This is a genomic window from Pseudomonas sp. MWU347, from assembly GCF_017947305.1.
GTDB classification, from domain to species: domain Bacteria; phylum Pseudomonadota; class Gammaproteobacteria; order Pseudomonadales; family Pseudomonadaceae; genus Aquipseudomonas; species Aquipseudomonas putida_A.
The window spans coordinates 1-390,220 of the sequence record NZ_JAFGZB010000006.1; the positions used below are offsets into that span (position 1 = coordinate 1).

341 protein-coding genes, 6 tRNA genes and 10 pseudogenes are annotated in these 390,220 nt (G+C 58.4%); 214 read left to right on the plus strand and 143 right to left on the minus strand.

Features of this window, described 5'->3' with window-relative positions; all coding sequences use genetic code 11:
• Nucleotides 1-584: 584 nt before the first annotated feature.
• From xopAW to KCG87_RS14190, 4 genes and pseudogenes are all read right to left on the minus strand, one after another.
• The gene (gene xopAW, locus KCG87_RS14180; RefSeq protein ID WP_210558141.1) at nt 585-1,433 is read right to left on the minus strand and encodes a XopAW family type III secretion system calcium-binding effector; all 849 of its coding nucleotides are present in this window, start codon (nt 1,431-1,433) and stop codon (nt 585-587) included.
• Between the two features lie 120 nt (nt 1,434-1,553).
• A pseudogene (locus KCG87_RS27615) lies at nt 1,554-1,649 on the minus strand (DUF4381 domain-containing protein); the annotation flags it as partial.
• 18 nt (nt 1,650-1,667) lie between these two features.
• Entirely contained in the window at nt 1,668-2,717 is a 1,050-nt protein-coding gene (locus KCG87_RS14185) for an ATP-binding protein (RefSeq protein ID WP_210558144.1), read from the minus strand.
• Entirely contained in the window at nt 2,717-3,478 is a 762-nt protein-coding gene (locus KCG87_RS14190) for a response regulator (protein WP_210558146.1), read from the minus strand. The genes KCG87_RS14185 and KCG87_RS14190 overlap by 1 nt, the downstream gene beginning before the upstream one ends.
• A 283-nt stretch (nt 3,479-3,761) precedes the next feature.
• Between KCG87_RS14190 and pyrF the strand changes: the two genes are divergently transcribed.
• Entirely contained in the window at nt 3,762-4,460 is a 699-nt protein-coding gene (gene pyrF, locus KCG87_RS14195) for an orotidine-5'-phosphate decarboxylase (protein WP_047295723.1), read from the plus strand.
• A 141-nt stretch (nt 4,461-4,601) separates the two neighbouring features.
• Here the strand turns inward: pyrF and KCG87_RS14200 are convergent, their stop codons facing one another.
• Nucleotides 4,602-5,606, minus strand: coding sequence for an NADP-dependent oxidoreductase (locus tag KCG87_RS14200; protein WP_210558149.1), 1,005 nt, complete (start codon nt 5,604-5,606; stop codon nt 4,602-4,604).
• Nucleotides 5,607-5,845: 239 nt separating this feature from the next.
• Here KCG87_RS14200 and KCG87_RS14205 point away from each other — a divergent pair, with 239 nt between their 5' ends.
• From KCG87_RS14205 to KCG87_RS14215, 3 genes are all read left to right on the plus strand, one after another.
• Nucleotides 5,846-6,607 (plus strand): SDR family oxidoreductase, encoded by a 762-nt coding sequence (locus tag KCG87_RS14205; RefSeq protein ID WP_027612323.1) that lies wholly within the window; start codon nt 5,846-5,848, stop codon nt 6,605-6,607.
• A gap of 191 nt (nt 6,608-6,798) precedes the next feature.
• Nucleotides 6,799-8,151: a PLP-dependent aminotransferase family protein gene (locus KCG87_RS14210; RefSeq protein WP_210558151.1), complete on the plus strand. Its 1,353-nt coding sequence runs from the start codon at nt 6,799-6,801 to the stop codon at nt 8,149-8,151.
• A 108-nt stretch (nt 8,152-8,259) separates the two neighbouring features.
• Nucleotides 8,260-10,227, plus strand: coding sequence for a methyl-accepting chemotaxis protein (locus tag KCG87_RS14215; RefSeq protein ID WP_210558154.1), 1,968 nt, complete (start codon nt 8,260-8,262; stop codon nt 10,225-10,227).
• Between the two features lie 665 nt (nt 10,228-10,892).
• On the opposite strand, the gene KCG87_RS14220 is transcribed toward KCG87_RS14215, so the two are convergent.
• Nucleotides 10,893-11,651: a hypothetical protein gene (locus KCG87_RS14220; protein ID WP_171061878.1), complete on the minus strand. Its 759-nt coding sequence runs from the start codon at nt 11,649-11,651 to the stop codon at nt 10,893-10,895.
• Nucleotides 11,652-12,035: 384 nt separating this feature from the next.
• On the opposite strand from KCG87_RS14220, the gene KCG87_RS14225 reads away from it, so the two are divergent.
• From KCG87_RS14225 to KCG87_RS14250, 6 genes are all read left to right on the plus strand, one after another.
• Nucleotides 12,036-12,111, plus strand: a tRNA-Glu gene (locus KCG87_RS14225).
• A 2-nt stretch (nt 12,112-12,113) separates the two neighbouring features.
• A tRNA-Gly gene (locus KCG87_RS14230) sits at nt 12,114-12,189 on the plus strand.
• Nucleotides 12,190-12,293: 104 nt separating this feature from the next.
• Nucleotides 12,294-12,369 (plus strand) — tRNA-Glu (locus KCG87_RS14235).
• Between the two features lie 3 nt (nt 12,370-12,372).
• Nucleotides 12,373-12,448, plus strand: a tRNA-Gly gene (locus KCG87_RS14240).
• Nucleotides 12,449-12,503: 55 nt separating this feature from the next.
• Nucleotides 12,504-12,579 (plus strand) — tRNA-Glu (locus KCG87_RS14245).
• A 2-nt stretch (nt 12,580-12,581) separates the two neighbouring features.
• Nucleotides 12,582-12,657, plus strand: a tRNA-Gly gene (locus tag KCG87_RS14250).
• A 131-nt stretch (nt 12,658-12,788) separates the two neighbouring features.
• Here KCG87_RS14250 and KCG87_RS14255 read toward each other — a convergent pair.
• The 4 genes from KCG87_RS14255 to KCG87_RS14270 all read right to left on the minus strand — a co-directional run bounded on the left by KCG87_RS14255 (nt 12,789) and on the right by KCG87_RS14270 (nt 16,855).
• A complete protein-coding gene (locus KCG87_RS14255; protein WP_210558156.1) occupies nt 12,789-14,528 on the minus strand; it encodes a dipeptidase in 1,740 nt (579 codons plus the stop codon).
• 199 nt (nt 14,529-14,727) lie between these two features.
• Nucleotides 14,728-15,366 carry a LysE family translocator gene (locus tag KCG87_RS14260; protein WP_096797798.1) on the minus strand — a complete coding sequence of 213 codons (639 nt, stop codon included), beginning with the start codon at nt 15,364-15,366 and terminating at the stop codon, nt 14,728-14,730.
• Nucleotide 15,367: 1 nt separating this feature from the next.
• A complete protein-coding gene (locus KCG87_RS14265) occupies nt 15,368-16,138 on the minus strand; it encodes a 2OG-Fe(II) oxygenase (protein WP_098965052.1) in 771 nt (256 codons plus the stop codon).
• Nucleotides 16,139-16,228: 90 nt separating this feature from the next.
• Nucleotides 16,229-16,855 carry a hypothetical protein gene (locus tag KCG87_RS14270; protein ID WP_098965050.1) on the minus strand — a complete coding sequence of 209 codons (627 nt, stop codon included), beginning with the start codon at nt 16,853-16,855 and terminating at the stop codon, nt 16,229-16,231.
• A gap of 90 nt (nt 16,856-16,945) precedes the next feature.
• On the opposite strand from KCG87_RS14270, the gene KCG87_RS14275 reads away from it, so the two are divergent.
• Entirely contained in the window at nt 16,946-17,944 is a 999-nt protein-coding gene (locus KCG87_RS14275; RefSeq protein WP_025112989.1) for a LysR family transcriptional regulator, read from the plus strand.
• 64 nt (nt 17,945-18,008) lie between these two features.
• On the opposite strand, the gene KCG87_RS14280 is transcribed toward KCG87_RS14275, so the two are convergent.
• Complete coding sequence (locus tag KCG87_RS14280; protein ID WP_007967565.1) at nt 18,009-18,416, minus strand: PA2817 family protein; 408 nt, start codon at nt 18,414-18,416, stop codon at nt 18,009-18,011.
• An 89-nt stretch (nt 18,417-18,505) separates the two neighbouring features.
• The gene (locus KCG87_RS14285; protein WP_210558159.1) at nt 18,506-20,953 is read right to left on the minus strand and encodes an acyl-CoA dehydrogenase; all 2,448 of its coding nucleotides are present in this window, start codon (nt 20,951-20,953) and stop codon (nt 18,506-18,508) included.
• A 248-nt stretch (nt 20,954-21,201) separates the two neighbouring features.
• Here KCG87_RS14285 and KCG87_RS14290 point away from each other — a divergent pair, with 248 nt between their 5' ends.
• From KCG87_RS14290 to KCG87_RS14305, 4 genes are all read left to right on the plus strand, one after another.
• A complete protein-coding gene (locus tag KCG87_RS14290) occupies nt 21,202-21,861 on the plus strand; it encodes a transglutaminase family protein (RefSeq protein WP_210558160.1) in 660 nt (219 codons plus the stop codon).
• Nucleotides 21,862-21,904: 43 nt separating this feature from the next.
• Nucleotides 21,905-22,528: a glutathione S-transferase gene (locus KCG87_RS14295; RefSeq protein ID WP_027612334.1), complete on the plus strand. Its 624-nt coding sequence runs from the start codon at nt 21,905-21,907 to the stop codon at nt 22,526-22,528.
• Between the two features lie 133 nt (nt 22,529-22,661).
• On the plus strand, nt 22,662-23,594 hold the full coding sequence (locus KCG87_RS14300; RefSeq protein WP_027612335.1) for an ABC transporter ATP-binding protein: 933 nt from the start codon (nt 22,662-22,664) through the stop codon (nt 23,592-23,594).
• On the plus strand, nt 23,591-24,370 hold the full coding sequence (locus KCG87_RS14305) for an ABC transporter permease (protein ID WP_098965044.1): 780 nt from the start codon (nt 23,591-23,593) through the stop codon (nt 24,368-24,370). The genes KCG87_RS14300 and KCG87_RS14305 overlap by 4 nt, the downstream gene beginning before the upstream one ends.
• Before the next feature lie 141 nt (nt 24,371-24,511).
• Here KCG87_RS14305 and KCG87_RS14310 read toward each other — a convergent pair whose 3' ends face one another.
• Nucleotides 24,512-25,030, minus strand: a complete 519-nt coding sequence (locus tag KCG87_RS14310; RefSeq protein ID WP_097088476.1) for a DUF2062 domain-containing protein — start codon at nt 25,028-25,030, stop codon at nt 24,512-24,514.
• Between the two features lie 136 nt (nt 25,031-25,166).
• On the opposite strand from KCG87_RS14310, the gene KCG87_RS14315 reads away from it, so the two are divergent.
• The 12 genes from KCG87_RS14315 to KCG87_RS14370 all read left to right on the plus strand — a co-directional run bounded on the left by KCG87_RS14315 (nt 25,167) and on the right by KCG87_RS14370 (nt 36,768).
• Nucleotides 25,167-27,380, plus strand: coding sequence for a DNA internalization-related competence protein ComEC/Rec2 (locus KCG87_RS14315; RefSeq protein WP_210558162.1), 2,214 nt, complete (start codon nt 25,167-25,169; stop codon nt 27,378-27,380).
• A 111-nt stretch (nt 27,381-27,491) separates the two neighbouring features.
• Nucleotides 27,492-28,127 (plus strand): MotA/TolQ/ExbB proton channel family protein, encoded by a 636-nt coding sequence (locus KCG87_RS14320; RefSeq protein WP_003227083.1) that lies wholly within the window; start codon nt 27,492-27,494, stop codon nt 28,125-28,127.
• Nucleotides 28,124-28,552, plus strand: a complete 429-nt coding sequence (locus tag KCG87_RS14325) for a biopolymer transporter ExbD (RefSeq protein WP_027612340.1) — start codon at nt 28,124-28,126, stop codon at nt 28,550-28,552. Before KCG87_RS14320 ends, KCG87_RS14325 begins: the two co-directional genes overlap by 4 nt.
• Nucleotides 28,552-29,562 carry a tetraacyldisaccharide 4'-kinase gene (lpxK, locus tag KCG87_RS14330; protein WP_135296340.1) on the plus strand — a complete coding sequence of 337 codons (1,011 nt, stop codon included), beginning with the start codon at nt 28,552-28,554 and terminating at the stop codon, nt 29,560-29,562. The genes KCG87_RS14325 and lpxK overlap by 1 nt, the downstream gene beginning before the upstream one ends.
• Before the next feature lie 21 nt (nt 29,563-29,583).
• The gene (locus KCG87_RS14335; protein WP_003174668.1) at nt 29,584-29,769 is read left to right on the plus strand and encodes a Trm112 family protein; all 186 of its coding nucleotides are present in this window, start codon (nt 29,584-29,586) and stop codon (nt 29,767-29,769) included.
• A complete protein-coding gene (kdsB, locus tag KCG87_RS14340) occupies nt 29,766-30,530 on the plus strand; it encodes a 3-deoxy-manno-octulosonate cytidylyltransferase (protein ID WP_210558164.1) in 765 nt (254 codons plus the stop codon). Before KCG87_RS14335 ends, kdsB begins: the two co-directional genes overlap by 4 nt.
• Complete coding sequence (locus tag KCG87_RS14345; RefSeq protein WP_123587531.1) at nt 30,530-30,994, plus strand: low molecular weight protein-tyrosine-phosphatase; 465 nt, start codon at nt 30,530-30,532, stop codon at nt 30,992-30,994. Before kdsB ends, KCG87_RS14345 begins: the two co-directional genes overlap by 1 nt.
• On the plus strand, nt 30,991-32,010 hold the full coding sequence (gene murB / locus KCG87_RS14350) for a UDP-N-acetylmuramate dehydrogenase (RefSeq protein ID WP_210558166.1): 1,020 nt from the start codon (nt 30,991-30,993) through the stop codon (nt 32,008-32,010). The genes KCG87_RS14345 and murB overlap by 4 nt, the downstream gene beginning before the upstream one ends.
• 396 nt (nt 32,011-32,406) lie before the next feature.
• A complete protein-coding gene (locus KCG87_RS14355; RefSeq protein WP_027612345.1) occupies nt 32,407-32,877 on the plus strand; it encodes a (2Fe-2S)-binding protein in 471 nt (156 codons plus the stop codon).
• Nucleotides 32,874-35,195 (plus strand): xanthine dehydrogenase family protein molybdopterin-binding subunit, encoded by a 2,322-nt coding sequence (locus KCG87_RS14360; RefSeq protein ID WP_210558168.1) that lies wholly within the window; start codon nt 32,874-32,876, stop codon nt 35,193-35,195. The genes KCG87_RS14355 and KCG87_RS14360 overlap by 4 nt, the downstream gene beginning before the upstream one ends.
• Nucleotides 35,195-36,175 (plus strand): XdhC family protein, encoded by a 981-nt coding sequence (locus tag KCG87_RS14365; RefSeq protein ID WP_210558169.1) that lies wholly within the window; start codon nt 35,195-35,197, stop codon nt 36,173-36,175. The genes KCG87_RS14360 and KCG87_RS14365 overlap by 1 nt, the downstream gene beginning before the upstream one ends.
• A complete protein-coding gene (locus tag KCG87_RS14370; protein ID WP_210558172.1) occupies nt 36,172-36,768 on the plus strand; it encodes a nucleotidyltransferase family protein in 597 nt (198 codons plus the stop codon). The genes KCG87_RS14365 and KCG87_RS14370 overlap by 4 nt, the downstream gene beginning before the upstream one ends.
• 189 nt (nt 36,769-36,957) lie before the next feature.
• Here KCG87_RS14370 and rne read toward each other — a convergent pair whose 3' ends face one another.
• A complete protein-coding gene (gene rne / locus KCG87_RS14375) occupies nt 36,958-40,197 on the minus strand; it encodes a ribonuclease E (protein ID WP_210558174.1) in 3,240 nt (1,079 codons plus the stop codon).
• A 699-nt stretch (nt 40,198-40,896) separates the two neighbouring features.
• Here rne and rluC point away from each other — a divergent pair.
• Genes rluC through sppA form a run of 3 tightly spaced genes read left to right on the plus strand, consistent with a single transcriptional unit; the run spans nt 40,897 to nt 43,522 of the window.
• A complete protein-coding gene (gene rluC / locus KCG87_RS14380) occupies nt 40,897-41,859 on the plus strand; it encodes a 23S rRNA pseudouridine(955/2504/2580) synthase RluC (protein WP_007950779.1) in 963 nt (320 codons plus the stop codon).
• Nucleotides 41,846-42,508 (plus strand): HAD-IA family hydrolase, encoded by a 663-nt coding sequence (locus tag KCG87_RS14385; protein WP_027612351.1) that lies wholly within the window; start codon nt 41,846-41,848, stop codon nt 42,506-42,508. Before rluC ends, KCG87_RS14385 begins: the two co-directional genes overlap by 14 nt.
• Nucleotides 42,509-42,532: 24 nt before the next feature.
• Nucleotides 42,533-43,522 carry a signal peptide peptidase SppA gene (sppA, locus tag KCG87_RS14390; RefSeq protein ID WP_095137203.1) on the plus strand — a complete coding sequence of 330 codons (990 nt, stop codon included), beginning with the start codon at nt 42,533-42,535 and terminating at the stop codon, nt 43,520-43,522.
• Nucleotides 43,523-43,574: 52 nt separating this feature from the next.
• Here sppA and KCG87_RS14395 read toward each other — a convergent pair whose 3' ends face one another.
• Complete coding sequence (locus tag KCG87_RS14395) at nt 43,575-44,153, minus strand: nucleoside triphosphate pyrophosphatase (protein WP_210558176.1); 579 nt, start codon at nt 44,151-44,153, stop codon at nt 43,575-43,577.
• Between the two features lie 105 nt (nt 44,154-44,258).
• Here KCG87_RS14395 and KCG87_RS14400 point away from each other — a divergent pair, with 105 nt between their 5' ends.
• From KCG87_RS14400 to KCG87_RS14530, 27 genes are all read left to right on the plus strand, one after another.
• Entirely contained in the window at nt 44,259-44,786 is a 528-nt protein-coding gene (locus KCG87_RS14400) for a YceD family protein (protein ID WP_003204262.1), read from the plus strand.
• Nucleotides 44,787-44,799: 13 nt separating this feature from the next.
• Nucleotides 44,800-44,982, plus strand: coding sequence for a 50S ribosomal protein L32 (rpmF, locus tag KCG87_RS14405; protein WP_003179396.1), 183 nt, complete (start codon nt 44,800-44,802; stop codon nt 44,980-44,982).
• A 4-nt stretch (nt 44,983-44,986) separates the two neighbouring features.
• Nucleotides 44,987-45,997, plus strand: coding sequence for a phosphate acyltransferase PlsX (gene plsX, locus KCG87_RS14410; RefSeq protein ID WP_080963300.1), 1,011 nt, complete (start codon nt 44,987-44,989; stop codon nt 45,995-45,997).
• Between the two features lie 122 nt (nt 45,998-46,119).
• Nucleotides 46,120-47,058, plus strand: a complete 939-nt coding sequence (gene fabD, locus KCG87_RS14415; RefSeq protein WP_210558178.1) for an ACP S-malonyltransferase — start codon at nt 46,120-46,122, stop codon at nt 47,056-47,058.
• A 16-nt stretch (nt 47,059-47,074) separates the two neighbouring features.
• Nucleotides 47,075-47,815, plus strand: coding sequence for a 3-oxoacyl-ACP reductase FabG (gene fabG, locus KCG87_RS14420; RefSeq protein ID WP_027612356.1), 741 nt, complete (start codon nt 47,075-47,077; stop codon nt 47,813-47,815).
• Between the two features lie 196 nt (nt 47,816-48,011).
• Nucleotides 48,012-48,248 carry an acyl carrier protein gene (acpP, locus tag KCG87_RS14425; protein ID WP_003175607.1) on the plus strand — a complete coding sequence of 79 codons (237 nt, stop codon included), beginning with the start codon at nt 48,012-48,014 and terminating at the stop codon, nt 48,246-48,248.
• A gap of 108 nt (nt 48,249-48,356) precedes the next feature.
• Complete coding sequence (fabF, locus tag KCG87_RS14430; protein WP_003227039.1) at nt 48,357-49,601, plus strand: beta-ketoacyl-ACP synthase II; 1,245 nt, start codon at nt 48,357-48,359, stop codon at nt 49,599-49,601.
• Nucleotides 49,601-50,416, plus strand: a complete 816-nt coding sequence (gene pabC, locus KCG87_RS14435; RefSeq protein WP_134787073.1) for an aminodeoxychorismate lyase — start codon at nt 49,601-49,603, stop codon at nt 50,414-50,416. The genes fabF (KCG87_RS14430) and pabC overlap by 1 nt, the downstream gene beginning before the upstream one ends.
• Nucleotides 50,417-50,419: 3 nt before the next feature.
• Nucleotides 50,420-51,616, plus strand: a complete 1,197-nt coding sequence (gene mltG, locus KCG87_RS14440; protein ID WP_210558180.1) for an endolytic transglycosylase MltG — start codon at nt 50,420-50,422, stop codon at nt 51,614-51,616.
• 19 nt (nt 51,617-51,635) lie between these two features.
• Complete coding sequence (tmk, locus tag KCG87_RS14445) at nt 51,636-52,268, plus strand: dTMP kinase (protein ID WP_098965019.1); 633 nt, start codon at nt 51,636-51,638, stop codon at nt 52,266-52,268.
• Nucleotides 52,261-53,244, plus strand: coding sequence for a DNA polymerase III subunit delta' (locus KCG87_RS14450; RefSeq protein ID WP_098965017.1), 984 nt, complete (start codon nt 52,261-52,263; stop codon nt 53,242-53,244). The genes tmk and KCG87_RS14450 overlap by 8 nt, the downstream gene beginning before the upstream one ends.
• A gap of 42 nt (nt 53,245-53,286) precedes the next feature.
• Nucleotides 53,287-53,643, plus strand: a complete 357-nt coding sequence (locus KCG87_RS14455; protein WP_027612362.1) for a PilZ domain-containing protein — start codon at nt 53,287-53,289, stop codon at nt 53,641-53,643.
• A 15-nt stretch (nt 53,644-53,658) separates the two neighbouring features.
• Nucleotides 53,659-54,450 carry a TatD family hydrolase gene (locus tag KCG87_RS14460; protein WP_103369216.1) on the plus strand — a complete coding sequence of 264 codons (792 nt, stop codon included), beginning with the start codon at nt 53,659-53,661 and terminating at the stop codon, nt 54,448-54,450.
• Between the two features lie 352 nt (nt 54,451-54,802).
• Nucleotides 54,803-55,441: a TetR/AcrR family transcriptional regulator gene (locus KCG87_RS14465; protein WP_007950805.1), complete on the plus strand. Its 639-nt coding sequence runs from the start codon at nt 54,803-54,805 to the stop codon at nt 55,439-55,441.
• Nucleotides 55,442-55,578: 137 nt separating this feature from the next.
• A complete protein-coding gene (locus KCG87_RS14470; RefSeq protein WP_098965014.1) occupies nt 55,579-56,547 on the plus strand; it encodes a radical SAM protein in 969 nt (322 codons plus the stop codon).
• Nucleotides 56,548-56,717: 170 nt separating this feature from the next.
• Entirely contained in the window at nt 56,718-57,323 is a 606-nt protein-coding gene (locus KCG87_RS14475; RefSeq protein ID WP_007967613.1) for a DUF4823 domain-containing protein, read from the plus strand.
• Nucleotides 57,324-57,338: 15 nt separating this feature from the next.
• The gene (locus tag KCG87_RS14480) at nt 57,339-57,899 is read left to right on the plus strand and encodes a DUF1285 domain-containing protein (RefSeq protein WP_097088448.1); all 561 of its coding nucleotides are present in this window, start codon (nt 57,339-57,341) and stop codon (nt 57,897-57,899) included.
• Nucleotides 57,900-58,091: 192 nt separating this feature from the next.
• Nucleotides 58,092-58,808, plus strand: a complete 717-nt coding sequence (locus KCG87_RS14485; RefSeq protein ID WP_047598787.1) for a FadR/GntR family transcriptional regulator — start codon at nt 58,092-58,094, stop codon at nt 58,806-58,808.
• Between the two features lie 135 nt (nt 58,809-58,943).
• Nucleotides 58,944-59,819 carry an SMP-30/gluconolactonase/LRE family protein gene (locus tag KCG87_RS14490; RefSeq protein WP_210558182.1) on the plus strand — a complete coding sequence of 292 codons (876 nt, stop codon included), beginning with the start codon at nt 58,944-58,946 and terminating at the stop codon, nt 59,817-59,819.
• Between the two features lie 270 nt (nt 59,820-60,089).
• The gene (locus tag KCG87_RS14495) at nt 60,090-60,908 is read left to right on the plus strand and encodes an SDR family oxidoreductase (RefSeq protein WP_210558183.1); all 819 of its coding nucleotides are present in this window, start codon (nt 60,090-60,092) and stop codon (nt 60,906-60,908) included.
• A gap of 278 nt (nt 60,909-61,186) precedes the next feature.
• Nucleotides 61,187-62,191: a substrate-binding domain-containing protein gene (locus KCG87_RS14500; protein ID WP_047295641.1), complete on the plus strand. Its 1,005-nt coding sequence runs from the start codon at nt 61,187-61,189 to the stop codon at nt 62,189-62,191.
• 33 nt (nt 62,192-62,224) lie between these two features.
• Complete coding sequence (araG, locus tag KCG87_RS14505; protein WP_134787069.1) at nt 62,225-63,769, plus strand: L-arabinose ABC transporter ATP-binding protein AraG; 1,545 nt, start codon at nt 62,225-62,227, stop codon at nt 63,767-63,769.
• A 12-nt stretch (nt 63,770-63,781) separates the two neighbouring features.
• Entirely contained in the window at nt 63,782-64,750 is a 969-nt protein-coding gene (gene araH, locus KCG87_RS14510; protein WP_027612371.1) for an L-arabinose ABC transporter permease AraH, read from the plus strand.
• Nucleotides 64,751-64,937: 187 nt separating this feature from the next.
• On the plus strand, nt 64,938-65,651 hold the full coding sequence (locus KCG87_RS14515) for a GntR family transcriptional regulator (protein ID WP_134787068.1): 714 nt from the start codon (nt 64,938-64,940) through the stop codon (nt 65,649-65,651).
• Nucleotides 65,648-66,646 (plus strand): ADP-ribosylglycohydrolase family protein, encoded by a 999-nt coding sequence (locus tag KCG87_RS14520; RefSeq protein WP_210558185.1) that lies wholly within the window; start codon nt 65,648-65,650, stop codon nt 66,644-66,646. The genes KCG87_RS14515 and KCG87_RS14520 overlap by 4 nt, the downstream gene beginning before the upstream one ends.
• A gap of 215 nt (nt 66,647-66,861) precedes the next feature.
• Nucleotides 66,862-68,328 (plus strand): cytosine permease, encoded by a 1,467-nt coding sequence (locus tag KCG87_RS14525; protein ID WP_098965008.1) that lies wholly within the window; start codon nt 66,862-66,864, stop codon nt 68,326-68,328.
• On the plus strand, nt 68,321-69,250 hold the full coding sequence (locus tag KCG87_RS14530) for a PfkB family carbohydrate kinase (RefSeq protein WP_098965007.1): 930 nt from the start codon (nt 68,321-68,323) through the stop codon (nt 69,248-69,250). Before KCG87_RS14525 ends, KCG87_RS14530 begins: the two co-directional genes overlap by 8 nt.
• 116 nt (nt 69,251-69,366) lie before the next feature.
• Here KCG87_RS14530 and KCG87_RS14535 read toward each other — a convergent pair whose 3' ends face one another.
• From KCG87_RS14535 to KCG87_RS14550, 4 genes are all read right to left on the minus strand, one after another.
• The gene (locus tag KCG87_RS14535; protein ID WP_134787064.1) at nt 69,367-69,747 is read right to left on the minus strand and encodes a Rho termination factor N-terminal domain-containing protein; all 381 of its coding nucleotides are present in this window, start codon (nt 69,745-69,747) and stop codon (nt 69,367-69,369) included.
• Between the two features lie 63 nt (nt 69,748-69,810).
• On the minus strand, nt 69,811-70,068 hold the full coding sequence (locus KCG87_RS14540) for a hypothetical protein (RefSeq protein WP_096794892.1): 258 nt from the start codon (nt 70,066-70,068) through the stop codon (nt 69,811-69,813).
• Between the two features lie 44 nt (nt 70,069-70,112).
• Complete coding sequence (locus KCG87_RS14545; protein WP_096794893.1) at nt 70,113-70,457, minus strand: hypothetical protein; 345 nt, start codon at nt 70,455-70,457, stop codon at nt 70,113-70,115.
• 97 nt (nt 70,458-70,554) lie between these two features.
• Entirely contained in the window at nt 70,555-71,208 is a 654-nt protein-coding gene (locus tag KCG87_RS14550; RefSeq protein ID WP_210558187.1) for an HD domain-containing protein, read from the minus strand.
• Between the two features lie 215 nt (nt 71,209-71,423).
• Here KCG87_RS14550 and KCG87_RS14555 point away from each other — a divergent pair, with 215 nt between their 5' ends.
• The 10 genes from KCG87_RS14555 (at nt 71,424) to KCG87_RS14600 (ending at nt 79,860) form a co-directional block, all read left to right on the plus strand.
• Complete coding sequence (locus tag KCG87_RS14555) at nt 71,424-71,903, plus strand: GNAT family N-acetyltransferase (protein WP_003226995.1); 480 nt, start codon at nt 71,424-71,426, stop codon at nt 71,901-71,903.
• 158 nt (nt 71,904-72,061) lie between these two features.
• On the plus strand, nt 72,062-72,724 hold the full coding sequence (locus KCG87_RS14560) for a hypothetical protein (protein WP_135296326.1): 663 nt from the start codon (nt 72,062-72,064) through the stop codon (nt 72,722-72,724).
• Nucleotides 72,721-73,215: a PAAR domain-containing protein gene (locus KCG87_RS14565; RefSeq protein WP_098965003.1), complete on the plus strand. Its 495-nt coding sequence runs from the start codon at nt 72,721-72,723 to the stop codon at nt 73,213-73,215. The genes KCG87_RS14560 and KCG87_RS14565 overlap by 4 nt, the downstream gene beginning before the upstream one ends.
• A 5-nt stretch (nt 73,216-73,220) precedes the next feature.
• Nucleotides 73,221-73,955: a hypothetical protein gene (locus tag KCG87_RS14570; protein WP_098965002.1), complete on the plus strand. Its 735-nt coding sequence runs from the start codon at nt 73,221-73,223 to the stop codon at nt 73,953-73,955.
• Nucleotides 73,952-74,479: a hypothetical protein gene (locus KCG87_RS14575; RefSeq protein WP_210558189.1), complete on the plus strand. Its 528-nt coding sequence runs from the start codon at nt 73,952-73,954 to the stop codon at nt 74,477-74,479. Before KCG87_RS14570 ends, KCG87_RS14575 begins: the two co-directional genes overlap by 4 nt.
• 205 nt (nt 74,480-74,684) lie before the next feature.
• Nucleotides 74,685-75,674: a 2-dehydro-3-deoxygalactonokinase gene (locus KCG87_RS14580; protein WP_210558191.1), complete on the plus strand. Its 990-nt coding sequence runs from the start codon at nt 74,685-74,687 to the stop codon at nt 75,672-75,674.
• 19 nt (nt 75,675-75,693) lie between these two features.
• Nucleotides 75,694-76,314 carry a 2-dehydro-3-deoxy-6-phosphogalactonate aldolase gene (locus KCG87_RS14585; protein ID WP_041069252.1) on the plus strand — a complete coding sequence of 207 codons (621 nt, stop codon included), beginning with the start codon at nt 75,694-75,696 and terminating at the stop codon, nt 76,312-76,314.
• 48 nt (nt 76,315-76,362) lie between these two features.
• Entirely contained in the window at nt 76,363-77,511 is a 1,149-nt protein-coding gene (gene dgoD, locus KCG87_RS14590) for a galactonate dehydratase (protein ID WP_007961968.1), read from the plus strand.
• Nucleotides 77,512-77,691: 180 nt separating this feature from the next.
• A complete protein-coding gene (locus KCG87_RS14595) occupies nt 77,692-78,996 on the plus strand; it encodes an MFS transporter (protein WP_098964997.1) in 1,305 nt (434 codons plus the stop codon).
• Nucleotides 78,997-79,056: 60 nt separating this feature from the next.
• Nucleotides 79,057-79,860: an IclR family transcriptional regulator gene (locus KCG87_RS14600; RefSeq protein ID WP_096794901.1), complete on the plus strand. Its 804-nt coding sequence runs from the start codon at nt 79,057-79,059 to the stop codon at nt 79,858-79,860.
• Here KCG87_RS14600 and KCG87_RS14605 read toward each other — a convergent pair.
• Nucleotides 79,857-80,909, minus strand: coding sequence for an NAD(P)-dependent alcohol dehydrogenase (locus tag KCG87_RS14605; protein ID WP_210558192.1), 1,053 nt, complete (start codon nt 80,907-80,909; stop codon nt 79,857-79,859). The two genes, KCG87_RS14600 and KCG87_RS14605, sit on opposite strands and share 4 nt — an antisense overlap.
• A 190-nt stretch (nt 80,910-81,099) precedes the next feature.
• Here KCG87_RS14605 and KCG87_RS14610 point away from each other — a divergent pair, with 190 nt between their 5' ends.
• A complete protein-coding gene (locus KCG87_RS14610; protein WP_007961974.1) occupies nt 81,100-81,990 on the plus strand; it encodes an AraC family transcriptional regulator in 891 nt (296 codons plus the stop codon).
• Nucleotides 81,991-82,174: 184 nt separating this feature from the next.
• On the opposite strand, the gene KCG87_RS14615 is transcribed toward KCG87_RS14610, so the two are convergent.
• Nucleotides 82,175-83,839 (minus strand): electron transfer flavoprotein-ubiquinone oxidoreductase, encoded by a 1,665-nt coding sequence (locus KCG87_RS14615; protein WP_027612388.1) that lies wholly within the window; start codon nt 83,837-83,839, stop codon nt 82,175-82,177.
• 525 nt (nt 83,840-84,364) lie between these two features.
• On the opposite strand from KCG87_RS14615, the gene KCG87_RS14620 reads away from it, so the two are divergent.
• The 10 genes from KCG87_RS14620 to KCG87_RS14665 all read left to right on the plus strand — a co-directional run bounded on the left by KCG87_RS14620 (nt 84,365) and on the right by KCG87_RS14665 (nt 93,810).
• Nucleotides 84,365-85,114, plus strand: coding sequence for an electron transfer flavoprotein subunit beta/FixA family protein (locus KCG87_RS14620; protein ID WP_007908338.1), 750 nt, complete (start codon nt 84,365-84,367; stop codon nt 85,112-85,114).
• Between the two features lie 2 nt (nt 85,115-85,116).
• Complete coding sequence (locus KCG87_RS14625) at nt 85,117-86,046, plus strand: FAD-binding protein (RefSeq protein ID WP_007961977.1); 930 nt, start codon at nt 85,117-85,119, stop codon at nt 86,044-86,046.
• A gap of 80 nt (nt 86,047-86,126) precedes the next feature.
• Entirely contained in the window at nt 86,127-86,948 is an 822-nt protein-coding gene (locus KCG87_RS14630; RefSeq protein ID WP_139054907.1) for a transporter substrate-binding domain-containing protein, read from the plus strand.
• 9 nt (nt 86,949-86,957) lie between these two features.
• Complete coding sequence (locus KCG87_RS14635; RefSeq protein WP_047598756.1) at nt 86,958-87,314, plus strand: DUF4398 domain-containing protein; 357 nt, start codon at nt 86,958-86,960, stop codon at nt 87,312-87,314.
• On the plus strand, nt 87,311-88,123 hold the full coding sequence (locus tag KCG87_RS14640) for an OmpA family protein (RefSeq protein ID WP_134787057.1): 813 nt from the start codon (nt 87,311-87,313) through the stop codon (nt 88,121-88,123). Before KCG87_RS14635 ends, KCG87_RS14640 begins: the two co-directional genes overlap by 4 nt.
• Before the next feature lie 201 nt (nt 88,124-88,324).
• A complete protein-coding gene (locus KCG87_RS14645; protein ID WP_003226969.1) occupies nt 88,325-89,764 on the plus strand; it encodes a PLP-dependent aminotransferase family protein in 1,440 nt (479 codons plus the stop codon).
• Nucleotides 89,765-89,842: 78 nt separating this feature from the next.
• The gene (locus KCG87_RS14650) at nt 89,843-90,337 is read left to right on the plus strand and encodes a translation initiation factor 2 (RefSeq protein ID WP_098964993.1); all 495 of its coding nucleotides are present in this window, start codon (nt 89,843-89,845) and stop codon (nt 90,335-90,337) included.
• 165 nt (nt 90,338-90,502) lie between these two features.
• On the plus strand, nt 90,503-90,757 hold the full coding sequence (locus KCG87_RS14655; protein ID WP_041069283.1) for a YkgJ family cysteine cluster protein: 255 nt from the start codon (nt 90,503-90,505) through the stop codon (nt 90,755-90,757).
• A gap of 41 nt (nt 90,758-90,798) precedes the next feature.
• Complete coding sequence (locus KCG87_RS14660; protein ID WP_027612394.1) at nt 90,799-91,404, plus strand: START domain-containing protein; 606 nt, start codon at nt 90,799-90,801, stop codon at nt 91,402-91,404.
• A 312-nt stretch (nt 91,405-91,716) separates the two neighbouring features.
• Nucleotides 91,717-93,810, plus strand: coding sequence for an LTA synthase family protein (locus KCG87_RS14665; RefSeq protein ID WP_098964992.1), 2,094 nt, complete (start codon nt 91,717-91,719; stop codon nt 93,808-93,810).
• Between the two features lie 57 nt (nt 93,811-93,867).
• Here the strand turns inward: KCG87_RS14665 and KCG87_RS14670 are convergent, their stop codons facing one another.
• Nucleotides 93,868-94,026, minus strand: coding sequence for a DUF3309 family protein (locus KCG87_RS14670; RefSeq protein ID WP_169432680.1), 159 nt, complete (start codon nt 94,024-94,026; stop codon nt 93,868-93,870).
• A 323-nt stretch (nt 94,027-94,349) separates the two neighbouring features.
• On the opposite strand from KCG87_RS14670, the gene KCG87_RS14675 reads away from it, so the two are divergent.
• The 3 genes from KCG87_RS14675 to csrA all read left to right on the plus strand — a co-directional run bounded on the left by KCG87_RS14675 (nt 94,350) and on the right by csrA (nt 95,893).
• A complete protein-coding gene (locus KCG87_RS14675) occupies nt 94,350-95,165 on the plus strand; it encodes an SDR family oxidoreductase (RefSeq protein ID WP_210558194.1) in 816 nt (271 codons plus the stop codon).
• 63 nt (nt 95,166-95,228) lie between these two features.
• Nucleotides 95,229-95,561 carry a YnfA family protein gene (locus tag KCG87_RS14680; RefSeq protein WP_135296321.1) on the plus strand — a complete coding sequence of 111 codons (333 nt, stop codon included), beginning with the start codon at nt 95,229-95,231 and terminating at the stop codon, nt 95,559-95,561.
• 146 nt (nt 95,562-95,707) lie between these two features.
• Nucleotides 95,708-95,893: a carbon storage regulator CsrA gene (csrA, locus tag KCG87_RS14685; protein WP_027612397.1), complete on the plus strand. Its 186-nt coding sequence runs from the start codon at nt 95,708-95,710 to the stop codon at nt 95,891-95,893.
• Here the strand turns inward: csrA and KCG87_RS14690 are convergent.
• The 5 genes from KCG87_RS14690 to mnmC form a co-directional block, all read right to left on the minus strand.
• On the minus strand, nt 95,890-96,117 hold the full coding sequence (locus KCG87_RS14690) for a YheU family protein (protein ID WP_003192759.1): 228 nt from the start codon (nt 96,115-96,117) through the stop codon (nt 95,890-95,892). The two genes, csrA and KCG87_RS14690, sit on opposite strands and share 4 nt — an antisense overlap.
• Before the next feature lie 170 nt (nt 96,118-96,287).
• Entirely contained in the window at nt 96,288-97,478 is a 1,191-nt protein-coding gene (locus KCG87_RS14695) for an osmoprotectant NAGGN system M42 family peptidase (RefSeq protein ID WP_027612398.1), read from the minus strand.
• A gap of 164 nt (nt 97,479-97,642) precedes the next feature.
• Nucleotides 97,643-99,391: an N-acetylglutaminylglutamine synthetase gene (gene ngg, locus KCG87_RS14700; RefSeq protein ID WP_135296320.1), complete on the minus strand. Its 1,749-nt coding sequence runs from the start codon at nt 99,389-99,391 to the stop codon at nt 97,643-97,645.
• A 3-nt stretch (nt 99,392-99,394) separates the two neighbouring features.
• The gene (locus tag KCG87_RS14705) at nt 99,395-101,167 is read right to left on the minus strand and encodes an N-acetylglutaminylglutamine amidotransferase (RefSeq protein ID WP_047598738.1); all 1,773 of its coding nucleotides are present in this window, start codon (nt 101,165-101,167) and stop codon (nt 99,395-99,397) included.
• 149 nt (nt 101,168-101,316) lie between these two features.
• Nucleotides 101,317-103,296: a bifunctional tRNA (5-methylaminomethyl-2-thiouridine)(34)-methyltransferase MnmD/FAD-dependent 5-carboxymethylaminomethyl-2-thiouridine(34) oxidoreductase MnmC gene (gene mnmC / locus KCG87_RS14710; RefSeq protein WP_210558196.1), complete on the minus strand. Its 1,980-nt coding sequence runs from the start codon at nt 103,294-103,296 to the stop codon at nt 101,317-101,319.
• Nucleotides 103,297-103,637: 341 nt separating this feature from the next.
• Between mnmC and pap the strand changes: the two genes are divergently transcribed.
• Entirely contained in the window at nt 103,638-105,152 is a 1,515-nt protein-coding gene (gene pap / locus KCG87_RS14715; RefSeq protein ID WP_210558198.1) for a polyphosphate:AMP phosphotransferase, read from the plus strand.
• 103 nt (nt 105,153-105,255) lie between these two features.
• On the plus strand, nt 105,256-106,440 hold the full coding sequence (locus tag KCG87_RS14720) for a thiolase family protein (RefSeq protein WP_210558200.1): 1,185 nt from the start codon (nt 105,256-105,258) through the stop codon (nt 106,438-106,440).
• A gap of 119 nt (nt 106,441-106,559) precedes the next feature.
• Here the strand turns inward: KCG87_RS14720 and KCG87_RS14725 are convergent, their stop codons facing one another.
• Nucleotides 106,560-106,754 (minus strand): DUF6316 family protein, encoded by a 195-nt coding sequence (locus KCG87_RS14725; protein WP_210558201.1) that lies wholly within the window; start codon nt 106,752-106,754, stop codon nt 106,560-106,562.
• 209 nt (nt 106,755-106,963) lie between these two features.
• Between KCG87_RS14725 and KCG87_RS14730 the strand changes: the two genes are divergently transcribed.
• Nucleotides 106,964-107,923 carry a DMT family transporter gene (locus KCG87_RS14730; RefSeq protein ID WP_210558203.1) on the plus strand — a complete coding sequence of 320 codons (960 nt, stop codon included), beginning with the start codon at nt 106,964-106,966 and terminating at the stop codon, nt 107,921-107,923.
• Between the two features lie 113 nt (nt 107,924-108,036).
• Here KCG87_RS14730 and KCG87_RS14735 read toward each other — a convergent pair whose 3' ends face one another.
• Nucleotides 108,037-109,431 (minus strand): class II fumarate hydratase, encoded by a 1,395-nt coding sequence (locus KCG87_RS14735; protein WP_096794913.1) that lies wholly within the window; start codon nt 109,429-109,431, stop codon nt 108,037-108,039.
• A gap of 193 nt (nt 109,432-109,624) precedes the next feature.
• On the opposite strand from KCG87_RS14735, the gene KCG87_RS14740 reads away from it, so the two are divergent.
• The 5 genes from KCG87_RS14740 (at nt 109,625) to KCG87_RS14760 (ending at nt 114,154) form a co-directional block, all read left to right on the plus strand.
• Nucleotides 109,625-110,143, plus strand: a complete 519-nt coding sequence (locus KCG87_RS14740) for a DUF2059 domain-containing protein (RefSeq protein ID WP_003226938.1) — start codon at nt 109,625-109,627, stop codon at nt 110,141-110,143.
• Nucleotides 110,144-110,155: 12 nt separating this feature from the next.
• Nucleotides 110,156-110,455, plus strand: a complete 300-nt coding sequence (locus KCG87_RS14745) for a BolA family protein (protein ID WP_003226935.1) — start codon at nt 110,156-110,158, stop codon at nt 110,453-110,455.
• A gap of 309 nt (nt 110,456-110,764) precedes the next feature.
• Nucleotides 110,765-111,706: a rhodanese-related sulfurtransferase gene (locus KCG87_RS14750; protein ID WP_096794914.1), complete on the plus strand. Its 942-nt coding sequence runs from the start codon at nt 110,765-110,767 to the stop codon at nt 111,704-111,706.
• A 35-nt stretch (nt 111,707-111,741) separates the two neighbouring features.
• Nucleotides 111,742-112,344 carry a DsbA family protein gene (locus KCG87_RS14755; protein WP_171061881.1) on the plus strand — a complete coding sequence of 201 codons (603 nt, stop codon included), beginning with the start codon at nt 111,742-111,744 and terminating at the stop codon, nt 112,342-112,344.
• A complete protein-coding gene (locus tag KCG87_RS14760; RefSeq protein ID WP_098964980.1) occupies nt 112,337-114,154 on the plus strand; it encodes an ABC transporter ATP-binding protein in 1,818 nt (605 codons plus the stop codon). The genes KCG87_RS14755 and KCG87_RS14760 overlap by 8 nt, the downstream gene beginning before the upstream one ends.
• Here the strand turns inward: KCG87_RS14760 and KCG87_RS14765 are convergent, their stop codons facing one another.
• Nucleotides 114,155-118,771 carry a deaminase domain-containing protein gene (locus tag KCG87_RS14765; RefSeq protein ID WP_210558206.1) on the minus strand — a complete coding sequence of 1,539 codons (4,617 nt, stop codon included), beginning with the start codon at nt 118,769-118,771 and terminating at the stop codon, nt 114,155-114,157. It lies immediately after the preceding gene.
• Between the two features lie 173 nt (nt 118,772-118,944).
• Here KCG87_RS14765 and KCG87_RS14770 point away from each other — a divergent pair, with 173 nt between their 5' ends.
• Complete coding sequence (locus tag KCG87_RS14770) at nt 118,945-121,404, plus strand: EAL domain-containing protein (protein ID WP_210558208.1); 2,460 nt, start codon at nt 118,945-118,947, stop codon at nt 121,402-121,404.
• A gap of 46 nt (nt 121,405-121,450) precedes the next feature.
• On the plus strand, nt 121,451-122,245 hold the full coding sequence (locus KCG87_RS14775; RefSeq protein WP_134787049.1) for an iron-containing redox enzyme family protein: 795 nt from the start codon (nt 121,451-121,453) through the stop codon (nt 122,243-122,245).
• A gap of 138 nt (nt 122,246-122,383) precedes the next feature.
• Here the strand turns inward: KCG87_RS14775 and KCG87_RS14780 are convergent, their stop codons facing one another.
• From KCG87_RS14780 to KCG87_RS14800, 5 genes are all read right to left on the minus strand, one after another.
• A complete protein-coding gene (locus KCG87_RS14780; protein ID WP_210558210.1) occupies nt 122,384-123,310 on the minus strand; it encodes a GGDEF domain-containing protein in 927 nt (308 codons plus the stop codon).
• A 362-nt stretch (nt 123,311-123,672) separates the two neighbouring features.
• Nucleotides 123,673-124,413: a YciK family oxidoreductase gene (locus KCG87_RS14785; protein ID WP_210558213.1), complete on the minus strand. Its 741-nt coding sequence runs from the start codon at nt 124,411-124,413 to the stop codon at nt 123,673-123,675.
• Nucleotides 124,414-124,580: 167 nt separating this feature from the next.
• Nucleotides 124,581-125,252: an N-acetylmuramic acid 6-phosphate phosphatase MupP gene (mupP, locus tag KCG87_RS14790; RefSeq protein ID WP_003226921.1), complete on the minus strand. Its 672-nt coding sequence runs from the start codon at nt 125,250-125,252 to the stop codon at nt 124,581-124,583.
• A 4-nt stretch (nt 125,253-125,256) separates the two neighbouring features.
• Entirely contained in the window at nt 125,257-125,955 is a 699-nt protein-coding gene (ubiG, locus tag KCG87_RS14795; protein WP_096794918.1) for a bifunctional 2-polyprenyl-6-hydroxyphenol methylase/3-demethylubiquinol 3-O-methyltransferase UbiG, read from the minus strand.
• Between the two features lie 58 nt (nt 125,956-126,013).
• Complete coding sequence (locus tag KCG87_RS14800; RefSeq protein ID WP_007963617.1) at nt 126,014-127,348, minus strand: TRZ/ATZ family hydrolase; 1,335 nt, start codon at nt 127,346-127,348, stop codon at nt 126,014-126,016.
• A 108-nt stretch (nt 127,349-127,456) separates the two neighbouring features.
• Here KCG87_RS14800 and mtnA point away from each other — a divergent pair, with 108 nt between their 5' ends.
• The 22 genes from mtnA to KCG87_RS14910 all read left to right on the plus strand — a co-directional run bounded on the left by mtnA (nt 127,457) and on the right by KCG87_RS14910 (nt 156,688).
• Nucleotides 127,457-128,533: an S-methyl-5-thioribose-1-phosphate isomerase gene (gene mtnA / locus KCG87_RS14805; RefSeq protein ID WP_096794920.1), complete on the plus strand. Its 1,077-nt coding sequence runs from the start codon at nt 127,457-127,459 to the stop codon at nt 128,531-128,533.
• 426 nt (nt 128,534-128,959) lie between these two features.
• The gene (gene gyrA / locus KCG87_RS14810) at nt 128,960-131,614 is read left to right on the plus strand and encodes a DNA gyrase subunit A (protein WP_098964976.1); all 2,655 of its coding nucleotides are present in this window, start codon (nt 128,960-128,962) and stop codon (nt 131,612-131,614) included.
• A gap of 221 nt (nt 131,615-131,835) precedes the next feature.
• Nucleotides 131,836-132,921 (plus strand): 3-phosphoserine/phosphohydroxythreonine transaminase, encoded by a 1,086-nt coding sequence (serC, locus tag KCG87_RS14815; RefSeq protein ID WP_210558215.1) that lies wholly within the window; start codon nt 131,836-131,838, stop codon nt 132,919-132,921.
• Nucleotides 132,921-134,015, plus strand: coding sequence for a prephenate dehydratase (gene pheA, locus KCG87_RS14820; protein ID WP_003226907.1), 1,095 nt, complete (start codon nt 132,921-132,923; stop codon nt 134,013-134,015). Before serC ends, pheA begins: the two co-directional genes overlap by 1 nt.
• 13 nt (nt 134,016-134,028) lie before the next feature.
• A complete protein-coding gene (hisC, locus tag KCG87_RS14825) occupies nt 134,029-135,141 on the plus strand; it encodes a histidinol-phosphate transaminase (RefSeq protein ID WP_095137263.1) in 1,113 nt (370 codons plus the stop codon).
• 28 nt (nt 135,142-135,169) lie between these two features.
• On the plus strand, nt 135,170-137,377 hold the full coding sequence (locus KCG87_RS14830) for a bifunctional prephenate dehydrogenase/3-phosphoshikimate 1-carboxyvinyltransferase (RefSeq protein ID WP_246881745.1): 2,208 nt from the start codon (nt 135,170-135,172) through the stop codon (nt 137,375-137,377).
• Nucleotides 137,374-138,063: a (d)CMP kinase gene (cmk, locus tag KCG87_RS14835; protein WP_015093983.1), complete on the plus strand. Its 690-nt coding sequence runs from the start codon at nt 137,374-137,376 to the stop codon at nt 138,061-138,063. The genes KCG87_RS14830 and cmk overlap by 4 nt, the downstream gene beginning before the upstream one ends.
• A gap of 119 nt (nt 138,064-138,182) precedes the next feature.
• Complete coding sequence (gene rpsA / locus KCG87_RS14840; protein WP_027612422.1) at nt 138,183-139,868, plus strand: 30S ribosomal protein S1; 1,686 nt, start codon at nt 138,183-138,185, stop codon at nt 139,866-139,868.
• A gap of 216 nt (nt 139,869-140,084) precedes the next feature.
• Nucleotides 140,085-140,363 carry a hypothetical protein gene (locus KCG87_RS14845; protein WP_027612423.1) on the plus strand — a complete coding sequence of 93 codons (279 nt, stop codon included), beginning with the start codon at nt 140,085-140,087 and terminating at the stop codon, nt 140,361-140,363.
• Nucleotides 140,364-140,515: 152 nt separating this feature from the next.
• Nucleotides 140,516-140,812, plus strand: coding sequence for an integration host factor subunit beta (gene ihfB / locus KCG87_RS14850; protein ID WP_003189779.1), 297 nt, complete (start codon nt 140,516-140,518; stop codon nt 140,810-140,812).
• A gap of 27 nt (nt 140,813-140,839) precedes the next feature.
• A complete protein-coding gene (locus tag KCG87_RS14855; protein ID WP_210558217.1) occupies nt 140,840-141,079 on the plus strand; it encodes a lipopolysaccharide assembly protein LapA domain-containing protein in 240 nt (79 codons plus the stop codon).
• 226 nt (nt 141,080-141,305) lie between these two features.
• Nucleotides 141,306-142,382 (plus strand): dTDP-glucose 4,6-dehydratase, encoded by a 1,077-nt coding sequence (gene rfbB, locus KCG87_RS14860; protein WP_210558219.1) that lies wholly within the window; start codon nt 141,306-141,308, stop codon nt 142,380-142,382.
• The gene (rfbD, locus tag KCG87_RS14865; RefSeq protein ID WP_210558221.1) at nt 142,379-143,272 is read left to right on the plus strand and encodes a dTDP-4-dehydrorhamnose reductase; all 894 of its coding nucleotides are present in this window, start codon (nt 142,379-142,381) and stop codon (nt 143,270-143,272) included. Before rfbB ends, rfbD begins: the two co-directional genes overlap by 4 nt.
• Complete coding sequence (gene rfbA / locus KCG87_RS14870; RefSeq protein ID WP_210558223.1) at nt 143,269-144,159, plus strand: glucose-1-phosphate thymidylyltransferase RfbA; 891 nt, start codon at nt 143,269-143,271, stop codon at nt 144,157-144,159. The genes rfbD and rfbA overlap by 4 nt, the downstream gene beginning before the upstream one ends.
• Nucleotides 144,160-144,212: 53 nt before the next feature.
• Nucleotides 144,213-145,136 carry a glycosyltransferase gene (locus tag KCG87_RS14875; protein ID WP_210558224.1) on the plus strand — a complete coding sequence of 308 codons (924 nt, stop codon included), beginning with the start codon at nt 144,213-144,215 and terminating at the stop codon, nt 145,134-145,136.
• Entirely contained in the window at nt 145,133-146,095 is a 963-nt protein-coding gene (locus tag KCG87_RS14880; protein WP_210558226.1) for an SDR family oxidoreductase, read from the plus strand. Before KCG87_RS14875 ends, KCG87_RS14880 begins: the two co-directional genes overlap by 4 nt.
• A gap of 364 nt (nt 146,096-146,459) precedes the next feature.
• Nucleotides 146,460-147,467: a glycosyltransferase family 2 protein gene (locus KCG87_RS14885; RefSeq protein ID WP_210558228.1), complete on the plus strand. Its 1,008-nt coding sequence runs from the start codon at nt 146,460-146,462 to the stop codon at nt 147,465-147,467.
• 117 nt (nt 147,468-147,584) lie between these two features.
• Complete coding sequence (locus tag KCG87_RS14890) at nt 147,585-148,403, plus strand: ABC transporter permease (RefSeq protein ID WP_182401933.1); 819 nt, start codon at nt 147,585-147,587, stop codon at nt 148,401-148,403.
• A complete protein-coding gene (locus KCG87_RS14895) occupies nt 148,393-149,760 on the plus strand; it encodes an ABC transporter ATP-binding protein (RefSeq protein WP_210558230.1) in 1,368 nt (455 codons plus the stop codon). Before KCG87_RS14890 ends, KCG87_RS14895 begins: the two co-directional genes overlap by 11 nt.
• 4 nt (nt 149,761-149,764) lie before the next feature.
• Complete coding sequence (locus tag KCG87_RS14900; protein WP_210558232.1) at nt 149,765-154,654, plus strand: glycoside hydrolase family 99-like domain-containing protein; 4,890 nt, start codon at nt 149,765-149,767, stop codon at nt 154,652-154,654.
• A 64-nt stretch (nt 154,655-154,718) separates the two neighbouring features.
• The gene (gene cysC / locus KCG87_RS14905) at nt 154,719-155,312 is read left to right on the plus strand and encodes an adenylyl-sulfate kinase (protein ID WP_210558234.1); all 594 of its coding nucleotides are present in this window, start codon (nt 154,719-154,721) and stop codon (nt 155,310-155,312) included.
• Entirely contained in the window at nt 155,309-156,688 is a 1,380-nt protein-coding gene (locus tag KCG87_RS14910; RefSeq protein WP_210558235.1) for an FAD/NAD(P)-binding protein, read from the plus strand. The genes cysC and KCG87_RS14910 overlap by 4 nt, the downstream gene beginning before the upstream one ends.
• 90 nt (nt 156,689-156,778) lie before the next feature.
• Here the strand turns inward: KCG87_RS14910 and KCG87_RS14915 are convergent, their stop codons facing one another.
• From KCG87_RS14915 to KCG87_RS14925, 3 genes are all read right to left on the minus strand, one after another.
• Complete coding sequence (locus tag KCG87_RS14915; protein WP_210558237.1) at nt 156,779-158,863, minus strand: hypothetical protein; 2,085 nt, start codon at nt 158,861-158,863, stop codon at nt 156,779-156,781.
• Nucleotides 158,864-158,988: 125 nt separating this feature from the next.
• Entirely contained in the window at nt 158,989-159,327 is a 339-nt protein-coding gene (locus KCG87_RS14920; protein WP_210558423.1) for an EamA family transporter, read from the minus strand.
• 5 nt (nt 159,328-159,332) lie between these two features.
• A complete protein-coding gene (locus KCG87_RS14925) occupies nt 159,333-160,322 on the minus strand; it encodes a glycosyltransferase family 2 protein (RefSeq protein WP_210558239.1) in 990 nt (329 codons plus the stop codon).
• 461 nt (nt 160,323-160,783) lie between these two features.
• On the opposite strand from KCG87_RS14925, the gene KCG87_RS14930 reads away from it, so the two are divergent.
• From KCG87_RS14930 to fabF (KCG87_RS14950), 5 genes are all read left to right on the plus strand, one after another.
• Nucleotides 160,784-161,812 (plus strand): glycosyltransferase family 4 protein, encoded by a 1,029-nt coding sequence (locus tag KCG87_RS14930; RefSeq protein WP_210558241.1) that lies wholly within the window; start codon nt 160,784-160,786, stop codon nt 161,810-161,812.
• 86 nt (nt 161,813-161,898) lie between these two features.
• Nucleotides 161,899-163,893: a nucleoside-diphosphate sugar epimerase/dehydratase gene (locus KCG87_RS14935; protein ID WP_210558243.1), complete on the plus strand. Its 1,995-nt coding sequence runs from the start codon at nt 161,899-161,901 to the stop codon at nt 163,891-163,893.
• A gap of 110 nt (nt 163,894-164,003) precedes the next feature.
• Entirely contained in the window at nt 164,004-164,339 is a 336-nt protein-coding gene (locus KCG87_RS14940) for a helix-hairpin-helix domain-containing protein (protein WP_210558246.1), read from the plus strand.
• Nucleotides 164,340-164,551: 212 nt separating this feature from the next.
• Entirely contained in the window at nt 164,552-165,349 is a 798-nt protein-coding gene (locus tag KCG87_RS14945; RefSeq protein WP_115989191.1) for an SDR family oxidoreductase, read from the plus strand.
• Between the two features lie 17 nt (nt 165,350-165,366).
• The gene (fabF, locus tag KCG87_RS14950) at nt 165,367-166,641 is read left to right on the plus strand and encodes a beta-ketoacyl-ACP synthase II (protein ID WP_210558248.1); all 1,275 of its coding nucleotides are present in this window, start codon (nt 165,367-165,369) and stop codon (nt 166,639-166,641) included.
• Here the strand turns inward: fabF (KCG87_RS14950) and KCG87_RS14955 are convergent.
• The 3 genes from KCG87_RS14955 to eat form a co-directional block, all read right to left on the minus strand.
• A complete protein-coding gene (locus tag KCG87_RS14955; RefSeq protein ID WP_098964925.1) occupies nt 166,638-167,195 on the minus strand; it encodes a TetR/AcrR family transcriptional regulator in 558 nt (185 codons plus the stop codon). The genes fabF (KCG87_RS14950) and KCG87_RS14955 overlap by 4 nt on opposite strands.
• Nucleotides 167,196-167,353: 158 nt before the next feature.
• Nucleotides 167,354-167,521 carry a DUF2897 family protein gene (locus KCG87_RS14960; protein WP_003226857.1) on the minus strand — a complete coding sequence of 56 codons (168 nt, stop codon included), beginning with the start codon at nt 167,519-167,521 and terminating at the stop codon, nt 167,354-167,356.
• 220 nt (nt 167,522-167,741) lie between these two features.
• Nucleotides 167,742-169,106, minus strand: a complete 1,365-nt coding sequence (gene eat / locus KCG87_RS14965; protein ID WP_210558250.1) for an ethanolamine permease — start codon at nt 169,104-169,106, stop codon at nt 167,742-167,744.
• A 408-nt stretch (nt 169,107-169,514) separates the two neighbouring features.
• On the opposite strand from eat, the gene kdpF reads away from it, so the two are divergent.
• From kdpF to KCG87_RS14995, 6 genes are all read left to right on the plus strand, one after another.
• Nucleotides 169,515-169,604, plus strand: coding sequence for a K(+)-transporting ATPase subunit F (gene kdpF / locus KCG87_RS14970; RefSeq protein ID WP_007963673.1), 90 nt, complete (start codon nt 169,515-169,517; stop codon nt 169,602-169,604).
• Nucleotides 169,605-169,612: 8 nt separating this feature from the next.
• A complete protein-coding gene (kdpA, locus tag KCG87_RS14975) occupies nt 169,613-171,307 on the plus strand; it encodes a potassium-transporting ATPase subunit KdpA (RefSeq protein WP_027612451.1) in 1,695 nt (564 codons plus the stop codon).
• 10 nt (nt 171,308-171,317) lie between these two features.
• Nucleotides 171,318-173,381 (plus strand): potassium-transporting ATPase subunit KdpB, encoded by a 2,064-nt coding sequence (kdpB, locus tag KCG87_RS14980; RefSeq protein WP_134787030.1) that lies wholly within the window; start codon nt 171,318-171,320, stop codon nt 173,379-173,381.
• 228 nt (nt 173,382-173,609) lie between these two features.
• Complete coding sequence (gene kdpC, locus KCG87_RS14985) at nt 173,610-174,155, plus strand: potassium-transporting ATPase subunit KdpC (protein ID WP_210558251.1); 546 nt, start codon at nt 173,610-173,612, stop codon at nt 174,153-174,155.
• A gap of 127 nt (nt 174,156-174,282) precedes the next feature.
• Nucleotides 174,283-176,934: a sensor histidine kinase KdpD gene (locus KCG87_RS14990; RefSeq protein WP_135296298.1), complete on the plus strand. Its 2,652-nt coding sequence runs from the start codon at nt 174,283-174,285 to the stop codon at nt 176,932-176,934.
• 48 nt (nt 176,935-176,982) lie between these two features.
• Nucleotides 176,983-177,681 carry a response regulator gene (locus tag KCG87_RS14995; RefSeq protein ID WP_123587451.1) on the plus strand — a complete coding sequence of 233 codons (699 nt, stop codon included), beginning with the start codon at nt 176,983-176,985 and terminating at the stop codon, nt 177,679-177,681.
• Nucleotides 177,682-177,822: 141 nt separating this feature from the next.
• Here KCG87_RS14995 and KCG87_RS15000 read toward each other — a convergent pair whose 3' ends face one another.
• Entirely contained in the window at nt 177,823-178,860 is a 1,038-nt protein-coding gene (locus tag KCG87_RS15000) for a patatin-like phospholipase family protein (protein ID WP_047598663.1), read from the minus strand.
• 216 nt (nt 178,861-179,076) lie between these two features.
• Between KCG87_RS15000 and KCG87_RS15005 the strand changes: the two genes are divergently transcribed.
• The 3 genes from KCG87_RS15005 (at nt 179,077) to KCG87_RS15015 (ending at nt 181,223) form a co-directional block, all read left to right on the plus strand.
• Nucleotides 179,077-179,355, plus strand: coding sequence for a hypothetical protein (locus KCG87_RS15005; protein ID WP_007963692.1), 279 nt, complete (start codon nt 179,077-179,079; stop codon nt 179,353-179,355).
• A gap of 79 nt (nt 179,356-179,434) precedes the next feature.
• A complete protein-coding gene (locus tag KCG87_RS15010; RefSeq protein WP_134787028.1) occupies nt 179,435-180,202 on the plus strand; it encodes a CHAD domain-containing protein in 768 nt (255 codons plus the stop codon).
• Between the two features lie 226 nt (nt 180,203-180,428).
• Entirely contained in the window at nt 180,429-181,223 is a 795-nt protein-coding gene (locus tag KCG87_RS15015; protein ID WP_210558253.1) for an acyl-CoA thioesterase domain-containing protein, read from the plus strand.
• A 1-nt stretch (nt 181,224) separates the two neighbouring features.
• On the opposite strand, the gene KCG87_RS15020 is transcribed toward KCG87_RS15015, so the two are convergent.
• The 3 genes from KCG87_RS15020 to KCG87_RS15030 all read right to left on the minus strand — a co-directional run bounded on the left by KCG87_RS15020 (nt 181,225) and on the right by KCG87_RS15030 (nt 184,305).
• Nucleotides 181,225-181,590: an Mpo1-like protein gene (locus KCG87_RS15020; RefSeq protein WP_210558256.1), complete on the minus strand. Its 366-nt coding sequence runs from the start codon at nt 181,588-181,590 to the stop codon at nt 181,225-181,227.
• Nucleotides 181,591-181,803: 213 nt separating this feature from the next.
• A complete protein-coding gene (locus KCG87_RS15025) occupies nt 181,804-183,285 on the minus strand; it encodes a methyl-accepting chemotaxis protein (protein ID WP_210558258.1) in 1,482 nt (493 codons plus the stop codon).
• A 213-nt stretch (nt 183,286-183,498) separates the two neighbouring features.
• Nucleotides 183,499-184,305: a TatD family hydrolase gene (locus KCG87_RS15030; protein ID WP_134787025.1), complete on the minus strand. Its 807-nt coding sequence runs from the start codon at nt 184,303-184,305 to the stop codon at nt 183,499-183,501.
• A 235-nt stretch (nt 184,306-184,540) separates the two neighbouring features.
• Between KCG87_RS15030 and KCG87_RS15035 the strand changes: the two genes are divergently transcribed.
• The 3 genes from KCG87_RS15035 (at nt 184,541) to KCG87_RS15045 (ending at nt 187,062) form a co-directional block, all read left to right on the plus strand.
• Entirely contained in the window at nt 184,541-185,962 is a 1,422-nt protein-coding gene (locus KCG87_RS15035; protein WP_210558260.1) for a transglycosylase SLT domain-containing protein, read from the plus strand.
• Nucleotides 185,963-186,070: 108 nt separating this feature from the next.
• Entirely contained in the window at nt 186,071-186,505 is a 435-nt protein-coding gene (locus KCG87_RS15040) for a DoxX family protein (RefSeq protein WP_007964771.1), read from the plus strand.
• 248 nt (nt 186,506-186,753) lie between these two features.
• On the plus strand, nt 186,754-187,062 hold the full coding sequence (locus KCG87_RS15045; RefSeq protein ID WP_003226820.1) for a hypothetical protein: 309 nt from the start codon (nt 186,754-186,756) through the stop codon (nt 187,060-187,062).
• A gap of 5 nt (nt 187,063-187,067) precedes the next feature.
• Here the strand turns inward: KCG87_RS15045 and KCG87_RS15050 are convergent.
• Nucleotides 187,068-187,391, minus strand: a pseudogene (locus tag KCG87_RS15050) (GreA/GreB family elongation factor); the annotation flags it as partial.
• Nucleotides 187,392-187,560: 169 nt separating this feature from the next.
• Here KCG87_RS15050 and gmtY point away from each other — a divergent pair.
• From gmtY to gmtX, 3 genes are all read left to right on the plus strand, one after another.
• Nucleotides 187,561-188,934 (plus strand): gamma-mobile-trio recombinase GmtY, encoded by a 1,374-nt coding sequence (gene gmtY / locus KCG87_RS15055; RefSeq protein WP_210558262.1) that lies wholly within the window; start codon nt 187,561-187,563, stop codon nt 188,932-188,934.
• 64 nt (nt 188,935-188,998) lie between these two features.
• Nucleotides 188,999-192,598: a VPA1269 family protein gene (locus tag KCG87_RS15060; RefSeq protein WP_210558264.1), complete on the plus strand. Its 3,600-nt coding sequence runs from the start codon at nt 188,999-189,001 to the stop codon at nt 192,596-192,598.
• Nucleotides 192,595-193,191 carry a gamma-mobile-trio protein GmtX gene (gmtX, locus tag KCG87_RS15065; protein WP_210558266.1) on the plus strand — a complete coding sequence of 199 codons (597 nt, stop codon included), beginning with the start codon at nt 192,595-192,597 and terminating at the stop codon, nt 193,189-193,191. Before KCG87_RS15060 ends, gmtX begins: the two co-directional genes overlap by 4 nt.
• A 71-nt stretch (nt 193,192-193,262) precedes the next feature.
• On the opposite strand, the gene KCG87_RS15070 is transcribed toward gmtX, so the two are convergent.
• From KCG87_RS15070 to KCG87_RS15085, 4 genes are all read right to left on the minus strand, one after another.
• A complete protein-coding gene (locus KCG87_RS15070; RefSeq protein WP_210558268.1) occupies nt 193,263-193,931 on the minus strand; it encodes a hypothetical protein in 669 nt (222 codons plus the stop codon).
• A 337-nt stretch (nt 193,932-194,268) separates the two neighbouring features.
• Nucleotides 194,269-195,396 carry a hypothetical protein gene (locus KCG87_RS15075; protein ID WP_210558270.1) on the minus strand — a complete coding sequence of 376 codons (1,128 nt, stop codon included), beginning with the start codon at nt 195,394-195,396 and terminating at the stop codon, nt 194,269-194,271.
• Nucleotides 195,393-196,325, minus strand: a complete 933-nt coding sequence (locus KCG87_RS15080; protein WP_210558272.1) for a hypothetical protein — start codon at nt 196,323-196,325, stop codon at nt 195,393-195,395. Before KCG87_RS15080 ends, KCG87_RS15075 begins: the two co-directional genes overlap by 4 nt.
• A gap of 350 nt (nt 196,326-196,675) precedes the next feature.
• Nucleotides 196,676-197,941, minus strand: a complete 1,266-nt coding sequence (locus KCG87_RS15085; protein WP_210558273.1) for a hypothetical protein — start codon at nt 197,939-197,941, stop codon at nt 196,676-196,678.
• A 609-nt stretch (nt 197,942-198,550) separates the two neighbouring features.
• Here KCG87_RS15085 and KCG87_RS15090 point away from each other — a divergent pair.
• Complete coding sequence (locus tag KCG87_RS15090; RefSeq protein ID WP_210558275.1) at nt 198,551-199,447, plus strand: Abi family protein; 897 nt, start codon at nt 198,551-198,553, stop codon at nt 199,445-199,447.
• Between the two features lie 582 nt (nt 199,448-200,029).
• Here the strand turns inward: KCG87_RS15090 and KCG87_RS15095 are convergent.
• Nucleotides 200,030-200,254, minus strand: a complete 225-nt coding sequence (locus KCG87_RS15095; RefSeq protein ID WP_210558425.1) for a hypothetical protein — start codon at nt 200,252-200,254, stop codon at nt 200,030-200,032.
• A gap of 175 nt (nt 200,255-200,429) precedes the next feature.
• Nucleotides 200,430-200,996 carry a helix-turn-helix domain-containing protein gene (locus tag KCG87_RS15100; protein WP_246881747.1) on the minus strand — a complete coding sequence of 189 codons (567 nt, stop codon included), beginning with the start codon at nt 200,994-200,996 and terminating at the stop codon, nt 200,430-200,432.
• A 119-nt stretch (nt 200,997-201,115) separates the two neighbouring features.
• On the opposite strand from KCG87_RS15100, the gene KCG87_RS15105 reads away from it, so the two are divergent.
• A complete protein-coding gene (locus KCG87_RS15105; protein WP_210558276.1) occupies nt 201,116-201,595 on the plus strand; it encodes a hypothetical protein in 480 nt (159 codons plus the stop codon).
• A gap of 441 nt (nt 201,596-202,036) precedes the next feature.
• On the plus strand, nt 202,037-202,780 hold the full coding sequence (locus KCG87_RS15110; RefSeq protein ID WP_210558278.1) for a DUF6710 family protein: 744 nt from the start codon (nt 202,037-202,039) through the stop codon (nt 202,778-202,780).
• A gap of 47 nt (nt 202,781-202,827) precedes the next feature.
• Here the strand turns inward: KCG87_RS15110 and KCG87_RS27465 are convergent.
• Together KCG87_RS27465 and KCG87_RS15115 are read right to left on the minus strand one after the other, a co-directional pair.
• Nucleotides 202,828-203,148: pseudogene (locus KCG87_RS27465) on the minus strand (LysR family transcriptional regulator); the annotation flags it as partial.
• Nucleotides 203,149-203,374: 226 nt separating this feature from the next.
• Complete coding sequence (locus tag KCG87_RS15115) at nt 203,375-203,605, minus strand: hypothetical protein (protein ID WP_204123385.1); 231 nt, start codon at nt 203,603-203,605, stop codon at nt 203,375-203,377.
• Nucleotides 203,606-203,780: 175 nt separating this feature from the next.
• On the opposite strand from KCG87_RS15115, the gene KCG87_RS15120 reads away from it, so the two are divergent.
• Nucleotides 203,781-205,442 carry a SulP family inorganic anion transporter gene (locus KCG87_RS15120; RefSeq protein WP_210558280.1) on the plus strand — a complete coding sequence of 554 codons (1,662 nt, stop codon included), beginning with the start codon at nt 203,781-203,783 and terminating at the stop codon, nt 205,440-205,442.
• Nucleotides 205,443-205,463: 21 nt separating this feature from the next.
• Here KCG87_RS15120 and KCG87_RS15125 read toward each other — a convergent pair whose 3' ends face one another.
• A complete protein-coding gene (locus KCG87_RS15125; RefSeq protein ID WP_095946242.1) occupies nt 205,464-205,652 on the minus strand; it encodes a ribbon-helix-helix protein, CopG family in 189 nt (62 codons plus the stop codon).
• 195 nt (nt 205,653-205,847) lie between these two features.
• Between KCG87_RS15125 and KCG87_RS15130 the strand changes: the two genes are divergently transcribed.
• The 4 genes from KCG87_RS15130 to KCG87_RS15145 all read left to right on the plus strand — a co-directional run bounded on the left by KCG87_RS15130 (nt 205,848) and on the right by KCG87_RS15145 (nt 210,790).
• The gene (locus KCG87_RS15130; RefSeq protein ID WP_210558282.1) at nt 205,848-207,137 is read left to right on the plus strand and encodes a hypothetical protein; all 1,290 of its coding nucleotides are present in this window, start codon (nt 205,848-205,850) and stop codon (nt 207,135-207,137) included.
• Nucleotides 207,138-207,195: 58 nt separating this feature from the next.
• Nucleotides 207,196-207,840 (plus strand): DUF2026 family protein, encoded by a 645-nt coding sequence (locus KCG87_RS15135; protein ID WP_210558284.1) that lies wholly within the window; start codon nt 207,196-207,198, stop codon nt 207,838-207,840.
• 794 nt (nt 207,841-208,634) lie between these two features.
• Nucleotides 208,635-209,075, plus strand: coding sequence for a CBS domain-containing protein (locus tag KCG87_RS15140; protein WP_210558286.1), 441 nt, complete (start codon nt 208,635-208,637; stop codon nt 209,073-209,075).
• Between the two features lie 95 nt (nt 209,076-209,170).
• Nucleotides 209,171-210,790 (plus strand): methyl-accepting chemotaxis protein, encoded by a 1,620-nt coding sequence (locus KCG87_RS15145; protein WP_210558288.1) that lies wholly within the window; start codon nt 209,171-209,173, stop codon nt 210,788-210,790.
• Nucleotides 210,791-211,267: 477 nt separating this feature from the next.
• Here KCG87_RS15145 and KCG87_RS15150 read toward each other — a convergent pair whose 3' ends face one another.
• Nucleotides 211,268-211,693, minus strand: coding sequence for a hypothetical protein (locus KCG87_RS15150; RefSeq protein ID WP_210558290.1), 426 nt, complete (start codon nt 211,691-211,693; stop codon nt 211,268-211,270).
• A 688-nt stretch (nt 211,694-212,381) separates the two neighbouring features.
• Between KCG87_RS15150 and KCG87_RS15155 the strand changes: the two genes are divergently transcribed.
• Complete coding sequence (locus KCG87_RS15155; protein ID WP_210558292.1) at nt 212,382-217,055, plus strand: ATP-binding protein; 4,674 nt, start codon at nt 212,382-212,384, stop codon at nt 217,053-217,055.
• A gap of 319 nt (nt 217,056-217,374) precedes the next feature.
• Here the strand turns inward: KCG87_RS15155 and KCG87_RS15160 are convergent, their stop codons facing one another.
• Entirely contained in the window at nt 217,375-217,782 is a 408-nt protein-coding gene (locus KCG87_RS15160; RefSeq protein WP_210558294.1) for a hypothetical protein, read from the minus strand.
• A 366-nt stretch (nt 217,783-218,148) separates the two neighbouring features.
• Between KCG87_RS15160 and KCG87_RS15165 the strand changes: the two genes are divergently transcribed.
• Nucleotides 218,149-218,433: an antitoxin Xre/MbcA/ParS toxin-binding domain-containing protein gene (locus KCG87_RS15165; protein WP_210558296.1), complete on the plus strand. Its 285-nt coding sequence runs from the start codon at nt 218,149-218,151 to the stop codon at nt 218,431-218,433.
• A gap of 26 nt (nt 218,434-218,459) precedes the next feature.
• Here KCG87_RS15165 and KCG87_RS15170 read toward each other — a convergent pair whose 3' ends face one another.
• Nucleotides 218,460-218,819 carry a hypothetical protein gene (locus KCG87_RS15170; RefSeq protein ID WP_210558298.1) on the minus strand — a complete coding sequence of 120 codons (360 nt, stop codon included), beginning with the start codon at nt 218,817-218,819 and terminating at the stop codon, nt 218,460-218,462.
• Nucleotides 218,820-219,223: 404 nt separating this feature from the next.
• Here KCG87_RS15170 and KCG87_RS15175 point away from each other — a divergent pair, with 404 nt between their 5' ends.
• Nucleotides 219,224-219,589, plus strand: coding sequence for a histone-like nucleoid-structuring protein, MvaT/MvaU family (locus KCG87_RS15175; RefSeq protein WP_210558299.1), 366 nt, complete (start codon nt 219,224-219,226; stop codon nt 219,587-219,589).
• Nucleotides 219,590-220,217: 628 nt separating this feature from the next.
• Here KCG87_RS15175 and KCG87_RS15180 read toward each other — a convergent pair.
• The 3 genes from KCG87_RS15180 to KCG87_RS15190 all read right to left on the minus strand — a co-directional run bounded on the left by KCG87_RS15180 (nt 220,218) and on the right by KCG87_RS15190 (nt 222,711).
• Nucleotides 220,218-221,570 carry a phospholipase D family protein gene (locus tag KCG87_RS15180; RefSeq protein WP_210558300.1) on the minus strand — a complete coding sequence of 451 codons (1,353 nt, stop codon included), beginning with the start codon at nt 221,568-221,570 and terminating at the stop codon, nt 220,218-220,220.
• A gap of 176 nt (nt 221,571-221,746) precedes the next feature.
• The gene (locus tag KCG87_RS15185) at nt 221,747-222,085 is read right to left on the minus strand and encodes a hypothetical protein (RefSeq protein ID WP_210558302.1); all 339 of its coding nucleotides are present in this window, start codon (nt 222,083-222,085) and stop codon (nt 221,747-221,749) included.
• Nucleotides 222,086-222,096: 11 nt separating this feature from the next.
• Nucleotides 222,097-222,711: a hypothetical protein gene (locus tag KCG87_RS15190; protein ID WP_210558304.1), complete on the minus strand. Its 615-nt coding sequence runs from the start codon at nt 222,709-222,711 to the stop codon at nt 222,097-222,099.
• 373 nt (nt 222,712-223,084) lie between these two features.
• On the opposite strand from KCG87_RS15190, the gene KCG87_RS15195 reads away from it, so the two are divergent.
• From KCG87_RS15195 to KCG87_RS15210, 4 genes are read left to right on the plus strand one after another with little or no spacing between them, the layout of a single operon-like run.
• Complete coding sequence (locus tag KCG87_RS15195; protein WP_210558306.1) at nt 223,085-224,563, plus strand: DUF262 domain-containing protein; 1,479 nt, start codon at nt 223,085-223,087, stop codon at nt 224,561-224,563.
• Nucleotides 224,560-226,512: a DUF262 domain-containing protein gene (locus tag KCG87_RS15200; RefSeq protein ID WP_210558308.1), complete on the plus strand. Its 1,953-nt coding sequence runs from the start codon at nt 224,560-224,562 to the stop codon at nt 226,510-226,512. The genes KCG87_RS15195 and KCG87_RS15200 overlap by 4 nt, the downstream gene beginning before the upstream one ends.
• The gene (locus tag KCG87_RS15205) at nt 226,505-226,684 is read left to right on the plus strand and encodes a hypothetical protein (RefSeq protein WP_210558310.1); all 180 of its coding nucleotides are present in this window, start codon (nt 226,505-226,507) and stop codon (nt 226,682-226,684) included. The genes KCG87_RS15200 and KCG87_RS15205 overlap by 8 nt, the downstream gene beginning before the upstream one ends.
• Before the next feature lie 3 nt (nt 226,685-226,687).
• Nucleotides 226,688-231,850, plus strand: a complete 5,163-nt coding sequence (locus KCG87_RS15210; RefSeq protein WP_210558312.1) for a RecQ family ATP-dependent DNA helicase — start codon at nt 226,688-226,690, stop codon at nt 231,848-231,850.
• A gap of 93 nt (nt 231,851-231,943) precedes the next feature.
• Here KCG87_RS15210 and KCG87_RS15215 read toward each other — a convergent pair whose 3' ends face one another.
• Nucleotides 231,944-232,162, minus strand: a complete 219-nt coding sequence (locus KCG87_RS15215) for a hypothetical protein (RefSeq protein WP_210558314.1) — start codon at nt 232,160-232,162, stop codon at nt 231,944-231,946.
• A gap of 132 nt (nt 232,163-232,294) precedes the next feature.
• Complete coding sequence (locus KCG87_RS15220; protein WP_210558316.1) at nt 232,295-232,486, minus strand: MbcA/ParS/Xre antitoxin family protein; 192 nt, start codon at nt 232,484-232,486, stop codon at nt 232,295-232,297.
• Nucleotides 232,487-232,928: 442 nt separating this feature from the next.
• On the opposite strand from KCG87_RS15220, the gene KCG87_RS15225 reads away from it, so the two are divergent.
• From KCG87_RS15225 to KCG87_RS15255, 7 genes are all read left to right on the plus strand, one after another.
• On the plus strand, nt 232,929-233,276 hold the full coding sequence (locus tag KCG87_RS15225) for a hypothetical protein (RefSeq protein ID WP_210558318.1): 348 nt from the start codon (nt 232,929-232,931) through the stop codon (nt 233,274-233,276).
• Nucleotides 233,277-233,436: 160 nt separating this feature from the next.
• The gene (locus KCG87_RS15230; protein WP_210558320.1) at nt 233,437-234,507 is read left to right on the plus strand and encodes an AAA family ATPase; all 1,071 of its coding nucleotides are present in this window, start codon (nt 233,437-233,439) and stop codon (nt 234,505-234,507) included.
• 170 nt (nt 234,508-234,677) lie between these two features.
• On the plus strand, nt 234,678-235,037 hold the full coding sequence (locus KCG87_RS15235) for a hypothetical protein (RefSeq protein ID WP_210558322.1): 360 nt from the start codon (nt 234,678-234,680) through the stop codon (nt 235,035-235,037).
• A gap of 150 nt (nt 235,038-235,187) precedes the next feature.
• Nucleotides 235,188-235,652 (plus strand): hypothetical protein, encoded by a 465-nt coding sequence (locus KCG87_RS27470; protein ID WP_246881748.1) that lies wholly within the window; start codon nt 235,188-235,190, stop codon nt 235,650-235,652.
• A gap of 14 nt (nt 235,653-235,666) precedes the next feature.
• Nucleotides 235,667-236,620 (plus strand): hypothetical protein, encoded by a 954-nt coding sequence (locus KCG87_RS15245; protein WP_210558324.1) that lies wholly within the window; start codon nt 235,667-235,669, stop codon nt 236,618-236,620.
• Nucleotides 236,617-237,288, plus strand: a complete 672-nt coding sequence (locus KCG87_RS15250; RefSeq protein ID WP_246881749.1) for a hypothetical protein — start codon at nt 236,617-236,619, stop codon at nt 237,286-237,288. The genes KCG87_RS15245 and KCG87_RS15250 overlap by 4 nt, the downstream gene beginning before the upstream one ends.
• A gap of 119 nt (nt 237,289-237,407) precedes the next feature.
• Nucleotides 237,408-238,451 carry a DUF4365 domain-containing protein gene (locus KCG87_RS15255; RefSeq protein ID WP_210558326.1) on the plus strand — a complete coding sequence of 348 codons (1,044 nt, stop codon included), beginning with the start codon at nt 237,408-237,410 and terminating at the stop codon, nt 238,449-238,451.
• A 262-nt stretch (nt 238,452-238,713) separates the two neighbouring features.
• Here the strand turns inward: KCG87_RS15255 and KCG87_RS15260 are convergent, their stop codons facing one another.
• A complete protein-coding gene (locus KCG87_RS15260; RefSeq protein ID WP_246881750.1) occupies nt 238,714-239,745 on the minus strand; it encodes a TauD/TfdA family dioxygenase in 1,032 nt (343 codons plus the stop codon).
• 200 nt (nt 239,746-239,945) lie between these two features.
• Between KCG87_RS15260 and KCG87_RS15265 the strand changes: the two genes are divergently transcribed.
• The 4 genes from KCG87_RS15265 to KCG87_RS15280 all read left to right on the plus strand — a co-directional run bounded on the left by KCG87_RS15265 (nt 239,946) and on the right by KCG87_RS15280 (nt 246,439).
• Nucleotides 239,946-240,926, plus strand: coding sequence for a hypothetical protein (locus tag KCG87_RS15265; RefSeq protein WP_210558331.1), 981 nt, complete (start codon nt 239,946-239,948; stop codon nt 240,924-240,926).
• A gap of 2 nt (nt 240,927-240,928) precedes the next feature.
• Nucleotides 240,929-244,234, plus strand: coding sequence for a UvrD-helicase domain-containing protein (locus KCG87_RS15270; RefSeq protein ID WP_210558333.1), 3,306 nt, complete (start codon nt 240,929-240,931; stop codon nt 244,232-244,234).
• Nucleotides 244,235-244,317: 83 nt separating this feature from the next.
• Nucleotides 244,318-245,202, plus strand: a complete 885-nt coding sequence (locus KCG87_RS15275; protein WP_210558335.1) for a restriction endonuclease — start codon at nt 244,318-244,320, stop codon at nt 245,200-245,202.
• A 79-nt stretch (nt 245,203-245,281) separates the two neighbouring features.
• Nucleotides 245,282-246,439 (plus strand): hypothetical protein, encoded by a 1,158-nt coding sequence (locus KCG87_RS15280; RefSeq protein ID WP_210558337.1) that lies wholly within the window; start codon nt 245,282-245,284, stop codon nt 246,437-246,439.
• Nucleotides 246,440-246,521: 82 nt separating this feature from the next.
• On the opposite strand, the gene KCG87_RS15285 is transcribed toward KCG87_RS15280, so the two are convergent.
• The 4 genes and pseudogenes from KCG87_RS15285 to KCG87_RS15295 form a co-directional block, all read right to left on the minus strand.
• Nucleotides 246,522-247,388, minus strand: coding sequence for a hypothetical protein (locus KCG87_RS15285; RefSeq protein WP_210558338.1), 867 nt, complete (start codon nt 247,386-247,388; stop codon nt 246,522-246,524).
• A gap of 15 nt (nt 247,389-247,403) precedes the next feature.
• The gene (locus tag KCG87_RS15290) at nt 247,404-248,291 is read right to left on the minus strand and encodes a hypothetical protein (RefSeq protein ID WP_210558340.1); all 888 of its coding nucleotides are present in this window, start codon (nt 248,289-248,291) and stop codon (nt 247,404-247,406) included.
• 496 nt (nt 248,292-248,787) lie between these two features.
• Nucleotides 248,788-248,986: pseudogene (locus tag KCG87_RS27475) on the minus strand (DUF6555 family protein).
• Between the two features lie 1,529 nt (nt 248,987-250,515).
• Nucleotides 250,516-251,358, minus strand: coding sequence for a hypothetical protein (locus KCG87_RS15295; protein ID WP_210558342.1), 843 nt, complete (start codon nt 251,356-251,358; stop codon nt 250,516-250,518).
• A gap of 430 nt (nt 251,359-251,788) precedes the next feature.
• Between KCG87_RS15295 and greB the strand changes: the two genes are divergently transcribed.
• The 5 genes from greB (at nt 251,789) to KCG87_RS15320 (ending at nt 257,320) form a co-directional block, all read left to right on the plus strand.
• Nucleotides 251,789-252,262 carry a transcription elongation factor GreB gene (gene greB, locus KCG87_RS15300; protein ID WP_210558343.1) on the plus strand — a complete coding sequence of 158 codons (474 nt, stop codon included), beginning with the start codon at nt 251,789-251,791 and terminating at the stop codon, nt 252,260-252,262.
• Between the two features lie 534 nt (nt 252,263-252,796).
• A complete protein-coding gene (gene yhhA, locus KCG87_RS15305) occupies nt 252,797-252,979 on the plus strand; it encodes a YhhA family cyclophane-containing RiPP (RefSeq protein ID WP_210558345.1) in 183 nt (60 codons plus the stop codon).
• A gap of 9 nt (nt 252,980-252,988) precedes the next feature.
• The gene (gene yhhB, locus KCG87_RS15310; protein WP_210558347.1) at nt 252,989-255,163 is read left to right on the plus strand and encodes a cyclophane-forming radical SAM/SPASM peptide maturase YhhB; all 2,175 of its coding nucleotides are present in this window, start codon (nt 252,989-252,991) and stop codon (nt 255,161-255,163) included.
• The gene (locus KCG87_RS15315; protein WP_210558349.1) at nt 255,120-256,133 is read left to right on the plus strand and encodes a hypothetical protein; all 1,014 of its coding nucleotides are present in this window, start codon (nt 255,120-255,122) and stop codon (nt 256,131-256,133) included. The genes yhhB and KCG87_RS15315 overlap by 44 nt, the downstream gene beginning before the upstream one ends.
• Entirely contained in the window at nt 256,118-257,320 is a 1,203-nt protein-coding gene (locus tag KCG87_RS15320; protein ID WP_210558351.1) for a class I SAM-dependent methyltransferase, read from the plus strand. The genes KCG87_RS15315 and KCG87_RS15320 overlap by 16 nt, the downstream gene beginning before the upstream one ends.
• A 203-nt stretch (nt 257,321-257,523) precedes the next feature.
• Here KCG87_RS15320 and KCG87_RS15325 read toward each other — a convergent pair whose 3' ends face one another.
• From KCG87_RS15325 to KCG87_RS15335, 3 genes are all read right to left on the minus strand, one after another.
• Nucleotides 257,524-259,143 (minus strand): hypothetical protein, encoded by a 1,620-nt coding sequence (locus KCG87_RS15325; protein ID WP_210558352.1) that lies wholly within the window; start codon nt 259,141-259,143, stop codon nt 257,524-257,526.
• A 42-nt stretch (nt 259,144-259,185) separates the two neighbouring features.
• Entirely contained in the window at nt 259,186-259,995 is an 810-nt protein-coding gene (locus KCG87_RS15330) for a TIGR02391 family protein (protein WP_210558354.1), read from the minus strand.
• 960 nt (nt 259,996-260,955) lie between these two features.
• Complete coding sequence (locus KCG87_RS15335) at nt 260,956-262,554, minus strand: hypothetical protein (protein WP_210558356.1); 1,599 nt, start codon at nt 262,552-262,554, stop codon at nt 260,956-260,958.
• Between the two features lie 676 nt (nt 262,555-263,230).
• Between KCG87_RS15335 and KCG87_RS15340 the strand changes: the two genes are divergently transcribed.
• On the plus strand, nt 263,231-264,574 hold the full coding sequence (locus KCG87_RS15340; protein WP_210558358.1) for a hypothetical protein: 1,344 nt from the start codon (nt 263,231-263,233) through the stop codon (nt 264,572-264,574).
• A 617-nt stretch (nt 264,575-265,191) separates the two neighbouring features.
• Here KCG87_RS15340 and KCG87_RS15345 read toward each other — a convergent pair.
• The 5 genes and pseudogenes from KCG87_RS15345 to KCG87_RS15365 form a co-directional block, all read right to left on the minus strand.
• Complete coding sequence (locus KCG87_RS15345) at nt 265,192-265,680, minus strand: hypothetical protein (RefSeq protein WP_210558360.1); 489 nt, start codon at nt 265,678-265,680, stop codon at nt 265,192-265,194.
• 437 nt (nt 265,681-266,117) lie between these two features.
• Nucleotides 266,118-266,498: a helix-turn-helix transcriptional regulator gene (locus tag KCG87_RS15350; RefSeq protein WP_246881751.1), complete on the minus strand. Its 381-nt coding sequence runs from the start codon at nt 266,496-266,498 to the stop codon at nt 266,118-266,120.
• 828 nt (nt 266,499-267,326) lie between these two features.
• A pseudogene (locus tag KCG87_RS15355) lies at nt 267,327-267,497 on the minus strand (transcription elongation factor GreB); the annotation flags it as partial.
• Nucleotides 267,498-267,531: 34 nt separating this feature from the next.
• Entirely contained in the window at nt 267,532-270,036 is a 2,505-nt protein-coding gene (locus KCG87_RS15360; protein ID WP_210558362.1) for an ABC transporter permease, read from the minus strand.
• Nucleotides 270,036-270,719, minus strand: coding sequence for an ABC transporter ATP-binding protein (locus KCG87_RS15365; protein WP_007964778.1), 684 nt, complete (start codon nt 270,717-270,719; stop codon nt 270,036-270,038). The genes KCG87_RS15360 and KCG87_RS15365 overlap by 1 nt, the downstream gene beginning before the upstream one ends.
• Before the next feature lie 10 nt (nt 270,720-270,729).
• Between KCG87_RS15365 and KCG87_RS15370 the strand changes: the two genes are divergently transcribed.
• From KCG87_RS15370 to KCG87_RS15380, 3 genes are all read left to right on the plus strand, one after another.
• Nucleotides 270,730-271,335, plus strand: a complete 606-nt coding sequence (locus KCG87_RS15370; RefSeq protein ID WP_007964780.1) for an arylesterase — start codon at nt 270,730-270,732, stop codon at nt 271,333-271,335.
• 57 nt (nt 271,336-271,392) lie between these two features.
• Nucleotides 271,393-271,686, plus strand: a complete 294-nt coding sequence (locus tag KCG87_RS15375; protein ID WP_003226812.1) for a hypothetical protein — start codon at nt 271,393-271,395, stop codon at nt 271,684-271,686.
• Between the two features lie 136 nt (nt 271,687-271,822).
• A complete protein-coding gene (locus KCG87_RS15380; protein ID WP_027613458.1) occupies nt 271,823-272,794 on the plus strand; it encodes a L,D-transpeptidase family protein in 972 nt (323 codons plus the stop codon).
• 122 nt (nt 272,795-272,916) lie between these two features.
• On the opposite strand, the gene oprI is transcribed toward KCG87_RS15380, so the two are convergent.
• Complete coding sequence (gene oprI / locus KCG87_RS15385) at nt 272,917-273,168, minus strand: outer membrane lipoprotei OprI (RefSeq protein ID WP_003199355.1); 252 nt, start codon at nt 273,166-273,168, stop codon at nt 272,917-272,919.
• Between the two features lie 635 nt (nt 273,169-273,803).
• On the opposite strand from oprI, the gene KCG87_RS15390 reads away from it, so the two are divergent.
• Nucleotides 273,804-274,085: a GNAT family N-acetyltransferase gene (locus KCG87_RS15390; RefSeq protein WP_003226804.1), complete on the plus strand. Its 282-nt coding sequence runs from the start codon at nt 273,804-273,806 to the stop codon at nt 274,083-274,085.
• A gap of 60 nt (nt 274,086-274,145) precedes the next feature.
• Here KCG87_RS15390 and KCG87_RS15395 read toward each other — a convergent pair whose 3' ends face one another.
• Together KCG87_RS15395 and KCG87_RS15400 are read right to left on the minus strand one after the other, a co-directional pair.
• Nucleotides 274,146-275,222 carry a 3-deoxy-7-phosphoheptulonate synthase gene (locus KCG87_RS15395; RefSeq protein WP_210558364.1) on the minus strand — a complete coding sequence of 359 codons (1,077 nt, stop codon included), beginning with the start codon at nt 275,220-275,222 and terminating at the stop codon, nt 274,146-274,148.
• A 129-nt stretch (nt 275,223-275,351) separates the two neighbouring features.
• Nucleotides 275,352-275,795, minus strand: coding sequence for a PilZ domain-containing protein (locus tag KCG87_RS15400; RefSeq protein ID WP_003226800.1), 444 nt, complete (start codon nt 275,793-275,795; stop codon nt 275,352-275,354).
• Here KCG87_RS15400 and KCG87_RS15405 point away from each other — a divergent pair.
• The 5 genes from KCG87_RS15405 (at nt 275,794) to cysB (ending at nt 279,761) form a co-directional block, all read left to right on the plus strand.
• Nucleotides 275,794-276,180: a thioredoxin family protein gene (locus KCG87_RS15405; protein WP_027613456.1), complete on the plus strand. Its 387-nt coding sequence runs from the start codon at nt 275,794-275,796 to the stop codon at nt 276,178-276,180. The genes KCG87_RS15400 and KCG87_RS15405 overlap by 2 nt on opposite strands.
• A complete protein-coding gene (locus KCG87_RS15410; protein ID WP_098964905.1) occupies nt 276,181-277,137 on the plus strand; it encodes a putative 2-dehydropantoate 2-reductase in 957 nt (318 codons plus the stop codon). It begins immediately after the preceding gene.
• A gap of 28 nt (nt 277,138-277,165) precedes the next feature.
• The gene (locus tag KCG87_RS15415) at nt 277,166-278,071 is read left to right on the plus strand and encodes a 5'-nucleotidase (protein WP_027613454.1); all 906 of its coding nucleotides are present in this window, start codon (nt 277,166-277,168) and stop codon (nt 278,069-278,071) included.
• A gap of 98 nt (nt 278,072-278,169) precedes the next feature.
• Entirely contained in the window at nt 278,170-278,673 is a 504-nt protein-coding gene (locus KCG87_RS15420) for a universal stress protein (protein WP_027613453.1), read from the plus strand.
• Nucleotides 278,674-278,786: 113 nt separating this feature from the next.
• Complete coding sequence (gene cysB / locus KCG87_RS15425; RefSeq protein ID WP_007908591.1) at nt 278,787-279,761, plus strand: HTH-type transcriptional regulator CysB; 975 nt, start codon at nt 278,787-278,789, stop codon at nt 279,759-279,761.
• A gap of 9 nt (nt 279,762-279,770) precedes the next feature.
• Here cysB and KCG87_RS15430 read toward each other — a convergent pair whose 3' ends face one another.
• Nucleotides 279,771-280,253 (minus strand): GreA/GreB family elongation factor, encoded by a 483-nt coding sequence (locus KCG87_RS15430; protein WP_134787017.1) that lies wholly within the window; start codon nt 280,251-280,253, stop codon nt 279,771-279,773.
• Between the two features lie 2 nt (nt 280,254-280,255).
• A complete protein-coding gene (locus tag KCG87_RS15435) occupies nt 280,256-280,666 on the minus strand; it encodes a hypothetical protein (protein ID WP_041069540.1) in 411 nt (136 codons plus the stop codon).
• 124 nt (nt 280,667-280,790) lie between these two features.
• Between KCG87_RS15435 and earP the strand changes: the two genes are divergently transcribed.
• A complete protein-coding gene (earP, locus tag KCG87_RS15440) occupies nt 280,791-281,933 on the plus strand; it encodes an elongation factor P maturation arginine rhamnosyltransferase EarP (protein ID WP_210558367.1) in 1,143 nt (380 codons plus the stop codon).
• Between the two features lie 48 nt (nt 281,934-281,981).
• Entirely contained in the window at nt 281,982-282,551 is a 570-nt protein-coding gene (locus tag KCG87_RS15445) for an elongation factor P (RefSeq protein WP_003226785.1), read from the plus strand.
• Nucleotides 282,552-282,741: 190 nt separating this feature from the next.
• Here the strand turns inward: KCG87_RS15445 and KCG87_RS15450 are convergent, their stop codons facing one another.
• The 3 genes from KCG87_RS15450 to KCG87_RS15460 all read right to left on the minus strand — a co-directional run bounded on the left by KCG87_RS15450 (nt 282,742) and on the right by KCG87_RS15460 (nt 284,974).
• Complete coding sequence (locus tag KCG87_RS15450) at nt 282,742-283,161, minus strand: organic hydroperoxide resistance protein (RefSeq protein ID WP_007964807.1); 420 nt, start codon at nt 283,159-283,161, stop codon at nt 282,742-282,744.
• A 324-nt stretch (nt 283,162-283,485) separates the two neighbouring features.
• The gene (locus KCG87_RS15455) at nt 283,486-283,944 is read right to left on the minus strand and encodes a MarR family transcriptional regulator (RefSeq protein WP_134787014.1); all 459 of its coding nucleotides are present in this window, start codon (nt 283,942-283,944) and stop codon (nt 283,486-283,488) included.
• A 73-nt stretch (nt 283,945-284,017) separates the two neighbouring features.
• A complete protein-coding gene (locus KCG87_RS15460) occupies nt 284,018-284,974 on the minus strand; it encodes a LysR family transcriptional regulator (RefSeq protein ID WP_135296290.1) in 957 nt (318 codons plus the stop codon).
• A 110-nt stretch (nt 284,975-285,084) separates the two neighbouring features.
• On the opposite strand from KCG87_RS15460, the gene KCG87_RS15465 reads away from it, so the two are divergent.
• Nucleotides 285,085-285,834 carry a sulfite exporter TauE/SafE family protein gene (locus KCG87_RS15465; protein WP_027613445.1) on the plus strand — a complete coding sequence of 250 codons (750 nt, stop codon included), beginning with the start codon at nt 285,085-285,087 and terminating at the stop codon, nt 285,832-285,834.
• Here KCG87_RS15465 and KCG87_RS15470 read toward each other — a convergent pair.
• On the minus strand, nt 285,824-286,678 hold the full coding sequence (locus tag KCG87_RS15470) for a LysR substrate-binding domain-containing protein (RefSeq protein WP_025113145.1): 855 nt from the start codon (nt 286,676-286,678) through the stop codon (nt 285,824-285,826). The two genes, KCG87_RS15465 and KCG87_RS15470, sit on opposite strands and share 11 nt — an antisense overlap.
• Nucleotides 286,679-286,774: 96 nt before the next feature.
• Between KCG87_RS15470 and KCG87_RS15475 the strand changes: the two genes are divergently transcribed.
• Together KCG87_RS15475 and KCG87_RS15480 are read left to right on the plus strand one after the other, a co-directional pair.
• Nucleotides 286,775-286,996 (plus strand): DUF1127 domain-containing protein, encoded by a 222-nt coding sequence (locus KCG87_RS15475; RefSeq protein ID WP_007964812.1) that lies wholly within the window; start codon nt 286,775-286,777, stop codon nt 286,994-286,996.
• 64 nt (nt 286,997-287,060) lie between these two features.
• Nucleotides 287,061-288,287 carry a winged helix-turn-helix domain-containing protein gene (locus tag KCG87_RS15480; protein ID WP_210558369.1) on the plus strand — a complete coding sequence of 409 codons (1,227 nt, stop codon included), beginning with the start codon at nt 287,061-287,063 and terminating at the stop codon, nt 288,285-288,287.
• A 98-nt stretch (nt 288,288-288,385) separates the two neighbouring features.
• Here KCG87_RS15480 and KCG87_RS15485 read toward each other — a convergent pair whose 3' ends face one another.
• The gene (locus tag KCG87_RS15485; RefSeq protein ID WP_007964815.1) at nt 288,386-289,732 is read right to left on the minus strand and encodes a 3-deoxy-7-phosphoheptulonate synthase class II; all 1,347 of its coding nucleotides are present in this window, start codon (nt 289,730-289,732) and stop codon (nt 288,386-288,388) included.
• 153 nt (nt 289,733-289,885) lie between these two features.
• Here KCG87_RS15485 and KCG87_RS15490 point away from each other — a divergent pair, with 153 nt between their 5' ends.
• Nucleotides 289,886-290,641 carry a spermidine synthase gene (locus KCG87_RS15490; protein ID WP_027613441.1) on the plus strand — a complete coding sequence of 252 codons (756 nt, stop codon included), beginning with the start codon at nt 289,886-289,888 and terminating at the stop codon, nt 290,639-290,641.
• A gap of 109 nt (nt 290,642-290,750) precedes the next feature.
• Here the strand turns inward: KCG87_RS15490 and KCG87_RS15495 are convergent, their stop codons facing one another.
• Complete coding sequence (locus KCG87_RS15495; protein WP_210558371.1) at nt 290,751-291,542, minus strand: crotonase/enoyl-CoA hydratase family protein; 792 nt, start codon at nt 291,540-291,542, stop codon at nt 290,751-290,753.
• A gap of 421 nt (nt 291,543-291,963) precedes the next feature.
• Here KCG87_RS15495 and KCG87_RS15500 point away from each other — a divergent pair, with 421 nt between their 5' ends.
• Complete coding sequence (locus tag KCG87_RS15500) at nt 291,964-293,637, plus strand: DEAD/DEAH box helicase (RefSeq protein WP_027613439.1); 1,674 nt, start codon at nt 291,964-291,966, stop codon at nt 293,635-293,637.
• A gap of 117 nt (nt 293,638-293,754) precedes the next feature.
• Here the strand turns inward: KCG87_RS15500 and KCG87_RS15505 are convergent, their stop codons facing one another.
• Entirely contained in the window at nt 293,755-294,522 is a 768-nt protein-coding gene (locus tag KCG87_RS15505) for a class III extradiol ring-cleavage dioxygenase (RefSeq protein ID WP_210558373.1), read from the minus strand.
• 104 nt (nt 294,523-294,626) lie between these two features.
• Between KCG87_RS15505 and KCG87_RS15510 the strand changes: the two genes are divergently transcribed.
• Nucleotides 294,627-295,283 (plus strand): thiopurine S-methyltransferase, encoded by a 657-nt coding sequence (locus KCG87_RS15510; RefSeq protein ID WP_210558375.1) that lies wholly within the window; start codon nt 294,627-294,629, stop codon nt 295,281-295,283.
• Between the two features lie 200 nt (nt 295,284-295,483).
• Here KCG87_RS15510 and htpX read toward each other — a convergent pair whose 3' ends face one another.
• Together htpX and KCG87_RS15520 are read right to left on the minus strand one after the other, a co-directional pair.
• A complete protein-coding gene (gene htpX, locus KCG87_RS15515; protein ID WP_007964827.1) occupies nt 295,484-296,371 on the minus strand; it encodes a protease HtpX in 888 nt (295 codons plus the stop codon).
• A gap of 304 nt (nt 296,372-296,675) precedes the next feature.
• Nucleotides 296,676-297,887 (minus strand): pyridoxal phosphate-dependent aminotransferase, encoded by a 1,212-nt coding sequence (locus KCG87_RS15520; protein ID WP_003226761.1) that lies wholly within the window; start codon nt 297,885-297,887, stop codon nt 296,676-296,678.
• 223 nt (nt 297,888-298,110) lie between these two features.
• Here KCG87_RS15520 and msrB point away from each other — a divergent pair, with 223 nt between their 5' ends.
• The 3 genes from msrB (at nt 298,111) to KCG87_RS15535 (ending at nt 299,551) form a co-directional block, all read left to right on the plus strand.
• Complete coding sequence (gene msrB / locus KCG87_RS15525) at nt 298,111-298,506, plus strand: peptide-methionine (R)-S-oxide reductase MsrB (RefSeq protein ID WP_027613436.1); 396 nt, start codon at nt 298,111-298,113, stop codon at nt 298,504-298,506.
• 101 nt (nt 298,507-298,607) lie between these two features.
• Entirely contained in the window at nt 298,608-299,093 is a 486-nt protein-coding gene (locus tag KCG87_RS15530; protein WP_027613435.1) for a glutathione peroxidase, read from the plus strand.
• Nucleotides 299,090-299,551 (plus strand): MarR family transcriptional regulator, encoded by a 462-nt coding sequence (locus KCG87_RS15535; RefSeq protein ID WP_210558377.1) that lies wholly within the window; start codon nt 299,090-299,092, stop codon nt 299,549-299,551. Before KCG87_RS15530 ends, KCG87_RS15535 begins: the two co-directional genes overlap by 4 nt.
• On the opposite strand, the gene KCG87_RS15540 is transcribed toward KCG87_RS15535, so the two are convergent.
• Complete coding sequence (locus tag KCG87_RS15540) at nt 299,535-301,856, minus strand: response regulator (RefSeq protein WP_210558379.1); 2,322 nt, start codon at nt 301,854-301,856, stop codon at nt 299,535-299,537. The two genes, KCG87_RS15535 and KCG87_RS15540, sit on opposite strands and share 17 nt — an antisense overlap.
• Before the next feature lie 165 nt (nt 301,857-302,021).
• On the opposite strand from KCG87_RS15540, the gene KCG87_RS15545 reads away from it, so the two are divergent.
• Both KCG87_RS15545 and KCG87_RS15550 read left to right on the plus strand, forming a co-directional pair.
• Entirely contained in the window at nt 302,022-302,912 is an 891-nt protein-coding gene (locus KCG87_RS15545) for an ATP-binding protein (RefSeq protein WP_027613432.1), read from the plus strand.
• Nucleotides 302,909-303,391, plus strand: a complete 483-nt coding sequence (locus KCG87_RS15550) for a GAF domain-containing protein (RefSeq protein WP_123587425.1) — start codon at nt 302,909-302,911, stop codon at nt 303,389-303,391. Before KCG87_RS15545 ends, KCG87_RS15550 begins: the two co-directional genes overlap by 4 nt.
• Here KCG87_RS15550 and KCG87_RS15555 read toward each other — a convergent pair whose 3' ends face one another.
• From KCG87_RS15555 to KCG87_RS15590, 8 genes are all read right to left on the minus strand, one after another.
• Entirely contained in the window at nt 303,392-306,337 is a 2,946-nt protein-coding gene (locus tag KCG87_RS15555) for an HD domain-containing phosphohydrolase (RefSeq protein WP_210558380.1), read from the minus strand. It abuts the gene before it with no gap.
• Nucleotides 306,338-306,385: 48 nt separating this feature from the next.
• Nucleotides 306,386-310,027 carry a transporter substrate-binding domain-containing protein gene (locus KCG87_RS15560; protein WP_210558382.1) on the minus strand — a complete coding sequence of 1,214 codons (3,642 nt, stop codon included), beginning with the start codon at nt 310,025-310,027 and terminating at the stop codon, nt 306,386-306,388.
• Between the two features lie 8 nt (nt 310,028-310,035).
• Nucleotides 310,036-310,662 (minus strand): response regulator transcription factor, encoded by a 627-nt coding sequence (locus KCG87_RS15565; protein WP_027613428.1) that lies wholly within the window; start codon nt 310,660-310,662, stop codon nt 310,036-310,038.
• A gap of 348 nt (nt 310,663-311,010) precedes the next feature.
• Nucleotides 311,011-312,339 (minus strand): deoxyguanosinetriphosphate triphosphohydrolase, encoded by a 1,329-nt coding sequence (locus tag KCG87_RS15570; RefSeq protein ID WP_003226741.1) that lies wholly within the window; start codon nt 312,337-312,339, stop codon nt 311,011-311,013.
• A gap of 76 nt (nt 312,340-312,415) precedes the next feature.
• A complete protein-coding gene (locus KCG87_RS15575; RefSeq protein WP_096794968.1) occupies nt 312,416-313,579 on the minus strand; it encodes an EAL domain-containing protein in 1,164 nt (387 codons plus the stop codon).
• Between the two features lie 124 nt (nt 313,580-313,703).
• Complete coding sequence (locus tag KCG87_RS15580; protein WP_027613426.1) at nt 313,704-314,042, minus strand: hypothetical protein; 339 nt, start codon at nt 314,040-314,042, stop codon at nt 313,704-313,706.
• The gene (locus KCG87_RS15585) at nt 314,039-314,425 is read right to left on the minus strand and encodes a phage holin family protein (RefSeq protein WP_027613425.1); all 387 of its coding nucleotides are present in this window, start codon (nt 314,423-314,425) and stop codon (nt 314,039-314,041) included. The genes KCG87_RS15580 and KCG87_RS15585 overlap by 4 nt, the downstream gene beginning before the upstream one ends.
• A 2-nt stretch (nt 314,426-314,427) precedes the next feature.
• Nucleotides 314,428-314,742: a DUF883 family protein gene (locus KCG87_RS15590; RefSeq protein WP_003226733.1), complete on the minus strand. Its 315-nt coding sequence runs from the start codon at nt 314,740-314,742 to the stop codon at nt 314,428-314,430.
• Between the two features lie 305 nt (nt 314,743-315,047).
• Between KCG87_RS15590 and KCG87_RS15595 the strand changes: the two genes are divergently transcribed.
• Nucleotides 315,048-316,256: an ammonium transporter gene (locus tag KCG87_RS15595; RefSeq protein ID WP_027613424.1), complete on the plus strand. Its 1,209-nt coding sequence runs from the start codon at nt 315,048-315,050 to the stop codon at nt 316,254-316,256.
• On the opposite strand, the gene KCG87_RS15600 is transcribed toward KCG87_RS15595, so the two are convergent.
• Nucleotides 316,253-317,965 (minus strand): monovalent cation:proton antiporter-2 (CPA2) family protein, encoded by a 1,713-nt coding sequence (locus KCG87_RS15600; RefSeq protein ID WP_098964883.1) that lies wholly within the window; start codon nt 317,963-317,965, stop codon nt 316,253-316,255. The two genes, KCG87_RS15595 and KCG87_RS15600, sit on opposite strands and share 4 nt — an antisense overlap.
• 201 nt (nt 317,966-318,166) lie before the next feature.
• On the opposite strand from KCG87_RS15600, the gene KCG87_RS15605 reads away from it, so the two are divergent.
• The 3 genes from KCG87_RS15605 (at nt 318,167) to KCG87_RS15615 (ending at nt 319,858) form a co-directional block, all read left to right on the plus strand.
• A complete protein-coding gene (locus KCG87_RS15605) occupies nt 318,167-318,403 on the plus strand; it encodes a glutaredoxin family protein (RefSeq protein ID WP_098964882.1) in 237 nt (78 codons plus the stop codon).
• A gap of 166 nt (nt 318,404-318,569) precedes the next feature.
• Entirely contained in the window at nt 318,570-318,887 is a 318-nt protein-coding gene (locus KCG87_RS15610; protein ID WP_003226726.1) for a transcriptional regulator, read from the plus strand.
• 80 nt (nt 318,888-318,967) lie between these two features.
• A complete protein-coding gene (locus tag KCG87_RS15615) occupies nt 318,968-319,858 on the plus strand; it encodes a pseudouridine synthase (RefSeq protein WP_135296283.1) in 891 nt (296 codons plus the stop codon).
• 76 nt (nt 319,859-319,934) lie between these two features.
• Here KCG87_RS15615 and KCG87_RS15620 read toward each other — a convergent pair whose 3' ends face one another.
• On the minus strand, nt 319,935-320,156 hold the full coding sequence (locus KCG87_RS15620; protein WP_003226722.1) for a YgdI/YgdR family lipoprotein: 222 nt from the start codon (nt 320,154-320,156) through the stop codon (nt 319,935-319,937).
• A 77-nt stretch (nt 320,157-320,233) separates the two neighbouring features.
• Nucleotides 320,234-320,836: a molybdenum cofactor guanylyltransferase MobA gene (gene mobA, locus KCG87_RS15625; protein WP_134787001.1), complete on the minus strand. Its 603-nt coding sequence runs from the start codon at nt 320,834-320,836 to the stop codon at nt 320,234-320,236.
• An 82-nt stretch (nt 320,837-320,918) separates the two neighbouring features.
• Here mobA and moaB point away from each other — a divergent pair, with 82 nt between their 5' ends.
• Nucleotides 320,919-321,458, plus strand: a complete 540-nt coding sequence (gene moaB, locus KCG87_RS15630; protein ID WP_003226719.1) for a molybdenum cofactor biosynthesis protein B — start codon at nt 320,919-320,921, stop codon at nt 321,456-321,458.
• Between the two features lie 22 nt (nt 321,459-321,480).
• Entirely contained in the window at nt 321,481-322,668 is a 1,188-nt protein-coding gene (gene glp, locus KCG87_RS15635) for a gephyrin-like molybdotransferase Glp (RefSeq protein ID WP_210558435.1), read from the plus strand.
• A 57-nt stretch (nt 322,669-322,725) separates the two neighbouring features.
• Here glp and KCG87_RS15640 read toward each other — a convergent pair whose 3' ends face one another.
• Entirely contained in the window at nt 322,726-323,034 is a 309-nt protein-coding gene (locus tag KCG87_RS15640; protein WP_171061883.1) for a hypothetical protein, read from the minus strand.
• Between the two features lie 318 nt (nt 323,035-323,352).
• Between KCG87_RS15640 and yegS the strand changes: the two genes are divergently transcribed.
• Complete coding sequence (yegS, locus tag KCG87_RS15645) at nt 323,353-324,270, plus strand: lipid kinase YegS (RefSeq protein WP_096794975.1); 918 nt, start codon at nt 323,353-323,355, stop codon at nt 324,268-324,270.
• Here the strand turns inward: yegS and KCG87_RS15650 are convergent.
• The 3 genes from KCG87_RS15650 to KCG87_RS15660 form a co-directional block, all read right to left on the minus strand.
• The gene (locus tag KCG87_RS15650) at nt 324,254-324,913 is read right to left on the minus strand and encodes a response regulator transcription factor (protein WP_007969079.1); all 660 of its coding nucleotides are present in this window, start codon (nt 324,911-324,913) and stop codon (nt 324,254-324,256) included. The genes yegS and KCG87_RS15650 overlap by 17 nt on opposite strands.
• Nucleotides 324,910-325,803: a sensor histidine kinase gene (locus KCG87_RS15655; RefSeq protein ID WP_027613415.1), complete on the minus strand. Its 894-nt coding sequence runs from the start codon at nt 325,801-325,803 to the stop codon at nt 324,910-324,912. Before KCG87_RS15655 ends, KCG87_RS15650 begins: the two co-directional genes overlap by 4 nt.
• A 491-nt stretch (nt 325,804-326,294) precedes the next feature.
• Nucleotides 326,295-326,765 (minus strand): hypothetical protein, encoded by a 471-nt coding sequence (locus tag KCG87_RS15660; protein WP_098964877.1) that lies wholly within the window; start codon nt 326,763-326,765, stop codon nt 326,295-326,297.
• A 456-nt stretch (nt 326,766-327,221) separates the two neighbouring features.
• Between KCG87_RS15660 and KCG87_RS15665 the strand changes: the two genes are divergently transcribed.
• Nucleotides 327,222-328,157 carry a chemotaxis protein CheV gene (locus tag KCG87_RS15665; protein WP_003226705.1) on the plus strand — a complete coding sequence of 312 codons (936 nt, stop codon included), beginning with the start codon at nt 327,222-327,224 and terminating at the stop codon, nt 328,155-328,157.
• A 200-nt stretch (nt 328,158-328,357) separates the two neighbouring features.
• The gene (locus KCG87_RS15670) at nt 328,358-329,164 is read left to right on the plus strand and encodes an MOSC domain-containing protein (RefSeq protein ID WP_210558384.1); all 807 of its coding nucleotides are present in this window, start codon (nt 328,358-328,360) and stop codon (nt 329,162-329,164) included.
• 69 nt (nt 329,165-329,233) lie between these two features.
• Here KCG87_RS15670 and KCG87_RS15675 read toward each other — a convergent pair whose 3' ends face one another.
• The 8 genes from KCG87_RS15675 to KCG87_RS15710 all read right to left on the minus strand — a co-directional run bounded on the left by KCG87_RS15675 (nt 329,234) and on the right by KCG87_RS15710 (nt 338,591).
• Nucleotides 329,234-329,518 carry a pyrimidine/purine nucleoside phosphorylase gene (locus tag KCG87_RS15675; protein WP_097088279.1) on the minus strand — a complete coding sequence of 95 codons (285 nt, stop codon included), beginning with the start codon at nt 329,516-329,518 and terminating at the stop codon, nt 329,234-329,236.
• Between the two features lie 114 nt (nt 329,519-329,632).
• Nucleotides 329,633-330,175: an exonuclease domain-containing protein gene (locus KCG87_RS15680; RefSeq protein ID WP_027613412.1), complete on the minus strand. Its 543-nt coding sequence runs from the start codon at nt 330,173-330,175 to the stop codon at nt 329,633-329,635.
• 70 nt (nt 330,176-330,245) lie between these two features.
• The gene (locus tag KCG87_RS15685) at nt 330,246-332,207 is read right to left on the minus strand and encodes an acetyl/propionyl/methylcrotonyl-CoA carboxylase subunit alpha (protein WP_210558386.1); all 1,962 of its coding nucleotides are present in this window, start codon (nt 332,205-332,207) and stop codon (nt 330,246-330,248) included.
• Nucleotides 332,208-332,316: 109 nt separating this feature from the next.
• Complete coding sequence (locus tag KCG87_RS15690) at nt 332,317-333,114, minus strand: enoyl-CoA hydratase-related protein (RefSeq protein WP_210558388.1); 798 nt, start codon at nt 333,112-333,114, stop codon at nt 332,317-332,319.
• Nucleotides 333,111-334,268 (minus strand): citronellyl-CoA dehydrogenase, encoded by a 1,158-nt coding sequence (gene atuD, locus KCG87_RS15695; RefSeq protein ID WP_027613409.1) that lies wholly within the window; start codon nt 334,266-334,268, stop codon nt 333,111-333,113. The genes KCG87_RS15690 and atuD overlap by 4 nt, the downstream gene beginning before the upstream one ends.
• A 30-nt stretch (nt 334,269-334,298) precedes the next feature.
• Complete coding sequence (atuC, locus tag KCG87_RS15700; RefSeq protein ID WP_027613408.1) at nt 334,299-335,915, minus strand: geranyl-CoA carboxylase subunit beta; 1,617 nt, start codon at nt 335,913-335,915, stop codon at nt 334,299-334,301.
• A 3-nt stretch (nt 335,916-335,918) separates the two neighbouring features.
• Entirely contained in the window at nt 335,919-336,788 is an 870-nt protein-coding gene (locus tag KCG87_RS15705) for an SDR family oxidoreductase (protein WP_115989249.1), read from the minus strand.
• A gap of 12 nt (nt 336,789-336,800) precedes the next feature.
• Nucleotides 336,801-338,591 (minus strand): acyclic terpene utilization AtuA family protein, encoded by a 1,791-nt coding sequence (locus tag KCG87_RS15710; protein ID WP_210558389.1) that lies wholly within the window; start codon nt 338,589-338,591, stop codon nt 336,801-336,803.
• Between the two features lie 183 nt (nt 338,592-338,774).
• Here KCG87_RS15710 and KCG87_RS15715 point away from each other — a divergent pair, with 183 nt between their 5' ends.
• The 3 genes from KCG87_RS15715 to KCG87_RS15725 all read left to right on the plus strand — a co-directional run bounded on the left by KCG87_RS15715 (nt 338,775) and on the right by KCG87_RS15725 (nt 341,381).
• A complete protein-coding gene (locus KCG87_RS15715; RefSeq protein WP_027613405.1) occupies nt 338,775-339,398 on the plus strand; it encodes a TetR/AcrR family transcriptional regulator in 624 nt (207 codons plus the stop codon).
• A gap of 92 nt (nt 339,399-339,490) precedes the next feature.
• The gene (locus KCG87_RS15720; RefSeq protein WP_098964866.1) at nt 339,491-340,288 is read left to right on the plus strand and encodes a transporter substrate-binding domain-containing protein; all 798 of its coding nucleotides are present in this window, start codon (nt 339,491-339,493) and stop codon (nt 340,286-340,288) included.
• Between the two features lie 79 nt (nt 340,289-340,367).
• The gene (locus tag KCG87_RS15725) at nt 340,368-341,381 is read left to right on the plus strand and encodes a GNAT family N-acetyltransferase (protein ID WP_098964864.1); all 1,014 of its coding nucleotides are present in this window, start codon (nt 340,368-340,370) and stop codon (nt 341,379-341,381) included.
• Nucleotides 341,382-341,515: 134 nt separating this feature from the next.
• Here KCG87_RS15725 and KCG87_RS15730 read toward each other — a convergent pair whose 3' ends face one another.
• Nucleotides 341,516-342,070, minus strand: a complete 555-nt coding sequence (locus KCG87_RS15730; protein ID WP_134786992.1) for an RNA polymerase factor sigma-70 — start codon at nt 342,068-342,070, stop codon at nt 341,516-341,518.
• A 369-nt stretch (nt 342,071-342,439) separates the two neighbouring features.
• Between KCG87_RS15730 and KCG87_RS15735 the strand changes: the two genes are divergently transcribed.
• Together KCG87_RS15735 and KCG87_RS15740 are read left to right on the plus strand one after the other, a co-directional pair.
• Entirely contained in the window at nt 342,440-355,438 is a 12,999-nt protein-coding gene (locus tag KCG87_RS15735) for a non-ribosomal peptide synthetase (RefSeq protein ID WP_210558391.1), read from the plus strand.
• 198 nt (nt 355,439-355,636) lie between these two features.
• Nucleotides 355,637-356,452, plus strand: a complete 816-nt coding sequence (locus tag KCG87_RS15740) for an alpha/beta fold hydrolase (protein ID WP_134786990.1) — start codon at nt 355,637-355,639, stop codon at nt 356,450-356,452.
• Between the two features lie 113 nt (nt 356,453-356,565).
• Here KCG87_RS15740 and dsbG read toward each other — a convergent pair whose 3' ends face one another.
• From dsbG to dsbD, 3 genes are read right to left on the minus strand one after another with little or no spacing between them, the layout of a single operon-like run.
• Nucleotides 356,566-357,336, minus strand: a complete 771-nt coding sequence (gene dsbG / locus KCG87_RS15745; protein ID WP_027613399.1) for a thiol:disulfide interchange protein DsbG — start codon at nt 357,334-357,336, stop codon at nt 356,566-356,568.
• Nucleotides 357,312-358,181 carry a TlpA disulfide reductase family protein gene (locus KCG87_RS15750; RefSeq protein WP_027613398.1) on the minus strand — a complete coding sequence of 290 codons (870 nt, stop codon included), beginning with the start codon at nt 358,179-358,181 and terminating at the stop codon, nt 357,312-357,314. Before KCG87_RS15750 ends, dsbG begins: the two co-directional genes overlap by 25 nt.
• Entirely contained in the window at nt 358,182-359,915 is a 1,734-nt protein-coding gene (gene dsbD, locus KCG87_RS15755) for a protein-disulfide reductase DsbD (RefSeq protein ID WP_210558393.1), read from the minus strand.
• A 153-nt stretch (nt 359,916-360,068) separates the two neighbouring features.
• Here dsbD and KCG87_RS15760 point away from each other — a divergent pair, with 153 nt between their 5' ends.
• From KCG87_RS15760 to KCG87_RS15780, 5 genes are all read left to right on the plus strand, one after another.
• Complete coding sequence (locus KCG87_RS15760; protein WP_007969056.1) at nt 360,069-360,749, plus strand: response regulator; 681 nt, start codon at nt 360,069-360,071, stop codon at nt 360,747-360,749.
• Nucleotides 360,749-362,071 (plus strand): ATP-binding protein, encoded by a 1,323-nt coding sequence (locus KCG87_RS15765; protein WP_049827920.1) that lies wholly within the window; start codon nt 360,749-360,751, stop codon nt 362,069-362,071. The genes KCG87_RS15760 and KCG87_RS15765 overlap by 1 nt, the downstream gene beginning before the upstream one ends.
• A gap of 217 nt (nt 362,072-362,288) precedes the next feature.
• Nucleotides 362,289-362,774 (plus strand): GNAT family N-acetyltransferase, encoded by a 486-nt coding sequence (locus KCG87_RS15770; RefSeq protein WP_134786987.1) that lies wholly within the window; start codon nt 362,289-362,291, stop codon nt 362,772-362,774.
• 143 nt (nt 362,775-362,917) lie between these two features.
• Nucleotides 362,918-364,336, plus strand: a complete 1,419-nt coding sequence (locus KCG87_RS15775; protein ID WP_210558395.1) for an aspartate aminotransferase family protein — start codon at nt 362,918-362,920, stop codon at nt 364,334-364,336.
• 83 nt (nt 364,337-364,419) lie between these two features.
• Complete coding sequence (locus KCG87_RS15780) at nt 364,420-364,644, plus strand: MbtH family protein (RefSeq protein WP_003226665.1); 225 nt, start codon at nt 364,420-364,422, stop codon at nt 364,642-364,644.
• A 186-nt stretch (nt 364,645-364,830) separates the two neighbouring features.
• On the opposite strand, the gene KCG87_RS15785 is transcribed toward KCG87_RS15780, so the two are convergent.
• The 13 genes and pseudogenes from KCG87_RS15785 to KCG87_RS27495 form a co-directional block, all read right to left on the minus strand.
• Nucleotides 364,831-365,736 (minus strand): zinc ABC transporter substrate-binding protein, encoded by a 906-nt coding sequence (locus KCG87_RS15785; RefSeq protein ID WP_210558397.1) that lies wholly within the window; start codon nt 365,734-365,736, stop codon nt 364,831-364,833.
• A complete protein-coding gene (locus tag KCG87_RS15790) occupies nt 365,737-366,636 on the minus strand; it encodes a metal ABC transporter permease (protein ID WP_003226663.1) in 900 nt (299 codons plus the stop codon). It lies immediately after the preceding gene.
• Nucleotides 366,636-367,484 (minus strand): metal ABC transporter ATP-binding protein, encoded by an 849-nt coding sequence (locus KCG87_RS15795; RefSeq protein ID WP_246881763.1) that lies wholly within the window; start codon nt 367,482-367,484, stop codon nt 366,636-366,638. Before KCG87_RS15795 ends, KCG87_RS15790 begins: the two co-directional genes overlap by 1 nt.
• A 51-nt stretch (nt 367,485-367,535) precedes the next feature.
• Nucleotides 367,536-367,667, minus strand: a pseudogene (locus KCG87_RS27480) (metal ABC transporter ATP-binding protein); the annotation flags it as partial.
• A gap of 51 nt (nt 367,668-367,718) precedes the next feature.
• Nucleotides 367,719-367,850: pseudogene (locus tag KCG87_RS27620) on the minus strand (metal ABC transporter ATP-binding protein); the annotation flags it as partial.
• A 51-nt stretch (nt 367,851-367,901) separates the two neighbouring features.
• A pseudogene (locus KCG87_RS27485) lies at nt 367,902-368,033 on the minus strand (metal ABC transporter ATP-binding protein); the annotation flags it as partial.
• A gap of 51 nt (nt 368,034-368,084) precedes the next feature.
• Nucleotides 368,085-368,216, minus strand: a pseudogene (locus tag KCG87_RS27490) (metal ABC transporter ATP-binding protein); the annotation flags it as partial.
• A complete protein-coding gene (locus KCG87_RS15800) occupies nt 368,213-369,142 on the minus strand; it encodes a metal ABC transporter substrate-binding protein (protein WP_134786984.1) in 930 nt (309 codons plus the stop codon). The gene KCG87_RS15800 and the pseudogene KCG87_RS27490, both read right to left, overlap by 4 nt.
• Nucleotides 369,143-369,177: 35 nt before the next feature.
• Complete coding sequence (locus KCG87_RS15805; protein ID WP_210558401.1) at nt 369,178-369,753, minus strand: DUF6162 family protein; 576 nt, start codon at nt 369,751-369,753, stop codon at nt 369,178-369,180.
• Nucleotides 369,750-370,091 carry a hypothetical protein gene (locus KCG87_RS15810; RefSeq protein WP_007965473.1) on the minus strand — a complete coding sequence of 114 codons (342 nt, stop codon included), beginning with the start codon at nt 370,089-370,091 and terminating at the stop codon, nt 369,750-369,752. Before KCG87_RS15810 ends, KCG87_RS15805 begins: the two co-directional genes overlap by 4 nt.
• A complete protein-coding gene (locus KCG87_RS15815; RefSeq protein ID WP_027613388.1) occupies nt 370,088-370,630 on the minus strand; it encodes a hypothetical protein in 543 nt (180 codons plus the stop codon). Before KCG87_RS15815 ends, KCG87_RS15810 begins: the two co-directional genes overlap by 4 nt.
• Nucleotides 370,627-371,817, minus strand: a complete 1,191-nt coding sequence (locus KCG87_RS15820) for a PepSY domain-containing protein (RefSeq protein ID WP_202368599.1) — start codon at nt 371,815-371,817, stop codon at nt 370,627-370,629. The genes KCG87_RS15815 and KCG87_RS15820 overlap by 4 nt, the downstream gene beginning before the upstream one ends.
• A gap of 191 nt (nt 371,818-372,008) precedes the next feature.
• Nucleotides 372,009-372,110: pseudogene (locus tag KCG87_RS27495) on the minus strand (metal ABC transporter ATP-binding protein); the annotation flags it as partial.
• A 113-nt stretch (nt 372,111-372,223) separates the two neighbouring features.
• Between KCG87_RS27495 and leuC the strand changes: the two are divergent.
• Together leuC and leuD are read left to right on the plus strand one after the other, a co-directional pair.
• Nucleotides 372,224-373,642 carry a 3-isopropylmalate dehydratase large subunit gene (gene leuC, locus KCG87_RS15825; protein ID WP_210558403.1) on the plus strand — a complete coding sequence of 473 codons (1,419 nt, stop codon included), beginning with the start codon at nt 372,224-372,226 and terminating at the stop codon, nt 373,640-373,642.
• Nucleotides 373,639-374,253, plus strand: coding sequence for a 3-isopropylmalate dehydratase small subunit (gene leuD / locus KCG87_RS15830; protein WP_210558405.1), 615 nt, complete (start codon nt 373,639-373,641; stop codon nt 374,251-374,253). Before leuC ends, leuD begins: the two co-directional genes overlap by 4 nt.
• 126 nt (nt 374,254-374,379) lie before the next feature.
• On the opposite strand, the gene KCG87_RS15835 is transcribed toward leuD, so the two are convergent.
• The 4 genes from KCG87_RS15835 to soxR form a co-directional block, all read right to left on the minus strand.
• The gene (locus KCG87_RS15835) at nt 374,380-375,330 is read right to left on the minus strand and encodes a LysR substrate-binding domain-containing protein (RefSeq protein ID WP_135296269.1); all 951 of its coding nucleotides are present in this window, start codon (nt 375,328-375,330) and stop codon (nt 374,380-374,382) included.
• Nucleotides 375,331-375,354: 24 nt separating this feature from the next.
• On the minus strand, nt 375,355-376,230 hold the full coding sequence (locus KCG87_RS15840; RefSeq protein WP_134786977.1) for an alpha/beta fold hydrolase: 876 nt from the start codon (nt 376,228-376,230) through the stop codon (nt 375,355-375,357).
• A gap of 239 nt (nt 376,231-376,469) precedes the next feature.
• Nucleotides 376,470-376,928: a VOC family protein gene (locus KCG87_RS15845; protein ID WP_210558407.1), complete on the minus strand. Its 459-nt coding sequence runs from the start codon at nt 376,926-376,928 to the stop codon at nt 376,470-376,472.
• A 103-nt stretch (nt 376,929-377,031) separates the two neighbouring features.
• A complete protein-coding gene (soxR, locus tag KCG87_RS15850) occupies nt 377,032-377,481 on the minus strand; it encodes a redox-sensitive transcriptional activator SoxR (protein ID WP_210558410.1) in 450 nt (149 codons plus the stop codon).
• 96 nt (nt 377,482-377,577) lie between these two features.
• On the opposite strand from soxR, the gene KCG87_RS15855 reads away from it, so the two are divergent.
• A complete protein-coding gene (locus tag KCG87_RS15855) occupies nt 377,578-377,943 on the plus strand; it encodes an antibiotic biosynthesis monooxygenase (protein WP_134786976.1) in 366 nt (121 codons plus the stop codon).
• Here the strand turns inward: KCG87_RS15855 and KCG87_RS15860 are convergent.
• From KCG87_RS15860 to msuE, 4 genes are all read right to left on the minus strand, one after another.
• A complete protein-coding gene (locus tag KCG87_RS15860; RefSeq protein ID WP_210558412.1) occupies nt 377,940-379,043 on the minus strand; it encodes a sigma-54 dependent transcriptional regulator in 1,104 nt (367 codons plus the stop codon). The two genes, KCG87_RS15855 and KCG87_RS15860, sit on opposite strands and share 4 nt — an antisense overlap.
• 24 nt (nt 379,044-379,067) lie before the next feature.
• Complete coding sequence (locus tag KCG87_RS15865) at nt 379,068-380,255, minus strand: acyl-CoA dehydrogenase family protein (RefSeq protein WP_210558414.1); 1,188 nt, start codon at nt 380,253-380,255, stop codon at nt 379,068-379,070.
• 128 nt (nt 380,256-380,383) lie between these two features.
• A complete protein-coding gene (ssuD, locus tag KCG87_RS15870) occupies nt 380,384-381,529 on the minus strand; it encodes an FMNH2-dependent alkanesulfonate monooxygenase (protein ID WP_007965452.1) in 1,146 nt (381 codons plus the stop codon).
• A gap of 10 nt (nt 381,530-381,539) precedes the next feature.
• The gene (gene msuE / locus KCG87_RS15875; RefSeq protein WP_027613377.1) at nt 381,540-382,103 is read right to left on the minus strand and encodes an FMN reductase; all 564 of its coding nucleotides are present in this window, start codon (nt 382,101-382,103) and stop codon (nt 381,540-381,542) included.
• Between the two features lie 392 nt (nt 382,104-382,495).
• Here msuE and KCG87_RS15880 point away from each other — a divergent pair, with 392 nt between their 5' ends.
• From KCG87_RS15880 to KCG87_RS15895, 4 genes are all read left to right on the plus strand, one after another.
• Nucleotides 382,496-382,753: a hypothetical protein gene (locus KCG87_RS15880; protein ID WP_041069780.1), complete on the plus strand. Its 258-nt coding sequence runs from the start codon at nt 382,496-382,498 to the stop codon at nt 382,751-382,753.
• A gap of 99 nt (nt 382,754-382,852) precedes the next feature.
• Complete coding sequence (locus tag KCG87_RS15885) at nt 382,853-383,467, plus strand: LysE family translocator (RefSeq protein ID WP_210558415.1); 615 nt, start codon at nt 382,853-382,855, stop codon at nt 383,465-383,467.
• A gap of 205 nt (nt 383,468-383,672) precedes the next feature.
• Nucleotides 383,673-384,839, plus strand: a complete 1,167-nt coding sequence (locus KCG87_RS15890; protein ID WP_210558417.1) for an aminotransferase class V-fold PLP-dependent enzyme — start codon at nt 383,673-383,675, stop codon at nt 384,837-384,839.
• A 55-nt stretch (nt 384,840-384,894) separates the two neighbouring features.
• Complete coding sequence (locus tag KCG87_RS15895; protein ID WP_210558419.1) at nt 384,895-386,703, plus strand: aminopeptidase P family protein; 1,809 nt, start codon at nt 384,895-384,897, stop codon at nt 386,701-386,703.
• A 49-nt stretch (nt 386,704-386,752) separates the two neighbouring features.
• Here the strand turns inward: KCG87_RS15895 and KCG87_RS15900 are convergent, their stop codons facing one another.
• The gene (locus KCG87_RS15900) at nt 386,753-387,349 is read right to left on the minus strand and encodes a 2-hydroxychromene-2-carboxylate isomerase (RefSeq protein WP_210558421.1); all 597 of its coding nucleotides are present in this window, start codon (nt 387,347-387,349) and stop codon (nt 386,753-386,755) included.
• A gap of 40 nt (nt 387,350-387,389) precedes the next feature.
• The gene (locus KCG87_RS15905) at nt 387,390-388,118 is read right to left on the minus strand and encodes an SDR family oxidoreductase (RefSeq protein ID WP_134786969.1); all 729 of its coding nucleotides are present in this window, start codon (nt 388,116-388,118) and stop codon (nt 387,390-387,392) included.
• Nucleotides 388,119-388,210: 92 nt separating this feature from the next.
• On the opposite strand from KCG87_RS15905, the gene KCG87_RS15910 reads away from it, so the two are divergent.
• Nucleotides 388,211-388,789 carry a TetR/AcrR family transcriptional regulator gene (locus tag KCG87_RS15910; protein WP_098964827.1) on the plus strand — a complete coding sequence of 193 codons (579 nt, stop codon included), beginning with the start codon at nt 388,211-388,213 and terminating at the stop codon, nt 388,787-388,789.
• A gap of 1 nt (nt 388,790) precedes the next feature.
• On the opposite strand, the gene KCG87_RS15915 is transcribed toward KCG87_RS15910, so the two are convergent.
• Nucleotides 388,791-389,072: a hypothetical protein gene (locus tag KCG87_RS15915; RefSeq protein WP_096795010.1), complete on the minus strand. Its 282-nt coding sequence runs from the start codon at nt 389,070-389,072 to the stop codon at nt 388,791-388,793.
• Nucleotides 389,073-389,241: 169 nt separating this feature from the next.
• The gene (gene rhtA, locus KCG87_RS15920; protein ID WP_134786968.1) at nt 389,242-390,129 is read right to left on the minus strand and encodes a threonine/homoserine exporter RhtA; all 888 of its coding nucleotides are present in this window, start codon (nt 390,127-390,129) and stop codon (nt 389,242-389,244) included.
• Nucleotides 390,130-390,220 lie beyond the last annotated feature (91 nt).

The window sequence follows — 390,220 nt, forward strand, 5'->3', positions numbered from 1 at the left end:
GTTTCGCCCTTACGGCGAGTCACTTTTTACAAACGCCTAAAAAGTAACCCAAAACGCTTGCTCCTACGTTCGGCCCGCTCGCTGGGGCTCGGGGTCCCTTCGCTCCGGGATTGATCCGGGCGCAGCGCCTACGGTTTGCTTCGCTGCACCTCCTCTCGCTGTGTTTGGCTTCGCCAAACGGTCGCTGCGCTCCCACCCCCGGATCAATCCCTCCACTCAGCCTTCCGATGTCGCCCGTAGGTCAAGATCAAGAGCTTTCGGCGAGCTGACACTCGGCCATTGAGTGGGGCGGCTTCGCCGCGTGCGGTGCATACAGTTAAAAATTGTGGGAGCCAGCCTGCTGGCGATGGCGGCCTTACAGCCGACCAATTTCCAACTGACCACCCCCAATCCAACTGTGGGAGCGGGCTTGCTCGCGAAGGCGGCCTTATAGCCGAACAATCTCCAACTGAATGCACTCCATCCAATTGTAGGAGTGAGCCTGCTCGCGAAGAGGCATATCAGGCAACCAACCTCTCACGGTTACACCCAAATGACCGTTCCCACACTACTGCATGGAAACGATCATCCATCACGACTTCATCTCAGGTCGCCACATTCAGGTATTTGCCCACCGGCGCGGCATTGTCGAGCGAGTACTGTTTGCTCAAGTTGGCAATCATCCGGTTCAGCGCTTCGCTGGTGGTCTGGGTGCTGGCGGTCTGTTCTTCGGGCGGGTGTTCCCGACCTGCCTGTAGCGCCGCTTTCAGTTCGTCGCTGCTCACGCCGCCACTGCTGTCGCTGTCCAGTACCTTGAGCAATGCAGCGCTGGTATCAGTGCTACTCGTCGAGGCGCTGTCGCTGCTTTGCAACGCGCTGCTCAGTTCGGTCTCGCTGATGCTGCCGTCACCATCGGCATCCAGTTGGCTGAACAGTTCGTTGCTGGAGGCTTGTTGCGGCGGAGGTGGCGGTGGTGGGGTGAGGCTGGCGGTGAGTTCGTCCTGGCTGACGGTGCCGTCCTTGTTCTTGTCCAGGGCCGAGAATATTTGGTTGCTGTCGGCGCTGCTGCCGGCGCTGGTCAGGCCGTTGCGCAGTTCGTCGCTGCTGATGGCGCCGTCGCCATCGGCGTCGAGGGCGCTGATCAGGGCGTCGGCGAGGTCGGTGTTCGGTGCTTGATCCTGAGGTGGCGGCGGAGGCGCCATCGCGGTCATTTCTTCGGCGCTGAGGCTGCCGCTGGCGTCGCTGTCCAGATCGCCGAATTGCTTGCTCAGGTTGACCAGCAGGCCGTCGCCGGATTTCTGCGACAGGGCACTGTTCAGTTCGTCCTGGTCCACCGCGCCGTCGCCGTTGCTGTCGAGTTTGGCGAACAGCTGCTTTTGCAGTTGTTGGCTGCGGGCGTTCTGTGTGCTGCTGGTGCTGGTATAGCTCGTGTAGTTGCTGACGCTACCGATCATGGGCTCACTCCTTGGACTGTAAAACCGGTGGGTGTACCGGCTTGTGCAGACTCAAGGGGCAAGATGTCCTGGGTGTTTTGGCTTTGTACCGGTGGGTATACACGATGGAGTGAACACCACTGAAACCTGTGGGAGCGGGCTTGCTCGCGAAGGCGGCCGATCATTCAACACAGAAGTCGACTGACACACCGCTTTCGCGAGCAAGCCCGCTCCCACGGGGGATAGGTGTGTTTCTCAAGTGCGCGGCAGGCGGATGATTGCGGTCAAGCCGCCGCCCGGGGTTTCTTCCAGATTCAACTGACCACCCAGACGCTGCGCCGCTTCACGGGCGATGGTCATGCCCAGGCCGACGCCGCCGGAGTTGCGGTTGCGCGAGCCTTCCAGGCGAAAGAACGGTTCGAACACCGCCTCGCGCTTGTCTTCGGCAATCCCCGGGCCGTGGTCGATCACGCGGATCAGCAGTTGCTCGCGTTGATCCTGCAGTTCGATGCGTGCCTGTCCGGCGTAGCGCAGGGCGTTGTCCATCAGGTTGTTGATGCACGAGCGCAGCGCCATCGGCTGCACCTGCAGCGGTGCGCAATGGCCGCTGACTTCAACGTCTGCACCTTGATCCTGAGCGTTCTCGCACAACGATTCGACCAGCGCCTGCACATCCATCAACTGCAGGGCTTCGCTGGTGCGCTGTTCGTGCAAGTAGGTGAGGGTGGCGTCGAGCATGCCGATCATGTCGTTGAGGTCTTGGCGCATCTGGCCTTGCAGTTTTTCGTCGTCGATCTGTTCCAGGCGCAGCTTCAACCGCGACAGCGGAGTGCGCAGGTCGTGGGAGACGGCGCCGAGCATGCGTGCCCGTTGCTGCACCTGTTCGCGAATGCGTTGTTGCATCAGGTTGAAGGTGTGCGCCGCCTGTCGTGCCTCACGCGGGCCGGACTCGTCCAGCGGCGGGCTGTCGAGGTTTTCGCTGAGGCGTTCGGCGGCATCGCTCAGGCGCTGGATCGGCCGGCTGAGCAGTTTGGCGCCGTACCACGCAGCAATCATCAGCGAGATGAACTGGAAGGTCAGCGGCACCAGCGGCCCGCCGAACCACGGACGCGGCGGGCGATGGGCGAAACGCGGATCCGGCGGTGGCCGTTGGCCGTCGACGGCCTCGGCAAACTCCGGCGGGGGCGGCGGTGGGGGTGGCCCATAGTGATGAAACCAGGCAAAGGCCAGCAGGTGCGCCAGGACGATCGCCACGAACAGCATGCCAAACAGGCGGCCGAACAGCGTGTCGAAGCGCGCTCGCATCAGCCGATGTCTCGCGCGTCGAACAGGTAACCTTCACCGCGCACGGTTTTGATCAACTGCGGGGCTTTCGGGTCGTCACCAAGTTTTTGCCGCAGGCGCGACACCAGCAAATCGATGCTGCGGTCGAACGCCTCGATCGAGCGGCCACGGGCGGCATCCAGCAGTTGTTCGCGGCTGAGTACCCGGCGCGGGCGTTCGATGAAGACCCAGAGCAGGCGGAATTCGGCGTTGGACAGCGGCACCACCAGGCCATCGTCGGCGATCAGCTGCCGCAGCACACTGTTCAGGCGCCAGTTGTCGAAGCGGATGTTGGTGCGCTGTTCGGTGCGGTCATCGCGCACACGGCGCAGGATGGTCTGGATCCGCGCCACCAGTTCCCGGGGTTCGAACGGTTTGGCCATGTAGTCATCGGCACCCAGTTCCAGACCGATGATGCGGTCGGTGGGTTCGCAGCGGGCGGTGAGCATCAGGATCGGGATGTCCGATTCGGCGCGCAGCCAGCGGCACAGCGACAGGCCGTCTTCGCCGGGCAGCATCAAGTCGAGCACCACCACGTCGAAATGCTCGGCCTGCATCGCCTGACGCATGGCTGCGCCGTCGGTGACGCCGCTGGCGTGGATGTTGAAGCGCGCGAGGTAGTCGATCATCAGCTCGCGGATCGGCACATCGTCATCGACGATCAGCGCGCGGATGCTCCAGCGCTTGTCGTCTTTATGCTCATCAGTCACGGTGGTCTGGGTGTTGTGCATGGGGCTGTTCATCTGCCAGTAGGCCGCCAACCACAAAGATGGGCTGCGAGGTGGTGGTTTCAGCATAGGCGTCCTGCCGTGAGGCGGGAAGTGCTGATGTAAGGACGTGTTGCGGCTGGCGAGGCTAGCGCGGGCGCTTGTTGGCGGCGTGTCGGTTGTGTATCGGGTTCGACACAATAGCCGCGAGCGCTATGCTGATCACGTTTGCGGCGACGATTTACCGATCATCGGGTGCCGCGCTGGCGCCGCTTCCGCTACAATGCGCGCCGATTTCGACTTGCCTGAGAGCCCATCCATGTCCGCCTGCCAGACTCCTATCATCGTCGCCCTGGATTTCCCCACTCGTGACGCCGCACTGAAGCTGGCCGACCAGTTGGACCCGAAACTGTGCCGGGTCAAAGTGGGCAAGGAACTGTTCACCAGTTGCGCCGCGGAAATCGTCGGTACCCTGCGTGACAAAGGCTTCGAGGTGTTCCTCGACCTGAAATTCCATGACATCCCCAACACCACTGCGATGGCGGTGAAAGCCGCTGCCGAGATGGGCGTGTGGATGGTCAACGTGCATTGCTCCGGTGGTCTGCGCATGATGGCCGCCTGCCGTGAAGAGCTTTCCAAGCGCAGCGGCCCGCAGCCGTTGCTGATCGGTGTGACCGTGCTGACCAGCATGGAGCGTGAGGATCTGGCCGGTATCGGTCTGGATATCGAACCGCAGGAGCAAGTGCTGCGTCTGGCTGCGCTGGCCGAGAAGGCCGGGATGGACGGTCTGGTGTGCTCGGCGCTGGAAGCCACCGCACTGAAGTCGGCGCACCCGTCGCTGCAACTGGTGACCCCGGGGATTCGCCCGGCGGGCAGTGCGCAAGATGACCAGCGCCGTATCCTGACCCCGCGTCAGGCGCTGGATGCCGGTTCCGATTATCTGGTGATCGGCCGTCCGATCAGCCAGGCGGCGGATCCGGCCAAGGCATTGGCGTCGGTCGTGGCCGAACTGGCCTGATCAAACACGCAAGATCCAATAATGTGGGAGCGGGCTTGCTCGCGAATGCGGTGGATCAGTCGAAATTGATATCGACTGATCCACCGCATTCGCGAGCAAGCCCGCTCCCACAGTGCTTTTGGTGTGTTGTCGCGTTAAGTTTCAGACCTTCAGCACCAACTTGCCGAAATTCTCCCCGCTGAACAATTTCATCAGCGTCTCCGGAAAGGTCTCCAGACCTTCAACGATGTCTTCCTTGCTCTTGAGCTGCCCTTTGGCCATCCAGCCGGCCATTTCCTGCGCGGCACTGGCGTACTGCGCGGCGTAGTCCATCACCACAAAGCCTTCCATGCGCGCACGGTTGACCAGCAATGAAAGGTAGTTGGCCGGGCCTTTGACCGCTTCCTTGTTGTTGTACTGGCTGATGGCGCCGCAGATCACCACCCGGGCTTTCGGCGCCAGACGGCTGAGCACAGCGTCGAGGATCTCGCCGCCGACGTTATCGAAATACACATCAACGCCTTTCGGGCACTCACGCTTGAGTCCGGCCAGTACATCTTCGTGCTTGTAATCGATGGCGCCGTCGAAGCCCAGTTCATCGATCAGGTACTTGCACTTGTCGGCACCACCGGCGATGCCGACGACCCGGCAGCCTTTGATCTTGGCGATCTGCCCGGCAATGCTGCCCACCGCGCCGGCAGCCCCGGACAACACCACGGTGTCACCGGCTTTCGGTGTGCCGACGTCGAGCAGGGCGAAGTAGGCGGTCATGCCGGTCATGCCAAGGGCGGACAGATACACCGGCAGCGGCGCCAGTTTCGGATCGACTTTGTAGAAACCTCTGGGTTCGCCAAGGAAATAATCCTGCACGCCGAGGGCGCCGTTGACGTAGTCGCCGACGGCAAAGCCCGGGTTGTTCGAAGCGATGACCTGGCCCACGCCCAAGGCGCGCATGACTTCACCGATTTCTACCGGCGGGATATAGGACTTGCCCTCGTTCATCCAGCCGCGCATGGCCGGGTCGAGGGACAGGTATTGGTTTTTCACCAGTATCTGACCAGCGCCCGGTTCGCCGACCGGGACTTCCTGGTAGGTGAAGGTCTCACGGGTCGCAGCCCCCACCGGGCGTTTGGCGAGGAGGAACTGGCGATTGGTCTGACTGGTCATGGCAGGCACTCGAACTGTATGAAGCCTTGTTGATAGACCCTCAAGGCCAATGCTGCAAGGTCGGCTGATGTGGCGAATGCGCAATGATCCAGTGCAGTGATAGTGGCCCACAGGCTTTTATCACTGCGACGGATGAAGGCATAAACAGCCTTCTGATAGTGCTGACTCGGGACGGGCCCCGGTGACTATGCTGCGAGTCTGCAAATCCCTCCTGCATCTCTCCCTTCGAGGACATAACAATGAGCATGACGTTTTCCGGCCAAGTGGTCGTAGTCACCGGAGCGGCCAACGGTATCGGCCGGGCGACCGCCCAGGCGTTCGCCGCCGAAGGTTTGAAAGTGGTGGTGGCCGACCTGGACACGGCAGGGGGCGAAGGCACCGTGGCGCTGATTCGTACAGCCGGCGGCGAAGCGACCTTCGTACGCTGCAACGTTACCGTCGAAAGCGAAGTGAAGAATCTGATGGACGAGGTGATCAATACCTACGGTCGCCTGGACTACGCCTTCAACAATGCCGGGATCGAAATCGAGCAAGGCAAACTGGCCGACGGCTCGATGGACGAGTTCGACGCGATCATGGGCGTCAACGTCAAAGGTGTGTGGTTGTGCATGAAGTACCAGTTGCCGTTGTTGCTCGCTCAGGGCGGCGGGGCGATCGTCAACACCGCGTCGGTGGCGGGGCTTGGTGCGGCGCCGAAGATGAGCATTTATGCGGCGTCGAAACACGCGGTGATCGGCCTGACCAAGTCGGCGGCGATCGAATACGCGAAGAAGAAAATCCGCGTCAACGCCGTGTGCCCGGCGGTGATCGACACCGACATGTTCCGTCGCGCTTACGAGGCTGACCCGAAGAAAGGCGAGTTCGCCAACGCGATGCACCCGGTGGGGCGCATCGGCAAGGTCGAGGAAATCGCCAGCGCCGTGCTGTATCTGTGCAGCGATGGCGCGGCGTTTACCACCGGTCATTCCTTGGCCGTGGATGGCGGCGTCACGGCTTTCTGACGCTGAGTGGCAAGACTCTGGAGCCCGCCTCAGTGCGGGTTTTCCTGTTGCTGGGCGCCCGTTCCGTTAAACCGCTAAACAATGTGTATCAAACGGTTAGAACGGCTGCTTTTGACGGCGTTGTCGCACAGCCTGAGCGACGCGGCTGTGATTTACTGCCGCCAGCAAAATGGACAGGAGTTTGCGTGCTCATGGAATTGAGAATTGACCGACAGGCAATGTTGCCGGTCGTACAGCAGATTGTTGATGGCATGACTGAGTGGATCTCGCGAAGCGGTGTGGCGCCGAGCACGCGCTTGCCCTCCGTCAGGCAGATTGCGCGCTCCAATCTGCTGAGTCAGTCGTGTGTGGCCGAAGCCTGCGAACGGCTGGTGGCGCAAGGCGTTCTGGCCCCGCGTCAGGGCGCCGGGTTCATGGTGGCCGCGCAGGGCGGTGGGGTGATCGGGATTGACTGCGGGCAGGCACACAGCGGGTTGAAACTCGGCGAGGGAGGCTTGCCGCAGAGCTGGCGTGAATCCGACGACCTGAGTTATGCGATCCGTCAGGTGGCCCGTACCGACATGGCGAGTCTGTTCAATTACAGCAGCCCGCTGGGGCTGCCGGCGTTACGCGAGCAGATCGTCAAACGCCTCAGGCTGATCGGCGTCGAGGCTCTGGATGAACAGGTGCTGACGACCTCCGGTGCGAGCCAGGCGCTTGATCTGCTCGCGCGCACATTGTTGAAGGCCGGTGACTGCGTTGTCGTCGAAACCCCGGGCTATGCGCCGCTGTTCGAGCTGTTGCGCCTGTACGGCGTGCAGTTGCTGGAAGTGCGCCGCACGCCGAGCGGGCCGGATCCCCAGGCGCTGGAAGCACTGTTGCGGCAGTTCCGGCCGGTCGCGATGTTCATCAACAGTCACCACCACAATCCCACCGGCTCTTGCCTGACCCTTGGCGTTGCCCAACAGATCCTGCGGTTGTGCAACGCTCACGATGTGCGAGTGATCGAGGACGATGTCTACGCCGACCTGCACAATGGCAATGGCACACGCCTGGCGGCACTCGATGAGCGAGTGATCTATGTCGGCAGCTTTTCCAAGACACTGAGCAGCTCGCTGCGCGTCGGGTTTGTGTACGCCGAGCCAGCGCTGATAGCGCGGCTGGGGCGAATCAAGATGATCAGTAGCATGGGCGCTTCGAGTTTCAATGAGGCGGTGCTGACCAGTCTTCTGGCCAATGGCGCCTATCGCAAAATGGTCCAGCGCCAGCGTCAACGGTTGAATACCGATCGGGTCGCCGCGTTGCAGGCGCTGGAAGACGCCGACTGGGAGGTCTTCGGTAAGCCGTGTGGCGGCCTGTTCATCTGGGCCCGTGCCCCGCTGGGCGATACTGGCCGCTTGCACAGTCAGGCGCAGTGCAATGGTGTCAGCCTTTGCGACCCGGGGGCCTTCAGTCCGAGTGGCGAACCCAGTGAGTGGCAGCGGATCAACGTGGCCTATGCCTGTGATCCGAGGGCCCGGCAGTTTTTTCGCAGTACCGGTGTGAATCGACCTCAAGCGTTCTGAAAACGACGCGTGCGTAGCTTTTTGCCATTATTCCGACGCCAGAGACTTGTGCTGCTCCATGGCCGTTGCGAATCTTCGGCAACAGACTTTGGCAGGGGGCTTCGCGCAATGATTTCCGCCGTGCAAGGACGTTTTGCCAACCTCGGTATGGCGAAGAAACTGGGTATCGGGTTCGTGCTGGTGCTGCTGTTGACTGCGCTGGTGGCTGCCATTGGTGTCTGGTCCCTGCAGACCATCAGTCAGCGCTTCGATGGGCTGAAGCAGATGTCGTCGCTCAACAGTGCACTGCTCAAGGTGCGGCTGCTGGAGCAGGACTATGCGCTGCACAGCAACCCGAAAACCGTCGATGCCTTGCACGAAGGCGTAGACGGTTTGCTGGCCCAGGCGGCGCAACTCAAGGCGCAATCCCCGGCCAACGTGGCGGTGATGAGCGATGTCGAACAGGCACTGGGCGCTTATCGCAAGGCTTTCGATGAGTTTGTCTCGCTGACCCAGGCCAAGGATCTGGCGCTGGAAATGGCCAGTTGGTCGGTGTCCAGCGTGGCCAATAACCTGGACGTACTGCAGGCCGGTCTGGCCGATGATGGCGCGTATACCTTGAAGGACACCGAAGGCAAGGACGGCGCACAGTTCATCGAACAGGCCAGCCAGGTCAGCCAGGTGTCGCGGCTGATGTTGCAGGCGATGAACGAGGCGCGGGTTCGTCTGGATCAGAGCCGCAAGGGCGATGCCGACAGTGCCGGCAAGGGCAATATCGAGCAGGCCGCCCAGGCGCAGGCTCAGGCCGAGCAGTTGAAGACCACGGTCAAGGATGAGGGCTACCTGACGGTACTCAATGAAGTGTCCGGGCACATCGCCGGTTTCAACGACAAGCTCGCCGAGTACACCGGCCTGCTGGCCCAGGAAAAAACCGTCTACGAACAGTTGCACCAGCGTGCGGCGCAGGTGATGGAGCGCGTGGATCAGGCGTATGGCGCCGAGGACGGCGCGATGCAGGCGGAATTGAAGAAAAACTCGGTGTTGATCATCGGTTCTTCGGCGCTGGCATTGCTGGTCGGGCTGATTGCCGCGTGGGTCATTACCCGGTTGATCGTCGCGCCGTTGCGCACTGTGATGCGGGTGGCACAGCAGATTGCGGCCGGGGATTTGAGTGCGAGGGTGGAGGTCACCCGGCGTGATGAGATCGGGCAACTGATGCTGGCGATGCAGCAGATGGGCACTGGGCTGAGCACGATCGTCAGCGGTTTGCAGGCGGGCATCGAGCAGTTGGCCAGTTCCGCGCAATCGCTGTCGGCGGTCACCGAGCAGACCAACCTTGAGGTCAACAGCCAGAAGGAAGAGACCGAGCAAGTGGCCACGGCCATGAACCAGATGACCGCCACCGTGCATGACGTGGCGCGCAATGCCGAGGAGGCCGCGCTGGCCGCACAAACGGCGGATGCCAAGGTCGAGAGCGGGCAGCAGGTGGTGCGCCAGAGCATGGTGCGGATCGAGCAACTGGCGGATTCGGCGACGTCGGCAAGTTCGAGCATTGAAAGCCTCAGTGCGCAGATCCAGAACATCGGTACGGTGCTGGATGTGATCAAGAGCGTTGCCGAGCAGACCAATCTGCTGGCGCTCAACGCCGCGATCGAGGCGGCGCGGGCCGGGGAACAGGGCAGGGGCTTTGCAGTGGTGGCTGATGAGGTTCGTGCGTTGGCGCGGCGTACGCAGCAATCGACTGAGGAGATCGAGCGGCTGGTCAGTGCGTTGCGTTCGGCGGCGCATTCGTCGGTGCAGCAGATTCAGAGCAGTGGTGACTTGGTGAAGCTGGCGGTCAGTGATGCGCTGCAGACCGAGAGTGCGCTGGGCAGTATTGCGGCGGCGGTTTCGTTGATTCAGCAGATGAATCAGCAGATTGCGGCGGCGGCGGAGGAGCAGAGCTCGGTGGCTGAGGAGATCAATCGCAGTGTTACGAGTATTCGTGCGAGTGCGGATCAGTCTTCGATGGCGATGCGGGGGAATGCGGTTTCGAGTGTTGAGCTGGCGCGGTTGGGGGGGGAGCTCAAGGGGATGGTTGGGCATTTTCGGCTTTGACTTGGCGGCCTCTGGGCCGACCAGGTTCTGGGGGTTTTGGGTGAATATCCGTTGCTGCGGTAACGGCTTCTTATGGTTCCGCTCTTACAGCGGCTCACTTTTCCAGACGCCGAAAAGTAAGCAAAAGGCTTGGCCCCGGCGTTCGGCCCTCGCTTAGGCTCGGGTTCCTTCGCTGCGGGATTCATCCGGGCGCATCGCCTCCGGTTTGCTTCGCTGCACCTCCTCTCGATGTGTTTGGCTGCGCCAAACGGTCGCTGCGCTCCCACCCCCGGATAAACCCCTCCACTCAGCCTGCCGACGGGGCCGGCACGGCAAGATCAAGAGCTTTCGGCGAGCTGACACTCGGCCATTTGAGTGGTGAAGAGCGAGGCGGTGCACTATCTCGCTCTTCTGTAGGAGTGAGCCTGCTCGCGATGGCGGCCTGACAGCCGACCAGTCTCCAACTGAGCGCCCCCATTCCAACTGTGGGAGCTGGCTCGCCAGCGATGGCGGCCTGACAGCCGACCAGTCTCCAACTGAATAAACTCATGCCCACTGTGGGAGCGGGGGCTTGCTCGCGAAGAGGCCTGACTGCCAACCAATCTCTAACTGAATGTTCTCAATGGCAGTCAGCCCATCACCCACAAAAAAGCCACCTCCCGGTGGCTTCTCTCAACTCTCGACCATCAGTCGTAAATCACTTTCTTCTTCCAGTCCGCATCGGCTTCGACTTCTTTGAGGCCTTCGGTCAACTGGTTCACTTCGCCTTCAACCGGGGCAATCTTGTCCATGACCTGGGCATTGGCGCGGGCCAGGAGTTTTTCCAGGTATTGCAGTTGTTCCGAGTACATCTGCGGGTCTTGCTGTTTGCGCAGGTATTGCACGCCGCGTTCGAAGGCGAGGCGGGCCTGGCCGGGTTGGTTTTGTTGCAGGGATTGTTGGCCGAGGTTGTTGAAGAATTCGATGTGCAGCAGGACCAGGATGTGGCGGACTTCCTTGATCCAGTGTTTGGCTTCGTTCGGTGGCAGGAAGCCGTCATGGGCGGCGCGGGTGATCTGGCCGTGCAGGGCTTCGAGCAGGAAGCGGACGTCCTTGGCTTTGGCTTCGGTCAGGATCGGTGCCGGCGGGTTGTTGACCGGGATCGATTCGCCTTGGGCCACCAGTGCGCTGAGTTCGGTGATTCGGGCCTTGGTCGTGGCGCTGGTTTTTTCCAGGTTCAGCAGGCGCTGGCAGACGTTCAGTTCCAGACGGGTCAGCAGCAGCTTGAGTGCCGGGGTCATGAACTGGCCGGGGAAGGTTTCGGTCAGCTCGCCGCAGCGGCGCAGGCGGTCGTTGAGTTCGACTTTGGTGCGGGCCTTCTCCAGTTTGTTGTTTTCCACCACATGGTTCATGTAGCCAATGGCGATCAGAATTGCGATCCCGGCTATGACTAGCAGGGTGATCATGAGTGGTGTCACCGGTAAGACCTCTTTATAGGGTTCGCATGCGAGTGTAGTGGCTGGACATTCAGGCGCCCAGCGCCGCTCGACGAGTTGATTCAGCAGCTTCTGTCTATATCGGCTGCACACTGCTTATATGAATGCTGGCGCAAGGTGCGCAGATTGCCATCATTGTGTTGCGGACTATAACGCCTTGGCGGGTGGCGGAATATAGGCGTCAATCGTCGGGCGACGGAAAAGCCCGAATGCTCCCGTAAAGCAGGTCGAAGTCATTGATTTAAATAAATTTATATTCGGGGGTTGACGACCTCTCAAACCATCCATAGAATGCGCGCCACTTGCAGCGTAAAGCACACAGCGAAACGCGGCAGGGAGTGAATGTTGTAGCGTGTCCCCTTCGTCTAGTGGCCTAGGACACCGCCCTTTCACGGCGGTAACAGGGGTTCGAGTCCCCTAGGGGACGCCAATGCGGGAATAGCTCAGTTGGTAGAGCACGACCTTGCCAAGGTCGGGGTCGCGAGTTCGAGTCTCGTTTCCCGCTCCAATTTTAAACAGCACTGCTTTTGGGCGGGGCTGAGTGAAACCAGAACCAAGTCTTCGGATGCGGGTCTGGACACCGAAACACACACCATGTGTTCCGGGTAGCGTGTCCCCTTCGTCTAGTGGCCTAGGACACCGCCCTTTCACGGCGGTAACAGGGGTTCGAGTCCCCTAGGGGACGCCATTTGCGGGAATAGCTCAGTTGGTAGAGCACGACCTTGCCAAGGTCGGGGTCGCGAGTTCGAGTCTCGTTTCCCGCTCCAAATTCTAAAAGCGCCGCTCAGTGAGCGGCGTTTTTATTAGTGAAAGTTGTAGCCTGTCCCCTTCGTCTAGTGGCCTAGGACACCGCCCTTTCACGGCGGTAACAGGGGTTCGAGTCCCCTAGGGGACGCCAATGCGGGAATAGCTCAGTTGGTAGAGCACGACCTTGCCAAGGTCGGGGTCGCGAGTTCGAGTCTCGTTTCCCGCTCCAATTTCACAAAAACGCCGATCAGTGATGATCGGCGTTTTTGTTTGTGCAGCATTTGTCGCGCAACAAAAAAGGACCTTCGGGTCCTTTTTTGTTTTCACGTCAGGCCCGCTGAATCACGGGCCCATGCCTTATCAGAGCTTCGGTAGCTGGCCGACACGGCCCATCATCTCAGTGACGATCTGCAGATCCAGCAGGAACTGGTCAACCGTCTTGAACTCGCCATCGGTATGCCCGGTGTATTTGACTTCAGGCCGGGCCAGGCCGAATTGCACGCCGTTCGGCAGTTCATGCACCGAGGTCGCGCCGGCAGACGTGCCGAACTCGTGCTTCATGCCGAGGTTTTCAGTGGCCACCGCCAGCAGTGCCTTGACCCATTCACCTTCCGGATTGCGGTACATCGGTTCGGCGATCGAGTAGGTGAAGTCCACGGCAACGTGGGATTTCTTGCTCCAGGCGGCGAGCTTGTCAGCGATTTCCTTCTTCAGCACTTCTGGCGATTTGCCCTTCGGCACGCGCAGGTTGACTGCCAGTTTGAAGGCTTTGTCGTCCACGCCGACGTAGGTCAGCGAGGTGGTCAGCGGACCCATGAACGAATCGGAGAAGCCCACGCCGAGTTTTTTACCCAGATAATCCAGGCCCCAGTTGGTGGACGCATAGCGTGCAGCGTCGGTGATCTGGTTGTGCTTGAGCGCCACCTTGCCGTCGAGGCTGTTGATGAAGTCGAGCATCCGCGCGACCGGGTTGACGCCGGACTCGGGTTCGGAGGAGTGCGCTGACACACCGGTGACGCTCAGCTTGACGTCTTTGCCGTCAACCTTGGCCGCGACTTCGAAGTCACCACCGTGTTTTTTCGCGTATTCGCTGCCGGCTTTCTGCAGACTCGCAGCCAGTTGCTCAGGCTTGTCGGTGACGAGTGTCGCCACCGAAACCGATGGAATCTGGTTGGTTGCCAGGCCGCCGGTCATCGAGATGATTTCTGCGCCGCTGCCTTCAGCCTTGCGCAGCGGGAAATTGGCCATGACCGTGCCGTAGCCTTTCTCGGCAATGACCACCGGGTAGCCACCGTCCAGCGCCATGTTGTAGTTCGGCGTCGGGTTGTGTTCGAAGTAATACGGGATCGCGTCGCCGGTGGTTTCTTCGGTGGTGTCCACCAGCAGTTTGAAGTTGCGTGCCAGCGGCAGCTTTTCTTCCTTGATCACTTTCATCGCGTACATCGCGACGACGATGCCGTTCTTGTCGTCCTCGGTGCCGCGACCGTACATGCGGTCGCCGATCAGCGTGACTTTGAACGGGTCGAGTTTGGTGCCGTCCTTCAGCACCCAGTTTTCCGGGGTGACCGGCACCACGTCGGCATGCGCGTGAATGCCCACGACTTCGTCGCGGCTGCCGTCGAGGGAGATTTCATAGACGCGGTTGTCGACGTTGCGGAACTTCAGGTTGAACGATTCGGCCAGGTTCTTGATCTTTTCGGCGATCTTGATGAACTCCGGATTGTCGTGCTGGGCCACGCCTTCTTTCTGGAAGGTCGGGATTTCCACCAGTTCGCGCAGGGTTTCCAGGGCGGCTTTGCCGTACTTGGCGCGGGTGTAAATGCCCAGCAGGCGGTAGATCTCGTTCTGCTGTTCCGCGCTCGGGGTCTTGTTGTCGAGAAAGGCGTTGATTGCCGGGCCGAGGTTGTCGGTTTTACCCAGGTCGCTCTTGCCTACGGCACCCAGAAACTGGCGGAAGTCGGTGAGGCTCGCCTCATCGAAACTCTTGAGAATGGCTGCGCTCTGTTGCGGAGTGATGTTGGCCTGCGCGGGCAGGGTGAACGCAGAAAAGCTGGCCAGGATCAGGCTGGCAGCGGCCAGGCGCTTGAGAGAAAAATTCATTGCGGTGGGCATTCCTTTGCAGGCAGTTGAGTGGAAGTGTTTGAAAGTTGAAACAAATCTTTTCCAAACTAACACCGCGAAGGTGTTGAAGGGGAGCCCCTGAAGTGGGATCCGTCGCACAGAAATGCAAAAGCGGCGCACAAACGAAAAAGGCCCGAGCAGTGTGCAACTGACCGGGCCTTGTCTTTGGGTGTCGTTTTTACATCGACAGCACCAGCCTGCCGGCGAACAGAATCAGGATCACGCCCATGCTGCGCTCGAACCAATGGCCCATGCGCATGAACAGGGTGCGTACCCGGCTGCTGGAGAAAAACAGCGCGACGATCACGAACCACAGCGCATTGACGAAGCACATCCACACCCCGTACAGCGCCTGAATATTCAGCGGGGTGCTGGCGCTGATGATCGTGGTGAAGATCGCCAGGAAGAACAGCGTGGCCTTGGGGTTGGTGGCATTGGTCAGAAAACCGGTGCTGAACGCCTTGAACAGCGACTGCTCGACCAGCGGTTCGTCAGCGCTTTTTTCGCCTTCGAGCGTGGTCTTCGGTTTACTGCGGATCAGGCTGATGCCGAGGTAAAAGATGTATGCGCCACCGATCACCTTGGCCACCGTCAGCAACCACGGCGTGGTGTGCATCAGGGCGCCAACGCCGAGCAAGGTGTAGAGAACGTGCACGGAAATGCCGGCGCCGATGCCCAGTGCGGTGCAGATGCCCACCAGTCGGCCGAAGCGCACGCTTTGGCGAATGGTCACGGCAAAGTCCGGGCCGGGAGCGACCACGGCCAGAAAGTGAATGGTGGCCAGCGCCAGAAACTCGCCCAGGTAGTTCGATAACATCTCAGCTCCAGAAGGTCAGGGGTGAAGCATTGCCGCGATAGCCGACAAAGAACGAAAGGCTCAGACGCGGATCCGCCACGCCCGGGGTCACCGAGTGCATGCAGCGCGAATTGAACATGATGAAATCGCCCGGCTCCGGCCGCACTTCCAGGGTCGGAGGGCCGAGCAGCGCCGGGTCGATGCCGTAACTGTCGCCACGCATCTGGTCGAACTGATCCGGGGTGATGTCGTCGTCCCACATCTGCAGTGCGCCGCCCTCGGTCGGCATGTTCAAGTAGACGTTACAGGCGAACTGCGCCTCCAGGCTGCGGGCCTGAAAGCTGTCCGGGGCGTCCTTGGCGAAAATGTCGTGGTGGGCGAGGAAGCACACGCCGGGTTTGACCACCCGCGACAGGCCGACATACATCTTGCGGCCATAGAGGTTTTCCAGATGTGCGCCGGCCGGCCACGTCTCGTCGAGCATGCAGCGCAGGGTGTCGACCGGCGAGGAATAGGGCGCACAGCGCTCGCGCAGTTCGGCGATGTTGCGGGTGGCGCGCTCGAAGTAGTCCTCGATCAGCAGCGGCTGGTTTTCCGCCTCGTAAAACGCCATGCCGATGCGGCCGATGCTCGGCGCGTTGATGTAACCCTCGAAGCCCGGAGCAAGAATCTTGTCGCCAATCTCGATCGCCAGCGGCTCGGGCAAGAAGCCTTTGACGCGGATGGCGAGGACTTCTTCGTTGGCCAGTTTTTTTATGCACGTCTCATCGAGACGCTCGACGTCTAGCATCATTGTTTTTAGGTCCATCTATCGATAGTCAACGGAACCGGCGAGTGCGGTTCCCCCGGCGTCGGACGCTGCGCGGAGCAGCGCCCGAGAAGCTTAATCCACGCTGTAGTGGACGGATAACGTGCCTTTCTTCTGCGAAAGCGAGGCGATCGTGACTGTGCCCAAATCCTTCAGGCTGCGTACATGGGTGCCACCGCAGCCATAGGCCGGCAGCTCGCCAAAACCGATTTCCCGCGCGCCTTCGCGCAGTGAGGTCAGGCGCGGCAGATCGTGTTCGATCCACTGACGGATACCGTATTGAACGGTAGGTGCGTCGACTTCCTGCGCGGCATCACCCGGTTTGAACTGCACCCGGCCTTCGTCTGGCCAGTGGTGTGCCTTGATCGGCGTCCAGCCCATGGCCTGCACGAAATGCCCGATCAGGTGCCCGGCCGAATGCATGCGGGTGTTGTAGCGGCGACGTTGTTCATCCACATGAATACAGGTCATGCCGGGTTTTACCGGACGATCGACGTAATGCACTATCCGGTCAGGTTCCTGCACCACGCGCAGCACCTGGCTTTCGCCGATCATGCCGGTGTCACAAGGCTGACCACCGCCTTGCGGATGAAACAACGTGGCGCGCAGCACCACGGCAAATTCGTTCTCGTGGGGCGTGCAGTCGAGGACTTCCACATTAGCCTTGAGGTCATCACTATGGAAAAAGAGGCGAAGCGTCATATTCCATGCCCTTATTAAAGTGTCTGTTTTTATTATATGAATCGTGCAATAACGTGATAATCCGTTCAAACATCAAAGGACTTGTGCGCTGTGAGCATCAATCTTCCGCTGCCACTGCTCGGTGAAATGGCGATCTTCGTCAAGGTCGTGGAGACCGGCAGTTTTTCCGAGGCGGCCCGCCAGTTGGGCTCGTCGCCGTCGGCGATCAGTCGCAGCATTTCCCGCCTGGAAAAGGCCCTGGCTACGCGTTTGCTGCAGCGCACCACGCGCAAACTGCGCTTGAGTGATGGTGGCGAGGAAGTGTTCAAGCGCTGTCAGGAGATGGTCAGCGCCGCCAAATCGGTGATGGAGATCAGTGGGCAGTTCACCCACGAGGCGGAAGGGCTGGTGCGGGTCAGTGTGCCGAAAGCGGTCGGGCGTTTCGTGATTCATCCGCACATGCCTGAGTTTCTGCGGCGTTATCCGAAAGTCGATGTCGAGTTGCTGCTGGAAGACCGCCAGGTTGATTTGATTGACGATCATGTCGACCTGGCGATTCGTATAACTGATCGACCGCCGGCCGGGCTGGTCGGACGGCAGTTGCTGACCATCGACCATTTGCTCTGCGCCACCCCGCAATACCTGGCCGAACATGGCACGCCGACTCACCCTCACGATCTGCTCAATCACAGTTGCATCTATCTGGGGGAAACCCCGAGCGATGCGCGCTGGAAATTCAAGAAGGGCAGTAAAGCGGTGACCGTCGGCGTACGTGGCCGCTATGCCGCCAACCATACCGGCGTGCGGCTCGGGGCAGTGTTGCAGCACATTGGTATTGGCAGCCTGCCGTACTTCACCGCGCGCTATGCGCTTGAGCAGAAGTTGATTGTGCAGGTGTTGCCGGAGTGGACGTTCCTCGCTTCTTACCACGGTGGTCTGTGGTTGCTGCATTCGCCCACGCGCTACCTGCCGCCGAAGCTGCGGGTATTCATCGATTATCTGGTGGAGTGCCTGGAGAAGGAGCCGACGTTGAGCAAGCCGGGCAAGGCGGGGGCGCCGAATAATCTGGCGATGGCCTACGAGCTGCCCGAAAGCGAAGGATTGTTGTAAACGCCGAACAATAAAAAGGCCCGCATGAATCACCATGCGGGCCTTTTCTTAACCGGGCAGAAAATCAGTGCTTGCTGTCCTGAGCAGACATCGCCAGCAACTGTTTTTCCTGATTCCAGTCGAACGGTTCATCGTTCTGTTCGGCTTCGTAGCGACGTTCTTCCAGCGCCTGATACAGGTCGATTTCTTCATCAGACAGGTAGTGCAGGCAGTCACCAGCGAAGAACCACAGCAGATCCCGTGGAATCAGGTGGGCTATTTGCGGGTAACGGGTAATCACTTGGGTCAGGATGTCCTGGCCCAGGTACTGGCTTTCGATCGGGTCGATCGGCAGGGACGCCAGCAGTTCGTCAAAGCGCTCCAGGAACAAGGCATGGCTTTCTTCGGGAACCTGTTCGGCCTCACCTACGGCGACCAGGATACTGCGCAGATGGTCGAGCAAAACCAGATGATCGGCAACGACGTTGGACACGAGATAAGTCCTCAAGAGCAAAACGGGCGCGGGAGTATAAAGCTCTCGTGCCCGTTTTTCACAAATAAACAGCTACACGGTCGCCAGCATCAGCGGACTTTGCCTTCTGCCTGTTTCAGCTCTTCCTTGTCGAAATCATCGACGTCGATCACCTTGCGCCGTGCTGCTTCGGCATCGCGCAGGGTCTGTGCTTCCTGCGGTTGCAACACCCCGGCCTCCAGTGCGGCGTCGATGGCGTGTTCGCCAGCCACCGGTTTGACCTGACCGCTCTTGAGCGAGGTGTGCAGTTTTTTGTGCAGCGGTTGGGCGGCATTCAGCAGATCGCTGGCGTGTTGCAGGGCACCGACGGCATCGTCGGCGGACTGCGGGCGATAGCAGCCGGCGAGCAGTTCTTCGAGAGTCGGATCACCTTTGGCGCGACCAATAACAGCTGCCACTTCGGCGCCGAGCTTGTCCGACGGGCCTTTATGGCGACGGCCGAACGGGAACACGATCACTCGCAGCAGGCAGCCAAACACTTTGTTCGGGAAGTTGCTCAGCAGCTCATCCAGCGCCCGTTCCGACTGGCCGAGGCTTTCTTCCATGGCCCAGCGGAACAGCGGCTCCATATGCGCCGGCGAATCCAGGTCGTGATAACGCTTGAGCGCAGCGGAGGCCAGATACAGGTTGCTCAACACATCGCCAAGACGCGCGGACAGGCGTTCCCGGCGCTTCAGTTCGCCACCCAGCAGCATCATGCTGAAGTCGGCCAGCATGGCAAATGCCGCTGCCTGCCGATTGAGTGCGCGGAAGTAGCCCTGACTGATCCTGTCCCCGGGTGCATGTTCGAAGTGGCCGAAGCCCAGGTTCAGCACCAGGGTGCTGGCGGCGTTGCCGACGGCAAAACCGATGTGCTTGAGCAGCAGGCCATCGAATTCTTTCAGTGCCTGTTCTTTGTCTTCGCGGCCGGCGAGGGCCATTTCCTTGAGGACGAACGGATGGCAACGAATGGCGCCCTGACCGAAGATCATCAGGTTGCGCGAGAGGATGTTCGCGCCTTCCACGGTGATGAAGATCGGTGCGCCGTTCCAGCTGCGTCCGAGGTAGTTGTTCGGACCCATGATGATTGCCTTGCCGCCGTGCACGTCCATGGCGTGGGTGATGCACTCGCGGCCGCGTTCGGTCAGGTGATACTTGAGGATCGCCGACAGTACCGACGGTTTCTCGCCCAGATCCACCGCGTTGGCGGTGAGCATGCGCGCGGCGTCCATCATCCAGGCGTTGCCGCCGATGCGTGCCATGGCTTCCTGAATGCCTTCGAAGGCCGACAGCGGGACGTTGAACTGCTCACGTATCTGCGCGTATTGACCGGTCACCAGACTGGTGAATTTGGCCGCGCCAGTGCCGACTGCCGGCAGCGAGATCGAACGCCCGACCGACAGGCAGTTCATCAGCATCATCCAGCCCTTGCCGAGCATTTCCTGGCCACCGATGAGGTAGTCCAGCGGGATGAACACGTCTTTGCCCGAGTTCGGGCCGTTCATGAACGCTGCACCCAGTGGCAGGTGACGACGGCCGATTTCCACACCCGGTGTATCGGTAGGAATCAGCGCCAGACTGATGCCGAGATCTTCCTTGTCGCCCAGCAGATGCTCCGGGTCATAGGCCTTGAAGGCCAGACCGAGCAGGGTCGCGACCGGGCCGAGGGTGATGTAGCGTTTTTCCCAGTTCAGGCGCAGACCGATGACTTCCTGGCCTTCCCATTCACCTTTGCAGATGATCCCGGTGTCCGGCATGGCGCCGGCATCGGAACCGGCCAGTGGGCCGGTGAGGGCGAAGCACGGAATGTCGTCGCCACGGGCCAGACGCGGCAGGTAGTGGTTGCGTTGCTCATCGGTGCCGTAATGCAGCAGCAGTTCGGCCGGGCCGAGGGAGTTGGGCACCATCACGGTGGAGGCGAGGTCACCGCTGCGGGTCGCGAGTTTCATTGCCACTTGCGAGTGGGCGTAGGCGGAAAAGCCCTTGCCGCCGAACTCCTTGGGAATGATCAGGGCGAAGAAACCGTGCTCCTTGATGTGGCTCCAGGCTTCGGGTGGCAGATCCATCGACTGGCCGATCTGCCAGTCAGTGACCATTGCGCAGAGTTCTTCGGTCGGACCGTCGATGAAGGCTTGTTCCTCTTCGCTCAGTTGCGCTTTTGGATAGGACAGCAGTTTGTCCCAGTCCGGACGCCCGCTGAACAGTTCACCGTCCCACCAGACGGTACCGGCATCGATCGCGTCGCGCTCGGTCTGCGACATCGGCGGCAGGGTTTTCTGGAACCAGTTGAACAGCGGCGCGGTGAAGTGTTTGCGGCGCAGGTCGGGCAGTAGCAAAGGCGCGGCAACCGCTGCGAGCACGACCCAGAACAGCAGCAGCAACCAGCCCGGAGCATGGCTGAAAATGCCCATCGCCAGCAGGTAAATGGCGACGATACCCAACGCGGGCAGGGGGGCGATGCGACGGTGGGCGAGGTATGCCACACCGACGATCAGAACCAGTATCCACAACAACAGCATATGTAATCCTCCGTGAACCAGGGCAAACCGACCCTCCAGAGCTTAGACGGCATCTGTAAAACGGGTTGGTCAGAACATGGTGATTGAACTTGTGGGAAACCCCGGATGGTTTTCGTAGGTTCGGTGGGCAACATCCGTGGGAAATCGTTCGCCGTTCCCGCGTCTTCGCGTGCATGTTTGGCCGAAACGTCGTTATCTCTGTGCTTGAGCTGTCGCTAGACTCGGGACTCACCCAGGAGAACATCGTCATGCGCGAGTATCTGAGTCCCGGCCGCTTCATCGATAGTGACCACCCGGCGGTGGTGGAGTTCGCCGAACAGCACCGCGGTGCCAGCCGCGACCCGCTCGCGCAGGCGATCAGTCTCTATTACGCCGTGCGTGAAGCGGTGCGCTACAACCCGTATACCTTCAGCCTCGACCCGCAAACCCTGTGCGGCAGCTATGCGCTGGCCACCGGGGAAAGCTATTGCGTGCCCAAGGCCACATTGCTGGCCGGGTGCGCACGGCATTGCGGCATTCCCGCACGCATCGGTCTGGCCGACGTCAAGAATCACCTGTCGACCCCGCGTCTGCTGGAACTGCTGCGCAGCGATGTGTTTGCCATGCACGGCTACACCGAGCTGTTCCTCAATGACCGTTGGGTCAAGGCCACGCCGGCCTTCAATCAGCAACTTTGCGAGCTGTTCAACGTCGCACCGTTGGACTTTGACGGCATCAGTGACAGCGTTTTCCACCCATACAACCGTGACGGCGCGCTGTTGATGGAGTATCTGGTCGATCATGGTCAGTTCGTCGATGTGCCGGAGCGGTTCTTCTTCGAGCACTTGAAAAAGTGCTACCCGCATCTGTTCGGCGAACGTCAGGCGAAGGTGTTGGGCGATATGCAGAGTGATTTGAGTCGGGTCTGATCCGGCGTATGCTGCCTGCCCACGCATTGGAAAAGAGGCGGTCATGCTGAAGATCTGGGGACGGAAAAACTCATCGAATGTCAGGAAGCCGCTGTGGGCCGCCGAGGAGCTGGGCCTGGCCTACGAGGCGATTGACGCCGGTGGCGCCTTCGGTGTGGTCGACACGCCTGAATACCGGGCGATGAACCCGAACGGCCGGGTGCCGGTGATCGAGGATGACGGCTTCGTGCTGTGGGAATCGAATGCCATCGTGCGTTACTTGCTGGCCAGGCATGCACCAAACAGCGCCTGGTACCCGGCAGACCTGCAAGCACGGGCCATCGCGGACAAGTGGATGGATTGGACCACCTCGAGTTTTGCCGGGCCGTTCCGCACCGTGTTCTGGGGCGTGTTGCGTACGCCAGCGGACCAGCAGGACTGGCCGGCGATCAACGCCGCAATCAAGGAATGCACCGCGCTGCTGGCCATGGCCGATCAGGCCCTCGCCAGCCAGCCATATCTGTCCGGCAGCGAAATCGGCATGGGCGATATTCCGCTGGGCAGTTTCATTTATGCCTGGTTCGAGATGCCCATCGAACGTGCCGCGCAGCCGCATCTGCAGGCTTGGTACGCACGGCTGAAGCAGCGTCCGGCCTATCAGAAAGCAGTCATGACCGCGTTGACTTGATAATAACTATCGACACTCTTGACTGTACTTGTGTGGCGGCGGCAAGCACCATTGTGCTCATGCGCCGTGGTTGTTTTGTTCGCCGCCCGGCCCAATCTTTCCTTTTCTTCCCATCTTGGTGCGTAAATCCGATATGAGTTCCGCTCTGTCCATCCGGCAGCTAACCAAAACCTACGGCAACGGGTTCCAGGCCTTGAGTGGTATCGATCTGGACGTCGCCGAAGGTGACTTTTTCGCCTTGCTCGGCCCCAACGGCGCCGGCAAATCCACGACCATCGGCATTCTCTCGACCCTGGTCAACAAGACCAGCGGCACGGTGAATATCTTCGGTCATGACCTGGACAAGAACCCCGCCGCGCTCAAGCGCTCGATCGGTGTGGTGCCCCAGGAATTCAACTTCAACCAGTTCGAAAAGACTTTCGACATCGTCGTGACCCAGGCCGGTTACTACGGCATCCCGGCGAAGATCGCCAAGGAACGCGCCGAGCAGTACCTGACCCAGCTCGGCCTGTGGGACAAGCGCGACGTGCCGTCGCGTTCGCTGTCCGGCGGCATGAAACGCCGACTGATGATTGCCCGCGCCCTGGTGCATGAGCCGCGCCTGCTGATCCTCGATGAGCCGACCGCTGGCGTCGACATCGAACTGCGTCGCTCGATGTGGACGTTCCTCACCGAGCTGAACCAAAAAGGCATCACCATCATCCTCACCACGCACTATCTGGAAGAGGCTGAGCAGCTGTGCCGCAACATCGGCATCATCGACCACGGCACCATTGTCGAGAACACCAGCATGAAACAGCTGCTGGGCCAGTTGCACGTCGAGACCTTCCTGCTGGATCTGAAAAACGACTTGCACGCCGCGCCGCAATTGATCGGCTATCCCGCCCGGTTGCTCGACGGCCATACCCTGGAAGTCCAGGTCGACAAATCCATGGGCATCACCGCGCTGTTCACTCAATTGGCGCAGCAGAATATTGAAGTGCTGAGCCTGCGTAACAAAACCAATCGCCTCGAGGAGCTGTTCGTGTCTCTGGTAGAGAAGAATCTGTCGAAGGTGGCGGTATGAGTTCCGAGTTCCGCCCCAACCTCGTCGCCCTCCAGACCATCGTTTATCGCGAGGTCAAACGCTTCACGCGGATCTGGCCGCAGACCCTGCTGCCGCCGGCGATCACCATGGTTCTGTACTTCGTGATCTTCGGTAACCTGATCGGCAAGCAGATTGGCGGCATGGGTGGCTTCAGTTACATGGAGTACATCGTGCCGGGGCTGATCATGATGTCGGTGATCACCAACTCCTACGGCAACGTGGTCTCGAGTTTCTTCGGCAGCAAGTTTCAGCGCTCCATCGAGGAACTGATGGTTTCGCCAGTGTCGCCGCACACGATTCTGATCGGCTTCACCATTGGCGGCGTGTTGCGTGGCCTGATGGTCGGGGTGATCGTGACCATTCTGTCGCTGTTCTTCACTCATCTGCAGGTGCATCACCTCGGCGTGACCTTGCTGGTGGTGATCTTGACCGCGACGATCTTCTCGCTGCTGGGCTTCATCAACGCGGTGTTTGCGCGCAACTTCGATGACATCTCGATCATCCCGACGTTTGTGCTGACGCCGCTGACCTACCTCGGTGGCGTGTTCTACTCGATCACCTTGCTGCCGCCGTTCTGGCAGACCGTGTCGCTGGCCAACCCGGTGCTGCATATGGTCAATGCCTTCCGTTACGGCATTCTTGGCGTATCGGATATCCGCATCGGTATCGCGATCACCTTCATGCTGGTGGCGACGGTGGTGTTGTACCTCGGTTGCGCGCGGCTGCTGGTGAGTGGGCGCGGGATGCGGACCTGATCCGAAACCGCGTCGCTGCCATCGCGAGCAGGCTCACTCCTACAGAAGGGCGCGTTCCAATGTAGGAGTGAGCCTGCTCGCGATGGGGCCTATTCAGACGCTACAAAAAAACGGCCTCCCACTGCGGAGGCCGTTTTGCATTCAAGATTTGCGGCTTTTCTTGCGCCGCGCCCATTGCCGCGCCACCCACCAGCGCCAATACAGCATGACCGTGAAGTAGGCGAGGATGCCGAGTAGCAGCCCGCATACCACCGATCCCAGCAGAAACGGCTGCCACATTGTTGAGAGCTCTCCGCTGATCCATTCCCAGGTCAACGAATCGGGCAGGGTGCGGGCGGGCACATTCATCAACCAGGCTCCGGCCTGATAAGTACAGAAAAACACCGCCGGCATGGTGATCGGGTTGGTCAGCCACACGAGGCTGACGGCAATCGGCATGTTGCCGCGCACGGTGATCGCCAGTGCCGCCGCCACCAGCATCTGCGCCGGAATCGGCAGGAACGCGGCGAACAGGCCGACGGCCATTGCCCGGGCCACCGAGTGCCGATTGAGGTGCCAGAGGTTCGGGTCATGCAGCAACTTGCCGAGAAAGCGTAAGGATTTGTGTTCCCTGATGCTCGTCGGGTCGGGCATGTAACGTTTGAATAAGCGCCGGGGCATAAGGCTTCTCGGTCGGTTAAGGCGGCAAGTATGTCTGGATTCTACGAAGCGCCCATTCAGACTTTGTGACAATTGTTGACGACGACCCGCCCTCATACCAGCTACCCCTAATGCACGAACTCTCAAGGACGGGCTTATGCGCACAGGGATGATGGCGCTGGCAGTCGGTCTGCTGGTTCCGGTTTTTTTGCCGGTTTTACCGCCGGTCGGGTTGATGATGTTGTTGCCGTTGGTGGGACTGATGTTGTTGCCGTTTCGCAGCTATCCCCTGGCGTTTCTGCTATTCGGTTTCACCTGGGCGTGCGTCAGTGCGCAATGGGCGTTGAATGATCGCCTGCCGGAAGCGCTTGACGGCGAAACCCGTTGGGTCGAAGGGCGGGTGGTCGGTTTGCCGCAAACCAGCGAGGGCGTGGTGCGGTTCGAGTTGGCCGATGCCCGCTCGCGACACGAAAAATTGCCGTCGTTGATGCGTCTGGCGTGGTACGCCGGGCCGCCGCTCAACAGCGGTGAGCGCTGGCGGCTGGCGGTGAAGCTCAGGCGCCCCGGTGGTTTGCTCAATCCCGACGCCTTCGATTACGAAGCCTGGCTGTTGGCGCAACGCATCGGCGCGACCGGCACGATCAAGGATGGTCAGCGCCTGGCCGAGGCAAACTGGGCATGGCGCGACAGCATTCGTCAGCGCTTGCTGGCAGTCGATGCCCAAGGCCGGGGCGGTGCATTGGCGGCACTGGTGCTCGGCGACGGCTCCGGGCTCAGCCGCGAGGATTGGCAGATCCTGCAGGAAACCGGCACCGTGCATCTGCTGGTGATTTCCGGTCAACACATCGGGATGTTGGCGGCGGTCATCTATCTGTTGGTCGCCGGGCTGGCGCGCTACGGCTGGTGGCCGCTGCGCTGGCCATGGCTGCCATGGGCCTGTGGGCTGGCGTTTGCCGCGGCGCTCGGTTACGGCTTGCTCGCCGGGTTTGATGTGCCGGTGCAACGGGCCTGCGTGATGGTTGGGCTGATGTTGTTGTGGCGCCTGCGCTTTCGCCATCTCGGCGCGTGGTGGCCGCTGTTGCTGGCATTCGATGCGTTGCTGTTGCTCGACCCGTTAGCCAGTTTGCGTCCGGGTTTGTGGCTGTCGTTCGCCGCGGTGGGGATTTTGATTTTCACCTTCGGCGGGCGACTCGGCGCGTGGAAATGGTGGCAGACCTGGACCCGCGCGCAATGGCTGATTGCGCTGGGTCTGTGCCCGGTGTTGCTGGCGCTGAGCCTGCCGATCAGCGTCAGCGGGCCATTGGCAAATCTGCTCGCGGTGCCATGGGTCAGTCTGCTGGTGCTGCCACCGGCACTGCTCGGCACGCTGTTGTTGCCGGTGCCTTACGTCGGTGCAGGCTTGTTGTGGCTGGCCGGTGGTTTGATCGACTGGCTGTTTCGCGGCTTGTCGCTGATCGCCGGGGCCTGGCCGGCGTGGATCTCGCCGTCGTTGCCGTGGTGGGTTTTGCTGCTCGGCAGTCTCGGCGCCTTGCTGTTGCTGTTGCCGCGCGGGGTGCCTTTGCGACCGTTGGGCTGGCCGTTGCTGTTGATTCTGCTGGCGCCGCCGCGCGAGCGAGTGGCCGATGGACTGGCCGATGTCTGGCAGCTCGATGTCGGTCAGGGCCTGGCGATCCTGATCCGCACGCGTCATCACGCGTTGCTCTACGACGCCGGTCCACGCTTCGGCGATTTCGATCTGGGGGAGCGGGTGGTGCTGCCGGCGCTGCACAAACTGGGGGTCAACCGCATCGACCTGATGCTGCTCAGTCATGCCGACGCCGACCACGCCGGTGGTGCGCTGGCGGTATCGCGGGGCCTGAAAGTGACGCGGGTGATCAGTGGCGATCCGCCGGGCCTGCCCGCCATCCTGCAAGCCGAAGCCTGTGAAAGCGGGCGTCAATGGCAGTGGGACGGGGTCAGTTTTCAGCTGTGGCAATGGTCGGCGGCCCATGACAGCAACCAGCGCTCCTGTGTGTTGCAGATCGAGGCCAATGGCGAGCGGCTGCTGCTGACCGGCGATATCGACACGGCTGCCGAACGGGTTTTGCTGGAAAGTCCGTTGGCGCTGCCGACGCACTGGCTGCAAGCGCCGCACCATGGCAGCCGCAGTTCCTCTTCGATGGCTTTGCTGCGGGCATTACGTCCGCATTCGGTGCTGATCTCCCGGGGGCAGGGCAATTCGTTCGGTCATCCGCACCCGCTGGTGCTCGCGCGTTATCGCCAGCAAGGGCTGCGCATCTACGACAGCGCGCAGCACGGCGCCATTCAACTGCGCCTGGGCAGCTTTCAGGCGCCGTGGCTAATGCGTCAACAACGGCGTTTCTGGCGCTGAAACACCATTGATCGCAGGATCGCCGAATGCGGCATCAGGTCGTCGGGGCAGCGGGTCTTAATCGCGAACCGGTATGGTAAAGTGGCGCACTTTTTCGAGGGGACTGTCACTGTGTGGGAATTGGTCAAATCCGGCGGCTGGATGATGTTGCCGATCATTCTGAGTTCCATCGCGGCCATGGCGATTGTCGCCGAGCGCCTGTGGACCCTGCGCGCCAGCCGCGTCACCCCCGAGCATCTGCTGGGTCAGGTCTGGGTCTGGATCAAGGACAAGCAGCTCAATAAAGAAAAACTCAAGGAATTGCGCGCCAATTCGCCGCTGGGTGAAATCCTCGCCGCGGGCCTGGCCAACTCCAAGCATGGTCGCGAGATCATGAAGGAATGCATCGAAGAAGCCGCCGCGCGGGTGATTCACGAGCTTGAACGCTACGTCAACGCGCTGGGCACGATTGCCGCCATGTCGCCGTTGCTGGGCCTGTTGGGCACGGTGCTGGGCATGATCGACATTTTCAGCGCCTTCACCGGTTCCGGCATGACCACCAACGCCTCGGTCCTGGCCGGCGGTATTTCCAAGGCACTGATCACCACTGCGGCGGGCCTGATGGTCGGTATTCCGTCGGTGTTCTTCCACCGTTTCCTGCAACGCCGCATCGATGAGCTGGTGGTGGGCATGGAGCAGGAAGCGATCAAACTGGTCGAAGTGGTGCAGGGCGACCGTGACGTCGATCTGGCCGGGGACAAAGCGTGAAATTCCGTCGCAAACCCCGGGAAACGATCGACATCAACCTCGCGTCGCTGATCGACGTAGTGTTCATCCTGTTGCTGTTTTTCGTCGTGACCACCACCTTCACCCGCGAGACACAGTTGCGCGTCGATCTGCCGGAATCGGTCAGCGGATCGCCCGCCGAAGACCAGCAGCTCAAGCAACTGGACGTCGCGATCAGCGCCGAAGGCGTGTTCTCGGTGAACAACAAGATTCTGCCGAAAAACGACCTGGCGACCCTGATGGAAGCCATGCAGAAAGAAGCCAACGGTGACACCAACATGCCGTTGTCGATCAGCGCCGACGGCAAGACCCAACACCAATCGGTGATCACCGCCATGGACGCGGCCGGCAAGCTCGGTTTCAGCCATTTGCGCATGACCACGGTCGAGGCGGCGCCCAAATCCTGATGAGCCTGTCCGATCGTTTGCTCGCCGCGTGGTATCAGGGGCATCCGGCCCTGACGCTGCTGCGGCCGCTGGAAATGCTCTATCGCCGCGTGGTGGTCAACAAGCGTCAGCGCTTTCTCGACGGTGAAGGCCAGATCTATCAGCCACCGGTGCCGTTAATCGTGGTCGGCAACATCACCGTCGGCGGCACCGGCAAGACACCGATGATCCTGTGGCTGATCGAGCATTGCCGACGCGCCGGTCTGCGGGTTGGCGTGGTCAGTCGCGGTTACGGCGCCAAACCGCCGCAACTGCCGTGGCGGGTCACCGCCGAGCAGAGCGCCGACGTCGCCGGCGATGAACCGCTGTTGATCGTGCAGCGCACCGGCGTGCCGCTGATGATCGACCCTGATCGCAGCGCAGCGGTCAAAGCCTTGCTCGCCAGTGAGCCGCTGGACCTGATCCTCTCCGATGATGGCATGCAGCATTACCGCTTGGCGCGAGATCTGGAGCTGGTGCTGATCGACGCCGCCCGTGGTTTGGGCAACAAGCGCTGCCTGCCGGCCGGTCCGTTGCGCGAGCCGATCGAGCGCCTGCAAAGCGTCGATGGCGTGCTGTTCAACGGTGCCACTGCGGATCGTGAAGACGGCTTCGCCTTTCACCTGCAGCCGACCGCACTGGTCAATCTACGCAGCGGCGCGCGCAAGCCGCTGGCGCATTTTGCGCCCGGTCAATCGGTGCACGCGGTGGCCGGGATCGGCAATCCGCAACGTTTCTTCAATACCCTCGAAGCGCTAGACTGGCGAGCAGTCCCCCATGCGTTTGCCGACCACGCCGAATACAGCGTGCAGGCCTTGAATTTCACACCGTCATTGCCGTTGGTGATGACCGAAAAGGACGCGGTGAAGTGCCGTGCCTTCGCAGCAGACGACTGGTGGTATCTGGCGGTCGATGCCGTGCCGTCACCGGCCTTCGTGGCCTGGTTCGACACCCAGCTGATGCGCCTGTTGCCCGATCGTCTTTTGCCTTAACTCTTTATCCAGGGAATGTTCATGGACACCAAATTGCTCGACATCCTCGCGTGCCCGATCTGCAAAGGCCCGCTCAAGCTCAGCGCCGACAAGACCGAACTGATCAGCAAGGGCGCCGGTCTGGCCTATCCGATCCGCGACGGCATCCCGGTGATGCTCGAAAGCGAAGCGCGCACCCTGACCACTGACGAGCGTCTGGATAAATGACCACTGCTTTCACCGTTGTCATCCCGTCGCGTTACGCCTCGACCCGCTTGCCGGGCAAACCGCTGCTGGATATCGCCGGCAAGCCGATGATCCAGCACGTCTGGGAACAGGCGAGCAAAAGTAGCGCCAGCCGTGTGGTGGTCGCGACCGACGATGCGCGCATCGTCGAGGCCTGCAAAGTGTTCGGCGCGGAAGTGGTGCTGACCCGTGAAGACCATAATTCCGGGACTGACCGCCTGGCGGAAGTCGCGGCGAAGCTGGGTCTTGCGCCGGACGCGATCGTGGTCAACGTGCAGGGTGATGAGCCGCTGATCCCGCCGAGCGTGATCGATCAGGTCGCGGCTAACCTCGCCGCCCACACCGAAGCGCGTATGGCCACCTTGGCCGAGCCGATCGAAAACGTCGAAACCCTGTTCAACCCGAACGTGGTCAAGGTCGTCAGCGACCTCAACGGCCTGGCGCTGACCTTCAGCCGCGCCACCTTGCCGTGGGCCCGCGATGCCTTCGCCAAGAGCCGCGAGCAGTTGCCGGAAGGCGTGCCGTATCGTCGCCACATCGGCATTTATGCCTACCGCGCAGGCTTCCTTCAGGACTTCGTGAGCTGGGGCCCGTGCTGGCTGGAAAACACTGAATCCCTCGAACAACTGCGTGCCTTGTGGCATGGCGTGCGGATTCATGTCGCCGACGCGTTGATCGCGCCGCCAACCGGCGTCGACACCGTTGAAGACCTCGAGCGCGTTCGTCGCCTGCTGGAGGCCTGATGCGCGTTCTGTTCGTGTGCCTGGGCAACATTTGCCGCTCGCCCACCGCTGAAGGCGTGCTGCGCCACAAATTGCGCACAGCCGGGCTGGCGGATCAGGTCGAAGTGGCCTCCGCCGGCACCGGTGACTGGCACGTCGGCAATCCGCCGGACAAGCGCAGCCAGGCTGCAGCCAAAGTGCGTGGTTATGACCTGTCGGCGCAACGCGCGCAGCAGGTCAGCCGCGCCGATTTCGCCAGTTACGACCTGATTCTGGCCATGGACAACAGCAACCTGCGTAACCTCAAGGCACTGCAACCGTCCACCGGCAAGGCCGAGCTGGATCTGTTCCTGCGCCGTTATGCCGGTGTGGTCGATGAAGTGCCGGATCCGTACTACGACGGCGATCAGGGCTTCGAGCAGGTGCTGGACCTGATCGAAGCAGCCTGTGACCAACTGTTGATCGAAGTGAAGGGCCGGTTATGAGTTTGCAGCTTCAATCACAGGTTTCGCTGAAACCGTTCAACAGTTTTGGCGTCGACGTTCGCGCGCAGTTGTTCGCCGAGGCCCACAGCGACGCCGACGTGCGCGAAGCCCTTGCCTATGCGACTGCCCATGATCTGCCGTTGCTGGTGATCGGCGGCGGCAGCAACCTGCTGCTGACTGCAGATATTCCGGCGCTGGTGCTGCGCATGGCCAGCCATGGCATTCGGCTGATCAGCGATGACGGCAACCACGTGGTGATCGAGGCTGAAGCCGGTGAGCCGTGGCATCCGTTCGTGCAGCACACGCTGGCGCTGGGTTTTTCCGGTCTGGAAAACCTCAGCCTGATCCCCGGCACCGTGGGCGCGGCACCGATGCAGAACATCGGTGCCTACGGCGTCGAGATCAAGGATGTGTTCGCCGGGCTGACCGCGCTGGATCGCCAGACCGGCGAGCTGCGCGACTTCAGCCTGGAAGAATGCAACTTCGCCTACCGCGACAGCCTGTTCAAGCAGCAGCCGGGGCGTTGGCTGATCCTGCGGGTGCGCTTCAAGCTCGATCGTGTTGCGCATCTGCATCTGGAATACGGCCCGGTGCGTCAGCGCCTGACCGAGCAAGGCATCGAGCAACCGACACCCAGCGACGTCAGTCGCGCGATCTGCAGTATCCGCAGCGAAAAATTGCCGGATCCGGCGGTGCTCGGCAATGCCGGCAGTTTCTTCAAGAATCCGCTGGTGTCGGCCGCGCTGGTCGAGCAGATCAAGGCGCAGCACCCGGATCTGGTGGCCTATGCGCAAGCGGACGGGCAGATGAAACTGGCCGCCGGCTGGTTGATCGAGCGCGCTGGCTGGAAAGGTTTCCGCGAGGCCGATGCTGGTGTGCATAAATTGCAGGCGCTGGTGCTGGTCAACTACGGCTCCGCGACCGGCCTGCAATTGCTCGATCTGGCGCAACGCATCCAGAAAGATATTGCCGAACGTTTCAATGTCGACCTGGAAATGGAGCCGAACCGTTATTGAGGCTACGCTTTCCAGGCGCCATCCAAAGCCCTGCACTGAGCAAAAAGTGCAGGGCTTTTTTGTTAACGGTGGGTTAACTTAGCCAGCTAACGATAACCGTCATTTGCTCCACCAAAGGCCCGGTGCAGACGTTCGCGTCGGCACAAGAGAGCCTGTGCCAACCACATATCAGTCAGCGATGACCCTGTGGCGAGGGAGCTTGCTCCCGCTGGGGCGCGTAGCGGCCCCGCTTTCAAGAAGGGCCTGCTCCGCAGTCCAGCGGGAGCAAGCACCCTCGCCACAGGCTCAGTGTTCGGCTTCACTGATGTGTATTGGCCCATTAGCCTGAGTCGATCTGCGTGAACCACCGCCAGTTCTGCTCGACCCCATAACCACCAAGAATATGCGGGCGTGCCCATGATTACCCTGAAACTCAATGGCCAGGATCACCCACTGGATGTCACCGAAGACATGCCGCTGTTGTGGGCAATCCGTGATGTCGCCGGTTACAACGGCACCAAATTCGGCTGCGGCATGGGCCTGTGCGGTGCCTGCACCATTCATATCGACGGCTTGCCGGCGCGCAGTTGCATCACGCCGATCGGCTCGGTGGTCGGGCAAAACGTCACCACCATCGACAATCTGCACGCCGATCCGGTCGGGCAAGTGGTGCAGCAAGCCTGGCTCGATAGCGCCGTGGCGCAGTGTGGTTTTTGTCAGGGCGGACAGATCATGTCCGCCACCGCGTTGCTCAAGACCAACCCCGATCCGAGCGACGAGCAGATCGAAGAGGCAATGGTCGGCAACATTTGCCGGTGCGGCACCTACAATCGGATCAAGACCGCGATCCGCCAGGCCTCGACTCACTTGAAGGAGGCCAAGGCATGAGCCGCTTGCCGAATGATTTCGCCCTGAGCAATCTCAGCCGCCGTGGCTTTCTCAAGGGCGTCGGCGCCACGGGCGCATTGGTGCTGGCCGCGAGCTGGGGCTGGCAGGATGCACTGGCTGAAGACAAACCGAAGAAGTTTGGTGCCGACGGCATGCCCAATGGCTGGATCGACGATCCCAAGGTCTACGTCAGCATCGCCGCGGATGGCACGGTCACCGTGGTCTGCAACCGCTCGGAAATGGGCCAGGGTGTGCGCACCAGCCTGACCATGGTAGTTGCCGACGAACTGGACGCCGATTGGGCCAAGGTCAAAGTCCGGCAAGCGCCGGGTGACGAAGTACGTTTCGGCAACCAGGACACTGACGGTTCGCGCAGCATGCGTCACTGGTATGAGCCGATGCGTCGTTGCGGCGCGGCGGCCCGGACCATGCTGGAACAAGCCGCCGCCGCGCAATGGCAGGTGCCGGTGGGCGAGTGCCAGGCGCAGCTGCACAAAGTCCTGCACACACCGTCCGGTCGCGAGCTGGGTTACGGCGAACTTGCCGCTGCAGCCAGTGCACTGGCGGTGCCGGCCCGTGACAGCCTGCGCCTCAAGCAGCCGTCAGAGTTCCGCTACATCGGCAAGGAAGGCACCAAAGCCATCGACGGTGCCGATATCGTCAACGGGCGCGCGGTGTACGGCGCGGACGTGCATTTCGACGGCATGCTCTACGCCACCATCGCCCGTCCGGCGGTGTACGGCGGCAAGGTCAAGTCGCTGGATGACAGCGCCGCGCTGAAGGTTCCGGGTGTGCTGAAGATCATGCAGATCGAGAGCCGTCCGCTGCCTTCGGAATTCCAGCCGCTGGGCGGCGTAGCGGTGATTGCCAGCAATACCTGGGCGGCGATCAAGGGCCGCGAGGCGCTGAAGATCGAATGGGACGACGGCCCCAATGCCAGTTATGACTCGATCGCTTATCGCAAGGAACTGGAAGCGGCGTCGCGCAAACCCGGCAAAGTGGTGCGCAACACTGGCGATATCGACAAAGCCTTGAGCGGCGCCGTCAGCAGCCTCGAAGCGTCCTATTATCTGCCGCATCTGGCGCAGGCACCGATGGAGCCGATGGTCGCCATCGCGCGCTACGACAAAGGTGTGTGTGAAGCGTGGGCGCCGAGTCAGGCGCCGCAGGTAACTCGCGAGCGCATCGCCGAGCGCCTCGGGCTGCCGTTCGACAATGTCACCTTCAACGTCACGCTGCTCGGTGGCGGTTTCGGCCGTAAATCGAAGCCGGATTTCGTCGTCGAAGCAGCGATCCTTGCCAAGGAGTTCCCCGGTAAAGCCGTGCGGGTGCAATGGACCCGCGAGGATGACATCCACAACTCGTATTTCCACACGGTGTCCGCCGAGTATTTGAAAGCCGCTGTCGGCAAGGACGGCATGCCCTCCGGCTGGCTGCATCGCACAGTGGCGCCGAGCATCACTGCGCTGTTCGCCCCGGGCATGAACCATGAAGCGGCGTTCGAACTGGGCATGGGTTTCACCAATATGGCTTACGCGATTCCCAGCGTGCGCCTGGAAAACCCCGAAGCCACGGTGCACACCCGGGTCGGCTGGTATCGCTCGGTGTCGAACATTCCTCACGGTTTTGCGATTCAGAGTTTCGTCGACGAACTGGCGCACAAGGCTGGCGTCGATCCGCTCAAGTACCAGATCAAGTTGCTCGGCCCGGATCGGCAGATCGACCCGCGTACCCTGAGTGAGGAGTGGAACTACGGCGAATCCCCCGAGCGCTACCCGATCGACACCGGGCGCATGCGCACGGTACTGGAAACCGCGGCCAAGGCTGCCGGCTGGGGGCGCCAATTACCCAAGGGCCGAGGCCTCGGTCTGGCGGTGCATTACAGCTTCGTCACCTATGTGGCGGCGGTGATCGAAGTCGAGGTCAAGGACGACGGTACGCTGATCGTGCACAAGGCTGACATCGCTGTTGATTGCGGACCGCAGATCAACCCTGAGCGCATTCGCTCGCAGTTCGAGGGCGCGTGTGTGATGGGCCTGGGCAACGCGGTGCTGGGTGAAATCAGCTTCAAGGATGGCAAGGTCCAGCAGGACAACTTCCATATGTACGAAGTGGCGCGCATGTCGCTGGCGCCGAAGGAAATCGCGGTGCATTTGGTGACGCCGCCGGGCGACGTGCCGTTGGGCGGAGTCGGTGAGCCGGGCGTGCCGCCGATTGCGCCGGCACTGTGCAATGCGATCTTCGCCGCCACCGGCCAGCGCATCCGTAACTTGCCGGTGCGTTATCAGTTGCAGGGTTGGCAGAAGGCGCAGGCGTAATGGACAGCGCCGATCTCAACGTCCTGCGCAGCGTGCTTGAATGGCGCCGCGCCGGGCAGCGGGTGGTGCTGTTCAGTGTGGTGCAGACCTGGGGCACTGCGCCCCGGGCACCCGGCGCGATGCTCGCATTGCGCGAGGACGGCGTGGTGATCGGCTCGGTGTCCGGCGGTTGTGTCGAGGATGACTTGATCGCCCGTCTGCACGACGGGCGCATCGCCAGCGACGGCCCGCCAGTGCAACTGATTACCTATGGCGTCACCCGCGAGGAGGCGGCGCGTTTCGGCTTGCCCTGTGGCGGCACGCTGCGCCTGACCGAGGAGCGGGTCGCTGATCCGGCGTGGGTCGCCGAGTTGCTGGCGCGTTGTGAAAACCATGAGATTGTCGCCCGTGAGCTGAACATCGAAACCGGTGAGGTTGTGCTGTCGGCGGCGAGCAAATCCGATGTGCTCGAATTCGACGGCAAGACCCTGCGCGCCATTTATGGTCCGCGCTGGCGTCTGTTGTTGATCGGCGCCGGGCAGCTGTCGCGTTACGTGGCGGACATGGCGCGGCTGCTGGATTTCGAAGTGCTGATCTGCGATCCGCGTACCGAGTTCGTCTACGGTTGGGAAGAGCACCACGGTCGCTTTGTCCCGGGCATGCCGGATGACGCGGTGTTGAGCATTCAGACGGACGAACGCACAGCCATCGTCGCGCTGACTCACGATCCCCGTCTGGATGATATGGCGTTGCTCACCGCGCTCGATTCGCCGGCCTTCTATGTCGGTGCACTGGGGTCGCGGGTCAACAGCCAGAAGCGCCGGGACAATCTGGCTCAGCTAGGCTTGTCAGAAGCCGCCATTGCGCGATTGCACGGGCCGATCGGTCTGCACATCGGCAGTCATTCGCCAGCGGAGATTGCTCTGTCGTTATTGGCGGAGATTGTGGCGATCAAGAACGGCGTCGAGTTGAAACAGAAGAAAGTCGTGGAGGGCACATGAGTCGATCTATCGCAGTGATTGTGCTGGCGGCGGGCGAGGGCAGTCGCTTTCGCCAGGTTGCCGGTGCCGACAAGGACAAGTTGCTGGCCGATTGCACCGGGCGTGATGGCGCGGTGCGCTCGGTGATCGAGCAAGTGTTGCTGAATCTGCCGGCCAACCTCGACAAGCGGGTGCTGGTGACCACTGAAGCGCGGCCGCAGGCGATGCGCATGGCTCAGGCTTATGGCTGTGACGTGGTCTCGATTGAATCGACCGGGATGGGTGACAGTATTGCGGCTGGCGTTGCGGTTTGTCCGGATGCAGATGGCTGGCTGATCGTGTTGGGGGACATGCCGTTTATTTTGCCGTCGAGTATTGAGCGGGTGGTGGCGGCAATGACCGATGACGCGGTTAGTGTGCCGGTGCAGGAGGGCGAATTTGGGCATCCGGTGGGGTTCGGGCGTTCGTTCGGGCCGGGCTTGCAGGCATTGAGTGGTGATCGCGGGGCCAGACCGTTGTTCAAGCAGGGGCGGGTGGTTGAAGTGGTGGTGGATGATCCCGGGGTGTTGTGGGATATCGATGTGCCCGATTCTCTTGTATTCCCCCAATCCTGAGCCTCCTGCAGAGCTTTTGTGGGAGCGGGCTTGCTCGCGAATGCGGAGCGTCAGTGACTTCCAGGGTGGCTGACACACCGCATTCGCGAGCAAGCCCGCTCCCACATTGAAGGGTGGTGATGCTTGAGCTGGAGGCAATAAAAAGCCCCGCCTGATTGCTCAGGCGGGGCTTTTTATTGGCTTGCGGAATCAGACGAGCGGTTTAGTCTCGTGTTCTTTTTCCTCGGCCGCTTGGTGATGCTCCACCGCGTCCTGAACGGAGCGTGGTGCTTCGGCGATCACCGATTCAACCACGGCCTCTTCAGTCACCGCAGCAACTTCGACCACTTCAGCCGCCGGAGCAGCAGCGGCAGCCAGTTCGGCTTCCTTCTGCAGACGCTCGGCTTCACGCTTGCGGCGACGCACTTCACGTGGGTCGTTTGGCGCACGGCCGTTTGGCGTCAGGGCGCTGACCGGAGCGGCTTCAACCACTGGAGCAGGGGCTTCGGCAACCACTGGCGCTTCGACCACCGGTGCTTCAACCACTGGCGCTGGAGCAGGTTCAGCGGCTTCGACCACTGGCGCGGCAGCCTTGGCTTCTTCAACCACTGGGGCTTCAACGACTGGCGCTGGCGTTTCAGCGACGGCAGGCTCGGCAACCCAGTTGAACGCGGTCTGTTCTTCGCGAACTTCACGCACGGTTTCGGTCACGGTTTCAGCGACGGTTTCAGCAGCCGGCTCTGCGGCCACAACTGGCGCTTCAATGGCAGGTTCTGCAGCGGCTTCAACCTGAGGCAGAGTTTCTTGAACCGGTGCCACTTCGACTTCCGGAGCAGCAACCACTTCCACTGGGGTGGTGGCCTCAACGACCGGCGCTTCCACTGGAGCGGTTTCCTGAACAGCGGCGGTAGCGCGTTCGGCTTGCTCGTGAGCCTGTGCTTCGGCCGGAGCGCTGATCACGCTGCTGGCAACAGCGGCAGTGACGGCCAGGCCGGCAGCCAGATCGGCAGCGCTTGGTGCTGGTTCAGCGTGTTCGCCGGACTCGGACTCTTCCGAACCTTCGATCACGTTGCCGTTGGCATCACGCTGACGCTCGCGACGGTTGCTGCGACGACGCTGACCACGGGAGCGACGACGTGGACGATCGCCTTCGGCGTTGTCCTGACCGTCTTCCGGCAGTTGCTCTTCGTTGCTGTTCACTTCTTCTTCAGCAACGGCAGCAGCAGCTTGCTCGGCACGTGGTTGACGCTCTTCACGCGGTGGGCGCGGTGCGCGCTCTTCGCGTGGCTGACGGGCCGGACGCTCTTCTGCGACCACAGCGGCAGCGGCAGCTGCTACGGGTGCAGCCGGAGCGGCGTCCAGTGGTTCGCGCAGTTCACGTACACGCTCTTCACGCTCGCCACGTGGCTTGCGGTCTTCGCGCGGCGCACGTGGTGCACGTTCTTCACGCGGAGCGCGGGGTGCGCGTTCTTCGCGAGCGGCCGGTGCTTCGCTGCGGGCTTCACGCGGCTCGCGGACTTCACGGGCTTCACGTGGCTGACGCTCTTCACGCGGCTCGCGTGGGGCGCGTTCTTCACGCGGTGCACGTTCTTCGCGCGGCTTGCGCTCTTCATCGCGGCGACCGTTACGGTTGCGGCTCTGCTGACGACCGTTGCGACGCTCTTCGTTGCGGGCCGGACGCTCGGTGGCCGGTTTTTCAACGACGACCGGAGCGGCAGGCTCTTCTTTGGTCGCGAACAGGCTGACCAGCGATTTCACCAGGCCCTTGAACAGGCTTGGCTCTGGCGCGGCAACCGGAGCCGGTGCAGCAGCGACAGGCGCGGCGACTTCGGTCGGCACCGGCGCATTGGCACGGGCCGGCGCAGTCTTGACCGCGGCTTCCTGGCGAACCAGGGTGCGGGTCGCAGCGGCTGGCTGGACTTCTTCGACTTCGGCAGCGGCAGCAGCGATTTCGTAGCTGGACTGGTTGGTCGCAGCTTCCGGGCTGTCGTCACGCAGACGCTGAACTTCGAAGTGCGGGGTTTCCAGGTGATCGTTCGGCAGAATGACGATACGGGCACGGGTGCGCAGTTCGATCTTGGTGATCGAGTTGCGTTTTTCGTTGAGCAGGAACGCGGCGACCGGGATCGGCACCTGAGCGCGCACTTCGGCAGTGCGGTCTTTCAGGGCTTCTTCTTCGATCAGGCGCAGGATCGCCAGCGACAGCGATTCGACGTCACGGATGATGCCGGTGCCGTTGCAGCGCGGGCAGACGATGCCGCTGCTTTCGCCCAGCGATGGACGCAGGCGCTGACGGGACATTTCCAGCAGGCCGAAGCGCGAGATGCGGCCGATCTGCACGCGAGCGCGGTCGGCTTCCAGGCATTCGCGGACTTTCTCTTCCACGGCGCGCTGGTTCTTGGCAGGGGTCATGTCGATGAAGTCGATGACGATCAGGCCGCCGATGTCGCGCAGGCGCAACTGACGGGCGATTTCTTCGGCGGCTTCAAGGTTGGTCTGCAGCGCGGTTTCTTCGATGTCGCTGCCTTTGGTGGCGCGCGCCGAGTTGATGTCGATGGACACCAGGGCTTCGGTCGGATCGATGACGATGGAGCCGCCGGAAGGCAGTTCGACGACGCGCTGGAAAGCGGTCTCGATCTGGCTTTCGATCTGGAAACGGTTGAACAGCGGAACGCTGTCTTCGTACAGCTTGATCTTGCTGGCGTACTGCGGCATCACCTGGCGGATGAAGGTCAGGGCTTCGTCCTGGGCTTCAACGCTGTCGATCAGCACTTCGCCGATGTCCTGGCGCAGGTAATCGCGGATGGCGCGGATGATCACGTTGCTTTCCTGATAGATCAGGAATGGCGCGGAGCGATCCAGCGAGGCTTCTTTGATGGCGGTCCACAGTTGCAGCAGGTAGTCGAGGTCCCACTGCATTTCTTCGCTGCTGCGGCCCAGGCCGGCAGTGCGCACGATCAGACCCATGTCGGCTGGAGCAACCAGACCGTTCAGCGCTTCACGCAGTTCGTTGCGCTCTTCGCCTTCGATGCGACGGGAGATACCGCCGGCACGCGGATTGTTCGGCATCAGCACGAGGTAACGACCGGCCAGGCTGATGAAGGTGGTCAGGGCGGCGCCCTTGTTGCCACGTTCTTCTTTTTCGACCTGAACGATGACTTCCTGGCCTTCGCTCAGGACGTCCTTGATGTTGACGCGGCCTTCAGGGGCTTTCTTGAAGTATTCGCGGGAGATTTCTTTGAGGGGCAGGAAGCCGTGGCGCTCGGAGCCGAAATCGACAAAGGCAGCCTCAAGGCTTGGTTCGATGCGAGTGATACGGCCTTTGTAGATGTTGGCCTTCTTCTGCTCGCGTGCACCGGATTCGATGTCCAGGTCGTAGAGGCGTTGGCCATCTACCAGTGCAACACGCAACTCTTCGGGTTGAGTTGCGTTAATCAGCATTCTTTTCATGTAGTACCGTCGGTTTCCGGGCTGCCGGAAACGGCGTTCGGCACACACGACTTCTCACGGTCGGTGTCAGGTGCGTCGGGAGTGGTTGGCCATTCCCGTGTCCAGCGATGTCAGGCCAATTGGGCCGATATCGCGACGTACGCGTCCTGCTTGCTGTGGCTACTTAAGCACTCAGTCAGGAGGAGGAATCAACCAGCGGCTGTGGACGAGATGAAGCGTCTTGATAAAGCCTATTGCTACACAGTCCGGCGGTTGTGCATCTCCACCCTACACGTATCCCTGATAATTCGGGTGCTGCCGCGCGCAGAATCCGCAGCGGGTTGGCATTTACCGTGAGCTCCGAAAGGGGAGGTCACGCATCATGGCTAATTCAGGCGATGTTTCCGAAGCCTTCGCTCGGGGTCATCTGCAGCTGACTGCACTTTGTGAACTGGCCTCGAATATTTGCCTGTCAGGCGAGTGAAAACTCTGCTCGACGGTGTAATTCAGGCCTCATGTCACCTGCGCTTGTTACAACTGCAAACTCCACCGTTACGTAGCGAAAGCCCCGTAGGACGGCCTCGCGTCCTGGTGAATTGCGTTGGTCAGGGCCGGTTTTTGACCGTGGTTCCGCTGTCCAGGCCGCTTTTGGCGGCGTTCGCGACTATAGCAGCAATGATTAAGTGCTTCAATTCCATAAAAATTGTTATCATCCGCGGCATGACAACTACTGCCCCTTCGACTCCAGGCGTTCAACTGCTTGAAGTCTCGCCGGAGTATGCCGGCCAACGAATCGACAATTTCCTCCTTGCCCGGCTCAAAGGCGTGCCCAAGACCTTGATTTACCGCATTTTGCGTAAAGGCGAAGTGCGCGTGAACAAGGGGCGGATCAAGCCCGAATACAAGCTGCAGGCCGGCGATATCGTGCGCGTGCCGCCGGTTCGTGTGCCTGAGCGCGACGAACCGGTGCCCTTGGCTCAGGGTCTGTTACAGCGCCTGGAAGCCTCGATTGTCTACGAAGACAAAGCCCTGATCGTGATCAACAAGCCCGCCGGCATTGCGGTTCACGGCGGCAGCGGCTTGAATTACGGTGTCATCGAAGCCTTTCGTCAGTTGCGCCCCGATGCCAAGGAGCTGGAGCTGGTTCACCGTCTCGACCGTGACACCTCCGGCCTGCTGATGATCGCCAAGAAGCGCAGCATGTTGCGGCACTTGCACGCCGCCTTGCGTGGTGACGGTGTCGACAAGCGTTACATGGCGCTGGTGCGCGGCAATTGGGCGACCTCGATCAAGCAAGTCCGTGCGGCGCTGGGCAAGAGCAATCTGCGCTCCGGCGAGCGCATGGTCGAGGTCGACGAGGAGGAGGGCAAGGAGTCGGTGACCGTGTTCAAGGTCCTGCGTCGTTTCGGCGACTTTGCCACTCTGATCGAAGCCAAGCCGATCACCGGTCGCACGCATCAGATCCGCGTCCATACGTTGCACGCCGGGCACTGCATTGCCGGCGACACCAAGTACGGCGATGACGGTTTCAGCAAGGAAATCCGTGATCTGGGCGGCAAACGTCTGTTCCTGCACGCCTACATGCTGACCGTGCCGCTGCCCGATGGCGGCGAGCTCAAGTTGCAGGCACCAGTGGATGAAATGTGGGCCAAGACCGTGGAGCGATTGAGTGCGCCCATCTGATTACAAACTGCTGATTTTCGATTGGGACGGCACCCTCGCTGATTCCATTGGTCGGATTGTCGAAGCGATGCATTCTGCGTCCGCGCGTTCCGGTTTCGAGTTGCGTGATGATTTTGCCGTCAAGGGCATCATCGGTCTGGGCTTGCCCGAGGCGATCCGCACCTTGTACCCGGACATCAGTGATGCCGAGATGACCTTGTTTCGCGAGTATTACGCTGATCACTACATCGCGGCAGAAGCCGTGCCTTCGCCGCTGTTCGAAGGCGTAGTGGAGTCGATGGCGTCGTTTCGCGAGCAGGGCTACCACCTGGCGGTCGCGACCGGCAAGAATCGTCGTGGACTGGATCGGGTGCTCAAGGCCAATGGCTGGGAAGATTATTTCGATATCACCCGTGCCGCCGACGAGACCGCGAGCAAGCCGCATCCGCTGATGCTCGAGCAGATTCTCGCGCATTGTCGCGTGCGGCCCGAGCAGGCGCTGATGGTCGGGGATTCGTCCTTCGATCTGCTGATGGCGCGTAATGCGGGCATGGCGTCGGTGGCGGTCAGCTACGGCGCGCAGTCGATCGAGTCGCTGCAGCAGTTCGAGCCGCGCCTGTCGATCGACCGTTTTAGTGAATTGCACGCCTGGCTGGGGCAGCAGGCTTAATACGTTTTTGCTGGGGTACAGCGCATGACCGACGAATGGAAAGCACCGGCCAAGGCAAGTGCCGACGACGGTGACGAGAAAAGCTGGAAGCTGCTGGAAAAGACTTTGCTGGCCAGTGTGCAGGAGCAGCGTCGCTCGCGGCGTTGGGGGATCTTCTTCAAGCTGCTGACGTTTGTTTATCTGTTTGTTGCGCTGATCCTGTTCACGCCGCTGATGGACATGGAAAAGAGCGCCACCCGTGGCCCGAACTACACCGCGCTGATCGACGTCACCGGCATGATTGCCGACAAGGAGCCTGCCAGTGCCGACAACATTGTCGGTAGCCTGCGAGCAGCCTTCGAGGACAAGAAGGTCAAGGGCGTGATCCTGCGGATCAACAGTCCGGGCGGCAGTCCGGTGCAGTCGGGTTATGTGTATGACGAGATCAAGCGTCTGCGCGGTCTGCACCCGGATATCAAGGTGTACGCGGTGATTTCCGATCTCGGTGCGTCCGGTGCCTATTACATCGCCAGTGCTGCGGATCAGATCTATGCCGACAAGGCCAGTCTGGTCGGCTCCATTGGTGTAACGGCGGCCGGTTACGGGTTTGTCGGCACCATGGACAAGCTCGGCGTCGAGCGTCGCACTTATACCTCGGGCGAGCACAAATCGTTTCTGGATCCGTTCCAGCCGCAGAAGCCTGACGAAACCGCATTCTGGCAGACCGTGCTGGATACCACGCACAAGCAGTTCATCAATAGCGTCAAGCAGGGTCGTGGCGATCGCTTGAAAGACAAGGAGCATCCGGAGCTGTTCTCCGGGCTGGTCTGGTCCGGCGAGCAGGCGCTGCCATTGGGCTTGATCGATGGCCTGGGCAATGCCAGTTCGGTGGCGCGGGATGTGATTGGCGAGAAAGAACTGGTGGATTTCACTGTGCAGGAATCGCCGTTCGACCGCTTCTCGAAGAAGCTCGGTGCCAGCGTGGCTGAGCAGTTGGCGATGTGGATGGGTTTCCACGGGCCTTCGTTGCGTTAAGCCTGGTGCAGTGTTGAAAAGAAACCGGCCTCAATGGCCGGTTTTTTGTGCGTTAAGGGATTTGCACGCCCTCGGCCAGCAGCATGTCGATCAGGCGAATCAGCGGCAGGCCGATGAGGCTGGTGGCGTCAGGCCCTTCGGTGGATTGGAACAGGCTCACGCCCAATCCTTCGGCCTTGAAGCTGCCGGCGCAGTCGTAGGGCTCCTCCAGGCGCAGGTAGCGTTCAATTCGCGCCTCGTCGAGCTGACGCATGTGCACGGTAAACGGCACGCAGTCGACCTGGCAGTGGCCGGTCTGGCTGTTGAGCAGGGCCAGGCCGGTGAGGAAGGTCACGCTGGCGCCGCTGGCGGCGAGTAGTTGCTCGCGAGCCTTGTCGAAGGTGTGTGGCTTGCCGAGGATCTGATCGCCGAGCACTGCGACCTGATCCGAGCCAATAATCAGATGAGCGGGATGGCTCGCGGCGAGTGCGCGGGCTTTCTGTTCGGCGAGGCGCTTGACCAGTTCGATGGCGGATTCGCCCGGCTGGTGGCTTTCGTCGATATCCGGCGAGCTGCAGACGAACGGCAGGTGCAGGCGGGCGAGTAATTCCCGGCGATAAGTCGAGCTTGAGGCGAGTAATAAAGGCAGCATTGGCGTCTCCTGAGGCAGGTGCGAATTCTAGCGGAGGCACGCAAGTGACGGACAGGGCACAATTTCCTTTGACATGGGTGGGTGCATCCCTATAATGCTGCGCCTATGTTGAATGACCCGATTCCACCTCACGTTGACCCGCGCAAATTGGCTGACCGTGGCACCACCCTTCAAGGTGAACTGCTGCTGGCCGATTTGAAGAGACTCTGCGACCCGCTTTCCGACGATGTCGGTACGGTGCAGGCCAAATTCGTTTTTGAACGAGATGAACGTAAATCTGTGGTGATCCACAGCTTTATCGACACCGAAGTCAAAATGGTTTGCCAGCGTTGTCTTGAGCTGGTCACCCTGCCGATCCACAGCGAATGCAGTTACGCTGTAGTGAAGGAGGGTGCGAATACCCAGTCGTTACCGAAAGGTTATGACGTGCTGGAACTGGGCGAAGATCCATTGGATCTGCAGTCACTGATCGAGGAGGAGCTTCTGCTCGCCTTGCCCATTGTGCCTGCTCATCATCCGGAAGAATGCCAGCAGCCGGCGGGAGCAGATGAACCCGAACCGAGCGAGGACGAGGTAACGCGGTCCAACCCGTTCAGTGTATTGGCGCAGTTAAAGCGTGACCCAAACGTTTAGGAGTTAATCAATTATGGCTGTTCAGCAGAACAAAAAATCCCGCTCTGCCCGTGACATGCGCCGTTCGCACGACGCTCTCGAGGCTAGCACCCTGTCTGTAGAAAAAACCACTGGTGAAGTTCACCTGCGTCACCACGTATCGCCAGAAGGCGTATACCGTGGCCGTAAAGTGATCGACAAGGGCGCTGACGAGTAATCACTTGTCCGCTCAAGTCATCGCGATTGACGCAATGGGCGGGGACTTCGGTCCCCGCAGCATTGTTCAGGCCAGCCTTGCTTGCCTTTCTGCTACGCCCTCGCTGCACCTGACCCTCGTCGGTCAACCCTCCCTACTTGAAGAACTGATCAACGGCCAATCGGCTGCCGATCGCGCGCGCCTGACGATTGTCCCGGCGTCTGAAGTCATCACCATGGACGAAAAGCCGACCCAGGCCTTGCGTGGCAAGCCGGACTCGTCGATGCGTGTCGCCCTTGAACTGGTGCGTGATGGCAAGGCTCAGGCCTGTGTCAGTGCCGGCAATACCGGGGCGTTGATGGCGCTGTCGCGATTTGTGCTCAAGACCTTGCCGGGGATTGATCGGCCGGCGATGGTGGCGGCGATTCCGACGCAGAAGGGTTATTGCCAGTTGCTCGACCTGGGCGCCAACGTCGATTGCAGCGCCGAGCATCTATTGCAGTTCGCGGTGATGGGCTCGGTGGCGGCGCAGACGCTGGGCATCGCCCGGCCGCGTGTCGCGTTGCTGAATATCGGCACCGAGGACATCAAGGGTAATCAGCAGGTCAAGCTGGCGGCGACCTTGTTGCAGGCGGCGCGCGGCATTAACTACATCGGTTTTGTCGAGGGCGATGGTCTTTATCGCGGCGAGGCAGATGTGGTGGTCTGCGACGGGTTTGTCGGCAATATCCTGCTCAAGTCCAGCGAGGGCCTGGCGACGATGATCGCTGCGCGCATCGAGGCCTTGTTCAGGAAAAACTTTGCTTCCCGCGTGGTAGGTGCTTTGGCCCTGCCATTGATGAAGCGCCTGCAGGCGGATCTCGCACCGGCGCGACATAACGGCGCAAGCTTCCTCGGCTTGCAGGGTATCGTGGTGAAAAGTCACGGTTCGGCCGGGGTTCAGGGTTTTCAGAGTGCAATTCAGCGCGCGCTGATCGAGATTCAGGAGAACCTGCCCGAACGCCTCCACGGTCGTTTGGAGGATCTGTTGTCTTAGGCGTTTTCGTCGGACAATGCTTAAATGTGACCGCCCGGTTCAAAGGGCCATCCAACTGTCAGTTTCTTGCGTCCCCCAGTGGGGCGTCATTTTCGACGACAAGATCATTAGGGGCTTGTTACATGTCTGCTTCCCTCGCATTCGTCTTTCCAGGACAGGGTTCGCAGTCCCTCGGCATGCTGGCCGAGCTGGGCGCGGAATATCCGTTGATCCTCGAAACCTTCAAAGAAGCCTCCGCTGCTCTGGGCTATGACCTGTGGGCACTGACCCAGCAGGGCCCGGAAGAGCTGCTCAATCAAACCGACAAAACCCAACCGGCCATTCTGACCGCTTCGATCGCCCTGTGGCGTCTGTGGCTGGCTGAAGGTGGCGCGCGTCCGGCATTTGTTGCCGGTCACAGCCTGGGTGAATACAGCGCGCTGGTTGCTTCCGGCAGCCTGAGCCTGGCCGACGCGGTGAAGCTCGTTGAGCGCCGTGGCCAGTTGATGCAGGAAGCCGTTCCGGCCGGGCAGGGCGGCATGGCTGCCATCCTCGGTCTGGAAGACGCTGATGTACTGGCTGCCTGTGCCGAAGCGGCGCAGGGCGAAGTGGTCAGCGCGGTGAACTTCAACTCGCCGGGTCAGGTAGTGATTGCCGGCGCCAAGGCTGCGGTTGAGCGTGCCATCGAGGGCTGCAAGGCCCGTGGCGCCAAGCGTGCCATGCCGTTGCCGGTGAGCGTGCCGTCGCATTGCGAACTGATGCGTCCGGCTGCCGAGCGCTTTGCCGAATCCATCGCCGCCATCGACTGGCAGGCGCCGCAGATCCCGGTCGTACAGAACGTCAGCGCGCAAGTGCCGGCCGATCTGGAAACCCTCAAGCGTGATCTGCTTGAACAGCTGTACAAGCCCGTTCGTTGGGTTGAATCGGTTCAGACGCTGGCTGCCAAAGGCGCGACCAATCTGATCGAATGCGGCCCGGGCAAAGTGCTGGCCGGTCTGAACAAACGTTGCGCCGAAGGCGTTTCGACCTCCAATCTCAACACCCCAGACGCTTTCGTTGCCGCCCGTGCAGCGCAGGCCTGAATCAGGAGAAACTTGCATGAGTCTGCAAGGTAAAGTTGCACTGGTCACCGGTGCAAGCCGCGGTATCGGCCAGGCTATCGCACTGGAACTGGGTCGTCAGGGCGCCATCGTCGTTGGCACCGCGACCTCCGCCAAGGGTGCCGAGGCGATCGCTGCCACGCTCAAGGAGCACGGCATTCAAGGTACCGGCCTGGAACTGAACGTCACCAGCGACGAATCCGTTGCCGCCGTGATCGCGAGCATTCAGGAGCAGTTCGGCGCGCCGGCGATTCTGGTCAATAATGCCGGCATCACCCGCGATAACCTGATGATGCGCATGAAAGACGATGAATGGTACGACGTGATCGATACCAACCTGAACAGTCTGTATCGCCTGTCCAAGGGCGTTTTGCGTGGCATGACCAAGGCGCGCTGGGGCCGAATTATCAGTATTGGCTCGGTGGTGGGTGCCATGGGCAACGCAGGCCAAGTAAACTATGCAGCCGCCAAGGCCGGTCTGGAAGGTTTCAGCCGTGCGATGGCGCGTGAAGTCGGTTCGCGTTCGATTACGGTCAACTCGGTAACCCCTGGGTTCATCGACACCGATATGACCCGCGAACTGCCGGAAGCACAGCGTGAAGCCTTGCAGACGCAGATTCCGCTGGGCCGTCTGGGACAAGCTCAAGAGATCGCCTCGGTGGTCGCTTTTCTTGCATCCGACGGTGCGGCATACGTCACTGGGGCTACAATCCCGGTGAACGGTGGGATGTACATGTAAGTAAAATGTGACGGATTGCTTCAAAAAAATGTCATACGAGCTGTCTAAAATCCGTTATAAAGCTGCAATCTATTTATAGGCAGAGGGCCGCAGGGTTTGAGGAGTGAAGCTTTCAGTTGAAAAGCTGAAAAGCCTTTCTATACACTTACCCACTGGCCAGCTGCCTGAATTTGTCCATTAGGAGTGAAAACAAGGTATGAGCACCATCGAAGAGCGCGTCAAGAAAATCGTTGCCGAGCAACTGGGCGTTAAAGAAGAAGAAGTGGTCAACACTGCTTCCTTCGTTGAAGACCTGGGTGCCGACTCCCTTGACACCGTTGAGCTGGTGATGGCTCTGGAAGAGGAATTCGAGACCGAAATCCCTGACGAAGAAGCTGAGAAGATCACTACTGTACAAGCTGCAATCGACTACGTTACTAGCCACCAGGCGTAATAGTTTGTAATCGTTGTCTGCTGTCATGGAAAAACCGCACTGCCATCATGGCGTGCGGTTTTTTCTTTAGGCCTGATGCAAAGTCGTCATTTGAAAAAGGAGAGTGCTGTGTCGCGTAGACGCGTCGTAGTCACCGGTATGGGTATGTTGTCGCCACTGGGCACGGATGTGCCGAGCAGTTGGCAGGGCATTCTGGCTGGCCGCAGTGGCATTGGTCTGATCGAACACACCGACCTTTCTGCCTATTCCACCCGTTTTGGCGGCTCGGTAAAGGGCTTCAATGTCGAGGAATACCTGTCGGTCAAGGAAGCACGCAAGCTCGACCTGTTCATTCAGTACGGTCTGGCCGCGGGTTTTCAGGCTGTTCGCAACGCCGGTCTGGAAGTCACCGACGCCAACCGTGAGCGCATTGGCGTGGCCATGGGCTCGGGCATCGGCGGTCTGACCAACATCGAAGAAACCAGCCGTACCCTGCATGAGACGGGCCCGCGTCGAATTTCGCCATTCTTCGTGCCAGGCTCGATCATCAATATGATTTCCGGTTTTCTGTCCATCCACCTGGGTGCACAGGGGCCGAACTACGCCATTTCCACTGCCTGTACCACCGGTACGCACTGCATTGGCATGGCGGCGCGCAACATCATGTACGACGAAGCCGACGTAATGATCGCCGGCGGTGCCGAGATGGCCGCGTGCGGTCTGGGCATGGGCGGCTTCGGCGCGTCCCGTGCGCTGTCGACCCGCAACGACGAGCCGACTCGCGCCAGTCGTCCATGGGACAAGGGCCGTGATGGCTTCGTGCTGTCTGACGGTGCCGGTGCGCTGGTACTCGAAGAACTTGAGCACGCCAAGGCCCGTGGCGCCACGATCTACGCCGAGCTGATCGGCTTCGGCACCAGTGGCGATGCGTTCCACATGACGTCGCCACCCGCTGATGGCGCTGGTGCAGCGCGCTGCATCACCAATGCGCTGCGCGATGCGAAGATCAACATCGACCAGGTGCAGTACATCAACGCCCACGGTACTTCGACCCCGGCCGGCGACCTTGCCGAAGCCAACGCGATCAAGACCGTGTTCGGTGATCACGCCTACAACCTGGCGGTCAGCTCCACCAAGTCGATGACCGGTCACCTGTTGGGTGCGGCGGGCGCGGTCGAGGCGATCTTCAGCGTACTGGCGATCAACAGTCAGGTAGCACCGCCGACCATCAACCTCGACGAGCCGGATGAAGGCTGCGATCTCGATTTCGTGCCGCACACTGCGCGCAACATGGACATCGACGTCGTACTGTCCAACTCGTTCGGGTTTGGCGGCACCAACGGCACGTTGGCATTCCGCCGGTTCGCCGGTTGATGGACAGCTGGGTCGACGGTCAACCGGCTGACGCTCTGTCGCTGAAAGATCGCGGCCTGGCTTACGGTGATGGTCTGTTCGAGACCATTGCCGTGCACGGCGGCCAGCCGGTATTGCTGGATCGTCACCTGACGCGTTTGGCCGAGGGCTGCTCGCGTCTGGCCATCGCCGCGGATATCGAGCGGGTTCGCAGCGAGCTACTGGCTTATGCCGCGGCAATGGGCGAGGGCGTGCTCAAGCTCATTCTCACCCGTGGTGACGGCTTGCGTGGCTACGCACCCGATCCTGCGGCACAGGGTCGACGCATTCTGCAAGGCAATCCGCCTGCTGCTTATCCTGCCGTGCATGGCGAGCAGGGCGTGCGCCTGTTTCCCTGCGTCACGCGGTTATCCAACCAGCCGTTGCTGGCCGGTCTCAAGCATCTGAATCGTCTGGAGCAAGTGCTCGCCCGTGCCGAATGGCGCGACAGCGAACACGCCGAAGGCTTGATGCTCGATCAGGCCGGGCGCGTCATCGAAGGCGTGTTCAGCAACCTGTTTCTGGTGCGCGACGGCGTACTGATCACCCCGGATCTGAAGCGCTGTGGCGTGGCCGGTGTGATGCGTGCTGAAATATTGTTTCAGGCCGAGTCATTGGCCATCCCCATCCAAATCACCGACATCAGCCTCGAACAGCTGCAATGGGCTGATGAAGTCTTTATCTGCAACAGCGTGTATGGCGTCTGGCCGGTACGGGCCTACGCTGCACTGAGCTGGCCGGTTGGCCCGCTCACCCGTAAACTGCAAACCATTGCCCGTGCGCTACTGGATGCCTGATTCGTGAGACGTAAACTCTTGCTGCTGCTGGAAACCGGACTGGTTCTGGCAGGGCTGCTGATGGGCGCCAGCGCCTGGAAAATTCATTCGGCGCTGGAACAGCCCCTGAACATCACGCAGGAAGAACTGCTGGATGTGCCGAAAGGCTCGACGCCGACCCGTACCTTTCTTCAACTTGAAACCGATGGGGTCATCAAGGACGCCTTCTGGTTGCGCATCTACTGGCGCTTCAATCTGGCCGGCACACCGATCCATACCGGCGAATACCGCATGCAGCCGGGCATGACTGTCAACGGTCTGATCGACCTGTGGAAGCGGGGCGAAGTGGTGCAGTACAGCCTGACACTGGTCGAGGGCTGGAATTTCCACCAAGTCCGTGCCGCGCTGGCAAAAGACGAAAAGATCGAGCAGACCCTCAAGGGCTTGAGCGACAGCGAAGTGATGGAGAAAATCGGCCATCGCGGGCTGTTCCCGGAAGGGCGATTCTTCCCGGATACCTACCGCTTTGTGCGCGGTGTTTCCGATGTCGAATTGCTGAAGAAAGCCTTCGACCGCCTCGACGAGGTGTTGGCCAAGGAGTGGGAGAACCGCTCTGCTGATGCGCCGTACAGCGAGCCATATCAGGCGCTGATCATGGCCTCGCTGGTAGAGAAGGAAACCGGTGTGCCGCAGGAGCGTGGGCAGATTGCCGGCGTGTTCGTGCGTCGCATGGCGCTGGGCATGCAGTTGCAGACCGACCCGACCGTGATCTACGGCCTGGGCGATCGCTACACCGGCAAGTTGACCCGTGCTCATCTCAAGGAGCCGACGCCCTACAACACCTATGTGATTCCCGGATTGCCGCCGACGCCGATTGCCATGGTCGGTCGCGAGGCGATTCATGCCGCGCTCAATCCGGTGGAAGGTAACAGTCTGTATTTTGTCGCCCGTGGCGATGGTAGCCATGTGTTCTCCGATGATCTGGATGCGCACAACAGCGCGGTGCGCGAGTTCCAGCTCAAGCGCCGCGCCGATTACCGCTCCAGCCCGGCCCCGGCAAATACGCCGACCGCTCCGGCTACTGCGACCGAGGAGGCGACTCCTGCGGCATCTCCTGATACCGCGCCTGAAGCGCTGCCACAGGTTCCCGCTCAGGAACCCGCGCCGACGCCGGCTCCTGCTGCCGAACCCGCGACGACCGCACCGCAGAACGCGCAATGACTTTGATTAAGGACTGCCTGTGACTGGCTTGTTTATTACCCTGGAAGGCCCGGAAGGCGCCGGCAAGAGCACCAACCGCGAATACCTCGCCGAGCGTCTGCGCGCCGAAGGTATCGAAGTGGTACTGACCCGCGAGCCCGGCGGTACGCCACTGGCCGAGCGCATTCGCGATGTGCTGCTGGCCCCGGCCGATGAAGTCATGAACCCCGATACCGAGCTGTTGCTGGTGTTCGCCGCGCGCGCCCAGCATCTGGCCGAAGTGATCCGTCCGGCGCTGGCTCGCGGCGCGGTGGTGCTGTGCGATCGTTTCACCGACTCGACTTACGCCTATCAGGGCGGAGGTCGTGGTTTGTCGCTGGAACGCATTGCTGCGCTGGAGACGTTCGTTCAGGGCGACCTGCGTCCGGATCTGACGCTGATTTTCGATCTGCCGGTGGAAATCGGTCTGGCCCGCGCCAGTGCCCGGGGCCGTCTGGACCGATTTGAACTGGAAGGCCGGGCGTTTTTCGAAGCGGTACGCAATGCGTTTCTGCAACGCGCCGAGGCTGATCCGGCGCGCTATGTGCGCATCGATGCCGGTCAGTCATTGGTCAAGGTTCAGCAAGCGCTGGATACCCTGATTCCGAACTTGCTGGAGCTGATTCGTGGCTGAGGCCTATCCATGGCAGGACAGCCTCTGGCAGCAACTGGCCGGACGTAGTCAGCACGCCCACGCGTACTTGCTGCACGGCCCGGCCGGGATCGGCAAGCGCGCGTTGGCCGAGCGCCTGATGGCCAGCCTGCTCTGTCAGCGTCCTACGCCGGAAGCGTGCGGCGAGTGCAAGTCCTGCCTGCTGCTCAAGGCCGGCAGCCATCCGGACAATTACATCCTTGAGCCGGAAGAAGCCGACAAGGCGATCAAGGTCGATCAGGTCCGTGATCTGGTCAGTTTCGTGGTGCAGACTGCACAACTGGGCGGGCGCAAGGTGGTGCTGATCGAGCCGGTGGAGTCGATGAACATCAACGCCGCCAACGCCTTGCTCAAGAGCCTCGAAGAGCCGTCCGGCGATACCGTGTTGTTGCTGGTCAGCCACCAGCCTAGTCGTTTGCTGCCGACAATCAAGAGCCGCTGTGTACAGCAGGCATGTCCGCTGCCGGGCGAGGCCATGAGCCTGCAGTGGCTGGCGCAAGCGCTGCCGGAGTGTTCCGAAGAGGAACGCGTCGAATTGCTGACGCTAGCGGCTGGTTCGCCGTTGGCGGCAGTCAGCCTGCAATCCCAGGGCGTGCGTGAACAGCGGGCACAGGTGGTCGAAGGGGTGAAGAAGCTGCTCAAGCAGCAGCAATCGCCGACGCAACTGGCCGAAGAGTGGAAAAGCATTCCGATGCTGCGCCTGTTCGACTGGTTCTGCGACTGGTCGAGCCTGATCCTGCGCTACCAACTGACCCAGGATGAAGCCGGTCTCGGTCTGACCGATATGCGCAAAGTCGTGCAGTACCTGGCGCAAAAAAGCGCCCAAGGCAAAGTCCTCGATATACAGGACTGGATTCTCGCCCAGCGGCAGAAAGTCCTGAGCAAAGCCAACCTCAACCCGGCACTGCTGCTGGAAGCGTTGTTGGTGCAATGGGCGGGATTGCCTGGTCAAAGATAAGAATGTGTACCTAGACTCTGAACATCAGCAGTGGAGGTCAACATGAATGAAGCCATCAGCCCCGGGCCGCGCAACGGCATCCTGTCCCTGACCATCAAGGACAAATCGGTGCTTTACGCCGCCTACATGCCGTTCATCAAGAACGGTGGCCTGTTCATCCCGACCAACAAGAGCTACAAGTTGGGCGACGAGGTGTTCATGCTGCTGAACTTGATGGACGAGGCGGAGAAGATTCCGGTGGCCGGCAAGGTCGCCTGGATCACCCCCAAAGGCGCTCAGGGTAACCGCGCAGCCGGCGTCGGCGTGCAATTCAATGAAGGCGACAACACCGCCCGCAGTCGCATCGAAACCCATCTGGCCGGAGCACTGAAATCCGACCGTCCCACTCATACGATGTAAGTAGCCGTCTTTTTTATGCTCGTAGATTCCCATTGTCACCTTGATCGCCTCGACCTCGCCGCCCACGACGGCTCGCTGGATGCTGCACTCGATGCGGCTCGCCAACGCGGGGTAGGGCACTTCCTGTGTATCGGCGTGAGTGCCGATAACGCCGCCGACGTCAAAGCCCTCGCCGAGCGCTACGACGACGTCGATTGCTCGGTTGGTGTGCACCCATTGGATGTGCAACCGGGCGCGGCGCCGGCGCTGGACTGGCTGCTGCACGAGCTCAATCACCCGAAAGTGGTGGCGATCGGTGAAACCGGTCTGGATTATCACTACGAACCGGAAGCCGCCGAGCTGCAGCAGGCATCCTTCCGCCTGCACCTGCAAGCCGCACAGCAGACCGGTAAACCGGTGATCATCCACACCCGTGGCGCCCGCGCCGATACCCTCGAGCTGCTGCGTGAAGCGGCATTGCCCCAGGCCGGTGTGCTGCATTGCTTCACCGAAGACTGGGACATGGCCAAAGCCGCGCTGGACATGGGCTACTACATTTCCCTGTCGGGCATCGTCACCTTCCGCAATGCCGATGCCCTGCGTGATGTGGCGAGCAAAGTGCCGGCCGATCGCCTGCTGGTGGAGACCGACTCGCCGTATCTGGCGCCGATCCCTTATCGCGGCAAGCCGAACCTGCCGCAGTACGTGCGTGAGGTGGCTGAGTTTCTGGCGATGCTGCGTGGGGAGAGCTACGAGCGGTTTGCCGAGCAGACCACCGAGAACTTCAAGCGCCTGTTTCCGCTGGCCTCTGTCAAATCTGCCATGTAGGTCATCGCCAAATCGCAGGCAAAAAAAACCCGGGTTCTGGGGGGTGAATCCGGGTTAAGACCATTAGGAGTAAAACAAAGGCACGCGGTCCCTTGGTACCTTTACCGGCACGGCACTTGGGGGAGATGCCGCCCGACAGTTCAAGTATTGATCAGTCTGGCGTTCAGTCCAGTTAGCCGGTCGGGGTTTTTAAACAAATTTGGAATACGTGCGCTTCAGTTGAGTTCTCATTGCACCCCTGGCGTTCGCAAAATGAACAAGAAACGCAGATATGGTCGGATGATCCGTGCATTTTTGTGCAAGTTAGGCATAATACGCGGCTTCGAATTTTGACCCCTACAGACCTTTTCTTATGCACAAAGAACCTCGTAAGGTCCGTGAGTTTCGTCGCCGCGAGCAAGAAATTCTCGATACCGCGCTCAAGCTGTTCCTCGAACAAGGTGAAGACAGCGTCACCGTCGAGATGATTGCTGATGCCGTGGGTATCGGCAAAGGCACGATCTACAAGCATTTCAAATCCAAGGCCGAGATCTATCTGCGGCTGATGCTCGATTACGAGCGTGATTTGAACGAGCTGCTGCATTCGGCCGATGTCGACAAGGACAAGGAAGCGCTGTCCCGTGCCTACTTCGAATTCCGCATGCGCGACCCGCAGCGCTACCGCCTGTTCGACCGTCTCGAAGAGAAGGTGGTAAAAGGCAATCAGGTGCCGGAAATGGTCGAGGAGCTGCACAAGATCCGTGCCTCGAACTTCGAACGCCTGACCCTGCTCATCAAGGGCCGGATCAGCGAAGGCAAGCTCGAAGACGTGCCGCCGTATTTCCACTACTGCGCGTCCTGGGCGCTGGTGCACGGCGCGGTGGCGCTGTATCACTCGCCGTTCTGGAGCAATGTGCTGGAAGATCAGGAAGGTTTCTTCCAGTTCCTGATGGACATCGGCGTGCGCATGGGCAACAAGCGCAAGCGCGACCCGGAAACACCGAGCAGCTGAATCATTCAGCGGCCTTATTGCGCCATGATTTCGCTACATGACGCAGTACCGCAGGAATATACTCAGGCATAGGGCTTGCTAAAACTTGATTTGTGAGTCAAGTTTTAGCGGCTCGAAATTCTATCGCCGGAGTGATCATGATCGTTGACCGTCAAGGCAGGCGTTTTCGCAATTTGCGCATCAGCCTGACTTCAGCCTGCAATTACGCCTGTACCTACTGCGTGCCCAACGGCAAGCGGTTGGTGGCTGCGCAGGATGAACTGTCGGCCGAGGCCATGGCCCGCGGCGTGGCTTATCTGATCGAAGCCGCCGGCATCGAGCGCTTGCGCATCACCGGTGGCGAACCGCTGGTCAGCCCCAAACTCGAGTCTTTCATGAGCGCCGTCGGCAAGATGGGCCTGGAAGACATCAGCCTGACCACCAACGGTCAACTCCTGGCGAAAAAACTTCCGCTACTGGTGGATGCCGGCCTGCGCCGGATCAACGTTTCTCTCGATACCCTGGATGCCGGCGCGTTCCGCAGCATTGCCCGTGGCGGCGATCTGGCGACCGTGCTCGATGGCATGGACCAGGCGAAAGCGGCGGGACTGAAGATCAAGGTCAACATGGTGCCGTTGCGTGGGCAGAACCTGGATCAGGTGATGCCGCTGCTCGATTACTGCCTGGAACGGGGCTATGAATTGCGTTTCATCGAGTTGATGCGCATGGGCCACCTCGCCACCGACTCCAACGCCTTCCTGCAACAGTTCGTCAGCCTGCAGCAACTGCTGAGCCTGATCGGCGAGCGCTACGAGTACGCCCAGGCCGATGCGCCGGTGGATGCCACGGCCGTGCGCTATGCGATCCCGGGCCGCGGCCATTTCGGCGTGATCGCCAACGAAAGCGTGCCGTTCTGCCGAACCTGTTCGCGCTTGCGTCTGTCGTCGACCGGTTGGCTGCATGGCTGCCTGTCGTCGAGCAACCGCCACTATGTCGGTGATCTGCTCGACAAGCCGCGCCATCAGGCGTTGCCGGCGTTGCAGCGTCTGTTGGTCAAGGCGTTGGGCGACAAGCAGGAAGTGGCGTTCTCCGGTGGTGCTACGGTCATGAAGATTATCGGCGGCTGAACAACCGCTTTCGCGAGCAAGCTCGCTCCCACATTTCGAATGCATTCTCCTGTGGGAGCGAGCTTGCTCGCGAATACGATCTTACAATCAACGAATTTCCTGAGCTGGCGCAAAAGCTGCATCCAACGGCCATTCGCCGGTTTTCCGTCACCGGCTTCTGGAGGATGAGGATGCGTAGCCTGGTTTTGCTGCTGGCCGTTTTGGCGCTTGGCGGCTGTATGACTGTCAGCGATATGGCCGAAGGCACTCGCTATCAGATGAGCGACGCGGGGCTGCTGGATCACAGCGACAGCCGTCGGGTGAACAATTTCCGCATTCAGCCGGATTCGTTCATCTACATCGCTCAGGGCGCATTTGCACCGCCGGGTGGCTCCTATCCGCGCCCGAACGTGGTGGCCGAAGAAGCGTTCAAGGGTTTTGTCGAATACTTCCCGATGGTCCGCCGCGCCCGTGCCCCTGAAGGCCTCGATCAGGCGATGGGCGAAGCCCGCGATGCTGGCGCGCACTACCTGCTGTACACCCGCTTCGCCAAGGCTGACGACCGCATCGGCAACTCTGACGAATGGCTCGATCAGGAAGCCGTGGATCGCCTCGGCATCGACGGTGGGGTGATTCAGATCATGTTGATCGAGACCAGCACCCAGTATTTGATTGATACTGCACGGATCAAGAGTCGTGGCGGTTTACTGACGTTCCACGATAACAAGCCGGAAGACCTGATCGGCCCGCCGCTGGCGCAATACGCGCGCAGCCTGCTGGGAGTCGGCGACCAATAAACCAAGGAGTACGACATGAGTGGACCGCAAAAAGCCAATGACCTGTTGGGGCAGATCCCAAAAACCAAAGGCCTGCCGCCGGTGCACTTGTGGAACCCGGACTTCTGCGGCGACATCGACATGCGCATCGCCCGCGACGGCACCTGGTATTACTTGGGCACGCCGATCGGGCGCAAGCCGATGGTCAAGCTGTTCTCCACCATCATCCGCCGCGACGGCGATGATTATTTCCTGATTACCCCGGTCGAGAAGGTCGGGATCAAGGTCGACGATGCGCCGTTCGTGGCGATTGCCGTGGAAGCCGAAGGCGAGGGCGAAGCGCAGGTCTTGCGTTTCACTACCAACGTTGAAGAGACCGCCGAGGCTGGGCCGGAACATCCGATCCGCGTCGAGATCGACCCGGTGACTCAGGAACCCGCGCCTTACGTGCACGTGCGCACTAACCTTGAAGCGCTGATTCACCGCAATGTGTTTTACCAACTGGTGGAACTGGCGGTCAGTCGCGAAATCGACGGGCAGCGCTGGTTGGGCGTGTGGAGCGGCGGCGAGTTCTTCCGGATCGGCCTCGAACCCTGACAATGAATCAAATGTGGGAGGGGGCTTGCTCCCGAAGGCGGTGTGACAGTCACCCTATGTATTGACTGCTGCACTGCCTTCGGGAGCAAGCCCCCTCCCACATTGATTGATGGACAACCTGAAAATCTGATTTGACACCCAATCATATGATCATTAGCGTGGACACCCATCGCCAACTGCTTTGAGGTCTCCATGTCCAGCAGCTTTCATGCGTCAACGGTCGATTGGCTGGGCAGCTGGATTGCCGCTGGCCAGGTCAAACCGGGGCAGGCGATCAAGGTCGAGGCGGATCTGGGCGAGCAGTTAGGTGTCAGCCGCACGGTGATTCGCGAAGCGATCAAGACCCTGGTCGCCAAAGGCATGCTCGAAGTCGGGCCTAAGGTTGGCACTCGCGTGTTACCGGTACGGCGCTGGAACCTGTTCGATCCGCAAGTGGTTGGCTGGCTGTCGCGCAACGGCCTGCCGGAAAACTTTGTTGATGACCTGCTCGACCTGCGCCGCACCATCGAACCGATGGCCGTGCGCTGGGCCTGCGAGCGCGCCAGCCTGGAGCAGATTCACGCGGTGCAACTGGCCTACAACGCGCTGGAACGGGCGGTCGACAGCGGCATTGATTACAACCGTGCCGACCAGGCCTTCCACGAATGCATTCTGGCCGCCAGCCACAACCAGTTCATCGAGCAAATGGTCCCGGCCCTCGGCGCCTTGCTCGCCGTGTCGTTTGAAGTCTCCGCTGCCGACCCCGATGAACTACGGCGCACATTGCCGATCCACAAAGACATGGCCGATGCCATTGCTGCCCGTGACTCAGCGCGCGGGGTCTGGGCCTGCATGACCTTGATCGACAACGCCGACCTGGCGATCAAACGCTTTTACCCGCAGGTGATGGCCGACAAAAAAGCCAGCTGACAAAGCCTGAATTCCCGTGTGGGAGCGGGCTTGCTCGCGAAGGCGCCGAATCAGATACGCCGCCATCGACTGACACTCCGCTTTCGCGAGCAAGCCCGCTCCCACATTTAGAACACCGAGACACAAGGAGTTGCCATGAGCTGGACCGCCGTAACTCAACACCGCGCCAGGCTCGGTGAAGGGCCATTCTGGGACGCCCCGACCCAGGCGCTGTACTGGGTCGATATCGCCGGCAAGCAGGCGCTGCGGCTGATCGGCAACAATGTGCAGATCTGGCAGATGCCCGAGCACGTTTCCGCGTTCATCCCCTGTGCCAGCGGCGATGCGCTGGTGACCCTGAGCAGCGGCGTCTATCGTCTGGATCTCGATTCCCCGGGCCTCGAACCACGCCTGACTTTGTTCTGCATCGCCGACCCGCAACCCGGCAATCGGCCCAACGAAGCACGCTGCGACGCCCAAGGCCGACTGTGGCTCGGCACCATGCAGAACAACATCGGTGACAACGGCGAAGACCTGCCGATCGAGCGTCGTTCCGGTGGCTTATTCCGCATTGACCCCGACCAGCGTGTCACGCCATTGCTGCTCGGTCTCGGCATTCCCAACACGCTGCTGTGGAGCGACGACGGCACCACGCTGCTGTTCGGCGACAGCCTCGACGGGGCGCTCAATCGCTATTTCATTCACACCGACGGCAATCTGGATAACGCCGAGATCTGGTATGGCCCTGACCAGAATGGTGGCCCGGACGGATCGGCAGTCGACGCCGAGGGCTATGTCTGGAACGCCCGTTGGGACGGCAGCTGCCTGCTGCGCCTTACGCCGGACGGCAAGGTCGACCGCAAAATCGATCTGCCTGTCAGCCGGCCAACCAGTTGCGTATTCGGCGGCGAAGACCTGAAAACCCTGTACATCACCAGCGCCCAGAGTCCGCGCAACCATCCACTGGATGGCGCAGTCCTGTCGATGAGGGTCGATGTGCCGGGCAAACTCTGCACGCGGTTTGCAGGCTGAATCCCAAAATATGGGATGCAAAATTATATATTGAGATTATTTGGCAGTCGGGTTTATAGTCGGCTCCAGCAGTAACACGCACTCACACTTAAAAAGAACAAAACAGGTGAAGTGATGCAGCGAACCTCTATCGCACTCCTCAGCGGAGTCAGCGTCTCGCAACGGCCCGGCGTCGCTCGCCGCGCCTGCCTGTTTCGTTTTCACAGTCTTCCAGACCGGACATCGACAGATGCCCGGTTTTTTTGTGCTGACGAACAGGAGTCCTGATCCATGGCTGAACCTCTTTCCTTGCCGCCGGTGCCCGCGCCGCCGAAGGGTGAGCGTTTGAAAAACAAAGTGGTGCTGCTGACCGGTGCCGCTCAAGGCATCGGCGAAGCCATCGTTGCCGCGTTCGCCTCGCAGCAGGCCAGACTGGTGATCAGCGATATTCAGGCAGAGAAGGTCGAGAAGGTTGCCGCTCAGTGGCGCGACAAGGGCTACGACGTGCAGGCGATCAAGGCTGACGTCTCGCGCCAGCAAGACCTGCATGCCATGGCCAGACGGGCCATCGAGCTGCACGGGCGCATCGACGTGCTGGTCAACTGCGCCGGAGTCAACGTGTTCCGCGACCCGCTGCAAATGACCGAAGAAGACTGGCGTCGTTGCTTCGCCATCGATCTGGACGGCGCCTGGTACGGTTGCAAAGCCGTGCTGCTGCAGATGATCGAGCAGGGTGTCGGCAGCATCATCAACATCGCCTCGACCCATTCCAGCCACATCATTCCCGGCTGCTTCCCGTATCCGGTGGCCAAGCACGGCCTGCTTGGGCTGACCCGGGCGCTGGGTATCGAGTACGCGGCGAAGGGCGTTCGGGTCAACGCCATCGCCCCGGGGTACATCGAGACGCAACTCAACGTCGATTACTGGAACGGTTTCGCCGATCCGCACGCCGAGCGTCAGCGAGCATTCGATCTGCACCCGCCGAAACGCATCGGCCAGCCGCTCGAAGTGGCGATGACCGCCGTGTTTCTGGCCAGTGATGAAGCGCCGTTCATCAACGCCTCTTGCATCACCATCGATGGTGGGCGCTCGGTGATGTACCACGACTGAGTGGATCGTGTTTCAGGCGGTGAACTCCGCGTGAAATCCAATCATCATACGATATGACTATTTTCAACAGGCTTTGCAGCAGTACGTGTCACGCCACCACACCTGTGGCGAGGGAGCTTGCTCCCGCTCGGCTGCGCAGCAGTCGTAAATTCGGGCTGCGCGGTGTGTTTGATTGACCGAGGTAACCGGTTTTAGGGCCGCTTCGCAGCCCAGCGGGAGCAAGCTCCCTCGCCACAAGCTGTTTAATTTGCTCAAAAAAAATAACAAGGAGTCAGCTTATGAAACGTCGTTTCGGAATTCGTACCCTGTGCAGTGCCGCGCTGGCGGTCACCGCGTTCAGTCTGAGCAGTACGCTGCTGGCTGCCGATGCCGTGAAAATCGGTTTCCTGGTCAAGCAGGCTGAAGAGCCGTGGTTCCAGACCGAGTGGGCTTTTGCTGAAAAAGCCGCCAAGGATAAAGGCTTCGAACTGATCAAGATCGCCGTGCCAGACGGCGAGAAAACCCTCTCGGCCATCGACAGCCTCGCGGCCAACGGTGCCAAAGGCTTCGTGATCTGCCCGCCGGACGTCTCGCTCGGCCCGGCGATCATGGCCAAAGCCAAACTCAATGACCTCAAAGTGATTGCCGTGGACGATCGTTTCGTCGACGCCAGCGGCAAGTTCATGGAGGACGTGCCGTACCTCGGCATGGCCGCGTTCGAAGTTGGCCAGAAGCAGGGCAACGCGATGGTCGCCGAAGCGAAGAAGCGCAACTGGGACTGGAAAGACACCTACGCGGTGGTCAACACCTACAACGAACTCGACACCGGCAAGAAGCGCACCGACGGTTCGATGAAGGCGCTCGAAGACGCCGGCCTGCCGAAAGACCACATCCTGACCGCCGCACTGAAAACCCTCGACGTGCCAGGCAGCATGGACGCCACCAACTCGGCGCTGGTCAAGCTGCCCAGCGCGGCGAAGAACCTGATCATCGGCGGCATGAACGACAACACCGTACTCGGCGGCGTGCGCGCCACCGAAGCCGCCGGGTTCGCTGCGGCCAATGTGATTGGCATCGGCATCAACGGCACCGACGCCATCGGCGAGCTGAAAAAGCCCAACAGCGGTTTCTTCGGCTCGATGCTGCCTAGCCCGCACATCGAAGGCTACAAGACTGCCGAGATGATGTACGAGTGGGTCACCACCGGCAAAGAACCGCCGAAGTACACAGCGATGGACGACGTCACCCTGATCACCCGTGAGAACTTCAAGCAAGAGCTGGAAAAAATCGGCCTGTGGAATTGATGGCTGCTCGATCGGTGTGAAGAGGTGACTCAGATGCACGCGCAAGTACAGACACATGCAAGCAGCGCCGGCGGCAGCCTGCGCTTCAACGGGATCGGCAAGACCTTCCCCGGGGTCAAGGCGCTGGACGCCATCAGCTTCGTCGCCCATCCAGGGCAGGTGCACGCCTTGATGGGCGAGAACGGCGCTGGCAAATCGACCCTGCTGAAAATCCTCGGTGGCGCCTACATTCCGAGCAGCGGCGAGTTGCAGATCGGCGAGCAGACCATGGCGTTCAAGTCGACCGCCGACAGCATCGGCAGCGGCGTCGCGGTGATTCACCAGGAGCTGCATCTGGTGCCGGAAATGAGCGTGGCCGAGAACCTGTTTCTCGGTCATCTGCCGGCCAGTTTCGGCCTGATCAATCGTGGCGTCCTGCGCCAGAATGCCTTGGCCTGCCTCAAGGGCCTGGCCGATGAAATCGATCCGCAGACCAAGGTCGGGCGCCTGTCGCTCGGCCAGCGGCAACTGGTGGAAATCGCCAAGGCGCTGTCCCGTGGCGCGCATGTGATTGCCTTCGATGAGCCGACCAGCAGCCTCTCGGCGCGCGAAATCGACCGTTTGATGGCGATCATCAGCCGCCTGCGCGATGAGGGCAAAGTGGTGCTCTACGTCTCGCATCGCATGGAAGAAGTGTTCCGCATTTGCGATGCGGTGACGGTGTTCAAGGACGGCCGTTACGTGCGCACCTTCGATGACATGAGCCAGTTGACCCACGATCAACTGGTGACCTGCATGGTCGGCCGCGACATCCAGGACATCTACGATTACCGCAGTCGTCCACGCGGCGCGGTGGCATTGAAGGTCGACGGTCTGCTTGGCCCTGGGCTGCGTGAGCCGGTGAGTTTCGAGGCGCACAAGGGCGAGATTCTCGGGCTGTTCGGCCTGGTCGGGGCCGGGCGCACCGAGCTGTTCCGCTTGCTCAGCGGGCTTGAACGCAACACCGCCGGACGCCTCGAACTGCGCGGGCATGAATTGAAGTTGCGCTCGCCGCGCGACGCGATTGCCGCCGGGATCCTGCTGTGCCCCGAGGACCGGAAAAAAGAGGGGATCATCCCGCTGGCCAGCGTTGCCGAGAACATCAACATCAGCGCGCGCGGCGCCAATGCCAGCCTCGGCTGCCTGCTGCGCGGGCTGTGGGAGAAGGGCAACGCCGACAAGCAGATCAAGGCGCTGAAAGTCAAAACCCCGCACGCCGGTCAGCAGATCAAATTCCTGTCCGGCGGCAATCAGCAGAAGGCCATTCTCGGCCGCTGGCTGTCGATGCCGATGAAGGTGCTGCTGCTCGACGAGCCGACTCGCGGCATCGACATCGGCGCCAAGGCCGAGATCTACCAGATCATCCATAACCTGGCCGCCGACGGTATTTCGGTGATCGTGGTGTCCAGCGACCTCATGGAGGTGATGGGCATTTCCGACCGCATTCTGGTGCTCTGCGAAGGCGCGCTGCGCGGCGAAGTCAGCCGCGACCAGGCCAATGAATCCAACCTGCTGCAACTGGCTTTGCCGCGCCATCGCGCTGACGGCGTGGCGAACTGAGAGGTGACTATGATGACCATCCAAAACAAGGCGCTGCCGACTCCCCGCAAACCGCTGGACCTGCGGCGCTTCCTCGACGACTGGGTCATGCTGCTGGCGGCGATCGGTATCTTCGTCGCCTGCACGCTGCTGATCGATAACTTCCTCTCGCCGCTGAACATGCGCGGGCTGGGTCTGGCGATTTCCACCACCGGCATTGCCGCGTGCACCATGCTGTATTGCCTGGCGTCAGGTCACTTCGACTTGTCGGTGGGTTCGGTGATCGCCTGCGCGGGGGTCGTTGCGGCGGTGGTGATGCGCGACACCAACAGCGTGTTCCTCGGCGTCAGCGCAGCGCTGGTGATGGGCCTGATTGTCGGGCTGATCAACGGCATCGTGATCGCCAAGTTGCGGGTCAACGCGTTGATCACCACGCTGGCGACCATGCAGATCGTTCGCGGCCTGGCCTACATTTTTGCCAACGGCAAAGCGGTGGGCGTGTCGCAGGAATCGTTCTTCGTGTTCGGCAACGGTCAGTTGTTCGGCGTGCCGGTGCCGATCCTGATCACCATCGTCTGCTTCCTGTTCTTCGGCTGGCTGCTGAACTACACCACCTACGGGCGCAACACCATGGCCATCGGTGGCAACCAGGAGGCGGCATTGCTCGCCGGGGTCAACGTTGACCGGACCAAGATCATCATTTTCGCCGTGCACGGCGTGATTGGTGCGCTGGCCGGGGTGATTCTCGCTTCGCGCATGACCTCCGGGCAGCCGATGATTGGCCAGGGTTTCGAGCTGACGGTGATTTCGGCATGCGTGCTCGGCGGCGTGTCGCTGAGCGGCGGGATCGGCATGATCCGCCACGTGATTGCCGGGGTGCTGATTCTGGCGATCATCGAGAATGCGATGAACCTGAAGAACATTGATACGTTTTATCAGTATGTGATTCGTGGTTCGATTCTGTTGCTGGCCGTCGTCATCGATCGCCTGAAACAACGGTAATCTTCAATCCCCCTGTGGGAGCGGGCTTGCTCGCGAATGCGGTGTGTCAGTCAATATTTTCGGCGTCTGACACAGCGCTTTCGCGAGCAAGCCCGCTCCCACAGGGGACCGCGCCGAGCCAGACCTTCCGTCATATCCCCTAAAAATTCCTTGCCCGCCCGCACCCGTTTCGGTTATCACTTTGTACATGATTAGACAGGTACGATTTGATAAGAAACAACGGGTGGTCGACGAACTCGTCCGGCGCATCGAAAGCGGCCTCATGGAGGACGGCTTTCTGTTGCCCGGCGAGCATCAGTTGGCTCAGGAATTCAATGTCAGCCGTGGCACGTTGCGCGAAGCGCTGGCCGAACTGAAGCGGCGCAATTACATCGCTACGCAGAGCGGAGTCGGCTCGATCGTCACCTTCGACGGTGTAGTGCTCGATCAGCGCAGCGGCTGGGCGCAGGCGTTGGCCGACAGCGGGGCGCTGATCAACACCGAAGTGCTGCGCCTGGAAGCGGTGACGCGGCCTGATCTGCTTTCGCGCTTCGGCACCGACCAATTCATCACCCTCGATCGCCGTCGTCGTTCCAACGACGGCACGCTGGTGTCCCTTGAACGTTCTTTGATGCCGGCCACCGGCGGCCTGGAAAGCCTGCCGCGCGTCGGTCTGATCGACAACTCGCTGACCATCACCCTGGCCGCTTACGGCTACATCGGCGAGCGCGGTGATCAGTGGATCGGCGCCGAACCACTCAATGCCGAAGACGCCGAACTGCTCGGGCGCCCGGTCGGCACCGTGTTCCTCAAGGCCCTGCGTACCACATACGACCGGCAGAACCGTTTCATGGAGCAGGTCGAAAGCCTGCTCGACCCGGTGCATTTCCGCCTGCACCTGCAATTTGGAGAATCGAAATGACCGCGCTCAACCGTGCCCTCGGTGCGTTTTATGGCCTGGCCCTCGGTGATGCGCTGGGCATGCCGACGCAATCGTTGAACCGCGAAACGATCAAGACCCGCTTCGGCCACATCACCGATCTGCAGGATGCCGGTCCTCTGCAACCGATCGCCGCCAACATGCCCAAGGGCTCGATCACCGACGACACCGAACAGGCGATTCTGGTCGGCGAGTTGCTGGTCGAAGGCAAGGGTCAGATCGAGCCGGCAGTCCTCGCCCAACGGCTGATCGAATGGGAAGCCGAGATGCAGGCCAAGGGGTCGCAGGACCTGCTCGGCCCGTCGACCAAACGCGCCATTGAAATGATCCTTGCCGGCCACTCGCCGGAGGAGGCCGGGCGTTACGGCACTACCAATGGCGCGGCGATGCGCATCACTCCGGTGGGCATTGCGGCAGACGTCGCCGATCCCGAGCGTTTCATTACGGCCGTGGTGCAGGCCTGTCAGGTCACCCACAACACCACGCTGGGGATTTCCAGTGCGGCGGCGGTGGCGGCGGTGGTCTCGGCCGGGATCAACGGCATGGATCTGGGCGAGGCATTGAACCTTGGCCAGCAGATTGCGCAACAGGCCGAGGCACATGGGCACTGGGTGGCCGGCGGGCGCATCGCTTCGCGCATCAGTTGGGCGCGAACCATCAGCGTCGACAGTGACAAGGCGCTACTGGCGGATCTGCTGTACGACGTGATCGGCACTTCGGTGGCCTCGCAGGAATCGGTGGTGGTGTCGTTCGCCCTGGCGCAGCAAGTGGCCGTTGGCGAGATGAGCGCATTCGATGCGTTGTGCATGGCCGCCAGCCTTGGCGGTGACACTGACACCATCGCGGCGATTCTCGGCGCCATGCTCGGGGCCTGCCTGGGTCTTGAGAGTTGGCCGGCGCCGATGATTGCCACGGTCAAAGCGGTCAATCATCTGGAGCTTGAACCGTTGGTGCAGGGGCTGTTGACCCTGCGTTGACTGAGCTGACGCCTTCGCGAGCAAGCCCGCTCCCACAGGGGATTTGAGCCGTTCACAAATCTCCTGTGGGAGCGGGCTTGCTCGCGAATGGCGCGCTGCGGATTACGGATTTTTACCCCGCAATGGATCGCACAGACAGGCCGAGGATGGCCGGGATGTCTTGTCGTTTTGAGTCATTGCCACAACCACAATAAAGGCAAACAGGAGCACTGTTCATGAGTTCAACAAACGCCGGGCCAAGCGCCGGGCAACTGGAAACCCGCGGCATTGAGCCGGTGCCGGAAGCTGAGTGCAACGGTCATCCGCTGCAACTGTTCTGGGTCTGGTTCGCCGCCAACATTTCCATTCTCGGCCTACCATTGGGCGCCACGCTGGTGGCGTTTCGCGGGCTGGCGATCTGGCAGGCGATCATCGTTGCCATCGTCGGCGCCGCCGGTTCGTTCGCCGTGGTCGGGATCATCTCGATTGCCGGCCGCCGTGGCCGCGCGCCGAGTCTGACCCTGTCGCGGGCGATCTTCGGCGTGCGTGGCAATATCGGCCCGACGCTGGTCTCGCTGATGTCGCGTCTGGGCTGGGAAACGGTCAACACCACTACCGCGGCGTTCGTGCTGCTATCGCTGTGTTCGATCCTGTTCGGCTCGCCGGTTGAAGCGAAAAGTGCGCCCGTGTTGACGCTGATCTTCATCGCGATTTTCGTGCTGCTGACCCTGTCGGTTTCCGGCCTCGGTCACGCCACCTTGCTGGTGATCCAGAAGTGGGCGACCTACGTGTTCGGCGCGCTGAACATTCTGGTCGGCGGCTTCCTCTGCGCGACCATCGACTGGAGCGCGGTGTTCAACGCCACGCCAGCGCCGCTGAGCGCGATGATCATCGGCATCGGCACCATGGCCGCCGGCACCGGGATCGGCTGGGCTAACGCGGGTGCGGACATGTCGCGCTATCAGCACCGCAGCGTCAAGGCTGTACGGCTGGTCGCCTCGGCGGCGTTCGGTGCGGGGATTCCGCTGGTGCTGCTGATCACCCTCGGCGGCCTGCTGTCGGTGGGCAACAACGATCTGGCATCGGCGACTGACCCGATCGTGGCCATCCGCGACATGCTGCCGACCTGGATGGCCGTGCCGTACCTGATCACCGCGTTCGGTGGCTTGCTGCTGTCGAACAACCTGTCGGTGTACTCCGCCGGTCTGACCACGCTGACCCTCGGTCTGAAGGTCAAACGCGTCTACGCGGTGGTGGTCGACATCGTGGCGATCTTCGCCGGCTCGATCTACTTCATGCTGATTGCCGACAGCTTCTACGGCCCGTTTATCACCTTCATTTCGCTGCTGGCGGTGCCGATCACCGCGTGGGTGGGGATCTTCGTCGTCGACCTGATTCACCGTCACTACTACAGCCCCAAAGACCTGCTCGATGTCAGCCCGAGCAGCGCCTATTGGTATCGCGGCGGCATCGAGTGGCGCGCGTTCGGCGCGTGGGCGATTGCCATCGTGCTCGGCTTCAGTTTCACCACCATCGGCACCACGGCCGAGAACGTCTGGTTCAAGGGCTTTTTGTCCGACTCGTGGCTGGGCCACAACGGCCTCGGCTGGATCGTGACCTTCGTGGTGGCCGGTGGCATTTACCTGGTTCTCGGCGGGGCGAAAGATCGTCGCGCCGCGCAAGTCGAGAATGCTCATGCCTAAGATGTTGCACACCGGCCAGGTCATTATCGACTTGGTCATGGCCGTGGATCAGTTGCCGCAAGTCGGCGGCGATGTGCTGGCGCAGTCTGCCGCTTTCGAGGCTGGCGGCGGCTTCAACGTGATGGCCGCAGCCGTACGCAATGGTTTGCCGGTGGTTTATCTCGGTCGCCATGGCTCCGGACGTTTTGGTGACTTGGCGCGTCAGGCGATGAAGGATGAAGGCATTCACATCGGCATCCAGATGCCTGCACAACGCGATACCGGGATATGCGTGGCGCTGACCGATGCGTCGGCCGAGCGCAGTTTCATTTCCTACATCGGCGCTGAAGGTGAGGTGACCGGAGAGGACTTGAACAGCGTGGCGGCCGAGGCGGGCGACTACGTTTATGTAAGCGGTTACAGCCTGCTGCACGCAGGCAAGGCGCAGGCGCTGCTGGACTGGACGCTGGCGCTGCCGGAGGTGATCAACGTGGTGTTCGATCCGGGGCCGTTGGTGGAGTCGCCGGACTCGCCGTTGATGCGGGCGCTGCTGCCGCGCATTGATGTGTGGACCAGCAACAGCGTCGAGGCGTTGCGCTTTACCGAGGCTGCAGACATTGCTCAAGCGCTGGATCGGCTGGCGGATCATCTGCCCAAGGATGTGCTGATGGTGGTGCGCGATGGACCACAGGGTTGCTGGATTCAGCAGCGTGGCGAGCGTCGGCATGTGCCGGGGTTTGCGGTAAAAGCCGTGGACAGCAACGGGGCGGGTGATGCCCATGCCGGGGTGTTCGTCGCCGGGTTGGCGCAGGGTTTGCCCGCCCATGAGGCGGCGCGGCGGGCGAATGCGGCAGCGGCTTTGGCAGTGACACGATGGGGGCCGGCGACTGCGCCGGGCGCGGCTGAAGTGGATGGGTTTATCCGCGAGTCCTGCGGCGACTGATCAACCGCCTTCGCGAGCAAGCCCGCTCCCACAGGGGGGATTTGCGTCTTTCACAACTCCAATGTGGGAGCGGGCTTGCTCGCGAAGAGGCCATACGGCTCAGCACAAAATATGGATCAGCCGGCCTTGCGCAACGCCGCAATCAACTCATCCTTGCGCATCGAAGAACGCCCGGCAATGTTCTTCGCCCGCGCCTCTTTGCGCAGACTGTCGAGAGTCTGCGTCTCGCGCGAGGCCTTGCTGTCGCGCGCATGTCCCCCGCGACTGGCCACCGCTCGCCGCGATGATTCTTTGCGGTCTTCGGACTTGGCACTCGCCGGTTTCTTGCGTCCGGAACCGCCAGCCTTTTCGCCGCCGCCCGACTGTTTGTTGACCGTCGCCCAGGCACGCGCCTCGGCTGCATCCTTCGACAAGCCTTTTTTCTCATAGCTGTCTTCGATGTGTTCGGCCTTGCGCTTCTGTTCGGCGGTGTATTTGTCTTTGCTTCCACGAGGCATGGGATTTCTCCTCTTGTGTGCAGATTCGGCCGCTCGCCGCACCGGCAGCGAGCGGCCTGAGGTCTACTGCAGATCCAGCTTGCGCGCCGCTTCGACGCCAGCCGCACTGAGCTTGATCGGCAGATTCAACGAGTGTTCGCCGGCCTCGTTGCAGGTCACATGACCGTGGTGGATCAGTCCGCGATCCTGCAGAGAGGCGAGGGCGCTGGCCACCACTTTCTCGCCGCGATAATTGTCCAGCACCTCTTTGCCCAGTCCGCTCGGATGGGCATGCAGCAGGCGGGTGAGGACTTCTTTTTCCAGGTTTTTATCGACGTTCATGGTTACCTCTTCATGGATGTGAATAGGACGCTCGCGTCGGCGAACTACTGGCTGCCGCCCTCGGAGCCCGAGCCACCGGTGGTGGTTTTCGAGCCGATGCCGGGGCCGGCGTTATCGGGTGTGGCGGGGGAGTCAGGGGTGTTCATGCCACCCTGGCGGCCGGGGTCGCTGCCTTGGGTGCGTGGGTCGGTGCCAGTGGCAGGTGGCTGGTTGATCAATGGAACCCCGGAGCCATCGGTGTTCATGCCTGGGGCACTGTTGATGGCCGGGGCGCGCGGTGATGGAACCGGATCGGTGGGGCCTGTGCCCGCTGCGGTGGTGGACGCGGCGAAGACCGCTGGGCAGAGCAGGGCACTGAATACGAGGGCAGTCAACCTTGACGGGATCATAGGGCTTCTCCAGTGATTGAATTCCTTACCTGTGTTTGGTCTGCCCTTGAATCGGATTGGTGCCTGATGAGCGACGAACGGTCGAGACACAGGATTATCAGTCGAGGCCGATTTCTTCCTTGAACTGCTCCATGAAACCCTTCAGGCGTTGATGGCGGATCTGCGCCAGACGCTGACCGGCGCCAGTCTGGAAACCATCGGCCAGGTGCAGCAGCTTGGTCTGAAAGTGATCGAGGCAGAAGCGGGTGTCGTCGTAGTCGCGCTCCTTGGCTTCAGGGTCGAGCGGGTCGTACAACGCACTGCCCATGCGCCCGGCGACGTAGAAGGTGCGGGCAACGCCGAGCATGCCCAGCGAGTCGAGCCGGTCGGCGTCCTGGACCAGTTTCGCTTCGAGGGTCAGCGGGGTGATGTTGGCGGAAAAACTGTGGGCTTCGATGGCGTGGGTGACGCCACTGATTTTGCTTTCGGGCCAGTCCAGATCGGCCAGCACGTTGGCGGCTTTTTCTGCGGCGAGGCGCGAAGCCTGCGAGCGCAGCGGCGAGTTTTTTTCCACGGACACGCAATCGTGCAGCAGCACGGCAGCGAGCAACACTTCCAGGTCGCCACCTTCCTCGGCCTGCAAGGTGCGCGCGTTGTGCCAGACCCGTTGCAGGTGGGCGAGGTCGTGGGCACCGTCGTCGCCGGGTTCGAGGGCGTGGGGCAGCAGTGCTGCTGCAAGCGCCTCCACGGGCATAAAAATCTCAGTGTTCATGAGCATCCTTTCAGACTGGCGAAGTTCCTGTGGGAGCGGGCTTGCTCGCGAAGGCGTCAATCCAGTCACCATCATTGTTGTCTGTCAGACCGCTTTCGCGAGCAAGCCCGCTCCCACATTGCAATATCGGCGCAGGATATTCTCTGTGTTGCCATGTGACGAGCGCCGCATCCGGCCTTAGTATGGCGCTTTCCCTTTTCCGACAAGGCCCGTTCATGACGATCGAAATCCGCCCGGCGACCCCCAGCGATGCACCGCAAATCCTCGCCTTCATCACCGAACTGGCAGATTTCGAAAAGGCTCGCCACGAAGTGATCGCCAGCGTCACCGACATCGAGCGCAGCCTGTTCAGCGAGGGCGCCACCGCCCACGGCCTGATCTGCCTGCGTGACGGTGTGCCGATCGGTTTTGCGGTGTTCTTCTTCAGCTATTCGACGTGGCTCGGCAGCAATTGCCTGTACCTCGAAGACCTCTACATCACCCCCGAACAACGCGGCGGCGGCGCCGGCAAAACCCTGTTGCGGCATCTGGCGAAAATTGCCTGTGCCAATGACTGCGGGCGCTTCGAATGGAGCGTGCTGGACTGGAACACCCCGGCCATCGAATTCTACAAATCCCTCGGTGCGCAGCCGCAGGAAGAGTGGGTGCGCTATCGCATGGATGGCAAGGTGTTGCGTGAGTTTGCCGAAGGCTGAGGAGATGATGGCAATCCGATGTTGAAGTGATTGCCGCCACCGCTCTAGTCCGGCATTCTACGCGCCATTTTTGCGCGCTCACGGACGACACCTGCAATGCTTCTGGCAAAACTTCTCCACGCCCGTGGGGCCTTCGCTGTGTCTCTGAGTGACCGGCGATGAGCGGATTGCGGGCGTCAATGCGCCTGTATGGCCTGGTGAAAAACTCAGGCTGCTCTGACAACCCTCAGCGTCAACCGGTAGACATCCTGTGCATCGTCAATCGCACGGGCGGCAAAGCCATTCGTGCGTTTGTGTCGCGGCTCGACGCCGAACTCATGACACGCAGCGCCGGCCTGGGTGACTACCGTGTGATCGCGTTACGCCACTTCGAGCCGAATGCGTTTATCGACGCGCATCAGGGCTGGCTGACGCTGCACATCTGTTGCGGTTTCGTCGCCCCCGCCAGCCATTCGTTGCTCAAGGACGGCGCGTTGATGCCGATGGGCTGGTACGTCTATTCCGAGATCGGCCAGTGGACCGCCGAACATCATCTGGACCTCGGCGTGCAAATGGCCGATCTGCTGCAAACGGCTTACGAGCGTAATCAACTGCGCAATTACAACGCCTGGCTCAACGAACTCGACGACGCCGCGCCGGCCGAACTGGCCTGGCAAACCGACCGCGCCTGGCGACATCTGCAAACTGCCACATCACCCGACAGCCGTGAGCACTGCCACGCACTGTTCGACCCTGTCGACAACCGCTGGCGCTTCGCCGCGACCGACATCGACATCCATCAGCCGCACCCGGAACCTCTGAAGCAAGGAGCTTTGAATTGAGTGGTAAACCCGCCGCCCGCGTCACCGACCCGACCGCCTGCCCATTGCCAGGCCATGGCACCAACCCGATCGTTTCCGGCTCGCCCGACGTCTTCTTCGACGGCCTCGCCGCTGCGCGCATGACCGACAAATCAGCCTGTGGCAGCCCGATCACCGGCGCTGTTTCCGGCACCGTATTCATCAACGGCCTGAACGCCGCAACCCTCGACAGCACCGGTGGCCACGGCAATGTCGTGGTCGGTGGTTCGGGCACGGTGATGATTGGACAAAGTGGCGGAGGGGCAGCGTTTAGTGGGTTGTTGCCGATGCCGGTGCATTTCAATGATCGGATGCAGGTCGTTAATGAAGCCACGGGCGAACCTATTCCCGACCACCCTTATGCGATTCAGCGAGGCGATGGGCGTGTTGAGCATGGCATCACCGATGAACAGGGCTTTACCCATATGGTCAGTTCGCATTTGGCCGAAACTATTAAACTGTTCGTAGAGTGATCGAAATGGAAGTCGAAAATCCCGCACTCAACGATTGTAAAACTGAAGTGGCTGGTCATGAGTTGACCTGCAAGACTGATCAGAGCGTAAAACAGGCTGCGGTTAAAGTAAAAAAAGTTGCAGTGTTTTTTATTGGCGGTGCTGGGGATAAGGAAGAGTACTATCAAAATGAGCCGCCGCATCATAATGTGATGAATGCATGGAAGCAGTTAGAGAAGCGTCTTACTAATGAGCAGAAAGTTGAGGTGAATCTGCCATACATAAGTTACAAAGACGTTCGCGGTGAAAAAGATATTAAAAAGTACGTCGAGCGTCCTTTGAAAGGTGATAAGTCGGTCTATATTGTCGTTGTAGGTCATAGTTTGGGTGGTTGGAATGGTGCACATCTGACTTCGATTTTGAAAGAGCGCGGTTACACCGTAAAGGTATTGGTAACGCTTGATCCTGTTGGCGGTGGCACAGGTGTCTGGATGGTGTCTGATATATATTTCACGACACCGAAGCCCTCGGCAGATTATTGGGTCAATGTATTGGCTTCGCCCAAAGTGACGGATTCATCTGATAACGTTGCCAGCATGGGCGAGCGTTGGGTTATGACATCTGGGCCAGCTATCAACGAAGCGGTAGACGCCAACCATCGTCAGGCAGGGGTCATGTTTGGCGCTACGCTACAGGGTGGTAAATCGGCATGCGATATTGTGTATGAACGTTTGAGTCAATATTTGGAATCTTCGAAATGAAGTCGTTGTTTGTTTTTCTGACACTGCTACTGTGCAGTTCTTGCACTAAGCAACCGGTTCTTCCGGTCATTGATATTGACTTGATTTCTGTCAGTGGTGGAGATGATCACTCATCTTTAGGTATTAAGTTTGGTTCGAAAACCGATCTGTTGAATTTTTTTCAGGATGTGACCGGGGAAAGTCAGTTGGGCGAGTCTTTGTTCTGCTCGCTGGATAAGGATGTCGAGTTTAAGGATTTTGACAAGTTGACTCAGTATTTGGTGGGGGATTTTGTTGAGCTTGATAGTTCTGGATCTAAAGCGGAGCATATTTATATGTCCAAATTGTCCTCGTTTAAAAAAGAGGAGGAGGGCGTATCAAATATTTTTATGCCTGCCAGTGAATTATTGCAGGTATTAGGTCAGCGTAATGTCATCTCTTGTAAGGTGTTCACTTCTGCTTATTCATTCGGTGGATATTATTCGAAGTCAATGCTCATCCCAGCAACTGACATCGTGCGTGCGATTCAAGAGAGGCGCGATTGATGGGGCTGAGAGGATTCCGGCTGCTACTGATTGCTGGTTTTTTAACGTGTCGTCCTGCCTGCACCTGAACGGACGTCGTTCAGCGTTGGACAAAATGGACTTATTTAATCCCAAAATATGGGATGTAAAATTACATATTGAGATTTCGCGCTTGAAAGGTCTATAGTCCGTCGCACTCACTGCCAAAAACAAAACAGGTGAAGCGATGCAGGCGCAATTGATCGCGCTCGACTGGGGGACGACCTCATTACGTGCTTATAAACTCGCGGCGGGCGGGGTGGTGCTGGAGCAGCGTGCGCTGTCGTCCGGGATCATGCAGTTACCGAAGACGCCGCGAGTCATCCACGGTGGTGAATGCGCCGACGGCTTTGAACTGGCCTTCGAAGAGGCGTGCGGCTACTGGCTCGATGCGCAGCCGGATCTGCCAGTGATCGCCTGCGGGATGGTCGGCAGCGCCCAGGGCTGGCGCGAAGCGGCCTACTGCGAGACGCCGGCGAACGTCGCCAATCTCGGAAATTCCTTACAAACACTGGTCAGTCTGCGCGGCACGCGGGTACATATCGTGCCGGGGGTGATCCAGCGTTCGCGTCTGCCCAATGTGATGCGCGGCGAAGAAACTCAGGTCCTCGGCGTACTGCAGAACCTGCCGGCCGAGGCGGGCGGCGATCTGTTGATCGGTCTGCCGGGTAGCCACTCCAAGTGGGTGGAGGTGGTCGAGGGCCGCATCACTCATTTCGACACCTTCATGACCGGCGAAGTGTTCGCTGTGCTCAGTGAGCACAGCATTCTCGGGCGTACCCAGCAACAGGGTGCGGCGTTCGACGGGTTGGCGTTCGACCGTGGCGTGCAAGTGGCGCTGTCGGCGGACGGCGAACTGGGTGTGCTCTCCACATTATTCAGTGCCCGCACCCTGGGCCTGACCGGCGAACTGGCGCCGACGGCGCAAGCGGATTACCTCTCTGGCCTGATGATTGGCCATGAACTGGTGGCGCTTGCCGCAGCCCAGCGGCGCCGACGCAATAGTGCGCATCTGCCGTCGATCATCCTCATCGGCAACGCGCAACTCTGCGCCCGTTACGGCCGTGCCCTCGATGCCTGCGGTTTCGCGCGCGTCACGCTGGCCGAGCAGGCCACCGAGCGTGGCCTGTGGCAACTGGCGCTGGCCGCCGGGCTGCTCGATTCCTTATCCCGTTAACCCTGACTGGAGGCCTGACATGCTCAAGCAAGCATTGGCACAAAACGGTCTGATCGCAATCCTGCGTGGCCTGCATCCGCAGGAAGCCGCTGCTGTCGGAGAAGTCCTGTATGCCGCCGGATTTCGCGTCATCGAAGTACCGCTCAATTCCCCGTCGCCGTACGAAAGTATCCGCATCTTGCGTCAGACCTTGCCCGCCGATTGCCTGATCGGTGCCGGCACGGTGTTGACCCCGGAGCAGGTCGAGCTGGTGAAAGAGGCCGGCGGCCAGGTGATCGTGATGCCACACAGCGACGCCAAGGTGCTGCGCGCAGCGAAAGCGGCGGGGCTGTACCTGTCGCCGGGAGTAGCGACGCCGACCGAAGCGTTCGCGGCGCTGGAGGAGGGCGCGGACATTCTCAAGCTGTTCCCGGCCGAGCAGATGGGCCCGGCGGTGGTCAAGGCATGGCTCGCGGTGTTGCCTTCCGGGACGGTGCTGGCGCCGGTCGGCGGGATCACCCCGGACAACATGCAAGCGTTCATCGACGCTGGTGTGAAAGGTTTCGGCCTCGGTTCCGGCCTGTTCAAACCGGGCATGACGGTTGAGCAAGTGGCGGCCAATGCCAAGGCCTACGTGGCTGCCTGGAAGGCCCTTCGCTGAGATTTATCCGGCGCTGCGTGCGCTGCATCTAACAAGAGAGACAAACAGATGAAAATCACCAAACTCACCACCTTCATCGTCCCGCCGCGCTGGTGCTTCCTCAAGGTCGAAACCGATGAGGGTGTGACCGGTTGGGGCGAACCCGTGGTCGAAGGCCGCGCGCACACCGTCGCCGCTGCCGTTGAAGAATTGTCCGACTACCTGATCGGCAAAGACCCACGCAACATCGAGGACATCTGGACTGTGTTGTACCGCGGTGGCTTCTACCGCGGCGGCGCGATCCACATGAGTGCACTGGCCGGTATCGATCAGGCGCTGTGGGACATCAAGGGCAAAGCCCTCGGCGTGTCGGTCAGCGATCTGCTCGGCGGTCAGGTGCGCGACAAGATTCGTGTGTATTCGTGGATCGGTGGCGATCGTCCGGCCGACACCGCACGTGCCGCGAAAGAGGCGGTGAGCCGGGGTTTTACTGCGGTGAAAATGAATGGCACTGAAGAGCTGCAGTTCCTCGACTCCTTCGAGAAAGTCGATCTGGCCCTGGCCAACGTTGCCGCCGTGCGCGATGCCGTCGGGCCGAACGTCGGTATCGGCGTCGACTTCCACGGTCGGGTGCACAAGCCGATGGCCAAGGTGCTGATGAAGGAGCTCGACCCGTACAAACTGATGTTCATCGAAGAGCCGGTGCTCAGTGAAAACTACGAAGCGCTGAAAGAGCTGGCACCGTTGACCAGCACGCCGATCGCCCTGGGTGAGCGGCTGTTCTCGCGCTGGGATTTCAAGCGGGTGCTGAGCGAAGGCTACGTCGACATCATCCAGCCGGATGCCTCGCATGCCGGCGGTATCACCGAGACCCGCAAGATCGCCAACATGGCCGAAGCCTACGACGTGGCGCTGGCGCTGCATTGTCCGCTGGGGCCGATTGCGCTGGCGGCGTGCCTGCAACTGGACGCGGCTTGTTACAACGCGTTCATTCAGGAGCAGAGTCTGGGTATCCATTACAACGAGAGCAATGATCTGCTCGACTACGTGAAGGATCCGCGAGTGTTCGACTACGACCAGGGCTTCGTGAAGATTCCGAACGGGCCAGGGCTGGGCATCGAGATCAACGAGGAATACGTGATCGAACGCGCGGCGGTCGGCCACCGCTGGCGCAACCCGATCTGGCGCCATGCCGATGGCAGTTTTGCCGAGTGGTGATTCCCTTCTGACCCACCACAAATCCTTGTGGGAGGGGGCTTGCTCCCGAATGCGGCATGTCAGCTAAAGAGATGTCGACTGACACTCCGCATTCGGGAGCAAGCCCCCTCCCACAATTGATCTCCATGGATGGGAGATGGCGTCAATGACCTCAAATAATCATAAGAAGAGGCACCCCCCATGCCAACGCAAACCCTCACCGGGCAGGCGTCTTTAGTCACGCCTAGCCGCAAGCGGTTTTTCATCATGGTGTTGCTGTTCATCACCGTGGTCATCAACTACCTCGACCGCAGCAACCTGTCGATTGCCGCGCCCGCGCTGACCAGTGAACTGGGCATCGACCCGGTTCACGTCGGGCTGATTTTCTCCGCATTCGGCTGGACCTACGCCGCGATGCAGATTCCCGGCGGCTGGCTGGTGGATCGGGTGCCGCCGCGCATCCTCTACAGTGTCGCGCTGCTGCTGTGGTCGCTGGCCACGGTGCTGCTCGGTTTCGCTGCGAGTTTCATTGCGCTGTTTGTGCTGCGCATGGCGGTCGGCGCGCTGGAAGCACCGGCCTATCCGATCAACAGCCGCGTGGTGACCACCTGGTTTCCCGAGCGTGAGCGGGCCACGGCGATTGGTTTCTACACCTCCGGGCAGTTTGTCGGCCTGGCGTTTCTGACGCCGGTGCTGGCCTGGCTGCAACATGAGTTCGGCTGGCACATGGTGTTCGTCGCGACCGGTGCGGCTGGCATCATCTGGGCAGCGATCTGGTACGCGGTGTATCGCGAACCGCGAGACTTCAAGGGCGCCAACGACGCGGAGATCGACCTGATCCGCGAGGGTGGCGGACTCGTAGACATTCAAGCGCAGACGGCCAAGGCCTCGTTCAGTTGGACCGATCTCGGTATCGTCCTCACTAAGCGCAAATTGTGGGGCATCTACCTCGGTCAGTTCTGCCTGAACTCGACGCTGTGGTTTTTCCTGACGTGGTTCCCGACCTACCTGGTGAAATACCGTGGCATGGACTTCATCAAGTCCGGGCTGTTGGCCTCGCTGCCGTTTCTCGCGGCCTTTGTCGGCGTGCTGTGCTCGGGGTTCTTTTCCGACCTGTTGATCCGCCGTGGCTGCAGCGTGGGCTTCGCGCGCAAGTTGCCGATCATTGGCGGGCTGCTGATTTCCACCTCGATCATCGGCGCCAATTTTGTTGAATCGACACCGCTGGTGATTGCCTTCCTGGCGTTGGCGTTTTTTGGCAACGGTCTGGCCTCGATCACCTGGTCGCTGGTCTCGACCCTCGCTCCGGCGCGGTTGCTGGGGCTGACCGGCGGGGTGTTCAACTTCATCGGCAACCTGTCGGCGATTGCCACGCCGATTGTCATCGGTTTCCTCGCCAGCGGTGATTCGTTCGCCCCGGCGATCACCTACATCGCGGTGCTGGCGCTGATCGGTGCATTGTCCTACGTGCTGCTGGTGGGCAAGGTCGAGCGTATCGAGTTGTAGTCGTCTGCGTCGGGCGACCATAATGCCGCCCGTTCCCTCGCTCAACGGTAAAGGCTGGATATGCAGGAAGACGCCCCGGAAAAAACCAAGGACGCCGCGCCCACCGGCACCCAGACCCTGCTTCGCGGACTGGGTGTGGTGCAGGCGGTGGCCAGTGGCGCCCGCGATTTGAAAGAGATCGCCCGGCTGATCGGCACCACGCGCAGCACCACCCATCGTCTGGCCAGTTGCCTGGTCGACGAGCGCTACCTGCGCGTGGTGCCGCAAATCGGCTATCTGCTGGGGCCGAAGCTGATCGAGCTGGGGTTTCAGGCGCGCGAAGAGTTGCCGCTGGTGAGTCTGGCCGGGCCGTACCTGGACGAGTTGTCGGCGTTGACCGGGGACACCGTGCACCTGGGGATTCGTGAAGGCGATGAGGTCCTGTACCTGCTGAAGAATCCGGGGCGTAACGGCCCGGAAATGCGTTCGCGGGTCGGCCACCGGATGCCGCTGGCGCGCACCGGGATCGGCAAGGCGTTGATGCTCGACGATGCACCGCAGGATTGGCAGCGCCTGTACGACATCAGCCTGCCGGCGGGTGGGAAAAGTCAGTTCTGGCCGCAGCATCCGCAGCAATCGTGGGAACAGCTAGAACAACGCATGACCGAGTACGTGGCCGGCGGCTACGCTTTCGATCTGGAAGACAACGAACCGTCGATCCGCTGCGTGGCGGCGCCGATTCGCGATGCGAGCAAGCGGATTGTGGCGGCGATCAGCATCGCCAGCACCGTGCCGTACATGCCGCTGGAAAAAATGGCCGAGCTGATTCCCCTGATCAAAGGGGTCACAGCCCGGCTCTCGGCAGAACTCGGTCTGAAGGTTTAAAGCTTCAGCGTCGCCATGTCGATCACGAAGCGGTACTTCACGTCACCGGCGATCATCCGCGCGTAAGCCTCGTTGATCTGGCGGATGTCGAGCATTTCAATGTCGCAGGTGATGTCGTGCTCGGCGCAGAAATCCAGCACTTCCTGGGTTTCAGCGATGCCGCCGATCAACGAACCGGCCAGCACGCGGCGGCCCAGCACCAGGTTGGCAGCATGCACCGGCGGGTCGATCGGTTCGATCAGGCCGACCAGGATATGCACGCCATCAAAGCGCAGGGTTTGCAGGTACGGGTTGAGGTCGTGCTGCACCGGAATGGTGTCCAGCAGGAAGTCGAACCGGCCTGCAGCGGCAGCCATCTGTTCGGCATCGGTGGAGACGATCACATGATCGGCGCCCTGACGACGACCTTCCTCGGCCTTGCTCGCCGAACGGGTGAACAGCGTCACTTCCGCGCCCATGGCCTTGGCGAACTTGATGCCCATGTGGCCGAGGCCGCCCATGCCGAGAATTCCGACCTTGTCGCCGGCCTTGACGCCGTAGTGCTTGAGCGGCGAGTAGGTGGTGATGCCGGCACAGAGGATCGGCGCGGCGCTGGCCAGGTCGAGTTTCTCCGGGATGCGCACGACGAAGTGCTCGCTGACCACGATGCTGTCCGAGTAGCCGCCCATGGTGTTGCTGCCATCGACCCGGTCCGGGGTGGCGTAGGTCATGGTCGGGCCTTCGAGGCAGTATTGCTCGAGGTTCTGCTGGCAGGCAGCGCAGGTGCGGCAGGAGTCGACCATGCAACCGACACCGACCAGATCGCCGACTTTATGTTGAGTGACGTTCGCACCAACGGCGGTGACTTTGCCGATGATCTCATGGCCGGGCATCAACGGATAAACCGCGATGCCCCATTCGTTGCGGGCCTGGTGGATGTCGGAGTGGCAGACGCCGCAGTAGAGGATCTCGATCGCCACGTCGTCAGCGCGTGGGCTGCGGCGTTCGAATTTCATCGGGGCGAGGGGAGTGGTGGCCGATTGGGCGGCATAACCGATAGCGGTGTACATGAGAAACCTCGCAGAAGCAGTGACAGGTGAGGTGGCGCATTTTGGGCGCCGTCTGCCGCTGCGGCCATGACGATTCCTCCGGGTCTCATGCCTAATCCTCCGGCATGCAGGTCTGGGCAAGCGCATTGGCAAAGGGATCTGCGATGATGCTTTCATGCCTTTTTCCGTGAATTTTTTGAAGACCCCTCCGATGCAGTTGACCCGTCACCTTGATGCCAATGCCACGCTGGTTTCGCTGATCGAGCCGCTGGCGCTCTGCGATGGTTACAGCCAGACCGGGTTGCCCGGCGTGCAGGTGTTGCGCGCCAGTTGCGATGTGGCGCGTGGCCCGCACATTTATGAGCCGAGCCTGATGATCATCGCTCAGGGCAGCAAACTGGCGTTCCTCGGCCCGCGCACCATGGAGTACGGCGCCGGGCACTACCTGATTCAGGCGCTGCCGGTGCCGTTCGAGTGCGAAACCTTTGCCTTGCCGGATGCGCCGTTGCTGGGGGTATCGGTGGCCATCGACCGGGTGCTGCTTGGCGAGCTGGTGCTGGCCATGGGGCTGGCGCCGGGGCGGCATATCCCGGCGCAAACGCCGGAGTCGATGACCTCGGTGGTGCTCGACGATGACATGCGCGGCTGCGTCGAACGCTTGTTGCGCTGCCTGCACGATCCGCTGGAGCGGCAGATTCTCGGGCCGGCGCGGGTGCGTGAATTGCTGTTCACCGCGCTGCGCGGGCCACAGGCCGATGTGTTGCGCGCGCTAGTCGAACAGCAGGGACAGTTCGCCCGGGTGGCGGCGTCGATCAGTCATCTGCATGCGCATTACACCGAGCCGCTGAACGTCGAGACTCTGGCCAGTTGCGCGAACATGAGCGTGTCGTCCTTCCACGAGCACTTCAAGCGCAGCACGCTGTTGTCGCCGGTGCAGTATCTGAAGCGCTTGCGCCTGCTCAAGGCGCAGACCTTGCTGGTCGCCGAAGGGCTGGGCGTGGCGCAGGTGGCGCATCGGGTGGGGTATCAGAGTACGTCGCAGTTCAGTCGTGAGTACAAGCGCTACTTCGAGCGTAGCCCTGGCGACGAACGCGTTGCCTGAGTCGATTAAGATCCCTTGTGGGAGCGGGCTTGCTCGCGAATGCGGTGTATCAGTCAATGAATGGGCTGAATGACACACCGCATTCGCGAGCAAGCCCGCTCCCACAGTTGTTTTGTGGTGAAACAGAAAACCTGGGCAACAAAAAGGCCCCCGTTTCGGGAGCCTCGTTGTTCAGCGATACGGCTTACATGTTCGGGTAAGTCGGGCCGCCAGCGCCTTCCGGCGTGACCCAGGTGATGTTCTGCGAAGGGTCCTTGATGTCACAGGTCTTGCAGTGCACGCAGTTCTGGGCGTTGATCTGGAAGCGTTTTTCGCCGTCTTCCTTGGTGATCACTTCGTAGACGCCGGCCGGGCAGTAGCGCTGCGCCGGTTCGTCGTACAGCGGCAGGTTCTTGCTGATCGGGATGCTCGGGTCGGTCAGCTTCAGGTGGCACGGCTGTTCTTCTTCGTGGTTGGTACCGGAGATGAACACCGAGCTCAGTTTGTCGAAGCTGAGTTTGCCGTCCGGCTTTGGATAGTCGATCTTCTTGCAGTCGGCCGCCAGTTTCAGGCAAGCGTAGTCCGGCTTGGTGTCATGCAGGGTGAACGGCAGTTTGCCGCCGAAGATGTTCTGGTCCAGCCAGTTGAAACCACCGCCGACGATCGCGCCGAACTTGTGGATCGCCGGGCCGAAGTTGCGGCTGGCGAACAGTTCGTCGTAGAGCCAGCTCTTCTTGAACGCGTCAACGTAAGTGGTCAGCTCTTCGGTGCCATCCTTTTCGGCGAACAGGGCGTCGGCCACCGATTCAGCGGCGAGCATGCCGGACTTCATCGCGGTGTGGCTGCCTTTGATCTTGGCGAAGTTCAGGGTGCCGAGGTCGCAACCGATCAGCGCGCCGCCCTTGAAGACCATTTTCGGCAGCGAGTTCAGGCCACCTTTGCAGATCGCACGGGCGCCGTAGCTGACGCGCTTGCCGCCTTCCAGGTACTGGGCCAGCACCGGGTGATGCTTGAGGCGCTGGAACTCGTCGAACGGCGACAGGTAAGTGTTGCTGTAAGACAGATCAACGATCAGACCGACCACTACCTGGTTGTTTTCCAGGTGATAGAGGAACGAGCCGCCGGTGTTTTCGGTGCCCATGATGTCCAGCGGCCAACCGGCGGTGTGCACCACCAGGCCTGGCTGGTGTTTGGCCGGGTCGATTTCCCAGATTTCCTTCAGGCCGATGCCATAGTGCTGGGCGTCGGCATCGCTGTCGAGGTTGTAACGCTTGATCAGTTGCTTGCCGATGTGGCCACGGCAGCCCTCGGCGAACAGCGTGTACTTGCCACGCAGTTCCATGCCCGGGGTGTACAGGCCTTCTTTCGGGTTGCCTTCGCGGTCGACGCCCAGATCACCGGTGATGATCCCGCGCACGATGCCGTTTTCGTCGATCAGCGCTTCCTGAGCGGCGAAGCCCGGGTAGATTTCCACGCCGAGGTTCTCGGCCTGCTGGGCCAGCCAGCGGCACAGATTGCCGAGGGAAATAATGTAGTTGCCTTCGTTATGCATGGTCTTGGGCACAAAGAAGTCAGGAATTTTCTGCGCGCTGTCGGCGTTTTTCAGCACGAAAATGTCATCGCGGGTGACCGGCGTGTTCAGCGGGGCGCCGAGTTCTTTCCAGTCCGGGAACAGTTCGTTCAGAGCGCGTGGTTCGAACACGGCACCGGAAAGGATGTGTGCGCCGACTTCGGAGCCTTTTTCGACCACGCAGACGCTGATTTCCTTACCGGCTTCGGCGGCCTTCTGCTTCAGACGGCAGGCGGCGGACAGGCCAGCGGGGCCGGCACCGACGATGACCACGTCGAATTCCATGTATTCGCGTTCCACAGGCTATCTCCTACTCAAGGCTCAACAGTTTTTTTTCTAATTTGGAGGTTCGGTGTCGTATCCGTTATTGCCTTTACGTTAACGTCAAGGGTAATAATGGGCAAACCACCTTTCTCTCTAGGCGGCGCATTATATCTACACCACTCCGAGCGTCCAATACAAACGTTTGTTTGAATCGGCTCCAGCCCAGAGAAATCAAAGAAGCGCGGCTTATGAACGGCCATTTTGCCGTATTGACCGGAATAGGCGTTCCGGTCAAGATACGGGCGGTTTTGCGCTCGCCGTAGGCAGACTGGCGGTTTCAAGAGCACCTCTAAAGACAGGGCACAGGCAGTACAAGGTGATGCGCAGCGCAATTCCGGCGTGCAGTTTACACACCGTGCGATTCAATGACTTGTTGGTCACCACTGACGAACGGTCATCGCCCCCAGCCGGCGTTTTTAGAGGTGCCCTTGTGCCCGATGAGCATCAACCGCCAGGTTCGCCTAGGCGACTTTCTTTTCACCGGAGAGTAACGAGGAATCCATGAAGGTTCTTGTAGCTGTCAAACGCGTTGTGGATTACAACGTCAAGGTCCGCGTCAAGGCGGACAATTCCGGCGTAGACCTCGCCAACGTCAAGATGTCGATGAACCCGTTCTGCGAAATCGCAGTGGAAGAAGCCGTACGCCTGAAAGAGAAAGGTGTTGCGACTGAGATCGTCGTCGTCTCCATCGGCCCGACCACCGCTCAGGAACAGCTGCGTACCGCACTGGCTCTGGGTGCCGACCGCGCCATCCTCGTCGAATCCGCTGAAGACCTGACTTCGCTGGCCGTGGCCAAGCTGCTCAAGGCTGTGGTCGACAAGGAACAGCCTCAGTTGGTGATCCTGGGCAAACAGGCCATCGACAGCGACAACAACCAGACCGGCCAGATGCTTGCTGCACTGAGCGGCTACGGTCAGGGCACTTTCGCCTCGAAAGTCGAAGTTTCCGGCGACAGCGTTGCCGTGACCCGCGAAATCGACGGCGGCGCGCAGACCGTTTCGCTGAAACTGCCAGCCATCGTCACCACCGACCTGCGTTTGAACGAGCCGCGCTACGCGTCTCTGCCAAACATCATGAAAGCCAAGAAGAAGCCTCTCGAAGTGCTGACTCCGGATGCTTTGGGCGTTTCCACCGCCTCCACCAACAAGACCCTGAAAGTCGAAGCGCCGGCTGCACGCAGCGCAGGCATCAAGGTCAAGTCGGTGGCTGAACTGGTCGAGAAACTGAAAAACGAAGCGAAGGTAATCTAAAAATGACTATCTTGGTAATCGCTGAACACGACAACAAAGTGCTGGCCCCGGCCACACTGAACACCGTGGCCGCTGCTGCCAAAATCGGCGGCGACATTCACGTGCTGGTTGCCGGTCAGGGCGCTGGCGCCGTGGCCGAGGCCGCTGCGAAAATCGCTGGCGTAAGCAAAGTCCTGAACGCTGACAATGCCGCTTACGCGCATCAGTTGCCGGAAAACGTTGCGCCGCTGGTTGCAGAGCTGGGCAAGGGCTACAGCCACATCCTGGCTGCCGCCACGTCCAACGGCAAAAACATCCTGCCGCGCGTTGCCGCTGCACTGGACGTTGACCAGATCTCCGAGATCATCTCGGTAGAAAGCGCTGATACTTTCAAGCGTCCGATCTACGCCGGTAACGCTATCGCTACCGTGCAATCGACCGCTGCGATCAAAGTGATCACCGTGCGTGCCACCGGTTTCGACCCGGTTGCCGCTGAAGGTGGTTCGGCGGCTGTTGAAGCGGTTGCTGCTGCGCACGACGCCGGCACTTCCAGCTTCGTCAGCGAAGAACTGGCCAAGTCCGATCGTCCAGAGCTGACCGCTGCCAAGATCGTCGTTTCCGGCGGCCGCGGCATGCAGAACGGTGACAACTTCAAACACCTGTACGCTCTGGCCGACAAGCTGGGCGCTGCCGTGGGTGCTTCGCGCGCCGCGGTCGACGCAGGTTTCGTACCGAACGACATGCAGGTCGGTCAGACCGGCAAGATCGTTGCACCACAGCTGTATATCGCGGTCGGTATCTCCGGCGCGATCCAGCACCTGGCCGGCATGAAAGACTCCAAAGTGATCGTTGCGATCAACAAGGACGAAGAAGCGCCGATCTTCCAGGTGGCCGATTACGGTCTGGTGGCGGATCTGTTCGAAGCGGTACCTGAGCTGGAGAAGCTGGTCTAATCCGGCAGCTTCACTTATAAAGAGCCCGGCCTTATGGTCGGGCTTTTTTTTGTCTCGAATTTGCGTGGGAGTGTTTTGCCATGGATCTGCGCCGCGGGTTGTTATTGGGATTGATCCTGTTACCGGGGATGGCTGCGGCTGCCGGCAAATGCGAGCGCCTTGTCGTCACCGGCAGCCCGGATGCGCCGCCGTACCTGTGGCAGGACCCGCAGAATCCCAAGCACTTGATCGGTGCCAGTGCCGACCTGCTGCAGCAAGTGGCCAAGGATCTGGGGATCAAGGTCGAGCTGCTCTACGCCGGCAAACGCGCGCAGGCCCTCGATGAGGTGCGCAGCGGGCGCATGGACATGCTGGCCGACACGCCGCTGATGTTCAACGAGCTGGAAAATGTCGACTACATCTATCCGCCGTTGCTGGAAAACGACTATCTGGTGTGGACGCGCAAGGGCTCGACGCTGGTCTACAGCGAAGCCAGGGATCTGCACGGGCACACCGGCGGGCTGTCGGAAAAGTCTCGAATGACCCAGGCATTCGGCACTTTCGCCGAGCAGAATCTGACCCTGACCCGGACGGCAAACATCACTCAAGCCTTTCAGAAACTTCTGCTGGGTGAAGTCGAATATGTACTCGCCGGTCGCTACTCGGGCATGGCCGCCGCGCAGGCATTGGGCATGGCCAATGATCTGCTGGCCTTCGAGCAACCGATCGACCGACCGGGACTGTTCCTCGCGGTTTCGCACAACTCGGCCTGCAACGATCCGTGGTTGCGCGGACAGCTCGCTAAAAAGATGACAGAATTGCCCGCGTCCGGACTGACCGAAGCCGCGCTGCAACGCAACATCGAGCGCTGGAAGGCTCAGCAGCAACAGCCGCAGCCACCTGTCAGTGCCCCAAAACAGTAGGGATTCTTAGTGAGTATTCGACCTCTTTTCGCGGCCATGGCCGTTCTGGCCCTGGCCGGCTGCGCCAACGATCCTGCGCCCAATGAGCAAATGCGTTTGACCGAGCAGGCCATCACCCAGGCCAAAGCTGTCGGTGCGACCGCCGATGAACTGCCGGAAATGAAACTGGCCGAAGACAAGTTCAACCGGGCCAAGGGCAACATGACCGACGAGTCTTTCAAGAACGCCCGCATGCGCGCCGAACAGGCCGAGCTGGATGCGCGTCTGGCCGAAGCCAAAGTGCTGACGCAAAAGAGCGAAGAGCAACTCAATGTGCTCAACACCCGCATCATCCGTCTGCGCAAGCAACTGGGAGATGCCCAATGAGCTTCAAGTCCAAAGCCCTCGGCGGGTTGATTCTGGCCGGTTGTGCAAGCCTCTACGGTTGCGCCGGTCAACACAGCGAAGCCGCCTTGCAGCAGGCCAGCAGCGACTTCCAGAAGGTCAAGGAAGATTCCAATGTGCTGCGTATCGCGCCCAAGGACGTGATCCGCGCCGGTGAATCGCTGGCCCGTGCTGATCGCCTGTCGACCTATTGGGGCAGCGGCTGGGATGTCGCGCATTACGCCTACCTGAGTCAGCGTTACAGCGAAATCGCCCGCGAACACACCAATCTGGTGCTCAACGAAGAGCGTGCGGCGAAGCTGGAGCTGGAACGCCAGCGCCTGCAACTGGCCCTGCGTGAGTCCAAACTGCTGAGCGTGCAGCAGCAGGGCAAGTGGCTCGAAGAACAGATCGTCGCGCTCGCCACCACACAGACCGATCGCGGTCTGGTGATGACCCTCGGGGACGTGCTGTTCGACACTGGCGAGGCGGAGTTGAAGAACTCGGCCAATCGCGTGGTGCTGAAGATCGTGCAGTTTCTGCAGCTCAACCCGAAACGCGTGGTGCGCATCGAGGGCTACACCGACAGCACCGGCGGCAAGCAGGAAAACCTCAAGCTGTCGCGTGATCGTGCGCAGGCGGTGGCCGATGTGCTGATGGACCTGGGTATCGAGGACAAGCGCATTCAGGTCGAAGGTTACGGCGACGAGTACCCGGTGGACGCCAACGCTTCCGAGCGCGGGCGGGCACAGAACCGTCGGGTGGAAATTGTGTTTTCCGACGAAAAAGGCCAGCTCGGCGCCGCCCGCTGAGGGCTGCGTCTCTGGAAAGCCCGGCCTGTCATGCAGCGCCGGGCTTTTTTACGTCTGTCGAATAGCGCGCAAATCCGTACAGTTGTAGCTGACACTGCACTGTACGGTCGACTATGGTGGCAACTGTCCCAGTACACTTCTAAACTGTTCCGGTATTGTTTCACACAAGAATAAAATGCCCGTGAAATCGAGTGCTGCGTCATGACCAACCTCTTGCTCTACCAACGTATTGCTCAACAACTGGCGGAAGATATCCGGCGCGGTGTCTATCAGCCCGGCGAACGCGTGCCGTCGGTGCGCAAGATGAGTTCGCAGCTCAATGTCAGCCATGCAACGGTGTTGCAGGCTTACGCCAATCTCGAGGATCAGGGGCTGATCCGCGCACGGCCGCAGTCCGGATACTACGTGCACCAGACCCCGGCCCTGACGGCGCCGACACCGGATATCGCCCGGGTCGAACGCCCAGGCCTGGTCACCCGCGCCAGCATTATTCAGCAAGTGTTGGTCGAATCGCGGCGCGAGGGGGTTTTCCCGTTGGGCGCGGCGGTGCCGAGTGTCGATTACCTCCCGGTGCGCGCATTGCATCAGCAGTTGGCCAAGGTCACCCGTTTCCATAGTCCGCGCGCGTTCAGTTACATGTTCAGCCCGGGTTTCGAACCGCTGCGTCGGCAAGTGGCGATCCGCATGCGCGATGCCGGGGTCGTCGTCGATCCTTCAGAAGTGGTGATCACCCACGGGTGTGTCGATGCGCTGCAGATGTCGCTGCGGGTGCTGACTCGTCCGGGCGACCTGATCGCCGCCGAATCGCCAACCTATTACGGTCTGCTGCAACTGGCCGACCTGCTGGGCCTGAAAGTGATCGAGATTCCCAGCGACCCGGCCACCGGCATGAGCCTGGAAGCCTTGCAACTGGCCGCCAACCAATGGTCGATCAAGGCGCTGGTGCTGACCACCCGGCTGAGCAATCCACTGGGCGGCACCATGCCGGAAGAGCGGCAGAAACAACTGCTGCGCCTGGCTTCGGACTTCGATATCCAGATCGTCGAAGACGACATCTATGGCGAGTTGATGTTCGAACAGGGCCGCACCAAAGCCCTCAAGGCCTACGATCGGCTGGACCGGGTGATTTACTGCTCGAGTTTTTCCAAGACCTTGTCGCCGGGCGTGCGGGTCGGCTGGATGATCGCCGGCAAGTATCAGCAGGAAATCCAGCGTCTGCAGACCTTCACCACGCATTCGGCGTGCAGCGTCACGCAAATGGCGATTGCCGCTTATCTGGAAAATGGCGGTTATGACCGGCATTTACGGTACATCCGCCAGGAATACCGGAAAAACCTCAGCGCGTTCCAGCTGGCGGTGCAGCAGTACTTCCCCGAGGGTACGCAAATGACCCGGCCCACGGGCGGTTTCATCCTTTGGGTGAGTCTGCCGGGCAGGGTCAATACCCAGGAATTGCATGTCCGCGCCTTGCAGCAGGGCATCAGTATTGCGCCGGGGCTGATCTTCAGTAATACCGAGCAGTTCAACCACTGCATCCGCCTGAATTGCGGCACGCCGTGGAATCGCGAGGCGGAAAGGGCGCTGATGACCCTCGGTTTGCTGGCGACTCAACTGTGTCAGGAAACCGCAGGCGGTTTCTGAACGAGTGGCGCACCGTGCTTGTCTTGTGACACTCAACAGGCGAGCATATGGCCCTCTGCCGTTAGTGTTGTGGGGCTCATGAAAGCGATTTTGCCTGCTGTCTGGATTTTGCTTGGTGTGTTGACGATGGGCCATGCGCCCGGTGTCATGGCAGCTGCCGTTCAGGAAAAGCCCGCAACGTCCACCCCGGCAAGCAAATCGGCCGCGAGCAAAAAAGCCGTTGCGGATAAAAAAGCACCGGCTAAGAAAGCCTCACAGAAGAAAGCCGCCCCGGTGAAAAAGCGTCCCCCGGTCGCTTCCAAGTCGAAATCGGCCAGTGAGGTGGCTAAAACCAGACTGCCGCCGGCCAAACTGGACCTGAGCCTGCCCAAAGACATGGTTCAGCAACTCAAACCTGCCGGTACTGTGTCGATGCCCAAACACGAGGCGATCCTGCCGCAGATGTTCGGCGAGAAGAACAGCGGCTTCCAGCTCAACGGCCGCCTGCTCAGCAACGAAATGCAGTTGCAACTGCGCAACGAAGAGCGCCGCGATATTGAAGGCGCTGCGCTGGATTTCGAGTTCAAGCAATAAATTCAATCGAGCCGTGACCCGCGAACCAGACGCTTTGTCGGAGACTGGTCAGTCACATTCAGTTATCGGTAAAAACCCCGGTCCAGGGAATTTGAAACAACCGTTTTAGCGGTTACTCTGTCCGTGTCTCTTTAACACATTGCCCGTCGCGAGGACTTGCTCGTCATGAAATGCCGTGAAGGCTGTGGCGCTTGCTGCATTGCCCCTTCCATCAGCTCTGCCATTCCGGGCATGCCCAACGGCAAACCTGCCGGCGAACGTTGCGTGCAACTCTCGGTCGAAAACCTGTGCAGCATTTTCGGTCAGCCGGAGCGTCCGGCGGTCTGTTCAGGATTTGCCGCCGATGTCGAAGTCTGTGGCAGCAGCTCCGAGGAAGCGATCAAACTGATCGGCTGGTGGGAGCAGATGACGGCGGCGTGATGTGTCAAACGAACGGAACTTCAACAATAAGGAATAAGACTATGGGTTCGCTGCATCGTATCGCTGTGTTGTGTGGTTTGACCGCTGTGCTGGCTACTTCGATGGCTCAGGCCGAAGACTGGAAGGTCGCCAAGGAACAGGACGGGATCAAGGTCTCGCTGGCCGAAGTGCCGGGTTCCGATTACAAGTCCTATCAGGGTGTTGCCCTGATGAAGACCACCGTTGCCAAACTGCGTGCCTTGCAGGAAGACGTGGCCGGAGCCTGCGCCTGGATTCACGAATGCAAAACCCAGAAACTGCTCAAGCACGAGGGCGATCAGAGCTGGACCTATACCCAATTCAATACGCCGTGGCCAGTGACCCCGCGTGATTCGGTGTTGCACATCACCACCGTTGAGGGCGCCGATGGCAGCCTGACCCGCAACCTCGAAGGCGTGCCGAAGTACCTTCCCGAAGAGAAAGGCTTTGTCCGTGTCGCTCAGGTCAAAGGGTTCTGGAAGTTCGTACCCAAAGGTGATCAAGTCGAAGTGACCTATCAGGTGCACACTGAGCCCGGCGGCAGCGTGCCGAGCATGATCGCCAACAAGTTCGTGGTCGATGCGCCGTTCAATACGCTGAAAGCCCTGAAAGAACGCGCCGAGAAGTAATTCTTCGCGCTGACAGCAAAACGCCCCGACCGAATCGGGGCGTTTTGTTTTGTCGTTATATTGTGTTTCCAGATATGCGTTGGACGAAATTTTCACAAAGTGTTCCAGACAATTCGCCCGCGCAACTCGGTTTGTCCCCCGTCCGAATGCTTGTATGAAAGAGTCGGGCAATGGGGCAGTAATCAATGGCAATGCTGCCGTTGATCGTGCAACATTTGCGCACCGCGCACGCCCCGGGGCCTGGAATGGCCAAAAGAGGGCATGGCGCCGCTGTATTTTGCAACTTCAACTTCCAATGGGTCCTAAAACGACATGGCAAACCCGGACGCCCTGAATCAGCAGCGATCTTCCACTCGCCTGCTGCAACCGACCGTCAAATCGCATCTGGCCTACACGCTGCTGTGTGCCCTGGTCATGATGGTGATGTTTTCCGTGCTGCGCCTCGCGCTGCTGGTCTACAACCGCGAGATGATCCTCGATACCCCGGCTTCGACCTTCCTCGAAGCCTTCGCCAACGGCCTGCGTTTCGACCTGCGCCTGGTGGTCTACGTCTGCGTTCCGCTGCTGCTGGCACTGTTCAGTGCGCGGGCGATGGCTGCGCGTGGCTTCTTCCGTCTGTGGCTGACCGTGGCGTCGAGCATCGCGCTGTTCCTCGGCCTGATGGAAATGGACTTCTACCGCGAGTTCCACCAGCGCCTCAACGGCCTGGTGTTCCAGTACGTGAAGGAAGACCCGAAAACCGTGATGAGCATGCTCTGGTACGGTTTCCCGGTAGTGCGTTACCTGCTGGCGTGGGTCATCGGCACCGTGATCCTGACCCTGGCCTTCAAGGGCGCCGACCGTGCGACCCGTCCACGCGGCCCGTTCAGCGGTGGCAACGTCGGCACCCGTCAGGTGGCGCCGTGGTACACCCGCCTGGCGGTGTTCGTGGTCTGCCTGCTGATCTGCGTCGTAGCCGCACGTGGCACCCTGCGTCAGGGCCCGCCGCTGCGTTGGGGTGACGTGTACACCACCGAATCGAACTTCGCCAACCAGCTCGGCCTCAACGGCACGCTGTCGCTGATCGCCGCTGCCAAAGACCGCATGGGCGAGGATCGCAACAACATCTGGAAAGCCACGCTGCCGCAGGAACAGGCGCAGAAAGTGGTGCGCGAGATGCTGGTGATGCCGGACGACAAACTGGTCGATGCCGACATTGCCGCCGTGCGTCGTGACTACACGCCACCGGCCGACAAGACCCTGCCGATCAAGAACGTGGTCGTGATCCTGATGGAAAGCATGGCCGGTCACTCGGTCGGCGCCCTGGGCGCACCGGGCAACATCACACCTTACCTCGACAAACTGTCGAAGGAAGGCCTGTTGTTCGACCGCTTCTTCTCCAACGGCACCCATACCCACCAGGGCATGTTTGCGACCATGGCGTGCTTCCCGAACCTGCCAGGTTTCGAATACCTGATGCAGACCCCGGAAGGCAGCCACAAGCTGTCCGGTCTGCCGCAGCTGCTCAGCGCGCGCAAGTATGACGACGTGTATGTCTACAACGGCGACTTCGCCTGGGACAACCAGTCGGGCTTCTTCAGTAACCAGGGCATGACCAACTTCGTTGGCCGTAACGACTTCGTCAATCCGGTGTTCTCCGATCCGACCTGGGGCGTGTCCGACCAGGACATGTTCGACCGTGGTCTGCAGGAGCTGAAGGCACGGGAAAACGGCAAGCCGTTCTACGCGCTGCTGCAAACCCTGTCCAACCACACGCCGTACGCCTTGCCGACGCCATTGCCGGTGGAGCGCGTGACCGATCGTGGCAGCCTCAACGAACACCTGACCGCCATGCGTTACGCCGACTGGGCGCTGGGTCAGTTCTTCGAGAAGGCACGCAAAGAGCCGTACTTCAAGGAAACCCTGTTCGTCATCGTCGGTGACCACGGTTTCGGCAACGAACGCCAGATCACCGAAATGGACCTGGGCCGCTTCAACGTGCCGATGCTGATGATCGCCCCGGGCATTCAGGAAAAATTCGGCACCCGTGACCACACCGTGGGTACGCAGATCGACATCGTGCCGACCATCATGGGCCGTCTGGGTGGCGAAGTGCGTCATCAGTGCTGGGGGCGTGACCTGCTGAATCTCCCGGCCGGCGACACCGGTTTCGGTGTGATCAAGCCGTCGGGCAGCGAGCAGACCACCGCCATCGTCACTGCCGACCAGATCCTGGTGCTGCCGAAAGAGAAGGAAATGGCGCCGAAGATCTACCAGTACCAACTGGGCGCGAACCCTTCTGCCGAGATCATTCCGGACGCACCGCGTACCGCCGAACTGAAGCTCAAGCTGGAAGCGTTCTTGCAAACGGCGACCAAGAGCCTGATGGACAACACCGCCGGTGTGATCAACGGCAAGCCGGACTGATAAAACCGCTGCATAAAAAAGAGGCCCCTGAGGGCCTCTTTTTTTTGTCTTGGGGTTTTATATCCTGCCAAGTAACAGCAAGACCAACAGCACCACCAACACCACGCCGATAATGCCCGAAGGACCATAACCCCAACTTCTGGAGTGCGGGAAGACCGGCAGACCACCGATCAGCAACAGGATCAGGATAATGATAAGAATTGTGCCCATGTCGATTTCCTTGTTTATAGCGTTCGAGAAGACTTGGTGTTCAAGGGCGACTGGAGGCTAACTAATTCCAGACGGCTTACAAATTCCGACTGGTGTGAATGAAAGAAAATTCAATGTTTTTTTAATGTATTTGGATTACTCGTTTATTTCCTTTAAAGCGCGAGATCAAAAGATCGCAGCCTTCGGCAGCGCCTACATGAATTCCCTGTAGGCGCTGCCGAAGGCTGCGATCTTTTGATCCTGTATTCAGCAATCTGATGGAGCGTGGGTGGCCAGTGTTCCTTCGCTACACTCCGTGCATCTCCTACGGAACAACAAGGCTGTCTGCTATGCAAAATCGCATGATGATCACGGGTGCGGGCTCAGGTTTGGGTCGCGAAATCGCGCTGCGCTGGGCGCGTGAAGGCTGGCAGCTGGCCTTGTCCGACGTCAGCGAAGCTGGCCTGCAGGAAACCCTGAAGCGGGTGCGCGAGGCCGGTGGTGACGGTTTCACCCAACGTTGCGATGTGCGTGACTACAGCCAGCTCACCGCGTTTGCCCAGGCTTGCGAGGTGAAGCTCGGCGGCATTGATGTCATCGTCAACAACGCCGGTGTGGCGTCCGGCGGATTCTTCAGCGAACTGTCGCTGGAGGATTGGGACTGGCAGATCGCGATCAACCTGATGGGGGTGGTCAAGGGCTGCAAGGCGTTCCTGCCGCTGCTCGAACAGAGCAAAGGCAAGATCATCAACATCGCTTCGATGGCTGCACTGATGCAAGGCCCGGCGATGAGCAACTACAACGTGGCCAAGGCCGGTGTAGTGGCGCTGTCGGAAAGTTTGCTGATCGAACTGGCGCAGCAGGAAGTCAGCGTGCATGTGGTCTGCCCGTCGTTCTTCCAGACCAACTTGCTCGACTCGTTCCGTGGCCCGACCCCGGCCATGAAAGCCCAAGTCGGCAAGTTGCTGGAAAGTTCGCCGATCACGGCTGCCGACATTGCAGACTATATCTACCAGCAAGTGGCTGCCGGCGAATTCATGATCCTGCCGCACGAGCAGGGGCGCATGGCCTGGGCGATCAAACAGAAGAACCCGCAACTGATCTACAACGAAATGACCACCATGGCCGATAAAATGCGCGCCAAGGCCAGACAAACCAACGGCTGAACTTGCCCCGAGGATGTTGCGTCGTTAGGGTGGCCGCAATGGTCACCCTGTCGAGACGCATCAATGCTCAATTACCTGTGGTTCTTCCTCGCGGCGCTGTTTGAAATCGCCGGTTGTTTCGCCTTTTTCATGTGGCTGCGTCAGGGCAAAAGTGCCTTGTGGGTGATCCCGGCGCTGCTCAGCCTGACCCTGTTCGCCCTGTTATTGACCCGCGTCGAAGCGGCTTACGCCGGGCGCGCCTATGCCGCGTATGGCGGAATCTACATCGTCGCGTCGATCGGCTGGCTGGCGGTGGTCGAGCGCGTTCGCCCTTTGAGTTCGGACTGGATCGGCGTGGCGCTGTGCGTGATCGGCGCGAGCGTGATTCTGTTCGGTCCGCGCTTTTCCGCTGCGTGAGGCGAGGCTGTTTAGCGATTTGCAGGAAACGTCTGACGGGCGCAGCGCTCGTGGGTGTAGGGCAAGACTGAATTGCTCACGACGTATTGTCGAGCGGGCGTCCGCCGCGCATCTTCAGGGCTGGCTAACCCTGAAGGATAAATTCCATGCTTGTACTCAGCCGTGTAGTGGGCGAGTTGATTTCCATCGGTGACGACATATCCGTGCGCGTGTTGTCAGTCAACGGCTCCAGTGTGCGCTTTGGTGTCGAGGCGCCGCAGAAGGTCAATGTGCACCGTTCTGAAGTCTATCAGCGGATCCAGCGCAAACAGGTCACCGAAAAGGTCCGCTAGTCGAACAGATGCTTGGGCACATCGTGTTTGAGCATCAACTGGCATTGTTCGCTTTCCGGGTCGAAGACGATCAGCGCCTGGCCTTTGGTCAGCGCCTGGCGCACGCGCAGCACGCGGGTTTCCAGCGGTGTGTCATCACCGTTGTCGGTGCCGTCGCGGGTGACGAAGTCCTCGATCAGGCGGGTGAGGGTGTCGACTTCAAGAGCGTCGTAGGGAATCAGCATGGGCACCTCGGCTAAATCAATGGCGGGATGCTACGGCGATTGGTGGCTGGCTGCCAGTTTTGTGTGGTTTGTACCGGCCTCATCGCGAGCAGGCTCACTCCTACAAGGAAATGCATTCCAACTGTAGGAGTGAGCCTGCTCGCGATAGCCATAGTTCAGATAACAAGGATTCAACTGTCGGAGCGCTGCCCCACCAGACTGTCCACCGACGGCACTCGCGTATCGCTCTCCATCTGTGTCTCATGTTCGATCTGGTGACTGAAGCGATCCAGCGAAGCATTGGCCGGCGCCGCATCACTGGCGAATACCGGCGGACTCAGAATGTACGCCCCGAGCAAACGACTGAGCGCCGCCAGACTGTCGATGTGCGTACGTTCATAACCATGGGTCGCGTCGCAGCCAAAGGCGAGCAGGGCGGTGCGGATATCGTGCCCGGCAGTCACCGCCGAATGCGCGTCGCTGAAGTAATAGCGGAACAGGTCGCGCCGCACCGGCAGTTCGTTTTCACCGGCCAGACGCAGCAAATGCCGCGACAGGTGATAGTCGTAAGGGCCACCGGAGTCCTGCATCGCCACGCTCACCGCGTGTTCGCTGGAGTGCTGGCCGGGCGCGACCGGCGCGATGTCGATGCCGACGAATTCGCTGACGTCCCATGGCAATGCCGCCGCCGCACCGCTACCGGTTTCTTCAGTGATGGTGAACAGCGGGTGACAGTCGATCATCAACTCCTGACCGCTCTCGACGATGGCTTTGAGCGCAGCGAGCAATGCCGCAACCCCGGCCTTGTCGTCGAGGTGACGGGCGCTGATGTGACCGCTGTCGGTGAACTCCGGCAGCGGGTCGAACGCCACGACGTCGCCGACGCTGATGCCCAGCGAGTCGCAATCGGCCTTGGTCGCGCAGTAGGCGTCCAGACGCAGCTCGACGTGATCCCAGCTGATCGGCATCTCGTCTACGGCAGTGTTAAACGCGTGCCCGGAGGCCATAAGCGGCAACACGCTGCCGCGTATCACGCCATTGTCGGTGAACAGGCTGACCCGGCTGCCCTCGGCAAACCGGCTCGACCAGCAACCGACCGGGGCCAGGGTCAGACGGCCGTTGTCTTTCACTGCACGCACGGCGGCGCCGATGGTATCCAGGTGCGCGGAGACGGCGCGGTCGGGGCTGTTTTTCTTGCCCTTGAGCGTGGCGCGGATCGTGCCGCGACGGGTCATCTCGAAAGGGATGCCGAGTTCTTCCAGACGCTCGGCGACGTAACGCACGATGGTGTCGGTGAATCCGGTGGGGCTGGGAATCGCGAGCATTTCCAGCAGGACTTTTTGCAGGTAGTTGAGATCCGGTTCCGGGATTTGAGTGGTCATGGAAACTCCTGATGAGTTGAGGCGCATCGATGGTTTCGATGAGGGGAAAGATTTGTAGTGCCTGATCCGGCCCCTTCGCGAGCAAGCCCGCTCCCACATTTGGAATGCGTTCAACCTGTGGGAGCGGGCTTGCTCGCGAAGGCGTCAGTCCTGACACCTCGGAATCAAGAAACAGCCGGCTGACTGTGCGGAAACAACAGATCGACAAAGCGCTCTGCCGTCGGCTGCGGCTCGTGATTGGCCAGGCCGGCGCGTTCATTGGCTTCGATAAACACGTACTCCGGCTGATCCGCCGCCGGCACCATCAAGTCGAGGCCAACCATTGGAATATCCAGCGCCCGCGCTGCGCGGACGGCGGCATCGACCAGCGTCGGGTGCAGAATTGCCGTGACATCCTCCAGCGTGCCACCGGTGTGCAGATTGGCCGTGCGACGCACGAACAGGTGCTCGCCCGCCGGCAGGATGCTGCTGTAGTCATACCCGGCCGCGTGCAGGGTGCGTTGGGTTTCGTGATCCAGCGGGATCTTGCTCTCGCCACTGGTAGCGGCTTGCCGACGCCGGCTCTGCGCCTCGATCAATGCACCGATCGAATGATGGCCGTCACCGACCACCTCGGCGGGACGACGAATCGCTGCCGCCACCACTTCAAAACCGATCACCAGAATCCGCAGGTCGAGGCCTTCGTGGAAGCTTTCCAGCAGTACGCGGCTGTCGAAACGCTTGGCGGCTTCGATGGCCTGCTGCACCTCTTCGATGCTCTGTAGATCCACCGCCACGCCCTGGCCTTGTTCACCGTCGAGCGGCTTGACCACCACACGCTGATGCTCGTCGAGAAACGCCAGGTTGTCGTCGGCGTTGCCCGCCAGTTGCTGTGAAGGCAGCTTCAGGCCGGCGCCTTTCAACACTTTGTGGGTCAGGCTTTTGTCCTGGCACAGACTCATGCTGATCGCGCTGGTCAGGTCGCTCAACGATTCGCGGCAACGTACCCGGCGCCCGCCATGGCTGAGGGTGAACAGCCCGGCTTCGGCATCGTCCACTTGCACGTCGATGCCGCGCCGGTGCGCTTCCTCGACGATGATCCGCGCATAAGGGTTGAAGTTGGCTTCCGGCCCGGGCCCGAGGAACAGCGTCTGATTGATGCCGTTCTTGCGCTTGATGGCGAAGGTCGAGAGGTTGCGAAAACCGAGCTTGGCGTAAAGATTTTTGGCCTGACGGTTGTCATGCAGCACCGACAGATCCAGATAACTCAGACCGCGACTCATGAAGTGCTCGATCAAATGCCGCACCAGCACTTCACCGACACCGGGCCGCGAGCACTGCGGATCCACCGCCAGGCACCACAGGCTGCTGCCATGTTCTGGATCGTTGAAGGCTTTCTGGTGATTGAGGCCCATGACGCTGCCGATCACCGCGCCACTGTCTTCATCTTCGGCCAGCCAGTACACCGGGCCGCCCTGATGATGCGGGGTCAGGCGCGTGGCATCGATCGGCAACATGCCGCGTGCCTGATACAGCAGATTGATCGCTTGCCAGTCCGCTTCGCTTTGCGCGCGGCGAATGCGGAAGCCGCGAAACACGCGGGTGGCCTGGCGGTAATCGCTGAACCACAGGCGCAAAGTATCGGATGGGTCGAGAAACAGTTGCGTCGGTTCCAGCCCGAGAATCTGCTGCGGTGCGGCGACATAAAGGGCGATATCGCGTTCGCCGGGCTGCTCGTTGAGCAGTTCCTGCGCCAGCGTCGCCGGGTCAGGGAAAGTGTGGCCGATCAGCAGCCGACCCCAACCGCAGTGCACGGCAATGGGGTCGGCGCCGAGTTCGCTGCCGTCTTCGGCCAGACGCGCCTGCAAGCGTTCATACGACGGTGTCTGACCGCGTAACAGGCGCTGATTGATCGCTGTGGCGTGAGGTTTCATCAATCAGATTCCTTGTTCACTGAGCCACAGGTTCAGGGCCGCCAGTTGCCACAGTTTCGAGCCGCGCAATGGCGTCAGTTGGCCTTGCGGATCAGTCAGCAATTTGTCGAGCATGGCCGGGTTGAACAGGCCACGATCCTGGCTCGGATCCAGCAGCAGTTCACGCACCCAGTTCAGAGTGTCGCCTTGCAAGTGCTTGAGGCCTGGCACCGGGAAATAGCCTTTCTTGCGGTCGATCACTTCGCTTGGAATCACCAGACGTGCAGCTTCTTTGAGTACCTGTTTGCCGCCGTCCGGCAGCTTGAACTGGCCGGGAATCCGCGCCGAGAGTTCCACCAGGCGATAGTCGAGAAACGGCGTGCGAGCCTCCAGGCCCCAGGCCATGGTCATGTTGTCGACACGTTTGACCGGGTCATCCACCAGCATCACCGTGCTGTCCAGACGCAGGGCTTTATCGACCGCGGCATCGGCACCAGGCTGGGCAAAATGCTCTTTCACGAAGTCGCCAGCGGCGTCATTCGCGGTCAACCATTTCGGCTGCACGGTGGCGGCGTAGTCGTCGTAGCTGCGGTCGAAGAACGCCGCGCGATAGGCCGCGTACGGATCGGCCGCACCGTCGACTTGCGGATACCAGTGATAACCAGCGAACAGTTCGTCGGCGCCTTGGCCGCTTTGCACCACTTTGCAGTGCTTGGCCACTTCGCGCGACAGCAGGTAGAAGGCGATGCAGTCGTGGCTGACCATCGGCTCGCTCATCGCACGGAACGCAGCGGGCAGTTGCTCGATGATCTCTTTTTCGTCGATGCGCAATTGATGATGTTGAGTGCCGTAGTGCTTGGCGATCAGATCGGAATACTGGAATTCATCGCCACGCTCGCCGCCGGCATCCTGAAAACCGATGGAAAAGGTCGACAGGTTCTCCACCCCGACTTCTCGCAGCAGGCCGACGAGCATGCTCGAATCGACACCGCCGGAAAGCAGCACGCCGACATCCACCGCTGCGCGTTGACGGATTGCCACGGCCTCGCGGGTGCTGTCGAGCACGCGGTCGCGCCAGTCTTCGAGGGTCAGATTTTTCTCGTCGTCGTGTGGGCCGTAGGGCAGGGTCCACCAGGTTTTCTGCTCGGTGCGGCCATCGGCTTCGACGCGCATCCAGGTCGCTGGCGGCAGCTTTTCGATGCCCGCGAGCAAAGTGCGCGGAGCCGGCACCACCGCATGGAAATTCAGATAGTGATTGAGCGCCACCGGATCGAGGATCGGGTTGATGTCGCCGCCCTTGAGCAGCGCCGGCAGGGCCGAGGCAAAGCGCAAACGCTGGCCGGTGCGCGACAGGTACAAAGGCTTCACGCCGAGACGGTCGCGAGCGATGAACAGGCGCTGGGCATCACGCTCCCAGATGGCGAACGCGAACATGCCGTTGAGTTTCGGCAGCAGCGCTTCGCCCCAGGCGTGGTAGCCCTTGAGCAGCACTTCGGTGTCGCCACCGGAATAGAAGGCGTAGCCCAGCGCTTCGAGTTCGGCGCGCAGTTCCGGGAAGTTGTAGATCGCGCCATTGAAGGCCAGGGACAAACCGAGTTGGCTGTCGATCATCGGCTGAGCCGAGCCGTCCGACAGATCCATGATTTTCAGGCGACGATGGCCCAGGGCAATCGGCCCTTGGGCATGGAAGCCCCACGCATCGGGGCCGCGAGGGGCCAGGTGATGGGTGATTCGCTCTACCGCTGCAAGGTCTGCAGGTTGATGATCAAAACGTAACTCGCCAGCTAATCCGCACATAAAGTCCTTACCGGTTTTTCCGTTGGGGAGGGGTCATTCAAGTCAGGCCAAAATGGCCGGTACTCAGAAACTGACCCGCTGCAGATGTGGGAGTTTTAGAACGATGAGTTATAAGAGGGGGCGACTGACCAGCGGCCAGTCGCGATTTTTCATTTGCCGCGAATCAACGTGCGCAGTGCAAAACGATTGGGATGGCAGGCCTCGGCGACGCTTCGGGGCAGTGGCAGCGGCTCGTTGTCCAGCCACGCCGCGAGCAGTTCGCCCGACAGCGGCGCGGTGATCAGCCCGCGTGAACCGTGGCCACTGTTAACGTACAGGCCATCGAGCCACGGGCAGGCGATGTCCGGCACTTGTCGCGCGTCCTTGCTCAACGCGGCGTAGGCCTGAGCGAAGGCTGTGCGGTCGGCGAGGGGGCCGACGATCGGCAGATAGTCGGGACTGGTGCAGCGGAATGCGGCGCGTCCCTCCAGAGTTTCCGGGGGCAGTTGATTGATGTGCAGGCGCGCCACCAGATCGCCGGAGATCTCTTCGAGCATCGCCAGATTGCCCAGGTGTTCGGCGGTGGTCGGGGTCAGGTCGTCGCTGTTGAAGTCGAAACTCGCACCCAGCGTGTGTTCGCCCAAGCGTGCCGGCGCGACATAACCTTCGGCGCAGACCACGGTGCGCAGTGTCTGGCTCTCGGTGGTTTGCGGCAGGCGCGTGATTTGCCCGCGAATGCGCTTAAGCGGCAACTCGGCACTTTGCGCAAAGCGTTTGATCTCCGCCGCGCCGGCCAATATCACCACCGGCGCGCTGGCGAGCACGCGCTCGCCGTCGAGGGCTTGCCACTGACCTTCGACCTTGCGCAGTTCCAGCGCATCGTGATGCTTGAGCAGTTCGATGTTCGCTTGCGCGGCTTGTGCCTGGCACAGCGCCGGCGGATGCACCCAGCCCCCTTCGGGGTAGAACAGCCCGCCGTGGGCCACAGCGATTCCGGCCTGAGTTGCGGCTTGCGGTTGATTGAGCCAGTGCACCAGATCTTCCGGGAATGCCGCGGCCAGTTGCGCCTGACGCTCGGCTTCCTTGGCATTGAAAGCCAGTTGCAGCACGCCGCAATCGTCCCAGTCGGTGCCGCGTTGCAGGGTTTCCAGCAGGCGGCGGGTGTAGCCGAAGCCGCTGACGATCAGTTGCGACAACGCGGTGCCGTGGGCCGACAACTTCAGGTACAGCACGCCCTGCGGATTGCCCGACGCCTCCTGCGCCACCGCCTCGTGACGCTCCAGCAGACTGACGTGCCAGCCGCGCGCGGCGAGGCTGGCAGCGGTCGCACAACCGGCCAGCCCGGCGCCGATCACCAGCGCCCGACGTTCACCGGTTTGCGGGGCAGGGCGGGCGAACCACGGTTTGTCCGGCAGCGGTGGCGCGACGTCCTGCGGCCAGCCGAGAAACTCGCCGCGCAGGATCTCCCACTTGTGGCCGATGCCCGGCGTGCGTTTCATCTTGAACCCGGCCGCGTTGAGCAGACGCCGCACCCAACCGGTGCTGGTGAAGGTGCTGATGGTCGAACCCGGCGCGGCCAGTCGAGCCAGTTCGACGAACAGTTCAGCGGTCCACATGTCGGGGTTTTTCGCCGGGGCGAAACCGTCGAGAAACCACGCATCAATCTGCGCATCGAGTTGCGGCAGTTGCTCCAGCGCATCGCCGATCAGCAGCGTCAGCGTCACGCGGCCATTGCCGAGAATGATCCGCTGAAAGCCCTGATGGATCGCCACGTACTGCGTCAGCAACTGATCGGCCAGCGGCTTGAGCTGCGGCCACAAGGCCAGCGCCCGTTGCAGATCGGCCGGGCTCAACGGGTATTTTTCGACGCTGACGAAATGCAGCCGCGCACCGGCCACCGCGTGCTGTTCGAACAACTGCCAGGCGCAAAGGAAATTCAGCCCGGTGCCGAAGCCGGTTTCGCCGATCACCAGTCGCCCGTGCGCCGGCAGCGCGGCAAAACGCTCGGCCAGACGGTTCTGTTCGAGGAACACGTAACGGGTTTCATCCAGCCCCGACTGGTCGGAAAAATACACATCATCGAACACCCGCGAACGTGGGCGTCCCTGGTCATCCCAGTCGAGTTGGGCGTGGGGCAATACAGGTTTCATGGCAGGCTCGGCAACGACAAGGCGGCCATTCTAGCTGATCGTGCGGAGGGTGCTTGATCCATGGCAAGGCCTGGCTGTGCAGCCTCGAAGACAATTAACGATTTGGGCGCGGATCAGAGCAACCTGTGGCGAGGTGATTTATCCCCGATCGGCTGCGTAGCAGTCGCAATCCCGCTACCAGCGTGCATCTGGCGTTGAATGGCTTTGGGGCCGCTGCGCTGCCCATCGGGGATAAATCCCCTCACCACAGAGTTTTTCTTGAAGCCAAAAGGAGCGGAATTTCTCCGCCGCGCCCATGCCCAATCCGCTAGTCTTGCTGAATCCTGGAAGGAGCCGTCCCCATGTTTGAATCCGCCGAAATCGGCCATGCCATCGACAAAGAGACTTACGACGCGGCTGTGCCTGCACTGCGTGAAGCACTGCTGGAAGCGCAGTTCGAGTTGCAGCAGCAGAAGCGTTTTCCGGTGATCATTCTGATCAACGGCATCGAAGGCGCAGGCAAGGGCGAGACCGTCAAGTTGCTCAACGAGTGGATGGACCCGCGCCTGATCGAGGTGCGCACCTTCGATCAGCAGACCGATGAAGAGCTGGCGCATCCACCGGCCTGGCGTTACTGGCGGATGCTCCCGGCCAAGGGACGGATGGGAGTTTTCTTTGGCAACTGGTACAGCCAGATGCTTCAAGGGCGGGTTCACGGTCTGTTCAAGGATCCACGCCTGGATCAGGCGATCAACGCCGCCGAGCGTCTGGAAAAGATGCTCTGCGATGAAGGCGCGCTGATCTTCAAGTTCTGGTTTCACCTGTCCAAGAAACAGATGAAGGCCCGCCTCAAGGCGTTGGCCGATGACCCTTTGCACAGCTGGCGCATCAGCCCGCTGGACTGGCAGCAATCGCAGACTTACGACAAGTTCGTCAAATACGGCGAGCGCGTGTTGCGCCGCACCAGCCGCGACTATGCGCCATGGCACATCATCGAAGGCATGGACGCCAATTATCGCAGTCTTGCCGTCGGCAAAATCCTGCTGGAGGGCCTGCAGAATGCGCTCAAGCGTCCTGAGGTGCACACCGAAGAGGTCAACGCCGCCCCGTTGGGCACGGCGGTCGATCAACTCAACCTGCTCGACAGCCTCGACCTGAACCAGCGACTGGAAAAGAAGGACTACGAAGAACAACTGATCACCGAGCAGGCACGGTTGTCCGGGCTGATGCGCGATAAACGCATGCGCCGCCACGCACTGGTGGCGGTGTTCGAAGGCAACGATGCGGCGGGCAAGGGCGGGGCGATTCGTCGGGTCGCGGCGGCGCTCGATCCGCGTCAGTACAGCATCGTGCCGATTGCCGCGCCCACTGAAGAGGAGCGCGCGCAGCCGTATCTGTGGCGCTTCTGGCGGCACCTGCCGGCGCGGGGTAAGTTCACGGTGTTCGACCGCTCCTGGTATGGCCGGGTGCTAGTGGAGCGGATCGAGGGCTTCTGCAGCCCGGCCGACTGGCTGCGCGCCTACAGCGAGATCAATGACTTCGAAGAGCAAATCGCCGACGCCGGGGTCATCGTCGTCAAGTTCTGGCTGGCGATCGACAAGGACACGCAGATGGAGCGCTTCCAGGCCCGCGAGCAGATTCCATTCAAGCGCTTCAAGATCACCGAGGACGACTGGCGCAACCGCGACAAGTGGGACGCCTACCGCGCCGCCGTGGGCGACATGGTCGACCGCACCAGCACCGAGATTTCGCCGTGGACGCTGGTCGAGGCCAATGACAAACGCTGGGCCCGGGTCAAGGTCCTGCGCACGATCAACCGAGCGCTTGAGGAAGCATTCGCGAAGTCCGACAAACGCGCGAAAAAACACAAGGACTGAGCCGATGGACCCGCATACGCGGGGTGAATGATTGTCGCGGTCGGCGGCAGGGTGGACTTATGCTCGGTCCACTCTCCTCCGACAACAACAATTGAGGTATGCCATGCGTGAAGTGGTGATCGTCGACAGCGTGCGGACCGGCCTGGCCAAGTCCTTTCGCGGCAAGTTCAACCAGACCCGCCCCGACGACATGGCGGCCCATTGCGTCAACGCGCTGTTGTCGCGCAACGACATCGACCCGGCCAGTGTCGAGGACTGCATTGTCGGCGCCGGCTCCAACGAGGGCGCGCAGGGTTACAACATCGGCCGCAACGTGGCGGTGCTGTCGCGGCTGGGCACCGGCGTGGCCGGCATGACCCTCAACCGTTTCTGTTCTTCGGGGTTGCAGGCGATTGCGATTGCCGCCAACCAGATCGCCTCCGGTTGCAGCGACATCATTGTCGCCGGCGGCGTCGAATCAATCAGTCTGACCCTGAAAAGCGTCAACACCGACCACCTGATCAACCCGTTGCTCAAGCAGCAGGTGCCGGGCATCTACTACACCATGGGCCAGACCGCCGAAGTGGTCGCGCGCCGTTATGACGTCAGCCGCGAGGCGCAGGATCGTTACGCGCTGCAAAGCCAGCTGCGCACTGCCCAGGCGCAGGCGGCCGGGCTGTTCAATGATGAAATTGTGCCGATGGCGGTCAAGTACCGGCTCGAGGACAAGAACAGTGGCGAAGTGCAGATCCTCGACGGCATCGTCGATCACGACGACTGCAACCGCCCGGACACCACTTACGAAAGTCTCGCCGGACTGAAACCGGTGTTTGCCGAGGACGGTTCGGTGACAGCCGGCAACTCATCGCAATTGTCCGACGGCGCGTCGATGACCCTGGTGATGAGCCTGGAAAAAGCCCTGCAACTTGGACTCAAGCCGAAGGCGTTTTTCCGCGGTTTCACCGTCGCCGGTTGCGAGCCGGACGAGATGGGCATCGGCCCGGTGTTCTCGGTGCCGAAACTGCTCAAGGCCAAAGGCTTGCAGGTGGCGGATATCGATCTGTGGGAGCTCAACGAGGCTTTTGCTTCGCAGTGTCTATATGCCCGGGATCGATTGGAGATCGACAACGACAAATACAACGTCAACGGCGGCTCGATTTCTATCGGCCACCCGTTCGGCATGACCGGGTCGCGGCAGGTCGGGCATCTGGTGCGTGAGTTGCAGCGGCGTAATTTGCGTTACGGCATCGTGACCATGTGCGTGGGGGGCGGGATGGGGGCGACGGGGTTGTTTGAGGCTGTTCGTTAAACCTGCAGATTTGTATTGACTGTCAGGACGCCTTCGCGAGCAAGCTCGCTCCCACATTGGTACGGCTTACACCGATCAGAATGTGGGAGCGAGCTTGCTCGCGAAGGGATCGACCGGATTTACCGTTTGGAATCCAGAAGCTGCATCCGCGCGATATACGCCTGAATCTCCCGCTCTGCCTTCTCGGCGCTGTCGAACGGCCCCTCAAGGGTGTTCTCCCGCGTGCTGAAAAACAGTTCGCCATTGACCCGACACAACCGGTCGCTGCGAAAGTGCGTGGCGGGGGCGCTGTCATCGGCGCGCATTCCGTACATGATCCGGCTCCTTGAGTGATCCGTTGCAGGGATCCAATCAGCTTATGCCTGAAGCACTTGGCGCGCTTCGTCAGCCGATCAACGGCAAAACGTCAATTTAATGCTGCGACCTGCACAGTTTCATTCGCGGCCTGGCCCGAACTGTCCCTGTGTTGCGTCTGTCGGCGGGCCTAGAATGACCGCTCTCGTCAGCAGGCATTGGGGTTCGCATGCACATTTCATCCGGTCGCTGGGTTTACGGTCTGTTCCTGGCACTGCTGACGGCGGTTTTGTGGGGCATCCTGCCGATCAAACTCAAGCAGGTGCTGCTGGTGATGGACCCGATCACCGTGACCTGGTTTCGCCTGTTGGTGTCGGGCGGCTGCCTGTTCATCTACCTGGCGGCCACGCGCCGCCTGCCGAACCGCAAGGTGCTCGGTCCCCGAGGCGGCTGGCTGGTGTTGATGGCGGTGCTCGGGCTGGTGGGCAACTACGTGCTGTACCTGATGGGCCTTAACCTGCTCAGCCCCGGCACCGCGCAGTTGGTGGTGCAGATGGGGCCGATCATGTTGCTGATCGCCAGCCTGTTTGTGTTCAAGGAGCGCTTCAGCATCGGTCAGGGCATTGGCCTGGCGGTGCTGCTGATCGGCTTTGTGCTGTTCTTCAATCAGCGTCTGGCTGAACTGCTCACCTCATTGTCGGACTACACCGCCGGCGTGTTGCTGGTGCTGCTGGCCTCGACGGTCTGGACCTTCTACGCACTGGGGCAGAAGCAATTGCTCACGGTGTGGAATTCGTTGCAGGTGATGATGGTGATTTACCTGTTCTGCGCGCTGTTGCTGACGCCGTGGGTGCATCCGCTCGAAGCACTGGAACTGAGCCCGGTGCAGGGTTGGCTGTTGCTGGCGTGCTGCATGAACACGCTGATTGCCTACGGTGCCTTTGCTGAAGCACTGGCGCACTGGGAGGCCTCGCGGGTCAGTGCGACGCTGGCGATCACACCGTTGGTGACCTTCGGCGCGGTGGCGATTGCCGCCGGGGTGTGGCCGGAATATGTGCATGCCGAGCAGATCAATGGGCTGGGTTATGGCGGGGCGGTGCTGGTGGTGCTGGGGTCGGCGCTGGTGGCGTTGGGGCCGTCGCTGATTGCCGGGTTGAAGGCGCGGCGGATGCGGATTGCAGCCAGTTAGACCGCTTTATCGTTCTTCGCGAGCAAGCCCGCTCCCACATTTTGATCGGTGTATGCCGTACCAATGTGGGAGCGGGCTTGCTCGCGAAGGCGGCCTGTCAGGCGCTACAGGACTCAGCCCTTGGCGCCGGCCTCGATCATGTTCTCCGGCCGCACCCAGGCATCGAACTCCTCACTGGTCAGATACCCCAGCTGCAGCGCCGCCTCGCGCAAGGTCAGTCCCTCACCGTAAGCCTTCTTGGCGATTTCCGCCGACTTGTCGTAACCGATGTGCGGATTCAGCGCGGTCACCAGCATCAGACCGCGTTCCAGGTGCTGGGCCATGACCTGCGCATCCGGTTCAAGACCGGCGATGCAGTGCTGCTGGAAGTTGCTGCAGCCGTCGGCGAGCAGGCGGATCGATTGCAGCACATTGTGGATGATCACCGGTTTGTAGACGTTCAGTTGCAGGTGACCCTGACTCGCCGCAATGCCGATGGTGACGTCGTTGCCCAACACCTGGCAGGCCAGCATCGACAGCGCTTCGCACTGGGTCGGGTTGACCTTGCCGGGCATGATCGAACTGCCCGGCTCGTTCGCCGGCAGCTTGACTTCGGCAAAGCCAGCGCGAGGGCCGGAGCCGAGCAGGCGCAGGTCGTTGGCGATTTTCATCAGCGCCACGGCGAGGGTCTTCAGGGCGCCGGACAGGCTGGTCAGCGGCTCATGCCCGGCCAGCGCGGCAAACTTGTTCGGCGCGGTGACGAACGGCAGACCGGACAGCGCGGCGAGTTCCGCAGCAATCGCTTCGCCAAAGCCGTGCGGCGAATTCAGGCCGGTGCCGACGGCAGTGCCGCCCTGCGCCAGTTCACACACCGCCGGCAGTGCGGCGCGGATCGCCCGTTCGGCGTAATCCAGCTGCGCTATAAAGCCCGATAGCTCCTGACCGAAGGTGATCGGCGTCGCGTCCATCATGTGCGTGCGGCCGGTCTTCACCAGTTTCATGTGCCGTGCGGCCAATTCGGCCAGGCCGCCGGACAGCTCGGCGATCGCCGGCAGCAATTGCTCCTGCACGGCTTTGGCAGTGGCGATGCTCATGGCGGTGGGGAAGCAGTCGTTGGAGCTTTGCGAGCGATTGACGTGATCGTTGGGGTGCACCGGCGTTTTGCCGCCGCGCGGATTGCCGGCCAGTTCGTTGGCACGGCCGGCGATCACTTCGTTGACGTTCATGTTGCTCTGGGTGCCGCTGCCGGTCTGCCAGACCACCAGCGGAAACTGGTCGTCATGCTGACCGTCGAGCACTTCGTCGGCGGCTTGTTCGATCAGGCGGGCGATGTCGGCGGGCAGGTCGCCGTTGCGGTCGTTGACCCGGGCGGCGGCTTTCTTGATCAGGGCCAGGGCGTGCAGTACCGGCAGCGGCATGCGTTCCTGACCAATGGCGAAGTTGATCAGCGAGCGTTGCGTCTGAGCACCCCAGTAGGCGTCGTCCGGGACTTCGATCTGGCCCAGGCTGTCGGTTTCGATACGGCTCATCGTGCACACTCCTGTTGGTCTGTTTGCGCAGTTTAGGCCCGGTCAGGCCCAGGTGGTTCCCTCGAACCGATTGTTGACCGGTAAAACCCGGGCAATCAAGCGCGGCAAGGCTCGGGGGTTGAGCCACGAGGTTTTTTAGGCGCAGAATGGTCGCCCTTGGGGTTTGACCTCGCCTAGCTGAAAAGGAAACTCGATGACTCGTCTTCGTGCCATCTGCACCGCGGTTGCACTGGTTTGCGCCAGCGGCCAGGTGCTTGCCGATACCGCCAGCCACAACGCCAGTGCTGAAGCTTTCCTGACCCTGGCGCACGCTGACAAGCTGGGCACTCCGGTGTACATGCAAGTGCAGCAAATGTTCGCTCAGCGTTTTGAACAGACCAAAGCCCCGGAATCCAAGAAAGCCGTACTGGAAACCTACCAGGCCAAGGCCAACGCCGCCCTGGACCAGGCCATCGGCTGGAACAAGCTCAAGCCTGACATGGTCAAGCTCTACACCAGCAACTTCAGCGAATCGGAGCTCAAAGACCTGGTCGCGTTCTACCAGTCGCCACTGGGCAAGAAAGTCCTGGAGAAAATGCCGCAGCTGACCCAGCAATCGGCCCAGATGACTCAGGCCAAGCTGGAAAGCGCCGTGCCTGTCGTCAACAAGCTGCTCGACGACATGACCAACGAGCTGGCACCGAAAGGCGCTGCGCCGGCCAAGAAGAAGTAAGCGGAGTTCGTGATGACCATGCAACAACGCATCGAATCGACGCTGGGCCTGCTGCAGCCTGAGCATCTGCAAGTGCTGGACGAAAGCCACATGCACAGTCGCGGGTTACAGACGCACTTCAAGGCAGTGGTGGTCAGCGCGCAGTTCGAAGGCCTGAACCGGGTCAAGCGCCACCAGAAAGTCTACGGCACGCTTGGCGAGCTGATGGGCGAGTTCCATGCGTTGGCGCTGCACACCTACACCCCGCAGGAATGGGCAGAAGTGGGCGCCGCCCCGGCGTCGCCGACCTGTGCCGGCGGTAGCAAACACTGACTTTGGATGTAACGGGCTTTTTGTGGTGTGGGAGCTTTTGTGGCGAGGTGATTTAGCGAAACGTCGCACCGCCTCGATCGGCTGCGCAGCAGTCGTAAACCCACAGAATGCGGTATCCCTGAGAGACTGCATTCGCGGGTTTTGGGGCCGCTTCGCAGCCCATCGGGGATAAATCCCCTCGCCACAGAGTTCTCGGCACATCCTATAACGATCCTGTTTTTGCTAGAATCCGCGACGCGCCGCTCACCCGGCGCGTTTTTTTTGAATCCGGTTCACCCTTTGCGAGGGTAGCCACCTGGAGAAATACCCATGACACAACCGATTGTCGTGGCGGCACTGTATAAGTTCGTCACCCTCGAAGATTACGTTGACCTGCGCGAGCCCCTGCTGCAAGCGATGGTCGACAATGGCATCAAAGGCACTCTGCTGATCGCCGAAGAAGGCATCAACGGTACGGTTTCCGGCACTCGCGAAGGCATCGATGGCCTGCTCGCCTGGCTGAAGAACGACCCGCGCATGATCGACATCGATCACAAAGAGTCGTACTGCGACGAGCAGCCGTTCTACCGCACCAAGGTCAAGCTGAAGAAAGAGATCGTCACCCTTGGCGTCGAAGGCGTGGACCCGAACAAAAAGGTCGGCACCTACGTTGAGCCGCAGGACTGGAACGCGCTGATCAGCGACCCGGAAGTGCTGCTGATCGACACCCGCAACGATTACGAAGTGGCGATCGGCACCTTCGAAGGCGCCATCGATCCGAAAACCACCAGTTTTCGCGAATTCCCCGACTACATCAAAGAACACTTCGACCCGGCCGTGCACAAGAAGGTCGCGATGTTCTGCACCGGCGGCATTCGCTGCGAGAAAGCCTCCAGTTACATGCTGGGCGAGGGGTTCGAAGAGGTTTACCACCTCAAGGGCGGCATCCTGAAGTACCTCGAAGAGGTGCCGCAGGAAGAAACCAAGTGGCAGGGTGACTGCTTCGTGTTCGACAACCGCGTGACCGTGCGTCACGACCTCAGCGAAGGCGACTACGATCAATGTCATGCCTGCCGCACACCGGTCAGTGTTGAAGATCGCGCCTCCGAGCACTACGTGGCCGGCATCAGCTGCCCGCATTGCTGGGACAAGCTGAGCGAGAAAACCCGCCGCAGCGCCATCGATCGGCAGAAGCAGATCGAACTGGCCAAGGCGCGCAACATGCCGCACCCGATCGGCTACAACTATAAACAAGCATCCACCGAGGCCTGATCATGACTGCGCGCCTGCTCTATGTGATGGATCCGATGTGTTCCTGGTGCTGGGGGTTCGCCCCGGTTGCCAAGGCATTGGTCGAGCAGGCGCAGGCAGCCGGGGTGGAGTTGCACCTGGTGGTCGGCGGGTTGCGCACCGGTAGTGGTGCAGCATTGGAACCGACTACGCGGCGCTACATCCTCGAGCACTGGCAGGCGGTCACTGAGGCTACCGGCCAGCCGTTCAAGTTCGACGGGGCGTTGCCCGACGGTTTTGTCTACGACACCGAGCCGGCTTGTCGGGCGATCGTTACCGCGCGCAGCCTGGCGCCGGATTGCGCGTGGACGCTGGTCGGCCTGATCCAGCAGGCGTTTTATGCTGAAGGCCGCGATGTCACTCAGGCCAGTGTGTTGGTCGAACTGGCCGAACAGGCCGGCGTACCGCGTATCGAGTTTGCCGCGCTGTTCGATCATGCCGACCAACACAAAGCGACTCAGGCTGATTTCAGCTGGGTGCAGGATCTGGGCATCGCCGGGTTCCCGACCCTGCTCGCCGAGCGCAACGGCCAACTGGCGCTGTTGACCAACGGCTATCAACCGCTCAGCGAACTCTCGCCGCTGCTTGGTCGCTGGCTGGAGCGCGCCGCCTGTGCCTGACCTGGCCGATGACACGCCAGCCGTAAAGCGTGTCGACCGGCTGAGCTGGGCAGAAGTCCGGCGCCTGGCACTGCATCACAAAAAATCCCTGTGGATCGCCAACGGCGTGGCCGTGCTGGCGACGCTGTGCAGTGTGCCGATTCCGTTGCTGTTGCCCTTGCTGGTGGACGAAGTCCTGCTCGGGCATGGCGATGCCGCGCTGAAAGTCATGAACCACGTGCTGCCGTCGATGTGGCAACAAGCGGCGGGTTACATCGGCCTGATGCTGGTGGTCACCCTGACTCTGCGTTGCAGCGCCCTGTGTTTTGGCGTGTTGCAGGCGCGGCTGTTCGCCCGGTTGGCGAAAGACATCGTCTACCGCATTCGCGTGCGCCTGATCGAACGCCTGAAAAGGATTTCCCTCGGCGAATACGAAAGCCTCGGCAGCGGCACCGTGACCACCCATCTGGTCACCGATCTGGACACACTCGACAAGTTCGTCGGCGAAACCCTCAGCCGGTTTCTGGTGGCGATGCTGACCCTGGTCGGCACCGCGAGCATCCTGATGTGGATGCACTGGAAGCTGGCGCTGCTGATCCTGCTGTTCAATCCATTGGTGATCTACGCCACGGTGCAACTGGGCAAACGGGTCAAGCACCTGAAGAAACTGGAGAACGACAGCACCTCGCGTTTCACTCAAGCCTTGAGCGAAACCCTCGATGCGATCCAGGAAGTGCGCGCCGGCAACCGTCAGGGTTTCTTCCTCGGGCGACTCGGCTTGCGCGCGCAGGAAGTGCGTAACTATGCGGTCAACTCGCAGTGGAAAACCGATGCGTCGAACCGTGCCAGTGGTCTGCTGTTCCAGTTCGGCATCGACATCTTCCGCGCGGCGGCGATGCTCACGGTGCTGTTCTCCGACCTGTCGATCGGCCAGATGCTCGCGGTGTTCAGCTACCTGTGGTTCATGATCGGCCCGGTCGAACAACTGCTCAATCTGCAATACGCCTACTACGCGGCGGGTGGCGCACTGGCGCGGATCAACGAACTGCTGGCGCGGGCCGACGAGCCGCAATACCCGGGCGGCGTCGATCCGTTCAAGGGCCGGGAAACCGTGGGCATCGAGGTGCAGGGGTTGAGCTTCGGTTACGGCGATGAATTGGTGGTGGATCAGATGAACCTGTCCATCGCTCCCGGTGAAAAAGTCGCGATTGTCGGTGCCAGTGGCGGCGGCAAAAGCACTTTGGTGCAACTGTTGTTAGGGCTGTACACGCCGTTGTCCGGGACTATCCGTTTCGGCGGTTCGACCCAACAGGAAATCGGTCTGGAGCTGATTCGTGAAAACGTCGCGGTGGTGCTGCAGCATCCGGCGCTGTTTAACGACACCGTCCGCGCCAATCTGACCATGGGCCGCACCCGCAGTGACGAAGCCTGCTGGCAGGCGCTGGAAATCGCTCAGTTGGAGGCGACCATCCGGGCGCTGCCGGACGGTCTCGACAGCATCGTCGGACGTTCCGGCGTGCGTCTGTCCGGTGGTCAGCGTCAGCGTCTGGCGATTGCGCGGATGATCCTCGCCGAGCCGAAAGTGGTGATTCTCGACGAAGCCACTTCAGCCCTCGACGCTGCCACCGAATACAACCTGCATCAGGCCATGGCGCGCTTCCTCAATGGCCGCACCACGCTGATCATTGCCCATCGCCTGTCGGCGGTGAAGCAGGCGGATCGGGTGCTGGTGTTCGATGGCGGGCAAGTGGCCGAGGATGGCGACCACCAGCAACTGATCGCCGATGGCGGCCTCTACGCCAAACTCTACGGCCATCTGCAGCGCCTGTAATCAGCCCCACAGCACCTGTAACGCCGCCTCGCCGCCGTCATGGCCGAACTGCTTCATCACCACCGAACAGGATTCGCACGGGCGCATGGTTGTTGCGATGTCGACCGCGCGGATCTCTGTCGGGTCGGGATATTTCTCGCGCAGCACGCTGATCAGTTTGCTTTCGCTGTCCAGCGAGGTCGGCCGGCTGGTTTGCGTCGGCTGATAGGTTTTCAGCTCCTTGATGGTCAGCGGCACGGCCAGCAGTTGCCCTTGCTCGGTGACCTCCAGCGAGGTGCGCGGGAAGCTTGGGTTGTAGTCGATGTTGATGTAAGTGGTGTCGCCGATCCGCACGTGATTGGCACCCATGTGGCGAAACAGCGGCAGGCGCTGGGTGCTGCCTTGCGCGCCGGACACGCTGACGTAGATCTCCCGTTTGCCGCTGGTCGTGGTGACTTCGGCATAGGCGATGTTACGTGCGTTGACCGGCCGCTCACGCACGGGCAACAGGTTGTGCAGTTTCTGCATGGCACTGTCGATGCGCAGGGCCGCGTTAGTGTTGGACGGGTTGATTGTTGGTGACAGAAACAACGTGTCGAAAATCTCTGCGGTTTTCTGCCGAAAGGCTTCCGGCGCTTCCTTGCTGCGCGCCCAAGTGACGGCGCCTTCGGGCAGGCGGGTGACGATCATCCGTGTCGAGTGATCGAACATCAGTGCTTCGCCCGGGCTGGTGTCGACCTTCAGCCATTTCATATTGTTTGCAGGCATGGCCGTGGTGCCGATGGGGATCGCGATCTGTTCCATGGTCTGCATCGCGCGCTGCACCGATTCCAGACCATGGATGCGCACCATGTTGTTGGCATGCAGCGAGCCGGTGTAGACGGTCAGCAGTTCAGCGCCGAGGGTGCCGTCGGCCAGTTCGGCGGGTGCCAGGCGCTTGAACGTCAGCTGCTTGCCGGGGATTTCGCCTTTGGCGAAGGTTGCCAGGTAGTACTCGTGGTGGTTGACCCGGAAAAACACATGGGTGGCCGAGTCGTCGATGGCCGGCATCAGCACGGCGCCGACCTGATGTGAATCGTTGATGTCGTCGTAGGTGCCGCCGGTTTTTATCCGCGCATAAATGCCTTTGCGAAACTGCAGCGTGGCTTGAATCTGCTGTCTTGGTACCAGCCTGCCTTGATTGAAACCCAGGCGACGCAGGTCGCCGTTGAACAGCCTCGGGCGGTTATCGATGATCTGATAAAGCCTGGCTTCGACCGCCAGGAACGTTCCGTCACGCCGGGGCAGGGTGGCCGGCTCCGAAACCCGCTCGCCGAACCACGGTGCGTAACCCTTTTCCTTGTCGATGGTGCCGACGGCGGGCGTCGGGGCGGGTTCTGCGGTGATGTAGCTGACGCGGCAGTCGCCCGCGCCCGGTGCGCGACGGATCCGGCACGGCAGCAGCGTCCAGTGTTGACTGTCATCGAGCAGCTCGACGCGGCGCAGTTCATCGCCGTCGAGTCGATAGGGCACATCATCGATCAAGACCGTGGTGCGTCCGCCAGCCTCGGGGACAAGCTCGACGCGGGTGTTCGGCGCTACTTCGATATCGATCTGATCGTCGGTTTTTTTCACGGTGCGGTAGTGCGAACGCCCCAGCGAAAAACCATGCTCGTGTGCGAGCAACTGCGGCCCATAAGGGTGGTCGGACAGCGGATCGAGCAAGTGATGCCGCGAGCCGCCGACGTTGCGCACCGGCACATCGTCAATGCCTCTGACCACGGCCAGATGATCGGCAGGGTTCAGCGCTTTCCAGCGCCCGGCATCCAGTGCCTGGGGCAGACTGTGCAGCAGGTCATAGTCAGCGCTTCTGCCGGCCAGCCTTTTCAGACGTGCAACCGCGCGGTGTTCCAGATGCGCCACGGCCCGCACTGCGCCGATCGCACCTCGGCCGCCGAGCTTGAGCAAAGCAGGCGCAGCGTCCAGCGGATTGAGGTTTCTCAAGCTCGAAACCAGCAGGTTTTTCGACAATTGCGCCATGCGTGGCAGGGCGACGCGAATCGCCATTTTCCCGGCCACGGCCGCGAGGCGAATGCTGCCGGCGACGAATTTTCCCAAGGGAATCGCGAACGAGACGATATCGAGGAGCAGGCCGAGTACGCCCATTGCGCGTTTGCCCGGACTGTCCGACTGCAGGTCTTCGAGACTGCCCCAGAACGGGATAAAGCCCTTGAGGGCATGAGTCCAGTGCTTTTTGCGGCTGTCGCGCTCGAAACGGGTATCACCCCAGGCCTCACTGCGCAGCGCCTGCTCATCGGCATAGAACAACCGGGTCGCGATGAACGAGGCGATGTGCGCCGTGCGCGGTGAGCTGAAGGTCAGGTTCGGCGAACTGTCGTGATGGGCCGCCGGGATCATCGAACCCGGGAGGGAGTCGCCCAGCGGTTCGAGAATCGCGACGCACTTGGCGCCGGGGGCGGGTGTCGAACCGTCCCAGTGTGCTTTTCGATCGAACGGCAGGCGGCGGGCGACGATGCGGCTGATGCTCTGGCCCTTGGTCCGTCCACGTTTGGGCGGCAGGGGTGGCAATAACAGACCGCCAACATGTGTGCCATCCAGATCCGGGCGTTTACGAATGATGCCGGCACGAGGCAGGCATTCGTAGAATTGTGGCGGGCCCTGATACGTCGCCTGCAACACGAAGCCCATGCGGGCCCGGTGCGGCAGGATGTTTTCCGCTGTCTCCAGGTGAGCTTCGATATGCCGTGTCGGATCCCTGAGGCTGTGAATCCGCACTTCGCCGTGCTCCAGTGCCCGGCGGTCGGGCCACGGCAGTGTGACCAGCAGCGACTTGATCAGGTATTCATAGGCTTTGCGGGCCTCGCTCAGATAGTCGTCGAACTGCTGCTCGAACAAGGGCCTGATCTCGGGCAAGGTGCAGTTGCTCGGAAACCGTGAAAGGCGTCGGCCTGGATGTCCGGTGTCGAAAAAACCGCTTTGCAGTTTGCCTGCTGCGTTGAGGCTGATCCATTCGCTGGCACTGCGGCCATCGTTGCTGACGTACCAGCGTGTGTCGGGGCTCAACCCGCCGGCGGCATAGACCTCCAGCAACGGCCAGGTCGGCAATGCCACATCCGGGGTGTCAATAATGCTGCGTCGGCTACGGTTGGGCGTTGAAGGATGGTGGCGTTTGAGGCGAATCGTCGTGTGATCGTACAGCTCGTTGGCCAGCGCCTTGTCCAGTTGCTGTTTTGCCAATGCGAGTCGCCGTGGCGGCTCGATGTCCAGTTGCACGATCGCTGCGTTCATTTGCTTCTTGTGGTCTTCCAGCGCTTGCAGGGCAGCGTCATCGCCGGATGTCTCGTTCGCAGCGGCCTGGGCTCCGGTGGCCAGTGTCCAGGTCTGTGCGGCAGCCACTCGGGTCATGGCGATCAGGGTTTGCAGGTCGGTGCTGGCGTTTTCGCTTTTGTGCAGCGGCAGATCGACCAGTTGCTGAAAGCTCAGATGTTCCAGCAACTGTGGATCAAGGGCATGTGCGAGGTGCACGCCATGCACGAAATTGACCCAGACCACCGAGCTGGCGTACGGCAGGTCGTCAGGAATGTCGCGTACTTGGAAATCCAGTCCGAACTGCGTCAGGCATACCCATCCCAGCAGATGTTTTTCGGTCGGGGTCGAGGTTCGGTGAGAATCCTCCAGGTGCTGTAAAAAGTCCCGGCGAATGCTGGCGTAGCTGGCGCCGTGGTGAGCGCGCTGTTCCAGCGCAAAACCGGCCACTTCGGTCGAGCTGCTGTCGCCGGGCAGTTCGTACCATAGACACAACGCTTCGAGCAGTAAACGCAGGCCGATGTCCGGGACGGTCGGCTCATCGGGCCGGGCGCCGTACCATTGCAGTTTCTGCAGCAGGCGCTGGCCCAGGTCACGCGCCTTGGGGGTGTCGAGCAGGCGTTCCAGGCAGGCGGCAGGCTGCTGTTCCAGTTGCTGGCGGGTGAATGGGGGCGTTACTTCGCTGGCCAGGCTGTCGATGGCCGACAGGGTTTTGCCGGTAAGCCAGTCGCCAATCAGGTCGTGAATCGCGGCTTTGTCATCGTCGCTCATCAGTCCCGTCAGCGCCGGCTGGTGTCGCAGATTAAGTCGGTGGCAGGCGCGTTGTTCTTCGACCTTGCGGATCAACCGGGCCAGTGCGGTGGCGTCCTGTGCATCCGTAAATGTGAACCCGGACTCACGCAGCAGTTGTGACAACGGCAGCAGCCTGTCGGAACGCAGGTGTGCGCCTATACTCAGCAACGCTCGCTGAAATTCTTGAATTGTGCTGGAGGCCCGGGTGACATCCTCGATGGTGAAGCGGGCGCAGCTGCCATCGGGACGATTGAAGGAAAAGCTGCAGTGACCGGCTGCGGCGTCGACTTGCAGCAATGATCCTCTGGACGTTTGCAGGTAGGCCGCCAATTGTGGCTCGCCGCTGTCATCGAACAGTGCTTGCAGAAGGTTTTGCGCCTGGTCGTGGGCTGCACCCAGGCGTGAATGTGTCTGGGGTGTGAGGTAGTAGGTCTGCAGTGAGGTCGATGCGTCGAGCACGGCGCGCAGGGCAGAGATCATTGCGCGGTATTCGCTCTGTTGGGCAGTATGGCGTTGCAGCGTGGCGGAAGGTGACTGCATGGAAAACGGCTCTGGAATGATTGAAAGCCGTCAGTGTCGAAGCATGGCGAACAGCGGGTGCGGTACATACGTATCGCCGGTTGAAAATGTCCTGGTTTGCTGGAAGGGGTCGCTCCCTTGTCTGGCTCTGGCGATCTCCCCTTGAAGATGACAGTGCGTGCGCAAAGGACCTCATGAAGCATAAAAGGACTCTCGGAACGCCACGGTTGTTGGGCATCGTCTGGCCATTTATCGCCGTCGTGTTATTTCAGGCGTTATTGGGGGGCGTGAGTCTTTACGTCCTGTCGGCCGTTCGCGGCTATGTCGCCGGCGAGAGCCTTTGGTCCAAGGGCCAGAAAGACGCCATCTATTACCTGAACCTGTATGCCGACAGCCGCGACGAGGCGATCTTCCTCAAATACAAGGAAGCGATTGCCGTGCCTCAGGGCGGTCACCAGTTGCGTCTGGCGCTGGATCGTCAGCCGCCGGATCTGCAGGCGGCACGGGAGGGGATCCTCAAGGGCGGCAACCATCCCGATGATGTGTCGAGCCTGATCTGGCTGTACCTCAATTTCCGCCATTTCAGTTATCTGGAAACCGCGATCGACCGCTGGACCATCGGTGACGCCTATCTGGTGCAACTGGACAATGTCGCGCGCGAGATGCATCAGGGCATCAGCGAAAACATCGCGACGCCAGCTGATATCCAGCACTGGAAAGCGCAGATCTTTGCCATCAACGACGGTGTGACGCCGGCGGCCAAGGCGTTCAGCGATGCCTTGGGCGAAGGTTCACGGATGATCCTGCGCCTGCTGCTGTTCACCAACCTGGCTACGGCGCTGGGGTTGATCGTGCTTGCCCTGTTGCGCACCCACAAACTGCTCAAGCAGCGGCATGCCTTTGCCCAGGCGCTGCAGCTGGAGAAGGATCGGGCACACATCACCCTGCAATCGATTGGCGACGGGGTGATCACCACCGACGTCAACGGCGCGATCGATTACATGAACCCGGCGGCGGAGGCGATGACGCACTGGAAGTCCGAGCACGCGGCGGGGTTGCCATTGGCAGCGCTGTTCAATCTGCTCGATGACAATGCGCAGACCGAAGGGCTGACGCTGATCGAGCACATTCTCAGCGGGCAACTGATCGGTGGCAGCGAGCACTCCAAACTGATTCAGCGCCTGGATGGCAGTACGGTCTCGGTGACGCTGGTGGGCGCGCCGATCCGCAACGCCGAGAAGGTTATCGGTACGGTGCTGGTGCTGCATGACATGACTCAGGAACGGCAATACATCGCCAACCTGTCGTGGCAGGCGACCCACGATGCCCTGACCGGTCTGGCCAACCGCCGCGAGTTCGAATATCGCCTGGAGCAGGCCCTGCACAATCTGACGCGCCAGCCCGGTCGGCATGCGCTGATGTTCCTCGATCTGGACCAGTTCAAACTGGTCAACGACACCTGCGGTCACGCCGCCGGCGATGAGTTGCTGCGGCACATTTGCACGCTGTTGCAATCGGGCTTGCGCGAGAGCGACACCCTCGCGCGGCTGGGCGGCGACGAGTTCGGCATTCTGCTGGAGAACTGCGCCCCGGATGCCGCCGAGAAAATCGCCGAGAGCCTGCGCCAGACCGTGCAGAACCTGCACTTCGTGTGGAAGGGGCGGCCGTTTTTGACCACTGTGAGCATTGGCCTGGTGCACATCGCCCAGACCCCGACCACCCTCGAAGCGTCATTGCGCGCCGCCGACATGGCTTGCTACATGGCCAAGGAAAAGGGCCGCAACCGGGTGCAGGTCTATCATGCCGACGACTCCGAGCTGTCGCTGCGCTTCGGCGAAATGGCCTGGGTACAGCGCCTGCACATGGCGCTGGAGGAAAACCGCTTCTGCCTTTATGCCCAGGAAATTGCTCCGCTGGGCGCTACAGCCCATGGCGGGGGGCACATCGAAATACTCTTGCGTCTGCATGACGAAGCCGGACGGATGATCCTGCCGGACAGTTTCATTCCGGCGGCCGAACGTTATGGTCTGATGAGTCAACTGGATCGTTGGGTCGTCGAGAATGTTTTTAAAGTGGTTGCCCAATGTATTACCGAACAACATGAAGGTCCGTTGGCAATGTGTGCGATTAATCTTTCAGGCATTACTATCGGAGATGACGCGTTCTTGCACTTTCTGCGTGAACAGTTTGTTAATTACGCTATACCCCCTGAAATGATTTGTTTTGAAATTACTGAAACCAGCGCCATTGCCAATCTCGGCAGCGCAATTAGATTTATTAATGAACTCAAAGGCTTAGGTTGTTACTTCTCACTTGATGATTTTTGTGCCGGAATGTCTTCATTCGCTTATCTGAAACATTTGCCTGTAGACTTCCTGAAGATCGACGGGAGTTTCGTAAAGGATATGCTGGACGACCCGATTAACCGTGCAATGGTCGAGGTGATCAATCACATCGGGCATGTCATGGGTAAGCAGACAATTGCCGAGTTTGTTGAAACAACCCAGATCGAGCAGGCATTGCTTGAAATCGGGGTGGATTACGCTCAGGGTTATGTCATCGAACGCCCGCAGTTGTTTACCTGCGACAGTTTGCAAAGTCGGCCCGCCAGACCGCAGCCGCTGTTGTTCAAGGCGCCTGGCACGTTCCGTTGAAATCTCTTGCCGATCCTTACAATCACAAATCAAAAGGAGCCGAACAGTGATCGACACATTCAACCGAACCGGACCACTCATGGAAGCTGCAAGTTATCCTGCCTGGGCACAACAGCTCATTGCAGATTGCAGCGAGAGCAAGCGCCGGGTTGTCGAACATGAACTGTACCTGCGCATGCGCGATAACAAGCTCAGCGCCAAAACCATGCGCCAGTACTTGATCGGGGGCTGGCCAGTAGTTGAACAGTTTGCGTTGTATATGGCGCAGAACCTGACCAAAACCAAGTTTGCCCGCCATCCTGGGGAGGACATGGCGCGCCGCTGGCTGATGCGCAACATCCGCGTCGAACTCAATCATGCCGACTACTGGCTGAACTGGAGTCGCGCGCATGGCGTCAGCCTGGAGGATCTGCAGGCCCAGCAAGTACCGCCGGAACTACATGCATTGAGTCACTGGTGCTGGCATACGAGTTCGGCGGATTCGCTGATCGTCGCCATCGCTGCGACCAACTACGCCATCGAGGGCGCGACCGGGGAGTGGTCGGCGCTGGTCTGCTCAACTGGCGTGTACGCGGCAGCGTTCCCGGAAGAAGAGCGCAAGCGTGCAATGAAGTGGCTGAAGATGCATGCCCAGTACGACGACGCTCACCCATGGGAAGCGCTGGAAATCATCTGCACGCTGGCGGGCATGAACCCGAGTAAGGCTCTGCAGACCGAACTGCGTCAGGCGGTGTGCAAGAGCTACGACTACATGTACCTGTTTCTGGAGCGTTGCATGCAACTGGAGACCGCCGATCGGGCGTTGCACGGGCGTGAACGCCGGGCACTTGTAGAGAGCTGATTTTCGGCAAAACGCCAAAGCAAATGTGGGAGCGGGCTTGCTCGCGAAAGCGGTGTGTCAGTCAGCAATTGTTTGACTGGCACACCGCTTTCGCGAGCAAGCCCGCTCCCACAGTGGTTTTTGGGTGTCTGGAAGGACTCAGCCCGCCATCGCCAGCCGATTACGCCCTTCGCGCTTGGCCACGTACAGCGCACTGTCGGCCCGGCGCAGCAGGCTGTCAGCTGACTCTCCCGGCAACAGAGTCGAGCAGCCAAGGCTCACGGTCAGGTCGATCAGTTTACCGTCCGCGAAATATTCTGCAGTCTGCGCGGCGTGACGCAGACGCTCGCCGATCATCGCTGCCGCTTCCCGGCCGGTGTTGGACAACAAGATCAGAAACTCTTCCCCGCCATAGCGAAACACCATGTCAACGTTACGCAGTTGGCCCTTGATCGACGCTGCCACCGCTTTGAGCACGTCATCCCCGGCACTGTGGCCGTGACTGTCGTTGACCCGCTTGAAGTGGTCGATGTCGAGCATCAGCACCGACAGCGGTTGCAGGTGCCGGCGGGACATGTCGATCTCGCGTTGCAGGGTCTGCTCCATGGCGATCCGGTTGCCGGTTCCGGTCAACGGGTCGCGCAGCGCACTTTGTGTTGCCGCGCGGTAGAGCAGGGCATTGCGCATCGGGAACAACAGCGACGACAGCAGCGATTCAAGGTTGCCCTGATCCTGCTCGCTGAAGCGCTGGTTGCGGCGAAACACCAGTTCACCCAGGTGCTCGCCTTCGTGGCTGAGGCTGTAACTGACCGAATGGTGACCGCGGGCACCGAACTCCAGGCGCAAGTCGCTGCCCGAATGCACGTAGCTCAAGGCATCCAGCGGCACAAGACGCTGAACTTCGCGGAAAAACAGACCGAGGATTCGTTGCGGCTCAAGACTGGTTTGCAGTTGCAGGCTCATTTGCTGGCGCAATTGCGCCAGGCTGGCCGGGCGTTCCAGAAGCGGAGGCAGCTGACCAAAGCCCAGGCGTTGCAATTTGGCACTGTCAAAGTCAATTGCATTGGTCTGGGAAGGTGATTTCATATGGCGTGAGCCCCTAAGCAGTAAGTCTGTCTTACAGGCTGGGTGAGAGCGGCTATGGGCTGCGCGTCATACTGATCCATCAGTCCCGTAGGACATTTGGCGTAAGTTTAGTCTGCCTGATGACGATTAGTCAGCTATCGAAATCGGCCTTGCCCCAGTGCCTTCACACGGCATGCTTTGAGGAAAATTAGAGCGAAAGTCGTGCCATTCGGTTCAGGTTTATTAAAACCTTTATGAATCAACAAGATGGCTTTTTGCTTTGAGGGCGGGTGGCGGATATTTGACTGAAGTGTGACGGTGGGAAGCGGCAATTGTGTGCCGCGACGGTAATCCGCCACGGCAACAAAAGCGACGTATGGCAGTTATTGCGCGTTGAATGCCTGGCCATTGATGCCGGCGCTGTCAGGACCCATCAGGTACAGGTACACCGGCATGATCTCTTCCGGGGTCGGATTGTTCATCGGGTTTTCTCCCGGATAGGCCTGTGCACGCATGCTGGTGCGCGTGCCGCCCGGGTTGATGCTGTTGGAGCGCACGGGTGCCACGCCATCGACTTCATCGGCCAGGGTTTGCATCAAGCCTTCGGTAGCGAACTTCGATACTCCGTAAGCGCCCCAGTAGGCCCGGCCCTTGCGCCCGACGCTGCTGGAGGTGAACACCACCGAGGCATCCTGCGACAGCTTGAGCAGCGGCAGCAGGGTGCTGGTCAGCATGAACATGGCATTGACGTTGACTTGCATGACACGCATGAAGTTTTCGCCCGACAGCTGCTCGATCGGCGTGCGCGGCCCGATGATCGAGGCGTTGTGCAGCAAGCCGTCGAGGTGGCCGAACTCGCTCTCGATCATTGCCGCCAGCTCATCGTATTGATGGGGCAGGGCGGTCTCGAGGTTGAACGGGATCACTGCCGGTTGTGGATGCCCCGCCGCTTCAATCTCGTCGTAGACCTGAGTCAGATTGGCTTCGGTCTTGCCCAGCAGCAGCACGGTGGCGCCGTGAGCGGCGTAGGTTTTCGCGGCGGCCGCACCGATGCCGCGACCGGCACCGGTGACCAGAATGACCCGATCCTTGAGCAATTCGGGACGGGCGGTGTAATCGAACATAAGAACCTCACAATCCATTCATGAAGACCTGCTTCCTTGTGGTGAGGGGATTTATCCCCGACCGGCTGCGAAGCAGTCGTAAACCTGCATATCGAATCGACCTGAAAGATTGCGGGGGCTGCTTCGCAACCCATCGGGGATGAATCCCCTCGCCACAAAGGCCGTTTTCAGCAGCTGCACAGCGCGCTGTCGAGCACCTTGCGCAACTCCAGCGGATGATCCACCACCACGTCCGCGCCCCAGTGCCGCGGGTTGTCGTCCGGGTGGATATAGCCGTAGGTCACGGCGCAGGTCTTGGTGCCGGCATCACGGCCCGACTCGATATCGCGCAGATCATCGCCCACAAACAAAACCGTCGACGGATCCAGATCAAGCATTTTGCACGCGAGGATCAGCGGCTCCGGGTCCGGCTTGCTGTTCTTCACGTGATCCGGGCAGATCAGCAGCGCCGAGCGCTCGGCCAGCCCCAGCTGTTGCATGATCGGCTCGGCGAACCGCACCGGTTTGTTGGTGACCACGCCCCAGATCAGGTTGGCCCGCTCGATGTCGGCCAGCAGCTCGCCCATGCCGTCGAACAGCTTGCTGTGTACCGCGCACCCGGCCAGATAACGCTCGAGGAATTCCTGACGCAGTTCCTCGAAGCCCGGCGATTCCGGGTCCATCGAGAACGTCACCGCGACCATCGCTTTGGCGCCGCCGGAGATTTCGTCGCGGATGTGCTTGTCGTTCATCGGCGGCAAGCCGCGATCCGCGCGCATCGCCTGACAGATGGCGATGAAGTCCGGCGCGGTGTCGAGCAGGGTGCCGTCCATATCGAAAAGGACTGCTCTGATGGCCATCGGCTTACTCCTCGCGCAGGGTCTGGATCATGTAGTTGACGTCAACGTCGCTGGCCAGCTTGTAGTGCTTGGTCAGCGGGTTGTAGGTCAGGCCGATGATGTCCTTGACGGTCAGGCCGGCGATGCGGCTCCAGGCGCCCAGCTCGGACGGGCGGATGAATTTCTTGAAGTCGTGGGTGCCGCGCGGCAACAGCTTCATGATGTATTCGGCGCCGATAATGGCGAACAGGTACGCCTTCGGGTTGCGGTTGATGGTCGAAAAGAACACCTGGCCGCCGGGCTTGACCATGCGGTAGCAGGCGCGGATCACCGAGGACGGGTCCGGTACGTGCTCAAGCATTTCCAGGCAAGTGACCACGTCGAACTGCTCGGGCATCTCTTCAGCCAGGGCTTCGGCGGTGATCTGCCGGTATTCGACGCTGACCCCGGACTCCAGCTGATGCAGTTGCGCGACCGCCAGTGGCGCTTCGCCCATGTCGATGCCCATGACAGTGGCGCCGCGCTGGGCCATGGCTTCGCTGAGGATGCCGCCGCCGCAACCGACGTCGAGAACTTTCTTGCCGGCCAGATTGACCCGCTCGTCAATCCAGTTGACGCGCAGCGGGTTGATGTCGTGCAGCGGTTTGAACTCGCTTTCACGGTCCCACCAGCGATGGGCCAGGGCTTCGAATTTGGCGATTTCGGCGTGGTCGACGTTGCTCATGATGTATTCCTCGAAAAACTTGAAAAGGGCTGTAGCCGCGGAGTCTGCTCCGCGGTGTTTACGATTCGGTGTGGCCGCTGATGCGCTGGCCCCAGGCCCGGGCGGTGGCGCCCAGCTGTTGTTCGTCCAGACGGGTCAGGCGCCGGTCGTCGAGTAACTGTTTGCCGGCGACCCACAGGTGTTTCACGCAGTCGCGGCCGGTGGCATAAATAAGCTGCGACACCGGGTCATAGACCGGTTGCTGAGCCAGGCCGGACAGGTCGAAAGCGACAATGTCCGCAGCCTTGCCGATCTCCAGCGAACCGACCTGCGCCTCGATGCCCAAGGCCCGTGCGCCGTTGAGCGTGGCCATGCGCAGCGCACGATGGGCGTCCAGCGCGGTGGCCGAGCCGGCGACGGCTTTGGCCAGCAGCGCGGCGGTGCGGGTTTCGCCGAGCAGGTCGAGGTCGTTGTTGCTCGCCGCGCCATCGGTGCCGACGGCGACGTTCACGCCAGCCTGCCACAGGCGCTCCACCGGGCAGAACCCGCTGGCCAGCTTCAGATTCGATTCCGGGCAGTGGATCACGCTGGTGTTGCTTTCTACCAGCAATGCCAGATCGTCATCGCTGATCTGGGTCATGTGCACCGCCTGGAAGCGCGGGCCCAGCAGGCCGAGACGACCGAGGCGGGCCAGTGGCCGCTCGCCGCGATGCTCCAGCGATTGCTGGACTTCGAAGGCGGTCTCGTGGACGTGCATGTGGATCGACGCGTCCAGCTCTTCGGCGATCACGCGGATTTTCTCCAGGTTCTCGTCGCCCACGGTGTAGGGTGCATGAGGGCCGAAAGTGATCTTGATCCGTTCGTGATGCTTCAGATCGCCGAACAGCTCGACGCCCTGACGAATCGCCTCATCGGCGCTGCTGGCGCCGGGGATCGGGAAATCGAGGATCGGAATCGCGATCTGCGCGCGAATGCCGCTGTTATGCACGCGCTCACTGGCGACCTTCGGGAAGAAATACATGTCCGAGAAACAGCTGATGCCGCCCTTGATCTGCTCGGCAATCGCCAAGTCAGTGCCATCACGGACGAACTCTTCATCGACCCATTTGGCTTCGGCCGGCCAGATGTGGTTTTCCAGCCAGGTCATCAGCGGCAGATCGTCGGCCAGGCCACGGAACAGGGTCATCGCCGCGTGCCCGTGAGCGTTGATCAGGCCTGGGGCGAGCAGCACGTCCGGCAATTCGCGGACTTCAGTGGCGTTACACTTCAATGCTTCGGCGCGCGGGCCGATAAACACGATGCGACCGTCGCGAATGCCCAGGCCATGCTCCTTGAGCACAACGCCTGCGGGTTCGACGGGTACCAGCCAGGTCGGCAGCAATAATAAGTCGAGCGCAATGGCAGGTTTCGGCATCGAGGGTCGGTTCCAGTGCTTTTGTAAAGGATGGCGAAGTATACCCGAGCGTCTTCGCGGGGGGATCGCTATAATCGGCGGCTTTTGTTCATGAGTGCGGGGTGAGGGATGCGCGATCGACTGTTGGCTGCGGAGAAAGTAAAGGCCATCGATTGGCGAGATGGCGCGCTCCACCTGCTGGATCAGCGTATTTTGCCGTTCGAGGAAACCTGGATTGCCTACACCAGCGCTGCCGGTGTGGCTGAGGCGATTCGTTCGATGGTGGTGCGTGGCGCACCGGCCATCGGCATCAGCGCGGCCTATGGCATTGTGCTGGCGGCCCGCGCTCGCGTGGCTGAAGGCGGCGACTGGTACGCGGCGCTGGAAGAGGATTTCGCCCTGCTGGCGGATTCCCGCCCGACGGCGGTCAACCTGTTCTGGGCGTTGAATCGCATGCACGATCGGCTCGATCGTCTGAAGGACAATGCCGATCCGCTGGTGGCGCTGGAAGCCGAAGCCATTGCCATTCATGAAAGCGACCGCGAAGCCAACCTGACCATGGCCCAGCTCGGCGTCGATCTGATCCGCAAGCATCAGGGCAATGCCCAGGCGATCCTGACCCACTGCAATACCGGCGCCCTTGCGACCGGCGGTTTCGGTACCGCGCTGGGGGTGATTCGTGCGGCGTATCTGGAAGGCATGGTCGAGCGGGTGTATGCCGATGAAACCCGGCCATGGCTGCAGGGTTCGCGCCTGACCGCGTGGGAGCTGGCGAACGAAGGCATCCCGGTGACGCTGAATGCCGATTCGGCTGCTGCGCACATCATGAAAACCAAGGGCGTGACTTGGGTGATCGTCGGGGCTGACCGCATCACTGCCAATGGCGACGTGGCGAACAAGATCGGCACCTATCAACTGGCGGTCAACGCCATGCACCACGGCGTGCGTTTCATGGTGGTGGCGCCGAGTTCGACCATCGACATGCATCTGGCCAGTGGCGACGACATCCCGATCGAGGAGCGTGACGGCGCCGAGCTGCTGGAGGTCGGTGGCAAGCGCGTGGGGGCGGACGTCGAGGCGTTCAACCCGGTGTTTGACGTGACGCCGGCGGATCTGATCGATGCGATCGTTACCGAGAAGGGCATCGTCGAGCGGCCGGATACGGCGAAAATGGCTCAGTTGATGTGCCGCAAGCGCCTGCATTGATGGGCTGTGGCGTCTGAAAGGACGCCATCGCCAGCAGGCTGGCTCCTACATTGATTGGTGTCGAACGCAAACCCTGTAGGAGTGAGCCTGCTCGCGATGGGGCCATCAAAGTCAATAAACATCTCCAAATCAAAGCCCAAATCTGCATTCAAAGAAGCTCTGAGCCTCTCTCGTCCCCTTTACGCCTGTCATCGGTCAACTAACTATGCTCCATGCGCATCTGGGGGATAGGTGCGTGGCGGCTCTTGTGATAACATCCGGCGTTTTCCGAGGCAGCTTCACGGAGCTGTCTTTACTGCGCAAATCCACGGTCCGAATTGTTGATTTGTCGTAAGTCGGCGCATGGCACTCAGCCTGCCCCGACGAGCTTCGTACATCCCATATGGATATGACGAAGTTTCACCAGAAAAAGGAATCAGGCTTCTCATGGGCGAACTGGCCAAAGAAATCCTCCCGGTCAATATCGAAGACGAGCTGAAACAGTCCTACCTCGACTACGCGATGAGCGTAATCGTCGGCCGTGCACTGCCGGATGCGCGCGATGGCCTCAAGCCCGTGCACCGTCGCGTACTGTTCGCGATGAGCGAGCTGGGCAACGACTTCAACAAGCCGTACAAGAAATCTGCCCGTGTTGTCGGTGACGTGATCGGTAAGTATCACCCGCACGGTGATACCGCGGTGTACGACACCATCGTCCGCATGGCTCAGCCTTTCTCCCTGCGCTACCTGCTGGTTGACGGTCAGGGCAACTTCGGTTCGGTCGACGGCGACAACGCCGCGGCCATGCGATACACCGAAGTGCGCATGACCAAGCTGGCGCACGAGCTGCTGGCCGACCTGCATAAAGAAACCGTGGACTGGGTGCCGAACTACGACGGCACCGAAATGATCCCGGCGGTGATGCCGACGCGCATCCCGAACCTGCTGGTCAACGGTTCCAGCGGTATCGCCGTGGGCATGGCGACCAATATTCCGCCGCACAACCTCGGTGAAGTCATCGACGGTTGCCTGGCCCTCATCGACAACCCAGAGCTGACCGTCGATGAGCTGATGCAATACATCCCCGGTCCGGACTTCCCGACGGCCGCGATCATCAACGGTCGTGCCGGCATCATCGAAGCCTACCGCACCGGTCGCGGCCGCATTTACATGCGTGCCCGTTCGATCATCGAGGACATCGACAAGGTCGGCGGCCGTCAGCAGATCGTCATCACCGAACTCCCGTATCAGCTGAACAAGGCGCGTCTGATCGAGAAGATCGCCGAGCTGGTCAAAGAGAAGAAGCTTGAAGGCATCACCGAGCTGCGCGACGAGTCCGACAAGGACGGTATGCGCGTCGTGATCGAACTGCGTCGCGGCGAAGTGCCTGAGGTGATCCTCAACAACCTCTACGCCCAGACCCAGCTGCAATCGGTATTCGGCATCAACATCGTCGCGCTGATCGACGGCCGTCCGCGCATCCTGAACCTCAAGGATCTGCTGGAAGCCTTCGTCCGTCACCGTCGCGAAGTGGTCACCCGTCGTACCGTATTCGAACTGCGCAAGGCCCGCGAGCGTGGTCACATCCTTGAAGGTCAGGCCGTTGCCCTGTCGAACATCGACCCGGTGATCGCCCTGATCAAGGCCTCGCCGACCCCGTCGGAAGCCAAGGAAGCGCTGGTCAGCACCCCTTGGGAATCCTCGGCGGTGGTGGCGATGGTGGAGCGTGCCGGTGCCGATTCGTGCCGTCCGGAGAACCTCGATCCGCAATACGGTCTGCGTGAAGGCAAGTACTTCCTGTCGCCAGAGCAGGCGCAAGCCATTCTGGAACTGCGTCTGCACCGTCTGACCGGTCTGGAACACGAGAAGCTGCTGGCCGAGTATCAAGAGATTCTCAACCAGATCGGCGAGCTGATCCGCATCCTCAACAGCGCCGTGCGCCTGATGGAAGTGATCCGCGAAGAGCTGGAAGTGATCCGCGCCGAATACGGCGACGTGCGTCGCACCGAGATTCTCGATGCGCGTCTCGATCTGACCCTGGGTGACATGATCCCGGAAGAAGAGCGCGTTGTGACCATCTCCCACGGTGGCTACGCCAAGACTCAGCCACTGGCTGCGTACCAGGCTCAGCGTCGTGGCGGCAAAGGCAAATCGGCGACCGGCGTCAAGGATGAGGACTACATCGCTCACCTGCTGGTGGCCAACAGTCACACCACCCTCCTGCTGTTCTCCAGCAAGGGCAAGGTCTACTGGCTGAAGACTTACGAAATTCCGGAAGCATCCCGCGCCGCCCGTGGTCGTCCGCTGGTCAACCTGCTGCCGCTGGATGACGGTGAATACATCACCACCATGCTGCCGGTCGAGGAATACACCGAAGGTCACTACATCTTCATGGCGACCGCCAACGGCACCGTCAAGAAGACCCCGCTGGAATCCTTCAGCCGTCAGCGCAGCGTCGGTCTGATCGCGCTGGAGCTGGACGAAGGCGACGTGCTGATCTCCGCAGCCATCACCGATGGCGAGCGTGAAGTGATGCTGTTCTCCGATGGCGGCAAGGTAACGCGCTTCAAAGAGTCCGACGTGCGTGCCATGGGCCGTACTGCCCGCGGTGTACGCGGCATGCGTCTGCCGGAAGGGCAGAAGCTGATTTCGATGCTGATCCCGGAAGAAGGTAGCCAGATTCTCACCGCTTCCGAGCGTGGTTATGGCAAGCGTACCGCGATCACCGAGTTCCCTGAGTACAAGCGTGGCGGCCAGGGCGTGATCGCCATGGTCAGCAACGAGCGTAACGGCCGTCTGGTCGGTGCGGTTCAGGTGCTCGACGGCGAAGAAATCATGCTGATCTCCGATCAGGGCACCTTGGTACGTACCCGTGTCGACGAAGTGTCGAGCCTGGGCCGTAACACCCAGGGCGTGACCTTGATCAAACTGGCCAAGGACGAAACCCTGGTTGGTCTGGAGCGGGTTCAGGAGCCGTCGGAAGTCGAAGGCGAAGAGCTTGAAGGTGAAGAGGGTGCCGGGTTCGAGGGGGATGTCGTGATCGACGACGTTGCCGAGGACCAGCAACTCGACGCCGCAGCTGACGAAGAGCCGCAGGAATAAGCGGACAAGCGAGGGGGCGGATGAAAATTCGCCCCCTTGTTATTTGTCCGGTATGAAATATCGGCGCCCATGACGAACCCTGTGGGAGCGAGCTTGCTCGCGAAAGCGGAGCAACAGGCGACATCGTTGTTGAATGTCAGTCCGCCTTCGCGAGCAAGCTCGCTCCCACAGGATCGGCGCCGACTGATATGTGATACCACCAAATCAGAGCGAGATTGGATGTGAGCAAGCGAGCCTATAACTTCTGTGCCGGTCCTGCGGCGCTTCCTGAAGCTGTCCTGCAACGTGCCCAGGGTGAACTCCTTGATTGGCATGGCAAGGGTCTGTCGGTCATGGAAATGAGCCATCGCAGCGATGAGTTCGTGTCCATTGCTACCCAGGCCGAGCAGGACCTGCGTGACCTGCTGAATATCCCGTCGAACTATAAAGTGCTGTTTCTGCAAGGCGGCGCCAGCCAGCAGTTTGCGCAGATTCCGCTGAACCTGTTGCCTGAAGGCGGCAGCGCCGACTATATCGACACCGGTATCTGGTCGCAGAAAGCCATCGAAGAAGCCTCGCGCTACGGCCACGTCAACGTTGCCGCCACCGCCAAGCCTTACGACTATTTCGCCATTCCGGCCCAGAACGAGTGGAATCTGTCGAAAGACGCCGCTTACGTTCACTACGCGCCGAACGAAACCATCGGCGGTCTGGAATTCCAGTGGATCCCGGAAACCGGTGATGTGCCGTTGGTCGCCGACATGTCTTCGGACATCCTCTCGCGTCCGGTCGACATCTCGCGTTTCGGCATGATCTACGCCGGCGCACAGAAGAACATCGGCCCGAGCGGTATTGTCGTCAACATCATTCGCGAAGACCTGCTGGGCAGGGCTCGCGCGCTGTGCCCGACCATGCTCGACTACAAGGTCGCGGCCGACAACGGTTCGATGTACAACACGCCGCCGACCCTGGCCTGGTACTTGTCCGGTCTAGTGTTCCAGTGGCTGAAAGAGCAGGGCGGCGTTGAAGCGATCGCCAAACTGAATGACGTCAAGCAGCGCACGCTGTATGACTTCATCGACGCCAGCGGCCTCTACAGCAACCCGATCAACAAGTCGGACCGCTCGTGGATGAACGTGCCATTCCGTCTGGCTGACGATCGCCTGGACAAGCCGTTCCTCGCCGGTGCTGACGAACGCGGTCTGCTCAACCTCAAGGGCCACCGCTCCGTGGGCGGCATGCGCGCCTCCATCTACAACGCCGTCGACATCAACGCCGTCAACGCGCTGGTGGCGTACATGGCTGAATTCGAGAAGGAACACGGCTGATGTCCGAGCAAGAACTCAAGGCACTGCGCGTTCGCATCGACGCTCTGGACAGCAAAGTCCTCGAGCTGATCAGCGAACGCGCCCGCTGCGCCCAGGAAGTTGCGCGAGTAAAGATGGCCTCGCTGGCCGAAGGCGAAGTGCCGGTGTTCTATCGTCCCGAGCGTGAAGCTCAGGTGCTCAAGCGAGTGATGGAGCGCAATCAGGGGCCGCTGGGCAACGAAGAGATGGCGCGGTTGTTCCGCGAAATCATGTCTTCGTGCCTGGCGCTCGAGCAGCCGCTGAAAGTGGCTTATCTCGGCCCTGAGGGCACCTTCACCCAGGCGGCGGCCATGAAGCACTTCGGTCACGCGGTGATCAGCAAGCCGATGGCGGCGATCGATGAGGTATTCCGTGAAGTGGCTGCGGGTGCGGTGAACTTCGGCGTGGTGCCGGTGGAGAACTCCACCGAAGGCGCGGTCAACCACACCCTCGACAGTTTCCTCGAGCACGACATGGTGATCTGCGGTGAAGTCGAGCTGCGCATTCACCATCACTTGTTGGTCGGCGAAAACACCAAGACCGACAGCATCAGCCGCATCTACTCCCACGCGCAGTCGCTGGCCCAGTGCCGCAAGTGGCTGGACGCGCATTATCCGAATGTCGAGCGCGTGGCGGTGTCGAGCAATGCCGAAGCGGCGAAGCGGGTCAAGGGTGAGTGGAATTCGGCAGCGATTGCCGGTGACATGGCCGCAGGCTTGTACGGCCTGACACGTCTGGCCGAGAAGATCGAAGACCGTCCGGACAACTCGACGCGCTTCCTGATGATCGGTAACCAGGAAGTGCCGCCGACCGGCGACGACAAGACTTCGATCATCGTCTCGATGAGCAACAAGCCTGGCGCGCTTCACGAGCTGCTGGTGCCGTTCCATGACAACGGGATCGACCTGACCCGGATCGAAACCCGTCCGTCGCGCAGCGGCAAATGGACCTACGTGTTCTTCATCGACTTTGTCGGCCATCACCGTGATCCGCTGATCAAAGGTGTGTTGGAAAAGATCAGTCAGGAAGCAGTAGCACTCAAAGTGCTGGGTTCCTACCCGAAAGCAGTTCTCTAAGGGGCGGTAGCAAATGAGTGGCAACTTCCTCGCTCTGGCACAGCCGGGCGTGCAACAACTTTCGCCGTACGTTCCGGGCAAGCCTGTGGACGAACTGGCGCGCGAGCTGGATCTGGATCCGGCGAAAATCGTCAAACTGGCAAGCAACGAAAATCCGCTGGGCGCCAGTCCGAAAGCCTTGGCGGCGATCCGCGAAGAACTGGCCGAGCTGACCCGCTATCCGGACGGCAACGGCTTCGCGCTGAAATCGCTGTTGGCCGAGCAGTGCCGCGTCGAGCTGAACCAGGTGACCCTGGGCAACGGCTCCAACGACATTCTCGAGCTGGTGGCGCGCGCCTATCTGGCGCCGGGCCTGAACGCCGTGTTCAGTGAGCACGCGTTCGCTGTCTACCCGATCGCCACCCAGGCTGTCGGTGCGCAGGCCAAAGTGGTTCCGGCCAAAGACTGGGGGCATGACCTGCCTGCGATGCTTGCGGCCATCGACGCCAATACCCGCGTGGTATTCATCGCCAATCCGAACAACCCGACCGGTACCTGGTTCGGCGCCGAAGCGCTGGACGAGTTTCTGCAGGATGTGCCGGAGCACGTCCTGGTGGTGCTGGACGAGGCGTACATCGAATACGCCGAAGGCAGTGATCTGCCGGACGGTCTGGACTTCCTCGCGGCGTACCCGAATCTGCTGGTATCGCGCACGTTCTCCAAGGCCTACGGTCTGGCGGCGCTGCGCGTCGGTTATGGCCTGTCCACTGCGGTAGTAGCGGACGTGCTGAACCGCGTGCGCCAGCCGTTCAACGTCAACAGCCTGGCCTTGGCCGCGGCCTGTGCGGCGCTGAAAGACGAAGAGTATCTGGCGCAAAGCCGTCAGCTCAACGAATCCGGCATGCAACAATTGCAGGCGGGGTTCCGTGAGTTGGGTCTGAGCTGGATCGAGTCCAAAGGCAACTTCATCTGCGTCGATCTCGGTCAGGTTGCTGCGCCGATATTCCAGGGGCTGCTGCGTGAAGGTGTGATCGTGCGTCCGGTGGCCAATTACGGCATGCCGAACCATCTGCGAGTGACCATCGGTCTGCCGGCGGAAAACAGCCGCTTCCTCGAAGCGCTGCGCAAGGTTCTGGCTCGTGGGTGATGTCACTGCTCTGCAATCTGCTGCACCTATGATCGGTCGCCTTGTAGTGGTCGGTCTGGGCTTGATCGGTGGTTCGTTTGCCAAGGGCTTGCGTGATAGCGGTCTCTGCCGCGAGGTGGTCGGGGTCGATCTCGACCCGCAATCGCGCAAGCTGGCGGTCGAGTTGGGTGTGGTGGATCGTTGTGAAGATGATCTGATCGCTGCGTGTCAGGGCGCCGACGTGATTCAGCTGGCGGTGCCGATTCTGGCCATGGAGAAAGTCCTGGCTCGTCTGGCGAGTGTTGATCTGGGGCAGGCGATTCTGACCGATGTCGGCAGCGCCAAGGGCAATGTGGTGCGCGCGGCGACCGAGGCGTTTGGTGGTATGCCAGCGCGCTTCGTGCCGGGCCATCCGATTGCCGGCTCCGAGCAGAGCGGGGTGGAAGCCTCCAACTCTGAGCTGTTCCGTCGGCACAAGGTGATCCTGACGCCGCTCGAGCAGACCGACCCGGCCGCACTGGCGGTGGTTGATCGGTTGTGGCGCGAACTGGGTGCCGACGTCGAGCACATGCAGGTCGAGCGCCACGATGAAGTGCTGGCCGCGACCAGTCATCTGCCGCACCTGCTGGCCTTCGGTCTGGTCGACTCGTTGGCCAAACGCAATGAAAACCTTGAGATCTTCCGTTACGCTGCGGGCGGTTTCCGCGATTTCACAAGAATCGCCGGAAGCGACCCGGTGATGTGGCACGACATCTTCCTCGCCAACCGCGAGGCTGTCCTGCGCACACTCGATACATTTCGCAGCGACCTCGACGCCTTGCGCGACGCGGTCGATGCAGGGGATGGGCATCAATTGTTGGGCGTCTTCACGCGCGCCCGGGTTGCCCGCGAGCATTTCAGTAAAATCCTGGCCCGCAGGGCCTATGTGGACGCTATGAATTCCAACGATCTGATTTTCCTGGCTCAACCTGGTGGCCGCCTGTCCGGTCGGATTCGCGTACCAGGTGACAAATCGATTTCCCACCGCTCGATCATGCTCGGCTCGCTGGCCGAAGGCGTGACCGAGGTTGAAGGTTTCCTCGAGGGCGAAGATGCCCTGGCGACCTTGCAGGCATTTCGCGACATGGGCGTGGTCATCGAAGGCCCGCACCACGGTCGTGTGACCATTCACGGCGTCGGCCTGCACGGTCTGAAGCCAGCGCCGGGTCCGATCTATCTGGGCAACTCAGGCACCTCGATGCGTCTGCTGTCCGGCCTGCTGGCGGCGCAGAACTTCGACAGCACCCTGACCGGCGACGCATCGCTGTCCAAGCGTCCGATGAATCGTGTGGCCAATCCGCTGCGTGAAATGGGCGCCGTGATCGAAACCGCTGCCGAAGGTCGTCCGCCGATGACCATTCGTGGCGGGCACAAACTCAAGGGTCTGACCTACACCATGCCGATGGCCAGTGCTCAGGTGAAGTCCTGCCTGCTGCTGGCGGGTCTGTACGCCGAAGGCAAGACCACCGTGACCGAGCCGGCGCCGACCCGTGACCATACCGAGCGCATGCTGCGCGGTTTTGGCTACCCGGTAAGCGTCGATGGCGCCACCGCGTCGGTCGAGTCCGGCGGCAAGCTGACGGCGACCCACATTGAAGTGCCGGGCGACATCTCGTCGTCGGCGTTCTTCCTGGTGGCTGCGTCGATCGCCGAAGGTTCCGAGCTGGTGCTGGAGCATGTTGGCATCAACCCGACCCGTACCGGCGTCATCGACATCCTGCGTCTGATGGGCGCAGACATCACCCTGGAAAACCAGCGTGAAGTTGGCGGCGAGCCAGTGGCTGACCTGCGTGTGCGCGCTGCTAAACTCAAGGGTATCGAGATTCCGGAAGCGTTGGTGCCACTGGCCATCGACGAATTCCCGGTGCTGTTCGTGGCGGCGGCCTGTGCCGAAGGTCGTACCGTGTTGACCGGTGCTGAAGAGCTGCGCGTCAAGGAGTCGGATCGCATTCAAGTCATGGCGGACGGCTTGCTGGCGCTGGGCGTCAAGTGCCAGCCGACTCCGGACGGCATCATCATTGATGGCGGCCAGATCGGTGGCGGCGAAGTGCATGGTCACGGTGATCACCGTATCGCCATGGCTTTCAGCGTCGCTTCGCTGCGCGCCACTGCGCCGATCCGTATCCATGATTGCGCCAACGTCGCGACGTCGTTCCCGAACTTCCTCGCGCTGTGCGCGCAGGTCGGCATTCGCGTGGCTCAAGAGGCTCAGTCGTGAAAAACATTGCACCGGTCATCACCATCGATGGGCCAAGCGGTTCGGGCAAGGGCACGGTCGCCGGGATCCTGGCCAAGCGTCTGGGCTGGAATCTGCTGGATTCCGGTGCGCTGTATCGCCTGCTGGCGTTCGCTGCGCACAACCATGGTGTCGACCTGACCAATGAAGAGCTGCTGAAGAAACTCGCCGCTCATCTGGATGTGCAGTTCATCGCGGCGACCGACGGTCAGCTGCAGCGCATCATTCTGGAAGGCGATGAAGTCAGCGACGTCATCCGTACTGAAAGCGTCGGTTCCGGTGCTTCTCAGGTGGCCGCATTGCCGGCGGTACGCGAGGCGCTGCTGCAGCGCCAGCGTGCTTTCCAGGAAGCGCCGGGCCTGGTGGCCGACGGTCGCGACATGGGCACAGTGGTTTTTCCGGATGCGCCGCTGAAGATTTTCCTCACTGCCAGTGCCGAGGAACGGGCGCGCCGCCGATATTTGCAGTTGAAGGGCAAAGTCGAGGGTGTTAGTCTGTCGAGTCTGCTAGATGAGATCCGTGCACGCGACGAGCGTGATACCCAGCGCGCAGTAGCCCCGCTCAAGCCGGCGGCTGATGCGATACAGCTGGATTCCACGGAGTTGTCCATCGATCAGGTGCTTGAACGCATCATGAGCGAGATCGCCATTCGCGATATCGCCGGGTGACCAAGAAGGTCGCAGGGGACCAGTCATAGTCCTGCGGCGCTTCTTTTAAATGAAACTAACCCACACCGTCTGGGGTGTGGAGATGGGCGTATTCTTCGCCCTCATCTACAGGAATTAAAATGAGCGAAAGCTTTGCGGAACTCTTTGAAGAAAGCCTAAAGACCCTGAACCTTCAGGCAGGCTCCATCATCACCGGTGTTATCGTTGATATCGATTACCAGGCTCGCTGGGTAACCGTTCACGCTGGCCTGAAGTCTGAAGCACTCATCCCGCTGGAACAGTTCTACAACGATGCTGGTGACCTGACTATCAATGTCGGTGACGAAGTTCACGTTGCTCTGGATTCGGTTGAAGACGGTTTCGGTGAAACCAAGCTGTCCCGTGAAAAAGCCAAGCGCGCTGAATGCTGGATCGTTCTGGAAGCAGCCTTCGCAGCTGAGGAAGTGGTCAAGGGCGTTATCAACGGTAAGGTTAAAGGCGGCTTCACTGTCGACGTTAACGGCATCCGTGCGTTCCTGCCAGGTTCCCTGGTTGACGTCCGTCCAGTGCGCGACACCACGCACCTGGAAGGCAAAGAGCTGGAATTCAAGGTCATCAAGCTGGACCAGAAGCGCAACAACGTTGTCGTTTCCCGTCGCAGCGTCCTGGAAGCCGAGAACTCCGCCGAGCGTGAAGCTCTGCTGGAATCCCTGCAGGAAGGCCAGCAAGTCAAAGGTATCGTCAAAAACCTCACCGATTACGGCGCATTCGTCGATCTGGGTGGCGTGGACGGCCTGCTGCACATCACCGACATGGCGTGGAAGCGTATCAAGCATCCTTCCGAAATCGTCAACGTTGGTGACGAAATCGACGTCAAGGTTCTGAAATACGATCGCGAACGCAACCGTGTTTCCCTGGGCCTGAAGCAACTGGGCGAAGATCCATGGGTTGCTATCAAAGCCCGTTACCCAGAAGGCACTCGCGTTACCGCTCGTGTAACCAACCTGACCGACTACGGCTGCTTCGCTGAGCTGGAAGAAGGCGTTGAAGGTCTGGTACACGTTTCGGAAATGGACTGGACCAACAAGAACATCCACCCTTCGAAAGTCGTACAAGTCGGCGACGAAGTGGAAGTCATGGTTCTGGACATCGACGAAGAGCGTCGTCGTATCTCCCTGGGCATCAAGCAGTGCAAGTCGAACCCATGGGAAGACTTCTCTGGCCAGTTCAACAAGGGCGACAAGATCTCCGGCACCATCAAGTCGATCACTGATTTCGGTATCTTCATTGGTCTGGACGGCGGCATCGACGGTCTGGTTCACCTGTCCGACATCTCCTGGAACGAAGTGGGCGAAGAAGCCGTACGTCGTTTCAAGAAGGGCGACGAGCTGGACACCGTCATCCTGTCGGTTGACCCAGAGCGCGAGCGCATCTCCCTGGGCATCAAGCAACTGGAAAGCGATCCGTTCTCCGAGTACGTCTCGGTTAACGACAAGGGCGCTATCGTGACCGGTACCGTGAAAGAAGTTGACGCCAAAGGCGCCATCATCGTTCTGGCCGACGACATCGAAGCAACCCTGAAAGCCTCTGAAATCAGCCGTGACCGCGTTGAAGACGCGCGCAACGTTCTGAAAGAAGGCCAGGAAGTTGAAGCCAAGATCATCAGCGTTGATCGCAAGAGCCGCGTAATCCAGCTCTCGATCAAGTCGAAAGACGATGCTGAAGAGAAAGAAGCCATCCAGAGCCTGAAAGCAGCTCCGGAAGGTGAAGCAGCTGACACCACTATGGCGGCACTGCTGCGTCAAGCAATGGCCAAACAGAACTAAGTTCTGCTTGATCATGAAAAAGGGCGACTTCGGTCGCCCTTTTTTGTGCCTGCGATTTGGTGGCGGTGCGCGCCGCGGTTTGCGTGTATCGAGGCTACGGTGAAACCAATCACTTCAGCGGGTTGTCTGTTTCTTTAATCGGATCAATCGCCTATTCGCGACTAAGCTGGGTATTAGTCGTGCAGTAGTCGGGCGTTGCCTGGCATAAGGAAGTGGATGAACAGATTTATTGTCTTGATTGCGGTGTTGGTACTGGCTGGCTGCACCACAAGTGCCAAAACGCATGCTGTGCGTGGCGTCAGCGGTATCGAGATCGACTGCTCTGGTCTGGGTTCGGGGTGGGAGAAATGCCAAAAGCGCGCAGCGAAGGAGTGCAAGGGCGCGGGTTACAGGGTAATCACCCGATCTGATCAGGCCAAGGATGAAGATGAATATCCGTTTGGCTTCAATCCCGCAGGCTACGTCACTCGAACCATGCTGGTCATGTGCCGTTGAGTGTGTACTGCATCGGCTTGTGCTTTTGTGCACTGAAAACAGGCGTTTCAGCGCCAAGGAAGATATGTCAATCCCTGGGCTGTTCAAAATCTTCCGGGCGTGCTAAAACCTTTCAAGCGCTGATCTAGCTGCTTGAAAAAGAAGGGAAAAATATGACGAAGTCGGAGTTGATCGAACGAATTGTCACCCATCAAGGGCTACTCTCATCCAAAGATGTGGAGCTGGCCATCAAGACCATGCTTGAACAAATGTCCCAATGCCTGGCTACCGGTGATCGCATCGAGATCCGTGGGTTTGGCAGCTTTTCTCTGCACTATCGTGCGCCGCGCGTCGGTCGCAATCCGAAGACCGGTCAGTCGGTCAGTCTTGACGGCAAGTTCGTTCCGCATTTCAAGCCGGGCAAGGAATTGCGTGACCGGGTGAATGAGGAAGAGGAGGAGGGGGTTTGACAGTCGCTATTTTTCAAGGAGTTACTCATGCGTAACCTCAAGCGCATACTTCTTGGCGTTTTCATTTTATTGTTGGTGTTGGTAATTCTGGTGTTTGTGCTCGAGAACCAGCAGTCGGTTTCGCTTTTGTTTATGGGTTTTTCGGGCCCGCAGTTGCCCGTGTCGGTTGTTGCTGTGTTGGCATTGCTGATCGGCATGATGATTGGTCCTGTATTGGGCTGGTTTCTGGGGCGTTCGTCCAGGGCAGTGCGCAAGCGTCTTGTCTAAGCGCGACGGTCGCAAGGAATCCGTCAATTTTGGGGCGTCGCTTATCCATATCCATTAGTAAAACGTTCATTAAGCTGTAAAATGCAACCCTTGTTCGATTGTGGTCTATTCCCGCGTCGTTTCAGACTGACTCTGACGGAAGCCATCATATCTGATGGCTTCTGCATTCAAGGATTAGACAGTGCTCGTTGGTGCCACTGTCCGCAGCTCAAGGGTATGCTTTCGCGTGAAAATTTTAGTTACCGGCGGCGCCGGGTTCATCGGCTCGGCAGTCATCCGTCATATCATTTCCAACACCAACGACGCCGTCGTGAATGTTGATAAGCTGACTTATGCCGGTAACCTCGAGTCGTTGGCAGAAGTCAGCCTGGATCCGCGTTACGCGTTTGAGCGCGTTGATATCTGCGACCGTGATCAGATCGATCGGGTTCTGCGTGAGCATCAACCGGATGCAATCATGCACCTGGCCGCGGAATCCCACGTGGATCGTTCGATCTCCGGTCCGTCCGAGTTTATCCAGACCAACATCATCGGCACCTATACCTTGCTGGAAGCTGCACGCCAATACTGGGCGGCATCGGATGATGCGCGTAAGGCCAACTTCCGTTTTCACCATATTTCCACTGACGAAGTCTATGGCGATCTGGAAGGCCCGGAAGAACTCTTCACCGAAACTACGCCTTATCAGCCTAGCTCGCCATATTCGGCCAGCAAAGCCAGTTCCGACCACTTGGTGCGTGCGTGGGCGCGCACGTATGGTTTGCCGACACTGGTCACCAACTGCTCGAATAACTATGGTCCGTGCCACTTTCCTGAGAAGTTGATCCCGCTGATCATTCTCAATGCACTGGAAGGCAAGCCGCTGCCGGTCTATGGCAAAGGTAATCAGGTGCGTGACTGGTTGTATGTCGAAGATCACGCGCGAGCGTTGTACAAAGTCGTGACCGAGGGTGTCATCGGCGAGACCTACAACATCGGCGGCCATAACGAAAAGCAGAACATCGAAGTCGTCCATACCCTGTGTGCGCTGCTCGATGAGTTGCGACCGGATTCTGCTCATCGCCCGCATGCAAGTTTGATCACCTATGTGCAGGATCGCCCGGGCCATGATCAGCGCTACGCGATTGATGCCAGCAAGATCCAGCGTGAGTTGGGCTGGACCCCGAAGGAAACCTTCGAGACGGGTATTCGCAAGACTGTCGAGTGGTATCTCAACAACTCTGAATGGGTTGCCCATGTGAAGAGCGGCAGCTATCAGCAGTGGATCGACCAGAACTACGCCGGTCGTTCGGACAAGGCATGAAGATTCTCCTGCTGGGAAAAAATGGTCAGGTCGGCTGGGAGTTGCAGCGCTCCCTTGTTCCGCTAGGGGAGTTGGTTGCCCTTGATCGGCACCCGGTCGATGGTTTGAGTGGTGATCTGTCTGACCTCGATGCCCTGCGCGCGACGATCCGCAAAGTAAGGCCCGACGTTATCGTCAACGCTGCGGCCTATACAGCTGTCGATAAGGCCGAGTCGGAGACTGAGCTGGCCGACCGTGTAAACAGTGAGGCCAGTCGAGTCATGGCGCAGGAGGCCGCATCCCTGGATGCCTGGCTGATCCACTATTCGACCGATTACGTATTCAGCGGCGAAGGCTCGACCCCTTGGCAAGAATCCGATGCTGTCGCTCCGGTGAACCATTACGGCGCCAGCAAGCTGGCAGGCGAGCAGGCAATTGCAGCCTCGGGCTGTAAGCATCTGATCTTTCGTACCAGTTGGGTCTATGGCGCTCGTGGCAGCAACTTTGCCAAAACCATGCTGCGTCTGGCCAAGGATCGCGAATCGCTGGGCGTGATTGCCGACCAGATAGGCGCTCCAACGGGGGCGGACCTTATTGCGGACGTGACTGCGTTGGCGATCCAGCAAGCGATACATCGCCCGGCGTTGTCGGGCCTCTATCATCTGGCAGCTGCCGGTGAAGTGTCCTGGCACGGCTATGCCAGTCTGGTCATCGACTTTGCCAGGGCGCACGGTGAGGAACTCGCTGTTACGGCCGTGAATCAGATTGATACCACTGCCTATCCAACTCCCGCGCGCCGCCCGTTGAATTCACGTTTGAATACGCAGAAGCTGCGCGACAACTTTTCTCTACACTTGCCGGATTGGCAAAGCGGTGTAACCCGAATGCTTATGGAAGTTCTGAATAAATGACCACGACAAATCGTAAAGGCATCATTCTCGCCGGTGGTTCGGGCACGCGTCTGCATCCGCTGACGCTTGGAGTGTCCAAACAGATGCTGCCAATCTACGACAAGCCGATGATCTTTTATCCGTTGTCGGTGTTGATGCTCGCAGGAATGCGCGAAATTCTGATCATCTCGACGCCGGACGATCTGCCATGCTTCCGTAAGTTGCTTGGAGACGGCAGTCTCTATGGCATCAAACTGACTTACGCCGAACAACCGAGCCCGGATGGGCTGGCGCAGGCATTCATCATTGGTGAAGAGTTCATCGGTAATGATCCTTGCTGTTTGATCCTGGGAGACAACATCTTTTATGGTCAGCATTTCTCCGATAACCTGCGCTCCGCCAGTGCCCGTCAGCAAGGTGCGACCGTTTTTGGATACCATGTTTCCGATCCTGAGCGTTTCGGGGTTGTGGAGTTTGATGCTGCTGGTCGTGCGCTGAGTATCGAAGAAAAGCCGGTTAAACCGAAGTCGAGCTACGCGGTCACAGGCCTGTATTTCTACGACAATCAAGTCGTTGATATTGCGAAGAAGATCAAGCCGTCCGAGCGCGGCGAGCTGGAAATTACCGATGTGAATCGTGCTTATCTCGAACAGCAAACCCTGAATGTCGAGATGCTGGGGCGTGGTTTTGCGTGGTTGGATACAGGCACCCATGACTCTCTGCTTGAGGCGAGTCACTTCGTCCATACCATTGAGCAGCGTCAAGGCTTGAAAGTGGCGTGCCTGGAAGAAATTGCATACCACAACGGCTGGATCACTGCAGAACAGTTGGCTGTGCAGGCCGACGCCTTGAAGAAAACCGGCTACGGCCAGTACTTGCAAAAATTGCTGGACTCACCTTCCCACTGACTGAAACACCTCGTTTCGAGTGGGAGCGTTCAACAAGTCCGAGCAGGAAAGCTATGCCAGTAAAACATCCCAAGGTTGCGGTTTTGCTGGCAGCCTTCAATGGAATGCAATGGATCGAAGAGCAACTGGATTCGATTCTTGGGCAGTCCGGCGTCGATGTAACCGTTCATATCAGTGTTGACTCTTCAACGGATGGAACCGAGTCGTGGTGTCATGCCTATGCGGCTCGGCATCCTGCCGTCGTCGTGCTGCCTGGCGCTGGTACTTTCGGTGGAGCCTCACGCAACTTCTTCAGGTTGATTCGCGATGTACCGATTGAAGATTACGACTTCGTCGCGTTCGCCGATCAGGATGATGTCTGGTATCCGGGAAAACTTGAGCGAGCAGTCCGTCAGATCGGTGGTCGGCACGTAGACGCCTACTCAAGTAACGTCATTGCATTCTGGCCAGACGGCCGCACACATCTACTCGATAAGGCTCAGCCTCATACTGCTTGGGATTTTCTGTTCGAGGCGGCTGGGCCGGGGTGCACGTATGTGTTCAGTCGCCAGCTATCGAGTCCGCTTAAGGCCTGCATGCTTGCCAACTGGAACGAGTTGCAGGAAGTCAGTCTCCATGATTGGTACTGCTACGCCTTTGCTCGAAGTAAAGGTTTCAAGTGGTTCATTGATGAGCAGCCTTCGATGGACTATCGCCAGCACGAGCGAAATCAGGTGGGGGCCAATACCGGCATCAACTCGCTGATTGCGCGCTACAAGACCATCCATGACGGCTGGTGGTTTTCACAAGTTAAAACGATCACGCGCTTGGTAGGGCTTGAGCATGATGCTTTCGTCAGGCAGTGGTTTTCGTTGTCGAGGTGGCAACTGTTGAGGCTTTCATTGAGTGCCTGGAAATGTCGACGCCGAGTGCGCGATAAGTTGTTCTTCTTTTGTATCTGCTGGGCGACGGCGGTAGTTGGAAAAAAAGCCAAATGAGCGGTCCACGAGTTCTGGTAACAGGCGCCACCGGTTTTGTGGGTGAGGCGCTGATCTTTCGTTTATTGCGAGACAAGGTGTTCACACCTGTCGCTGCTGTTCGTGGTGAGACGAGGCTGAGTGGACTCTGTCCGGTCGTTGCATTCGATCTGGAGGGTGATCGCTCCTTGCCGAGCCTTGAGCGTGTCGAGGTAGTCATTCACTGCGCGGCGCGTGTGCATGTGATGAACGATGTGGCGGCCGATCCGCTGCAGGAGTTTCGCAGGATAAACGTCGAGGGCTCTGTGCGCCTTGCCCGGCATGCCGCGAGCGCGGGTGTCAGACGATTCATCTTTATCAGTTCGATCAAGGTCAATGGCGAGATGACCCTGCCCGGGCAACCATTTTCTGCTGATGATCGACCCGCCCCCGTTGATCCGTATGGCGTTTCCAAATGGGAGGCCGAAGAGCAACTGATGCAGGTAGGCAAGGAGACGGGAATGGAGATTGTCGTCATTCGTCCGCCGTTGATCTACGGTCCAGGTGTTAAAGCCAATTTCTTCAATATGATGCGTTGGCTCGAGCGGAGGGTGCCGCTTCCGCTCGGCGCGATAAATAACCAGCGCAGTCTGGTGGCAATCGAAAACCTGGTCGATTTGATAACCGTCTGCATTCGTCATCCGGCTGCTACCGGACAGGTATTCTTGGTCAGCGATGGGGAGGATCTTTCTACCTCGCAACTGCTCCGCCGCATGGCCGTTGCGCTGAGCGTGAAACCATGTTTACTGCCAGTGCCCTCATGGCTGCTGAGTAGTGCTGCGTCGCTGCTCGGGCGGCGTGCTTTGGCTCAGCGCCTGTGTGGTTCGCTGCAGGTCGATATCGGTAAAACCCGCTCGGTTCTGGGCTGGTCACCGGTCATCACGGTAGAAAGGGCGCTGCGTCAAACGGCGGGGCATCATGATTCCAGGCTCCAGCGCTGAGGTCGCATTGCCCGATTGTTCCCTGTGGGAGGCTGTTTGCTTTCAGGTGTTGGCAAACTGCTACCCTTTTTTGCTCGCGGTGCGCTTGGTACCCTATGCCCCCGGCGCGGTGGCGCATTGTCGATGCTCGAGCGCCAGGCTCAGGGTTACTAAAGTTCAGCTTTCCATATCAGCACCGGGCTGTGGAAAGCGATAATGTCACTGGGCTATCTAATGGCAGGGCTTCGTCGTTATAATTGCAAATTTTGCGCGACTTGGAGCGGCGCATGAGCCCTCGTGCGGCTCGATCGGCCAAGGGGTCGCTCGCCCTCAACAGACGAGCTGTAGCAGGCAAAATTTTATCATTTCAGCAACGGAGTGCTCGGTGGTAGCCCCCCTTTCCCCGGTTGTCCAAAACGACAATTCGGATTATCACGATGTGGATCATGGTCGGCCGGATTTCGCCGGGACCAAGGTGCGGATTGCGATTCTATTGTGCACCTTCAATGGTGAGCGGTTTCTGGCTCAGCAGTTGGAGTCCATCGCGCGACAGACGTGCCCTGACTGGTTTGTCGTGGTTTCGGATGATGGCTCCACCGACTCAACCCTGGAATTGCTGCGTGAATACTCCGAACGCTGGGGGGACGACAAGCTCTCTGTCCGTCAAGGGCCGAGGTCCGGTTACGCCGCCAATTTCCTCTCATTGACGTGTGACAAAACGATTGAAGCCGACTACTTCGCCTGGGCAGATCAAGACGATATCTGGCAGGCGAACAAGCTGGAATGCGCCCTGCAAAAACTTCAGGAAACGCCTTCGCAAAGTCCGGCGTTGTACTGTGGCAGAACTGAGTTGATTGACGAGCAGGGAGCGCGTATCGGCTTGTCACCTTTGTTCGCGCGTCCGGTCGGATTTGCCAATGCACTGGTGCAAAGTGTAGGTGGTGGAAACACAATGGTGTTCAACCAGGCGGCCCGACAGCTGTTTCAACAGGCAGGCGAGGATCTGGATGTGGTCTCTCATGACTGGTGGGCCTATCTCCTCGTTACCGGTGCGGGCGGCAGTGTCATTTACGATACCAGCCCGACGATTCTCTACAGGCAACATGATGCGAATGTCATCGGTGCTTCCTCGGGCGTGATGGTTCAGTTTATGCGGGTTCGCATGCAGTTTCGCGGTCGTTTTCGTGGGTGGAATCAAAAGAATATTGCAGCACTGGAGTCGATCAGGTTCCAGTTGAATGAAGAAAGCCGGATGAGGCTGGATCGGTTTCAGCGAGCGCGAAGCTCTCGAGGATTGGCCCGGGTCATCTGGTTACGACGATCCGGGGTCTACCGGCAATCCTTATGGGGCAACCTTGGGCTGGTTTTGGCGACGTTGTTCAATGGAATCTGACACGCAGCCGGGCTTGGCTCCTTTCAGGAAGAGTTCTGTGGTAATTCAAGTAATGGTTGGGCGAGAGAGTTTGCTGGGGGATTTAAACTCCCTCGGATTTATTGAGGTTTTGAAAAAATGCTGAACTTTTCGACTTCGCCCAAGGAGATGCTCAATGGCATCTGGCGCAATAAAGGTCTCATTCGAGCGCTGGTGCAGCGGGAAATTGTCGGACGCTATCGCGGCTCGATCATGGGCATGCTGTGGTCATTGTTCAACCCGATTGTGATGCTGGTGATCTACACCTTTGTATTCAGCGTTGTGTTCAAAGCCCGATGGAGTGTGGATAGCAGCTCGAAGACCGAATTCGCGCTCATGCTGTTTGCCGGCCTGATCGTGTTCAATCTGTTCGCCGAGTGCATTAACCGGGCTCCGGGTCTGATTGTCGGCAATGTCAACTATGTAAAGAAAGTGGTGTTCCCGCTGGAAATTCTTCCCTGGGTAACGCTGGGCGCCGCCATGTTTCATTTCCTTGTCAGTCTTAGCGTGTGGTTGATTGCTTACCTGATTTTCTTCGGAAAGCTGCAGTACACGGTTTTGCTGTTGCCGGTATTTCTCGCGCCCTTGATGATTTTCGTTGTTGGCCTGGTCTGGTTTCTCGCCTCGATAGGGGTTTACCTCAGGGATGTGAGTCAGATCATTGGTGTCTGCACTTCCGTTCTGATGTTCCTGTCGCCGATTTTCTATCCGATCACGGCGTTGCCCGAACAGTACCGGCACCTGTTGTTCCTGAATCCGCTGACACCCGCAATCGAAGATACGCGGGCGCTGCTTTTCCGGGGAGAGCTGCCGAGTTTTCTGCACTTGGGTTTCTACTATATCGCTGCAGCCCTTGTCTTTTGGCTAGGATTTGCGTGGTTCCAAAAAACGCGTAAAGGGTTCGCTGATGTCCTCTAATACAGCAATTGCCATCAATAATCTGAGCAAGTGCTTTCATATCTACGACAAGCCGAGAGATCGGCTGATGCAGATGTTCGCTCGCGGCCGCAAACAGTACTTTCGTGAGTTCTGGGCTCTGCAGGATGTCTCGTTCACCATTGAACGTGGCGAAACGGTCGGTATTTTGGGGCGTAACGGTAGCGGTAAATCCACTCTGCTACAGATGATCTGCGGCACTCTCAATCAGACTCATGGCGATATTCTGACCCATGGTCGTGTAGCTGCCTTGCTGGAACTGGGATCCGGGTTCAATCCGGAATTCAGCGGCCGCGAGAACGTGTACATGAATGCCGCGGTACTCGGTCTTACGCGAGAGGAAACCAACGCACGCTTTGCCGAAATCGAGGCATTTGCGGAAATCGGCGAATTCATCGATCAGCCGGTCAAGACCTATTCCAGTGGCATGATGGTTCGCCTGGCTTTTGCCGTCGCCATTAACGTCGATCCACAAATCCTGATCGTCGACGAGGCGTTGTCCGTCGGCGACGAACTGTTTCAGCGCAAATGCTTTGCACGCATCGAAGCGATCAAAGCCAGTGGCGCCACGATCCTGTTCGTATCGCACTCCGGGAGTGCGGTCATTGAACTGTGTACCCGTGCGATTCTTCTGGACAAGGGCGAGAAGCTTGCCGAAGGGGTACCGAAGGTCATCGTCGGTCAATACCAGAAACTGCTGTATGCACCCGCCGACAAGGTTCTCGACATCCGCGAGTCGATCAAATCCGGCGCACTTGAACGACTTGAACTGGAGCGAGAGGCGCAACGTTCAGTGGTTGCAGTCGAGGCTTCCCAGGCCACGGACAACGGTCTGGAAGAATACTTCGATCCTCATATCGTCTCCAAAAGCGTGATGTCCTACGAATCTCACGGGGTTCTGATCAGCGATCCACGCATCCTCAATTCCGCCGGCAAACAGGTCAACTGCCTCAAGCGTGGTGACTGCTATCGCTATACCTACCGCGTATCGTTTTCGACAGGCGCGGTTGCTGTCCGCTTTGGCATGATGATCAAAACGCTGGCAGGTATCGAGATCGGTGGTGCAGCCAGTGCAGCCAATTCGCAGGACTCCATTACCTACGTTGCAGCCGACGCGCAAATGGATGTCGAGTTCAAGTTTGAGTGCAACCTTAACCCTGGGACCTATTTCCTCAACTCGGGGGTGGTGGGTGTCGTCGGGGAGGGAGAAACCTACCTGCACCGGCTGATCGACGCATGCCTGTTTCGTGTTCTGCCGGAAACCGCTATCACAGCGACCGGAACGGTAGATTTCAAATGTATTGCAGCCTTTACTACTTCAAGCGTTGAGCATAATTAATCTTATGGATGATAAACAAATAGTCGTAGTTCTGGGCATGCACCGAAGCGGTACCAGTGCCATTACGCGTGGTTTAAAAGTCCTTGGTGTCGACCTGGGCGATAACCTGTTGCCCGCCGAGTCTGGCAATAATGAAAAAGGCTTCTTCGAAGACGCGACCATCACTGCGTATAATGAAGAGTTGCTGGCCGATTTGGGCCACACCTGGGATAGTCTGGTGCCCATCAGCCCTGAAGAGCTGAATTCGCCAATCACTCAAAGCCATAAAGTTCGTGCCATCGAGCATCTGCGCGAGAAAGTCGCGGACATCAACTGTTTCGGTGTAAAAGACCCACGTATGTCGAGACTGCTCCCGTTTTGGCAGGAAATCTTTGCCGAGCTGGGTTTGAAAGTCAGCTACGTCGTCGCCTTTCGTAATCCGAAAAATGTTGCCCATTCGCTGGTCAAGCGAAACGAGTTCGAAGTAGAGAAGGGCTACTTTCTCTGGCTGGAGCACATGCTGTTAAGTTTGAAGTACAGCCAAGGCGCTTCACGAGTTTTTGTAAACTACGAGCTAATGCTCCAAGAGCCTGAGAAGCAGTTGTGCCGCATCTCCAAGTCGCTGGGATTGCCATTCGATCCTCAGGGACCGGAATTTCAGGAGTATCAGCACGAGTTTCTCCAGAGTTCGTTGCAACACAACAGCTTCACCCTCGATGGACTCGCCAAGGACGAAAAGGTCCCCGCAGATGTCTTGAATCTCAGTTTCCTGCTTTTGCAACTTTCGCGCGATGAGCACGCAGATGATCAGGCTGTTGTGGCTACGGTGAGCGAGCTCTATCAAGCGATGCTCACGCGTTTGCCTGAGTATCGGCTCATGCGGCATTTCGATGAAAATAACGCTGATCTAAGCGCGCAGCTGAGTATGAAAGCCAATAGCCTGAAGACTCTCGAAGCTGATCACAGCGCACTTGTTACTGCTCATGGCAAGCTTGAGACGAGCCACGTCGAGTTAAAAGCTGAACATTCAAAACTGAACGAATACCGTCACTGGCTTGAGAGCCAACACAACTCTCTTCAATCGACTCTTTCCGAATCGCAGGGCTCGATTCAGAGCCTCGAAACTGACCTGTATCGCTACACCTCCGGGAGGTTTCTGCTCAAGTCGCTGGTCTTGCACATGGCCGAGCGATTGGGTTTGCGGTATCGAGGCGATAACCCCGCTGAAAGCGAACTGTTCAATGCTGATTACTACCTGAGTACCTATGAAGACGTTCGTGCCGCAGGTATCAATCCGTTGGAGCACTATCTCGCGCAAGGCTGGCGCGAGGGGCGGGATCCATCGGCTGGGTTTTCCACCAAGTTGTACCTGGAGCATTATTCAGATGTACGGCTGCGACGTATCAACCCGCTGATACATTATTTGCGTTATGGATATTATGAAGGTCGACCGATTTTCGACATCAAGGGGCGTAACTATCACCTTTCCCGTAAGGTGAGTCGTCACCGGGTTGTCGTGCAACTGCTGAGTCTGGTTTCGCAGCAGCCGCAATTGCTCGGACGTTTTGTGCGTGAAGCACGGCGTGGAGGGCTGCGTCACGCGCTGGCGATTGCTGTTCGTAAACTCAGGCGTAGTCAGAAGCGATTTGCCCTGAGCCAGGTCTCCAAACTGCTTGGCGATGCGGCATTGATTGAGTACGAAGTACTGACGGTCGTGCCTTACTATCTGGATCCTTATCTTTGCGAGGTTCCAAAAACGGCGACGCAGATGATTGCTGTCCATCTTCATTTGAACAGTGAGCAAATGTCCGGGGACTGGCTTGGTTACCTCAAGAACATCCCTGTCGAATTCGACCTGTACATTTCGCGGATTGGCAACGGTGGGTCGAAGTTTGACGATAAGTTGCTGCGCGCTACCGTACCTCTACTGCGCCAGTTGGTTGTTGATGTCGTACCTGAGCAGGCCGGGGCGATTGCATCTCTGATTGTCCAGTTCGGCGGGCGTCTCAAGGAATATGACGTTGTCGCGCACTTGCACGACGAAGCCGGTGCTGCAGATGATTCGGGCGTGAAAGAGCGTCTTGATCTGCTCTGTGGTTCGCCTGGCAATATCGGTCAGATTCTCCAATTGCTCGGTGGGGATGCGAAGGTGGTGTTTCCCGTCGACACCCGCGTTGAATCCGCTGCCTACCATCAGGCCGGCTGGAGTGATGCCGCAAATGTAATCGGCACGGCTCTGGAAAAATACAGAGAGGTTGATGCCAAAGTTTTCCCGAGCGCGCAATTCCCGCGCGCCGCTCTGTTCTGGGCACGGGTTGGCACGATCAGCGATCTGCTGCAACTGCCATTGCAGTATGAGCACTTCGCACATACCACCGACGATGTTGCGCCTGACATGTTGAGCCGTTCGCTGGAGCGTTTTGTACTGGTAAATACTACGACCAGTGAAGGGCGCAATTACCAACTGGAAGCGCCGCAGATCTCCCACGAACCTCGGGACTACTACGAGCCACAGGTCGATTACTCCGCGAGTATCAAGCACGACACCGTCAAGGTGCTGGCGTACTACCTGCCCCAGTTCCACCCCACGCCTGAAAATGATGAATGGCACGGGACCGGGTTTACCGAATGGCACAAAGTTCGTTCAGCCAATCCGTTGTTCTTCGGGCATTACCAACAACATGTTCCGCATGAAGACATCGGCTACTACCACCTGGATGGCCCGGCGCAATTGCAGCAGCAAGCCGAAATGATGCAGAAGTCAGGGGTTCATGGCCTGATTTTCTATCACTACTGGTTTACTGGACGGATGATCCTCGAGAAGCCGGCGCAGATGCTGATGGCCAATCCCGAGATCAACATGCCTTTTGCCTTCTGCTGGGCGAATGAAAACTGGACTCGTCGTTGGGATGGCAACGAACAGGAGATACTACTGGGCCAGGTCTATTCGAAAGAGGATGCGCGTGGCTTCATTCGATATCTGATTCCGTTCTTCAAAGACGAGCGCTACATCAAAGTAGACGGACGTCCGATGTTGCATGTGTATCGTCCGTCTTCGATCGAACACATGGAGGAGTACCTGGAAGTCTGGCGTGAAGAATGCGAGAACGCGGGTCTCAAGGCGCCTTACATGGTGGCGACATTGACGCGCGGTGCTACGCAGCCAAGCGACCACGGGATGGATGCGGCCGTCGAGCGGGTATTGCATGACTGGACCGCTGATGCCGTACAAGACACCCGCGGCCAGTTGCGTGCGTACTGGCCTCTGGAAGGTAACGTTCTTAACTACGGTGAAGTTGCCGACCATTACATGGCACAGGATCTGGGCAAGGATTTCACCTTGTTCCGGTCCTTGGTTCCAACTTGGGACAACACCGCTCGTTACGGCAATCGAGCCTATGTGCTGAACAACTTCACTACAGAAAAATTCCAGACCTGGATGGAGTTTTTGGTGGATTATTCCGAGCAGAACCTGCCGGAAGATCGTCGATATGTTGTCGTCAACGCGTGGAATGAATGGGCTGAGGGCGCGCACCTTGAACCTGATACCCGGTTCGGTTACGGGTACCTCAATTCCATCGGGCGCGCACTGTCCGGTCAGGCGTTTACAGCGACCAGCCATTTCGCACCTGCTACGGGTCTGAAGCTCAACGTAACATTGACCTCGGACGCCTTGGCTCGTCTTGAAGCCGAGCCGGAATCGCGTCGCAAGTTCCTTGCGTGCCTGGCTGGCTCAAGCATGCTGCAGAATTGCTCGGTTGCTGCAGACAACGCTCAGGTCCAGCAGGCATTAATGGCGCAAGGCCTGAACGTCGGCATCCACCAGCCCGAGAATGCTGACTTCACGTTGGTGTTCAGTGATATTTGCCTGTTTCCTGCATCGGCCATCGAGTCGTTGCTGAAAATGGCCAAACGGCACAAGGGTTATGCGGTATCGGCCAGTGTGCGAAATGACCCGCTTTATGTGCAGAGTGAAAGTACCGTCAACTTCAGTATCAATGCGGACCAGGTGGCGTTCATGGCATTGCAACCGGCGGCCCCGGCGGTCGGTTACAAAATATGCTGTGAAGCCACATGTTTCCGTTTGCTGCCTGAGAGCGGTATGCAGTCCGCAACACCCGATACGGTATCGACCATCGTGCGTTATCACCGTCGCGGTGACCGGGCTTCGCTGCTCAATGCACTGCTTTCGTTGGTTGCCCAGTCCGGTTGCCGGGTATTGCCTGTGCTGGCGATCCAGGACATGGATGACGAAGAAATAGCACTACTCCAGGCGCAGCTCAATCAACTGCCGTGGAGCGAGCACTGCGAACCGGTGATTCGCCGTTACTTCTCGACAGAGCAGGCACCGGATCTGCGCTCGCTGATGTTGAACGATGCGCTGAAAGCCGTGGGCAGTGGCTATGCGGCGTTTCTTGATTATGACGACATGCTGTTTCCGTGGGCCTACAGTTCACAAATTGAGCAAATCAAGTCCAGCGGCAAGAATGCAACCTTCGCGCGTGTTTACTCCACCATGGTGGACTCGGCGACTGGGTGCATTATCAAACGTGACAAAGTTTATGATTACGGTGAAACCTATCGCGACTTCATCGAGCATAACCATGCGCCGCTGCACAGCTTCCTGCTGGATCTGAATCAGTGCGACCTGCAAGCCATTACTTACTTCGATGATATGAAGTACATGGAAGACTACTATCTGACGATGCAGTTGTTCACTCGCGAAGGCACAGATTGGGAGTCATTGCGCACCTGTGGTTTTATCGGTGACTACATCCACCGAATTGGCTGTGACACTCATACGCTTGCGCTGACTGACGAGCAGCAGCGTGCTGACTTGCTCAACAGCGAGTCCTATCGCATCTGTGAGGCCCGCATCAAAGCCTTGCGCGATCGTCTACTGCCCCAGGCATAGGGCTCAGGAGGCCCGTCAGTGCACTGGCGGGCCTTGATCGTCTGATTTTAATAAGGTTAATCGAATGAGTAAGGATTTGGTTTTTCACGCCACGTCGATCAGCGCCTCGGCCAGAGCCCAGGTGAAAGGGCAAAAACCGGCAGTGATCTGGCTCACGGGGTTGAGCGGGGCGGGCAAGTCAACGATCGCCAATGCCTTGGAGCAAGCCTTGGTGGCCAAGGCACGGCATACCTTTCTGCTGGATGGCGACAACTTGCGAATGGGCTTGTGCAAGGATCTTGGTTTTACCGATGCTGATAGAGTTGAAAACATTCGCCGTGTTGCGGAAGTTTCGAAGTTGCTCATCGACGCCGGATTGATCGTGATTACAGCGTTTATCTCTCCGTTTCACCGTGATCGTGCGATGGCGCGCGAGGTAATCGGAAATGATGCATTTGTCGAAGTATTTATCGACACTTCCCTGGAGGAGTGCGAGCGCCGTGATCCGAAAGGACTGTACGGCAAGGCCAGGGCCGGACAGATAAAGAACTTTACTGGAATCGATTCTGCCTACGAGGCTCCAACGGATCCGCATATCAGGATCAATACTGTTACCGAGGAATTGTCCGAATCCATTGCGCGAGTGCTGGAGTACCTGGATAAAAGGTTCGGTCAATGAAAACGCTCGTTATCATTGGGGCGGGTTTCAGCGGTGCGGTGACGGCGGCGCAATTTCTGCACCATAGCCCTCCTGATACTCGAGTCGTACTGATCAATCGTTCGGGCGCAATGGCCAGAGGATTGGCATATGGAACCAACAGCTCACTGCATCTGTTGAATGTGCCTGCCGGTAACATGAGTGCCTATGTTGATGATCCAGAACATTTTCTACGTTTTTGCCAAGCTCGGGATTCTGATTGTGTGGCTTCATCCTTCGTGCCTCGCAAGATCTATGGAGATTATCTTGCGAATGTTTTGGATGAGGCCGAAAAGCAGTCCCGCAGAAATGTGAGGCTTGAACGGGTGATTTCCGAGGTGGAGAGTCTGCGCGAGGACGGCGTAGGCGCAGTAGTTGAATTGAGCAATGGTCTGCAGATTAATGCCGACAAGGTCGTACTTGCCTTCGGCAATTTCTCGCCACTGGATCCCCCAGGATTCGATTCATTATTAAGTACACATCGCTATCAGTCAGATCCTTGGTCGGGTTCAATGAGGCCGCTGGATGATGAAGAAAGTCCGGTTTTGTTAGTAGGGGCTGGACTTACAGCGCTTGATGTAACATTAAGCTTTTTGCAGCAAGGCCACCGTGGACCCATTTATATGGTGTCCAGACGAGGACTCCGCCCTTTGCCTCATCGTCAGCAGCGCTCATCGAGTGAAACCCCGTCGACTGTTGCTGAAGAGCTACTGGGGGTTCCACCTACCGCACGTGGATACCTGCGCGTAATGAGGAATGAAGTCAATCTTGCCAAATTGCGAGATCTTGATTGGCGAGACGTACTTGCTGCCATGCGTCTTATAACACCCGAATTGTGGAGGCGTCTGCCAAGTATTGAGCGTCAACGTTTTTTACGGCATGTGCAGCCTTACTGGGACATCCATCGTCATCGGGTTGCGCCCGCGGCTTATCAACGTTTCAACGATGCTGTGCTGGCGGGGCAGATTCATTTGATTGCTGGGCGCATACGCCGTGTGAATGAACACGTGCAAGGTCTGATGATTGATATTGAATTGCGCGAAAGAAGCCAATTCAAGCAGGTTCTCGTGACGCGAGCTGTCAATTGTACGGGGCCCAATACTAACTTGCTTCGTGTTAATGATCGCCTGATTAAACAGTTGAGAAGTGATCGGTTGCTTACACCTGATGCATTAAACTTGGGTATAAATGTGAGTGAGTCACTCGCGGTGAAAGCCGCAAATGGTAAATCTTCAACATGGTTGCATTACATTGGACCGATGCTGAAGTCGGAACTCTGGGAGGTAACCGCAGTGCCGGAACTAAGGCAGCACGCAAAGGCACTCGCGATTCGCTTGGCTGAAAGTATGGGTATATAAAGTATTTTCCAGAGCGTACGTGTCAGTTTGTGAAGTGTATAGTAAAAAAGGCCGGGCTCTGATCGTAGCGATCAGAGCCCGGCCTTTTTATTAAGGTGTGGTTGAGATCGAAAGTGTCTTAAGGCAGCGATCCGCGCTTTCTAAACTCTCTGATTGTATTTCAACCTTGCCAGCCAAGCCTCTTAAGGCCACTTCTTCAAGGGGCTCTCCTCCAACGGGAAGAGGATATCGCGTCAACCATGAATCTTTGACCGTACAAGGGATTGCAAGAGAAAGTCGTGAGTTCAAAGTGGTCGGCTTGGAAAGCCTTGCATTCCATATGAACTCATAGACATTGTTTTCATGTTTGACCATTTTTGTTTCGATATGACCAATCAAGGAGTCACCGGTTACTTCACGATTGACTACGTCATGAGCAAATGCCTTTCCCCCGACAGTTGCCGGGAAAATGATAGTTGCTCCAGAGTCGTTCATGGCTGCAACATTGTCGAAGGAAATGCCCCTGAATTGGTTAAATAGCCTATCCGACTCATCGTTGGATATTCCAAAGAGATTCGAATAAATACGTCGGTCGACGTTGACCAAGTGAATGGCGTTATAGACGGCCAGCCCCTCACCTCGGAGCAAGTGTCCAAAGTTACCAACCACTGAGATGCCATTCCCCTTTGATTCAACGACCAGTGCCCTGACATCGCGGGTCAACTGTGAATCAACCGGGGTCAGTATGTCCTTGGCTCTCATAATTGGGTTGAACGATGCATATACAACGCACTGAATCGCAGCCATTCCAATCAGAATAATTGATAGGAAGCAATCTTTGGCGTCGGATTTGTTCTTGATGGCAAGGCCTATAAGTAACCCTGTCAGCGAAAGTGCGGCGGGGGTCAACCAAAACCATTCTACAAGATAGAATTCATGCGCGATGTCGGCTCTTTGACCTAGCACAAAAGATATCGCTGAAAATATCAAGCAGGCCAATGTTGTTGCCGAAACTCTTATTTGCTGCCAGTGATGAGAAAGCATTATAGTGCAGTACAGGATAAGCAAGATGGAGAAGCCGAGTAGCATCCTGCGGCCAGGTACTAAGTACAGAAGCGAAACTTTTGAGAGCCAAACCGGAAATCCGATTATCATGTAGACGCTCATGAAAGCTAGCATCAATACGGTAACGATGGTCAGGTTGATGGAGAACTTGTCCCAAGTTATAAAAGGCAGTAGTCCCAACAATAATAACGGAAGGATGGTGCCCACCAAGCTAAATTCATGGACCGAATCCACCCCTGGTGGAAACTCGCCGACAGGCATGGCAGGAAAAATGGAAGAAAGAAGCAGGTGTAGAGTGACGCCACCGCCCGTGCTGATCCTGACACCTGGATAGCTGGTAGAGGATACAGCCCTGACAAAGTCCCATCTCATGAACAGGAATACCGTGAGCGCTGCGACGACACAAATCATAGTGAAAACTATGGTTCTACGTGTGAGTAGATCTGGTCTGGCGGTAAACAGCAATGGTACGATGGCAAAAGCCATAGATACGTAAAAAGGCGGATATATTTGCCCGAAAACCGCGTGTCCTACCGACCAGAAGAAGAGTGGATATTTGAAGCGATTACGTAGCTTGCTGCTCAGGACTGCAAAAGGAAGTATTCCAGCACCCAGTGCAGGGAAGTTGCTCGTCCACCACACTTGATAGAAGTGACTGAAAAGAATCATTCCAGCCACAGATATCGCCAGTACAGGCTTTACACCCAGGTTTTTGAGTAACCAAAAAATGGAAAAAATCAATATTAAATTGTAATAGGCTCCTTGTAATGCAAGTGCATTTGCGCCAGGCAGAATCCAGTAACTGATCTGGTTGGGCAAAAATAATAATGAAATATCAAATTTTGGTATGGCGATGAACCAATCCAGATTCTCAAAGTATGGGGCAACTGAAGATGTGGATGGAAATCCTTCCAGGTAGGCCTGCTTGAGCATTGGAATATAGGTTGACCACTCGTCGCCACGGCCTTCTTTGGGGAATCCAATAACGCTTTGGGTCGAATAATCGCCTAGTATTCGCAGCGCGGATAAAAAGTGACTTTGATAAAAGCCAAAATATATCCATGTCATGGCAAGGGCTGATAGTGCAGTAAACAGAACCAATTGCCATCTGTTACGTTCAAGGTATGACATTCTGAAGTCCGTGTATTTGTAATGTGCGTATCGCGTAAACCATTCCGTCAGGTCTAACAAGTGTGACTGTCAGTCAGTGTGTTTAGCGTTGGCTTCGCCTGAAATGCTGAGCGGTTTTTATGGGGTCAGCTTTTTATTGTCAGCAAGATGCCAATTATTATGATGGCGACGCCGGCAATATAGTAAATATTGAATCGCTCGCCAAAGAAAAAGTGACTACCGATAGGTACTAAAACAAAGGCCAGCGCCATTAGCGGATAGGCTCGCCCCAATTCGATCTTTTGCAACACCCAAACCCAGGCCAGGGTGGTGATGCCATAAAGGGCCAAGGCAAAGAACAATATTATGAGACTGCGCTTGTCAAAAATATTCCCGGCTTGGTGCATGGTGGTGGCGCTGAGTTTGAAGAGGATTTGGCCTGTGGCGATGCCCAGAACACAAATAATCGCAACGAAATAAGCCATCATCTCTACTTTTTCTCCGAGTGCTTTTTGAATGAAGCGATTCGCTTGTGAAGAGCATTTTTTGGAAGGGCTGAAATATCGAAAGCTGTAAAAGCAAGAATGAGTTGTACCCCCAGTATAATCGGCAGTGAGGATAGCATCACAGTTCCCGATGGTGCCGCTTCGCCAGAAGACAGCGCTTCAACCCAATGGTATCCACCGTAAGCAGTGCCAAAAAGGAAGAGTATGAGACCCAACGGAAGTTCGATTGAGGCAATCGACATGTCCCGTAGATAGTAGTTGTAAAAAATACGCTTGAAGAAGTTACGGGTATGTTTCGCAAGGAACTCGCCAACGACTTGGGAAATCTTGAGGTTGCTGACTTCGTCGCCATATTTCGCATCCATCGGGATGTCCATGACCACCGCACGTAGAGTGTTAAGGCGAAACAGTATGTCTGTCTCAAAAAAATAACGGCGGCTGATTTTTTTAAACGGCAAATGTTTTGCGACATCGCTATGGATAGCGGTAAATCCATTGGTAGGATCGAACAAGTCCCAGTAGCCTGATGACACCTTTGTCATGAAAGACAATACAGAGTTGCCGAACAAGCGCATTTTCGGCATGGCTCGGATTTCTTCAAGATCGAAAAAACGATTGCCTTTGGTATAGTCTGCTTCGCCGGCCAAAATAGGGGCGGTGAAGTTGGGGATCAAATGAGGTTCCATCTGATCATCCCCGTCAACTTTTACAATGATATCCATGCCGTCGTCGATTGCGGCCTGGTACCCGGTCATTACTGCGCCGCCCACACCCTGGTTTTCGATGTGTCGTAATACTTTGACGCGTTCGTCCTTGCAGTTTTGCTCTACGAAATCGCCCGATTGTTCCGGGCAGCAATCATCAATAACGTAGATTTTTTCAACTTCAGGTCCGATTTTATTGATGACGTTGAGAACATGACTGCGTACCCGAAAACTAGGTATTACTACAGCAATTTTTTTTTCAGTGCTCATCCGATGATCGCCCAGTCTTGTTGGAAAGCAAAAAACTGAATTTAGTTAATAGCTTCCGTTCATGATAAATTGATTTAACTCCGCGCTTCTATCTGCCAGATTTTCCACTGTATATTGGAAAACCCTGCGTGGTGGCGCTTGGTCTAGTCTGTTTGGGGCGCATTTTACAGACTAACCATGGGAATTGCCTTATGCACGCGAAAAAAAATCAAGCATAATCAGCTATTGCAAGAGGCATGGGCTCCGAGGGCTCGTGGGAGGCGGCCGTTGCTCACGTGGTGAAGGGGGGGCGCGCGACCGGATTCCGCAGCGGCGAGATCCACGTAAAGTCCATCGAAGTCAAAAAGTACGACATGAGTAAATAGCACCGCTGAAGTGGCTATAGGCCGGCAAAATGCGCGCGGCTTATTCACATGCACGGGTTTTTACCGGGTTAGCTGACAAAATGGAGTGACGTATCAATGGTTTTTTGGTGGATCTTGCCTCTGGTTTTCGGTCTTTCTTTCGGGTTGACTGCGGTGCTGCGTCGATACGCGCTGACGCGCAACATGATCGATATCCCGAACGACCGTAGCTCACATACGGTCCCCACTCCCAGAGGGGGCGGTGTATCTATCGTTGTCACCTTTTTGATTTCACTTGTCTGTCTTTGGTCTGGCGGATGGATCGCTACTTCTTTTTTTCTCGGCGCTGTTGGCTGCGGTCTGCTCGCGGCTGTCATCGGATTTATGGATGACCACGGTCACATCGCGGCTCGCTGGCGTCTGCTTGGACATTTCATCGCCGCGATCTGGGGGGTTGTATGGATAGGCGGACTTGCGCCATTGAATTTGCTTGGCTCATTGGTTGATTTGAGCTGGATCGGCAGTGCTCTTGCCGTGCTTTATCTGGTGTGGATATTAAATCTGTACAACTTCATGGACGGCATTGATGGCATAGCCAGTGTTGAGGCTGTTTGCGTATGCGCTGGCGTAAGCATCCTTTACTGGATAAGCGGTCATGGGACGCTGATCTGGGGCCCGGTTTTGCTGCTGATGGCGGTCCTGGGTTTCCTGTTTTGGAATTTTCCTCCTGCAAAGATATTCATGGGCGACTCAGGGAGTGGGTTTTTGGGCGTTATTCTCGGGGTTTTGTCGCTTCAAGCTGCTTGGGTCAATCCAGACTTGCTGTGGGTTTGGCTGATTTTGCTGGGTGTTTTCATCGTTGATGCAACCTTCACCCTGTTGCGACGTCTTTTGCAGGGGGCCAAGGTGTACCAGGCTCATAGAAGTCATGCCTATCAGTATGCTTCTCGGCGTTACGGAAGCCATTTACCGGTAACGTTGGGGGTGGTCGCCATCAATATCTTTTGGCTGTTTCCCATCGCATTTTGCGTCATCGCGTTCGGAATGGACGGCATGCTGGGGCTGATCGTGGCGTATACACCGCTTCTGGCACTTGCTCTAACATTCCACGCAGGGAAACCGGAGGAGGCAACCGTTAAGCATTGAATCAAGGAAAATGTCTGTCGGCTCCGGATTATTTCGTACAATGAGTTGGGACTACGCGGTCAAACTGTTCTGATCGGTTGAGGTTTATGGATAAAATTCGCGCCTTTTTGTTAGGTTTGCCACGCCGGCAAAAGCGATTGATACAGGTTGCCACGGACGTTTTTCTAGTCTGGGTCTCGCTCTGGCTTGCGTTTATCGTCAGGCTTGGTATCGACGATATGTACAATCCACTGAAAGTGCATTTTTGGCTGTTCATCAGTGCTCCCATCGTTGCCATTCCGCTCTTCATACGTTTCGGAATGTATCGAGCGGTCATGCGTTATTTTGGTAATGACGCATTGATTGCAATCGGAAAGGCTGTAAGTCTGTCCTCGTTGATTCTCGCCTTGGTGGTTTACTGGTATAGCAATCATGAAAGTGTTGTGCCGCGCTCCATCATTTTCAACTATTGGTGGTTGAGCCTGGTTATCATCGGTGGCTTGCGCCTGTGCATGCGCCAATATTTTATGGGCGATTGGTTCACCGCCGCCCAGCACGTCCCCTTCACGAGCAGGGACGACAGTCTAACCAAAGTCGCCATCTACGGTGCCGGTGTCGCCGGGAATCAGTTGGTTGCTGCATTACGTATGGGGCGTGTTATGCGCCCGGTCGCTTTTATCGATGACGATGCCAGTATTGCCGATCGCGCGATATCCGGTCTTCAGGTATATAAACCCAAGCACATTCAAGAAATGATCGATGTCACTGGTGCTCAGGAAATTCTGTTGGCACTACCATCGTCAACCAGGGCTCGTCGCCGGGAAATTCTCAATCTGCTCGAAGGTTTTCCGCTGCATGTTCGCAGTGTTCCCAACTTTACTGATCTGGCCAGCGGACGGGTCCGGGTGGAAGACATCCAGGAGGTCGATATTGCCGACTTGCTGGGGCGTGACTCGGTTCCGGCTCAACCTGACCTGCTGGCCCGGTGTATCAAGGGCCGGGTAGTGATGGTGACTGGCGCTGGCGGGTCCATCGGCTCGGAGTTGTGCCGGCAGATTTTTGCCCTGGGTCCGACCACGCTGATTCTGTTCGAACACAGCGAGTTCAATCTCTACAGCATTCTTTCGGAGCTCGAGCAGCGCGGTAACAGGGAATCGGTATCAGTACGGTTGTTGCCGATACTCGGCTCAATCCGCGCTCAGGACAAACTCCTCGATGTGATGAAAACCTGGAAAGTCGATACGGTTTACCACGCAGCGGCGTACAAGCACGTGCCGATGGTCGAGCACAACATTGCCGAGGGCGTGCTGAACAATGTCATCGGCACGCTCAATACTGCTCAGGCTGCCCTGCAGTCCGGTGTTGCGAACTTTGTTCTGATCTCCACCGACAAAGCAGTACGGCCCACGAACGTCATGGGCAGCACCAAGCGGTTGGCCGAGTTGACGTTGCAGGCCTTGAGCCGTGAGATAGCGCCGGTATTGTTTGGTGACAAATCAAACGTTTCCCGAGTCAACAAAACCCGCTTCACCATGGTGCGTTTCGGCAATGTGCTGGGTTCGTCGGGTTCGGTAATCCCGCTGTTTCACAGCCAGATCAAATCAGGCGGCCCACTGACTGTCACCCATCCCAAGATCACTCGCTACTTCATGACGATCCCGGAAGCCGCGCAACTGGTGATTCAAGCCGGATCCATGGGGCAGGGCGGTGATGTCTTCGTGCTGGACATGGGGGAACCGGTCAAAATTGTCGAGCTGGCGGAAAAAATGATCCACCTGTCTGGCTTGAGCGTTCGCTCCGAGCGCAACCCGCAGGGCGATATTTCCATCGAGTTCACTGGCTTGCGGCCGGGTGAAAAGCTCTACGAGGAGCTGTTGATCGGCGACAACGTAGCAGCAACACCCCATCCGATGATCATGACCGCCAACGAGGATCACCTCCCTTGGGATGTACTCAAGGCTCGCCTGCACGAATTGCTCGTCGCGGTCGAAAAGGATGATTACTCGCGAGTGCGTCAGTTGCTGCGAGAAACTGTCAACGGCTACACCCCCGACGGCGAAATCGTCGACTGGATCTACCAGCAGCGCCGCCTGGAACCCTGATTGTTTCACATCCTGTAATAGACGCATTTTTGACACCCGCCAACCATCGCCTAAGTTTGGAGAGCAGCTTCGGAAAAGCTGCTTTCTCAATCGATGATGGAGCGTCATTTATGCGTAACGGTTTTTTCTACTCTGTGGTTTTTGCTTTGCTCACCAGCGCTTCAATCGCTGTAGTGGCGGCACCTGCCGTTGTCCAGAACGCGGATCAGGCAACAATGGTGAGCGATACCGTTGCGACGTCTACCAGTGAAAAGGTCGATCTCAACGGCGCCGACGCAGCAACTCTGCAAAAACAGCTGTCCGGAGTCGGCGAGGCGAAAGCCAAAGCGATTGTTGCGTATCGTGATGCTAATGGGCCATTCGCCTCGGTGGATGAACTGCTCGAAGTGAAGGGCATCGGCAAGGCGATCCTCGATCGCAACCGCGACAAGCTGGAAGTGAACTAAGCTGATTATTCAACGCCAAGGGGCCGGTCATTGACCGGCCTTTCTGCTTTCTGGTGGTAGAGATGCGGCAGAGAGAGGGGCGGCGCGTTTGTCGGTGAGCTGAAAATTATGGGTATCATATTGTCTTTGGATTATGCCTATAATAATTTCCGTCACCTCCAGGCCAGCGAGCGTTGGAGGCCTATCTCCCAATATGTTTCAGGAGCGCTCTCATGAGTTCAGTCCAGTCTCAAGGTACCGCTGTCGTCACTGGCGCATCGTCCGGTATCGGTGCCATCTACGCGCAGCGGCTGGCAGCGCGTGGTTTTGATTTGCTGTTGGTGGCACGTGATCAACAGCGTCTGGAAAGCGCAGCGAACCAGTTGCGCGAAGCGTACGGTGTAAAGGTCGAAGTGCTCAAAGCCGACCTGACGCAAAAGAACGATGTCCTCAAACTCCAGCAACGCCTGCGCAGTGATTCGAGCATCAGCCTGTTGGTGAATAACGCAGGGGTCGCAGCCGATGGTTTGCTGGCCAATTCCGACGCCGAGCAACTGGAGCGTCTGATCCAATTGAACGTCACCGCCGTGACGTTGCTGGCCTCGGCAGCCGCCGCCAGTTTCGCCAAGGCTGGACGCGGCACGATCATCAATATCGCCTCGGTGGTGGCGCTGTTTCCGGAACGCTTCAATGCAACCTACAGTGCGAGTAAAGCCTACGTGTTGAGCCTGACTCAATCGCTCAACGCCGAGCTCGAAGGCACTGGCGTGAAGGTGCAAGCGGTGCTGCCCGGCGTTACCCGCACTGAAATCTGGGAGCGTTCCGGCATCGATGCCAGCGGCATTCCGGCGGAGATGGTGATGGAGGCCGGCGAGATGGTCGATGCGGCGCTCGCCGGTCTGGATCAGGGCGAGTTGATTACCATCCCGTCGCTGCCTGACGAGGGTGAATGGCAGGCCTTTGTGCGTGCACGACATGTCATGGCACCGAATCTGTCGCGCAGCTCCGCGGCTGAACGCTACAAAAATTGATCAGAGGTAACTGCGGTATGAGTCAGCGTCGAATTGTTGTCACCGGAATGGGCCTGGTTTCGCCTTTGGGGAGTGATCTCGAGATTGTCTGGCAGCGTTTGCTCGCCGGGCGCTCGGGCTTGCGCAATTTGCCGGAGGCGGTGAGCGCAGATCTGCCGACCCGGGTCGCCGGGATGGTGCCAACGGCGGCGGAGGACGTCGAGGCCGGTTTCGATCCGGACCTTGCCACGCCGCCCAAAGAACAGAAGAAGATGGATCGCTTCATCCTGTTCGCCATGGAAGCGGCGCGCCAAGCGTTGGCGCAAGCGGGATGGCAGCCGTCCGAGGCCAAGGAACAGGAGCGCACCGCGACGATCATCGGCTCCGGTGTTGGCGGGTTCGGTGCAATAGCCGACGCCGTACGCACCACCGACAGTCGTGGCCCGCGTCGTCTGTCGCCGTTCACCATCCCATCGTTTCTGGTCAATCTGGCGGCCGGACACGTATCGATCCAGCATGCTTTGAAAGGCCCGCTCGGCGCACCAGTGACCGCTTGTGCGGCCGGCGTCCAGGCAATCGGCGATGCTGCGCGGATGATTCGTGCCGGTGAAGCGGATATCGCGGTTTGCGGCGGCGCGGAAGCCTGCATCGATCGGGTCAGCCTGGCCGGTTTTGCCGCGGCGCGAGCGTTGTCCAGCGGTTACAACGACACCCCCGAACGTGCCTCACGACCCTTTGATAGCGGTCGCGATGGTTTCGTGATGGGCGAGGGCGCCGGTCTGCTGGTGATCGAATCGCTGGAGCATGCGCTGGCCCGCGGTGCGCAGCCTTTGGCTGAGCTGGTCGGTTACGGCACCACTGCCGACGCCTATCACCTCACCGCCGGGCCGGAGGACGGCAGCGGTGCACGACGCGCGATGCAGTTGGCGCTGGCTCAGGCGGGTGTTGCGCCAGATCAGGTGCAGCATCTCAATGCGCATGCGACCTCGACGCCGGTGGGCGATCTTGGTGAGTTGGCAGCGATCAAGGCGCTGTTCGGTACGGAGAATAAAATCGCCGTGACTTCGACCAAATCCGCCACCGGGCATTTGCTCGGCGCTGCCGGCGGGTTGGAAGCGATCTTCACCTTGTTGGCCATCCGCGATCAGGTCGTCCCGCCGACGCTCAACTTCGACAATCCCGATCCTGCGAGTGCGGGTGTAGATATCGTTCACGGTCAGGCGCGGTCGATGCCAATCGAGTATGCCCTGTCCAACGGTTTCGGTTTTGGCGGAGTGAATGCCAGTGTGCTGTTCAAGCGCTGGCAGGCTTAGTCCTGCGATTGCTTGAGGTGATCGCGCGTGACGTCGAGGATGCGTTGGGCAAGCTCGACGTCAGCGACACTGCGTGACAGCAAGAGCGCGCCGACCAGCGTCGACATGATGACAATGGCCCGGTCGGCGTTGTTGTCGCCCTCGAGGGTGCCTTCGATTTGACTCAGTCGGGCATTGAGTACCGCATCACTGGTCGGGCTCGGCTGGCCGCGCAGACCCAGCTCTGAGGAAATGGTCAGCAGCGGACAGCCTTCGTGCGGGGAGGTCTGATGCCATTCGGACAGGTAGGTGTCAATAAACGCCTGCAGCGGCTGTTCCTTGGCAAAGATCTCGGCGCACAAACCATCGACTTGATTGCTTGCCTCCTGCAAGGCTTTCTCGACCAGTTCGTCCTTGGATTTGAAGTGTGAGTAAAAGCCGCCGTGGGTCAGCCCCAGTGCTTTCATCAGGGGTTGCAGACCGGTAGCACCAATGCCGTCTTTGCGAAATCGCGCCGAGGCTTCCTTGATGATCCGCTGATGGGTTTGAGCTTTATGATCTTGCGAGTAACGCATGTGGAACTCTCCGCAACAAGACCACCATCTTAACCAAGGTAAATGACATGGTGACTGTACTTCTACTTCTTAAAAGCGCGCCGCTGAGTCCAACACGATCCTTGGAGTTAATACTCCCACAAAAAACAAACCCCGCCGATTCAGGCGGGGTTCTTCGTTCAGCGATCCTGCGCGTCTTTGATGTCCGCTTCGGCGTTGCGCTGCGCAACGCGTTTGCGTTCTTCATCGGTCAGTTCAACCTTGTTGGCGGTGTCGCGCAGCATCATCAATCCGCCAACGATCGAGCCGATTGCAACGACCAGAATCAACCAGGCATACCAGGGCATAACGGCTCTCCTTAATGGCAGCTCGGCGGGCGAGGGTTTCACCAGCGACGCTGCATACCACTTTGAGCGAAGTGAGTTCGCAGTGGTTCCATTCTAGGCCCGATATCCAAGCCGCACCTTAATTCCCTGTAGGAGCTGCCGAAGGCTGCGATCTTTTGACTTTGCTTTTTCAAAAACAAGATCAAAAGATCGCAGCCTTCGGCAGCTCCTACATGATGCGTTATCGCCCCGTCAGCATCACATCGGCCGGAGCATCAGCGCGCAGTTGCCCGGTCAGCAGGAAGTAGCCGAAGCCGACCGCCATGAAGCCAAGGAAAATCAGCCCGATCAGCGCGTTGAACCAGGCCATGGCGATCAGACACACCACCGCCAGCACCAGTGCGATCAGCGGAATCAGCGGATAACAAGGCGCACGGAAAGTCCGCTCGAGATTGGGTTCGGTTTTGCGCAGCTTGAACAGGCTGAGCATGCTCATGATGTACATCACGATCGCGCCGAACACGGCCATGGTGATCATCGCCGCAGTGAGGGTCATGCCGCCGAGGTTGATCAGGCCATCGCTGTAGATCGCGGCGATGCCGATGATGCCGCCGGCGATGATCGCCCGGTGCGGGGTCTGGAAACGCGAGAGTTTCGCCAGCGAGGCGGGCAGGTAACCGGCGCGGGCGAGGGCGAAGAACTGCCGCGAGTAGCCGAGGATGATCCCGTGGAAGCTCGCCACCAGCCCGAACAGGCCGATCCACACCAGCATGTGCAACCAGCCGGAATTGTCGCCGACCACGGTCTTCATCGCCTGCGGCAGCGGGTCGTTGATGTTCGCCAGGGTGCGCCAGTCACCGACGCCGCCCGCGAAGAACATCACGCCCATCGCCAGCAACACCAGGGTCAGGATCCCGCTGATGTAGGCCTTGGGGATCGTGCGCTTCGGATCCTTGGCTTCTTCGGCAGCCATCGCCGCGCCTTCGATGGCGAGGAAAAACCAGATCGCAAATGGAATCGCGGCGAACATCCCGGCAATCGCTGGCGGCCCGAACACATCGGAGCCGGCCCAGCCGTTCAACGCAAAACTGCTGAAGCTGAACGCTGGCGCGACCACGCCCATGAACACCAGCAATTCGATCACCGCCAGCACGCAGACGATCAGTTCGAACGTCGCCGCCAGTTTCACCCCGAGGATGTTCAAGGTCATGAACACGATATAGGCGCCGACTGCCGCATGTTTCGGGTCAAGCGCCGGAAATTGCACGTTCAGATAGGCGCCGATCGCCAGCGCAATCGCCGGAGGTGCGAAGACGAATTCGATCAGCGTGGCCAGCCCGGCGATCAGCCCGCCTTTCTCACCGAACGCACGACGGCTGTAAGCGAACGGCCCGCCGGCATGGGGAATCGCCGTGGTCAGTTCAGTGAAGCTGAAGATGAAACAGGTGTACATCGTGGCGACCATGAACGAGGTCACTAGAAAACCCAGCGTGCCAGCCACGCCCCAGCCGTAGCTCCAGCCGAAGTACTCGCCGGAAATCACCAGCCCGACGGCGATGCCCCACAGGTGCAAGGTGCCCAGCGTGGGTTTGAGTTGTGTGTTCATGCGCATGCTCCCGGAACGGTTTGGAAAGCTCGGGGGAGGGCGTGTGCAGCGGGCGTGCCATTGCTGGGAGTCAGGTCGTAATGCGCTGAAAGCTGTCGTATCGGGGATGTTCGCGGCTGGATGAGTGTTTTTTGTGCGCCAGTTGGGTGCGATGTTGTCGGTTATGCCGTCTTCGCGAGCAAGCCCGCTCCCACATTGGATCTGTGGCGTTCCCAAATCCCCTGTGGGAGCGAGCTTGCTCGCGAAGAGGCCCGCCAACACGACGCAAAACCCACCTGTAACGAACGCATAAACCCACTCTTTACGCTTTCTTTATGCGCCGCCGCACCCCTCGGTCTCGTTCCTTTACAGCCTCCTTTCCGACAATGCCTCCACACGCGGCAATACGCCGTAAAACGGAGATCTTCCATGAGCGTTCTGGACGGGGTGTCCCTGCTGTTGGCAGCCGGGCTGTTCATTTATCTGTTGGTTGCGCTGTTGCGCGCGGATCGGAACTAGGAGCGGCTATGCACAGTTATGACTATTGGCTGATCCTCGCGTTTTTTGCGGTGGTCTTGCTGCCGGCGCCGTTCCTCGGGCGCTTTTACTACAAGGTGATGGAAGGTCAGCGCACCTGGCTGACGCCGATTCTCGGCCCGGTCGAGCGCGGTTGCTATCGAATTGCCGGGGTTGATCCGCAGGCTGAGCAGAGCTGGCAGAAGTACACGCTGGCCTTGCTGGCGTTCAACCTCGCCGGTTTTCTGCTGCTGTTCGCGATCCTGTTGTTTCAGGATCACCTGCCGCTGAACCCGCAAAACCTGCCGGGCCAGGAATGGACTCAGGCGTTCAACACCGCGGTCAGTTTTATGACCAATACCAACTGGCAGTCCTACAGCGGTGAAGCGACCCTCAGCTACCTGAGCCAGATGGTCGGTCTCACCGTGCAGAACTTCGTCAGTGCCGCCACCGGTCTCGCCGTGCTGGTTGCGTTGTGCCGTGGCATCGGTCGCAAGTCAACCAAGACTCTGGGCAACTTCTGGGTCGACATGACCCGCGCCACCCTCTACGGCCTGCTGCCGCTGTGCCTGCTGCTGGCGCTGTACCTCGTCTGGCAGGGCGTGCCGCAGACCTTCGCGCAATATGTGAACGCGGTGACGATGCAGGGCGTTGATCAAGTGATCCCGCTCGGCCCGGCCGCCAGTCAGATTGCGATCAAGCAACTGGGTACCAACGGCGGTGGCTTCTTCGGTGTCAACTCGGCGCATCCGTTCGAGAACCCGACCGCGTGGAGCAACCTGTTCGAACTCGCGTCGATCATTCTGATTCCGGTAGCGCTGGTGTTCACCTTCGGTCATTACGTGAAAGACCAGCGTCAGAGCCGCGCGATCATCGCCTGCATGCTCGCACTGTTCCTGATCGGCGGCGCGACTTCGCTGTGGGCCGAATATCAGCCCAACCCGGCGCTGAACAATGTCGCGGTCGAACAGACCGCGCCACTGGAAGGCAAGGAAGCACGCTTCGGTACCACCGCCACTGTGCTGTGGTCGGTGACCACCACCGCAGCATCGAATGGTTCGGTCAACGGCATGCACGACAGCCTCAACCCGCTCAGCGGCATGGTCGCGCTGGTGAACATGATGGTCGGCGAAGTGATCTTCGGCGGCGTCGGTGCCGGGCTCTACGGCATGTTGCTCAACGTGCTGATTGCGGTGTTCCTCGCCGGCCTGATGATTGGCCGCACCCCGGAATACCTGGGCAAGAAATTGCAGGCGCGGGAAGTGCAATTGCTGGTGGTGACCTTGCTGGTGATGCCGGTGGGTGTGCTGGTACTCGGCGCCATCGCGGCGGCTCTGCCTGGCCCGGCGGCGACCATCAGCAATCCCGGCCCGCACGGTTTCAGCCAGTTGCTCTATGCCTACACCTCGGCCAGCGCGAACAACGGTTCGGCTTTCGGTGGCCTGAGTGCCAACACCCCGTTCCACAACCTGATGCTCGGTCTGGGCATGTTGATCGGTCGCTTCGGCTACATCCTGCCGGTACTGGCCCTGGCCGGCAGCCTGGCGATGAAGAAAACCGCACCGATCGGCCAGAACAGCTTCCCGACCCACGGCCCGCTGTTCGTGACCCTGTTGACCGTGACCATTTTGCTGGTGGGCGGCCTGACCTTCCTGCCGACTCTGGCGCTCGGTCCGATTGCTGAACACTTGAGCATGGGCTTCTAAGGAATCGATCATGAATATGCATGTTCCTGCAAAACCTGCGGTGCCGACCCAGTCGGCAGAAGCACCGAAAACCGCGATCTCGGCCCTGTGGCGTCCGGCGCTGGTACAAGCCTTCGTCAAGCTTGACCCGCGCCAACTGGTGCGTTCGCCAGTGATGCTGGTGGTCGAACTGACGGCGATTTTCACCACCGTGCTGTGTTTCATCCCGGACAACGTCGTGCCGACGTTCGTCGCCGCGCAGATTGCCCTGTGGCTGTGGTTCACCGTGCTGTTCGCCAACTTCGCCGAAGCCTTGGCCGAAGGTCGCGGCAAGGCTCGCGCCGACAGCCTCAAGGCTGGCAGCGAAGGCCTCAGCGCGCGGCGCAAACTGGCCAACGGCAGCTTTCAGGTGGTGCCTGCCGCCAGTCTGCGCAAGGGTGATGTGGTGCGCGTCGAAGCGGGGGAGATGATCCCCGGTGACGGCGAAGTCATCGAAGGGATCGCGGCGGTCAACGAAGCGGCGATCACCGGTGAATCGGCGCCAGTAATTCGCGAGTCCGGCGGCGATCGCTCAGCGGTCACCGGCAACACGCGCCTGGTGTCCGACTGGTTGTTGGTGAAGATCACCGCCAACCCCGGTGAATCGACCCTAGACCGCATGATCGCACTGGTTGAAGGCGCCAAACGCCAGAAGACCCCGAACGAAGTCGCGCTGGATATCCTGCTGATCGGCCTGACGCTGATCTTCCTGCTGGTGGTGGTGACCCTGCAGCCGTTCGCCCACTTCGCCAACGGCAGCCTGCCGCTGGTGTTCCTGGTGGCGCTGCTGGTCACGCTGATTCCGACCACCATCGGTGGTTTGCTGTCGGCCATCGGTATTGCCGGGATGGATCGTCTGGTGCGGCTGAACGTGATCGCCAAATCCGGGCGCGCCGTGGAAGCGGCCGGTGACGTGCATGTGTTGCTGCTGGACAAGACCGGCACCATCACCTTCGGTAACCGCCGTTGCAGCGCGGTGTATGCCGCGCCAGGCGTGAATGGTCGCGAACTGGCCGAAGGCGCGTTGTTTGCCTCGCTGGCGGACGAAACCGCCGAAGGCAAATCCATCGTCGAGTACCTGCGCGGTCTGCACCCACAAACCGAGCCGGCGCTGGATACTTTGACTGCCGTGCCGTTCAGTGCGGAAACCCGCTTGTCCGGTGTCGACTATCAGGGCCGCGTGTACCGCAAGGGCGCAGTCGATTCGCTGCTGGCCTTCCTCGGTCAACAACGCTCCGATCTGGCCCCGGCGCTGTCGCGGGAAATCGACAAGATCGCGCAGAGCGGCGGTACGCCGTTGCTGGTCTGCGCCGACGGCAAACTGCTCGGTGCGATCCATCTCAAGGACGTGGTCAAGCCAGGCATTCGCGAGCGTTTTGCCGAGCTGCGCAAACTGGGGATTCGCACGGTGATGGTCACCGGCGACAACCCGTTGACCGCTGCGGCCATCGCGGCTGAAGCGGGCGTCGATGACGTGCTCGCCGAGGCCACCCCGGAGAAAAAACTCGCACGTATCCGTCTCGAACAGAACGACGGTCGTCTGGTCGCCATGTGCGGCGACGGTGCCAACGATGCCCCGGCGCTGGCCCAGGCTGACGTCGGCATGGCGATGAACGACGGTACGCAAGCCGCACGCGAAGCAGCCAACATGGTCGACCTCGACAGCGACCCGACCAAGCTGCTGGACGTGGTGCAGATCGGCAAGGAATTGCTGGTGACCCGTGGTGCGCTGACGACGTTTTCCATCGCCAACGACGTGGCCAAATACTTCGCGATTCTGCCGGCGCTGTTCGCCGCGATCTATCCGCAACTGGGTGTGCTGAACATCATGCACTTGACCAGTCCGCAGAGCGCGATCCTCTCGGCGATCGTCTTCAACGCCCTGATCATCGTCGTGCTGATTCCACTGGCATTGCGTGGCGTACGCGTACAAGCAGCGAGTGCCGCGGCACTGCTGCGGCGCAACCTGCTGATCTACGGACTGGGCGGGATTCTGGTGCCGTTCGTGGGGATCAAGGCGATCGACATGCTGCTCACGGCTTTGCATTTGGTTTGAGGTTGGAAGAGCCCCTCACCCTAACCCTCTCCCGGAGGGAGAGGGGACTGATCGAGGTGTTTGTAAGAGGCGTACCGACCTGGGATAGCGAGCCGAACTCAGGTCTGGAAAAGCGCAGAGATCGGCTCCCTTTCTCCTCGCCCCCTTGGGGAAGAGGGCTGGGGTGAGGGGGAAAAGATCTCCCTGGTACCCCGCAAAAGTTTGCCCAACGAATTCGAGGATTTTGCAATGTCCACAATGATACGTCCGGCCCTGAGCCTGCTGGTGCTGATGACCCTGATCACCGGCGTGGCCTATCCACTGGTGGTGACCGGCGTTGCGCAGGTCGCTTTCCCTGAACAGGCCAACGGCAGCCTGGTGCACGATGCCGACGGCAAGGTGCGCGGCTCGTCGTTGATCGCCCAGGATTTCGTCGGTGATGCGTGGTTTCATCCGCGTCCTTCGGCGGGCGCCTTCGCGACCGTTTCCAGCAGCGCCAGCAACCTGGCGCCGAGCAATCCGGCGCTGGCCACGCGGGTGATCGACGACGCCAACAAGTTGCAGGTGCCCGGCCAGGGGCCGGTGCCATTGGCGTTGCTGACCACCTCCGGCAGCGGCCTCGATCCGCACTTGCCACCGGCGGCAATTGCCTATCAACTGGCGCGTGTCGCGCAAGCGCGCAAACTGCCGGTGGCGACCTTGCAGCAACTGCTCGATGCGCACATCGAACAGCCGCTGGTGGGGCCGCCGGTGGTGAATGTGCTGGAGCTGAACATGGCGCTGGAAAAACTCTGAACCGGCGGCGCGGCCATTCGCGAGCAAGCCCGCTCCCACAAGAGCAACACTGAACCTGTGGGAGCGAGCTTGCTCGCGAAGAGGCCACAACTGGCAACACATAAACATCTGACTGAAGAGATCAAGCATGAGCGACTCCGGCCGCGCCGACGCGCTGTTAGCAGACCTGCCCCGCGACGGCCGTGGCCGGCTGAAGATTTTCCTCGGCGCCGCCCCCGGGGTCGGCAAGACCTACGCCATGCTCCAGGCCGCGCACACGCAATTGCGCCAGGGCGTGAAAATCATCGCCGGTGTCGTCGAAACCCATGGCCGTGCAGAAACCGAAGCGCTGCTCGGCGGTTTGCCGCAGCAGCCGCTGGTGCGCTCGGAATACCGTGGCGTGATGCTCGAAGAAATGGACCTCGACGGCCTGCTCGCGGCCAAACCCAAGCTGGTGCTGGTGGACGAACTGGCCCACACCAACGCCCCCGGCAGTCGTCACGCCAAGCGCTGGCAGGATATTCAGGAACTGCTTGCCGCCGGCATTGACGTCTACACCACGGTCAACGTCCAGCACCTGGAAAGTCTCAACGATCAGGTGCGCGGCATCACCGGCGTGCAGGTGCGCGAAACCCTGCCGGACTGGGTGCTGCAGGAAGCCTACGAACTGCTGCTGATCGACCTGCCACCGCGCGAGCTGCTGGAGCGTCTGCGCGAAGGCAAGGTCTACGTGCCGGAGCAGGCGCGGGCGGCGATCGATGCGTTTTTCACCCAGACCAACCTCACCGCGCTGCGTGAACTGGCAATGCAAACGGCGGCCGCGCAGGTCGATAACGATCTCGCTCAAGGCTATCGCCAACTCGGCCAGGCAGCTCCGGCGGTGCGCGGGCGTTTGCTGGTCGGCGTCGATGGCGATGCGCATGCCGAACGCCTGGTGCGTCACGCCAGCCGCGTGGCCCAGCGCCGGCATTTGCCGTGGAGTCTGGTGCATGTCGACAACGGCACAGTGCGCGACGAGCAATCGCGCCTGCGCCTGCAAAATGCCCAGCAACTGGCCGAACGCCTCGGCGGCGAAGTGGTGTTGTTACGCGCCGGTGAAGTGGCGAAAACCCTGATTCAGCATGCTGCCGAACGCCGGGCGAGTCTGCTGCTGGTCGGCCAGTCGCGGCCGAGTCTGCGCCGTCGCCTGTTCGGTGGCGGGCTCGCCGCGCGTTTGCTGCGCCAGGCCCACGGCCTGGAAATCAACGTCCTCGACAACGACCATGAGCACCCGCAACAGCGCCTGCGAACGACGCCGACGCTGGTCTGGTTCGACTATCTGTTGGCGCTGGTTGCCACGCTGTTGGCCAGTGCCCTGGCCTGGGCGGTATCGAGTATTTTGCCGCTGCCGAACATCTCGCTGGTGTTCCTCGCGGCGGTGTTGCTGGTGGCGGTGCGCAGCAGTCTGGGCCCGGCGCTGGCCTGCGCGGCTTTGTCGTTTCTGACTTACGATTTTCTGTTTATTCCGCCGAATTTTTCCTTCGCCATCCAGCGCGAAGAAGATGTTCTGACCTTGCTGTTCTTCCTGCTGATGGCGGCGCTCACCGGCAATCTCGCGGCGCGTCAGCGGCGGCAGTTGCAGGCGTTGCGCGATACGCAGGAAGAGACCACGGAGCTGCTCGATCTGTCGCGCAAACTGACTGCGGCAACGGATCGTCAGGCGGTAGTCAGCGCTGCGGCGCAGCACCTCAACGGCTGGAGCGATCTGCAATTGTGCCTGCTCAACCGCGACGGGCAGGGCGGCTGGAAAGTCGAGACCGGCGGGCCTCTGGAATTCAGCGAATCGGAGCGCGCCGCCGCCGACTGGGCCTGGCAACACGATCAACCGGCCGGCATGGGCACCGGCACGCTGCCTTTCGGTCGCTGGTGGTGGTGGCCGCTGTCGGTGGAGGACGGGCCGCTGGCGCTGCTCGGGGTCTGCGCCAAAGAGGGCCAGACCTTGAGCGGCCAGCGTCGACGCCTGCTCACCGCGTTGAGTCAGCCACTGGCGCAGGCGCTGGCGCGGGCGCAACTGGCGGACGATCTGGAAGCCGCGCGCCTGCACGGTGAAACCGAGCAGTTGCGCAGTGCGCTGCTGGCCTCGGTATCGCATGATCTGCGCACACCGCTGACCGCCATGCGCGGCAGCATCGACAGCCTGCTGGCCCTCGGCGAAGCCATTCCGCTGGAGGATCGCCGCGAGTTGCTCGAAGGCACCCGCGACGAAGCCGAACGCCTCGATCGCTACATTCAGAACCTGCTGGACATGACCCGCCTCGGCCATGGTGCATTGAAGCTCGCGCGCGACTGGGTAGCGCCGGCGGACATCGTCGGCAGTTCGCTCAATCGCCTGCGTGCGGTGCTCGCGCCGTTGCAGGTCAGCACCGATGTGCCGTCCGAGTTGCCGCTGCTGTTCGTGCATGCGGCGCTGATCGAGCAGGCGCTGGTCAATGTGCTGGAAAACGCTGCACGCTTCTCGCCGCCACACGGGCGTTTGCAATTGAGTGCTGGTGCCAATAACGAAGAGATCTTCTTCACGGTCAGCGACGAAGGCCCGGGGATTCCCGAGGACGAGCGAGCGAAAATTTTCGACATGTTCTACACCGCCGCGCGCGGCGATCGCGGCGGGCAGGGCACCGGTCTGGGGCTGGCGATCTGTCAGGGCATGGTCGGCGCGCATGGCGGCCGGATCAGCGTCGCCGACGGCATCGACGGGCGCGGCACCAGCATCACCCTGCACCTGCCGTTGCAGACGCAACCGGGGATGGACAATGAAGCCTGATCGCGACTGCGCTACTCTCTTGCCAATCTTTTGTGTTGATGTGAATTCATGAGCCAGACCGCGACCATTTTGGTCATCGATGACGAACCGCAGATCCGTAAATTCCTGCGCATCAGCCTCGCCTCACAAGGCTACAAGGTGCTCGAGGCCGGCACCGGTGCCGAGGGCCTGGCCCAGGCGGCGCTGAACAAACCCGACCTGCTGGTGCTCGACCTCGGCCTGCCGGACATGGACGGCCAGCAGGTGCTGCGCGAGTTTCGCGAGTGGGCCACCGCGCCGGTGCTGGTGCTGTCGGTGCGGGCCAGCGAAGGGCAGAAAGTCCAGGCGCTGGATGGCGGCGCCAACGACTACGTGACCAAGCCGTTCGGCATTCAGGAGTTTCTCGCCCGGGTCCGCGCGTTGTTGCGTCAGGCGCCGGCCGGCGAGGCGCAACAGGCGGCGCTGACGTTCGGCCCGCTGACGGTGGATCTGGCCTATCGACGAGTGCTGCTCGACGGCGTCGAAGTGGCGCTGACTCGCAAGGAATACGCAGTGTTGGCGCAACTGGCACGGCATCCGGGCCGGGTGATCACCCAGCAGCAATTGCTCAAGGACATCTGGGGGCCGACGCATACCGAGGACAGTCATTACCTGCGAATTGTCGTTGGGCATTTGCGTCAGAAGCTGGCGGATGATCCGACGCGGCCGCGGTTTATTGTGACGGAGGCGGGGGTTGGATATCGGTTGTTGAGTGACAACAGCCTGTAGGTTTTGGGTTGGCTGAGCTGACGCCTTCGCGAGCAAGCCCGCTCCCACAGGATTCTCCGGTGTGATTGAAATTTGTGTTTCACACCGGCCACTGTGGGAGCGGGCTTGCTCGCGAAGAGGCCCTGACAGCCAGCCGTGATTTCAGCCCTGCTCACTCTCATACCGATCCAGCGTATCCCGCGCAATCTCCCGCCCCAGCGCGATCAGTTCCGGCGCCTTGTAGAACTCGAAAAACCGGCACACGCGCTTCGGCACGTTGATCAGGATGTCCGGCGGATAGCCGGCGATCTTGTATTGCGCCAACGAGGTCTGCATCACCTCGAAACTTTGGTTGATCAGGTCCAGCAGTGACGCCGGCCCGACGTTGTCGATGATGAAAGAACCGGTGGCGGACTTCGGCGCGCCTTCGCGCTCGGGTGCCGCTGCCGGTTGCTGACTTTCCGGTTCGCTGCCTTCCAGCCACGGGTTTATGTCGGCGGCTTCGGCGCGCAGCGCTTCCTGTTCCAGCAACAGCAATTGCTCGGCCTGTTTGCGGCGGAACGGCATCTTCGAACCCAGCGAACTGAGCAGGCTGTCGAAGCGCGAACGAAACGCGGGCGGGCGCTGGATCACCGGCAATTTGTAGTGGCGCTGGTTGGTCGCGTTGAGGTTGACCGCGATGATCAGGTCGCAGTGGCTGGAGACCACCGGCACGATCGGCAACGGGTTGAGAATGCCGCCGTCCACCAGCATCCGGTTGCCCTGCATCACTGGGGTGAACAGGCTGGGAATCGCCGCCGAGGCGCGCATCGCCTGATGCAGACAGCCTTCCTGAAACCAGATTTCCTGCTGGTTGGTCAGGTCGGCGGCGACCGCGGTGTAGGGGATGCGCAAGTCTTCGATGTTGATTTCGCCGACGATCTTGCGGATCTGCCCGAAGACCTTTTCGCCACGTATCGCCCCGAGGCGAAAACTCACGTCTACCAGCCGCAGCACGTCCAGATAATCGAGGGTTTCGATCCAGGTGCGGTACTCGTCGAGTTTGCCTGCGGCATAGATCCCGCCGACCACCGCGCCCATCGAACAACCGGCAATGCAGGCAATGTCGTAACCGCGTCTTTCGATTTCCTCAATGACCCCGATATGGGCATAGCCCCGGGCGCCTCCGGAGCCCAGCACCAGTGCGACACGCTTTTTCATCAAACTTCCTCCCGACAAGGCTCCACAATGCACCCTTCGGGGGGCGGGCGACAATCGGCAGGGTCGCTGGAGACGGCAGGGGCGTCGTTTTTTCGATACTCCGTGACCGCTCGGCGCTATGCTCTGGTCACCGCAGATTCATGGGGCGCCAAGGCACTTTTCCCGCGCCGCAACGTCTTACCTGCACGACTGTTGACCTATTTTGAGGTGTGAGTGATGAAAGCCTGGATCTGTGTGCCGTTGATCGCGCTGGCATTGGCCGGTTGCGCAGGCAAGACTGCTTATCGTGACAGCTGTGGCAGTCAGCTCGATGCGGCGTGGCATGAGCTGGACCTGGCCAAGGCCGAAGGTTTCGCCGGCACGGTCAGCTACTCCAAGGCGCTGTCGCTGCTGACGGCGGCCAAGACTCAGCAGCAATTCGAAGGCTTTGAAGGCTGCAGCAACAAGGCCGAGAAAGCCCGTTTCTATATTCGCGAATCCCGCGCCGGACGCTAAGCTGCTGACTTGACGCAAGGATGCGGCTGGCCGACCACGGCAGACTCATCCTTCAAGCCATGTGAATCAGGAGCAAGTGATGTCTGCGTTGGTTGACCGGTTGGTGGCTCATGTCCTGAGTCTGGAAGTGCGTTTGCTGGCCTGTCAGGCGCGCGTGACTGCGCGTACCGACCCCGAGGCGCTACATGATTTGCGCACCACGGTGCGGCGCTTGCGCAGCCTGTTGCGACCCTTGCGTGGTTTGCCCGGAGTCGAGCAACTGGAAGGTGCCGCCTCGGCGGTCGGTCAGTTGACCACCCCGTGGCGCGATCGCGAGGTACTGGCGGCGTACCTGCTCAAGCATGATCAGCCGCAAGCGGCGCAGCGGCGCATGGCGCAAATGGACGAAGCCTATCCAGCATTGGCAGCGAGCGCCGAAGTGGCTTCGCTGCTGATCATCCTCGATGCGTTCCCGCGTTTCCTGCGTGCCTCCGAGCGTCAGGGCCTGCTCAAGGGCCTGGGCAAACGCATCGAAAAACGCCTGCACAAACAATGGAAGAAACTCGACGAGGCGCTGCACGATCCGGCCCACGACCGCCATCGTCTGCGCTTGCTGATCAAGCGCGTGCGGTATGGCATCGAAGCCTATCCGGAACTGGATCGCCTGCCTGAGCCGGCGCTGGAGCGGCTGAAGTCGGCGCAGGGCGCGCTGGGTGACTGGCACGATTGCTGGCAGTGGCTGGCGCGGGCCGAACTGGAAAGCGATCTGCAAGCCTGCGTCGCGACCTGGCAGGCGGGCCTGATCAAGGCTGAAGCCAAGGCCGATCGGGTGCTGGAAAAACTCAGTTCAAGCTGCTTCAAATCCTGAATCCACTCAGATCCCCTGTGGGAGCGGGCTTGCTCGCGAAAGCGGTGTGTCAGTCACAGATGTGTCTACTGATACAGCGCTTTCGCGAGCAAGCCCGTTCCCACATTCGAATATCTTCCTGACCTTAAGGCCTTTCTGTCAGTCCATTTGACCGGAATAGACGCTGCGGCGCTCTGCCATGCTGGTTAAGATCGCTGCATTCCTTTTTTCGCTTGCCGAGGTTGTCATGCGTTTTTCCGATCTGCTCGATGCGGTTCGTCGCCAGCCAGAAGTGACCATTCCTGCCGAGTGGGGTCAGGGTCGGGCCAGTTTTGGTGGCCTGGTGGCGGCGTTGCAATACGAGACCATGCGCGCGAATGTGCCGGCGGAGCGCCCGGTGCGTTCGTTGGCGATCACCTTTGTCGGCCCGGTGGAGCCGGACGTCCCGGTACGTTTCGAAGTCGATGTGTTGCGCGAAGGCAAAGCGGTCAGCCAAGTGCTGGGCCGGGCTGTGCAGAACGGTCAGGTAGTGACGATCGTGCAGGGCAGCTTTGGTGCTTCGCGACCTTCGGAAGTCGCAGTCGAGGCCTATCCGGCAGCTGAAATGAAACACTGGGAAGAATGCCAGGAGTTGCCGTACATCAAGGGCGTGACCCCGGAGTTCATGCGCCATCTGGCGATGCGCTGGAGTGTCGGCGGCATGCCTTTCACCGGCAACACTTCGCGGCAGATGGGCGGCTGGGTGCGTTTGCGTGGCGATGTGAAGGAAGAGCCGGTCAATGAGGCGCATCTGTTGGCACTGGTGGATGCATGGCCACCGGCATTGTTGCCGTATCTGAAGAAGCCGGCACCGGGCAGTACGCTGACCTGGACCATTGAATTCGTGCAGCCGCTACGCGACTTGAGCACCCTGAACTGGTGCAAATATCTGGCAGACATCGAATACGCCGCCGACGGTTACGGCCATGTCGCCGCCAAGCTGTGGAGTGCGGACGGGGAGTTGATCGCCATGAGTCGTCAGACCGTAACGATTTTTGCCTGAATCAATGCCGACGGTGGCGCTCACGCCAGGCGCGCCACCAGCCGCCACTGAGGAAGAACCGCGGAAAGGTCAGAAACTGCTCGACCAGCAAGCGTGACACGGCATCTCTGCGATCGCTGAACGGCTCGGAGGCTTTCGCCTCCAGGCTGTGGCCGTGGCGCTGCAAACCCAGCGCCGCGACAATCCCGATCACACCGATGGCGATACTGGCCAGACTCAAGCTGAACACGCCGGACACGATCAACAGAAATGCAACGATAAACAGCGGCACGGCAATCAGGTGCAACACCAGATTGGTCGGGTGCTGGTGATTGTTCGGGTACGCGCGCCATTGCCACGCGGGAAGATTGGGGTGACGTTTGCCCATGTTGACTACTCCTCGATCCATGTTGAACACATGGTTGAAGAATAGGCCGGGGCGGGTGGGGCGGCGAATCAAGGTTGGCTATGGTGGTGATAGGCGTCATCGCCGGACTCGATGTTGATTCGGCTGACGCCTTCGCGAGCAAGCCCGCTCCCACAGTGGATTGGTGTACGCCACGGATCCCCTGTGGGAGCGAGCTTGCTCGCGAAGGCGTCGTCAGAGTTTCAACTGACCAATGGCCTTGTTGAGCTCCCCGGCCAGCGTCGCCAACTCATTACTGGTAGTCGCCGAATCCACGGTCTGTTGCACGGTGTTTTCGGTCACATCACGAATGCTCACCACCGCCCGATTCATCTCTTCCGCGACCTGACTCTGCTGCTCCGCCGCCACCGCAATCTGCGTGTTGCTCTCGCGCATCTGCGCCACCGCGCCAGTGATTTCCGCCAGCGCCTCGCCAGCCTCCTGCGCCTGCTGCACGCAGTCGTCGGCCTTGTACGAACTCTCCTGCATGAAGTCCACCGCATCGCGGGTGCCGGCCTGCAGCGCCGAGACCATGGTGGTGATTTCATCGGTGGAGGTCTGCACACGTTTCGCCAGGTTGCGCACCTCATCAGCGACCACCGCAAAACCGCGGCCCATCTCGCCGGCACGCGCCGCTTCGATGGCGGCGTTGAGGGCCAGCAGATTGGTTTGCTCGGCGATGCTGTGAATCACACTGACTACGCCGTTGATCTTCTGGCTGTCTTCGGCCAGGCGCTGAATCATCTCGGCGGTCTGCTGCACGCCGCTGGAGAGTCCGGCAATCGACTGTTGCACGCGGCTGACCACTTGCTGGCCGCTGCCCGCGAGACCATCGGCGGTCTGCGACAGATCGCGGGTGGCGCCGGCGTGTTGAGCGATGTGATAAACCGTGGCGGTCATTTCATTAATTGCGGTGGCGGCCTGATCGGTCTCGCTCTGTTGACCGAGCATGCCGTGGCGCACTTCGTTCATGCTCGCTGCCAGACGCGCAGCGCCGACGTCGAGTTGCCGCGCGGTGTTGGCGACCGTGGTGACCACGCGCTGATAACCGGCCTGCATCGCGTTGAACGCATTGGCCATTTGCCCTACTTCGTCCTTGCAGGCCAGCGGCACGCGGGCCGAGAGATCACCGCTCTTCTCGACATGCAGCATCACGTCTTTCAAGGTGTTGAGCTGACTGAGCAGGAAGCGGATCAGCAGTTGCGAAGCGCCGAGCATGGCCAGCATCAGGATAAACACCGCCACGGCGTAGTTGGCAAAACGATCACTGAACACTTGCGCCAGACTTGGGCCATAGGCGATGACCGCGACTTGCTGGCCGTCGCCACGACTGAACACTTCGGCGCCCAGCAGCGGGTTGCTGCCGAACAGCGGCAGATGATTGATCTCGTTCCAGCCGTTGCTATCGCTGATCTCCAGCACGGGTTGATCGTTGATGCGCGGCGCTTCACCGCGTTTGAAGGTCAGCACCTGATCAGTCTTGGGCAAGGCCTGCCCGGTCGGCCAGGCCTTGAGCAATTGTGTCTGGGCTTGCGCGGAGGTTTTCGACGCGTGACTGCGGGCCTGCTGCTCAAGTTGCACGGCGTAGAGCACCAGCAGCAGGGTGGTGACGAAAGCGACCGCATTGACCGCCCAGAATTTGTATTTCAGCGAGATATTGCTAAGCCAGGCACCCATGGAGGTCTTCTCTGATAGCGGAAACAGTTTTGGCAAGGTGCCAGCATTGTGCCGCTATGCAGATCTGAAGATCTTGATACAGGTCAACAGGTTCTACGCTGAGCCCCTTTGTGGGAGCGGGCTTGCTCGCGAATGCGGTGGTTCAGTTAATTAACAATGACTGACACACCGCCTTCGCGAGCAAGCCCGCTCCCACAGGGGGATTCTGGCGTGTCAGGGCAGGGCGGGGAGGTTGAAGAACGCGCGGGCACACGCCGTTGTGTGCGCAGCCAGATCTTCCTCGGTCTCGCCCCGATGCAGCGCCACTTCGCGCAGCACCTCGGTCAGATACGCTGGCTCATTACGGCCGTTCTTCGGCTTTGGGCGCAAGGTGCGCGGTAGCAGGTACGGCGCGTCGCTTTCGAGCATCAGTCGTCCGCGCTTGATCTCCTTGACCAGCGGGTGCAGATGCGTGCCACGGCGCTCGTCGCAGATCCAGCCGGTGATGCCGATGTGCAGGTCCAGATCGAGGTAACTGAACAGGGCTTTTTGCTCGCCGGTAAAGCAGTGCACCACGGCGGCGGGCAGTTGGTCGCGGAAGTCCCTGAGGATTTCCAGCAGACGCTGACTGGCATCCCGCTCATGCAGGAACACCGGCAATTGCAGTTCTACTGCCAGCGCCAGATGTTCTTCGAGGACTTTTTCCTGTTGCGGGCGCGGCGAGAAATCACGGTTGAAATCCAGCCCGCATTCGCCCACGGCGACCACGTTTTGCTCTTGCAGCAGACTGCGCAAACGACGCGCGCTGTCAGCGTTCCAGTCACTGGCCGAATGCGGGTGAATGCCAGCGGTTGCAAACAGCCGCTGGCCGCTTTGATCCAGTTGCCGGCAGAGCTCCAGCGCCTGTTCGCTACTCTCGACGCTGGTGCCGGTCAGCACCAGTTGGCAGACCCCGGCAGCGTAGGCGCGGTCGAGCACGGCCTGATGTTTTTCGGCGAAACTGGGGTTGGTCAGGTTGACGCCGATATCGATGAGTTGCATGGTTCTACCTCGGGCCGAAGGCCGGAAAGCATACCAGAGCTGTAGATTTATAAGAAAAGCCAAGAACTACAACGAGTTATAGCTGTCTTTTGATGCCGTGACGTAGCCCGGGTTGGCAGAAAAGCCATCACTGTGCCAGTCTCTCGCACTTTGCCAGCGCTCCAGGCGCTCTGTTTTCGTCGGTGATTTCGACCGTTCAGCGGTGAAATCACCCCGTATTCTTTCCGGAGAGTGGATGCATCGTCCCTCGGTTTTGCTCCTGTTGTGCGCGTCACTGCTGCTGCCGATAACGGCGGTTGCGCGCTTGCCCGGGCCACAGCAAGCCGTGCCGGCCGCCAAGGTTCGTGACCTGTCGGAGATCCGCAGCAGTCGAGTGTTGCGAGTGCTGGTCAATCAGAGTCGCAACAGTTCCGGTGAAGTCCAGGGTCAGGCCATCGGCGTCGAATACCATCGCCTGCGCGCCTTCGAGCAATACCTCAATGGCCACGCCCGCGATGGTCAGGAGGTCACCCTCAAGATCATTCCCAAAGCCAAGGATCAACTGCTTGGCGCGTTGCAGCGTGGTGAAGGAGATCTGGTCGCGCCCGGTGAGCTGCTCGATCTGCAACCCGGCCACGCGGTGGCCAGCAGTGAGCCGATCGCCAGCAACGTGCCGCTGGTGCTGGTCGGCATCAAAGGCGAGCGCCGTTACACCAAGGTCGAGCAGCTTTCCGGCAAAACCCTGGCCTTGCCCACCGGCAGCGCGGCGGGGGAGGCGGTCAGCCAGCTCAATCAGAAACTGGCGTTGCACAAACTGGCGCCGATCAAGATCGAATGGGTCGATCCGACGCTGGCGGTCGAGGACGTGCTGGAGATGGTGCAGGGCGGGATTTTCCACCTGACCGTCGTCGAGCAACCGATCGCCGAGCGTTGGGGCAAGATCCTGCCCAAGCTGCGTTTCGACCGACAATTGATGATCAGCGAGCCGGGTGAGGAATACTGGTTCGTGCGCCGTGATGCCTCGATGCTGCGGGCGAGCATCGATCGCTTCCTGGTCGGCTACAGGAAGCCGGCGAACGAGGATGCAGAGTTTCTGCGGATTTATCGACGGCTCTATCAAGTGCATTATCCGTTGGCCAAGGCTGACCGCCAGCGTCTGGAGAAACTGCGCCCGACCCTGCAAAAACACGCCGACGCGCAAAGCATGGACTGGCTGAATCTGGCGGCGCTGGCCTTCAAGGAGTCAGCTCTGCAACCCAGCGGCCGCAGCGGCAGTGGCCCGACCGGGCTGATGCAGATCACCCCGTCTGCCGCGCAGCGGGTCGGGGTGAACAACATCCAGAATCTTGATGCGAATGTGCAGGCCGGGGCCAAGTACCTGGCGATGATTCGCCGCAAGTTTTTCAACAGTCCGAAACTCAATGAGCGCGAGCGCATGGCGTTCACCCTGGCGGCCTACAACATCGGCCCGGAGCGGGTGCAAGGCATGCGCGCCGAGGCACGGCGGCGCGGGCTGAATCCGAACCAGTGGTTCTTTCAGGTTGAGCGCATCGCAATGGAGCAGGTGGGCATGGGCCCCGTCAGCTATGTTAATAGCGTGAACAAGTATTACCTGGCGTTCGACCGGGAGCGGGAGTCACTGGAGCCCCGGGGACAGAAAGTCGCTTCACGGAAATGATCTAATTATTTGATTGTTATGGCGGAATATTTGCGCTTTTAACATGAATTTAACTGATTAATATAGCGGCCAATCCCAACACACTTCTCGCAAAACAAGGAATGCCCCATGAGCTCTCTGATCAACAAGGTTCTGTTCACTCGCGCCGGTTACGGCCTGACCATTCTGCGTATCGCGGTCGGCGTGATCTTCGCCGCCCACGGCTCGCAAAAACTGTTTGGTCTGTTCGGTGGTTACGGTCTGGCGGGCACCGCGCAATACATGGACAGCATCGGTCTGCACCCGGGTTACCTGATGGCCACGCTGGCCGGCGGTACCGAGTTCTTCGCAGGTCTGGCGCTGATCATCGGCCTGCTGGTGCGCCCGGCGGCGCTGGGTCTGACCTTCCTGTCGCTGGTGGCGATCTTCACCGTACACATCAGCAACGGTCTGTTCATGGCCAACAACGGTTACGAGTTCGCCCTGGCGCTGCTCGGTGGCAGCCTCGCGGTGATGATCGAAGGCGCCGGCAAGCTGTCGGTGGACCGCGCCATCGCCGGTTGAGCGCTCTGGATCAAGCAAAAGGCCCGCATTGTGCGGGCCTTTTTTGTTGCGGCCGATTCTTGACACTCATCGGTCACGTTATCTAGGATGTTGCTCATGCGCCGATTTAAACAGCTACTTGCGGGGCGCCAGGTGACTCAGACAGTTGCCGTCAGAAGCCGGAACAGGGCTTCGAAATACCGCTAAAGCGCTGGTTCGGTGTTGCCTCTCACCTGCCATGCAGACTTTTGAGGCAGAGACACGACACGATGAATGCACTACGCCCTCCAGCACGTCCCGCGCCGATCACGGCACATATCACCCAGCGCAACCCGAAAATCCTGCTTGGCGGCAAACATCAGCCGACGCTGTTGCGTTATCTCGATGGCTGGCCACGTCGCAGCGGCGGTCCTGCCGCGTTCCTGATCCAGTTTGTTGAAGACGGCGAGTCGCTGGCGCGGTTCGCCAGTGACAGTTTTGATCTGGCAGTGATTCAGGCACCGAGCGCTGAAGACGCGCCGGAAATGATCAAGCAACTGACCCGCGTTGCGCGGCAGGGTTTGATCACCCGCCGCTGAAACGCTCAGGGATATTCGATCGCCACGATATAGACAAACTGCTCACCGGTTGGCGTCTGTACCCGGACTTCGGCGTCCAGCGCCTTGCCGATCAAGGCGCGGGCCAGTGGTGAGTCGATGCTGATCAGGCCCAGTTTCAGATCCAGTTCATCCGGACCGACGATGCGGTAGCGCGACTGCTTGCCGTCTTCGTCCTCGATGGTGACCCAGGCGCCGAAGTAGACCTTGTTCGGATCGCTGGGTTTTTCGCTGACGACCTTCAGTGCTTCGAGACGCTTGGTGAGAAATCGCACGCGGCTGTCGATCTCGCGCAGCATTTTCTTGCCGTAGGTGTATTAGCACCCCTGCAAAAAACATACTATCTCCCCCGTCTTCCCCACGTTCAAGGGGTAGACCTCAGTCATTCTCATCAGCTATGGTTGTGTTAGATCCGCATAATCAGTACTAGATACTAGGTCGGGCATTGAAGTCAGGCAGACGTGATGAGGGGGTGGGAGAGTGTCTTACGCGACCAAGGTGAAGGTTCGTTACCGGAACGACGATACGGGGCGTGAAGTCCAGCTACCTGGTCTGCTGACCGAGGGTGGGATCCTCATCTCGCACCTTCGTTACCTGGCTAGTGAGCTGACCAAGAGCGAGTCTTGGCGCGAAAGGAGCGTGTTCGCGACGAAGTTGCTGATTCAGTACATCAATGCAAACCAGGGTCGGTTTGAGGATACGAGGGCTTTGCTGGAGGCCTTTGCTCAATCTGTTGAATTCGGGACGATCAACACCGAGACCCTGGAAGACCCGAGTGGCCTGTACTGGATGCCCAGAAAGCCTGACGACTTTCGCACGTTGATGTTCCACCTGAACAAGTACACCGACTGGCTCGCTGATCGCCCTGAGTACCACACGAAGCGCGCGAACCCATTTCGCAAGGCTTCTGGTGCGGAGGAGCGGATGAACTGGTGCGCTTACTACAACAAGGAAGCGCATGTATTCCTATCGCACCTGAGTGATCCAGACGAAGCCAGGAGTATGAATGAGCAGGTTCGGAGTGTGCGTACGGGCCGGACACCCAAAACCAGTGGCCGCATCACGAAGAGGTTTCCTGAGAACGAAATTCATAACCTGATGGTGAATGGCTGGGTACGTCGTTGCGAAGACCCGACGGCCGCCAAGCACGACTTTATTGACTACAAGGGGCGTGCTCTTACGTTGCTGATGCATTACGGGGGTGTTAGGAAAAGTGAGGCGTTCCAGCTTTATCTGTCCGACATCATCGTAGATAGAAAGCGGGGAGAAGCGGTAGTCAGGATTTATCATCCTTCATTCGGTGCATCACCTGACGAAAAATATAGTACCCGTCGTGAGTACTTGGCTCGTCGGTATCGCTTGAAGCCCAGAACTGATTATCCGAGATCCGAAGCGCTGCATGCCGGCTGGAAAGCACCGCTATTGGCGAATTCGGAAAATTACTTTCAGGTGCAGTTTTCACCTGTATCAATGGCGAAAGAATTTTTACTTACATTTGAGCTTTACCTTGAAAAGCAGAGAGTCAATGCACCGAGGCATGCTGATCATCCTTATGCATTTACAAATAACAAAGGTGAGCCTGAAACTCTGAAAAACTTTTCTAGACAGCACAAGAATGCGGTAAGCCGTATTGGTTTGGAACACGAAAAATATTTGGGGACTACTGAGCATGGTCACAGGCATGCTTACGGGTTTCGATTGCGTTCCTACGGTTTAAGTCAGATGGAAATTCAAAAGGCGATGCACCATAAAAATCCTGATTCATGTTTGGTTTATATGGAGCAAACTGATGAGGAGCTACGGGCAAGTCTCGAGCATGCTGAAAAAATAGCAAATGGCCGTTCAAAGGTCTGATGCATGAAGATCGTAAAATAATAATAATAAAAATTAGAAAAACATAGGCTGATGGGGTGGTGTTGTGTCGAAGAAAATTCAAAAGTTTCTGAGTTATGCTGAGGCTTCAGAAATTGCTTCAAAAATGAAATTGTTGTCTTATAAGGACTATTTGGCAAGGTATAAGGAGTATCCAGGGTTGCCCAGCAATCCTGCCAAGATCTATGGCGAGGAATATGTGGGGTGGGATGCTTACGTTGGTAGCAGTAGTAAGTATTACAAGACTTTTGAGGAGGCACGCGACGCCGTCATTCGATTGGGTATTAAAACATGGCCTGAATACAAGACGCGCTGCAAAGAAGATCCTAAGCTTCCTGGAAGCCCGCATTCTAATTACGGAGAAGCCTACCTTGGATTTGCTGAGTACAGTGGGCAAGCGAAGCCAGATCGGTATGCCACTATGGCAGAGGCATCACAAGCCTGCCAAAAATTAGAATTCAAAAGTAAAACCGACTACAAGGCCCGTTATTTTCAGGATCCACTGCTGCCTGGCGATCCTCCATCGTATTACTCTGATGAGTGGAAGGGGTGGGCGTTTTTCCTGAAGGTCGATAACACTCCAAAAACGGGCAAGGGAAAGTACGATACTTACGAAGAGTTTGTAGAGGCGGTGCGTCTCCTGGGAATTACAGGGCAAGTTGAATACAAGACTCGTTACAAGGAAGATCCGAAGCTACCAGGTCATCCTCACTCGGTTTATAAGAAAGACTGGGTAAGTTGGCCTGAAGCGTTTGGGGTTAGTCCTTATCTGAAACGCTGTGAAAGCTGGCAAGAGGCCAAGGACGTCGCTGCACCCCATCGATTCACCACCAGTACGGAATACCAGGAAGGTTGCTCGGTTGATGAACGGTTGCCTAAATATCCTGGCACAAGATACAAGGACTTTCCGGGGTGGACTACATTCCTGCTGCCGGATAATTACTACTGCTTGGCTGATGTTCGATGTGCAGTGAAGATTATTGGATTAAAGAGCAGCGTTGGGTACAAGAATGCTCGAAAGAAATATCCGCAGTTACCTGCCCATCCCGACAGGATGTTTGCTGATGAGTGGATTGACTGGTACGACCTGTGCAACATTCCGCGCCACTACACTTACGAGGAACTTCAGGAGCTTGTAATTTCGCACGGTTGTACGATTATCAAGGATTATCGGGAACTTCTGGCGAAGCTCAAAGACCCGAGGATGCCTAGCAGTCCTGAAGAGGTCTATCCGCAATGGAAAAATTGGCACGTCTTTTTGGACAAGCCGGAGCCTTACACATTAGATTTTGTCCAAGGGTGTGGCGTTGGATGGATCCCGAGCATCCAGCATTTTTTAAGAACCCAGAGAGGTGGGCCAGGAAAGGAGACGAACCTATGCCGGTTTATCCGGCACTTCATCGAGCCTTATGACCTGGGCAGGACTCCTCGTGAGTTTCTGACAAGAAAAACTACCGACATCAAGCCGTTTCGGGAGTTGATCGAGAACCAGGCCAGCAGGCAAATCGGTCGGGCTATCTTGTTGGTCGTCAACGCCTACTTGAATGACATTTTGAAGCGGGAGCTCACCATCGAGGATGAGGATACCGGTGAACTGGTCAGGGTAGATGGTGCGAGCAACCCACTTGCAACACTGGAGTACAAAGGGGACGGAACGCCGGCCCCTAGTGAGTCGACGAAGCCTGCACTTGCGTTTCAGTACGTTGACGCGATGAAGAAGTGGATGGCGCCCAACGATGCCAAGACTTTTTCTGATCTGGCGTCGCTCCATCAGTTCGATGCTGACTACTTTGAGGTTGATGAAAGCCTAATTGATCGATCCGACCCGGATTGTGTGTTCAAGACGCAAGGCGACAAATTTCTTTTGTGGTACCCCGGCTATTGGATGCACACCTATGCGCTGGTTTCCATTCCGGCGCGTGGTCGTCAGATCGCCTACAACGACTCCGGTGAGGCCGATGAATACATCGCTGATCTCCAGGACGACAAAGTCGTTTGGGTCAAGAACAAGAACCCATTGGCTCAGCGCAAAAACCAACAGGGTTTCATCAAACTTTGTGACGATGGTGGTTGGGGGATGCATTTTACTTCCAACAAGACTGGCTTCATGGGGAAGGGGTATGACGTTCCCTGGATCCCGGAGGAGCTTGTCTATTGGATGATCAGGCTTCGAAAATGGCAGGAGAAATACAATCCCATCCAGCGCCCCATGCCATGGTTGGAGTGCAAGCGAACTAAACTCAATGAGACGCAGCTCAAAAGGAAGGGTAAAAACTGCTTCCTGTTCAGGTCATTTAGAGAGGAGGAGCCGCCAGCTTACTCGGCGCGCCTTGCTGAACGCTTGGCGGCGGCGCTGTATTTTACCCAGCCTAAAAAGATGGCTTTGGCGACTTTCGCGCTCGGGGGCAGCCACAGCACGTTATCCCGTTACGACTCCAAGTACACCCCGCATAGCATGCGTGTAAGCCTGATCACTGCTTACGTTATGGAGTTTGGCCTTCCTATTGAAATCATCATGAAGCTCGCCGGCCATGCTTCGGTGATCATGAGTATTTATTACGTCAAGGTCGGTGCAGCAGTGTTGCGGCGGCGAATGGATGAGGGGCAGAAGCTGGCGCTTCGGGAACAGGTCTATACGACGCAAGACATGCTTGAGCAAAACAGGGTGGACGAGCTGGCACACACGCTGGTGGCCAACAGTGAGCAAGCGCTGCAGGCATTGAGGGCAGGGAATGTCGGTAGCACGTTGGTGCGTGATTACGGGTTGTGTCCATACGGAGCATCACGCTGCGAGGATGGGGGCTCTCCAATCGGTGCAACACAGGTCTGGAGTCCGGTACCTGCGGGCTACTTGGGTATGCAGAATTGCACTCGCTGCCGGCACTTCGTCACTGGGCCGATGTTTCTTGGCGGGCTGCTCTCACTGTGGAATGAAATCTCCCTTCGTCTTACTTTTCTGTCAGAGCAGTATCTCGATTTCGAGAAAGAGATCAGTGATTGTGATTCGAAGATTGCAGCGTTGGATGACCTTGATTACGACATGGAGCAGATGGGCAGCACCTTCGACAGTAGCAGCAGTCGTGATCGCATCGAGCTTGAGAAGAACAAGCTGGAGTCCGAGAAGGAGCAGGTTGCTAAGAAGATGGACATGTTCCTGTGTGACATGCAGTCGCTAACCAAGCAGATCAACGACTGCAAAGCGCTGATTTCCGAGCAGGCTAGCGACAACGATGATCAGGTGCGACTTGTTGTGCATGACCAAAATGAAATCATGGTTGAAATCGAGCAAACATCGTTGTTTCAGCAGTTGAACGAAGTGTGTGTCAACGCGAGTATTTTTCAGTCGGCTTCAGCTGATTTTGCGACGCCTCGTCGTTCTCAGATGTTTGACAACATGGCGCTTCTCAACCGAATTCGGCCGTCACTGTGCAGCATGACTGAAAAGGAACAGTTAGCCGTAGGGAACCAGGTTACGAAATTTTTGCTGCAGCGTTTGAAAAGCTGGGATCGTGTCGATCAAGTTGTTACGGGGCAGGTTCTGCTGGAGGATTTGAGTGATGATGAAAGAATCTCGCAGGCAGACTTCATTGAAGTGCTTACCGTGAAGACGCCGCAATTGCTGGATGTGCGGGAGGTGATGGTATGACGCCAGAGGAGATCTTGGCCCACCTGAAGGAAAAAGCGCCGAGGCAACAGGCAACGCTTGATGCCATATTTGCTGTTTGCCAAGAGCAGGTTGAACGGGGAGTCGCCGACTTCTCGTTCGCCACCATTGCGCGCTTGGGGGCAGGGAGAGGCGTCCCTAAGGTGCAAAGCATCCGAAACAAGACGGGTGAGAACTATCGGACGCTGATCAAGTGCTTCGAGGGTAGCCAGGGAGCGCGTAAACGTGTGCCGAAATCAAAGGCTGCTGACTCATGGGTCGATGAAATTGAAGATCCGAAACTTCGGCTTATGGCCAATATCACGCTCTCTAAATTGGCGGAGGCGGAACGCCTCAACCGGGAGTTGATTCCTCCGGGAATGGAGATACGGATTGATGATCGGAGCGCTAGCGGGACAGAGTACAAACTCAGTCCGGTGGAGCGTCGTGCGATCGAGCATTTGATGTCTGACGAGTTTCTCAACACCTGGCGCCTCAAAGTCGGCAACAGAGGGACGGTGATCGATGAGCAAGGAAAGATCGTGTTCAAGCCTGGGACGCTGGATGCGCTCACCAAGATCCTGAAACATCTCTGAGTGTAAAAATGAGATTGCGCCTAGGCTTCCAGAATCCTCAGGGAGTCTTAGGCGCAGACAGGCTCAAGAACCTACGAGCACATTTCACATTCGATGGTGTGGTTGATGTACATACTTGAGAAGCCGTGAAAGTCGCGAATCCGCTGAGGGTGATAGTGGGCCTTGATGCATTCGGGGGGGATGTCATCATGGACGACATAGCACGGTGCTGACCCCATACCTAAGGGCTGTCTTGTTACCAATTGCCCCCACTCTGACAGGATCATTCGCGCTACTTCCATTCTGTTGAAGTGCGGAACATGCGCCATAGGGATGTTCACCTCAAGAACGGTAGGAACGCCTACCTTCCGCAGGCGTAACCGGAAGTCTTCACTCGAGTTGGCTACCGTTAGGTTAGCCGCGAGAGCGAGCAAGTATTCGCTGCCGTGGATGGCGTAATGGCCAAACTCTTCCATCATTCGACGATCGTCTGCTGTAAACCAAATCCGCCCTCGTTCAGAGCCATCTCGGCGCTCCATTCTTTCGATTGCTCGGTTGAGATCGGAAGCGTCGACGTCCGCGAAAATTTTCCTGAATGCGCTTTTTATGCGCTCACCATCCTGTCCCAGCAAGCCATGAGCATAGTAAGTGCTGAGGCTTTCAGGACGACACCCATGGAAGGCTTTTACGTGGCTGTAGTACTGCGAGAATCGCTCACCAAACTCTGGTACCAGATCCTCATGATTCGGCAGCCAGTCCATCACGTCGGGCCAGCAATGGGGCGCTTTCGTCTGAGCTGTTGGCGGGTTCGCTCTGTCAACAGATCGCTGGCGTAGAAGCGAATCGATCCAAGCCAGCTGCGCCGATTACGCCAGTCGAGTGTTCGTTCCTTCATTCAGTCTCCAGGGAAAGGGCAAATGGCAGTGCTGGGCGATAGTCAGTGGATGATGAGCAAGTTACAGGCTGGCTATCGAGACTCGCCGTTGTGCGGTATGTGGCAGGTCGAGTGCTCTGTTGATAGGTATGCAGAAAATGGACTGGCATGGTTAAACCTGTGGTATCGGGGGTTCCTATACCACAGGTAACTGTTCCAATCAGCTATTGCTGATTGGGTTGGATAGACAGCGTTTTGAAAGTCTCAATTTTTTCATGCTCAAGCTCTTTCAGGATTTTCTCCTTTGCCTCATTTTTATCCATGCCCCTTTGAATATTTTCAAAGGTGATGGTTTTGATTCGAAGCTCAATTTCACTGTCTTTGTTTTGTCCGGCAGAGAACTCTGGGAATCCGAGTGAGATCACACATTCCCCATCAAGCCCTGATGTACTAAAGCGGAATTTCGCATCGAGCCTATGGAGGTACAGGGATGGTCGATATGCAGGGTTTGAGAGGAACTCTGACTCTTCAAGGCTGATACCTTTGAGGTCTAAGCTTCTGATTCGATCTTTCATCCAATCTAGATCGTTGGGGAGTGTCCTCTCGATGTCAGGTGCCAACCCAATATCCACAATTTCTATGAATGATACTGTTGGCATGCGGCTGTACTGGGTCAAACCAAGAAGGTAGCCGAATCGATTTTCGTTTGTGAAGTCCTTGAATCGGATTAACTTTATTTTCTCGTCGTTATCTATCTGCTTGTTTGTCTTGAAGTGATTGATCAAATGTTTTGAAATGGTTTTGTTCGTTAGTTTCGTTTCCGGCGCCGTGTGAGTGCTGATGATGATCAATTCATCCTGGGCTATATTTTTTTTGATTTCGATGGAAGACTTGAAGTTCTTTCGTGCTTCTGCCCAGCTTTTGGAACGATCAAGGCGCTCAATGGTGAAATCCATCCGTATGATGTCGGGATTTCCGTCCACGGGATAAAAGTCTGGAGCGCCCAAGACTTTAAAGTTCTCAAAATCTAAGTCGAGAATTTTATTGACGTTTATCTCATCAGGAATACTTTCTATCAGCGAGGATTGACCTTGCCATTTGATTGTTTGCGTGGTGATCTTCGGGTTGTCTTCCTTCGTCGAATACGCCTGCTGTAACTCTGAAAACTCACTTGGCTTTATAAGCGACAGCGTGAGTGCTGGGATACTTTGTTCTTTATCCTGCTCGGAAAGGAAAACCCCTCTGTTTCTCAACACATTTTTCAGATCGCCTTTTGCGATGTATGGCTGAATAAGATATGTGCGCAGAGCCTCTCCCTGAGGCAAGATAGAATCCAAATTATGAGTTGTCATTGTGCTGACCCTCTGAAGTCCGACTGGTACGAAGTCACTTCGACGATGCTTGCAAATTCAGTATTTGCTAGCGTGAGTTTGGCCATGTCTGCTGCTTCGTGATGTCTGACGTAACTATAATCGGGAAAGGCAATGACCACCTTATCTGGGTAGTCTAAAGCAATTGTGAGGGAGAAGCCCATTAGGCGCTTTAACGCCTCTTCGCTGAAAGGGTCTTGGCAGCAAATGATCAGTATTTTCTTATCTGACTGAATAGCAAAGAATGGGATGAGCCCGCTGTTCAAGTACTCAGCAGGCAGAATAGTTCCCGTTGTGAGCCTGGTTATTGGACTTACATTCTTGCCGGTGGAAGGGTAGATGAATTTGGTGTTCTCAGGTTTATAAGCAGTTTTGACATAAGTGATGCTATCGAATAAAAAGCTGGCCCTATAGTTATCTACTAAATAGATTGTTCCGTAACTATAGTCGTCAAGTCCGCGTGAGTTGGCTATTTTTTGAACAAGGTCGGCATCTGGAGCGTCTGTGCCGCTTAGCCAAAAAAGAACTCCTGCAAGGCTTTCTGAGCTCACACCCTGATAGCTGGAATTGATCTTCTTTTTCTGAGGTGAGCGCTTAAAGCACTCTAAGGCGGTAGCGAGGTTGACGAAATGATCTTTGAACGTACTGGCAGGAGACGCGGGGTATTGGGTTCCAGTAAATTTCGATGAAATGAGCAAGTGCTTTAGCACATCATCTTCAAGAGGGGAAACGCATGAGAATATGAAATCGACCCCATGCTCCTTTCTAGGAGTGCCCGTTAAACTGTGCGGCGTCGGTTTAATGCAGTCTAGGTCGATTCCCTTTAGTGGTGCTTTCCAACCTATTAGGTTCATCAGCGATTCCACTATATCTTCACCGTGCTCACCAAGCTTCTTTGACCATTCACCCATTACAGATCCCTTTCCAGTAGTTTTGCTTTCTGAACAACCAAATAGTCATCCAGCCAATGACCGTTTCTCAATAGTGCTCGCTGTCGACCTGGGTATCCATGTTTTTCTGATCCGGTTTACTGCCCCCTTATCCAAGGATATTCTGGCATTTGGCCCAGAGTTTTTGTGATATTTGGGTCGTGTTTCATAACCATCCCGGTTGTGCCAGATTCCTTTCCTTCGACGTCGTCAGTGGCGTAACTGGTGCTTTCATCGCCTTAAAATCCTAATCTGACCACAGTGCGTGAGCTAGCAGGAACCCTGTGAAAAAGACATGTAAACCCACCGACTCGAAGGTGTCAGCTCTGTTTTCAGTCGAGGAAGGTCTTGGCTTTTTTCGCCGAGACAATACCTTCTAACGTTGGCCTCATTACCTCATCAATATATCGTGGTAGGGGGATTTTGAACGCCCCGTCGTGGTCTCTTAGTATCAGTTCATAAATGGTTTTTGATAATTCGCTCAGCTTTAAATGGCTCAATCGCTTGAACTCAACAGAAGATTTTTTGGGGTCGCGCGCTTCAAAGGCTTCCGCGGCTTTGCTTATATTTGCTGGAATCAAATTGCCTGCATGGGTTGCCCCGTTGGTGCGTTTATTTCGGAAGGCTTCATCGGCACTTTTTACCGCTTGCCAGATAAACAAAAATATATTGCTCAAGGATTTAGAAGGCAGCAGCGATTTTAATATTTCTCGCGTTGAAGGCCATGCCTTAAATTTCACCGACGACATTTCGACTTGATTAGCCAAGTACTCCATTAGCTCTTCAATGGCTAGGTCGTACATGAGCTCAATAAGCGCAGGAGCGGCGTCCACCCCAGTTTCGGCTAGGTCATCGGAAAGGATCATCTGCAGTTCGTCAATGTCCAGAGGCGCTCCTGTTGCTGAACTTATGGATACGTTCGGACGCCATAAGAGAATATCCAAGTTGTCGAATTCTCTGCTGTATTTTAGTTGTTCGTGAGACGACTCTTCGGAAACCAAAATTATTTTCTTATTGAATAGTTCGCTCCGGCAGCGCAAATGATAATCCGAAGTGGGTGCAAACTTCGGATCTTTAACTCTCAGTTGATAAAATGAGAAGTAGGATGTTTGCCAGTATTTCGTGAGCGCAAGTGCGGATAGCAGAGTGACTTTTTCTCTGATGGTCAGTTCTGGGTATGGGACTCTACGCTGGATGCCATCGCCGTTCAGCGTGGAGATGTACTCATGCCTGCAGCCATCACAGCCGCACCACTCACCACGAGTTTCGTATACATGCGCACATCCAGTACATGCTGGTGCGGGCCGACCTCCTGTTTTTGGTCGCCGTCGCTCAGTGGCAGGCGAGGTGCAGTAAGGACAGATCAAGTCGTGACGTTCGATAGGAGGCAGGAGCTTCAGTAAAGAGTTCAGGTTTGTTTCGATGTTGAACTCTTTAATGAGATCGCATGTTTTTTCGCCTGTCAGGTAGCGCTGGTAGATTTCTTCGATCTGGGCGGATGAGAGGTGAGCTAACGAAGCGTCAGTCTGCTGTTCAGGCGGCGGCGTATCCGGTTTGGATAGCTGAGGGTTTTCTGGATCAAATTCTGATGTGGACATTGGCTTTCTACAAATGATCGAGGTTGGCCAGGTGTAAGCATCAGAGGGGAAATGGGGTTCTGATGCTCAGTATTCGCTACGTTCGCCGTTTTGGTACTGGTACATTTTCCTGTGTAAGGCGGAACGTTCGGGGGAGGTGCAGCGTGTCCAGTCCTTCCCCTTTAATGTCCATCTTCAACGAGTCGGGCATAATGCTATCATTATATTGGATCCATGATCGCATTCGACCATGGTGCCTGATATGGCTTTTGCCAGGAGGGCAGGAGGTGTTGGAATCCAAGAGGGAATGGACGCAATCTTGCGGTATCTGAAAACTCCTATTACCGCCCTTTTTTGAAGAAAACATGCTGGCCAAAGCGTCGAAGGTTTTGCCGTGCGCACAGGTAACCGCTGGCACTAGAACACTCCTGACCGCCTCTAAAGTCCTCTCATGTAATTCTATTAGGTGGGTGGCTGTACATAGGGCGTTGGTTGAGCAAAAAAAGATTGAAAACATGCACTAGAGTGCTTGAAAGCGGTGTTCGGAGAAATATTGAAACTAAGCGCTTGCATATTTGTAAGCACTAACGTGAAAATTGCGCCTTTCGTCGAAGCTAGAGGATGGCGATCTTGCGTCCAGTTGATATCGCACCAACCCTGAATGCCCTTTCCACGATTCGGCTGGGTAACTACAAAACGTATTTCAACACCGTTGACGACTATGATCTTTATGGTTGCTACCAATGGAATGGAGAGATCTCGCGTTCGTTTCTTCCGGCCATTCATTTGCTTGAGGTGACCTTACGTAATGCCTATCATCGAGAATTGAGCCGATATCATTCTCAAGCCGTACAAGGCGTAAGTGCAGACTCCTTCGAGTGGTATAAACATGTGCAGCTCTCAGATCATTCAAAGAAAAGCATAAAAAATACGCTGAAGACCCGCACCAAGCCCGATGATGTGATTTCAAAACAAACCTTTGGATTTTGGACAAATATCCTCAGTGAGTCCGTCACGCCCTGGGGAGCTGTGTTGAAAGATGTTGTGCCGAATTCCAATCGGAACTGGGCTCATCGGAGTAATCGTGATTGGTTTGAAGCTCGCAAGTTATTGATTAACGACCTGCGCAACCGAATTGCACATTGGGAACCGGTTTGGAAACTCCCTGACCTTATGGAGGAGAGGATACTTAGACCGGGAGCAGCAGCAATTAAGGTTGTGAGCCCAGCACCTACAAGCCCAGAACAAAGTATTGCTCGTTTGCGTATGTATCATGCGAGGATTGTAGCTGTGCTTGAGCTGGTAGATCCGAAGCTATCCGGTAGCTACCTTGACTCTTATACAAACGAGCATTTCATGTGGGTTTGTAGTGAGGCGGGCCTCGAATCATTCAGGGCCTGTGAGCGCCGCAAGGAGGTAAATCCTTCTGTAGCAAGGCGAGACTTGCTTCGATTCATGAGGGGGAAGGCGATGGTTACGATTGTTAATGGGAAGAACCGTATGAGGCTTTATCCCTTGGGTGGCTAAAAACGTGAACGAGGTCGTGGCGCAGGTAAAAAGGGCATTACCTCTTCCCAAATTAGCTCTTTACCCCTTTCGATCACCGATTCAGTTTGGTCATGATTCTGAGGGCTTTTCGGTTGGCACTTTCTTATATTATATATTTTGGCGGTACAGGCCTCAGTGATTAAGCTAAAAAATAATGTAACGCGCTCACTGCTTTGAGACTTGCGTAATCGAATTATTCGGTTGAGTGAATAGCGCTTCGCAGCAAAGCGAATTTGAGGGGGGCATAGGGATAGCAGCTAACGTGCCGTCTCTAAGGGAATATTCTGGACAGAAAAAAACCACCCGAAAGGGTGGTTTTTTAGGTACAGCGTTCGGGGTATCTGATTCTTTGCGGCGGGTTTTAGGTTGCCGCTAAAGAGGTCTTTCCTCCGAAGAGGGTTGTCACCAGACACGTACAAATCTAGGTTACTTATGAGCTATCTGGATGTCAACCACATTGACATCCTTAGTGCTTGATCTGTGCCACCACAAACCTGGTGGTGACAGGATCAAACGTCCCAGGTTGCGTTTCGAGCAGTAAGGATTAGGTTGTTGAGCCTTTCAAGAGTCTGATGTGCCTGTTTTTGTTTGCAGGCGTGCCAATCCCTGTTTGATATGGCCAGCGTTTTCGCCAATGGCATCCAAGGCGCCTCGGACATTTTCGCCCACCTCCATGGCATTCTGCTTCTCTGCCCACAACGTCAGCTCCATGATGGCGGCTTCTAACGCCAGCTGATTGCTGTAGATCCTTTCCAATACGTCAGAAAGTGAGTATTCGCTCGCCATGTTGATCGATTCCATTCAAGAAAATCCAAAGCATAGCAGCGCTGATGAGTCTGACCTGAAGACGAATCCTTTACCTGAGGATCGCTGTGAGGAAAGGGTCATACGGACTCACGTTAGTGATGGGGAGCGCAGTGAGTACGTAAAAGGCGGTGTAACGATAAAAACGACGCTGATGTCAGCTATCTATTTGACGATTCCAATAGCGCTGAACGGTAGTTTTCGCAACACCTAGTACCTTCGCTGTTTCCGCCCGAGAATGACCCTGTGCCTTCATTTGCTGGACGGAGCGCCAAACCTCAGCAGCTTGCGTGATTCGAGGGTGCGGTGACAAATCAGGTTCGGCACTCAGGTGTTTATCCAGAAGAGACATAGCCTCTAGATCCACTTTGGCCTGTTCCAGCACCTCGCTAGCTGCACTACCCGACTGTGCAGCATGGACAAGTGCCATGAAGGCGACGGGATGGATGTTCAGAGTAGCGCACAGGTCATCGAGTAAATCGGTGGTAGGGGAGGTCTTCGCGTTCTCGATATGGCTTATGTGCGACTGCGCGATCGTGGTTGCGAAATCATGCTGCGTGAGGCCGCGCTTTTTTCGCAGCAGCTTGAGTACGGTAGCCAAAGCATTTCGCACAGGCATTTCTTTCCGATTGGTTAAAACGGATGGATATGCCGCGATCAGGATGATCCACTCAAATCTAGATGTTGATATGTGCGGATCAAAGCCAGCATAATTAATCGCCAAGATGTGAGTAGGAGGCTCTATTCCAGCGGGCTCGACACAGGATCATCAATTTAAATCCAAATCGAAGCCTGGCTGGATGGAGCTATTTCGTATGCGGTTGTCCTTTAGGTATTGATGAATTGAACAAAACAGTTACCCCTGATCTGCCTTGCGACGGGATGTCTACGCGTGAGCTCGCTCCGGTGGTGTCGGATTCAGACCTGTTAGGTGATTTGTTTTATGGCAGTGCCCAGCCGTTGCACGGTTCTTGGCTGAACGATGAGGAGCTCATCCGGCTTACTCGGGAGTCCTTTCCTTGCAAACCTTACTGCATCGTGCGCAATTGGATGTTGCTTGATGTGATGCTCAGTGAGCCCATGCGCAAGGAAAACAAAGCAGCCGGACAGCAGCCGGTAGTGCTCTATGCCCAGTGTGTGATCGAAGACAGTAGCGGCAGAAACCTGCCAGGGGATAGTGTCAGTACGTCGTTCCAAGTCTTTTTTGACGACTGTTTTTTTGAAACCAAAGACATGCTGTACATATTGGCTGGCCGTGGTTCGCGAAAGCACACCAGCCTACTCGCCGTCACGGTATTGAGAGCAGCACTCTCGGCATCCTGATGCTTGGCCTTTGCGCCGGCACATTCCGTCGAGGCGAGTGCACTGTGGGATTAGTCATAGGGCGAATCCAACCTGTTCACCCAAAAATGGTCTTGCGATGAAAGTCAGAATTTATTCTGATCTGCACATTGAGTTTTCGTCATTTGATCCTGGGGCGATCGATGCTGACCTGGTCATTCTGCAGGTGATGTTCACACCAAAGCGAAAGGCGTGGAGTGGGCTAGGAGGTATTCGATTGTCCTGTGCTTTACGTGTATGGAAACCATGAATTCAATAAAGAGCAGGGATGTCACTCGCTATCGATAGTATTTGGAACGCTGAAAAAATCGATTTTTGCATCTTCACTGGTAGTTGCGTTGTGCGGAATCTCAACAGTCGGGCATGATTCATAGCGCTTTGCAGAGAGCAGTTGATAGCAAGATAGTCATCAGGGAAATGCAAATGGAACACCTGGAACCGGAACAACTCGCTTGTTTTGAGCATCTCCTAAAAACGGCCAAACTCATTGCTGAAACCAATCCGCGTGGGTTGGTCGACCTGATACGGGCCATTTTGCGCCCGTTGCAATCAGAGCATCTTTTAGGTGTGGCTGAGCGCGGACAAGATGCTGTACCTACGATTGGGTCTTTTAAGTTTTTCGGGGAGGCTGTACGTGATCTGATGTTTCATCCTGATGGCATGAATTTGCGAGGCGTAAGACTGGATAGCAAGACCTTTAGTCTAAAGTTGTCGCGTGACATTGTACTGCCTTGGGCTTGGGATTTCGGCCGATATGTCGATGCACTCGCGACGATTGGATCTGGCAAGGCTGTTGACGCTGGGAACCAGTGGAATCGAGGCTATCAAGGGCCTTGGAGCCAAGATGAAAACCATCAGGTCGAACTGTGGTTGCCTTGGGGTATTGGCTTTGTTAACGGAGGCAATCATTCCATCACCGCTGGAATATTAGCGGGTGAGGGCGAGATCGCACCTGAATACGTTTTTGACATGGGGTTCTTGTTCGACGAACTGCATTGTGATGGACGGTACTTTTTGGACGCCAGTACTGGTGACCAGGTGGCTCCTGTCGAAGACGCTCGCAAGGCCGCAGTTTTCGAGATTGGCAGAATTATGCGGGATATGAATTTCCCGGCTTTCAAGTCTGAGAGTGAACAGGTCTACAATCGCGAAGTCTGGGGCGATTAAAACCTGAAGTGAATGCAACCGAGCCGCCCTGAGTACCGACCTGAATCTGAGGTACCCGGTAACGGATATCGCGGTTTCCCATTCTTGTTGGGTGCGTACAAAGGGACAAAGGCGTCATGTCCCAACGTAAGCCAAAATTTTTCCGAGTCTAAAAGGATAGGTGCTAGAGGGTTGTGATAGACGATCATCAGATCGCAGTTTCCCTCCGCTAAAGCAATGACCGCGTCGTGGATGTTAGCGGCGACCACTCAAGCATTGAACTGCTCATTGTGCTGCTGAAATTGAGTAAGCCACTTCGGCTGGAACGTCATTGAAAGACTATGGCCGGCGGTGACCTGGATGGATCGCCCGGGCATTCGCTCAATCTCGTCGGTATCTATCGACTACGACTGTTGGCTGGCTGATCACGTCGAGGGTAAGCATGCGGCGCCTCGATTCTCTCCTTGAGCTTGGCAGCATAGTTTTGAGCACTCTTTTCATCTCGAAACTGCACGCGTCTGTTGCCAAAAACTACAGACCAAAAAGCGTCGCTTTGACTGGATAGATACTCGATTTTTACTGACATGATCATGTCTCCACGGCGTGATCCAACGGTTAAAAGTGGATTTCAGCAGTCTTGAGGCCCAGGTCTCGAAGCTCGGCGATCAAGTCATCCAGATGCCCGAAAGACTCGACCTCCTCGTTGTCATCAACCAGGAAATAACTTCTCCCGGCATCCTTCTTGAAGAACACAATCCACTCCTTGGGGTTGGTCGGGTTTGCGATCACATGGGTGTCGAAGGTCACGCCTTCGGCATGTTTGGTTTTCACAGCTTGACGATTCATGTCTGTCACCACGCTACGCGCGTTCTCAAAATTCTCTATTGGCAGTGCATGCCCGCCCAGCTCCATCTGAGCTTTCACTATAGACATCTCCAGCCGCACGAAGCAGTGGATCTAGGGCATTTCAATTATCACTGTATGTTAATATTATGCACATGCATCCACTGAGGAGCTAGCCATGATTGCGATAGGTGAAGCATGGAAAGCGGGGTTGTTGGGGCGAGGGCACTGGCTTCGCAATATGGTGTCTGGCTTGATCGTTGGGGTCGTGGCACTCCCTCTGGCAATGGCGTTTGCCATTGCGTCTGGCGTCAAGCCTGAGCAAGGCATCTACACCGCGATCATTGGTGGTCTGCTGGTCTCGCTCTTTGGGGGGAGCCGCTTGCAGATTGCTGGGCCGACAGGTGCGTTCATCGTGATACTGGCGGGAGTCACGGCCAAGCATGGCGTTGACGGTCTGCAAATCGCCACGATGATGGCGGGTGCCATGTTGTTATTGCTGGGGATTGCCCGGCTCGGTGCAATCATCAAGTTTATCCCCGATCCGGTGATCGTCGGTTTCACCGCTGGTATCGGCGTGATCATCTGGGTTGGACAGTGGAAGGACTTTTTCGGTTTACCGACGATCACTGGAGAGCACTTCCACGAAAAGCTCTGGCATTTGCTCCAGGTGCTTCCGGATCTTCATGTGCCCACCACCCTGTTGGCCGCCTTCAGTCTTTTCTTGGTCATCACCTCGTCCAAAATTCCTGGACTCAAACGGGTACCGGGCCCGCTAGTCGCAATGACGGTAGCTACAGCGATACAGTCAACCTTTCATTTCGAGGGGGTGGCCACGATTGGCAGCGCATTTGGGGGCATACCCCAAGGCCTTCCAGCGTTGGGCTTGCCTGAAATAACGCTGTCTCGCGTCATCGATCTGATTGGCCCTGCGTTCACTATCGCCATGCTTGGAGCAATCGAATCGCTGCTGTCCGCAATGGTGGCCGATGGCATGGCGGGCACTAAGCACGATTCCAATCAGGAACTGATCGGTCAGGGAGTGGCTAATCTGGTCACGCCATTGTTCGGCGGTTTCGCCGCTACTGGAGCCATTGCCCGTACTGCAACCAATATCCGTAACGGCGGCACAAGTCCACTGGCCGGCATTACGCACGCGGTCACCTTGGTGCTTATTATTTTGTTCCTGGCACCTCTGGCCTCAAATATCCCATTGTGCGCCTTGGCCGCTATCTTGTTCGTGGTCGCGTACAACATGAGCGAGTTGAAACACTTCAAGCGCATGGCCCAGCGAGCCCCACGCGCAGACGTGGCTATCCTGCTCATCACCTTCAGCCTCACCGTGTTCAGTGACTTGGTGATCGCCGTGAATATCGGCGTCATTTTAGCGATGCTGCACTTCATGCGCCGCATGGCCTCATCTGTGGAGGTGCAACAGGTAGTCGAGCACGAGCTTGAAGAAGAGCTGAGGGCTAATGGGCATGCTCAACTGCCACCCGGGATATTGATTTATACGATTGAAGGGCCGCTGTTCTTTGGTGCGGCTGAGACCTTCGAGCGTGTGTTGGCACAGACCCATACCGACCCACACCTGCTGATTATCCGCCTAAAGCGCGTACCGTTTATGGATATCACCGGCTTGCAAGTATTGGAGGAGGTCATTCAGCAGCTGCACAAGCGAAACATCGTGACAAAACTCTGTGAAGCGAACACGAAGGTGTTCGGCAAACTGGATAGGGTGGGGATCCTAAAAGAAATTGGCACGGAGCATTACCACGCCGACTTCAACACCGCGCTGACTGAAGCTGTCAGTCATGTAGAGGGTAAGTCGACCCTCTAGTGTCCAACTGATGAGAGTGGGTCACGACTTGGTACTGGCGGCATGCTTACTCTTGGTCGAATAGGTGGCCCCGTGAGTGTCCAGATAGTCACGAATCAGTTGGCGGACAACCTGCGAAGACGTCAGGTCTTGTGCAGCACAGAGCTCCTCGAAAGCTTTTTTCTTGACGGGATCAATGAGTACAGTGAGGCGTGCAGTCTTGCTTTCCATGGAGTATTCGATCGCTTAAGTCGCTGGATGTTAATCAAATTGTAATTGCCTTGTCCGGTGCTGTCACTGTGCAGGCGGTGCGCTACTCGTACCTCGATGTTGCTCCCATTGGACAGTCATGGGCGTTCGTAAGTGGGCTAGGATGATCTGGCCATAACCTAAACCTGACGATCACTTCTCTCGAAGCGCTTATCCATGGACGACACACCAGACGCTCACATTCCAGCCGATGACCCGTCCGAAGACATCGTGACAAGAGAGTCGCTATTCGAACAGGCCTGGTCAACGCCGATGACCAAAGTCGGGGAACGATATGGCGTTTCCTCCAGCTACTTGGCTCGGGTCTATACCAGCTTGAATATCCCTCGACCGCCGGTGGGGTACTGGGCTCAGATTGCGGCGGGAAAAGGAAAAGCTCGCCCAACTCTGCCAGCAGCGCTGCCAGGCGCACTCATCGCCTGGAGTCGCAATGGCGCGCCTCTCAAGGTTTCACAGACCTTACCCAAAGCACCACGGAAATTGGGCCGCGAAGCGGTAAGTATCAATGCGACGCTACCTCGTAGACACCCATTGTTGCTGGGTATCGAAGAGCATTTCCAGAAGGTGAGGGAAAGCGAGAACGGTTATTTGCGCCCGACAAAACGTTCCATGGCAGATCTCATCGTGAGCCGCACCGGACTTGCCCATGCCGTGGACTTTGCCAATCAGTTGTACTTGGCACTGATGAAAAAAGGCTTTTCCGTAGCGCTCTCTGATTCCGCAACACATATGAGTCGTGAGCCCGTGGATCACCGAGAAAAGGAATCGAAGAGGTACTTTCATCCTGCACTCTGGCAACCGCAGCGCCCCACTGTGGTTTACATGGGAAGCGTCAAATTCGGTTTAACCATCTACGAGGTCAGTGAATACGTGCCGGTAAAGAGTGTCGGTAAGCAATACGTGCGACTGAACTCACTTCCCGCCAGTCAACGACGATCTCCTTTTCATGATGGTTGGGTAATGAGCGATGACATGCCCACCGGACGCCTTTGCCTACAGGTTTATTCTCCCTACTACCGCGCAGAATGGGTGCGTCGTTGGATCGAAGACAAGCCCGGCGACTTGGTCAGCAAAATTGCCGGCATCATCAAGCTACTGATTGCGGAGGCCCCGGTGCTGGCCCACAGAGTCGAAGTTGAGCGTGAACGGAGCGAGCGCGAGCATCAGAAGTTTTTACTGGAGTGTGAGGATAGGCGGCGACAAGGCGAGGAAAAACGGCGACTCAAGGTGATCCAGGATAGCCGTGATCGACTTGATGCGGTGATTCAGGCTTGGGCGAAGGTGAACAGTATTCGAGCTTTCTTTGACGACATCGAGCAATCTGCACTGAAGCTTGGAGATGAAGAGCGCAAAGTCGTCATGGAACGATTGGATAGAGCAAAAGAACTGATCGGTGATTTGGACGCGTTAAAGCACTTCGAGGGGTGGGAACCTCCAGTCCACTAAGCCTTCTTGCTCCGCTGCTTGATCCGAAAAGATTTTTTAAAAAACGTGGAGTACTGGAATGAAGAAAAGTGAGCTGGCAATATCTATTCCCGAATACAATCGTATTTTTCAAGTTCTTCACTCTGTATCTACTGCATTTGATGACAGGTCACGAGCGTCTTGCCTTTTCTACAATACTGTAGGGGCCTTTCTTCTGGAAAGGTCACTAGGAATTCCTGCACGGGCACTAATGGGAGCTGCTTTTTTCAGAGTAGATGATACGACGGATACCGTACTTTGCTTTGCCGAGCGAGATGAAAGTGGAGTTTTCATAGGAACCCTAAAGGGGTTTCATTGCTGGGTAGAAACAGAACACCATATTATTGATTTTACTGCGCCAGTGTATCGCAAGTATCTTGCAGATCTCGGTAGCAACATTAAGTTGCCGAGAAAGATGTTCCAAAAGCCCAAAGAGCTCATGGCGCACTCTCATGAGCATTTGATGGTAGAGGGTGACTATTATGTTGAGCCAAATGCGAAGTTAACTTTAGAGCTAGGCTTGAGGGGAGCCCGGAATGCCGAAATGGGGGATCTGGCGAATGCATGTCTTCAGTGGTTTAAACGTCCACCAAAGAAGATGAAGGGCACCCTGCCGTTAATGAGTGATCAAGGCCAATTGACTGAAATTAAACTCACAGGACTCTCAGCCGTTGGGTCATGGTGAGTATTCAATTCTAAAAAATGGCGTTGCCGCTGGCAAATCAACCAGTTAGCGGCAATCCAGTCGACCACGGAGCACCCGCTTTTTCTTCAAACTATCCAGATACTCGAACAGCGAAGTATTAGAGTCGAGCCTTACTGCCTTCGCGCAAACGAGTCGAGCCTGCACTTGCAGCTTCAAATCGCATCTTCCAAGGCTCTTGTATGTGTTGGTCATCCGTACGCCGCATATCTAACTGGTGCGCATTGAGGGAGGCAGCATGGAAGGTGCTGGGACTTGCAATATGGATTGTCAGAAATGGGCTTGAATATTAACGAGCGATGGAGTCGACCGGTACATGCACTTTTTTAAAGCGCCATGCATAACAACGTGCACCAGACGGTAGCGGCACAATGGACTTTCGCCTCCAAAAGCTCCGGCATCTCGATTTGCACCTTTGGCATTTCGCTTTCTTGAGAAGTCTACTCACCCTCACTGAAACGCACCTGGATCGCCGTCGCCGTGACAATCATCTCTAGCTCGGGAGCCTGGACTTGCACATAGGATGAAGTCTCTCTGCTGCCGGCTGGCACAAAGCCTGCCAGGTTCACATCAGATTCACCTGGAGCGTATTCCTCAGGACAGCCCCCTCGGTCAACGACGATCGATTGGCCGAACAGGGCAGGGGGACATTGGTGCATCAGGCAGGGAAGTCTGGCTTTAACACAGCAAAAGAACAGGCAAAGGCGCCTGGAACCAAATGGTTTCAGGCGTCTTTTTTTTTGCTTTTTTAACCGCAGTTAGTTTCGGAGGCGCGTATGAAAACAGCCGCACAATTGCTGAAACTGAAGGTCATGCAAAACCAGCAGGTGCATAGCATCGGGCCAGATCAGATGGTGCTTGAAGCGCTGAAGTTGATGGCTGAAAAGAATGTGGGGGCTCTACCCGTGATAGAGGAGGGGCGGGTTGTTGGCGTTATCAGCGAACGCGACTATGCACGCAAGGTCGTTCTGCAGGGCCGCTCTTCGGTCGGTACGCCGGTCGGGGCCATTATGAGTGCGCCCGTCGTGACGGCAGACAGTCAGCAGAGTATCGAGCGTTGCATGATGGTCATGACTGACAGTCATCTGCGCCATTTACCGGTGCTGGAAGGTGATCAGCTGATTGGCCTCTTGTCGATTGGTGATCTGGTGAAAGAAGCCATCGTCGAGCAAGCCGACCTGATCCGGCAACTGGAGCACTATATCCGTGGACATTAAAACGACCAGGGGTAGGGCGGATACAGGGTTCATAGGCACATTGAGTTTTCCAATGTGCTGCCCGTCGGGCAGGTATTAATCAGGGAGCATTTGATATGGCCAGGTTAAGCACGGCACGACGTATCGCCATTGGTTTTGCAATTGCACCATTGGTGCTGATAGGCCTGACGTTTTATGCGTTGCACGATTTGGCAACGCTTAAAGAGCAGGCAATGGTGATCGTCAAACAGGACTGGCCGAAAATTGATCCGATCCTGGCCATTGCCACCGGTGTGCGGGACAACGCCAGGAACACCAGAGATTTGCTGATCGACAAAGAGAATCAGCAAGCGCAACAAGCCATCGATGCCACTAAAAAGCGCATCAGCCAAGCACTTGAGACGCTTGAGCCGTTGTTCGATTTACCGGATGGCAAGGCCGCCTATGCTGCCCTAAAAAAGAATCGCGAGGCTTACGTCTCTGCGTTCACCCAGGTGCAGGTGTTGATCAGGCAAGGCGCTTTTGATGCCGCGATGACGCAGTTGAAACAGCACGTCATCCCCGCCGAGCAGCAGGTTTATAAAAGCCTGGACGCCTTGATGATGATGCAGGGGCAGATCTTTGCCGATCGTGAAAGGTCGGCACAGGCCCTGTACAACGATGCACGACTGAACATGTTGGGGTTGCTTGTCTTCTGCCTGGCCTCGGTCATCGCCGCTGCGGTTATCGTGACGCGTAGTGTCACCCGACCTTTGGGTGGAGAACCCAATGATGCTGCGCGGGTATTGAGTCAAATCGCGCAGGGTGATCTGACGATTCAAGTGCCAGTGAATGCAAGTGCTGGCGATAGCGTGATGATGAACATGCACCAGATGCAGCAGAGCTTGAACGCGATGGTTAAACACATCGCGGCGTCGGTTGCACAGGTGGCCAGTTCATCCGAAGAACTGAGCGCGGTCAGTAGCCAGACCAGTAGCAGTTTGCAGTTGCAGGGGCTGGAGATCGAACAGGCTGCGGCGGCGGTCAATCAAATGACGGTGGCCGTCGACGAGGTCGCACGTAATGCGGTCAGCACCAGCGAGGCGTCCCAAGTGTCCGAGCAAACCGCGCAACGCGGCCGTGAGCAAGTTCAGGAAACGGTGTCCTCGATAGGCGCGCTGGCGGACGGCATGACGGATACCTCGGAGCGTATCCAGCAATTGGCCAGGGGGGGGCAAGATATCAGCACGGTGCTGGACGTGATTCGCAGCATTGCGGATCAAACCAATTTGTTGGCCCTCAACGCGGCAATTGAAGCAGCGCGTGCCGGCGATGCCGGACGTGGTTTTGCGGTGGTCGCCGACGAGGTGCGGGCGCTGGCCCATCGCACTCAGATGTCGACTCAGGAAATCGAACAGATGATTGGCACTATTCGTCTCGATACCGTGCACGCTGTTAACGCCATGCAAAGCAGTAGTCACTTGGTGCAGTCGACTCTGGAAGTCGCGCAACGCTCCGGCGATGCGCTGGAAGAGATCGCCCGGTCGATCTCGCAGATCAATGAGCGCAACCTGCTGATCGCGAGTGCCACGGAGGAGCAGGCTTTAGTGGCGCGTGAGGTGGATCGCAACCTGGTCGGGATTCGTAACGTGTCCGAACAGGTCTTGGTGGGGGCCCAGCACACCCATACAGCGGGTCTGGAGCTGGCGCAGATGGCAGGAGCACTGCACGAGACAGTAGCGCGTTTTAGAATCTAGACAGAATAGACTCGGGCTGTGGTTTCTTTCTGTTATTGATTTACGCATCGAACCAGTTCGACGGCTTGGCGATTTATGAAAATGCTTCCTATCGAAAGATATGGAGCATTTATCGTTATCGCCCGCATCCAACCGTAGTAACTGGGGCTAGCCCTCATCAGACAAGGCACCGTGCTTGATGCCAACGGAAATTGTGGTCGATGAGTTGGGCAGCGGTCGAAACAAGAAACGGAAAGTCACAAGGCGCTTCGATTGCCATCGAGGTTCGAGTCGAACCTCCTTGAGCACATCGATCCTGAAAGACATGATGCCCTCCCGCCACGCGCCAAAGCAGATCTCTTTGGAGCCTGCATCATTTCGCTAGTCGGCCATGTAGATGTTGATCTCCATGCACCGCTCTTGCGGGATGATGAATGAAACAGGCAGCACCTCGTGGTACCTGATCCCGACCAATAAACCTAAGTCGCGATGCGATGGTCAGGGCGCTTTTGTGAGGTGTGAGATATCCCTGTGCGCGGCCAAGTGCTGCATCTCATTCACCCAGCACCGAAGAAAGCGACGCCAGTCACTCGCGTAAGCACCCTCCTGTAAACGAGTTGAAAGCATGCTTGCGGCTTCAAATCGAGACCGCCACGGTTGCGGTATGTGGTGGTCAAGCACGATCATGAAAGGGTAGCCATCGCTTCCTTCAAACTTCGTTTCTGGAACAGCATCGCGCAGCTCGTCGATAGTCATTTCGTAGGCATCTCCTAGAGGCTGCTCAAGATCTTGCCGATCAATCTCGGCGAGGACGGACAGGAACGGTTTCGCATCCTCATTTCCCGGCCATATCCTCTCCAGATCCCATAGGGCTTCGCGCCTTTGACGCTCGCGCTGCCAGAGAGTCTTCAGTTCCGTATCCATCTGTATTTCCTCAAAACGGTAATCGTTTTCAAGCTGTGAAGTGTTCAGCGAATGCTAACAGCGTGAGGTAGATCGAAGCGGCCATGTATGCGCAGATTTGGGGTTAGACACGGTAGGAATGTGCTACCTAGGGGGGGCTGTACAGCTGTGATTGCTCCTTCGGGTATTTCACCAGCCAGTCGCATTGAAAACATATTTTTTTTCTGCCCTTGAAATTTTTTTTCAGCGACGGATCTTTATATTTGAGACCAACAAAAAAGCGAGGATCTCGAAGACCCTACTTTCGGTGATTAGGGATGAGAAAACGATGGTGGTTTTTGCTTTTGCTTTTGCTTTTGCTTCTGACTTTTTCTGCGATTTTTTAGGATTGAACACAAGCCGTAGGCTGTCCCTGGACATTAGCAAAATCGCTACCCTTTGCGGCTGAAAGCCGCTGCTTTACTTTTGATTTCAAACAACGTTTAAATTTTTTGATCTCAAATAAAGGGGAGGTATTTTTCGAAAAATACCGGTGTCGGACAACATCTGTCGGGAATGGTGTGTTTTCCAAGTGATCGTTTATCAGCAATCCCTAGACGCCAGGCGTAACGAAGGGGCCAGGGCTTTTTGAGATGGGATTGTGGATAGAGGTTTGCGTCAGGGGTAATCTACGTCACCAGAACCGCTTAGGGTCGGTTATAGATACTGAATGCCGCAGTATCTACGTCTTTACAGTACTCATGATCAATTATCGCCAATAAGAGCGGCATCAAATGGAAGTCGATTGCTGATGGACTTAACTGCAGTAGCTGTAAAATTTATGGCATCCATAGGTCGGATGCTTTCCCCCAAGGTCAAGCAGATACATCAAGAGCGCACGGCGGCCGCTGATCCAGATGCTGTTGAAGCTGATTATGCAGAGCGTATTTTGGACGACGCATTGAGGCGTCTCGGGGTAACTCATCCTGATGACCCATGGTGGGAAACGTCTTTGGCGTCATTGTGCGGCCAGGCAGTACGCACTGACTTCCTCAAGCTACCGCACGTTCAAGAATGGATCAATCAGCCAGACACACAGCGCCGATTAAGGAATGCAGCGAAAGCCAAAATGGCCGGCGGAGACCCCGCTAAGGACGATTTCAGTGCGCTCATTCAGAGCTTCATTGCGATTTCGATGGAAAGTCCCCAGCACGCAATTTCAGCGATTACAAATATTGTTGCAGTGCTTGTAGCCAGTGTGCTGGCAACTGTTCGCGATCCTGGAGTCGCAGCAATTGTCCAGACTTCATACCAGCAAATATTGATCGAGTTAACCGGGCAGATAGAAACTCTACGACAATCAGATCAGCCCCAACAGGTATTGGAGTCTGAAGAGGATCTTTTGGCGCGATGGCGAGAAGAGTTGCGACGTACCTCTCACGACCTTCTGGATTGGCCTACAACGCTAAGGAATGAGAGATGGATTCATCGTCCCGAGCTGGATGAGCTTAAAGATCTCGTCAAAAATACAGGTTCCAGCACTACTGCTATCTTGGGGCCACCTGGCGCAGGAAAATCAGCCTTGATGGCTGAACTGGGTAAACAAATCCAAAATGAGCATGGTTTGACGGTTTTAGCGATCAAGGCTGATTTGCTGGACGTCGGGGTCACAGACGAACATGAGCTGCAGCGTTATCTTGACCTCTCTGAGCTCCCCAGCACTATGTTGAAGCGATTGAGTAAGCATGGGCGCGCCATACTGATCATTGATCAGCTCGATGCGTTGGCATCGTACCTCGATATGCAAACCGAACGCTTAAGCACCCTCATCAATCTCGTTCGCCAGGTAGGCAAGACAAATAATCTCCACATTGTTTTATCGTCCAGACCCTTTGAATTTGACCACGATGCTCGCTTACGAAGCATTAATACCGAAAGTATTCATCTAGCGCTTCCGTCGTGGGAGGAGGTGTTGGAAATCCTGCTGGAAAATGGCGTTGAAGCGACCGGCTGGCCCATTGATGCCCAAGAGGTCATGAGGTCTCCTCAGGCTTTGAATACCTACCTTTCGCTCAAGGTAGAGGGGTGGTCGCAGCCCTTCAGCACGTATCAGGGCATGCTCGACCAGCTATGGGAGCAAAGAGTGCTTAGCGGCGAAGACGGCCCGAAAAAATCGGTTTTGGCCTACCTGGTTGCTAACAAGATGGCTGCTGCAGAAACACTCTGGCTCGCCAGTGCTCGATTCGATGAGCATGCGGATACAGTCAAGGTGCTCATCGCCGCAGGTATTCTGAAAAAATCCCTCGAAGGTAGCTTGGGTTTTTCTCATCAAACGCTTTTCGAGTATGCATTGGCACGGCACTTCGCCCAAGAGGAAGGGCGGCTTTCGAGCTACATTCTGAACCGGCAAAACTCTTTGTTCGTCAGAGCCAAGCTATGGGCAGCGCTGAACTATCTTAGGGCGCGGGAAATGACGATGTACGCTTCAGAGTTCGAGGCTATCTGGACAGCTAAGGGGCTTCGAAAACATTTGCGTTTTTTGCTGATCGATTTTCTCGGCCAGCAGGCTAGCCCGACAGATAAAGAAGCATTATTCCTCGACCAGGCTTTACGCAATCAACACGAGCAGGCACTTGTATATAAAGCTATTTCTGGAAGTGCTGGATGGTTCTTGAGGTTTGCAGAGAGTTACATTGCTGACGCGATGACTGAAAGTAAAACGAGTGCAAAGCTGATGATTCCGATTCTGGCATCAGCAATTAACGACAACCCTGAAGCGGTCACTCGTCTGATTGAGGCTCGGTGGATACCAAACAAATCCAATGACCAGTGTATTTGGAATGTTTTGAGAAATACTCATTTATGGTCAGAGGAGCTTTTGGCTTTTGGCAAGATAGTCGTGACACGTTCCGACTTTTCCGTGCTTTACATTGATCCAGTGATCGCTACTTTGGGAGTGAATCAGCCACAAATGGCCCTGAAGCTAGTGCGCGCTGTTTTAGAACGGCAGTTGGATCAAGCAATAGAACAGGCAACACAGATGAGTGCGGCTCAACGGGACGTTCTTGAGTCGTATGAACAAGAAGAGATTCAAGAGCGGAGAGATGAGCAAAAATTTATCAAGGAGCTACTTGAAAATAGGCTCTGGGATACCCTTCCCGCATTAGCAGAAAATGCGCCTTTGGATTTTTTGGAAACATTATGGCCCTGGTTTTCAAGGGTGTATGACTCACTGTATTCATTTTCAAACGAAGAAGTTCCGATTCTTGGCTATTCACTGCGGTACGCTTCCAATTTTCGCTTTGCGGGTGAGAACGGTAATTTAGAGCCTCCAGCGCTTCTTGAAGCTTTGACGATCGCTGTAGAGAAAATGGTGAAGATTGATCTTGTAAAATTCAGAGCATGGGTCGCTGTTGAAAAGGAAAAAGAGTTTACGCCCGTGCAGCGCTTAATTGCCTATGGTCTTGCCAAAGGGGGGGCTGCTACTTCTTCGGATGCACTTGATTTCCTTGTGTCCGATGCTCGCCGTTTCTACCTTGGCTCACCTCTAGATCCTCATAGTACGACGAGGGCCTTGGTAGTTGCCTGTGCACCTCATTGGTGTGATGCAGATGTAAGTCGTTATGAGTCGGCAGTCACTGCATTTGCGCCCGCCTTGCCATTGCATATGATAGATCCGTCGCACCGACGTCAGTGGTCTAATCAGATTCGGAGATTAAAAGTTAATTTGCTTCGCGCTCTACCTACGCGTCAAAGAAGTGCGCCTATTCAACGTAGAGTTGAAGAGGAGACAAGAATATTCCCTGAAATTAAGTTTGGCGTTGGGTCTACGCTACTACGTGTCGATTCGATCATGACCGCTGAAGAAATCGGGCGTGCGACAGACGAGCACATTCTAAATGCATTCAGAGGATTGCCAGATTCAACCAATTGGGATCATCCGAGGCGTAGGGGGCAGGGTGGCAATATTCAGCTTGCAAGAGCTTTCGCAGAGTTTGCCAAAACAGACCCAGCACGAGCTAAAACTCTGATTATGCAGCTTCCTACTGACAGTGCGGAGCGGACAGCGAGCTTTAGCTTAAGAGAATTGGCAGAGTCGACGTCTCCTGAGATAGTTTGCGACCTGATCGTTGAGTTATCCAGAAAGGGATTTAAAGGCGACGAGTTCAAGAACTATGCAACAGGGGCGATCGATAAACTGATCGAGCGAAACATCCATGTTAGTGATGCGGTGATCGAAATACTCGAAAGCTGGCTAAAAGAGGTGATTGAAATTTCTTCAGTTTGTTTGAGTTCGGTAGAACTAGATGAGCCTGAAGATGATGGTTCGCAAGATAACTCTTATGACGATACAGTAGTGAAAAGTCTTCTATGGGGAGTAGGTCGAATCCAGGCAGTTCCCCAAGGTGAGTACTCGATTGTCTCAACCTTGATCCTGGTACACCTCTCCCGCCGAGAGGACAAGCGCGTTATCGATGTTCTCGAAAGCTATTTGGCTCATTCATCGGATCCTGTGGTTTGGGAGCACCTACTGTATTTCATACAGTTTCTACAAGGCGCAGACTCCGAACGAGGGCGCATAGTTCAAGCCATTTTGGAGCAGGTTCCGCAGTTGGTTGGTAAGGCAGCTACGTGTCAATTGCTGAGCGGTGTGCAGTGGTATGCACCTGAGGTGGTCGAGTCACATTTGGTTAAGTGGCGGACTTGGCCTTCTAAGGCCGCTAACCAGGGATATGGAGAGTTGACGGCACTTATTACGATGTGCCAGCCGGATCTCATATGGGCACGCCAGTGGCTTAAAGATATAGAAACTGACACCTCACTTATCGATGCTCGTGCTGGAGCAGCTGCAACGGCGATGAGTTTATGGAGTAATCCCCAGTATCGCGCAGTGGCTACAGAAACACTCACCAGATTGTTAGCTTCTGGTGAGCGAGGTGTGTGGGTTGTAATTTTTGATTGGTTTCGTATCGTCAAGCCAATACCTGTTGGAAGTCAAACGACTCAATTACTGGAAGCCATCGCGAGGTATATAGATTTTGCGCCATCCATAAATGGGACATTTGTAGTTTCAGGTTTGAACTCGCTTTTACCATATAATGCTGAATGCGTTGGAAGAATAGCAGAGGGTTTGATAAAAATCTGGCAAGGACAGTTATCGGACTTGAGTACGTCTATCGCTATGTCTGCCCCTGAGTTAATTAATTTGGCAACTACGCTTCACCGGCTTGGATCGATCACTCAAGAGCAAGGCCTCAGTCTATTTGAGAGCCTAACCGAAATCGATGCATATGAAGCTCGTGATACCCTAAATGAAATAGATAATCGCTTCAGAGAGCGTGCCAGCATAATGCGGAAAAGGCTAGGTCGGCGCTTTGAGGCCCGTTCCAAGGTTGGAGGGTAAGTTTAGGTATGCTGGTCGTCGGGCTCCCGTATCTATTCTGGAGCCCTTTTAAACAGAAACTGCGGGTCTATATTTTTATTGATTTAGACGGTGCGAGAGGTAAGCGGAGTTCGGATAAATTTTTATTTAGAATGTGGAAGATTATCTAGGTTATCTTCCAGTCAGGCGTTAGCATCAATGGAAATAAGTTCATTGTCGATCACATGAGTAATGGCGCCATGTCTCAACTTGTGCTTTATGAAAGTATGGTCGTGACGATGCTTGGGCTTATGGTGCGAAGTCAGTGGGTATTGCTTTGGGGGTGTGGAGTACTTAATTTTTACCTAGGAAAATAGTCCCTTAGCGTGCAATTGAAAGAATCAAATCCAGGCCAGTAGTTGTCCCAGAAATCATAATTCAAATGTAATGCCTCCTTTCGCTCATCATTGTTAAGGATTTGCCAGGCAGCCTCGAACCTTCTCCTCCAGTCGTGAGCGTTCAAAATTTGATCTGCTGACTTCTCATCCATTCCCGTAAATTTGATGAGTGCCTTTTTTGCATATTCCTCATCCGCAAGGCACCTTGGGTCTATTTTAGAATTAACCGTATCTACGATACTTAAAATCCAACCTATCGTTTGGAATCGGCAACGTCGTGCAGACCGAGACTCTGTGCGCAAACTATTTATTTCAACCCAAGCGAGATCTTGCTCTTCTCTATGTTCGATGTGAATGATGTAAGAGGACATGAATTGTTCCTGTTTCGGTTGTTGTTACGCAAGCTTAACATGAGATTTTTTTTTGCCCGTAATCGCTTTTGGCTTGACATTTTTCAAGTTTGCAATATACATCGCTCGATTGTTGAGTGTATTAAGCTTATTTGCTAGGTGATAAATATGAGGCTGCGGATTTCCTATTGGAACGGCTTCAATGGTGCTACGCAGCTACTCGCACGGACTCGGTGTTAATAAGTATGGCAAGATCGTTTTGGCTAACGCTGAGGTTGTCTGCGAAGCAGTGGGCCGGCCAAACATTCGTTTTGTGCCGATCAAGAACATCGAGCAGCAGGCTGTGCTGTTACGGGCGTCTCTCGGTAATTCTAAAGAGCCCTGACGATGAGCTTCGTAGATACATGGGGGGGCTCGTCGGCGACGTTGAAAAAGCGCAAAAAAACAGGCCGATTGTCACTGGTGGAAGGCGACCGATTGTGGAGCATTGCTGTAGTTCTGAACGGCGCTTTCGCACTGCTCGGCAATGACCTTGATTCGGCACGAAAATGGATGGGCATGCCTTCGCTAGCGCTGAATTGGAAAACACCTCTTGAGATGCTCGGCACGAGGGTTGAGATGAATGCTGTTCTAGATCTCATCGGCCGGTTGGAGGAGGGCGTTGTAGTGTGATGCTTTTGGAGCTCGGCACCAGAAGTTTACAAAGCTATATCAAGTTGCAACCTCCATTCGAGGTGCTCTTGGGGCAACACCTCGGGTGGAAGTGCCTGAACGATACGGCGTAATAGAAAGGCCCTTTGAGCGTTGAGTATATGCACAATGGTTGGATCCTCTGGAAGGTACCACGGTGTCATGCCCGCAAGCTCTTGGCCCTTTCGAATCGCGGATAGCGCCTCTAGACCTACCCATTGACTGTGCAGCCTCCCCAAAATACTAACGGCACGCGTATTCACAAACTCCTTCAATGTTTGTGCGACCCAGAGCTGCAAAGGTTCCATCCCCATGGTCGACACAGCAATTTTCCAAAGCTCACCTTCCTTCGGTGCAGTGATTGTCATTGATCCTCCGAAGCGTTGTGGATTAGAAGTCTTTATGAGATAGCGTACTGCAGTGGATGCTTCTCCTTGGCCTACCAGCGGCGTACGGCGAGCAAAATCATTTGTCCGTTTCTGCGCTCCCTGCGAGCGAAACAGGCTATGAGCACTTGTCGTAAACCTAGCCTAGGTCTTTGCCCTGGGGCCAGTAGAATTGTACGGGGTAATCGATTACCTCTAGAGTAGATGACGTGGTAGGGCTGCTATTCAAAGGTACACAGTTGAAGGAGATGCTTAGGCTATGTAGTGGTAAACCGGCATGCCGCCTTTAAGAACGGTCATGTGCGCGTGATTTTGACTTAAATGATTTATCTGTTAGATTTCAAAAACTCTTCAACCTACTTCTAACGCTACTTCATGAGGTTTTCATGTCTAAACTCGCCGAATTCCGCCAGCTTGAGCGTCATCTTGCAGAACAATTGCAGGCGCTTGAAGCGTTGAAAGGTGACGCTGGGCTCAAGAAAGAAATTGAATTTGAGTCGAAGCTTCGTGGCTTGTTGGCTGAGCATGGTTATAGCTTGAAGGACGTGATTAATATCCTTGATCCGCAAGCCTCTCGTCATACACAAGTATCTTCACCTAAGGCTGGTCGCCGTCAGGCGCGTAAAGTTAAGGTTTATAAAAACCCACATACCGGTGAGGTGATTGAAACTAAAGGTGGGAACCATCGCGGGCTGAAAGAGTGGAAAACAGAATACGGTGCTGCCACAGTGGAGTCGTGGCTGTCTAAATGATTCAATATTGAATCGTCATAAAGAGCCCTGAAGGGGCTCTTTTTTTCTCACTCTAGGGTCTTCTCTTTCACATCAACCCCCATTCCTTCAGCCGAGTCCAGATTGTTGAACGGAATGCTCTTTGCGTTGCGGACGCTATCCTGTAGGTTCGCGAGTAGATCGGGCAGAGCGCGGAAACACTGGGTCTTGCAACGCAGTGCATCGAAATACACATCACTGGATTCCTTACCCGCCAAGGAATCGCATGCCCGCCTCCAGACACGACAGTAGCGCAATATAATGCACTAATGCTTGATGAATGAGGGGTGGCAGCGCATTAAAATGCGCTGATCAAATGCACATCTTTTTTCAGTGCTTTTTAAAAATACAACGAAAAGTCCCGGCACTGATGGCTGGGATTCTTCAACACCTTAAGTGAACCGCTTGCCAGTGGGCGCCTTTTTTCATTCTACGTTGCAGATGGCGTTGCCCACTAAGGTGCCATGGCCGCGCCAGCTAAGCCGATAGGCCGTCACAACGGAGTAGAACTGGAGCTCCTGATCTTCGTTTACGATCGGCTCCAGGACTACGTAGCCATTCGAGCTACGTAGACGCTAACCACTGGAATCGAGCAACCGTTAGCACTTCGTTAATAGATCTTCACAGCGAAGCCCAGTGCCCTTAGAGCCTTGCTTGTGCGGCCATTTCGAGGCGGGGCAATCTCTGGCCTGGCCCAGCCGGCGACTTCAGCAATGGAGTTCAGGCCATATCGGGGAATCGTATAGCTTTCATCGCGTCCAGCGTGGTAAAGCCGTTGCCAAATATCAGATGGAGCACCTTCATAAAGGACGTAGTGCAATAGCTTACGAACGTCCCATCCTTTGCTGTTGCGCTCGCGCATGATCATTGGAGCAAAGAGCTTCAGGCGCCCCTCTTTATCCATGGAGGTCAGTTCTGGGCGTCCTAGAACCTGTAAAGGTACCTTGATGATGTGATCCATCGTGGCGTGTGTTTTGCTGCATAGGATTTCAAACTCCTCAACGCTCAGGCCTAAGATTTTGTCTTCAGCAAGTAACTCCCGAACTTTAGGGGCATGCTGATAAAAGGTCTCGTCTTCGTGGGAAGGAGCAGATTTCAGCGATTTCCACCATTCCAGTGCGGTTTTTAAGGCTATATGTTTAGAGTTTTTGTTTCGCTGGAAATAGTCTTCATAGGGCTTGCTAAGGCCATCGCCAACTTTGTTGTAGTAGTAGGCATGGAGAAACTGATCCACTTGCCATCCAGAAGGGACACTTTCAGCCACCCAGCTGGGACGATACTCCGAGAGCTGCTCCTCTATGCTTTTCAGGATGGCCATAGTATCCAGCCACTCCGTTCTAAAATTTCCTTTTTTCCGCTCAAAGCCGCTTTTTTTCTCTGAAAAGCTTGAGCCCTGCCATTCTTCATGCTCTCGTAGTTTTTTGGCTTCTGCATATACGTTCTTGTTAAGTTCGTTCATTCGCACCATTTCGGCGATATAATCGCTGGAAATAGGAATACTTACCTTCAACTCGTTTAAATATTCGAAGAACTCATCAAGCTCGTTATCCACGCCATTGGCAATCAGCTCATCGTTGGTGAGAAAAACGCCAACTTCGATGTTGGTCATCCACCCTTTATCTGTATGATTTGCCGAGCCGATATAGGCGCCATATCCTTTCCACCAAATGACCTTTGGGTGAAAGCAGTCAGGTATAAAGCGTGTGGTCACGTTTTCCTTTTGGTGTTTTAGCAAACGTTTTAGAAGCTCAATCGAGACCGGAACTGTGTGGTCGTAACGCATCCACAAATCAAGTCGAAAGTTATTGGCTACAGAATGGCCTACCAGGTCTTGTGCAATGTTTGATGCACTGGAACCGTATGCTATCGCAGCAAATACGCAGTCCACTTCTTCAGGATTCGATATTTTTAGCAAAATATCTCTAAGGTGAATGCCATTGATACGGTTTGCGATCAGCTTCAATTTTGCACCCCTGAAAAGGTCAATTGACAACAGCCACCGGGTTTTTTAGCCGGCTGCATCCGGATGAATGAATCGTTGGGCGTAAATCTCTGTCGTCACTAGAATGAGCAAGCCAGGTACGACTAAACCATGGTCGCGGTGTCTTCCTATTAGGCACGTTGATTACCAAATCTGATTCATTGAGGACTTGCCGGTTTTTTGTCCGTGTATAAGTTGTTTGCAAAGGCCGTGGACAGGAATACGAAAATCGATGCGATAAAGCATAAGAGGCTAAAGACGAAAGCAGCGTTAACCACGGCTTGGAGTAAGCCCAAAGCACTCTCAGAAGCGTCCATCTTGTGTTGAGCCATAAAGCATTCGACCTCATGAGTTCCCATGAACCTGCAGTCTGTCTCATTCAGCGGGCGATGGGTAATCGCTTCAATTTTGTATTTGTCGGCATAAGCATCCAGTTCTTTTTCATACAGCGCCAGTCCTGTTTGGGAGATTCCGACCAGTCCGATACCGAACAGCACTGCGCTTGCCTTTAACAAGGCAGAAGACGATGTCCGATGGAAGATCGCCCGAAAGATGTTTTTAGCCGCTTCACTAGAGGGGGCCGCATGTACGGGTACGGGTACGGGTGCAGGTGTTGATGCAGGTGCCTCGCTTGTTTTATCCAGCAAATGTCGCTCGATGACGTTGATAGCTCTTCATGGATAGCTGCTCTGTTACGCACTCGTAACGTGTCGTTCAAAGCCAAAAAAATAGTTAGGATCGCGATGGCAAACAGGATCAAGCCGTCGCGGGACATACTGCTAAAGTCCAATATGTCATTGACTTTGGTAAGGCCCAGCGCCGTGATGAGCGTAACCAATACCAACAAGAAATTACCGCGCTCCGTAAGCTTCGCGTTGAGGTTCTTCAGGATCAGCTGATAGGTTTTTAGCTCCCGCGTACTTTTACCCTGGACATTGAGGATGTCAGATAGGGTGCGGGCACCGAGATCTAGCAGCTGGTTCTCATGAGCAGTCAGTTCATCCCAGTATTTTTCAGCATTGAACAATCGTAAGAAGAAGCCGCGAAGGGTTAGATGACTGCGCGCCGTCGCAGTGCGGCGTTCTTTAACATAGGTATTTTTCAGCGTGTGCAACACATCCATGCTCGATCTCGCATGCAGGGTACGAGCTCGGATTTACGCACTAATGGCTCGCTGATATCAAGGAGATGCCGCCTCTAACTTCGCAGCATCAGTGTCCTGGGTAACCTGAATCACTGGAAGCATCTGTACGTTGGCTTGGCCGACTTTGGGCTCCTACCATGCGCATGGTTGGCACATGTCGGTGTCACGAGTACATTCATTGGGTTGACCACTTCAGGTGCAATACGATTGCTGCTGAACATCACTAAAACAGCACTGCTGCTCCTTGTGTTTGCCGATTTTGGCTGAGATCATTTGGCCATTACTGAGTGTCATAAAATTTTCAAGTCGGCACCAATGCCCAGGCTTGTCTAACCCTAGGGAAGTGGCGCAAGTGACTGAGCAGCTCAAGGATGAACAATGGTCATTGGTTAGCGACCTTGTAACGTCTGATATCGTCGTAGCCAGCACATCGGTAGCCGCACTACTTGGCGGCAAATCGATCATTGGCAGCGGTGATCACCTGATCGAAGGACGTTTGAACATTCCGGAATATCAGCGTCCCTATCGTTGGCAAACAAAACACCTCAAGCGCCTGCTGTGCGATTTAGCAGAGCATTTTTCCCCTCATCCACAACCAGATGGCCCAAGCCATGATTTCTACTTGGGCAGTATCATTTTGCATCAGGCACGTGAGCCACGCGGTCGCAAGGATCAACTGAACATCATTGATGGTCAGCAACGGTTGATCAGCATGGCGTTGTTGGCTCATCTATTGGGTGAACATGTTTTGGCCAATGGTGTGTCATTGTCCTCACCCGAATCTCAGGCCCGTGCCAGCCATAATCTCTTCTGGCTGAAGCAACAGATCCTGCCGAAGATAGATTTCTCACGGGTAAACATCACCCTGGTGGTGACGCGCAGGGAAGATGATGCCTACCGTTTTTTTGAAACACAGAATACTGGCGGGGTGAGGCTTGATGGTGCGGCGATTCTTAAAGCTCACCATTTACGGATGGTGCCGCAAGACGAACAGAATACTCATGCGAGACGCTGGGAGGCCTGGGGAGAGCTGAGCCAAGTTTTGGATGCGGTGATGAAGTCGCGTCATTGGCAAACGCTCAAATGGCGTGGACTGTCTTCTCATCGTCAGCCTGTTCAAGCGCGTGAGGAGATCGTTACAGAATTTGCTGACTGTACAGGACGTGGCGCAGATGTCGCATATCGCACGGTGAGTATCAGCCACTTCCTTGGCGAAAACACACAGCATATGGCTAGCCAGGGGTATGCGATGCGTCAGCCATTAAATGATGGCGCCAATACCATTCACTACTTTGATTACTTTCAGCAGTTGCGCAGAAGTGTATTGCTCAGTCGAAATGACAGCAGCCTGGTGCCATTTCACCAGTTTTATGATGCCTTGGTGGTCAAGGCCAATGGCAGTGAGTTTTTACGCAAGCTGTTTGATTGCACTGTGTTGCTGTATGTCAGTCAGTTTGGCCGTCAGCACCTATTGGAAGCGGGGTACTGGTTATTCCGGGTCGTCTTCGCACCACGCCTTATCAACGAAAAAGCAGTGCGAGAAAGCTCGGCGCAGAGCTTTGTCAAAGATCATCCGATGTTGGACTGGATTGCTGCCAGCTTCACTCATGATGAGCTGATGGTGACGCTCAAGAACTTCAGGTATTCCGTTGCCAACCGCCTGGATTCCAACAGTGTGAAATACAGGTTTGTCCGCTCTGTGCAGGGCTATTTTTCAATGCCATTAGTCGAGTCAGGCGATACGCTGAGCGACGCTTTTGACGATGAGTTCAGAAACGCGATAAGCCGCAAGCTTGAAGTGTTTCCGATGAACAAGGCAGCCGTGCAATGAATACCAGTGTCCTTTCGTTCGTCCAGACACCTTCGCTACTGTGTGCCGATAATGTTTCCCTGATTATCCCAAGCTATCAACGCCCCTATGTATGGCAGAGCGAAGACGTAACCGGCCTGCTGGATCAGATCATTGCTGCCTACGAGGTGGGTGCCCCTCACTATTACATCGGTACGATATTGACCTCGGTTGTCACAACATCCTCAACGGACAGTACCACCTATGAAGTGATTGATGGGCAGCAGCGCATGACGACGCTGATGCTGCTGGCTCTCGCGCTCAACGCCGTTGTGCCAAACAATTCGCTGGGTCGATTCGTCGTGGTGGCAGCTCAACCCCGGCTTGTATTTGCCATCAGGGAAGAAGTCCAACGCTTGCTTGGGCATTGGGCAGGGCTTCAGGCCGACGTCGAGTCCAGGGTATCGACTGAAGTTGAGGGCACCTACCTCAAGCACCTGACCGCTGCACGTAAAGCACTCTCTGACCATCTGAGTGCATTACTGAGCGAACGCGATGAGGCCTTTATGTCCGACGTTGCCGACTACATTTTTACTCAGGTGAAATGGGTCAACAACATCATGCCCAAGGGCATGGATCTGAACCGGCTGTTTTCAACCATGAACAACAGCGGCGTCCAGTTGGAACAGAGCGATATTCTCAAGTCTCGGCTGTTGGGAAAAATCGAAAAGAACAAATCGCGTTACGACGCGATCTGGCAAGCCTGTGAAAATATGCACGACTACTTCGAGCGGAATTTACGATGGGTTTTTCCTTCTGCCGATTGGAAAAATCTGAACAGTGAAGATTTGGCTGAGCACTGCGCCAAGACGTTTCCGCTCGATTGCGCCACGACACAAGCCGAGACAGGCATGAGCATTGCGCAACTCGCCAGGTGGGCCCCGCAGAAGTCCAATGATGATGAGGAGGAGACGTCGGAGCGATTCCGAAACTGTCGTTCAATCATCAGCTTCAGTTTGCTGCTGATGCACACCTACCGTATTTACCTGCATCAGTGGGAAGAAGACGATGTCGAAATTGGCCTGCATGACAGTCGATTGAATGAATATTTTGAGGACTTTGTAGCTCATCTTGATGGGCAGCGAGCTCAGAATTTCATCGAGTGCTTGTGGCAGGTACGCTTTCAGTTTGACCGCTGGGTGGTGAAGTGGCGGCCGGAAGACGGCAGCACCCTCTGGCATTTACGCCTGACAAACGTACATCTAGGCAAAACCGTAGATGGATACCGGCTCAATCGCACCTCTTTGGAGAGCAGTGACCTTAGCCAACTGCAGAGTGTGCGTAATTTTACGGGTGAGCGCAGCGCCCAATATTGGTTGACCCCGTTTCTTGGGGCGTTGATAGCTGGCGAAGCTAACTCGACAGCGCAGGTGCAGGCGCTGCTGGAGCGCATTGATAACCAGTTATCGCTGGCTGATGTCAGCCAGAAAGCGGCCAGTTTTGATCTGCTGTCCGGCACACGCCCAGCCATGAGGGACATTGCTGACGTCGTGGCCCATTTAAAAGTGCCTCAAGGAACTCGCTTTGAGCACTACTGGTTTCAGAAGCTCGAATACATCCTTTGGCGTGAGCGTGGTAGCTTCAATTTCTACGACCCAAAAAAGCTAGCCACCTACCGCGTGACCTCAAAAAACTCAATTGAGCACGTTCATCCTCAGAAGGAGGAATTTGGCCGTCTGATGGATTCTCAGCACTTGGACAGTTTCGGCAATCTGGTGCTATTAAGTCCTAGCGAGAACTCGTCCTATAGCAACCAGAGTGTCGGGAAAAAGCGTGAGGATTTCCGTGACAAAGACCGATACGACTCTCTGAAACTCGCTCATATGTTCAACACCAAGGCTGATGGTGATTGGGATGGCGTAGCGATAAAACAACATCAGGAACAGATGCTGGGGCTGATCGCCCGTCACTATGGAGAGGCCAATGACTGATCGCGAAACACCTGCGAGTGGCATTCTCAAACCGTGGATCATGCTCCATGGGATTTTTTCAGGAGATGGAAATCAAGCTGGAATTGAGGATTACGGAAATATCAAAAAGTACAGTATCCGCAGCAACTTCAGGATGGAAAAAAAGCCTCTCACGTTCAGCAAGGACTCTTGATTTATGAGTGACGTCCCCCCTCTTAATGCTTTGATTTTCGATTTGGAGGTGGTGCCGCCAAGTGATTCGAAACCCGCAAAAATCACCATGGTTGGCGCATTGCGTCCAGATACAGGGCAAGAGCTTGAGCTCAAGATTGCTCGTAACCTGGATGCAGCGCTCGCTGAGATGGACGCAATGGGGCAAGGGGCGAATTGTGTATTGGGACACAATGTCATCGCTCATGATTTGCCACTGCTTAAGTCAGCCGCTCCACATTTGGCCCTTCATGCGCTGAACGTTGTCGATACGCTTCGCCTGTCACCGTTGGCGTTTCCGAAGAACCCCTATCACCGGTTGATCAAAGACTACAAACTCATTCGTGAAAGCTTGAATTCCCCGCTAGGCGATTGCCGGTCGACCCTGACGCTTTTTCTAGATCAACAGTCCGCGTTCTCCGATTTGAAATCGATGAATGCATTGGAGCTTCTTTGTTATCAAACCCTGATTGCCCCGCGTGGCAGTGATCTTGAGTCGGTATTCCGAGCAATAACGGACTCCGATCCACTCCCTGATGCTTCGTTGCGCGAGGCGATTCCTCAGCTTCTGGTTGAGAACGACCCTTTACAGAAAAGGCAGTACAAGGTCTGTCAGACTCGCCTCAAGACATTGTTGGAAAATGATCTTGAAGAACAGGGGCTGCAATGGCCGCTTGCTTATGCTCTTGCCTGGTTAAGGGTGTCTGGCGGGAACTCAGTCATTGCTCCCTGGGTGAGGTACCAGTTTCCAGAAGTCAGCCGGATCGTCACCGAACTTCGTGATGTGCCGTGCGGTAGTGCTAGCTGCAGTTATTGCAGCACCACCCATGACCCTGTTCAGCAACTGAAGAAATACTTTAATTTCGATGCTTTCCGAACCGACAGCGATGGTGTGAATCGTCAACACGACATCGTTCTTTCAGGTATGCAAGGCGAAAACGTTTTGGCCGTTCTTGCGACTGGAGGAGGCAAATCGATTTGTTACCAAGTGCCGGCACTCAACAGGTATCACCGCAATGGAAGCTTGACGGTCATCGTTTCGCCGTTGCAGTCGCTGATGAAAGATCAGGTCGATGGTCTGCTTGCAAAAAACGTTCAATGCGCTGCGGCCCTGAATGGATTGTTGACCTTGCCAGAACGGGCGGAGGTTCTGGAAAAAATCCAGATGGGGGACGTCGGTGTGCTGTTGGTTTCTCCAGAGCAATTTCGCAACAAGACGTTCCGCGCCGCCATAAAGCAGCGTCAGGTTGGGGCATGGATATTTGACGAGGCACACTGCCTGTCCAAATGGGGTAATGATTTCCGTCCAGATTACTTGTATGCCTCTCGTTTCATCCGTGAGTACCATCAGGATCACCCAATCTCGCCGGTCGGATGTTTCACTGCGACGGCCAAACCTGACGTGCTTGCTGACATTCGGGATCACTTTAAGGAAACCCTGGGCATCACGTTCAAGGAGTACATCGGCACGCACGAACGTAAAAATCTGCATTTCGAAGTCCTTCCCAGTACAAAATCTGAAAAGCCAGCACGAGCCCAGCAACTTCTTGAGGACAGTTTGACTAGTCGGGAGGGTGGGGCTGTCATCTTTGTCTCAAGCCGAAAAGGCGCCGAAGAGCTCTCCGAATTTCTGGTGGGGCAGGGTTGGGCTTGCAAGCACTTTCATGCGGGCCTGCCTCCGGCGGAAAAAGCCGATATTCAAAACGAGTTCATCAAGGGAGTATTGCGTGTCATTGTCGCCACAAACGCCTTTGGTATGGGGGTGGATAAGCAAGACATCCGTCTGGTGATTCATGCGGACATCCCAGGATCTTTGGAAAACTATCTGCAAGAGGCGGGGCGCGGCGGAAGAGATCAGGACAATGCGCGATGCGTGCTTCTCTACGACCCACAAGACATCGAAGCCCAGTTCGGACTGAGTGAGCGTGCAAAGCTCAGTCTTCGAGACATTCAGCAGATTCTGAGGAAGCTGCGGCTTGAGAGCTCGAAGCGCAAAGGACGTGACCTGGTGATTACGGCCGGAGAAATCCTATTGGACTCTTCGGTAGAAACCACTTTTGCAGCGGACGATAGGGATGCTGAGACCAAAGTGGTGACGGCGATCGCTTGGCTCGAACGGAGCGACTTCCTGCGCCGGGAAGAAAATCAGACTCGGATTTTTCCAGCACGTACTGCGCTGAGTTTAGATGAGTCGGAAAAGCGGCTTTCGCTCAATGCCAATCTCTCTGTTCGTAGGCTCGCCGAATTTAAAGCGATACTCGCCTATCTCTTCCAGGCTAGTGCAGATCAGCGAATCAACACCGATGAACTCATGTTACTGACTGGGCAATCAGTAGAGGAGGTCTCGGGAGCACTGCAACAGCTGGAGCAAATGGGAATACTGATCAATGATTCCCAGCTCACCGTGTACATCCGTCACGGAATTGCAGGCTCTTCCAACCAAAGGCTGGCTCAGGCGCTGGAGCTTGAGAAAGCGATGTTCGAGTTACTTCCGGAATTGGCCCCTGATGCCGAAAATGGGGACTGGCAGGACATCAATATTTCTACGCTCATAACCGGCTTGAGGGAGAGGGTGGAGCGCGATGAACTGCATCCTCTGCATGTCATTCGATTGTTGCGAAGCTTGGCACAGGATCGTGACGGCGAGAGTCAGCAGCGCAGTACGTTTGAGCTTCATCAAGTCACGCGAGATCTTCTGAAAATACGTTTCTCCGATCGCTATAGCTGGAAAAAAATTCAAGAATTTGGAGAGAAGCGTCGTTCTATCGCTGGGCTGCTGATGAGCTATCTCATTGCACAGCTTCCTCCTGGTGCAAGAGCTCGTGATCTGTTGGTGGAAACGACTTTTGGCAAGTTGGTCGGTGTCATTGAGAGTGACCTCGTTCTGAAGTCCAGCATCCCGGCCGACCAGTTTCGTCGTGCTGTTGAGCATGTGCTCTTGTACATGCATCGACAGGAAGTGCTTATTCTCAATCACGGCATGACCGTCATGCGACGCGCGATGACGATCAAGGTGGACGCAGAGAAGGCCGAGAAAAAAGTCGGCTTTCTAAAGGACGATTATGGACGGCTGGATGAGCACTATCGAGAAAAGTGCATCCAGGTTCACGTCATGCGTGAGTATGCCGAGCGTGCAATCTCCGACATGCAGCCAGCGCTCAATCTAGTCACCGCCTACTTTGTTAATCCCAAGCGTGACTTTATAAAAGAGTACTTCAGTGGACGTGAAGAAATTCTGAAACTGGCAACCAGCGAGCAATCTTGGAAGTCGATCATTAACTCGCTCAGCGGTGTTCAAAAGCTCGTCGTAGCAGACAATGATGATACCAATCGTTTGGTGTTGGCTGGCCCGGGATCTGGAAAAACCCGCGTTATCGTGCATCGAATTGCATATCTACTGCGCGTGCGACGTGTGCCTGCAAGTAGCATCATCGCCTTGGCTTTCAATCGTCATGCCGCCAACGAAATCCGTAAACGCTTGCTGACTTTGGTTGGACGGGACGCATACGGTGTCAGTGTCATGACCTATCACGCCATGTCTATGCGCTTGACGGGGACTCGTTTTGAGCGCGGCGAGCAGGTGGATGAAGGTCGACTCAATCAAGTGATTGCTGATGCCGTGGAGTTGTTGGAAGGTGATGGCCATGCCATGGGGGAAGATGATCTTTGTGAACAGCTGTTACGCGGTTATCGATACATCCTGGTGGACGAATACCAGGACATTGATCAGATGCAGTACCGCCTGGTGAGCGCACTGGCTGGACGTAACGCCGACGAAGACGGCCGGTTGTGCATCCTGGCAGTAGGTGATGATGACCAAAACATCTACAACTGGCGTCATACCAGCAATCAGTACATCGAACAATTTCGAGGTGACTACGAAGCTAGCATCACCTACTTGGTTGAAAATTATCGGTCATCTGCCCACATTATCAATGCGGCAAACCGAGTAATCGGGGCAAACGAAAATCGACTGAAGGCTGAGCATCCCATCACTATTGATAAGGTGCGTGATGTGACGCCGATGGGAGGGGGTTGGGAGGCGCGAGATCCGGTTCGGGCAGGTAAGGTTCTGAGGATTCAAATATCAGCAAGTGATCGGCGCGACGGTAACCTGCAAGCGCAAGCCGTGTTGGCAGAGTTGGCACGGTTGATTGCTTTGGAAGAAAACGGTGCGTGGGACGGTTGTGCTATTTTGGGGCGAACCCATGCATTTCTTAAACCCGTTCAGGCGTGGTGCGAACTCAACGGGGTGCCCTATTTTCTTGCCTCTGAGAAGGAAGACTCGATACCGCTGATTCGACAACGCGGATTCTTGAAGGCGATTGAGTTCGTGCGTTGCGTTGAAGTACCAATGCCAGCGGGAGAGGTGATGTCGATACTGCGCCCTCATCTACAAGACACCCAGTGGCTGGAGTTCTTCGAGACTGCTTTTCTCTGTCTCAGGCAAGAGATGGGAGATTGCCAGCTGACAGCTTTCGCAATTGTTGACTGGCTCTATGAGTACCCCCGAGCGCTTCGTAAGCAAGGTTCGAAGGGGTTGTACCTTGGCACGGTGCATTCGGCAAAGGGACTTGAGTTTCGCCACGTTGGATTACTGGACGGTGGCTGGAGCAAGGAAGTTGCCGGTCTCGATGCCGAGCGACGTTTATACTATGTCGGCATGACCCGAGCAGAAGAAACACTGACGCTTGGTGAGTTCGATTCGGGCAATCCGTTCTGTCGCCAGCTCTCGCGTGATGTACTGTCGAAAAGGCATGAAGGGGACTTCGATCCTCGATTGGCTCGATGCTACGTTCAATTAACGCTTGGGGAAATCGACATAGGATTCGCAGGGAGAAGCGCTGCATCGCATCCTATTCACAGAGCTGTGGCGGAGCTTCAAGTCGGTGACCCTTTAACCTTCAAGTACAACGGCGAACGGTATTTGTTGCTGGATGCGCAGGAGCGAATCGTAGGGCGTACAGCCAAAAGCTTCGTGCCGGACATTGCGATTGATCAGTGTCATGTCGAGGGCATCGTGGTGAGGTACGCAGAGGAAGGTGATCCACAGTTTCATGCTTCATTGAAGGTGGACGCTTGGGAGGTCGTGATTCCGAGGGTGTCTGGCATGCCGTTGGATTCGAAAAATCCACCCGCAAAAGCATGATTCGCCGCTGTGCACTGCAATCCCTATGTTTGCCGTCCCGAGTGATTGGCCTGTGGAGTCATCCTGGTATATCCGGATGACAGGGCTCAGGGGTTAGCCCATCCGGGGGCTTTCGTAGAGGCGCGTAGCTTCCATAGCTTGCTGGTGCTGCTGTTCTTGCAGGGTCTCAGCGAGGGCAAATGCTTCTGCCTCAAAGGCACAGTATTTGTATGCGGCACCATTCGCCACTACGAGCCAGACCGCCTTGACGTTCGGCCCTCGAAAACACTCCGGAATATCAGTTTCTGTCAGCTTATGCACCGCTACAGCCATACCCTTGTTCCTGCTCTCAAAGGGAACTCACAATATCAGCTACATGCAGGCAGGAAAAAGTAGAGAGAGGGAACTTTTTCGGTGGGAGCGAGACTGGATGTTTTCTCAAATCACTGATTTGGCGAGGCACTGCTAAAGGAAAAATCCGTGGTTGATCCTCTCGAGTGCATCTTTAACCGATGCATAACCACTTTCACTTCTGGCGAACTGCAAGGGGGTGATACCTCCCCAAACGGTTTGTGGCGTATTCAGCCAAGCCTTCGCTTTGACCTTGTCCGCGAAAACACGCTCAGCATGTAGTTCAATCAGCTCAACGTAGTTCATTTTTTCACTCCCATGAGATAGATATTTCACTGCTGTATGACTACGCGACTGTTGTCAGGAAGCGTCCTTATCTGAACTGCTGAACAGGAGAGCCTCTCTGCAGGGACATCGTCGATGGTGGCATGAATACAATCGGGATGTCTGTCGGCTGTTCATACTGGAGTTGGTGGGGTAGGGGCGGTCGACCTTCAGCCCGTTGAAGAAATTTGGACGCCGAAAAAAGAAAAACCCGACACGATGGTCGGGTGGTCTGCACCTACCGATTGCTCAGCCCCCAAAATAGAGAGGGAATGGAGAGCTGACTTGGAAAGGCAGAGGCGAATGATGCCAAAGGCCGTCTACCAGATCAATCAGGACGTAGATTTCCAATGGGTCGTGAGCACTGCGACGTCACCCAAAAGGTCGGTTGCTTCACTTTATGAATGTGTTGGGATGAACATCAATGGATGACATCGAGGAGGCAGTGTGGGAGCAGGCACAAGCATGTTATGACCTGGATACGTTTTACGTACTCTTGGATGGCGCTGTGGATAGTTACAAACGGCCTCCAGGTCTAGACACGTCTACGCGGTTGCATGCAACCAGTATCGGGGTAGAGGCTACCCAGATGCTGATGACAATCCTCAGTAGTAAAGGGCATAGACCAGGAATCGAGGCTGCCGGGTATGTGAGTTTGCGTTATGGGCTCAGGGTTCACCTGCAAAACACGTTGCAACGACGATTAGTGGAGGATGGCTACGCATCTGAAGCAATCAAAGAGGATTTGTTGGTAAACGATCTTGGCTTATGAGCAAGGATATGGCTCTTCATAATTAATTATCAAAGGCACCAGTCTCCTTCAATCTTAGTGTCCAAATAGAAGAAATAATTTTTGTCAATAGGAGGTCGCTTCACCTAGGCGAGTTGTTAGGCTGGCGTATAGGCTGGGCAAAACTCAAAAAGGAACTGACATGACTGTAAAAATTAAGCCAAGTGAACTTAAGGCATTACGAAAGTCTAAAAATCTCACCATTAACTGTGCAGCGAAATCTATAAATCGAGATCCTCGAACATGGTCGGAGTATGAGTCAGAAAAAAGATCGTTCTCGAATATTCCGATCGATAATTTTAGTAGCTTTCTGCGAGCCCACAAAATTTTTTGGCCCTTCGCAAAAGTCATAAGCATCTCTGCCTATAAAGGCGGTATAGGAAAATCACCTATCACGATTGCGGTGGCGGCTGTATTTGCTGCGAAAGGGTTTAAAGTAGCGATTGTCACGAATGATGAAATTTATCGAGGCTATAGTAAACAAGAGGTAAAGGAGGCAAAATTTTCGGGTAGGTCTACCGGTTTGGTGGATTTTTATGATGAGCTGGATGTCATCATGTACGCCGGTGAAATGAGTACTCTTAAGCATACTCTGGAAAAAAGTCTACGGGAGCCACACGGTACTGTATTTCCGGGTGACCTAGAGAAGTTGGCACGTAAACAAGCGGCAGGCGTTGAGTTTGATGCATTGAAGAAGAGCTATGATGTCATTTTTCTGGACATCAATCGCGATCTTGCTCAGACCATAATTAAATCCGATCTTGTCGCATTGCTGGTTGATGCAGCTTGTCCTTTTGCCTATTCGAGCACCAAAAGATATTGCGAGTCGATGCGCAAACTAAATGACGGCGTGATGGATTCGATTTACATGCTTCTAACCAATCTTTCACCAGTACCGAGGCTGCGGGGAGGTGTGGAGACGGAGACAAATAGCATTTCTGAGCTGTACGAGTCTCTCGTATGGCGATCAGAGTTCGGGGCCAGTAACTATAAGAAACTGCGGGAGTTAGGAGTTCCGTATTTAAAATCTAGATTTTCCTCAGATCACGAATACTACATTGAACGTCATGATGACAGTCAGATTCTTGATCAGCAATTTTGCTATTTTGATACAGTGATGGATATTGCACCTGATTCTCTCGCAGCTGTGGAAGTGTGCGAAGTTGCGAATGAACTAGAACAACTTCTTTGGGCGAAAGGGCTACACTCCTAGCGCTAAACTGCGCCCGATTGCCGGAGCCGGAGGTTATGGGGCGCTTGGCCCGGGCGTTCGGAATGCAGGGGTTTAGCGTATTGGCCAGTTATCTGGCACAGATTTATCACGACTCGCGTGATGAGTAGTAAATTGAAATCTCTAGGCTTAAATCAAGTGAGTTACTTGGCATGTCGGAGGTGGACTTCCAGGCGTTAAGTCCATTGGTAGATCAATTTGTACAACGCGAACCCCGTCTTGAGAAACTGACTCCATATCGGTCTCGAGACGAGTTGCGCTTTGCGTTGCCAGTGGGGTTCTGGCAGCGGCTAGTTGATCGAGAATTACTGGGGCCATTACTCGTGGAGCGTGAAGGGTTGCAGTCCGTGATCGAAAACGCATGCCGAGGAGCCGAAGCTGAGTGTCCAGATAGTCCAGCTGACGATCCTGCGACCGTTGATTTGGAATTTACTTTCCAGTGTGAACGTGAAGGGATGAATATTGAGGAGCCGCTTCAGGCGTTGGTTATCTTCAAGCGCAATGGGTATTAAAAGCGCAGGTAGCTGTGCATCGGCAGCGCCACTGCCCCCAAGGCTTAGCGTGCCGGTTTTCAAAAATCGACTTCGTGATGTCAAAGCAGTATCGTCGTCGAGGAGATCCTCACGTTGATTTCGCGTAGGTATGACCAGGGAGAGCAGTAAATGGGTGTTATGCAGAGAGAGTCATCGTCTGAGACTGTGCCATTCTTAGCCCGCTTCGCGACACCCCGAACGGGAGACGACAAACTACCTGGTTACTACTCCACTGCGGTGGATATGTGGGTAGTTGATACCCAAGATGGCCCGACACCGATTATCAATCACGGGGCCTTGGCAGAGCTCGTGACGAAGACCAAGGTGAATGCTGAGCAGGATGATGAGGGCTTTCACGCCCTTCATGAGTTGAAGACGTTTACTGATGTTAAAGCGGAAGGCGTTGACTCATCTGCCTCTATGAATCAGCTGCTGGAGTTGTCCAGCAAGACGTTCATCAAGGTCGAAAGCGACGATGCTGGTGATGCGTTCAATCATCTTCTTGAACTGGTAACCAAGACGAACGTTGAGTTGGAAAGGGACGATAGCAGTGACCCATCTCTTGGATTGGATGCTCGCTATTTCGAATGCTAGATAAGGGATTGACGATGATTCTGTTGGTGACCAATCGCCGAGATATCACAATGGACTATGTGGTGGCTGAACTCAGACACCGTGAAATCCCTTATTACAGGCTCAATACCGAACTGCTTCCTCAAGCCATATGCTCCATGTCTGGAAAAGACCGCCGTTCCTGGTCAATCTGCATTGATGGTAGAGAGGTTCGGGGAGATGAGGTCACTGCAGCTTATTTCCGCCGTCCGGGCGCCCCTATGGTCTCCGATGCGGTCACAGACCTCGGTGAGAAACGTTACATCGAGGCGGAATGGGGTAGTTTTCTCAAAAGTTTGTACATGCGCTTAGAGGGCGCTTGGTTGAGTGGCCCCACGCAGATCTTTCTGGCAGAGGATAAACCTCTGCAGTTGATCCTCGCTCACGAGCTTGGTTTCGAAATTCCTGAAGTCGCCATCACCAACGATTGGGCATCAGTGAGGCAGATCACATCTCAGTACCCGGCGATCGGAAAGCCGTTGCGTGAGGCACTACTTTCCGGTGAAGGGGAGCGGGTGATGTTCACAACCCGGATTAACGATGCAACCGAGAGTGACACTGCATCTATCGCCCTCACGCCTTTTATCGTTCAGAGGGAAATACTCAAAAAATACGATGTGCGAGTCACCGTTGTGGGCACAAAAACCTTTGCGACGGCTATTTGGTCTCAGGCTAATGCCGAGACGGAGGTTGACTGGCGTCAGGGCAGCCGAACAGATTTGAAGCATGAACGCATCGAGCTTGAACAATCGTTGAAGCAACGTTGTATTGACCTCGTCAGCACGTTGGGATTGAAGTTTGGCGCCATCGATTTCATTTGTGACCTAGAGGACAGACTTTGGTTTTTGGAAATTAACCCGAATGGCCAATGGGCATGGATAGAGAATTTGACCGGCTACCCTATCTCAAAAGCCATTGTTGATGAATTGGAAGAGATCTCCAGAGAATGAAGATTGATCGCGACTTGCTGTGGCCCATTCTTGAGAAGCCAAGTGCCGCAGAGATTCAAGGGGAAAAAGACGCGATAGCCAAGCAGCAGCTTTTGATCCAAAAGGGTGATTGGACGTTAGGCGCTGATGTTGCACTCGATGAGGCGCGCCGTTTATATGATGCTGAAGCTGAGCGTCGCAGGAGTGCCGATACTAAAGCGGGGATCTATTTCGCAGCGATCACTGCGCTTGTTCCAGTGTTAACCTCCCTTATCCCCAGTATCTGGAGCGATAAGGCCAGCGCTCCCTTCGCGATCACGTCGCTGCTCATATTTGCGCTAGCGGTCTGTTATTTGGTTAAAGCAGGGTTGTGGGCATTTCACACCCTTAAAGTTTCCCGATTTCATCAAGTTCACTCCAGTGACCTGGTGCGAATTGCTAACAGTTCAGAATCGAGAGCGGCGCTTGCCAAGGAAATTACGCAGGCCGTCAATGCAAATTACTCCTTGGTGAACGAAAAGGTCACTTGCATCAAGATGACTCACGAATTTCTTCTTCGAGCCTTTTTTGCATTCGCTTTATTAATGGCGGTGCAGGGGGTATGGCCTCCAGTCACCTCAGCAATTGATTGGGCCAAAAAGAGAGTTCAGCCCAACACTCCGATTCCATTAATAATGTGTTATTCGTGAAGTGGCGGTTTTAACTTGAAAAATCGATCCTGAAAAGTGCAGATGAATAATTGTCTCTCGAGGCTTCAATGATTTGCTTCCCCATTTTTTGAACGGGTTTTAGGCAGGGTTCTCAATTAATGAAACTTCCTACGCGCATACAGCAACATAAGGCAGAGTCTGAATCATATGCGATACTTCTCTACAAGCTTCGGCATGTAGGTATTTTTAGAAATATGACCCAGAGCGATTATGGAATCGATTTTGAGGTTGAGTTGGTTCTCGGGGATCAAGTGACTGGAAGGTATTTGAAGGCCCAAGTAAAGTCGTCAAAAAATCTCAAGGTACGAAAAAAAGATGGGGTTCCTGTTGTAGGCGGCATCAAGGAAAGCACTCTTTTGTATTGGGCTGAGTTGAGCTACAGAACCCACGTTATTCTTTATGCGGTTGACCTGAAGACAGAACAAATATATGTCTCTCGTCCTGTTTTCTGGCAAGCAATATCGTTAATTAATGGCGATGGTAAAACCAAAAGCATTGAGTTTTTGCCGGAGCTCGCGAAGGGAGAAAGCGAAGAGATTAGAGCGCGAATGCCAGAGCTTTATACCCTCGCTATGGCCGTGATTCCATCATTGCCTGACATAATTTATTCTCATAAGGCATCACTGCGCTACTTGAAGCTGTTTCTTAACCTCTATGTAGATGTTTTTCATTGTGATGGGCATATGGAAGTTCGGGATCAGGATGTTCTTAAAACGTTTTTAGATACATGTCAGACTTTGTTGGCAGCTAAAAACTTCGACTCTTCAAGTCTGTCGAAGGCAGATCATGAAAATTTGTATTCTTTTGACTATTGGGTTCGTAAAGAGAAGGAGTGGGGGTTTGATAGCGGCGAGGTACTAAATTATAGCGCCCAGATTCCTGTCAGGGTCTTAATGCCGGCTCTTATCGAAAAACTTTCGGAATTGAGGTCGAGAGTCTTTAAAGGAAAATACTACTGGAAATTCAAGGATCGTCCGTATCTGCAGCTTGTCTACGAAACATCGCTTCCATCTGACACAAGCCATGAAATGCTTATGGAATGGGGGTATAACGTCGAACGAATTCAGAATCAAACGTTAGACTTTTACTTGTTTGAGATAATGAGTTCAGTTGAGCTCAAGGAAGCAGGTATCGACATTTAAGAGGCGGTGTGGTGGGTACTTATTCCACGAACACGGGTCAGGTGCTCGCAGTATAGTCATACCACTCATCATCGCTCGCTTTCGCGATGGGGAAGTTCAGCTACTCGGCTTCTAGTAGGTTCGTTAGGAGCCGTAGACGGGTTTTTAAGGCTCGTCCGCTTTTGAAAGCTTGCGTACATGAATGCTCTGGATTGTGAGGTCACGTTTCCTTTTACATCAGGATGATCAACCCCCATTCGGGATTGTCTGGGCCTTAGGCATATCAAGGGAACAGCATGAATGGACTACCAGGATGCCTCTGAAGCACGTCGAGTTCCGAGGTATCGAGGCCATAGGTTCGCAGCATCCAACGCGTCTCTGCGCCATGTTCCTCACCAACTTTGGTACGGCCATGAAGGCTCATGCGATTGTTAACGATCGCGATATCTCCCGGCACAAGTGCCACAGGAATGACGCACTGCTTGCAGGCTTCCTTCAGGGCCTCCATCGCCCGCTTGGCAGGGGTCTGCCCGCTGTCTGCTGGCTTGGTGGAGCTATGGCTGTAACGGATCCACCATTTGCCCTGCATCATAAATAGAAGCTGAGCATCGTCCACCATCAGTTCTTCCCCCAGGATCTCTTCCATTCCGTCGCGGAATGTAATCTGCGATTGCAAGATGTACTGAGGTTTCTGTAATTCCAGAATATCCTCGTCATCAAGATGATCCAGAACAACATCAAGAGGCATGACAGTCGTCGGTACTCCCTTTGGGTTGCGCAGCGCAGAGAGGCAGACAAAGTCGGGGGAAGGGGCGATACGCGGATTCCCGGGATCACGGTGACCCCGTACAGGGAAAGACACCCCGTCGGTATGTCCGCTCATTTTATCTTGGGATTTCTCGGAAACCCGACCCTCTCCAGGAATCACCACCAGGTTGACGAACAGATCGCCACCGTTTTCCGATCCATACGAAACTGTGTCCGAATCCAGGGCTGCGAGGCAAACGATCACTGTGGCCCGGGCGAGTAGGGTGCCTTCTGTATTGGGGACTGGTCTGAAATCGATAGGAGTTTCAGGAATATCAGCCGGGTTGAAGGCGTTACGCAAACAAAGGTAGGGGTTGCGCCAAGCATAGTTTTTCACATCGGCGCGTGCACACCCGAGTTTGGCCAACTCTGCATCGATCGCAGGCAGCAGCGACTGGCCCAATGACACTGGATCATCCAACTGCTCAATCGCCTGAGCGGGAGTCAGGGGCGATCGCCAATCCGTGATAACTGAGCGCAAAGCAGTGGAGAAATGAGCGTCAATCAATTGTGTGCCTACGCCTGCAGGTGATATAAAAGTGATATACGCCAACGTGAAATGTCACGCACCACTGCCAGCGATCAATCGTGTCTATGAAAATGCCCCGTCTCATGTCTGCCGATTATCTCAATGGGTGCGCTAGTTTTCTAGCCTGCCTCAAGCCTTACATGCGTCTGACAGAGACGTCCAAAGGCATTGAGTGCTTCATGACCCTTGCAGATGGCCAGGAAATTAAGGTGGTAGGCAAAGATCAACCACGCATTGCGCTGAACCTGATGTCCGCGCTGGTGAACATGATTCCAGAGCCCGGCTCTGACGAAAAAGTTAACGCACTGCCTGTCTCACATTCGATGCCTGCTTTTAAGCAGCAGGTTTCAGAGACGATCATGCATTCCACGATGAAGGCGAAACCAATGGACGATGCAACCAGAACAGCCCGTGAAACTATTGGTGTAACCACCAAAGTGTCCTTGCGTGCCATGGTCAAGGCCGTTGCCGATGAGCGTGGGGTGCCTGTGTCAGTCGTTGCACGCGATCTTCTGCAGGATGGTCTCAGTCGGTTTGACCGGGAGTCGCGGACAAAAAACACCTCCAAGCTGTTGGCCGACTATGAGCGCAAAGCCAACGACTTTTTTGGTGCCGTCACCGAACATTGGGTCATTCGAGGCGAGAGACGATTAATAATGAAGGCACGCCTTACTGCGGGTGAATATGAACGTTCCACCTCGTCCTTTGTGAACTGCGTCCTCGCAGAAGCCTTGAACCATTGCGAAACAGCTGCTGCGCTGCGAGCGGCTGAGGTAGCGTCGGTGATCACTCCAGCAATCACCGAAGAAGCCATTGAACATGCCATTGCAGCTGTCAATGGCGTACGAGGCCCCAAAGCCAAGACTGTTGCTTTGGAAGTTGGTCTGGGCGAGCAGCGTGCATTAGCCAACCTCATCCTTAGTGGTTCTGTCTGTGCGCCAGCCCGAGTGCTAAGCAAAATGGCGGCCTATCTGAAGGTGCCGTTAGGCGCATTGTCAGTAGCATTGGAGCGCTGCTTTGCTGCTCAGCCGTTGCCGGCATTCAAAGCCACGGAGGGCAAGCCGGAGGTTCAGTTGCAACGCACGCCGTGGGCTGTAGCCGTTAAAGAGCTAAAGTTGCCGGCAGATGAGGAAGCGCGATTGCTGCAGCTGGAGGGCTGAGCATGAATCCATTTGACAGGGCACGTCGACAGGCACTTGAAACGCGGGAAACCTTAGTGGGTTTGTCCGCTTCCCAATCAGCAGTTTCTTCTGACGTGCTCCTGGCAAATGTCGAGGATGCGTTAGATGTGGCGATCGAGCGGGTACCCTTCGGACATTCCATCTTGGGGGGCGGTAGCGGTGTGCTCAAGCGAAAGGACGCCAGTCTCTATATCAGAAGCGATGTTGTATTCGATGAACAGGCATACTTAATTGCTCATGAGCTTGGGCATTGGTACCTAGACGATGATCGACCAGAGCAGACCATCGCCCACCTGAATGCCATAACGGCTTCTCATGGTAGCCAAGCCACTGTAGCGATCGATACCTATGGCGCGCGCGAGCGCACGGAGCTACAAGCCAACGTTTTCGCTAGGGAGTTGTTGTTGCCTCGCGTTGTCGCCAAACAGCAATTTCTAGCTGGAGTCGGTGCGCGGGTGATGGCAACGAACCTGAAGGTGCCATTGGAGGTGGTGCGGCAACAATTATTCGATGGGTTACTGCTTCCTATTTTACCTTCTGTGCCCGTCTCGCCGCTGCCACCTATGACAGAGGGGCAGCGGGTGGCTGCTATGGCTAGCGAGACCTTCGTCAATGTGGTGGCCGGGCCGGGGACGGGCAAAACAACCACGCTGATTCATCGTATCAAGCACTTGATAGAACAGGGTGTAGAGCCCAGCAAAATCCTGGTACTCACTTTTACTAACAAGGCCGCGAATGAGTTAGTGGAAAGGCTAACAGCGTCGGCTATTGCCGGTGCTGCATCGGTTTGGACGGGGACATTCCATGCCTTCGGACTGGAGTTTCTCAGAAAACACCACCATCTCTTTGGTCTCGATTCCGATATCTGTGTCGCCGACAAGCTCATGCAGGTACGCCTTATGGTGCGCACCCTGGCGACCGTGAAGCTCAAATACTACCTGCGTCTTCAGAATCCATACGATTGGCTGCCGGCCGTCATTGAGCAAATCAAACGTCTCAAGGAGGAATGTCTCACGGTCGACGAGTATCGCGCTCGACTTCTGAAGATGCCTCAATGTGAGCCTGATATTGCGGATCAGCGTGAAGACATCGCTACGTTGTTTGAAGCCTATGAGCAGGGCATGCGTGACGAGAAATGGGTCGATTACACCGACCTGGTAGCGTTTCCCTCGATCCAGTCTCGCAGGGATCGATCTTCCGTCAGTCAACATATTGATCAATTCGAGCATGTCTTGGTCGACGAGTACCAGGATGTCACGGAAGTGATGGTCGACCTTGTGCGGCAACTGGCACTGAATGCAAAGTCGGTATGGGTGGTGGGCGACGTGCGCCAGGCGATTCACCATTGGCGTGGCTCATCGATCAAAAGCCTGATCGAGTTCGACGATACTTTCCACAGCAATGTCTCTGGTGCGACCTGCCGGCGTTACGCCCTTGATCTTAACCGGCGTAGCACACCGGAAATCCTTAGCCTTTTCTCGTGTGCTGGTAGAGTCCATGCACTTCAAGATCGAATGCCGCTTGAGCCAGTAAGCTCTTATCGTGCGTCCATTGGTGAGGTGCCGAAGCTGTATCAATGCAGCTCAAAACCTTCCCAGGCCGCTACGATAGCAGCTCGAGTCAAGTCTCTTATGGAGAGCGGTGTTGCCTATCGCGATCAACTTGTTATCAGCCGTAGCTCGGCCGATGTTGAGGAGGTCGTCGAGGCGCTCGCCGCCCGTGGTGTGCCCGTACTTCACGTCGGCGACATCTGTCAGCGCCCCGAGATCAAGCGGCTGTTGTGCCTGATGGAATTGCTGTGCATGCGTCAGCCACGTTCGCTTGTTGGCCTTATGCAAGACCCCGCGTTCCCGATGACTGCACAGGATATCGAGCTCCTTATGCATATCACGCGAAAAGGGTCTGGCACTCAGTTGCAGCGTGGTCGCTGGATCTGGCTGCCGATAATGGGTTTGTCTTCAGGAGGGCAGCAGGCCAAGGCAAATCTCGCCATGTTGTTGAGTGGGTTTACACGGAACACGAAGCCTTGGAATTTCGTATCGACGGTGCTGTTGGATCGTCGCTACGGCTTCCCTAACCCTGCTGATCTTTCGATCCAGGCACATACAGCACGCTTGGCGTTGTGGCTTTTCGTATATGCGGTGCGCAACGGCGATGGCGATGCCAGCCAATCGCGACTTTCCCAATTTCTCCTTCGTGAAGAACTACGTCGTCGGATTGATGAGAAGCTTGCAGATCGCGGGCTGCCACCAGAAGCTAGGGCGCTGGACGCCGTGAATGTCATGACGGTGCATTCGAGCAAAGGGCTTGAGTATCAAGCAGTGCACCTTACGAATGTGGACGACACGGCCTATGGCCCCAACCGACCCTACTATTACGACTATCGCGCCCTGGAGCTGCTACCTCCTGAGGTACTGAACAGCAGTGGGGACGAATTCGAGCGTGAGGAAAAGGTCGAGCGGAACAACCTCCTTTATGTGGCATTGTCCCGTGCACGCGACTACCTGAACCTGTACCAGCTCGAAGACAGTCGACGTCCACAACCTCTCAATGTAGCGGGGGCAGGGTGTTTGCTCGTACGTAACGGTATCCATGAGTCCCCCCCTGTTCGACGTCCTTTGCCAGTTTCAAATAGCACAGCGATGCCAACTGTTAGCTATGAGGCAATGCAGACCTATTTTAGCTGCCCACTGCAGTTTCATTACCGGCATGAACTCTCGTTGACGGCGGAGCAGGAAATCGACGTGTCCATCCGTGCCCGCTGGGTTGTAATGGACATGCTGCTCGCTGTGGTCAAGGAAAAAGCGGATCCTGCCACGGCATTCCGAGCCGCTTGGAAAGCCCGTTACCTTCCAACAAAGGAGGAAGATGAAGGTCTTTATCAGGATGCCGTTGTGACTGCTAAACGAGGCCTCAATATCGTTCGAAGCGTTGATGGCGTCTTGGTGGAGGGGATGGTCTCTGAGATTCAAGGTGTGCGCATAGAATTGCCATGGATGCTTGCGCGTGGTGGTGAGCTGCATTGGATTCGCGCTCAAGGCGGCGCGAAGACCAGCTTGGGGCATCTTCGTCCGATGATGCTGGACATCAACGACGGAAGTGTTTCCTACGCAACGGTCTATTCGCTGATCACCAACCAGCAACTCTCGGACGGTGTCTCAAAGAAGCCCGAAAGTACGGCGATGTACAAAATGGCCAAGCGCTTCGCGGCCGGGGATCGATCACCCAGCAAAGGGAAGCAATGTGGTCGTTGTGCTTACCTGAGCATTTGCGATAGCAGGCCCTGAAACCATCAGGGCCTGAAACAACCTGGCGCTGAAACAATAACGAAGGGCGATTGCGAATCCTGGATTTCGGGAGGTAGAGAATCGTGGCGAATTTTAAAACGATTGAAATGAAGTTCCTGGATTCGATTTTTGAGATGGGCGGTGGTTACGTCCTAGATTTCTCAAATCGCACGATGACAGAGTTTTTTCTCGAAGAGCTGAGCATTGATATCGACCATCCGATGTTTGCTGAGGAGGGCACTTCCAAGGCAAGACGACTTCGGTGCTTCTTGCAATCAGCGGATCGAACGACCGTGCACCGCGCCCTGCAGGCGCTTTGGTGCTACAGACAAGCGATGCGAGAGCAAGTCAACGCTGAAGAGACGGTAACCAATGCGCAAGGCCGATTCCTTTCATTGCTGAATGCCATTCGCTCACCCGGTGAGTGCGAAGCCAATGTGGTGTCAAACCCGCTTGCCGCTGCTGTGATGATTGATCAAGACGAAATCCTGGAGGCTCTTAAGAAGAGACTGTATGACCTGCGTGACCTTCCTCCCCATGCCCGGGGTTATGCGTTCGAAAGCTTTCTTAAAGACCTGTTTGACTCCTCAGCGCTTCAGGCTCGTTCTCCCTTCAGTTTGGTAGGAGAGCAGATCGATGGAAGTTTTCAGTTGGGTAATGAAACATATCTCGTAGAAGCAAAATGGGTCAGAGCTCCGGTTGGCGTAGCTGAGCTTCATTCGTTCCATGGCAAGGTTGATCAAAAAGCAGCTTGGGCACGGGGTGTCTTTATCAGCTACGGTGGTTTCACTGAGGTCGGGTTGAACGCATTTGGCAGAGGCAGGAAGGTGATTTGCATGTCCGGGCAGGATATTTACAGTGCGCTCGGACAACGAATCCCTATCCGTGATGTACTCGAGCGCAAGGTGCGAGCTGCCGCTGAAACCGGAGCTGCGTTTGTAACCGTAGATGAGCTCTTCCGCACATAAAATACTGCTCCGAGCTCGGTATCCTGTTCTCCCTGCTCTCTGCTAATCCGCTCTAGGTCAACTACAGAGAAAGCCTCAAATGCCATTAACTGCTTATTCACAGTCTCAAGGGATGGAGCTGGACGTTGTTCAGTTGCTGGGGGCTTATGCAAGACAATCTGGCTCTGAAGTTGCTCCTGACGCAGCGTCTATACCAGATGAATGGCGAGCATGGATGCGTCAGGATATTGAGTGCCCTAGCTGTTTCTGCAAAGGGGCCGAGGTGGTCAAGGAAGGGCGCTCTAAGGCGACCGGTGTCAAAGTGCGTCAAGCCTACTATCGATTCATTAAGGGCGAGCATTCATCCGGTCATAATCCTTGCTGCGATTACGCTGGGGACGTAGCTGCAAACCATATTCCAGAGAACCTTGTGCACTTCAGTTCCGCTCGGGACGCTGTCTCCAAAGCCATCCGAGAATTGGTCTGTCGGGGCATTCAGATTGAGGAGTTTTCGCAGCGCGATGTTCGCGCCATGCGCGAGTGGTTCTTCAACACAAAGGTAAGCTCACAATTCAAGGTTACGTTGGAGCCTGGTGTCGCCTCTTCACTTCATATGCTGGAGGACATGAGTGCTAGGCGACGTCGAACTCACCTCCCTGAGTGGTTGCCTTTGACAAAGGAGCTCCTGGCTATACCTGGCTTTAATTTGGAACGGGTCGCATGGGGAGCCGTGCACAGAAGGTATCAGAGCTTATGGGATGCGATTCGTGCCGAACCGTTTCCAATACTGGCGCAAGCTGCCAGTCTCGAAAGGATCGTGCGTACAAATCACGGACAAATGGCTTTCGATCCAACTGTCCTTCGGGCCAACTATGAAATGACGATCAGCTTGGCGCGATTTTTGTTCCTAAACGTTCATGCTTTAAATATGGGTAAACCATTTCACACAGGTGCGTACTCAAAAGCTGAGAGGCCTTTGTATGCCTTCGCATCTCTGCTGCTTTTTGTATCGGGATGGGATCGTAGTCGGGCCGTGGAGCGATTCAGTCGGATTGTGAGTTTCACGGGAGTGGTAGATCAATCATTAGGAAACGTGATTGGGCTCAATCCTTTCCATGACTACCCAATCTGGTCAGCCCTCAAACGCCTTCAAGAACTCGATCTGACTCGGTTCGGTCAGGATGCGCTCGACGGCACACCATTTGAAGCTGAAGTGGAAGCCTGGATGCGCGATGTTCGGCATTCGTTAGGGTTATGAGCACCTTCGTGCGGTGAGCTGGGAAGCATGGCGATACTTGATCAGGAGGGGAGGTAGCTATGATCCGTATCCAGCCGCCCTGCTAATCTAGATTATGCGACTGAAAGAAATCGGTATCGGGGTGCGGGCCTGCGTATAACAAGAATAGGTAAAAAACGTCGTCCAGACGAAGGTACTGGTAGTAAATGCGTGCAGCCGACTGCGGCGTAGTTTTATCTCCCTTTTTCAAGTGAGCATTGCTGCATTCGCTTTGCAGTTTTTTTCCTTGTCGCTTGATTTCCAATTCAATCGTGATGCCACCCGATTTGGCGTGCAGCAAGCCGCGCTCCCTGAAAAACTCCTCCAAACCTCCTGTGCCTACCTCTCCCTTGAGTTCTATGAGCTCTTCAAAAGCATCGATCGCAAGCCTGATGAAGTCATAGCGGCCGGGGGCAACGTTGTCACAGAGTTCAATTGCATTGGCTACAACGATCAGTTGGCCGGTGCGTTCAGTTGCAGCTCTGATGTACTGCGAGGGAAGTAATTCCTCTTCCGCATTGTCGTCCTCTAAGAGTATCTCCAGAAGCAGCGTTGAAAAAACTGCGTTCAGGAACGGCTCGTCCAGTCTTGGTTTTGCTTTATGCAGGTAGGGCCAGCCGTCGACCTCCATTTGAAAGTAGTCCACCTGTGCACCCATACCCTCAAGCGCGGTGAGCGTGGCGGTAACGTCCTCAGGAATCGGGGTGTAGGGGAGGACGTAAATTTCTGCAAAGTTGTAACCACCCTCCACTCCATCGCAGTACGCGGTCAGTTTATGCGCCGCTACAGAGGGGTCAGGTAATAGCTTGAGCTTCCCGGATCTATCTTTATCCGCTGCAATGATCGTAGGTACAAATCCCTTTTCTTCCAGGGTCGCTTCCACGCGTCGAAGCAGGCTGACAGGTAAGCCGATGATAAAGACTTGGGTCATTGCCACGCACCATCCCTAGAGCTGTGACTTGCTCAAGTAACTGCTCAATAAAACGGGGATGACATCCCTGGCGACTTCGTCATCACTCATCAGTTCGAGCAATCGGATTGCTTGTTGTCGTGGTGTCAACAGAGCGGTCGGCATAGCGGGAGGAGACAGCGCCTCAGGAGAGGTCGCTTTGGATCTGCGGGCGATCAAATCTTCCAGTTTTATCGTGTTTTGAAGTGCCCAGGTTTCAATGGTGTTCGTAATCTGCCGGGAGCGGTACCGTCGCCATTCCGCTTCATGACTGTCCAGCGATTTGGTGAACGCCATATTGACGTGGCTTGAGTAATCCCCGGATATCATGCTGTCCAGCGGGGCGCGCTCAGCTTCCGGAAGGTTGATGATGTCGAGAAACGCGCGCATCCAACCTATCTGGTCGTCGGCAGTAATTCGTTCAATTTCCACGTAATCGTCGCGTGCGGAATCGAGCTTGCGCTCAAATTCTTCATTTTTGTTTTCCACAAAATGCAGCACGTGATGGGTTGCACGATTGAAGAATCGCTTACGCGTGGGATCAGGGTTGGTGAAGGCTTGCCATACGTCGTTGCGCATGATGGTTGAGCTTTCAGGCTTGGGTGAGGCCTGAGTAGGGCTCGTATGGGGCCAAGGGGTTGCTGACCTCAATGACACCATCACATCGCCGAAAGGCTGAGGGCGTTCAATGATTACCTTGTCTCCAAAGTAGCCAGTGAGGAAGTCAGAGAATTTACGATAGCCCCAACGATGTTCGTCAAAGGGAGCCAAGCCGTTGCTCTTCAAAGAGCGATTAAGCCCTTGCTTCAGACGAGCACCGTATTCATGAGGTTTGGCGGACAGTAGCTGCTGTACGAGCTGAGCCGCAAAATGCAGATCTTCCATAATTTTTTCCAGGCTAGGTCAATACCCCGCCACAGAGTGTGGCGGGTATCTTCGAATGCATCATATTGCTGCCTGGTTCCTAACTGTTCACAACGTCGTCCGACAAGCAGAACTCCATACCTGTCAGCGCTTCGGCGTTGCTACAGCCCTTGAGAAGCCCCTGGATGCTATAAATTTGATCCGGTCAATCTCTCAGTAGCCCTCCGTTTTCAACGAGTTGATAACGAAGCCGTACGCAAATAGTAAGCCTCGCAACGTAGTGGCGTCAATGTGCCCCCTGAAATGCCCTGATCTTGTCGAGCCCCGCTGTAGGTTAAGGCTGCATCTGATCGATAGCGATCAGCAGTAGGATGGAGATGCTCTGACTCATCCGGTTGATCTGCTGTCAGCTTGCATTTGACGCGGATGTGTACGCCGACGAGTCGCTTGCCGCCCTAAGGCTTGAGCACGACCTAGGTTTGTAATGGATCCCGGTGCTGATGAGCTATTTTCCCCCTCACTCGTTTTCCTGATCAACCTCCCAGTTGAGAGACGAACCCTCTCTCCATTGCACATCGGTCAATCCGAACCGCTCCGCCATGGGTTTGGAAATCGCTTGGCTGGAGGGCGCCCAGGTCTGAGGGCGGAGCTAAGACCGCATCACAGCTTGCCCATTGCCATGCTTCTGCATTGTTCATCACCTTGGTTCGGAGGATGAATCACATCGGTACCCTCGCTCCATGGCTACCCTCGCGCCGTGCAGCTTTTGTGGTGTGTCGCGATGGCCTGTGTAGGTTGCGCATGTGTCTGGGCGGATCGTTCAGGAAGATTGCTGACTTGAAGAGAGCTGACCTTGTGATCTTTGAGCTTTACTTCCGTCGGTACTTTGGTGGGGCGCAATCTGAAATGCATTACTCGATTCGATTCGATTCGATTCGGCTCAGGCTAAGAGATGGGAGAGCATCGAGATGCTTAGGTCGTGACCGACTTAAAAGCATCTAAATAAAAAAACCGCCCAGTGGGCGGTTCCGCGTAAAAGCAGTTAGTGGCTGCTTTCTATTGCACACCGAGGTGTACTGGCGCAGTAGCATATTAGCTTTGCATAGTTAAGAAAGCAAATAGCCATCACCGGGCCACTTTTTAGCTACTACTCTTTGATGCTCTCTGATACTCGCTCGATATCAAAGTGATATCTTTTTGACATCCTAATGCCAAAGTCAATAATGGCACTAAGCTACGATTTCGCTATCGTCGAAAATTGATTATGATGCGACCGTTCGTCGGCAAAAGGCCTTCGAGTAAAGATTTTTGGCCCCTCTGTCGCAGGCCTAGTAAACCTGCCCAGCATAACAGAGGGTTGTATAACCTTTAAGTCCTGCGCACCGGGTGTACTGGCGTATTACCCAATCAGGGACAGAGGGCTGGGCTCTTCCTTGAATGCAGGCTTTATCCGAGGGGCATGCATGCTCAGGATCTTGAAAGCCATTTTCAGGATTGCGCTAATCGGCTTCCATATCTGGAAGCTGGTTCGCGATTACTATAACCAACGCTAATAACCAGTAAAAGCACCGCAACACTCGTTGCTGCGGTGCTCTATGCAAAGTGCTTATTTTTCGAATTGAGCAGTTGTTAATGGTTAGCGCTAGTAAGCTTTGGTCATATATTACGATTCACCAAGCGTTCTCGGTGTTGGCGAAAAGCTAGCCTAGTTAGGCTTCATTGTTTTTCTCTTAATCTCAAGATTTAATCCTGGTGATAGATTGTTAGTGTGCGTGTGCTCAATATTTACTTGGCTTTTAAGCTAATACTTGAATGGCGCATTTCATGCTTTTTCACCTGCACTATATTCATGCTGGTTTCAATGTTTGAATTCTGAGGTTGTTAAAGTGAAAGGGTATTTAACTTCCTGAAAGTAATTCTCTCCTGCGAAATCACTATGATTGGAGGGTTGGAGTTATTACTTTGATCCTGTGATGGTTCTGTTTGTTTGCGTGCACCACTTGGACAGAAAAATGGATAGGTAAAGTCTAATGGGTTTATTTTTCTTCGATTCCGATAGGCAAACACTTTCTAGCATGCGGTGGTGCACTGTATGAGTGTTGTTGCAGTACTTTTAATAGAAGTTGGGCGTGAGGATGTAGTCGCGCTTAATGGCGCAGATCGGAGGTTGACTAGTCTAAAGCCGTTAATGCGTGCGGTTAATATTGTACAGTGGTAGTGGCAAGCTCCGTCTTTAGGGTAGTTATTAGGCTGATAGGGCCTTAACCAGTTTGGATAGGCTTTCTTGATCGGGAAGGTCAATGCTTTGGACAAAAAAACTGTAGCTGGTAACCATATTCAGTCGGGATCTAGTGCTTTTAATGTCTGCGATTGATGAGGCCGCAATTAAGAAACCGTCAACGTGCGGCTTTTTCTCGAACATTGTGAAGGTGGATAGGTGCTTGCTATAGAATGCAAACGCCGCATCGGAAAGTATTTTTAATGTGCTCTCAGGGTCGTCGGATATGAGTATATGGTTTTCGAGAAACAAATCATCAATGTTTAACGCGATTATTCCAGCTGTGCCAGTTTTGGAAATTTGGCTGGCGCCATCACGCAGGCGAGACTTCAAGCTCTTCTCTTCGTAGATTTTCTTGCAGGCGATTGAGTAATTTTCTGATCCAAAGTTAACTATGATGTCAGGAGGGTCAATGAGTTTCGCCTCGATCGAGTTTTCTTTAAGGGCTGCCAGTAGAGAAAGTTCCCATAGAGCATCTTTACCCTGAGATTTCGTCCGCACGGATAAATTCATGTTGTTTCTGGCCATTCGGTTTAGTGCTTCATCTATGCCAGGGTCGTTTTCAAGCATTATGATGGCATTTGCTATTTTTTGTGCGTAGCCAGTATTTATACCTGTCACCAGGTCAAGTTTGTTGTTTTCTTTCTCCCACTCTCGTTCTAATTTCCTAGCGTCAGAAAATAATTTGTGCAGAGCGCTGCTTGGGCTAAACCTGATTTTCTTGGACTGAATGATGGTTGTGGCTTTTTCGATAGCCAATACTATTTCTGAGTAGCTGTCATTTTTTTGATTAAAAATAGGTTCTGTCATTTTTCCTGCTCGTCCTGATGGCTTGGTTCACCGCAAGCATATCTAAATCGACGTGCTCGCTGAGCTTTGCACCTGACTTTGGGGCGTTGTCACCGCATGTGTCCAGCTCTGGGTATTCAATCGCTCGAAAGCCCATGGTGCACATACCGGGTAGACTCGTCACACAACTCCTGACCGACCTTCTCTTTAGCTTTTTCTTTTTTGGGCTTTTTTGGGTTCTAGCGTTGGCGTGGCCTTCAGTTATCGTGGCAATGTGTCGTCAATATCCCACGTTGCTGGTAGGCATTACTGAATGAGGTTTTGCCCGTGCGCAGTTTTCGCTGAAGCTATGATGCTGCGTGCTGTGCTGTGTGTTGACGGGCAGGTGTGGTCTTGCGGCCGGTAGCCGATATAGCCTTGTTGGAGATAAATCGTTAGTGGGAAATCCGTCTTGAGCACGAACATCATTACAAAGGAAGGTCATGAGGCTCTGAAGCAGGAGCTCGACTACCTTTGGCGGGAAAAGCGTCCTGACACTACGCGCAAGGTGACCTGGGCGGCATCGCTTGGCGACCGTAGTGAGAACGCTGACTATCAATACAATAAGAAGCTGCTCCGGGAAATCGATCGGCGCGTTCGGTACCTTCGCAAGCGCTTGGAGGATGTACGCGTAGTCGCGTACTCACCTGAGCAGGAAGGGAAGGTTTTTTTCGGCGCGTGGGTGGAGATCGAAAACGAGGCGGGTGACGTTAAGAAATTCAGGGTCGTAGGGTATGACGAAATCTACGGTCGCAACGATTACATCTCTATCGATTCGCCGATGGCGCGTGCGTTATTAAAGAAAGAAGTGGGGGATGAGGTGGTCGTGCAGACCCCAAGCGGAGAAATGTTGTGGTGGATTAACGAAATTTTTTACCCAAAATAGTAGGTCAGTGAGGGGAAAGGTGGATGTTTCAGCTCGTTTGTATGGCGTGCCTAAGAGCTGTTTACTGAGTCTCCAGCGGGCTTTAGCACCAGCTTTTCGATGCCGCAACGTTCAGAGAAGAACCTTGAAGAACGCCATCTAATGACTCCCTTTCCTCCGAGAACCCACACCGCTTCGCGCACAAGCTTTCAATAAAACTTTCTCAAATCTCTGCCTCATGTACCTCTACCCTGATGACGAGCTCAGTGGTGTAAGGGCAGTGGCAGGACTCGCTGCATTTCGTAGGGGGCGTCGTTTATTGCTTCGAGTGATCAGTGATTCTATGGGGGAGGGAGGTATCCTCGGCAATCTTATAGTGAGGCTATTTTAGCGACTGTGATGCCGCCAAAAGCGTCGAAAATGTTCCTATTGACGCTTAATTTTTTTCAGTAAGTGTCCATTCTTTCTATTTATTACAAAGCTTTCAGTAACCCTTGAAATGGTGTGGATCCATCGTTCATGATAATGGCACTTCAACATGTCAAGGAGCACGAGATGTCGTCTGCAGCAATCAAGATCGAAGAGTCGACCCAGTCGACAATTCGCCAAAGCCTGGCAAAAGGGCAGAGCACCAATCCAGCCATCCAACGCCTGCGTTCGCGCGTGTTGACTGAGTCGGACGTCAGCCAGGTCATCACCAGCTACGATCGCATGCACCACCGTCACAATCGTTCGTGAGTCACCTGCATGGACGCCGCTAAGTTCTCGTCGTTTTTGGTAAAAGTGGCATCGCGGTGCAACCTCGATTGCGATTATTGCTACGTCTACCACCACGCGGATCAGAGCTGGCGCTCCATGCCCAAATTCCTTTCCGTGGAACATCGCGAGGCATTTGCCCGCCAACTCGCGGAGTATGTGCTCCAGAGTGATCTGAAGCAGTGTACGGTCATTCTGCATGGCGGTGAGCCCTTGCTGCTAGGTGCTCAAGCACTTGCGGATTTTGCAGGGCTCCTTCGTCAGATCTGTACCATTCCTGTAGATGTCAGTCTGCAGACAAATGGCTTGCTGTTGACCGATGAGGCCCTGGGTATCTTTGCCAAGGCTGACGTCGGGGTTTCGCTTAGTCTGGATGGGCCAAAGTTCGCCAACGACAAGCATCGCCTGACCCGGAAGGGGCGTTCCAGCTTTGAGCAGACGGAGCAAGCACTCAAGCGCCTGCAGCAGTATCCATCGATCTTCGCGGGCGTCATTGCAGTGGTGGACGCATCGACCAGTGCGACCGAGTTATTTGAGTATTTTGATCAATTCGACATTCCACGTTTGGATTTCCTGCTACCGGATGCCCATTGGCTGCGACCACCTCCGGGACGTAACCAAGACCCAGGGCTGTATGAGAATTGGCTGGTCAATGCGTTTGATATCTGGTTCGACCAGTACCCGCATATACCACTGAGAACCTTTGAAGCCCTGCTCGATGTCTGTGCAGGACTGCCCTCCGGCACCGATGCATTTGGCTTTGGCGACGTGAGTTTGCTATCGATTGAAGCGGATGGCAGCTATCACGATCTGGACGTTCTGAAGGTGACTCAGGATGGGGCGACCAGGCTCGGTGGAACCGTGTTAGATACTCCCATTGCCGAGGTGGCGCTTTCACCCTCCATCGAGCAGCATCGGCGCTATTTGCGCAAAGATGGTCTGTCAGCCACTTGTCAGTCGTGTGCGATTGTAGAAATTTGTGGCGGCGGCTCGCTCCCTCATCGCTTCGGCGAGAATGGCTTCGACAATCCGACGGTGTACTGTAACGAGATGAAGCGCCTGGTTGCGCACATAAGCAATCGTTTAAAGGAGCATCTTTCCTCCGATTTGGTTCAGGAAACGCTGGTGCCGCTCCCCGACACGTTCGATTTGGCTCGTTTCGAACTGGCAGAGACTTCTCAGCCACATTTGAGCTGGCTTTGTACTGGTGCAAGGGGCGATGCGGTAGAGCGTCTGCGTCAGGCCTTGCACTTGTTCCCAAAAGACAGTCGTTCATCGCAGCTTCAATTGATGCATGACGCCACCTTTGAACATGTGGCGCTCCATCCTGGCGCCATTGCATGGTCAAGTGCGGCAGTGGCTCAGAACCGAGGGCACGCGTTGTTGGCGGTGGATGGTCAGGCCATTACGGTAAGTCCGGTCTATCTGGATATGTTGCTTGCACTGGCAGGTGAGAAAAAGGATAGCGTTACGCTCGATGTCGGCCGCAATGACCTCTGGCTAAGGGCTCCGTTCGGAGACGCTATTATCTTCGAAAGCGATGAGATTGCGGATGCCGGACGGGAGCTCGTCGAGCGTGCCATGGCTATCGTCAAGGCTTGGCGTCCAGAGCTTGCGGCTGAGATGTTGGCGGCGTGCAGCGCTGTTCAATTCGTTCGTGACCCCACCGCAGATCCAAGCAAGATCGTGTCGTTCAGTGACAACTCCGTTCCTGGGGCGCTCTACGTGTCGATCTCTCAAGGTGACGGATTGATTGACCCTTACGATCTGGCGGATTCATTGATCCACGAACATCGTCACCAGAAACTTTACCTGTTGGAGCGATACGCGCCGACTGTGGAGTGCACATCCGCCCAAGTCGTTTCTCCATGGAGAGAGGATTTGCGTCCACCATCGGGATTGCTCCATGCAGTCTTCGTTTTTGTAGAGCTCAGGCGTTTCTGGATGCACGTGCGCGACAGCGGGCCAGTGAGCCTCAACTCGCGCGCTGTTAACCAGATTGCAGATACCGACCTACACCTGAAGCAGGCATTTGCCACGCTAAAGGAATGTCCATTGACACAGATGGGGCTGAGCCTTGTTGACGTATTGAACCGTGCCGCCAAGGAAGGGACAGAGTCCGATGAGTACTCCGATTACAATTCCGTTATCCCGACTATCGCTTGATCCGCAGCAAAGGCACGCTCAGCTTCGGGACTATTTCTGCGATAAGGATGCCGTAGCCAGTCAAGTTGACGATCTATGGGCCTTGGCGCTGGATTGGTCGGATGATCCATACCGATACGTCGACCCCCGGCTCAATGAGGGGCTTGAGTGGTGGGGTGGCAATCTTCGCTATCAGGATATGGCAGCGGCCCGTAAGCGCAAAGGACGACTACTGTTATCGTTGAATGACACTTGGACATTGGAGAGTTGGAGCGAGTGGCTGGCCAAGAATCCGGGGCATCCAGACATCACCGTGCTTCATGTCGATGACCATAAGGATCTGGGGGCACCCCGACTCTTCGAGCGCCCTGACGGATGGATCGATCCCATCGAAGGGCAGGCTGTGAATCTTCATCAGCCCAACACCGTAACGAATGCGATCATGAGTGGTGCGTTGGGAATGGGAAGCTTCTTGACCCCCTTCCTTCACTACGCCCCTAGCACCGATGTACGTCACCTTTGCCAAGCCCCTAAATGCACCGGCACGGTCGATTCGGTGATCAAGCTGGAGTCACTGGCAGATACGTTGCTCAGTCCCAATGAGCGCCGTCCTGGGGTTTCGCTTGTCCCTGATGAAAAAGGGGTAGGTCGCGGGCGTTATCGGTTTACCGACGACCTCGAAGCTTGGCTTGAGGGGCTTGAAGGGAATGACACTGCGATCCTGCTTCACATTGACATGGATTACTTCTGCAACCGTTACGACGGAGACAGTGATTCTGTCGAGCGCCCAGGCCCTCTGAACGACCCATTGCCAGACGTGTTGAATCGCATCGATGAGCTTACCCAGGCATTACATCGACACTGTCTTGTGAATCGTCTTGCAGACGTCGTAATCGCCTTTTCTCCAGGCTTTTTTCCGGCGGAGTTCTGGGCTCAAAGTTGCGATCGACTCCTTTTCGGCTTAGGAGAGTCGCCATGGCTCGATCGTTGAGTGGTTCGAAGCCGAAAGTAGCCAAACGGCAGACACTCAAACCTCCTGCGGTAAAAGCCAAATCAAAGCTGGGCCCTGTGGCCGCAGACGCTATTGAGTTAATCAGAGCCCCAGGCTCACGTGAGCGAGGAGGTGGGCCAGGAGGAGAGGCGTGGATCATATTGACCAACGGCAAGCGGGCAGGTGCCGCTTATATCAACATGGTCGACGATTCGATCCGAGGCCATCATCCGTCCTTTCACGTTTTCCTGAACAGGCCCAGCCAAGGTCGGCAGATCGGTCGTATTGCCTATCAGCGTTGCTGTGCACTCAGCCAGTATGATGTCGTCTATGCGCACATGCGCAAATCCAATACCGCATCGCGCAAGGCGGCTGAGCATGCGGGCTTTGTCGATGCGACGGCACCTGAGGATTCTCAGCTTGTGTTGGTTTGGCGTAGGCAGTCCTCTGGGACGGCCGATGAGCAGTCGGTTAGTGCTGGGAGCGAGCGCATAGGCGGTGAAAATGAAATCCCATCGCAGGTACTTGACGGCAGTCACCACGAGGTTGAGCTGTCCACGGATCTGGCCAACGACATAGTCGAGAGTCCTATGAGTTCGATCGAGTTAGATTTTGACGAGAAAAATGATGACGTGCTCATTTGGAATGGGCAGGTGGTCATGTCGCGTACCGAGGAGGAGTATTTCAAGGCCCTGTTTCTGCGACTTGCTTACCTCAAACCGACTACCGTGCTGGAAATTGGTTTCGGGCTAGGCATTTCGGCCAGCCTCATTCAGGAGCATATGAAACCTGCCCGGCACGATATTTTTGAGATCGAGAAGGCCGTCTATAAAGACCTGGAGCGTTTTTCTGAGGCTAATCCGTCTGTGCATCCTCACTGCGGAGATTGGAAACAGTCCACTATCGATCAACAGTACGACTTCATATTTTTTGACCCGTTTGATTACTCACCAAACGAGCAGGGTGCTGAGGAGGATCGTGCCGATACCGCTGGGCGCATGAAGCTTCTCCTGAATCCTAGCGGAGTTCTTTGTCACCCACATTTTGGCGATGGCGATGTACCTGATCTGCCAGGTTTTACAACAGTCATCGTCGAACGCCTCAAGGTTTCGCCTATCAGAATGGCCGATGAAACGTTCTGCGAAGATGTGGCCATTGTTTTTCATCAGCCGGTAGGCAGTGAATAACGTTTACAGTTTCGGATTAACGGGTAATGAGGTAAGCGAAGGTCGCCCAAGCGTTGTCGTTAGCAGCAGCCTGCTCACGTTGACTCAGTGGCCGCTGTCGGGTGTGGCTGGAGGTGGGGAGTTTAGCTACGTTGAGCTTGCTGCATAGCGGTTAAGATTTTTCGATGCCGCGAGTGATGATCTCCCTATGACACCCATCACGCTCAACGATGTAGGCTGAGATCCAGCATCGCCGGGACTAAATTCACGGTAGGAAGAGGGGGCTTGTAGCTGTCAATGATCGGCTCAAGTTGACGAAGGATTTTCTCCCCGTTTAGCTCTTCATCGCGCAACACCGTTTTGTAGAGAACATCGAAACCCGTTGTAGCAACGGTGTATCGTCCTTGTTCTGACCGGCTCATGTCTCCGAACATTGCAAGGACAGCCAAGTAACATTTCCCGCCAACCCTTAGGGCAAGCGGCGTCAGGCATGCAGCTTCGAACGGCTCGTGTGCCTCGTCGAGCCTAAAGGTGAGATTTGCCCCAGCCTCGCTGCTTAAGAAAGCAGAGAGGGCCCTAATATCTCGATAGCTGCGCATGAGTTCTGTTGCAGAGATCACCAGGTTTCCCCGATCTCCGAAAAAGCTTTTCGTCTTGAGTAATATGTCAGCGATTTCTAGTGCCTGCGAATAGTCGGGCAAGCCTAAGCCGTTTTTGACGATTACAGAGCTCTGTTGGCCTTGGAAGTCCATCTCTATGGAAAGGTTTTTTGGAGCATGCATCAAGCAAACGATCTGAAAGAAATTAGAAAGCTCCTCCAGGTCTACTGGCAAGTTCGGATCAAGCGTTGCGGTGAATTGGGCGCTCGAGCCATCCTCATTCATAAACCAGTCAAAGGTGCCGCAATCGAATCGGATTTTTTTCAGGTTCTTGGGGAGCCAATCATGCATTGGGCTGAAGTAGGCTGAAGCACCCACCTGCGCGCTCGCGCCAGTAGACAGATCCCGGAAGGTCAGTGTGCCCTTTGCAGCTGGTGCAACCGGTGTGATCTCCATAAAACCTGCAGATGATTCGCGGCGACTACTCGGATCTTCATGCCCAAACCGTTTGGTGGAAAATTGCAGATTCTGCAATTCAACGCCTCCGCCCATTCCTAAGGTGGCGTTCACCAGTGCGGTGAGATTTTCCATGCCCTCAAGCTGGAAGTGCATTGCGTGGCTGCCATCCTCATAGCCAACTGTTTTTAGAAACATCGATTTCTTGTCGGTGTATTCAGCCGGTGAGCTTCCGACGGCCCGTAGGATTTCTGACTTGAAGGTGCTGGGTTCGCTGAGCTTTATTTCGCGGCCTAGCCCGAAGTCAATGCGTAGCGTGAGCTTGTGTAACCTTTCCGCTTTGCCAGCGATGATGTGAGCGTTCACCCTCTCCAGGATTTCACGGATCAGAGCTTCATCCACGTGACGTATGAATGCCCTTTGGGGATACGGCCCTTGAGAAAAGTCCATCAGGACATAGAAGGAGGGAAGCGGGCTGGTGGCCATCTTCCGGAGGTTGGATAGGGTGACATCGACTTTCAATGACGTGGTACGGGTGGATTTTACCTGGACTTTGCCTGCAATGATGGGCTCATGGAGCGTCAGCTGTGTAAGTTCGCTCGTTTCCTGTTCGACCTCGACGAAGACGTCCCATCCGTGTTTGTCAGCATTGCTTTTGTTTGCGGTCACTCCATCGACGGAGCAGAAACCCATAAAAAAATGCTCACCACCCGCTCCTATATCGCCCATAAATCCCTCTGTCTTTTCTTTCTTATCTGATTTTCTGGCTGGAGGCTGCTCATCGCCCACTGCGGCGGCTCGTGACTAGCTTTGCTCATATGGCCCTCACACTCACGAGGACATCTTTTGAGTGCGATCGAGCTTGCGATGCATCAGCGACACCATCGTGAGGATATCTAAGGCGTCCTGCTCGGACATCGGCCAATTTACTTTTGGAGCGTGGGCGAGGGGATTGCGTACAGCTCCGAATAGACCGATCAGCAGGTTGGCAAATCCCTTCTGTTCGCTCTTCTCTGATTCGGAAGTCAACGGCCCCAAAGCTAGTACGGGGTTTTGACCAAGGAATGCCTTCGTCACCAAATCAGCACCATCGCCGTTCAAGCCTGACAAACTACGGATCCTTTCAGCGATTCCCTTGGTAGCCTCAAAAACGGCGTGGAAGTAGTTATCGCTTAGCAGCTCGGAGCGACAGTAGTTCAGAACCTCCTCATGCACAGAGCGGGCCTCCAGCGCAGCCCTAAGTCGTCCCACTCGTGCGCGAGCCACGTCCAGGGTGGTTGCTTTGTCCGCGTGACCAACTTTTCCATCATCGCGTACGTAAAAGCCAGCAAAGGCGAGAACAACATTGAGCTCGTCCCGACGCCAAATGAATGCCGCTCGGTCTCGGGCGTAACTGACAGGGTTCATCGCACTATTGATGAACAGGACAAGATGGTTGCCGGCCTCGTGCTGGTTCTGCATGTGCGCCAACGCATTGAACAGACGTTTCCACTTGGTGTTATTAGGGTCAACGTCTGGAACCCGTATTTCTTGGAGAAGACGCCCGATTTGAGGGCCGCTCAAGCCTCGTTCGGTATCCGCAAGAACGCGACAAGCAGCTTCAAGGTGTTGTGAGTTGAATGGTTCGATCCGATTACCCAAAGCCAATCTCCGTAAGTATGCGAAGCGAGCACTGATAGTCCCTCCTTGGGTTGAAGCATCAGCTTTTTTGCAAGGCTAAGGGGCGTTCTCCAGCACCCTGGACAGTGCCAACGACTTCGATGGTCGTAATTACCTCATGCTCAGCAACACCCAGGTTTCCTTCCTGGCCTTCCGGTCAACCTTGGCCTTTGGGCTGGGTAATAAAATCCCCATGCGGCGGCACTAGCCTCATGCACATCTATTTTTGTCACGAATACGCGCTTCCAGCCGCGCTCCAGGACAATCCTGAAATCAAGCACAACAACGATACCATAATGACATGACGAGGCTTTCGAACGCCTCCCAACCCACTTAATTCAGCTGGCCAGCAGTCGTTGTATCTGCGGGCTTGGTCATGTTGGTGCAAACGAAGCTGTAGCCCCTACAGTCGATGCTCGCATACTGGATCTTCACTGAAGACGCCGGCTGCGAAGCTATGGGGTGTCGGCTTTACTAGGATGAGTTCTTTGGTGAGTTGATGAGTCATCAGCGCGGAACATTGCCATGAAAATGACGTGGGAGGAGGTCAAGGATTTCTATGCTGAACGGAGCAAAGGCATTGCGTGAGCACCTGCGGCTCATGGGGTTAAGTGGACGATCACCAAGCTCTGCTTCCAGCAAGAATCGGACACTCTCAGTAGTGGTCGTGAGGCCGGTTAACGCTTAGAAAACGCTGAGTACAACCACCGCGTAGACGTAAGGTGATTGCAGTAGCCTGCGAGCGGCGGAGAGGGGGCGATTTCGGTCAGTGTTGATCAGCAGCAACCGGCCAAAAGTGTATCTGTAAGGTCGGCCCCTGTTGTCAAAGAATGCCCAAGATATGCGGGCGCTTTCGACACTCTCGGCCAAGGCACCCTGGCGTTGACGTTGCGGCGGTTTCCGCGCCCGGCGCGCCATTATGAAACCGTGTTGTCTAACGAGCTAAGAGGGGACGCTACCCGTGGTAAACAGCTTTGCCAGCGCTCTTGCCAGTGCGTCGATCTCACCGATTATCAACTGAGATCGCAGAGGCAGCATGGTGTGGGGGATCAAGGTCTTAGGGTCTCGCACATAATGAGGGGTGTAGCCCACCAATCCGGCGTAGTGCGCAGCGTTGGTACCCAAGCCAGCGTAGAGCCGCTCGAACAACTCCTCCTCCTCTCGTTCTGAAAGCAGCCGATACTGCGATTTGCAGAACGCACAGACTTGGATGTAAAACGGGATGAATAATGGCCCTGCCACATACTTTGCTTGTTCGAGTGCTGCATTGAAATGTGTAAGTGCCAGTGGGCCGTCACCAGCAAACATGGCATTCCGGGCGTATCCCCATTCGTTGAGCCAGCTAGGGCCGTTCACCAATGCAGGATGCCAGGGCCCTTCGGTAAACCGCCGATGTTCATTTTTGTAAGCAAGCTCCAGGCTGTTCGGAATGTCTGCAGCACGGTTCAGTGAACCAGGTAAGCTCCTGATTCCATCGAGCAGGGCTTGATAGCGGCTGAACGCCTGTTGGGCGAAGGCTTCATGGCTGATGGGATAGTCATTGAATAACAGATCAAGCAAGTCGCTGCTGGGTATTGAGTGGTTGTGCTCAACCTGGCCGGGCGTCAGGTGGCCCTTCATCGACGGCGTGAATGACCCGCACTCAGCCACATGTACGTTAAGGTTGTGAGCGATCATCGCCGCAAAGGCGTGAATTGCAAATGTCTTTTCATGGATTGGCTTCGGGAGGTGGTAGGTCAGTGGTTGGAGGGTTGGATAAAAGGTTTCCCACTTCATCCGGCTGTGCTTACGTAGCCGGTCGATCACCTGTTTGGACTGAGTATTGACCGGCTGGGAGGTGAAATCACGGTTCCAAGCCTGCTCATTGAGCGGTCCCTCCTGCTGAAACTCGTGATACTGGTGAAGTTTGTGCATCGAAATGCCGGTGATCCGGCAAGCAGTGTCAACGAACCCTCTCAAGGGCCACTGCTCATCCGGCTCGGCATCTGGCCAAGCAAATTTTGGTAATAGGGAGCGGGCTAGCGTCGCCGCCATTTGGCGTAAGTTTTGGCCAAGAAAGCACTGGTAACTGTGCTTCTGGCTCTGCGTGTTGCAGGCGTACTCTCTGACAAACTCTCTGTAGTGAGCAAGCGCTGACACATAAAAGTCCACAGCCAGTTCGGCAACGCCCCAGCGGGAGTAGCGCTCATTGATCAGCATCTGGATGTATTGCTGCAACTCTATGTGTTCATCCATGGATTCAAAGTCGGCTTTGGATAGGTGATTCACATAGGCTTGGATCGTCCTGCTTTTCTTGACCTTCTTAGCATCCTTCGGAGCAATTTGGGCGGTCACCGCAACCAGGTCGTTGTGAGAACCATAGACGCCATCCTCCTTTTTAATTGCCTCGAAAGCCTGTCGCAACGCGATACGTCGATCTTTCTCTGTAGCGGCGATATGGAAGGTGACGTCCTGGTTGTCGCTATTCCACAGCCCCAGGCAGTCGCACACGACCTTGTGCAGGTAGCCCAGCGTCGGCAGTTGATGAGTGGTCGGCAGCATGCTTGTTTCTCCTTGAGTGAGATTGTCTCCATCCTAGGGATGTGGAAGCCTTTTACTAAGTATCAAAATCGCGATTGGTGCCAACACCTGGAATCTAAAGTCCACTGCCATTCGCCTTGCTCCATGGCGACACCGAGGTTGTGTCAGCTTGGCTGCCCATAATCGATCAGTATTGTTGCTGGACACGTTCCGCATCCAAGTGTTGGCCTTCCTACGCTGAAAAAACTCATGTGCCGGTGAGGTATGACTGTCATAAAATGGGTCGCATCAGTCCAAAGCGCAATTGCTGCGTTGGAAAGGAGTCAAGCGCACTGCCGACAACGGTGCGTTGGAGGGTTGTTTCACTTGGCTTGAATCTCTCAAAGGGGGGAGACGCTTCATAGCGACCCTTTCTGTTTCCAGGGGGGTGAGGCCGGTGCTCCCACTATCAGTCAAAAGATGATCGCGGCTAGACTTGGTCGGTCTTCGGCTTTTAGTAGGTATCCAATCGATGGCTCGCGATGATTTTTCCTCCAGCGTTGTAAGAAAGCTGAGGGACAGGGTTGCACATCGGTGTTCGAAACCAACCTGCAGGGTGCCGACTTCAGCCCCTCAAGATGAAGATGGTGTGACGAACGTTGGCAAAGCTGCCCACATTTGTGCCGCCTCCTCCGGTGGGCCTCGCTATGACGCCGGCATGACCAGCAATGAACGAAAGGCATTCTCCAACGGCATCTGGTTATGCGCGATTCATGCAGACGAGATCGATCGGGACGTCAGTACCCACACCGTGGAGCTGCTCAAAAGCTGGAAAAAGCAGGCCGAGGCCGCTACGAAATCCGAGCTTGGACGACAGCTGCCTAAAGAGACCGATGCGACCGACTTGTTAGCCATGACGCTCAGTGGGATGCCGAGAAAACTTCTTCCGAATGCAATACACCAAGCCCATACGGCTTCAGCACAAGTATTGGCAGCGGCTGACCCTCGTTTCGATGTGGTGAGCAGATACGATCCTTTGCATGGCACTGCTTTTCAGGTCAATGCCAAGGAAAATGTCCAGATCGCCATGAAGGTGGTTGGGAAAGATGCCCAGATCGCGGCAACCGGTTATGCAGCCCTTTTAGAGAACGGACATGCGTTTGAGCTCGATGTGAAAAATATCGAATTTCAAGGGTCTCCGTTGTTTGAAATGATTCAGGAACTGCTCGGTGGAGATGACGGCAAGATAAGTTTTTTTCAGCGATCCACAGCGGTAGTCATCAAACTGTCTGCAAAGGATCCAGCGACCGGCCAAAAAATTAATCTGGACGACATCCCCGGATCGATAACCTCCGGCACCGAATCGTACTGCCTACAGGGCGTATCGATGAAAGGAATGTTAAGTTTGAGGGCTGACGCAAGTCATAGCGGAGAAAGCTCCAAGATCAGTTTCAACATCAGTACAGAAAGCTGGAATGGTCGCGAAGTATCCCGGCTTCCCTGGTTCAACAAAATAGCGCCCTTTGTCGAGGCAGTTGTAAGCAAGTGGGAAATTGATTTAAGCGTGGAGATCGATGGAGAGCTGGTTTCTGGCATGACGCTGAACCTTATCCCGGATCACCTCCAACCGCTTTCTTATGCGATTTCATATGTTCAGATGGCTAGGACACTGTCCAGTTTTCTGGAGGCGCCGATATGTTTTGACGGGCGTTTTCGTCTAACTGTCCAATCCTTCGAAGAATTAGCGACCAGTATCGAGATTATAGAGGGTCATTATTTTGACTTGGATAAACTCTGCTTCCCCATCATGGGGAAATGTGTCGTCCAGGCCCCTGATGTCAGTAAACTGATCGGACACCAGTATGAGTTCGATCACTATGAGGCGATAGAGCGTAAACAGATTGAGGTTTTTGGTCAGCGTCTCCAGCTACCTCTGATACGCAGGGTTTTGAAGAACGGTGCAATGGAACTGGTCAGCTGCGACGAGGGGCAGGGAGTTGTTCGTATACATAGTCGGCCCGGTATTTCAATGTTTAGTCGTTATGAAAAAAACAATGACTGATTACCCCGTGACGGGGGGCGCCAAGCTGCAGAATTGACGAGGCCTAGGGAATTACGCCTTGTTCTGTTCGCATAAACACGTGCAGCAAGGCTGCTCAGAAAACCATTTATTGACTTCGGCGTCCCAACCAGGCTCGCAAAACTCAAAGGTGGGCCAGTAATTGTGAAACTCTTCGTAATCTAACTCTCTGGCAGTTTTCTGAGGCTTTCCGTAAATGAAACCCCAGACGAATGTACATTCGTTCTTTCCAATTGGTTGTCGACAGCATATGCATTGGTGTGCATTCAGGAAAACCAAGCTTCAGTATGGAAGCACTGAAAGATTCGGCTACTGCAGGCGTAAATCTTGAGTCGTACTCATTTGTCGCGTCAATTCCGAGATATAGCAGTCCAATGTACTGGAATAAACTATGATTTGCGCTTTCCTGTTTTTTAATGCTGTGAAAAGAGTCGAGGTGATAGCCTTCGTGCGATTGGGTTATGCTGAAGCTGATTTTGAGGTCGGACATGGGAAGTCTCTTTTTATTTTATGGTAACGATGGAGCAAGCGCCAATGCAACTCTAAGAGATTAAGCGAGGGCCTGGTGCTCGAAAGCGAACTTCTTTTGAGTTTTCGAGTCAGCGCCAAAGAGAAGCTAGCAAACCAATTGCTAGTCCGGTAGCGGCACTTGCCGCAATCCACCAGTTACTGATCAGACCTGAATGCCAGACTTTGATTGCCAGCATGCCGAAACTGGCGATCCCGGTAACCCATTTAAAGCGTGTAGCGACTTGTGAGACGCGACCGATAGCCATGCAAGTAGCGATAAGACTCGTTTGTAAAACGTGCGGTAATTTTCGAAATATTCTTCCGAATTTTGTCGCTTCGTAGCAGCTAGAGTAAAAATTACGTCCGTGAGAATTCACCGGGTATTGGGCGACTTTTATTGTTTTGAGTTTAAAGGCAAGTTTAATTGAGCTGTCACGGCGGAATCTCCAAGCTCTGGCGATGTCTTGTTCGTGATGCGAGGCTTTCATTTCCATCGGCGAGTCGCAGTCAAACAAAACTTCGCAGCCCATTATGCGATTTGCTTCGCTATTGAGCCGCGAGTGATGATGTTCCGTCAATCCGACTCCGTGTTCTATCATATCAATGCTGCAAGCTATCAGGTGCCGTCTCATCCAGATTGTAAATTCAGGGTTTACTTTTGGCATTAGTCTAGGATTTCTTTGTTTGAAGATTCGGTATTGTAATGCGCAGAGATGTAAGTATTTTCTGCCTAGATACAATCTATTATGCCCATGTTCTCAAGGGCACGGCTTTGGAGCTGTGGCATCTGTCTCGCCCGGCACCGTAGCCCAATGCCATTATCGCTGTCCAGTGGAACACTGTGGTCGCCAAGTGGCCGTGAGTTGAGCTAAAGGAGTAGGGGCTTAGAGCGGGTTGGCGGATTCTTGATGGCATTCGTTGAGGCGCTGCGGCGCCCCCCAGGGTGATGCTGCCGCGGGATAAAGGGGCAGGCGCAATGACGCCTGGCCATGAGGCTTTCTCTGCAAGTAGGTGGTTAGCGCGCCTTAATCAGATCACTTGGAGGCGAGGGAGGCCGCGCACGAGTAACGGTGGGAATGCCAAGTCCAGCCTTATTTTTCTTGGCAGTTGCGGCGTTGAGGTCTACAGGATTAAGGTGAGCCAGGCTTATCTTAAGACCGAACTTCTTGAATACAGCGTCTAGGGTCGCGACAGTCGGATTGCCGCTGTCGACCTCTAGCTGCGACAGCGTTCGCTTTGAGATTTTGCAGGCCATCGCGAACCTCTCTTGGCTTAAGCCCAGAACATCTTCACGAAGTCGCTTAGCTGCGTCACCGAGCGACAACTTCCCCTGGGCGACCCCATCGGCCACTGCTTGAATGTAGGCCTTGCGCTCTACTAGAGTCATCTCTTTCATATCAACCCCCATTCTTTCAGGCCTATCCGGAAGGCGTATGCATCAGGCGCATCCAGATCGAGCGGAATGCACTCGCGTGGCGCATTATAATGCACTGATGCGTAGTGAATGGTAGGTAGTGGCGCATTAAAATGCGCTGATCGAATTTGCATCATTCTCTCGGTGCTTGTAGAAAATGAATGGCTTACCAGTGGGTGCCTTTTTTCATTCTACATTGCTGACGACGTTGGGCCCCTCAACCACTACTCATGTAAGCGTCACCCCCTCATGCAGCTTCAACACCACCTTCAATCGCTACCCTTATTGCACCTCAGCCTCGAATGAGGAAGGCAATGCAATAGATGAGGCGTCACGACCCATCAAGCACAATACCCTCATGGTCGGCCGAATTCTGACGGTCGACGGAGTTTTCAGGCTCTACGGTTTCCCTCGCTCTACTGCATTCACTCGCTTTTATGGATTGGTGGTGGCCAAGGGGAACCGCTGGTTGGTCACTGCGCAATTCTGGTCGGCAGTCTGGTCGGGCCTGTTTGTGATCGATGCCGATGATTGATTGTGCTGGCGTTGGTCTCGGCGTGCGAAAAAGCATGCGAGGAAGAATGGTTGAGAATTCGATTTGTGATCGTTTTTGGGATGAATTCTGAACGACACACCTATCGTTTTTGGGGGCGCCGACGTCCGGGAGAAGCGATCTGAGAAAATATTTTGCAAAAAGGCGAAATATTTTTCGCTCAAAATAGTATGTTTTTTTGAGTATGGGTACTATGTTAAGATGCGCGTGTTTAAAGGGCTGCGTTGAATATAGTATGGTTACTGCGGTGCTTGCTTGTACTCGGCGTTTTCCGAACGATCACCCTGGGCCGCTGCTTCGCTGACCGCTTGCGTTACCTGCGGGCGGCGCACATGCCACAGCTCATGGAATTCGGCGCGCATCCGCGCTTCACCTTCAGGGGTGATCAGCGCGGTGCCGGCGGTGCGAGGAGGGCGATAACGGCTCATGGCAACTTCTTGTGGTGACGAAGGCTGGAGTCTATCAACCCTCGCGCAAGACTGTCAGCGGACTCGCATTCAGCGCTCGACGTGTGCCGAACACACCGGCACCGCCAATCAGCGCGGCGCCAATCAATGGCAGCATCAGCAACCACGGATGCGGATGCCAAGGTAGATCGAAGGCAAAGCGATACAACACCAGACTCACCACTTCCGAACCGATGGCTGCCAGCAAGCCGCTGACCGCACCGAGCAAGCCGAACTCGATGCGCCGCGCCTTGACCAGCAACTGCCGTTGCGCACCCAGCGCGCGCAACAGTGCGCCTTGGCGAATGCGTTCATCCAGCGTTGCCTGCAAGCCGGAGAACAGCACCGCCATCCCCGCCGCCAACACGAACAACAACACGTATTCCACCGCCAGGGTGACTTGGGCGAGGATGCTGCGCAGTTGTTCCAGCAGAGCTTCGACCTGAAGGATGGTCACCGCCGGGAATGCCCGTGACAGCTCGACGATCTGCTGATCGTGACCGGGTGCAAGATAGAAACTGGTCAGGTAAGTCGCCGGCAGATCCTTCAGGGTGCCGGGCTGGAAGATCATGAAGAAGTTCGGCTGGAAGTTGTCCCAGTTGATCTCGCGCAGGCTGGTGACTTTCGCTTCACGATTGACCCCGCCGACGCTGAACACCATGTGATCGCCGAGTTTGAGCTTGAGGCTTTCGGCGACTTTACCTTCAACCGACACGCCCGGTACGTCGTCCGAGGGTTGCCCGGTCCACCACGTACCGGCGGTGAGCTTGTTACCGGCCGGCAGGTCGGCGGCCCAGGTCAGGCTCAAGTCACGTTGCACGGCACGGTCGCCGGCCGAATCCTTGCTGACGATCTGCTGCACCGGTTCGCCGTTGATGCTGATCAGCCGTCCCGGCACCACCGGGTACAGCGGCGCCGCCTGCGCGGACACCTTGATCAAGTGGTCGGTGAAGGCCTGTTTGTCCGCCGGCAGGATGTTCAGGGCGAAGTAGTTGGGGGCGTTTTTCGGTAACTGGTTTTGCCAGGTGTCGAGCAGCTCGCCACGCAGCAGGGCGATCAGCGCCATCGACAGCAGAATCAGACCGAACGCCAGCGCCTGACCGGCAGCGGCCAGTGGATGACGCAGCAGCTGCCCCAGGCCGAGACGCCACGGCAGCGGCGCGCGGGCGAGCATTCGGCGCAGGCTGTTGAGCAACAACAGCAGCAAGCCACCCAGCACCAGCGCAGCGACCACGCCACCGCCAAGCAGGGCGAAGGTCAGCAGCAGATCCAGACTCAGACGCCACATGATCAGGCCCAGTGCACCCAGCGCCGCGCCATAGACCATCCAGGTGCTCGACGGAATCGGCAGCATGTCGCGGCGCAGTACCCGCAGCGGTGGCACCCGACCCAGCGCGGCAAGTGGCGGCAGGGCGAAGCCGGCCAGCGCCACCAGCCCGGTGCCGATCCCGGCGAGTGCCGGAAACAGGCCGCCCGGTGGCACATCGGCAGGCAGTAGATCATGTAATAGAGCGAACAGGCCCAGTTGCGCCAGCCAGCCGAGCACTGCGCCGCTGAGGGCAGCGAACAGGCCAAGTACGGTCAGTTGAATGCTGAACAACAGCATGGTTTCCCGACGCGACAAACCGAGGCAGCGCAGCAAGGCACTGGCATCGAAACGGCGACTGGCGAAGCGGTTGGCCGACAGCGCCACGGCCACACCGGCCAACAGCACCGCGACCAGACTGGCCATGTTCAGGTAGCGCTCGGCCTTGCCCAGTGCGCCGCCAATCTGCCGGTTGCCGTCGCGCGCATCCTGAATGCGCTGATTGGCGGCCAGACCGGGTTTGAGCAGTTGTCGATAGGTTTCCAGCGCCTGCGGTTCGCCGCGCCACAACTCGCGATAACTCACGCGGCTGCCGGGCTGGACCACGCCAGTGGCGGCGAGGTCCTCGAGGTTGATCATCACCCGAGGCGTGAGGCTGTAGAAGTTGCCGGCGCGATCCGGCTCGTAAGTCAGCACGCGGGTCAGCTTCAAGGTTTTCATGCCGACGTCGATGCTGTCGCCGATCTTCAGATCCAGCGCAGTCAGCAGACGAGCTTCAACCCACGCTTCACCGGGTTGCGGCTCGCCGCCCGAGGTTTCAGCGGCAAACGGGGCCGGGGCACTTTTCAGCTCGCCGCGCAGCGGGTAGGCGCGGTCGACGGCTTTGATGCTCGATAACTGAATGCCATTGTCGGTGGCAATGACGCTGGAAAACTCCACCACCTGCGCATGATTCAAGCGCAGCTCGGTGCCGCTGCGGATCTGTTCGTCGCGGGCCGGCGAGCTGCCCTCAAGCACCAGGTCGGCGCCAAGGAACTCGGTGGCGCGCAGCGTCATTGCACCGTTGAGGCGGGCACCGAAGTAGCCGATGGCGGTGCTCGCCGCCACTGCGACGATCAGGGCAAAGAACAGCACGCGCAATTCCCCGGCGCGGGCATCGCGCATGAGTTGACGTAGGGCGAGACTGAACAGACGCAACAGCGGCAGACGTGCCATCAAGGCTCCAGAGGGGCAACCAGCAGCCCGGCTTCAAGTCGGATCAGGCGCCGGCAGCGATGGGCCAGGCGTTCGTCGTGGGTCACCAGCACGAGGGTGGTGCCGCGTTCCTTGTTCAGTTCGAACAGCAAGTCGCTGATGCGCTCGCCGGTGTGGCTGTCGAGGTTGCCGGTGGGTTCGTCGGCGAACAGCACGTCCGGCTCGGCAGCGAAGGCCCGGGCAATCGCCACGCGCTGTTGTTCGCCGCCGGAGAGCTGGCGCGGCGAGTGCGTCAGGCGCTGGCCGAGACCGACCCGTTGCAGCAGTTCGGTGGCGCGTTCGCGGGCGTCTTTGCGGCCATCGAGTTCCAGCGGCAGCATGACGTTTTCCAGGGCGTTGAGGCTGTCGAGCAACTGGAAGGACTGAAAGACGAAACCCACGTGTTCGGCACGGATTCGCGCGCGCTGGTCTTCGTCGAGATTGCTCAGGCCTTGCCCCGCGAGGATGACTTCGCCGCTGCTTGGCAGGTCGAGGCCGGCGAGCAGGCCGAGCAGGGTGGATTTGCCGGAACCGGACGCGCCGACGATGGCCAGGCTGTCGCCCTGGTTCAGTTCCAGGCTGAGTTCGTGCAGGATAGTCAGTTCACCTTCCGCGCTGGGAACCACTTTGCTGAGGTTCTTCGCGGTGAGAATGCTTGCGCCCATGGAGAATCCGATGCGTGTGTGGTTTTTGAGTGCTGGCCTGGCCTTGATGTGCATGGCCCAGAACGCAGCGGCGGGTACTGTCCTGATCGTTGGCGATAGTATCAGCGCCGGTTTCGGACTGGATACCCGCCTGGGGTGGGTATCGCTGCTCGAGCAACGGCTCAAACAGGAGGGTTTTGACGACAAAGTGGTCAATGCCTCGATCAGCGGCGACACCAGTGCCGGAGGCCAGGCACGCCTGCCGGCGCTGCTTGCAGAGCACAAGCCGGAACTGGTGATCCTCGAATTGGGGGGCAACGACGGCCTGCGCGGAATGCCGCCAACGCAATTGCAACAAAACCTTGCGGCGATGATCGACAGCTCGCGTCAGAGTGGCGCCAAGGTGTTGCTGCTGGGCATGCAATTGCCGCCCAACTACGGCAAGCGTTACACCGATGCCTTTGCCGAGGTTTACGGCAAACTTGCGGACGATAAAAAAATCCCGCTGGTGCCGTTTTTCCTCGACGGCGTGGGTGGGCATCCCGAGCTGATGCAGGCCGATGGTCTGCACCCGGCCGCCGGGGCTCAGGGCAAGTTGCTGGAAAATGTCTGGCCGACGCTAAAACCGCTGTTATGAGGCTTTTCTAGTGGCAGGCTTTCGGCTAATGTGGCGCCCCCTTATTTGGAGCCCCCGATGCCGCGTCCTGCCTGGTCCCTGTTTGCCTACCAACTGATCGAGCCTGACGAACAGCTGGATCTGTTCGCCTGCCAGGAAGTGCGGGTGCATCTGGTGACCCGTCAGCTCGAACTCGGTGGCTCGGCAGACCGCACGTTGTGTGGCAGTCTGCTTCCAGCCCAACCGCGTTGGTCGAGTGTGGATCGTCGGGTGTTTCAGGATCAGCGTCTGTGTTCGTTGTGCCGGGCGATTCTCGAGTCGCAGAAGCGCGGCACCTCGCCGATCTGGCCTGAGTTGCGTTTCGAACTTTAAGATCAACAGATCGCAGCCTGCGACAGCTCCTACATGAAGACTTCTGGCTGGCCATCGGCGCATCTCCCCGAATTCCCGAGGTGCGGTGTACAATCGCGCTCTTATACCCTTGTTGATCATGCGAAGGATTTTCCGGATGTTGCCGCGCTTTCCTGCCGTCACCCGCTGCCTGTCACTTGCCGCCCTGTGTGTGGCCGGTCCCGTTGCTGCATTGGAGTTTCCCCTGCCACCACCCGGTGAGGACATCATCGGCCAGGTGCAGGTGATCAAGGCCAAATACGAAGACACCTTCGCTGACCTGGGCACCAAGTACGACCTGGGCTATTCGGAAATGGTCGCGGCCAACCCGGGCGTCGATGCCTGGCTGCCGGGCGCCGGTACTGAAATCGTCCTGCCGACCCGGTTCATTCTGCCGCCGGGTCCACGCGAAGGCATCGTGATCAACCTCGCCGAGTACCGCCTCTACTACTACCCGAAAGGCCGGAACGTGGTGTACACCTTCCCGCTGGGGATCGGGCGTGAAGGTTGGGGCTCGCCAATCGCCCACACCTCGATCACTGCCAAGACGCCGAACCCGACCTGGACCCCTCCGGCGTCGATCAAGGCCGAGCACGCCGCCGACGGTGATCCGCTGCCGAACGTGGTACCGGCCGGTCCGGACAACCCGCTGGGGCCGTTCAAGTTCACCTTGGGTACACCGGGCTACCTGATCCACGGTTCGAACAAGAAGTTCGGCATCGGCATGCGCACCAGCCACGGCTGCTTCCGCATGTTCAACAACAACGTGCTGGAAATGGCGGCCATGGTGCCGGTCGGCACTTCGGTGCGCATTCTCAACGATGCGTACAAGTTCGGCAGCAGTGGCGGCAAGGTCTATCTGGAAGCGCACACACCCATCGATGACAAGGGCAACCCGTCAGTGGTCGACAAGCACACTGCAGTGATCAATGCGATGCTCAAGCGCGAAGATGTCACCAACAACCTGCGCGTGAACTGGGATGTCGTGCGTGATGTGGTAGCGGCCGAAGATGGCCTGCCAACTGAAATCGGCACACCGAATACCTCGGCGCCGATGGTCTCGAACACCCCGATCGACCTGCAGCAGTAAGTCGATCAAAACCCGCAGGCGCGTGCAGCGTCGGCGGGTTTTTTATCGCCCGGGGGAAAGTACCGGCAATAAAAAAGCCGACCCAAAAAATGGGTCGGCTTGATAACAATCCCGAGGGATTATTACTTGCGGCTAGCTTTGTCCAGCATGCGCAGAGCACGCTCGTTAGCTTCGTCAGCAGTCTGTTGTGCTTTTTGAGCAGCAGCCAGAGCTTCATCAGCTTTACGGTAAGCTTCGTCTGCACGAGCTTGGGAGCGAGCAGCTGCGTCTTCAGTAGCGGTCAGACGTGCTTCGGTTTCTTTCGATGCGCTGCTGCAACCGGTAGCCAGAACTGCGGCCAGAGCCAGAGCAGAGAATTTCAGAACGTTGTTCATCGTGTTCCCCTTCAAGGACTTTCAATTAAGTGGCTTTCTCCTCCGATTGAGGAAATAGCCGGCGTACATACTACCCATTACTTGTAGTAAGTAAACTGACCTAACGCAAGAAGCAAAAAAAATTGTAGGCGTTGATTCTTTTTCGAGCAACTTTTAACCGGCCTGTATAAAAAGTATCCAGCTGCAAGCCCCGGCTTGAGCGTGTTAATGAGAAAAAGTTCCCGTTGCCTGATGCAGTTTCTGCGTCTTGCACCAAGTGTGCCTAGATGAATTCGTCTACACTTTTGTTCCGATTTTGCATGACGCCTCACATATCTTTGTCGCTCTTGAGGTGACTTTAAAGAAGAGGCTGCGTCTTAAGTCTCGACATTCGGCAATGTTCCGGTGAGCGCTTCGGGAAGATCTTCCCTGCGCCTGCCGCTGCGTCCATCGGAGTCACCCGGTCAACGAGCACGATGACGAGCGCACCTTGAGCATTTTCGCCAATGGTGCCTACTATTTATCACGTGCTCGATTGCGCGAGACCGGTGTGGTTTTTCTCGGTGTCCATCAGGCACGGGGTGGCGTAGATGTTCCTTCGCCGGAAAAACATCGGTAAGGTAGGGGTCAGAATTCGAGACCCGCGAGGAGTAGTGATGAGCGAGGCGTTGTCCATCCACCATGACCAGGCTGGTCATCAGTTCGAGACCAATGTGGACGGTCATCGTGCCTACCTGACCTATATGGATCTGGGGAAACAGACCCTGGATATCTATCGCACCTTCGTGCCCAACGCCTTGCGCGGCCGTGGCATTGCCGCCGCGCTGACCGAAAGCGCGCTGCAGTACGCCGAAGAAATGGGTTACACGGTGATCCCGTCGTGCTCCTACGTCGAGCGCTACATGGAACGTCATCAGCGCCGCGCCGCCAAGATCTGAATCGCACACACGAAAACGCCGGGCAATGCCCGGCGTTTTTTTATGCCCCTGAAACGCTGATCAGTTGCGCTGACGTTTCGGCAGAACATCCTTGAGCTTGGCGTGCATGCTGCGCAGGGTGTTCTCGGTGGCAGACCAGTCGATGCAGGCATCGGTGATCGACACGCCGTATTGCAGGTCGACGAGGTCTTTCGGGATGGCCTGGCAGCCCCAGTTCAGATGACTCTCGACCATCAGGCCGATGATCGACTGGTTGCCTTCGAGGATCTGGTTGGCGACGTTCTCCATCACCAGCGGTTGCAGGGCCGGGTCCTTGTTGGAGTTGGCGTGGCTGCAATCGACCATGATGTTCGGCTTGATCTTCGCCTTGTTCAGCGCCTGTTCGCACAGGGCGACGCTGACCGAATCGTAGTTCGGCTTGCCGTTGCCGCCACGCAGCACCACGTGACCGTAGGCGTTGCCCTTGGTGGTGACGATCGACACGCCACCTTCCTGGTTGATCCCCAGGAAACGGTGCGGGCTGGACACCGACTGCAGGGCGTTGATCGCCACGGTCAGGCCGCCGTCAGTGCCGTTCTTGAAGCCGACAGCCGAAGACAGGCCGGAAGCCATTTCACGGTGGGTCTGGGATTCGGTAGTGCGTGCGCCGATGGCCGACCAGCTGATCAGGTCCTGCAGGTACTGCGGGGAGATCGGGTCGAGGGCTTCGGTGGCGGTCGGCAGGCCTTTCTCGGCCAGGTCCAGCAGCAACTGGCGACCGATGTGCAGACCGTCCTGAATCTTGAACGAGTCATCCAGGTACGGATCGTTGATCAGGCCTTTCCAGCCGACGGTAGTTCGTGGCTTCTCGAAATACACGCGCATGACCAGATACAGGGTGTCGGAGACTTCCTCCGCCAGCACCTTGAGGCGATCGGCGTATTCGTGGGCAGCCTTGATATCGTGGATCGAGCACGGGCCGATCACTACGAACAGACGGTGGTCGGTGCCATCAAGAATGTTGCGAATGACTTCGCGGCCCTTGGTGACGGTGCGCAGCGCAGCATCGCTCAGAGGGATATCACGCTTGAGCTGATCGGGAGTGATCAGGGTCTCGTTAGAGGCGACGTTTAGGTCGTTGATCGGTAAATCAGCCATCGTTTACTCGTCAGGTCACGGGTGCCGGCCGCCAGCGATCCCCGCGCGGCGGAGCACAGCAGATTTAAGCGCGTCGGGGAGCCGAACCTTAGCGCGTCAGACGCGGCTCGACAATGGGCAAACGCTGCTTTAATCCAGCACTGGCTGGGCAAAAGCCTTGCGCACGCTGTCGTGGGAGAACTCGTCGGCGTGTTGTTCGACCCATTGCAGGGCCAGCGCCTGAATATCCTGCAGATCGTCGTGGGCCTCGTTCATGCGGCAATAACGCTCGATCTGGCACACCTGTTCACCCATCCGGGCACTGAACAGCGTTTGCTCATCGGTGAATGCGATCCCCACCAGATAGCCCTTTTTGCGCCGCAGACACCATGCGACATAGCCCGGATAACAGATCTCGGCGTTGAGTGTCGGCATGCGTACTTGCAGCGCCGTGCCGTGTCGCCACGCGCGGTGATAATTGCAAGCGATCCCGCCGAGGCTGATAGTGTGCAGCTGTTGCCTGGAAATACACTCGGGCTTGAGCAAGGTTAATTCAACCGGCACTTCGTCCGGATGAGGAATGAAACGTCCCATGAGCACAGACTCCCTGTGTCGGCCATTTGACATTGTTTCCCCCAGTATAGTGGTCGAATCCGAGCTGACCGATTTCGACGCCGACCAGCGGCTGCTGGCGATGAGCGGCGTTTCGCTGGTGATTTTCACCAGCGTCGGCTGTTCCAGCTGCCGCTATGCCAGAGAGGTGTTGCCCGGGTTCGAGCTGGCGGTGGATCGCCTGTGCTGGATCGATGCCGGCAACAACGGCGGGTTGGTGGAGCGTTATCAGGTCTTTCATTTGCCGGCGCTGTTTGTGGTGCGCGACGGCGAGTTCTTTGGGGCATTGCACACGCGTCTGACCGCCGTTGCGCTGAACGCGGCAGTGGCGCAGGCACTGGGTCGAATTGCAGAGGAGTTGCCATAGATGGTGGGAGCAGACAGCAAACCGGTGATCGGGATTATCGGCACCGGGGCCATTGGCGGGTTTTACGGTCTGATGCTGGCGCGGGCCGGTTTCGATGTGCACTTTTTACTGCGCAGTGAATTCTCGGCGGTGGCCGAACGTGGTTTGCAGGTGGACAGTGCCGTGCATGGCACCCTGACGCTGAACCCGGTGCAGGCGTATGCGAAGGCCGAGGACATGCCGGCTTGCGACTGGTTGCTGGTCGGCGCCAAGACCACCAGCAGCGCGGGTCTGGCCCCGGCGATCATCGCTGCGGCCAGGCCCGGCGCGAAAGTGCTGGTGCTGCAGAACGGTCTGGACGTCGAAGACAGTTTGCGCGAGTTGCTGCCCGATTCCCTGCATCTGCTCGGTGGTCTGTGCCTGATCTGCGTGCATCGCGAAGGTCCCGGGCACATCACCCACCAGGCCTTGGGTGCGGTGAATGTCGGCTATCACAGTGGCCCGGCGGCGGATGAAGCGGCGCGCATGGCGCTGGTCGAGGAGGGTGCCGGTCTGTTCCGCGCCGCTGGCATCGATTCGCAGGCGATGCCCAATCTGCAACAGGCGCGCTGGCAGAAACTGGTGTGGAATATTCCCTACAACGGTCTTTCGGTGTTGCTCGGCGCCGGCACCACGCCGCTGATGGCCGACGCGGACAGTCGCGCGCTGATCCAGGCGTTGATGGCCGAAGTGGTGCAGGGCGCCAAGGCCTGCGGTCACGACGTTCCGCCCGGTTACGCCGAGTACCTGTTCATGATGACCGAGAAAATGCCCGACTATTGGCCGAGCATGTACCACGATTTCCTGCATAAACGGCCGCTGGAGCTGGAAGCGATTTACGCCCGGCCATTGGCCGCAGCCAAAGCGGCAGGCTGTGAGTTGCCACGGATCGAAGCGCTGTATCGCACATTGAGTTTTATCGACCGACGCAACACTTGAGTCGGTTTTCGGGGGAGTGGGGGAAGGCATGGCCAAGAACATCGATGACAAACTGGTGCTGGCGATTTCGTCTCGCGCCTTGTTCGACCTGAGCGAGAGTCACAAGGTCTACCTGGCGAGCGGCGTCGAAGCCTATCGGCAATACCAGATCGAACACGAAGACGAAATTCTCGCGCCCGGCGATGCGTTCCCGCTGGTAGAAAAACTCCTGAGCCTCAACAGTCGCCTCGACCGCGCCCGGGTCGAGGTGATTCTGGTTTCGCGCAACAGTGCCGACACCGGCCTGCGCGCGTTCAACTCGATCGATCATTATGGGCTGGACATCTCGCGGGCGGCCTTCGTCGGCGGGCGCAGTCCGTATCCCTATCTCAAAGCGTTTGGCTGTGACTTGTTTCTGTCCACCCACGCCGAGGATGTGCGCGCCGCGCTGGACGCCGGGTTTGCCGCGGCGACGATTCTCTCCGGCGGCGCCAGTCGCGCGGCCAGTGATGAGTTGCGCATCGCCTTCGACGGCGACGCGGTGTTGTTCTCCGACGAATCCGAGCGCGTTTATCAGGCTGGCGGGCTGCTGGCGTTTCAGGCCAAGGAACGCGAGTCGGCGCGCGAGCCCTTGCGCGGTGGGCCTTTCAAGGGCTTTCTGGCGGCACTCAATGCGCTGCAACGCGAGTTCCCCGAAGACGACTGCCCGATCCGCACGGCGCTGGTTACCGCGCGTTCGGCACCGGCGCATGAGCGGGTGATCCGCACCTTGCGCGAGTGGGACATCCGCCTCGACGAGTCGCTGTTTCTCGGCGGGCTGACCAAATCGGCGTTTCTCGAAGCCTTCGCTGCCGATGTGTTCTTCGACGATCAGACCGGCCACTGCGAGGCCGCCCGCGAAGTGGTCGCCACCGGTCACGTACCGCATGGCATCAGTAACGAACCGTCGATCTAAAGCCCCAGTGCTTCAAGACGTTGCGTCGCACGTCGTACTCGCCACGGCACTGCTAAGCTGAATCAAATCTCCGCCATGTTGGCACGCGAGGAGGTCATATGATTCGTTCGATGCTGTATGCCACTGACCTCGGTCTGTACGCACCTTTAGTGATGCAGCATGCCTTGGCGCTGGCGCGGACATTCAATGCCGACTTGTATGTGGTGCATGCAGTGGAACCCATGGGGCTGTTTGCCGAATCGGTGTTGCAGAGTTATCTCGACGAACAGGCATTGAACGAATTTCACAGTCAGGGTCTGAAAACTGTCATCGCCAATATCGAGCAACGGGTACTGGACAGTTTTCGCGAAGAGCTGGGCGATGAGGGCGAGCAGGATCTGCAGCGGATTTGCGCGGTTCGGGTAGTGCAAGGCGATCCGGCGCAGGTGATTCTCGACCAGGTGCAGAAACTCTCTGTGGATTTGCTGATCGTAGGCACTCACAGCCACGGCGTAGGGGCGGAAACGCCTTTGGGGCGCACGGCGACCCGGGTCCTGCAATTGGCCAAGGTGCCGGTTTATCTGGTGCCATTGGTGGAGCGCCGGCGCCGGGGGGATCGCTGAAGCGGGAATAATGGCCTTTTGATAAAAAAGTTCTAGATTTATTCATCAAACCATTAATATAGTTATATACCGTCGCTGATGCCCGTGGCGTCTACCTGCTTTGAGGGATACATATGAAGCTTCAACAATTGCGCTACATCTGGGAAGTGGCGCACCACGACCTCAACGTTTCCGCTACCGCCCAAAGCCTTTACACCTCGCAACCGGGTATCAGTAAACAGATCCGCCTGCTGGAAGACGAACTTGGCGTTGAAGTGTTTGCCCGCAGTGGCAAGCACCTGACCCGCGTCACCCCGGCCGGCGAGCGCATCATCACCACCGCAGGCGAAATCCTGCGCAAGGTCGAAAGCATCAAGCAGATTGCCCAGGAATTCTCCAACGAGAAAAAAGGCACCCTGTCGATCGCCACCACCCACACCCAGGCGCGTTATGCATTGCCGCCGGTGATCAGCAATTTCATCAAACAATACCCGGACGTGGCGCTGCACATGCACCAGGGTTCGCCAATGCAGATCGCCGAGATGGCCGCTGACGGCACCGTCGATTTCGCCATCGCCACCGAAGCGCTGGAGCTGTTCGGTGATCTGGTGATGATGCCGTGCTATCGCTGGAACCGCTGCGTGGTCGTGCCCCAGGGCCACCCGCTGACCAAGCTGCCGAAACTGACCCTCGAAGCGCTGGCCGAATACCCGATCGTGACTTACGTGTTTGGTTTCACCGGCCGTTCGAAACTCGACGAAGCCTTCAGTCATCGTGGCCTGACGCCGAAAGTGGTGTTCACCGCGGCCGACGCCGACGTGATCAAAACCTACGTGCGTCTGGGCCTGGGTGTGGGCATCGTCGCCAAGATGGCGGTCGACACCAAGCTCGATAACGACCTGGTGGTGCTGGATGCCAGCGAACTGTTCGAGTCGAGCATCACCAAGATCGGTTTCCGTCGCGGTACTTTCCTGCGGGGCTTCATGTGCGACTTCATCGAGAAGTTCGCTCCACACCTGACCCGCGAAGTAATGGCCAAAGCCATCCAGTGCCACAACAAGCAGGAACTGGAAGAGCTGTTCGACGGCGTCGAACTGCCGGTCCACTAAGACCCTGCCTCAAAGCACCTCGGTGACAGCAAACTGTTGCCGGGTGCCCGCTACCAGAATCACCACCTCATCACCTTCGAACTTGCCCAGCAGGCTTTTGCCCAGCGGCGAGCGCGGGGTGATGACGGTAATCGGCTGACCCACCACATCGACTTTCAGGCCCGCCGCATCCGGGGCCAGAAACAGCCATTGCTCGCGCCCTTTTTCGTCTTCCAGGCCGAGCAGGGCGCCGATCTCGATGCCGCGATTTTCGTCATAGGCGCGCAGTGTCAGGTTCTGGCACAGCGCCAGTGACTGGCGGATTTCCTCGACCCGTTTCGCCTGACCCGCCGCCAGATAGGAAGCCTCAAGCCCGAGCGTGTCGTATTTGTTCTCGGCGATGTTCTCTTCGTGGGTCGCGGTTTCGTAAGCGGTCTGCGCGGCGCGTTCGGCGATGTCGAGGTCGACGCGCAGTTTGTCGAGGATCAGTTGGTGGACGGTGTGTTTGTTCATGATCAATCGCAGAATTGCAAAACGTTGGCGCGGCTCTTTTCGCTCGGCGCGGTCTGGTCCTGTTGCAGCCAGAACTGGCATTTCGGATTTGACTGGTTGCGACTGCTGCCGCGAGCCTGATCCAGGCGCGCCTGCTGCTCGTTCTTGCGCAGGTTTTCTTCGTACTGTTCGAACAGCGGACTCTGTGGCGGAATGTCCGGTTGTACCTGAACGGCCGCTGGCGGCTTGGCCAGTTGCTGCACCGCCTGAGCAACCGGTGCCAGTTGCTCGGTCAACACAAAACGCGAAATCAGCCAACAGGTCAGGGCGATGGCCAGAAAACCCAGCCACATGCCCAGGGCAATGCTGCCGGTCAGTTGCAGCGCGCTAAGCTGAACGGGCAACGGGCGACGCGGATTGGGACGATAGGGCATGGCTGCCTCCTGGCGGATGATTGCGGGCAAGTGGCGATTGTCGCACGAAGATTAATCGCCGTCGGCTCTTCTGCGCGAGGTCATTTATGCGGACAATCAGCGCTTTTGCCAACGGGAGTCTTGCATGCCGATACCGAAAACCCGCTGGGATATTTTTTGCACCGTGGTCGACAACTATGGCGACATCGGCGTGACCTGGCGTCTGGCCCGGCAACTGATAGCCGAGCATGGGCTGGCGGTGCGCCTGTGGGTCGATGACCTGCGCGCCTTTGAACGTATCTGCCCCGAGATCGACATCCACCTGGCGCAGCAATCGCAGCAGGGCGTCGAGGTGCGGCATTGGCCGAGCGACTGGCCGCAGACGGAGGCGGCGGACGTGGTGATCGCCGCATTTGCCTGTCAGCTGCCATCGGCGTACATGGACGCCATGGCCGAGCGGCAACAGCCACCGCTGTGGATGAACCTCGATTACCTCAGCGCCGAAGACTGGGTCACCGGTTGTCACGGTTTGCCGTCGGTGAAGTACAAGTCGGTACAGAAATTCTTTTTCTTTCCCGGATTTCAACCGGGGACGGGCGGCTTGCTGCGTGAAAACGGTCTGTTTGAGCGGCGTCGGCGATTTCAGCAGGACGCGGCTGCGCAGCGACAATTCCTGCACGGCCTGGGCGTAGATCGCGCAGCTGACGCACAGCTGATCTCGTTGTTTGCCTACGAAAATGCCGGGCTGGCCAGTTGGCTGGATGCGTTGGCGGCCGATAGCGCGCCGACCCATCTGCTGGTGCCGGAAGGGCGGATTCTCGGTGACGTTGCGCGCTGGCTCGGGGTCGACGCGTTGGCTGTCGGCGATCTGGACGTGCGTCAGGCGCTGACGGTGCAGGTGCTGCCGTTCGTCCGTCAGGATCAATACGATCAGTTGCTGTGGTGCTGCGACTTCAACGCGGTGCGCGGTGAAGACTCGTTCGTCCGTGCACAGTGGGCCGGGCGACCGATGCTCTGGCACATCTATCAGCAGGACGAAGACATTCACCTCGACAAGCTCGATGCCTTTCTCGCGCTCTACACCAAAGGGCTTTCCCCGGCCGCTGCCGAGGCGATGAGCGGTCTGTGGCGGGCCTGGAGTGCCGGGAAACCGATCGGCGAGCACTGGCTCCAGGTCCGTAAACACTGGCCAGAACTGCAGGAAAACGCCGAGGCGTGGTGTCTGGAACAAGGCTTGCAGGCGGATCTTGCCACGGCGCTGGTACAGTTTTACCTAAATTGGATATGATACGCGGCCTAGATTTTTGTAAATCCCATCCAAATTCGGATATTCGCAATGAAAACTGGTAAAGAACTCAAACCCGGTACCGTGATCCGTATCGACAACGATCCTTGGCTGGTTCAGAAAGCTGAATTCACCAAGTCGGGCCGTAACAGCGCGATCATGAAGACCAAGCTGAAGAACCTGCTGACCGGTTACAAGACCGAAACCGTTTACGGTGCGGACGACAAGCTGGACGACGTGATCCTCGACCGCAAAGAAGCGACCCTGTCCTTCATCAGCGGCGACACCTACACGTTCATGGACACCACTGACTACACCATGTACGAACTGAACGCCGAAGACATCGAAAGCGTTCTGCCTTTCGTTGAAGAAGGCATGACCGACGTTTGCGAAGCCGTGTTCTTCGAAGAGCGTCTGGTTTCCGTAGAACTGCCGACCACCATCGTGCGTCAGGTTGACTACACCGAAGGTTCCGCTCGCGGTGACACTTCCGGCAAGGTGATGAAGCCTGCCAAACTGAAGAACGGTACCGAGCTGTCGGTTGCTGACTTCATCGAAATCGGCGACATGATCGAGATCGATACCCGCGAAGGCGGTTCCTACAAAGGCCGTGCCAAATAAGCACTGCTTTTTACGGAAAGAAAAAGCCCGACCATTGAGTCGGGCTTTTTTGTGCCTGCGATTCCACGTCTACCCCCGAACCCTGTGGGAGCGAGCTTGCTCGCGAATAGGCCCGGTCAGACAACCTGTGTGTTGAATGACACAAAGCATTCGCGAGCAAGCCCGCTCCCACAGTGGATTGGTGTTGTTCTCAAACGGTGGTGTGCAGGCGTACGTCAACGTTGCCACGGGTGGCGTTGGAGTACGGGCAGACCTGATGCGCCGCTTCAACCAGGCTCTGTGCATCCGCCTGTTCCAGGCCCGGCAGGCTGATGTGCAGGTCGATGTCCAGACCAAAACCACCAGGAATCTGACCGATACCGACATGAGCAGTGATCGAGGCATCGTCGGGGATTTTGCGTTTGGTCTGGCTGGCGACGAATTTCAGTGCGCCGATGAAGCAGGCCGAGTAACCGGCAGCGAACAGTTGCTCAGGGTTGGTCGCTGCGCCGCCGGCACCGCCGAGTTCTTTCGGGGTAGCGAGTTTGACGTCGAGGATGTTGTCGCTGGAGATCGCACGACCATCACGGCCGCCAGTGGAGGTTGCGATTGCAGTGTAGAGAGTTTGCATGGTGTGGGCCTCATTGAGTGTCTGTTGTTGCGCTAATTGTTTGCGCGCTAAGTAGCTGCGAGGTGAATGTAGCTCGCCAATGTTTAGTGCGCAAGATAATTTTTTGAGAAAGCTGAATCTCGGTTCTTTAAAGGCACTGTCGATCAGCTTGAAAGTGAAGATGTAGAGCGGATGGTGGGAGCGCGGGCTGAAGAATATTTTTCCTGGTGAACCGATTCTTTGTAGGAGTGAGCCTGCTCGCGATAGCGGTGGAGCAGGCAATAAGGGGGCCGACTGAACCACCGCTATCGCGAGCAGGCTCACTCCTACAATACGGCAGCGCTGTTATCCGGTCAGGCTGTCTTGCAGATGGCTGCGCAGGGCTTGCAGCTCAGATTGAAGATTCTGCAGGCGTTCGAGGGTGAAACCACTGGCGCCCAAGATGCATTGCGGAACGCTTTTGGCCTGCTCACGAAGAGCCCGGCCCTGCGCGGTCAGTTCGACGATCACCACCCGTTCGTCTTCACGGCTGCGGGTTCTGCTGAGCAGACCTTCACCTTCTAGCCGTTTGAGCAACGGTGTCAGCGAGCCTGGATCGGTCAGCAACCGCGTGCTGATTTCGCCCACGGTCAAACCATCCTTTTCCCACAGAACCATCATCGCCAGATACTGCGGATAGGTCAGGCCCAGCGCTTGCAGCAGCGGCTTGTAGACCTTGGTCATCATCAGTGAAGTGGAATGCAGGGCGAAGCACGCCTGATTGTCGAGCAGCAGGTCGTCGCAGGTGTCGCGTTCGGTGGTCATGGCAAAGCCTTGTTCGGTGATGGGCTTGAATCTAGCGCCCGAATGTTTAATGCGCCAGATAATTATCCAGGATCTAGTGTCGGCCCAGCTCGCGTTGCAGCGCCAGATCCCACGGTGGCACCGGGCTGAAGCGGGTCTTGAGGTATTCCAAAAGCAGACGGCTGCGCGAGTGGGTCTGCTGTTCCATGCGCAGCGCATAGATGCCGGTGCTTTCCGGTTGCGGCAGGCCGTTCTCGCAGAACAGCGGCAGCAGTTCGCCGCGCAGCAGGTATTCGCTGGCCAGCCAGGTCGGCAAATGCGCGATGCCCAGTCCGGCGAGTGCACCGCACACCAGCGCTTCGGCATTGTTGGCGCTCATGCGGATGCGCGCGGGGCGATGCAGTTGCATTTGCCCGTCCAGTTCGAAGCGCCAGGCGAAGGGCGGGGCGAGACCTTCCCAATCCAGCCCGTCATGTTCACTCAACTGCGCGGGATGGCGCGGTGCGCCACGGCGTTTCAGGTAGTCGGGGCTGGCGCAGGCAATGCGCACCATGCTCGCCAGGGGCGTGGCGACCAGCCGCGTATCGGCCATTTGCCCGGCGCGCAGCACCAGATCGACTTTGCCCAGGTTCGAGCCGTGCATATCGATGAAGCTGTCAATCAGGTGCAACTGCACGTCGAGGCCCGGGTACAGCACCAGAAAGTCAGCGATGACCGGCGCGAGATGGCGGCGACCAAAAGCGGCTGGTGCATCGATGCGGATCAAGCCTTCCGGCGCACTGCTCAACGACACCGCCTCGGCGCGGGCCAGTTGCAGCTCGCTGACGATGCGCCGCGCCCGCTCGGCAAACGCCAGACCCGCCGGAGTTGCCCTTACGACGTGGGTGCTGCGGATGAACAACTGGCTGCCGACCGCGCTTTCCAGGCTGTCGATGCGCCGCGCGACGGCGGAAGGCGTCAGCGGATGACGACGGGAAGCCGCAGAAAAACTGCCACTTTCCAGCACATCGAGAAACAGCCCGAGCTGTTCGGTCAACTGATTGGGATTCATAGGTGCTTCGGTGTTTGTGCGAAATTGGTATAGCCATTGTGCGTTGCTGTGCGTTTCCCCGCCAGCCTCGACTGCGTAGGATGAATCGCCTGACGGATGAGGAAATCGCTGTGATCGAGTTTTTGTTGTACCTGCTGTTTGGCGCCGCCCTTGGCACATTGGGCGGGATCTTCGGCATCGGCGGTGGTTTGATCGCCATCCCGCTGCTGGGCGTATGGTTTGGCCTTGATCAGCAGATCGCCCAAGGCACGGCGCTGGTGATGGTGGTGCCCAACGTGATGCTGGCGCTGTGGCGCTATCATCAGCGCAATCGCATCGAGCTGCGTCATGCGCTGCCGTTGGCGGTCATGGGTTTTTGCTTTGCGTGGATCGGTTCGATCTGGGCGGTGGGCATTGATGCGCAAACCATGCGCATCGGTTTTGTCGCGTTCCTCGTGGTGCTCTCGGCGTACAACCTGCTGAAGATGTTCGGCAAGAAAACCGCCGTGACCTCCGAAATGCGTTACTCATGGCCATGGCTCGGTGTTCTCGGCGCAGCGTCCGGGACCATGGGCGGTTTGTTCGGTGTCGGCGGGGCCGTGGTGGCGACGCCCGTGCTGACCAGTCTGTTCGGCACCAGCCAAGTGGTTGCCCAGGGCCTGTCGCTGGCGTTGGCATTGCCGAGCACCGGCGTGACCTTGGTGACGTACGCGGTGCATCACGAAGTGGACTGGATGATCGGCTTGCCGCTGGCCATCGGCGGTCTGGCCAGCATCAGTTGGGGGGTGAAAGTCGCCCACGCCATGCCGGAAAGGCTCCTGCGCGGGCTGTTCTGCGGTTTTCTGGTGCTGTGCGCGGTGATGCTCGCGTTTAAAGTTTGAAGCCTTCGACGATGTGTTCGGCCAGGCATTCGGTGATCGGCGACGGATTGTTCAGGTTGCGGATCAACATGATACTGGCCTCAGGCAACAGCGGCAGATCCTCGGCGGCGCCGAGAATGCGCATGTCCGGGGTGATCAGGCTTTCCAGTTGCGCGGTTATCGCCAGACCCGCGCTCACCACCGCCATCAGTGCCGACAGGCTGGTGCTGTTGTAGGCGATGCGGTAGTCGCGGCCCATTGCGTCCAGCGCATTGCAGGCCCACAAGCGGCAGAAACAATCACTGTTGAACATCGCCAGCGGCAACGGCGTCTGCTCGTGGGCGCTGAAATTCTGCGCCTCGGCCCAGACGAAACGCTCCTTGCGCAGCAACTGACCGATCTCGTTGCCCGGCTCGCGGGTGACGATCGACAGATCAAGGTCGGTGCGCTGCAACAACTGCTTGCTGGACTCGCAATGCACTTCGATCTGGATCAGCGGGTAGAACTGAGCGAACCGCGAGAGGATCCCTGGCAGAAACCGCATCACGTAATCGTCCGGCGTACCGATGCGCACGGTGCCGACCATGTGCGGCTCGCGCAGCGTGTTGAACACTTCGCTGTGCAATTTCAGGATGCGCCGCGCGTAACCCAGCAGCACCTGGCCCTCGGCAGTCAGGCGCACCTGGCGGCCGTCGCGCTCGAATAGCTGGCGTTGCAGCACGTCTTCTTCGAGGCGCTTCATCTGCATGCTCACGGCCGATTGCGTGCGGTTGACCATTTCGCCGGCGCGGGTAAAACCGCCCTGATCGGCAATCGCAACGAAAGTGCGCAGGACATCGGTATCGATACTGGGGTAGGCCGACAATTGATGAATCTCCGTGATGAATGCCATCAGAAACATTCGTTGGATTGATCTTAGCGCCAGCGCGAGACTTGAGCCATCCACAAGGAGGGCAACACGATGAAAGGTCAAAGAGAGTATGTAGACGACACAAAATTTTCCGGCCACGGCCATATCGTTTCCGACCTGCTGCACAAGTTTAGCCGCTGGTACGAACTGCACCGAGAACGCGAGTTGCTTGCCAGCCTGAGCGACGAAGCGCTGAAGGACATCGGGGTCAGCCGTGCCGACGTCGAGCACGAGGCCATCCGGCCGTTCTGGGACGATCCGATGCATAAATGATCAGGGCCTTACTACACAAACCACTTTCAGGTGAGGTAGGTTGCGAGCAGACAAGGAGATGCTCATGCCCGCGACTCTGGCCTTTTCTCTCAAACGGGCGCGACGACTGGCGCTGGCTGCCCAAGGGTTCAACGGGCGCCAGCCGCCGACCGTCAAGGCGCCGCAACTCAACCGGCTGATCGAACGGCTGGGGCTGTTGCAGATCGACTCCGTCAACGCCGTGGTGCGCTCGCACTATCTGCCGCTGTTTTCACGTCTGGGTTCCTATTCTTCCGATCTGCTCGACCAGGCTGCCTGGAGTTCGGGCCGTCGGCGCACGCTGTTCGAATACTGGGGCCACGAAGCGTCGTTGCTGCCGCTGGCGATGTATCCGTTGATGGGGTGGCGGATGCAGCGGGCCAGAACTGGCAGAGACATCTATCAGCAACTGGCGAAGTTTGGTCTTGAGCAGCAGGACGTCGTGCGCCGGGTTTTAAGCGCGGTTGAGGCGCGCGGTGCATTGGGCGCCGGCAGTCTGTCGACCCGCGAGGACAAGGCCGGGCAATGGTGGGACTGGAGCGCGGAAAAGCATGCGCTGGAATGGTTGTTCGCCACCGGTGAAGTGACCGTCGCCGGCCGCCGCGGTTTTGAGCGTTTGTATGATTTGCCGGAGCGGGTGATCCCGACGTCGATTCTGCAGCAGCCGTTGCCGGATGAAGCCGAAGCGCAACGTGGTTTGCTGCTGCTCGCGGCCCAGGCACTGGGCGTCGGCACGGAAAAGGATCTGCGCGATTATTTCCGCTTGAACCCTGGCGATGCGCGCGCGCGTCTGGCGGAGCTGGTCGAGGGCGGGCAATTGCAGACCTGCGAAGTCGCCGGCTGGCGACAGATCGCCTACTGCCTGCCGCAGCCGAAAGTCCCGCGAAAAGTCGTCGCCAGTGCGCTGTTGTCACCGTTTGATTCGCTGATCTGGGAGCGCAGTCGCACCGAGCGCTTGTTTGACTTCCGCTATCGGCTGGAGATTTACACGCCGCAGGACAAGCGGGTCTACGGCTACTACGTGTTGCCGTTTCTGCACAATGAGCGGATTGCCGCGCGGGTCGATCTGCGCGCCGAGCGGGCGTCGGGACGATTGGCGGTGCATGCAGTGCACGAGGAAGAGCCGGGGCTGGACGAAGAGGGGATGCTGGCGCTGGCGTTGAATTTGCGGCAGATGGCCGATTGGCTGGGGCTTGCGCGAGTGCAGCTTAATTGTCAGCGTGAGAGTGCGGGGCGGTTGCGGGTGGCATTGGCGCAGATCGGCTGTGACTGAGCGGGCCTCTTCGCGAGCAAGCCCGCTCCCACACTGGATCTGTGTCGTACACAAAATCCATGTGGGAGCGAGCTTGCTCGCGAAAGCAGCGATGCGGTCTAGCGGCGGACTTGTTTCAGGGTTTCCGCGATCAAAAACGCCAGTTCCAGCGACTGATCGGCATTCATCCGCGGGTCACAGTGGGTGTGATAACGATCCGACAACCCGTCTTCAGTGATCGGCCGCGCACCACCGATGCACTCGGTGACATTCTGCCCGGTCATCTCGATATGAATCCCGCCGGCATAAGTGCCCTCGGCTTCGTGCACCTGGAAGAACTGCTTCACCTCGCCAAGGATCTGTGCGAAGTCGCGGGTCTTGTAGCCGCTGCTGGCCTTGATGGTGTTGCCGTGCATCGGGTCGGAGCTCCACAGCACCTGTTTGCCCTCACGCTGCACCGCACGGATCAGCGCCGGCAGGTGATCGCCGACCTTGTTCGCACCCATCCGCGCAATCAGGTTCAGGCGCCCCGGATCGTTGTCCGGGTTGAGCACGTCGATCAGGCGAATCAGATCATCCGGGTTCATGCTCGGGCCGACTTTCACCCCGATCGGGTTGTTCACCCCGCGCAGGAATTCGACGTGAGCACCGTCGAGCTGACGGGTACGGTCACCGATCCACAGCATGTGCGCCGAGCAATCGTAGTAATCGTTGGTCAGGCTGTCGCGACGCACGAAGGCTTCTTCGTAGTTCAGCAGCAGCGCTTCGTGGGCAGTGAAGAAACTGGTTTCGCGCAGTTGCGGCGAGCTGTCCATGCCGCAGGCGCGCATGAACGCCAGGGTTTCATCGATGCGATCGGCGAGGTGGCTGTATTTTTCGGCCAGTGCCGAGTTGGCGATGAAGTCCAGGTTCCACTTGTGCACCTGATGCAGGTCGGCAAAACCGCCCTGGGCGAAGGCGCGCAACAGGTTCAGGGTGGCGGTGGACTGGTGGTACGACTGCAACAGGCGCTCCGGATCCGGCACGCGGCTTTTTTCATCGAAACCGATGCCGTTGACGATGTCGCCCCGGTAGGCGGGCAGGGTCACGCCGTCGATGGTTTCATCGTTGGCCGAGCGCGGTTTGGCGAACTGGCCGGCCATGCGCCCGACCTTGACCACCGGGCAACCGGCGGCGAAGGTCATGACGATCGCCATTTGCAGCAGCACTTTAAAAGTGTCGCGAATCTTCGCCGCCGAGAACTCGGCAAAGCTTTCCGCGCAATCGCCGCCCTGCAGCAGGAACGCCCGACCCTGAGTCACTTCGGCAAACTGACGGCGCAGCTCGCGCGCTTCTCCGGCAAACACCAGCGGCGGATAACTGGCCAGGGTCTGCTCGACCTGGCGCAGGTGCGCGGCGTCGGGGTATTGGGGTTGTTGCTGGATCGGCAGGGCGCGCCAGCTGTCAGGGCTCCACGGTTGGCTCATCACGGTCTCTAATTGGTTCTACGCACGGGAAGCCCATGGTAGCAGCAATTAGTGCGTGACCTGCTCCCGCCCCATCACCGACAATCGCCGCTTTGCCACGGCGCCGCAGCGGTGCCATCGCGTCACCGCGCCCGGTGACCATCAGGAGACGAAATGACTGAGGAGCGCGTCGAGCTGTTGCTCGCCGAGGTACAGGATGAGTTCGGCGTGATTCGCGTGCTGGAAGTGGCCGATTACCGCTTTCTGGAATTTGGCGATGCCATCGAACAGAGCTGCGTGTTCACCGCCGATCCGAGCTGGCTCGAATATGACTACACCCGGGCGATGCTGATTGGCGCGTTGTGCCATGAGCAACCGGAGAGCGCGCTGTTTCTCGGCCTCGGTGCCGGCACGCTGACCCAGGCCTGCCTCAAGTTCCTGCCGCTGGAAGACGTCGAAGCCATCGAACTGCGCCCGGACGTGCCGCGTCTGGCGATCGAGTACCTGGGGCTGGATGACGATCCGCGCTTGTACATTCGGGTCGGCGATGCGCTGGAACTGCTACCGACGGCCGAGCCTGCGGATCTGATCTTTGTCGATCTGTACACCGATGTCGGCCCGGGTGTCGGGCATCTGGCCTGGAGTTTTCTCGGCGACTGTCAGAAGCGTCTGAACCCGGGCGGCTGGCTGGTGATCAACCAGTGGGCCACCGATGACGGCAAACCGTTGGGCGCGGCGTTGCTGCGCGGGCTCTATCACCGGCATTACTGGGAGCTGCCGGTGAAGGAGGGCAATGTGATTCTGATTGTGCCGGCGGATCTCGATCAGGAGCTGGACATGCAGGCGCTGACCGCCCGCGCCGAAGTGCTGGCGCCACGGCTGGGGTATTCGCTGCAGTCGTTGATCAAGGCGATTCGCCCGGCGACTTGAGTGGTCAGTGATGGCCCCTTCGCGAGCAAGCCCGCTCCCACACTTGAAATGCATTCCAAATGTGGGAGCGAGCTTGCTCGCGAAGAGGGCCTGAAGAACACCCTTTTTCTCAGATCCCTTTGAAGATGCCCGGGCGCCGCTCAACCAGCGACCTCACCCCCTCCTTGGCATCCTCACTCCCCAGCAACTTCTTCACCAGCGCCGGCAATCCCTGCGCCGCCGCCGTCTCGCCTTCATACCGCGCCTGGCGCGCCGACATCAGCGTTGCCTGCACCCCCAACGGTGCCTGCCGGGCAATCCGTTCGGCCAGTTCGATCGCCCGCGGCAACAGATCCTCACTGGCCATCACTTCCTGCACCAAACCCAGACGCAACGCATCGTGGGCATCAAACTCATCGCCGGTCAGCAACCAGCGCATCGCGTTGCCCCAACCGGCCACCTGGTGAAAGCGCAATGTCGCGCCCCCAAACGGAAAAATCCCCCGCTGCACTTCCATTTGCGCGAAGCGGGTATTGCTCGCGCACAGGTTGATATCCGCGGCCAGCATCAACTCGATACCGATGGTCAGGCAGTAGCCCTGCGCGGCGACAATGACCGGTTTGCTGACCCGTGGACCAACGAAAACACCCCATGGGTCGCAACCACCGGTCGGAACCTGCCAGCCTTCGGCGAGGGCGGCGCTGGCGTTGAGCAGATCCAGACCGGCGGTAAAGTGTTCGCCATGCCCGAACACCACCGCCACTCGCGCCTCGCTGTCGGCCTCGAACTCGCCGTAGGCCAGGCTCAAGTCATTGAGCAGATCGAGGTCGAAGGCGTTGCGTTTGGCGGCCCGGTCGAGGCCGATCAAGTGGATATGACCTCGACGTTCACGGCTGACGCGGCCGGGGCAGGGCTGATTCATGGAGAAATCCTCGGGCGGGAAGGGCGGGTGCAGCGACGGTATGCCGCACATCGATGAATCGTTTAAGCGTCATCACCCGCAGGGCCGGGCCTTTGCAAAATAGACCTTTGCACGATTATCCGCAAAACCCCGTTACACAGCGGTGACACACCGATTCAGGCGATAAAAAAAGCTCCCTTTTCGGGCAAATTCCGGTATAGTGCGCGCCGGCCTTTAACCGGGCCGCGTTTAGGTAGCGCAATTCCCCGAAGTCAGCTTCGGCTGCATGTCCGCACTGCGGGCTCTTCCTTGACGATTCTTTTTCATTCATACGTTTTCGCAAATCCCCGCCGACAAAGCTGCCAGGGCGACTCTTGAGTCTCAACACGGCATGTGCAGCTTTGGAGCATGGGTCTTTGCGGATGCACTTAGAGGCAGACCCATGACCCAGGAAATCGGCGGCTTCGCCGCTCTTGAACTTCATCCCAATATTGTCGCTGCAGTAGTCGCTACCGGCTATGAAGAGCCTTCGGCCATTCAGCAGCAGTCGATCCCGATCATCCTCGCCGGTCACGATATGATTGGTCAGGCGCAAACCGGTACCGGTAAAACCGCTGCCTTTGCCCTGCCTATCCTGCACCGCATTGATCCGTCCAAGCGCGAGCCGCAAGCTCTGATCCTGGCCCCAACTCGTGAGTTGGCGCTACAAGTTGCAACCGCTTTCGAAACTTACGCCAAGCAAATGCCGGGCGTAACTGTTGTGGCTGTCTACGGCGGCGCGCCGATGGGCCCACAATTGAAAGCAATCCGTAATGGCGCACAGATCGTTGTCGCCACTCCGGGCCGTCTGTGCGACCACCTGCGTCGCGACGAAAAAGTCCTCGCTACCGTGAACCACCTGGTTCTGGACGAAGCAGACGAAATGCTCAAACTCGGTTTCATGGACGACCTGGAAGTGATCTTCAAGGCCATGCCGGAAACCCGTCAGACCGTATTGTTCTCGGCAACCCTGCCGCAGTCGATCCGTGCCATCGCCGAGCGCCACCTGCGCGATCCGAAGCACGTGAAGATCCAGAGCAAGACCCAGACCGTTACCGCGATCGAACAGGCTCACCTGTTGGTTCACGCTGACCAGAAGACCTCCGCCGTTCTCAGCTTGCTGGAAGTGGAAGACTTCGACGCGCTGATCATGTTCGTGCGCACCAAGCAAGCGACCCTGGATCTGGCCAGTGCCCTCGACGCCAAAGGTTACAAGGCCGCTGCGCTGAACGGTGACATCGCCCAGAACCAGCGTGAACGCGTCATCGACTCGCTGAAAGATGGCCGCCTGGACATCGTTGTCGCGACCGACGTGGCTGCCCGTGGTCTGGACGTTCCGCGCATCACCCACGTATTCAACGTGGACATGCCGTACGACCCGGAATCCTACGTGCACCGTATCGGCCGTACCGGCCGTGCCGGTCGCGAAGGTCGCGCACTGCTGCTGGTGACTCCACGTGAGCGCCGCATGCTGCAAGTGATCGAACGTGTCACCGGTCAGAAGGTTGCCGAAGTGCGTCTGCCGGACGCTCAGGCCGTTCTCGATGCACGCATCAAGAAACTGACCAACAGCCTGTCGCCGCTGGTCGCTGATGCTGAGTCGACTCACGGCGAACTGCTGGATCGCCTGACCGCTGACATCGGTTGCACCCCGCGTGCCCTGGCTGCAGCTCTGCTGCGCAAGGCGACCAACGGTCAAGCGCTGAACCTGGCGGCGATCGAGAAGGAACGCCCACTGGTGCCGAACAACGCACCGCGTGGCGACCGTCCTGAGCGTTCCGGTGATCGTCCTGAGCGTGGTGACCGCGAGCGTCGCGCGCCAATGCCTCTGGGCGAAGGTCGTGCCCGTTGCCGTACCGCGCTGGGTGCGCGTGACGGTATCGCCGCCAAGAACCTGCTGGGCGCCATCCTCAACGAAGGTGGTCTGGCCCGCGAAGCGATCGGTCGCATCCAGGTGCGTGACAGCTTCAGCCTCGTCGAGCTGCCGGAAGATGGTCTGGACAAACTCCTGACCAAGCTGAAGGACACTCGCGTCGCTGGCAAGCAGCTGAAACTGCGTCGCTACCGCGAAGATTGATCCGCCCTTGGGCTGATTGATCGAACATGAAAAATCCTCGACTGGTTCGGGGATTTTTTTTGCCTGCTTTTTGCCTCGCCCCACAACCCTGTGGGAGCTGGCTTGCCAGCGATGACGTCAGCCGAAGCGATAGATATCCATACCCAGTGCACCCATCGTGAAGCCTTTATGCGCTACGCGGAACTCACCTCCCGCACCACGGGCAAAATACAGCGGCAGCAAATGCTCGTCACTCGGATGGCTGCGCACCGCATTGGGCGCCTGCTCACGATAATCGTGCAGTGCCGCCTCATCGTCGGCCGCCAGCTTGTCGATCATCCAGTCACGGAAGTCCCGTGCCCACGGCTCGACGCTTTCCGGGCCGGCATGCCAGTCCAGTTCGCGCAGGTTGTGGGTGATGCTGCCGGAGCCGATCAGCAGAATGCCCTGTTCGCGCAGACTCGCCAGCGCTTGTCCGACACGGGTTTGCAACACCGGGCCGCCGCGACTCGGCAGCGACACCTGCACCACCGGAATATCCGCCTGCGGGTACATCAGCGACAGCGGCACCCAGACGCCGTGATCGAACGGTCGTTGCGGATCGAGGCGTGCCGGCAGATGCGCGGCGTCAAGCAATTCAGCCACTTCGGCTGCCAGTTGCGGATTGCCCGGTGCCGGGTACTGCACTTCGAAAAGGGCACGCGGGAAGCCGCCGAAGTCATGCCAGGTTTCCGGACGAGGATTGCTGCTGACCAGCAGTTCCTGGCTTTCCCAGTGGGCAGAGACGATCACGATGGCTTTAGGCCGCGGCAGTTCGGCCGCCAGACGCGCCAGCGCCGGGCCACTGGCACCGGGTTCCAGGGCCAGCATCGGTGAGCCGTGGGAGATAAACAGGCTGGGAAACATGGAAAGGTTCCTGAGCGGTAAGATGGCCTCATCTTCAGTCAGATCATTGATCTAAATCTAATATAAGTTTTAACGCCTTTTGATCGAATTTTTTGGGGTGATGCATGCAGCCTGAGTTTTGGCACAAGAAGTGGGAATCCAATCAGATCGGCTTTCATTTGCCTGAGGTGAACCCGTATTTGCAGCGGCACTGGCCGCAACTGGCGATCCCGGCCCAGACCCGGGTGCTGGTGCCGCTGTGCGGGAAAAGCCTGGATCTGCTGTGGCTGGCCGGGCGCGGGCATCTGGTGCTCGGAGTCGAGCTGTCGCTGAAGGCCGTCGAGAATTTTTTCAGTGAGCATCAGGTAACGCCGCAGGTCAGTGCCAAGGGGCCGTTCAAGGTCTATCGCGCCGATTCCATCGAGTTGTGGTGCGGTGATTTCTTTGCGCTGACAGCCGACGATGTAGCGGATTGCGCGGCGTTGTACGACCGGGCAGCGCTGATTGCCTTGCCGGCTCCGATGCGTGAGCGCTATGCGGCGCATTTGCAGCAGATCCTGCCGCAAAGTGTGCAAGGGTTGTTGATCACCCTGGATTACGATCAGGCGCAGATGTCCGGGCCACCGTTTGCGGTGAGCGATGATGAGGTGCAGCGCTTGCTGGCTGGCGCCTGGCAGGTGGGAATGCTGGAAGAGCAGGATGTGCTGGCGGAGAGTGTCAGGTTCCTGCAGGCGGGGGTAACGCGGTTGGAGGAGCGGGCTTATCGGGTTTCTGGCCGATAGTTTTGTATCGGCATTAACGGCCTTTTCGCGAGCAAGCCCGCTCCCACAGGGAGCGTCGGTGTAATAGCAATCTTGAATACACCAGAAAACACTGTGGGAGGGGGCTTGCTCCCGAAGAGGCCAGAACAGGCAACCCATAATCCCGCGCACAAAAAAAGGCCCGCATCGCTGCGGGCCTTTTCGTTACTGAGCCAAACCGATCAACCGCGACGACGCAGCGCGTCGATACGCTCTTCCAGCGGCGGGTGGCTCATGAACATGCGGGCAAAGCCTTGTTTGATGCCACCGTTGATGCCGAATGCGTTCAGGGTGTCCGGCATGTGCACCGGCAGGCCCTGTTCGGCGCGCAGGCGTTGCAATGCACCGATCATCGCATTGGTACCGGCCAGACGTGCGCCGGCTTCATCGGCACGGAATTCGCGTTTGCGCGAGAACCACATGACGATGGCGCTGGCGAGAATGCCCAGAACCAGCTCGGCGAAGATCGTCGCCACGTAGTAGGCGATACCCTGGCCTTCTTCGTTCTTGAAAATCACCTTGTCGACGAAGTTGCCGATGATCCGCGCGAAGAACATCACAAAGGTGTTCACCACGCCCTGGATCAGCGCCAGGGTGACCATGTCACCGTTGGCCACGTGACCGATTTCGTGGGCCAGAACGGCTTTCACTTCATCTGGCGAAAAACGTTCGAGCAGGCCCTGACTGACCGCGACCAGCGCGTCGTTCTTGTTCCAGCCGGTGGCGAAGGCGTTTGCTTCGTAGGCCGGGAAAATACCGACTTCGGGCATCTTGATCCCGGCTTCGCGGGACAGTTGCTCGACGGTTTGCAGCAGCCATTGCTCATGCCGGGTACGTGGCTGGCTGATGATCTGGGTGCTGGTGCTCATCTTCGCCATCCACTTGGAGATGAACAGCGAGAACAGTGAACCGGCGAAACCAAAGACCGCACAGAAAACCAGCAGCTGACTGAGGTTGAGATCAACCCCGTTGGCCGCCATGAACCCGTTGAAGCCGAACAGGCTCAGGGTGATGCTGGCTATCAGCACGACCGCCAGGTTAGTGGCCAAAAACAGCAGGATGCGCATCATGGTTGTAGAAATCTCCTCAAGCTAAAGATGTAGCGTACTGCGGGGTATATAAGGTGCGGCACCGGGTGATTCAACCGAGTGACTATTTCAAACTGTGTCCTACAGCGGATTCCCGAGTCGGCAGGTCATTGCCCACGGCCAAAACCGAAAGGGATGACAGCCAGCCGCTACCCGCCGCCACTGCGCCAGAGGCGGGTGGGCCCTATGAATCGCAAGTGTAGAAGGCGCAGCGAGGCGGGGAGAGCAGAAGTGTTGCTGAATCAGACAGTGCGCAACGTTCGGGCCGTTGCGCACCGTTGACCGGTTACTGGCGGTAGGACTTGAGGAAGTTGCCGATGCGGCCGATGGCCATTTCCAGATCGTCGACGCGGGGCAAGGTCACCACGCGGAAGTGATCCGGCCACGGCCAGTTGAAGGCCGTGCCTTGCACCACCAGCAGCTTCTCGGAAAGCAGCAGGTCGAGGACGAATTTTTCGTCGTTGTGGATCGGGCAGACTTTCGGGTCGATCCGCGGGAACGCATACAGCGCGCCCATCGGCTTGACGCAGCTGACGCCCGGAATGTCGTTGAGCAATTCCCAGGTGCGGTTGCGCTGCTCCAGCAGGCGGCCCTGCGGCAGTACCAGGTCATTGATGCTCTGATAGCCGCCGAGGGCGGTCTGAATCGCATGCTGACTCGGGACGTTGGCACACAGGCGCATGTTGGCCAGCATGTCGATGCCTTCGATGTAGCTCTGGGCATTGTGTTTCGGCCCGGAGATGGCGATCCAGCCGGAGCGGAAACCCGCCACGCGGTAGGATTTTGACAGACCGTTGAAGGTCAGGCACAGCAGGTCTGGCGCCAGCGAAGCGGTGCAGATGTGCACGGCGTCGTCGTAAAGGATCTTGTCGTAGATCTCGTCGGAAAACACCACCAGGTTGTGCGCGCGGGCGATTTCCAGCATGCCCAGCAACACTTCCTTGGAATACACCGCGCCAGTCGGGTTGTTCGGGTTGATGATCACCATGGCCTTGGTGTTCGGGGTGATCTTGGCCTTGATGTCGGCCAGATCAGGGAACCAGTCGGCGCCCTCGTCGCACAGGTAGTGCACGGCGTTACCGCCGGCCAGGCTCACGGCGGCGGTCCACAGCGGGTAGTCCGGGGCCGGTACCAGTACTTCGTCGCCGTTGTTGAGCAGCGCCTGCAACGACATCACGATCAGCTCGGACACGCCGTTGCCCAGATAGATGTCTTCGATGCCGACACCTTCGACATTTTTTTGCTGGTAGTACTGCATCACCGCCTTACGGGCACTGAACAGGCCTTTGGAGTCGCTGTAGCCTTGGGCGGTCGGCAGGTTGCGGATCACATCCTGAAGAATTTCGTCCGGCGCTTCGAAACCAAACGGCGCCGGGTTGCCGATGTTCAGCTTGAGGATGCGCTGGCCTTCCTCCTCCAGACGTTTGGCGTGCTTGAGCACCGGGCCGCGAATGTCGTAGCAGACGTTGGCGAGCTTGTTCGATTTGCTGAACTGCATGGCGATGTGATCCCGAAAATGAACGATCCAGACGGCGGATGGCCAACCGTACTGGGATTCCTGCGTCTTCGCACAGGCGGAGTCTTGCGCCATGGCGCCGAGAATCCGTTTGAATGCGCCCGGTCTGGCTGCCAGACTGGCGTGTGACGAGGCGCAATCATACGTGCCACCCGATCCGTGGAAAAGGTACAGATCGGGCTTTTTCAGCCGCTGAGGTGTGATGATGGAAAAGTTGGAAAAAACCCTGGAAGAATGGCGGGCGATGCTCGACCCCGAGCAGTACAACGTGTGCCGTCTCAGTGCGACCGAACGGCCGTTTTCCGGCAAATACAACGACACCAAAACCGACGGTGTCTATCACTGCGTCTGCTGCAATGAGCCGCTGTTCGACTCCACGACAAAATTCGATTCCGGCTGCGGCTGGCCGAGCTTCTACGCGCCGATCGGCGAAAGCGCCATGACCGAGATTCGCGATACCAGCCACGGCATGATCCGCACCGAGGTCAAATGCGCCCGCTGCGACGCGCATCTGGGTCACGTGTTCCCCGATGGCCCGCCACCGACTGGCTTGCGTTATTGCATCAACTCGGTGTGCCTGAATCTCGAGCCGCGCGAGTAAGCGGACCGGCGACCTGCGGGTCGCCTTTCGGATAATTAAATTGCACACAATTTAATTGCTCGCTATGTTTGGCCTTTCCCGATAACCCGTGGAGCCGTCTCATGAGCGACAACCTGCTGAATATCCCCGTCACCACCATCAAGGGTGAGCAAAAGACCCTGGCCGATTTCGCCGGCAAAGCGGTGTTGGTGGTCAACACCGCCAGCAAATGTGGCTTCACCCCGCAATACAAAGGCCTGGAAGAGCTGTGGCAGACCTACAAGGATCAGGGCCTGGTGGTATTGGGATTCCCGTGCAATCAGTTCGGCAAGCAGGAGCCGGGTAACGAGGGTGCGATCAGTGAGTTCTGTGAGTTGAATTACGGCGTGAGTTTCCCGCTGTTCAAGAAGATCGACGTCAACGGGTCTGATGCGCATCCGCTGTTCGTGCAGTTGAAAAAGCGCGCTCCGGGTTTGCTCGGCTCCGAGGGCATCAAGTGGAACTTCACCAAGTTCCTGATCGGCAAGGATGGGCAACTGGTCAAGCGTTTCGCCCCGACCACCAAGCCGCAGGACATCAGCGGCGAGATCGAAGCCCTGCTCAAATGAACAGCCTGCCCGACGATTCGCTGAAGCTCGACAGTCAGTTGTGCTTCAAGTTGTACGCCGCGTCCCGGGCGGTGATTCGCGCTTACAAGCCGATGCTCGATCAACTCGGCCTGACCTACCCGCAGTACCTGGCGATGCTGGTGCTGTGGGAGTGGCAGGACAGTGCACCGGAGCAACCGACGGTCAAGGCGTTGGGCGAGCGCCTGGCGCTGGACTCCGGCACCCTGACGCCGTTGCTCAAGCGTCTTGAACAATTGCAGTGGGTGCAGCGCCAGCGTTCGACGCGCGACGAGCGTGAAGTGCATCTGAGCCTGACCGCGCAAGGCCAAGCGCTGCGCGAGCAGGTCGGGCCGCTCAAGGCCCGGTTGTTGTGCGACAGCGGGGTGGATCTTGATCGGCTCAACGATTTGCGCAATGGCCTTGATCATCTGCTGGGGCAGATCAAAGCGCTGACGTAGCCGGCATCCACTGGTCGAGCAGGGCCGCCAGCTCTTCGCGGCGGAACGGCTTGGCCAGGTAATCGCTCATGCCGGCCGCACGGCAGCGCTCGCGTTCCTCGGACATGGCGTTGGCGGTCAGCGCGACGATCGGCAAATGCGGCCAGCGCCCGCTCTGGCGGATCTGCCGGCTCGCTTCGTAGCCGTCCATCACCGGCATGTTGCAGTCCATCAGCACCAGATCGAACTCATCGTGCTCCAGTTGATCCAGCGCCTCGGCACCGTGGGCAGCGACCACCACGTCGCAACCGAGCTTGCCGAGCATGCCTTTGGCCACCAGTTGATTGACCGGATTGTCCTCCACCAGCAGCACCTTTCCGCGCCGCCGGACCGGCTGGCTCTCGAGGCGCGCATCGTTGCTCGTAGTGACATCGGCCAGCAGAATGCGCCGCAGGATCTGGTACAGCGCGTTGCGTGCCAGCGGTCGGGCTTGTTGCTGCAATGGCGCCAGCGCGGCGGCTTCTTCGCCGGGCATGAAACTGCCATAAGCGGTTACGACGAGGATCGGTGCGCTGATGGTCGGGCGCAGACTGAACAGGCATTCCGGGCAATCGGTGATCAGCAGATCGGGTGACAGGCCCAGCAGCGGGTCATCCATGGTGCGCTGTTCATAGGTCACGCCCCACACCGGCAGCAATGTCTTGAGCAGTTCCGCCAGCCCGCTGCTGGCGGCCGTGATCGCCAGCACCTTGCCGTGCAGTGGCGGCGGCATGACCGCCCGGGTGTGACACAGCAGTGGCAGGTCGGCGCAGAACTGACTGCCGAAACCGGCCTCGGAACTGATGGTCAATCGGCCTTGCATGGCCTCGCACAGGTTGTAGGTCAACGCCAGACCGAGACCGGTGCCGCCGTACTGCCGGGTGATGCCGGCACCGGCCTGGGTGAACGGCTGGAAGATTTTCACCTGGGCATCCTGAGCGATGCCAATGCCGGTGTCGCAGACTTCGATGCGCACCCCGTCCTTGTGGGCGGACAGGCGCACATCGACCCGGCCGAAGCGGGTGAACTTAAGGGCATTGGACAGCAGGTTGCTGACGATCTGCCGTACCCGGGTCGGATCCCCCAGCACCAGCGCGGGGAAGTGCGGGTCGATCAGGCAAGTCAGCTCGACGCTCGGCGCGGCGTTCTGCGACAGCAGGTTGGCGGTGTCCTCGATCAGCGAGCCGAGGTCGAACGGGATGTGTTCGAGCTCCAGTTGCCCGGCATCGAACTTGGACAGGTCGAGAATATCGTTAAGCAGCTCGACCAGCACCTTGCCCGAGTCATGGGCAATCGACAGTTGCTGTTGCTGCTCGGCATTCAGCGGCCCGTCGAGGGACAGGGCGATCATCCCCAGCAGGCCGTTGAGCGGGGTGCGGATCTCGTGGCTCATGTTGGCGAGGAATGCCGAGCGCGCTTCGGCCATGTCCAGTGCGGTGCTGCGAGCGACTTCCAGTTCTTCGTTGGACTGGCTGAGCCGGGTGTTGATGGCCTTGAGCTCGGCGGTGCGGGCCGAGACGATGTGCTCCAGTTGCCCGAGGTAATCGGTGAGGCGGTTTTCCGCGTTGCGCCGTTGCTGGATTTCCGTGGCGATATTGTCGAACTGCTGGTTGGCGACTTTGACCAGTACGCCGATCTCGTCATTGGCGTGGCCGGCCGGACATTCCAGGGTCGTCGGTTCTGCACTGCGTGCGTCACGCGCGCTGAGTTCCCGGATCAGGCGCACCAGTGGCTTGGTCAGCATCACGTAGAACAGCGCCAACAGGATGCCAGTGAGAATCAGGCTGCGGGCAAAGCCGTTGAGCAGGGTGACTTCGGCGCGGCGCAGAAACCGGCTGCCGAACGCGTAGGTATCGACCTCCAGGCTCAGCGTGCCCAGTGATTCCTCGGGCAGGTGATCGAGGTACAGGCGGTCTTCGAACTGGCGCTTGGCACCGAACAGGAAGTCGCTGATCACCCGGTAACCGCTTTGCAGCTCCGGGCGCTTGACGTTGGCCAGGACGTTGCCGTTGTTGTCGGTCAGTTGCGCCGAGATGATCGCCGGCGAACGCAACAGGCCCAGGGTCAGTTCCTGCGCCAGTTCCGCATCGATGTTGTAGGCGATTCGCGACGCCGGATTGTGGCTGATTTCCAGCAAAGACAGGATTTCACGGTTGATGGAGGCGTCTTCACTGGCATAATCGATGCCGATTTGCAGCAGGCTGAGCAGCGTGCCCAGAACGAACCCGACCAGCACCGTGAATCTGGCTTGCTTGTATGACAGCCGGTGGGTGAATTTGATATCCATGGGGTGTTGAACCACTTCCGTTTCCCTTCGCTGCTCAAGCATAGTCGATCATGTATGGATACCGAGGTTCCCGAAGCGCCTTGTAACAAGGCTTGAACGGGGATTGAGATCTGTCTGTCGTCGCTGGATCGACATCATCACTGTGAACGTGCCCGAGGAGAAGACGTGGATTCCCGATTGAATGCTTTTCTTGAACGCGCCGAGTCGGTTCTGGCGCGGATCGAACCCTTGCTGCCGGCGCCGCGTCCGCTGATCGACTGGGAAACCTGCCTGGCGGCGCGCTGGCAGCGTGACGGGCGCAGCGGCTATTTGCTGCCACTGGAAGTCAGCCTCGACATGCGCCTGTCCGACCTGATCGGTGTTGATCGTCAGTTGGAACAACTGGGCCGCAACACTCAGCAGTTTCTCGACGGCATGCCGGCGAACCATGCGCTGCTCTGGGGCTCGCGCGGCACCGGTAAATCGTCGCTGGTGCGCGCGTTGCTGGCCGAACACGCCAAGGCCGGCCTGCGTTTGATCGAAATCGAGCGCGACCATCTGGCCGACCTGCCGCGCGTGGTCGAGCAGATCGGCAAACTGCCGCAACGCTTCGTGCTGTTCTGCGATGACCTGTCGTTCGAATCTGGCGAAGGCGATTATCGCGTGCTGAAAAGCGTGCTCGACGGCTCGCTCGAACAGGCCCCGGACAACGTTCTGCTGTACGCCACTTCCAACCGCCGCCATCTGGTGCCGGAAAAGGAAAGCGACAACGAAAACTGGAAACGCGTCGACGGCGAGCTGCATCCGAGTGAGGCGGTGGAAGACAAGATCGCCTTGTCCGACCGTTTCGGCCTGTGGTTGTCGTTTTATCCATTTACCCAGGAACACTTCCTCAACGTCGTCGAGCACTGGATCGGCCAGTTGGCCGCCAAGGCCGGTTTGAGCTGGCAGCGCGACGAAGAGCTCGACATCCTCGCCGTGCGCTGGGCAACCGGGCGCGGCAATCGCAACGGACGTTGCGCGTACCAATTCGCCCGTTACTGGGTGGGACTGAAATTGCTGGAGCACAAGGCATGATTGATTTGCAACAAAGCGGCCAGGGCCTCGAAGGCTATGGCATGTTGGCCGCACAACTGGAATCGCTGCTGGCGGACGAGCGCGATTTCATCGCCAACGCCGCGCAGTTTTCGGCGTTCCTGTTCAACCAGCTCGACGATTTGAACTGGGCCGGTTTCTACCTCAATCGCAACGAAGAACTGGTGCTTGGCCCGTTTCAGGGGCAGATCGCCTGTGTGCGCATTCCGTTCGGTCGCGGTGTGTGTGGCGCGGCAGCGGCCAGTCGGCAGACCCAGCGCGTTGAAGACGTGCATGCGTTCCCCGGTCATATCGCTTGCGACAGCGCCTCCAACAGCGAGCTGGTAGTGCCGCTGGTCAAGGACGGTCGGCTGATCGGCGTACTTGATCTCGACAGCCCGAAACTTGCACGTTTCGGCACCGCCGATCAGGCCGGAATCGAGCAACTGGCGGCGATTTTCCTGCGTCTGACCGACTGCTGATCAGGCACTCAGGCCAGCCTTGCGCAGCAGGCTGGCCGGATCCACCACATCGATCTGGCGCGGATCGAGAAACCGTGCGGCGTACTGCATGTACACCCCATCGTTGATGAACAGCGCAAACAGCTCGGGGTCGATGTGCGCCTCGCGGGACATGGTGGCCATGATCCCCAGCGCCTCGTTCAAGGATTTGGCCTTCTTGTACGGTCGATCCGCCGCTGTCAGTGCCTCGAAAATATCGGCAATCGCCATCATCCGTGCCGGCAGGCTCATGTCCTCGCGCTTCAGGCGTTTGGGATAACCGCTGCCGTCCATCTTTTCGTGATGCCCACCGGCGATTTCCGCAACGCTGTCCAGGTGCCCGGGGAAGGGTAGGTGGCTGAGCATCAGGATTGTCTGCACCATGTGGTGATTGATGATGTAGCGCTCTTCGCGGGTCAGCGTGCCCCGGGCAATGCTCAGGTTGTACAGTTCGCCGCGATTGTATTTGTAACGCGGCACATCCAGTTTGAACCCCCACGGATTGTCTTCCGGAATCAGTTCGCTGTCGGCGCGTTCGATCAGATGTTCGGGCTTGTCCGCCAGCAGTGGCTCGCTGACTGGCAGATTCGCCGCCGGCGTTTGCGCCTGGCGGCGGTTTTCCTCCCATGACACCCCCAAGCGATCATCGAGGGTGCGCATCCAGCGGCGCTCGGCAATGCGTTCAAGACGTTGCAGATCGGCGGGCGCCATGGCCTCACCGCCCAGATTGCAACGGGCAACGAAGGCAAAGTCGTCATCCAGTTGCGTCAGCGTGGCGTCACGCAGTTCGCTCAGTTGCGCCGCGTTGCCGCCCAGTGCGATCGCCTGCCAGTAACTGATCCAGGCATCGCGCTTGAGCACTTCGAAACGGGTGCGGATTTCGTGGATGCGATCGTTGAGGGTTTCCAGTTTGGTCGCCTTGTCGACGACATACTCCGGCGTCGTGACTTTGCCGCAATCGTGCAGCCAGGCCGCAATGTGCAGGGCTTCCCATTCGTCTTCGCTCGGTTGGTAGCTCTGGAACGCCGGCGCCTGGCTGGCGGCCGCGGCCTGCGCGAGCATCAGGGTCAGTTCCGGCACGCGCTGGCAGTGGCCACCGGTGTACGGGCTCTTGGCGTCGATGGCGCCGGCCAGTAACTGGATGAACGCATCGAGCAACTGTTTTTGCTTCGCTTGCAGGCGCTGACTTTCGATACTCACCGCCGCCGCACCAGACACGGCTTGCAGGAAGCCGATGCGGTCCGGGCGCAGTTTTTCCAGGTCCTGAGCGCTGCCGCTGTCGTTGATCAGCAGAAGCAACAGGCCGATGGTTTCGTTGTGCCGATTACGCAGGCGGATGCCGATCAGGTGGATGCGCGGCGACTGCATGGCCAACAGGACTTTCTGCAAGTCCCCGGCCTGCTCGAAGCCAAGGCTGCTGACCACGTTGTCAGCGTTGATCAGTTGCTGGAACCACGCCGGCCCTTGATCGGCCAGGAGATCCCGGCCCAGCACAGCGAACTCGCCCGGCTCGTGCGAGGCGCCATCAATGACCAGTCCGTAAGGCTCCATCCGGTTGCCATCGCTTTCGCGCAGATAGATCAACCCCGCCTGCGCCTGGGCGATCTGCACCGTTTCGAACAGCACCCTTTGCAGCAGCGGGGCGAAGCGGGTTTCGGCGCAGAGGCTGTCGGTGATGCGGAAGAAACTGGCGAGCGTGTCCTTCATGCGCGCCATCGACAGGCTCAACTGGTCAACCTCCAGCACCGGCGAGCGGCGGGTGACCGGAAAGTTGAAATCGAAACTGCGGATCGCGTCGGCTTCCTTGACCAGCGCGTGCAACGGTTTGACCAGAATCCGCGAGATCAGCCAGCCCAGCGGCAGGCACAGCAGCAAGATCGCCAAGGTGATCAGCGCGCCTTGCCAGCGCATGCGGTAGGCATCGGCAAGCAGTTCGTCCTCGGGCACCAGCAGGGCCATCTGCAAACCTTTCGGCCCGCCTTCCTGCAGGGTGCTGCGGGCGACGATCCAGTGGCGGCCATTGACGTCGAGCCGTTTGCCCGGATGGGCGGTGGACAGCAACGCGTGCAGATTCGGACTGAGGTCGGCCGCTTTGGCCAGGCGTGCGCTGCTGCCGTCGACGATCAGCCGGCTGCTGTCCGGATAGGCCACGGCATTGCCATCGGCATCGAACAACACGATTTCGGTCGAGGGGGTGACCACATGCTTGGTCAAGGTGGCCGAGAGTGCCTCCAAAGTCAGATCGGCACCGATCACACTGGTTGCGCTGCTGCGTCGGGCCAGGGTGGTGCCCACATTGTGCGTGGAGAAAAATACATAGGGTTCGGTGGTGATCTGATCGCCCTGTTGCAGGGCGTTGCTGTACCAGTTGCGGGTACGCGGGTCGTAGCGGTCGTCGGGATTGGTGTCGCGTCCGACAGGCGTCAGCGTCTGGTCGAAGAACAGTGACTGCGACAATACGGTGCCGCTGGCGTCGTGCTCGATGCTCCAGACCTGATAGGCCGCTGTTGGTGGTGCCTTGAGCAGGGTTTTCAGCGCACTGGTGCGCAAGGGCCGGACCATGAAGAAATCGCCGTTGCCGTACCCCAGATACAGCGAGGCGAGATCGGTGTTGTCCTTGAGCGACTGACTGAACGGCTTGAGCAGCGCCAGACGCTGTTGCAGGTTCGGCGCCTCGGCCGCCTGATTGTCGGCCAGCAGGCTCAGCAGGTGCCGGATCGGTTCGTAGGTTGAATGCAGGTCCAGGCGCACATCCTGTTCGATGCGATTGAACAGGTTTTCACTGCTCGACAGGATGATCCGGGTGGTCTGGCGATAGTTGAACAACCCCAGCACGACGCCTGTGAGCAACAGCAGAAAGGTGAACATGACGCTGATGTGCACGTGCAACGGGAACCGGCGTTGATCCGGGCGCAGTGGGCTGGGCATTGCTGACTCTCCATTGAAGTAAACACACTGCTCAGCGTCCAAGCATAGTTAAGGCTCGGTCATTGTGCTTTCTTCGAACGGTTCCAGTTGTTGCCGCAACGCCTGCTCCAGTTCGAGCATGGCTGCGTCGGTGGCCTCGACGCAGCGCACGATGGTCGGTGCGGGCGTTGTCTGCATGCAGGCCTGTTCCAGCGCATCGCAACAGGCGATCAGACGCGAGGCCTGGGCGATCCGGGCGGCGCCTTTGATCTTGTGGGCGACCAGCGCCACTGCCTGACGATCATTGCAGGGGGCCAGGGCTAATAATTCCTCGCGATCGAGACGGCTGCTCTTGAGCAATTGCGTGAGCAGACGCCGGACTTGCAGCGGGTTGCCGCCAGTCAACTGACTCAACCCGTCAAGATTGAACGCCGGTTCAAGCGTCGCGGGCTGCAGACCATTGATCCAGTGGCTCAGTGCGCTGAGGCTCAACGGCTTGAACAGGCAGTCATTCATGCCGGCCTGTTTGCAGCGCTGTACTTCTTCAGGCTGCGCGTTGGCCGTGAAGCCCAGCACGGTACACGGAGGGCGGCCAGTGCGTTGTTCCTGTTGGCGGATCGCCTCGGTCAGTTCGTAGCCGTTCATCAACGGCATGTTGCAGTCAGCGATAACCAGGTCGAATGCACCGGTCTGCCATTTCTCGAATCCACTCCGACCCTCTTCGGCGAGGGTGAATCGGTGCCCGAGGAACTCCAGTTGCTGGCACATCAGCAGGCGATTGGCCGGATGATCGTCGACCACCAGAATGTTCAGTGGCGCAGAGGTATGCAGCACAGGCTCGGTTTTTGCCGTGGTCACCTGGCACGGCAGCGTTTGCAGCGGCAGTGACAGGCAGACCTGGGTGCCGATCCCCGGCTGGCTGCTCAACTGCAGCTGCCCACCCATCATTTCACACAGGTTGCGACAGATCACCAGCCCCAGGCCTGCGCCACTGCGAGCTTGCTGCCGGCCACTCTCGGTCTGGGCGAACGGCTCGAACAGGCGTTGTTGATCTTCGATGCTGATGCCGACCCCGGTGTCCTGGATCGTCAACTGAACGAGCGAGCATTGGCCCGGCCCGTTGGGCAGCACATCCAGATTGATCCGCACCTGCCCGGACTCAGTGAATTTGATGGCATTGCTGATCAGGTTCGACAGGATCTGCTTGAAGCGCAACGGATCCAGTTCCACGTCGACCTGCAGCCCGGGCGGATTGATGATCAGCGGCAGGAGGAGGTTTTTCTGGCGGGCGAGGCCGTCGAAGATCCTGACCACCGACGCCACTGTTTCGACCAGATTGACCCGTTCCGGGCTCAGGCTCAGGTGCCCGGACTCGATCCGCGCGATATCGAGAATGTCGCCGATCAGGCCCAGCAGATCCTTGGCCGAGCAGTAGGCGGTTTCAATGGAGGAGCGATCCGGAGCCTGATCATTCATGCGTTCGAGCGTCAGTTCGAGCATGCCGATAATGGCATTCATCGGCGTGCGGATTTCGTGGCTCATGGTGGCCAGAAAGGTACTTTTGGCGCGGTTGGCGTTGTCCGCCTGTTCCTTGGCCCGGCGCAGTTCATCGAACAACTGGCGACGTTCACTGATGTCGATCCAGCCGCCGATGATCCCTTGCACATCGCCACTGGAGTCGCGGTACGGCAGGATCCAGTGGTAGATCGTCAAACGCCGGCCACCGATGTGCAGCGGTCGATCGAGCAGCAGAGGCGTGCCTTCGGCCACCACCCGCTGGTAATCCGCCTGGTATGCCTGGGCTTCGAAGGCGTTGCTCAGGGTGCCCTGCATGACACTTTTGCCGATCACGTCTTCGCGTTTGGCGTTGAAGGCTTCGAGGTAGCTGTCGTTGCAGCTTTGCAGCAGACCCTGGCGGTCGCGCACGTAGATCGGGTGAGGGGTGCCGTTGACCAGTGAACGCATGAATTCGAACTGATCGTTGAGTGCCCGTTCGGCGGCCTGGCGTTGCTTGATCTGGCGACGCATGTAGGCGTTCCACAACAGCGACAGCAACAGCAGCAGGCAGGCCGCGCCGATCAATTGGTAAAACAGGCGCTTGTAGTGATGCCAGTTGCTTTGAGCCGCATTGGAGAAGCCGCGCCAACGACTGTTGATGACCCCCAGTTCCTCCGGTGTGATGCTCAGCAGCGCCTTGTCGAGGATCGAGCCCAGTTCGGCATTGTCACGGGCGCTGGCCAGCGAGAAGGCCGCCTGACGTGTGCCCAGGGTGGTGGTGATCTGCAACTGATGTTCGAAGATCCGCGATGAAATCAGATAATTGGCAATCACCAGCGAGGCGACGGCGCCATCGGCCTTGCCTTCGGCAAGCAAGGTTGCGGCACCGAAAGTGTCGGAGGTTTCGATCAGGTGGATGTTGGGGAATTCGCGGCGCAGGTAATCAGCCATGGGACTGCCTTGGGCAATCGCCAGGTATCGGTTCTTGAGCTGGGTGGGATGTGTCGGGCTGTCAGCGGATTTGCGCGTCAGCAGGACGAAGGAGTTTTCCAGATAGGGACGGCTGAATTGCAGGGTCTTTTCCCGTTGGGGGCTGGGTAGCAACGCGGCGATAAGATCCGCCCGATGTTGATTGATCTGCTCGATCATTTCTCCGTCACTGCGGCTGCGGACCAGTTCGAAGCGCAGGCCGGTACGCAGGCGCAGCAGTTCGAGCAGGTCGGCAGTGATGCCCCGCAGGTTGCCGTCGCTGTCGAAGAATGTCAGCGGCGCGAACGCCTCGTTGACGACGACGCGTAGCACCGGGTGCTGTTTGAGCCACTGTTCTTCGTGGTGGGTCAATTGCAGCTTCTGGTCGGTCAGCAGAATGTCGCTGCCGGCGCTCCAGCGCTTGGCGATGTTGTCCCGTTCGCTGGCCGGTATGGCTTGCAGCACGGTGTTGATGATCGCCAGCAGTTGCGGGTTGTCGGCGTGAACGGCGAAGCTGAAACCATGGGCTTCCTGTTTGCCGAAATTGGCCATGCGAATGTTGTTCAGATAACCCTTGTTGATCATGTAGTGGGTGGAAATGGTGTCACCCAGAAACACGTCAGCCTGATCGAAAGCCACCGCGTTGATTGCGTTTTGATAGGAGGGATAGGACGTCAGGATGGCTTTGGGATACTGCGCCTTGACCTCATCCTGGGGCAGATAGTGATAGACCATGCTCAGCCGCAGACCGGCCAGGCCTTCAGTCAGCGAGCGGGTCTCGCCTTCGCGGGTAACCAGAACCGGCTGATCGATGGCGTAGGGCGTTGAAAGCAGGATATTTGCGTTACTGGCCTCGAAACCGTTGGCCGTACCGAGCATGTCGACCTGACCTGCAATCAACGCCTGCAAGGCGGCTTCCCGTGAGGCAAAGCGCTGGACCCGGATTGGCAACCCGACAGCCTGTTCGAGCAGACCGGCGTAGTCGGCGGTAAAACCTTCGTAATCACGACCGCTGGCGGTCATGTCGAACGGCGGATAGTCCGGCGCGGAAGTGCCCAGTACCAGTTCGCGGCGACTCTCCAGCCATAGCCGTTGCGCGGGTTCAAGGGACACGGATGGCGCTTCGTGGCCCGAGCGGCTGCGCAGCACATAATCTTGCGCGGTGACGAAGCTGGCCTGCACCTGAGTCGTCAGGCACAGGCTGACGCAACATAGGGCGAGACAGATCTTTAAACGACTGGGCATTCAGGCTCTCACACTAGCGCGTTGCGTTTGGCCATCTCGATCAGTTCCACCAGAGATCTGGCCTTGAGTTTTTGCATCAGGCGTTTTTTGTAGGTACTGACTGTCTTGTTACTGAGAAACATGCCCTTGGCTATTTCCTTGTTGGTGCGTCCCTGGGCAAATAATTGCAGGACCATCAGCTCGCGGTCGTTGACGGATTTGAATAACTCCAGTTCGGCATAACGCACGTCGTCGAGGCGTACCGGATTCAATGCCTGGCTGGGGAAATAGTTGTAACCGGAAAGTACCGCCTTGATCGCACTGACCAGTTCACTCAAGTCTTCCTCTTTGCAGACATAACCGGATGCACCGGACTGCATGCAGCGAATGCCGAACAGCGTCGGGCATTGCGCCGTCAGTACCAGGGTTTTGAGCGGGGTGCCCATGGCGTTGAACCGGGCGAGAACTTCCAGGCCGTCGAGTTTGGGTATGCTGATATCAAGGATGATCAGATCGGGCATGCATTCGCGGACCATTTGCATGGCATCGACCCCGTTATCGGTTTCGCCGACGACCTTGTAACCTTCATGCTCGAGCAGCATTCGAACGGCAAGTCGGATGACGGGGTGATCATCGACAATAAAAACGGAGTTCATAATCAAATCCCATACGTGCGCGAATAAAGGGCGCACCTTAGCTCAGATAAATGAGCTGCCGCATGAACTCCCGGGGCTGTTGCGGCAATATAGGATAAGTCCTACGCACTAAAAGGAAACCGACTACGACCAAACTCTGTGTCGCGTAAGGAAGTGTTGTGCTGATTTGTTTATCTGAATGTTTTAAGTTGCTTGTCGAACCTTGAATAAACAAGGTTTTGTTTGCGTAGTTGGCTGTTAAACGGATTTACCTTTCAGTCGATCCGTTTGCCTGAGACCAGAGAACCGGTTCAATCGAGGTATCGCTCATCCGGGCAGTTGCCTGACCCGGTTGAGCAATTTTTTCTGTCAGTGGCTGGAACGCCCGGTCATTTCCAGCGCCATGTCACTGGCGTAGCTGTCGGTCATCCCGGCGATGAAGTCGATCATGCGCAGGAACGAGGTGTGCAGCGGGCCATGGGGATCCGGCGCATTGTTGCCCAGCAGATCGAGGATCCGGCGGCTCTTGAACGACGGCGTGCGGCCGCCATGTTGCTCCAGGGCCGCGCCGCAGAACGCGTTGAGAAGGATTTCCAGGGTGGTGTAGGCGCCGATTTCATGCAGCGTCTTGCGCTTGTCCTGGAAGATTTTCTTGCGGGCGATGTCCTTGGCGTTGAGTACGCAGCGTTTGGCCGGGCCGTGCATGTGTTCCACCAGGTCGCCGTGCAGGGTGCCGGCCAGCAGCGCATCCTGTTGCTCGACGAATGCCCGGGCAGCGGCGTTGGTCAGGTGCTCGATGGCCTTGCCGCGCAGGATCGCCAGTTTGCGTCGACGCGAATCCTGCGGGCCGAGCTGGCGATAGGTTTCCGGCAGATCGTCTCCCACCAGACCGAGCAGCAGCGATTCGACTTCCGCGTACTCCAGCAGCTCCATTTCCAGGCCGTCTTCGAGGTCGATCAGCGCGTAGCAGATGTCGTCGGCAGCCTCCATCAGGTACACCAATGGGTGGCGCGCCCAGCGCTGGTCTTCCAGTTGTGGCAGGCCGAGCTTGTGGGCGATCTGCTCCAGCAGCGGCAGTTCGCTCTGATAGCAGCCGAACTTGTGTTTCTTGTAGCCCAGCGAGTCGGCGTGACGTGCGGTCCACGGATACTTCAGATAGGTGCCGAGGGTGGCGTAGGTGAGGCGGGTACCGCCGTCGAACTGGTGATACTCCAGCTGAGTCAGCACCCGGAAGCCTTGCGCATTGCCTTCGAAATTGAGGAAGTCACCGCGCTCGGCTTCGCTCATGCCGTCGAGCCAGCCGCGCCCGGCCGCCTGCTGGAACCAGTGCCGAATCGCATCTTCACCGGAGTGGCCGAACGGCGGGTTGCCGATGTCATGGGCCAGGCAGGCCGATTGCACGACCATGCCCAGATCGCTCGGGTCGCACCAGTCGGGCAGGGCGCTGCGCAAGGTTTCACCGACGCGCATGCCCAGCGAGCGCCCGACGCAGCTGACTTCCAGCGAGTGGGTCAGGCGGGTGTGGATGTGGTCGTTACTCGACACCGGATGCACCTGGGTCTTGCGGCCCAGACGGCGGAAGGCACCGGAGAAGATGATGCGGTCGTGGTCTTTGTGGAACGGGCTGCGGCCAAGCTCTTGCGGGCTGTGCAGCGGTTTTCCAAGGCGTTCGCGGTTGAGCAGGGTCTGCCAATCCAAGGCTGGTTCTCTCCGTCGGTGACTGGGATGACTGTTGCCCTAGCTTCCCGGTTCAGCCACACACCTGCAAGCGGAACTACAAGCCCGCGGCATCAATATCGATCAGCAGCAGGCGCTCGCCGTTATCGAAGAACTGCCCGGCGGTCAGGCAATACTGGTTGCTGGTGGCATCGCGGTAGGTGCTGGACAGGGTCAGGCGCCGCTCTTCCCAGCCTTCGGCGAGCAAATGATAGAAGTACGGACGCCATGACCAGTTGTGGCCCAGATAGCGGTTATCGGCGACCCAGCCGTTGTTGCGCCATTCGAGGTTGGGCGTGAGTTGGGTGCCGTGACGGTCGCATTGGTAGAACCGCAGCAACCACGGGAAGGCTTCGAGTTGCGGCAGCGCACTCAGCGGCGCGTGGGCCTGAGCCCAGCTCTGGAGGATCGCCATCAGTTCGCCGAGTTGCTGGCGCATCTGCATCAGGCGCCCGCGTTCGGCCAGTTTCTGCCGAACGTAACGCTGGCGCAGTTCGGCGAAGCGCTGCACGAAGGCGTCGGTCGGATAAAACGCCTCCTGCGCCCGGGCGAACAGGAAACCCTGAACGTAGCGCGAACCGCATTCCAGGGCGAAATTGAGCTGGGCCTCGGTTTCCACGCCTTCGGCGATGATCCAGCAGCCGGTTTTTTCGGCCATTTGCGCCAGAGCCTTGACCACGTCACTGCTCGGCCCGCCCAACGCGGCGGCCTGAAACAGGCGCATGTCGAGTTTGAGAATGTCCGGCTGCAACGCCAGCACCCGATCGAGCTGCGAGTAACCGGCGCCGAAGTCATCGATAGCGATCCGCGCTCCGGCCTCGCGATAGCGCGCGACCACTTCGGCCAGACGCTGACCATTGCCGCCCAGTTCAGTGATCTCGAACACGATGCGTTGCGGATCGACGCCGTGGCGCAGCATCTGCTTGAGGCTGGGCAGCGGTTGATCGGCGCGCAGGCGACTGATCCAGCGCGGCGACATGTTCAGGCTGAGAAACCACTCGGCGGGGGCTTCATGCAGTCGGCTCAGGGCGTTGTCGCGGATCTGCCGGTCGAGCCGGCGCAGGGCGATGGCGGGTGTGCGTGGGTCGGCAAACAACGGCCCGACCGAGGCCAGTTGGCCGTCAGGCTGGCGCAGGCGACCCAATGCTTCGACGCCTGCAATACGTCCGGTGGCGGTATCGATGAAAGGTTGAAAGCAGGCGAGCGGTTGCCCGTCGATCACGGGGCCTCCTTAGTCGTTCTTGTTCTGGATGAACCCCGCCGACCGGGTAGGCGCGCGGGATTGAACCTCCGGGTAAAGAGGTTCATCCCGCGGATATTGCAAGAATGTAGCCAGATGCGTCGGCTTAGCGTTTGCCCGAACTCTGCATGACCAGTTTGATCAGTGGCCCGAGGCTGGTGCCCAGCCGTATCAGCCGGGTCAGCCCGCCAACACCGCCGCTTTTTGCGCCTTTGCCGGTGATGAAGCCCAGCAGGGTGACGGCGGCCACGCCCCAAAGCGGCGCGTGCTTGATGCCGAAGCCGCCTTGCAGGTTTTGCGTCATGCCGCGCATGCGCTGCAAGGGCTGCAGCACTTGCCCGGCTTCGTGGCGGATTTCCTGACGATGCATTTCCATGCGCAGGCGGATCAGCGCCTTGCGCATTTCCCGGCGCGAGCTGTTGTGTGGCAGTTCAGGCAGGCTCATGGCAGCAGGCGCTCCCGATCATTGGCCAATTCTTCCAGCGTGCCGTGGAAGGGCGAGGATTCATCGAAGACTGCTGCCTTGAGACGCAGCCCGCAGAAAGCGGCCGCCAGGGTGTAGAACACGCACAGGCCGATGATCGCTGCCAGACGATAGGTATCCCAGAACACGATCAGCACCAGCGTCGACAGACCCACCAGCAACAGCAGGGCAAACACCAGCGCCAGCCCTGCGAACAGCAACAGGCTGACGGTGCGTGATTTCTGCTCCTGCAATTCGATGCCGAACAGTTCGACATGGCTGTGCAGCAAGCCGAGAACAGCGGCGCCCAGACGCCGCGTGGAAGAGGAGGTGCCCGACCCCAGGCCGGATTCGCCGATCGACATGATCAGCGCCGAGTGGCCAGCAGGCCAATCAGAAAGCCCACGCCGGCGGCGATACCCACTGATTGCCAAGGGTTGGCCGACACATAATCTTCGGTGGCGGTGACGGCAGCCTGGCCGCGATCACGCAGGGTGTCTTCGGTCAGCTTCAGGGTTTCCCGGGCGCGCAGCAGGCTGTCGTGGATCTGATCACGCAGCTCATCGGCCTGATCGCCCGCCAGGGACGCGGTGTGTTCGAGCAGCCGCTCGGTGTCGGCGACCAGAGTCTGGAAGTCGTTCATCAGGATTTCTTGAGCAGTCTTTGCCTTGATGCTGGCCATGGGTGGATCTCCGTAAGTGACGTCTAAAGCGTTCGAGTATGAGCCTTGCGCGAAGGTTCAGTACAAATGACTGGTACAGCTTTTGCTATGTCGTGGTGCGTTCTGCTGCCGCCGTGCGCTGTTGGCGGGCGTACATGCAGCAAAACCTTAACTCAAATAATCCTGGTTCGTGTCAGGACATCGACCTTGTGCGCCAAACCGGTTCATCGCAGCTTCATTGCGCAGACCGACCGGTCGCAACTTGGTGCATGAATTGTCCGCGCGAACCGCTTTGGTGCCTTTTTAGCCTTCAGGTCTGCCTCTTTATGGAAAATCTGCAAAGCGCTGTGGACACGCTGGTTCACAGCTCCAACACGTTGTTCATTCTGATCGGTGCGGTGATGGTGCTGGCGATGCACGCCGGTTTCGCCTTCCTTGAAGTCGGCACGGTGCGCCAGAAAAACCAGGTCAACGCACTGTCGAAGATCCTCAGCGACTTTGCCGTTTCGACCCTGGCCTATTTCTTTATAGGCTATTGGATCTCCTATGGGGTCACCTTCATGCAACCGGCGGCGGTGCTGAGTGCCGATCACGGTTACGGTCTGGTGAAGTTTTTCTTCCTGCTGACGTTTGCAGCGGCAATTCCGGCGATCATCTCCGGCGGGATTGCCGAGCGTGCGCGCTTCGTTCCGCAGTTGTGTGCAACGGCGCTGATCGTGGCGTTCATCTACCCGTTTTTCGAGGGCATGGTCTGGAACGGCAACTTCGGTCTGCAGGCCTGGCTGACGGCGCGCTTTGGCGCGGCGTTCCATGATTTCGCCGGATCGGTGGTGGTGCACGCCATGGGCGGCTGGCTGGCACTGGCGGCGGTTTTGCTGCTCGGCCCGCGTAACGGCCGTTATCGCGAAGGGCGGCTGGTGGCGTTCGCGCCGTCGAGCATTCCGTTTCTGGCGCTGGGCTCGTGGATTCTGATTGTCGGCTGGTTCGGCTTCAACGTGATGAGCGCGCAGACCTTGCAGGGCGTCAGCGGTCTGGTGGCGGTCAACTCGCTGATGGCCATGGTCGGCGGCACGGTGGCGGCGCTGATCGTCGGGCGCAATGACCCGGGCTTCCTGCACAACGGTCCGTTGGCCGGGCTGGTGGCGATCTGCGCCGGTTCCGACCTGATGCACCCGGTGGGTGCGCTGGTGACCGGCGCGATTGCCGGTGCACTGTTTGTCTGGTGCTTTACCGCCGCGCAAGTCAAATGGCGTATCGACGATGTACTCGGCGTCTGGCCGTTGCACGGTTTGTGCGGGGTGTGGGGCGGGATCGCTTGCGGCATCTTCGGCCAGACTGCGCTGGGTGGCCTCGGTGGCGTCAGCCTGATCAGTCAGTTGATCGGCACTGCGCTCGGTGTGGTGGTCGCATTGCTCGGCGGATTCGCCGTTTACGGCGTGATCAAGGCCTTGCACGGCCTGCGCCTGAGTCAGGAACAAGAGTATTACGGCGCCGACCTGTCGCTGCACAAGATCGGCGCGGTCAGTCAGGACTAAGTTTCCTTGTCGTCGGTGCCGGGGTAAAAGCCATGCAACAGGCGATAGCGATTGATGCGCACCTGGTCGACTTTCTCCTGTACCTGATGAGCTGGCAGACCGAGCATGATCAAGGCGTGGGAGGCGAGCATCAGGCTCGACTCCAATAACTCCGGCACCACTTCGGTGGCGCCGGCCGCTTTGAGTTCAGCCCATTGGCTGTCATCGCGGGTGCGCACCAGAATCGGTATCCGCGCATTGAGCCGGCGCGCTTCCTTGAGAATTCGCAGACTGACATCGCTCTGATCCACGGCGATCACCAGCAGTTTCGCGCGCAACAATCCGATGGCCGTTAGCAAGTCACCGCGCGATGAGTCGCCATAATGCACATCACTTTCCTCGGACGCGGCTTCCTGCACGCGCACCGGATCGTTGTCCAACGCGATGTAAGGTTGATTGGCATTGCGCATGAAGCGGCCGATGGACTGGCCAACGCGCCCGTAGCCGCAAATCACCACATGTTGATCCAGACCGGCATTGAGGGCGCTGATTTCCTCGATTTGCGCCTCCTGATTCGGCTTGCGATGCAGGCGCAGGGCAATTTTCGGTGCCCCGCGCAACAATAGCGGGGTCAGCAACATCGAGCAGAACGTCGCCGCCAGCAGCAGGCCGCCGAGTTCGTCAGGCAGCATGCGGTTTTGCTGCATCTGCGCCATCAATGCGAAGCAGAATTCCCCGCCCTGCGCCAACGCCAGGCCGCTGCGCCAGGCAGTTTCGTGATCGCTGCCGCGCCACTTCACCAAAAGCGCGACGACCGTGCCTTTGATCAGCATCAGACCGAGGGTCAGGCCGAGAATCAGCAGGCTGTGACTGACGAACAGTTGCAGGTCGATCAGCATGCCGATGCTGACGAAAAACACCCCGAGCAGGATGTCGCGAAACGGCCGGATGTCGGCCTCGATCTGATGGCGATAGTGGCTCTCGCCCAACAGCATGCCGGCGAGAAATGCGCCAAGGGCAGGGGACAGGCCCAGCAGGTGTGTCAGCCAGGCGGTCAGCAGCACAATCACCAGCGCCAGCAGGACGAACAATTCCGCCGAGCGCGAGGCCGCCACTTCGTGGAACAGCCGTGGCAGCAACCAGCGGCTGGCCAGCAGCAGACCGAAAAACAGCACCACGGTCTTCACCAGCGTCAATGGCAAGGCCCAGTACCAGGCTTGCGTGCTGCTCCCGGCGAACACTGGCACCAGGGTCAGCAACAACACCGCGACCACGTCCTGAAACAGCAAGACCCCGACCGCGTTCTGCCCGTGGCTGCTGAACACTTCGCCCAGGCTGCTCAACTCCTTGGTGACAATCGCCGTCGACGACAACGACAGCCCGGCCCCGAGCAACATTGCCGGGGCCAGCGGCATGCCCAGCAGGATCAGCACCAGCCCGAGCACCCCGGTGCTGAGCAATACCTGCTGACTGCCCAGGCGAAACACCACCTGGCGCAGCGCGATCATTTTCGACAGGGAAAACTCCAGGCCCAGCGAAAACAGCAGAAACACCACGCCCAACTCGGCCACGTCCGGCAGGTGCTCGCTCTCGTTGACCCAGTTGAACGCGGTCGGCCCCACCATCAGGCCCACGCACAGATAGCCCAGCACCGGCGGCAAGCGCAGGCGGCGAAACAGGGCAATCATCACCAGGGATGAGGCGAGGATGATCAACAGGTTGGCAAACACAAGACACTCCGATGTCAGGCTCAGGCTTCTCAAGCGTAGAGGCAAAAAGCGCGGGAGCATGGCCTGATTGGCTTTTCTCTGGACTGATTTGCGTCAGGGTTTTGCGTACTGGTTGCCGTGCTCGGGCCTTTGGGCGGCAGCGGCTCGACGGGTTTTCGAGGCAGGCCTAGAATGAATGCTCATTTTTCCGGTTGAGCGATCATGCCTCCTGAATGTCAGTTGTTCGGCACCTTGGGATGCCATTTGTGTGAGTTGGCAGAAGCCGAGTTGATGCCTTTCGTCGAGCACGGTCTGCTGGTCGAACTGGTGGATATTGCCGACGATGAGTCCTGGTTCGAGGCTTACAGCCTGCGGATTCCGGTGCTGCGCCGTGTTGATAATGGTGCGGAGCTGAGCTGGCCGTTCAATGCCGATCAGGTCGTGGCATTCCTGCGCTGAGCCTTTTCTTCGGTGACGCGACATGGCTTTCCGCCGGTCGTGACCGTGCATCCTTCCCTTGGCACTCTGTGGTTTATTCGGTTACTGTATGTGCATACAGTAATTGGGTTGGCCTGCTGCTTTGCATGACTTGAGCAGGTGAATCCGGCAGTCAGAGGGACGAACCGTGGTCAATGTCGAACAGTTGAAGAACAGCGTGAACCGGATGTCGGTTGACGTGGTGCGCGAGGCGGTCCTCGAGTTGCGCCTGGACGGGCTGGTCACGGAGGGCAAGACGCCTTTCAACAAACTGCATTTCAACACCTGTTTTGCCGAGATCGAGGCGCTGTTCCAGCGTGCCGGTTATCACAAGCAGCTGGATGTGGTCGGTTATCAGGGCTTGCTGTACGCCTTGTATGACCCGGGGCGCTGGGAGGCGGTCGATGTGCTGCGCTGGCTCAAGGAGTTCACCGAAGCCGCGGCGCTCAAGTCGATTCCGGCCTGAGCGGGCCGCAGATTCTGCGCTAGGTTCGTTGCGCTCAGTGTTGGATAATGCCGGCCTGCATTGAGGGTTCGAATTTCCGTATGTCCACACCAACGTTTTCCGCTGCGCAGAATCAGGCCAGCACCCTTTACCTTCCTCCGGGCAGTTGGCCTACCGTCCTTGATTGCCTGTGTGAGCATTTCAGTGCGATCAGTCGCGAGCAATGGCTGGACCGGATCGCCCGGGGCCGGGTACTGGATGGGCAGGGACAGCCGATTGCGCTGGATCTGCCGTACAAGGAAGGCCTGCGTATTCACTACTTCCGTGAAGTGCCGGATGAAAAACCGATCCCGGTGGTCGAGTCGATCCTGTATGCGGACGAACATCTGGTGGTGGCGGACAAGCCGCACTTCCTGCCGGTGACACCGGCCGGCGAGTACGTCGAACAGACGTTGCTGCGCCGTCTGATCCGTCGCCTCGATAATCCGCATCTGGTGCCGCTGCACCGCATTGACCGGCACACGGCAGGGCTGGTGATCTTTTCCGCCAACCCGCAAACCCGCTCGGCTTATCAGTCGTTGTTCCCTACGCGGCAGATCGATAAACGTTATGAAGCGATCGCCCGTGCGCTGCCGGAACTGGAATTTCCCCTCGTGCATAAAAGTCGCCTGATCGACGGCGAACCGTTCTTCCGCATGCAGGAAGGCCCAGGTGTCGCCAATACTGAAACGGCGGTGGAAGTCCGGGAAAAGAATGGTGATCTGTGGCGCTACGGCCTGTACCCGGTGACTGGCAAGAAGCATCAGCTAAGGGTGCATATGACCGCGCTAGGGGCGAGTATCTGTAACGATCCGTTCTACCCGGATGTGTTGAAAGACGTTGAGGATGACTATGCCAATCCGTTGAAGCTGTTGGCACAGGGGCTGCGGTTTGTCGACCCGGTCACCGGCGAAGAACGCGAGTTCGAAAGTCAGATCACCCTGCAGTGGTGACGCCATTCACTTCCCCGCACCCATGAAAAAGCCCGCATTAATGCGGGCTTTTCTGTATCTGGTGTCGACGTAAAGCTTACAGCTCTTTAACGGTACGAACCTGATCCTTGTTGATGCGGGTCTCTTTGCCGTCGAGTTGTTTGAACTCGTAGAAGCCCGAATCTTCATCGTATTTCGGGGTGTCGACGGCCTGGATTTCGCGACCGTCATTCAAGGTGATCACTGTTGGCGACGAGCAACCAGCGAGAGTTGCCAGGCCCAGTGCGAGCATGAAAGTGGCGAGGGTCCGTTGAGTCATGGGTGTGTCTCCGAATGGGAATACTTTGGTTACTGAGCTTGAGACGTGTACAAGGCGTGAGAGTTCCTTGAATGCTGTCAGTCTGACACAGTGTTATGCGCATTTAACAGTTCGGGGGTGTTCAGGTTGGCCAGGCGCGGGTCATTGTCGGGGCATTGCAGGGCAGTCGCGCCGAGATTGCGCATGATTCGGCCGGGGCTGCGTTCGCCGGCGTTCCACGCGGTTTCGAAGGCGGGCAACAGGGCGACGGGAATTACACACAGCAGGGGTTCCCAGTGGTCGTCGTGACGCAACATTAAAGGTTTTTCAGGAAACAGGCCGGCGGTTTCACGCATGTCCTGCAACAGCGCGGCGTCGATTCGCGGCACATCGCAGGGCAAGACCAGCAGGTGTGGCTGGCGGGCTGCCTTGAGTCCGGCGAGGATGCCGGCCAGGGGACCGGGAAAATCGCCTTGCTCATCGCTGACCAATTGATCGGCGTAGGCTGCATAACGCTCGTGATTGCGATTGCAGGAGATGATCAGATCGTCAGTCAGCGGTCGGACCTTGCGCTGCAAATGCGCAATCAGCGGCTCACCCTGCCATTCAACCAGCCCTTTGTCCTGGCCGCCCATGCGCTGGCCGCGTCCGCCTGCCAGGAGCAGAATGGAGCAGGGGGGCAATGGCGTATTCGAGGTCATGGCAGCTCTCCAGCGGGGCGGCGAAAAATTCAGGCGCTGTGATATAACACCGGGCTGTTTCTCCTACAACTGGACGAGCCTAATGAAAGCCAAGGCCGATGTACCTTTTGCGCCGCTGAACATTGCGGTGCTGACTGTCAGCGATACCCGAACCCTGGAAACCGACACCTCAGGCCAGGTCTTCGTCGACCGCCTGACTGCTGCCGGTCACCGCTTGGCCGAACGGGTCCTGCTCAAAGATGACCTGTACAAGATCCGCGCGCAAGTTGCCCACTGGATTGCCGAGGACGTCGTGCAGGTCGTGTTGATTACCGGCGGCACTGGTTTCACCGGGCGTGACAGCACGCCTGAAGCCGTGGCTTGTCTGCTCGACAAGCAGGTTGACGGCTTCGGTGAACTGTTCCGCCAGATCTCGGTGGCCGATATCGGTACTTCGACCGTGCAGTCGCGGGCACTGGCCGGCCTGGCCAATGGCACACTGGTGTGCTGCCTGCCAGGTTCGACCAATGCGGTGCGCACCGGTTGGGACGGCATTCTCGCCGAACAGCTGGATTCGCGGCACCGTCCGTGCAACTTCGTCCCTCACCTGAAACAGGCGGCGCCCTGTGAATCCCGTGGGTAAGCCGGGCAAGACCGGCAGCCTGATGCCTGTCGAGCAAGCGTTGGCCCGCCTGCTGGAGATGGCTGAAGCCTCGCCGATTGTCGAACGCGAGTTTCTGCCCTTGGCCGAAGTCGAGGGGCGGGTGCTCGCCGAGGACCTGGTTTCGACCCTGGACCTGCCACCCTGGCCAAATAGCGCCATGGATGGTTATGCCCTGAATCTGGCCGACTGGACCGGCGCACCGCTGCCGGTCAGCCAGAAAGTCTTTGCCGGGCAGGCGCCTGAACCGTTGAAGCCCGGTACCTGTGCGCGGATCTTCACCGGTGCGCCAGTGCCTGCCGGGGCCGATTGCGTGGAAATGCAGGAGAACGCCGAAGTTCAGGACGATGGCAGCGTGCGTTTCATCGAAACCATGAGCGTCGGCCAGAACATTCGCCCGCAAGGCCAGGAAACCACGATGGGTGAGTTGATTCTGGCTGCAGGTACCCGGCTGGGACCGATCGAACAAGGTCTGGCGGCGTCGCTGGGGTGTGCCGGGCTGAATGTGGTGCGCAAGGTCCGAGTGGCGGTGCTGTCCACCGGCGATGAGCTGGTTGAGCCGGGCCGGCCGCTGGGGCCGGGGCAGATCTACAACAGTAATCGGGTGGTGTTGTGCAGTTGGCTGCAGCGCCTGGGTTGTGAAGTGATTGATGCCGGTATTCTTCCGGACGATCTGGCGACCACGCGGGCGCGCCTTGGCGGCTTGCAGGGTGTCGACCTGATTCTCTCGACCGGAGGCGTGTCGGTCGGTGAAGCGGATTTTCTTGGCATCGCATTGCGGGAAGAGGGCGAGCTGGCGCTGTGGAAACTAGCCATCAAACCGGGCAAGCCGCTGACAGTTGGCCATTTTCGCAAGGTGCCGGTCATCGGCCTGCCGGGCAACCCCGCTTCGACGCTGGTGACCTTTGCTCTGCTCACGCGGCCCTACTTGCTGCGGCGTCAGGGCGTACAGGATGTCGAACCTCTGAAGTTTACGGTTCCGGCAGGTTTTGTCTGGCCTGTGGCCGGCAATCGGCGCGAATACCTGCGCGGTCGTCTCGAGCAGGGGCGGGCGATCATCTACCGCAATCAAAGCTCCGGTGTGCTGCGCAGCGCGGCCTGGGCGGATGGTCTGGTAGAGGTGCTGGAAGGCCGCACGCTGGTAGAAGGCGATGAGGTCGGGTTCATTCCCCTGAGTGACCTGCTCGGCTGATCCGCTTCCGGTAATTGCAGGCTCGACCGATACCGCGTCGATGCCTGCATTCCTCTGTCAATGGCTCATCAGTGTGACCAACTGATCGAACCGGCTGTTGGCAACCCATCCCAGCAGTCCCAGGACCACCGCCGTCGCACCCGCCGAATAGGCGAGACGGTGCTTGATGGTCTTTACATCCCCGCGAACTTCGTCCATATCCCGACGAATGTATTTGAGGTGGGTTTCCAGTTCGGTCACGCGCGGTTCCATATCAACTTCTCCAGCGGTTCTGGCGTTCTTTCTGAAATCGGATTTGTGACTGGCGCGACTTTCGTCCAGAGGGGCAACCGGACTATTTGCAATTCTGGCTTCATGGCTTGGCATGGAAATGTCCATCGGCTGTTTCAAGTGTAAGCGCACCGGCCTTCCCGTCATCCAGACTGCCAACAGCTCCGAGGGTGTATCCAATCATTACCTGCACATCCTTGTGTTGTTGAATCGAAAATTGATACCACCTGCACAAGGTGAATCAAGGATCGTGTCCGGTCAATTGAGCCGATTCCTCACATGTTGTAAGAAAAAATACCGTCGCGTAGGACGCAACAGGTCAGTCGCTTGAATTAAATGGTGTTCCCATGGCTTTTTTGCCTGCACCAGTGGTCAAGATGTTTCATACCGATTCAATCTTGGGGAGTGACCGTAATGAGTGAACGCAGGGCGCTGTTGATTCTGCATGGCAAGCAGGCACTCAATGAGGCGGTTCGCGCCGCCGTCGAAGGCAAACGCAAGCAGGGCTGGGAATTGGCCGTACGGCTGACCTGGGAGGCCGGTGACGCTCAGCGTCTGGTGGAAGAAGCACTGGCGAGTGGCTATCGGAAGATCATCGCCGGAGGCGGAGATGGCACGTTGCGCGATATCGCTGAAGCGCTTGCCGCGCATCCGGACGAGGCCAGTCTGGTGCTGTTGCCGCTAGGAACGGCTAACGATTTTTCCCGCGCGGCGGGGATCCCGCTGGAGCCGGCCGAAGCACTGGAAATGCTCGACGTGCCACCGCGCAAGATTGATCTGGGCGAAGTCGGTGGGCAGATTTTCCTGAACATGGCGACGGGTGGTTTCGGCAGCCAGGTCACGGCCAATACCTCTGAAGATCTGAAAAAAGTGCTCGGCGGGGCCGCTTATCTGTTCACCGGATTGTCGCGCTTCAGTGAGCTGCACGCGGCTTACGGTGAACTGCAAGGGCCGGACTTTCACTGGAGCGGCGAGCTGCTCGCATTGGGCATCGGCAACGGTCGTCAGGCAGGCGGCGGACACGTCTTGTGCCCGCAGGCACTGGCGGACGATGGTCTATTGGACATCAGTATTCTGCCGGCGCCACAGGAGTTGGTGGGCACGCTGAAGAACCTGCTCAGCGACGGCTTCGGCCTCGACAATATGTTTGTCCGGGCCCGTTTGCCCTGGGTCGAAATCAAGGTCGCCGAGGGGCTGAGCATCAACCTTGACGGCGAGCCGCTGGAGGGCGACAGCCTGCGTTTCGAGGCGCGCCCCGCCGCCTTGCAGGTGCATTTGCCGGAGCATTCGCCGCTGTTGGGCGGCGCGGGTTCGATCAGTCGTCCAGACTGATGATCTGTTCGCGCACCGCGAACAGCACCAGACCCGCCACGTCGTAGATCTGCAGGCGTTTCATGATCTGCGAGCGGTGGGTCTCGACGGTCTTGATGCTCAGGCCCAGGCCGTTGGCGATCTCCCGGGTGGATTTGCCGCGTACGATCAACCGCAGGATTTCCAGCTGGCGTGCCGTCAGATTGTGCGAGTCGGCCACTTCCGGCTGGTTTTTCTGCGTGCGGGTCAGCGCCTGGTTGATCACGGTGTGGGCGATGGCCGGACTCAGGTAACGCTCGTTATTACGCAAGGCTTCGAGGGCGTGTTCAAGCTCGGTGGCCGTGGTGTCCTTGAGCAGGTAACCGTGCGCGCCGGACTCCAGCGCCTGCATGATCAGCGCCGGATCGGTGTGCATCGAGAGAATCAGCACCTTGCTTTGCGGGCGCACCCGCTTGAGCCGTTGCAAGGCTTCCAGGCCACCGGTTTCCTTCATCGAGATATCCAGCAACACGATGTCGGGCGCCAGTTGCTCGACCATTTCGAGCAACTGCGAGCCGTCGCTGGCTTCGCCAACGACCGCGTAACCGGGAATATCGAGCACCAGAGCGCGCACGCCGGCCCTGATCAGCGAGTGGTCATCCACCAGAAGTAAGTTACAAGTCAACGCATAACCTTATTCGTACTGGCCCGCTCGAGTGCACGGGGCGCCCAGGGGAATAGTGCTTCGATTTGAGTGCCTTTGCCCGGCTCGCTGATGACGTTCAGCGTGCCGCCCAACTGTTCGATCCTTTCGGCCATCCCGGCCATTCCGCGCTGTCCTTCCCGGCCCGGGTCCGCGGCAGGCGCAAAGCCTTGGCCGTCGTCGCTGATCAACAGCGTCAGGCCTTTTGGCAAGCGTTGCACGCGGATCAGCAGATTGCTGGCCTGCGCGTGACGCAGAATGTTGGTGACCGCTTCCTGGGCAATGCGAAAGGCAGCGACCGCCATTTCTTCCGGAATGCCATTGAGCCGTTGCTGGCAATCGAGGCTCCAGTGCACCGAGGTGTTCGCCAGGGTCTTGAGCAGGTGCGCGCGCAGACTGGCCTCCAGCCCGAGGCTGGTCAGTTGGCGCGGATTGAGAATGGCGGAAACGTCGCGCACCTTGTTGAGGGTTTCATCAAGGGTGTCGCAGAGTGTCGAGCATTGCGCTTGCAAGTCGGCTGGCAGGCGTTTTTTCAGCCATTCACTTTGCAGCTTGGCCGCTGTCAGTAACTGGCCGATATCGTCGTGCAGTTCACGGCTGAGACGGTGGCGTTCGTTTTCCTGGACTTCCAGCAAACGGTCGGCGAGTTCCTGAGGCTGAAACTTGATCGATTTGCGCGACAGTCGATATTGCACCCAGACACAAGCAGTGGCGGCAATATTCAACAGCAGCAGACCCAGTGAGAGCGGAGCAGACAATCCGTAGGTCAGCAGGCTGCCAGCGGCGGCGATGACACTCAATATGAGAGTGAACCGGCGTGCATTTTCCCGGGACGGTGGCCATTTGATGATTGACTTGAGGCTGGCGTACATAACGGATGGAGCCAATGGATGTTCGCTACGGGCAGACCGGCCGGTGGCTGGCGGATCTCTGTCTGAAAATGCTGTCAATTATGTTATTGATTTTAACGAAGTACAGTGAACGATATTCGACCATCAAGTTCGTTGGATGACAGTCGCTGAATCACTGTGCCATTAGTTGAAAGCAACTAACGGTCGGCATAATACCACTTAAGATACCGTTGGTCGCGTTTGCGATATATGTCCAATGAGTCAGGAAATACGTCATGTTGGACGTGAGTTCCATTATGGAAAATGTCGTTTTATTGTGCTTGGTAGAGATCCGTACGGTTCGAAGTTGATCGTTACACAGATACAGGCAAACCCTGAGGCCGCGGCAGAATATCTGCTGGTGTCAGGTGTGATTATTTAATTCGAATTGTCGCTGGCAGGTATGAACTATCCAATTGCGACAATCAGCGATTCCCGTCTTCAGCCTGGATTTACGCTTTGAATGCGGCGGATCACGCCTGACGCTCGGAATAAGACAACAGCGAAACCGGCTGAGGCCGGAGCGGTGGCTTGAACTGGTTTTGACCGACCTGAAACGCGAAAGCTTCGATCAGTGAGGTTTGTTCGCTGCCATCCAGGCTCAATTGGCCGGTATTGTGATCGACCAGTTCAATCTGCCAGGCCATCAAGGTGAAACAGTCCTGCAGCGCATTCAGCGCCTGTGCGTGCAGATCGATATGATCCGGCGCGTGGTCGAGCAGGCTGTGAATATGCAGGGAAAACTCGGAGATCGCCTCCAGTGCCAACGCTTCAGCCCGACTCGCCAGTTTGAGCAGGGTGTTGCGCATGCAGTCGATGGCGTCTTTGTCGTTGCTGATCAATTGCAGGTGGCTCAGGCACTCTTCGGACTTGGCCAGGAGTGTTTCAGCTTCGACGAGGAATTCGGGAAAGCGTTGCGCCCAGTCTTTACGGTCGATTGGCATGCTTATCTCCACAGCGTCATGTCTGATGAGGGAATGCCGTGTGTGTCGACGTTCGTGGATCGTCGGGAGATCGCGCCCCACCGTGCAATTGCACTGGCTGAGGTTTTCCAGAGGGTGGGGTTCCACTGACCTGCGATCGCACACAATAGCCTGACTCCGTTCATGCAATGAGAATGGCGTCACATTAATGGCTATTGGATATTGCGAACATCAGGTTGGGCCTGATTGTTCCTAGGGGATTCCCTTACGCGCGGGAACCTGTGGCGCAAACTGTGGTCGCGCCAGAAGAGAATGTAGCAGATGAAAACACCGGGTCAGTAAACCATGATGTTAATGTGACATCAATGCCCATGTGTGGCATTTTGATGGTGAATTTTGTGGGGATCAAGAATCGCCATAAACAGCCGATAACCCCACTTAGTAGTGAATTCATCAGAACAAGCCCAGGAGTCATTGATGGCCGGCATTCTCGACACGGTAGACCAACGCACGCAACTGGTGGGTGAGAATCGCCTGGAAATTCTCATGTTTCGACTGGCCGGACGCCAATTGTTCGCGATCAACGTGTTCAAGGTTCAGGAAGTTCTCCAACTGCCGAAGTTGACCCTGATGCCACAGCGTCACCCGTTTGTCTGCGGCGTGGTCAACCTGCGTGGGCAGACGCTGCCGGTGATCGATCTGTCTCAGGCGATCGGCATGCGCCCGCTGGTGCCGGGCCCGAACAGCACCATCATCGTCACCGAGTACAACCGTTCGGTGCAGGCTTTCCTCGTCGGTGGCGTGGATCGCATCGTCAACATGAACTGGGAAGCCATTCTGCCGCCGCCGACCAGTGCTGGCCGCCAGCACTACCTGACTGCAATCAGCAAGGTTGACGATCAATTGGTGGAAATCATCGACGTCGAGAAAGTCCTCGCCGAAATCGTCCCGTACAACGCCAAGGTCTCGCGTGACAAGCTCGATGATCCGGTGCTGGAGCGTGCCCGTGGCCGCGAAGTGCTTCTGGTGGACGACTCCAACGTGGCGCTTTCGCAACTGCGCGACACCCTTGGCCAGCTCGGGGTGAAAATGCACATCGCCAGCGACGGTCTGAAGGCGCTGAACATGCTCAAGGCCTGGGCCGATACCGGCGTGAACATGACCGACAAACTGCTGATGGTGTTCACCGACGCGGAGATGCCGGAAATGGACGGCTATCGCCTGACCACCGAGATCCGCAACGATCCGCGTCTGCGCGGTCTGTACGTGGTGTTACACACTTCACTGTCCGGCAGCTTCAACGACTCGATGGTGAAGAAGGTCGGTTGCGACAACTTCCTCTCCAAATTCCAGCCGGACAAACTGGTCGATGTGGTGCGTCAGCGTCTGATGCTCGATGAAGTGCCGGCCTGACGAAAACCTGTAGCGAGGGGATTTATCCCCGATGGACTGCGCAGCGGTCCCGCTTCTTGATTCAGGTGGGGCCGCTTCGCGCCCCATCGGGGATAAATCCCCTCGCCACAAAGTTATCTTTTCAGGGGGGCGCGCATCTGTCTTTGATTCGCCGATAAAGCTCGTATAGGGTGGCTTTTTTGCCCACCAGGGAGCTGGCCATGCTGCGTCTGAGCGCGCTTTATCGTTATCCGTTGAAATCCGGCAAACCCGAGATTCTGCAATCGATTGGCCTGGACAAACTGGGCCTTGCAGGGGACCGACGCTGGATGCTCGTGGATGAAGCCAGCGGCCGCTTTCTGACCCAGCGGGCCGAGGCGAAAATGAGCCAGTTGTCGGCGCTTTGGAATGCGCAGGGCGGTCTGACCCTGAGTGCCCCCGGGCTTGCCGCGCTGGACGTGCCATTGCCCGAGGCCGATTCCGACTTGCGCGGTGTGACCATCTGGCGTGACACCCTGCGCGTGCCGGATGCCGGTGATGCAGCGGGCCGCTGGGTCAGCGATTTCATCGGCAAACCGACCCGTCTGGTGCAGGTGCCGCTTGATCGCGCGCGCATGACGCAGGCCGGTTATGGCCGTGAGGACGATCAGGTCGCGTTCGCTGACGGTTTCCCGCTGTTGCTGATTGGCGAAGCGTCACTTGAGGATCTGGTGCAAAAGGTCGGACGACCGCTGGAGATGTTGCGCTTTCGGCCGAATCTGGTGATCGAAGGCAGCGCGGCGTTCGCCGAGGACGGCTGGAAGCGCATTCGTATCGGTGACGTCGAGTTCCGCGTGGTGAAGCCTTGCTCGCGCTGCATTCTGACCACCATCGATCCGCAAACCGGCGAACGCAGTGCTGATCGCGAACCGCTGGCAACCCTGCAGAAATACCGTGCTCAGGCCGATGGTGCGATGTTCGGGCAAAATTTGGTCAACGACAGCAATGGTCAGCTGGAAGTCGGAATGCCGGTGGAAATCCTCGAGTAACCTGCCGGAAATGAAAATGCCCGTGTCCATGGACACGGGCATTTTTTTGCACCGGGAAAAACCGTGGGCTTAGCCGCGGTATTCGCACAGGTAAGCAGTCTCAACGGCGACTTTCAGCTGGAACTTGCTGTTGGCCGGAACGTTGAACTGGCTGCCGGCGGCGAAGGTTTCCCAGTCGCTGCTGTCCGGCAGTTTGACGGTCAGCGCACCGGAGACCACGTGCATGATCTCGCGCTGAGCGGTACCGAATTCGTATTCGCCCGGGGCCATGACGCCGATGGTCGCCGGACCTTCAGCGGTGCCAAAAGCGATCGACTTGACGGTGCCGTCGAAGTACTCGTTGACTTTGAACATGGGCGATTCCTCTCGAAAAGGGCAAAAAAGGGTTAAAAAAGGCTGGCCAGTATGCACAACGCTCCCGGCGCCGTCACCTGCCCGGGGCGTGTCCGGCGAGTTCTCGCCCTGACTTCAGAGTGGCAAGACCAACGGCAGCAACCGCGCGGTATTGCGCGCATCTTCCAGGGCTCGGTGCTGTTGACCGCTGAACTGCATGCCGGCCAGTTGCAGCGCACCGTTCAAGCCCAGCGGTCGTTCCAGGCGCCGGGCCTTGGCGAAGCGCTGCTTGAGGTTCATGTGTGGCACCCGGCTCAGCAGGCTGTCGAGCTGCAGGCGCTGCCATTCCTGGAGCAACTGCTTGCGGTCGTAATCGCCCCAACTGGCCCAGCCTTCGAGGCGCGTCTGGTGTTGCCCGAGCCAGCGTTCGAAGGCCGGCCAGACCTCGTTCAACGGCTGCGCGGCGTCGATGTTGGCCTGGGTGATGTGCGTGAGCTCACGGCAGAACGGCGTCAGCAACGGCCGCCGGGTCGGTTTGACGAACCGCTGAAAGTGATCCTGCTCGCGACCGGCACGGTCGACCAGCGTCGCGCCGATTTCGATGATTTCCATTTCCGTAACCGGCCAGCCACCTTCATCTGTGGTGGCTTCCAGATCAATGACCAGCCAATGGGGCATCGCAGGTTTCCTGATTTACGCGTCCTGATAGATCAGAGCGTAGTCAAACCTTGCGTTTGCGCCTGGCGACTCACTCGACCTGCAACAGAACCTGACGATTTTTTACCTGATCGCCGACCTTGACCTGCACCCGCTTGAGCACGCCGTCGATGCCGGCCTTGAGCGGATGCTCCATTTTCATTGCCTCCAGCACCACCAGCAACTGACCCTTGCTGACCGGGCTGCCTTCGCTGACCAGCACGTCGACGATGGCACCGTCCATCGGCGCCTTCAGGGTGCCGGAGCTGACGCTGCTCTGACTGCTGATCAGCGCATGAGTTCGATCCTCCAGGCGCAGGTTGCCGGGGTGGGTGAACAGCCAGAGTTCTTCGTCATCGATCCGGTAGGCGTGACGCTGGCGCAGGCCGTCGACTTCCAGTGTCACCGCGCGCTCGTCGCAATTGATGACGGTCAGTACCAGTGCGCGCTGCATCACGTTCACGGTGAAGCGGCCAGCGCTGCCAGCGTGCAGTTGCAAGGTCCAGTCCTGCTGTTCAAGCCCGAGGCGGTAATTGAGCGGCGCGCCGACATTGTTGCGCCAACCCTTGAGCGGCGCACGATGCACCTGCGCGCCAGCCTGATAAAACAGCACGGCGGCGATGGCCAGCTCCTCGGCAGTGGGGGCGTAAGTGTGCAGGCATGGGTGGTCAGTGAAATGCTGAGCAATGAACGCGGTGCTGAACTCGCCGCTGATGAACTGCGGATGCTGCAGCAGGCTGACCAGCAAACGCTGGTTGCTCTGAACGCCGAGCAGCACGCTGTCCTGCACCGCGCGCAGCAGCTTGCGCCGTGCCTCCTCGCGAGTGGCGCCGTGGGCGATCAGTTTGCCGAGCATCGGATCATAAAACGGGCTGATCGACTGACCTTCGCGCAAGCCATGATCGATCCGCGCCCCCGGACCCAACGCCGGTTCCCAGGCCTGTACACGACCGGTCTGCGGCAGGAAATTCTGCGTCGGATCTTCGGCATACAGACGCACTTCCATGGCGTGACCGTTCAGCGCGACCTGATCCTGAGTCAACGGCAGCGGCTGCCCCTCGGCGACGGCCAATTGCCAGGCGACCAGATCCTGCCCGGTGATCAACTCGGTCACCGGATGCTCGACCTGCAGACGCGTGTTCATTTCCAGAAAGTAGAACTGCCCACGGGCATCGAGCAGAAACTCGACGGTGCCGGCACCGACGTAATTCACCGCTCGGCCAGCCTTCAATGCCGCTTCGCCCATGGCCTGGCGCAACTCGCGGGTCATCACCGGGCAGGGTGCTTCCTCGACGACTTTCTGATGGCGGCGCTGCACCGAGCAGTCGCGCTCGCCGAGGTAGATCAGGTTGCCGTGATGATCGCCGAACAGTTGTACCTCGACGTGCCGTGGTTCGATCAGTGCCTGTTCGAGGATCAGTTCGTCGCTGCCGAAACCGTTCAGCGCTTCGGAGCGGGCGGTGCGCAATTGCGCCGGCAATTCCTCGCTGCTGTGCACCAGACGCATGCCGCGTCCACCGCCGCCAGCACTGGCCTTGATCATCAGCGGGTAGCCGATGCGCTCGGCTTCACGCAGCAGAGTGGCGTCGTCCTGCGCGGCGCCTTGATAGCCGGCGATGCAAGGAACACCGGCGTCGAGCATGGCGATTTTCGACAGGCGCTTGCTGCCCATCAGTTCGATGGCCTCGGCGCTGGGGCCAATGAAGGTCAGACCGGCCTCTGCGCAGGCGCGGGCGAATTCGGCGTTTTCCGAGAGAAAGCCATAGCCGGGATGGATCGCGTCGGCACCGCTGCGGCGGGCGGCGTCGAGGATCGCCGGGATGTTCAGGTAGGACTGTTGCACCGGTGCGGCGCCGATGTTCACCGCTTGATCGGCCATCTGCACGTGCAGGGCATTGGCGTCGGCATCGCTGAATACGGCGACGGTGCGATAGCCGAGGGCCTGGGCGGTGCGCTGGATGCGGCAGGCGATTTCACCGCGGTTGGCGATCAGGATTTTGTGGATGACGGGCATGGCTGTTCCCTCGGAATTTGCGGTGTCGGTGCTGGCCTCTTCGCGAGCAAGCCCGCTCCCACATTTGGAATGCGTTCCGTCTGTGGGAGCGAGCCTGCTCGCGAAGCTTTTAAGGGGCCCATCGCGGTTTACGCTTTTGCACGAAAGCCAGGGTGCCCTCGATCCCTTCGGCCCCGGTCACCGCTTCGCTGAAACACCGCGACGCTTCATCCAGCAATTCACTCGAAGGCTGCCCGGCACTGGCGAGCAGCAGCTTTTTGGTCGCCGCATTCGCTTCGGGCGCGCAGCACAAAACATGGTCGAGCACTTCGTCGAGTCGTTCTGCCAGTGCCTGCGGATCCTGCTCGACGAAATGCACCAGCCCCAACCGCCGCGCCTGATGACCATCGAAACGCGCAGCGGTCAGTGCCAGTCGGCGGGTCTCGGTCAGGCCGATGCGCTGCACCACGAATGGCGCGATCTGCGCCGGCAGCAGACCGAGGCTGGTTTCCGGCAGGCCGAACTGCGCCTGATGATCGGCCATGGCGATATCGCTGACACATGCCAGCCCGAAACCACCACCGAGCACTGCGCCCTGTAAAACGGTGATCAGCACTTGTGGTGCGTCCTGAGCCTCTTGCAGCAGGGCTCCAAAGGCGCGGTTCAACTCGCGGTAAGCGTCGGTGCCTTGGGCACGGGCATTGGCCATGTCCTTGATGTCGCCCCCCGCACAGAAATGCCCACCGGCACCGCTGAGGACCAGAGCGCGAACCCCGCGGTCATCGCGCACCGCCGCCAATACCGCGCGCAGTTCGGCGACCATTTGCAGGCTCATCGCATTGCGGCTGTCCGGGCGATTGAGGGTGATGTGCAGCACGCCGCCGTGCAGTTCCAGCAACAGAGTCTGGCAATCGGGCAGGGGGCTCATTTCTTTTTCCCCGGCAGGATGCCCATGAGTTTGCAGATGATCCCCAGCATGATTTCGTCGGCGCCGCCGCCGATCGAAACCAGCCGCACGTCGCGATAGGCGCGGGCCACCGGGTTGTCCCACATGAAGCCCATGCCGCCCCAATATTGCAGGCAACTGTCGCTGACTTCACGACCGAGACGGCCGGCCTTGAGCTTGGCCATCGACGCCAGACGCGTGACGTCCTGACCTTTCACATATTGCTCGGTGGCCTGATAGACCAGCGCTCGCAGGCATTCGATTTCGGTCTGCAGTTCGGCGAGGCGGAAGTGGATCACCTGATTGTCGATCAGCGCGTTGCCGAAGGTCTTGCGCTCCTTGCAGTACTCGATGGTGCTGTCGACGCAATATTCCAGACCCTTGATCATGTTCGCCGCGCCGAACAGGCGTTCTTCCTGGAACTGCAGCATCTGCATCATGAACCCGGCGCCTTCGTGGCCGATGCGGTTGCGCTGCGGCACACGCACGTTATCGAAAAACACCTGGGCAGTTTCCGAGCTGCGCATGCCGAGCTTGTCCAGGTGCGAGCTGAGGCTGATGCCCGGGGTGTTCATCGGCACCATGATCAGCGACTTGTTGATGTGCGGCTTGTCGTCCGAGGTATTGGCCAGCAGGCAGATGAAGTCGGCGCTGGGCGAGTTGGTGATCCACATCTTGCTGCCGTTGATCACGTAGTCGTCGCCGTCCTTGCGCGCGCTGGTCTTGAGTCCGGCGACGTCGGAGCCGGCACCGACTTCCGAGACGCCGATGCAACCGACCTGCTCGCCGGTGATCGCCGGACGGAGGAATTCGTCGCGTAATTCATCGGAGCCGAAACGGGCCAGCGCCGGGGTGCACATGTCGGTCTGCACGCCGATCGACATCGGAATGCCGCCGCAGTGGATAGTGCCGAACTCTTCGGCGGCGACAATCGAATAGCTGTAGTCGAGGCCCATGCCGCCGAATTTTTCCGGCTTGGAAATCCCCAGCAGGCCGAGGTCGCCGGCCTTGCGGAAAATCTCGTGGATTGGAAAGCGTCCGGCCTTTTCCCATTCATCGACGTGCGGGTTGATTTCGTGCTCGACGAATTGGCGGACGGTGCGGCGCAGTGCTTCGTGTTCCGGGGTGAAGATCATTTTTATTGTTCTCCTTGGGATCCGTGGCAGTCAGAAGCGGCTGACGCCGAAGCTGTTGGGTTGCAACGTGCGGATGTCGGCTTCGTGGCAGATATCCAGCAGGTAACCGAGCAGGGTGCGCGTATCGCGCGGATCGATCAGGCCGTCATCCCACAGGTTGGCGCTGCCGTAGAGCGCGGTGGACTGGCTGTCGAGTTTCTGCGCGGTGACCTGTTCGAGCATGTCGAGCATTTTCGGATCCGGCACCAGGCCTTCCTTGAGCTGTTTGGCCTCGGTGACGATGCGCAACACCTTGCCGGCCTGCGCGCCGCCCATTACCGCGGTGCGGCTGTTGGGCCAGGCGAAGATGAAACGTGGATCGAGACCGCGTCCGCACATCGCATAGTTGCCGGCACCGTAGGAGCCACCGACGACAATCGTCAGTTTAGGCACTCGCGCATTGGCCACCGCTTGAATCAGTTTCGAGCCGTGTTTGATCACGCCTTGCTGCTCGGACTCGGTGCCGACCATGAAACCGGTGGTGTTGTGGAAAAACAGCAGCGGCGTCTGGCTCTGGTCGCACAGCTGAATGAACTGCGCGGCCTTGCTCGCGCCGGCGGGGGTGATCGGGCCGTTGTTGCCGATCAAGCCGCAGGCGCGGCCGTGGATTTTCAACTGGCCGCAGATGGTTTGCTGATCGAACTCGCCCTTGAATTCGAGAAACTCCGATTCATCGGCAATCCGCGCAACGATTTCGCGCACGTCGTAGGGCTTCTTCGGGTCGTCGGGAATCAGCCCGAGCAGCTCGTCGATCGGGTACAGCGGCGCCTTGTATTGCGGCTCGGGCAGCCACGGCAGTTGCTCGTTCCACGGCAGCATGCGCAAGATCTCGCGGACCAGGCGCACGCCATCGGCATCGTTCTCGGCCAGATACTCGGCGGTGCCGGCGACCTGCGCGTGCATCTCGGCGCCGCCCAGCTCTTCATCGGTGGCGACCTCGCCAGTCGCGGCCTTGAGCAGTGGCGGTCCGGCGAGAAACAGCTTGGCCTTGCCGCGCACCACCACCACGTAATCCGACAGCCCCGGTTGATAGGCGCCACCGGCCGTCGCCGAGCCGTGCACCACGGTAATTTGCGGCAACCCCATGGCCGACATCCGCGCCTGATTGGCAAAACTGCGTGCGCCTTCGACGAATATCTCCGCCGCATAATTGAGGTTGGCGCCGCCGCTCTCTGCCAGAGTGATCACCGGCAGTTTGTTTTCCAGGGCGATCTGTTGCAGCCGCAGGGATTTTTTCAGGCCGGTGGGGGAGATCGTGCCGCCCTTGATCGCGCTGTTGTTGGCCACCACCATCGCCCGTATGCCGGACACGTAACCGATGCCGGCGATCAGGCCGCCACCGGCAGCGCTGCCGTCCTTGTCGTCGTGCAGCTTGTAGCCGGCCAGGCTCGCCAGTTCGAGGAACGGCGCGCCGGGGTCGAGCAGCAGGTTCAGGCGTTCGCGGGGCAGCAGTTGCCCGCGCTTGTCGAATTTGCCCTTGGCTTCGGCAGCCTTGTTCAGCAGGTTCTGTTCCAGTTGCTGGACTTGCTCGATGGCCGTGAGCATCGCCGCGCAGTTGCGCGCGAAAGCTTCACTGTGCGGATCGAGTTGGGACTGGATCTGCGGCATGGCTTACTCCTTGTCCTTGAGCACGTCGGGCAGGTACGCCCGATGGAAACCGTTGAACGACTCGCTGTGGCTTGCCTTGTGCAACGGCCATGCGCGGCTGCCGAGACTGGCCGCACCATCGATTTTCAAGGTGCTGCCGCTGATGAACGCCGCCGCCGGGCTGAGCAGAAAAACGATCGCCGCACTGACCTCCGATTCGGTACCGATGCGTTTGAGTGGCACGTGTTCGCGCAGGGTCGGGATCACGGCTTTGAAAGCGCCTTCATAAGTGTCCATGCCGCTGGACGCGATCCAGCCCGGCGCCACCGCATTGACCCGCACCCCGGCGTACCCCCACTCGAACGCGGCGGTTTTGGTGAAGTTGTCCATCCCCGAACGTGCCGCGCCCGAGTGGCCCATGCCGGGCATGCCGCCCCACATGTCGGCAAGCATGTTGACGATGTTGCCGCCGTGTTTGCTCATCGACTGGTTGAACACTTCCCGGGCCATCAGGAAGCCGCCGACCAGGTTGGTGCGCAATACGGTTTCAAAGCCTTTCTGATTGATCGCGGCCAGTGGCGACGGGTACTGGCCGCCGGCATTGTTGACCAGACCGTGGATCGGCCCGTGTTCGGCGATCAGCCCGGCGACCAGTTGTTTCACCGCGTCTTCGTCACGGATATCGCAGGCCTGCCAATGGGCGCGGCCGCCGTCTTCGCTGATTTCGGCGGCGACCTTTTGCAGCTTCTCCGGTTTGCGCCCGACCAGCAGCACAGTGGCGCCGAGCGCCGCCAGTTCATGCGCGGTGCAACGGCCGATGCCACTGCCGCCACCGGTGACGATGATGGTCTGGCCGCTGAACAGATCGGCTTTGAAAATCGATGCGTAAGCCATGAAGCCCAACCTCTAGTCGAGTTGTTCGGCGATGCTCTGCGGCACCGGGATCTGGATTTCCAGCAGTTGCTGAGCGAAGGCCTTGCCCTGGGGATCGATGCGCAGACTCGCCACGCCACCGCCGCCAAGCGCGTTCTCCAGCAGAAAATTCAGGCTGTGGGTGCCGGGCAGGTACCAGCGTTCGACCCGGCCGTGAATCGGGTCGAGCACATGGCGCATCCAGTCGACGATCACCGCTGGCGTCAGCGCTTCGGCGATCCATGGCAGGTATTCCGGTCGACGCGGCAGGACACCGATGTTGCTGTGGTTGCCCTTGTCACCGGAGCGCGCCACCGCCAGTTTCACCAACGGCACACTGGCGTCGGCGCGGCCTTGGGGTTTGGGTGGCTGGTCGGGGGTTGGCAGGTCATGGCTGTCGAGCGGCATTTGCGCGGGGAGGGCGCAGGGATGCTGTTCACCGGCCATGTCGATGTGCAGGCTGCAGGCGGTTTTATCGATCAGGAACGAGAACAGACGGATCAGCGGATACACCGTCGGCCGTCCGCCGACGATGCCGGTCAGTCCCGGTGCCATGCCGGTGGCAGCCTGGGCGATTTCCCGGGAGAACAGGATCAGCGCCGGTTTCAGTGGATGGCGCACCGCAAGTTTGATCACCACCTCGCGGCTGTCACGACGCTGGCCGTGAGGGCCGTATGTGGCTTCGCTGCCGAGCAGTTCAATGTTGACTTCGCTGTAGGGTGGCCAGCCGCGCTGGCTGAACATTTCTGCAGTCTTGTCGATGATTGCCTGACTGACGCGGCGCGCCTTGTCCACCGCATCGATGCCGGCGATCAGGCAACTGGCTGTGCAGCGGAATCCGTCCGGCCAGGTCGCGCTGACCTTGTATTTATCGCTGGGCGGCAGGCCTTTGGCTCCGTGGACGTGCACGGCGTTTTTGCCCTGTTGCTGCAGTTTCACTTGAGTGAAATCGCAGACTACATCCGGCAACAGATAGGCCTGCGGATCACCGATTTCATAGAGCATCTGCTCGCCAACGGTCAGCGGCGTCACCAATCCGCCGGAGCCTTCGGGTTTGCTCACGATGAACTGGCCGTCGGCACTGACTTCAACGATGGGAAAACCGATGTGTTCGTAGTCCGGCACGTCGCGCCAGTCGGTGAAATTGCCCCCGGTGCATTGCGCGCCGCATTCGATGATGTGCCCGGCGAGCGCGGCCTGGGCCAGTTTGTCGTAGTCGTGCCACGCCCAGCCGAACTCATGCACCAGCGCCGCACTGACCACCGCGCTGTCGACCACACGCCCGGTGATGACGATGTCGGCGCCCAGGCGCAGGGCTTCGACGATGCCCGGTGCGCCGAGGTAGGCGTTGGTCGATACGCACATCGGCGGCAGCGGCGTGCCGTTGAACATTTCGTGGATGCCTTGGGCGGCAAGTTGCTTGAATTGCGGTTGCAGGTCATCGCCGAGCAGCACGGCGATTTTCAGACTGACCCCGGCCTTGTCGCAGGCAGCCTGCAGGGCGGCGGCACAGGCTTTCGGATTGATCCCGCCGGCATTGCTGATGACGCGGATTTTCTGTTCAGCCAGTTGCGGCAGCAGCGGCGCGAGCACCTCAACGAAGTCCCCGGCGAACCCTGCCTGCGGGTCCTTCATGCGCGCGCCGGCCATGATCGACATGGTGATTTCGGCCAGGTAATCGAACACCAGATAATCCAGCTGCCCGCCGGCCACAAGTTGTGCGGCGGCGGTACTGGTGTCACCCCAGAATGCGCTGGCGCATCCGATCCGAACGGTGGTTGGCATGGTTGTCTCCGACTCAGGAACCTGCGACAGAAGTGTCTGGAGGCTACCAAGCAAGCGCTTGGTTTGTAAACCACTGAAATATCTTCTGCCCAAGCGCTTGCTTGGTTGCGGCCCGCGGCTTAAATTGCGCGCAACCCTGCGTGTTCAGGGGGCAACAGACTGATCGACTGTAGGAGAGAACGGGTGGACGAGCAAAAAGCCCTGAGGGTCATGCGCGAACTGGTCGACCAAGGCCAGTTGACCGACCCTGACAGCGCCCGCGGCAAACTGCTGCAAGTGGCGGCTCACCTGTTCCGCAACAAAGGCTACGAGCGCACCACGGTGCGTGACCTGGCGGGGGCGGTGGGGATCCAGTCCGGGAGCATTTTTCATCACTTCAAGAGCAAGGATGAAATCCTCCGGGCGGTGATGGAAGAAACCATCCGCTACAACACCGCGCTGATGCGCGCCGCGCTGGCCGAAGCCAGCAACGTGCGCGAGCGGGTGCTGGCGCTGATTCGCTGCGAGTTGCAGTCGATCATGGGCGGCAGCGGCGAAGCCATGGCGGTGCTGGTCTATGAATGGCGTTCGCTGTCCGAAGAAGGTCAGGCCCGGGTGCTGGCCCTGCGCGATGTCTATGAAGACCTCTGGTTGCAGGTGCTGGGCGAAGCCAAGGAGGCGGGGTTTATCCGTGGCGATGTATTCATTACCCGACGTTTTCTCACCGGCGCACTGTCCTGGACTACCACCTGGTTTCGTGCCGGCGGCAGCCTGAGCCTCGATCAGTTGGCCGATGAAGCGCTGATTCTGGTGCTCGAAGAGCGTTAACCCACGTTTCAACAGGTCAGGAAACTGGCTAACTGGGCGAAACCGCCTAGCTTGAATGCATTGATCGGTATTTTTTCGGGGAGTGGGGTGTTTTGAAGTCTTCGCCAATTCGGACGGCCACGGGGCTGGTACTCGTCGCGCTGACGGCATTTTCAGGGCTGCCTGCGCAGGCGGCGCAACTGGTTCGAGTGGGCGCCGCGCACTTTCCGCCTTACACCATCCGCCCGGAAAACGGTGCCGACACCGGTCTGCTGCCGGAATTGGTCGAAGCGCTGAATGCGTTGCAGAAGGAGTATCAGTTTGTCCTGGTACCGACCTCGATTCCCCGGCGTTTCGGTGACTTGAAGGAAGGGCGCACCGACATGGCGATTTTCGAAAACCCGGAGTGGGGCTGGAAGGACATTCCACACACCACGGTCGATATGGGGCTGGAAGATGCCGAGATTTTCGTCGCGCAACGCGAAGAGGGTCGGCAGCAGGATTACTTCTCGGACCTCAAGGGCAAGCGGCTGGCGCTGTACAGCGGTTATCACTACGAGTTCGCCAATTTCAACGCCGACCCCAAATTTCTCGCGGATACGTTCAAGGCCACGTTGACCTATTCCCATGACAGCAACCTGTTGATGGTGCTGCGCGGGCGCGCCGACATCGCCTTGGTCACGCGCTCCTACCTGTTCGACTACCTGAAACGCAACGAAAAGGTGGCCGACAAGTTGCTGGTGTCGCAGCGCATCGATCAGGTTTATCACCATTACTCCATTCTGCGCCCGGCCGCGCCGATCACCGGCGAGGCGTTTGGCAAATTGTTGCAGGAGCTGCGGGACAACGGGCAGATGCTGAAGATTTTCGAGCCATACAAGATCGCTCTGGTACCGGTACCGCAACACTGATTTGACCCCGCCGGCTAAATTTTCCCGTGCGGCTCACGTCCCATCGTTGAACTGTCGACGATTATCGTGAGCCCGACCCATGTCCAATCTGAATGACCTGACTGCCCTGGCCTTGCCTTCGGGCAGTGAACTGGTAGCCGATGCTACTGAAAGCCGTCTGAGCCTGAGCCTGGACGGGCAACCGCTGGTTCGCTTGCGTCTGAATCGTGACGGCACCGGCCCGATTCAGCTCGATGAGCGTTTTGCCCTGCCCCCCGGCCTGGCGTTGTGGGCTGCCTGTTACTGGTTGTTCGCCCGTGAGCCGGAGCGTCAGCAATTGCTCTGGCAACTGGACCAGCCGCCCACCGAAGCCTTGCTCAGCGGCTTGCTGGTCAGCACCGAAGTGGCCGGCGAATACCGTTGCGAGCGCACCCTGTTCTGGCAATTGCCGCAGCCATGGCTCGGTACATCGCTGAGCGGCAGCTACCCACAACAAATGGTGATCAGCCAGGGCAAGCGCCATCCGCTGCGTCCGATCAAGCCGCGCGGCGAAGTCTATCGACGCTTCGATGCACGCCTCGGGGCGTGGATTTCCCTGCGCACGCTGGAGATCGAGCAGGATCTGGCGCGGTTCAATCGCTGGCAGAACAGTCCGCGTGTCGCCAGTTTCTGGCAGGAGGAGGGCAGTCTTGAGCAGCATCGCGAATACCTGAGCAAGCTCGACGCCGATCCGCACACGCTGACGTTGATCGGCTGTTTCGACGATCAACCGTTTGCCTATTTCGAGGCCTACTGGGCCAAGGAAGACCGTATCGCGCCGTTCTATGATGTCGACAATTACGACCGTGGCATTCACATGCTGGTGGGGGAAGAGAATCACCGTGGCCCGCACAAGGTCGCGAGCTGGTTGTCGGCGCTGGTGCACTATCTGTTTCTGGATGATCCGCGTACCCAGCGCGTGGTCGCCGAACCGCGTGCCGACAACGCGAAGATGATCGGCCACATGCAGAATCAGTGCTTCCACTGCGAGAAGGAATTCGACTTTCCGCACAAGCGCGCGGCGTTGATGATTCTGGGGCGTGAGCGGTTTTTTGATCGGTGCAAGCTGGCCTGAAGTGACAAGGCCTGGGATCTATTGCGGTTTCAAGTCTGCCTTCGCGAGCAAGCCCGCTCCCACATCGACCTGTGTACGCCGGTCAAATGTGGGAGCGGGCTTGCTCGCGAATGGCTTGACGCCGAATTCAGGGCTTAGCGACGACCCATCGAAGCCGCACCCCCACGACTGCCCGACACCTTGCGGCAGTGCACCAGCGCATCGCGAATCATGAAATTGACCAGGGTTGGCGAGACGCCGAGTTCCTTGGCGATGTCCTTTTGCGGCACGCCGTGCAGACGGTACATCTCGAAGGCGTAGCGGGTGCGGCTGGGCAGTTCGGTCAGCGCGTCGGCGATGTGTTCCAGCGTCGAGAAATTGATGTGCGAGGTTTCCGGCGAAGCGCCCTGAATGACCACATTCAACCCTTCCTCTTCCGGGCCTGAGTACTTCTGTTCCAGCGCCTGTTTGCGGTAGTGATCGATGGCGAGGTTGCGCACGATCTGGAACAGATAACTCAATTGCGCCTTGATCGACGACGTGATCGGCGGGGCCGACTGCAAGCGGAAGAACGCATCCTGCACCACGTCTTCGGCGCGCGAACGGCAGCCGGTAATGCGCGCTGCGATCTTCACCAGAATCAGTCGATTGTCGACGAAGGCCTGAAGTAGCGGTGAATCGCACCTGCTTGTGGATACTTGTTCCGTCATGGAAATCACCTTGCTGCCAATAGGTTAGTGGGACGCCGGGGGACGAGGCCGTCCTACACATCGAGCGACAAATTATGTTGAATGATAATGATTGTCAATTGAGAAAGAGAACTAATGCTCCTTAAAGGTGCGAATCGAGAACTGCGACACACCGCCACACCCCAGCCCCCGTTGGCGATCCAGCCTGCCGACTAATTATTTCAAGACGTCATCCGTTCTCATTGGTGAATGGTTCCGGGTACCGAGCCCCGGCCAGACAGCATTCCGATGCCTTGCGCGGTCGGCACAGACCGCGCCCTGCACGCCCTCGACCGGCGTGACGCAGCAACTCGATTCCACTTAGCAAGCCGAATTCAGGCAGGAAACCTCATGACCGACGCGTTCGAACTCCCCAGCACTCTGGTCCAAGCCCTCCAGCGCCGTGCGGCACAGACGCCGGATCGCCTGGCCCTGCGCTTTCTCGCCGAAACCGAGGAGCAGGGCGTGGTGCTCAGTTACCGCGAACTGGATCAACGCGCGCGGACCATTGCTGCCGCGTTGCAGGCCCAGGCTGAATTCGGTGATCGCGCGGTGCTGCTGTTTCCCAGCGGCGCGGATTACGTCGCGGCGTTTTTCGGTTGTCTGTACGCCGGGGTGATCGCGGTGCCGGCCTATCCGCCGGAATCCGCACGTCGGCATCACCAGGAACGCCTGCTGTCTATCATTGCCGACGCCGAACCGCGTCTGCTGCTGACCAGCGCCGACCTGCGCGATGCCTTGCAGCAAATCGATGGCGCGCCGCCGTTGCTGTGCGTCGATACCCTCGACAACGCCCTGGCCGAGCGCTGGGTCGAACCGACTTTGCCGCAAGACCACATCGCCTTCCTGCAATACACCTCCGGCTCCACCGCGCTGCCCAAAGGCGTGCAGGTCAGCCACGGTAATCTGGTGGCCAACGAGCTGCTGATTCGCCACGGTTTCGGCATCGACGTGAACCCCGACGATGTGATCGTCAGCTGGCTGCCGCTGTACCACGACATGGGTCTGATCGGCGGATTACTCCAGCCGATTTTCAGCGGCGTACCGTGCATCCTGATGTCACCCGCGTACTTCCTTGGTCGCCCGTTGCGCTGGCTTGAAGCGATCAGCCAATACGGCGGCACCATCAGCGGCGGGCCGGATTTCGCCTATCGTTTGTGCAGCGAGCGGGTCAGCGAATCGGCGCTGGAGCGCCTCGACCTGAGCCGCTGGCGCGTGGCCTATTCCGGCTCCGAACCGATCCGTCTCGATACCCTTGAGCGCTTCGCCGAGAAGTTCACCCCGTGCGGCTTCAGCGAAGACAGCTTCATGGCCTCCTATGGTCTGGCCGAGGCGACCCTGTTCGTCGCCGGCACACCACGGGGCACCGGCATTCCTGCGCTGCGCGTCGATGATCAGGCACTGGCGCAAAATCGCGCTGAACCGGGCGACGGCAGCCCGATCATGAGTTGCGGCATCAGCCAGCCTGAGCATGCGGTGCTGATCGTCGAGCCGAGCAGTCTGCAAGAACTCAATGACAATGCGGTCGGCGAAGTCTGGGCCGCCGGCCCGAGCATCGCTCACGGCTACTGGCGCAACCCCGAGGCCAGCGCCAAAACCTTCGTTCAGCACGCCGGCCGCACCTGGCTGCGTACGGGCGACCTGGGCTTCATCCGCGACGGTGAACTGTTCATCACCGGGCGCCTGAAAGACATGCTGATCGTGCGCGGTCACAACCTCTATCCGCAGGACATCGAGAAGACCGTCGAGAACGAAGTGGAGGTGGTGCGCAAAGGTCGCGTCGCGGCATTCGCGGTCACTCAAGGCGGTGAAGAAGGCATTGGCATCGCCGCAGAAATCAGCCGCAGCGTGCAGAAAATCCTGCCGCCCGAAGCGCTGATCAAAGCTATTCGCCAAGCGGTGGCCGAGGCCTATCAAGAGGCGCCGAACGTGGTGGTGCTGCTCAACCCGGGCGCGCTGCCGAAGACGTCCAGCGGCAAGCTGCAACGCTCGGCGTGCCGCAATCGTCTGGCCGATGGCAGCCTCGACAGCTACGCGGTGTTCCCCTCCGCCGAGCTGCAAAGTACCGAGTCGACCCTGGCAGCTTCCGAGCTGGAAGCGCTGATTGGCAAGATCTGGGCCGAGCAACTCAACCTCAAACAGGTCAACGCCGACGATCATTTCTTCCTGCTCGGCGGCAACTCGATTGCGGCAACTCAGGTGATCGCCAAGGTGCGCGAAGAACTGGGCCTGGAGCTGAACCTGCGCCTGTTGTTCGAAGCACCGACCCTGTCGGCATTCGCCGCTGCCGTGGCGCAGCAGCAACAGGATGGCGGTAACGCCCAAGACGCAATCAACGCCTTGTCGCGCAGCGAAGCACTGCCGCAATCGCTGGCGCAAAACCGACTTTGGATCACCTGGCAACTCGACCCGCACAGCAGCGCCTACAACATCCCCGGCGCCCTGCGTCTGCGTGGCGAACTGGACGAAGATGCGCTGCGCGCCAGCTTCCAGCAACTGATCGAACGCCACGAATCGCTGCGCACGCGCTTCTTCGAGCGCGACGGCGTAGCGCTGCAACAAGTCGACGCCGCACCTGAATTCAACCTGCAACTGATCGACATCAGCGACCTGCCGGCGCACGAACGTGAAGCCCGCGCGCAACAGATCCGCGAGGACGAGGCGCGCACCCAGTTCGATCTGGAAAAAGGCCCACTGCTGTGGGTGACACTCGTACGCCTCGACGATGAAGATCATCAGCTTATGGTGACCCTGCACCACATCATCGCCGACGGCTGGTCGCTGAACGTGCTGATCGACGAATTCTCGCGCCTGTACGCTGCGGCATCCCAAGGCCAGCGCGCCGAACTCGCGCCGCTGCCCACCCAATACGCCGACTACGGCAGTTGGCAGCGCCAATGGCTGGCGCAAGGCGAGGGCGAGCGGCAACTGGCGTACTGGAAAGCCCGACTGGGCGACGAACATCCGGTGCTGGAACTGGCCACCGATCATCCGCGTTCGGCCAAACAATTGCACAGCGCTGCGCGCCACAGTGTGCGCCTCGGCGTCAGCCTCAGCGACGCGATCAAGCAGACTGCGCAGGCGCATCAATCGACGCCGTTCATGCTGTTGCTCTCGGCGTTCCAGAGCCTGCTGCACCGCTACAGCGGTCAGCGCGATATCCGCATCGGCATCCCCAACGCCAACCGTCCGCGCTTGGAAACCCAGGGCTTGATCGGCTTCTTCATCAACACCCAGGTGCTGCGTGCCGAGGTTGATTCGCGGCTGTCGTTTGTCGAGTTGCTGGCGCAGACCCGCGAGGCTGCACTGGGTGCTCAGGCCCATCAGGATCTGCCGTTCGAACAACTGCTCGAAGCGTTCCCGCAGGCCCGTGAACAGGGTCTGTTCCAGGTCATGTTCAACCACCAGCAACGCGACTTGAGTGCGCTCAAACGCCTGCCGGGCCTGCTCGCCGAAGAGTTGCCGTGGCACAGCCGCGAGGCCAAGTTCGACCTGCAACTGCACAGTGAAGAGGATCGCAACGGACGCCTGACCTTGTCCTTCGACTACGCCGATGAACTGTTTGACGCGGCGACCATCGAGCGTCTGGCCGAACACTTCAGCAATCTGCTGCGCGCCGTCTGCGAACAACCGCAACAGGCGATCGGCGACCTGCCATTGCTGACTCCGTGCGAGCAGGAACAGCAACAAGCGTGGAGCGTCGCCCCGTGCACCCCGGCGCAACACTGGCTACCGGAATTGCTCAACGAACAGGCGCGCCAGACTCCGGAACGCACCGCGCTGGTGTGGGACGGCGGCAGTCTCGATTTTGCCGAATTGCACGCCCAGGCCAACCGCCTCGCGCACTATCTGCGCGATAAAGGCGTCGGCCCGGATGTGTGCGTGGCAATTGCAGCCGAGCGTTCGCCACAACTGTTGATCGGCCTGCTGGCGATCATCAAGGCCGGTGGCGCTTATGTGCCGCTGGACCCGGATTACCCGGCCGACCGTCTGGCCTACATGCTCAGCGACAGCGGTGTCGAGCTGCTGCTGACTCAGACTGCATTGCTCGACCGTCTGCCAGCCAGTGACGGCGTCAGCGTGATCGCCATGGACGCGTTGCACCTGGAAAACTGGCCCAGTCAGGCACCGGGTCTGCACCTGCACGGCGACAATCTCGCCTACGTGATTTACACCTCCGGCTCCACTGGTCAACCGAAAGGCGTCGGTAACACCCACGCCGCATTGGCCGAACGGCTGCAGTGGATGCAGAACAGCTATCGCCTGAACGACAGCGACGTGTTGATGCAAAAGGCGCCGATCAGTTTCGACGTGTCGGTGTGGGAGTGCTTCTGGCCGCTGATCACTGGCGCGCGTCTGTTGATCGCCGGCCCCGGTGAACACCGCGATCCGCATCGCATCGCGCAGTTGGTTCAGCAGTACGGCGTGACTACGCTGCACTTCGTGCCGCCGCTGCTCGCGCTGTTCATCGATGAGCCGCTGAGCGCCGAATGCACCAGCCTGCGCCGGTTATTCTCCGGCGGTGAAGCGCTGCCGGCGGAACTGCGCAACCGCGTGCTGGCGCAGCTGCCGGCGGTGCAACTGCACAACCGTTACGGCCCGACCGAAACCGCGATCAACGTCACCCACTGGCACTGCACCACGGCCGACGGCGAGCGTTCGCCGATTGGCCGGCCGCTGGGCAATGTGATCTGCCGCGTGCTCGACGCCGATCTCAATCCCGTGCCGGCCGGTGTGCCGGGTGAACTGTGCATCAGCGGCATCGGTCTGGCCCGGGGTTACCTCGGTCGCCCGGCGCTGACGGCCGAGCGCTTTGTAGTCGACCCGTTGGGCGAGCAGGGCGCACGTTTGTACCGCACCGGCGACCGTGCACGTTGGACCTCGGACGGCGTGATCGAATACCTCGGGCGTCTCGATCAGCAGGTCAAACTGCGTGGCTTCCGCGTTGAACCGGAAGAAATCGAGGCGCGGCTGCTGGCCCAGGACGGCGTCGCTCAAGCCGTGGTGCTGGTGCGCGACACCGCAGCCGGCGCGCAACTCATCGGCTACTTCACCGCTGTCGATGCCAGCGAAGATCAGCACGTGCAGATCGCCCGCCTGAAAACCGCGCTGGCCGGCGAACTGCCGGAATACATGGTCCCGGCGCAACTGATGCGCCTGGACGCAATGCCCCTGAGCCCGAGCGGCAAGCTCGACCGTCGCGCCTTGCCCGAGCCGCAGTGGCAAGTGCGTGAGCATATCGAACCGGTCACCGAGCTGGAACAACAGATCGCCGCGATCTGGCGCGAAGTGCTGGGTCTGCCACGGATCGGTCTGCGCGACGACTTCTTCGCCCTCGGCGGGCACTCGTTGCTGGCCACACAAATCATCTCGCGTAGCCGTCAGGCCTGTGACGTCGAGTTGCCGTTGCGCGCCTTGTTCGAGCACAGCGAACTCGGCGATTTCGCCGAGCAGATCCGCCTGATCCAGGCCAGCGGCCAGACCAACCAACAGCCGCCGATTGCCAAAGTCGATCGCCGCCAAGCCGTACCGCTGTCCTATTCGCAGCAACGCATGTGGTTCCTCTGGCAGATGGAACCGGACAGCCCGGCGTACAACGTCGGTGGCATGGCGCGCCTGCGCGGCGTGTTGCACGTCGAGCATTTCGAGGCAGCCTTGCAGGCGTTGATCCTGCGCCACGAAACCTTGCGTACCACGTTCCCGAGCGTCGATGGCGTGGCCCGTCAGCAGGTGCATGCCGAGACCGGCGTGCGCATGGGCTGGAAGGATTTCTCGAAACTACCGGCTGACCAGCGTGAGCAGCAGGTCCAGCAACTGGCCGATGACGAGGCGCATCTGCCGTTCGATCTGGAAAGCGGTCCGCTGCTGCGCGCCTGTCTGGTGAAGACCGCCGAGCACGAACACTACTTCGTGCTGACCCTGCACCACATCGTCACCGAAGGCTGGGCGATGGATATTTTTGCCCGCGAGCTCAGCGCGCTGTACGAAGCGTTCGTCGATGAGCGCGATTCGCCGCTTGAAGCGTTGCCGGTGCAGTACCTCGATTACAGCGTCTGGCAGCGGCAGTGGCTGGAGTCCGGTGAGCGTCAGCGCCAGCTCGACTACTGGACCGCGCAACTCGGTCGCGAACATCCGTTGCTGGAACTGCCCGGCGACCGTCCGCGGCCACCGGTGCAAAGTCATCAGGGCGAACTGTTCCGTTTCGATCTGAGCGACGATCTCGCCGCCCGCGTCCGTGCGTTCAATGCGCAAAACGGTCTGACCCTGTTCATGACCATGACCGCCGCGCTCGCCACCTTGCTCTACCGCTACAGCGGCCAGACCGACCTGCGCATCGGCGCGCCGGTGGCCAACCGGATTCGTCCGGAAAGCGAAGGGCTGATCGGTGCATTCCTCAATACTCAGGTACTGCGTTGCCAGCTCGACGGGCAGATGTCGGTCGGCGAGTTGTTCGAGCAAGTGCGTCACACGGTGATTGAGGGCCAGTCGCATCAGGACCTGCCGTTCGATCATCTGGTCGAAGCGCTGCAACCACCCCGCAGCGCGGCGTACAACCCGCTGTTCCAGGTGATGTGCAACGTGCAGCGCTGGGAATTCCAGCAGAGCCGCATGCTCGCCGGGATGACCGTCGAGTACCTGGCCAACGATGCGCGGGCGACCAAGTTCGATCTCAACCTGGAAGTCACCGACCTCGACCATCGCCTCGGTTGCTGCCTGACCTACAGCACCGATCTGTTCGACGAACCGACCATTGCACGCATGGCCCAGCATTGGCGCAACCTGCTGGAAGCGCTGATCGCCGACCCGCAACAGCGTTTGAGCCAGTTGCCGCTGCTCGACCCGACTGAACAACAGCAGCTGCTCGAAAGCCTCGGTGTTGAACCGGGCGAACGTCGTCTCGATCAGTGCATCCATCATCTGTTCGCCGAGCAGGCGCTGGCGCGCAAAGATGCCCCGGCCCTGACCTTCGCCGGGCAGACCCTGAGCTACGCCGAACTCGACGCTCGCGCCAATCGCCTGGCCTGGGCCCTGCGCGAGCGTGGGGTCGGCCCGCAGGTGCGGGTCGGTCTGGCGCTGGAGCGCTCGCTGGAAATGGTCGTCGGCCTGCTGGCGATTCTCAAGGCCGGTGGCGCCTATGTGCCGCTGGACCCGGAATACCCGCTCGATCGCCTGCACTACATGATCGAAGACAGCCGCATCGGTCTGCTGCTCAGCGACCGCGCGATGTTCAAAGCGCTTGGCGCTCTGCCGTCGAACGTGGCGCGCTGGTGCCTGGAAGACGACTGCGCGGCGCTGGCGGATTACCCGGCCACTGAGCTGCCCTTTATCAGCCTGCCGCAGCATCAGGCGTACCTGATCTACACCTCGGGTTCGACCGGCAAGCCGAAAGGCGTGGTGGTGTCCCACGGTGAAATCGCCATGCATTGCCAGGCCGTGATCGAACGTTTCGGCATGCGTCCGGACGACTGCGAACTGCACTTCTATTCGATCAACTTCGACGCCGCCACCGAGCGTCTGCTGGTGCCGTTGCTCAGCGGCGCGCACGTGGTGCTGCGAGCGCAAGGGCAGTGGGATGCGGAAGAAATCTGCGGGTTGATCCGCACCCATCGGATCAATGTGCTCGGCTTCACCCCGAGCTACGGCAGCCAGCTGGCGCAGTTCCTCGCCACGCAGAATGAAACTCTGCCGGTGCGGATGATCATCACCGGCGGCGAAGCGCTGACTGGCGAGCACCTGCAACGGATTCGCGCCGCGTTCAAACCAAGCCTGTTCTTCAACGCCTATGGCCCGACTGAAACCGTGGTCATGCCACTGGCCAGTCTCGCCCCGGAAGTGCTGGAAGAGGGCGCCGGCAGCGTGCCGATCGGCAGCGTGATCGGTGACCGCGTGGCGTACATTCTCGACGCCGATCTGGCTTTGGTGCCGCAAGGCGCGACCGGTGAGTTGTTCGTCGGCGGCGCCGGTCTGGCGCAGGGGTATCACGACCGTCCGGGCATCAGCGCCGAGCGTTTCGTGGCAGACCCGTTTGCCGCCGATGGCGGGCGCATGTACCGCACCGGCGATCTGGTGCGCCAGCGCGCCGATGGTCTGGTGGAATACCTGGGCCGGATCGACCATCAGGTGAAAATCCGCGGTTTCCGTATCGAGCTGGGTGAGATCGAAACCCGTCTGCTCGATCACGCTTCGATCCGCGAAGCGGTGGTGCTGGCGCTGGATGCGCCGAGCGGCAAGCAACTGGTGGGCTACCTGGTCAGCGAAGTTGCCGAGCAAGGCGAAGCGCAACAGGCCGAACTGCGCGAAGCACTGAGGTCGCACCTCAAGGCACAACTGCCGGATTACATGGTGCCGACGCACCTGATCCTGCTGGCGAGCATGCCGCTGACCGCCAATGGCAAACTCGACCGCCGCGCCTTGCCGGCGCCGGATCCCGAGTTGAACCGTCGGGACTATGTCGCCCCGAGCAACGAACTCGAACAGACCCTGGCGCAGATCTGGTGCGAGGTGCTCAACGTCGAGCAGGTCGGTCTCAACGACAACTTCTTCGAACTCGGCGGCGACTCGATCCTGTCGATTCAAGTGGTCAGCCGTGCGCGGCAGCAGGGCATTCATTTCAGTCCACGGGATCTGTTCCAGCATCAGACGGTGCAGACCCTGGCCGCTGTCGCCAGCCGCAGCGAGCAAGTCACTGCCGAGCAGGGACTGGTGGTCGGTGAGTCGGCCATGACGCCGATCCAGCACTGGTTCTTCGATACTGATATTCCTGAGCGTCAGCACTGGAACCAGGCGCTGCTGCTGGAGCCGAGCGTGGTGCTGGAACCGCATCGTCTGGAGCAGGCGCTGCTGGCAGTGATCGAACAGCACGACGCCCTGCGTCTGCGCTTCACTCAGGCCAACGATCAATGGCAGGCAACGCATCAACCGGTGTCCGACGCCGAGGTGTTGTGGCAGGTGCGGGTGGCGGCGATGGACCAGTGCGCAGCACTGTTCGCCGATGCCCAGCGCAGTCTCGATTTGCAAAACGGCCCGCTGCTGCGCGCCTTGCTGGTCGATGGTCCCGAAGGGCAGCAACGCCTGTTTATTGCGATCCATCACCTGGTGGTCGACGGCGTGTCGTGGCGCGTCTTGCTCGACGATCTGCAAACCGTGTACCGCCAGCTCGAAGCCGAACAGTCGGTAAAACTGCCGGCGAAAACCAGTGCCTTCAAGGACTGGGCGGCACGTTTGCAGGCCTACGCCGGCAGCGAATCACTGCGTGAAGAACTGAACTGGTGGCAAACCCAACTGGCCGGATCGAACGCCGATCTGCCGTGCGAAAACCCGCAGGGCGGACAACAGAATCGTCACGCGCAAACCGTCAGCGTGCGCCTCGATGCCGAGCGTACCCAACAACTGCTGCAACAGGCACCGCGGGCCTACCGCACGCAGGTCAACGATCTGCTGCTGACCGCGCTGGCCCGCGTGCTGTGCCGCTGGAGCGGGCAGCCGTCGGCGTTGATTCAACTGGAGGGCCACGGCCGCGAAACGCTGTTCGACGAGATCGACCTGACCCGCACCGTCGGCTGGTTCACCAGCGCCTATCCATTACGCCTGACCCCGCACAACATCGAAGAGGCCGCCGGGCAGGGCGCTTCGATCAAGGCGATCAAGGAGCAACTGCGCGCGGTACCGCACAAAGGCCTCGGTTATGGCGTGTTGCGTTATCTGGCCGATGACCTCAGTCAGCGCAGCATGGCGGCGTTGCCGAATGCTCCGGTGACCTTCAACTACCTCGGCCAGTTCGATCAGAGTTTCGCCAGCGATGCGCTGTTCCGTCCGCTGGACGAGCCGGTCGGTGCGGCCCACGATCCGCAGGCGCCGTTGCCCAACGAGTTGAGCATCGACAGTCAGGTGTACGGCGGCGAACTGCTGCTGCGCTGGACTTTCAGTGCCGAGCGCTACGAGGCGCAAACCATCAACGATCTGGCCGACGCCTACCTCGGTGAGCTGCAAAGCCTGATCGAACATTGCCTGCAAGACGAAGCCGGCGGCCTGACGCCGTCGGACTTCCCATTGGCGAAACTGACCCAGGCGCAACTCGATGCACTGCCGGTGCCGGCGGCGCATATCGAAGACGTCTACCCGCTGACGCCGATGCAGGAAGGCATGTTGCTGCACACCTTGCTCGAACCGGGCACCGGTCTGTACTACATGCAGGATCGCTACCGCATCAACAGCGAGCTCGATCCCGAGCGTTTCGCCCAGGCCTGGCAAGCGGTGGTCGCCCGTCATGAAGCGCTGCGTGCATCGTTCTGCTGGAACGTCGGCGAGGACATGCTGCAAGTGATCCACACCCCGGGTCGTACGCCGATCGAGTACCTGGACTGGAGCGCCATCGCCGAGGACGAGCAAGAACCGAAGCTGCAAGCGCTGCTGAAAAGCGAGCGTGAGGCCGGGTTCGATCTGCTCAATCAGGCACCGTTCCACCTGCGCCTGATCAAGGTCGGCACGGCGCGTTACTGGTTCATGATGAGTAACCACCACATCCTCATCGATGCCTGGTGCCGTTCGCTGCTGATGAACGATTTCTTCGAGATTTACACCGCCCTCGGTGAAGGTCGCGAAGCACAGTTGTCGCTGCCGCCACGTTACCGCGACTACATCGGCTGGCTGCAACGCCAGAGCCTGGCCGAGGCACGTCAGTGGTGGCAGCAGAACCTGCAAGGTTTCGAACGCACCACGCCGATCCCGAGCGACCGACCGTTCCTACGCGAACACGCCGGCGAAAGCGGCGGCATGATCGTCGGTGACCGCTACACCCGTCTCAACGTTGAAGATGGCGTCCGGCTGCGCGAGCTGGCCCAGGCTCATCAACTGACCATCAACACCTTCGCTCAAGCGGCATGGGCCTTGGTGCTGCGCCGCCTGAGCGGTGATCGCGACGTGCTGTTCGGCGTAACCGTGGCCGGGCGCCCGGTGGAAATGCCGGAAATGCAGCGCACCGTCGGCCTGTTCATCAACAGCATCGCGCTGCGGGTGAAAATGCCTGAGGACGATCAGCGCAGCAGCGTGCGGCAGTGGTTGAGCGGGCTGCTCGACAGCAACATGCAACTGCGCGAGTACGAATACCTGCCGCTGGTGAACATCCAGGAACAGAGCGAATTGCCGAAAGGCCAGCCGCTGTTTGACAGTCTGTTCGTGTTCGAGAACGCGCCGGTGGAAGTCTCGGTGCTGGACCGTGCGCAGAGCCTCAACGCGACTTCTGACTCCGGTCGAACCCACACCAACTTCCCGCTGACGGCGGTGTGCTACCCGGGCGATGACCTCGGCCTGCATCTGTCGTATGACCAGCGTTACTTCGACGAGTCGACCATCGAGCGCATGCTCGGTGAGTTCAAGCGCCTGCTGCTGGCACTGGTCGATGGTTTCCACGGTGATATGGCTGATCTGCCGCTGCTGGGGGCCGAGGAGCAGGACTTTCTGCTGCACGGCTGCAACCAGAGCGCGCACGATTATCCGCTGGAGCACAGCTACGTGGCACTGTTAGAAGCGCAGGTCGCGGCGCATCCGCAGCGCATCGCCGCCACTTGCCTCGATCAGCAACTGAGCTATGCCGAGCTCAACCTCAACGCCAACCGCCTCGGCCATGCACTGGTCGCCGCCGGGGTGCAGTTGGATCAACCGGTAGCGTTGCTGGCCGAACGTAATCTGGATCTTTTGGGGATGATCATCGGCAGCTTCAAGGCCGGTGCCGGTTACCTGCCGCTGGATCCGGGCCTGCCGAGCCAGCGTCTGCAACGCATCATCGAACTGAGCCGCACGCCAGTGCTGGTGTGCAGCGAAGCCTGCCGCCAACAGGCGCAGACTTTGCTCGATGAGTTCAGCTGCGCCAACCGTCCACGGCTGTTGGTCTGGGAAGAAGTGCAGGCGCTGGCGACATCGCTGCAGAACCCGGGAATCTACAGTGGCCCGGACAACCTGGCCTACGTGATCTACACCTCGGGTTCGACCGGGTTGCCGAAAGGCGTGATGGTCGAGCAGCGCGGCATGCTCAACAACCAGTTGAGCAAGGTGCCGTACCTGCAACTGACGGACGCCGATGTGATCGCGCAGACCGCTTCGCAAAGCTTCGATATTTCGGTCTGGCAGTTCCTCGCCGCGCCGCTGTTCGGGGCGCGGGTGGACATCGTGCCAAATACCATCGCCCACGATCCGCAAGGCTTGCTGGTGCATGTGCAAGCGCAGGGCATCACCGTGCTCGAGAGTGTGCCGTCGTTGATTCAGGGCATGCTCGCCTCCGAGCGCCTGAGCCTCGACGGTCTGCGCTGGATGCTGCCGACCGGTGAAGCCATGCCGCCGGAACTCGCGCACCAATGGCTGCTGCGTTATCCGCAGATCGGTCTGGTCAATGCTTATGGCCCGGCGGAATGCTCCGATGACGTGGCGTTCTTCCGTGTGGACATGGCTTCGACTCACGGCAGCTATTTGCCGATCGGTACGCCGACCGACAACAACTTGCTGTATCTGGTCGATGGCGCGCTGGAACTGGTGCCGCTGGGCGCGGTGGGTGAGTTGTGCGTGGCCGGGACCGGTGTCGGTCGCGGTTACGTCAGCGATCCGCTGCGCACCGCGCCGGTATTTGTGCCGAACCCGTTCGGCGCGCCGGGCGAGCGTCTGTATCGCACCGGTGACCTCGCGCGGCGGCGCAGTGACGGGGTGCTGGAGTACGTTGGCCGGGTCGACCATCAGGTGAAGATTCGCGGTTACCGGATCGAACTGGGTGAAATCGAAGCGCGTCTGCACGAACAGCCGGAAGTCCGCGATGCGGCGGTCGGCGTGCAGGAAGGCGTGAATGGCAAGCACTTGGTCGGTTATCTGGTCGCGGCGGATTCGGCGCTCAACCCGAGCGAACGTCTGGAGCGGATCAAGCAACGCCTGCGTAGCGAACTGCCGGAATACATGGTGCCGCTGCACTGGTTGTGGCTCGATCAGCTGCCGCACAACGCCAACGGTAAACTCGACCGCAAGGCCTTGCCGGCCCTGGAAATCGGTCAGTTGCAGAGCGAGGATTACCTGGCCCCGCGCAACGAACTGGAGCAGACCCTGGCCGACATCTGGGCCGAGGTGCTCAAGGTCGACAAGGTCGGGGTGCGCGACAACTTCTTCGAGCTGGGCGGACATTCATTGCTGGCCACGCAGATCGCCTCGCGGGTGCAGAAAACCCTGCAACGCGATGTGCCGCTGCGGGCGATGTTCGAGTGCAGCACGGTGCAGGAACTGGCCGAGTACATCGAAGGCCTGGCGGCCAGTGACATGACCGAGGACAAGGTGGATCGCTTGAATGATCTGATGGCGGAGCTGGAGGGGCTTTGATTCTCTAGTGCCTGCACTGGCCCTTTCGCGAGCAAGCTCGCTCCCACATTTAGTACTGTGTACGCAGAACCAATGTGGGAGCGAGCTTGCTCGCGAAGGCGTCAGTAGCATCAACACACACCGCATCATTTCCCAGGTTGACGATCGACAACCGGCAGCTCAGTCTGCCGGTTCTCTTTTTTGTCTCGGGGGTGGTCGATGCCTTTCTTCACGGTTGACGGACAAGCGCTGCACTACATTGATCAAGGCACCGGCCCGGCCGTGTTGCTGGCGGGCAGTTATCTGTGGGACACGGCGATGTGGGCGCCGCAGATCGCTGCACTGTCGCCGCACTACCGGGTGATTGCGCTGGACCTTTGGGGCCATGGCGAATCCGGGCGCTTGCCGCCAGGCACCACCTCGCTGGATGACATCGCAAGACAGGTCGCGGCCTTGCTCGATCATCTGCAGATCGAGCAGATAACGCTGGCGGGGCTGTCAGTCGGCGGCATGTGGGGCGTGCGTCTGGCGTTGTCGGCACCGCAGCGGATCAACGGTCTGGTACTGCTCGACACCTACGTCGGCGTCGAGCCTGAGCCAACCCGTCAGTACTATTTCTCGCTGTTCAAGCAGATCGAGGAAAGCGGCGAGATTGCGCCTCAGTTGCTCGACATCGTGGTGCCGATCTTCTTCCGCCCGGGCATCGATCCGCAGTCGGCGCTGTATCAGGACTTCCGCGCCAAACTGGCGGCCTACACCGCGGATCGCCTGCGCGAAAGCATCGTGCCGATGGGGCGTATCACCTTCAGTCGTGATGATCTGTTGCCGCGCCTGGGCGAACTGAATGCCGCGACCACCCTGGTGCTGTGCGGCGATCAGGACAAACCGCGACCGCCGTCGGAGGCACAGGAAATGGCTGAATTGATCGGCTGCCCGTGGGTGCTGGTGCCGGAGGCGGGGCATATCTCCAGTCTGGAGAATCCGCAGTTTGTGAGCGAGGTGTTGTTTACTTTTTTGGCTGAGCGCAACCGCTAAACCGTGTCATCGTTCTTTTCGCGAGCAAGCCCGCTCCCACAGTGACCGCGGTGATCCCTGTGGGAGCGGGCTTGCTCGCGAAGAGGCCCGATCAGGCAATAAAGAAGCCGGACTCACTTTGGCCCGAGAATTTTCGCCAGTTTCTCCGGCGAAGGCGCGCCTTGCTGCTGTTGCAGCTCGCCCTTGTCATCCATGTAGAAAATCGCCGGTGTCGCCTGCAGTTCCAGGTCTTCCATCAACTGCATGTTGGCGGCCAGTTTGGTCTGCACCGCTTTTGGAATGTCTTTCAATGGTTTGAGGGTGCTGGCCTTGCCGGCCTTTTCGTGATCTTCCAGGGCCTTGGCCGGATCTTTCGCCGCCAGCAGCGCGGCGGATTTCGCCGGGCTGTCTTCGCGGATGATCCCGACCATGATGTGCCGCAGCTGCACCTTGCCGGCCTTGACCCATGGTCGCGCCTGTTCCCAGAACATGTTGCAGTACGGACAGTTGGGATCGCTGAACAGGTACACGGTGCGCGGCGCGTCCTTGTTGCCGTCCTGAATCCAGTTGCTGGCTTCGAACTTGCCCCAGATTTCCTTGGCCATCGGCGCATAGACCAGTTTCTGCAACGGCTCGCTGCTCAGATCCTTGCCGTCGGCGTCGTACAGATTGCCGAGCAGCACGTGTTTCCCGTCCGGCGTCAGGTACAACGCCATGCCACGGTTCTGGTACTGCGCCGCATAACCACGCAAGCCGTCCGGGGCGTCGAACTGGCCAACGATTTTTGCGCCCTTGGCTTCGATCTGCTTGATCGCGGCGGGCAATTCTTCGGCGGCCTGCACCGACGGCAGGTGCAGCAGGGCAGTGCCCAGAGTCAGCGTCAGCAGGTGGCGGAGGCGGGGCATGGCAGTTTCCTTGCAGAGGTGGCCGGTGCGGCGGTTGGATTCGGGATGTCGAAATTTTCCAGGGCGCGGGCCAGGCTGGCGTTCGACAGTTCGCCCAGATGACTGCTCAGCAAGCGACCGTCAGGGCTATAGAACAGCGTAGTCGGCAACGCCATGGAGCCCACGGCCTGACCCAGTCGACCGCTGCGGTCGAACAGCACGTTGTTCAGGCTCAGGCCCTGGGTTTCCAGGAAGGTGGCAACGCTTTGCATGCTTTCGGCCTGATTGACGAACAGAAAGGTCAGGTCCGGGCGTTGTTGTTGAGCGTTTTCCAGCACCGGCATCTCGCGCCGGCACGGTGGGCACCAGGTTGCCCAGAGGTTGATCACCAATGGTCCGCCCTGATAGTCGCTGAGCTGGATGGTCTCGCCTGCGGCGTTGCGCAGGGTGATTTCCGGCAGGCGCGTGCCTTGTTCGTAGATGTTCAGTGACAGGGTCGCCAACAACCAGAACAGCACGCCGCTGGCCACGCCAAACCCCAATGGCCGACGCAGGCCCGGGCGACGCCAGCCGCGATAGAGAGCGGTGAGCAGCAGCACGATCACCCCCGGCCAGGCGAGGAATCCACCATCGCGCAGGTCGATGATCTGCCACGGATCGTTGCGATAGTGGCCCCAGTACAGGGCGACAAACGCCACGCGTGCCGCGAGCATGCCCAGCAGAAACAGGCTGAACAGCGCCGACTCGGGGTTATCGCCGCCACGCTTGGCCACCCGCCAGCCGACAAAGGTCGCCAGCGCCAGGGCACTGATCAGCAGCAGGTGGTTAAGCGCGATGGCAAAGGTGCCGAGGGTGAACGTCAGCATTTAATTGGCGTCTCGGGTGGTGGTCCAGCGTTGCAGGAACGTCTCGGCATCCACCTCACCGGTGATGCGCTGGCTACGTCGTTCTTCGCCGTCGGTGCCGATCCAGACAAAACTCGGTGGCCCCGGGACTTTGTAGCGGCCGAGCAGCTCGCGGCTGGCGGCATTGTCGGCAGTGACGTCGAGGCGCAGCAGGCGCACATCGCTCAACGCCTGCATGACCTTGTCCTTGCCGAACACCTGTTTCTCCATGACTTTGCACGACACACACCAGTCGGCGTAGTAATCGAGCAGCACCCACTGGCCTTGAGCCTTGGCGCTATCCAGTTCGCGCAGCAGGGCGGCCGGATCCTTTATCGTGGTGAACGCGTCATGCCCGCTCGGCGTGGTGCTGGCGACCCTGCCGGCGCTGTACACCTGCAGCGGTTGATAAGGGTCGTCACTGCCACCGGCAGCGCCGATCAGCAACAGGCTGCCCCACAGACCGAGCAGCAACGAACTGGCGCCGAACACCTGGGCAACCCGGCCGAAGCCGTCCGATTGCTTCCAGGCACAGAACGCGGCGATCAGCAGCAGCGCGCCACACAGCCCCAGCCACAGCGACGAGTCCAGCACCGGGCGCAGCATCAGCAGCGCGGTCGCGAGGAACAGGAAACCGAAGATGCCCTTGAGCAGGTTCATCCACGCGCCAGGCTTTGGCAGGAAGCGATTGCCGACGGTCACCAACAGCAACAGCGGCACCCCGATACCGATGCCCAACGCAAACAGAATCAATCCACCGTGCAGCGCATTGCCGCTCTGCGCGATGTACAGCAAAGCGCCGGCCAGTGGTGCGGTCATGCACGGGCCGACCAGCAGACCGGACAATGCGCCGAGCACCCCGGCACCGATCAGGCTGCCGCCATTGCGACTGCGCGAAGCGTGTTCGAGGCGGTCACGCAGGGCCACCGGCAATTGCAATTCGAAGAAGCCAAACATCGGTAGCGCCAGCACCACGAACACTGCTGCAAATGCACCGAGCAGCCATGGATTTTGCAGCCAGGCCTGCAGGTTGGCGCCGAGCAGCGCAGCGATCACCCCCATCGCCGCATACACCAGCGCCATGCAGATCACATAGCTGCTGGCCAGGGCAAAACCACGGCGCGGGGTGGCGCCGCTGCCGACAATCATGCCCGCCAGAATCGGTAGCATCGGCAACGAGCACGGAGTGAACGCCAGCAACAGGCCGAGGCCGAAAAACACCAGCAGGCTCCAGCCCAGCGCCCGTTGTTGCAGGCTGCTGGCCAGGGCCTGATCCGGTGCTTCGGCACTGGCCGTTGGCGTCGCTTTGCCGCCCAGATCGATGACCCGGGTCTGCGGCGGATAACACAGGCCGGCATCGGCGCAGCCCTGATAACTGACCTTGATCTGACCGCTGGCCGAGGCCGGAATTTTTACCTCCAAGCCCTGGCGATACACCGGTTGTTCACCGAAGAACTCGTCACTGTGCGACTCGCCCTCGGGCAGCGCAGGCTGCTGCTCGGCCGTCAAACCGTCGAATTTCAGGCGTTTCTGGTACAGGTAATAGCCGTCGGTGATTTGCCAGAACAGCTGGGTTTCCCCGGACTCAAGGCGTTCGGAGGTGAGCACGAAGGCTTTGTCGACCGGCAGAAACTCCGGTTTGGTCTCGAATGGGTTGTTTCCTGCCTGGGCCAGGCCGGAGATCAGCAGTGCAAACAAAAGAAAAAAATGACGCATGGAGGAGCCTTGTCCCTGTGCAAGTGTGGGCACAATGGTGGATGGCGATTAACCGATGATTAACCGTCACGCCCTTGTCGCTATGGCGTTGGGCGCCATAATGTCAGCTTAATCGGCCAACGGCCTAATCGGCTTTTTTCTACGGGACGGATCATGCACGTACTGGTTTGCGAAGACGATGAACTGATCGCCAGCGGTATCGTTGCCGGTCTCACGGCGCAGGGCCTGACGGTCGAGCACGTCAACACCGCCTCGAAAGCACGGGCGATGCTCAAAGTTGCCGAATTCGACGTGATGGTGCTCGATCTCGGCCTGCCCGACGAAGATGGCCTCAAGTTGCTGCAACAACTGCGTCAGCAGGGCCTGGAAATTCCGGTGCTGATCCTGACCGCACGCGACTCGGTGACCGACCGGGTCGATGGCTTGCAGGCCGGGGCTGACGATTACCTGCTCAAACCCTTCGATCTGCGGGAATTGTTCGCCCGTCTGCAAACCCTGCTGCGCCGGGTCGCCGGGCGTAGCGTCAACCTGATCGAGCACGGCGCGCTGACCTACGATCCAAGCAGCCGCGAAACCACGTTGGCCGGGCAACCGGTGGACTTGTCGCGCCGCGAGCAATCGCTGTTGCAGGCGCTGCTGCACAACCGTGGCCGAGTACTGTCCACCGAGCAGTTGAAGGACAGCGTCTACGGCTTCAATGACGAGCTGGAGAGCAACGCGCTGAACGTGCATATCCATCACCTGCGCAGCAAACTCGGCAAGGGCATCGTCGAAACCGTGCGCGGTCTGGGCTATCGCCTTGGGCCGGCCGATGGTGGAGAGCAGCAGAAGTGATGAGTCTGCGTCTGCGCCTGAGTCTGACCCTCGGCGCCGCGTTCGCCCTGATCTGGGCACTGGCTGCGGCCTGGATGCTCAGCGACTTGCGCAATCAAATGATGTTTTCCCTCGACCAGCGGCTGGTAGCCTCGGCGCGCATGGTCGCCGGGCTGCTGGAGCAACTGCCGGCGCTGCCGAGCAAGGGCGAGGGCACCCATTTCAGTGCCGAACAATTGAACATTCCCGGCGGCATGGCCTGTCAGGTCAGTTCGTTGCGCGGGGAAATTCTGGCCCGTAGTCACAGCAGTCCCGAGCAAACCCTGGAAGCGGAAAAAATGGGCTTCCACGATCAGATGATCGATGGCGCGCCGTGGCGCAGTTTCACTCTCGCGCGGGGGGATGTGCGGATCACCACGGCCGATCGGCAGATCGAACGCGAAGCGCTGAACATGTCGATCCTGCTGGCGGCCTCGGTGCCGGTGGGCGTGGCGTTGCTCGGTTGCCTGTGCCTGTTGTGGCTGGGCATCGGCCAGGGGCTGGCGCCGCTCAATCGGCTGCGCGAAGCACTGATGCGACGTAATGCCGACTCGCTTGAGCCGCTGCAATTGCAATCGTTTCCCAGCGAACTGAAACCGTTGCTCGATACGCAGAACCAGCTGTTCCAGCGCATCGGCAAGACCATCGAGCGCGAACGCCGCCTGACCGGTGATGCCGCCCACGAACTGCGCAGCCCGCTGACGGCGATCAAGACCCACCTGCAAGTGGCACGCATGACCGAAGGCAGTGCCCGCGATCAGTCGCTGGCAAGGGCCGAAGAGGGCGCCGACCGCATGCACCGCACCCTTGAGCAACTGCTGTTGCTGGCGCGGGTCGAGGGCAGTCTGTCGTTCGATGACGGCGTGCAGTGCAGCGCCGAACAGGTGGCGAAACTGGCGATGCAGGATGCGGCTGGTGGCGAGCGTCAGCGCATCAAGCTGCAATTGCCCAAGCAGCTCTCCAGTGCGCCGGTGCAAATGCCGGCGGTGCTGTCGATTGCCGCGTTGCGCAATCTGCTCGACAACGCCCTGCGCCATACCCCGGCGGATGCTGAGGTGGAGCTGAGCCTGGAAACGGTCGGCCAGCGCGCCCGTTTTGTGGTGCGCGACCACGGCCCGGGGATTGCGGCGCAAGATCTGCAGCATCTGACCCAACGCTTCTGGCGCAACGGCCAGAGCACCGGCTGCGGTCTCGGCCTGGCCATCGTGCAAGCCATCGTCCAGCGCTGCGCCTGCACCCTGCATTTCGACAGCCGGCCGGATGGCTTGCGCGTCGAGTTGACCATGCCGCTGCAACCTGTCTGAACCAGCAAAAATCCCCTGTGGGAGCGGGCTTGCTCGCGAAGGCGTCCGGTCAGTCGACAGGTTGCTGACTGGCACGCCGCCTTCGCGAGCAAGCCCGCTCCCACATTAGGGGATCCGTGGTGTGGCACATCAAATGTAACGTCTCTGCGTTGGTGATTCGCCAGCCTCGGCGCTAAGCTCGGGGCTGCTCTGACTCAATGGATTGAGGGAACGCGCCATGGAAGCATCGATCTGCATCTGCCCGGCGAAACCTGCCGACGCCGGCATCATCAGTCGCATCATCGAGCGATCGATTCGCGTCGGTTGTGCGCTCGAACACCGCAACGATCCGCAACTGGTCAGCCGCTGGATCGGCCGACAATCTGCCGACGTCATCAGCGCGCACCTTGCCGACGCGCATTGCTACCTGAATATCGCCTTGTTGCAGGACAAACCGGTGGGTGTCGGCATGGCCACGGCCAGCGGTGAGATAGGTTTTTGTCATGTGCAGCCGGAATGGTTTCGCCGTGGCGCAGGGCGCGCCCTGATGACCGACCTTGAAGGCTGGCTGCGGATTCGTGGTGTGCCGCAGGCGCGCATCGCCAGCACACGTAGCGGCGCGGCTTTTTATCGGCATCTGGGCTACTGCGATGCAGTGCCACGCGCCAGCGATCAGGGCTTGCACCGCGTTACGCTGCACAAGCTGTTGCCATTGTCCGACTGACATCTCGATCAAGGGTCTAAATCCTCGCCCCGCTTAAGCGTTTCCAGAACAGGAAAACCTGCATGTGCGCCCCGCGACCGGAACGCGCACCTGTGCGGTGTGCTGTTTTGGTCACTATCCATAGCGTATTGAGGGGTCGAGAGATGTCAGTCGCCACCAGCCTTATCGAAGAGTCGTCGGCCCGGATCAGCTCCGCGCCGGCGGAAACCCTGTATCAGTTCAACGAATCACCACTACTGGCCCGGCAGAGCCAGCAGGAATCCAATGCCCGCAGCTATCCGCGACGCATTCCGCTGGCACTCAAGCGCGCCAAGGGCCTGTACGTCGAAGATGTCGAAGGCCGGACCTTCATCGATTGCCTGGCCGGTGCCGGGACTCTGGCCTTGGGGCACAACCACCCGGTGGTAATCGAGGCGATCCAGCAAGTGCTGGCCGATGAGCTGCCGCTGCACACCCTCGACCTGACCACGCCAGTGAAGGATCAGTTCGTCCAGGACCTGTTCGGTTTGCTGCCGCCATTACTGGCGGCCGAAGCGAAAATCCAGTTCTGCGGCCCGACCGGTACCGATGCGGTGGAAGCCGCGTTGAAACTGGTGCGCACCGCCACCGGGCGCAGCACCGTGCTGTCGTTCTCCGGCGGTTATCACGGCATGAGCCAGGGCGCATTGAGCCTGATGGGCAGTCTGGGGCCGAAAAAGCCGCTGGGCGCCTTGCTCAGCAACGGCGTGCAATTCATGCCGTTCCCTTACGACTACCGTTGCCCGTTCGGTCTCGGCGGCGCGGCCGGGGTCAAAGCCAACCTGAGTTATCTGGAAAACCTGCTCAACGATCCTGAAGCCGGCGTGCAGTTGCCGGCAGCGGTGATCGTCGAAGCGGTGCAGGGCGAGGGCGGGGTGATCCCGGCCGACATCGAGTGGCTGCGCGGCTTGCGTCGAATCACCGAAAAGGCCGGTGTGGCGCTGATCGTCGACGAGATCCAAAGCGGTTTCGCGCGTACCGGCAAGATGTTTGCCTTCGAACACGCCGACATCGTCCCCGACGTGGTGGTGTTGTCCAAAGCCATCGGCGGCAGCCTGCCGCTGGCGGTGGTGGTCTATCGCGACTGGCTCGACACCTGGCAACCGGGTGCCCATGCGGGCACGTTCCGTGGCAATCAGATGGCGATGGCCGCCGGTTCCGCGGTGATGCGTTATCTGCTTGAACACAAGGTCTGCGAACACGCCGCCGCCATGGGCGAACGCCTGAGCGAACACCTGCGCATCCTGCAACGCGACTTCCCGCAACTGGGCGACATTCGTGGTCGTGGCTTGATGCTCGGCGTCGAACTGGTTGATCCGAACGGCGCGCCGGATGCGCTCGGTCACCCACCCGCGTTCGCACGTCTGGCACCGTTGGTGCAGCGCGAATGCCTCAAGCGTGGGCTGATTCTCGAACTGGGCGGCCGGCATGGTGCGGTGGTGCGCTTCCTGCCGCCGCTGGTGATCACCGCCGCCGAAATCGACCGCGTCGCCGAGATCTTCGGCCGGGCCCTGGCCGCCGCCACCGCCGCCGCCGCCGAGTAAATTTTTCGCAGCGCCGAACGTTCTATCTACATACCCGGCTGCACCCCTGGTGCAGCCCACCCTTACAACGATGGAGAACCAGCATGACGTCAGTATTCGACCGCGAGGACATCCTCTTTCAGGTCGTGGTCAACCACGAAGAGCAATACTCGATCTGGCCGGATTACAAAGCCGTGCCGGAGGGCTGGCGCACCGTGGGCAAGAGCGGCCTGAAGAAGGAATGCCTGGCCTACATTGAAGAAGTCTGGACCGACATGCGTCCGCTGAGCCTGCGACAGAAGATGGAAGGGCAGGCGGCCGCTCAATAATCTGCCAGGCAAAAACAAACCCGCTGGACTGGTGACAGGCAGCGGGTTTTTTCATTGCTCGCAATGGTGTTGTTCTGGCGGGCCTCTTCGCGAGCAAGCCCGCTCCCACATTGGATCTGCGCTGCACACAACCCCCCTGTGGGAGCGGGCTTGCTCGCGAAGAACGATAACGCGGTGTAACTGAAACTACGCCCCACTCAACTCCTTGAGCAGCAAATCGACATTGCCTTCCAGCTCCGCCACCGGATCTTCGGCATCGGTGCTCAACACCAGCAAATGACTCCCCGACTCGGCAATCGCCGCTTTCACCGCTTCCGACGGCTGACGATGATGCAGCACCATCGCCACGTCGTTGTCCTTCAGCGTCGCCGTGAGCTTCTTCAGATCTTCGGCTGTCCACTCGGCATCTGCTCGCGCGTCCTGGCCGATCAGCTCCAGATTCAGGCTGCCGATCAGGTAACCGAAGTGATCGCTGAGGCTCATCACGCTCAGGTTTTCAGCCTCGGCCAGGCGCGCTTCGCTGTCGGCGCTGAGCTTGAGCAGGCGCTGTTTCAGTGCCGCCAGATTAGCCTCGATCTTCGGCTTGGCGGACGGCGCCAGACGCACCAGATCCGCCGCGATCACGTCGGCCATCCGTCCCATGTTGTTGCTCGCCAGCCATGGCTGACTGTTCAAGCCATCGACCTTCAGCCCCGGTTGCACGGCGATCCCCGGCAGGGCGCCATCAACCGGGCGCGCCGCGTCGACTTCGACAATGCGAATGTTGCTGCGCCGCGCGATCGGGTACAGCGGATCATCGGCCCACAGCGAGCGCACGCCGATCACCGCGTCGGCATTGCTCGCCAGTTTGCCCAGCGCCGGAGCGCCGCGACCGGTGAAGTATGCGGTCTGACGGCTGCCCGGCAGATTCGCCGGGGCCGCGCGCTCCAGGCTGACGTCGGTGCCTTTGAGCAGCACTTCGCCGAGGCCGTAGGTGATGGGCAGCGAGGCCAGTACGCGCAATGGTTTGGTGTTTTCAGCCGCCAGCAACGGGCTGCCGACCACGCCGCACAGGGCCATGGCCAGGGTCAGTTTTCGCAGTGAGAATATCATTTATCCAAGGTTCCCTTTCAGACTCGGGACAACCCCGCGCGCGATGGCGGCGAGGGCGAAGGCGATGCCGGCGACCAGAATGATCGCGGCGCCGGACGGGATCGGCAGATCGAAGACGATCGGCGCGAGGATCCCGCACAGCGTGCTGACGGTAGCAATCAGCACCGAGCACCAGAAGAAGCCCTTGAGCGACTGGCTGAGCAAGCGCGCTGCCGCCGCCGGAATCACCAGCAATGCGCCGACCAGAATCGCGCCGATGACCTTCACCGCCGCGACGGTGATCAGCGTCACCAGAATCACGAACAGGTAATCCAGAGTCTTCACCGCGACGCCGCGCACCGCCGCCAGTTGCGGGTTGAAACTGGCGAGCATGATCCGGTTGTACAACGGCAGCGCCAGCGCCATGACCAGCGAACCGACGATGGCCAGCACCAGCAGATCGTTGCCGTTGACGGTGAGCACCGAACCGAACAGCACGTTCTCCAGAATGTGCACGTTGATCTTGCCGGCCAGAATCAACAGCAGGCTCGCGCCAAGCGCCAGCGACACCGAGAGAAACACGCCGATCAGGGTGTCGGGCGCCAGGCCGGTGCGGTTGCGCAGGTAGTTGAGCAGGATGCCGAACAACAGGCAGTAACCGAACAGGCTGCCGTACGGCCCGGTGTAGGGTTCGCCGAGCAGAATGCCGATGGCCACGCCGGTCAGCGCCGCGTGCCCGACCGCTTCGGAGAAAAACGCAAAGCGCTTGACCACCACCAGCGTGCCGAGGCCACCGAGCACCGGACCGATCAACAGGCCGGCGAGCAATGCGTTGACCACAAAGCCGTAGGCCAGCGCTTCCGGCAGGTAACCGGACGACGCCCAGCCCTGAACCATCAGACGAAAGGCTTCGTAACTCATCAGACCGCGCTCCGTGGATGGGTGGAAAACAGACTCAACAGGCGTTCCGGGGTCAGTGCCTGTTGCGGCGTAGCGTCGAACAGCACGCGGCGGTTGAGACCGGTGACCCGGTCGGCCAGACGCTTGACCGCTTCCAGATCGTGCTCGATCCACAGCACGGTGATGCCAGCGGCGCGCCAGTCGCCGAGCAGGCGTTCGAACACCTGGATCCCGGCTTCGTCGAGGGCCGACATCGGCTCATCCAGCACCAGCAATTGCGGAGCCGGGATCAAGCCTTGAGCGAGCAACACGCGCTGCCGTTCGCCACCGGACAACGCGCCCATGCGCCGCTTGCGTTTGTCCTGCATGCCGACCCGTTCCAGCGCCTCGCCGATGGCCTTGGCGTAGTGCTTGCTCAGGCCGAGAAACGCCGGGCGGCGCTGGCACATGGCGGCCATGAAATCGTCGACGGTGATTGGCAGGCCGCGATCGAACTCCAGCGCCTGCGGCACGTAGCCGATGGTGCCGGGTTGGCCGGGCCAGTGCAGGCTCAACTGGCCTTGATGCGGCATTTGCCCGAGCAAGGTCTTGATCAGCGAACTCTTGCCGCCGCCGTTGGGGCCGACCAGGGCGTGCACGTGGCCGGGTTGCACCTGTAAGGTCACGTTGTCGAGGATCGTGGTGCGCCCGAGGGTCAGAGAGACTCCCGCAAAATCCAGAGTCGGCCCACTTACCCCTTGTGGGAGCGGGCTTGCTCGCGAATGCGGTGGTTCATTCAATAATGATGCTGACTGACCGGACGCCTTCGCGAGCAAGCTCGCTCCCACAGGGGATGGCGGGGTGTCAGAGAGGGTTTCTTTTGCTGTCATGCCCCGGACTCCTGAATCGCCCGCACCACGGTGTCGAGGTTGCCGGTCATCTTGTGGGAGCGAGCCTGCTCGCGAATGCGGTGTGTCATTCGATAAAGATGTTGGCTGACCCGGCGCCTTCGCGAGCAGGCTCGCTCCCACAGGGGATGGCGGGGTGTCAGAGAGGGATTCTTTTGCTGTCATGCCCCGGACTCCTGAATCGCCCGCACCACGGTGCCGAGGTTGCCGGTCATCTTGTGGGAGCGAGCTTGCTGGCGAATGCGGTGGTTCATTCAATAATGATGCTGACTGACCGGACGCCTTCGCGAGCAAGCCCGCTCCCACAGGGGATGGCGGGGTGTCAGAGAGGGTTTCTTTTGCTGTAATGCCCCGGACTCCTGAATCGCCCGCACCACGGTGTCGAGGTTGTCGGTCATCTTGTGGGAGCGAGCTTGCTCGCGAATGCGGTGTGTCATTCGATAAAGATGTTGGCTGACCCGGCGCCTTCGCGAGCAAGCTCGCTCCCACAGGGGATGGCGGGGTGTCAGAGAGGGTTTCTTTTGCTGTCATGCCCCGGACTCCTGAATCGCCCGCACCACGGTGTCGAGGTTGCCGGTCATCTTGTGGGAGCGAGCTTGCTCGCGAATGCGGTGTGTCATTCGATAAAGATGTTGGCTGATCCGGCGCTTTCGCGAGCAAGCCCGCTCCCACAGGGGATGGCGGGGTGTCAGAGAGGGTTTCTTTTGCTGTCATGCCCCGGACTCCTGAATCGCCCGCACCACGGTGTCGAGGTTGCCGGTCATTTCCTTTTCGTACTTGTCGGCGCTGTATTCGCCATAGGAAATGTGCGACAGCGGGTACAGCTTCACGCCGGACTCACGCTGGATGGTTTCGACGTAGGTGGAAGGGAAATCCATCTCCGAGAAGATCACCTTCACGTCGAGTTCGCGCAGTTGGTCGATGGTCTTTTTCAACTGGCTCGGACTGGGTTCGATGCCGTGGGCCGGCTCGACCACGGCCGTCACTTCCAGGCCGAATTCGCGCAGCAGATAGTCGTACGCGGCGTGCACCGTGGCCACGCGCAGTTCGGCGTTCGGTGCCTGAGTCAGTTTGGCCAGCGCATCGGCGCGCATCTGCCGCAGGCGTTTGCCGTAGGCGCGGGCGTTCTGGGTGTAGGCCCTGGCGTTGTCCGGATCGAGTTTGCCCAGCTCGCGGGCGATGTTGTTGACCTGGGCAATCGAGGCGCTGATCGACAGGAAGGTGTGGGGGTTGACCACTTTGCCGGCGCCGCGCGCAGCGGTACCGGTGGCCGCCAGCAGCGGCACGTTTTCGTTGGCTTCGATGGTCTTGATGTTCGGCGTTTCGCTGGCGGCGATCATGCGGTCGGCGAAGTCGTCATGACCGACCCCGTTGAGCACGATCACATCCAGCCCGCTGATGCGCTTGATGTCTTCGGCGCGTGGCTCGTAGGCGTGCGGGTTGAAGCCGGCGGGAATCAGCGGCACCACCTCGGCCTTGTCGCCGACGATATTCGCCACATAGCTGTAATACGGGTGCAGGGTGATGCCGATGCGCAGGCGTTTGCCCGGATCGGCGCTGGCCAGCGGGCTCAGCAGGCACGCGCACAGGCCTAACAGCAGGGTGCGCAGGAGGGGACGGCGAGTCAGGGAAATAAGCATGGGCAAGCGGTCTTCTCTCGGGTGAAGGCGAAGGTTCAGTGGCGATGCTCGCGGGTCACGCCGGCATCGAACTGCGCGACGATCTGTTTCCAGCCGGCGGCGGACAGCGCGGCGTCAGTCAGTTCGGTGGGCGTCTGCAGCTCGACGGCGCCGTTGAGCCAGATGTCCGGCGCGGCAGTGGCGTCGGCGCTCAGTAGCATCACGAACGAACCGGCGACGGCGGGCGCCTGGCTGTGGCCGAAATAGGCCGTGTCCGCCAGCAATTGCCAGGCATGGCCACCACGGCTGACCGAGCTGGCGTCCTGAGCGAACGGGGCGAAACCTTCCTCGGCCAGATTTTGCGGGGTCGGCAGGCTTTGCTGCTCTTCACGCAGCAGGCGGATCTCGTCGAGGGTCACCCGCAGGTCGGCATAGATGCCTTGCTCGGCGGCACTCAGGTCGCGCCGTGCATCGAGTTGATGGCTGGAAACCGGCTCCGGTTCATGGGACACCCCGCGCCATGCCACCACCGAGCCGGCGACGGCAAGGATCAGTAAACACAACAGCAGAACATTGAGGGTTTCATGCCCGGCACCGGCCGGGCGGACGACTTGGGTGGTGGGCGTGCTCATGGGGCCTCGATGTCGGCTTGGTCGATTTCCACAACGTGGCCGGGGCCGGCGTCGAACAGCACATAAAATTCGGCCGCCGGTTTCTTGAACGTCACGGTCGAGTCGGCGCCGAGCTTGCCCGGCAGCAGAATGGTTTCGTCGTAACCGATCACATCAAGGGTTACTCCCGGTGCGCCGCTGCCGTCGGAGAAGCCGCCGGTGCATTTGATCTGCTCGGCATCGACGGCTTTGCATTCGCACATCGGGTTATGGGCAAGGGCGCCGGCGCTGAAACCTGCGCACAGCATCAGCAACGCGGCGCGCAACCGCAGGCGGGAAGGGCGTTGAACGCGGTTCATGGTTTGGCTCCTTGTTGGTTCAGCCAGGCGAGGGTGGCGGGGGAGGCCTGGCTCAGGGGAATCGAGGCCTGATGCATGCTGCCGTCCCAGCCTTCCATGGTGATCCACAGTTCGGCATCGGCTTTGGTTTTTTCCGCCACCGGCAATTGCGCGCCCATGCGATACGGCGTGCCAAAGAAAATCACCCCAGCGGCGCGCAGGCTGCGCGGTTTGCCGATGCGCAGGTAGGTGGCCTTGACCTGTTCGACACAGGCGTCGCAGAGGGCGGCATTGAAGTCCTTCATGTAGCCGGCGGGGCCACTCAGGCGCGGTGCTTCGTTACGCAGTTCGGCCAGGCGCAGGCTCCACGGGCCGACCTGGATTTCGCCGACCTCATGCTCACCGAGGCCGACGTCACCGCGAAACAGCGCGGCATCGGCGAAATACTTGGGCATGAAGCCCAACGGAATCAGCAGCAACAAGGCGTTCAGGTGAAAGCGCCATTTGTGCCAGAAGCGGCGCAGGGCGGACGGTTGGGCAGTGCGGTTGGACGGGCTCACGGGCTGACCTCCGCCGGTTCACGGCTGACGCGAGGGCTGCGGGCCTTTTTATTTTCGCGCTTGAGGGCGTTGGCGGTGGCCAGCGCGGTGCGCTTGGTCCAGATCAACAGGCCGCTGAGGACCATCATGCTCAGCAGCAGACCGAAGAAGAACCAGATCAGTTTGATCCACAGACCGCCGAAATCACCGGTGTGCAGCGGGCGCATCGACTCGGTGACGAACTCCAGCGAGGAACGGTCGGTCAGCAGTCGCGTGGCGGCCATCTCACCGTTGTACGGGTTGAGCGTGGCGGTCTGGAACATCAGCGGATACCAGCCGCGCCCGCCAAGGCTCAAGTGGCTGTAGGCATTGCCCGGCAGGCTGACGAAACTGACTTCCAGCCCGGGGATGTGCTGTTCGGCGATCTGCACCGCGCGATCAAGGCTGATCCGTGGGGGAGGACTGGCGTCGCTCGACATCGGAACGCTTTCCCGGGACATGGCGGGAATGATCGGCTCGCTGCTGATGGACACCTGGTTGTCGGCCAGAATGGCCTGGATCAGAAACCAGGTGCCCGTGATCGAGATCACCGCGATGAACCAGATCGACCAGATGCCGCTCAGTCGGTGGAAGTCGCCCCAGAAGATCCGCGCGCCGTGGCGAAAACGCAGGGTGGGTTTGAAGAAACCTTTCCAGAAGCGCTTGTACACCACCAGCCCGGTGACCAGCGAAGCGAGCATTGGCAGGCCGAGGAACGACACCAGGTACCAGCCCCAGCTGAAACCGTTGGTGAACGGCACCAGCCACCAGCCGTGCAGGGCGCGGGTGAACGCCTTGAAGTTGAAGTCCGGCGCCGGGCCTTGAATCACCCCGGTGTAAGGGTTGACGTAGACCGTTTGCGAGCGGCCATCGGGGTAGCTGACCTCGACATCGAGGGCGAAGTGCGACTCGTCGGGACGGCTGATGCTTTCCACCAGCGTCTGCGGTTCGGCCTGTTTGATCGCGGCCAGCACCTGATCGTAGCTGAGCCGTGGTGCGTCATCCGATGGCTGGCTGGCGCGCATTTGCGGGTTGGCCAGCCAGACGATTTCCTGGCTGACCACCGCCAGCGTGCCGGTGACACAGACGATCAGGACAAAAAACCAGATCGGCAGCGCGAGCCAGCTATGCACCAGGAACCACAGTTTGGAACGGGATTTCTTCGACATGTGTGCGCGTCTTGATTTCGATGAAAGGGCACGCGGCTACGGGCTTCGCAGCGCGGGTGTCCGCAAAAGGCGCGGTCGTGGCTGTTGCCTGTGCGAACGGCCTGCATCTCTATAGGACGGATGAGCCGGACAAATCCCGAAAGGTGATATGAAAGCAAATGTTTCGCAATTCCCCCAGTGACCACCAACCCCTGTGGGAGCGAGCTTGCTCGCGAATGCGGTAGATCATTCAACTTTGATATCGACTGACGCGACGCCTTCGCGAGCAAGCCCGCTCCCACAGGGGCAGTCATTGATCAGCCGATCAAACACGATTCATGAACGCCGCTCTCACTGCCTGCCAATTGATGCCATCAAAGCGCTCCCTATGATGGAAAGCACCGCATTCCCTTGAGCGAGCGCCCTGATGAACCCCAGAACCCTCTACGACAAACACATCGATTCGCACACCGTGTGCCGCCTCGACGATCAGGGCCATGTGTTGTTGTATATCGATCGCCAGGTGATCAACGAATACACCAGCCCGCAGGCGTTCAGTGGTCTGCGCGCCGCCGGGCGCAAGGTCTGGCGGCCGGGTACGGCGTTGGCGGTGGTCGATCACGTCAACCCGACCACGCCGCAACGGGTGGCGGCAATGCCCGATGCCGGCGGTGCGCGGCAGGTGGCGTATCTGGCGGAAAACTGCCGGGATTTCGGCATCGAACTGCTGGATATCCTCGACAAGCGTCAGGGCATCGAACATGTGATTGCCCCGGAGCAGGGCTTCATTCTGCCGGGCATGGTCATCGCCGCCGGCGACAGCCACACCACCACGTACGGCGCGCTGGGGGCGTTCGGATTTGGCATTGGCACCTCGGAAATCGAGCACCTGCTGGCCTCGCAGACGCTGGTCTACAAACGCCTGAAAAGCATGCGCGTGACGGTGGATGGCGAGTTGGCGACGGGGCTGACGTCGAAGGACGTGATCATGGCGCTGATCGGCCGCATCGGTGCGTCGGGCGCCACTGGCTATGCGATCGAGTTCTGCGGATCGACCATCGATGCGCTGAGCGTCGAAGCGCGGATGACCATTTGCAACATGGCGGTCGAAGCCGGTGCACGCGGTGCGTTCATGGCGCCGGACGAAAAAGTCTTTGCTTATCTCAACGGCAAACCCCGCGCACCGCAAGGCGAACGCTGGGCGCGCGGCGTGGAAAAATGGCGTGAACTGCGCAGCGATCCCGGCGCCGTGTTCGACCGCGAAATCCACCTCGATGCCAGCCTGCTGGAGCCGATGGTCACCTGGGGCACCAGCCCCGATCAGGCCGCGCCGATCGGTGCGCAGGTGCCGGACCCGCAACGCATCGACGATCCGATCCTGCGTCAGGACATGCGCCGCGCCCTCCAATACATGGGCCTGGAGGCGGGGATGGCGCTGCGCGATATCGTCATCAGCCACGCTTTTATCGGCTCCTGCACCAACGCGCGGATCGAGGATCTGCGTGACGCCGCCAGCGTGGTGCGCGGTCGGCGGGTGGCCGGGCATGTGCGGGCGATGATCGTGCCCGGCTCCAGTGAGGTCCGCGCTCAGGCTGAAGCCGAAGGGCTGGCGCAGATCTTCATCGACGCCGGGTTTGAATGGCGTCAGTCCGGCTGCTCGATGTGCCTGGCGATGAACGATGACGTGCTCGCGCCCGGCGACCGTTGCGCCTCCAGCACCAACCGCAATTTCGAAGGCCGCCAGGGTGCCGGGGCGCGCACGCACCTGATGAGCCCGGCGATGGTCGCCGCCGCCGCGATCAGCGGTCACCTCACCGACATCCGCCACTTTGGAGAACGCCCATGAGCCTGCAACCCTTTACTCAGGTCAGCGGCCGGGCCGCGCCGCTGCTCGCGGCCAACGTCGATACCGACGTGATCATGCCCAAGCAGTTTCTCAAGGGTATCGATCGTCAGGGGCTGGATCGTGGGCTGTTTTTCGATCTGCGCTTTCTTGCCGACGGCACGCCCAACCCGGAATTCGTGTTGAACCAGCCAGCCTGGCAGGGCGCGAGTTTTCTGGTAGTCGGGGCGAATTTCGGCTGCGGTTCCAGCCGCGAACACGCGGTGTGGGGGTTGCAGCAAATGGGCATTCGCGCGCTGATCGGCAGCAGTTTTGCCGGGATCTTTTACGACAACTGCCAGCGCAACGGGGTGTTGCTGATTACCCTGGACGAGGCACAGGTGCAGCGCATTGGCCGGTTGGTGAGTCAGCCTGAAACGGTACTGATCAATGTGGATCTGGAGGCGCAGCAGATACGTCTGGCGGACGGTGAAGTCATCGATTTCCAGATTGATGACTTGCGCAAGACCGCGCTGTTGCTGGGGCTGGATGCGATTGGCAGTACCTTGCAGCGGCGTGAGCAGATCGAGGCGTTCGAGCGCGAACATCTGGCCGCCAACCCATGGCTGACCTGACACCCAACTAGCCCTCCGTAGGCCTTCGCCTGCTCGCGATGGCGTCGTGTCAGTCGAAATAATCATTGGCTGAATGACCGCCATCGCGAGCAGGCTCACTCCTACAAGGGTTTGGTGTTGCACCCGCTATAGCGACAAATCCTTGAAATGCCCCTGCAAAAACTCCACACACGCCCGCAGCTTTCCGGAGTTGGCCAGCCGCGTCGGGTACACCGCCCAGACATTGGCGCTCTGGCTGTAAGCGGCCAGCACCGGCAGCAGTCGGCCCTGTTCCAGCAATGGTTTCACATCCCACAATGAACGCAGCAACACGCCGCGTCCGTCGAGCGCCCATTGCAGGACAATCTCGCCGTTGTTGGAAGACAGCGGCCCACTGACCCGCACGCTTTCCTGTGTGCCGTCACGATCCAGATGCCAGACGCCGAAAGCGTTGTCGCGCTCCTTGATCACCAGGCAGTCATGTTGTTGCAGATCGTCCAGAGTCTGCGGTGTGCCGCGGCGCTCAAGGTATGCGGGCGCAGCGCACAGCACCCGGCGGTTACTCACCAGTTGCCGGCCGATGTGCTGGCCGGGCAGGTCGTCGCCGACGCGGATTTCCAGATCGAAACCCTCGTTGACGATGTCCACTGCGCGGTCGAACAGGTCCAGGCGGATCTGCAACTGCGGGTGAAGCTCGGCCAGCCGCGAAACCGCAGGCGCCACATGGTTGCGGCCGAAACCGAAACTGCTGCAGATGTGCAAGCGCCCGCGTGGGCTGTCGTGAGCGTCGGCGAGATCGTCATGCAGTTGTTGAAAATCATCGAGGATGCGCAAGGCCCAGCGCTGCACCCGCTCGCCGTCTTCGGTCAGCGACACCCGGCGACTGGTGCGGTGCAGCAGGCGGGTGCCGAGGGTCGATTCGAGAATCTGGATGCGTTTGCTGACGTAGGCCGGGGACAGGCCCAGTTCATCAGCGGCAGCGGCGAAACCGTTCTTGCGGATCACGGTCAGCAGCACGCGCAGGTCTTCGGGCAGGGGCACGGGGTCTTGGTTCTGGGACATGTGGGAACGAGCACTGGCGGCACAAGCCGCCAGCATAGCATCGGCGGTACAGGGCTCGATTCAGCGCAGGAAATCCAGCGCTTCGGCGAGCAACAGTTCGGGCACTTCTTCGGCCAGATAATGCCCGGCCGGCAGCGCCTTGCCACTGACGTTGGTCGCCACATGCTGCCATTCCTTGAGCGGGTCAAAGCAGCGCCCGACTGTGCCTTGCGCACCCCACAGCACCCGCAGCGGCAGGTCAAGATGATGGCCGGCAGCGATGTCGGCCCGGTCATGTTCCAGGTCGATGCTGGCGCTGGCGCGGTAGTCCTCGCAAATGCCTCGGGCGCTGCCGGGACGTTGCAGGCAACGCAGGTATTCGCCGAACGCTGGCTCGGTGAACGGCGCGAGTCCGGCGCTGCGGCTGCCCATCACGCTGCGCAGATAGGCTGCGGGATCGGCCTCGATCAGGGTTTCCGGCAACGGCGCCGGGCGGATCAGAAAGAACCAGTGCCAATAGGCGCGGGCAAAGGCTTCGTTGGTCTGCGTGTACATCGCCAAGGTCGGGGCGATGTCCAGCAGCATCATCCGTTGCACCGCAGCGCGGTGGTCGAGGGCCAGGCGATGGCCGACCCGGGCGCCACGGTCGTGGGCCAGAATCGAAAATTGTTCGAAGCCCAGCGCCTGCATCAACTCGAGGTTGTCCCTGGCCATTTCGCGTTTTGAGTAACGGCGGTGTTGTTCATCGGCAACCGGTCGGGCGCTGTCGCCATAGCCGCGCAGGTCGGCGGCGACCACGGTGAAATGCTCCGCCAACTGCTCGGCAATCTTGTGCCAGATCACGTGGGTCTGCGGGTGTCCGTGCAACAGCAACAGCCCCGGGCCGCTGCCGCCAAGGCGATAGGCGATGTCGACGCCGTTGACGTGGCGCTGGTCTTTGACGAATCCGGCAAACATCGGGCTGATCCTTGTTCAGGTGCGGGTGGGATGCATCCTGAAAGTGTTCGGCATTCGGGGCAAGGGTTGAAGCGTGGTGTGGTGGTTCATGAAGTGTGATGTGTGTCGCCAGGGCTGGCCCCTTCGCGGGCAAGCCCGCTCCCACAGTGTTTTTCTGTGTGACACCCATCGTATAAACACCGGAGATCCCTGTGGGAGCGGGCTTGCCCGCGAAGAGGCCAGCCCAAACCCTGAAAATCTCAACCCTGACTGAACATCTCCATCGCCCGCTGCTTGATCTGCTCTTCCGTCAGATCCTCCTTGCGCGTCGCCAGAAACCACAGGTGCCCATAGGGATCCTTCAGCGTCCCGCTGCGATCACCATAAAATTGATCCTTGACCTCCGACACCGCTTTCGCCCCGGCATCCAGCGCCCGTTGAAAGGACTTATCGACATCAGTGACATACAGATGCAGACCGACCGACACGGCATTGTCCGGACCACTCAACGGCCCTTGATCGCACGGCGTTCCGAGCATGATCGCGCTGTCGCCAATGCGCAGTTCGGCGTGGCCGATGCGCCCGTCGGGCATGTCCAGGCGCATGACCTGGGTCGCGCCAAAGGCTTTCTTGTAGAACTCGATGGCTTCGGCAGCCTTGAGGATGCCGAGGTACGGGGTAATGCTGTGATACCCCTCGGGAATGGGTTTGACGCTCATGACGTTCTCCCTGTTTTTGTTTTGCGAGGTATGGCTCCACCGGATTTGTGGAAGATTCACTATAGAACTGTCTGCGCGGCCAGGATTTTTCCCCGACGAGCAGTCAGTCCAGAAAGTGCGCCCCCGGCCCCTGATCACCGAGCACATCGCCCTGATTGCGTAACGGGCAGGCCTCCATCGACAGACACCCGCAACCGATGCAACCGGTGAGCCGGTCACGCAACAAGGTCAGCTGATTGATCCGCTCGTCCAGTTCGCGGCGCCATTGTTCGGACAGGACTTTCCAGTCTGCTGCTGTCGGAGCGCGGTCGTCGGGGAGTCTCTTCAGCGCCTCGCCAATCTCCGCCAGCGGAATGCCCAGACGCTGCGCGACCTTGATCAACGCCACCCGGCGCAACACTGCCCGTGGATAACGGCGCTGATTGCCGGCATTGCGCTGGCTGCTGATCAGGCCTTTGGCTTCATAAAAGTGCAGGGCAGTGACCGCGACTCCGCTGCGCGCGGCGACTTCGCCCACGGTGAGCTGTTTGTGCAGATTTTCCGGGGTGATCATTTTGCAAAAGGACTCTTGACCTTGACTTAACTAGAGGTTTTACCCTGCAGGCCTTCGAGTCGCAAGACTCGGCTTAATGATGAGTGGGGACTTCTCATGCAAACCTCGACGAAAAATCGCAGTTTTACCCAATTGATCGAATTCGAGATCGAGCCGCGCCAGCAACCGGCATTGGTCAGTGCGCTGGCGCAGCAGAGTGAACACCTGGCGCAGCGCTACGCAGGCTTCGTCAGCGCCAGCGTCCAGGTCAGCGACGACGGTCGGCGGGTGCTGAGCTTGCTCCAGTGGCAGAGCCGCGAGGCCGGGGAGGCGGCGTTCTGTCGCTATGAAAGCGGCGAGCAGGATTTCTGGCAGCTGATCCGCGCCCATCAGGCGAAGACCGTGACCTTCAATTCATTTCAGGTGTTGAGCAGCATCGCCCGCAGTCATGACGATGCGCTGCACTGCAATCTGGTCGGCTAGATCGACAACTGGATCAGGCGTTCACCGTGCAGGTTCTCCGTGAGTCGCCGCTTGTTCACCGCCAGTTCGCCGATCTTGATCAGCCGCGTGCGGGTGACATTGCGGCTCAGACCGAGCAGCGCGGCGGTGTGCACCTGGTTGTAATGGCAGAAGCGATAGGCGGCGCGCAGCAGGGCGTCTTCGACCTTTTCGTGGAGGGCGCCGGCCTGTTGTTCGAAGAGCTTCTGGAAGGCTCGCTCCAGCAGCGCTTCCGGTGAATCGTCGGCGTTCGACTGCTGATCGTCCGGGCGCTCGATGCGCAGGCTCGACAGGCGCAGATCGTCGCGCTCGATCACGCCGTTACGGCAGATCAACAGGGTGTGGTGGATGACGTTTTCCAGTTCACGGATGTTGCCCGGCCAACTGTAGCTGCGCAGTTTCTGTTCGGCACCGGGGCTGATGCTGACCCGTCCGTAACCCAGGCGCTGGCTGTAGGCCTCGATGAAATGCCGGGTCAGCGGCAGGATATCGCCGGGTCGTTCGCGCAGCGGACTGAGTTCCAGATTGACCACGTTCAACCGGTAGAACAGGTCTTCGCGGAAGTTTCCGGCATTGATCGCTTTCTCCAGTTGCACGTTGGTCGCGGCCAGCACGCGCACATCGATCGGAATGCTTTTGCGCGAGCCGAGGCGCACCACTTCGCGCTCCTGCAACACCCGCAGCAACTTGACCTGAATTGCCATCGGCAAATCGCCGATTTCGTCGAGGAACAAGGTGCCGCCATCCGCCTCTTCGAACCACCCGGCCTTGGCGCTGAGCGCGCCGGTGAAAGCGCCTTTTTCATGGCCGAACAACTCGGCTTCCACCAGCGATTCGGAAAACGCGCCGCAGTTGACCGCGACAAACGGCCGATGCCGGCGATTGCTCAGGTTGTGGATGTGCCGCGCCACCAGCTCCTTGCCGGTGCCGGTCTCGCCGATGATCAGTACGCTGGCTTCGCTCGGCGCGACCTGTTGCAGATGCGCGAGCAGGGCCTGGGACTTGGGGTCTTCGAAGACCTGCGCGGTGGCGCGGATCGATGTCGCCAGCGCGGGTGAGGGCGGAAGGGTCAGCAGTTGCATGGGGCTCGCTCCAAAAAGGCAAGATCAGGAATAGAACGTCGGCACCGGCAGCGCCTGGTTCAGCGCCCAGTCGCCCAACTCGTGAAGTTTGTAGTCGAGCGGGTCGTGCAGGGTCTGCGTGCGCAGGTTGCGCCAGTGCCGGTCGAGGCGCAGCGAGGCGTGGGTCGAACGTGCGCCGGTGACTTCGAACAAACGGCTGCAAATCTCCAGCCCCTGACGACTGGCGGCGACCTTGGCGGTGGCAATCGCCGTGGCCAGATGTCCACGTTCCTCAGCGGTCAGGTTCGGGCCTTGGGCCCAGGCCTCGTCAAGCAGCGCGGCGGCCCGTTCGACCAGCAGGCGGATGCCTTCCAGCGCCACCCAGAACTCGCCGTAATGCGCGAGTACGTACGGGTCTTCACGCACATTGCGGGCGGCGGATTTGTGCCAGAGCCGGGTTTCGCTCAGCGTGTACTGGCGCGCTTCCTCAAAGGCACCTTCGGCGATCCCGAGGAACATGTGGGTGAAGGTCAGTTGCGCGATCAGCGGACGCAGGCACGCGAACGGTGTGCTCAACGGACCGGGGTCAAGCAGCAGCTCGGATTCTTCGACCCGCACCCGTTCGAACGTGGCGCTGCCGCTGTCGGTCTGGCGCTGGCCGATGTTGTTCCAGTCATCGTGCAGGGTGATGCCGCTGCGACCGCTGGGGATCGCCGCGATCAGCAATTTGCCACCGGCACTTTCGTCGACGGCCGAGGCGATCAGCATCTGCGAATCGCTGGCGCCGGAGCAGAAGCTTTTCTTCCCGGAAAACTCGCGCCAACCGCCGAAGTCCTTGACCACGGTGCGGGTGTCGAGCGGGTTGAGGGCGTTGCCCCAGAACCAGTTCTGCCGCGCGGTCTGTTCGAACCACGGCTGCCATTGTTCGGGCCGCGAGAACAGGCGCACGGTGGCGAGCATCAGGTGATGAAAACCGAAAACGTGGGCGATGGAACTGTCGACCTTGGCGAACTCGCGCACGATCTGCAGGGTTGCGCTCCATGTCGCGCCGAGGCCGCCGTAGCGGGTGGGAATGCTCAGGGCCAGCAGGCCGCTGTCGCGCAGGGCATCGCGTTCAGCCTTCGGCGTGCCGCCGCGCTCGTCACGCTCGACGGCGGTGAGGGCGAATTCAGCGGCCAGCTGGCGGGCAGTCTGCAGCGGGGAGAGCAGGGTGCTTTGTGGTTTGGCGGTCACGCGGTGTTCCTCAAAATCGATGCAATCCCTGTAGGAGTGAGCCTGCTCGCGATGTGGTCAGCACAGTCGACATCACCGTCTCAGATACACCGCTTTCGCGAGCAGGCTCACTCCTACAATGGGCGTTTTTAGGCCTTGGCTTGGGTGGGCAACACATCGTTGGCAATCATTTCGCCAAACGGCCCGGTGAGGTTGGTCACGCCGCGTCCAGCCAGGCTTGCATACGGTTCGGGCAGCAGCGGGAACACCAGTTCGGCAAAGCGGTAAGCCTCTTCCAGGTGCGGATAACCGGAAAAGATGAAGCTCTCGATACCGAGGTCGGCGTACTCCTTGATCCGCGCGGCCACTTGCTGCGGATCGCCCACCAGCGCGGTACCGGCGCCGCCGCGTACCAGACCGACGCCGGCCCACAGGTTGGGGGCGATTTCCAGGTTGTCGCGACGCCCGTCGTGCAACGCCGCCATGCGCCGCTGGCCTTCGGAGTCGAAGCGCGAGAAGGATTTCTGCGCGGCTTCGATGGTCTCGTCGCTGATGTGCTCGATCAGTTTGTCCGCAGCCTTCCACGCCTCTTCGGCGGTCTCGCGAACGATGACGTGCAGGCGAATACCGAACTTCACCTTGCGTCCATGGCGAGCGGCACGTTCACGTACATCGGCGAGTTTTTCGGCAACGGCGGCGGGCGGTTCGCCCCAGGTCAGGTACACGTCGACTTGCTCGGCAGCGAGGTCATGCGCCGCGTCGGACGAGCCGCCGAAATACAACGGCGGATACGGTTTCTGCACCGGCGGATACAAGGCTTTGGCGTTCTGCACTTTCAGGTGCTTGCCCTCGAAATCCACCGATTCGCCTTGCAACACCCGGCGCCAGATCCTGAGGAATTCGTCGGTGACTTCGTAGCGTTCGCTGTGGCTCAGGAAGCTGCCGTCGCCACGGTTTTCGTCGGGGTCGCCGCCGGTCACCACGTTGATCAGCAGACGACCGTTGGACAGTCGATCGAGCGTCGCCGCCATGCGCGCCGAAACGGTGGGCGAAATGATCCCCGGGCGGATCGCTACCAGATAACGCAGGCGTTCGGTCAACGGCACCAGCGCCGAGGCGATCACCCACGAGTCTTCGCAGGAGCGCCCGGTGGGAATCAGCACGCCGTGATAGCCGAGGCTGTCGGCGGCTTGCGCCACTTGTTTCAGATAATTCAGGGTGACCGGGCGCGCGCCTTGGGTGGTGCCCAGGTAATGGCCGTCGCCGTGGGTCGGCAGGAACCAGAAAACATCCATGCACAGCTCCTTAAGCGATTTTCAGCAACGGTTTGATTTGTGTGCCGAACAGCGGCGCGGCGCGTTCGGCGGCCAGACGGATCCGCGCTTTCAACGGTTCGCTGGTGATCTGGTAGTCGGCGAAATCGGCTTCGGTGGCGTAGACCCCGATCGGCAGGGTCACCGCCTGGAAGAAACTGAACAGCGGCCGCAACTGATGATCGAGCACCAGCGCATGGCGCTCGCTGCCGCCGGTGGCGGCAAGCAGCACCGGGGTGTCGATCAGTGCGTTGAGGTCGATCAGGTCGAACAGATGCTTGAGCAGGCCCGGGTAGGAACCGCGATACACCGGCGCGGCGACGATCAGCAGATCGGCCTGTTCGATGGCTTGCAGTTCGGCTTCGACCTCGGCGCTCAGCTCCTGACGCGACAGGGCAGCACCCAACGGCCGGGCGATATCACCGAGTTCGATCAGATGACTCTCGACCGGCAAGTGTTCGGCCAGTTCGGCCAACAGCGCTTGGGTCAGCACCAGCGTGCGCGATGGACGCCAGGTGCCGCCGGAGAGGGCGACGACTTTCAGGGGACGCGACATGATCAGTTCCTTTTTATCAACAGTTGCTCAGCGAGCAGTGAGTAAGTGCCAAGGCTTGAGCAAGCGCTGTACCAATTCCTGAGAGGCCCGGTTTACTTGGGCCTTAGCGCTATGGCGTGAGTCGGTTGTGCAGATATCAGGCGGGTTTGTTGATCTGCTGTTGCCTGGGCAACAGTTGCTGGAGCAACAGTTGTTCGCCGTGTGCAGGGATTTATAGCGGCTGCTGGTTATTCCGTAAAAGAACGTTAATAGATATTTATAGATCGTTAGGAGATATAGCGCGGATCAAGCTGAAATCCTGATAGCCACTATTGAGAGCGTTGATTTTTGCCCGGAGAGGCGCGGGCGTAGCCTTTGTCCATCGACTACCACCGCTCGCCAGGACGCTCCTCATGAATCGTTTACTGACTGTTTCGCTGCTGCTCGCTGTCTCCGTACTCGCCGGTTGCGCGACCCACGTTTCCCCCGAACAACGGCCGTACACCGCCGAAGAAACCCGCGAACTGGCAATGGAAGCGCTGAACCGCAGCGGCTTGTCTTTCGACGAATATCACGCGAAGAAAGCTGCACTACTGGGCGAATCGCAATTCGACAAGAAAGCTGAAATGAGCGCCGGGCGAGCCATACAGCTGCACGGTCGTCCAAGCTAATCGCAAACTGTACTGCTTGAATTTTCGCGTAACTGTCCGTGGGTTTGCGCGCTGCCGTGCGATAGGGTCAACACCTGAATGACCCTGACGGATTGTCCCATGACCCTCTCGCTTGATCTGCTGTTGGGCTTTGCCCTGTTTGCCCTTGTCACCTCGATTACACCGGGGCCGAACAACACCATGTTGCTGGCGTCGGGCGTGAACTTCGGCTTCAACCGCACCATTCCTCACATGCTCGGCATCACCTGCGGTTTCTTTGTATTGGTAGTCGCGGTGGGCTTTGGCCTGGGCGCGGTGTTCCAGACTTATCCGATTCTCTACACCGTGCTGCGCTATGTCGGCGCCGCATATCTGTTGTATCTGGCGTGGAAAATCGCCCATTCGGGCCCGGTGGGCGATGGCGTGGAAGGCGAGGCCAAACCGATAAGCTATCTGGGTGCCGCGGCGTTTCAGTGGGTCAATCCCAAGGCCTGGATCATGGCCATCGGCGCGATCAGCACCTACACGCCGATGCAGGGTTACTTCACCAACGTGGTGGTGATCGCCGCCGTGTTCGCCCTCATCAACCTGCCCAGCGTCGGCGTCTGGGCGGCGTGCGGCACGCTGTTGCGTAACGTGCTCAAGGACCCGCGCTGGTTGCGGGTGTTCAACTGGGGCATGGCGGCGCTGTTGGTGATTTCGCTGTACCCGTTACTTCTCGAAAGCTTTCACTGACGCATTGCTTCAACCGCCGGCCCGATGCCTGTTAAGCTCGGCTTCAGGAGCGTTCCTACGCACTTTTAAATGAAGTTGTTCTTCTTTAACGGCATCCGATCAGGTATTGATGACGGTCTCGAACCCAGGCGCAGCTCACAAGGCTGCGCTGTGCCGTTTGCAGACACGAGCCTCCTGATCCCGGAACACGCTCTGCGAGTCTTTTATGAATAAACGTCCGTTGTATTTCGATTACGCCGCCACCACCCCGGTGGACGAGCGGGTCATCCAGGTGATGATCGATTGTCTGGGGTTTCACGGTAACTTCGGCAACCCGGCGTCCAGCTCCCACGCCTTCGGCCAGCAGGCCCGGCAAACGGTCGAGCAGGCCCGTCGGCAAGTCGCCGAACTGGTCGGCGCCGAGGCCACGCAGATCGTCTGGACTTCCGGCGCCACCGAGTCCAACAACCTCGCCCTCAAGGGCGTGGCCCAGGCGCGCGGCGTTGCCGGCGGCCACATCATTACCAGTCAGATCGAACACAAAGCCATTCTCGATACTGCCCGGCAATTGCAGGATGCCGGCGTCGCGGTGACCTATCTGGTACCGGACGCCGAAGGCCTGATCACCCCGCAGGCAGTCAGCGAAGCCATGCGCGACGACACCTTTCTGGTGTCGCTGATGCTGGTCAACAACGAACTCGGCACCCTCAACAATATCCCGGCGATCGGTGAAGTCGTGCGCGGCCGTGGCGCGTTGTTTCATGTCGATGCTGCGCAGGGCGCCGGCAAAGTGGCGATTGATCTGCAGCAGTGGCCAGTGGACTTGATGTCGTTTTCCGCGCACAAGCTTTACGGTCCCAAGGGGATCGGCGCGTTGTATGTCGGCCCGCGCGCGCAGCAGCGTTTGCAGGCGCAGATTCATGGCGGCGGTCATGAAGGCGGGCTGCGCTCCGGGACCCTGGCGACGCATCAGATCGCCGGCATGGGCGCGGCATTCGCCTTGGCGGCTGCCGAATTCGATGCCGAGAAAAAGTCCATCGTGGCGCTGCGTGAACGGCTGCTCGAACAGTTGCTGAGTCTGCCGGGCGTACGCCTCAACGGCAGCGCCAGCCAGCGTATCGCGCACACGTTGAGCCTGACTTTCAGCGAAGGTGAATTCAACAGTGCGGCCTTGAGCCAGTCGATCGCCTTTTCCGCGACCTCGGCCTGCAACTCGGCGAGCAACACGCCTTCTCACGTGCTGCTGGCACTGGGGCACGACGCCCGGCTGGCCGGTCGCACCATTCGTCTGAGCCTCGGCCGTTTCACCACCGCCGACGATATCGATCAGGCGGCAGAACTGATCAAAAGCGCCTGCGCCAGTGCCCCGGCATTCTGGGCGACAGGGCTTTAACCAGCCGTTTTCACGGCTACGAACAATAACGATGAAGTGATTGGCAGGAGACATGATGAGTACCCAGACTTTGACCGAAGGAACGGTTCCCCAGCGCCTGGCGCACACCCGTGAATTGATGCGCCGTGAAGGCATTCATGCGTTGCTGGTGCCATCGGCCGACCCGCATCTGTCGGAATACCTGCCGGGTTATTGGCAGGGGCGGCAATGGCTGTCGGGCTTCCATGGTTCGGTCGGCACTTTGATCGTGACTGCTGATTTCGCCGGGGTCTGGGCCGACAGTCGCTATTGGGAACAGGCGACCAAGGAACTCAAGGGCAGCGGCATCGAACTGGTCAAGCTGCAACCGGGTCAGCCGAGTCCGCTGGACTGGCTGGCAGAGCAGACACCCGAAGGTGGTGTGGTGGCGGTTGACGGTGCGGTGATGGCCGTGGCTTCGGCACGTACCCTGAGCAGCAAGCTTGAAGCGCGTGGCGCGCGTCTGCGCACCGACATCGACTTGCTGAAGGAAGTCTGGGCGGATCGCCCGAGCCTGCCGAATGCGCCGATCTATCAGCATCTGCCACCGCAAGCGACAGTCAGCCGTGGCGAAAAACTCGCCAAACTGCGTGAGACCCTGCAGGAGCGCGGCGCCGATTGGCACTTCATCGCCACCCTTGATGACATCGCCTGGTTGTTCAACCTGCGCGGCGGCGACGTGTCGTTCAACCCGGTGTTTGTTTCTTTTGCGTTGATCAATCAACAGCAGGCCACGCTGTTTGTGGCCTTGAGCAAAGTCGATGCCGAGCTGCGTGCAGTGCTGGAACAGGACGGCGTGACTCTGCGCGATTACCGCGAAGTCGCTGACGCCTTGCGCGCCGTACCGGGTGGTGCGAGCCTGCTGGTGGATCCGGCGCGGGTGACCAGCGGTTTGCTGGATAACCTCGACAGCGCGGTGAAACTGGTCGAAGGCCTGAACCCGACCACCCTTGCCAAGTCGCAGAAGAGCGAGGCCGATGCACAGCACATTCGCCAGGCCATGGAACAGGATGGTGCGGCATTGTGCGAATTCTTCGCCTGGCTGGAATCGGCCTGGGGCCGTGAACGTATCACCGAGCTGACCATCGACGAAAAACTCACCGCTGCCCGTGAGCGCCGTCCGGATTACGTGTCGTTGAGCTTCAACACGATTGCCGCGTTTAACGCCAATGGCGCGATGCCGCACTATCACGCCACCGAAGAAGAACACGCGGTGATCGAGGGTGACGGCTTGCTGCTGATCGACTCGGGCGGCCAGTACCTGGGCGGCACCACCGACATCACCCGAATGGTCCCGGTCGGAACCCCGACGGACGAGCAGAAGCGTGATTGCACTCGCGTACTCAAAGGCGTTATCGCGCTGTCGCGGGCGCAGTTCCCGAAAGGCATTCTCTCGCCGTTGCTCGATGCCATCGCCCGCGCACCGATCTGGGCGGAGAACGTGGATTACGGTCACGGCACCGGTCATGGGGTCGGCTATTTCCTCAACGTGCACGAAGGCCCGCAGGTGATCGCCTATCAGGCAGCACCGGCACCGCAAACGGCGATGCAAGCGGGGATGATCACCTCGATTGAACCGGGCACCTATCGTCCGGGGCGTTGGGGCGTGCGCATCGAGAACCTGGCGATGAACCGCGAGGCGGGGAGCAGCGAGTTTGGCGAGTTCCTCAAGTTTGAAACGCTGACCCTGTGCCCGATCGACACGCGTTGCCTGGAGCCATCCTTGCTGACGCAGGAAGAGAAACAGTGGTTCAACGCCTACCATGCCGAAGTGCGTGAGCGTCTGAGTCCATTGCTTGAGGGGGCCGCGCTGGAGTGGCTGAACACGCGCACAGCGGCGATTTGAATGGCTGAAACCCGGGCGCTGTTGGCAGCGTCCGGGTTCTGAGGTTTTTCTAAGCCTGACGCAGGGCCTCTTCGACGAAGTCGAGGCGGTCCTGTCCAAAGAACATCTGGTTGCCGATAAACATGCTCGGCGCGCCAAACACCCCGCGTTTAATGGCTGTTTCGGTGTTGTCCTTCAGGGCTGCCTTTACCGCCTCGTCGTTGGTCAGGGCCAGGACTTCATTGGGGTCGAATCCATGTTCGCTCAATACCGCAGCGACAGTTGCCGGCTCATCGAGAGCGCGTCCCTCCACCCACAATGCCTTGAACAGACAATCGATAAATGCGTGAAAGCGTTCCGGCTGGCGCAGTTGGATGCCGGTGACCGCGCGCATCAGCATCAGCGTGTTGATCGGGAAATGCGGATTGAATTTCAGCGGCACGCCATAACGTTTGGCGTAGCGATCCAGATCCTGAAACATGTAGCGGCCCTTCGCCGGAATCATCGCCGGCGACGCGTTGCCAGTCGCCTTGAACACGCCGCCCAGCAGCATCGGGATATAGATCAGCTCGCTTTGAGTTGCGGCACATATTTTCGGTAATTGGGTGTAAGCCAGGTAGGTGGCAGGGCTGCCGAGGTCGAAATAGAACTCCACGGTTTTCGTCATGTTCGCTGCTCTCTGATTATTGTTATGGAGGAGGCGGGGCTTACCAGCGTTCGTTCCACGGGCGCAGATCCAGCTCGAAGGTCCAGGCATCCCGTGGCTGACTGTGCAGATACCAGTAGTTTTCGGCGATGTGTTCGGGATTGAGAATACCGTCCTGATCCTTGGTCGCGTACTTCTCCGGGAAACTGTTGCGTATGAAGTCGGTATCGATCGCGCCATCGACCACTATATGGGCGACGTGGATATTCATCGGGCCCAACTCGCGAGCCATGCTTTGTGCCAGTGCACGGATACCGTGTTTGGCGCCGGCAAACGCGGCAAATCCGGAAGCACCGCGCAGCCCGGCGGTGGCGCCAGTGAACAGAATGGTGCCGCGTTGGCGGGTGACCATGCGCTTGGCCACTTCGCGGGCATTGAGAAAGCCCGAGAAACAGGCCATTTCCCAGATCTTGAAATACTTGCGCGCAGTTTCTTCGAGAATGCTGCAAGGCACGTTGGCACCAATGTTGAAGACAAACGCTTCGATCGGGCCGAGGTGGGTTTCAATCTCTTCAATCAACGCAATGACGTCTTCTTCCTTGCGCGCATCGCAGGCAAAGCCGTGAGCTTCGCCACCCTCGGCCTGAATCGCCTCGACCAGCGGCTGCAATTTGTCGGCGCTGCGCCGGGTGACGCAAGCGATAAAACCTTCTCTGGCAAAGCGCTTGGCAATCGCTCCGCCGGTGGCATCGCCAGCACCCACCACCAACACGACCTTCTTGTTATTCATGGGTAGATCCCTTTAGTAAACGATCGTTAAGTGAACGAACGTTATGCTAGGATCCGGACAACGTCAAGGCGGTCGATCAAGAGGGCAAGCACATGCGGTATTCCGCCGGTCACAAGCTGGAAACCCGAGAAAAACTGCTGAACAGCAGCGCGCTGTCAGCCAAGCGTTCGGGCTTTTCCACAGTCGGTGTCGATGGTTTGATGAAGGCTATCGGCCTCAGTGGCGCAGCGTTTTATAGCCACTTCTCGTCGAAAAACGAGCTGTTCACGGCGATCGTCGAGCGTGAACTGTGTCAGAGCCTGGAGCGACTGGGAGGGCAGGGGGCGCAGGATCGTGAGCGGCTGGAACGCTGTCTGAAACAGTACCTGAGCATGGCTCACGTGGAGCAGCCTGAATCGGGCTGCGCCTTGCCGACACTGGGTGCGGAAATTGCCCGTTCAGATGATCAGGTTCGCGAGCAGGCAGAGTTGTGGATTTGTCGGTTGCAAGCCAGCTGGGCGCAGATTCTGGAAAGCGACAGCCTGGCGTGGGCGATTCTGTCGCAATGCGTCGGAGCACTGGTGGTGGCGCGGATGCTGGTGACACCGGATATTCAGCGAACGGTATTGAAATCCAGTCATGAGGAAATCGGGCGTCAGCTGGCTGCTCGACAAGGCGAGCAGCCAGCATGATTCATTTGCAGATGACGATCATGCTGCGGCTGGTATAACCGGCCGGATTAAGACCGAACGGGTAGTCGCCGGGTTCTTCCACGGCGTCCCCTGATTTGGCGATGACTTTGTAGCCCTTTGGGGCGCAGGCATTGGCGGCGCTGGTGTAGCACTTGTCCCAAGAGGACGACAGCCCGGAACAGTTGATGTGCAGCCCTTTTTTACCGTGCTTCACTTGGGTCTTGGCGGTGGCTGCGCACCCCGCTACTGCCAATACAGCGATCAGTATCAAAATTCGTTTCATTACCGTCCTTATGGTAGCCACGAGTCTGGCGCTCGGGTCTGCCTGTATTCGCCTGCGCTTTAAGCGGTTCGATATCCCTGTCCGAAAAAATCCATGCCTGGCACTGAGTTAAGGGGTCTAAACATGGCCTAAATGAACGCCAATTGCCAGACCTTCGTCAAATCCTGTTTCAATCTGCCGCTACAACGGGTTTGGCGCTACTGCCCATGGTCATGGTTGCCCCGACGGAAGCCAGAATAATGCACAGGATCGCCATCCATTGTGACAGCGTGAGGTACTCCTGCAGGAATAGCAGCCCGGACAACGCGCCAAAGGCCGGTTCGATGCTCATCAAAGTCCCAAAGGTGCGGGCTGGTATGCGGGTGAGGGCGACCATCTCCAGCGTGTAGGGCAAAGCAGTCGAGAGGATGGCGACGCCGATGGCCACCGGGATCAGCGACGGGGTGAGCAATGCCGCGCCGGCATGCACGATGCCGATCGGGGCGACAAACAGTGCGGCAATCATCACGCCCAGCGCCGCGGTCGTCACGCCGTTGTCGGCGCCAGCCTTTTGGCCGAACAGAATGTACAGCGCCCAGCACACGCCGGCCCCCAAGGCGTAACCGGCACCGACCAGATCAATTCCCGTGGAGGTCGCTCCGGTGGGGATCAACAGGAGCAGGCCAGCTGCCGCCAGAGCAATCCAGAGGAAGTCGATCGCACGGCGAGAGGCGTAGATGGCGACGGCCAGCGGACCCGTGAATTCAAGCGCGACTGCGATGCCAAGTGGCACGGTGCGCAATGACATATAGAAGAGGAAGTTCATGCCGCCCAGCGCCATTCCGTAAACGATCACCGTGCGCAGGGACTGAGCTGTCAGCCTGGCGCGCCACGGACGCAGTAGTAACAGCATGATTACGCTGGCAAAGACCAGGCGCAGGGTGGTCGTCCCCTGAGCGCCAACCACCGGGAACATGCTCTTGGCCAGAGAGGCGCCAGACTGAATGGATGCCATGGCTATTAATAAGAGGCCAACCGGGAACAGCATTGAGGCCAGAGAGCGAGGTTGGTCAGTCATTGCGAGGCATCATCCGAAGGTGAGAGCAGGGTTGAGAGCAGGGTGTTGTTTTAAGTGTTGGGCAATATACTGCGCATTCGCTGACGTTGCA

Coding starts and splice junctions, on each gene's coding strand:
- KCG87_RS15455 (WP_134787014.1), bottom strand. CDS start 283,944: ATGACCACCGAACGCGACACCTGCGACGACCTGCTGCTCGACAATCAG.
- KCG87_RS15075 (WP_210558270.1), bottom strand. CDS start 195,396: ATGACAACTCATAATTTGGATTCTATCTTGCCTCAGGGAGAGGCTCTG.
- KCG87_RS14610 (WP_007961974.1), top strand. CDS start 81,100: ATGCAGTTGACCCGTCACCTTGATGCCAATGCCACGCTGGTTTCGCTG.
- KCG87_RS15210 (WP_210558312.1), top strand. CDS start 226,688: ATGAGTGACGTCCCCCCTCTTAATGCTTTGATTTTCGATTTGGAGGTG.
- KCG87_RS14535 (WP_134787064.1), bottom strand. CDS start 69,747: ATGCCTCGTGGAAGCAAAGACAAATACACCGCCGAACAGAAGCGCAAG.
- ihfB (WP_003189779.1), top strand. CDS start 140,516: ATGACGAAGTCGGAGTTGATCGAACGAATTGTCACCCATCAAGGGCTA.
- KCG87_RS15675 (WP_097088279.1), bottom strand. CDS start 329,518: ATGTTCAAAGTCAACGAGTACTTCGACGGCACCGTCAAGTCGATCGCT.
- ngg (WP_135296320.1), bottom strand. CDS start 99,391: ATGAAACCTCACGCCACAGCGATCAATCAGCGCCTGTTACGCGGTCAG.
- acpP (WP_003175607.1), top strand. CDS start 48,012: ATGAGCACCATCGAAGAGCGCGTCAAGAAAATCGTTGCCGAGCAACTG.
- KCG87_RS15495 (WP_210558371.1), bottom strand. CDS start 291,542: ATGAATCAGCCCTGCCCCGGCCGCGTCAGCCGTGAACGTCGAGGTCAT.
- KCG87_RS15485 (WP_007964815.1), bottom strand. CDS start 289,732: ATGAGCCAACCGTGGAGCCCTGACAGCTGGCGCGCCCTGCCGATCCAG.
- KCG87_RS15780 (WP_003226665.1), top strand. CDS start 364,420: ATGACGTCAGTATTCGACCGCGAGGACATCCTCTTTCAGGTCGTGGTC.
- KCG87_RS14200 (WP_210558149.1), bottom strand. CDS start 5,606: ATGACCAGTCAGACCAATCGCCAGTTCCTCCTCGCCAAACGCCCGGTG.
- KCG87_RS15160 (WP_210558294.1), bottom strand. CDS start 217,782: ATGTCCTCTTACATCATTCACATCGAACATAGAGAAGAGCAAGATCTC.
- KCG87_RS15320 (WP_210558351.1), top strand. CDS start 256,118: ATGGCTCGATCGTTGAGTGGTTCGAAGCCGAAAGTAGCCAAACGGCAG.
- KCG87_RS14875 (WP_210558224.1), top strand. CDS start 144,213: ATGCCAGTAAAACATCCCAAGGTTGCGGTTTTGCTGGCAGCCTTCAAT.
- KCG87_RS14220 (WP_171061878.1), bottom strand. CDS start 11,651: ATGATCACCCTGCTAGTCATAGCCGGGATCGCAATTCTGATCGCCATT.
- KCG87_RS15015 (WP_210558253.1), top strand. CDS start 180,429: ATGCGTTTTTCCGATCTGCTCGATGCGGTTCGTCGCCAGCCAGAAGTG.
- KCG87_RS14455 (WP_027612362.1), top strand. CDS start 53,287: ATGAATGAAGCCATCAGCCCCGGGCCGCGCAACGGCATCCTGTCCCTG.
- KCG87_RS14680 (WP_135296321.1), top strand. CDS start 95,229: ATGCTCAATTACCTGTGGTTCTTCCTCGCGGCGCTGTTTGAAATCGCC.
- KCG87_RS15760 (WP_007969056.1), top strand. CDS start 360,069: ATGCACGTACTGGTTTGCGAAGACGATGAACTGATCGCCAGCGGTATC.
- KCG87_RS15175 (WP_210558299.1), top strand. CDS start 219,224: ATGTCTAAACTCGCCGAATTCCGCCAGCTTGAGCGTCATCTTGCAGAA.
- KCG87_RS15070 (WP_210558268.1), bottom strand. CDS start 193,931: ATGGACTGGCTGCCGAATCATGAGGATCTGGTACCAGAGTTTGGTGAG.
- KCG87_RS15620 (WP_003226722.1), bottom strand. CDS start 320,156: ATGACTCAACGGACCCTCGCCACTTTCATGCTCGCACTGGGCCTGGCA.
- KCG87_RS14300 (WP_027612335.1), top strand. CDS start 22,662: ATGAGTTCCGCTCTGTCCATCCGGCAGCTAACCAAAACCTACGGCAAC.
- KCG87_RS15475 (WP_007964812.1), top strand. CDS start 286,775: ATGAAAGGTCAAAGAGAGTATGTAGACGACACAAAATTTTCCGGCCAC.
- KCG87_RS14190 (WP_210558146.1), bottom strand. CDS start 3,478: ATGAACAGCCCCATGCACAACACCCAGACCACCGTGACTGATGAGCAT.
- KCG87_RS15735 (WP_210558391.1), top strand. CDS start 342,440: ATGACCGACGCGTTCGAACTCCCCAGCACTCTGGTCCAAGCCCTCCAG.
- KCG87_RS15020 (WP_210558256.1), bottom strand. CDS start 181,590: ATGGGCAAACGTCACCCCAATCTTCCCGCGTGGCAATGGCGCGCGTAC.
- KCG87_RS15350 (WP_246881751.1), bottom strand. CDS start 266,498: ATGAAAGAGATGACTCTAGTAGAGCGCAAGGCCTACATTCAAGCAGTG.
- KCG87_RS14945 (WP_115989191.1), top strand. CDS start 164,552: ATGAGTTCAGTCCAGTCTCAAGGTACCGCTGTCGTCACTGGCGCATCG.
- KCG87_RS14485 (WP_047598787.1), top strand. CDS start 58,092: ATGTCCAGCAGCTTTCATGCGTCAACGGTCGATTGGCTGGGCAGCTGG.
- KCG87_RS15885 (WP_210558415.1), top strand. CDS start 382,853: ATGACCCTCTCGCTTGATCTGCTGTTGGGCTTTGCCCTGTTTGCCCTT.
- KCG87_RS14605 (WP_210558192.1), bottom strand. CDS start 80,909: ATGTACACCGCTATCGGTTATGCCGCCCAATCGGCCACCACTCCCCTC.
- KCG87_RS15890 (WP_210558417.1), top strand. CDS start 383,673: ATGAATAAACGTCCGTTGTATTTCGATTACGCCGCCACCACCCCGGTG.
- KCG87_RS15730 (WP_134786992.1), bottom strand. CDS start 342,070: ATGACGGAACAAGTATCCACAAGCAGGTGCGATTCACCGCTACTTCAG.
- KCG87_RS14580 (WP_210558191.1), top strand. CDS start 74,685: ATGCAGGCGCAATTGATCGCGCTCGACTGGGGGACGACCTCATTACGT.
- dsbG (WP_027613399.1), bottom strand. CDS start 357,336: ATGCCCCGCCTCCGCCACCTGCTGACGCTGACTCTGGGCACTGCCCTG.
- KCG87_RS14910 (WP_210558235.1), top strand. CDS start 155,309: ATGAAAACGCTCGTTATCATTGGGGCGGGTTTCAGCGGTGCGGTGACG.
- KCG87_RS15035 (WP_210558260.1), top strand. CDS start 184,541: ATGCATCGTCCCTCGGTTTTGCTCCTGTTGTGCGCGTCACTGCTGCTG.
- KCG87_RS14845 (WP_027612423.1), top strand. CDS start 140,085: ATGAACAGATTTATTGTCTTGATTGCGGTGTTGGTACTGGCTGGCTGC.
- KCG87_RS15405 (WP_027613456.1), top strand. CDS start 275,794: ATGAGCACAGACTCCCTGTGTCGGCCATTTGACATTGTTTCCCCCAGT.
- KCG87_RS15530 (WP_027613435.1), top strand. CDS start 298,608: ATGAGCGACAACCTGCTGAATATCCCCGTCACCACCATCAAGGGTGAG.
- KCG87_RS15290 (WP_210558340.1), bottom strand. CDS start 248,291: ATGGAAGATCTGCATTTTGCGGCTCAGCTCGTACAGCAGCTACTGTCC.
- KCG87_RS14930 (WP_210558241.1), top strand. CDS start 160,784: ATGGTTTTTTGGTGGATCTTGCCTCTGGTTTTCGGTCTTTCTTTCGGG.
- KCG87_RS14490 (WP_210558182.1), top strand. CDS start 58,944: ATGAGCTGGACCGCCGTAACTCAACACCGCGCCAGGCTCGGTGAAGGG.
- KCG87_RS14900 (WP_210558232.1), top strand. CDS start 149,765: ATGGATGATAAACAAATAGTCGTAGTTCTGGGCATGCACCGAAGCGGT.
- KCG87_RS15205 (WP_210558310.1), top strand. CDS start 226,505: ATGACTGATCGCGAAACACCTGCGAGTGGCATTCTCAAACCGTGGATC.
- KCG87_RS14530 (WP_098965007.1), top strand. CDS start 68,321: ATGCCTAAGATGTTGCACACCGGCCAGGTCATTATCGACTTGGTCATG.
- KCG87_RS15010 (WP_134787028.1), top strand. CDS start 179,435: ATGTCTGCGTTGGTTGACCGGTTGGTGGCTCATGTCCTGAGTCTGGAA.
- KCG87_RS15250 (WP_246881749.1), top strand. CDS start 236,617: ATGAAGATTGATCGCGACTTGCTGTGGCCCATTCTTGAGAAGCCAAGT.
- KCG87_RS14295 (WP_027612334.1), top strand. CDS start 21,905: ATGCTGAAGATCTGGGGACGGAAAAACTCATCGAATGTCAGGAAGCCG.
- earP (WP_210558367.1), top strand. CDS start 280,791: ATGCCGATACCGAAAACCCGCTGGGATATTTTTTGCACCGTGGTCGAC.
- KCG87_RS15285 (WP_210558338.1), bottom strand. CDS start 247,388: ATGACCCAAGTCTTTATCATCGGCTTACCTGTCAGCCTGCTTCGACGC.
- KCG87_RS15095 (WP_210558425.1), bottom strand. CDS start 200,254: ATGGCGAGCGAATACTCACTTTCTGACGTATTGGAAAGGATCTACAGC.
- yegS (WP_096794975.1), top strand. CDS start 323,353: ATGAGTGAACGCAGGGCGCTGTTGATTCTGCATGGCAAGCAGGCACTC.
- KCG87_RS15085 (WP_210558273.1), bottom strand. CDS start 197,941: ATGTCCACATCAGAATTTGATCCAGAAAACCCTCAGCTATCCAAACCG.
- KCG87_RS15860 (WP_210558412.1), bottom strand. CDS start 379,043: ATGCAACTGCTGACCCTTCCGCCCTCACCCGCGCTGGCGACATCGATC.
- rpmF (WP_003179396.1), top strand. CDS start 44,800: ATGGCTGTTCAGCAGAACAAAAAATCCCGCTCTGCCCGTGACATGCGC.
- KCG87_RS15710 (WP_210558389.1), bottom strand. CDS start 338,591: ATGCCAACCACCGTTCGGATCGGATGCGCCAGCGCATTCTGGGGTGAC.
- KCG87_RS15400 (WP_003226800.1), bottom strand. CDS start 275,795: ATGGGACGTTTCATTCCTCATCCGGACGAAGTGCCGGTTGAATTAACC.
- KCG87_RS14515 (WP_134787068.1), top strand. CDS start 64,938: ATGATTAGACAGGTACGATTTGATAAGAAACAACGGGTGGTCGACGAA.
- KCG87_RS15005 (WP_007963692.1), top strand. CDS start 179,077: ATGAAAGCCTGGATCTGTGTGCCGTTGATCGCGCTGGCATTGGCCGGT.
- KCG87_RS15025 (WP_210558258.1), bottom strand. CDS start 183,285: ATGGGTGCCTGGCTTAGCAATATCTCGCTGAAATACAAATTCTGGGCG.
- KCG87_RS14640 (WP_134787057.1), top strand. CDS start 87,311: ATGAGCTTCAAGTCCAAAGCCCTCGGCGGGTTGATTCTGGCCGGTTGT.
- kdsB (WP_210558164.1), top strand. CDS start 29,766: ATGACCACTGCTTTCACCGTTGTCATCCCGTCGCGTTACGCCTCGACC.
- KCG87_RS15845 (WP_210558407.1), bottom strand. CDS start 376,928: ATGAGCGTCAAACCCATTCCCGAGGGGTATCACAGCATTACCCCGTAC.
- KCG87_RS14890 (WP_182401933.1), top strand. CDS start 147,585: ATGCTGAACTTTTCGACTTCGCCCAAGGAGATGCTCAATGGCATCTGG.
- KCG87_RS14990 (WP_135296298.1), top strand. CDS start 174,283: ATGAGCGACTCCGGCCGCGCCGACGCGCTGTTAGCAGACCTGCCCCGC.
- KCG87_RS14740 (WP_003226938.1), top strand. CDS start 109,625: ATGACTCGTCTTCGTGCCATCTGCACCGCGGTTGCACTGGTTTGCGCC.
- KCG87_RS14545 (WP_096794893.1), bottom strand. CDS start 70,457: ATGATCCCGTCAAGGTTGACTGCCCTCGTATTCAGTGCCCTGCTCTGC.
- KCG87_RS15220 (WP_210558316.1), bottom strand. CDS start 232,486: ATGAACTACGTTGAGCTGATTGAACTACATGCTGAGCGTGTTTTCGCG.
- rfbA (WP_210558223.1), top strand. CDS start 143,269: ATGACCACGACAAATCGTAAAGGCATCATTCTCGCCGGTGGTTCGGGC.
- KCG87_RS15280 (WP_210558337.1), top strand. CDS start 245,282: ATGCCATTAACTGCTTATTCACAGTCTCAAGGGATGGAGCTGGACGTT.
- KCG87_RS14520 (WP_210558185.1), top strand. CDS start 65,648: ATGACCGCGCTCAACCGTGCCCTCGGTGCGTTTTATGGCCTGGCCCTC.
- KCG87_RS15820 (WP_202368599.1), bottom strand. CDS start 371,817: ATGTCGAAGAAATCCCGTTCCAAACTGTGGTTCCTGGTGCATAGCTGG.
- KCG87_RS14560 (WP_135296326.1), top strand. CDS start 72,062: ATGAGCGGATTGCGGGCGTCAATGCGCCTGTATGGCCTGGTGAAAAAC.
- KCG87_RS14620 (WP_007908338.1), top strand. CDS start 84,365: ATGAAGGTTCTTGTAGCTGTCAAACGCGTTGTGGATTACAACGTCAAG.
- KCG87_RS15520 (WP_003226761.1), bottom strand. CDS start 297,887: ATGCAGTTCAGCAAATCGAACAAGCTCGCCAACGTCTGCTACGACATT.
- KCG87_RS14305 (WP_098965044.1), top strand. CDS start 23,591: ATGAGTTCCGAGTTCCGCCCCAACCTCGTCGCCCTCCAGACCATCGTT.
- KCG87_RS15670 (WP_210558384.1), top strand. CDS start 328,358: ATGCTGCGTCTGAGCGCGCTTTATCGTTATCCGTTGAAATCCGGCAAA.
- KCG87_RS15640 (WP_171061883.1), bottom strand. CDS start 323,034: ATGCCAAGCCATGAAGCCAGAATTGCAAATAGTCCGGTTGCCCCTCTG.
- KCG87_RS15880 (WP_041069780.1), top strand. CDS start 382,496: ATGAATCGTTTACTGACTGTTTCGCTGCTGCTCGCTGTCTCCGTACTC.
- KCG87_RS15785 (WP_210558397.1), bottom strand. CDS start 365,736: ATGATATTCTCACTGCGAAAACTGACCCTGGCCATGGCCCTGTGCGGC.
- htpX (WP_007964827.1), bottom strand. CDS start 296,371: ATGATGCGCATCCTGCTGTTTTTGGCCACTAACCTGGCGGTCGTGCTG.
- fabF (WP_210558248.1), top strand. CDS start 165,367: ATGAGTCAGCGTCGAATTGTTGTCACCGGAATGGGCCTGGTTTCGCCT.
- KCG87_RS14270 (WP_098965050.1), bottom strand. CDS start 16,855: ATGACGCTTCGCCTCTTTTTCCATAGTGATGACCTCAAGGCTAATGTG.
- KCG87_RS14735 (WP_096794913.1), bottom strand. CDS start 109,431: ATGAGCCGTATCGAAACCGACAGCCTGGGCCAGATCGAAGTCCCGGAC.
- KCG87_RS14995 (WP_123587451.1), top strand. CDS start 176,983: ATGAGCCAGACCGCGACCATTTTGGTCATCGATGACGAACCGCAGATC.
- KCG87_RS14630 (WP_139054907.1), top strand. CDS start 86,127: ATGGATCTGCGCCGCGGGTTGTTATTGGGATTGATCCTGTTACCGGGG.
- leuD (WP_210558405.1), top strand. CDS start 373,639: ATGAGCCTGCAACCCTTTACTCAGGTCAGCGGCCGGGCCGCGCCGCTG.
- KCG87_RS15225 (WP_210558318.1), top strand. CDS start 232,929: ATGGATGACATCGAGGAGGCAGTGTGGGAGCAGGCACAAGCATGTTAT.
- glp (WP_210558435.1), top strand. CDS start 321,481: ATGCCTGTCGAGCAAGCGTTGGCCCGCCTGCTGGAGATGGCTGAAGCC.
- KCG87_RS15245 (WP_210558324.1), top strand. CDS start 235,667: ATGATTCTGTTGGTGACCAATCGCCGAGATATCACAATGGACTATGTG.
- KCG87_RS15410 (WP_098964905.1), top strand. CDS start 276,181: ATGGTGGGAGCAGACAGCAAACCGGTGATCGGGATTATCGGCACCGGG.
- KCG87_RS14470 (WP_098965014.1), top strand. CDS start 55,579: ATGATCGTTGACCGTCAAGGCAGGCGTTTTCGCAATTTGCGCATCAGC.
- atuD (WP_027613409.1), bottom strand. CDS start 334,268: ATGATCTTCACCCCGGAACACGAAGCACTGCGCCGCACCGTCCGCCAA.
- KCG87_RS14765 (WP_210558206.1), bottom strand. CDS start 118,771: ATGCAGTCACCTTCCGCCACGCTGCAACGCCATACTGCCCAACAGAGC.
- KCG87_RS15295 (WP_210558342.1), bottom strand. CDS start 251,358: ATGACAGAACCTATTTTTAATCAAAAAAATGACAGCTACTCAGAAATA.
- KCG87_RS15340 (WP_210558358.1), top strand. CDS start 263,231: ATGACCAGCAATGAACGAAAGGCATTCTCCAACGGCATCTGGTTATGC.
- KCG87_RS15000 (WP_047598663.1), bottom strand. CDS start 178,860: ATGAAAAAGCGTGTCGCACTGGTGCTGGGCTCCGGAGGCGCCCGGGGC.
- KCG87_RS14480 (WP_097088448.1), top strand. CDS start 57,339: ATGAGTGGACCGCAAAAAGCCAATGACCTGTTGGGGCAGATCCCAAAA.
- KCG87_RS15590 (WP_003226733.1), bottom strand. CDS start 314,742: ATGGCCAGCATCAAGGCAAAGACTGCTCAAGAAATCCTGATGAACGAC.
- KCG87_RS15775 (WP_210558395.1), top strand. CDS start 362,918: ATGTCAGTCGCCACCAGCCTTATCGAAGAGTCGTCGGCCCGGATCAGC.
- KCG87_RS14645 (WP_003226969.1), top strand. CDS start 88,325: ATGACCAACCTCTTGCTCTACCAACGTATTGCTCAACAACTGGCGGAA.
- pap (WP_210558198.1), top strand. CDS start 103,638: ATGTTTGAATCCGCCGAAATCGGCCATGCCATCGACAAAGAGACTTAC.
- KCG87_RS15265 (WP_210558331.1), top strand. CDS start 239,946: ATGACCCTTGCAGATGGCCAGGAAATTAAGGTGGTAGGCAAAGATCAA.
- rfbD (WP_210558221.1), top strand. CDS start 142,379: ATGAAGATTCTCCTGCTGGGAAAAAATGGTCAGGTCGGCTGGGAGTTG.
- KCG87_RS14675 (WP_210558194.1), top strand. CDS start 94,350: ATGCAAAATCGCATGATGATCACGGGTGCGGGCTCAGGTTTGGGTCGC.
- kdpC (WP_210558251.1), top strand. CDS start 173,610: ATGTCCACAATGATACGTCCGGCCCTGAGCCTGCTGGTGCTGATGACC.
- rne (WP_210558174.1), bottom strand. CDS start 40,197: ATGAAAAGAATGCTGATTAACGCAACTCAACCCGAAGAGTTGCGTGTT.
- KCG87_RS14730 (WP_210558203.1), top strand. CDS start 106,964: ATGCACATTTCATCCGGTCGCTGGGTTTACGGTCTGTTCCTGGCACTG.
- KCG87_RS15130 (WP_210558282.1), top strand. CDS start 205,848: ATGGACGACACACCAGACGCTCACATTCCAGCCGATGACCCGTCCGAA.
- KCG87_RS15200 (WP_210558308.1), top strand. CDS start 224,560: ATGAATACCAGTGTCCTTTCGTTCGTCCAGACACCTTCGCTACTGTGT.
- KCG87_RS14880 (WP_210558226.1), top strand. CDS start 145,133: ATGAGCGGTCCACGAGTTCTGGTAACAGGCGCCACCGGTTTTGTGGGT.
- KCG87_RS15480 (WP_210558369.1), top strand. CDS start 287,061: ATGCCCGCGACTCTGGCCTTTTCTCTCAAACGGGCGCGACGACTGGCG.
- KCG87_RS15795 (WP_246881763.1), bottom strand. CDS start 367,484: ATGACAGCAAAAGAAACCCTCTCTGACACCCCGCCATCCCCTGTGGGA.
- KCG87_RS14540 (WP_096794892.1), bottom strand. CDS start 70,068: ATGAACGTCGATAAAAACCTGGAAAAAGAAGTCCTCACCCGCCTGCTG.
- KCG87_RS15150 (WP_210558290.1), bottom strand. CDS start 211,693: ATGGATACGGAACTGAAGACTCTCTGGCAGCGCGAGCGTCAAAGGCGC.
- KCG87_RS14800 (WP_007963617.1), bottom strand. CDS start 127,348: ATGCCGAAACCTGCCATTGCGCTCGACTTATTATTGCTGCCGACCTGG.
- KCG87_RS15430 (WP_134787017.1), bottom strand. CDS start 280,253: ATGAACAAACACACCGTCCACCAACTGATCCTCGACAAACTGCGCGTC.
- leuC (WP_210558403.1), top strand. CDS start 372,224: ATGAACCCCAGAACCCTCTACGACAAACACATCGATTCGCACACCGTG.
- moaB (WP_003226719.1), top strand. CDS start 320,919: ATGAAAGCCAAGGCCGATGTACCTTTTGCGCCGCTGAACATTGCGGTG.
- KCG87_RS14335 (WP_003174668.1), top strand. CDS start 29,584: ATGGACACCAAATTGCTCGACATCCTCGCGTGCCCGATCTGCAAAGGC.
- araG (WP_134787069.1), top strand. CDS start 62,225: ATGCACGCGCAAGTACAGACACATGCAAGCAGCGCCGGCGGCAGCCTG.
- KCG87_RS14750 (WP_096794914.1), top strand. CDS start 110,765: ATGACACAACCGATTGTCGTGGCGGCACTGTATAAGTTCGTCACCCTC.
- KCG87_RS15335 (WP_210558356.1), bottom strand. CDS start 262,554: ATGCTGCCGACCACTCATCAACTGCCGACGCTGGGCTACCTGCACAAG.
- KCG87_RS14695 (WP_027612398.1), bottom strand. CDS start 97,478: ATGACCACTCAAATCCCGGAACCGGATCTCAACTACCTGCAAAAAGTC.
- KCG87_RS15140 (WP_210558286.1), top strand. CDS start 208,635: ATGAAAACAGCCGCACAATTGCTGAAACTGAAGGTCATGCAAAACCAG.
- KCG87_RS14285 (WP_210558159.1), bottom strand. CDS start 20,953: ATGCTGTTGTTGTGGATACTGGTTCTGATCGTCGGTGTGGCATACCTC.
- mnmC (WP_210558196.1), bottom strand. CDS start 103,296: ATGAAACCTGTATTGCCCCACGCCCAACTCGACTGGGATGACCAGGGA.
- KCG87_RS14755 (WP_171061881.1), top strand. CDS start 111,742: ATGTGTTCCTGGTGCTGGGGGTTCGCCCCGGTTGCCAAGGCATTGGTC.
- kdpB (WP_134787030.1), top strand. CDS start 171,318: ATGAATATGCATGTTCCTGCAAAACCTGCGGTGCCGACCCAGTCGGCA.
- KCG87_RS14500 (WP_047295641.1), top strand. CDS start 61,187: ATGAAACGTCGTTTCGGAATTCGTACCCTGTGCAGTGCCGCGCTGGCG.
- KCG87_RS14205 (WP_027612323.1), top strand. CDS start 5,846: ATGAGCATGACGTTTTCCGGCCAAGTGGTCGTAGTCACCGGAGCGGCC.
- gyrA (WP_098964976.1), top strand. CDS start 128,960: ATGGGCGAACTGGCCAAAGAAATCCTCCCGGTCAATATCGAAGACGAG.
- KCG87_RS15555 (WP_210558380.1), bottom strand. CDS start 306,337: ATGCCCAGCCCACTGCGCCCGGATCAACGCCGGTTCCCGTTGCACGTG.
- KCG87_RS15230 (WP_210558320.1), top strand. CDS start 233,437: ATGACTGTAAAAATTAAGCCAAGTGAACTTAAGGCATTACGAAAGTCT.
- KCG87_RS15740 (WP_134786990.1), top strand. CDS start 355,637: ATGCCTTTCTTCACGGTTGACGGACAAGCGCTGCACTACATTGATCAA.
- KCG87_RS15170 (WP_210558298.1), bottom strand. CDS start 218,819: ATGACAATCACTGCACCGAAGGAAGGTGAGCTTTGGAAAATTGCTGTG.
- KCG87_RS15270 (WP_210558333.1), top strand. CDS start 240,929: ATGAATCCATTTGACAGGGCACGTCGACAGGCACTTGAAACGCGGGAA.
- KCG87_RS15045 (WP_003226820.1), top strand. CDS start 186,754: ATGAATGCACTACGCCCTCCAGCACGTCCCGCGCCGATCACGGCACAT.
- msuE (WP_027613377.1), bottom strand. CDS start 382,103: ATGTCGCGTCCCCTGAAAGTCGTCGCCCTCTCCGGCGGCACCTGGCGT.
- KCG87_RS15165 (WP_210558296.1), top strand. CDS start 218,149: ATGAGCTTCGTAGATACATGGGGGGGCTCGTCGGCGACGTTGAAAAAG.
- KCG87_RS15565 (WP_027613428.1), bottom strand. CDS start 310,662: ATGAACTCCGTTTTTATTGTCGATGATCACCCCGTCATCCGACTTGCC.
- KCG87_RS15080 (WP_210558272.1), bottom strand. CDS start 196,325: ATGGGTGAATGGTCAAAGAAGCTTGGTGAGCACGGTGAAGATATAGTG.
- KCG87_RS15370 (WP_007964780.1), top strand. CDS start 270,730: ATGCGTGTGTGGTTTTTGAGTGCTGGCCTGGCCTTGATGTGCATGGCC.
- KCG87_RS14360 (WP_210558168.1), top strand. CDS start 32,874: ATGAGCCGCTTGCCGAATGATTTCGCCCTGAGCAATCTCAGCCGCCGT.
- KCG87_RS14210 (WP_210558151.1), top strand. CDS start 6,799: ATGGAATTGAGAATTGACCGACAGGCAATGTTGCCGGTCGTACAGCAG.
- KCG87_RS14940 (WP_210558246.1), top strand. CDS start 164,004: ATGCGTAACGGTTTTTTCTACTCTGTGGTTTTTGCTTTGCTCACCAGC.
- KCG87_RS15360 (WP_210558362.1), bottom strand. CDS start 270,036: ATGGCACGTCTGCCGCTGTTGCGTCTGTTCAGTCTCGCCCTACGTCAA.
- KCG87_RS15765 (WP_049827920.1), top strand. CDS start 360,749: ATGAGTCTGCGTCTGCGCCTGAGTCTGACCCTCGGCGCCGCGTTCGCC.
- KCG87_RS15560 (WP_210558382.1), bottom strand. CDS start 310,027: ATGCCCAGTCGTTTAAAGATCTGTCTCGCCCTATGTTGCGTCAGCCTG.
- KCG87_RS14550 (WP_210558187.1), bottom strand. CDS start 71,208: ATGAACACTGAGATTTTTATGCCCGTGGAGGCGCTTGCAGCAGCACTG.
- KCG87_RS14915 (WP_210558237.1), bottom strand. CDS start 158,863: ATGTCATACCTTGAACGTAACAGATGGCAATTGGTTCTGTTTACTGCA.
- cysB (WP_007908591.1), top strand. CDS start 278,787: ATGAAGCTTCAACAATTGCGCTACATCTGGGAAGTGGCGCACCACGAC.
- mtnA (WP_096794920.1), top strand. CDS start 127,457: ATGCGCGATCGACTGTTGGCTGCGGAGAAAGTAAAGGCCATCGATTGG.
- pyrF (WP_047295723.1), top strand. CDS start 3,762: ATGTCCGCCTGCCAGACTCCTATCATCGTCGCCCTGGATTTCCCCACT.
- KCG87_RS14395 (WP_210558176.1), bottom strand. CDS start 44,153: ATGCTGCCTTTATTACTCGCCTCAAGCTCGACTTATCGCCGGGAATTA.
- KCG87_RS15450 (WP_007964807.1), bottom strand. CDS start 283,161: ATGCAAACTCTCTACACTGCAATCGCAACCTCCACTGGCGGCCGTGAT.
- murB (WP_210558166.1), top strand. CDS start 30,991: ATGAGTTTGCAGCTTCAATCACAGGTTTCGCTGAAACCGTTCAACAGT.
- KCG87_RS14290 (WP_210558160.1), top strand. CDS start 21,202: ATGCGCGAGTATCTGAGTCCCGGCCGCTTCATCGATAGTGACCACCCG.
- KCG87_RS15415 (WP_027613454.1), top strand. CDS start 277,166: ATGGCCAAGAACATCGATGACAAACTGGTGCTGGCGATTTCGTCTCGC.
- KCG87_RS14495 (WP_210558183.1), top strand. CDS start 60,090: ATGGCTGAACCTCTTTCCTTGCCGCCGGTGCCCGCGCCGCCGAAGGGT.
- KCG87_RS15835 (WP_135296269.1), bottom strand. CDS start 375,330: ATGCTGGCGGCTTGTGCCGCCAGTGCTCGTTCCCACATGTCCCAGAAC.
- pheA (WP_003226907.1), top strand. CDS start 132,921: ATGTCCGAGCAAGAACTCAAGGCACTGCGCGTTCGCATCGACGCTCTG.
- KCG87_RS14370 (WP_210558172.1), top strand. CDS start 36,172: ATGAGTCGATCTATCGCAGTGATTGTGCTGGCGGCGGGCGAGGGCAGT.
- KCG87_RS14895 (WP_210558230.1), top strand. CDS start 148,393: ATGTCCTCTAATACAGCAATTGCCATCAATAATCTGAGCAAGTGCTTT.
- yhhA (WP_210558345.1), top strand. CDS start 252,797: ATGTCGTCTGCAGCAATCAAGATCGAAGAGTCGACCCAGTCGACAATT.
- KCG87_RS15155 (WP_210558292.1), top strand. CDS start 212,382: ATGCCGCAGTATCTACGTCTTTACAGTACTCATGATCAATTATCGCCA.
- KCG87_RS15390 (WP_003226804.1), top strand. CDS start 273,804: ATGAGCGAGGCGTTGTCCATCCACCATGACCAGGCTGGTCATCAGTTC.
- KCG87_RS15125 (WP_095946242.1), bottom strand. CDS start 205,652: ATGGAAAGCAAGACTGCACGCCTCACTGTACTCATTGATCCCGTCAAG.
- KCG87_RS15805 (WP_210558401.1), bottom strand. CDS start 369,753: ATGAGCACGCCCACCACCCAAGTCGTCCGCCCGGCCGGTGCCGGGCAT.
- KCG87_RS14780 (WP_210558210.1), bottom strand. CDS start 123,310: ATGAAATCACCTTCCCAGACCAATGCAATTGACTTTGACAGTGCCAAA.
- KCG87_RS14690 (WP_003192759.1), bottom strand. CDS start 96,117: ATGCTGATTCCCTACGACGCTCTTGAAGTCGACACCCTCACCCGCCTG.
- KCG87_RS14555 (WP_003226995.1), top strand. CDS start 71,424: ATGACGATCGAAATCCGCCCGGCGACCCCCAGCGATGCACCGCAAATC.
- KCG87_RS15395 (WP_210558364.1), bottom strand. CDS start 275,222: ATGGCTGATTTACCGATCAACGACCTAAACGTCGCCTCTAACGAGACC.
- KCG87_RS15110 (WP_210558278.1), top strand. CDS start 202,037: ATGGAACACCTGGAACCGGAACAACTCGCTTGTTTTGAGCATCTCCTA.
- KCG87_RS15800 (WP_134786984.1), bottom strand. CDS start 369,142: ATGCTTATTTCCCTGACTCGCCGTCCCCTCCTGCGCACCCTGCTGTTA.
- KCG87_RS15750 (WP_027613398.1), bottom strand. CDS start 358,181: ATGCTGACGTTCACCCTCGGCACCTTTGCCATCGCGCTTAACCACCTG.
- gmtX (WP_210558266.1), top strand. CDS start 192,595: ATGACGCCAGAGGAGATCTTGGCCCACCTGAAGGAAAAAGCGCCGAGG.
- KCG87_RS15030 (WP_134787025.1), bottom strand. CDS start 184,305: ATGCAACTCATCGATATCGGCGTCAACCTGACCAACCCCAGTTTCGCC.
- KCG87_RS14855 (WP_210558217.1), top strand. CDS start 140,840: ATGCGTAACCTCAAGCGCATACTTCTTGGCGTTTTCATTTTATTGTTG.
- KCG87_RS14365 (WP_210558169.1), top strand. CDS start 35,195: ATGGACAGCGCCGATCTCAACGTCCTGCGCAGCGTGCTTGAATGGCGC.
- xopAW (WP_210558141.1), bottom strand. CDS start 1,433: ATGATCGGTAGCGTCAGCAACTACACGAGCTATACCAGCACCAGCAGC.
- sppA (WP_095137203.1), top strand. CDS start 42,533: ATGACCGACGAATGGAAAGCACCGGCCAAGGCAAGTGCCGACGACGGT.
- mobA (WP_134787001.1), bottom strand. CDS start 320,836: ATGACCTCGAATACGCCATTGCCCCCCTGCTCCATTCTGCTCCTGGCA.
- KCG87_RS14475 (WP_007967613.1), top strand. CDS start 56,718: ATGCGTAGCCTGGTTTTGCTGCTGGCCGTTTTGGCGCTTGGCGGCTGT.
- KCG87_RS15915 (WP_096795010.1), bottom strand. CDS start 389,072: ATGAAACGAATTTTGATACTGATCGCTGTATTGGCAGTAGCGGGGTGC.
- KCG87_RS15550 (WP_123587425.1), top strand. CDS start 302,909: ATGATTGATTTGCAACAAAGCGGCCAGGGCCTCGAAGGCTATGGCATG.
- soxR (WP_210558410.1), bottom strand. CDS start 377,481: ATGATCACCCCGGAAAATCTGCACAAACAGCTCACCGTGGGCGAAGTC.
- eat (WP_210558250.1), bottom strand. CDS start 169,106: ATGAACACACAACTCAAACCCACGCTGGGCACCTTGCACCTGTGGGGC.
- KCG87_RS14625 (WP_007961977.1), top strand. CDS start 85,117: ATGACTATCTTGGTAATCGCTGAACACGACAACAAAGTGCTGGCCCCG.
- KCG87_RS14650 (WP_098964993.1), top strand. CDS start 89,843: ATGAAAGCGATTTTGCCTGCTGTCTGGATTTTGCTTGGTGTGTTGACG.
- rluC (WP_007950779.1), top strand. CDS start 40,897: ATGACAACTACTGCCCCTTCGACTCCAGGCGTTCAACTGCTTGAAGTC.
- KCG87_RS15115 (WP_204123385.1), bottom strand. CDS start 203,605: ATGAATCGTCAAGCTGTGAAAACCAAACATGCCGAAGGCGTGACCTTC.
- ubiG (WP_096794918.1), bottom strand. CDS start 125,955: ATGAGCAACGTCGACCACGCCGAAATCGCCAAATTCGAAGCCCTGGCC.
- dsbD (WP_210558393.1), bottom strand. CDS start 359,915: ATGCGTCATTTTTTTCTTTTGTTTGCACTGCTGATCTCCGGCCTGGCC.
- csrA (WP_027612397.1), top strand. CDS start 95,708: ATGCTTGTACTCAGCCGTGTAGTGGGCGAGTTGATTTCCATCGGTGAC.
- KCG87_RS14345 (WP_123587531.1), top strand. CDS start 30,530: ATGCGCGTTCTGTTCGTGTGCCTGGGCAACATTTGCCGCTCGCCCACC.
- KCG87_RS15120 (WP_210558280.1), top strand. CDS start 203,781: ATGATTGCGATAGGTGAAGCATGGAAAGCGGGGTTGTTGGGGCGAGGG.
- KCG87_RS15690 (WP_210558388.1), bottom strand. CDS start 333,114: ATGAGCCCCCTGCCCGATTGCCAGACTCTGTTGCTGGAACTGCACGGC.
- msrB (WP_027613436.1), top strand. CDS start 298,111: ATGGAAAAGTTGGAAAAAACCCTGGAAGAATGGCGGGCGATGCTCGAC.
- dgoD (WP_007961968.1), top strand. CDS start 76,363: ATGAAAATCACCAAACTCACCACCTTCATCGTCCCGCCGCGCTGGTGC.
- KCG87_RS14725 (WP_210558201.1), bottom strand. CDS start 106,754: ATGTACGGAATGCGCGCCGATGACAGCGCCCCCGCCACGCACTTTCGC.
- KCG87_RS15705 (WP_115989249.1), bottom strand. CDS start 336,788: ATGGCTTACGCATCGATTTTCAAAGCCGATCTGTTCAGCGGCCAGACC.
- KCG87_RS14935 (WP_210558243.1), top strand. CDS start 161,899: ATGGATAAAATTCGCGCCTTTTTGTTAGGTTTGCCACGCCGGCAAAAG.
- kdpA (WP_027612451.1), top strand. CDS start 169,613: ATGCACAGTTATGACTATTGGCTGATCCTCGCGTTTTTTGCGGTGGTC.
- KCG87_RS15420 (WP_027613453.1), top strand. CDS start 278,170: ATGATTCGTTCGATGCTGTATGCCACTGACCTCGGTCTGTACGCACCT.
- cysC (WP_210558234.1), top strand. CDS start 154,719: ATGAGTAAGGATTTGGTTTTTCACGCCACGTCGATCAGCGCCTCGGCC.
- KCG87_RS15810 (WP_007965473.1), bottom strand. CDS start 370,091: ATGAACCGCGTTCAACGCCCTTCCCGCCTGCGGTTGCGCGCCGCGTTG.
- KCG87_RS15615 (WP_135296283.1), top strand. CDS start 318,968: ATGTCCACACCAACGTTTTCCGCTGCGCAGAATCAGGCCAGCACCCTT.
- fabG (WP_027612356.1), top strand. CDS start 47,075: ATGAGTCTGCAAGGTAAAGTTGCACTGGTCACCGGTGCAAGCCGCGGT.
- KCG87_RS15585 (WP_027613425.1), bottom strand. CDS start 314,425: ATGTCGATCGGCGAATCCGGCCTGGGGTCGGGCACCTCCTCTTCCACG.
- KCG87_RS15910 (WP_098964827.1), top strand. CDS start 388,211: ATGCGGTATTCCGCCGGTCACAAGCTGGAAACCCGAGAAAAACTGCTG.
- KCG87_RS15770 (WP_134786987.1), top strand. CDS start 362,289: ATGGAAGCATCGATCTGCATCTGCCCGGCGAAACCTGCCGACGCCGGC.
- KCG87_RS14255 (WP_210558156.1), bottom strand. CDS start 14,528: ATGAATTTTTCTCTCAAGCGCCTGGCCGCTGCCAGCCTGATCCTGGCC.
- KCG87_RS14925 (WP_210558239.1), bottom strand. CDS start 160,322: ATGAGCACTGAAAAAAAAATTGCTGTAGTAATACCTAGTTTTCGGGTA.
- KCG87_RS15510 (WP_210558375.1), top strand. CDS start 294,627: ATGCAGCCTGAGTTTTGGCACAAGAAGTGGGAATCCAATCAGATCGGC.
- KCG87_RS14575 (WP_210558189.1), top strand. CDS start 73,952: ATGAAGTCGTTGTTTGTTTTTCTGACACTGCTACTGTGCAGTTCTTGC.
- KCG87_RS14315 (WP_210558162.1), top strand. CDS start 25,167: ATGCGCACAGGGATGATGGCGCTGGCAGTCGGTCTGCTGGTTCCGGTT.
- KCG87_RS14770 (WP_210558208.1), top strand. CDS start 118,945: ATGAAGCATAAAAGGACTCTCGGAACGCCACGGTTGTTGGGCATCGTC.
- oprI (WP_003199355.1), bottom strand. CDS start 273,168: ATGAACAACGTTCTGAAATTCTCTGCTCTGGCTCTGGCCGCAGTTCTG.
- KCG87_RS15790 (WP_003226663.1), bottom strand. CDS start 366,636: ATGAGTTACGAAGCCTTTCGTCTGATGGTTCAGGGCTGGGCGTCGTCC.
- KCG87_RS15190 (WP_210558304.1), bottom strand. CDS start 222,711: ATGGATGTGTTGCACACGCTGAAAAATACCTATGTTAAAGAACGCCGC.
- KCG87_RS15540 (WP_210558379.1), bottom strand. CDS start 301,856: ATGGATATCAAATTCACCCACCGGCTGTCATACAAGCAAGCCAGATTC.
- KCG87_RS14310 (WP_097088476.1), bottom strand. CDS start 25,030: ATGCCCCGGCGCTTATTCAAACGTTACATGCCCGACCCGACGAGCATC.
- KCG87_RS14185 (WP_210558144.1), bottom strand. CDS start 2,717: ATGCGAGCGCGCTTCGACACGCTGTTCGGCCGCCTGTTTGGCATGCTG.
- KCG87_RS15660 (WP_098964877.1), bottom strand. CDS start 326,765: ATGCCAATCGACCGTAAAGACTGGGCGCAACGCTTTCCCGAATTCCTC.
- KCG87_RS14465 (WP_007950805.1), top strand. CDS start 54,803: ATGCACAAAGAACCTCGTAAGGTCCGTGAGTTTCGTCGCCGCGAGCAA.
- rpsA (WP_027612422.1), top strand. CDS start 138,183: ATGAGCGAAAGCTTTGCGGAACTCTTTGAAGAAAGCCTAAAGACCCTG.
- atuC (WP_027613408.1), bottom strand. CDS start 335,915: ATGCCGCAGATCCAGTCCCAACTCGATCCGCACAGTGAAGCTTTCGCG.
- KCG87_RS15840 (WP_134786977.1), bottom strand. CDS start 376,230: ATGTTTGCCGGATTCGTCAAAGACCAGCGCCACGTCAACGGCGTCGAC.
- pabC (WP_134787073.1), top strand. CDS start 49,601: ATGGACAGCTGGGTCGACGGTCAACCGGCTGACGCTCTGTCGCTGAAA.
- fabD (WP_210558178.1), top strand. CDS start 46,120: ATGTCTGCTTCCCTCGCATTCGTCTTTCCAGGACAGGGTTCGCAGTCC.
- KCG87_RS15905 (WP_134786969.1), bottom strand. CDS start 388,118: ATGAATAACAAGAAGGTCGTGTTGGTGGTGGGTGCTGGCGATGCCACC.
- KCG87_RS14355 (WP_027612345.1), top strand. CDS start 32,407: ATGATTACCCTGAAACTCAATGGCCAGGATCACCCACTGGATGTCACC.
- KCG87_RS15375 (WP_003226812.1), top strand. CDS start 271,393: ATGCCGCGTCCTGCCTGGTCCCTGTTTGCCTACCAACTGATCGAGCCT.
- KCG87_RS14955 (WP_098964925.1), bottom strand. CDS start 167,195: ATGCGTTACTCGCAAGATCATAAAGCTCAAACCCATCAGCGGATCATC.
- KCG87_RS15135 (WP_210558284.1), top strand. CDS start 207,196: ATGAAGAAAAGTGAGCTGGCAATATCTATTCCCGAATACAATCGTATT.
- KCG87_RS14260 (WP_096797798.1), bottom strand. CDS start 15,366: ATGTTATCGAACTACCTGGGCGAGTTTCTGGCGCTGGCCACCATTCAC.
- KCG87_RS14960 (WP_003226857.1), bottom strand. CDS start 167,521: ATGCCCTGGTATGCCTGGTTGATTCTGGTCGTTGCAATCGGCTCGATC.
- KCG87_RS14655 (WP_041069283.1), top strand. CDS start 90,503: ATGAAATGCCGTGAAGGCTGTGGCGCTTGCTGCATTGCCCCTTCCATC.
- rhtA (WP_134786968.1), bottom strand. CDS start 390,129: ATGACTGACCAACCTCGCTCTCTGGCCTCAATGCTGTTCCCGGTTGGC.
- KCG87_RS15145 (WP_210558288.1), top strand. CDS start 209,171: ATGGCCAGGTTAAGCACGGCACGACGTATCGCCATTGGTTTTGCAATT.
- KCG87_RS14600 (WP_096794901.1), top strand. CDS start 79,057: ATGCAGGAAGACGCCCCGGAAAAAACCAAGGACGCCGCGCCCACCGGC.
- ssuD (WP_007965452.1), bottom strand. CDS start 381,529: ATGGATGTTTTCTGGTTCCTGCCGACCCACGGCGACGGCCATTACCTG.
- KCG87_RS14665 (WP_098964992.1), top strand. CDS start 91,717: ATGGCAAACCCGGACGCCCTGAATCAGCAGCGATCTTCCACTCGCCTG.
- KCG87_RS14830 (WP_246881745.1), top strand. CDS start 135,170: ATGATCGGTCGCCTTGTAGTGGTCGGTCTGGGCTTGATCGGTGGTTCG.
- KCG87_RS15255 (WP_210558326.1), top strand. CDS start 237,408: ATGAAACTTCCTACGCGCATACAGCAACATAAGGCAGAGTCTGAATCA.
- KCG87_RS15500 (WP_027613439.1), top strand. CDS start 291,964: ATGACCCAGGAAATCGGCGGCTTCGCCGCTCTTGAACTTCATCCCAAT.
- KCG87_RS14265 (WP_098965052.1), bottom strand. CDS start 16,138: ATGATGCTAGACGTCGAGCGTCTCGATGAGACGTGCATAAAAAAACTG.
- KCG87_RS15490 (WP_027613441.1), top strand. CDS start 289,886: ATGACTGAGGAGCGCGTCGAGCTGTTGCTCGCCGAGGTACAGGATGAG.
- KCG87_RS15365 (WP_007964778.1), bottom strand. CDS start 270,719: ATGGGCGCAAGCATTCTCACCGCGAAGAACCTCAGCAAAGTGGTTCCC.
- KCG87_RS27470 (WP_246881748.1), top strand. CDS start 235,188: ATGGGTGTTATGCAGAGAGAGTCATCGTCTGAGACTGTGCCATTCTTA.
- KCG87_RS14585 (WP_041069252.1), top strand. CDS start 75,694: ATGCTCAAGCAAGCATTGGCACAAAACGGTCTGATCGCAATCCTGCGT.
- KCG87_RS15655 (WP_027613415.1), bottom strand. CDS start 325,803: ATGTACGCCAGCCTCAAGTCAATCATCAAATGGCCACCGTCCCGGGAA.
- KCG87_RS15460 (WP_135296290.1), bottom strand. CDS start 284,974: ATGAATCCCAATCAGTTGACCGAACAGCTCGGGCTGTTTCTCGATGTG.
- KCG87_RS14595 (WP_098964997.1), top strand. CDS start 77,692: ATGCCAACGCAAACCCTCACCGGGCAGGCGTCTTTAGTCACGCCTAGC.
- KCG87_RS15505 (WP_210558373.1), bottom strand. CDS start 294,522: ATGTTTCCCAGCCTGTTTATCTCCCACGGCTCACCGATGCTGGCCCTG.
- KCG87_RS15605 (WP_098964882.1), top strand. CDS start 318,167: ATGCCTCCTGAATGTCAGTTGTTCGGCACCTTGGGATGCCATTTGTGT.
- KCG87_RS14215 (WP_210558154.1), top strand. CDS start 8,260: ATGATTTCCGCCGTGCAAGGACGTTTTGCCAACCTCGGTATGGCGAAG.
- kdpF (WP_007963673.1), top strand. CDS start 169,515: ATGAGCGTTCTGGACGGGGTGTCCCTGCTGTTGGCAGCCGGGCTGTTC.
- KCG87_RS15040 (WP_007964771.1), top strand. CDS start 186,071: ATGAGCTCTCTGATCAACAAGGTTCTGTTCACTCGCGCCGGTTACGGC.
- KCG87_RS14920 (WP_210558423.1), bottom strand. CDS start 159,327: ATGGCTTATTTCGTTGCGATTATTTGTGTTCTGGGCATCGCCACAGGC.
- KCG87_RS14400 (WP_003204262.1), top strand. CDS start 44,259: ATGTTGAATGACCCGATTCCACCTCACGTTGACCCGCGCAAATTGGCT.
- KCG87_RS15665 (WP_003226705.1), top strand. CDS start 327,222: ATGGCCGGCATTCTCGACACGGTAGACCAACGCACGCAACTGGTGGGT.
- KCG87_RS15725 (WP_098964864.1), top strand. CDS start 340,368: ATGTCCAATCTGAATGACCTGACTGCCCTGGCCTTGCCTTCGGGCAGT.
- KCG87_RS15445 (WP_003226785.1), top strand. CDS start 281,982: ATGAAAACTGGTAAAGAACTCAAACCCGGTACCGTGATCCGTATCGAC.
- KCG87_RS15380 (WP_027613458.1), top strand. CDS start 271,823: ATGTTGCCGCGCTTTCCTGCCGTCACCCGCTGCCTGTCACTTGCCGCC.
- KCG87_RS15535 (WP_210558377.1), top strand. CDS start 299,090: ATGAACAGCCTGCCCGACGATTCGCTGAAGCTCGACAGTCAGTTGTGC.
- KCG87_RS14570 (WP_098965002.1), top strand. CDS start 73,221: ATGGAAGTCGAAAATCCCGCACTCAACGATTGTAAAACTGAAGTGGCT.
- KCG87_RS14720 (WP_210558200.1), top strand. CDS start 105,256: ATGCGTGAAGTGGTGATCGTCGACAGCGTGCGGACCGGCCTGGCCAAG.
- KCG87_RS15315 (WP_210558349.1), top strand. CDS start 255,120: ATGAGTACTCCGATTACAATTCCGTTATCCCGACTATCGCTTGATCCG.
- KCG87_RS15215 (WP_210558314.1), bottom strand. CDS start 232,162: ATGGCTGTAGCGGTGCATAAGCTGACAGAAACTGATATTCCGGAGTGT.
- KCG87_RS14525 (WP_098965008.1), top strand. CDS start 66,862: ATGAGTTCAACAAACGCCGGGCCAAGCGCCGGGCAACTGGAAACCCGC.
- KCG87_RS15900 (WP_210558421.1), bottom strand. CDS start 387,349: ATGACGAAAACCGTGGAGTTCTATTTCGACCTCGGCAGCCCTGCCACC.
- KCG87_RS15235 (WP_210558322.1), top strand. CDS start 234,678: ATGTCGGAGGTGGACTTCCAGGCGTTAAGTCCATTGGTAGATCAATTT.
- KCG87_RS15435 (WP_041069540.1), bottom strand. CDS start 280,666: ATGCCCTATCGTCCCAATCCGCGTCGCCCGTTGCCCGTTCAGCTTAGC.
- KCG87_RS15680 (WP_027613412.1), bottom strand. CDS start 330,175: ATGCCCCATTGGCTGGTCATTGATCTGGAAGCCACCACAGATGAAGGT.
- KCG87_RS15895 (WP_210558419.1), top strand. CDS start 384,895: ATGAGTACCCAGACTTTGACCGAAGGAACGGTTCCCCAGCGCCTGGCG.
- KCG87_RS14660 (WP_027612394.1), top strand. CDS start 90,799: ATGGGTTCGCTGCATCGTATCGCTGTGTTGTGTGGTTTGACCGCTGTG.
- KCG87_RS15685 (WP_210558386.1), bottom strand. CDS start 332,207: ATGCCCGTCATCCACAAAATCCTGATCGCCAACCGCGGTGAAATCGCC.
- KCG87_RS15595 (WP_027613424.1), top strand. CDS start 315,048: ATGGAAAATCTGCAAAGCGCTGTGGACACGCTGGTTCACAGCTCCAAC.
- mupP (WP_003226921.1), bottom strand. CDS start 125,252: ATGGCCATCAGAGCAGTCCTTTTCGATATGGACGGCACCCTGCTCGAC.
- KCG87_RS14705 (WP_047598738.1), bottom strand. CDS start 101,167: ATGTGCGGATTAGCTGGCGAGTTACGTTTTGATCATCAACCTGCAGAC.
- KCG87_RS15855 (WP_134786976.1), top strand. CDS start 377,578: ATGCAAACCTCGACGAAAAATCGCAGTTTTACCCAATTGATCGAATTC.
- araH (WP_027612371.1), top strand. CDS start 63,782: ATGACCATCCAAAACAAGGCGCTGCCGACTCCCCGCAAACCGCTGGAC.
- KCG87_RS14745 (WP_003226935.1), top strand. CDS start 110,156: ATGACCATGCAACAACGCATCGAATCGACGCTGGGCCTGCTGCAGCCT.
- hisC (WP_095137263.1), top strand. CDS start 134,029: ATGAGTGGCAACTTCCTCGCTCTGGCACAGCCGGGCGTGCAACAACTT.
- KCG87_RS14460 (WP_103369216.1), top strand. CDS start 53,659: ATGCTCGTAGATTCCCATTGTCACCTTGATCGCCTCGACCTCGCCGCC.
- KCG87_RS14785 (WP_210558213.1), bottom strand. CDS start 124,413: ATGTTCGATTACACCGCCCGTCCCGAATTGCTCAAGGATCGGGTCATT.
- KCG87_RS15580 (WP_027613426.1), bottom strand. CDS start 314,042: ATGAGCCTGCCTGAACTGCCACACAACAGCTCGCGCCGGGAAATGCGC.
- yhhB (WP_210558347.1), top strand. CDS start 252,989: ATGGACGCCGCTAAGTTCTCGTCGTTTTTGGTAAAAGTGGCATCGCGG.
- lpxK (WP_135296340.1), top strand. CDS start 28,552: ATGAGCCTGTCCGATCGTTTGCTCGCCGCGTGGTATCAGGGGCATCCG.